Annotated in this window: 421 protein-coding genes, 11 tRNA genes, 1 pseudogene and 3 riboswitches (1 of these 436 cut by a window edge); of the genes and pseudogenes, 238 read left to right on the top strand and 195 right to left on the bottom strand. The window is 63.1% G+C overall.

Features of this window, described 5'->3' with window-relative positions; genetic code table 11:
• Positions 1 to 29: 29 nt before the first annotated feature.
• On the bottom strand, positions 30 to 377 hold the full coding sequence (locus tag K420_RS0112660) for a hypothetical protein (RefSeq protein WP_157275086.1): 348 nt from the start codon (positions 375 to 377) through the stop codon (positions 30 to 32).
• A 237-nt stretch (positions 378 to 614) separates the two neighbouring features.
• Here K420_RS0112660 and K420_RS0112655 point away from each other — a divergent pair, with 237 nt between their 5' ends.
• The gene (locus tag K420_RS0112655) at positions 615 to 1,481 is read left to right on the top strand and encodes a DNA-binding protein (protein ID WP_027458388.1); all 867 of its coding nucleotides are present in this window, start codon (positions 615 to 617) and stop codon (positions 1,479 to 1,481) included.
• Positions 1,482 to 1,696: 215 nt separating this feature from the next.
• Here K420_RS0112655 and K420_RS20510 read toward each other — a convergent pair whose 3' ends face one another.
• Entirely contained in the window at positions 1,697 to 1,975 is a 279-nt protein-coding gene (locus K420_RS20510) for a hypothetical protein (protein WP_157275085.1), read from the bottom strand.
• A gap of 121 nt (positions 1,976 to 2,096) precedes the next feature.
• Here K420_RS20510 and K420_RS20505 point away from each other — a divergent pair, with 121 nt between their 5' ends.
• A complete protein-coding gene (locus K420_RS20505; RefSeq protein WP_157275084.1) occupies positions 2,097 to 2,273 on the top strand; it encodes a hypothetical protein in 177 nt (58 codons plus the stop codon).
• Between the two features lie 32 nt (positions 2,274 to 2,305).
• The gene (locus K420_RS20500; RefSeq protein WP_157275083.1) at positions 2,306 to 2,527 is read left to right on the top strand and encodes a hypothetical protein; all 222 of its coding nucleotides are present in this window, start codon (positions 2,306 to 2,308) and stop codon (positions 2,525 to 2,527) included.
• Between the two features lie 321 nt (positions 2,528 to 2,848).
• Here the strand turns inward: K420_RS20500 and K420_RS0112645 are convergent, their stop codons facing one another.
• Positions 2,849 to 3,763, bottom strand: coding sequence for a LysR family transcriptional regulator (locus K420_RS0112645; RefSeq protein WP_027458386.1), 915 nt, complete (start codon positions 3,761 to 3,763; stop codon positions 2,849 to 2,851).
• 135 nt (positions 3,764 to 3,898) lie between these two features.
• Here K420_RS0112645 and K420_RS0112640 point away from each other — a divergent pair, with 135 nt between their 5' ends.
• The 7 genes from K420_RS0112640 to K420_RS0112610 all read left to right on the top strand — a co-directional run bounded on the left by K420_RS0112640 (position 3,899) and on the right by K420_RS0112610 (position 10,901).
• Entirely contained in the window at positions 3,899 to 4,774 is an 876-nt protein-coding gene (locus K420_RS0112640; protein ID WP_232422777.1) for a putative hydro-lyase, read from the top strand.
• Positions 4,775 to 4,851: 77 nt separating this feature from the next.
• Positions 4,852 to 6,087 carry an MFS transporter gene (locus K420_RS0112635; protein ID WP_027458384.1) on the top strand — a complete coding sequence of 412 codons (1,236 nt, stop codon included), beginning with the start codon at positions 4,852 to 4,854 and terminating at the stop codon, positions 6,085 to 6,087.
• A 74-nt stretch (positions 6,088 to 6,161) separates the two neighbouring features.
• Positions 6,162 to 7,454, top strand: a complete 1,293-nt coding sequence (locus K420_RS0112630; RefSeq protein ID WP_027458383.1) for a Glu/Leu/Phe/Val family dehydrogenase — start codon at positions 6,162 to 6,164, stop codon at positions 7,452 to 7,454.
• A 14-nt stretch (positions 7,455 to 7,468) separates the two neighbouring features.
• Complete coding sequence (gene pxpB, locus K420_RS0112625) at positions 7,469 to 8,233, top strand: 5-oxoprolinase subunit PxpB (protein ID WP_027458382.1); 765 nt, start codon at positions 7,469 to 7,471, stop codon at positions 8,231 to 8,233.
• Complete coding sequence (locus K420_RS0112620; RefSeq protein ID WP_027458381.1) at positions 8,233 to 9,282, top strand: 5-oxoprolinase subunit C family protein; 1,050 nt, start codon at positions 8,233 to 8,235, stop codon at positions 9,280 to 9,282. The genes pxpB and K420_RS0112620 overlap by 1 nt, the downstream gene beginning before the upstream one ends.
• 25 nt (positions 9,283 to 9,307) lie before the next feature.
• Positions 9,308 to 10,090, top strand: coding sequence for a LamB/YcsF family protein (locus K420_RS0112615; RefSeq protein ID WP_027458380.1), 783 nt, complete (start codon positions 9,308 to 9,310; stop codon positions 10,088 to 10,090).
• 340 nt (positions 10,091 to 10,430) lie between these two features.
• Positions 10,431 to 10,901 carry a hypothetical protein gene (locus K420_RS0112610; protein WP_027458379.1) on the top strand — a complete coding sequence of 157 codons (471 nt, stop codon included), beginning with the start codon at positions 10,431 to 10,433 and terminating at the stop codon, positions 10,899 to 10,901.
• Positions 10,902 to 11,004: 103 nt separating this feature from the next.
• On the opposite strand, the gene K420_RS21085 is transcribed toward K420_RS0112610, so the two are convergent.
• Positions 11,005 to 11,130 (bottom strand): hypothetical protein, encoded by a 126-nt coding sequence (locus K420_RS21085; RefSeq protein WP_269746430.1) that lies wholly within the window; start codon positions 11,128 to 11,130, stop codon positions 11,005 to 11,007.
• A 168-nt stretch (positions 11,131 to 11,298) separates the two neighbouring features.
• Here K420_RS21085 and K420_RS20730 point away from each other — a divergent pair, with 168 nt between their 5' ends.
• From K420_RS20730 to moaA, 7 genes are all read left to right on the top strand, one after another.
• Complete coding sequence (locus tag K420_RS20730) at positions 11,299 to 11,682, top strand: Hpt domain-containing protein (RefSeq protein WP_051453121.1); 384 nt, start codon at positions 11,299 to 11,301, stop codon at positions 11,680 to 11,682.
• Complete coding sequence (locus K420_RS18955) at positions 11,679 to 12,938, top strand: GGDEF domain-containing response regulator (protein WP_198293843.1); 1,260 nt, start codon at positions 11,679 to 11,681, stop codon at positions 12,936 to 12,938. Before K420_RS20730 ends, K420_RS18955 begins: the two co-directional genes overlap by 4 nt.
• A complete protein-coding gene (locus K420_RS0112595) occupies positions 12,928 to 14,151 on the top strand; it encodes a sensor domain-containing diguanylate cyclase (protein WP_027458378.1) in 1,224 nt (407 codons plus the stop codon). Before K420_RS18955 ends, K420_RS0112595 begins: the two co-directional genes overlap by 11 nt.
• A 126-nt stretch (positions 14,152 to 14,277) precedes the next feature.
• On the top strand, positions 14,278 to 14,706 hold the full coding sequence (locus K420_RS20180; RefSeq protein WP_084019653.1) for a BLUF domain-containing protein: 429 nt from the start codon (positions 14,278 to 14,280) through the stop codon (positions 14,704 to 14,706).
• Positions 14,707 to 15,066: 360 nt separating this feature from the next.
• On the top strand, positions 15,067 to 15,438 hold the full coding sequence (locus K420_RS0112585; protein ID WP_027458377.1) for a carboxymuconolactone decarboxylase family protein: 372 nt from the start codon (positions 15,067 to 15,069) through the stop codon (positions 15,436 to 15,438).
• 449 nt (positions 15,439 to 15,887) lie between these two features.
• Positions 15,888 to 16,202: a hypothetical protein gene (locus K420_RS0112580; protein ID WP_157275082.1), complete on the top strand. Its 315-nt coding sequence runs from the start codon at positions 15,888 to 15,890 to the stop codon at positions 16,200 to 16,202.
• A gap of 168 nt (positions 16,203 to 16,370) precedes the next feature.
• Entirely contained in the window at positions 16,371 to 17,441 is a 1,071-nt protein-coding gene (moaA, locus tag K420_RS0112575; RefSeq protein ID WP_084019651.1) for a GTP 3',8-cyclase MoaA, read from the top strand.
• Positions 17,442 to 17,666: 225 nt separating this feature from the next.
• On the opposite strand, the gene typA is transcribed toward moaA, so the two are convergent.
• Positions 17,667 to 19,508, bottom strand: a complete 1,842-nt coding sequence (typA, locus tag K420_RS0112570) for a translational GTPase TypA (RefSeq protein WP_027458374.1) — start codon at positions 19,506 to 19,508, stop codon at positions 17,667 to 17,669.
• Between the two features lie 179 nt (positions 19,509 to 19,687).
• Here typA and K420_RS0112565 point away from each other — a divergent pair, with 179 nt between their 5' ends.
• A complete protein-coding gene (locus K420_RS0112565) occupies positions 19,688 to 20,263 on the top strand; it encodes a uracil-DNA glycosylase family protein (protein ID WP_027458373.1) in 576 nt (191 codons plus the stop codon).
• Positions 20,264 to 20,280: 17 nt separating this feature from the next.
• On the opposite strand, the gene K420_RS0112560 is transcribed toward K420_RS0112565, so the two are convergent.
• The 7 genes from K420_RS0112560 to K420_RS0112525 form a co-directional block, all read right to left on the bottom strand.
• A complete protein-coding gene (locus tag K420_RS0112560; RefSeq protein ID WP_027458372.1) occupies positions 20,281 to 20,667 on the bottom strand; it encodes a group II truncated hemoglobin in 387 nt (128 codons plus the stop codon).
• A 17-nt stretch (positions 20,668 to 20,684) separates the two neighbouring features.
• Entirely contained in the window at positions 20,685 to 22,850 is a 2,166-nt protein-coding gene (locus K420_RS0112555) for a YgiQ family radical SAM protein (RefSeq protein ID WP_232422836.1), read from the bottom strand.
• Positions 22,851 to 23,146: 296 nt separating this feature from the next.
• Entirely contained in the window at positions 23,147 to 25,660 is a 2,514-nt protein-coding gene (locus K420_RS0112545; RefSeq protein ID WP_027458370.1) for an ABC transporter permease, read from the bottom strand.
• Positions 25,657 to 27,744 carry a putative bifunctional diguanylate cyclase/phosphodiesterase gene (locus K420_RS19780; protein WP_051453118.1) on the bottom strand — a complete coding sequence of 696 codons (2,088 nt, stop codon included), beginning with the start codon at positions 27,742 to 27,744 and terminating at the stop codon, positions 25,657 to 25,659. The genes K420_RS0112545 and K420_RS19780 overlap by 4 nt, the downstream gene beginning before the upstream one ends.
• 24 nt (positions 27,745 to 27,768) lie before the next feature.
• Positions 27,769 to 29,130 (bottom strand): DNA repair protein RadA, encoded by a 1,362-nt coding sequence (gene radA / locus K420_RS0112535; RefSeq protein WP_027458369.1) that lies wholly within the window; start codon positions 29,128 to 29,130, stop codon positions 27,769 to 27,771.
• Positions 29,131 to 30,240 (bottom strand): alanine racemase, encoded by a 1,110-nt coding sequence (gene alr / locus K420_RS0112530; protein WP_035854804.1) that lies wholly within the window; start codon positions 30,238 to 30,240, stop codon positions 29,131 to 29,133. It lies immediately after the preceding gene.
• Positions 30,237 to 31,139, bottom strand: coding sequence for a LysR family transcriptional regulator (locus tag K420_RS0112525; RefSeq protein WP_027458367.1), 903 nt, complete (start codon positions 31,137 to 31,139; stop codon positions 30,237 to 30,239). The genes alr and K420_RS0112525 overlap by 4 nt, the downstream gene beginning before the upstream one ends.
• Before the next feature lie 259 nt (positions 31,140 to 31,398).
• Here K420_RS0112525 and lplT point away from each other — a divergent pair, with 259 nt between their 5' ends.
• Complete coding sequence (lplT, locus tag K420_RS0112520) at positions 31,399 to 32,664, top strand: lysophospholipid transporter LplT (protein ID WP_027458366.1); 1,266 nt, start codon at positions 31,399 to 31,401, stop codon at positions 32,662 to 32,664.
• Positions 32,665 to 32,917: 253 nt separating this feature from the next.
• Here the strand turns inward: lplT and K420_RS21130 are convergent, their stop codons facing one another.
• Positions 32,918 to 33,058, bottom strand: coding sequence for a hypothetical protein (locus tag K420_RS21130; RefSeq protein ID WP_332308170.1), 141 nt, complete (start codon positions 33,056 to 33,058; stop codon positions 32,918 to 32,920).
• Positions 33,059 to 33,270: 212 nt separating this feature from the next.
• Between K420_RS21130 and rocD the strand changes: the two genes are divergently transcribed.
• The 4 genes from rocD to K420_RS0112495 all read left to right on the top strand — a co-directional run bounded on the left by rocD (position 33,271) and on the right by K420_RS0112495 (position 40,246).
• On the top strand, positions 33,271 to 35,364 hold the full coding sequence (gene rocD, locus K420_RS21080) for an ornithine--oxo-acid transaminase (protein ID WP_084019650.1): 2,094 nt from the start codon (positions 33,271 to 33,273) through the stop codon (positions 35,362 to 35,364).
• Between the two features lie 98 nt (positions 35,365 to 35,462).
• Positions 35,463 to 37,385 carry a PrkA family serine protein kinase gene (locus K420_RS0112505; RefSeq protein ID WP_027458365.1) on the top strand — a complete coding sequence of 641 codons (1,923 nt, stop codon included), beginning with the start codon at positions 35,463 to 35,465 and terminating at the stop codon, positions 37,383 to 37,385.
• 48 nt (positions 37,386 to 37,433) lie between these two features.
• On the top strand, positions 37,434 to 38,705 hold the full coding sequence (locus tag K420_RS0112500) for a YeaH/YhbH family protein (protein ID WP_027458364.1): 1,272 nt from the start codon (positions 37,434 to 37,436) through the stop codon (positions 38,703 to 38,705).
• Positions 38,702 to 40,246 (top strand): SpoVR family protein, encoded by a 1,545-nt coding sequence (locus K420_RS0112495; protein WP_027458363.1) that lies wholly within the window; start codon positions 38,702 to 38,704, stop codon positions 40,244 to 40,246. The genes K420_RS0112500 and K420_RS0112495 overlap by 4 nt, the downstream gene beginning before the upstream one ends.
• Positions 40,247 to 41,199: 953 nt before the next feature.
• On the opposite strand, the gene K420_RS20170 is transcribed toward K420_RS0112495, so the two are convergent.
• From K420_RS20170 to K420_RS0112440, 10 genes are all read right to left on the bottom strand, one after another.
• On the bottom strand, positions 41,200 to 41,457 hold the full coding sequence (locus tag K420_RS20170; RefSeq protein WP_084019773.1) for a hypothetical protein: 258 nt from the start codon (positions 41,455 to 41,457) through the stop codon (positions 41,200 to 41,202).
• 90 nt (positions 41,458 to 41,547) lie between these two features.
• Complete coding sequence (gene cueR, locus K420_RS0112480) at positions 41,548 to 41,955, bottom strand: Cu(I)-responsive transcriptional regulator (RefSeq protein WP_027458361.1); 408 nt, start codon at positions 41,953 to 41,955, stop codon at positions 41,548 to 41,550.
• A 19-nt stretch (positions 41,956 to 41,974) separates the two neighbouring features.
• Positions 41,975 to 44,383, bottom strand: a complete 2,409-nt coding sequence (locus tag K420_RS0112475; RefSeq protein WP_051453116.1) for a heavy metal translocating P-type ATPase — start codon at positions 44,381 to 44,383, stop codon at positions 41,975 to 41,977.
• Between the two features lie 88 nt (positions 44,384 to 44,471).
• Entirely contained in the window at positions 44,472 to 45,218 is a 747-nt protein-coding gene (locus tag K420_RS0112470) for an HD-GYP domain-containing protein (RefSeq protein ID WP_035854801.1), read from the bottom strand.
• 10 nt (positions 45,219 to 45,228) lie between these two features.
• Positions 45,229 to 48,363 (bottom strand): efflux RND transporter permease subunit, encoded by a 3,135-nt coding sequence (locus K420_RS0112465; protein WP_027458358.1) that lies wholly within the window; start codon positions 48,361 to 48,363, stop codon positions 45,229 to 45,231.
• 13 nt (positions 48,364 to 48,376) lie between these two features.
• The gene (locus K420_RS0112460; protein ID WP_027458357.1) at positions 48,377 to 49,960 is read right to left on the bottom strand and encodes an efflux RND transporter periplasmic adaptor subunit; all 1,584 of its coding nucleotides are present in this window, start codon (positions 49,958 to 49,960) and stop codon (positions 48,377 to 48,379) included.
• Complete coding sequence (locus K420_RS0112455) at positions 49,957 to 51,228, bottom strand: TolC family protein (protein ID WP_027458356.1); 1,272 nt, start codon at positions 51,226 to 51,228, stop codon at positions 49,957 to 49,959. The genes K420_RS0112460 and K420_RS0112455 overlap by 4 nt, the downstream gene beginning before the upstream one ends.
• Positions 51,229 to 51,277: 49 nt before the next feature.
• A complete protein-coding gene (locus K420_RS0112450; protein WP_027458355.1) occupies positions 51,278 to 51,616 on the bottom strand; it encodes a copper-binding protein in 339 nt (112 codons plus the stop codon).
• A 23-nt stretch (positions 51,617 to 51,639) separates the two neighbouring features.
• Positions 51,640 to 52,074, bottom strand: coding sequence for a DUF411 domain-containing protein (locus K420_RS0112445; RefSeq protein WP_027458354.1), 435 nt, complete (start codon positions 52,072 to 52,074; stop codon positions 51,640 to 51,642).
• 105 nt (positions 52,075 to 52,179) lie between these two features.
• Positions 52,180 to 52,812, bottom strand: a complete 633-nt coding sequence (locus K420_RS0112440) for a c-type cytochrome (RefSeq protein ID WP_027458353.1) — start codon at positions 52,810 to 52,812, stop codon at positions 52,180 to 52,182.
• A gap of 149 nt (positions 52,813 to 52,961) precedes the next feature.
• Between K420_RS0112440 and K420_RS0112435 the strand changes: the two genes are divergently transcribed.
• The 6 genes from K420_RS0112435 to K420_RS0112415 all read left to right on the top strand — a co-directional run bounded on the left by K420_RS0112435 (position 52,962) and on the right by K420_RS0112415 (position 59,731).
• Entirely contained in the window at positions 52,962 to 53,639 is a 678-nt protein-coding gene (locus K420_RS0112435; protein WP_027458352.1) for a heavy metal response regulator transcription factor, read from the top strand.
• Entirely contained in the window at positions 53,636 to 55,030 is a 1,395-nt protein-coding gene (locus K420_RS0112430) for a heavy metal sensor histidine kinase (RefSeq protein WP_027458351.1), read from the top strand. Before K420_RS0112435 ends, K420_RS0112430 begins: the two co-directional genes overlap by 4 nt.
• Positions 55,031 to 55,267: 237 nt before the next feature.
• Entirely contained in the window at positions 55,268 to 55,486 is a 219-nt protein-coding gene (locus K420_RS20490; RefSeq protein WP_157275080.1) for a hypothetical protein, read from the top strand.
• Between the two features lie 120 nt (positions 55,487 to 55,606).
• A complete protein-coding gene (locus K420_RS0112425; protein WP_051453115.1) occupies positions 55,607 to 56,722 on the top strand; it encodes a methyl-accepting chemotaxis protein in 1,116 nt (371 codons plus the stop codon).
• 20 nt (positions 56,723 to 56,742) lie between these two features.
• Positions 56,743 to 57,621 (top strand): nitrate- and nitrite sensing domain-containing protein, encoded by an 879-nt coding sequence (locus K420_RS0112420; protein ID WP_027458349.1) that lies wholly within the window; start codon positions 56,743 to 56,745, stop codon positions 57,619 to 57,621.
• Positions 57,622 to 57,709: 88 nt separating this feature from the next.
• Positions 57,710 to 59,731 (top strand): putative bifunctional diguanylate cyclase/phosphodiesterase, encoded by a 2,022-nt coding sequence (locus tag K420_RS0112415; protein WP_232422775.1) that lies wholly within the window; start codon positions 57,710 to 57,712, stop codon positions 59,729 to 59,731.
• Between the two features lie 248 nt (positions 59,732 to 59,979).
• Here K420_RS0112415 and K420_RS0112410 read toward each other — a convergent pair whose 3' ends face one another.
• From K420_RS0112410 to K420_RS0112395, 4 genes are read right to left on the bottom strand one after another with little or no spacing between them, the layout of a single operon-like run.
• A complete protein-coding gene (locus tag K420_RS0112410; RefSeq protein ID WP_027458347.1) occupies positions 59,980 to 60,762 on the bottom strand; it encodes a uracil-DNA glycosylase in 783 nt (260 codons plus the stop codon).
• Entirely contained in the window at positions 60,759 to 61,223 is a 465-nt protein-coding gene (gene rimI / locus K420_RS0112405; RefSeq protein WP_027458346.1) for a ribosomal protein S18-alanine N-acetyltransferase, read from the bottom strand. The genes K420_RS0112410 and rimI overlap by 4 nt, the downstream gene beginning before the upstream one ends.
• The gene (tsaB, locus tag K420_RS0112400) at positions 61,220 to 61,912 is read right to left on the bottom strand and encodes a tRNA (adenosine(37)-N6)-threonylcarbamoyltransferase complex dimerization subunit type 1 TsaB (RefSeq protein ID WP_027458345.1); all 693 of its coding nucleotides are present in this window, start codon (positions 61,910 to 61,912) and stop codon (positions 61,220 to 61,222) included. The genes rimI and tsaB overlap by 4 nt, the downstream gene beginning before the upstream one ends.
• Before the next feature lie 46 nt (positions 61,913 to 61,958).
• Positions 61,959 to 62,285, bottom strand: coding sequence for a zinc-binding metallopeptidase family protein (locus K420_RS0112395; protein ID WP_157275079.1), 327 nt, complete (start codon positions 62,283 to 62,285; stop codon positions 61,959 to 61,961).
• Between the two features lie 159 nt (positions 62,286 to 62,444).
• Between K420_RS0112395 and ompR the strand changes: the two genes are divergently transcribed.
• Complete coding sequence (ompR, locus tag K420_RS0112390; protein ID WP_027458343.1) at positions 62,445 to 63,170, top strand: osmolarity response regulator transcription factor OmpR; 726 nt, start codon at positions 62,445 to 62,447, stop codon at positions 63,168 to 63,170.
• A gap of 4 nt (positions 63,171 to 63,174) precedes the next feature.
• The gene (locus tag K420_RS0112385; RefSeq protein WP_027458342.1) at positions 63,175 to 64,476 is read left to right on the top strand and encodes an ATP-binding protein; all 1,302 of its coding nucleotides are present in this window, start codon (positions 63,175 to 63,177) and stop codon (positions 64,474 to 64,476) included.
• Here the strand turns inward: K420_RS0112385 and thpR are convergent.
• From thpR to ispD, 3 genes are read right to left on the bottom strand one after another with little or no spacing between them, the layout of a single operon-like run.
• Positions 64,473 to 65,051 carry an RNA 2',3'-cyclic phosphodiesterase gene (gene thpR / locus K420_RS0112380; RefSeq protein WP_027458341.1) on the bottom strand — a complete coding sequence of 193 codons (579 nt, stop codon included), beginning with the start codon at positions 65,049 to 65,051 and terminating at the stop codon, positions 64,473 to 64,475. The two genes, K420_RS0112385 and thpR, sit on opposite strands and share 4 nt — an antisense overlap.
• Entirely contained in the window at positions 65,041 to 65,523 is a 483-nt protein-coding gene (gene ispF, locus K420_RS0112375) for a 2-C-methyl-D-erythritol 2,4-cyclodiphosphate synthase (protein ID WP_027458340.1), read from the bottom strand. Before ispF ends, thpR begins: the two co-directional genes overlap by 11 nt.
• Complete coding sequence (gene ispD, locus K420_RS0112370; protein ID WP_027458339.1) at positions 65,520 to 66,206, bottom strand: 2-C-methyl-D-erythritol 4-phosphate cytidylyltransferase; 687 nt, start codon at positions 66,204 to 66,206, stop codon at positions 65,520 to 65,522. Before ispD ends, ispF begins: the two co-directional genes overlap by 4 nt.
• 41 nt (positions 66,207 to 66,247) lie before the next feature.
• On the opposite strand from ispD, the gene K420_RS0112365 reads away from it, so the two are divergent.
• From K420_RS0112365 to arsC, 7 genes are all read left to right on the top strand, one after another.
• Complete coding sequence (locus tag K420_RS0112365) at positions 66,248 to 67,504, top strand: MgtC/SapB family protein (protein WP_027458338.1); 1,257 nt, start codon at positions 66,248 to 66,250, stop codon at positions 67,502 to 67,504.
• A 10-nt stretch (positions 67,505 to 67,514) separates the two neighbouring features.
• Positions 67,515 to 68,318, top strand: a complete 804-nt coding sequence (amrB, locus tag K420_RS0112360) for an AmmeMemoRadiSam system protein B (protein WP_027458337.1) — start codon at positions 67,515 to 67,517, stop codon at positions 68,316 to 68,318.
• Entirely contained in the window at positions 68,311 to 68,865 is a 555-nt protein-coding gene (amrA, locus tag K420_RS0112355; protein ID WP_027458336.1) for an AmmeMemoRadiSam system protein A, read from the top strand. The genes amrB and amrA overlap by 8 nt, the downstream gene beginning before the upstream one ends.
• Entirely contained in the window at positions 68,862 to 69,953 is a 1,092-nt protein-coding gene (amrS, locus tag K420_RS0112350) for an AmmeMemoRadiSam system radical SAM enzyme (protein WP_027458335.1), read from the top strand. The genes amrA and amrS overlap by 4 nt, the downstream gene beginning before the upstream one ends.
• Positions 69,953 to 70,546: a dienelactone hydrolase family protein gene (locus K420_RS0112345; protein ID WP_027458334.1), complete on the top strand. Its 594-nt coding sequence runs from the start codon at positions 69,953 to 69,955 to the stop codon at positions 70,544 to 70,546. The genes amrS and K420_RS0112345 overlap by 1 nt, the downstream gene beginning before the upstream one ends.
• 102 nt (positions 70,547 to 70,648) lie before the next feature.
• Positions 70,649 to 71,341 (top strand): DUF3334 family protein, encoded by a 693-nt coding sequence (locus K420_RS0112340; RefSeq protein WP_027458333.1) that lies wholly within the window; start codon positions 70,649 to 70,651, stop codon positions 71,339 to 71,341.
• Between the two features lie 7 nt (positions 71,342 to 71,348).
• Positions 71,349 to 71,699, top strand: a complete 351-nt coding sequence (gene arsC / locus K420_RS0112335; protein ID WP_027458332.1) for an arsenate reductase (glutaredoxin) — start codon at positions 71,349 to 71,351, stop codon at positions 71,697 to 71,699.
• Between the two features lie 24 nt (positions 71,700 to 71,723).
• Here arsC and senB read toward each other — a convergent pair whose 3' ends face one another.
• Positions 71,724 to 72,689 (bottom strand): selenoneine biosynthesis selenosugar synthase SenB, encoded by a 966-nt coding sequence (senB, locus tag K420_RS0112330; RefSeq protein ID WP_198293842.1) that lies wholly within the window; start codon positions 72,687 to 72,689, stop codon positions 71,724 to 71,726.
• A 26-nt stretch (positions 72,690 to 72,715) separates the two neighbouring features.
• Positions 72,716 to 74,365, bottom strand: a complete 1,650-nt coding sequence (locus K420_RS0112325) for a nucleotide sugar dehydrogenase (RefSeq protein ID WP_027458330.1) — start codon at positions 74,363 to 74,365, stop codon at positions 72,716 to 72,718.
• 203 nt (positions 74,366 to 74,568) lie between these two features.
• Between K420_RS0112325 and K420_RS0112320 the strand changes: the two genes are divergently transcribed.
• Positions 74,569 to 75,147, top strand: a complete 579-nt coding sequence (locus K420_RS0112320) for a hypothetical protein (protein WP_027458329.1) — start codon at positions 74,569 to 74,571, stop codon at positions 75,145 to 75,147.
• A 193-nt stretch (positions 75,148 to 75,340) separates the two neighbouring features.
• Here the strand turns inward: K420_RS0112320 and K420_RS0112315 are convergent, their stop codons facing one another.
• A complete protein-coding gene (locus K420_RS0112315) occupies positions 75,341 to 76,378 on the bottom strand; it encodes an integron integrase (RefSeq protein WP_027458328.1) in 1,038 nt (345 codons plus the stop codon).
• 129 nt (positions 76,379 to 76,507) lie between these two features.
• Between K420_RS0112315 and K420_RS0112310 the strand changes: the two genes are divergently transcribed.
• From K420_RS0112310 to serB, 6 genes are all read left to right on the top strand, one after another.
• Entirely contained in the window at positions 76,508 to 76,867 is a 360-nt protein-coding gene (locus K420_RS0112310; protein ID WP_027458327.1) for a hypothetical protein, read from the top strand.
• A gap of 19 nt (positions 76,868 to 76,886) precedes the next feature.
• A complete protein-coding gene (locus K420_RS0112305) occupies positions 76,887 to 77,372 on the top strand; it encodes a GNAT family N-acetyltransferase (RefSeq protein WP_027458326.1) in 486 nt (161 codons plus the stop codon).
• Positions 77,373 to 77,648: 276 nt separating this feature from the next.
• Entirely contained in the window at positions 77,649 to 81,101 is a 3,453-nt protein-coding gene (gene mfd / locus K420_RS0112300) for a transcription-repair coupling factor (protein WP_027458325.1), read from the top strand.
• The gene (locus K420_RS0112295; protein WP_027458324.1) at positions 81,098 to 82,171 is read left to right on the top strand and encodes a 3-deoxy-7-phosphoheptulonate synthase; all 1,074 of its coding nucleotides are present in this window, start codon (positions 81,098 to 81,100) and stop codon (positions 82,169 to 82,171) included. Before mfd ends, K420_RS0112295 begins: the two co-directional genes overlap by 4 nt.
• Before the next feature lie 13 nt (positions 82,172 to 82,184).
• Positions 82,185 to 82,484 (top strand): helix-hairpin-helix domain-containing protein, encoded by a 300-nt coding sequence (locus K420_RS0112290; protein WP_027458323.1) that lies wholly within the window; start codon positions 82,185 to 82,187, stop codon positions 82,482 to 82,484.
• 6 nt (positions 82,485 to 82,490) lie between these two features.
• Positions 82,491 to 83,333 (top strand): phosphoserine phosphatase SerB, encoded by an 843-nt coding sequence (gene serB / locus K420_RS0112285; protein ID WP_027458322.1) that lies wholly within the window; start codon positions 82,491 to 82,493, stop codon positions 83,331 to 83,333.
• Positions 83,334 to 83,350: 17 nt separating this feature from the next.
• Here the strand turns inward: serB and K420_RS0112280 are convergent, their stop codons facing one another.
• Genes K420_RS0112280 through nfsB form a run of 4 tightly spaced genes read right to left on the bottom strand, consistent with a single transcriptional unit; the run spans position 83,351 to position 86,274 of the window.
• On the bottom strand, positions 83,351 to 84,403 hold the full coding sequence (locus K420_RS0112280; protein WP_027458321.1) for a zinc ribbon domain-containing protein: 1,053 nt from the start codon (positions 84,401 to 84,403) through the stop codon (positions 83,351 to 83,353).
• A complete protein-coding gene (locus K420_RS0112275) occupies positions 84,400 to 85,326 on the bottom strand; it encodes a DUF808 domain-containing protein (protein ID WP_027458320.1) in 927 nt (308 codons plus the stop codon). The genes K420_RS0112280 and K420_RS0112275 overlap by 4 nt, the downstream gene beginning before the upstream one ends.
• A gap of 50 nt (positions 85,327 to 85,376) precedes the next feature.
• The gene (locus tag K420_RS0112270) at positions 85,377 to 85,571 is read right to left on the bottom strand and encodes a hypothetical protein (protein WP_027458319.1); all 195 of its coding nucleotides are present in this window, start codon (positions 85,569 to 85,571) and stop codon (positions 85,377 to 85,379) included.
• Positions 85,572 to 85,623: 52 nt separating this feature from the next.
• Positions 85,624 to 86,274, bottom strand: coding sequence for an oxygen-insensitive NAD(P)H nitroreductase (gene nfsB, locus K420_RS0112265; protein WP_027458318.1), 651 nt, complete (start codon positions 86,272 to 86,274; stop codon positions 85,624 to 85,626).
• A gap of 113 nt (positions 86,275 to 86,387) precedes the next feature.
• Here nfsB and parE point away from each other — a divergent pair, with 113 nt between their 5' ends.
• The 5 genes from parE to argC all read left to right on the top strand — a co-directional run bounded on the left by parE (position 86,388) and on the right by argC (position 92,119).
• Positions 86,388 to 88,337 (top strand): DNA topoisomerase IV subunit B, encoded by a 1,950-nt coding sequence (gene parE / locus K420_RS0112260; RefSeq protein WP_027458317.1) that lies wholly within the window; start codon positions 86,388 to 86,390, stop codon positions 88,335 to 88,337.
• 205 nt (positions 88,338 to 88,542) lie between these two features.
• Positions 88,543 to 89,025 carry a Spy/CpxP family protein refolding chaperone gene (locus K420_RS19770; protein ID WP_157275078.1) on the top strand — a complete coding sequence of 161 codons (483 nt, stop codon included), beginning with the start codon at positions 88,543 to 88,545 and terminating at the stop codon, positions 89,023 to 89,025.
• A gap of 115 nt (positions 89,026 to 89,140) precedes the next feature.
• On the top strand, positions 89,141 to 90,199 hold the full coding sequence (locus K420_RS18935; protein ID WP_051453111.1) for a phospholipase A: 1,059 nt from the start codon (positions 89,141 to 89,143) through the stop codon (positions 90,197 to 90,199).
• 15 nt (positions 90,200 to 90,214) lie between these two features.
• Positions 90,215 to 91,096 (top strand): patatin-like phospholipase family protein, encoded by an 882-nt coding sequence (locus tag K420_RS0112245; RefSeq protein ID WP_027458316.1) that lies wholly within the window; start codon positions 90,215 to 90,217, stop codon positions 91,094 to 91,096.
• Between the two features lie 72 nt (positions 91,097 to 91,168).
• Positions 91,169 to 92,119, top strand: a complete 951-nt coding sequence (argC, locus tag K420_RS0112240; protein ID WP_027458315.1) for an N-acetyl-gamma-glutamyl-phosphate reductase — start codon at positions 91,169 to 91,171, stop codon at positions 92,117 to 92,119.
• A gap of 62 nt (positions 92,120 to 92,181) precedes the next feature.
• Here the strand turns inward: argC and K420_RS0112235 are convergent, their stop codons facing one another.
• On the bottom strand, positions 92,182 to 93,009 hold the full coding sequence (locus K420_RS0112235) for a type IV pili methyl-accepting chemotaxis transducer N-terminal domain-containing protein (RefSeq protein WP_027458314.1): 828 nt from the start codon (positions 93,007 to 93,009) through the stop codon (positions 92,182 to 92,184).
• A gap of 121 nt (positions 93,010 to 93,130) precedes the next feature.
• Between K420_RS0112235 and K420_RS0112230 the strand changes: the two genes are divergently transcribed.
• From K420_RS0112230 to K420_RS19765, 6 genes are all read left to right on the top strand, one after another.
• Entirely contained in the window at positions 93,131 to 93,448 is a 318-nt protein-coding gene (locus tag K420_RS0112230; RefSeq protein WP_232422773.1) for a DUF1330 domain-containing protein, read from the top strand.
• 62 nt (positions 93,449 to 93,510) lie between these two features.
• Entirely contained in the window at positions 93,511 to 94,536 is a 1,026-nt protein-coding gene (locus K420_RS0112225) for a patatin-like phospholipase family protein (protein ID WP_027458312.1), read from the top strand.
• Between the two features lie 36 nt (positions 94,537 to 94,572).
• The gene (locus K420_RS0112220; RefSeq protein WP_027458311.1) at positions 94,573 to 96,555 is read left to right on the top strand and encodes a B12-binding domain-containing radical SAM protein; all 1,983 of its coding nucleotides are present in this window, start codon (positions 94,573 to 94,575) and stop codon (positions 96,553 to 96,555) included.
• Complete coding sequence (locus K420_RS0112215; RefSeq protein WP_027458310.1) at positions 96,555 to 96,935, top strand: hypothetical protein; 381 nt, start codon at positions 96,555 to 96,557, stop codon at positions 96,933 to 96,935. The genes K420_RS0112220 and K420_RS0112215 overlap by 1 nt, the downstream gene beginning before the upstream one ends.
• Positions 96,936 to 97,028: 93 nt before the next feature.
• Positions 97,029 to 97,805, top strand: coding sequence for a substrate-binding domain-containing protein (locus tag K420_RS18930; protein WP_035854796.1), 777 nt, complete (start codon positions 97,029 to 97,031; stop codon positions 97,803 to 97,805).
• A gap of 9 nt (positions 97,806 to 97,814) precedes the next feature.
• A complete protein-coding gene (locus K420_RS19765; RefSeq protein ID WP_051453110.1) occupies positions 97,815 to 99,758 on the top strand; it encodes a hybrid sensor histidine kinase/response regulator in 1,944 nt (647 codons plus the stop codon).
• Positions 99,759 to 99,770: 12 nt separating this feature from the next.
• Here K420_RS19765 and K420_RS0112200 read toward each other — a convergent pair whose 3' ends face one another.
• Complete coding sequence (locus tag K420_RS0112200) at positions 99,771 to 101,123, bottom strand: sodium-dependent transporter (protein WP_027458309.1); 1,353 nt, start codon at positions 101,121 to 101,123, stop codon at positions 99,771 to 99,773.
• A gap of 203 nt (positions 101,124 to 101,326) precedes the next feature.
• Here K420_RS0112200 and parC point away from each other — a divergent pair, with 203 nt between their 5' ends.
• On the top strand, positions 101,327 to 103,741 hold the full coding sequence (parC, locus tag K420_RS0112195; protein ID WP_027458308.1) for a DNA topoisomerase IV subunit A: 2,415 nt from the start codon (positions 101,327 to 101,329) through the stop codon (positions 103,739 to 103,741).
• A gap of 70 nt (positions 103,742 to 103,811) precedes the next feature.
• Here the strand turns inward: parC and K420_RS0112190 are convergent, their stop codons facing one another.
• The 3 genes from K420_RS0112190 to K420_RS18920 all read right to left on the bottom strand — a co-directional run bounded on the left by K420_RS0112190 (position 103,812) and on the right by K420_RS18920 (position 105,573).
• On the bottom strand, positions 103,812 to 103,991 hold the full coding sequence (locus K420_RS0112190) for a hypothetical protein (protein ID WP_157275077.1): 180 nt from the start codon (positions 103,989 to 103,991) through the stop codon (positions 103,812 to 103,814).
• 95 nt (positions 103,992 to 104,086) lie between these two features.
• Positions 104,087 to 104,644: a phasin family protein gene (locus tag K420_RS0112185; protein WP_027458306.1), complete on the bottom strand. Its 558-nt coding sequence runs from the start codon at positions 104,642 to 104,644 to the stop codon at positions 104,087 to 104,089.
• Between the two features lie 143 nt (positions 104,645 to 104,787).
• Positions 104,788 to 105,573: an NAD-dependent deacylase gene (locus tag K420_RS18920; protein ID WP_035855933.1), complete on the bottom strand. Its 786-nt coding sequence runs from the start codon at positions 105,571 to 105,573 to the stop codon at positions 104,788 to 104,790.
• Between the two features lie 203 nt (positions 105,574 to 105,776).
• Here K420_RS18920 and K420_RS20725 point away from each other — a divergent pair, with 203 nt between their 5' ends.
• From K420_RS20725 to K420_RS0112105, 15 genes are all read left to right on the top strand, one after another.
• Positions 105,777 to 105,953: a hypothetical protein gene (locus tag K420_RS20725; protein WP_198293841.1), complete on the top strand. Its 177-nt coding sequence runs from the start codon at positions 105,777 to 105,779 to the stop codon at positions 105,951 to 105,953.
• A gap of 67 nt (positions 105,954 to 106,020) precedes the next feature.
• The gene (locus K420_RS0112170) at positions 106,021 to 106,572 is read left to right on the top strand and encodes an SCO family protein (RefSeq protein ID WP_027458305.1); all 552 of its coding nucleotides are present in this window, start codon (positions 106,021 to 106,023) and stop codon (positions 106,570 to 106,572) included.
• Complete coding sequence (locus K420_RS0112165) at positions 106,572 to 106,898, top strand: hypothetical protein (protein WP_027458304.1); 327 nt, start codon at positions 106,572 to 106,574, stop codon at positions 106,896 to 106,898. Before K420_RS0112170 ends, K420_RS0112165 begins: the two co-directional genes overlap by 1 nt.
• Positions 106,861 to 107,997 (top strand): ABC transporter permease, encoded by a 1,137-nt coding sequence (locus tag K420_RS0112160; RefSeq protein WP_027458303.1) that lies wholly within the window; start codon positions 106,861 to 106,863, stop codon positions 107,995 to 107,997. Before K420_RS0112165 ends, K420_RS0112160 begins: the two co-directional genes overlap by 38 nt.
• Positions 107,994 to 108,668, top strand: a complete 675-nt coding sequence (locus K420_RS0112155; protein ID WP_027458302.1) for an ABC transporter ATP-binding protein — start codon at positions 107,994 to 107,996, stop codon at positions 108,666 to 108,668. The genes K420_RS0112160 and K420_RS0112155 overlap by 4 nt, the downstream gene beginning before the upstream one ends.
• Entirely contained in the window at positions 108,668 to 109,675 is a 1,008-nt protein-coding gene (locus K420_RS0112150; RefSeq protein WP_027458301.1) for a hypothetical protein, read from the top strand. Before K420_RS0112155 ends, K420_RS0112150 begins: the two co-directional genes overlap by 1 nt.
• Before the next feature lies 1 nt (position 109,676).
• Entirely contained in the window at positions 109,677 to 110,168 is a 492-nt protein-coding gene (locus K420_RS0112145) for a TlpA disulfide reductase family protein (RefSeq protein ID WP_027458300.1), read from the top strand.
• The gene (locus K420_RS0112140; RefSeq protein WP_027458299.1) at positions 110,165 to 110,347 is read left to right on the top strand and encodes a heavy metal translocating P-type ATPase metal-binding domain-containing protein; all 183 of its coding nucleotides are present in this window, start codon (positions 110,165 to 110,167) and stop codon (positions 110,345 to 110,347) included. Before K420_RS0112145 ends, K420_RS0112140 begins: the two co-directional genes overlap by 4 nt.
• 11 nt (positions 110,348 to 110,358) lie before the next feature.
• A complete protein-coding gene (locus K420_RS0112135) occupies positions 110,359 to 110,736 on the top strand; it encodes a hypothetical protein (protein ID WP_027458298.1) in 378 nt (125 codons plus the stop codon).
• A 10-nt stretch (positions 110,737 to 110,746) separates the two neighbouring features.
• Entirely contained in the window at positions 110,747 to 111,349 is a 603-nt protein-coding gene (locus K420_RS0112130) for a hypothetical protein (protein ID WP_027458297.1), read from the top strand.
• Positions 111,346 to 113,772 carry a heavy metal translocating P-type ATPase gene (locus K420_RS0112125; RefSeq protein ID WP_027458296.1) on the top strand — a complete coding sequence of 809 codons (2,427 nt, stop codon included), beginning with the start codon at positions 111,346 to 111,348 and terminating at the stop codon, positions 113,770 to 113,772. Before K420_RS0112130 ends, K420_RS0112125 begins: the two co-directional genes overlap by 4 nt.
• Before the next feature lie 88 nt (positions 113,773 to 113,860).
• Positions 113,861 to 114,613, top strand: coding sequence for a Crp/Fnr family transcriptional regulator (locus K420_RS18915; protein WP_051453109.1), 753 nt, complete (start codon positions 113,861 to 113,863; stop codon positions 114,611 to 114,613).
• A gap of 34 nt (positions 114,614 to 114,647) precedes the next feature.
• Positions 114,648 to 115,349 (top strand): sulfite exporter TauE/SafE family protein, encoded by a 702-nt coding sequence (locus tag K420_RS0112115; RefSeq protein WP_027458295.1) that lies wholly within the window; start codon positions 114,648 to 114,650, stop codon positions 115,347 to 115,349.
• A gap of 79 nt (positions 115,350 to 115,428) precedes the next feature.
• Positions 115,429 to 116,031: a nitrous oxide reductase accessory protein NosL gene (locus tag K420_RS0112110; protein ID WP_027458294.1), complete on the top strand. Its 603-nt coding sequence runs from the start codon at positions 115,429 to 115,431 to the stop codon at positions 116,029 to 116,031.
• On the top strand, positions 116,031 to 116,513 hold the full coding sequence (locus K420_RS0112105; protein WP_027458293.1) for a nitrous oxide reductase accessory protein NosL: 483 nt from the start codon (positions 116,031 to 116,033) through the stop codon (positions 116,511 to 116,513). The genes K420_RS0112110 and K420_RS0112105 overlap by 1 nt, the downstream gene beginning before the upstream one ends.
• A 43-nt stretch (positions 116,514 to 116,556) precedes the next feature.
• Here the strand turns inward: K420_RS0112105 and K420_RS0112100 are convergent, their stop codons facing one another.
• Together K420_RS0112100 and K420_RS0112095 are read right to left on the bottom strand one after the other, a co-directional pair.
• Positions 116,557 to 118,569, bottom strand: coding sequence for a sensor histidine kinase (locus tag K420_RS0112100; RefSeq protein ID WP_027458292.1), 2,013 nt, complete (start codon positions 118,567 to 118,569; stop codon positions 116,557 to 116,559).
• A complete protein-coding gene (locus tag K420_RS0112095; RefSeq protein ID WP_035854792.1) occupies positions 118,548 to 119,912 on the bottom strand; it encodes a sigma-54-dependent transcriptional regulator in 1,365 nt (454 codons plus the stop codon). The genes K420_RS0112100 and K420_RS0112095 overlap by 22 nt, the downstream gene beginning before the upstream one ends.
• A gap of 216 nt (positions 119,913 to 120,128) precedes the next feature.
• Here K420_RS0112095 and K420_RS0112090 point away from each other — a divergent pair, with 216 nt between their 5' ends.
• Genes K420_RS0112090 through phnE form a run of 3 tightly spaced genes read left to right on the top strand, consistent with a single transcriptional unit; the run spans position 120,129 to position 123,377 of the window.
• Positions 120,129 to 121,004: a putative selenate ABC transporter substrate-binding protein gene (locus K420_RS0112090; protein ID WP_027458290.1), complete on the top strand. Its 876-nt coding sequence runs from the start codon at positions 120,129 to 120,131 to the stop codon at positions 121,002 to 121,004.
• Positions 121,001 to 121,819 carry a phosphonate ABC transporter ATP-binding protein gene (locus K420_RS0112085; RefSeq protein ID WP_027458289.1) on the top strand — a complete coding sequence of 273 codons (819 nt, stop codon included), beginning with the start codon at positions 121,001 to 121,003 and terminating at the stop codon, positions 121,817 to 121,819. The genes K420_RS0112090 and K420_RS0112085 overlap by 4 nt, the downstream gene beginning before the upstream one ends.
• 7 nt (positions 121,820 to 121,826) lie before the next feature.
• On the top strand, positions 121,827 to 123,377 hold the full coding sequence (gene phnE, locus K420_RS0112080) for a phosphonate ABC transporter, permease protein PhnE (protein WP_198293840.1): 1,551 nt from the start codon (positions 121,827 to 121,829) through the stop codon (positions 123,375 to 123,377).
• A 350-nt stretch (positions 123,378 to 123,727) separates the two neighbouring features.
• Here the strand turns inward: phnE and K420_RS19760 are convergent, their stop codons facing one another.
• Positions 123,728 to 124,933 (bottom strand): GGDEF domain-containing protein, encoded by a 1,206-nt coding sequence (locus K420_RS19760; RefSeq protein WP_084019643.1) that lies wholly within the window; start codon positions 124,931 to 124,933, stop codon positions 123,728 to 123,730.
• 861 nt (positions 124,934 to 125,794) lie between these two features.
• On the opposite strand from K420_RS19760, the gene trmA reads away from it, so the two are divergent.
• The 15 genes from trmA (at position 125,795) to K420_RS0111995 (ending at position 143,099) form a co-directional block, all read left to right on the top strand.
• On the top strand, positions 125,795 to 126,883 hold the full coding sequence (gene trmA, locus K420_RS0112070; RefSeq protein ID WP_027458287.1) for a tRNA (uridine(54)-C5)-methyltransferase TrmA: 1,089 nt from the start codon (positions 125,795 to 125,797) through the stop codon (positions 126,881 to 126,883).
• Between the two features lie 2 nt (positions 126,884 to 126,885).
• The gene (locus K420_RS0112065) at positions 126,886 to 127,386 is read left to right on the top strand and encodes an OmpA family protein (protein ID WP_157275076.1); all 501 of its coding nucleotides are present in this window, start codon (positions 126,886 to 126,888) and stop codon (positions 127,384 to 127,386) included.
• Between the two features lie 56 nt (positions 127,387 to 127,442).
• Entirely contained in the window at positions 127,443 to 128,051 is a 609-nt protein-coding gene (locus K420_RS0112060) for a hypothetical protein (RefSeq protein ID WP_157275075.1), read from the top strand.
• 84 nt (positions 128,052 to 128,135) lie between these two features.
• Positions 128,136 to 128,489, top strand: a complete 354-nt coding sequence (locus K420_RS0112055; RefSeq protein WP_027458284.1) for a DsrE/DsrF/TusD sulfur relay family protein — start codon at positions 128,136 to 128,138, stop codon at positions 128,487 to 128,489.
• A 121-nt stretch (positions 128,490 to 128,610) separates the two neighbouring features.
• Positions 128,611 to 130,314, top strand: coding sequence for an ABC transporter ATP-binding protein/permease (locus K420_RS18905; protein WP_035854790.1), 1,704 nt, complete (start codon positions 128,611 to 128,613; stop codon positions 130,312 to 130,314).
• A 49-nt stretch (positions 130,315 to 130,363) separates the two neighbouring features.
• A complete protein-coding gene (locus tag K420_RS18900) occupies positions 130,364 to 131,716 on the top strand; it encodes a DEAD/DEAH box helicase (RefSeq protein WP_051453107.1) in 1,353 nt (450 codons plus the stop codon).
• Between the two features lie 226 nt (positions 131,717 to 131,942).
• Positions 131,943 to 135,008, top strand: a complete 3,066-nt coding sequence (gene fdnG / locus K420_RS0112035; RefSeq protein WP_157275074.1) for a formate dehydrogenase-N subunit alpha — start codon at positions 131,943 to 131,945, stop codon at positions 135,006 to 135,008.
• Positions 135,009 to 135,020: 12 nt separating this feature from the next.
• On the top strand, positions 135,021 to 135,908 hold the full coding sequence (gene fdxH, locus K420_RS0112030) for a formate dehydrogenase subunit beta (protein WP_027458281.1): 888 nt from the start codon (positions 135,021 to 135,023) through the stop codon (positions 135,906 to 135,908).
• Positions 135,905 to 136,525: a formate dehydrogenase subunit gamma gene (locus K420_RS0112025; protein ID WP_027458280.1), complete on the top strand. Its 621-nt coding sequence runs from the start codon at positions 135,905 to 135,907 to the stop codon at positions 136,523 to 136,525. The genes fdxH and K420_RS0112025 overlap by 4 nt, the downstream gene beginning before the upstream one ends.
• Before the next feature lie 64 nt (positions 136,526 to 136,589).
• Positions 136,590 to 137,501, top strand: coding sequence for a formate dehydrogenase accessory protein FdhE (gene fdhE / locus K420_RS0112020; RefSeq protein WP_027458279.1), 912 nt, complete (start codon positions 136,590 to 136,592; stop codon positions 137,499 to 137,501).
• 135 nt (positions 137,502 to 137,636) lie between these two features.
• Positions 137,637 to 139,037 carry an L-seryl-tRNA(Sec) selenium transferase gene (gene selA / locus K420_RS0112015; protein WP_027458278.1) on the top strand — a complete coding sequence of 467 codons (1,401 nt, stop codon included), beginning with the start codon at positions 137,637 to 137,639 and terminating at the stop codon, positions 139,035 to 139,037.
• A 118-nt stretch (positions 139,038 to 139,155) separates the two neighbouring features.
• Entirely contained in the window at positions 139,156 to 140,490 is a 1,335-nt protein-coding gene (locus K420_RS0112010; RefSeq protein ID WP_027458277.1) for an NAD(P)/FAD-dependent oxidoreductase, read from the top strand.
• 74 nt (positions 140,491 to 140,564) lie between these two features.
• Positions 140,565 to 141,116, top strand: a complete 552-nt coding sequence (locus K420_RS0112005) for a flavodoxin family protein (protein WP_027458276.1) — start codon at positions 140,565 to 140,567, stop codon at positions 141,114 to 141,116.
• Positions 141,117 to 141,120: 4 nt separating this feature from the next.
• Entirely contained in the window at positions 141,121 to 142,998 is a 1,878-nt protein-coding gene (gene selB / locus K420_RS0112000) for a selenocysteine-specific translation elongation factor (protein ID WP_027458275.1), read from the top strand.
• 5 nt (positions 142,999 to 143,003) lie between these two features.
• Positions 143,004 to 143,099 (top strand) — tRNA-Sec (locus K420_RS0111995).
• 238 nt (positions 143,100 to 143,337) lie between these two features.
• Here the strand turns inward: K420_RS0111995 and K420_RS0111990 are convergent.
• Positions 143,338 to 143,556 carry a YdcH family protein gene (locus K420_RS0111990; protein ID WP_027458274.1) on the bottom strand — a complete coding sequence of 73 codons (219 nt, stop codon included), beginning with the start codon at positions 143,554 to 143,556 and terminating at the stop codon, positions 143,338 to 143,340.
• A gap of 185 nt (positions 143,557 to 143,741) precedes the next feature.
• On the opposite strand from K420_RS0111990, the gene K420_RS18895 reads away from it, so the two are divergent.
• The 7 genes from K420_RS18895 to K420_RS0111955 all read left to right on the top strand — a co-directional run bounded on the left by K420_RS18895 (position 143,742) and on the right by K420_RS0111955 (position 149,233).
• Positions 143,742 to 144,176, top strand: coding sequence for a glycine cleavage system protein H (locus K420_RS18895; RefSeq protein ID WP_051453106.1), 435 nt, complete (start codon positions 143,742 to 143,744; stop codon positions 144,174 to 144,176).
• Positions 144,169 to 144,543, top strand: coding sequence for a DsrE family protein (locus K420_RS0111980; protein ID WP_027458273.1), 375 nt, complete (start codon positions 144,169 to 144,171; stop codon positions 144,541 to 144,543). The genes K420_RS18895 and K420_RS0111980 overlap by 8 nt, the downstream gene beginning before the upstream one ends.
• Positions 144,543 to 145,148 (top strand): molybdenum cofactor guanylyltransferase MobA, encoded by a 606-nt coding sequence (gene mobA, locus K420_RS0111975; RefSeq protein WP_035854786.1) that lies wholly within the window; start codon positions 144,543 to 144,545, stop codon positions 145,146 to 145,148. Before K420_RS0111980 ends, mobA begins: the two co-directional genes overlap by 1 nt.
• A gap of 138 nt (positions 145,149 to 145,286) precedes the next feature.
• Positions 145,287 to 145,469 (top strand): hypothetical protein, encoded by a 183-nt coding sequence (locus K420_RS0111970; protein ID WP_027458271.1) that lies wholly within the window; start codon positions 145,287 to 145,289, stop codon positions 145,467 to 145,469.
• Positions 145,470 to 145,764: 295 nt separating this feature from the next.
• On the top strand, positions 145,765 to 147,504 hold the full coding sequence (ycaO, locus tag K420_RS18890) for a 30S ribosomal protein S12 methylthiotransferase accessory factor YcaO (protein WP_035854784.1): 1,740 nt from the start codon (positions 145,765 to 145,767) through the stop codon (positions 147,502 to 147,504).
• 8 nt (positions 147,505 to 147,512) lie between these two features.
• Positions 147,513 to 147,752, top strand: coding sequence for a VF530 family protein (locus tag K420_RS0111960; protein ID WP_027458270.1), 240 nt, complete (start codon positions 147,513 to 147,515; stop codon positions 147,750 to 147,752).
• 152 nt (positions 147,753 to 147,904) lie between these two features.
• Entirely contained in the window at positions 147,905 to 149,233 is a 1,329-nt protein-coding gene (locus tag K420_RS0111955) for a citrate transporter (protein ID WP_232422772.1), read from the top strand.
• Positions 149,234 to 149,274: 41 nt separating this feature from the next.
• On the opposite strand, the gene K420_RS0111950 is transcribed toward K420_RS0111955, so the two are convergent.
• The gene (locus K420_RS0111950) at positions 149,275 to 149,919 is read right to left on the bottom strand and encodes a LysE family translocator (RefSeq protein ID WP_198293839.1); all 645 of its coding nucleotides are present in this window, start codon (positions 149,917 to 149,919) and stop codon (positions 149,275 to 149,277) included.
• 105 nt (positions 149,920 to 150,024) lie between these two features.
• On the opposite strand from K420_RS0111950, the gene K420_RS0111945 reads away from it, so the two are divergent.
• From K420_RS0111945 to K420_RS0111915, 8 genes are all read left to right on the top strand, one after another.
• Complete coding sequence (locus K420_RS0111945; RefSeq protein WP_027458267.1) at positions 150,025 to 150,498, top strand: Lrp/AsnC family transcriptional regulator; 474 nt, start codon at positions 150,025 to 150,027, stop codon at positions 150,496 to 150,498.
• Positions 150,499 to 150,666: 168 nt separating this feature from the next.
• Complete coding sequence (locus K420_RS0111940) at positions 150,667 to 151,320, top strand: ABC transporter ATP-binding protein (protein ID WP_027458266.1); 654 nt, start codon at positions 150,667 to 150,669, stop codon at positions 151,318 to 151,320.
• Positions 151,317 to 152,456, top strand: a complete 1,140-nt coding sequence (locus K420_RS20910; protein WP_232422771.1) for an ABC transporter permease — start codon at positions 151,317 to 151,319, stop codon at positions 152,454 to 152,456. Before K420_RS0111940 ends, K420_RS20910 begins: the two co-directional genes overlap by 4 nt.
• A gap of 30 nt (positions 152,457 to 152,486) precedes the next feature.
• Positions 152,487 to 153,809: an ABC transporter permease gene (locus K420_RS20905; protein ID WP_232422770.1), complete on the top strand. Its 1,323-nt coding sequence runs from the start codon at positions 152,487 to 152,489 to the stop codon at positions 153,807 to 153,809.
• 9 nt (positions 153,810 to 153,818) lie between these two features.
• Positions 153,819 to 154,907, top strand: coding sequence for a lipocalin-like domain-containing protein (locus tag K420_RS0111930; RefSeq protein WP_027458265.1), 1,089 nt, complete (start codon positions 153,819 to 153,821; stop codon positions 154,905 to 154,907).
• A gap of 61 nt (positions 154,908 to 154,968) precedes the next feature.
• The gene (locus K420_RS18880) at positions 154,969 to 156,198 is read left to right on the top strand and encodes a ChaN family lipoprotein (protein ID WP_232422769.1); all 1,230 of its coding nucleotides are present in this window, start codon (positions 154,969 to 154,971) and stop codon (positions 156,196 to 156,198) included.
• Positions 156,195 to 158,267, top strand: coding sequence for a M1 family metallopeptidase (locus tag K420_RS0111920; RefSeq protein ID WP_051453104.1), 2,073 nt, complete (start codon positions 156,195 to 156,197; stop codon positions 158,265 to 158,267). Before K420_RS18880 ends, K420_RS0111920 begins: the two co-directional genes overlap by 4 nt.
• On the top strand, positions 158,264 to 158,914 hold the full coding sequence (locus tag K420_RS0111915) for an SOUL family heme-binding protein (RefSeq protein WP_027458263.1): 651 nt from the start codon (positions 158,264 to 158,266) through the stop codon (positions 158,912 to 158,914). Before K420_RS0111920 ends, K420_RS0111915 begins: the two co-directional genes overlap by 4 nt.
• A gap of 85 nt (positions 158,915 to 158,999) precedes the next feature.
• Here K420_RS0111915 and K420_RS0111910 read toward each other — a convergent pair.
• Positions 159,000 to 159,076 (bottom strand) — tRNA-Arg (locus K420_RS0111910).
• A 42-nt stretch (positions 159,077 to 159,118) separates the two neighbouring features.
• Positions 159,119 to 159,195, bottom strand: a tRNA-Arg gene (locus K420_RS0111905).
• 65 nt (positions 159,196 to 159,260) lie between these two features.
• On the opposite strand from K420_RS0111905, the gene K420_RS0111900 reads away from it, so the two are divergent.
• Entirely contained in the window at positions 159,261 to 159,527 is a 267-nt protein-coding gene (locus tag K420_RS0111900; RefSeq protein ID WP_027458262.1) for a biotin/lipoyl-containing protein, read from the top strand.
• Positions 159,528 to 159,563: 36 nt separating this feature from the next.
• Here the strand turns inward: K420_RS0111900 and K420_RS19755 are convergent, their stop codons facing one another.
• The 4 genes from K420_RS19755 to K420_RS0111880 all read right to left on the bottom strand — a co-directional run bounded on the left by K420_RS19755 (position 159,564) and on the right by K420_RS0111880 (position 163,447).
• A complete protein-coding gene (locus K420_RS19755; protein WP_051453103.1) occupies positions 159,564 to 159,905 on the bottom strand; it encodes a BON domain-containing protein in 342 nt (113 codons plus the stop codon).
• A gap of 143 nt (positions 159,906 to 160,048) precedes the next feature.
• Complete coding sequence (locus K420_RS0111890; RefSeq protein WP_027458261.1) at positions 160,049 to 161,443, bottom strand: sigma 54-interacting transcriptional regulator; 1,395 nt, start codon at positions 161,441 to 161,443, stop codon at positions 160,049 to 160,051.
• Complete coding sequence (locus K420_RS0111885) at positions 161,440 to 161,970, bottom strand: hypothetical protein (protein ID WP_027458260.1); 531 nt, start codon at positions 161,968 to 161,970, stop codon at positions 161,440 to 161,442. The genes K420_RS0111890 and K420_RS0111885 overlap by 4 nt, the downstream gene beginning before the upstream one ends.
• Complete coding sequence (locus tag K420_RS0111880) at positions 161,960 to 163,447, bottom strand: sensor histidine kinase (protein WP_232422768.1); 1,488 nt, start codon at positions 163,445 to 163,447, stop codon at positions 161,960 to 161,962. The genes K420_RS0111885 and K420_RS0111880 overlap by 11 nt, the downstream gene beginning before the upstream one ends.
• 264 nt (positions 163,448 to 163,711) lie before the next feature.
• Here K420_RS0111880 and K420_RS0111875 point away from each other — a divergent pair, with 264 nt between their 5' ends.
• The 3 genes from K420_RS0111875 to ettA all read left to right on the top strand — a co-directional run bounded on the left by K420_RS0111875 (position 163,712) and on the right by ettA (position 166,691).
• Positions 163,712 to 164,275: a polymer-forming cytoskeletal protein gene (locus K420_RS0111875; RefSeq protein WP_027458258.1), complete on the top strand. Its 564-nt coding sequence runs from the start codon at positions 163,712 to 163,714 to the stop codon at positions 164,273 to 164,275.
• A 31-nt stretch (positions 164,276 to 164,306) separates the two neighbouring features.
• Positions 164,307 to 164,933 (top strand): N-acyl amino acid synthase FeeM domain-containing protein, encoded by a 627-nt coding sequence (locus K420_RS18870; RefSeq protein WP_157275073.1) that lies wholly within the window; start codon positions 164,307 to 164,309, stop codon positions 164,931 to 164,933.
• A gap of 93 nt (positions 164,934 to 165,026) precedes the next feature.
• Positions 165,027 to 166,691 (top strand): energy-dependent translational throttle protein EttA, encoded by a 1,665-nt coding sequence (gene ettA / locus K420_RS0111865; RefSeq protein WP_027458257.1) that lies wholly within the window; start codon positions 165,027 to 165,029, stop codon positions 166,689 to 166,691.
• Positions 166,692 to 166,804: 113 nt separating this feature from the next.
• Here ettA and K420_RS0111860 read toward each other — a convergent pair whose 3' ends face one another.
• Positions 166,805 to 167,083, bottom strand: coding sequence for a hypothetical protein (locus K420_RS0111860; RefSeq protein WP_027458256.1), 279 nt, complete (start codon positions 167,081 to 167,083; stop codon positions 166,805 to 166,807).
• Positions 167,084 to 167,194: 111 nt separating this feature from the next.
• On the opposite strand from K420_RS0111860, the gene K420_RS0111855 reads away from it, so the two are divergent.
• Both K420_RS0111855 and K420_RS0111850 read left to right on the top strand, forming a co-directional pair.
• Positions 167,195 to 168,016 (top strand): class I SAM-dependent methyltransferase, encoded by an 822-nt coding sequence (locus K420_RS0111855; RefSeq protein ID WP_027458255.1) that lies wholly within the window; start codon positions 167,195 to 167,197, stop codon positions 168,014 to 168,016.
• Positions 168,017 to 168,022: 6 nt separating this feature from the next.
• A complete protein-coding gene (locus K420_RS0111850) occupies positions 168,023 to 169,921 on the top strand; it encodes a peptidase U32 family protein (RefSeq protein WP_027458254.1) in 1,899 nt (632 codons plus the stop codon).
• Positions 169,922 to 169,927: 6 nt separating this feature from the next.
• On the opposite strand, the gene K420_RS0111845 is transcribed toward K420_RS0111850, so the two are convergent.
• Positions 169,928 to 170,638 carry a class I SAM-dependent methyltransferase gene (locus K420_RS0111845; RefSeq protein ID WP_027458253.1) on the bottom strand — a complete coding sequence of 237 codons (711 nt, stop codon included), beginning with the start codon at positions 170,636 to 170,638 and terminating at the stop codon, positions 169,928 to 169,930.
• A 123-nt stretch (positions 170,639 to 170,761) separates the two neighbouring features.
• Between K420_RS0111845 and K420_RS0111840 the strand changes: the two genes are divergently transcribed.
• The gene (locus tag K420_RS0111840) at positions 170,762 to 171,487 is read left to right on the top strand and encodes a zf-TFIIB domain-containing protein (RefSeq protein ID WP_027458252.1); all 726 of its coding nucleotides are present in this window, start codon (positions 170,762 to 170,764) and stop codon (positions 171,485 to 171,487) included.
• A gap of 45 nt (positions 171,488 to 171,532) precedes the next feature.
• On the opposite strand, the gene K420_RS0111835 is transcribed toward K420_RS0111840, so the two are convergent.
• Both K420_RS0111835 and K420_RS0111830 read right to left on the bottom strand, forming a co-directional pair.
• The gene (locus K420_RS0111835) at positions 171,533 to 172,012 is read right to left on the bottom strand and encodes an OmpA family protein (RefSeq protein WP_027458251.1); all 480 of its coding nucleotides are present in this window, start codon (positions 172,010 to 172,012) and stop codon (positions 171,533 to 171,535) included.
• Positions 172,013 to 172,057: 45 nt separating this feature from the next.
• Positions 172,058 to 172,609: a YaeQ family protein gene (locus K420_RS0111830; protein ID WP_027458250.1), complete on the bottom strand. Its 552-nt coding sequence runs from the start codon at positions 172,607 to 172,609 to the stop codon at positions 172,058 to 172,060.
• Between the two features lie 114 nt (positions 172,610 to 172,723).
• Here K420_RS0111830 and K420_RS0111825 point away from each other — a divergent pair, with 114 nt between their 5' ends.
• On the top strand, positions 172,724 to 173,164 hold the full coding sequence (locus K420_RS0111825) for a rhodanese-like domain-containing protein (protein WP_027458249.1): 441 nt from the start codon (positions 172,724 to 172,726) through the stop codon (positions 173,162 to 173,164).
• Positions 173,165 to 173,395: 231 nt separating this feature from the next.
• On the opposite strand, the gene K420_RS0111820 is transcribed toward K420_RS0111825, so the two are convergent.
• Together K420_RS0111820 and K420_RS0111815 are read right to left on the bottom strand one after the other, a co-directional pair.
• Positions 173,396 to 173,472: transfer RNA gene (locus K420_RS0111820), tRNA-Arg, on the bottom strand.
• Positions 173,473 to 173,495: 23 nt separating this feature from the next.
• Positions 173,496 to 173,572: transfer RNA gene (locus K420_RS0111815), tRNA-Pro, on the bottom strand.
• A 144-nt stretch (positions 173,573 to 173,716) separates the two neighbouring features.
• Here K420_RS0111815 and dksA point away from each other — a divergent pair.
• On the top strand, positions 173,717 to 174,142 hold the full coding sequence (gene dksA / locus K420_RS0111810; protein ID WP_027458248.1) for an RNA polymerase-binding protein DksA: 426 nt from the start codon (positions 173,717 to 173,719) through the stop codon (positions 174,140 to 174,142).
• A gap of 95 nt (positions 174,143 to 174,237) precedes the next feature.
• Here dksA and pnp read toward each other — a convergent pair whose 3' ends face one another.
• The 15 genes from pnp to K420_RS0111735 all read right to left on the bottom strand — a co-directional run bounded on the left by pnp (position 174,238) and on the right by K420_RS0111735 (position 188,950).
• Positions 174,238 to 176,376 carry a polyribonucleotide nucleotidyltransferase gene (gene pnp, locus K420_RS0111805; RefSeq protein WP_027458247.1) on the bottom strand — a complete coding sequence of 713 codons (2,139 nt, stop codon included), beginning with the start codon at positions 176,374 to 176,376 and terminating at the stop codon, positions 174,238 to 174,240.
• Positions 176,377 to 176,505: 129 nt separating this feature from the next.
• Positions 176,506 to 176,775, bottom strand: a complete 270-nt coding sequence (rpsO, locus tag K420_RS0111800) for a 30S ribosomal protein S15 (RefSeq protein WP_027458246.1) — start codon at positions 176,773 to 176,775, stop codon at positions 176,506 to 176,508.
• Positions 176,776 to 176,872: 97 nt separating this feature from the next.
• Positions 176,873 to 177,778 carry a tRNA pseudouridine(55) synthase TruB gene (gene truB / locus K420_RS0111795; protein WP_027458245.1) on the bottom strand — a complete coding sequence of 302 codons (906 nt, stop codon included), beginning with the start codon at positions 177,776 to 177,778 and terminating at the stop codon, positions 176,873 to 176,875.
• 9 nt (positions 177,779 to 177,787) lie between these two features.
• A complete protein-coding gene (gene rbfA / locus K420_RS0111790) occupies positions 177,788 to 178,165 on the bottom strand; it encodes a 30S ribosome-binding factor RbfA (protein WP_027458244.1) in 378 nt (125 codons plus the stop codon).
• On the bottom strand, positions 178,165 to 180,870 hold the full coding sequence (gene infB, locus K420_RS0111785) for a translation initiation factor IF-2 (RefSeq protein ID WP_027458243.1): 2,706 nt from the start codon (positions 180,868 to 180,870) through the stop codon (positions 178,165 to 178,167). The genes rbfA and infB overlap by 1 nt, the downstream gene beginning before the upstream one ends.
• 17 nt (positions 180,871 to 180,887) lie before the next feature.
• Entirely contained in the window at positions 180,888 to 182,360 is a 1,473-nt protein-coding gene (nusA, locus tag K420_RS0111780) for a transcription termination factor NusA (protein ID WP_027458242.1), read from the bottom strand.
• Positions 182,361 to 182,381: 21 nt separating this feature from the next.
• On the bottom strand, positions 182,382 to 182,822 hold the full coding sequence (gene rimP, locus K420_RS0111775) for a ribosome maturation factor RimP (RefSeq protein WP_027458241.1): 441 nt from the start codon (positions 182,820 to 182,822) through the stop codon (positions 182,382 to 182,384).
• A gap of 119 nt (positions 182,823 to 182,941) precedes the next feature.
• A complete protein-coding gene (gene rluB, locus K420_RS18865; RefSeq protein WP_051453101.1) occupies positions 182,942 to 183,937 on the bottom strand; it encodes a 23S rRNA pseudouridine(2605) synthase RluB in 996 nt (331 codons plus the stop codon).
• A complete protein-coding gene (gene scpB / locus K420_RS0111765) occupies positions 183,934 to 184,470 on the bottom strand; it encodes an SMC-Scp complex subunit ScpB (RefSeq protein WP_027458240.1) in 537 nt (178 codons plus the stop codon). Before scpB ends, rluB begins: the two co-directional genes overlap by 4 nt.
• On the bottom strand, positions 184,439 to 185,323 hold the full coding sequence (locus tag K420_RS18860) for a segregation and condensation protein A (protein ID WP_051453100.1): 885 nt from the start codon (positions 185,321 to 185,323) through the stop codon (positions 184,439 to 184,441). Before K420_RS18860 ends, scpB begins: the two co-directional genes overlap by 32 nt.
• Before the next feature lies 1 nt (position 185,324).
• Positions 185,325 to 185,615, bottom strand: coding sequence for a lipid-A-disaccharide synthase N-terminal domain-containing protein (locus K420_RS0111755; protein WP_198293838.1), 291 nt, complete (start codon positions 185,613 to 185,615; stop codon positions 185,325 to 185,327).
• A complete protein-coding gene (locus K420_RS0111750) occupies positions 185,615 to 186,817 on the bottom strand; it encodes a tryptophan--tRNA ligase (protein WP_027458238.1) in 1,203 nt (400 codons plus the stop codon). Before K420_RS0111750 ends, K420_RS0111755 begins: the two co-directional genes overlap by 1 nt.
• 6 nt (positions 186,818 to 186,823) lie before the next feature.
• Entirely contained in the window at positions 186,824 to 187,474 is a 651-nt protein-coding gene (locus tag K420_RS0111745) for a site-2 protease family protein (protein WP_027458237.1), read from the bottom strand.
• 7 nt (positions 187,475 to 187,481) lie between these two features.
• The gene (locus K420_RS0111740; protein WP_027458236.1) at positions 187,482 to 188,108 is read right to left on the bottom strand and encodes an L-threonylcarbamoyladenylate synthase; all 627 of its coding nucleotides are present in this window, start codon (positions 188,106 to 188,108) and stop codon (positions 187,482 to 187,484) included.
• A 2-nt stretch (positions 188,109 to 188,110) separates the two neighbouring features.
• Positions 188,111 to 188,950 (bottom strand): 3',5'-nucleoside bisphosphate phosphatase, encoded by an 840-nt coding sequence (locus K420_RS0111735; RefSeq protein WP_027458235.1) that lies wholly within the window; start codon positions 188,948 to 188,950, stop codon positions 188,111 to 188,113.
• A 109-nt stretch (positions 188,951 to 189,059) separates the two neighbouring features.
• Positions 189,060 to 189,148: riboswitch (glycine riboswitch) on the top strand.
• 7 nt (positions 189,149 to 189,155) lie between these two features.
• Positions 189,156 to 189,244, top strand: a riboswitch (glycine riboswitch).
• Positions 189,245 to 189,321: 77 nt separating this feature from the next.
• Between K420_RS0111735 and gcvT the strand changes: the two genes are divergently transcribed.
• The 4 genes from gcvT (at position 189,322) to K420_RS0111715 (ending at position 194,364) form a co-directional block, all read left to right on the top strand.
• The gene (gene gcvT / locus K420_RS0111730; RefSeq protein ID WP_027458234.1) at positions 189,322 to 190,413 is read left to right on the top strand and encodes a glycine cleavage system aminomethyltransferase GcvT; all 1,092 of its coding nucleotides are present in this window, start codon (positions 189,322 to 189,324) and stop codon (positions 190,411 to 190,413) included.
• Between the two features lie 24 nt (positions 190,414 to 190,437).
• Positions 190,438 to 190,824 carry a glycine cleavage system protein GcvH gene (gene gcvH / locus K420_RS0111725; RefSeq protein WP_027458233.1) on the top strand — a complete coding sequence of 129 codons (387 nt, stop codon included), beginning with the start codon at positions 190,438 to 190,440 and terminating at the stop codon, positions 190,822 to 190,824.
• A gap of 130 nt (positions 190,825 to 190,954) precedes the next feature.
• Positions 190,955 to 193,825: an aminomethyl-transferring glycine dehydrogenase gene (gene gcvP / locus K420_RS0111720; protein WP_027458232.1), complete on the top strand. Its 2,871-nt coding sequence runs from the start codon at positions 190,955 to 190,957 to the stop codon at positions 193,823 to 193,825.
• Positions 193,825 to 194,364, top strand: a complete 540-nt coding sequence (locus tag K420_RS0111715; RefSeq protein ID WP_035854778.1) for a DUF2946 family protein — start codon at positions 193,825 to 193,827, stop codon at positions 194,362 to 194,364. The genes gcvP and K420_RS0111715 overlap by 1 nt, the downstream gene beginning before the upstream one ends.
• A 6-nt stretch (positions 194,365 to 194,370) precedes the next feature.
• Here the strand turns inward: K420_RS0111715 and K420_RS0111710 are convergent, their stop codons facing one another.
• The 7 genes from K420_RS0111710 to K420_RS18855 all read right to left on the bottom strand — a co-directional run bounded on the left by K420_RS0111710 (position 194,371) and on the right by K420_RS18855 (position 200,275).
• Positions 194,371 to 195,384: a DnaJ C-terminal domain-containing protein gene (locus K420_RS0111710; RefSeq protein WP_035854776.1), complete on the bottom strand. Its 1,014-nt coding sequence runs from the start codon at positions 195,382 to 195,384 to the stop codon at positions 194,371 to 194,373.
• 51 nt (positions 195,385 to 195,435) lie between these two features.
• Positions 195,436 to 195,972, bottom strand: a complete 537-nt coding sequence (gene rfbC, locus K420_RS0111705) for a dTDP-4-dehydrorhamnose 3,5-epimerase (protein WP_027458229.1) — start codon at positions 195,970 to 195,972, stop codon at positions 195,436 to 195,438.
• Positions 195,972 to 196,856, bottom strand: coding sequence for a glucose-1-phosphate thymidylyltransferase RfbA (gene rfbA, locus K420_RS0111700; RefSeq protein WP_027458228.1), 885 nt, complete (start codon positions 196,854 to 196,856; stop codon positions 195,972 to 195,974). Before rfbA ends, rfbC begins: the two co-directional genes overlap by 1 nt.
• Before the next feature lie 11 nt (positions 196,857 to 196,867).
• On the bottom strand, positions 196,868 to 197,920 hold the full coding sequence (gene rfbB / locus K420_RS0111695) for a dTDP-glucose 4,6-dehydratase (RefSeq protein WP_027458227.1): 1,053 nt from the start codon (positions 197,918 to 197,920) through the stop codon (positions 196,868 to 196,870).
• Positions 197,921 to 197,993: 73 nt separating this feature from the next.
• Positions 197,994 to 198,893, bottom strand: a complete 900-nt coding sequence (locus tag K420_RS0111690; RefSeq protein WP_027458226.1) for an arginase — start codon at positions 198,891 to 198,893, stop codon at positions 197,994 to 197,996.
• Between the two features lie 6 nt (positions 198,894 to 198,899).
• Complete coding sequence (locus tag K420_RS0111685) at positions 198,900 to 199,550, bottom strand: YceH family protein (protein ID WP_027458225.1); 651 nt, start codon at positions 199,548 to 199,550, stop codon at positions 198,900 to 198,902.
• The gene (locus tag K420_RS18855) at positions 199,547 to 200,275 is read right to left on the bottom strand and encodes a 3'-5' exonuclease (RefSeq protein WP_232422767.1); all 729 of its coding nucleotides are present in this window, start codon (positions 200,273 to 200,275) and stop codon (positions 199,547 to 199,549) included. Before K420_RS18855 ends, K420_RS0111685 begins: the two co-directional genes overlap by 4 nt.
• Here K420_RS18855 and K420_RS18850 point away from each other — a divergent pair.
• Positions 200,266 to 200,532 carry a hypothetical protein gene (locus K420_RS18850; RefSeq protein WP_198293837.1) on the top strand — a complete coding sequence of 89 codons (267 nt, stop codon included), beginning with the start codon at positions 200,266 to 200,268 and terminating at the stop codon, positions 200,530 to 200,532. The genes K420_RS18855 and K420_RS18850 overlap by 10 nt on opposite strands.
• Positions 200,519 to 200,788: a GIY-YIG nuclease family protein gene (locus K420_RS18845; protein WP_232422766.1), complete on the top strand. Its 270-nt coding sequence runs from the start codon at positions 200,519 to 200,521 to the stop codon at positions 200,786 to 200,788. Before K420_RS18850 ends, K420_RS18845 begins: the two co-directional genes overlap by 14 nt.
• Before the next feature lie 46 nt (positions 200,789 to 200,834).
• On the opposite strand, the gene K420_RS0111665 is transcribed toward K420_RS18845, so the two are convergent.
• From K420_RS0111665 to K420_RS0111655, 3 genes are all read right to left on the bottom strand, one after another.
• A tRNA-Ser gene (locus K420_RS0111665) sits at positions 200,835 to 200,927 on the bottom strand.
• Between the two features lie 58 nt (positions 200,928 to 200,985).
• Positions 200,986 to 202,206 (bottom strand): aspartate kinase, encoded by a 1,221-nt coding sequence (locus K420_RS0111660; protein ID WP_027458224.1) that lies wholly within the window; start codon positions 202,204 to 202,206, stop codon positions 200,986 to 200,988.
• Between the two features lie 84 nt (positions 202,207 to 202,290).
• Positions 202,291 to 203,217, bottom strand: a complete 927-nt coding sequence (locus K420_RS0111655) for a histone deacetylase family protein (RefSeq protein ID WP_027458223.1) — start codon at positions 203,215 to 203,217, stop codon at positions 202,291 to 202,293.
• A 120-nt stretch (positions 203,218 to 203,337) separates the two neighbouring features.
• Here K420_RS0111655 and K420_RS0111650 point away from each other — a divergent pair, with 120 nt between their 5' ends.
• Genes K420_RS0111650 through mltB form a run of 4 tightly spaced genes read left to right on the top strand, consistent with a single transcriptional unit; the run spans position 203,338 to position 208,222 of the window.
• Positions 203,338 to 204,285, top strand: a complete 948-nt coding sequence (locus K420_RS0111650; RefSeq protein ID WP_051453098.1) for an AAA family ATPase — start codon at positions 203,338 to 203,340, stop codon at positions 204,283 to 204,285.
• A gap of 3 nt (positions 204,286 to 204,288) precedes the next feature.
• A complete protein-coding gene (locus tag K420_RS0111645; RefSeq protein WP_027458221.1) occupies positions 204,289 to 205,242 on the top strand; it encodes a DUF58 domain-containing protein in 954 nt (317 codons plus the stop codon).
• Positions 205,239 to 207,176 (top strand): transglutaminase TgpA family protein, encoded by a 1,938-nt coding sequence (locus K420_RS0111640; protein ID WP_027458220.1) that lies wholly within the window; start codon positions 205,239 to 205,241, stop codon positions 207,174 to 207,176. The genes K420_RS0111645 and K420_RS0111640 overlap by 4 nt, the downstream gene beginning before the upstream one ends.
• Positions 207,176 to 208,222 (top strand): lytic murein transglycosylase B, encoded by a 1,047-nt coding sequence (gene mltB, locus K420_RS0111635; RefSeq protein ID WP_027458219.1) that lies wholly within the window; start codon positions 207,176 to 207,178, stop codon positions 208,220 to 208,222. Before K420_RS0111640 ends, mltB begins: the two co-directional genes overlap by 1 nt.
• Here the strand turns inward: mltB and rpoS are convergent.
• From rpoS to K420_RS0111605, 6 genes are all read right to left on the bottom strand, one after another.
• Positions 208,185 to 209,114 carry an RNA polymerase sigma factor RpoS gene (gene rpoS, locus K420_RS0111630; protein WP_027458218.1) on the bottom strand — a complete coding sequence of 310 codons (930 nt, stop codon included), beginning with the start codon at positions 209,112 to 209,114 and terminating at the stop codon, positions 208,185 to 208,187. The two genes, mltB and rpoS, sit on opposite strands and share 38 nt — an antisense overlap.
• The gene (locus tag K420_RS0111625) at positions 209,111 to 210,028 is read right to left on the bottom strand and encodes a peptidoglycan DD-metalloendopeptidase family protein (protein WP_035854772.1); all 918 of its coding nucleotides are present in this window, start codon (positions 210,026 to 210,028) and stop codon (positions 209,111 to 209,113) included. Before K420_RS0111625 ends, rpoS begins: the two co-directional genes overlap by 4 nt.
• The gene (locus K420_RS0111620) at positions 210,025 to 210,657 is read right to left on the bottom strand and encodes a protein-L-isoaspartate(D-aspartate) O-methyltransferase (protein WP_027458216.1); all 633 of its coding nucleotides are present in this window, start codon (positions 210,655 to 210,657) and stop codon (positions 210,025 to 210,027) included. The genes K420_RS0111625 and K420_RS0111620 overlap by 4 nt, the downstream gene beginning before the upstream one ends.
• 26 nt (positions 210,658 to 210,683) lie before the next feature.
• Positions 210,684 to 211,424, bottom strand: coding sequence for a 5'/3'-nucleotidase SurE (gene surE / locus K420_RS0111615; protein ID WP_027458215.1), 741 nt, complete (start codon positions 211,422 to 211,424; stop codon positions 210,684 to 210,686).
• 3 nt (positions 211,425 to 211,427) lie between these two features.
• Entirely contained in the window at positions 211,428 to 211,742 is a 315-nt protein-coding gene (locus K420_RS0111610) for an H-NS histone family protein (protein WP_027458214.1), read from the bottom strand.
• A 204-nt stretch (positions 211,743 to 211,946) separates the two neighbouring features.
• Positions 211,947 to 212,022, bottom strand: a tRNA-His gene (locus K420_RS0111605).
• A gap of 154 nt (positions 212,023 to 212,176) precedes the next feature.
• Between K420_RS0111605 and tig the strand changes: the two genes are divergently transcribed.
• The 7 genes from tig to K420_RS0111570 all read left to right on the top strand — a co-directional run bounded on the left by tig (position 212,177) and on the right by K420_RS0111570 (position 219,401).
• Complete coding sequence (gene tig / locus K420_RS0111600; RefSeq protein WP_027458213.1) at positions 212,177 to 213,481, top strand: trigger factor; 1,305 nt, start codon at positions 212,177 to 212,179, stop codon at positions 213,479 to 213,481.
• 65 nt (positions 213,482 to 213,546) lie between these two features.
• Positions 213,547 to 214,176: an ATP-dependent Clp endopeptidase proteolytic subunit ClpP gene (clpP, locus tag K420_RS0111595; RefSeq protein ID WP_027458212.1), complete on the top strand. Its 630-nt coding sequence runs from the start codon at positions 213,547 to 213,549 to the stop codon at positions 214,174 to 214,176.
• A 14-nt stretch (positions 214,177 to 214,190) separates the two neighbouring features.
• Complete coding sequence (gene clpX, locus K420_RS0111590) at positions 214,191 to 215,453, top strand: ATP-dependent Clp protease ATP-binding subunit ClpX (protein WP_027458211.1); 1,263 nt, start codon at positions 214,191 to 214,193, stop codon at positions 215,451 to 215,453.
• 69 nt (positions 215,454 to 215,522) lie between these two features.
• Entirely contained in the window at positions 215,523 to 217,937 is a 2,415-nt protein-coding gene (gene lon, locus K420_RS0111585) for an endopeptidase La (RefSeq protein ID WP_027458210.1), read from the top strand.
• Between the two features lie 167 nt (positions 217,938 to 218,104).
• Entirely contained in the window at positions 218,105 to 218,377 is a 273-nt protein-coding gene (locus tag K420_RS0111580) for an HU family DNA-binding protein (RefSeq protein WP_027458209.1), read from the top strand.
• 8 nt (positions 218,378 to 218,385) lie between these two features.
• Positions 218,386 to 218,461: transfer RNA gene (locus tag K420_RS0111575), tRNA-Val, on the top strand.
• 64 nt (positions 218,462 to 218,525) lie between these two features.
• Positions 218,526 to 219,401 carry an HDOD domain-containing protein gene (locus K420_RS0111570; RefSeq protein ID WP_035854770.1) on the top strand — a complete coding sequence of 292 codons (876 nt, stop codon included), beginning with the start codon at positions 218,526 to 218,528 and terminating at the stop codon, positions 219,399 to 219,401.
• 1 nt (position 219,402) lies between these two features.
• Here the strand turns inward: K420_RS0111570 and K420_RS0111565 are convergent, their stop codons facing one another.
• A complete protein-coding gene (locus K420_RS0111565) occupies positions 219,403 to 220,164 on the bottom strand; it encodes an RNA methyltransferase (RefSeq protein ID WP_027458207.1) in 762 nt (253 codons plus the stop codon).
• Positions 220,165 to 220,230: 66 nt separating this feature from the next.
• On the opposite strand from K420_RS0111565, the gene K420_RS0111560 reads away from it, so the two are divergent.
• On the top strand, positions 220,231 to 221,043 hold the full coding sequence (locus tag K420_RS0111560) for an inositol monophosphatase family protein (RefSeq protein ID WP_027458206.1): 813 nt from the start codon (positions 220,231 to 220,233) through the stop codon (positions 221,041 to 221,043).
• Between the two features lie 72 nt (positions 221,044 to 221,115).
• Here K420_RS0111560 and katG read toward each other — a convergent pair whose 3' ends face one another.
• Positions 221,116 to 223,299: a catalase/peroxidase HPI gene (katG, locus tag K420_RS0111555; RefSeq protein WP_027458205.1), complete on the bottom strand. Its 2,184-nt coding sequence runs from the start codon at positions 223,297 to 223,299 to the stop codon at positions 221,116 to 221,118.
• Between the two features lie 121 nt (positions 223,300 to 223,420).
• Entirely contained in the window at positions 223,421 to 223,915 is a 495-nt protein-coding gene (locus tag K420_RS0111550; RefSeq protein WP_027458204.1) for a Dps family protein, read from the bottom strand.
• Positions 223,916 to 224,562: 647 nt separating this feature from the next.
• On the opposite strand from K420_RS0111550, the gene K420_RS0111545 reads away from it, so the two are divergent.
• On the top strand, positions 224,563 to 225,759 hold the full coding sequence (locus K420_RS0111545) for a membrane protein (RefSeq protein WP_035854768.1): 1,197 nt from the start codon (positions 224,563 to 224,565) through the stop codon (positions 225,757 to 225,759).
• Between the two features lie 6 nt (positions 225,760 to 225,765).
• Here K420_RS0111545 and K420_RS0111540 read toward each other — a convergent pair whose 3' ends face one another.
• Positions 225,766 to 227,064, bottom strand: a complete 1,299-nt coding sequence (locus K420_RS0111540; protein WP_027458202.1) for a sigma-54 interaction domain-containing protein — start codon at positions 227,062 to 227,064, stop codon at positions 225,766 to 225,768.
• A gap of 215 nt (positions 227,065 to 227,279) precedes the next feature.
• Here K420_RS0111540 and K420_RS0111535 point away from each other — a divergent pair, with 215 nt between their 5' ends.
• The 11 genes from K420_RS0111535 to K420_RS0111475 all read left to right on the top strand — a co-directional run bounded on the left by K420_RS0111535 (position 227,280) and on the right by K420_RS0111475 (position 234,229).
• A complete protein-coding gene (locus K420_RS0111535) occupies positions 227,280 to 227,738 on the top strand; it encodes a hypothetical protein (RefSeq protein ID WP_027458201.1) in 459 nt (152 codons plus the stop codon).
• A gap of 10 nt (positions 227,739 to 227,748) precedes the next feature.
• Entirely contained in the window at positions 227,749 to 228,369 is a 621-nt protein-coding gene (gene petA, locus K420_RS0111530) for a ubiquinol-cytochrome c reductase iron-sulfur subunit (RefSeq protein WP_027458200.1), read from the top strand.
• 17 nt (positions 228,370 to 228,386) lie between these two features.
• Positions 228,387 to 228,755 (top strand): NifB/NifX family molybdenum-iron cluster-binding protein, encoded by a 369-nt coding sequence (locus tag K420_RS18840; RefSeq protein ID WP_051453096.1) that lies wholly within the window; start codon positions 228,387 to 228,389, stop codon positions 228,753 to 228,755.
• The gene (locus K420_RS0111520; RefSeq protein WP_232422765.1) at positions 228,739 to 229,182 is read left to right on the top strand and encodes a DUF2141 domain-containing protein; all 444 of its coding nucleotides are present in this window, start codon (positions 228,739 to 228,741) and stop codon (positions 229,180 to 229,182) included. The genes K420_RS18840 and K420_RS0111520 overlap by 17 nt, the downstream gene beginning before the upstream one ends.
• 4 nt (positions 229,183 to 229,186) lie before the next feature.
• On the top strand, positions 229,187 to 229,549 hold the full coding sequence (locus tag K420_RS0111515; protein ID WP_051453094.1) for an ArsR/SmtB family transcription factor: 363 nt from the start codon (positions 229,187 to 229,189) through the stop codon (positions 229,547 to 229,549).
• A 27-nt stretch (positions 229,550 to 229,576) separates the two neighbouring features.
• Entirely contained in the window at positions 229,577 to 229,966 is a 390-nt protein-coding gene (locus tag K420_RS0111510) for a DUF6858 family protein (protein WP_027458197.1), read from the top strand.
• A gap of 24 nt (positions 229,967 to 229,990) precedes the next feature.
• Positions 229,991 to 230,407, top strand: coding sequence for a hypothetical protein (locus K420_RS0111505; protein ID WP_027458196.1), 417 nt, complete (start codon positions 229,991 to 229,993; stop codon positions 230,405 to 230,407).
• A gap of 252 nt (positions 230,408 to 230,659) precedes the next feature.
• On the top strand, positions 230,660 to 230,827 hold the full coding sequence (locus tag K420_RS20485) for a hypothetical protein (protein ID WP_157275072.1): 168 nt from the start codon (positions 230,660 to 230,662) through the stop codon (positions 230,825 to 230,827).
• 254 nt (positions 230,828 to 231,081) lie between these two features.
• A complete protein-coding gene (locus tag K420_RS18830) occupies positions 231,082 to 232,296 on the top strand; it encodes an efflux RND transporter periplasmic adaptor subunit (protein ID WP_051453093.1) in 1,215 nt (404 codons plus the stop codon).
• A 21-nt stretch (positions 232,297 to 232,317) separates the two neighbouring features.
• Positions 232,318 to 233,526: an ABC transporter permease gene (locus tag K420_RS0111480; protein ID WP_035854761.1), complete on the top strand. Its 1,209-nt coding sequence runs from the start codon at positions 232,318 to 232,320 to the stop codon at positions 233,524 to 233,526.
• Positions 233,519 to 234,229, top strand: a complete 711-nt coding sequence (locus K420_RS0111475) for an ABC transporter ATP-binding protein (protein ID WP_027458194.1) — start codon at positions 233,519 to 233,521, stop codon at positions 234,227 to 234,229. Before K420_RS0111480 ends, K420_RS0111475 begins: the two co-directional genes overlap by 8 nt.
• A gap of 9 nt (positions 234,230 to 234,238) precedes the next feature.
• Here K420_RS0111475 and K420_RS0111470 read toward each other — a convergent pair whose 3' ends face one another.
• On the bottom strand, positions 234,239 to 235,210 hold the full coding sequence (locus K420_RS0111470; protein WP_027458193.1) for an arsenic resistance protein: 972 nt from the start codon (positions 235,208 to 235,210) through the stop codon (positions 234,239 to 234,241).
• Positions 235,211 to 235,306: 96 nt separating this feature from the next.
• Positions 235,307 to 235,975 (bottom strand): trimeric intracellular cation channel family protein, encoded by a 669-nt coding sequence (locus K420_RS0111465; RefSeq protein ID WP_027458192.1) that lies wholly within the window; start codon positions 235,973 to 235,975, stop codon positions 235,307 to 235,309.
• A 156-nt stretch (positions 235,976 to 236,131) separates the two neighbouring features.
• Positions 236,132 to 236,226: riboswitch (glycine riboswitch) on the bottom strand.
• A gap of 236 nt (positions 236,227 to 236,462) precedes the next feature.
• Between K420_RS0111465 and dinB the strand changes: the two genes are divergently transcribed.
• A complete protein-coding gene (gene dinB / locus K420_RS0111460) occupies positions 236,463 to 237,611 on the top strand; it encodes a DNA polymerase IV (RefSeq protein WP_027458191.1) in 1,149 nt (382 codons plus the stop codon).
• A 26-nt stretch (positions 237,612 to 237,637) separates the two neighbouring features.
• On the opposite strand, the gene K420_RS0111455 is transcribed toward dinB, so the two are convergent.
• From K420_RS0111455 to acs, 13 genes are all read right to left on the bottom strand, one after another.
• The gene (locus K420_RS0111455; protein ID WP_157275071.1) at positions 237,638 to 238,153 is read right to left on the bottom strand and encodes a hypothetical protein; all 516 of its coding nucleotides are present in this window, start codon (positions 238,151 to 238,153) and stop codon (positions 237,638 to 237,640) included.
• Positions 238,154 to 238,286: 133 nt separating this feature from the next.
• Positions 238,287 to 238,377: transfer RNA gene (locus tag K420_RS0111450), tRNA-Ser, on the bottom strand.
• 36 nt (positions 238,378 to 238,413) lie between these two features.
• Positions 238,414 to 238,680 (bottom strand): hypothetical protein, encoded by a 267-nt coding sequence (locus K420_RS18825; protein WP_035854759.1) that lies wholly within the window; start codon positions 238,678 to 238,680, stop codon positions 238,414 to 238,416.
• Between the two features lie 5 nt (positions 238,681 to 238,685).
• Positions 238,686 to 238,937 (bottom strand): DUF4212 domain-containing protein, encoded by a 252-nt coding sequence (locus K420_RS0111440; protein ID WP_051453092.1) that lies wholly within the window; start codon positions 238,935 to 238,937, stop codon positions 238,686 to 238,688.
• Positions 238,934 to 240,970, bottom strand: a complete 2,037-nt coding sequence (locus K420_RS0111435; protein WP_027458188.1) for a VC_2705 family sodium/solute symporter — start codon at positions 240,968 to 240,970, stop codon at positions 238,934 to 238,936. The genes K420_RS0111440 and K420_RS0111435 overlap by 4 nt, the downstream gene beginning before the upstream one ends.
• Positions 240,971 to 240,980: 10 nt before the next feature.
• A complete protein-coding gene (locus K420_RS0111430; RefSeq protein WP_027458187.1) occupies positions 240,981 to 241,646 on the bottom strand; it encodes a 3'-5' exonuclease family protein in 666 nt (221 codons plus the stop codon).
• Between the two features lie 2 nt (positions 241,647 to 241,648).
• Positions 241,649 to 243,568, bottom strand: a complete 1,920-nt coding sequence (locus K420_RS0111425; RefSeq protein WP_035855881.1) for a DUF294 nucleotidyltransferase-like domain-containing protein — start codon at positions 243,566 to 243,568, stop codon at positions 241,649 to 241,651.
• A gap of 69 nt (positions 243,569 to 243,637) precedes the next feature.
• The gene (locus tag K420_RS18820; protein WP_051453091.1) at positions 243,638 to 244,687 is read right to left on the bottom strand and encodes a DUF294 nucleotidyltransferase-like domain-containing protein; all 1,050 of its coding nucleotides are present in this window, start codon (positions 244,685 to 244,687) and stop codon (positions 243,638 to 243,640) included.
• A gap of 10 nt (positions 244,688 to 244,697) precedes the next feature.
• A complete protein-coding gene (locus K420_RS0111415) occupies positions 244,698 to 246,857 on the bottom strand; it encodes a 3'-5' exonuclease (protein ID WP_027458185.1) in 2,160 nt (719 codons plus the stop codon).
• An 80-nt stretch (positions 246,858 to 246,937) separates the two neighbouring features.
• Entirely contained in the window at positions 246,938 to 247,306 is a 369-nt protein-coding gene (locus tag K420_RS0111410; protein ID WP_027458184.1) for a response regulator transcription factor, read from the bottom strand.
• Positions 247,307 to 247,321: 15 nt separating this feature from the next.
• Positions 247,322 to 250,036: an ATP-binding protein gene (locus K420_RS0111405; protein WP_035854756.1), complete on the bottom strand. Its 2,715-nt coding sequence runs from the start codon at positions 250,034 to 250,036 to the stop codon at positions 247,322 to 247,324.
• A 3-nt stretch (positions 250,037 to 250,039) separates the two neighbouring features.
• The gene (locus K420_RS0111400; RefSeq protein ID WP_027458182.1) at positions 250,040 to 250,231 is read right to left on the bottom strand and encodes a hypothetical protein; all 192 of its coding nucleotides are present in this window, start codon (positions 250,229 to 250,231) and stop codon (positions 250,040 to 250,042) included.
• A gap of 240 nt (positions 250,232 to 250,471) precedes the next feature.
• A complete protein-coding gene (gene acs, locus K420_RS0111395) occupies positions 250,472 to 252,436 on the bottom strand; it encodes an acetate--CoA ligase (RefSeq protein ID WP_027458181.1) in 1,965 nt (654 codons plus the stop codon).
• A 270-nt stretch (positions 252,437 to 252,706) separates the two neighbouring features.
• On the opposite strand from acs, the gene K420_RS0111390 reads away from it, so the two are divergent.
• Together K420_RS0111390 and K420_RS0111385 are read left to right on the top strand one after the other, a co-directional pair.
• On the top strand, positions 252,707 to 253,246 hold the full coding sequence (locus tag K420_RS0111390; RefSeq protein ID WP_198293836.1) for a TIGR00645 family protein: 540 nt from the start codon (positions 252,707 to 252,709) through the stop codon (positions 253,244 to 253,246).
• Between the two features lie 15 nt (positions 253,247 to 253,261).
• Positions 253,262 to 254,782, top strand: a complete 1,521-nt coding sequence (locus K420_RS0111385; RefSeq protein ID WP_027458179.1) for a fumarate hydratase — start codon at positions 253,262 to 253,264, stop codon at positions 254,780 to 254,782.
• A 66-nt stretch (positions 254,783 to 254,848) separates the two neighbouring features.
• On the opposite strand, the gene K420_RS0111380 is transcribed toward K420_RS0111385, so the two are convergent.
• Positions 254,849 to 256,111 (bottom strand): GGDEF domain-containing response regulator, encoded by a 1,263-nt coding sequence (locus K420_RS0111380; RefSeq protein ID WP_027458178.1) that lies wholly within the window; start codon positions 256,109 to 256,111, stop codon positions 254,849 to 254,851.
• Positions 256,112 to 256,359: 248 nt separating this feature from the next.
• Between K420_RS0111380 and K420_RS0111375 the strand changes: the two genes are divergently transcribed.
• The 3 genes from K420_RS0111375 (at position 256,360) to ilvN (ending at position 258,927) form a co-directional block, all read left to right on the top strand.
• The gene (locus K420_RS0111375) at positions 256,360 to 256,620 is read left to right on the top strand and encodes a hypothetical protein (RefSeq protein WP_027458177.1); all 261 of its coding nucleotides are present in this window, start codon (positions 256,360 to 256,362) and stop codon (positions 256,618 to 256,620) included.
• A gap of 322 nt (positions 256,621 to 256,942) precedes the next feature.
• A complete protein-coding gene (gene ilvB / locus K420_RS0111370) occupies positions 256,943 to 258,613 on the top strand; it encodes an acetolactate synthase large subunit (protein ID WP_027458176.1) in 1,671 nt (556 codons plus the stop codon).
• Positions 258,614 to 258,615: 2 nt separating this feature from the next.
• Positions 258,616 to 258,927, top strand: coding sequence for an acetolactate synthase small subunit (gene ilvN / locus K420_RS0111365; RefSeq protein ID WP_035854753.1), 312 nt, complete (start codon positions 258,616 to 258,618; stop codon positions 258,925 to 258,927).
• Between the two features lie 9 nt (positions 258,928 to 258,936).
• Here the strand turns inward: ilvN and K420_RS0111360 are convergent, their stop codons facing one another.
• Positions 258,937 to 259,284 carry a PilZ domain-containing protein gene (locus K420_RS0111360; RefSeq protein ID WP_157275070.1) on the bottom strand — a complete coding sequence of 116 codons (348 nt, stop codon included), beginning with the start codon at positions 259,282 to 259,284 and terminating at the stop codon, positions 258,937 to 258,939.
• Positions 259,285 to 259,510: 226 nt separating this feature from the next.
• Between K420_RS0111360 and K420_RS0111355 the strand changes: the two genes are divergently transcribed.
• The 3 genes from K420_RS0111355 (at position 259,511) to K420_RS0111345 (ending at position 261,905) form a co-directional block, all read left to right on the top strand.
• Positions 259,511 to 259,993 carry a bacteriohemerythrin gene (locus K420_RS0111355; protein ID WP_027458173.1) on the top strand — a complete coding sequence of 161 codons (483 nt, stop codon included), beginning with the start codon at positions 259,511 to 259,513 and terminating at the stop codon, positions 259,991 to 259,993.
• A gap of 125 nt (positions 259,994 to 260,118) precedes the next feature.
• A complete protein-coding gene (gene menB, locus K420_RS0111350) occupies positions 260,119 to 260,943 on the top strand; it encodes a 1,4-dihydroxy-2-naphthoyl-CoA synthase (RefSeq protein WP_027458172.1) in 825 nt (274 codons plus the stop codon).
• Positions 260,940 to 261,905 (top strand): o-succinylbenzoate synthase, encoded by a 966-nt coding sequence (locus tag K420_RS0111345; RefSeq protein ID WP_027458171.1) that lies wholly within the window; start codon positions 260,940 to 260,942, stop codon positions 261,903 to 261,905. Before menB ends, K420_RS0111345 begins: the two co-directional genes overlap by 4 nt.
• A 49-nt stretch (positions 261,906 to 261,954) precedes the next feature.
• On the opposite strand, the gene K420_RS0111340 is transcribed toward K420_RS0111345, so the two are convergent.
• Positions 261,955 to 262,581 carry a TetR family transcriptional regulator gene (locus tag K420_RS0111340; RefSeq protein ID WP_027458170.1) on the bottom strand — a complete coding sequence of 209 codons (627 nt, stop codon included), beginning with the start codon at positions 262,579 to 262,581 and terminating at the stop codon, positions 261,955 to 261,957.
• A gap of 127 nt (positions 262,582 to 262,708) precedes the next feature.
• Here K420_RS0111340 and K420_RS18815 point away from each other — a divergent pair, with 127 nt between their 5' ends.
• The 3 genes from K420_RS18815 to K420_RS0111325 are packed head-to-tail and all read left to right on the top strand — an operon-like array spanning position 262,709 to position 268,440.
• A complete protein-coding gene (locus K420_RS18815; protein WP_084019636.1) occupies positions 262,709 to 263,884 on the top strand; it encodes an efflux RND transporter periplasmic adaptor subunit in 1,176 nt (391 codons plus the stop codon).
• A 9-nt stretch (positions 263,885 to 263,893) separates the two neighbouring features.
• Positions 263,894 to 267,016, top strand: coding sequence for an efflux RND transporter permease subunit (locus K420_RS0111330; RefSeq protein WP_027458169.1), 3,123 nt, complete (start codon positions 263,894 to 263,896; stop codon positions 267,014 to 267,016).
• Complete coding sequence (locus tag K420_RS0111325) at positions 267,013 to 268,440, top strand: efflux transporter outer membrane subunit (RefSeq protein ID WP_027458168.1); 1,428 nt, start codon at positions 267,013 to 267,015, stop codon at positions 268,438 to 268,440. Before K420_RS0111330 ends, K420_RS0111325 begins: the two co-directional genes overlap by 4 nt.
• 81 nt (positions 268,441 to 268,521) lie before the next feature.
• Here the strand turns inward: K420_RS0111325 and phaR are convergent, their stop codons facing one another.
• The 4 genes from phaR to K420_RS0111305 all read right to left on the bottom strand — a co-directional run bounded on the left by phaR (position 268,522) and on the right by K420_RS0111305 (position 272,442).
• Positions 268,522 to 269,067, bottom strand: coding sequence for a polyhydroxyalkanoate synthesis repressor PhaR (gene phaR, locus K420_RS0111320; protein ID WP_027458167.1), 546 nt, complete (start codon positions 269,065 to 269,067; stop codon positions 268,522 to 268,524).
• A 94-nt stretch (positions 269,068 to 269,161) separates the two neighbouring features.
• On the bottom strand, positions 269,162 to 269,905 hold the full coding sequence (phbB, locus tag K420_RS0111315; RefSeq protein ID WP_027458166.1) for an acetoacetyl-CoA reductase: 744 nt from the start codon (positions 269,903 to 269,905) through the stop codon (positions 269,162 to 269,164).
• Between the two features lie 48 nt (positions 269,906 to 269,953).
• Positions 269,954 to 270,694: an acetoacetyl-CoA reductase gene (gene phbB / locus K420_RS0111310; protein ID WP_027458165.1), complete on the bottom strand. Its 741-nt coding sequence runs from the start codon at positions 270,692 to 270,694 to the stop codon at positions 269,954 to 269,956.
• A 20-nt stretch (positions 270,695 to 270,714) separates the two neighbouring features.
• The gene (locus K420_RS0111305) at positions 270,715 to 272,442 is read right to left on the bottom strand and encodes a PHA/PHB synthase family protein (protein WP_084019635.1); all 1,728 of its coding nucleotides are present in this window, start codon (positions 272,440 to 272,442) and stop codon (positions 270,715 to 270,717) included.
• 177 nt (positions 272,443 to 272,619) lie between these two features.
• On the opposite strand from K420_RS0111305, the gene K420_RS0111300 reads away from it, so the two are divergent.
• Positions 272,620 to 272,838: a hypothetical protein gene (locus tag K420_RS0111300; protein WP_051453090.1), complete on the top strand. Its 219-nt coding sequence runs from the start codon at positions 272,620 to 272,622 to the stop codon at positions 272,836 to 272,838.
• A gap of 36 nt (positions 272,839 to 272,874) precedes the next feature.
• On the opposite strand, the gene K420_RS0111295 is transcribed toward K420_RS0111300, so the two are convergent.
• A complete protein-coding gene (locus K420_RS0111295; RefSeq protein WP_027458162.1) occupies positions 272,875 to 273,642 on the bottom strand; it encodes a ZIP family metal transporter in 768 nt (255 codons plus the stop codon).
• A 30-nt stretch (positions 273,643 to 273,672) separates the two neighbouring features.
• Positions 273,673 to 274,626, bottom strand: a complete 954-nt coding sequence (gcvA, locus tag K420_RS0111290; protein WP_027458161.1) for a transcriptional regulator GcvA — start codon at positions 274,624 to 274,626, stop codon at positions 273,673 to 273,675.
• 121 nt (positions 274,627 to 274,747) lie between these two features.
• Between gcvA and K420_RS0111285 the strand changes: the two genes are divergently transcribed.
• Positions 274,748 to 274,963 carry a hypothetical protein gene (locus K420_RS0111285; RefSeq protein ID WP_027458160.1) on the top strand — a complete coding sequence of 72 codons (216 nt, stop codon included), beginning with the start codon at positions 274,748 to 274,750 and terminating at the stop codon, positions 274,961 to 274,963.
• A gap of 241 nt (positions 274,964 to 275,204) precedes the next feature.
• Positions 275,205 to 276,767, top strand: a complete 1,563-nt coding sequence (locus K420_RS0111280) for an acetyl-CoA hydrolase/transferase family protein (RefSeq protein WP_027458159.1) — start codon at positions 275,205 to 275,207, stop codon at positions 276,765 to 276,767.
• 67 nt (positions 276,768 to 276,834) lie between these two features.
• Here K420_RS0111280 and pgeF read toward each other — a convergent pair whose 3' ends face one another.
• Both pgeF and rluD read right to left on the bottom strand, forming a co-directional pair.
• Positions 276,835 to 277,569, bottom strand: a complete 735-nt coding sequence (pgeF, locus tag K420_RS0111275) for a peptidoglycan editing factor PgeF (RefSeq protein WP_027458158.1) — start codon at positions 277,567 to 277,569, stop codon at positions 276,835 to 276,837.
• Positions 277,562 to 278,518 carry a 23S rRNA pseudouridine(1911/1915/1917) synthase RluD gene (gene rluD, locus K420_RS0111270; RefSeq protein ID WP_027458157.1) on the bottom strand — a complete coding sequence of 319 codons (957 nt, stop codon included), beginning with the start codon at positions 278,516 to 278,518 and terminating at the stop codon, positions 277,562 to 277,564. The genes pgeF and rluD overlap by 8 nt, the downstream gene beginning before the upstream one ends.
• Before the next feature lies 1 nt (position 278,519).
• Between rluD and K420_RS0111265 the strand changes: the two genes are divergently transcribed.
• Positions 278,520 to 279,341 carry an outer membrane protein assembly factor BamD gene (locus K420_RS0111265; RefSeq protein WP_051453089.1) on the top strand — a complete coding sequence of 274 codons (822 nt, stop codon included), beginning with the start codon at positions 278,520 to 278,522 and terminating at the stop codon, positions 279,339 to 279,341.
• An 84-nt stretch (positions 279,342 to 279,425) separates the two neighbouring features.
• Here the strand turns inward: K420_RS0111265 and K420_RS0111260 are convergent, their stop codons facing one another.
• Genes K420_RS0111260 through K420_RS18800 form a run of 4 tightly spaced genes read right to left on the bottom strand, consistent with a single transcriptional unit; the run spans position 279,426 to position 286,944 of the window.
• The gene (locus K420_RS0111260; RefSeq protein WP_084019634.1) at positions 279,426 to 281,789 is read right to left on the bottom strand and encodes a protein kinase domain-containing protein; all 2,364 of its coding nucleotides are present in this window, start codon (positions 281,787 to 281,789) and stop codon (positions 279,426 to 279,428) included.
• On the bottom strand, positions 281,786 to 282,217 hold the full coding sequence (locus tag K420_RS18810) for a DUF3293 domain-containing protein (protein WP_051453088.1): 432 nt from the start codon (positions 282,215 to 282,217) through the stop codon (positions 281,786 to 281,788). Before K420_RS18810 ends, K420_RS0111260 begins: the two co-directional genes overlap by 4 nt.
• Positions 282,201 to 283,535 carry a DNA recombination protein RmuC gene (locus tag K420_RS0111250; protein ID WP_198293834.1) on the bottom strand — a complete coding sequence of 445 codons (1,335 nt, stop codon included), beginning with the start codon at positions 283,533 to 283,535 and terminating at the stop codon, positions 282,201 to 282,203. Before K420_RS0111250 ends, K420_RS18810 begins: the two co-directional genes overlap by 17 nt.
• Positions 283,536 to 283,542: 7 nt before the next feature.
• Positions 283,543 to 286,944: a DUF748 domain-containing protein gene (locus K420_RS18800; RefSeq protein WP_035854751.1), complete on the bottom strand. Its 3,402-nt coding sequence runs from the start codon at positions 286,942 to 286,944 to the stop codon at positions 283,543 to 283,545.
• Between the two features lie 75 nt (positions 286,945 to 287,019).
• Between K420_RS18800 and K420_RS20720 the strand changes: the two genes are divergently transcribed.
• The 3 genes from K420_RS20720 to K420_RS0111230 are packed head-to-tail and all read left to right on the top strand — an operon-like array spanning position 287,020 to position 288,788.
• Positions 287,020 to 287,418: a hypothetical protein gene (locus tag K420_RS20720; protein ID WP_027458153.1), complete on the top strand. Its 399-nt coding sequence runs from the start codon at positions 287,020 to 287,022 to the stop codon at positions 287,416 to 287,418.
• A gap of 29 nt (positions 287,419 to 287,447) precedes the next feature.
• Positions 287,448 to 288,389 carry a GGDEF domain-containing response regulator gene (locus K420_RS0111235; protein WP_027458152.1) on the top strand — a complete coding sequence of 314 codons (942 nt, stop codon included), beginning with the start codon at positions 287,448 to 287,450 and terminating at the stop codon, positions 288,387 to 288,389.
• 6 nt (positions 288,390 to 288,395) lie between these two features.
• Positions 288,396 to 288,788 (top strand): response regulator, encoded by a 393-nt coding sequence (locus K420_RS0111230; protein ID WP_027458151.1) that lies wholly within the window; start codon positions 288,396 to 288,398, stop codon positions 288,786 to 288,788.
• On the opposite strand, the gene gloB is transcribed toward K420_RS0111230, so the two are convergent.
• A complete protein-coding gene (gene gloB / locus K420_RS0111225) occupies positions 288,785 to 289,540 on the bottom strand; it encodes a hydroxyacylglutathione hydrolase (protein WP_027458150.1) in 756 nt (251 codons plus the stop codon). The genes K420_RS0111230 and gloB overlap by 4 nt on opposite strands.
• A gap of 28 nt (positions 289,541 to 289,568) precedes the next feature.
• Between gloB and K420_RS0111220 the strand changes: the two genes are divergently transcribed.
• Genes K420_RS0111220 through K420_RS0111195 form a run of 6 tightly spaced genes read left to right on the top strand, consistent with a single transcriptional unit; the run spans position 289,569 to position 294,190 of the window.
• A complete protein-coding gene (locus K420_RS0111220) occupies positions 289,569 to 290,285 on the top strand; it encodes a class I SAM-dependent methyltransferase (RefSeq protein ID WP_027458149.1) in 717 nt (238 codons plus the stop codon).
• A complete protein-coding gene (gene rnhA / locus K420_RS0111215) occupies positions 290,275 to 290,721 on the top strand; it encodes a ribonuclease HI (protein ID WP_027458148.1) in 447 nt (148 codons plus the stop codon). Before K420_RS0111220 ends, rnhA begins: the two co-directional genes overlap by 11 nt.
• Positions 290,722 to 290,730: 9 nt before the next feature.
• Positions 290,731 to 291,447, top strand: a complete 717-nt coding sequence (gene dnaQ, locus K420_RS0111210) for a DNA polymerase III subunit epsilon (RefSeq protein WP_027458147.1) — start codon at positions 290,731 to 290,733, stop codon at positions 291,445 to 291,447.
• 7 nt (positions 291,448 to 291,454) lie between these two features.
• Positions 291,455 to 292,339, top strand: coding sequence for an esterase/lipase family protein (locus K420_RS0111205; protein ID WP_027458146.1), 885 nt, complete (start codon positions 291,455 to 291,457; stop codon positions 292,337 to 292,339).
• Positions 292,336 to 293,640 (top strand): M18 family aminopeptidase, encoded by a 1,305-nt coding sequence (locus tag K420_RS0111200; protein WP_027458145.1) that lies wholly within the window; start codon positions 292,336 to 292,338, stop codon positions 293,638 to 293,640. Before K420_RS0111205 ends, K420_RS0111200 begins: the two co-directional genes overlap by 4 nt.
• A gap of 1 nt (position 293,641) precedes the next feature.
• Entirely contained in the window at positions 293,642 to 294,190 is a 549-nt protein-coding gene (locus K420_RS0111195; protein ID WP_027458144.1) for a methyltransferase family protein, read from the top strand.
• Here the strand turns inward: K420_RS0111195 and K420_RS0111190 are convergent.
• Both K420_RS0111190 and K420_RS0111185 read right to left on the bottom strand, forming a co-directional pair.
• The gene (locus K420_RS0111190; protein WP_027458143.1) at positions 294,182 to 294,517 is read right to left on the bottom strand and encodes a hypothetical protein; all 336 of its coding nucleotides are present in this window, start codon (positions 294,515 to 294,517) and stop codon (positions 294,182 to 294,184) included. The genes K420_RS0111195 and K420_RS0111190 overlap by 9 nt on opposite strands.
• A complete protein-coding gene (locus tag K420_RS0111185) occupies positions 294,514 to 295,176 on the bottom strand; it encodes a c-type cytochrome (RefSeq protein ID WP_035854749.1) in 663 nt (220 codons plus the stop codon). The genes K420_RS0111190 and K420_RS0111185 overlap by 4 nt, the downstream gene beginning before the upstream one ends.
• Positions 295,177 to 295,260: 84 nt before the next feature.
• Here K420_RS0111185 and K420_RS0111180 point away from each other — a divergent pair, with 84 nt between their 5' ends.
• A complete protein-coding gene (locus K420_RS0111180; RefSeq protein WP_084019632.1) occupies positions 295,261 to 296,520 on the top strand; it encodes an ATP-binding protein in 1,260 nt (419 codons plus the stop codon).
• Positions 296,517 to 297,050: a response regulator transcription factor gene (locus tag K420_RS0111175; RefSeq protein ID WP_027458140.1), complete on the top strand. Its 534-nt coding sequence runs from the start codon at positions 296,517 to 296,519 to the stop codon at positions 297,048 to 297,050. The genes K420_RS0111180 and K420_RS0111175 overlap by 4 nt, the downstream gene beginning before the upstream one ends.
• 21 nt (positions 297,051 to 297,071) lie before the next feature.
• Here the strand turns inward: K420_RS0111175 and K420_RS0111170 are convergent, their stop codons facing one another.
• The 4 genes from K420_RS0111170 to K420_RS18795 all read right to left on the bottom strand — a co-directional run bounded on the left by K420_RS0111170 (position 297,072) and on the right by K420_RS18795 (position 300,018).
• A complete protein-coding gene (locus K420_RS0111170; protein WP_027458139.1) occupies positions 297,072 to 298,340 on the bottom strand; it encodes a putative Na+/H+ antiporter in 1,269 nt (422 codons plus the stop codon).
• Between the two features lie 144 nt (positions 298,341 to 298,484).
• A complete protein-coding gene (locus K420_RS0111165) occupies positions 298,485 to 298,949 on the bottom strand; it encodes a copper chaperone PCu(A)C (protein ID WP_027458138.1) in 465 nt (154 codons plus the stop codon).
• A 14-nt stretch (positions 298,950 to 298,963) separates the two neighbouring features.
• Complete coding sequence (locus K420_RS0111160) at positions 298,964 to 299,566, bottom strand: SCO family protein (RefSeq protein ID WP_027458137.1); 603 nt, start codon at positions 299,564 to 299,566, stop codon at positions 298,964 to 298,966.
• Positions 299,566 to 300,018 (bottom strand): hypothetical protein, encoded by a 453-nt coding sequence (locus K420_RS18795; protein WP_035854748.1) that lies wholly within the window; start codon positions 300,016 to 300,018, stop codon positions 299,566 to 299,568. The genes K420_RS0111160 and K420_RS18795 overlap by 1 nt, the downstream gene beginning before the upstream one ends.
• 212 nt (positions 300,019 to 300,230) lie before the next feature.
• Here K420_RS18795 and nosZ point away from each other — a divergent pair, with 212 nt between their 5' ends.
• The 12 genes from nosZ (at position 300,231) to K420_RS0111095 (ending at position 311,505) form a co-directional block, all read left to right on the top strand.
• Positions 300,231 to 302,513: a Sec-dependent nitrous-oxide reductase gene (gene nosZ / locus K420_RS0111150; RefSeq protein WP_027458136.1), complete on the top strand. Its 2,283-nt coding sequence runs from the start codon at positions 300,231 to 300,233 to the stop codon at positions 302,511 to 302,513.
• A gap of 91 nt (positions 302,514 to 302,604) precedes the next feature.
• Positions 302,605 to 302,913 carry a c-type cytochrome gene (locus K420_RS0111145; protein WP_027458135.1) on the top strand — a complete coding sequence of 103 codons (309 nt, stop codon included), beginning with the start codon at positions 302,605 to 302,607 and terminating at the stop codon, positions 302,911 to 302,913.
• A 111-nt stretch (positions 302,914 to 303,024) separates the two neighbouring features.
• Positions 303,025 to 303,747 (top strand): c-type cytochrome, encoded by a 723-nt coding sequence (locus K420_RS0111140; protein ID WP_027458134.1) that lies wholly within the window; start codon positions 303,025 to 303,027, stop codon positions 303,745 to 303,747.
• A 93-nt stretch (positions 303,748 to 303,840) separates the two neighbouring features.
• Positions 303,841 to 304,815, top strand: coding sequence for a hypothetical protein (locus K420_RS0111135; protein ID WP_035854747.1), 975 nt, complete (start codon positions 303,841 to 303,843; stop codon positions 304,813 to 304,815).
• 5 nt (positions 304,816 to 304,820) lie between these two features.
• Positions 304,821 to 306,185 carry a nitrous oxide reductase family maturation protein NosD gene (nosD, locus tag K420_RS0111130; protein ID WP_035854745.1) on the top strand — a complete coding sequence of 455 codons (1,365 nt, stop codon included), beginning with the start codon at positions 304,821 to 304,823 and terminating at the stop codon, positions 306,183 to 306,185.
• Positions 306,182 to 307,042, top strand: coding sequence for a 4Fe-4S dicluster domain-containing protein (locus tag K420_RS0111125; RefSeq protein ID WP_027458131.1), 861 nt, complete (start codon positions 306,182 to 306,184; stop codon positions 307,040 to 307,042). The genes nosD (K420_RS0111130) and K420_RS0111125 overlap by 4 nt, the downstream gene beginning before the upstream one ends.
• Entirely contained in the window at positions 307,039 to 308,016 is a 978-nt protein-coding gene (locus K420_RS0111120) for a NapH/MauN family ferredoxin-type protein (protein WP_027458130.1), read from the top strand. The genes K420_RS0111125 and K420_RS0111120 overlap by 4 nt, the downstream gene beginning before the upstream one ends.
• A gap of 166 nt (positions 308,017 to 308,182) precedes the next feature.
• On the top strand, positions 308,183 to 309,037 hold the full coding sequence (locus K420_RS0111115) for an ABC transporter ATP-binding protein (protein WP_027458129.1): 855 nt from the start codon (positions 308,183 to 308,185) through the stop codon (positions 309,035 to 309,037).
• A gap of 2 nt (positions 309,038 to 309,039) precedes the next feature.
• Positions 309,040 to 309,531 carry a nitrous oxide reductase accessory protein NosL gene (locus tag K420_RS0111110; RefSeq protein ID WP_027458128.1) on the top strand — a complete coding sequence of 164 codons (492 nt, stop codon included), beginning with the start codon at positions 309,040 to 309,042 and terminating at the stop codon, positions 309,529 to 309,531.
• On the top strand, positions 309,528 to 310,355 hold the full coding sequence (locus K420_RS0111105) for an ABC transporter permease (RefSeq protein ID WP_027458127.1): 828 nt from the start codon (positions 309,528 to 309,530) through the stop codon (positions 310,353 to 310,355). The genes K420_RS0111110 and K420_RS0111105 overlap by 4 nt, the downstream gene beginning before the upstream one ends.
• A gap of 2 nt (positions 310,356 to 310,357) precedes the next feature.
• Positions 310,358 to 310,846 (top strand): TlpA family protein disulfide reductase, encoded by a 489-nt coding sequence (locus tag K420_RS0111100; protein ID WP_027458126.1) that lies wholly within the window; start codon positions 310,358 to 310,360, stop codon positions 310,844 to 310,846.
• Positions 310,847 to 310,950: 104 nt separating this feature from the next.
• On the top strand, positions 310,951 to 311,505 hold the full coding sequence (locus K420_RS0111095; RefSeq protein WP_027458125.1) for a hypothetical protein: 555 nt from the start codon (positions 310,951 to 310,953) through the stop codon (positions 311,503 to 311,505).
• A gap of 83 nt (positions 311,506 to 311,588) precedes the next feature.
• Here K420_RS0111095 and K420_RS0111090 read toward each other — a convergent pair whose 3' ends face one another.
• The 23 genes from K420_RS0111090 to K420_RS0110980 form a co-directional block, all read right to left on the bottom strand.
• Positions 311,589 to 313,385 (bottom strand): acyl-CoA dehydrogenase, encoded by a 1,797-nt coding sequence (locus K420_RS0111090; protein ID WP_027458124.1) that lies wholly within the window; start codon positions 313,383 to 313,385, stop codon positions 311,589 to 311,591.
• A gap of 25 nt (positions 313,386 to 313,410) precedes the next feature.
• On the bottom strand, positions 313,411 to 314,358 hold the full coding sequence (locus tag K420_RS0111085; protein ID WP_027458123.1) for an NAD(P)H-dependent flavin oxidoreductase: 948 nt from the start codon (positions 314,356 to 314,358) through the stop codon (positions 313,411 to 313,413).
• The gene (locus tag K420_RS0111080; RefSeq protein WP_027458122.1) at positions 314,359 to 316,020 is read right to left on the bottom strand and encodes a long-chain-fatty-acid--CoA ligase; all 1,662 of its coding nucleotides are present in this window, start codon (positions 316,018 to 316,020) and stop codon (positions 314,359 to 314,361) included.
• 27 nt (positions 316,021 to 316,047) lie between these two features.
• Positions 316,048 to 316,623, bottom strand: coding sequence for a chalcone isomerase family protein (locus K420_RS0111075; RefSeq protein WP_027458121.1), 576 nt, complete (start codon positions 316,621 to 316,623; stop codon positions 316,048 to 316,050).
• Positions 316,620 to 317,132, bottom strand: a complete 513-nt coding sequence (locus tag K420_RS0111070) for a DUF4442 domain-containing protein (protein ID WP_027458120.1) — start codon at positions 317,130 to 317,132, stop codon at positions 316,620 to 316,622. The genes K420_RS0111075 and K420_RS0111070 overlap by 4 nt, the downstream gene beginning before the upstream one ends.
• A 12-nt stretch (positions 317,133 to 317,144) precedes the next feature.
• Positions 317,145 to 318,341 carry an acetyl-CoA C-acyltransferase gene (locus K420_RS0111065; protein WP_027458119.1) on the bottom strand — a complete coding sequence of 399 codons (1,197 nt, stop codon included), beginning with the start codon at positions 318,339 to 318,341 and terminating at the stop codon, positions 317,145 to 317,147.
• 22 nt (positions 318,342 to 318,363) lie between these two features.
• Positions 318,364 to 320,763, bottom strand: a complete 2,400-nt coding sequence (locus tag K420_RS0111060) for a 3-hydroxyacyl-CoA dehydrogenase/enoyl-CoA hydratase family protein (protein WP_027458118.1) — start codon at positions 320,761 to 320,763, stop codon at positions 318,364 to 318,366.
• Positions 320,764 to 320,922: 159 nt separating this feature from the next.
• Positions 320,923 to 322,224: an OmpP1/FadL family transporter gene (locus K420_RS0111055; protein ID WP_051453087.1), complete on the bottom strand. Its 1,302-nt coding sequence runs from the start codon at positions 322,222 to 322,224 to the stop codon at positions 320,923 to 320,925.
• Between the two features lie 135 nt (positions 322,225 to 322,359).
• Positions 322,360 to 324,270: a 3-hydroxyacyl-CoA dehydrogenase NAD-binding domain-containing protein gene (locus K420_RS0111050; protein WP_027458116.1), complete on the bottom strand. Its 1,911-nt coding sequence runs from the start codon at positions 324,268 to 324,270 to the stop codon at positions 322,360 to 322,362.
• 10 nt (positions 324,271 to 324,280) lie between these two features.
• The gene (locus tag K420_RS0111045; RefSeq protein ID WP_027458115.1) at positions 324,281 to 325,225 is read right to left on the bottom strand and encodes a DegV family protein; all 945 of its coding nucleotides are present in this window, start codon (positions 325,223 to 325,225) and stop codon (positions 324,281 to 324,283) included.
• Between the two features lies 1 nt (position 325,226).
• A complete protein-coding gene (locus K420_RS0111040; RefSeq protein WP_035854742.1) occupies positions 325,227 to 326,510 on the bottom strand; it encodes an acetyl-CoA C-acetyltransferase in 1,284 nt (427 codons plus the stop codon).
• Between the two features lie 116 nt (positions 326,511 to 326,626).
• Entirely contained in the window at positions 326,627 to 328,981 is a 2,355-nt protein-coding gene (locus K420_RS0111035) for an acyl-CoA dehydrogenase (RefSeq protein WP_027458113.1), read from the bottom strand.
• A 35-nt stretch (positions 328,982 to 329,016) separates the two neighbouring features.
• Positions 329,017 to 329,703: a TetR/AcrR family transcriptional regulator gene (locus tag K420_RS0111030; protein WP_035855866.1), complete on the bottom strand. Its 687-nt coding sequence runs from the start codon at positions 329,701 to 329,703 to the stop codon at positions 329,017 to 329,019.
• Positions 329,704 to 329,794: 91 nt separating this feature from the next.
• Complete coding sequence (locus K420_RS20160; protein WP_084019631.1) at positions 329,795 to 332,818, bottom strand: bifunctional diguanylate cyclase/phosphodiesterase; 3,024 nt, start codon at positions 332,816 to 332,818, stop codon at positions 329,795 to 329,797.
• Positions 332,819 to 332,862: 44 nt separating this feature from the next.
• On the bottom strand, positions 332,863 to 333,402 hold the full coding sequence (locus K420_RS18785) for a dihydrofolate reductase (protein ID WP_157275068.1): 540 nt from the start codon (positions 333,400 to 333,402) through the stop codon (positions 332,863 to 332,865).
• Positions 333,399 to 333,782, bottom strand: a complete 384-nt coding sequence (locus tag K420_RS0111015; RefSeq protein WP_027458111.1) for a dihydroneopterin aldolase — start codon at positions 333,780 to 333,782, stop codon at positions 333,399 to 333,401. The genes K420_RS18785 and K420_RS0111015 overlap by 4 nt, the downstream gene beginning before the upstream one ends.
• Positions 333,783 to 333,882: 100 nt before the next feature.
• Positions 333,883 to 334,287 carry a hypothetical protein gene (locus K420_RS18780; RefSeq protein ID WP_051453085.1) on the bottom strand — a complete coding sequence of 135 codons (405 nt, stop codon included), beginning with the start codon at positions 334,285 to 334,287 and terminating at the stop codon, positions 333,883 to 333,885.
• Positions 334,288 to 334,318: 31 nt separating this feature from the next.
• Positions 334,319 to 334,543, bottom strand: coding sequence for a hypothetical protein (locus tag K420_RS20480; protein ID WP_157275067.1), 225 nt, complete (start codon positions 334,541 to 334,543; stop codon positions 334,319 to 334,321).
• Positions 334,544 to 334,634: 91 nt separating this feature from the next.
• On the bottom strand, positions 334,635 to 335,789 hold the full coding sequence (locus K420_RS0111000) for an iron-containing alcohol dehydrogenase (RefSeq protein WP_027458110.1): 1,155 nt from the start codon (positions 335,787 to 335,789) through the stop codon (positions 334,635 to 334,637).
• A 24-nt stretch (positions 335,790 to 335,813) separates the two neighbouring features.
• The gene (locus K420_RS0110995; protein ID WP_027458109.1) at positions 335,814 to 336,818 is read right to left on the bottom strand and encodes an LLM class flavin-dependent oxidoreductase; all 1,005 of its coding nucleotides are present in this window, start codon (positions 336,816 to 336,818) and stop codon (positions 335,814 to 335,816) included.
• A complete protein-coding gene (locus tag K420_RS0110990) occupies positions 336,815 to 337,738 on the bottom strand; it encodes a DMT family transporter (protein ID WP_027458108.1) in 924 nt (307 codons plus the stop codon). Before K420_RS0110990 ends, K420_RS0110995 begins: the two co-directional genes overlap by 4 nt.
• Before the next feature lie 62 nt (positions 337,739 to 337,800).
• Positions 337,801 to 338,883 (bottom strand): alkene reductase, encoded by a 1,083-nt coding sequence (locus K420_RS0110985; RefSeq protein ID WP_027458107.1) that lies wholly within the window; start codon positions 338,881 to 338,883, stop codon positions 337,801 to 337,803.
• Between the two features lie 33 nt (positions 338,884 to 338,916).
• A complete protein-coding gene (locus K420_RS0110980; protein WP_027458106.1) occupies positions 338,917 to 339,501 on the bottom strand; it encodes a TetR/AcrR family transcriptional regulator in 585 nt (194 codons plus the stop codon).
• A gap of 133 nt (positions 339,502 to 339,634) precedes the next feature.
• Here K420_RS0110980 and K420_RS18775 point away from each other — a divergent pair, with 133 nt between their 5' ends.
• Positions 339,635 to 340,327, top strand: a complete 693-nt coding sequence (locus tag K420_RS18775; protein WP_157275066.1) for a L,D-transpeptidase family protein — start codon at positions 339,635 to 339,637, stop codon at positions 340,325 to 340,327.
• 57 nt (positions 340,328 to 340,384) lie between these two features.
• The gene (locus K420_RS0110970) at positions 340,385 to 341,629 is read left to right on the top strand and encodes a nucleoside recognition domain-containing protein (protein ID WP_027458105.1); all 1,245 of its coding nucleotides are present in this window, start codon (positions 340,385 to 340,387) and stop codon (positions 341,627 to 341,629) included.
• Here K420_RS0110970 and K420_RS0110965 read toward each other — a convergent pair.
• Positions 341,626 to 342,513, bottom strand: coding sequence for an alpha/beta fold hydrolase (locus K420_RS0110965; protein WP_035854741.1), 888 nt, complete (start codon positions 342,511 to 342,513; stop codon positions 341,626 to 341,628). The genes K420_RS0110970 and K420_RS0110965 overlap by 4 nt on opposite strands.
• 106 nt (positions 342,514 to 342,619) lie before the next feature.
• Between K420_RS0110965 and K420_RS0110960 the strand changes: the two genes are divergently transcribed.
• A complete protein-coding gene (locus K420_RS0110960) occupies positions 342,620 to 343,411 on the top strand; it encodes a class I SAM-dependent methyltransferase (RefSeq protein ID WP_035854740.1) in 792 nt (263 codons plus the stop codon).
• 223 nt (positions 343,412 to 343,634) lie between these two features.
• Complete coding sequence (locus tag K420_RS18770) at positions 343,635 to 345,656, top strand: methyl-accepting chemotaxis protein (protein ID WP_027458102.1); 2,022 nt, start codon at positions 343,635 to 343,637, stop codon at positions 345,654 to 345,656.
• Between the two features lie 187 nt (positions 345,657 to 345,843).
• Here K420_RS18770 and K420_RS0110950 read toward each other — a convergent pair whose 3' ends face one another.
• From K420_RS0110950 to K420_RS0110890, 13 genes are all read right to left on the bottom strand, one after another.
• The gene (locus tag K420_RS0110950) at positions 345,844 to 346,110 is read right to left on the bottom strand and encodes a hypothetical protein (protein WP_027458101.1); all 267 of its coding nucleotides are present in this window, start codon (positions 346,108 to 346,110) and stop codon (positions 345,844 to 345,846) included.
• A complete protein-coding gene (locus K420_RS0110945) occupies positions 346,107 to 346,913 on the bottom strand; it encodes a hypothetical protein (protein ID WP_027458100.1) in 807 nt (268 codons plus the stop codon). Before K420_RS0110945 ends, K420_RS0110950 begins: the two co-directional genes overlap by 4 nt.
• 10 nt (positions 346,914 to 346,923) lie before the next feature.
• On the bottom strand, positions 346,924 to 348,042 hold the full coding sequence (gene zapE, locus K420_RS0110940) for a cell division protein ZapE (RefSeq protein WP_027458099.1): 1,119 nt from the start codon (positions 348,040 to 348,042) through the stop codon (positions 346,924 to 346,926).
• A gap of 94 nt (positions 348,043 to 348,136) precedes the next feature.
• Positions 348,137 to 349,561, bottom strand: coding sequence for a dihydrolipoyl dehydrogenase (gene lpdA / locus K420_RS0110935; protein WP_027458098.1), 1,425 nt, complete (start codon positions 349,559 to 349,561; stop codon positions 348,137 to 348,139).
• Positions 349,562 to 349,637: 76 nt separating this feature from the next.
• Positions 349,638 to 350,861, bottom strand: coding sequence for a 2-oxoglutarate dehydrogenase complex dihydrolipoyllysine-residue succinyltransferase (gene odhB / locus K420_RS0110930; RefSeq protein WP_027458097.1), 1,224 nt, complete (start codon positions 350,859 to 350,861; stop codon positions 349,638 to 349,640).
• Positions 350,862 to 350,885: 24 nt separating this feature from the next.
• On the bottom strand, positions 350,886 to 353,732 hold the full coding sequence (locus K420_RS0110925; protein WP_027458096.1) for a 2-oxoglutarate dehydrogenase E1 component: 2,847 nt from the start codon (positions 353,730 to 353,732) through the stop codon (positions 350,886 to 350,888).
• A 98-nt stretch (positions 353,733 to 353,830) separates the two neighbouring features.
• On the bottom strand, positions 353,831 to 355,129 hold the full coding sequence (gene gltA / locus K420_RS0110920; protein ID WP_027458095.1) for a citrate synthase: 1,299 nt from the start codon (positions 355,127 to 355,129) through the stop codon (positions 353,831 to 353,833).
• 82 nt (positions 355,130 to 355,211) lie between these two features.
• Entirely contained in the window at positions 355,212 to 355,454 is a 243-nt protein-coding gene (locus tag K420_RS0110915) for an FAD assembly factor SdhE (RefSeq protein WP_027458094.1), read from the bottom strand.
• Complete coding sequence (locus K420_RS0110910; RefSeq protein WP_027458093.1) at positions 355,454 to 356,164, bottom strand: succinate dehydrogenase iron-sulfur subunit; 711 nt, start codon at positions 356,162 to 356,164, stop codon at positions 355,454 to 355,456. The genes K420_RS0110915 and K420_RS0110910 overlap by 1 nt, the downstream gene beginning before the upstream one ends.
• A gap of 12 nt (positions 356,165 to 356,176) precedes the next feature.
• Positions 356,177 to 357,961, bottom strand: a complete 1,785-nt coding sequence (gene sdhA, locus K420_RS0110905) for a succinate dehydrogenase flavoprotein subunit (protein WP_027458092.1) — start codon at positions 357,959 to 357,961, stop codon at positions 356,177 to 356,179.
• A 2-nt stretch (positions 357,962 to 357,963) separates the two neighbouring features.
• Positions 357,964 to 358,311, bottom strand: a complete 348-nt coding sequence (gene sdhD, locus K420_RS0110900) for a succinate dehydrogenase, hydrophobic membrane anchor protein (protein WP_027458091.1) — start codon at positions 358,309 to 358,311, stop codon at positions 357,964 to 357,966.
• Positions 358,308 to 358,694, bottom strand: a complete 387-nt coding sequence (gene sdhC, locus K420_RS0110895) for a succinate dehydrogenase, cytochrome b556 subunit (RefSeq protein WP_027458090.1) — start codon at positions 358,692 to 358,694, stop codon at positions 358,308 to 358,310. Before sdhC ends, sdhD begins: the two co-directional genes overlap by 4 nt.
• 135 nt (positions 358,695 to 358,829) lie before the next feature.
• On the bottom strand, positions 358,830 to 359,585 hold the full coding sequence (locus K420_RS0110890) for a GntR family transcriptional regulator (RefSeq protein ID WP_051453284.1): 756 nt from the start codon (positions 359,583 to 359,585) through the stop codon (positions 358,830 to 358,832).
• Between the two features lie 201 nt (positions 359,586 to 359,786).
• Between K420_RS0110890 and K420_RS0110885 the strand changes: the two genes are divergently transcribed.
• The 3 genes from K420_RS0110885 to K420_RS0110875 all read left to right on the top strand — a co-directional run bounded on the left by K420_RS0110885 (position 359,787) and on the right by K420_RS0110875 (position 362,558).
• Positions 359,787 to 360,773, top strand: coding sequence for a malate dehydrogenase (locus tag K420_RS0110885; protein WP_027458088.1), 987 nt, complete (start codon positions 359,787 to 359,789; stop codon positions 360,771 to 360,773).
• 77 nt (positions 360,774 to 360,850) lie between these two features.
• The gene (locus K420_RS0110880; RefSeq protein WP_027458087.1) at positions 360,851 to 361,834 is read left to right on the top strand and encodes an HpcH/HpaI aldolase/citrate lyase family protein; all 984 of its coding nucleotides are present in this window, start codon (positions 360,851 to 360,853) and stop codon (positions 361,832 to 361,834) included.
• A complete protein-coding gene (locus tag K420_RS0110875) occupies positions 361,827 to 362,558 on the top strand; it encodes a tRNA pseudouridine(65) synthase TruC (RefSeq protein ID WP_027458086.1) in 732 nt (243 codons plus the stop codon). Before K420_RS0110880 ends, K420_RS0110875 begins: the two co-directional genes overlap by 8 nt.
• Here K420_RS0110875 and K420_RS0110870 read toward each other — a convergent pair.
• The 4 genes from K420_RS0110870 to K420_RS0110855 form a co-directional block, all read right to left on the bottom strand.
• Positions 362,552 to 362,992, bottom strand: a complete 441-nt coding sequence (locus tag K420_RS0110870; protein WP_027458085.1) for a CBS domain-containing protein — start codon at positions 362,990 to 362,992, stop codon at positions 362,552 to 362,554. The two genes, K420_RS0110875 and K420_RS0110870, sit on opposite strands and share 7 nt — an antisense overlap.
• A 160-nt stretch (positions 362,993 to 363,152) precedes the next feature.
• Positions 363,153 to 363,590 (bottom strand): hypothetical protein, encoded by a 438-nt coding sequence (locus tag K420_RS0110865; protein ID WP_051453082.1) that lies wholly within the window; start codon positions 363,588 to 363,590, stop codon positions 363,153 to 363,155.
• A gap of 4 nt (positions 363,591 to 363,594) precedes the next feature.
• Positions 363,595 to 364,812, bottom strand: coding sequence for a porin (locus K420_RS0110860; protein ID WP_157275065.1), 1,218 nt, complete (start codon positions 364,810 to 364,812; stop codon positions 363,595 to 363,597).
• Positions 364,813 to 364,885: 73 nt separating this feature from the next.
• On the bottom strand, positions 364,886 to 366,133 hold the full coding sequence (locus K420_RS0110855; RefSeq protein ID WP_027458082.1) for a nitronate monooxygenase: 1,248 nt from the start codon (positions 366,131 to 366,133) through the stop codon (positions 364,886 to 364,888).
• Between the two features lie 170 nt (positions 366,134 to 366,303).
• On the opposite strand from K420_RS0110855, the gene K420_RS0110850 reads away from it, so the two are divergent.
• From K420_RS0110850 to K420_RS0110835, 4 genes are read left to right on the top strand one after another with little or no spacing between them, the layout of a single operon-like run.
• Positions 366,304 to 367,464 (top strand): NnrS family protein, encoded by a 1,161-nt coding sequence (locus tag K420_RS0110850; protein ID WP_027458081.1) that lies wholly within the window; start codon positions 366,304 to 366,306, stop codon positions 367,462 to 367,464.
• A 46-nt stretch (positions 367,465 to 367,510) separates the two neighbouring features.
• Complete coding sequence (gene rlmF, locus K420_RS18765; RefSeq protein WP_051453081.1) at positions 367,511 to 368,485, top strand: 23S rRNA (adenine(1618)-N(6))-methyltransferase RlmF; 975 nt, start codon at positions 367,511 to 367,513, stop codon at positions 368,483 to 368,485.
• Positions 368,486 to 368,513: 28 nt separating this feature from the next.
• Positions 368,514 to 369,359, top strand: a complete 846-nt coding sequence (gene asd, locus K420_RS0110840) for an archaetidylserine decarboxylase (protein ID WP_027458080.1) — start codon at positions 368,514 to 368,516, stop codon at positions 369,357 to 369,359.
• Complete coding sequence (locus K420_RS0110835; protein ID WP_027458079.1) at positions 369,356 to 369,574, top strand: hypothetical protein; 219 nt, start codon at positions 369,356 to 369,358, stop codon at positions 369,572 to 369,574. The genes asd and K420_RS0110835 overlap by 4 nt, the downstream gene beginning before the upstream one ends.
• 3 nt (positions 369,575 to 369,577) lie before the next feature.
• Here K420_RS0110835 and K420_RS0110830 read toward each other — a convergent pair whose 3' ends face one another.
• The 6 genes from K420_RS0110830 to K420_RS0110805 all read right to left on the bottom strand — a co-directional run bounded on the left by K420_RS0110830 (position 369,578) and on the right by K420_RS0110805 (position 376,665).
• Positions 369,578 to 370,858: a right-handed parallel beta-helix repeat-containing protein gene (locus K420_RS0110830; protein WP_232422764.1), complete on the bottom strand. Its 1,281-nt coding sequence runs from the start codon at positions 370,856 to 370,858 to the stop codon at positions 369,578 to 369,580.
• Positions 370,859 to 370,955: 97 nt separating this feature from the next.
• Positions 370,956 to 371,372 (bottom strand): STAS/SEC14 domain-containing protein, encoded by a 417-nt coding sequence (locus K420_RS0110825; RefSeq protein ID WP_027458077.1) that lies wholly within the window; start codon positions 371,370 to 371,372, stop codon positions 370,956 to 370,958.
• 218 nt (positions 371,373 to 371,590) lie between these two features.
• Positions 371,591 to 374,188: a bifunctional aconitate hydratase 2/2-methylisocitrate dehydratase gene (locus K420_RS0110820; protein ID WP_027458076.1), complete on the bottom strand. Its 2,598-nt coding sequence runs from the start codon at positions 374,186 to 374,188 to the stop codon at positions 371,591 to 371,593.
• Between the two features lie 494 nt (positions 374,189 to 374,682).
• Positions 374,683 to 375,015: a YkgJ family cysteine cluster protein gene (locus tag K420_RS0110815; protein ID WP_027458075.1), complete on the bottom strand. Its 333-nt coding sequence runs from the start codon at positions 375,013 to 375,015 to the stop codon at positions 374,683 to 374,685.
• Positions 375,016 to 375,025: 10 nt separating this feature from the next.
• Positions 375,026 to 375,697: a tRNA (guanine(46)-N(7))-methyltransferase TrmB gene (gene trmB / locus K420_RS0110810; protein ID WP_088177874.1), complete on the bottom strand. Its 672-nt coding sequence runs from the start codon at positions 375,695 to 375,697 to the stop codon at positions 375,026 to 375,028.
• Entirely contained in the window at positions 375,694 to 376,665 is a 972-nt protein-coding gene (locus K420_RS0110805) for a tRNA dihydrouridine synthase (protein ID WP_027458073.1), read from the bottom strand. Before K420_RS0110805 ends, trmB begins: the two co-directional genes overlap by 4 nt.
• Positions 376,666 to 376,712: 47 nt before the next feature.
• On the opposite strand from K420_RS0110805, the gene K420_RS18760 reads away from it, so the two are divergent.
• The 4 genes from K420_RS18760 to K420_RS19750 all read left to right on the top strand — a co-directional run bounded on the left by K420_RS18760 (position 376,713) and on the right by K420_RS19750 (position 382,860).
• A complete protein-coding gene (locus K420_RS18760; protein ID WP_051453080.1) occupies positions 376,713 to 377,192 on the top strand; it encodes a putative toxin-antitoxin system toxin component, PIN family in 480 nt (159 codons plus the stop codon).
• A 93-nt stretch (positions 377,193 to 377,285) separates the two neighbouring features.
• Positions 377,286 to 378,221 (top strand): NADH-quinone oxidoreductase subunit B family protein, encoded by a 936-nt coding sequence (locus K420_RS0110795; protein ID WP_027458072.1) that lies wholly within the window; start codon positions 377,286 to 377,288, stop codon positions 378,219 to 378,221.
• Between the two features lie 3 nt (positions 378,222 to 378,224).
• A complete protein-coding gene (locus tag K420_RS0110790; protein WP_027458071.1) occupies positions 378,225 to 379,742 on the top strand; it encodes a nickel-dependent hydrogenase large subunit in 1,518 nt (505 codons plus the stop codon).
• A complete protein-coding gene (locus K420_RS19750) occupies positions 379,735 to 382,860 on the top strand; it encodes a hydrogenase maturation protease (RefSeq protein ID WP_027458070.1) in 3,126 nt (1,041 codons plus the stop codon). Before K420_RS0110790 ends, K420_RS19750 begins: the two co-directional genes overlap by 8 nt.
• Here K420_RS19750 and yaaA read toward each other — a convergent pair.
• Positions 382,857 to 383,630, bottom strand: coding sequence for a peroxide stress protein YaaA (yaaA, locus tag K420_RS0110780; protein ID WP_027458069.1), 774 nt, complete (start codon positions 383,628 to 383,630; stop codon positions 382,857 to 382,859). The genes K420_RS19750 and yaaA overlap by 4 nt on opposite strands.
• Before the next feature lie 87 nt (positions 383,631 to 383,717).
• Between yaaA and K420_RS0110775 the strand changes: the two genes are divergently transcribed.
• From K420_RS0110775 to bioD, 7 genes are read left to right on the top strand one after another with little or no spacing between them, the layout of a single operon-like run.
• Positions 383,718 to 384,896 (top strand): DUF2863 family protein, encoded by a 1,179-nt coding sequence (locus K420_RS0110775; RefSeq protein ID WP_027458068.1) that lies wholly within the window; start codon positions 383,718 to 383,720, stop codon positions 384,894 to 384,896.
• Positions 384,896 to 386,239, top strand: coding sequence for an adenosylmethionine--8-amino-7-oxononanoate transaminase (gene bioA, locus K420_RS0110770; RefSeq protein WP_027458067.1), 1,344 nt, complete (start codon positions 384,896 to 384,898; stop codon positions 386,237 to 386,239). The genes K420_RS0110775 and bioA overlap by 1 nt, the downstream gene beginning before the upstream one ends.
• A gap of 11 nt (positions 386,240 to 386,250) precedes the next feature.
• Positions 386,251 to 387,351, top strand: a complete 1,101-nt coding sequence (locus K420_RS0110765; protein ID WP_232422763.1) for an FUSC family protein — start codon at positions 386,251 to 386,253, stop codon at positions 387,349 to 387,351.
• Positions 387,352 to 387,359: 8 nt separating this feature from the next.
• Positions 387,360 to 388,529, top strand: a complete 1,170-nt coding sequence (gene bioF, locus K420_RS0110760; protein WP_035855845.1) for an 8-amino-7-oxononanoate synthase — start codon at positions 387,360 to 387,362, stop codon at positions 388,527 to 388,529.
• The gene (locus K420_RS18750; protein WP_051453079.1) at positions 388,526 to 389,239 is read left to right on the top strand and encodes an alpha/beta fold hydrolase; all 714 of its coding nucleotides are present in this window, start codon (positions 388,526 to 388,528) and stop codon (positions 389,237 to 389,239) included. Before bioF ends, K420_RS18750 begins: the two co-directional genes overlap by 4 nt.
• Complete coding sequence (gene bioC / locus K420_RS0110750) at positions 389,232 to 389,993, top strand: malonyl-ACP O-methyltransferase BioC (RefSeq protein WP_027458064.1); 762 nt, start codon at positions 389,232 to 389,234, stop codon at positions 389,991 to 389,993. Before K420_RS18750 ends, bioC begins: the two co-directional genes overlap by 8 nt.
• Positions 389,990 to 390,655 (top strand): dethiobiotin synthase, encoded by a 666-nt coding sequence (bioD, locus tag K420_RS0110745; protein WP_027458063.1) that lies wholly within the window; start codon positions 389,990 to 389,992, stop codon positions 390,653 to 390,655. Before bioC ends, bioD begins: the two co-directional genes overlap by 4 nt.
• Here the strand turns inward: bioD and K420_RS0110740 are convergent.
• Both K420_RS0110740 and K420_RS0110735 read right to left on the bottom strand, forming a co-directional pair.
• The gene (locus tag K420_RS0110740) at positions 390,641 to 390,979 is read right to left on the bottom strand and encodes an Hpt domain-containing protein (protein WP_027458062.1); all 339 of its coding nucleotides are present in this window, start codon (positions 390,977 to 390,979) and stop codon (positions 390,641 to 390,643) included. The two genes, bioD and K420_RS0110740, sit on opposite strands and share 15 nt — an antisense overlap.
• Positions 390,980 to 391,032: 53 nt before the next feature.
• Positions 391,033 to 392,085 (bottom strand): HD domain-containing phosphohydrolase, encoded by a 1,053-nt coding sequence (locus K420_RS0110735; protein ID WP_027458061.1) that lies wholly within the window; start codon positions 392,083 to 392,085, stop codon positions 391,033 to 391,035.
• Between the two features lie 52 nt (positions 392,086 to 392,137).
• On the opposite strand from K420_RS0110735, the gene K420_RS0110730 reads away from it, so the two are divergent.
• From K420_RS0110730 to nosD (K420_RS0110705), 6 genes are all read left to right on the top strand, one after another.
• A complete protein-coding gene (locus K420_RS0110730) occupies positions 392,138 to 392,743 on the top strand; it encodes a septation protein A (RefSeq protein WP_027458060.1) in 606 nt (201 codons plus the stop codon).
• Complete coding sequence (locus K420_RS0110725; protein ID WP_027458059.1) at positions 392,743 to 393,045, top strand: YciI family protein; 303 nt, start codon at positions 392,743 to 392,745, stop codon at positions 393,043 to 393,045. Before K420_RS0110730 ends, K420_RS0110725 begins: the two co-directional genes overlap by 1 nt.
• Positions 393,042 to 393,314, top strand: a complete 273-nt coding sequence (locus tag K420_RS0110720; protein WP_027458058.1) for a BolA family protein — start codon at positions 393,042 to 393,044, stop codon at positions 393,312 to 393,314. Before K420_RS0110725 ends, K420_RS0110720 begins: the two co-directional genes overlap by 4 nt.
• Before the next feature lie 33 nt (positions 393,315 to 393,347).
• Entirely contained in the window at positions 393,348 to 394,139 is a 792-nt protein-coding gene (locus tag K420_RS0110715; protein WP_027458057.1) for a peptidylprolyl isomerase, read from the top strand.
• Between the two features lie 88 nt (positions 394,140 to 394,227).
• Positions 394,228 to 395,511, top strand: a complete 1,284-nt coding sequence (locus K420_RS0110710; protein ID WP_027458056.1) for an EAL and HDOD domain-containing protein — start codon at positions 394,228 to 394,230, stop codon at positions 395,509 to 395,511.
• Positions 395,512 to 395,596: 85 nt separating this feature from the next.
• Entirely contained in the window at positions 395,597 to 396,802 is a 1,206-nt protein-coding gene (gene nosD, locus K420_RS0110705) for a nitrous oxide reductase family maturation protein NosD (RefSeq protein WP_035854738.1), read from the top strand.
• A gap of 14 nt (positions 396,803 to 396,816) precedes the next feature.
• Here the strand turns inward: nosD (K420_RS0110705) and K420_RS0110700 are convergent, their stop codons facing one another.
• Positions 396,817 to 397,662: an HDOD domain-containing protein gene (locus tag K420_RS0110700; protein WP_027458054.1), complete on the bottom strand. Its 846-nt coding sequence runs from the start codon at positions 397,660 to 397,662 to the stop codon at positions 396,817 to 396,819.
• Positions 397,663 to 397,770: 108 nt separating this feature from the next.
• Positions 397,771 to 398,712 carry a CysB family HTH-type transcriptional regulator gene (locus tag K420_RS0110695; protein ID WP_027458053.1) on the bottom strand — a complete coding sequence of 314 codons (942 nt, stop codon included), beginning with the start codon at positions 398,710 to 398,712 and terminating at the stop codon, positions 397,771 to 397,773.
• A gap of 128 nt (positions 398,713 to 398,840) precedes the next feature.
• Here K420_RS0110695 and K420_RS0110690 point away from each other — a divergent pair, with 128 nt between their 5' ends.
• The 6 genes from K420_RS0110690 to K420_RS0110665 all read left to right on the top strand — a co-directional run bounded on the left by K420_RS0110690 (position 398,841) and on the right by K420_RS0110665 (position 408,289).
• A complete protein-coding gene (locus tag K420_RS0110690) occupies positions 398,841 to 399,617 on the top strand; it encodes a sulfite exporter TauE/SafE family protein (RefSeq protein ID WP_027458052.1) in 777 nt (258 codons plus the stop codon).
• Between the two features lie 21 nt (positions 399,618 to 399,638).
• Positions 399,639 to 401,327 carry a nitrite/sulfite reductase gene (locus K420_RS0110685; RefSeq protein ID WP_027458051.1) on the top strand — a complete coding sequence of 563 codons (1,689 nt, stop codon included), beginning with the start codon at positions 399,639 to 399,641 and terminating at the stop codon, positions 401,325 to 401,327.
• On the top strand, positions 401,327 to 401,839 hold the full coding sequence (locus K420_RS0110680; RefSeq protein ID WP_027458050.1) for a DUF934 domain-containing protein: 513 nt from the start codon (positions 401,327 to 401,329) through the stop codon (positions 401,837 to 401,839). Before K420_RS0110685 ends, K420_RS0110680 begins: the two co-directional genes overlap by 1 nt.
• Positions 401,840 to 401,842: 3 nt before the next feature.
• The gene (locus K420_RS0110675; protein WP_027458049.1) at positions 401,843 to 402,568 is read left to right on the top strand and encodes a phosphoadenylyl-sulfate reductase; all 726 of its coding nucleotides are present in this window, start codon (positions 401,843 to 401,845) and stop codon (positions 402,566 to 402,568) included.
• A gap of 275 nt (positions 402,569 to 402,843) precedes the next feature.
• Entirely contained in the window at positions 402,844 to 405,873 is a 3,030-nt protein-coding gene (locus tag K420_RS18745; RefSeq protein ID WP_084019628.1) for a transglycosylase domain-containing protein, read from the top strand.
• A gap of 109 nt (positions 405,874 to 405,982) precedes the next feature.
• Positions 405,983 to 408,289 carry an acetate/propionate family kinase gene (locus K420_RS0110665; protein WP_027458048.1) on the top strand — a complete coding sequence of 769 codons (2,307 nt, stop codon included), beginning with the start codon at positions 405,983 to 405,985 and terminating at the stop codon, positions 408,287 to 408,289.
• A 78-nt stretch (positions 408,290 to 408,367) separates the two neighbouring features.
• On the opposite strand, the gene K420_RS0110660 is transcribed toward K420_RS0110665, so the two are convergent.
• On the bottom strand, positions 408,368 to 408,904 hold the full coding sequence (locus K420_RS0110660) for a YgjP-like metallopeptidase domain-containing protein (RefSeq protein WP_027458047.1): 537 nt from the start codon (positions 408,902 to 408,904) through the stop codon (positions 408,368 to 408,370).
• Between the two features lie 307 nt (positions 408,905 to 409,211).
• Here K420_RS0110660 and K420_RS18740 point away from each other — a divergent pair, with 307 nt between their 5' ends.
• The 3 genes from K420_RS18740 to cysN all read left to right on the top strand — a co-directional run bounded on the left by K420_RS18740 (position 409,212) and on the right by cysN (position 413,107).
• Positions 409,212 to 410,579 carry a response regulator gene (locus K420_RS18740; RefSeq protein WP_332308180.1) on the top strand — a complete coding sequence of 456 codons (1,368 nt, stop codon included), beginning with the start codon at positions 409,212 to 409,214 and terminating at the stop codon, positions 410,577 to 410,579.
• A gap of 327 nt (positions 410,580 to 410,906) precedes the next feature.
• On the top strand, positions 410,907 to 411,836 hold the full coding sequence (gene cysD / locus K420_RS0110650; RefSeq protein ID WP_027458046.1) for a sulfate adenylyltransferase subunit CysD: 930 nt from the start codon (positions 410,907 to 410,909) through the stop codon (positions 411,834 to 411,836).
• Positions 411,836 to 413,107: a sulfate adenylyltransferase subunit CysN gene (cysN, locus tag K420_RS0110645; RefSeq protein WP_027458045.1), complete on the top strand. Its 1,272-nt coding sequence runs from the start codon at positions 411,836 to 411,838 to the stop codon at positions 413,105 to 413,107. Before cysD ends, cysN begins: the two co-directional genes overlap by 1 nt.
• Before the next feature lie 48 nt (positions 413,108 to 413,155).
• Here cysN and K420_RS18735 read toward each other — a convergent pair whose 3' ends face one another.
• The 3 genes from K420_RS18735 to K420_RS0110630 all read right to left on the bottom strand — a co-directional run bounded on the left by K420_RS18735 (position 413,156) and on the right by K420_RS0110630 (position 417,590).
• Positions 413,156 to 413,707 (bottom strand): YfiR family protein, encoded by a 552-nt coding sequence (locus K420_RS18735; protein ID WP_051453077.1) that lies wholly within the window; start codon positions 413,705 to 413,707, stop codon positions 413,156 to 413,158.
• A gap of 2 nt (positions 413,708 to 413,709) precedes the next feature.
• A complete protein-coding gene (locus K420_RS0110635) occupies positions 413,710 to 415,704 on the bottom strand; it encodes a TonB-dependent receptor plug domain-containing protein (RefSeq protein WP_232422761.1) in 1,995 nt (664 codons plus the stop codon).
• A 335-nt stretch (positions 415,705 to 416,039) separates the two neighbouring features.
• Entirely contained in the window at positions 416,040 to 417,590 is a 1,551-nt protein-coding gene (locus tag K420_RS0110630) for a transposase (protein ID WP_027456290.1), read from the bottom strand.
• 106 nt (positions 417,591 to 417,696) lie between these two features.
• Between K420_RS0110630 and K420_RS0110625 the strand changes: the two genes are divergently transcribed.
• From K420_RS0110625 to K420_RS0110595, 7 genes are all read left to right on the top strand, one after another.
• Positions 417,697 to 419,799 (top strand): TonB-dependent receptor, encoded by a 2,103-nt coding sequence (locus K420_RS0110625; RefSeq protein WP_027458043.1) that lies wholly within the window; start codon positions 417,697 to 417,699, stop codon positions 419,797 to 419,799.
• Between the two features lie 9 nt (positions 419,800 to 419,808).
• Positions 419,809 to 420,639, top strand: coding sequence for a hypothetical protein (locus tag K420_RS0110620; RefSeq protein WP_027458042.1), 831 nt, complete (start codon positions 419,809 to 419,811; stop codon positions 420,637 to 420,639).
• Complete coding sequence (locus K420_RS0110615; protein WP_027458041.1) at positions 420,639 to 421,697, top strand: 4Fe-4S binding protein; 1,059 nt, start codon at positions 420,639 to 420,641, stop codon at positions 421,695 to 421,697. The genes K420_RS0110620 and K420_RS0110615 overlap by 1 nt, the downstream gene beginning before the upstream one ends.
• A complete protein-coding gene (locus tag K420_RS0110610; RefSeq protein WP_027458040.1) occupies positions 421,687 to 422,355 on the top strand; it encodes an urease accessory protein UreH domain-containing protein in 669 nt (222 codons plus the stop codon). Before K420_RS0110615 ends, K420_RS0110610 begins: the two co-directional genes overlap by 11 nt.
• 148 nt (positions 422,356 to 422,503) lie before the next feature.
• Positions 422,504 to 423,661, top strand: coding sequence for an efflux RND transporter periplasmic adaptor subunit (locus K420_RS0110605; protein ID WP_027458039.1), 1,158 nt, complete (start codon positions 422,504 to 422,506; stop codon positions 423,659 to 423,661).
• 10 nt (positions 423,662 to 423,671) lie between these two features.
• Positions 423,672 to 426,773, top strand: coding sequence for an efflux RND transporter permease subunit (locus K420_RS0110600; RefSeq protein WP_027458038.1), 3,102 nt, complete (start codon positions 423,672 to 423,674; stop codon positions 426,771 to 426,773).
• Between the two features lie 47 nt (positions 426,774 to 426,820).
• The gene (locus tag K420_RS0110595; protein ID WP_084019627.1) at positions 426,821 to 427,396 is read left to right on the top strand and encodes a DUF4124 domain-containing protein; all 576 of its coding nucleotides are present in this window, start codon (positions 426,821 to 426,823) and stop codon (positions 427,394 to 427,396) included.
• A gap of 74 nt (positions 427,397 to 427,470) precedes the next feature.
• On the opposite strand, the gene K420_RS21180 is transcribed toward K420_RS0110595, so the two are convergent.
• Together K420_RS21180 and K420_RS21175 are read right to left on the bottom strand one after the other, a co-directional pair.
• The gene (locus K420_RS21180) at positions 427,471 to 428,604 is read right to left on the bottom strand and encodes a response regulator (protein WP_408605882.1); all 1,134 of its coding nucleotides are present in this window, start codon (positions 428,602 to 428,604) and stop codon (positions 427,471 to 427,473) included.
• Between the two features lie 270 nt (positions 428,605 to 428,874).
• Positions 428,875 to 430,227, bottom strand: a pseudogene (locus tag K420_RS21175) (transporter substrate-binding domain-containing protein); the annotation flags it as partial.
• Between the two features lie 367 nt (positions 430,228 to 430,594).
• On the opposite strand from K420_RS21175, the gene K420_RS18725 reads away from it, so the two are divergent.
• Entirely contained in the window at positions 430,595 to 431,146 is a 552-nt protein-coding gene (locus tag K420_RS18725; protein ID WP_035854733.1) for a response regulator, read from the top strand.
• 22 nt (positions 431,147 to 431,168) lie between these two features.
• Here the strand turns inward: K420_RS18725 and K420_RS0110580 are convergent, their stop codons facing one another.
• Positions 431,169 to 431,483 (bottom strand): hypothetical protein, encoded by a 315-nt coding sequence (locus K420_RS0110580; protein WP_027458036.1) that lies wholly within the window; start codon positions 431,481 to 431,483, stop codon positions 431,169 to 431,171.
• A 111-nt stretch (positions 431,484 to 431,594) separates the two neighbouring features.
• Here K420_RS0110580 and K420_RS0110575 point away from each other — a divergent pair, with 111 nt between their 5' ends.
• The 6 genes from K420_RS0110575 (at position 431,595) to K420_RS0110550 (ending at position 441,108) form a co-directional block, all read left to right on the top strand.
• Entirely contained in the window at positions 431,595 to 432,287 is a 693-nt protein-coding gene (locus K420_RS0110575; protein WP_027458035.1) for a DUF599 domain-containing protein, read from the top strand.
• A gap of 5 nt (positions 432,288 to 432,292) precedes the next feature.
• A complete protein-coding gene (gene rarD / locus K420_RS0110570; protein WP_027458034.1) occupies positions 432,293 to 433,192 on the top strand; it encodes an EamA family transporter RarD in 900 nt (299 codons plus the stop codon).
• 75 nt (positions 433,193 to 433,267) lie between these two features.
• The gene (locus K420_RS0110565) at positions 433,268 to 434,404 is read left to right on the top strand and encodes a response regulator (RefSeq protein ID WP_035854732.1); all 1,137 of its coding nucleotides are present in this window, start codon (positions 433,268 to 433,270) and stop codon (positions 434,402 to 434,404) included.
• 1 nt (position 434,405) lies between these two features.
• Positions 434,406 to 435,059 (top strand): histidine phosphatase family protein, encoded by a 654-nt coding sequence (locus K420_RS0110560; protein WP_035855825.1) that lies wholly within the window; start codon positions 434,406 to 434,408, stop codon positions 435,057 to 435,059.
• A 1-nt stretch (position 435,060) separates the two neighbouring features.
• Positions 435,061 to 439,695 carry a PAS domain S-box protein gene (locus K420_RS0110555; protein WP_027458031.1) on the top strand — a complete coding sequence of 1,545 codons (4,635 nt, stop codon included), beginning with the start codon at positions 435,061 to 435,063 and terminating at the stop codon, positions 439,693 to 439,695.
• A gap of 69 nt (positions 439,696 to 439,764) precedes the next feature.
• A complete protein-coding gene (locus K420_RS0110550) occupies positions 439,765 to 441,108 on the top strand; it encodes a fused MFS/spermidine synthase (RefSeq protein ID WP_027458030.1) in 1,344 nt (447 codons plus the stop codon).
• A gap of 90 nt (positions 441,109 to 441,198) precedes the next feature.
• Here the strand turns inward: K420_RS0110550 and rlmB are convergent, their stop codons facing one another.
• Positions 441,199 to 441,930: a 23S rRNA (guanosine(2251)-2'-O)-methyltransferase RlmB gene (gene rlmB, locus K420_RS0110545; RefSeq protein WP_027458029.1), complete on the bottom strand. Its 732-nt coding sequence runs from the start codon at positions 441,928 to 441,930 to the stop codon at positions 441,199 to 441,201.
• A 79-nt stretch (positions 441,931 to 442,009) separates the two neighbouring features.
• A complete protein-coding gene (locus K420_RS0110540; protein WP_084019626.1) occupies positions 442,010 to 442,591 on the bottom strand; it encodes a bacteriohemerythrin in 582 nt (193 codons plus the stop codon).
• A gap of 134 nt (positions 442,592 to 442,725) precedes the next feature.
• Here K420_RS0110540 and K420_RS19740 point away from each other — a divergent pair, with 134 nt between their 5' ends.
• Positions 442,726 to 443,604: an HDOD domain-containing protein gene (locus K420_RS19740; RefSeq protein ID WP_027458027.1), complete on the top strand. Its 879-nt coding sequence runs from the start codon at positions 442,726 to 442,728 to the stop codon at positions 443,602 to 443,604.
• On the opposite strand, the gene rnr is transcribed toward K420_RS19740, so the two are convergent.
• On the bottom strand, positions 443,588 to 445,951 hold the full coding sequence (rnr, locus tag K420_RS18710) for a ribonuclease R (RefSeq protein ID WP_051453075.1): 2,364 nt from the start codon (positions 445,949 to 445,951) through the stop codon (positions 443,588 to 443,590). The genes K420_RS19740 and rnr overlap by 17 nt on opposite strands.
• A 40-nt stretch (positions 445,952 to 445,991) precedes the next feature.
• On the opposite strand from rnr, the gene K420_RS0110525 reads away from it, so the two are divergent.
• The 3 genes from K420_RS0110525 (at position 445,992) to K420_RS0110515 (ending at position 446,868) form a co-directional block, all read left to right on the top strand.
• Positions 445,992 to 446,076: transfer RNA gene (locus tag K420_RS0110525), tRNA-Leu, on the top strand.
• Between the two features lie 171 nt (positions 446,077 to 446,247).
• A tRNA-Leu gene (locus K420_RS0110520) sits at positions 446,248 to 446,332 on the top strand.
• A gap of 164 nt (positions 446,333 to 446,496) precedes the next feature.
• Positions 446,497 to 446,868 carry a hypothetical protein gene (locus K420_RS0110515; RefSeq protein ID WP_051453074.1) on the top strand — a complete coding sequence of 124 codons (372 nt, stop codon included), beginning with the start codon at positions 446,497 to 446,499 and terminating at the stop codon, positions 446,866 to 446,868.
• 54 nt (positions 446,869 to 446,922) lie between these two features.
• Here K420_RS0110515 and K420_RS0110510 read toward each other — a convergent pair whose 3' ends face one another.
• Complete coding sequence (locus K420_RS0110510; protein ID WP_027458025.1) at positions 446,923 to 448,230, bottom strand: adenylosuccinate synthase; 1,308 nt, start codon at positions 448,228 to 448,230, stop codon at positions 446,923 to 446,925.
• Between the two features lie 3 nt (positions 448,231 to 448,233).
• Positions 448,234 to 449,068, bottom strand: partial view of an ATP phosphoribosyltransferase regulatory subunit gene (locus tag K420_RS0110505; RefSeq protein ID WP_027458024.1) — the 3' portion only. The gene runs 320 nt beyond the window's last position; 835 of the gene's 1,155 nt are visible here — the last part of the coding sequence; its start codon lies beyond the right edge, outside the window; it ends in the stop codon at positions 448,234 to 448,236.

The raw sequence follows: 449,068 nt of genomic DNA, 5'->3' as shown, positions 1-449,068 counted from the left end.
ATTGTAGCTTTCCGGGGTGAGAGAGGGAGCTACAACGCACGGTCGGCTATCTGCGCCAGCTGCAGAGATTGTAGCTTTCCGGGGTGAGAGAGGGGCATGTCCGGAGTTTTGTGTAAAGCAGCCATTAGCAGTTGTTCTGCTGAATGGCGGCTTTGGCCGATATCCGGCCTCATGCTAGCGGCAATAGGCAGCACCTTGGCCTTTGCTGCCGTTGGCCTGTCGCGTTCACTCAGGCGGCGATGTGCAGGTTTCATCAAATCAAGGACAGCATCCAGGTCCTCGTAGCCAAACTTGGCGGTCCAGTCTTGAATCTTCTGCATCGCTGTTACGAAAGGGGGCGGATTCCCTTCCAACGTCAGGACGCGCAGGCGATCCATACACTCCTCCCGAAACAGCATTGGGATGATGCGGCACACGCCCACCACCGAAAGATCCCCTCGTCCAGTCGCTCACAGGCCGTACCCGTGTCCTGCCGGACCTATCAGGAAGGGCCCATTCGCTAGGTTCTGTCCAAGCCTCTTGGCGCTCAATGGAGCGCGCGCTCCTTGATTTACACCCAAAAACAACATTAAATGTAACGTAACATCGTAACGTATCGTAATTTAGGGTTGGCCATGGCTCGCGAAGCAACGATTACTCAAGAAGCAGTTAACACCGCCGCGGAACAAATCCGCGCCACCGGCGCAAAACCTACAGCCCGGGCTGTTCGTGAGGCGCTGGGGTCAGGGTCGATGGCCACTGTTTTAAAGTACCTCCAGGCGTGGCAAGCAAATCAGGCTCACCCGATAGAAGCCAATATCGTTCTACCAATCGCCTTGCAGCGCACCTTGGTGACGTTCATTGAGCAAGAGGTCGCCACGGCCAAGGCTCTTCTTGAGGCAGACTTGGCCCTGGCGGAGCAAGCCAATCGGGACCTGATTGCTGAATCTGAGCGACAAGCCGCAACCATCAACGAATTGGAACAGGAAGCCACAGCCTTGCGCGCAGAGGTGGCTGCTGCCAATGGCCGTGTCGCTCAGCTTTCCAGCGATCTGGAGAGCAGCCACCAGACAGTCCTGAGCGAACGCCAAGCTGGGGAGTTAGCCCGGATAGAGCTAACCAGAGCAAAACTTCAGCTACAAAGCTTGTCTCGTTGCGAAGATGAGATTGAGCGGCTGCGGGCAACCTCGGATGCTGAGCGTGTCGCTCTTGTGGCTGCCGAGCGGACTGCAGCTGTGCTGAATGCCAAACTCGAAAAGACAGAAGCACAAGTTAATGACCTTCAGGCACGCCTGACCCGTGCTGAAGGTGACGCTCGTGGCGCAATGGCAGAGACCTCGAGGATTCGGGAGCAGAATTCGTCACTGCAGGCCTCATTTGACGCAGCCGTCCGCGATGGAAACCAGGCGCGCGATTACCTGCGACGAGTAGAAGCAGAAGCATCAGAGTTGCGTGGTCAGTTGCTCGAACTGCGCACTCGAATCAATGTGGGCGCGTCTTGAATAGAACCCAAACCGTTTAAGTGCCTAACTTCGATCCGGTGGTCGATTTTCCCGTGGACATCGCGCGTTTAGTGGCGGCCGCGACCACCGCCGGCTAGCTACCTGGTGTAGCCAAAAAGTTTATGTGGCGCGCTTGCGACCGCACACGAGAGAGAAAAGCCGCCCTCACAGTGGGCCACTATTGTTCGGATTCCTAAGCGTTACCAGCAGTTTAGTCAGCTTGACCGCTCGAAATCTCCATCTTCCCCCACGTTTGGCATCTGCACGAGCAGGTCATGCAGTCGGTACTTCCGAATCGGCAGGCCGCGACGAACAAGCGGCAATAATGATGTAACTGCGGCTGACACAAGTACACCTTCGAAATCAACGATGACAACAGCGGGATCAGCTGCTTCTATTACAACACCGACGGAACCGGGATGAATCGATACCTCCCGCTCCTCGAGAAGACCAATCAACGAGACAAGGTTAGTGACAGCAATATTCAATTCCATTTAATAAGAATATCACCGCCGACCGGCGCTGAGTTGCGTGGTCAGTTGCTCGAACTGCGCACTCGAATCAATATGGGCACGTCTTGAATGGATCCCAAACCGTTAAGCTAAACCGCGCCCCATGAAACGCCTCGTTCCTGCTCCGCTGAAACTTGTGCCTAACTTCGATCCGGTGGTCGATTTTCCGGCGGACATCGAGCGTTTAGTGGCGGCCGCGTCCAACGCCGGCTATACGGTCACCCCGCATGATGTCGCGGAATTGTGGCGCAGGCATGCCGGCGACGTGTGCGCAAGTTGATTTGCCGTGGATGGGGATGCCGGGATATTTTGGTGGCACCGCTCAAGCATGCCGAGATCCAGCTTGACTCGGCGGTTAGCCCGAGCCCGCCCACCGGCTATCTAAGCTGGCTCGACTTCGCTGTTGATACGATGGATACCAGAGCCGAAGAACAAGAACGGCTCTTTGAGGGCACTTCGGTATCGAGACAATCAATGCGCGACGCGGTTAAAGCCGAACTTGTCGCTCTTCGGCGGAAAGCTGGCGAAATTTAACCACTGGCTGTGATCTCCATAGGTTGTTCACTCGGGGTATCTCCCCAGAGAATTGGAGACGCCAACCGTACGCGACGACATTGAGATGCAGCGTTCGTATCCGCCCGAAGGTCAGCCAGGGGGTGTTGGTCAGCCAGTCGGGATTGTGCAGCTTGAGTGAGCTTGCCAGCCCGGCAAAGGAGGCCAGCACCAGCCAGACGACAGCACAGGACAAGAAGATGAAGGCTGGGAGCGCGCTGCTGCGGTCCGCTTCGACCCGGGCACGGAGTGCATCCTGATCCGGCTGCGTATGGTCGGTGCTATCCGGGGGAGCCGCCTCCGTCATTCTTGACCGGGCCTTCTATTCAAGCTTCCAACAGATCTGTTTCTAGTAAATTCAAGTGCGTTAGTAATTGCATTTTCTACTGCTGGGGCGGCAAAGCTGTTCCAGTAATTGGCATAGAGCGGTAGTGGGGAGAGTTTCAGCTCACTTTGCAGCAGCGTGATCTCATGACCTTTGCCGAGCGTTTGTGCTGCGGCCTTTGGCAGGGTCGCAAGGCCGAAGCCGCTCTCTACCAGTTTTACCAGGGCTGAGATTGACGAAATGCAATGCACACGCTTGTCGGTTACGCCGACGGCGCGCAAGGAGTCGAGCAAAGCGATATGCGGTTGTGAGCCGCGTTGGAAGGTCATCAATTCCTGACCCAGCAAGGCGTCGAGGCTCAGTTCGGGCATTCCAGACATGCTGAGGGGGCCGACAAAAATCATTTCCATGGGCGCCAGAGGCTCATTGATGATGCCAGGACCCTCAGCCGGTGCAGCGGAAAACACCAGGTCCAGTCCACCACGCCGTATCTGCTCGTTGAGCACATGGGTCATTTCGACGTTCAATTCGAATTCTATGCTGGGGTAGCGGGCCTTCAGTGCCTCGATCAGAGGAATGAGCCAGGTATGGAGCACTGTTTCGATTCCTCCAACGCGAAGCGAGACTGGCAATTGCTCCGGGGCGCCCAATTCCTGCTTGAGTTCGAGTTGCAGTGCGAGGAAGCGCTCGGCGTAGTTGAGAAACCGGATGCCCGCGTTGGTCAGGCGAAAGACGCGATCCGGTCGGTCGATCAGGGGGACGCCCAGTTCTTCCTCAAGCGATGCAATCCGGCTGGAGACCGCAGACTGGGTCAGGAATAGCTTTTCTGCCGTACGCGAGATACTTTGCAGGCGGGCCACCCAGGCGAATGCTTCGACAAAGCGCAGGTTCACGTTACTCCCTCCGGGACGTAGGCCAAAGTTGCTCATGGCAGCTGAAATTAGGATGTATTCAGCTTAACGCGAATGGGGGGCGAAAAATTCAATCGACTCCAAAAAAATCGATGGTGTCACAAAGAAATTTGTCGTTTGCGCACTCACCTCCCTGCAACCCATACTCCGCGAAAATCAAAATCCAACTGGAGACTTTCAATGAATACAGAGACATCCACCACTGCCATGCAACTCGTTGCACAAACCGGCCTGCAGGCACGCCAGGCGATTCGGGCCGGCCTCTGGGCGGGCCATACCAGCGGAATGGCACCGCATTATGTTCAGGGTAACGTGGTCATCCTGCCTGAAGTGCTAGCCAATGATTTCCTTCGTTTCTGCCAACGCAATCCTAAGCCGTGTCCGCTACTCGCTGTTTCCGAGCCAGGAGATCCGAACCTGCCGCGCCTGGGAGCGAATCTAGACATCCGAACCGATGTGCCGTTGTATCGAGTTTGGCGCTATGGCGAACTGACCGAAGAAGTGACCGACATCCGTGGCCTGTGGCGTGACGATTTGGTGACATTCATCATTGGCTGTTCATTCTCGTTCGAGCAGCCTCTAATTGATGCCGGCATTCCGTTGCGCCATGTGGAGCAGGGCAAGAATGTAGCGATGTACCGGACCAATATCCAGACGGTCCCAGCCGGTCCCTTCAGCGGTCCAATGGTTGTCTCGATGCGACCGATGACGCCGGCCAACGCCATCCGGGCGGTACAGGTGACGGCCCGTGTGCCGGCGGTACACGGTGCTCCCTTGCACCTCGGCGATCCATCCTTGATCGGGATTGCCGATCTCGCCAAACCGGATTTCGGCGATGCGGTGGACATCCTGCCCGGCGAAATGCCGGTCTATTGGGCTTGCGGCGTTACGCCCCAGGCGGTCGTCATGCAGGCCAAGCCGGAATTCTGCATCACCCATGCCCCCGGGGCCATGCTGGTCACCGATCTGTTGGACAGCGAACTGGCATTTTAATCCCCCCAAACCGCTGACCGCCGAGCGCAGCACAGACTCGCGACGGCGGTCTCCACCGCACACCAAGGAGACAAATCGTGTGGCTTAAGGAAACAAACACTCAGGAGAGGAAGACGCTGGTCGCCGCCTTTGCCGGCTATGGCGTCGATGCCTTCGATTACATGATCTACACCTTTCTCATCCCAACGCTGATGGCGGCCTGGGCGATGAGTAAGGTTGAGGCCGGCTACATCGCCACTGGCGCCCTCATTACTTCGGCCATCGGCGGTTGGGCAGCCGGTATCCTGGCCGACAAGTATGGCCGGGTTCGTGTGCTGCAGTGGACGGTGATGTGGTTCACCTTTTTCACCTTCCTGTCCGGTTTCACCAACTCCTTCGAGCAACTGTTCTTTACCCGCGCCATGCAGGGCTTTGGCTTCGGTGGCGAGTGGTCGGTCGGCGCCGTACTCATTGCTGAGATGATCCAGTCCAAGCATCGCGGCAAGGCGGTGGGTCTGGTTCAGAGCAGTTGGGCGGTCGGTTGGGGCGTTGCCGCCATCGCGTTCTGGGCGGTGTATGCCGTGCTGCCGGCCGAGCAGGCCTGGCGAGTGCTGTTCTGGCTCGGCATCCTGCCCGCCTTCCTGATCTTTTACATCCGTCGGAATATCAGCGACCCAGAGGTCTTCCAGGTCGCCCAAGCAAAAAAGAAGGCTGAAGGCGGCGGTAATTTCTGGGAAATCTTCTCGCCCAAATATCTGAAGACGACGATCCTCGCCAGTCTTTTGTCCACCGGCATGATGGGCGCCTATTATGCCGCCACGACTTGGCTACCGACGTTTCTCAAGGTCGAGCGCAAATTGTCGGTGCTGAGCACCAGCGGTTATCTGCTCGTCCTCATCTTCGGCTCCTTCGTCGGCTACCTGACCAGCGCCTACCTATCCGACCGTCTCGGCCGACGCCACTGTTTCATGCTCTTCGCAGCCTGTGGCGGTGTGCTGGTGTATAGCTACACTCATATTCCGATCACCGACAGCATGATGCTCTTCCTTGGCTTTCCGCTCGGTTTCTTCCTCTCCGGCATTTTCTCCGGCATGGGTGCCTATTTGGCGGAACTGTACCCCAACGAACTGCGCGGCTCGGGGCAAGGCTTTTGCTACAACTTCGGACGTGCTGCCGGCGCCCTTTCACCGGCCCTGGTCGGCTACCTGAGCACCACGATGCCGCTCGGCGAAGTGATCGGCCTGCTCGCTGCCGGTGGCTACCTGCTGGTCATTCTGGTCTGCTTGCCGTTGCCGGAAACCCGCGGTCGCGATCTCGCCCAGCAACCGGCCTGAATCCAAGCTCCCCCACGATTGGCGATTGTTCCGGCGCACCCTGCGGGGTGCCCGGCAGGCCCGTCACGAGAGAAATGAACATGCAAAACACGACAGCCATCCCGTCCTATCTGTCTATTGAATCGCTCGGCCCTTGGGCAACCTACCTGACCCAGATCGAGCGCGTTACCCCTTACCTCGACAAGGCATTGCTACCCTGGGTCGAAACCCTGATCCGCCCGAAGCGCGCGCTGATCGTCGATGTGCCGATCCGTCTCGATAACGGCGTCATTGCCCATTACGAGGGCTATCGCGTTCAGCACAACCTGTCACGCGGCCCGGGCAAGGGTGGCATCCGCTTCCATCCCGAGGTGACGCTATCCGAGGTGATGGCGCTGTCGGCCTGGATGACCATCAAGAATGCCGTGGTCAACGTTCCCTACGGCGGGGCCAAGGGCGGCATCCGGGTTGATCCCAAAAAGCTCTCGATGCCCGAACTGGAGCGCCTGACCCGCCGCTACGCCAGCGAGATCAACATCCTGATCGGCCCGGACAGGGATATCCCGGCACCCGACATCAATACGAACGAGCAGGTCATGGCCTGGATCATGGACACCTTCTCGATGAACCAGGGCCGGACAGCGACGGGTGTCGTCACCGGCAAGCCGGTGACGCTCGGCGGCAGCCTCGGGCGTCATGATGCGACCGGGCGCGGCGTCTTCATCTGCACGGTCGAGGCGGCACGCCGCATTGGCCTGTCGATTCCCGGTGCACGGGTTGCCGTACAGGGCTTCGGCAACGTTGGAGAGGCGGCAGCGCGCTTGTTCGCCGATGCCGGGGCCAAGGTGGTCGCCATTCAGGATGAAACCGGCAGCATCTTCAACCCGAACGGTTTCGACGTCCGCCGGGTTCACCGGCACCGTATCGAAACCGGCCAGCTAGCTGGCGTTCCCGATGCCGAAGCGATCGATGCCGAACACTTCTGGGCCTGCGACGTCGACATCCTGGTCGCCGCCGCACTCGAAAACCAGATCACTGAACATAACGCCCCCGCCATCCGCGCCCGTATCCTTGCCGAAGGCGCAAACGGGCCGACCACGCCGGAGGCCGACCTGATCCTCCAGGACAACAAGGTGCTGGTGGTGCCCGACGTGCTGGCCAACGCCGGCGGTGTGACGGTTAGTTATTTCGAGTGGGTGCAGGACATCAGCGCCTTTTTCTGGACAGAGGAGGAAATCAATTCGCGCCTTGACCGGATCATGCGCGATGCTTTCGCTGCCGTATGGGACGCTGCGCAGAACAAGGGCATCCTGCTGCGCACCGCCGCCTTCGTGCTCGGTTGCGAACGTGTTTTGATGGCGCGCAAGCTGCGCGGCCTCTATCCTTGAACGAAAGGCCGGTCATGCCCGCACACGCCTCCTTTCCCCCGATCCGCCTGCTGGCTGTGGGGGATGGTGCCTGGACTGTCGAGTTCGGCGCTGCCATCGATCCGGCTATCCACGGCCGGGTGCTTGGCTTCTGCAGCCTGCTTGACATGCTTTCCAGCGACGGTCGCCTGCATGGCGTCATTGAATGGGTGCCCACGTTCCGCTCAGTGACGGTGCATTTCGATCCTGAGCAGACCGATGCCATGGCCTTGCACGACTTGCTGCTTGACGTGGCGGGGAAGAGCGGCGTTCTCTCTGCTGCCGGTAGCCGATGGCATATTCCGGTCTGTTTCGAGGGAGAATGTGCCCCCGACCTGATCGATGTCGCTGCCGCCAAGGGCATGACCCCGGACGAAGTCGTCGGGGTGATGACCGGTACGGTTTTCTCCGTCTATATGCTTGGCTTCCTGCCCGGCTTTCCCTACCTCGGTGCCGTGCCAGAAGAACTGGACATGCCGCGCCTGGCCAGCCCGCGCAAGGTGGTGCCGGCCCGTTCGATCGCCATTGCCGGGCGCATGTGTGCTGCCTATCCTTGGGAGAGCCCTGGCGGCTGGCGGTTGCTTGGGCGCACACCGATCCGCCTGTTCGATGCCAACAATGCTCGCCGGCCGGCGCTGCTGGCGCCGGGTGACGAAGTGGTATGGGAACCGATTGACGCGACACGCTATGCCGAACTCGACCACGAGTGTGCTGCCGGTCGTTTCGACCTGACCCTGCTGATGCGCGAAGGAGGCCAATGATGAGCGCCATCGTCGAAGTCGTCGAGGCCGGCTTGGCCGTTACCATTCAGGATCGTGGCCGCCCGGGCTATCGCAATATCGGGGTGCCGCTTTCAGGGGCTCTCGACCCCGGCCTGATGACAGCCGCCAATGCCCTGCTCGGGAATGATCGCGATGCAGCGGTTCTCGAAGTCTGCCTGGCCGGGCCGGCGCTGAAGGCCTTATCGGGCACCGTGCGGATTTCGCTGGCCGGCGAACTGTCAGCCCAGGTGGTGACGACCCGTGGCCGCTTGCTCAAGGTCGAACCCTGGCAGACGGCAACGCTCTTTCCGGGCGACATCGTGCGTATCGGCGGCGTCACGAAAGGCATCGGCTATGTGGGCATCACCGGCGGATTTCAGGTGTCGGGACAACTAGGCAGCCGGTCGACCTACGTTCGTGCCCGGCTCGGCGGTACTGACGGTCTGCCGCTGGCGGTCGGTCAGCATCTGCCGTGTGCGCCGCTGAGCGGTAATCCATGGTTGGAGAGCTGCGGCACCCTGCCGTGGCCGGTCAACCAGGGGCCGATTCGTGTCATCCCTGGGCCGCAGGATGATCATTTCACACCGGCCGCGCTGGCCGCCTTTTTCAGTCGCCCCTACGCGGTGACGCGGGACATGGATCGCATGGGCATCCGTTTCGAGGGCGACAAGCTGGCCCACAACGAACGCGGCGCGGAGGTAATCTCCGACGGGGTGGCGCCCGGCTCGATTCAGGTGCCGGCAAACGGTCAGCCCATCGTCCTGTTGGCTGATTGCCAGACCTCAGGCGGCTACCCCAAGATCGGGACAGTCATTCGCGCCGATCTGCCACGTTTGGCTCATGTGCGGCCGGGAGACAATATTCATTTTGCTGCGGTGGACCACGCTCAGGCTGCCGCTGCGCTGCGCGACCTGGCCAGCCGAGTGGCGCGCTGGTGTACGAGCATAGGCGCCTTCTGTCCGCCCGGCGTGGTGGACGAGACGGCACTTTACGAAGGTAACCTGATCAGCGGCGCGATTCGTGGCGACGAAGCTGTCGCACTGGTTTAACGATAGGCAAGACGAGGAGCAGACAATGACCCGCAAAATCAATCTCAACGCCGATCTCGGCGAAAGTTTCGGGGCCTGGCAGATGGGTAACGATGCGGAAATGTTGCGTCTGGTCGGTTCTGCCAACCTCGCCTGTGGCTTCCACGGTGGTGATCCGCTGGTCATGCGGCAGACCTTGCGCCTTGCCCGCGAGCAGGGGGTCAGCGTCGGGGCGCATCCCTCCTATCCCGACCTGCAGGGCTTCGGACGCCGCCGCATGGCCATGGCGCCGGATGAACTGGAGGCCGCCATCCTTTACCAGATCGCGGCGCTTGACGGCATGGCGAAAGTCGAGGGGCTGAGGGTCCGCCACGTCAAACCGCACGGCGCACTCAACAACGCGGCCTGTGCCGACCGTGTGCTGGCAGACACCATCGTGCGCGCTATCCGCGCCTACGATCCAGAGCTAATCCTGCTTGCTCCGGCGCTCTCAGAACTTTGTGCCGCCGGGCATGCCGCCGGGTTGCCGGTGATCGAGGAAATTTTCGCCGATCGGGCTTATCTCGATGATGGGCAACTGGTTCCCCGCAGCCGGTCGGATGCCATGATCCACGGTGCCGAAGCCAGCTACGTACATGTCCGGCGCATGCTGGATGAGGCGGCAATCGTCAGCGTGAGCGGCAAGCGCTTGCCGTGCGCCATCGGCAGCATTTGCGTGCATGGCGACGGGCCGGAGGCGGTGATTACTGCCCGCTATCTGAACGAGCGTTTAACGGCCGACGGTTATGTTCTGTTACCGCTTCCGAGCGTAGGTGGCTGTTCACCTTGACTGGGCTGTAACAAAAATCTCTTCATGCGGGGAAATCATTCGGGTGGTGCGTAGCCGGAAAGCGATGGGCATCGCCAACCCCACGGGATATGGATGCTGCGGTCGTTTTGTTTCAGACAAGAATTTGCCTGCGCCTGATTTCAAAGTGGAAAATCGATAACGCTTGATAAATATTAAGAATGTTTTTTGTAAAAAAAGGGCGTGCGAATAAAAAGGCAATAAGCAGTGCGCCGTAAGTCTTTCTCAAATTGGGAAAGCCTACATAACGGATGGCTAATTTTGAGTAAGAATATGCACAAAGAACATAAAGTGCAGAAATGTCAAAATCAATAATCCGTTTATGAGCCAACAGTTTTCTGACTTCGATGATCGAATATCGATTGCGTATCCCATCATATCCATCGCATTCTCGCGATTTATGCTCGACACCCAGCGTCGCGTTATGGTGGAACTGGGGCTGGATCTTGAGTCAAGCTACATCTGGGGTACCTTAGCCCAATACAATCTTTCTGGGGTGGTTCAGCCGACCATTGATCCAAAAAAACTAATCTGGACGCAGTTTGGTATGCGCGGGCTCATGAAACCCGCCCGGCTTACTGATATTTCCGAAGTTTCCCGTTTACCTGTTGAAACCGTGCGCCGCAAATTGAAGGTGCTAGCAACGCAGAATCGCGTGGAACAACTACCTGACAAGACTTGGCTCGTTGTCGTTGGTGGCGACGCATACTCCCAAGAATTCGTCAAAGATAGTATTCGGCGCATGCTGGATGTTGCCGACTTGATGGTGCAGGTGATGCAGCGAGTTAAGTGATGGATATCCGGCGAGCGCTCCTGCTGCGGAAATTTCTGATCAGACTTAAGGTAGCAATGGTCTTCTTCTGGTCGCGCAATACGACCATCTGCACCCAAAGTTGTCAGGCAAATTGGCTGAGCTTCGCCATTCCTTCATCACTCAATTGCTTGTGGTCGAGCACAAGCTTGGCCAGTGCCCCCTCTTCCGTTAGGAAGTATGCCCAGTTGCTGGTGGGGCGGGATTTCAATGCCCAACTCCTCTGGATACAAAATCGCGCCGTGCAGGGGGATTACCTCGGGCCGCGGTGCGGCGAATTCGAATCGGCCCTGGAAGGTTTCGATCTGTGCCGTGCGCTTGAACTGCTCAGGGCGGCTACGGCCCGCCCTCCCTCACCCGCAGGTGGAGACCGACCTGAATGAACGACAAGAATACGAATGATCTGGTCGCGGTGTTCGAGCGCGAACTGGCCGGCCGACTGGAAGCCTTGCAGGCGGCATGGCAGGGGCCAGAGCGGGGAACGCAAGCCGCGCTGGAAAAAATTCAACGCATCGCCCACGACTTGGCGGGGTCGGCCGGGGCTTATGGCTACCCGGCGGTGGCCGAGGCGGCGATCCTAGTCGAGGAAACTGCCAGCATGGTGCTGGCGCGGTTGGGCCAGAGTGGCAGCCACTTGCAGGAGCGTCTGCACCAGCAACTAAATCGGCTCGGGGCGCAGCTGGCCAAGCCCGAGCCGCAACATGTGCCGTTGTTGTCCGGGCGCATCAAGAATGGGCGTATCCATACAGCCAGCGTATCGTGATTGTGGACGACGACGTAGCCTTCAGTCGCCTGCTGGCGGCTCAACTGGCACAGTTTGGCTTTCAGGTGGACTTGCTCGATGACCTGACCTGTTTGCCGGTCTATCTGGCGCAAACGTCGCCGGACCTGATCGTGATGGATGTGCTGTTTCCGCAAACCAAGACATCCGGCCCGCAAACCATTGCCATGCTGCATGCGCAGATCAAGGGCAGGATTCCGGTCGTCTTTGTTAGCGCCTCGGACACCATGTCCAGCCGCCTGGGGGGCGTGCGGGCCAATGGTCAGGCATTTTTCGCCAAGCCCTTCGATGCGGCCCAGCTCATCGATACGATCGACCGTCTTCTTGGCCTTAAGCAGGAGCGGCCCGCCTATCGCGTCCTGATCGTCGAGGATGCTGTCTCGCTGGCACATCTGTATGCCGTTACGCTGGAGCAGGCCGGGATGATGGCCTGTGTGGTCAGCAAGCCGCTGCAGATGCTGGAGGTGATGGAAAACTTCCGGCCAGATTTGATCCTGATGGATCTCTACATGCCGGAAGTCAGTGGCGTCGAGCTGGCGCGCGTCATTCAACAGCACCATGCCTACATGGGTGTGCCACTCATCTTCCTTTCGGCCGAACGCGATCCCGCCAAGCAACTTGCTGCGCTGGGCCAGGGCGGTGACAACTTCCTCACCAAACCCGTCGCCCCCGATGAACTGGTCAAGGTCGTGTCAACCCGGGCCCATCACTATCAGGCGATGCGTTCGCTGATGCTCCAGGACAGCCTCACCGGCCTGCTGAACCATTCGCGCCTTCTGGAGCAGCTGGATCACGAGTTGCGCCGGGCGCAGCGGGTCGGAAAGCCATTGAGCGTGGCGATGATCGACATCGATCACTTCAAGTCATTTAACGACTGCTGGGGGCATGTCGTCGGCGACCATGTCATCCTGAGCCTTGCCCGCCTGCTTCGCGAACGCCTGCGCAGCACGGATATCGTTGGTCGTTACGGTGGTGAGGAGTTTCTGGTTATCATGCCGGATACCGATACTGAAAACGCCTGTCGGGTCATCGAGGAACTGCGCAGCAGTTTCGCAGAACTGCCCCAATACGCCGACCAAAACGTTTTTTACACCACCTTCAGCGCGGGCGTTGCCATGTCTACCCTGAGGGATGTTGACCGCAAGGTGATCAAAATGGCGGATTCCGCCTTATTCGCAGCCAAGCGCGCCGGGCGCAATCGGATGCAGATTGCAGCGGGAACGGACAATGAGATTTGAACACAAGGCACTCGATCTCCTAGCAACACCAATTTGGATCATTTCGGTAGGTGAGGAGGAGGTGGTTTATCGCAACCCAGCATCAGAAAGCCTTACAGCCGGCATGGCGCTATCCGAGATGCGAAAGGGCTGCCATTCGGCGGGTGCCGAGGAATTCCTTTCAGCCTATCTGCCGGTCCTGCAGGCTCGTGAGCGCGTGGCCGAGGTATGGACGGTGTGTTGCCAGGGGCAGGCTGTCCCGCTTAGTTGCCATCTCTTCCTGCTCCAATCTACGGTGGGCTGCGAGCAGATTCTGGTTGAGGGGATACTGGCCAGCCTGCCGGTAATGTCCGGCGCTTCGCCGACCGGCGATGGTGACGAATGTCTGTACGAAAAGCTATTCCAGTTAAGCAGCGCACCGATGCTCCTGATCGATCCCGGACAGGATGGCCTGATCGTCGATGCCAACCGAGCCGCCTGCCGGTTCTACGGCTATTCGCATGAGGCTTTCTGTCGCCTCCACACCTGGGAAATCAACTCACTCGGACGCAACGTACTGCCGATCATGCATGAGGTGGCGAAGCTGGCCGGCGGCCACCGACCGCTCAATTTTGTACATCGTCTCGCTGATGGCAGCCTACGCGATGTGCAAACCTATGCCGGGCCGCTTGAGTTGAACGGCAAGCGTTTGATGCTGAGCATCATCCATGATGTTACCGAGCAAAAGCGTCTTAAGAACGAGCTGGAATTCGCCGCCCGGCGTGATTACCTGACCGGCCTGTGGAATCGCCGGTATTTTCTAGGGCTGCTCGAAAAACTACGCCACCAGCGGCGGCGACACGATGCCGACTTCAGCCTGCTGATGCTCGATGTCGATCATTTCAAGCAGATTAACGACTGCTATGGCCACGAGCGAGGTGACGAGGTTCTCATCCTGCTTGCCCGTACACTGGAAAACCGGATTCGTGAGATTGATGCGCTATGCCGCTGGGGTGGCGAGGAATTCATCATCCTGTTACCACATACCGATCTCGAAAACGCCCTGCATCTGGCCGAAATCCTGAGAACCGCAGTCGAGCAGCTCAAGGCGCCGCATTTGCCGCACATCACAATCAGTCTCGGTGTCGCCCAGTATCAGCAGGAAGAAACAATAGAGTGCTTGATCAGTCGTGCAGATTCGGCGCTCTATCAAGCCAAGGAAACAGGACGCAATAGGGTTGTCGCTGCGCGCTGAAGTTGAACGATATCGAAAATACAGTGGTTGTAAGTCGAGGTGGTTTTTTCAATGTGGAACTTGGTTCTTAGACGTTGAATTTCAAATCGGCGAACGAGATTATCAAGAAGAATAAGGGACAAATCGATGCATCAGGTCATATATGTCAGTGCCGCAACTCAATTGTTTAGCAAAGCAGAATTACTGCAGTTGCTGACTTTAGTCCGTGAAAAGAACCAGCGCTTGGCAGTGACCGGTATGCTGCTCTATAAGGATGGTGACTTTATTCAATTGCTGGAGGGGGAGGAGTCTGTCGTCAAACAGGTTCTCGATAAAATCAAAGTCGATCGCCGCCATCGGTATGTAACCGTGATCTTGCAAAATGATGTCGAATCACGTCTTTTTCCCGACTGGTCAATGGGGTTTCGCGACTTGAGCGACCCGGGCCTTCAGGAAATACCCGGGTTTTCAAATTTCTTAAATGCATCGCAACCCAGTGAATATGCTTTGAATGACCCCAATGGGTGTTTGGAACTGCTCTCCATGTTCAAGCCAAACAGCCGTGGAGGCAATTAAATATATCAAACAAGATATTCAAAGCCGACATATTTGTCACAGGGCAGCTTTGTCGGAGTTTTACTTTACGCCCAGTAGGTTAGGGTTTCGGCCAAAGTTGACTTTGAGCCACCGACCGAAGTCGGGCAGCAATGTGCAGATTACCTGCCACACAGCCCGGCAAGGTCATGGAACCGCTTTGTCCGTGCTGGCTAACGCCTCGGATAATAATACCTACGAGTGCCCCTGGAAAGCGACATGGCCTGCCTCCGTGCAGACTGCCATTTGACTCGTCTTGCGGTGCGCCGCTGGACAATCGCGTGTCAGCGGCTACCTGGCCTCAGGCAACTCTACGAACCGGACTGAATGGAGAAAATAAACATGAATGACGCGTACGAACAGGGCCTCGCGATTCGCCGACAGGTGATGGGGAATGACTTTGTCGATCAAGCCTTCGCCAAGGCGACCGACTTCAGCCGCCCGCTGCAAGAATTCATCACCGAAAACGCCTGGGGATCGGTGTGGCGCAGGGGCATCCTCGGACTCAAGGAGCGCAGCCTGATCACGGTGGCAATGCTGACGGCGCTCGGTCGGCAGCACGAACTGGCCGGGCATGTGCGCGGTGCCCGCAACAACGGCGCGTCGGACGAAGAGATTCGCGAAGTTATCCTGCACGCGACCGTCTATTGCGGTGTTCCGCTCGCCTCGGAAGCAATGCGCACGGCAGAGAATGCACTGATAACGAAAAGCTAAAATCACGCGGGTTTGATTCGCTGCGCGAGCCATTGAATCTGCTGATCAAGGCTCGGCGTAGCCTCGGGAGAGCGATATCGGGAAGGAGCGGCAATTAGCTGATGTCGGTAAACTTACGTCTTGGGCGTCAAAAGCATTCGGGGCCGAGTTTCCTGGCCGAAGTCGAGGCCGACCTATGAATTGAAATCTGGACGATCCAGTTCTCAGAACCGTCACTTCTGGCGAGCCAAAAAATCAAGCACTTAGCCCAGTTTTCGGACTGGGCTTTTTGCTTTTCGGGCTACCGTAGCCGAATCGATGCCGATTGGCAACGCCCGGCACGGGAAGACGGCCGACAATCCGCCACCCGATGGCAGCGTCACCTGTCGAATCGTGAAATAGTTCGCTGACAGCAACGCCCTCTTTATCTACCCTGTAGTCAGATCAACTGCGCACTCCAGGAGTGCCTCGTGAACCCGACCTTTAGCCCTTCGGCCCTCGTTGCCTTGGCCGCTACGGCCAATACCGCGGCAGCCTATATCGATGCGTGCGACTCGGGCGCCCAGCATGTCCGCCTCGACCCCGCCTATTATCAGAGTTGCGGCATGCTGCTCTACAAGATCTTCTCGATGCTCGACGCCCGCCTGGCCTTCCCTTCCCTGCTCGAGCAATCTGCGGCGGCTCGCGATGTCGCCGAATCGATCCAGATCAACCGCCGGCTCGAAGTCAGCATTCTCGGCTACTACCCGCGACTATCGGCCCTGTTGCAGCGCGTGGCAGCATAACCACTGCCTCACGTTCTGGCTGCGCGCCCGGATCTTTTTTTCCGCTGCCGCTACGCCGCGCGAACTTTTCAAACTTTGATCTCTCTACTTGTTTTAAGGAAATACGGAACCGATAATCGGCGCCCAGACATTTACCCTTCCTGCAGGATTTTCGAGCTGACGTCCGCCATGCAAAACGAAACACTCAGGCCAGAGAACACTCCTGCCGGACTAGCCGGATTCACGCCGAGCATCTCCCGCTCGGCCAACGCCCACCGCGAAGGCACCCTGCTCGACAAGTACGGGCGGCGCATTACTTACGTCCGCCTGTCGATCACCGATCGCTGCGATTTCCGCTGCACTTACTGCATGTCGGAAGAAATGACCTTTCTGCCGCGCCAAGAGGTCATGAGCCTGGAAGAATGTCTGCGTGTCGCCTCCGTCTTCGTCGGGTTGGGCGTCAACAAGTTGCGAATTACCGGCGGCGAGCCGCTGGTCCGCAAGGATGTGATGTGGCTGATCGAGCGCCTGGGCGCCCTGCCCGGCCTGAAAAACCTGGTGCTGACGACCAACGGTTCGCAACTTGAGCGCTTCGCCCAGCCGCTGCGTTCCGCCGGGGTCAAACGCATCAACATCAGCCTGGACACCCTGCAGGCCGAGCGCTTCAGGAACATCACCCGAATCGGCGAACTGGGCAAGGTACTGGCCGGCATTGAAGCGGCGCGGGCAGCCGGTTTCACGCGAACCAAGCTCAACACCGTGATGATGCGCGGCGTCAATGACGACGAATTCGTCGATCTGGTCCGTTTTGCCGTCGATCAGGAACTGGATATCTCCTTCATCGAGGAAATGCCGCTCGGTGAAATTCACGGCCGGGGCAACACCTTCATTTCTTCCGAAGAAACCCGTAGCCGACTCGCCGAACATTTCGATCTGATTCCATCCACCGAAAGCTCGGATGGACCGGCACGCTACTGGCGAATTCCCGGCAGCGAAAGCCGCATCGGCTTCATCTCGCCGCACAGCCATAATTTCTGCGATACCTGCAATCGCGTGCGGATCACCGCCAAGGGCGAGCTCTACCCCTGCCTCGGGCAGAACGATGCCAGCAATCTCCTGCCGGCGCTGCGCTCCGGCGACGACGCGGCGGTTCGCCAGCTGATCGTCGATAGCATGGGGATCAAACCCTACGGCCACGACTTCACGCAGCAAATGGATGCGCCGCAGGTCGTCCGCTTCATGTCGATGACCGGCGGCTGACCGCCGCTGCCCCTACGCTCCCCCGTACATTGCTGGTCGGTTGCCGTGCCAACCGGCGGCTACGGATAAACGTGGCACATCCCGATACTGGTCACCGGGTCGGTCATCGCCCCGAGTATCGTGAAGAAAATCGATAGTCCGACAAAAAAGGCGGCCCATCGGGCCGCCTTCCTGTGACGCGCTACCAGATCCTTGCAGGGCTGGCAGAAGCTCATGGCTTGTCGCTTACAGGCCGCGCACCGCCCGCTTGCGCTCGATTTCGGTCAAGTGGCGCTTGCGCAGACGGATCGACTTCGGCGTCAGCTCGACCAGTTCATCCTCGTCGATGAATTCGACGGCGGCTTCCAGGCTGAGTTGGACCGGCGGCACGAGGCGGACGGCTTCGTCAGTGCCGGAGGCGCGGACGTTGGTCAGTTGCTTGCCCTTGATCGGGTTCACGACCAGGTCGTTCTCGCGGCTGTGGATACCGATGATCATGCCTTCATACAGTTTCTCACCCGGGCTGACGAACATGCGGCCGCGATCCTGCAGCTTCCACAGCGCGTAGGCGACGGCTTCACCGTTGTCCTGCGAGATCAGTACGCCGTTGCGACGCTCGGCGACGGTACCTTCCTTGACTGGGGCGTATTCGTCGAAAACGTGGCTCATCAGGCCGTTGCCGCGGGTCAGGTTCATGAACTCGCCCTGGAAACCGATCAGGCCGCGGGCCGGGATGCGGTACTCGATACGGACGCGACCGCGGCCGTCCGGCACCATGTCGAGCATCTCGCCCTTGCGCAGGCCGAGTGCCTCCATGACGCCACCCTGGTGCTCTTCCTCGACGTCAACGGTCAGTTGCTCGTACGGCTCGCACTCGACGCCGTCGATCACCTTCTTGACGACACGCGGACGACCGACGGCCAGCTCGTAGCCTTCGCGACGCATGTTCTCGAGCAGGATGCCGAGGTGCAGTTCGCCGCGGCCAGAGACGTCGAACACGTCGCCGTTCGGGGTGTCATGGACGCGCAGCGCCATGTTGGTCAGCAGTTCCTTGTGCAGGCGGTCGCGGATCTGGCGGCTGGTCACGAACTTGCCTTCGGTGCCAGCCAGCGGGCTGGTGTTGACCATGAACTGCATGGACAGTGTCGGCTCGTCGATCTTGAGCAGCGGCAGGGCTTCCGGCTGATCCGGGTCGGTCACCGTGCAACCCAGCACCAGGTCTTCGATACCGGTGATCTGGACGATGTCGCCGGCCAGGCCTTCTTCCATCTCGACCTTGTTCAGGCCCTTGTAGCCGAACACCTGGCCGATCTTGGCCTTGATCGGGGAGCGATCATGCTCGGCAGCCTCTTCCTCGGTGCCGAACATGACCATGACGTTCTGGCCGGTCTTGACGCGGCCACGGATGATCTTGCCGACACCGATGCGGCCGACGTAGGACGAGTAGTCGAGCGCGGTGATCTGCAACTGCAGCGGTGCATCGACGTCGGCATCCGGGGCCGGCACGTGACGCAGGATGGTGTCGAACAGCGGCTTCATGTTCTCGCGCGGCTGGTCGAGTTCCATCGCGGCCCAGCCGTTCAGGCCGGATGCGTAAACGATGGGAAAATCGAGCTGCTCGTCCGTGGCACCCAGTTTGTCGAACAGGTCGAAGGTCAGGTTCACGGCGTTGTCCGGATCGGCGCCATCGCGGTCGACCTTGTTGACCAGCACGATCGGACGCAGGCCCTGGGCCAGTGCCTTCTTGGTCACGAAGCGGGTCTGCGGCATCGGGCCTTCAGCGGCATCAACCAGCAGCACCACGCCATCGACCATGCCGAGCACGCGCTCGACTTCACCACCGAAATCGGCGTGCCCCGGGGTGTCGACGATGTTGATGTGGATGCCTTCGTACTCGACCGCGGTGTTCTTGGAAAGAATCGTGATGCCACGTTCCTTTTCAATATCGCCGGAGTCCATGACGCAATCGACCACCTGCTGGTGTGCAGCGAAAGTGCCGGACTGGCGGAGCAGTTGGTCAACCAGGGTGGTCTTGCCGTGGTCAACGTGGGCGATGATGGCGATGTTGCGAATCGGACGAGCGGACATGGATCGAGAATGGCCTGAAAAATCAAAGGCAGGATTCTATCATCCCGTGCTGCGGCGCAGCATATTCCGCGAAATTTCTTTGCAGTTTTAGTGGCCCGCAAAGCCGAACATGGCGTCTGCCCTGCACCCCGCCAGACAGCGCTACACTGAGGCAGACCAATACCTGCTGAGCCACCGCCATGACCCGCCTGCCTGCCCTGCTCGATGACATACAGCGCTGCCAGATCTGCAGCCCCCACCTGCCGCAGGGACCACGGCCGGTCCTGCAGGCTGGGGCCGCTGCCCGGATATTGATCGCCGGCCAGGCGCCTGGCCGCAAGGTACATGCTTCAGGCATTCCCTTCGACGACGCAAGCGGCGACCGCCTGCGGGACTGGCTGGGCGTGTCGCCCGAAAGCTTCTACGATCCAGCCTGCTTCGCCATCCTGCCCATGGGTTTTTGCTATCCCGGGAGCGGCCACGCGGGCGACCTGCCGCCCCGCCCGGAATGTGCCGCGACCTGGCGACAGGCCCTGCTGGCCGAACTGCAGCACATCGAACTGACACTGGTCATCGGGCAGTACGCCATGGCCTACCATCTGCCCGGCCACGCCTCGCTGACTGACGCGGTACGCGACTGGCGCCGCACCTGGCCAGCCGTCCTGCCGCTGCCCCACCCCAGTCCGCGCAACAACATCTGGCTGAAGCGCAACCCGTGGTTCGCCGAGGCGGTTCTGCCCGCCTTGCGCCAGCGCGTTGCCGAACTGCTCGCCTGAAACGGGCGGGAAGGCGATCAGCCTTCCTTGTTACGCATGAAATCGGCGGTATTGAAGAAGTTCTGCAGCAATTTGGCGCGGATATCCGCTTCGATCCCCACATCCTCCATGGCCAGGACCATGCAGGCCACCCACTGATCACGCTCCTGCGTACCGATGGCGAAAGGCATGTGGCGTGCGCGCAGGCGCGGATGACCGAATTTCTCGACAAAAAGGTCCGGGCCGCCGAGCCAGCCGGAGAGGAACATGAACAGCTTGTCGCGTGAGCCTTGCAGGTCTTCGGGATGCATGGCGCGGAGTTCCCTGAACTGCGGCGCCGTGCCCATCAGTTCATAAAAGCGGTCACACAATCTGGCGACCGTCGGCTCGCCGCCGATTTTTTCGTAGGTGGTGGTTTGTTCCATCGTCTTCTCGTCGGGTATTACGGTGTGCGTTTCTTGCGTGGCGCGCTGCCGGATTTGCCGAAACCGCCGGGGCCCTTGACCGGCGAACGCGGGGACGCGCTGTTGCGCTGCTGGCGCCCGCAGGCCGAAGTACGCGGCGCCTGCCCCTCGCGCCCCTGGCGAGCGACGATGGCGGCGGCCTTCTGGCCCGTGCCGGCCGGTTGCCAGGCCGGGATCAACTGCTTCTTGCCATTGCCGATCAGATCGGCGCGCCCCATTTTCTTCAATGCCTCACGGAGCAAGGGCCAGTTCTCGGGATCGTGGTAGCGCAGGAAGGCCTTGTGCAACTTGCGCTGCAAGCCGTTACGTACCGAACCGACGACTTCGGCCCCCTGCCGGTGCAGCTTTTTCAGCGGGTTGCGCTCGGTGTGGTACATGGTCGTCGCCAGCGCCATCGGCGTCGGCAGGAAGGTCTGCACCTGATCGAGGCGGAAGTTGTTCTTTTTCAGCCACAACGCGAGGTTGAGCATATCCACGTCCTCGGTGCCCGGGTGGGCGGCGATGAAGTACGGGATCAGGTACTGCTCCTTGCCAGCCTCCCGCGAGAAACGGTCGAACAACTGCTTGAAGCGATCGTAGGTGCCGATGCCGGGTTTCATCATCTTGGAGAGGACGCCCTCCTCGGTGTGCTCCGGTGCAATCTTCAGGTAGCCGCCGACGTGGTGGGTAACCAGTTCCTTGATGTATTCCGGCGAGCGCACGGCAAGGTCGTAGCGCAGGCCGGAGCCGATGGTGATGCGCTTGACGCCCTTGATGGCCCGCGCCCGGCGGTACAGCGAAATCAGCGGCGCGTGATCGGTGCCCATGTTCTCGCAGATGTCCGGATAGACACAGGACAGGCGGCGGCAGGCCGACTCGATTTTTTCGTCCTTGCACTTGAGGTGGTACATGTTGGCGGTCGGCCCGCCGAGGTCGGTGACGACACCGGTGAACCCCGGCGTCTTGTCTCGCATTTCCTCGATTTCGCGAATGATCGAATCTTCGGAACGGCTCTGGATGATGCGCCCTTCGTGCTCGGTGATCGAGCAGAAGGTGCAACCGCCGAAACAGCCGCGCATGATGTTGACCGAGAAGCGGATCATCTCCCAGGCCGGAATCTTGGCATCGCCGTAGCTCGGGTGCGGCCGGCGGGCGAAGGGCGATTCATAGACGGCATCGAGTTCTTCGGTGCTCAGCGGGAAGGGTGGCGGATTGAGCCAGACGTCCCGCTCGCCGTGGGCCTGGACCAGTGCCCGGGCGTTGCCGGGGTTGGATTCGAGGTGGAAAGTGCGGGAGGCGTGGGCGTAGAGCACCGGGTCGTCCTTGACCTGTTCGTAGGACGGCAGGCGGATGACGGTATGGGCACGCCGCTCCTTGCGGGCAGCCAGGCGTTCAGCGCGGGAAACAATGCGGATCGGTTGGCCACCGTCAACCGGCGCTTCCCCGGTGGCGCAAGCGGACTGGCTGGCCGGCTCTTCCATGGCGTAGGGGTCGGCATGCTTGACCAGTGGCCCCGGCGTATCGACTTCGGTCGAATCCATGACATCCCACTGGTCGGACGGCAGCCAGCCGGGAGGCACCATGAACGCCGTACCCCGCAGGTCGCGGATATCGCCGATCTTTTCGCCACGCGCCAGGCGGTGGGCGATTTCGACGACCGCCCGCTCGGCGTTGCCGAAAATCAGCATATCGGCTTTGGAATCGGGCAGCACCGAACGGCGCACCTTGTCGGACCAGTAGTCGTAATGCGCGATGCGACGCAAGCTGGCTTCGATCGAGCCGATCACCACCGGCACGCCGGGGAAAGCCTCGCGGCAGCGCTGGGCATAGACGGTGACTGCCCGGTCCGGCCGCTTGTTGGGCTCGGCATTGGGCGTGTAGGCATCGTCGGAGCGGATCTTGCGGTCGGAGGTGTAGCGGTTGACCATCGAGTCCATGTTGCCGGCGGTAACGCCGTAGAACAGGTTGGGCTTGCCGAGCTTGCGGAAATCGGCTGCCGAGTTCCAGTCCGGCTGGCTGATGATACCGACGCGAAAGCCCTGCGCTTCAAGCAGGCGGCCGATCAGCGCCATGCCGAAGCTGGGATGGTCGATGTAGGCATCGCCGGTGATCAGGATGATGTCGCAGGAATCCCAGCCCAGCGCATCCATTTCGGCGCGGGACATGGGCAGGAAGGGCGCCGGGCCGAAGCGATGCGCCCAGAACTTGCGGTAGCCGAACAGCGGACGTGGCGGCTGCCAGAACGAGGGGTGGGACTGTTGATTCGAACTCATACGCTATTTTACCCGAGTGCGCCGACGGCCATGGCATGCTTGGCGCGCTCCCCGGCAGAGGCCCCGGCGCGGCCATGCATCTGCCTTGACGCGAACAGAACGGCGTCCTGATTGTTTCCGTCAGCGGGCGCATAGACCACGGCACCGCGGAAGAGTTCGCCCTGCTCCTGAAAGTTTTAAAGAATCGATCAGGCGCCGGTGCGCAGCGCCAACAACGGCGGCGTCGCCAGCAGGCGGCGAAAACCCAGCCAGCCGACCACCACCGCGAAGAGTGCGCCACCGCACATCGCAACCACAGGCAGCCACAGGCTGGTGTCGAGATCGAGCTGGAAAACCTGCCGGCTGACCACCGTACCCAGGGCCAGCGCACCGAGCGCAGCGAACAGGCCGGCCAGGGCGCCGATGACGGCCAATTCAACCCGCAATGCCTGCTCCAGTTGCCGGCGCCGGGCGCCGAGTGCGCGCATCACCGCCAGTTCGTAACGCCGTTCGTCGAAGGCCGTCAGTAAAGCGGCGTAGAGCACGATGGCGCCCGCCAGCAGGGCGAACAGGAAAATGAACTGGATGGCGTTGGCCACCTGCCCGACCACTGTCTGCAACTGGCTGACCACCGCCTGTACGTCAATCAGCGTCAAATTGGGAAAGCGCTTGACCAGAGCCGAGGCGGCATCGGCCTGTGCCGCCGGCAAGTGGAAGCTGGTGATGTAGCTGGCCGGCGCATCCTCGATGACACCCGGCGGCGTCAGCACGAAGAAATTGACCCGCATCGAATCCCAGGCCAGCTTGCGTAGGCTGCTGACGCGCAGGTGTTTCTCGATGCCGGCCACAACGAAAACCAGCTCGTCCCCGAGGCGGATGCCAAGCGTTTTGGCCAGCCCGTCCTCGACGGAGGCCTCCCCCTGCCCGGCCGCCGTCGGCTGGAACCAGGTGCCGGCGACCAGTTGGTTGCCGGCCGGCAGGTCGGCCCGCCAGGAAAGGTTGAATTCCCGCTCGATCAGGCGTTGCGCCCGCTCATCCTCGGGATAGCTGGCCGGGCTGACCGGCCGGCCGCCGATGCTGATCAGGCGGGCCCGCACCATGGGCAGCAGTTCGGCCCGCACGCCCAACGCCCGCAGCTCGTCGGCCAGCGCCGCCCGCTGCTCGGGCTGGATGTTGATGATGAAGCGATTGGGCGCCTCGGCCGGCACCGAGTTCTGCCAGGTTGCCAGCAGGTCGCCGCGGATGACGGTGAGCAGCAGCATGGCCATCAGGCCGATGGCCAATGCGACGACCTGGATGGCGGCAGCCGGCGCATGCCGCCCGAGGCTGGCAATGCCCTGCCGCCAGCCGAAGCCGGCGCCGCCCCGGCCGCGGGCGATGACGACGATACTCAGGCGGGCGATGACGACGATACTCAGGCGGGCGATCCCCCAAAAGACGAGCAACGCGCCGCCAAAACCGGCCACCGCCAGCAGGCCGAGGCGCAGGTCACCGGCTACCCAGACGATCAGGCCGGCGAGCAGCAGCAAGCCGAACAGGTAGCCGCCGAGTAACGAGGCCTGCGGGGCGCCCAACTCGCGACGCAGCACACGCAGGGTCGGCACCCGGGCCAGTTGCAGGAGGGGCGGCATGGCGAAGCCGAAAAGCAGCACCCCGGCGACGCCGAAACCGGGCAGCAGCGGCAGCCAGCCGGCCGGCGGCAGATCGAGGGCAAGGAGCTGCGCCAGCCAACGCATCAGGACGAAATGCGCCAGGAAACCGGTGACGCTGCCGACCACACCGGCCAGCAGGGCAAGCCAGAGGAAGAGCGTGGCATGGAAACGGAGCAGGCGGCCTTGCGTCATGCCCAGGCAGCGCATCACGGCACAGGCGTCGAGGTGGCGCTGCAGGTAGCGCCGGGCGGCCATCGCAGCGGCCACGGCGGAGAGGATCACGGTGAGCAGCGTGGCCAGACCGAGGAAGCGCTCGGCCCGGTCGAGCACGCTGCGGATCTCGGGCCGGCCGTTGCCGGTGTCTTCCAGTTTTTCACCGCGCGCCAGGCGTTTTTCCAGCCACTTCCGGTAGGCGGCAACATCGCGCTCGGCGCCGGCCAGCATCAACTGGTAGCGGATGCGCGCCCCGAACTGGACCAACCCGGTGGCGGCGACATCGTCGAGGTGCATCATCAGGCGCGGCGCCAGACTGAAGAAATTGACGCCGCGGTCCGGCTCGCGGGTCAGGATGGCGGCCACCGGCAAGGAGCGGCTGCCGACCATCACCCGATCGCCCGGCCCGGCCCCCAGCGCTGCAGCCAGCCGCTCGTCGAGCCAGACGCTGCCGGCCGCTGGCCCGTGGTCCGCATCGCGCCCCGGCTCGCCGCCGCCCGGGCTGCTCGCCAGCTTGCCGCGCAACGGGTAGCTGCCGCTGACCGCCTTGATGTCGGCCAACTGGGGCTGCCCGCCGGCCATCACCATGCTGGGGAAGACCATGGTTTCCGCCATCTGCAATCCCCGGCGGCGCGCCTCGTCGCGATAGTGGTCGGGTACGGGGTGGTCGGCGGTGACCAGCAGGTCGCCACCCATCATCTGCCGGGCCTCGCGCTGCAAGCCCTGGCGGACGCGGTCGCTGAAGAAGCCGACCGCCGTGACCGCCGCCACGGCAACGAGCAGCGCGGCGAAGAGCAGGCGCAATTCGCCCGAGCGCAATTCCCGGCCGAGCAGGCGCCAGGAGAAACCGGCGATCATGCCCGGGCCGCCCAGCGGGCGCGGAACTCGGCTGGCGCGACGGCCTTGCCGTGCAGGTGGCCTTGCAACTGCTGGCAGCCGAGTTCGGCCAGGAAACCGGCCTGCTCGGCCGTTTCGACACCTTCGGCGACGACCTCGAATTCCAGGCTGCGCGCCAGCTCCATGATGGTGCGGATGATCGCCTCGTCGCCGCTGTTGCGGCCGATGCCTTCGACGAACGAACGATCGATCTTGAGTTGCTGGATGGGCAGCATTTTCAGGTAGCTGAGCGAGGAATAGCCGGTGCCGAAATCGTCCAGCGCCAGGCTGATGCCCAGGCTGCGCAGCCTGTCGAGCAGGGAGAAGGAATCGCCCACCGCCATCACCACCGATTCGGTCAATTCCAGTTTGAGACAGTGCGGGTCCATGCCGGTTTCGTCGAGTATGCGTTCCAGCGTATCGATGAACTCCGGTCGCTCCAGTTGCCGCACCGACAGATTGACCGAGACCTTGGGCAGGTCGAAGCCGCTTTCTCGCCAGTGCATGAACTGGCGGCAGGTTTCGCGCAGCACCCAGGTGCCGAGCCCGACGATCAAGCCGGAATCCTCGGCGACCGGGATGAAGCGCGTCGGCATTACTTCGCCCAGTTCCGGGCATTGCCAGCGGACCAGCGCTTCGGCGCCGACCAATTCGCCGCTCTGCGTATCGACTTGCGGCTGCAGATGGACGCGGAACTCGCCGTGGTCAAGGGCGCGGCGCAGCAGGTTTTCGATCTGCACGCGCTCCTGCACGGCACGGGTCATGTCCGGCGTGTAGAAATGGTAGTTGCCCCGCCCGCTGAACTTGGCGCGATACATCGCCGAATCGGCATTGCGCATCAAGGCCAGCACGCTGTCGCCGTCGCCCGGGAAGAGACTGATGCCGACCGAGGCGGTCAGGAATAGCTCGGTGTCGCCTAACCGGAAAGGCTGCTCGAAGGCAGCAAGGATTTCCTGGGCGAGGACTTCGACATCCTCGGTGCGCTGCACCCCCTCCATCAGGCAGATGAATTCGTCGCCGCCCAAGCGGGCCAGCATGTCGATCAACCGGACATGGTCGGACAGCCGGGTGGCGACCGAAACCAGCAATTCGTCGCCAATGCCGTGGCCGAGCGAGTCGTTGACCTGCTTGAACTGGTCGAGGTCGATGAACAGCACGGCAAGCCGTTCGCCGCGCCGCGCCGTCTCGCGCAGGCTTTCCTCGAGGCGCTCGATGAAGCAGCGGCGGTTGGCCAGGCCGGTCAGCGGGTCATGATAGGCCAGGTAATTCAGCTTGCTCTGCGCCTGCCGGCGCTCGGCGATCTCGCTTTCGAGCTGGCTGTTGGTGCGCTTGAGTTCCTCGGTACGTGCCTCGACCTGCAGTTCCAGCGTATCGCGGGCGGCCTTCAGGCGGCCTTCCTGATCCTCCAGGATGCCCTGCGCCCGCCGGACGACGAGGAATTGCATGACATAGAGCGCGGCGAAGGTCAGCACGACCCCGGCCGTCATCCACCACAGGTCGCGCTCCAGTTCATCGATGAAGGGCGTCACGTTCTGGTGCAGCTCGAAGACGCCCGCCACCGCCTGGTCGTTGCTGCGAATCGGGATGAAACTGGCCAGCACATCGGCCGGTGTGCGCCCCTTTTCGCCGACATTGAGCCTTCCCCGGCGCAGCAGGTCGCTACTCACGCCGCCCTTGATCGCCGCCTTGAAGCCCGGGCTGTCGAAGCGGCTCTGGCCGATCTGGCGGGAATCGGTCGAAAAGATCACGTCGCCCAGCCGGTTATAGACCTTGACCTGGAAAACCGAGGTGTCCTGCATCAGGGCGAGCGCACTTTCGCTGAGGCGGGCGAGATCTTCCGTGGCCTGCAGCGACCGGGCATCGCGCCCGACCGAATCGGTCAGCAACGCAGCCAGCGGCCCGTGTAGCGAATTCTCGAAAATCTGCACCATCTCGACATTCCGCCGTTCCGCCAGCGACTGCAGTTGCTGCAGCGCCAGCTTCTGGTACAGCGGCCCGAGCAGGCCAGCCGCCAGCACGACGAGAATGAAGCTGACAGTCGAGAAATAGCGCGAAAGGTTGAACATGGGCTGGGGGATCGAGGCGCCGGTTTATTCCATGTCGCGCAGCCGCGTCACCGCCTCCTCGACGCGCCGCACGCCAATGACTTCCATGCCGGGGATGGCCTGTTTCGGCCGGTTGGCTTCGGGAATCAGGGCCCGGGTGAAACCGAGCTTGGCAGCCTCCTTCAGGCGTTCCTGGCCGCGCGGCGCCGGGCGGATTTCGCCCGCCAGACCGACCTCACCAAATACAATAAGTTTCGATGGCAATGCCTTGTTTTTTAACGATGATGCAATCGAAAGAATCACTGCCAAGTCGGCGGCCGGCTCGCTGATCTTGACCCCGCCGACCGCATTGACGAAGACATCCTGATCGAAGCAGACGATGCCGGCATGGCGATGCAGTACCGCCAGCAACATGGCCAGACGTTGCGCATCGAGGCCGACCGTCAGGCGACGCGGGTTGCCATGGGCGGTATCGACCAGCGCCTGGATTTCGACGAGCAGCGGCCGCGTTCCTTCCTGGGTGACCAGGATGCAGGAACCCGGCACATCCTGGCCATGCTGCGACAGGAAGAGCGCCGACGGGTTGCTCACCCCCTTCAGCCCGCTTTCGGTCATCGCAAAGACACCCAGTTCGTTCACCGCGCCGAAGCGGTTCTTGAAGGCGCGGACCAGGCGGAAGCTCGAATGCGTGTCACCCTCGAAATAGAGCACGGTATCGACGATGTGCTCCAGCACGCGTGGTCCGGCCAGGGCGCCTTCCTTGGTCACGTGACCGACCAGGATCACCGTGATACCAGTCTGCTTGGCCAGCCGTGTCAGTTGTGCCGCACATTCGCGCACCTGGGCGACCGAGCCCGGTGCGCTGGACAATTGATCGGACCACAGCGTCTGGATCGAGTCGATCACCGCCACCTCGGGCCTCTCGGCCTGCAAGGTGGCCAGGATGCGCTCCAGGTTGATCTCGGCCATCAGCTGCAGGCGCCGGGTATCCAGCCCCAGCCGGCGGGCGCGCAGGGCGACCTGTTCGCCGGATTCCTCGCCGCTGACATAGAGCACCTTGTGCCCGGTGGACAGATGCGACAGCGCCTGGAGCAACAACGTACTCTTGCCGATGCCGGGATCGCCGCCGATCAGCACGACGCCGCCCGCCACCAGACCGCCGCCCAGTGCCCGGTCGAATTCGCCGATGCCGGTCGGGATGCGCTCGGCCTCGCGCGCCTCGATTTCCGACAGGTTCTGCAACTTGGCGGCCGGGGCGAGCGACTCGAAGCGGCTGTTCGGCGTCGATTTTTCCGCTACCGTCTCGACCAGCGTGTTCCAGGCATTGCAACCCGGGCACTGGCCCTGCCATTTCGGGCTCGTCGCACCGCATTCGGTGCAGGCATAAATCGTTTTCGCCTTGGCCATTCAGCGAACGTCCACGTCACTCGCCCCGCCCAGCGAAACCGGCACGCGCGGCGCCAGGGCACAGAACAGCTCGTAGGAAATGGTACCGGCGGCAGTCGCCACTTCGTCGGCCGGCACCTGGCCGGCCAGGCCGTCGCCCCACAGGGTGACCGGCGCGCCGATGCCGGCTTCGGGAATATCGGTGATATCGCAGGCCAGCATGTCCATCGACACCCGGCCGATGGTCCGCGTCCGCCGGCCGAGCACGGCGATCGGCGTGCCGGTCGGCGCATGGCGCGGGTAGCCGTCGGCATAGCCGCACGCCACGACACCGATGCGCATCGGCCGCTCGGCGGTGAAGGTGCCGCCGTAGCCGACCCGCTCGCCGGCCGCCAGTTGCTGCACGCCGATGAGCGCGCTCTCCAGCGCCATCACCGGCTGCAGGCCGAGCTCCTCGGCGGACTGTCCGGCAAAGGGACTGGCGCCATAGAGCATGATGCCGGGGCGCACCCAGTCGCCGTGGGCTTCCGGGTGGCGCAGGATGGCGGCCGAATTACCCAGGCAGACCGGCCCCTCCCAGTCGCCGGCGATGGCACGGAAGCGTTCCATCTGCCACGCCACGCCGCGTTCGCTGTCAGCTTCGGCAAAATGGGTCATCAAGGTGATATCGACCGGCAACTGACGCAGGACGGCAAGTGCCGCGGGCAGGGTTTGCGCGGTGAAACCGAGGCGGTTCATGCCGGTGTTGAGCTTCAGGCAGACGGCGACCGGGGCCGAGAAGGTCGCGTTGCGGACCAGCAGTTCGAGTTGCTCGGCGCAATGGATGACGGTCGTCAGCCGGTGTTCGACGACGGCCCGCACGTCGCGGGCACTGAAAATTCCTTCGAGCAGCAGGATCGGCTGGGTGACGCCCGCTTCGCGCAGGGCGACGGCGTTTTCGCTTTCCAGCATGGCAAAACCGTCGGCCTCGCCACGCAGGGCTTCGACGGCGCGCCACTGGCCATGGCCGTAGGCATTGGCCTTGATGACGGCCCAGGCGCGGGAATTCGGGGCGTATTGTTTGGCGATGCGGTAATTGTGGCGGATGGCCGCCGGGTCGATCCGGGCCCGGATCGGGCGGGAAATCTTCATAAAGCCAGTTCTTTCAGTTTGCGCTTGGCAAAGTCGATGAAGGTCGCAGTCAGGCGCGACTGGAAACGATCCTGCGGATAAACCAGGTAGAGGCTGCGGGTCAGCGGCGGGTTCAATGGAATGGATACCAGCTCGCCCAACTGCAGTTCCTTGTCCACGACGGCACGCGACACGATGGCGAAGCCCAGGCCGGTGGACACGACACCTTTCAGCGCCTCCGGGCTGCCCAGTTCCATCTGCATCTTGAGACTTTCCGGCGCGACATGATGGTGGCGGAAATAGGCATCGGTAATCTCGCGCGTTCCCGAACCCGGCTCGCGCGAAATGAACTCGTAGTCCTCCAGCGCCTTGGGGGTCACGGCCTCCATGCCGGCCAGCGGGTAGTCCGGCGCACAGATGACGCGCAGTTCATCCTCGCAACAGATATGGCTGTTCAGCCCGCCCAGCTTGGCCGGCGCTTCGATCAGCCCGACATCGATGGTGTGCTCGGCGACGCGATTCTCGATGCTCTCCGAATTGGCGACGATCAGGCGCGCCCGAACCTGCGGGTAGAGCGCGTTGAACTCGCCCAGCACGCGCGGCAGCATGAATTCGGCAATGGTCGTGCTGGCGCCGACGAGCAGCGGGCCGCGCATCTCGCCGGTCATTTCCGAGAGCCGCGTTTCCATCTCGTCCGACAGCGCCAGGATCTTTTGCGCATAGGACAGCACCAGTTCACCGGCCGGAGTCAGCGAAATGCTGCCGTGACGCCGTTCGAACAACCGGGTGCTGTACTGCTCTTCCAGTTGCTTGATCTGGAAGGTGACGGCCGGCTGCGTCATGAACAAGGCGTCAGCCGCCCGCGTAAAGCTCAGGTGCTTGGCGACGGCATGGAATACCTGCAAACGCCGATCAGCCATATCGATTCTCCCGGGTGGTGTGCGGCCGATATTTCATCACATTCCGCCGGCTTTCCGGGAAACGCAGCTCGCCCGAAACGAAAAAAAGCCGCTGCCGGCTGCCGGTCAGTCATCCGCCGGTAACGGCGGGGACACACACTACCCCTTCTCGCCACCACGCCCCGGACATGCACAAGACGGCGAACCGCACAAGCCTTGCGCCGATTCCTGAGCGTGGTATAAACCTCGCCCAAAGTCATATATAAGAGACAACATTCTCGTGCCGTTCGGCTTCTACATCATCATGGCCGCGCAGTTTTTTTCCGCGCTGGCCGACAATGCGTTGCTCATCGCCGCCATCGCCGCCCTGCGCGAGATGCAGGCACCGGCCGAATACGAGCCACTGCTCAAGACCTTCTTCACCGTTTCCTACGTCGTCCTCGCCGCCTTCGTCGGCGCCTTTGCCGATTCGATGCCCAAGGGCCGGGTCATGCTGATCAGCAACACGATCAAGATCGTCGGCTGCAGCATGATGTTCTTCGGCGCCCACCCCCTGCTCGCCTACGCTGTCGTCGGCCTGGGTGCCGCCGCCTACTCGCCGGCCAAGTACGGCATCCTCACCGAATACCTGCCGCATCGCCTGCTCGTCGTCGCCAACGGCTGGATCGAAGGCCTGACCGTCGGCGCCATCATCCTTGGCGTGGTCATCGGCGGCATGCTGATCCGGCCGGACATCGCCCAGCACCTGCTGGCGTTCGATTTCCCGCTGCTCGATACCGGCATCGACACGACCGGCGAAATGGCACTCACCGTCGTCGGCGCACTGTACATCCTGGCTGCCATCTTCAACTTATATGTGCCGAATACCGGTGTCGATCACAAACAGCTCAAGAAAAATCCGCTCTTCCTGATCCACGAATTCAACCACTGCCTTGCCCTGCTCTGGCGCGACAAACTGGGCCAGATTTCGCTGGCCGTCACCACGCTGTTCTGGGGCGCCGGTGCGACACTGCAGTTCATCGTCATCAAGTGGGCCGAGGTGGCACTCGGCCTCGGGCTGTCCAAGGCCTCGATGCTGCAGGGCGTCGTCGCCGTGGGCGTTGCGGCCGGGGCAATCATCGCCGCCAAGTACATCACCCTGCGCAAGTCGGTCCGCGTCATCCCGCTCGGTATCGCGATGGGCCTCATCGTGCTGGTCATGAACTTCGTCAACAGCCTGTGGCTGGCCGTACCGCTGCTCATCATCATCGGCGGCCTGTCCGGCTTCTTCGTCGTGCCGATGAACGCCCTGCTCCAGCACCGCGGCCACATCCTGATGGGCGCTGGCCACTCAATCGCTGTACAGAACTTCAACGAGAACATCTCCATCCTGGTGATGACCGGCCTGTACTACCTGATGATCAAGATGGACATGTCGATCTACTGGGTGGTCACCCTGTTCGGCCTCTTCGTCAGCGGCCTGATGTACATGATCCGCCTGCGCCACATTGCCAACCAGGCGATTCAGGACGACGTCCAGCACCTGGATGACTCGGCGCACCACTGATTGGGAGTGATCAAGGCTACTTTACGTAGCGGAAGTTTACATTCGCCCGACAGGTCAGGCCCCGACCCCGCCGCCTCCTGGCCACGATAACAAGCGGTAACTCTGCAATTTCCGACCTTCACATTAGATCAAGCAATCTATCGCCTTAACCTGTGGGCTGCGCCACTGAGCCAACTCGGCGACATTTCAGCTCAACCAGCAGCTTCCTTGAGATCCCATACGGCCTTGGTTTCAAGAATTTGAGGTAAGGCGTCTATATAAAGATAGCAACCAGACGCGGCTCGAAATGCTTTCCGGCATTTTCCTGCAAGTAGGCGAGGATGCGTTCGGTAGGCCACTCGTCTTTGTACGGGCGCTTCATGCTCAAGGCGTCAAACACATCCGCCAACGCCACGATTCGCGCGGACTCCGGAATTCCTTCGCCGGCGAGTCCATCCGGATAACCACTAGCCGTTGCTGTGACTAGCGAATCGATTCAATGGGATTGCTTTTCAGTACAGGCTCCAGTATTGGCCATAACTGCTTAGGAGCAGACCAGCTTTGAAATAGAACTCCTGGTCGCAACCGATTTCAAATATAAAAAGAACAGTTTGATTGGAGTCTCCTATGCCTAGGCTCATCCCTTTAGACCCTGTCATTCGTTGTCTGCTCGTTCCCTCCTCGCTTGGCTTATCGATTGTCGGGAGCGAAGCTGTATTGGAAAAAATAAACATACTTAGCCTAGGTGCGACGCTACGCAATAATGGCCTAGATGCCAAAATAGGGAAGCCAATAAGGCCGTATTTCCCCTGTGCCAAGCCGTTGGCGAATCTCCTTGGTCGGTTGGCCGACAAAACGGAGGCCGCTATTCGCTCCGGAGAACGTCTTTTGGTAATCGGGGGTGATCATTCGATTGCTGTAGGTACTTGGAAAGGTATCGGCCGTGCCTTGGGCTCCATCCCCGGGTTGATATGGATCGATGCCCACCTTGATGCCCATATCCCAGCCACATCGCCCAGCGGTAACGCGCACGGCATGCCTGTCGCAGCCCTGCTCGGCGAGGTCGTGCCTGAGATGACCGATATCACTGGTCCGCCACTCGAACCTGCACGCCTGGTGATCATCGGGGTCCGCAGCTTCGAGGTGGCGGAGTACCGATTGCTAAATCGCCTAGGTGTTCGCATCGTCGATGCCGAAACGGTGGCTGCAAAAGGCGTCGCCACCGTGCTGGCCGAGGCCCGTGCCTGGCTGGGACCCGGTCCTTGGGGCCTGAGCCTGGATATTGACGCCATCGATCCGCTCGCGGCGCCCGGTGTGAATACGCCGGTTGCGGACGGGCTGGCTGCCGGCGAACTGTGCAATACCTTGCGCGGCCTGCTCCGCCAGCGCGATTGCGTCGGCCTCGAAATCGCCGAATACAACCCGCAGCGCGACCCGGATGGCCGCACCGCCCGCCTGATCCATGATCTCGTCGAGGCCGCCGCCGCACCCGACGGCAAGACGCTGCAGCGCTGGGAAAACGGCTTTGGCGCGCGCAACTACGCACCTTTGCCGGTTGTCCTCAGCGCCGGTTCAGGCTGCTGGGTGAGCGATACCGAAGGCCGGCGCTATCTCGACATGATGTCGGCCTATTCCGCCAACAGCTTCGGCCATGCCCACCCGCGCCTGCTCGCCGCGCTGAACGCACAGGCCGGCCGCCTGGCGCTGACCTCGCGCGCCTACTCGAATGACCGCTTGCCGCTGCTCTTGCGCCGCCTGGCCCTGCTTTCCGGCTACGAGCGGGTGCTGCCGGTGAATACCGGGCTGGAAGCGGTGGAAACCGCGCTCAAGGCTGCCCGCAAGTGGGCCTACCAGGTCAAGGGCGTGCCGCCCGGCAAGGCCGAGATCATCGCCTGCCAGGGTAATTTCCACGGCCGTTCCATCGCCATCGTCGGCCTGTCCAGCGAGGCGCAGTACCGCGACGGCTTCGGCCCCTTCCCGCCCGGCCTGAAGACGGTGCCCTTCGCCGATGTCGCCGCGCTGGCCGCCGCCATCACCCCGCATACCGCGGCCTTCCTGGTCGAGCCGATCCAGGGCGAGGGCGGCGTCATCATGCCGCCGCCCGGCTACCTGAGCGCCTGCGCCGCGCTGTGCCGGCGGCATGGCGTGCTGCTCATCGTCGATGAAGTGCAGACCGGGCTGGGCCGCACCGGCAAGCTGTTCGCCTACCAGCACGAGCCGCTTCGCCCCGACGGCATCATCCTCGGCAAGGCGCTCGGCGGCGGCCTGCTGCCGGTGTCCGCCTTCCTCGCCGACGATGCCTTGATGCGCGTATTTACGCCGGGTGACCATGGTTCGACCTTCGGCGGCAATCCGCTGGCAGCGGCCGTCGCGCTGTCCGCCCTCGACCTGCTCGAAGACGAAGGCCTGGTCGAACACGCGGCCCGCCTTGGCGAACACCTGCTGGCCCGGCTCAACGAACTGGCGGCCACGACCCCGGTGGTTCGCGCAGTGCGCGGCAAAGGGCTGTTCGCCGGCATCGAACTGGAGCCGACGCTGGCCGATGCCCGCGACATGGCCGAGCGCCTGCTGCAGCACGGCATCTTGACCAAGGACACGCACACTACCGTGCTGCGCCTGGCGCCGCCGCTGATCATCGACCGGCCGACGCTGGACTGGGCGCTCGACGAAATTACCGTTGTTCTGCGCAACATTTCACACTCGCCGCGCATGATGGCCTGAACGAAATCGGCAAGACCTGCGTCAAACGGGCAAAGAGATCATTGGTTTGCGTTCGCCCGGCCGATCAGGATCGGCCACTTGAGTGGAAGGAGTGCGCCATGTCGATATTCGCCCGCTACCAGGGACGCTACGAGTCGCTGCAGGAAGAGGAGTTGTCCCTGCAGGAATATCTCGAGCTGTGCCGCAACGACAAGTCGGCCTATGCCAGTGTCGCTGAGCGCATGCTGCTCGCCATCGGCGAGCCGGAATTGCTCGATACCCGCAGCGATTCGCGCCTGTCGCGCCTCTTCGCCAACAAGATGCTGAAGATCTACCCCGCTTTCCGCGAGTTCTACGGCATGGAAGAGGTGATCGAGAACATCGTCGCCTACTTCCGCCACGCCGCGCAGGGTCTGGAGGAAAAGAAGCAGATCCTCTACCTGCTCGGCCCGGTGGGCGGCGGCAAGTCCTCGCTGGCCGAACGGCTCAAGCTGCTGATCGAGAAGGTGCCCTTCTACGCCATCAAGGGATCGCCGGTGCACGAATCGCCGCTCGGCCTGTTCAATGTGCATGAGGATGGTGCCATTCTTGAAGAGGATTACGGCATTCCCCGCCACTACCTGGGCACCATCATGAGCCCGTGGGCGGTCAAGCGCCTGCAGGAATTTGGCGGCGACATCACCAAGTTCCGTGTGGTCAAGCTGCGCCCGTCGGTGCTGTCGCAGATCGCCGTGTCGAAGACCGAGCCGGGCGACGAGAACAATCAGGACATCTCCAGCCTGGTTGGCAAGATCGACATCCGCAAGCTGGAAACCTACTCGCAGAACGATCCCGACGCCTATTCCTACTCCGGCGGCCTGTGCCTGGCCAACCGCGGCATCCTTGAGTTCGTCGAGATGTTCAAGGCGCCGATCAAGGTGCTGCACCCGCTGCTCACCGCGACCCAGGAGCAGAACTACAAGGGCACCGAAGGCTTCGGCGCCATCCCCTTCGACGGCCTGATCATGGCCCACTCCAACGAGGCGGAATGGCAGACCTTCAAGAACAACCGCAACAACGAGGCCTTCCTCGACCGCATCTATATCGTCAAGGTGCCGTATTGCCTGCGCGTGACCGAGGAAATGCACATCTACGAGAAGCTGCTGGTCAATTCCTCACTGTCGCATGCCGCCTGCGCGCCCGACACGCTGCGCATGATGGCCCAGTTCTCGACACTGTCCCGCCTCAAGGAACCGGAGAATTCCAGCATCTACAGCAAGATGCGCATCTACGACGGCGAGAACCTCAAGGACACCGACCCCAAGGCCAAGAGCTATCAGGAATACCGCGACTTCGCCGGGGTCGACGAAGGCATGACCGGGCTATCCACCCGCTTCGCCTTCAAGATCCTGTCCAAGGTGTTCAACTTCGACCACCGCGAGGTGGCAGCCAACCCGGTGCACCTGATGTACGTGCTGGAACAACAGATCGAGCAGGAACAGTTCCCGCCCGAGATCGAGGAGCGCTACCTGCGCTACCTGAAGGAATTCCTCAGCCCGCGCTACGCCGAATTCATCGGCAAGGAAATCCAGACCGCCTACCTGGAAAGCTACTCGGAATACGGCCAGAACATCTTCGACCGCTACGTCACCTACGCCGACTTCTGGATCCAGGACCAGGAATTCCGCGATCCGAACACCGGCGAGATGCTCGACCGCGGCGCCCTCAACGACGAACTGGAAAAGATCGAGAAGCCGGCCGGCATCAGCAACCCGAAGGATTTCCGCAACGAGGTGGTCAACTTCGTGCTGCGCGCCCGGGCCAAGAACGATGGCAAGAACCCGGCCTGGACGTCCTACGAGAAGTTGCGGGCGGTGATCGAGAAGAAGATGTTCTCCAACACCGAGGAGCTGCTGCCGGTCATCTCCTTCAGCACCAAGGCCAGCGCCGACGAGCAGAAGAAGCATCAGGAATTCGTCGACCGCATGATCACCAAGGGCTACACGGAAAAACAGGTGCGCCTGCTGTGCGACTGGTACCTGCGCGTTCGCAAGTCGTCCTGACATGACGCGGCCGCCCCCGGCGGGGTGGCTGCGACGGGAGGAATGGGCATGACGGTCCGGATCATCGACCGAAGACTGGACAGCCGGAACAAGAGTTCCATCAACCGGAGCCGTTTCATCCACCGCTTCAAGGGCCAGATTCGCAAGGCGGTGGCCGACGCCATCGCCCGGCGCGGCATCCGCGACCTGGAAAATGGCGAGAAGATCGGCATTCCGGGGCGGGACATCTCCGAACCGCAATTCCGCATCGGCCAGGGCGGCGTGCGCGACATCGTGCATCCGGGCAACGACCGCTTCCACCGCGGCGACGAGGTGGAGCGCCCGCTCGGCGGCGGCGCCGGCCAGGGGCGGGGGGCGGCCAGCCCGGATGGCGAGGGGATGGACGATTTCGTCTTCACGCTGACTCGCGACGAGTTCCTCGACATCTTCTTCGACGAACTGGCGCTACCCAACCTGGTCAAGCGCCAGCTGGCCCGCATCGACGACTACAAGCGCGTGCGTGCCGGTTACACGCAGAGCGGCGTGCCGACCAATATCAATCTGGTGCGCACCATGCGCGGTGCGGCCGGGCGGCGGATTGCCGTCGGCGGACCGCATGGCACCCGGCTACGCCACTTGCTGGCCGAGCTGGACGCTGCCCGCCAGGAAACCCCGCCTGACGACGAGGAAATCGTGCGTCTGGAACGCGAAATCGCCTGCCTGCGCGCCCGCATGGAGGCCATTCCCTTCATCGACCCCTTCGACCTGCGCTACAGCAACCGGATCCGCATTCCGCAGCCATCGACGCAAGCCGTGATGTTTTGCCTGATGGATGTTTCCGGATCGATGGACGAAGCCAAGAAGCAGATGGCCAAGCGTTTCTTCATGCTGCTCTACCTGTTCCTGAACCGGAACTACGAGCGCATCGAGGTCGTCTTCATCCGCCACCACACGCTGGCCGAGGAAGTGGACGAAGACACCTTCTTCCACGCCCGCGAAACCGGCGGCACGGTGGTGTCCACCGCCTTGCAGCTGATGCGCGACATCATTCGCCAGCGCTACGCGAGCAGCGCCTGGAACATCTACGGTGCCCAGGCCTCGGACGGCGACAACTGGAACGACGATTCGCCGCGCTGCCGGGAATTGCTGGCCGACGGCATCCTGCCCAGCGTGCAGTATTTCGCCTACATCGAAATCGCCGACAGCGAACCACAGAACCTGTGGCGCGAATACGAGCAGTTGCTGGCCAGCCATCCCGGCCACTTCGCCATGCAGCGCATTGCAGCGGCCAGCGACATCTACCCGGTGTTCCGCGAACTGTTCAGGAGGCGGATGGCATGAAGAAGAAAAAGCCCCGCCTGATCGCCGAAGGCTCCGACTGGACGATCGAAGCCATCGCCCGCTACGACGCCGAGATCGGCCGCGTCGCGAAGGACTACGGCCTCGACACCTACCGCCACCAGCTCGAGATCATCACTGCCGAGCAGATGATGGATGCCTACGCCGCCATCGGCATGCCGGTCTATTACCACCATTGGTCCTTCGGCAAGCACTTCCTGGAAACCGAGAACCGCTACAAGCGCGGCCACATGGGGCTGGCCTACGAGATCGTGATCAATTCCGACCCGTGCATCGCCTACCTGATGGAGGAAAACACGCTGACCATGCAGGCCCTGGTCATCGCCCACGCCGCCTACGGCCACAACTCTTTCTTCAAGGGCAACCACCTGTTCAAGCAATGGACCAGCGCCGACGCCATCATCGACTACCTGGTCTTCGCCCGTGATTACATCGCCGAATGCGAGGAGCGCCATGGTGCCGAGGCGGTCGAGGAACTGATCGACGCCTGCCATGCGCTGTCCAACGTCGGCGTGGACCGCTACAAGCGCTCGCCGCCCCGTTCGCTGGCCCGCGAGAAGGAGCGCCAGCGCGAGCGGGAAGCCTACCTGCAGTCGCAGATCAACGAGCTGTGGCGCACGCTGCCGCACCACGACGCCGATCCGGCCGCCGCCAGCGAAGAGCGCTTCCCGGCGGAACCCGAGGAAAACCTGCTCTACTTCATCGAAAAGCACGCACCACTGCTCGAACCCTGGCAGCGGGAGATCATCCGCATCGTGCGCAAGATCCACCAGTACTTCTACCCGCAGCGCCAGACACAGGTCATGAACGAGGGCTGGGCCACCTACTGGCACTACACGCTGCTGCAGACCTTGTACGACGAAGGCAAGGTGTCGGACGGCTTCATGATGGAATTCCTGCATTCCCACACCAATGTGGTCTATCAGCCGCCCTACAACAGCAATTGGTATAGCGGCATCAACCCCTACGCGCTGGGTTTTGCCATGTGGACGGATATCCGCCGCATCTGCGAGAAACCGACCGACGAAGACCGTCACTGGTTCCCTGAAATCGCCGGTTCCGACTGGCGGGACACCTTCAATTTCGCGATGCACAATTTCAAGGACGAGAGCTTCATTGCCCAATACCTCTCGCCCAAGCTAATGCGCGAATTCCGCTTCTTTGCGATCCGCGACGACGACAGCCGGCAACGCCTCAGCATCGACGCCATTCACGACGAACCTGGTTACCGCGAACTGCGCCTCAAGCTTGCCGAACAATACAATCTTGGTAGCAGCGACCCCAACATCCAAGTTTGGAATGTTGACCGCCGTGGCGACCGCTCGCTGACGCTACGCTACTTTAATCATCAGCGGCGCCCATTGTCCTCCAGCCACGAAACCGTTCTCGAGCATGTGGCCCGCTTATGGGGCTTCGCCGTCCGCCTCGAACAGCAAACCCCAATTAGCGGTGAGTGGAATGTAATCGCCGAGCGCAAGCATGAGCGACGAAAGGCAGGAGCGTACACGCTTGCCGGGATTTAACGATTTGCAAAAATACATCCAATCTGTTTTTCATAAATAGCCACCGTACAGTGCTGGTAATTTTTCTAAACTTTTCATCGGCTAACTGCGTCGTTTAACGCTCAAGCTTCAAGTTCAGACAGGTGCAAAAATTGGCAGACTGCTTAAGAACTTTGTCTTAACTGCGTTCTGGCTAATGGAGAATCCTGTGAGGATCAAATCCAAGAAATATCCGGATCGAGATACCTCTCGAACGTGACAAGACCGAATTTTTCGATGCGGTCGCTGGCGGGCATAAGCAGTTCATTGCTAACGATGGGAATGGCGCCGACGAAAGCAGCTACATTTGGCCACGCAATAGCTGACCGTACTATGGCGTCAGACATCAATAGGGCGCCCCATTAACCGGCAGGGAAGCACCACCTTACTGCCTTCTACATAGAAAGCTTTGAAGTCTGCTTTGCCCTAGAGATTTCGGAGCAGACTGAAATCTAGCCAGTGTGTCGCGGCTGTGCGAGTACATTTTCCGTGCGGCCGCTTTTGGGCATCAGGTTGTACGCGGGCTGCCGGCCAGGAGCAGAAGTTCAGCCTAAACCAACAAAATGGCCGCTTTCTAAAGATTTGCGGCCACTCATTGAGTTGACCGCCTAGCTCTGGGAGTGCCCGAAAAACCAAGAGCCAAAAATCAGTCACTGTGAATGATTATGGCCTTGACCGCATCTATCGGGCCGACATCGTGCCAATGCTCGCTCTTTTTCTCCGCAGGAGGAACCTCCTGGCAACCATGATTGCATTCCACCACCCAGCGGCGCATTAGGAAGTTTCTACAAAACCTAAAGCTAATCGCTCTGTGGTCACAGCCAACTGCCTCCGCAAGTAACTTGCAGGCGCAGTGGCTACCGTGGCGGGTCGTGTCGAAATCGAGCATTTGAAATGATTGGCGGCTCCTGAGAGCCGCCAGATTGGAGCAGAAGCTACTTCATGTCTCGCGGGTGGTAATGCTTCGACGTGTCCTTGGCTGGATTTTTCTTGGTCGGTTCAGCAGGTTGCGCATTCTGCGGCACCCCAGTTTTCTCCTGAACATGCGAATGGGGCTTTGACGCTTGAGATGGTGCCGCCTTCTCGGCTTTTAACTCGGCAGCCGGAGCTGCTTTTTCTTCAGCGTAAGTGCTCGTTGAGAGAGCGGCGATAGCAGCCAGAATCATGGCGGGAAGCAGGTTTCGCAGTTTCATGGTCATTCTCCTCAAACTGTTGAACAAGGTTGTCCTGTTTTGACAATTTCAGTGTGCGCTTTGCAAACCGTCGAGGAGGTGACGCCCAGATTACATTCGCGTCAGGTTCCCTGCCCCCGCCAGATTGTCCAGAATAGGACAATCCGGTCGCTCGTCACCGTGGCAGCAATCCACGAGGTGAGAGAGGGCGTTTTTCATCGATTGGAGTTCTTCAAGCTTCCTGTCCAGGAAATCCAGATGTTGCCGAGCGACAGCCTTAACTTCGCGGCTAGGGCGAGTTTTGTCCTGCCAAAGACTGACTAGGCCCCTAATTTCCTCTATCGAGAAACCCAAATCACGAGAACGCCGAATGAATTGCAAGGTGCGGATGTCCTTTTCGCCGTACAAGCGATAGCCAGCGTCGGTTCGGCTGGCTGGCGGCAACAGCCCAACACTCTCGTAGTGCCGAATCATCTTGGCCGATACACCGGAGGCCTTGGCCGCTGCGCCGATATTCATTCCACTCTCCCATCCACGCTCATATGGTTGCGGCACCCCGCCAACGGCGCAGGAGCAATGCATTGGTGACCACACTAACACTGCTGAAGGCCATCGCCGCACCGGCAATCACCGGATTCAGCATACCCAGCGCGGCGAGGGGAATGCCCAGCACGTTGTAGGCAAAAGCCCAGAACAAGCCCTGCTTGATTTTGCTATAAGTACGCCGCGAAACATCGAAGGAATCGGCAACCAGGCGCGGGTCCCCTCGCATCAGGGTGATGCCCGCCGCTTCCATGGCCACATCGGTGCCAGTCGACATGCTCAGCCCAACGTCGGCAGCGACCAAGCTAGGCGCATCATTCAGACCATCGCCGACCATGGCGACAACGTATCCCTGAGCACGAAGCTCCTGGACGATGTTCGCCTTGTCCCCGGGCAGCAATTCGGCACGCACTTCATCGATGCCGAGTTCTTTGGCCACGACCAGGGCACTACCTTGATTATCCCCGGTCAGCATCACCGTCTTGATACCAAGTTTGCGCAACCGGGCGACGGCCAGGTGGGAGGCTGGCTTGACGGTGTCGCCAAAGGCGAGAAGTCCCAGCAACTCAGCGGTATTGTCCTTTTGGCACAGCAACCACGAAATTGTCTTGCCCTCGCTTTCGAGTGCCGAGGCAACGGCCGCTAGTTTGCCTGGAGCTACGCCGAGCTCCTGCATCAGACGGGAGCTTCCGAGGAGCATCAATTCGCCATCTAGCAGGGCTTGAATGCCACGTCCGGGCAAAGCTTTGGCTTCGCTGACAACTGGCAGAGAGAGGCCAAGTTCACGCACCTTTTCCATGACCGCATGAGCCAACGGGTGTTCACTAGTTTGTTGCAGCGAGCCGGCAATCCGCAATACCGCTTCTTTGGGGACGCCATCGACTGATTCAAAGGCCACCAGGGATGGCTTTCCTTCGGTGAGCGTACCGGTCTTATCAAAGGCCACGGCAGTCACCGAGTGTGCCAGTTCAAGTGCCTCGGCATCCTTGATGAGGATGCCTTGGCCTGCGGCCACGCCCGTGCCAGCCATGATGGCGGTCGGGGTGGCCAGACCCAAGGCGCATGGACATGCAATGACGAGAACGGCAACGGCATTGATAAGCGCTTCTTCCCAATTCCCGGCATATAGCATCCAGCCAACAAAGGTAACCAATGCAATCGCCAGTACGGCCGGCACAAAGACTGCACTGACCTGGTCAACAATCCGCTGTATGGGCGCTTTGGCCGCCTGGGCCGACTCCACCATACGAATGATGCGGGCCAGTGTTGTCTCGGCACCGATTGCCGCCGTTCGGACGCGCAGCAATCCTTCGCCATTCACTGAGCCGCCGGTCACCCTATCCCCGACACGCTTCGAAACCGGCAGGCTCTCGCCGGTGATGAGCGCCTCATCGGCATGGCTTTCCCCACTGACTACTTCACCATCCACGGCAATACGCTCTCCTGGACGGATAACGACGAGGTCGCCAATGGCCAGTTGCTCGACCGGCATCGAAACCTCCTGGCCGTCGACTAAGACGCGGGCAACGCTAGGACGAAGTGCATTCAGCGCCCGAATGGCATCGGCCGTCTGCCGTTTGGCTCGTGCTTCCAGCCACTTGCCCAAGAGAACCAGCGTAATGACCGCAGCGGAGGCTTCAAAGTAGAGATGGAGGCCATGACCCCCGCCGTTCTGAATCAGTTGATACGCTGAGAGACCGAAAGCGGCACTAGTGCCGAGGGCGACTAGCAAGTCCATGTTGCCTGCGCGGGCCTTGACCGCCTTCCAGCCAGACAGATAAAAACGCCAACCCAGCCAGAACTGAACAGGGGTTGCCAGCACCATCTGCGCCCAGCCATTCAGCATCCATTCGACCCCGAAGAACTGAGCCAGCATTGGCGCTATCAGAGGCAGAGTCAGTATCGTACTGGCGGCAATCGGCCACCACTCGGGGAGCCGGGCAGAGGTGGCTTCCGGCTGTTGGGTAGCGACCGGATGCGCGGTGTATCCGGCTTTGGTTATGGCGGCCTGTAACTCGGAAAATGCCACCCTCGATAGCGCTTCTACGGTTGCCTTTTCCGTTGCGAGATTGACTGAGGCTGTTAGCACCCCTGGAAGCTTGAGCAAGGCCTTCTCGACCCGTCCCACACAAGAGGCACAACTCATGCCGTCAATCTGAAACTCGATGGTTTGTGTTGCCACCTCGTATCCGGCGTTGCGAACAGCTGCAGCCAACTCCGCTACTTGAACTTCTGGCGTCGTTTTCAACGACACCTCTTCTGTCGCCAGATTTACGCTGACATCTATCACACCGGTGAGTTGTCGGAGTGCCTTTTCGACGCGTGCGACGCAGGAGGCACAATTCATCCCACGAATATCAAACTGGCGTTCGATGGGGAAACTGAAATCTGATGAGGCGGACATTGGAATCTCCTTGGGGTTGCCATGGAGCTATGCTGAAGCTTCCAACCATGGGAAGGTCAACCGCTTTAAAAGGATATTTTGCGCTGGCCTAAATTCCCTCCGGATGACTGCATTTGATGGCGACCATGTCCCGAAGTGCCTTTTCTTCTGCCAGGAATAGTTTGACCGCCAAGGGGTCGAACTGGCTACCCGCCATACTCCGGATTTCCTCCTTGGCTCTATCAAACGAGAGACCCTGTCGATATGAGCGGTCCGAGGTCATGGCATCCAGCGTGTCAATCACTGCAAATAGCCTGGCGCCGATGGGAATTTCCTCGCCTCGCAAACCTCGTGGATAGCCTAAACCATCGAATCGCTCTTCATGGCTCCGAACCAATTCGGCAGCAACCTCGAGGCCGGGCAACTGGCTGACAATGGAGTACCCCAACTCGACATGGTGGCGCATGGTGAGCCACTCCTCGGCGGTCAGCACGCCAGTTTTCAGAAGAATGCGCTCAGGAATGCCAATTTTTCCGATGTCGTGAAGTAAGGCACCCCAGTAAATTTGGCGGAGCTCTTCAGCATCGGAAATGATTCGGCGGGCCAGTACCAGCGTGTGGCAGGCGCTTCGCCGAGAGTGCAATCCTGTTTCTAGTTCTCGCAGGTCCAGTGTTCGGACAAGTGCCTCCACGAACCCTGAGTAAAGCCCAGCCAAATCGAGAGTCGGCTTGTGACCGATGCACCGGTCCAGCAGGCAGCCTTCACAGCAGTCACAATGCTCCTCTCGAAGGTACAACCGCTCCTTGTCGCTAGTACCGCAGTGTGCGCAGGTCGGAGAGGCTGTACTTGAGCTCATGATGTACTCGTCAAGCTTCCAGGTTCCTGGAAAGCCGCCACTGCTTAACCAGTGCGTAGATGGCGGGGATGACGGCCAACGTCAGAACGGTCGAGGAAATCATGCCACCTACCATTGGGGCGGCAATCCGGCTCATCACCTCGGAGCCGGTACCTGTTCCCCACATGATGGGCAGCAAGCCCGCCATGATGGCGACGACGGTCATCATCTTCGGCCGAACACGCTCCACCGCACCTTCCATAATGGCTTCGTAAAGGTCAGCCACACTAGGTGTTTTACCCTCAGCGCGCCGCTTGGCCTTCAACGCTTCCCAGGCATGATCGAGATAGATGAGCATCACGACGCCGGTTTCCGCCGCCACGCCAGCCAGCGCAATGAAGCCTACGGCAACTGCCACCGAGAGGTTGTAGCCGAGCAGCCACATCAGCCAGATACCGCCGACCAGCGCGAAGGGCACCGACAGCATCACGATGAAGGTTTCGGTCAGGCGCCGGAAGTTGAGGTAGAGCAACAGGAAAATGATGAGCAGCGTGACAGGCACGACAATCTTCATTTTCTCGATAGCTCGCTCCATCGACTCGAACTGGCCGCTCCAGGTGGCGTAATAGCCCGGCGGGAATTTCACCTTCTCGGCGACAGCCTTCTTCGCATCAGCCACGTAGCCACCGATGTCGCGGTCGCGGATGTCGACGAAAATATAAGCGGAAAGCAGCGCATTCTCGGTCCGGATGCCCGGCGTCCCCTTGGCGACCTCAACCTTGGCCAGTTGCCCCAACGGAATCATTGCCCCATCCATGGTAGGCACCAGCACCTGCTGCGAAATCTGCTGCGGGTCGGAGCGCAGTTCGCGCGGATAGCGCACAGTGACCCCGAATCGCTCACGGCCTTCGACGGTCGTGGTCACCATCTCGCCACCCAGTGCTTGTCCAATCACCTCCTGAACGTCGCCGACAGCCAACCCGTAGCGGGCCAACTGGGCGCGGTCCGGTTCGATATTGAGGTAGTAACCCCCGGTGATGCGCTCGGCAAAGGCGGAAGTCGTGCCCGGCACCTCCTTCACCACCGTTTCGATTTCCCGGGCCAAGCGTTCCATTTCGTTGAGGTCCTTGCCAAAGACCTTGATGCCGATGGGCGTCCGTATGCCGGTCGACAGCATGTCGATACGAGCCTTGATGGGCATCGTCCAAGCATTCGACACACCAGGGAACTGCAATGCCTTGTCCATCTCGGCAATCAGCTTGTCGATGGTCATCCCGGAGCGCCACTCGGATTCCGGCTTGAGGTTGATGACCGTCTCGAACATTTCGGTCGGCGCCGGGTCGGTGGCCGTATTGGCCCGCCCTGCCTTGCCGTAAACCGAGGCGACCTCGGGGAAGCTCTTAATGATTTTGTTCTGGGTTTGGAGGAGTTCGGCCGCCTTGGTAATCGACATGCCTGGCAGGGAGGCCGGCATGTAGAACAAAGTACCCTCATTCAGGGTCGGCATGAACTCGGAGCCCAGCTTGCTGGCTGGATAAATGGATACCACCAACGCCACCAGAGCCGCAACGATGGTCGCTTTCTTCCAGCGCATGACCCAGGCAATGATGGGTCGGTAGCCCAAGATGAGGAAACGATTCACCGGGTTCTTGGCCTCGGGCATGATTTTGCCGCGAATAAACAGCATCATCAGCACGGGCACCAGTGTCACCGAGAGCAAGGCTGCGCCGGCCATCGAGAAGGTCTTTGTGTAAGCCAGCGGCGAGAACAGGCGACCTTCCTGCGCCTCCAGTGTGAATACCGGCAGGAAGGACACCGTGATGATGAGCAGCGAGAAGAACAGCGCGGGGCCAACTTCCTTACACGCGGCAATCATCGCCTCGACCCGCTCGCTGTGGCTGTGATTTTCCGGCAAGCGTTCGATGTGCTTATGAGCGTTCTCAATCATCACGATGGCCGCATCAATCATCGCGCCAATGGCGATGGCAATGCCGCCCAGACTCATTAGGTTGGAGTTCATGCCCAACAGGCGCATGGCAATGAAGGCCATCAGCACGCCGACCGGCAGCATCAGGATGGCGACCAGGGCGCTACGCAAATGGAGCAGGAACACTATGCAGACTAGGGCAACGATGAGGCTTTCCTCGGCCAGGGTGCGAGTCAGCGTATCGATGGCACGGTGAATCAGCTCGGAGCGGTCGTAGACTGTCTCGATGGTGACGCCTTCAGGCAGGCCAGCCGAGATTTCACCAATCTTCTCCTTCAGGTTATGGATAACTTCCAAAGCGTTCTGACCGTAACGGGCCATGGCGATGCCGGAAACCACCTCGCCTTCGCCATTGAGTTCGGTCAGGCCGCGACGCTCATCCGGGGCTAGCTCGACGCGCGCAATATCGCGTACCAGCACCGGCGTGCCCTTGTCCGATTTCACGACGAGATTTTCGATGTCACCGGCACCGCGCAGATAACCCTTGCCGCGCACCATATATTCGGTTTCGGCCATCTCGACGACCCGACCGCCAACATCGCGGTTGGAGTCGCGGATAACCTGCGAGACCTTGGCCAGCGGAATGCCGTAGGCGCGCAGTTTCACCGGGTCGACAGTGACCTGGTAGGTCTGGACGAAGCCACCGATGGAGGCAACTTCTGCCACGCCATGCGCCTTGGTCAGTTGATAGCGCAGATACCAGTCCTGGAGCGTGCGTAGTTCGGCCAGCGTCTTGTCCTTGGCCAGGACAGCATATTGATAGACCCAGCCAACGCCAGTCGCATCCGGGCCGATTTGCGGCGTGACACCTTTGGGCATGCGACCAGCCGCGAAATTGAGATACTCGAGAACGCGCGAGCGCGCCCAGTAGATGTCCGTGCCGTCCTCGAAGATGATGTAGACAAACGAAGCGCCGAAGAACGAGAAGCCACGAACCACTTTGGATTTCGGCACCGACAGCATCGATGTCGTCAGCGGATAGGTGACCTGGTCCTCGACCACCTGCGGCGCCTGGCCGGGATACTCGGTGTAGACGATAACCTGGACGTCGGAGAGGTCGGGGAGTGCATCCAGGGGCGTGCGCATGACCGCCACAACACCAGCGACGATGACAAACAAGGTGGCAAGCAGGACGAGGAACCGGTTGCGTCCCGACCATTCGATGATTTTGGCCAACATCGGGATAGTCTCCTCAGTGACCGGCGTGCGGGTTGGCCTTGCCGGCCGGTTGGCTGGCAAGTTTCACCGAGGTGATGACCCATTCACCCTGACCACGCTCAACGAACTCGAAATCAATCGCAGCACCGGGCTTTAATTGCTTGAGGATGGCTTCGTTGGCAGCCTTGAACTCCATGGTCATGCCGGGCCATTTCAGACTCGCCACCGGGCCATGCGTCACACTGACCGTGCCTGCCTTCGTATCGACTTCCTCAACCTTGCCTTCGGCCTGATGGCCAACCTTGGTTGCGGCAGGTTTCTCGGGCGCGGCCGCGCCACCATGACTGGAATGCCCGAAGCTGCCGACGGCTGCTTTCAGATTGCTCTCCGCATCAATCAGGAAATTGGCGGCGACGACCACCTGCTCGCCTTCACGGACCCCATCCAGTACCTCAATACGCTCATCACTGCGGGCACCGAGCTTGACGTCGCGCGGTTCGAAACGGCCTTCCTTGGCTTGCACCAGAACGATTTGGCGCGTGCCGCTATCGATGACCGCTGAATTCGGTACGGTGACTACCGCACCCTTGGCCGCCGTTGGCAACTCAAGCTGCGCAAACATGCCCGGTTTCAGTTGGTTGTTTGGATTCGGCAAGTCAATTCGAACCGGAATGGTCCGGGTTTCTGCTTTCAGGGTCGGATAGACATAGCTGATGGTGCCTTCGAAGCTCTTGTCAGGGTAGGCATTGATTTTGACCTTGGCCTTGGCACCAGGCTTGACCCAAGCGATGTCCTGTTCAAAGACATCAGCGACGGCCCAGACCGACGAGAGGTCGGTGACTTGATAAAGTGCTTCGCCGGGCATGAAGCGCATGCCCTGGACGGCCTTCTTCTCGGTCACGATGCCATTGACTGGCGAACGGAAGGTTAGCGTGCGCCGGGTTTCACCGGATTTGGCGAGGGACTTCACTTGTTCTTCCGAGATGTCCCAGTTGCGCAGACGCGCCAGACTGGAGTCGGCCAACTGACGCATCCCGTCCTGAGTGCTCCCATCAGCCCCCTTCAGGCTCTCGACGCCTTGGGCGGCAATAGCGTACTCGCGCTGCGCCGAGACCAGTTCCGGACTGTAAACCTCAAACAGCGGCTGCCCCTTGCCCACCGGCTGACCGGTCACATTGACATGCAGACGCTCAACATAGCCTTCGAATTTGGGCGAGATGGCATAGGTGCGGCGCTCGTCGGGCTCAATTCGACCGGCCGCCCGGATAACCTTGTCCAGGTTACGCAGCGTTGCCGCTTCGGTACGCACCCCGAGCTTCTGAATCTTCTCGGTGCTGATTTTGATTTGGTTGGCGGAAGCCGGTTCATCATCTTGCTCGCCTTCGTAGACCGGGATGTAGTCCATCCCCATGGGGTCTTTCTTGGGCGTCGGCGAGGTATCAGGCAAACCCATCGGATTGCGGTAGAAAAGAACTTTCCGTTCTTTCTTCCCCGCATCGGCCGTCATGCTGGCAGGCCCCTCGGCGTGTGGAAGCGAACTATTCTTCTGGCCCGCCCAGTAACCGCCACCAGCGGCCAATGCAGCCACGACGGCAGCGGCAATCACTCCCTTGTTCATAGTTCTTCTCCGAGGATGCGTTCGATTTCGGCGAGGCGAACCTGGGCCTCTGCACGCGATTTGATTTGGTTGAGCTTGGCCTGGCGAATCTGGCGCTGGGCATCCAGCAGGGTGGCAAAGTCCACTTTGCCGGTTTCATAGCCCGACAGCGCCGCTTTGAAAGTCAGTTCAGCCTGCGGTAGCAAGCTGTCGGTAGTCAGGCGTTCGGTCCGCCGGGCCGCTTCCAGTTCGAAGAGGTTGGCCGAGAGGTCGGACAGGAGTTGGTTGGATGTGGCATCACGTTTTGCTCGGCTCGCCGACACCATGGCTTCGGCCTCGCGTTCCTGGGCGCGTCGGCTGGACTGCTGCAAAGGGATGTTGATTTCGAACATCAAGTCCCATTGCTTCACTTCATTCTGCATCTGGTTCGGTACAACACCGACCGTCACATCGGGATAACGATTCTTGTAGGCCAGTTCCCGGCTTTTCTCGGCGGCTGCGATTCGGTGGCCTTCGGCCGACAACATCGGGTTCCGGGTCCGCGCACGCTCTTCCAGGGTCGCGTAGTCAAGTTGGGCGGGAGCCGGCAAGGGGCGCAGGGATTCCGGCATGGCCAATGGCGCAGCAGCGGGGCGCCCCAACAAGGCGTTCATGCGTGTCTTCAGGTGATGATGTTCAGTCTCGATAGCGATGAGTTCGTTACGCATCGAAGTCTGTTCGACCTGTGCCCGGATAACGTCCTGCTGCGCTGCCAGGCCGCCGGCGTAGCGAACCTGGGCAATTTTCTCCAGGCGCACCATCAGGTCGAGAATTTCCTTGGTCAGGCTTTCATTGCGGTTCAGGTAGTAGAGCTGCGCGTAGGTGGTCTTGATTTTGGCGGCGACTTCGCTCCAGGTGCCGTAGGCGCGCCCCTTGGCGCCCTCTGCCTCCAGTTCGGCAATTTCGCGCTTGAGGTCGCGTTTTCCGAACCAGGGGATGTCCTGCATCAAGGTGTAGCGCGTGCTACCGACCCGGCTGGGGGACAGGGAGGCGCTTTGCGAGCCGCCCTTGGTAATGTCCATCAATTCGGTGCGCAATTTAGGGTCAGGCAATGCCCCGGCTGGGGTAATCCGCTCAGTGGCGGCATCAGCTTCGTAGCGCATGCTGGCGAAGTCGGGGTTTCCTTCTCGTGCCATCGACAGCAAGCTCTCAACATTGCTGCCCGGTTGAACTTGGGCCTGGGCACCCAGGCACCAAGATGCTGTAAGCGCGGCGCACAGGAGTTTGCGCGAGGGTGTTATTCGTTTCATCGGCTTGTCCTCGTGATGTTTTACGCTGGCACCGCGTGCCAACATGTTCTTACTTTGGCAGTTCCAGGCGGACGATAGTCATTGCACCATTGATGTTGTCCGATGCGAATCGGATTTTCTGTCCGCTCTTCACTTTGTCGAGCCAGGAAGCATCCTTGACCTTGAACGCCATGGTCATCGCTGGCATGCCGTTGGGCAATGCATCATGGGAGACGGTCAGCTTGCCTCCAGCCTTGTCCACCTTTTTCACTAGGCCGTCGATGAGCGGGGATTCCGCAGCCTGAGCGTGCATTGCACCGTGACCGGCATGCGCGCCATGGTCAGCGGCCAACGCAATTGCGGGAGCCAAAGCGCCGATAACGGAAAGGGAGGCAATCAATTTCTTCATAAGTGTTCTCCTTGTGATAAAGGTTAATGTTTTGCGAAAACCTTGTGGCTTCCGTCCGCCTGGACGAGCAGCGTGTCATACGGTTGTGGATGATTGGTTTCCATACCCGGCGAACCTTGGGGCATGCCGGGTGCGGCTAGGCCGACGGCCTTGGGCTTTTCTTTCAGCAGGCGCTGGACATCGGCTGCGGGCACATGCCCCTCGACCACATAGCCACCGACCTTGGCAGTGTGGCAGGAGCCAAAACGTTCCGGCATGCCGGTCAATTTCCGGGCAGCAGGCACGTCGTTAACGTCCTTGGTGACGACGTCAAAACCAGCCTTGCGCATGTGTTCAACCCATTTTTCGCAGCAGCCGCAGTAAGGGCTCTTGAAGACCTCGACGCGCTCGGCCGCATGGGCCTGTGGGATGGCAGCAAACAAAGCAAAGGCAATGATGAGAGGTCTGGTCTTGAGCATTTCGGTCTCCGTTAAGCAGTGAGGGCTAACGTATAGGAACAGAGTTTAGATAGGCGCAACCAACAGCTACCTGACCCCAAAATTACATTTCTGTAAGCATGGGCCCTAGTGGCTGTGTTTGTGGCGGCTGTGGGAGTGGCTCTCATGGTTATGTCCCTTCTCCGACGGTTGTTGTAGCGCGGGCTCATGAGGCATGCCGCCATGCGAATGCCCCTCGCTTGCAGCAACACTGCCCTCATACGCGTTGGCTGAGAGCTTCGGTAGCACCTTGATGAAAGCCGTCAGGTCCCAGATGGCTTCGTCATCCATACCACCTGCAGCCCATGCCGGCATGCCGGAGCCTTTGATACCGTGTTTGATAATCCAGAAACGACGTCCATCGCCTTCTGACGCATTCGTTGCGTCATCTGCCAAGGCGAGATTGGGCGGAACGGGATACAGACCTTTGCGTATCTCGCTGTCTTCCATGCCAGGGGAGAGATGGCAACCAACGCACATGGCTTCGTAGTTGCCCGCACCGCGGCGAATACGCTCTCCGGACGCCAAATCTCCGGGGGAAACGATGTCTTTCGCTTGCCTCGTGATGGATTGCTCACGCGCCCAGGCAATCAGCTTGGTCACGCCATCTGAGTGTGTCCTATCCGCCGCGAAATCGAGACCGCCATTCTGGATATAACCAAAGCCCGCAATAGCCCCAAGGCCAATCACAGAGGCTGCCCCCAACAAAAATTGCTTCATACGCGTCCCCTGATTTCAATATGCACCATTTTGGGGAAAGTGACCTAACCAGAAACTGACCGAAAAATTACATTTCCGTAATCTGGATGGTTAAGCTGCCGCCTGAGAGCAGAATAAGTCGCAGGAAATGAGTCACAGGGAGTAGTTTGATGAGGATATTGGTCGTCGAAGACGAGCCGAAAACAGGCGATTACCTTAAGCAGGGCCTGACAGAAGCCGGTTTCATGGTCGACTTGGCCAGAGACGGCTTGGATGGGCTACATCTTGCCTTGACTGAGGCTTACGACTTGGCCGTGCTGGATGTCATGTTGCCGGGCATTGAGGGGTGGCAGGTATTGCAGGGCATTCGCAAGGCAGGCAAGGACATGCCAGTGCTGTTTCTGACCGCCCGCGATTCCGTCGATGACCGGGTGAAGGGATTGGAACTGGGGGCTGACGACTATCTGGTTAAGCCATTTGCCTTTTCGGAACTACTGGCACGAGTGCGCACCCTGCTGCGACGAGGCTCCAAAACCAAAGAGGCCGACGTGCTGCGAGCGGCCGACCTCGAGCTTGATTTGATACGCAGGCGGGTTACTCGGGCTGGCAAAAAAATCGACCTCACCTCCAAGGAGTTTTCATTGTTGGAGTTGCTGCTGCGCCGCCAAGGGGAAGTCCTGCCGAGGTCGCTTATTGCCTCCCAGGTCTGGGACATGAATTTCGATAGCGACACCAACGTTATCGAGGTGGCGATACGTCGCCTGCGAGCCAAGGTTGATGACAGCTTTGAATTGAAGCTCATCCACACTGTTCGCGGCATGGGTTATGTGCTGGAAACAGCCGAATGATGCTACGCCGAAGGAAATCACTGACCACCCGGCTAACGCTTCTCTTTGCCGTCGTTTCATCCAGTGTTCTTCTGATTCTGGGATTGGTTATCGCCGAGTTGGTTGAACGTCACTTTGAGGACATGGACCTGGAGCTACTCGAGGGAAAGCTTGAACTCATTCAACACGCAGTCATTTCAGCACGCGCTGAAGGAGACTTCGATGGTTTGCCTGCGCAGCTGGATGCAGCCTTGATTGGTCACCATGGTCTAGCGGTAGGGGTATGGGGTTCCGATGGTAAGCAACTGTACTTGTCTGAGGGGGCAGACTTCCCTCAAAGAAATTATCTGCCAAAACAAGGCAGCCCCCTTCCTAGAACCTGGCAGGGAAAGGAAGAGCAACACTATCGTGGCACCTCGGGCCTGGCTCCAACTGGCGCTGAAGGCGAGGCGCCACTGGAGGTGCTTCTCTCAACCAGTCTTACTCACCACGAGCATTTCATGCAGTCGTTCAGGCTAACGATGTGGGCCGTCGTAATTCTTGCTGCCTTGCTGAGTGGATTTTTGGGATGGTTAGTAGCCAGACGAGGACTGGCTCCGTTGCGAAACATTACCCGTCGGGCATCGGACATCACAGCCAACAGCCTGGACCAGCGGATTGAAGCAGGCGAAATTCCGGCCGAACTGGCAGAGGTAGTCAACACGCTGAATGACATGCTGGGCCGTCTCAAGGAGTCATTTGACCGGCTATCTGACTTTTCGTCAGATATTGCCCACGAATTGCGAACGCCAGTCAGCAACCTGCTGACTCAAACGCAGGTAATGCTGTCCAAGGTGCGCTCGATTGATGAATATCAGGATGTTCTTGCATCGAATGCGGAAGAACTTGAGCGATTGTCTCGCACTATCGCCGACATGCTTTTCTTGGCCAAAGCCGACAACCATCTCCTGGTGCCGACACAAGAGCCCATAGACCTCAAAGCTGAAATATCGGGCATGCTTGAGTTTTACGAGCCGCTGATTGACGAAAAACACTTGCAATTGACGTTGCATGGCAACGCCGAAGTTGATGGAGACCGGTTAATGCTGCGGCGAGCGGTCGGCAACCTGCTTTCAAACGCAATCCGCCATACGCCAGAACATGGTTTTATCAACATTGCTCTTGAGATTGAGGATGAGAAAGTCAGAGTCCGCATTGAAAATAGCGGAGAAACGATACCTTCAGAACATCTGCCAAGACTGTTCGACCGTTTCTACCGAGTCGACTCATCTCGGCAACGCGCAGGGGAAGGCTCTGGTTTGGGATTGGCGATTACCAAATCCATTGCTTTGGCACATAACGGAAGCGTCAGCGTCAATTCTACTGATGGGGTAACCAGGTTTTCACTTTGGTTGCCTGCACGGAAGAGTTAAATACAGCTCTTGCCGAACCTCAGCGACCGCTTTCGAATAGCTAGCAGTCCTCGCGTAAATGGGGGCTGAATGTCAGCTTGGGGTCGGTTGTGTGAGTTCGCCAAGTGAAGAAGCGGACGTTCAGCCCAAATTCGCAGCCAATGGCAGGTAACCGGCGGACTGCTGACCGACATGGAGCGATCGGCCAATGTCGGCAAAGGCCGAGTTGTGTGAATCGGCCCGACGACAGGTTACGGAGTGTTGCGGTCACCTGATGGCCAATGGCTGCTGGCCAACGAGCTTGCCTTTATTCCAAGTTTCCCGGTGTTGCTGATCACAGGCAGCAAGGGGGCTATTGAACGTGGCCAGCTGCATCAACCTCATCCTGAATTGGTGCAGCGCACAGCAAACCGATTTGTCAAACGCACCAAAAAACACATAGCTCCTGCAAAAACGGTTGGTAACCTGTTGATTTAATGAAATGGCACCGTATTTGCTTGACTCATGGCTATCTCCATTTGACAAGCAACGATGGAACCAGAAACCACACCCTCACCCGCGAGTACGCAAGGCTTTTCAAGCCTGCGTCTTCAACTCATGGCCAGCACCCTCGCCGCAGTCACCTGTGGTGCCGGCATCGCCAGCCCGACCGCAACCACGCAAGGACTGTCGGCGCTGGTCCTCGTCCTCATCCTGGCCGCCCAGTGGTTCGCCACCGGCCGGGTGGCACAGGCTCTGCACCTGATCGAGGTGCAGGTCATGTCGCTGACGCAGGGACAACTGGTCGCCCGCCTCATACCGGCGCGCTGCGGGGTACTTGCACCGCTCGCCGAGCGCATCAACACCATGGCGCGCACCCTTTCCGGCGTATTCGTCGACTTTGCCCGGATGTCGCACGAGCTCTCCAGCGCCGCTGCCGAAACCAGCAGCAACGCCGAAGGCGGCGATCACGGTGTGCGCCACCAGCGCGACATCACCATTGCCGCCTCGGCAACGCTGGAAGAACTGTCGGTCAGCCTGAGCAGTACCAGTGACAATGCCGGCGATGCGGCCGAAGTCGCCGAAGCATCCGGACGCATGGCCCACGACGGAGCCGGCCGCGTTGCCGAGTTGGCCGCCAGCCTCGAACATCTTGCTCAGACGGTGCGCGAAAGCTCGGCCAGGGCACAGCGCCTTGAAGAGCGGTCGCACGAAATCGCCGGCATCGTCGACCTGATCGCCGGCATTGCTGGGCAAACCAACCTGCTCGCGCTTAATGCGGCCATCGAGGCTGCCCGCGCCGGCGAACAGGGACGCGGCTTTGCCGTCGTCGCCGACGAAGTCCGCAAGCTGGCCGAACTGACCCGCAACGCGACCGGCGAAATCGGCACCAAGATCGGAGGTATTACCAGCGATGTCGGCCTGATGCTGGTGTCCATGGATGCCACCTCGGTAAAGGCAACGCAAAGCCTGGCTGAAGTCGGCCAGGCGGTGAGCGCCTTGCATCAGGTCGAAGGCAACAGCCAACGCACGCTGGCGCTGATCCGTGACATCGCCGCGGCCAGCCGCGAGCAGAGCCAGGCCGGACACAACCTGGCCGGCGACATCGAACAGGTGGCCCGGCTAGCCGACAACAACGAGCGCCTGATCCGCGAAAACAGCGAGCTTTCGCACTACCTCAGCGACCTCGCCAACCAGCTGAACACAGCGCTGGCGCAGTACCGATACGAATAAGGAATTTCAGGAGAAGCACAATGGAATGGTTGATGATGTCGATGCCGGTACTGGCTGCGCTCATTCTCGCCCTCATGATCATGCATGCCCGGCAAGACCGCCGCCGTCTGGCCAGCCTGTCGCACCGCGAATCGCTGGCCGCCTGCCGGGCGCTGCTGGTGCTGATTGCCGGCATCCAGCAGCACCGCGGGCTGAGCTCGGCCTGGCTGGCGGGTGACAGCAGCTTTCGTACTCGCCTGATGGCACTTGAAAACGACATCGCACAGCGCCTGCCGGAACTGCAGACGGCGATCCGCGATGAGGCGCGGCAGCCGTCGCCCTGCCTGACGGCCAATGAGCTGGCACTGTTCGGCCACCGCTGGCGCAGCCTGTGTGAGCGCCTGGGCGATCTCACCATTGAGCAGAGCGTTGCACAGCACACGATGATGATTGAAATGCTGTTGAAATGGCTGCAGGCCTTTGGCGAGGCGCGCATCGAACCGCTGGTACCGGAAGCGGGTCGGCCGCTTGTCCGCGACTGCCTGGTACGCCTGCCGGCCATCACCGAATGCCTTGGTCAGGCACGCGCGCTCGGCATGAGCATTGCAACCCGGCACGGCTGCCCGGCGGTGGCACGCGTCCGGCTGATGTTTCTGGTTGCCCGCGCAGAATCGCTGCTCAAGCAAGTGACCGATCTGGGCGAACGCTCGACAACAGCCAATGCTGCGATCCAGCACATGGCGCGAATCATCCGCACGCAGATGCTGCAGGCGTCGGGCATCACCATTTCCCCGCAGGCGTTTTTCTCGCTGTCCACCGCAGCGATTGATGCCGTCTTCGCCTGGATCGGCGACAGCGTCGACACCCTGACCCACAGCACCCCGCAGGAGCCGCCGCGTGCAGCCGTTTATGCCCACTGACCACTACTGGCCGTTCGGCGGAGGGGGAACAAGCCGGAACAGGGGGAAACTGCCGGAAGCGGTCCGCCTGCCGCCATATTTCGAGGGTATGAGTTTCCGCTGCCTGATCGACCAGCACTGGACCCTACTGGAAGTCGGCGATGGTGCGCAAGCCCTGACTGGCTATCGCCCCGACGAGTTGATCGGGAACACCGAACACTCACTGGAAAATCTGACCCACCCGGAAGACCGCGCCATCGTGCGCGGCACCATCCTCGCCGCCATCGAATGCGGTGAGCGTTATGCGCTGGAATACCGGATCATCACCCGCGACGGCAAGGAAAAATGGGTCCGCGAACGGGGCATGCTCAACCGGGGCAAGGAAATCACGCCAGTACTCGATGGCTATCTGGAAGACATAACCGAGCGGGTACTGGCCATGCTGCAACTGGCGGATACGGAACTCCGCTATCGCAGCATTTTCGAGAACTCGGTGATCGGCATGTTCCAGAGTACCGAAAGCGGCCGCTATCTGGCGGTGAACGAGGCTCTGGCTAAACTCTACCGCTACCCCAGCCCCGAGGTTCTGATCGCCAGCTTCAAGGACATCGGCAGCCGCCTGTATGTGGACCCGCTGCGCCGCGCCGAATTCAAGAAACTGATCCAGCGCGACGGCAAGGTGACCGATTTTGAATCGGAAATCTACTGCTGCGACGGCACACGCATCTGGATTTCCGAACACGCCCACGCGGTACGCAATTTCGATGGCTCCCTGCTTTACTACGAGGGCATCGTCGAGGACATCACCGAGCGCCGCCGTTACCAGATGACCCTGCATCACCAGGCCACCCATGACCCGCTGACCGGCCTGCCCAACCGCAACCTTCTCGGCGACCGGCTTAAGCAGGCCATCCTGGCGGCCGGACGGCAGCAGGGTAAGGTGGCGCTGGCTTTCGTGGACCTCGACAATTTCAAGGTGATCAACGACAGCCTCGGCCATGCCACCGGCGACCTGCTGCTGATCGAGATCGCCCGGCGCCTGCGCTCGGCGCTGCGCGGTGTGGACACGGTTGCCCGCTATGGCGGCGACGAATTCGTGCTGCTGATGGGCGACCAGAACCACGCCGGCGATACCAAGCCACTGCTTGAACGGATCATCACCGCCATCCAGGCCCCGATGACGCTGGGCGGGCACCAGTTGCAGATCAACTGCAGCATCGGCGTCAGCATGTATCCGGACGACGCACAGGATCTCGACGGCATGCTGCGGGTGGCCGACATGGCGATGTATCACGCCAAGGAACAGGGCAAGGGGCGTTACCAGTTCTACACTCGAAACCTGAACCAGGCGATGCAGGAACGCTTCGGACTTGAAAACGCCCTGCGCGAATCCATCGAGGCGCGGCATTTCAAGGTGGTTTACCAGCCCAAGGTCGACGCCGCCGGCCGCCTGCACGGCTGCGAAGCACTGGTGCGCTGGCAGCACCCGGAAATGGGGCTGATCACGCCTGACCGCTTCATTCCGCTGGCCGAAGAAACCGGGCACATCGTGGCCATCGGCGAACAGGTGCTGGCCGCCGCCTGCCACGAAGCCGCCGGCTGGCCGATGGTCGATGGCCGTCGCCTGACCATTGCGGTCAATCTCTCGGTGCGCCAGCTCGACGAGCCGGGCCTACCGGCACTCATCGCCCACACGCTGGCGGAGAGCGGCCTGCCAGCGGAATGCCTGGAGTTGGAAATCACCGAAAGCGCGATCATGGGCGACGTCGCACAAACCATCCGCCGTCTGAACGGCATCAAGGCGCTGGGCGTGCGCGTGGCGGTAGATGATTTCGGTACCGGCTATTCATCGCTCGCCTACCTGCAGCGCCTGCCAATCGACACCCTGAAGATTGACCGTTCCTTCGTCTCAGGCTGCAACCGCGAGGAATCGGCAATGACCATTCCGCACGCCATCATCTTCCTTGGCAAGGGACTCAACCTGCACCTGGTCGCGGAAGGCGTCGAGACGCTGGCGGAAATGCAGCTGCTGGCCACCTGTGGTTGCGACGAATTCCAAGGTTACTTGATTGCGAGCCCGCTCGACCCGGCAGCGCTGGCGGAATTCATTGGGCGGCAACAGGAGGGGTGACGCTGCTCAGCCCTCCGATATGCGAATAACCCGGAAAATCATTAAAAATCATGAATTTACGCGGCGCAACGCCATGTGCTGACGGATCATTAACGGAATCTGCTGCTCCAGCCCGGTATTTAGCCGGCTGGTAACCTGCACATTACCGCCCTAGGGAGCGCGACAGGCCAACGTCGGCAGGCCTAACAGCAGGCAGCCAACAGACCAGCCAACTCAGGTCTCCACAACCTCTTCCCTTCGCAGCCAGCCTAGAACGGCAGTTCAGGCGCAGCACGCTCGCGCAGGATACGGCGGGCGAACAACAGGTCTTCCCAGGCCTTGGCCTTGTCGGGCAGGTTGCGCAGCAGGTAGGCCGGGTGATAGGTCACGACGACGGGGATTCCGGCGTATTCGAAGCGCTGGCCGCGCATGGAGGCCAGCGATTTGTCCTCATGCAGTACGCTATGCACGGCCGCCTTGCCGAGCAACACGATGACCTTGGGTTTGAGCAGCGCCACCTGGCGCTCCAGGAACGGCCGGCAGGCGGCCATTTCCGGGGCTTCCGGCGTGCGATTGCCAGGCGGTCGGCATTTCACGGCATTGGCGATATAGACCCGGTTCCCCCGGGCGATGTCGAGCGCGGCCAGCATGTTGTCGAGCAACTTGCCGGCCTGGCCGACAAAAGGCTCGCCCTTGGCATCCTCTTCCGCTCCGGGCCCCTCACCGATGAACAGGTAGTCCGGGCTGGTATCGCCGACGCCGAGCACGGCCTGCCTCCGCCCTTCCCCCAGGGGGCAGGCGCGGCAGGCGGCGACCATGCGGGCCAGGGTGGGCCAGTCGGCCGAACCGACCTCGCCGGCCGGCATGGCGGACGGGGCAGCCGGAGGCGGGCTGATGGGGACTGCTTCCTCGACGCTGGCCGACGCGGGCAAAGCAGTGGATTCTTCGCTGTGGCCGGTCGCTTCCGCCGCGGCGGCGGCCGGCACGTCGCGCCGCACCCAGATCGGCGAAATCCCCATCTCGACGAGCATCTGCTCACGACTCAAGCTCATGCCACCAGTTCCTTGTCAAAAATCAGCGCATCCTCGCGCCCGGTCACGGCCGGATAATAGCCCTTGCGCAGGCCGATCTGGCGGAAACCGAAGTGGCGATAGAGATCGACGGCCCGCTCGTTGGACGGTCGCACTTCGAGGAACAATCGGTCGGCGCCCCCCAGCCGGGCGCACTCCATGGCATGGCGCAGCAGGCGGGCACCGTAGCCCTGGCCCTGGTAGCGCTTGCCGACGCCGATATTGAGCAGATGCGCCTCGTCGAGCACCGACATGACCACCGAGAAACCGATCAGGTCGCCCCCCAGGCGGAGAACCCAGGCGCTGTAACCGCTCTGCAGCGAATCGGCGAAATTGCCGCGTGACCACGGAAAAACCTGCAGGCTGGCTTCCAGCGCAGCGACCGCATCGAGGTCGCGTTCGTTCATCGGGAAGAACTCGGCCGCGATAGCCAGGCCACTCACGCCCGGCCGCCTTCGCTCAGCCGTTCGGCCACCGTCTTGGCCACCTTGTCGCGGATATAGAGCGGTGCCGCCTGCGCTGCGTCGATGCCCTCGCCCCGTGCCGCCTTGACGGCGGCCAGGCGCACCAGGCTGTCGGCCATCGGCAGGATGCCGGCATGCATCGCCCCCGCGGTTGCCTGCACCCGCTCGAGCAACGCCGGATACACCGCCAGCCCGTTGCCACAAGCCAGCCAGCCGGCGCCGGCCGGCAGCGCGACCTCACCCGGCGGCGAAACGCGGATCTCGCCGCGCAGCGCATAAGCGCCGCCGGCCTCGCGTTCGTAGAACCCGGAATAAACCTCGCCCATGCGCGCATCGAGCAAGGCCAACACCCGTTCGCCGGCGCTCTGCTCGGCCATGCTTTCCAGGCTGCAGACCGGGATCAGCGGCACATCCGCTGCCACGGCCAGGCCCTGGGCCGCACCGCAAGCCACCCGCAGGCCGGTGAAGGCGCCGGGGCCGACGCCGAAGGCGATGGCATCGAGGTCGGCAACACGCACACCGCCCGCCGCCAGCAATTCGCGGACGAGCGGCAGCAGCGTTTCGGAATGCGGCCGCTTCTCGGGGCAGATCCGCTGGCTGACGAGGCCGTCGCGCCACAAGGCGCAGGAGCCGAGTTCGGTGGAGGTTTCGAGGGCGAGGATCAACATGGGCCGGCATTTTACCGGAGGCCGGCCAGTGCGGCTCGCTCCGCGGTCAATCCGGCCGCCAGCCCCGCCCGCCGCCCCGATGCTCGGGATGCGGCGGCAAACCGCGCTGCTCGCGCATCTCGTCGCGCAGACGGCGCCTGTCCTCCAGCGGCAGGTCGCGCCAGCGGGGGGGCGGCTCCTCGCGGCGAAACTCGTCGCGCCGCATTTCCTGGCGCCGGACATCGTGTTCCTGGCGCCAGTGCTCGCGCATCTGCTGGCGCATCTGGCGCCGCTCCTCGGGGGGCAGATCGCGCCACGAAGCCTGCGCCGACGCACCGCCCACCGAGCCGAGCAGGCTCAGGAGCAGCAGCGAACAGGTAGCAAGGCGTTTCATGGCAGAGGCGCAATCGGTTTGACGGACAGCATCATTGTCCATCCGGCCGGCAGGGGCAAGCGACCGAAGATGTAAGAATATGTTTCCCCGGCGCCGGATATACAAAGCTTGTTACCATTCCACGCATCGCTTCCGGCGCCTGACCTTATCCTTGCCAGCATGAACGAACAACACCATCACATCCTCGTCGTCGACGACGACGCCCGGTTGCGCGACCTGCTGACCCGCTACCTCGGCGAACAGGGCTTCGAGGTTAAGGCCGCCGCCGATGCCCAGCAAATGGACAAGCTGCGCGCCCGCGAACATTACCACCTGATCGTGCTCGACCTGATGATGCCCGGCGAGGATGGCCTGTCGGTCTGCCGCCGGTTGCGCGGCCAGGGCGACCAGACGCCGATCATCATGCTGACCGCCAAGGGCGACGAAGTCGACCGCATCGTCGGCCTGGAAATGGGCGCCGACGACTACCTGCCCAAGCCTTTCAACCCGCGCGAACTGCTCGCCCGCATCCATGCCGTGCTGCGCCGCCAGGGCAGCAAGCCGCCCGGCGCGCCGGAAGGCGATGCCGAGATCATCCGTTTCGGCAATATCGCAGTCGACCTCGCCGCCCGCACGCTGAAGCGCGGCGACGAACTGCTGCCGCTGACCACCGGTGAATTCGCCGTGCTCAAGGTGCTGCTCCAGCATCCGCGCCAGCCGCTGTCGCGCGACAAGCTGATGACCCTGGCCCGCGGCCGCGAGCAGGGACCGTTCGACCGCGCCATCGACGTCCAGGTTTCCCGCCTGCGCAAGCTGGTCGAAAGCGACCCGGCCCAGCCGCGCTACCTGCAGACGGTGTGGGGCTTCGGCTACGTCTTCGTGCCGGACGGCGCCCCCCGGGACTGAGCGCATGCCGCGCACGCTGCTGGCGCGCACCTTCCTCCTCCTCGCCGCCCTGCTGCTGGCTACGACGGTGGCCTGGCTCAGCCTGTTCCGCTACATGGATGCCGAGCCGCGCGCCCGCGAAACGGCGCAACTGGCCGCCTCCGCCGTCAACCTGATCCGCGCCTCGCTGTTTGCTGCCGCGCCGGACAAGCGCCTTGGCCTGTTTGCTGAGTTTTCCAGCCGGGAAGGCATCCGCCTGTTGCCGGCCGAGCCGGAGGACCGCATCGAAGCCATGCCCGAAGGGCGTTTCTTCCGGCTGCTGCAAAATGAAATCCACCAGCGCCTCGGCCGGCACACCCGCATCGCCGCCAGTGTCGATGGCGTGCCCGGCTTCTGGGTCAGCTTCCGCCTCGACGAAGCTGACGAGGAGGAATACTGGCTGGTCCTGCCCCGCGAGCGGGCCGCCCGCAACTTCGCCCGCCACTGGCTGACCTGGGGCCTGCTCGCCAGCCTGCTGGCGATGGCCGTCGCCTGGCTGATCGCCTCCCGCATCAGCCGGCCGCTCAAGGCCATGGCCCGCTCCGCCGAAACGGTGGGCCGCGGCCAGACGCCGGACCCGCTGCCGGAGGACGGCCCGGAGGAATTGAGCCGTCTGGCCATCGCCTTCAACACCATGGCCGCCGACCTGCAGCGCACGGAGCGGGAGCGCTCCGAAGTGCTGGCCGGCATTTCACACGACCTGCGCACCCCGCTCACCCGCCTGCGGCTGGAGGCCGAACTCAGCGTTGCCGACGAAGGTGCCCGCCAGGCGGTCGTTTCCGACATCGAGCAGATGGAAGGCGTGATTTCGCAGTTCATGGATTACGCCCGCGCCAACACCGGGGAAGAAGCCGCCGAGACCGACCTCTCCGCCCTGCTCGCCAGCATTGCGGCGCGCCAGGGCAGCATCGGCCGCCAGGTGGTCAGCGATATTCCGGCCCTTGCCCCGCTCTGGTTGCGCCCGAAGGCGATGACCCGGGCAGTGACCAACCTGATCGACAACGCCGCCAAATACGCCGGCGGCGAGATCGGCCTGCGCCTGTCCGAAGCCGACGGACAAATCCTGATCGAGGTCAGCGACCGCGGCCCGGGCATTCCGGATGGCGAAGCCGACCGTTTGAAACGCCCCTTCACCCGCCTGGAAGTGGCCCGTACCAATGCCAGCGGAACCGGTCTCGGCCTGGCCATCGTCGACCGCATCGCCCGCCTGCACGACGGCCAACTCGATCTGCTGTCCAACCCCGGGGGCGGCTTGCTCGTCCGCCTGACGCTGCCGGCCAGGCGTTAAACGCCGCAGCGCAGCGGGAAGGTCTCGATCACCCGGTAATTCGGCCCTTCCGGCGTCAAGACCGATTGCACCAGGACGAAGCTGGCGCAGTGCCAGATCAAGCTGGGCAGCGGCGGCCAATCGGTCGATTCGGCGAGGTCCAGCTTGCGTACCAGGGTGACATGTGGCGTGAAACGGCGGCCCGGCGGATCGACCGGATAACCGCCCTCGCCCAGCGCGGCGTGCAGGCGGCCGTGCAAGTCGGTCAAACCCTCCGGCGTTGCGCGGCAACCGGCCCAAAGCACATGGTTGTGCGCCCAGTAAGCGAGGCGATCGAGGTGCAAGTCAAAGCGGCTCGCCTGCAGGCAACGCCCCAGGGCACACAATTTGGGAAGCGCAGACACCGGCACATCGCCCAGGAAAGCCAGCGTCAAATGAATGGTGTCGAGACGGGTCGGGCGCCCGCCGTGTTGTGACGCAAATGTGTGCGCCACGCCGGCCAAGGTATCGGCCACCGCGGCTGGCGGCCAGAGGGCGAAAAAAACTCTGGCCGAGGGCGGCCGTTCAGCTCTTGGGGGCCGGCGCTCAGCCGGCACGTTCGACCAGCACGACGGCCTGCGCCTCGATGGCCTCTTCGCGCCCGAGATAGCCCAGCCGTTCGTTGGTTTTCCCCTTGATGTTCACCGCATCGACCGGCAGGCCAAGGTCGGCTGCGACGTTGGCAACCATTGCGGCGGCATGCGGCGCCAGCTTGGGCTGCTGGGCGATGAGCGTCGCATCGACATTGACCGGCCGCCAGCCGCGCTCGGCCAGCAAGGCAACGGCACCGCGCAGCAGCACGCGGCTGTCGGCCCCCTTGTAGCGCGGATCGGTATCGGGGAAATGGCGGCCGATGTCGCCGAGCGCCACGGCACCGAGCAGCGCATCGGTGATGGCGTGCAGCAACGCGTCGGCGTCGGAGTGGCCGAGCAGGCCGGTGGGGTGCGGAATCTCGACGCCGCCGAGGATCAGCTTGCGGCCTTCGACCAGTTTGTGAACATCGTAGCCCTGCCCGACGCGGAAATTCATTTACGTGCCCTCAAAATCATGGCGGCCAAAGGAAGGTCGGCCGGATACGTCACTTTCAGGTTGGTGGCATCGCCGCGCACCAGCTTGGGCCTGAGGCCGAGCGCCTCGACGGCGCCGGCTTCATCAGTCACGTCGCGGCACTTTTGCAGCGCGTCGCAGAGCAGGCCGTAGCGGAACATCTGCGGGGTCTGCGCCTGCCACAGCCCGTCGCGCGGCTCGGTGGCCGCGACGCGCTGTTCGGCATCGGCCCGCTTCAGGGTGTCGGCGACCGGCACGGCGAGGATGCCGCCGACCGGGTCATTCGCCAGATCGGCAAACAGCGCATCGAGCATGGCCGGCGACAGGCAGGGCCGCGCGGCGTCGTGCACCAGAACCCAGTCATCGTCGGCCGCGACCATCGCCGCGGCCTGCAAACCGTTGCTGACGCTCTCCGCCCGCGTCGCGCCACCGCAACGCACGGTTTCCAGCTTGGCGCCCAGTTCGCTCCAGTCGGTGCGCGGCCACCATGGGTCATCCGGCGCCAGCACGACCCATACCCGTTCGATGTCCGGACAGGCGGTCAGCGCCTTGAGGGTATGGAAGATCAGCGGCCGCCCGAGGAGGTCGAGATACTGCTTGGGCTTCTCGGCACCGAAGCGGGAACCGCTGCCGGCAGCGGGAACGATTGCGAAATGGCGTGGCATGGCTTAATTTTACTGAAGAACGATTAAAACTGAGGAGGCGCATGAGCTTCGTGGTTCCCGAACTGGTTGAACCGGTCAAGGCCTTCGCCACGGCCCTGGGCATCGGGCTGCTGATCGGCATGGAACGCGAGCGGCGGCCCGACTCGGCGGCCGGCCTGCGCACCTTCTCGCTGGTCGCCATGCTCGGCTGCCTGTTCGCCCTGCTCGACGAGCGCTCCGGCAGCACCTGGCTGCTCGCCGTTGGCCTGCTGGTCATTGCCGGGGCGATGATCGCCTCCAATTTCTCGTCGCAGCAGGAGGAGCAATACCGCGGCTTCACGTCGGAAGCGGCTGTCGTCGTGACCTACGGCCTCGGTGCGGCAGTCTGGTTCGGCTACGCGACGCTGGCCGTCATGCTGGCCATCACGACCACCGTGCTGCTCTATTTCAAGGCCGAGCTCAAGCAACTGAGCCAACGGACGACGCCGAAGGACATCAACTCCATCCTGCAATTCGCCGTTCTCTCCTTCGTCATCCTGCCCATACTGCCGAGCGAGGATTTCGGGCCCTACGACGCGATCAACCCGCGCCAGATCTGGTGGATGGTGGTGCTCATTTCCGGCCTGGCGCTGGCCGGCTACCTCGCCCTGCGCATCATCGGCGCCCGGCACGGCGCGGCGGTGCTTGGCATTTTCGGCGGCCTCGCTTCGTCGACCGCGACGACCATGATGTTCTCCCGCCATGCCCGCGAACATGCCGACCTGGTCCGCATGTCGGCCATCGTCATCCTGATCGCCAACGTGATGGTGATGATCCGCCTGTGGCTGGTCGCCGGGGTCGTTGCTCCGCACCTGGCTGCGCCGATCGCCATCGTCTTCGCCTGCAGCATCGTGCCCGGCGTAGCGATGGCGCTGTACGGCTGGAAAATCCTGAGCGCCGCCGACAACCTGCCGATGCCGGAGGTCAAGAACCCGACCGAACTGAAGACCGCCGTTTCCTTCGGCCTGCTCTACGCCGTCGTGCTGCTCGCCTCGGCCTGGCTGCAGGATCGCGCCGGCAACAGCGGCCTCTACATCGTCGCGCTGGTATCCGGCCTGACCGATGCCGACGCCAGCGTGTTATCCACGCTGCGCATGTTCAATCTCGACAAGGTGGCGAGCGGCGAGGCAGTCATCGCCGTCGCCCTCGCCCTGCTCGCCAACCTGGCCTTCAAGATCGGCCTAGTGGTCAGCATCGGCGGCGGCACGCTGGCCCGCCATGCCCTGCCCGGCCTGCTCGCCATCGGCGGCGGCATGGGCCTTGGTTTGCTGCTCATCTGAGGAGAGCGCCATGAATGCCATTCGTCCCCCTGCCGTCGCCGGCGCCTTCTACCCCGGCGATCCGCAAACCCTCACGGCAACCGTGGACCGCCTGCTGGCCGGAGCGGAAGCCACCTCGCCCGTTCATCCCAAGGCGCTCATCGTGCCGCACGCCGGCTACATCTATTCCGGGCCGATGGCTGCCCGCGGTTATGCCAGCCTGCTGCCGCAGGCCGGCCAGATCCGCCGGGTGATCCTGCTCGGCCCGACGCACCGGGTCGCGGTGAATGGCATCGCCCTGCCGGAAGCGACGGTTTTTGCGACGCCGCTCGGCAATATCCGGCTCGACGCCCAGGCCATCGCCCGCCTCGCCGACCTGCCGCAGATCGTCTTCAGCGACCCCGTGCATGCCTTCGAGCATTCGCTGGAGGTGCATCTGCCCTTCCTGCAACGGCTGCTTGGCGACTTCACGCTGGTACCGCTCGCCGTCGGCCATGCCACGCCGGACGAGGTGGCCGAGGTGCTCGACACGCTCTGGGGCGGCCCGGAGACACTGATCGTCGTCAGTTCCGACCTGTCGCACTTCCTGCCCTACGCCACCGCGCAGCAGGTCGACAGCAATACCTGCCGGCACATCCTGCAACTCGACACCCACATCCATCCCGAGCAGGCCTGTGGTGCTTTCCCGATCAACGGCCTGCTGCTCGCCGCCAGCCGGCGCGGCCTGCAGCCGGCCCTGCTCGGCCTGTGCAATTCCGGCGATACAGCCGGTGACCGCGACCGCGTGGTCGGCTACGCCGCCATCGCTTTCAGCGAAGGAGTGCCCGATGACTGACCTTGGCCCCATCCTGCTGGCCCTCGCCCGCAACGCCATCGCCAGCCGTCTCGGCCAGCCCGCCCGGCCGGTCGAAGCCAGCCATGCGCCGGAACTGGACGCTCCCGGCGCAACTTTCGTCACCCTAACCCAGCACGGTCAGTTGCGCGGCTGCATCGGCAGCCTGGAAGCCTGGCGCCCGCTGCGCCAGGACGTGCAGCAAAACGCCCTGGCTGCCGCCTTCGACGATCCGCGCTTCGAACCGCTGGCGGCCGACGAACTGGACCTGACGCGGGTCGAGGTTTCGCTGCTGACCCCGGCCGAGCCGATGACCTTCAGCAACGAGGCCGACGCCCTCGCCCAGCTGCGCCCGAACATCGACGGCGTGATCTTTTCGGTCGGCAGCCGGCGCTCGACTTTCCTGCCGCAAGTCTGGGAACAACTGCCCAACCCGGGACTGTTCATGGCGCACCTCAAGCAGAAGGCCGGTCTGCCAGCCGATTACTGGAGCTCCGGCGTCCAGCTCGCGCGTTACACGGTCAAAAAATGGAAGGAGGCCCAGACATGAGCCCCGTTGAAACCCTGCATCCCGGCCGCTGGTGGCATGCCCTGCCCGACGGCCGCATCCAGTGCGACCTCTGTCCGCGCGACTGCCAGTTGCACGAGGGCCAGCGCGGCGCCTGCTTCGTCCGCCAGATGGTGAATGGCGCCATGCAGCTGACGACCTACGGCCGCTCCTCCGGCTTCTGCATCGACCCGATCGAGAAGAAGCCACTCAACCATTTCTACCCGGGCAGCAGCATCCTGTCCTTCGGCACGGCTGGCTGCAACCTCGCCTGCAAGTTCTGCCAGAACTGGGACATTTCCAAATCGAAGGACATGGACCGCCTGATGGATGCCGCCAGTCCGGCGATGATCGCCCAGGCCGCCCAGCGCTACGGTGCCGAGGCGGTGGCCTACACCTACAACGACCCGGTGATCTTTGCCGAATACGCCATCGACACCGCGCTCGCCTGCCGCGAACGGGGCATCCGCAACGTCGCGGTGACCGCCGGTTACATCCACCGCGAGCCGGCCCGCGAGTTCTTCGCCGTGATGGATGCCGCCAACGTCGATCTGAAGGCCTTCACCGACGACTTCTATCACAAGCTGTGCGTCGGGCATCTGCAGCCGGTACTCGACATCCTGGCCTACATCCACCACGAAACCGATTGCTGGCTGGAGATCACCACCCTGCTGATCCCCGGTCAGAACGACAGTCCGGGCGAAATCAACGAACTGGCCAGCTGGGTGGCCAAGGAACTCGGCCCCGATGTGCCGCTGCATTTCACCGCCTTCCACCCCGACTGGAAGATGGACAACCTGCCGCCGACACCGCCGCAAACCCTGACCCAGGCCCGGCAGATCGCGCTTGACGCCGGTCTGCACTACGTCTTCACCGGCAACGTGCACGACAGCCAGGGCGGCACCACCTTCTGCCCGGGCTGCAAGGCGCCGCTGATCGTCCGCGACTGGTACGACATCCGCCGCTACGACCTGACGCCGGAAGGCCGCTGCCCGCATTGCCAGACCGCCATTGCCGGCCGCTTCGGCAAGCCCCTCGGGCGGGACGGCCATGCCTTCGGTGCCAACCGCATTCCGGTGCACCTGTCCTGATGATCCGCCACATCGCGTTGCAGACGCAGCACGGCTCGCTGCATGGCCGGCTCGGCCTGCCGGAACACCCACGCGGCCTGATCCTCATCGTCCGAGCCCACCGCCTGGATGAGGACCACCTGACGGCGGCCGAGTTCGAGGCGCGCGGCTATGCAACGCTGAGCATCGACCTGCTGACCACGCAGGAACTGCAGTTTGTCGACGCGACGCAGAATGTCCCGCGCCTGGCGCAACGCCTGCTCGACGTCCTCGACCTGATCCGCAACGACGGCGACATGCAGACCCTTCCTCTCGGGCTCTTTGCCAACGGCGATACCGCCCCGGCCGCCATCCGCTGCGCCGCGCAGCGCGACATCCAGGTCAAAGCCCTGGCCTGCCACGGCGGGTTGATCGACCGGTCCGGCGTGCAATCGCTCGAATTGATGGTGGCGCCGCTACTGATGCTGTTCGATCACGACGACGAACTGGCGCCAGCCGCTTTCCAGCGCGCCGCCCGGCATCTGGGCGGTACCCACGAGACACACCGGCTCGCTCCCCTGGACAAACCGCTGCCTGCCGTTGCCAGCTGGTTCGCCCGGCATCTCCGCGCCTGAATATCGCGGCGCCGGCGCGCTCGGCACAACAAATGATGGCAGCCTGCCCCTCGCGCCATGTTATAAATATTATTTATCCCATTACTGGCCAAAACCCGAACCATGAGCACTTCCGACACCCGTACCGTGTATGGCACCGAGGACATCCTGCGCAGCCTGTGCAATTCGGTCACCAAGGTTCTTTCCATCGCCACGCAGAGCCAGATTCACTATTCCGGCATGGTCCAGCGCATCACCAAGACCTGCCTGAAACCGGACATCGGCTGCTTCGTGCTGTTCGACGGCGGGTTTTCCGGGTTGGTCGTCATCAATTTCTCGGCCGCCGCCGCGATGGAGTTGTACGAGAGCTACATGCTGCACATGGGCATGTCCCGCGAGGGCCTGGCAACCTCCCACACCTCGGACGAGGTCGGCAACGTGATGGGCGAGCTGATGAACCAGATCGTCGGTGACTTCACCGGCAAGGTGGCGCGCGAATTGCAAACCCATATCACGCAGAACCAGCCGAAGATGCTGGCGCTCAACAAGCAGGTCATGCTCAGCGTCGACACCAATCTCGACACGCCGGAATCACGCCGCGTCACCTTCTACACCGGTCGCAACAACATCTTTTACCTTGAGCTGGCGATAGACCGCACGGAATTCATCAAGATGAACGATTTCGAGGCCAGCGAAGCGCCGGACCCGGATGAACTGCTGGCCCAGGTTCATGCCGGCAACGCCCAGGCGAAGGCGGAAGCGGTCCTGGCAGAAGCGACGGATCACGAAGACCTGCTCAAGTCGCTCGGCATGTGAGGGCGCGATGGCTATCGTCATCTACCACAACGCCCGCTGCTCGAAGAGCCGCGAAACGCTGGCCCTGCTACAGCAACGGGGAATCACGCCGAGCGTCGTCGCCTATCTTGAAACACCGCCGACGCCGGCCGAAATCCGCCGCCTCCTCGACCAACTCGGCATGACCGATGCCCGCCAACTGATGCGCCAGAAGGAGGCGGAATACGCCGAACTCGGCCTCGCCGACCCGACGATCAGCCAAGACGCGCTGATCGCCGCCATGGTCGCCCATCCGCGCCTGATCGAACGGCCCATCGTGGTCAATGGCGAACGGGCCGCCATCGGCCGCCCCCCCGAGAAGGTACTCGCCATCCTGTAATGGTCGGCGGCGCATGCTGCCGACTCACGCCAGATCGGCGACCAGCTGCCGAACGTCCTGCCTTTCCCGCGCCGGGAGAAAGCGAGGGGCGCGGGCGAGCGCCCTTGCCGTCAGGCGGGCCAGCAAGCCGTCGTCGGCCGCCTGCTCCCGCCGCAACTGCTTGAGCAGGCCGGCCACCGCGGCCACATCGCCCCACGGAAAATAGCCCGGGTAATCCTCGCCGAGCAGGCCGATATTGCCATCGACCGCCGAAGCCAGCACCGGTGTGCCGCTGGTGATGGCCTCGATCACCACATTCGCCCCACCCTCCATGCGGCTGCTATGGAGCAGGACATGGGCGCGCTGGATGGCCCGGCGTACCCTGTCGTGCGGCAACCCGCCGAGCCAGCGATAGGCCGGGCAATCCCGCCCGCACGCTATGGCCTGCTCGGCAAGCAGCGGCTCCAGCGCCTGCCCGATATGCCGGAAGCGGATGTCCGGCTGGCCGCGCAGCATACGGGCCGCGGCAAACACGGTTTCCGGCGATTTCTCGCTGCGCAGATGGCCGACGACAAGCACATTCAGGTGACGCGGCGTTTTGACCACCGGCTGGCGACCACTGGCCGACTGCAGGATGACCCGGGCCTTACCCTGCACTCCGGCCGGCAAGGCGGCAATCCCCCGTTCATGCAGCACCACCAGGGCCTGCGCGTGATCCAGGGAGGTGATGGCCAGGGGGCTGTCGTGGATGTCGCGATGCAGGTCGGTGCCGGTCAGCACGACCGCCAGGCCCCGGCTGCCCCGGGCCGCATGCCAGGCGGCAACCGCCCCGGCTGAACGACGCGCATGCAGGGCGATCATCACGTCGTCGCCGATGGCCCGGGCATCCGGCCAGGCGGTCACGATACGGACGTCGGCGACCGGCGACAGAAAACGCTGCCAGCGCTGGGCGGTGCGCCAGTTGCCGTTATTGGCATCAGCCAGCACCGGGCTGACGATGACGACCTGCACCCGGGCACCCCCCGGCCCAGGCCGAATCAACGCGGGCGACACGCCTGCTTGATACGCTGGATGTGGCCGCGACCGAGTCCCTTCACTTCGCAGCCGAGCTCGAAGTAACGGGCAATCACCGCATCGTCGAGCAGGCCGAAACAGTCGATCACCGCAATCGGCTTGCCGGCCCATTCAACTACTTGGTCGGGTGTCAGCTGGCGGTAGGCGTCATGCGGCACGGCGAGGATCAACGCGTCGACGCCTTGGAGCGCCTGCGCCAGATCGTTGTCGACTTTCAAGTTCGACAACTCATCCTGGTTGCGGAAAAAGCGCTTCCACGACAAGCCCGAGGTCGGATAGGCATCCTGCTCGGCAAATTCCCACCATTGCTCGACATACGGGTCATGCGCCCGCATCTCGGCGCCCATCTCGGTCAGCTTGCGGACGACCAGCTCCGAGCCGCTGTAGCGCGTGTCGCCCACGTCCTGCCGGTAGGAAGCCCCGGCGATCAGCACCTGCGAGGCGGCGATGTAGCGATCCATGTTGCGCAGCGCGTCGCGGGTCAATTCGGCAACATGCAGGGCCCGCGTGTCGTTGATGTCCACCGCCGTCGGCGTGATGCGGAACACCTTGTCACCATCCTCGAAGCCGAGGATGTGCTTGTACGCCCAGTAGCCGAGGCCGCCGTCCTTGGGCAGGCAATAGCCGCCGATGCCGGGGCCGGGGAAGATCATGTTGCTGTGCGTCGGCCGCATCTTGATGGCATCGACCACCTTGATCAGATCAACCCCATTGCGCTCGGCGAACAGCGACCACTCGTGCAGGTAGGCCAGGATGGTCGCCCGGTAGCTGTTCTCGACAATCTTGGCGGTTTCCGACTCGATCGGCCGGTCCATCACGGTGAGCGGGAACTGGTCGGTGTTGAGCACCTCGTGCAGGAATTTCTCGACCCGCGCCCGCGCCGCCGCGTCGCAGCCGGCACAGACGCGCCAGAAATCGCGGATGCTGGCGACGTACTCGCGGCCCGGCATGACCCGTTCGTAGGAGTGCGCGAGCAGCGGCACCGAGGTGATGCCACGATTGGCAAAAGCCTTTTTCAGGATCGGCCAGGCGACGAATTCGGTGGTACCGGGGGCGACCGTGGTTTCGATCAGCACCAGGCACTCCGGACGGATGTGCTGGCCAACCGTCTTCAGCGTCGCCTCCAGCGCCGCCATGTCGCATTCGCCGGACTTCATGTTGCCCAGCTCCTGCTTCAGGAAATCGCACTGCACGTCGATCACGACGCAATCAGCCAGATCGATGACCTGGCTGTTGTAGGTCGCGGTCAGCGTCTTCTTGTCATTGACGCAACGGCCGATCAGCACATCGACCTGCGGATCTTCCGCCTTGACCGGCGAGACGCCGCGATTGAGCAGCGGAATCTTCCAGAAGGAACGCGTCGACGGCCGCTGGCAGCCGATCACGAACTTGCTCGGCCGGCCATCCTGGTCCACGCAATCGGCCACGATGGCGGCCATCACGGCACCGACGAAGCCAACCCCCATGACCACGACCACCTCCTGCCCCTTCGCCCGGGCCGCCTCGGCCAGGACTCTGACGCGCTCATACTCGGCGGCGTAATCGGCTTGTTCCGGCAATGGGAAGGATTCGCCATCCGGCGAAATCGATACCTTGTTTTGCGATGCAGTCACGATGGATGCTCCTGAAAAATGGCATGGCCCGGGCAATGCCCACAACGGCCATTATTTCACCGGCCCGGCCTAAAAAACATCGAATTCCTCACGGCGCAAGCCGCCTGAGCCACAGGCGAAACGTGAAATATCCCCGGATGGCACGCCGATATGTCAGATAGAATCGCCGCGCATTTGCCAGACGACCTATCCCGGGGGAATACATGAACAAGATCGGCCTGCTCACGACACTCATCGCACTCGCCATCGCGCTGCCCATGGAGGCCAGCGCCAAGGGGCGCGTCCGATCGTCCCATTCCCACGCCTCGCCCGAAGCCCATCCACATGCGACGGGTGAAACACACACAGCAGAAGGCGGTTCCGGCATCATCCGCAGCGCCATCGCCCGTCCGCACCGCTCGCAAGACGGCACGGCCGGCGGCGAAAGCGGCGCACAGCCCGGCAGCACAGCAACCAGCGAAGAAGACGCCAACCTGCGCCGCATCCGCGAGGAAAAGGCAGCCGCCCGCGCCAAGCGCGATGCCGAAATCCTCGCCGCACGGAAACTGCAGCAGGAAGCAGACGCCGAAAAGCGCCGCGAACAAGCCGAACAGGCGGCGCTCAATGCCAGCGAAGCCGAGAAGCGCAAGGCAGCCGAAACCCGGGCGAAAAACCGCGAACTCGCCCAACTCGAACGCCAGCAACGCCAAGCCGCCTGGGAAGCACGCTGCCAGATCAAGCCGGTGATGACCGACGCCGAAATCGCCACCTGCAAGGAAGTCTGGACCACGGCGGCCCGCTGATTGCGGCAGGTTGTGTGCACCGGGGGCACCCCGGTGCATGGGGATCGGGTTGGCGCCAGTTCCATCGTTTGACCACCCGATTCGCTTCACGTGAGCGCTAAATACCTGGGTTTCAGCTATGGGCTGTTTGGTGGCACTTGGCCAGAAGCCGTCCGTCGAAGTTACATCCGGAAAGGCGCCGTTCGGCTACATTTCAACCAACAAGCGAACTCGCTGCCATTCGATCTACAGGGCTCATGACCCCGAGCCCGCCACGATTGAGCACATGGGTGTAAATCATCGTGGTGCTCACGTCACTGTGGCCCAGCAACTCCTGGACTGTCCGGATGTCGTAACCGCTTTCCAGCAAGTGCGTGGCGAAGGAATGGCGCAAGGTGTGTACCGACACCTGCTTGCTCACTCCCGCAAGTAATACCGCCTGCTTGATAGCACGTTGCAGGCGTTGTTCATAAAGATGATGACGGCGACGGACACCACTACGCGGGTCAATCGACAACTCGGGAGCCGGCCACACCCAGAACCACGCCCACTGCATCCCGGCGTTTGGATACTTTCGATCCAGTGCATCCGGCATGAATACCCCCGGCAAGCTGCGCTCACGATCTTGTGACCAGATCAAACGGGCATGCGCCAACTGGTCCTTGATAGGCGCAGCCAGCGAATCAGGCAACATGACTCTCCGGTCTTTGCCTCCTTTGCCGCCACGAACCACAATTTCCCGGCGCTCAAAATCAACATCCTTCACCCGCAGGCGAAGCGCCTCCATCAAACGAAGCCCCGTGCCATAAAGCAAACGTGCGAGCAGCGCCATCTGTCCTTCCAGCGCTGCAAACAGGCGAGCCACTTCGCCAACCGACAATACCGTTGGCACCCGGACACGATCCTTTGGGCGCAAAATTTCGTTCATCCACGGCAGATCGATTTCCAGAACCTCGCGATACAGAAACAACAGTGCCGACAACGCCTGCTTGTGCGTGGATGGTGCCACGCCACGCTCTGCCGCCAGCCACGACAAGAACGCAGTAACCTCGGCGGAACCCATGTCCTTCGGGTGTTTCAACTGATGAAAGCGTATGAATCCGCGTACCCAATAGACATAAGATTCCTCGGTACGTATGCTGTAATGCTTGTACCGAATACGCTCACGCACCTGATCAAGCAAGCGCACCGACTTGAGCGCTGGCCTGTCGGCAGGCTTGCAGGGTTTGACGGGATATTTAGCGCTGTACATAAACACAGTATATGCACGAAAAATCCGATGACAAGGACGATTACAGACATGCCCCGCACCGATATAGATCTCAAGCAGGAGAGAAACCCTGCAAAATTGATGTCCACTTCACGTTAGGTTTCGCACCACATGACGAAGCGCCTCTTTTCATTCTGGCTGCTTGCCATTGCGCTGGCACTGCTTCTCGCGCAAGCCTTCTTCACCGGCGAAAAAACCGATGAGATTGCGGGCAATTTGGCGTTTGCGCTATTAGTCCTTTGCTTACCATCGAGCATCTTGGCTTATCCACTCGCCTTGATTGCCATCTCATTCTTTGAGAGCCAAGGCTTGTTTCCCTATAACAGCCGGCTTGTCCTGTCCCTTTGGTGGTCCGTTTTCTTTGGCTGCGGTCTGGCTCAATGGGCTCTGGTTTTCTGGTTCATCAAACGCCGCAACCCTAACCATGCGGTCAAGCGGGACGCGCCGCAAGCGGCGCGCCCCTTACCTTAAACGTTAGGTTGCTTTAAGCATGTCGCTGACTCATCGCCCTGTCGCCGAGGAAGACATTCAACTCATTTGCGGCTTTCCGCAAAGCGAAGACGAGCTGTTCTTCTTGTTCCCAAAGGCAATATTCCCGCTGGCTGCATCGCAGTTGCAGGAGGCAATCGCGCAGCGTTCAGATTCGACGGTCGTAGAGCTTGGTGGTGAAGTAGTCGCCTTCGCCAACTTCTATCGCTGGGAATCTGGTGGGTGTTGCTCCATTGGAAACGTCATCGTTTCCCCGGCAGCCCGTGGGCGCGGTGTGGCCCAATATCTCATCGAAAGTATGGTCTGCCTTGCTTTCTCAAAGCATCAGGCAACCGAGGTAACTGTGTCGTGTTTCAATCAAAACGTTGCAGGCCTACTGCTATATCCGAAGCTTGGGTTTCAGCCTTATGGCATCGAGGAACGGCAAGACAAGAGAGGAAATCGAGTTGCGCTTATTCATATGCGTTTGCCACGAAACGCAACCTAACATGGCGCTCAACCTCGCTCCCTTCGGTCGCTGGACGCTGCGCGATAAGGCCGCGCAGCGCCGGTTAGCTCTACGTTGAGCATCAGTTTTTCATAGCTGTCACGGGCGGCTTCGGGTCGATTTCAGACGATTCACCCGACACAATTCAGCGCCCAACCAACATTCCATTTCGTAATTCCGCTCATTTGCCTCCCCGGTAATCACCCATCCGTGCAGGCGCAGAGCACCCTGGCGAAGCGGCTATAATCCAAGGCCCGTCACGCTTTTCGCTTCGCAGTGTCCGTCTCTCCCTCCCTGCTTTCTCTCCCCGCCCTGCCCAAGGCTGGTTCGCGCATCGATCTGCCTTCCCTGGCGGGTTCCTCGGATGCCCTGGCGCTGGCTGAAATTGCCAGCCGCCATCCCGGCAAGTTGCTCGCCGTCATCACAGCCAATGCCAACGATGCCCAGCGCCTGCTCGACGAAATCCCCTGGTTCGGCCCGCAGCTGCGCGTCCGCCTGCTGCCGGATTGGGAAACGCTGCCCTACGACAGCTTCTCGCCGCACCAGGACCTGGTTTCCGAGCGTTTGGCCACGCTGTGGGCGGCCATGCAGGGCGAGCTGGACATCCTGCTGGTGCCGGCCTCGACTGCCGTCTATCGGCTGGCCCCGCCGGAGTTCATGGCGGCCTACACCTTCGCCTTCAAGAAGGGCGAGCGCATCGACGCCGAGAAATTCCGCAGCCAGGTCACGCTGGCCGGCTACGCCAATGTCACGCAGGTGGTGTCGCCCGGCGAATACTCGATTCGCGGCGGCCTGATCGACCTCTTCCCGATGGGTTCGGCCGTGCCTTACCGGCTCGATCTGTTCGACGACGAGATCGAGAGCATCAAGACCTTCGACGTCGACACCCAGCGCACCATCTACCCGGTGCCGGAAGTGCGCCTGCTGCCGGCGCGCGAATTCCCGATGGACGACAAGGGCCGCACGCGCTTCCGCCAGAAGTTCCGCGAGGCCTTCGAGGGCGACCCGGCCAAGTCGGGCGTTTACAAGGATGTGTCGCAGGGCATCGCCAGCGCCGGCATCGAGTATTACATTCCGCTCTTCTTCGAGGAAACGGCCACCGTTTTCGACTACCTGCCGAAGGATGCCGTCTTCGCCACCCATGGCGACGCACCGGGGGCGATTGCCGCCTTCTGGAAGGAAACACGCTCGCGCTACGAGCTACTGCAAGGCGACAAGGCGCGTCCGCTGCTGCCGCCGGACGAACTCTTCCTCTCCGACGAAGCCTTCTTCACCGCCGCCAAGGGCTACGGCCGGCTGGTGCTGGAAAACAAAACTGACGCCGCAACCACCGCCCTGCCCGACATCGCCGTCGACCGCCGGGCCGAAGACCCGCTTCACAAGCTGAAGAACCACTTGGCGGGCTTCAAGGGCCGCGTGCTGCTGCTGGCCGAATCGGCCGGCCGGCGCGAAACCCTGGCCGCCATGCTGGGCGAACACGGCATCAAAACTGAGGCCAGCGCCGATTTCGCCGGCTTTGTCGCCGGCGGTGCGCCACTGGCGCTGGGCGTGGCCCCGCTGCACGCCGGTTTTGCGCTGCCCGCGAGTGGACAACAATTCGCCTTCATTACCGAAACCGAGCTGTACGCTGGCGCACCGCGCCGCACCCGGCGCGAAGCCGCGCGCAAGGCCAGTTTCGACAACTGGCTGAAGGACCTCACCGAACTCAAGGTCGGCGACCCGGTGGTGCATGAGAGCCACGGCATCGGCCGCTACCAGGGCCTGGTGCGCATGGATCTTGGCACCGGCGAGCAGGAATTCCTCGAATTGCATTACGCCAACGAGGCCAAGCTTTTCGTGCCGGTGGCGCAGCTGCACGTGATTTCGCGCTATTCCGGCGCCGAGCCGGATGCGGCGCCGCTGCACACGCTCGGCTCCGGCCAGTGGGAAAAGGCCAAGCGCAAGGCGGCCGAGCAGGCACGGGATACCGCCGCCGAACTGCTGGCGCTCTACGCCGCCCGCGCCGCCCGCCAGGGCCACGCCTTCGAGTTTGGCGAGAATGACTACGAAGCCTTCGCCGACGGCTTTGGCTTCGAGGAGACCGCCGATCAGGCGCAGGCCATCGCCGCCGTGATCGAAGACATGAAGTCGGGCAAGCCGATGGACCGCCTGGTCTGCGGCGATGTCGGCTTTGGCAAGACCGAGGTGGCGCTGCGCGCCGCTTTCTGTGCCGTCGCGGGCGGCAAGCAGGTGGCCGTGCTGTGCCCGACCACGCTGCTCTGCGAGCAGCATTACCAGACCTTCGTCGACCGCTTTGCCGATTGGCCGGTGAAAGTGGCGGAAATCTCCCGCTTCAAGACCGCCAAGGAATCGGCGCAGGCCTTGAAGGAGCTCTCCGAAGGCAAGATCGACATCATCATCGGCACGCACAAGCTGATCGGCAAGGACGTGAAGTTCGACCGCCTGGGCCTCGTCATCATCGACGAGGAACACCGCTTTGGCGTGCGCCAGAAGGAAACGCTGAAGGCCATGCGCGCCGAGGTGGATGTGCTGACGCTGACCGCGACGCCGATCCCGCGCACGCTGGCCATGTCGATGGAAGGCCTGCGCGACTTCTCGGTGATCGCCACCGCGCCGCAGAAGCGCCTGGCGATCAAGACCTTCGTCTCGAAATTCTCCGACGGCATCATCCGAGAAGCCGTGCTGCGCGAACTGAAGCGCGGCGGACAGGTGTATTTCCTGCACAACGAGGTCGACACCATCGAGAACATGCGGGAAAAGCTCGAAAAGCTGGTGCCCGAGGCGCGCATCGTCATCGGCCACGGCCAGATGAACGAACGCGAGCTGGAGCGCGTGATGCGCGACTTCACCAGCCAGCGCGCCAACCTGCTGCTGTGCACGACCATCATCGAGACCGGCATCGACAACCCGCACGCCAACACCATCCTGATCAATCGCTCGGAGAAGTTCGGCTTGGCCCAGTTGCACCAGTTGCGTGGCCGCGTCGGCCGTTCGCACCACCAGGCCTACGCCTACCTGCTGGTGCAGGATGAAAAGGCGATGACCAAGCAGGCCAAGCAACGCCTGGAGGCGATCCAGATGTCCGAGGAACTCGGCGCGGGCTTCTTCCTCGCCATGCACGACCTGGAAATCCGTGGTGCCGGCGAGGTGCTGGGCGACAGCCAGTCCGGCGAGATGCAGGAGGTCGGCTTCAATGTCTTCGCCGACATGCTGAACCGTGCCGTCGCCCACCTGAAACAGGGCAAGAACCTGGACAACATCGACCTGACGCAGCCGCTCGGCGTCAGCAGCGAGATCAACCTGCGCACGCCGGCCCTGCTGCCCGACGCCTACTGCCCGGACGTGCATGAGCGCCTGACGCTGTACAAGCGCCTGGCCAACTGCGAAACGGCGGAAGAGATCGACGCCATGCAGGAAGAGTTGATCGACCGCTTCGGCGAACTGCCGCTGCAGGGCCAGTCGCTGATCGCCACCCACCGCCTGCGCCTGATGGTCAAGCCGCTGCTGATCCAGAAGCTGGATGCCTCGGCCGACCAGGTCACCATCCAGTTCAGCCCGGAATTCTCGAAAAATCCGCCCATCGACCCGATCAGGATTATTCATTTGATCCAGAATAACCGGGCCTATAAATTAGCCGGACAGGATAAAATTTCCCTTTCACGCCACTGCCCAGCCTTGAACGACAAGGTTGCCGCAGTGAAGGACATGATTCGCGAGCTGACCAAATGACGACCCCCAACCTCGAAAACATCAACGTCTCCGCCTTCGATTCGATGCCGACGCCGGCCGAGATCCACGCCAAACTGCCGATTTCCGACAAGGCAGCCAGAACGGTCAGCCACGGACGCAACCTGCTGCGCAAGATTCTCGATCGCAAGGATCACCGCCTGTTCGTCGTCGTCGGCCCCTGCTCCATCCACGATCCGGTCGCTGGCCTCGATTACGCCCATCGTCTGAAGAAGCTGGCCGATGAAGTCGGCGACACGCTGCAGATCATCATGCGCGTCTATTTTGAAAAGCCGCGCACCACCGTCGGCTGGAAGGGCTACATCAACGACCCGTTCATGGACGACTCCTTCCAGGTCAACGTCGGCATGGAGAAGGCGCGCGAATTCCTGCTCCAGGTTAACGAAATCGGTCTGCCGGCCGGCACCGAGGCGCTCGACCCCTACGGCCCGCAGTACTACGGCGACCTCATCGCCTGGACGGCCATCGGCGCCCGCACCACCGAATCGCAGACCCACCGCGAGATGTCGTCCGGCCTGTCCACGCCGGTCGGCTTCAAGAACGCGACCAGCGGCGACCTGACCGTGGCCACCAACGCCATCCTCTCCGCCTCGCGCCCGCACTCCTTCCTCGGCCTGAACAACGAAGGGCGCGTCGCCATCGTACGGACGACCGGCAACCCGCACGGCCACATCGTGCTGCGTGGCGGTGAATCCGGCCCGAACTACGACACCGTCTCGATCGCCATGGCTGAAGCCGCCATCGCCAAGGCCAAGCTGCCGGCCAACATCGTCGTCGACTGCTCGCACGCCAATAGTTCCAAGAAACCGGAACTGCAGCCGCTGGTCATGGCCGACGTCGTTAACCAGATCCGCGCCGGCAACAAGTCGATCCTTGGCGTGATGATCGAATCCAATATCGAAGCTGGCAACCAGCCGATTCCGGCTGATCTGAAGCAGCTGAAATACGGCTGTTCGGTCACCGACGGCTGCATCGGCTGGGAAACCACCGAAAAAACCATCCGCGACGCCGCCGTGCTGCTCCGCGACGTCCTGCCGGAACGGCTGAGCTAACCCCTCCAGCCCGATGAACCCAGCCAAGGTGGTGCGCGACAGGATCAGGACGCTGACTGACCTGCCGAATGTCGGGCCCGCCGTGGCCGCCGACCTGCACCGCCTGGGCATCGACTCGCCGGAACAGTTGAAAGGGCGGGATGCCTTCGCGCTCTACGACCAGCTCTGTTCGATCACCGGGTACCGCCAGGACCCTTGTGTGATCGACGTTTTCCTCTCAATCACCCGCTTCATGGAAGGCGACGAGGCGCGGCCGTGGTGGCATTACACGGCACAACGCAAAGCCATCCGGCAGCGGGATGAACCACGCTGAACCACCATGAACCTCATCATCCAGGGCGGCGCCCTGCCCACTTTCCTGCTCGAACGCATCGTTACGGCTACCGGCGCCAGCGCCGTTGAGCCCCGTCCGCCGCAGGTGGTCTGCCTGAAAGAGGCGATGCGGACCCCCGAATTCGATGCCTTGATCCCGCTCATCGAAGCCGAGAAGCTCGACTGGGCCTTCGCCCAGCCCGGCAAGAAGCTTTCCGATTTCGGCCTGATCTGCTTCGACATGGATTCGACGCTGATCACCATCGAATGCATCGACGAACTGGCCGACTTCGCCGGCAAGAAGGCCGAGGTATCGGAAGTCACCGAAGCCGCCATGCGCGGCGAAATCGACTACCGGGAGAGCCTGCGCCGCCGCCTGGCCCTCCTCGCCGGGCTGGATGCCCGCGTCCTCGCCCGCGTCTATGGCGAACGCCTGCTCCTCTCGCACGGCGCCCGCGAACTACTCGAAGCCTGCCAGAACGCCGGCCTGCGCACCGCCATCCTGTCCGGCGGCTTCACGTACTTTACCGAGCGCCTGCGCATCGAACTGGGTTTCGACTTCGCCACCTCGAACGAGCTCGAAATCTCCGGCGGCAAGCTGACCGGCAAGGTCGTCGGCGACATCGTCGACGCGTCGGCCAAAGCCCACCATATTGCCCGCCTGACCGACGAACTCGGCTTGAGGAAGGAACAGGTCATCGCCTGCGGCGACGGCGCCAACGACCTGATGATGATGGCCCAGGCCGGCCTGTCGGTGGCCTTCCACGCCAAACCGGCAACCCGCGCCAAGGCCGATGTCGCCATCAACTTCGGCGGCCTCGACTCGCTGCTCAATCTATTCGAGTCGTAGCCGCGCGGGCAGCGCCATCAGGAAGCTGCCCGCCCCTCGCTGCTTGCTGTTCCGCAAGCGTGGCAGAAACGGGAGAACGCGCTCTTGCGTTGCGAGCACTTGCCGCAACGATCGAACAGGCAGATGCCGCAATGCGGACAGTAGTCGATGGCCGTATTGGCCAGATCGACCGGGCGCTCGCAGCCCGGGCAGACTTTCTTGGCCAGTCGCGCCAGCGCCGTGTCGTAGCTGAGTTCCTTCCGCCGCTCGACATCCGGCATGGCTTCGGCCTGCTTCTGTCGCTCGAGATAGCGGTTCAGCGCGACGATGGCGTAGCGGCCGACCAGCACGGTGATCGCGATACCGACCACGTAGCGCACCCAGCCGCCATAGCTCGGAATGTAGGGGACCAGTTCGACAAAGAAGGCGAACAGCGCAAAGTAGATGAAGCCCCAGACGAAGGGCCACCAGGTGCTTTGCCGCTTGCGGGCGAACAGCCAGCCGGCGACGGCGAGTAGCGGCAGGGTCAGGGCCAGCCGGTAGCCGAAGACGCGGAGTTCCTGCTGGCGCAATTCGACACCGAGCTTTTCCGAGGCGGCGCTCTGCAATGCCTGCAGAGTGCGTTGCGCTCGCGCTTCGGCCTGCCGGGCATCGAGCAACGCCTGCTGCTGGCGCTCGACATCGGCCTGCGCCTTGCGTTCGAGGATCTTCAGTGCGTCGAGCGCCTGTGTCCGCTCGATCAGTTCGCTGTCCTGCTCCGCCCGCCTGGTGGCATGGCGGGTGGCCAGCCAGTTGTTGAAGGTATCGCGCGCGGCCTGCGAATTGGCCCGTGCTCCGTTGAATTTGAGTTGCGCCTGGTCGTGCGCATCCTGGGCGGCCTGCCGTTGTTCCTGCAGGCCGCGTAGTTCGGCACGCAGCGTGTCGGCGGCCGGCTTGTCGATGAAGTCATCGAGCGTGTAGCGCTGCTCGACCTTGGGCAGGTTGGCGACGATATTGCCGCCCAGTCCAATCAGGAAGCTGGCGAAAACGAAGGCGACCAGCCACAAGCCGAGACGGAACCACTTTTCCGACAACCGCAACGCCTTGCTCACGCCTTCGCTCCCCCCGTCAGTAGCCGACGGCCCACCGCAAACGTCTTGAGGCCGAGCAGGGCCAGAGCCCCGCCGGCCACGCCAACCAGGGCGTCGAGCAGCATGCCGGCCAGGCTGCTCCCCGGGCCGGCCAGTTCGGCCCAGTGTTCGATGGCATGGTGCAGCGGCGGCACACCGTGCGCCAGGATGCTGCCGCCGACCAGAAACATCGCCGCCGTGCCGAGCACGGTCAGCAGGCGCATCAGCTTCGGCGCCGCCAGCAACAAGCCCTTGCCGATCAATTTCGCCAGTCCCGACCCTTTCAGCAACAACCAAGCGCCGACGTCGTCCATCTTGACGATGCCGGCGACGATGCCATACACGCCGACGGTCATGATCACCCCGATGCCGGACAGTACCGCCAGTTGCGACAGGAAGGGCTGCTCGGCGACGGTGCCGAGCGCGATGACGATGATTTCTGCCGACAACACGAAATCGGTGCGGATGGCCCCCTTGATCTTGTCGGCTTCGAATGCGGCCAGGTCGATGTCGGCATCGGCCAGCGCAGCGACTTCCTGGGCGTGGTGTGCGGCGTCATCTTCCGCACTGTGCAGCCATTTGTGCAGCAGTTTCTCGACACCCTCCAGGCACAGGTAGAAGCCGCCGAGCATGAGCAGCGGCATGACGGCCCATGGGATGAAGGCGCTGATCGCCAGTGCCGCCGGCACGAGGATCAGCTTGTTCCTGATCGAACCGACCGCCACCGCCCAGACCACCGGCAGCTCGCGTTCGGCCGCTACGCCGGCCACCTGCTGGGCATTCAGCGCCAGGTCGTCGCCCAGCACACCTGCTGTTTTCTTGGCAGCGACCTTGGTCAGGATGGCGACATCGTCCAGAACGCTCGCGATGTCGTCGATCAGGGTGAGCAGGCTGGCACCGGCCATTGCGGGTCTCCGTTCGCAGTCAGTTCAGCGCCGGTGCGGCGCCGGCAGGTTCAGCAAGAGGGTGTGACGAGATCGAAGGAATACTCGCGCAACCAACTGGCCCGGCGATCGAAGGGCGAACGGCGCTCCTCGAAGACCAGGCCGTTGCGCGTCATGAAGGGGGGCGGCTCGACCCGGTTACGGGATCGGCGGTCGATACCGCGCACACGCTGCGGTGTCTTTGGCTCTGCCGGTTGAACATCCATGACCTGCCCCTCGCTTGCCGGAAAACACCAATTATGCCATCCGGCAGCCGCGTCAGATATCGGTAAAGATGCGGGCTTCCGGCAGGCGCGACTTGGGCAGCCGGGCGTTGAAGTCGTCCTCAGCACTGTAGCCGAGCGCGACGATCAGCACGCTACGCAACCCCTGGGCGTGCAGGCCGAGCGCCGCATCGACGGCTTCGGTATCGATCCCTTCCATCGGGCAGGCATCGACCCCCAGTGCCCCGGCGGCCAGCAACAGGTTGCCGAGGGCGATGTAGACCTGGCGATCGACCCAGGCGTCAAGATCCTGCTTGTCCTGGTGCGACTTGACGTAGAAATTGCGGGCATTGCTCTGCATGGTCTTGCCCTCCGGCATCGGGAAGCGGCCATCGGCTTCTTCCTGGGCAAGCAGGGCCGCCAGGTGGGCCTCGTCGAGATCGGTTCTGGCGCAGAACACCACGGCATGCGAACACCGGGCCACCTTCGGCGCGTTGTAGGCATAGTTGCCGGCCAGCGTGGCGGCGATCTTCGCCTTGCCTTCGTCGCTGGCGGCAACGACGAAATGCCAGGGCTGCGAGTTGACCGAAGCCGGCGCGAAGCGCAACACGGTGCGCAGGTCGGCCATCACGGCATCGGGAATCTTGCGCTGCGGATCGAAGGCTTTGCAGGTACGGCGGGTCGTGGCGATTTGGGCGATGTTCATCGGGGAATTCCTTGGCTGAATAGTGATTACGGCCGGCGCGGCGGCGGGTAGAATCGCGGTCCGCGCCGCGCTGGCGTGGCCAACAGACATTATCACCCAAGCTCAGGTTCCGCATGTCCGATTACTCCGCCGCCTCGATCCGTGTCCTGAAAGACCTCGAACCCGTCAAGGAACGCCCCGGGATGTACACCCGGACGACCTGCCCGACCCACATCGTGCAGGAAGTCATCGACAACGCCGCCGACGAGGCACTGGCCGGTTTCGCCAAGAAGATTTCGGTGCGCATCCAGGCAGACGGCCTGATCGAGGTGTCGGACAACGGCCGCGGCATCCCGGTCGAGATTCACCCGGAAGAAGGCAAGCCGGCCGTCGAACTGGTCTTCTGCAAGCTGCACGCCGGCGGCAAGTTCAACAAGAAGGAGTCGGGCAACGCCTACCGCTTCTCCGGCGGCCTGCACGGCGTCGGTGTTTCGGTGACCAATGCGCTGTCCACTCGGCTGGAAGTCGAGATCAAGCGCGGCGGCGGTGTGCACAAGATCGTCTTTGCCGACGGCTTCGTCGTCGAGCCGCTGGCCCGTATCGGCGAGGTCGGCCCGCGCACGACCGGCACGACGGTGCGCATCTCGCCCGATCCGAAATATTTCGACTCGCCCAAGGTCAATCTCGGCCAGCTGGAGCACCTGCTGCGCTCCAAGGCGGTACTGATGCCCAATGTCACGGTCGAACTGGAGATCGAAGGGCAGGAGAAAAAAGTCTGGTGCTACCAGAACGGCATGGCGGATTACCTGACCGAGATGATGGTCGGCACACCGGTGGCACCGATCTTCGTCGGCGAAAAGTACGTTGAAGTCGAAAACGGTTTTGCGGTTGGCGAAGGCGCCACCTGGGCGCTGGCCTGGTTCGAGGAAGGCGGCGGCAAGCCGGAGAGCTACGTCAATCTGATCCCGACGCTCGATGGCGGCACGCACGAGGCCGGCCTGAAATCCGGCGTCTTCGAGGCGGTCAAGGCTTTTGCCGAGCACCACGCCATCCTGCCGGCCAAGGTCAAACTGGCGCAGGAAGACGTCTGCGGCAAGATGACCTACCTGCTCTCGGCCAAGGTGCTCGACCCGCAGTTCCAGGGCCAGACCAAGGAAAAACTGACCTCGCGCGATGCCTACAAACTGGTCGCACAGATGGTGCGCGATCCCTTCGAACTGTGGCTGAACAGCCATGCCGATTTCGGCAAGAAGATCGCCGAACTGGCGGTCAAGGCGGCGCAGAACCGCATGAAATCGACCCAGAAGGTCGAGAAGAAGAAATCCTCCGGCATCGCCACCCTACCCGGCAAGCTGACCGATTGCGAATCCGACGACATTTCGCGCAATGAACTCTTCCTGGTCGAGGGCGACTCGGCCGGCGGCTCGGCCAAGCAGGGCCGCGACAAGGAAACCCAGGCGGTGTTGCCGCTGAGGGGCAAGGTGCTGAACACCTGGGAAGTCGAGCGCGACCAGTTGTTCAAGAACAACGAAGTGCACGACATTTCGGTCGCCATCGGCGTCGACCCGCACGGCATCGACCAGATCGACAGCATCGACGTTTCCGGCCTGCGCTACGGCCGCATCATCGTGATGTCCGATGCCGACGTGGACGGCTCGCACATCCAGGTGCTGCTGTTCACCCTCTTCCTCAAGCACTTCCCGGCGCTGGTCGAAAAGGGCCACATCCACGTCGCGCAACCGCCGCTGTTCCGCGTCGACGTCGAAGCCAAGGGGCACACCCGCAAGGTCTATTGCCTCGACGAAGCCGAGAAGGAACAGACCCTGCACAAGCTGCGCGAGGAAGGTGTCCCGGAACACCGCATCACCGTCTCCCGCTTCAAGGGCCTCGGCGAAATGAACCCGGACCAGCTATGGGAAACCACGCTCTGTCCGGACACCCGCCGCCTCGTGCCCTTCCAGGCCGACCGTGACACGATCGCCCAGATGCACCGCACGTTTACATTGCTCATGGGCAAGGGTGAAGCCTCCGGCCGCCGGGCGTGGATGGAAAAGGACGGCGGGCTGGTCGAGGCGGATGTCTGAGCACCCGGATTGTTTCCTGCGCTTTTCCTTGGCGCCCCCTTTGCGCCTTCGCGCCTTGGCGGTGAATGTTCTTCACGCTCTCTCAGCCTGACACCTGAAACAGCTTGCAACACTTTCCCCCCGGACGGAAATAGCTGAATTACATGTGTGCGCTCTAATGGTTTCCAGCGCGGAATGTCCCGCCTTCACCATCAAGGAGTCCACCATGTTGAACAACAAAAAACTGCGTATTGCCGCCCTGGTGCTGGGAGCCAGCGCCGCTGTCATGTCCGCCCCGAGCTTCGCCCAGCGTGGCGGCTGCTGGGGTGATGGCCCGATGGGCGGTCGTTATGCCGAAGGCCGCTTCGCCGACCGCATGAAGATGCACCAGCAGCGCCTGCACGACGCGCTGAAGCTGACGCCGCAACAGGAAGGCGCCTGGACGAAATTCCAGGAATCCCACCCGTTTGCCGGAAACGCCAAGCGCCCCGACCCGGTCGACTTCAGCACGCTGACAGCGCCAGAGCGCGCCGAGAAGATGCTGGAATGGCAGAAACAGCATCAGGAAGCGATGAGCCAGCACGTCGCCGCCATGAAGGACTTCTACGCCCAGCTGACGCCGGAGCAGAAGAAGACCTTCGACGAGCAGACGCAATGGGGACGCCAGGGCCGTCGCGGTCCGGCCGGCGGCCCGCCGCCGCAGAAATAAGCCTTTCTGACTGACCCATGGCCGGCCGGCAGCAATGCCTGGCCGGCTTTTCGTTCACGCCGCGTACCGTCCCGGCTTGGCCTATCATGCGATTTTGGACGCCCATTGCCCCGTCATGCGCCTCAATCCGCTGTTCATGCCCTTGCTGTTTGTCGCTTCCGGCCACGCTGCCGGCCTTGAGTCGCTGTCCGAATGCCGTCGCCTGATCGACGACCGCGCGCGGCTCGCCTGCTATGACCGCGTGGCCGCCGGCGTCCCGCCGCTGCCTGCGACGAATGCCGCCGACGCGCAGCCAACCGCCATCGCCGCCCCGGAGCAGCCACCGCTCGAAAGCAGCATGGCTCTCCCCGAGACGCCCCGCTCGCCCTCGCTGCTTGGCCAGGCCTGGGAACTGGATCCGGAGGAACGGGGCAGGATCCTGCGCATCCGGCCCTACAAACCGGTTTACGTGCTGCCGTTCTTCCGCGCCAACCAGCCCAACCACCACCCCAACTCGCCTGCCGCCGAACACAGCGCCAGCTATACCGCGCTCGGCACCACCGAAGCCAAGTTGCAGATCAGTCTGAAGAGCAAACTCTACGAAGACCTTCTTGGCAGCAACGGCGACCTCTGGTTCGGCTATACCCAGACCTCGCGCTGGCAAGTCTATACCGGTGCCGATTCGCGCCCCTTCCGCGAAACCAACCACGAACCGGAAGCCATGCTGGTGTGGCGCACCGACTACACGCTGGGCGGCTGGCGCGGCCGCTTCGCCGCACTCGGCATCAACCACCAGTCAAACGGCCGGGCGCTGCCTTTCTCACGCAGCTGGAATCGCATCATCGGCACACTGGCCTTCGAAAAGGCGGACTGGACAGTCACCCTTCGCCCCTGGTGGCGTATCAAGGAAGACCGCAATACGGACGACAATCCGGATATCGAAAGCTACCTGGGGCGTGCCGACCTGCAAATCGTCCACCGCATGAAGCGGCATCAGTTCTCGCTACTGCTCCGCCACAACCTGGAGGGCGGCAGCAGCAGCCGCGGCGCGATCCAGGTGGACTATGCCTTCCCCATCGCTGGCGAGCTGCGCGGCCACCTGCAGTGGTTCTCCGGCTACGGCGAAAGCCTGATCGACTACAATCACCGCGCCAATTACTACGGCGTCGGCGTATCGCTGCTCGAATGGTACTGACGCCCAATCAAAACGATGACTGTATCCCGCCCCGACCTCCGCCGTCGCAGCCTGCTGCTCGCCAGCGCCGCAACCGCCCTCCTCAGCGCCTGCACCTCGCTGCGCCCTGAAAAAGCCCCCCCTGCGCCGGCCAAACCGAAGATCGGACTCGCCCTCGGTGGTGGCGCGGCCCGCGGCTTCGCCCATATCGGCGTGATCAAGATGCTCGAATCGCACGGTATCTACCCCGACTACGTGGTCGGCACCAGTGCCGGCGCGGTCGTCGGCTCGCTCTATGCCGCCGGCTACGATGCCTTCGCCATGCAGAAGATCGCCCAGCAACTCGACGAGAAGATCTTTGCCGACTGGACGCTGGGGGGCCGCGGCCTGCTCAAGGGCGAGGCGCTGCAGGACTTCATCAACCAGCACATCAACCGCCGGCCGCTGGAACAGCTGAACCGCCGCTTCGCGACCGTTGCCACCGACCTCAACAGCGGCGAGCGCGTCGTCTTCCGCACCGGCGATACCGGCATGGCGGTGCGCGCCTCGGCGGCCGTACCGGGTGTTTTCCAGCCGACGCAATTCCGCGGCCACAGTTATGTCGATGGCGGCCTGACCAGCCCGGTGCCAGTCCAGGCAGCGCGCGACATGGGGGCCGACATCGTCATCGCTGTCGATATTTCGGCCAAGCCGGAAGGCCAGCCAACCGACAGCATGACGGCCATCATGTGGCAGACGACGACCATCATGGGCGGCGCCATCGCGGCCAACGAGCTCAAGGGCGCCGATGTGGTGATCCGCCCCAGGCTGCCCTACGTCAAGTCGTGGGACTTCACGGCGCGCAACGAGGCCATGATCGAAGGCGAGCGCGCTGCACTGGCCGCCTTGCCGGCGATCAAGCAGAAATTGCTGCGCTGAAGGGGGATATCCCCAAAGCGTCACACTTTTCTGCCAGAATTTCGTTTTCACACCCCATCCAGCGGACCCACCATGACCTACAAAGTCTTTGTCGACGGCCAGGAAGGCACCACCGGCCTGCAGATCAACGAATACCTCGCCCAGCGCAGCGACGTCGAAGTACTCAAGATCGACACCGACAAGCGCAAGGATCTGGCCGAGCGCAAGCGCCTGATCAATGCCTCCGACGTGACTTTCCTGTGCCTGCCGGACGAGGCCGCCAAGGAATCGGTGTCGCTGGTCGACAACCCGAACACCTGCGTCATCGACGCGTCGACCGCGCACCGCGTCAATCCGGCGTGGACCTTCGGCCTGCCGGAACTGGCCAAGGATCAGCGCGCCAAGATCAAGGCCTCCAAGCGCATCGCCAACCCGGGCTGCCACGCCACCGCCTTCATCCTCGCCCTGCGCCCGCTGGTGCAGGCCGGCCTGCTGCCGGCCGCGACGCAGATCGCCGCCAACTCCATCACCGGCTATTCCGGCGGCGGCAAGTCGATGATCGCCGATTACCAGGCCGCCGCCAGCGATGCGACCCGCCTCAAGGCCCCGCGCCCCTATGCGCTGGCCCTGGCCCACAAGCACCTGCCGGAAATGCAGGCCTACACCGGCCTCACCGTGGCGCCGATCTTCCAGCCCATCGTCGGACCGTTCTACAAGGGCCTGGCCGTCACGGCCTACCTGCAGCCGCAGCAATTCACCCGCCAGGCCTCGCCAGCCGACGTGCAGAAAATCATTGCTGACTACTACGCCGGCGAGCGCTTCATCAACGTGCTGCCGGTCGACCTGGCCGCCACCACCGAAGGCGGTTTCTACAATGTGGAAGCCAACAACGACACCAACCGGGTCGACATCGCCGTCTTCGGCAACGACGAGCGCATGTTGGTCGTCGCCCGCCTGGACAACCTCGGCAAGGGCGCTTCCGGCGCCGCCGTGCAGGCGATGAACGTGCATCTCGGCGTCGAGGAAACGCTCGGCCTGATCTGATCCCAGCGCACCAGGACAAAGCCCCGGGCCGTCAAGAACGCCCCGGGGCTTTGTTTTGGGCCTCAGCGGCCGGTGCGGGTGCCTTCGCCGTAATCCCTGACGTATTGCAGGCTGGTCTGGTCCAGCACCTGCGCGATGCGTTCGCTGCTCGTGGCGACGTTCTGTGCGGATCTGTCCTCGCGGCGGTCCGCCTTGTTCAGGTCACGGATGGCGTTGTCGAAAAAAATCCACTGATTCCTGGCCAGGCCGATGTTGTCCCGGCTGGAGGTGCTGTTCTCGCGCGCCGTATCCAGTTCCTGCAAGCCGTGGGCGAATTCCTTGCGGGCCTGCTCGATGTCGGTCAGCACGCCTTGGCTGTAGTTGCCGGCATATGCCTGCAGGTAGAGGCGGGCCAGGCGCTGCGACAGCATGTTGAGGCGTGACGACAAGTCCACCAGCCGGCCGACCGGCGTTTCGCCCTCGCCCTCGATCAGCATGGCGAGCTTGCCGGCATGCACCATCAATTCGTCGGCCACAAGATTGAGCCGTTCGCTGCCGGCGGCATCCGGCGCCTTCTTCAACAAGCCGCGCATTTCCTGCCACAAGGCCTCGCTGCGGGCGAAGGTGCGTTGCATATTCGGCTTGCGGGCGTAGCGTGACAGACGGCCGAATTCGGCATCGACCTCGGGCAGGGCAGCCTCGATCTGCTGCCGGGCCTGCCCGGCCTTGAGGCCCATGGCGGCCTGCACATGGAGTTTGGCCAGGCGCTGCGACTGCATGCGCAGCCGCCCGGCGCTGGCGATATCCTGCGCGAGCTGCGTCCCATCGGCCGGCCTGGCGGCAACGGCCGATGTCTGCGCCACGGCCTGTGCCACCGGGGCGGCGAGCAGCCAGAACGACAAGGAAAGCATGAACGGGGCAAGACGAAGGAAACCGGATAAAGACATCGCGAACGTAGGGAAATCGTTTCGGGGCGCGCATTGCACCATGCCGATGTTGCAATGGCTTTACACCGCAGATGCTTGACCTATCATGGCCACTCCGCCCCAACGCCTCGTTCACACCATGTATTACGTCATTGGTCACATCACCGTCAAAGACCCAGCCCAATGGGCCGAATACCGCGCACAGGTTCCGGCCACGTTGGCTCCCTGGCAGGCCGAACTGGTTTTCCGCGGTGAACGGCACGCAGTGCTCGGCGGCTGCCATACCCACACCGATACGGTCGTCATCCGCTTCCCCAGCGTCGAAGCTGTCGACGGCTGGTTCCATTCCGCCGCCTACCAGGCACTGATCCCCTTGCGCCTCGCCGCAGCCGATGTCGACTTGATCAGCTACGCCGCCAGTTGAAGGTGACGCGCCGGCCCCTTGCGATGGCATGATGTTGGCAAGCCAACACCGAGGTCGCGACGATGCCTGAATCCCCCACCATCAGCCTGGCCCTGCAGGGCGGTGGCGCACACGGCGCCTTTACCTGGGGCGTGCTCGATGCCCTGCTGGACGATGGCCGCTTCCGCTTTGAAGGCGTCAGCGGTACCAGTGCCGGGGCCATGAATGCCCTCTGTCTGGCGCACGGCCTGATGACCGGCGGTCCGGATGGCGCCCGTGAAACGCTGCGCGCCTTCTGGACTGGCATCGCCGACCTTGCCCCGACTGCTTCCCCAAGCAGCTCGCCCGGCACCATTTCCCCGGCCCTGAAGATGATGCTGCAATGGACGAACTACCTGAGCCCGGAGCAGATCAACCCCTTCGACCTGAACCCCCTGCGCGACCTGATCGAGGCCCGCTTCGATTTCGCGCAGTTGCGCCGGGAAAGCCCAATCAAGCTGTTCATCGCCACCACCCACGCCAATTCCGGGAAGCTGCGCGTCTTCGGCAACCACGAACTGACGGCCGACGTCTTCCTGGCCTCCGCCTGCCTGCCGACCATCCACCGCACCATCGTCATCGATGGCGAGCCCTATTGGGATGGCGGCTACAGCGCCAATCCGGCGGTCTTTCCGCTGTTTTACGACTGCCGCACGCCGGACATCCTGCTCGTCCTGCTCACCCCCCTGCGTTATGCCGAAACGCCGGAAAGCGCCGAGGACATCCGCACCCGGCTGCGCGAACTGGCTTTCAATTCAACCTTCCTGCGCGAAATGCGGATGTTCGCCCACCTGCACGAACATATCGCCACGCCCAACCTGCCGGCCTGGCTGCTCGACAAGCTGCCCATTGCCCGCTTCGAACGCCGGCTGGCCGGCCTGCGCTTCCATGCCATCAGCGCCGAGCATGTGCTGGGCGAAATGCCTTCCGACAGCAAGCTGGCAGTCAGCCATGAGTTTTTCGACAACCTGTTCGCCGTCGGCCACGCCCATGCCCGGCGCTGGCTGGAAAAGCACGGCCCACAGGTCGGCAAGCAGGCCAGCCTCGATCTGGCCAGCCTGTTTTATTGACCGCCGGCAGCCGGGAGACGGGTAAACTTCCGCCCCATGACCGCCGCCTCTCCCCGCATTCTCAGCGTCATCCCGCCGATGACGCAGCTCAACACCCCCTACCCGGCCACCGCCTACCTGACCGGTTTCCTGCGTTCGCGCGGCTTTCACGCCGAACAGACCGACCTGGCATTGCTGCTGGTACTCGACCTGCTCTCCCGCGCCGGCCTGCCCGGCCTGAAGGCAGCCGCCGAGACCATCCCGCCCAAGAAGCGATCGCGCACGCTGAAGACCTTTCTCAACGAATACGACCGCTACCTGGCCGCCATCGACCCCGCCATCGCCCTGCTCCAGGGCCGTGACGGCTCGATCGCCCACCGCATCTGCTCGCGCGCCTTCCTGCCCGAAGGACCCCGCTTCTCGGCCATCGACAACTACGTTGACGACGAGAGCGGCGACCCGCTGGCCTGGGCTTTCGGCGCCCTCGGCATCCAGGATCGCGCGCGCCACCTGGCGACACTCTTTCTCAACGACCTGGCCGACGTATTGCGCGAGGCCGTCGATACCCGCTTCGAATTCGTCCGCTATGGCGAAACCCTGGCCCAGAGCCAGGCCAGCTTCGATCTGCTGGCCACCGCACTGGCCGCGCCACCCACCCTGGTCGATGACACCCTGGCCCGCCTGACCCACGCCGCCATCGAGCGCCACCAGCCCGATCTGGTGCTGATCTCGGTGCCCTTCCCCGGCTCGGTCTATGGCGCCTTCCGCATCGCCCAGACGATCAAGGCAACGCGGCCCGAGATCGTCACCGTGCTCGGCGGCGGCTTCGTCAATACCGAGCTGCGCGAACTGGCCGAGCCGCGCGTCTTTGATTATTTCGACTACGTCACGCTCGACGACGGCGAGCGCCCTTTGCTCGCCCTGCTCGACCAGCACTTCGGCGCCCGGCCGGCGACGACCTCCAAACTGCCGCCCGTGCTCAACGCCGACGCACCGGCCAGTGCCTGCCGCCCGGCTGGCGACGATTCCGGCCTGGTTCGCACCTTTGCCCGTGTCGACGGCGCCGTGCGCTATTTCGACTGTGGCCTGCCCGACATTCCCTTCGAGGAGGTCGGCACCGCCACCTGGGATGGCCTGCCGCTCGACCGCTACCTGTCGCTGCTCGACATGCTCAACCCCATGCACCGGCTGTGGTCGGACGGGCACTGGAACAAGCTCACGGTCGCCCACGGCTGCTACTGGAAGAAATGCAGCTTCTGCGACATCAACCTCGACTACATCGGCCGCTACGATGCCGCCAGCGCCAAAACACTGGTCGACCGCATCGAGCGCATCGTCGAGGAAACCGGCCACACCGGCTTCCACCTCGTCGACGAGGCGGCGCCGCCCAAGGCCCTGCGCGCCATGGCCGAGGAACTGCAGCGACGCAACCTGGCCATTTCGTGGTGGGGCAACATCCGCTTCGAAAAATCCTTCACGCCGGAGCTTTGCCTGCAACTGGCCGACAGCGGCTGCATCGCCGTCTCTGGCGGCCTGGAAGTCGCCTCCGACCGCCTGCTCAAGCTGATGAAGAAAGGCGTCTCGGTCGACCAGGTAGCCCGCGTCACCCGCGCCTTCACCGATGCCGGTATCCTGGTGCATGCCTACCTGATGTACGGCTTCCCGACGCAAACCGTGCAGGATACGGTCGATGCCCTCGAATACGTTCGCCAGTTGTTCGCCGAAAACTGCATCCAGTCCGGCTTCTTCCACCGTTTCGCGTGCACCGTGCATTCGCCGGTCGGGCGCAATCCGGAGGAATATGGCATCACCCTCCAGCCCCTGCCGCCCGTCACTTTCGCCAAGAATGACGTGCATTTCATCGACCCGACCGGTGTTGACCACGACCGCCTCGGCAAGGCGCTGAACAAGGCGCTCTACAACTACATGCACGGCATCTGCCTCGATCAGGATGTCCGCAGCTGGTTCGACGAGCGGGTGCCGAAGCCCCGCGTCGGGCGCAATTTCATCGCCAGGGCGCTTGGCGCCCAATACGACTGATGCGGGTCCGCGACGACACCCCGCCGACACCGCGCGGCATCCGCGTCGCCCTGCTCTTCGCGCTCGCCGCCCATCGGCTGAGTGCCTACTACGAGCACGGCCAGTGGCTGACCGAAGCCCAGGGCGCGACGCTGGCCGCCGACTGGCTGGCCCGCTCGAAGAACAACCTACCGCTGGCCGAGCGCCGTCGGCTTTCCGGACTCAGCGACCGCTTCGCCCGACAGGTCGCCAGCCAGCTATCCCGCGAAGCCGGTCTGTACACCGCCCACGAAATGATGGAAGCGCTCGACCCCAACTATCAGTCGGAACTGGCCCAGACGCTACTGGCCGCCTGCGAGCAGCAGCTGGCCTCCGATGAGGCTGGACTGGACAACGCTTGACGACTGACCTGCCGCTCCGGCCTGAGCACACCGGTTTGTACCAAAACCAGCAAATACTCTAAAATAATATTCCTTTCATTTCGGGCCATTGCCATGTCGGATCTACTGCGCACCGTGCGCCGATTTGCCCTCTGTCTTGTGGCCTTCATTCCGTCGCTCCACGCCCAGGACAGGGAACTGCTCATTTATTGCGGCATTACGATGGTCCGCCCGATCACCGAACTGGCGCGACAGTTCGAGCAAGTCGAGAAGGTCAAGGTCACCATTTCCCAGGGCGGCTCGGAAGACCTTTATAACGCGGCCAAGCGCAGCCGGCTGGGCGACCTCTATTTCCCCGGCGAGCCTTCCTACCGGGATCGACATCTCGCCGAGGGCCTGCTCGGCCACTACCAGACGGTCGGCTATAACCAGGTCGCCATCGTCGTGCCCAAGGGCAACCCGAAGCGGGTCAAGGCAGACGTGCGGGAACTGCTGCGCAAGGATCTGACACTGATCGTCGGCAACGTCGAGAGCGGCAGCATCGGCCAGGAAACCAAGCGTATCCTCGACAAGGCCGGGATTTACCCTGCGGTGGTCGCCAAAGCGGCCCTGATGATGCCCGATTCGCGCGCCATCAACCTGGCGCTGCGCCGCGGCGAAGGCGATATCGCCCTCAATTGGCGGGCAACTGCCTTCTTTCCGGACAACGTGCCGCACCTCGATGTGGTCGATCTCGATACCCGGCTCGCCGAACCGCAGGCCCTGCTCCTCATCCAGCTGACTTTTTCGCGCCAGCCTGAACTCGGCCGCAAATTCATCGATTTCGTCGCCTCGCCGGAAGGCCAGGCGGTATTCCGCAAATACGGCTTCCTCGACAACCGCGCCCGCTAAGCCGTCCCGATGAGCAAGGTAATCCTGTCGCTGCCCGCCGCGACTCGCCGCGCCACGCTATGGTTGCTGGCACTGCTCTGCTTTGGCCTGCTCGCCATCGTCGTGATCAGCGAGGTCACCACCAACCTGATCGCCGAGCTGAATAAACGCAGCAGCAATGAACGGGCGCGGCTGGCCATCGGGGAATACATCGTCAATGGCGTGCAGGGCATCGAAAGTTCCTTCTTCCAGCTCGCCACGACCAGTGCCAGCGCCCGCTCCCGGCTGGCACAGAAGATCGACGACGACGTCAGGGAATTGATCGCCAACATCGACGTCCTGCACAGCGGCGGCTCGGTCAGAAAGCGCCTGGCCCTCAATATCGAGGGCCAGGACGAAATGATTCGCGAGTTCCACTACCGCCCGGATCTGCGCGCCCCCGGTGCCGTGCTCGAGGTCATCGAGATTACCCCCCTGGTCGAGCAGATTCCCCTGCGGGTCAGCCAGTTGATCGAACTCCTCGACCGGCGCGAGGCCTGCGACGGCCGGCGCGACTGCCTGCAAGCCGTCGAGGAAGCCTTGGCCCTGCAATACAAGAGCATTCCTTCCTTCTTCTTCCGCCTGAACGAAAATGCCAACCGGCTGTTTCACGCCGGCTACAGCCAGTTGCAGCAACTGGAAGAGAAACACGACCGCGAACAGGGCAGGCTACGGCTCCTGCAGTACGGCCTCTTTGCGCTGATCGCCCTGTTCGTCACCGGCCTCAGCTGGCATTTTCTCGGCGTCATCGGCAACGCCCAGCAAAAGCTGCGCGCCGCCAAGGAAGCGGCCGAAGCCGCCAGCGTCGCCAAGTCGCAATTCCTGGCCAACATGAGCCACGAGATTCGCACCCCGATGAACGGCGTCATCGGCATGACCGACCTGCTGCTCGAGACGCCACTGAATGCCAGACAGCGGGAGCACCTGAGCATCGTCAAGTCGTCGGCCGAACACTTGCTCGACGTCATCAACGATATTCTCGACTTCTCGAAAATCGAATCGGGCCGCATCGAACTCGAAGCCCTGCCCTTTGCTGTCAACGAATTGCTGGAACAGGCCTGGCAACCGGTGCTGGTGCAGGCACGCGAAAAGGGGCTGGCCATGACCACCCAAATAGGTGACGACGTCCCGCCCTGGCTGATCGGCGATCCAGCCCGCCTGCGCCAGATCCTGATCAACCTGACCGGCAATGCCGTCAAATTCACCGAACGGGGAAGCATCACGCTATCCGCCAGCCGCCTGCCAGACAGCTCGCCCGGCCGCTGCCGTTTGCGCCTCGCCGTCTGCGACACCGGCATCGGCATCCCTGCCGACAAGCTCAGCCATGTCTTCGACGCGTTTACCCAGGCCGACAGTTCGACCACCCGCCGCTACGGCGGCACCGGGCTCGGCCTGTCGATCTGCGAGCGCCTGGTCACGCTGATGGGTGGGCGGATCTGGGTCGAATCCACACTCGGCGAAGGCAGCACTTTCTTCATTGATCTCGACCTGCCGGTAGGCCGGATCGCCGCGGAAGCCAGTCCGCTTGCCATGGCGAGTCCCCCCGCGAGGCGAGCCCTGGACATCCTGCTGGTCGAGGACAACCGGATCAACCAGATGATCGCCAATCACTTGCTCGCCAGCGACGGCCACCGCGTGATGGTCGCCCAACACGGCGGCGAGGCACTGGAGAAAGTCGCCAGCCAGCATTTCGACCTGATCCTGATGGACATGCAAATGCCGGTGATGGGCGGCGTCGAGGCCAGCCAGCGGATTCGCGAATTTGAACGGCTGCATGGCCGGCCGCACTGTCCAATCATCGCGATGACCGCCAATGTCCTGGACAGCGACCGCGAGACCTGTCGCGCCGCCGGCATGGACGATTTCATCGGCAAGCCCATCCAGGCCGCGCAATTCAAGGCACTGATCGCCACCTACGCGAACAGCGGCGGCTGAATAGCGGGCGCCTCAGCCAAGCAGGCCGATCACGTGCAGGAAGATGAGCAGGATGGCGACCGGGGAGACGTAGCGCACCACGGTGAACCACAGGGCGAAGGCTCCGCCGCTGAGGCCGATTTCCTCCCGGACATGCTCGCGCTTCATGACCCAGGCGGTGAACACGGCAATCAGCAGGCCGGCGACCGGCATCAGGAACTTGCTGGTCAGCGCATCGAACAGGTCGAACAGCCCCAGTCCGAAGATCTTGAACCCCTCCCAGGCATTGAAGGAGAGCGCCACGGCAATGCCCAACAGCCAGATCAGCCCGGCCAGGCTGAGCACGGCGGCGCGGCGCGACCAGCCGAGATGCTCGACCAGCCACGACGTGGCCGGCTCGATCAGCGAAATGGCCGAGGTCCAGGCAGCAAAAACGACGAGCACGAAAAACAGTACACCGATCACGTGGCCGCCCGGCATGCCGGCAAAAGCCAGCGGCAGCGTCTGCAGGATCAGGCCCGGACCAGCGGCCGGTTCCAGCCCCTGGGCGAACACGAAAGAAAAGATCGACAGCCCGGCGAGCAAGGCCACCAGGGTATCGGCCCCGGCAATGACCAGGCTGGTGCGCGGAATCGACACCTCCCGCCCGAGGTAGGAGCCATACGTGATAATCGCACCCATGCCCAGGCTGAGCGTGAAGAAGGCGTGGCCCATGGCGGCCAGCACGACCTTGCCGCTGATCGCCTGCGGCTCGAAGTGGAACAGGAAACGGAAGGCCGCCGACAGGTCGGCGGCAACCGCACCATAGCCGAGCAGCACGAGCAGGATGGCGAAAAGCGCCGGCATCATGATCTTGTTCGCCCGTTCGATGCCGCCGGTCACCCCGCCCAGCACGACACCGGCCGACAGCACCATGAACAGGCTGTGCCACAGGATCAAGCGTCCCGGGCTGGCCAGAAGATCACCAAAAGCCGCGCCCAGCGCCGCCTTGTCCATCCCCTGAAAGCCCTCGACCGCGCGTAGCGTGTAGTCCAGCACCCAGCCGGCCACCACGCTGTAGAAGGAAAGGATGAGCACCGATCCGAGAATGCCGATCAGCCCGATGACCTGCCAAGCCCGGCTCGCCCCGGCCTCGTCGGCCAGACTGCGCATGGTGCCGACCGGATTGCTCTGTCCCCGGCGGCCGAGCATGCTCTCCGCCATCAGCAAAGGCACCCCGATAGCGGCAATGCACGCCAGGTAAACCAGCACAAAGGCGCTGCCGCCATTCGTTCCGGTCATGAAGGGAAATTTCCAGATGTTGCCCAGCCCGACTGCCGAACCGATGGTAACCAGCATGAAGGCCCAGCGGCTGGACCAGTGGGTGCGGACGGACGTCTGTTCCATGATGTCTCCGGTGAATGCTCGAGGCCGCGGCCGGCCGCCCCGGCGAAAGTGACGAAAGGGGTGCATTTTATCGCCAACCACCGGCCGTACGGTTTGGGAATAACCCGCAGGCCGCCGCCTGGCCCTGAACGGATGGGACCATCACCACGCCAGGCAGCGAAGTTCGAGTAACATCGCGCCCTGCCTGATTTTTTGCATTGACCATGAGCGACCAACCCGATCTGTTCACCGCCCCCGCGGAAGCCGAAACTGCCGCTGAAACGGCGCCTGCCGTGACACCCAGCGCCATTGACGTGGCGCCAGCCGCAACACCAGCCGGGAGTGCGGGGCACGCCGAAGCGGACGATGCCGGCGCGCTGCCCCCCCTCCCCCCGGCTGCCAGCGGCCCGGCCGACGACATTCCGCCGCCCGCCGACTATGCCGCCCGCCGCTATCTCGAATACGCGATGAGCGTCGTCACCGGCCGCGCCCTGCCCTCGGTGGCCGACGGCCAGAAGCCCGTGCAGCGCCGCATCCTGTACGCCATGCACCGCATGGGCCTGTACAAGAGCCCGAAGCATGTCAAATCGGCCCGCGTCGTCGGCGACGTGATCGGCAAGTACCACCCACACGGCGACTCGTCGGTATACGACGCGATGGTCCGCATGGCGCAGGACTGGAGCCTGCGCTACCCGGTGGTCGACGGCCAGGGCAACTTCGGCTCGCGCGACGGCGACAACGCCGCCGCCATGCGCTACACGGAAGCCCGCCTGACGCCGATCGCCGAACTGCTGCTCGCCGAACTCGACGAAGGCACCATCGACTGGAAGCCAAACTACGACGGCGTCAACGACGAACCCTGCCTGCTGCCGGCCCGCCTGCCCTTCTGCCTGCTCAACGGTGCCTCGGGTATCGCAGTCGGCATGGCGACTGAAATCCCGTCGCACAACCTGCGCGAAGTGGCCTGTGCCGCCGCGGCCCTGGTCCGCAACCCGGCAACCAGCGAGGACGACGTGCTGGCCATGATCCCCGGCCCCGACTACCCGGGCGGCGCGCAGATCATCTCGTCGGCCGAGGAAATCGCCGCCACCTATCGCACTGGCCGCGGCAGCCTGCGCGTCCGCGCCAAATGGAAGATCGAACCGCTGGCCCGCGGCCAGTGGCGCCTGGTCATCACCGAACTGCCGCCCGGCGTATCGACCGCCACGGTGATGTCGGAAATCGAAGCCTGCTCCAACCCGGTGGCCAAGGAAAAGGCCGGCAAGAAGGTGTTCACGCCGGAACAGCTCAATCTCAAGGCCGCCTTCCTCTCCGCCATTTCGGAATCCGGCGTGCGCGACGAATCGGGCAAGGAACACGACGTCCGCCTGGTCATCGAACCCGCTTCGTCGCGCCAGGGCCAGGACGACCTGGTCCGCCTGCTGCTCGCCCACACCAGCCTGGAAACCAACGCGCCGATCAACCTCACCGTGCTCGGCGTCGCCGGGGCGCCGCGCCAGGCCTCGCTTTATTCGATCATCGCCGAGTGGAGCCGTTTCCGGCTGACCACCGTCGAGCGCCGCACCCGCCACCGCCTGAGCGCCGCCGAAAAGCGCATCCACATCCTCGAAGGCCGGCAGGCGATCCTGCTCGACATCGACAAGGTCATCAAGGTCATCCGCGAATCGGACGACCCAAAGGCCGACCTGATCGCCGCCTTCAAGCTGAGCGACATCCAGGCCGAAGACATCCTCGAAATCCGCCTGCGCCAGCTGGCCCGCCTGGAAGGCCTCAAGATCGGCGAGGAATTGGCCAAGCTGCGCGAGGAAGCGGCCGGGCTGAACACCCTGCTCGATTCCGAGGAAGCCCTGCGCGCCTGCGTCGCCGCCGAAATCGAGGCGGATGCGAAGAAATACGGCGACGACCGCCGGACGCTGATCGAGGCCGACGCCAAGGTCACCTTGTCCGATACCAAGAGCCTGTCGATCCCCGACGAGCCAACCACGCTCATCGTCTCGAAACACGGCTGGCTGCGTTCGCGCTCCGGCCATAACGTCGATCCGACCCAGCTCAGCTTCCGCTCCGGGGACAGCCTGCTCGCCTGCCTGCCCTGCCGGACCGTGGACCACCTGATCCTGCTCGACCACCAGGGCCGCGCCTATTCCATTCCCGCCGCCGACCTGCCGGGTGGCAAGGGCGATGGCGTGCCGGCCACCTCGCTGGTCGATTTCCAGGATGGCGGCAAGCTCTGCCTGGCGCAGGCCGTATCGGCCGACAAGCTGTACCTGGTAGCCGGCGAAGGCGGCTATGGCTTCCGCGTCAAGGGCGAGGACTTCGTCTCGCGCGGCAAGGCCGGCAAGGCTTTCCTGACGCTCGACGACGGCGAAGCCCCGGCCATCTTCCAGCCGGCTCCGGCCACCGGTGACATCGCGGTATTCACCAGGGACGGCCGTGCCCTGGTCTTTGCGCTCGACGAAATCCGCCAGCTGGCGAAGGGCCGCGGCCTCAAGCTGATCGACGCGACACCGGGCAAGACGGCGCTGGATGAGATCATTCCCGTCATCGACGGGGTCGCGGGCAAATTGAAGGGGGAACGCCTGGATAATTGCCGCGGCAATCGCGGCAGCAAGGGCAAGCCGGTCAAGACGCCGCGCAAATAAGGCGGCCTGCCGCCAAAAACCCAAGAGCCGAGGTCATGTGCCTCGGCTCTTTCATGAAAACACGGTGAATTCAGGCCGCCTTGCCGCCCTCGTGCATGCTCTCCACTTCCTCGTGTTCCCATTCCTTGATGGCATCTGAAACCAGGCGGGCCTTTTCGTGCGCGTCGGGCTGGTGATGGTGTTCTTCCGCGAAATGTTCGATGGCCTCATGAATGGCTTCGGCTTTGCTGTGGGCGTGCGTATGGGGCATGGCAATCTCCTTGTCAGTGTTCTGCAATGAAAAAGCCCTTGGGGTCGCCAAGGGCTTTTTGACGGCGAGCGGCGAACCGCTCCCGAATGGGCGATTTAGGCAGCCTTCTTGGCGGCGGTCTTCGGCACGGCGACGACGTTGGCGGCTTTCAGGGTGGCACTGGTCGCAGCGGCAACGCTCGCTTCGGCCACTTCGGCAGCCTGCTTGGCAGCCTTGTTCAGGCCTTCGTAGGCTTCGTTCGCGGTCTTGATGGCGCTCTTGACAGCAGCAACGGCAGCTTCCGAACCGACCGGAGCGGATTCCAAGGCCTTCTCGACCAGGCCGGAGACCTTGGCGTTGGTTTCGGCAACCTGGGATTCGACTTCCTTGGCGATCTTGTCCTTGGTCTCGGAAGCGATGGCGATCACGTTACGCGAGTATTCCATGCCCTTCTCGATGGACGGCGCGGCCAGTTCCTTCTGGATGGCGACGAAGGACTGGACGTCCTTGGCACCCAGCAGGGTGTTCAGGTTGGACATGGCAGCTTCGAAAACCGAACGGGCGGCGGCCAGGTTCAGCAGGGCCAGACGCTCGATGCCGTCGAAGGTGGTGTTGGCGTAGAACAGGGCGAAATTGAAGCCGGACTTGGCGAAATCTTCGGGTTTGGTATACATGGCGCTTCTCCTGGGGTTGGGGTAATCTATTTTCTGCAGCCCAATGTTGCACCGCAGCATGATCAAATTCTATCCACCGCAACCCGGATGTCAAGTTATTTTGTGCATTGCACAATTTCAATTCAATAACACACCACCTGAACTCAGGAATCCACCGCATCCAGGCCCAGCGCCTCGAGGAGGCGGCTCATCGCATCCGCTGCCCCGAGCGGCACATAGAAATCGACGATATCGCTCAGTTGCGTGCGTGCCGGATTGATCTCGACCGTCGGTATCCCTTGGTTGGCAGCCACAATCATCGGCTCAACGATGTAGGGAAAAACGCTCGACGTACCAATGCTGAAAACGATGTCGAAGCCCTCCTGGAATGCCGCAATGAAGCGCTCCATCTCGTCGTTCGGCAAAGCCTCGCCGAACAGGACGACATTCGGACGCAGGATGCCCCGGCAGGCCGGGCAGCGCGGTGGAATCTCCCGCCCCGTCAGGTCGCCGGCGGTCTCCCGATGCGCACAGACCGTGCAAGTCAGCTCCTGCAGGTTGCCATGAATCTCGACGACATCCTTACTACCCGCCGCACGGTGCAGGCCATCCACGTTCTGCGTGAAGACCATCACGCGCTCCAGATGATCCTCGAGCCGGGCAATCGCCCGGTGTGCCGCATTGGGCTGTGCCCCGCGACAGTTCTTCTCGATCTCGATCAGGTATTTCCAGGTAATCTCCGGCCAAACGGCGAACAGTTCGCCAGAGAGCGCCTCCTCGATACGGATGCCCTCGGCCGTTAACTCCCGGTCGTACAACCCGCCGACACCGCGATAGGTCGGCAATCCAGAATCGGCCGAGATACCGGCGCCGGTGATGAACAAGGCTCGCCTGGCCTGCCGCAGCTGGCAGGCGATTTCCTCGATGACGGTGTCGACCGTTGTGTCCATGTGCAGCAAGACCTCCTCCAGACCCGGGAACAGGCCGATCAAGGTTGCCTTGACGCCGTTGTTCCCGTCTACGTGAATGATGCGAATGAGCGGATCGACGCTACCCCAATCAGGGTAGGGGTGCGTCACGGTGCGACAATATGTCGCATCCTGCTCTACAACAATAATCGGTACGATACCGAAAAAGCGTAAGGGAGAATGCCATGAACCAGAAACCGCAAACCCAGAACCAGCCGGAAATGGCTTCCTTGCTGCTCGGCGCGGGCTTTGCCCTGGCCTCGCTGATCATCCTGCCTGCGGTTGCCCAGCGCGTCGGTCTTGGTTCCAGCGTCACCATCGCCCTGCGCGGCGCCCTGATGCGAGCAGCCAATCGTTTTTGACCCAGATGCTAGCCTGATTCCGGCCCCACAGGCAGACTCGCAGTCTGCCTGTTTTTTTCCCCGGAACATGAAAAGACTCTCCCTGATCGGCCTTGTCGTGGCCTGCCTGCTTGGCTGCCAGCCGGGGCGCGACCCGAAGCTACCGGCCGGCGCGGATTTCCTGCTGCAAACGGCCGACGGGCCTATCGATTCCCGCCAGCTGCGTGGCAAGGTACTGCTGGTGTATTTCGGTTACACCAACTGCCCGGACATCTGCCCTGCCTCGCTGGCGGCCGGCGGCCAGGCGCTGAAGGCGCTCAAGCCGGCGGAACGCGCCCAGGTCAAGTTGCTGATGATCTCTGTCGATCCTGAACGCGACACGGTCAAGCACCTGAAGGAATACACCGCCTTCTTCCACCCCGACATGGCCGGCGCGACCGGCACGCCGCAGGAAATCGCCGCCCTGGCCAAGGCCTTTGGCGCCGGCTACAACAAACAACCAGCCAAGGGCGACGGCAGCTATGCCGTCGATCACACGACCTCCACCTATGTGATCGGTACCGACGGCAAACTGGCGCAAGTCATCGAACTGGGCGCTTCGCCCGACGCCATCGTGGCCGCCATCCGGAAGCAGTTGTAATGCGCCCATCGACCTTCGCGATAAGTGGGCTCGCCATTCTTTCGCTGGCCGCGGCGGCTTTGCTCGCCAATCCGGGCCAGGCCCGCGAAGCGGAACAGAAACTGGCGGACAACCGGGCATTGGTCGAAAAATACGGCCTCACCGACCTGGCCCTGTTTACCGAGGCCCGCTACACTCGCCACCCGAGCCAGGCCGATCTGCATTCGGCCTTTCAGGATCACCCCGGCGCGCTCGAACATTTCCCGAGCGGCTCGCTGCTGGCCCCACGCCCCTCTGCATTGAAACCCCATGAGCCCCTGGCTGGAAAAACAACTACACCTGATTGATTTCACGCTGGCCTCGCTCGGCCGGCGCAAGACCAAGAACATCGGGCTGCTCGTCGCCTACACCCTGATCGTTTTCGTGCTGGCCTCGCTGACCCTGTTCACCCACGCCCTGCGCAGCGAAGCAACCTTCGTGCTGGCCAGTTCGCCGGAGGTCATCCTGCAGCGCATGGTCGCCGGCCGGCACGACCTGATCCCGCCCGACTACATCGAGAAAATCGGTCGCCTCCGCGGCGTTCAGAAGAAGGAAGGCCGCCTCTGGGGGTATTACTACGACCCGGTGCTCAATGCCAACTACACCTTCATGGCGCGGCCGGCCGACGAGGTCAAGGACGGCTACATCATGGTCGGCAACACGCTGGCCCGGGAGCGCGGCCTGGCGGCACACAACACCATCTCCTTCCGCTCCTACTCCGGCAAGCTGTTCACCTTCGAGGTGTCGGCCGTCCTGTCGCCCGATTCGGAACTGCTGTCAGCCGACCTGGTGCTGCTCTCGGAAAACGATTTCCGCAAATTCTTCGAATACCCGGCCGGCCATTTTACCGACATCGCGCTCTCCGTCGCCAATCCGCAGGAAGTGCGCAACATCGCGGCCAAGCTGTCGAGTTCGCTGCCCGATTCCCGGCCCATCCTGCGCGAGGAAGTGCTGCGCACCTATCAGAGCGTTTTCGACTGGCGCGAGGGCATCGTGCTGACCGTGCTGGCCGGCGCCATCCTGGCCTTCGCCATCCTCGCCTGGGAAAAGGCCTCCGGACTGTCGGCCGAGGAAAAGCGGGAAATTGGCATCCTCAAGGCCATTGGCTGGGAAACCGGCGACGTCATCCGCATGAAATCCTGGGAAGGACTGCTCATTTCGCTGACCGCCTTCCTGCTCGGCTTCATCGCTGCCTACGTGCACGTTTTCCATCTCGGCGCGGCGGTCTTCGAACCGGTTCTCAAGGGCTGGTCGGTGCTCTATCCGAGCTTCACCCTGGTGCCGACCATCGACGGCCTGCAGATCGCCACATTGTTTTTCTTCACGGTATTCCCCTACACGGCCGCGGTGCTGGTGCCGATCTGGCGCGCCGCCATCACGGACCCCGACGCGGTAATGCGCGCATGATCGAACTCTCCGACATCAAGAAAGCCTTCAACCAGGGCAAACCCAATGAATACTGGGCGCTGCACGGCATCGACCTGGCGCTGGAAGCCGGCAAGGTCACTGCCTTCCGCGGCCCGAGCGGTTCCGGCAAGACGACCCTGCTGACCATCGTCGGCTGCCTGTCGCGGCCGACCAGCGGCCGGGTGCGCTTCAAGGGCGAAGACATCTCCGGCCTGCCGGAACGTTTCCTGACCGACATCCGCCGGCAGAGCTTCGGCTTCGTGTTCCAGCAATTCAACCTGATCAAGGGCCTCTCGGCCCTGGAAAACGTCATCCTGCCCGCCTTTCCGACCGGCCGGCCGCGTCGTGAACTGATTTCGGCCGCCGACGCCTTGTTCGACCAGCTCAAGCTTGGCCATCGCAGTGCCGCCAAGGTCGAATGGCTCTCCGGCGGCGAACAGCAGCGCGTCGCGATTGCCCGCGCCCTGATCAACGACCCGGAAGTCATCATCGCTGACGAACCGACGGCCAACCTGGATACGGCGCTGTCGAAGGAATTCATGGCCATCCTCGAAGGCTTCACGGCAGCCGGCAAGACAGTGCTGCTGACCAGCCACGACCCACTGGTCGTCGAATCGTCTGCCGTACATCGCGTCGTCGGCATGCGCGACGGCCGGTTGACCGACGACTGATGCTCTTCCAGCCCGCCATCATCGCGCTGCTGCTGGCTGCCGGCCTGGCCGTCGTCATGCTGGCCGGCGCGGCGCCCTTCGCTGTCCAGGTCATCCGCCACTGGGACATCCACAGCGGTTCGGAACGCCAGCTGGCGCTGGAACGCCGCACCTACCTGTTCTCGACGCTGCTCACCTTCGTCCTCGTCGCCCAATTGGCCGCGCTGCTGCTCTTCGTCTTCAACGCCGACCGGCTGTCGGTGATGTTCGTCGGCGCCATGTGCGCGGTCGGCACGCTGAATGTCAACGCCTGGGGGTTTCCGTCGCTGATCGCGCAGATGGCCGTGTTCTTCCTGGCTGCCATCTGGCTGGCGATCAACCATGTCGACACGTTGGCCCGCGACTATCCGCTGGTCCGCATCAAGTACGTGCTGCTCCTGCTCCTGCTGCCTGTCCTCGCCACCAATCTCTGGTTGGAAGTGCAGTATTTCGTCAACCTGAAGGCCAACGTGATCACCTCCTGCTGCGGCAGCATGTTCTCCGAGGAGAGCAAGACCATCACCGCCGAAGCGACCAGCCTCGAACCCCTGCCCGCCCTCTGGCTGTTCTATGGCGGCATGCTGGCTGCCATCGCCGCCTCCCTCTGGCATGGCCGCCGAGGCGGCCGGGCAAGCGGCTTCCTGACCGCCCTGACCAGTGGTGCGGGCTTCGTTGCCGCGATAACCGGTGTGCTCTCCTTCGTTTCGCTCTACATCTACGAACACCCGCATCACCACTGCCCCTTCTGCATCCTGAAGCCGGAGTACGATTACCAGGGCTACGGGTTGTACATCCCGCTCTTCATCGCCACGGCAGCCGGGCTCGGCGCCGGGGCCATGCAGTCCTTCGCCGGGCGGCCTAGCCTAGCCACCATCGTGCCGCGGGTTTCCGCCCGGCTGGCCAAACTGGCCGCTGCCGGTTTCCTGCTGTTCACGGCACTCTCCACCTGGTTCATACTGGCTTCCAACCTGATCCTGATCGAACACTGACATGCGCATCCTCCTGCTCATTGCCACGCTGCTCCTCGCGGCCTGTGGCAACGATGCCCCCAAGGCCAATATCAATATCGGCAGCATTGCCCCCACCTTCCAGACCTTCCGGGCAGATGGCGGCGCCACACATTTCCCCGCGGCCTTCTTCGGCAAGCCACTGGTCATCCGCTTCTGGGCCGACTGGTGCAAGTATTGCGAAGGCGAAATGAAGGCGATCGAGGCCGTCTATCAGCGTCACAAGGACAAGGGACTGGAGGTGCTGGCGATCAACGCCGGCCAGGACAAGAAGACTATCGACGCCTTCATCAAGAAAATCGGCGTCACCTACCCCGCCCTGCTCGACGAAACATCGACCATCGCCCGCAACTATGGCGTCGTCGCCCTGCCAACCACTTTCTTCATCGATGGCAAGGGCATTGTGCGGGCCAAGATCGTTGGTGAGGCCGACGAAGTGACCTTCGAGCGCCATGCCCTGGAATTACTCAAATGAGTGAGAATCGGGCCTGTGATCTGTGCGGACTCGATGTCGGCGCCAAGCCTTTCCTCCTGCACACACCGGACAAGCAATACCAGTTCTGCTGCGAGGGTTGCCGCGGAATCTACGAGATGTTGCATGACATCAAGGAAGCGACGCCGGACAACAACGATAATCAGCCTAAGAGTTCTTGAAAGGAACGATCATGATGACCGAAGAAATGATGAAGCAAATGCCGCACATGATGAGCCAGGCCGGGCAGATGATGACCAAACCCGTCGCCACCGGCGCCATGATGGCTGCCACGGGCTTTGCAGCCGGTCGCGGCCTGCTCGGCAACACCTTGCTGCGCAACCCGCTGGCCCTGCTGGCAGTTGGTGCCGCTGGCGGCATCGCAGCCGGCTTCCTGCTCTTCAAGTACCAGAAGGAAATCGTCGAGGGCCTGTCGAAGGTCAGCGGCATGGGCAAGGATTTCGCGCTGAACCAGAAGGAAAACCTCAACGACCTGATGGCCGAGGCCGAGGAAAAACTGGAAGGTCGCAGCACACCGCCGGCCCCGGCCACGGAAGCACCGGCCGCCTGAGGAATACACCATGTCGCAAGCTGCCCAACTGGCCGGACGTATCGTCGTCTGCCATCGCGAGCGGGGTTTTCTGCGGCTGGAACTGCCGGCCGAGTTGTGCACACCGGACGTCGCGGCCGACCTGGGCGCCGGGGTGAGAACCCTGACTGGCGTTCTCAGCGCGGCGGTCGATACCGGCTGGCAACGGATTTCCATTCGCTACGACGCTGCCCAACTAACGACCGCCCAAGTCGCCCGCCAGCTTTTTGATGTGGTGGATGCCCTGCCGCTCGACACTGCCGCAATGCCGGCCGACGCCGCGCCGGCTACCCCGGCCTGGTCGCTGGAACAGGGCTTCCAGCCCCTGCTCGACAAGCTGAAGGCCCGCCTGCTGCCGGCCGAGCCGCCCCCGGAAGGCTCACTGCAGGCACGCTTCCAGCCGATTGTCGACAGTGCGCTGACCGAGAAGGCAATCACCAATTTCTTCAATGACATCGTCGCCTTCTATCTGATCCGGGTGCATTGGGACCTGATCACCAAGCGCTGGCTGCAGAATCCGATCGCCAACAGCAACGCCTGGCTGGCCACCTTCTACCTCGTCTTCCTGCTTGTCCGCTACCGCAAGACCAAATGAAGCATTTTCGCGTCGTTCACCGCCTTTCACGCCGCATCCGGGTCATTGCACCGCCGCTCGTCAAGGAGGCTGAACGCTGCTACATCCTGGAAATCCTGCTGCGCAAGCACCCGGCGGTGAAGGACGTCGCCATCGTAGCCGACATCGGCTCGCTGGCCATCCGCTTCGACCCGCTCGCCCTGCCCGAGGAACGCCTGCTGGCAACGCTCGATGCCGTACTCGGCAACCTGGTCGCCGCCCCCAGGGCACAACCGGTCGCTGCCGCGCCGGTCGATGGACCAGTGAGCGAATGTTCGGTGGCGGTCGAAGGCATGACCTGCGCTTCCTGTGCGCTGCTCATCGAAATGAAGTTGAAGCGCGATCCGCGCGTGCGCAACGCCGCCGTCAACTTTGCGGCAGCAACCGTCACGGTGCAGGGCGTGATCGACCGCGATGGCGTGTCGGAGGTCGTGCGCCGCCTCGGCTATGAAGCCCGGCCGATGGATACGCTGTCGCAACGCCGCCTGCTCGTCGAGCGCGAAAAGGAACGGGTCGAGGAAGCGAAGAAGCGCTTCGTGCAATCGGCCCTGCTCACCGTTCCGGTGATGATCTCCGGCATGATGATGCACCGCTCGCCCACCCTGCGCGTCATGGAATTCGTGCTGTCTTCCGCTATCCTGTTTGGCAGCAGCCAGAGCATTTTCAAGAAGGCCTGGGCGCTGGCCAAACAGGGCGAAGCGAACATGGACACGCTGATCGCCATCGGTTCCGGCGCGGCCTGGGTTTACAGCATCCCCGGCGTGCTGAAGATGCATCACCATGTCTATTTCGAATCGGCAGCCGGCATCTGCACCTTCGTCCTGCTCGGCCGCTACATGGAAGAGCGCGCCAAGGGCAAGGCCAGCGAGGCGATCCGCAAGCTGATCGAACTGCAGCCGGAAACCGCGCTGCGCATCGAGGCCGATGGCAACGAGCGCGAGATTGCCATCGACGACGTGCAACTCGGCGACGTGCTGCGTGTCCGTTCCGGCGACAAGGTGCCGACTGACGGCCGGGTGCTGGAAGGCCGCTCCAGCATCGACGAGGCGATGATCACCGGCGAGTCGCTGCCGGTCGCCAAGGCGCCGGGCGATACGGTGATCGGCGGCTGCCTTAACGGCAACGGCAGCTTCACGATGACCGTCACCGCCATCGGCGGCGATACAGTGCTCTCCGGCATCGTCAAACTGGTCGATCACGCGCAGGGCAGCAAGCTGCCGGTACAAAAACTGGCCGACCGCATCTCCGCCCGCTTCGTACCGGCAGTCGGCGGCGTTGCCGCCCTTACCTTCGGCGGCTGGGCACTGGCCGGAGCGCCGGTTTCGGCTGCGCTGGCCCATTCCGTCGCCGTACTGCTCATCGCCTGCCCCTGCGCCCTCGGCCTCGCCACACCGACCGCGATCATGGTCGGCACCGGGCAGGCGGCCAAGCGCGGCATCTACATCCGCCATGGCGAGGCACTGGAAACGGCCGCCAAGCTGACCACCGTCGTATTCGACAAGACCGGCACGATCACCGAGGGCAAGCCGGTGGTGACCGATGCCTTCATCCTGCCCGGCATGGGCGAGGACCGCCTGGCGTCGCTGGTCGCCGCTGCCGAAGCCGGTTCGGAGCACTTCCTGGCCCGCGCGCTGGGCGAATGGAGCAAGCCACGCCTGAAGGACAGCCTGACAGCCGAGGTTTACGCCGCCCATCCCGGGCGCGGCGTCACCGCCCGGGTGGACGGCCTCGACATCATCATCGGCAATGCCGCCCTGCTCGAAGAAAGGGGCATCGCCCTGACAGCGCTCGCCGATGAAGCCGGCCGCCTGGCCGATCAGGGCAAGACGCCGGTCTACGCCGCGATCGACGGGCGGCCGGTCGCCATTTTCGCCATCGCCGACCAGCCACGACCGGGTGCCGCCGAAGCCATCGCCCTGCTCCATCGCCTGGGCCTGAAGACGGTCATGGCGACCGGCGACGTCGAGGCCGTGGCCAGCCATGTCGCCCGCGAGGTCGGTATCGACCGCGTGCTGGCCCGCTGCACGCCGGCCGACAAGCTGGCCGCCGTGCGCGAACTGCAGGCCGCCGGCGAGAAGGTCGGCATGATCGGCGACGGCATCAACGATGCCCCCGCCCTGGCCGCTGCCGACGTCGGCTTCGCCATCGGTGGCGGCGCCGACATCGCCGTCGAATCGGCCGACATCACGCTGGTCGGCGGGGACATCGCCCGCGTCGCGGCCGGTATCGACCTCTCCCGCAGGACGATGGCGATCATTCGCCAGAACCTGTTCTGGGCGCTGGGCTATAACGTCATCGCCATTCCGTCCGCTGCCACCGGCCGTCTGAATCCGATGATCGCCGCCGCGGCAATGGCGATGAGCTCCGTCTCGGTCGTCGCCAATTCCCTACGCCTGCAGCGTTGAGGTTAAGATCATCCCCTTGGCAGTTCCGTTTCATGCAGCCACAACGACAGCGGTATCCAGCCGCGTCACTATTCCCCAATGAGAATCGATGGCCACTATCAATCGCACCCACACCTGCTCCGGTCGTAGCAACTGCTTCACGTGTTCCCTGCGCAGCACCATGGTCTGCGCCGATGTCAGCCTGGAGGATCTGGCGGCCTTCCATATCCCGATCGACGACATGGCCTTCGAGGCCGGGGCGACGATATTCAACATGGCCGACCAGGCCAATGCGGTGTATTGCGTCCGCCAGGGAGCCATCAAGCTGCTGCGCTACGACGTCAGCGGCAACCAGCGCATCGTCCGCTTCCTGAAAAAGGGCGATGTCGTCGGCCTCGACTCGGTTTTTGCCAACGAACAGCAGCACACGGCCATTGCCCTGACGCCTACCCAGTTGTGCCGGATTCCGATGAGCCACTTCAAGGACTTCATCGCCAAGCACCCGGGACTGCAACTCCGCCTGCTCGAAAAAACCCAGGAAGCCCTGCGCGAAACCGACTCCTGGCTCTCCGAACTGGTCAGCAACACGGTTCCGGCCAAGGTTCGCCTGGCCCGCCTGCTGTTGCAACTCCGCATCGGCGACAGCGACCGCGTGCACCGTCTGAGCCTGGCCGATTTCGGCGGCATTCTCGGCATCACCCCGGAAACGGTCAGCCGGCTGCTGACTGAACTGGGTGACGCGGGCATTCTGGTCAAGACCGGCCGCGGCCTGAACGGCCGCAACTATCAGGCCGACATCCCGGCGCTGACAGCCATTTCGCTCGATCCCAGCCGCGCCCGGCAGTCGCCGAAGACCTACTGACCGCCAGCGGCCGGTAACCCGCCAGCCCTAAGTCATGGATCACACCCACGCTCACGCCGTTGCCGAATTCTCCTACTGGCTCGCTTTCATGACCGGCCTGCTGGGCAGCGGGCATTGTCTGGGGATGTGCGGTGGACTGGTTTCCGGTTTCTTCATGAAACTCGGCGCCAAGGGGCCATGGCCCTATCTGGCTTACCATGCGGCACGGGTCGGCATCTATACGGTAGTCGGCGTGATGGCCGCGGCGATTGGTGCAGTGCTCATCTCGACCGGGCAGATCGGCCTGTGGCAGGGCGTTTTGCAGATCGTTGCCGGCACTGTCGTGATTCTGCTGGGCCTGGACCTGCTCGGCGTGTCGCCGGTGCGCAATCGTGTCGGTTTCGCTCCCATCGCGTGGCTGCGCAAGCAATTCGGCCTCGCCGTGCAGAAGGGACCGGTGGTCGGCGCCCTGATCGGCGGCGCGATCAACGGCCTGATGCCCTGTTCAATGACCATGGCGATGGCGGTCAAGGCGACGACGGCCCCGTCGGTCATCGAGGGCGGCCTTCTGATGCTCGCTTTCGGCGCCGGCACGCTGCCCTCCATGCTTTCCGCCTCGGTGCTGTTCGGCAAGCTCGGCCCGCGCCTGCGCGGCTGGTTGCTGAAAGGTGCCGCACTGTTCGTCATTGCCCTCGGCATGTCGACGCTGTGGCAAGGTCTGCGCTACTACCTGGTGATGTATCGCCTGGTCGTCTGACTGCGACATTATGTCGCAGAGAGCGAACATCACCCGGGGCTAATATTTGGGTACTACCAACGCAATAGGGAGAACAACCATGAAACGCCGCGATCTGCTGAAGATTTCCGCCCTGGCCGGCCTCGCTGCCACCACGACGCACGCCAGCGCCGACAGCTGCGCCGGTGACGGTACGCCCGCCCAGTTCATTCCAAAAAAACCGGCCGATGCCAAGCCGCTGGACAACGAACTGCAAAAATACCCGAAGTGCCCATACTGCGGCATGGACCGCCAGGAGCACCATCGCAGCCGCATGCTGGTGCAGTATTCCGACGACCTGACCGATGGCGTTTGCTCCATCCACTGCCTGTCGCTCAGCCTGGGGGTCAATATCGACCGCGAGCCGAAGAATATCTGGGGCCCGGATTACGGCGCTGCCACCGAGCCGCGCCCGCTGGCCCCGGTCGATACCCTGATTTACCTGATCGGTGCCGACCTGAAGCACGCGATGACCAAGAAGAGCAAGCATTCGTTTGCCTCGGCCAGCGTCGCCAAGGAATTCCAGGCCAAGCATGGCGGCACGCTGGGCAATTTCAACGACGCCCTGCGTGAAAGCTATCTCGGCATGGCGGACGATGTGGCGATGATCCGCAAGAACCGCGAGGAGCGTCGCAAGCGCGCTGCCGAAGCGAAGAAGAGCTGATGCACCGCCGCCTGTTTCTGAGCCTGATGCTCGCCGCCTGGGTTCCCCTGGCCAGTGCGCAGGCCACTCCTAAGCCGGGCGCCAGGGATCTCTGCCCGGTTTGTGGCATGCTCGTCTCCAAGTACCCGAACTGGGCGGCCGCGGTGACCTGGAAGGATGGTCACGCGCATTTCTTCGATGGCGCCAAGGACATGTTCAAGTTCCTCGGCGACCTGGCGAAATTCGCACCGGGCCATCGCCCGGAAGACATCACTGGCATCTACGTCACGGATTTCTACAACCTGGAACGCATCGACGCCCGCAAGGCGTATTTCGTCACCGGCTCCGACGTACTCGGCCCGATGGGCCACGAGTTCGTGCCGCTGGCCAGCAAGGCCGATGCCGATGATTTCCTGAAGGACCACAAGGGCAAGAAGCTCTACACCTTCGAGCGCATCACCCCGGCCCTGGCCAATGGGCTCGATAACGGGCGTTTCGACTGAAGGCCGAACCGGCTGTCACCGAGCGGCCTGCGGGCCGCTCTTTTTACAGCCCCTGCGGCTCCAGGCGAAGCCAGACGGTAAATTGCGCGCCCTTGCCAGGCGCGCTTTCTGCCGTAATCTTCCCACCGTAACGTTCGACCAATGCCTGGCTGACCCATAGCCCGAGCCCGTTGCCGCCCGGTTTCTTGGCGGTGAAGAAAGGCTTGAAGAGGCGAGCGAGGTCGGCTTCGCTGATACCGGGGCCGGAATCGGCGACAACCAGCCGGATGCCGAGCGGCATGTCGGCCTCATCCCAGTCCTCGACGCCGATTTTAAGCACCCCGCCACTCGGCATGGCCTGGATGGCATTGACGAACAGGTTGATGATCACCTGCTGCAATTCGTTCTTGTTGCAGGTGATGCGGCGACTGGAGTCGATATGCTGCTCGATAGCGATGTCGCCCTTGGTCAGCAGGTGGCGGACCAGCAGCAGGCAATCCTGCAGCAGTTGGCCGGTTTCCACCGGTTCCAGGTAACCGACGTAATCCTGTGGCCGGGCGAATTGCAGCAGCTTGGCGACGATCAGCCGGATGCGCTGTACCTGTTCGTGGATCAGCCGGATTTCGTGCTCGACCGGCTCGGCACGCGGGCCGAGCACGTCACGCAGCACATCGAGATTGCCCTGGATGACCGCGATCGGATTATTGATCTCATGCGCCACACCGGCCGTCAGCTGGCCGATGGCCGCGAGTTTTTCATTCATGACCAGTTGCGACTGGGCGGCCTTGAGGTCGGCCACCGCCTGCTCCAGCTCCGCCGTGCGCGCCGCCACCTTGGCGTCGAGCGAGCTTCCCCAGCGCTTCAGCGAATCGGCCTGCAACTGCAGCTGGTCGAGCAGGCGGTCAAAGTGGGCAGCCATGACACCAAGTTCGTCCTCGCCGGCTACCGGGCCGACTCGTGCATCCTCCTCGCCGTATTCGATCGCCGTCATCGTCGCGTGCATGCGTTCGATCGGCTTGAATACACGCCGCGCCGAAACGGCAGCGTAGATGCCGGCGAGCAGCATGGCGATGAGGAAAAACCCGGCCACGGCATAGAAGGCATGCCAGCGGGCCCGGGCAAACGGCTGTTCGAGGAAGCCGACGTAGAGCATGCCCACGCGCTGCTGCCGGCCATCAAGCAAGGGCTCGTAGGCCGAAACGTACCAGTCGTTGACGACGAAGGCGCTGTCCAGCCAGGTTCTGCCCTGCTTAAGCACCGCGTCGTGCACCACGGCCGAAACGCGTGTCCCGATCGCCCGTGTGTCGCCGAACAGCCGGACATTCGTGGCCACCCGTACGTCACCCAGAAACAACGTCGCGGTCCCGGCACTGCCCAGCGGCAGCGCGCCGTCGGGATAAACGACGGCATTCAGGTTGTCGATGAAATCGAGGTTCTTGTTGAGCAGGACACCACCTTCGAGCACGCCGATGACCACACCCGCCGCATCGACCACCGGCGCCGCCGAGTGGATGACCAGTCCGCGCTCCTCCACCGTCCGCCCGGTTGGCACGGCATTGGCTGTCGCGATCAACGGTGTCGCGGCGCGACCGGCGAGGGCCGGATCGAGCGCGGCGAGCTGGGCTGCCGAAAAAATCTCGGTCTCGGTGCGGGCACTGCCGGCCAGGGCCGAGGCCAGCACCTCCCACTCCCCGGCCAGGCGGCGCGCCGTGTCGCGATCGACAAAACGCAGGAAATCCAGCTGGCGGGCGGCCATGGCCGACTCCAGGATGGCCGACAGCTCGCGGCTCGGACGGCCGTGGCCGGCAACCACGGCCCGTACCAGACGGTCGGCTACGGCCTGGCTGGCCAGTGAATGGCCGACCCCCTCGGCCACCCGTTCGTAGTAGCTGTGGGCAACGGCCAGGTCGCTGCGTACCTTGGTGCTGAGCAACTGGTCGAAATAGCCGCCGCCCCAATAGGCGAGCGCCGCCATGATCAGCGGCAGCACGACGCCGAGGGGCAACAGGGCGAGGAGCAGCAGGCGGGTGCGGATCGAGCGCCGCGCCGGCTGGCTCAGATGCCCCAGGCCTGACACTTGCGATCCATGGTCTTGCGCGAAATGCCGAGCCGGCGGCTGGCTTCCGATTTGTTGCCCTCGCAGGCGGCGAGCATGGCCAGGATATGGCGCTTCTCGACCGCCTCGAGGGTTTCGTCGATGCCGGCCGGCGCCGGTTCGATCACCCGCCCCTCGGGCTCCGGCCCGATATCGAACCAGCCGAGGATCAGCGAACGTTCGACCAGGTTGCGCAATTCGCGCACGTTGCCCGGCCAGTCGTAGTCGGCCATCCGGGCCAGCGTACGCGGGTCGAGGGCAAGTGGCGGAAGCCCCAGGCCGGGGGCAAGCAACTGCATGAAATGACGGACGAGCAGCGCAATATCCTCCGGCCGCTCACGCAACGGTGGCAGGGTTATTTCCAGCACCTGCAGCCGGTAGTAGAGATCCTGCCGGAAACGCTGGGCAGCGACTTCAGTCTTCAGGTCGCGGTTGGTGGCGGCGATGACGCGCACATCGACGGCGATTTCCTGCTCCGAGCCGACCGGCCGGATGCGCCGCTCCTCCAGCGCCCGCAGCAGCTTGGCCTGGGCAGCCAGCGGCAGTTCGGAGATTTCATCAAGGAAGAGCGTACCGCCCCGGGCGTAGTAGAACAGGCCCTCGCGGTTCTGCTGGGCGCCGGTATAGGCCCCCTTGATGTGGCCAAACAATTCAGATTCGATCAACTCGGCCGAAATAGCCGCGCAATTGACCGGCACGAAAGGCCCATCCGCCCGGTTGCTCATGCGGTGCAGGGCGCGTGCTGCGACTTCCTTACCGGTGCCCGATTCGCCGCAGAGCAGCACGGTCGCCGGCGTCGGCGCGATGCGCTTGAGGCGCTCGCACACCTTGAGCATCAGCTCGGACTGGCCGACCACCCCTTCGACATCAGCCGCCCGGGTGCTGACTTCGCGACGCAGCACGAAATTCTCGCGAGCCAGGCGGGAGCGCTCGAAGCAGCGCTGAATCGCGTTCAGCACCTGGGCCAGCGAAAAGGGCTTGAGCAGGAAATCCGCCGCACCGGCGCGCAGCGCGTCGATCGCCGTGTCGAGGTCGGCGTAGGCGGTCATCAGCACCACATCGCCGGCAAAACCATCCTGCCGCAACTCGTGCAGCCAGTCGATGCCCGAGCAGCCCGGCAGCGCGATATCGAGCACGATCAGGTCGTAGCGGTTGCGCTGGATCAATGGCCGGGCTGCCTCGACGCTGTCGGCGCAGTCGACTACGCCGCAGCGCGAACCGAGGGCGCGCTGCAGGAAACTGAGCATCCCCGGTTCGTCATCGACCACCAGCACCGAATACTCCGGCCACGGCGCTTCGTGTTCGCTCGCCAAACTTTCTTCCATGTCTCCGCCACATTCCGTTATGCGTTTGTTTGGCCGGATTTTCTCATGCCTGCCGGACGGAAGGGCAGCGCGGCAAACCCCAAGTCCGGGCCGGCCGATCGACCTGTTAAAATGCCGCCCGCGGTCTGCGTACCGCACGTCCTGGTGGCGCCCCGGCGCCTTTAAGCTGCCGCGATTTCCGCACGGCAGCGGTTGTTGTCAAAATCGGAGCATCAAATGACCCTGTCCGCCACGCGCCGTCTGGCGCTGAAGGGGGCGTTGGCCTGTGCCTGCGCTGCCGCCTTTTCCCTCCCTGCCCTGGCTGCCGACAACGTGCTGCGCGTCTCGGCTATCCCCGACGAAGCGCCGACTGAACTGCAACGCAAGTTCGCGCCGCTCGGCAAGTATCTCGAAGCGCAAACCGGCCTGAAAGTGGTGTTCACCCCGGTTTCCGACTACGCCGCCGTCGTCGAGTCGCTCGCCACGCGCAAGATCGACCTCGCCTGGCTGGGTGGCTTCACCTACGTGCAGGCCAAGATCCGCACCACCGGCACAGCCATCCCCATCGTCCAGCGCGAGGAGGATGCCAAATTCACCTCCCGGTTCATCACCGCCGACCCGGCCATCAAGGGCCTCGCCGACTTGAAGGGGAAGACTTTCGCCTTCGGCGCGCCGTCCTCCACCTCGGGCAGCCTGATGCCGCGTTTCTTCTTGCAGCAGGCCGGCCTGAATCCGGAAAAGGATTTCAAGAACGTCGCCTTCTCCGGCGCCCATGATGCGACGGTTGCCTTTGTCGCCGCTGGCAAGGCCGAGGCCGGCGTGCTGAACGCTTCCGTCTGGGACAAGCTGGTCGAGCAGAAAAAGGTCGATACCGACAAGGTGCGCGTCTTCGCCACCACGCCGCCCTATTTCGACTACAACTGGACGGTGCGCGGCGACCTCGACCCGGCTCTGGTCAAGAAGCTGACCGACGCCTTCCTCAAACTCGACCCGGCCAACCCGGAACACAAGGAAATCATGGCCCTGCAGCGGGCGTCGAAGTTCATCCCGACCCGGAAAGAGAACTACGACGGCATCGAGAAGGCTGCCCAGTCGGCTGGCCTGCTGAAGTGAGTTTCCGGCTGGACGGTGTGGGGCTGACCCACGCCAACGGTTTTACGGCGCTGGCTGACATCAGCCTGTGCGCCGACCAGGGCGAACGCATCGCCCTGGTCGGACCGTCCGGCGCCGGCAAGACCAGCCTGCTCTCGGTGCTCGGCACCGCGCTGATGCCGACCAGCGGCCGGGGCGAGGTGCTCGGCCAGCCGCTGCAGAATGCCCTGCCCCGCCTCCTGCGCACCCGCATCGGCACCGTGCACCAGGCGCCGCCCATCCCCGGCCGGCAACGCGTCGTCACCGCCGTGCTGGCCGGCAAGCTGGGGCAATGGCCAACCTGGAAATCGCTGGCCTCGCTGCTTTACCCATGCGACCTGCCCGGTGCCCGCGCGGCGCTTGAGCGGGTCGACCTGGCCGACAAGCTGTTCGCCCGCTGCGACCAACTGTCGGGCGGCCAGTTGCAGCGCGTCGGGATCGCCCGCGTGCTCTACCAGCAGCCCACCCTGATCCTCGCCGACGAGCCGGTTTCCGCCCTCGACCCGGCCTTGGCCTTGGCCACCATCCGGCTGCTCGTCGCCGAGGCCGAAGCATGCGGCGCGACGCTGGTCGCCAGCCTGCACGCTGTCGACCTGGCCCTCGGCAACTTCACACGCATCGTTGGCATCAAGGCTGGCCGCGTCGTTTTCGACCTGCCGAACGAGCAGGTCTCGCTCCCCCTGCTTCACGAGCTGTATGCCAGCGAGGGCCAGGAACTGCCGACCCAGGCAACGGAATCGCATCTGTTGCCCGAGATCGCCGCCCACGCTGCGGCGACACGGGCTGCCTGCTGCTGACCTCGCGATGGAAGCCCGCCTGAACGACCCTGCCGCCCGCTCCCGCCTCGTTGGCACCTTGGCTGCGCTCGTCATCCTCTGGCCACTCCTGCAGGCAGCCGAAGTCAAACCCGGGGCATTGTTCGATGCCGGCAACCTGAAGGTGATCGGCCACTTCCTGGCCGGCTTCCTGCCGCCGGAAAACAGCCGCGAATTCCTCGGCTTTCTCGGCCAGGCGACGCTGGAAACACTGGCCATCGCCACCACCGGCCTCGCACTCGCCTTCCTGCTGGCCGTGCCGCTGGCCTATCTGGCAACCGCCGCCGGCCGCGAACGCCCCGCCCTCAACCCGCTGACCCGCAGCCTGCTCACGCTGCTGCGCGGCATCCCGGAACTGGTCTGGGCGCTGCTCTTCGTTCGCGTTTTCGGCCTCGGCCCGGCGGCCGGCGTGCTGGCGCTCGGCCTCACCTACGGCGGCATGCTGGCCAAGGTGTATGCCGAAATCCTCGAATCGGTCGATACCAGGCCCGCCCAGGCCCTGCGCCAGAGCGGCGCCAGGCGGCCGCTGGCCATCCTCTACGGCCTGCTGCCGCAAGCCGCCCGGGAGCTCACCTCCTACACCGTCTACCGCTGGGAATGCGCCATCCGCGCCTCGGTGGTCATGGGCTTCGTCGGCGCCGGCGGCCTCGGCCAGTTGATGGATCAGGCGATGAAGATGCTCAACGGCGGCGAAGCGGCCAGCATCCTGCTCGCCTTCATGGTCCTGGTCTTTGCTGCTGACGGGCTCTCCAGCTGGCTGCGCCGGGCCCTCGATGCGCCACCGGCGGCCCACCCGTCGCCTTTTGGCTGGCGCAGCGGCCTGGTCGCGGCGGCCCTGGCCGGCAGCATCGTGGCCAGCTACCGTTTCCTGGAACTAGGCATCGGCGACTTGCTGAGCATCGAAGCCGCCCGCAGCATGGCCGAATTCGTCAGCGGGTTCTTCCCACCCGACCTGTCGGCCGACTGGCTGGACCGGGTCGGCCAGGGGGTATGGGAAACGCTGGCCATTTCCATCGTCGGTACCCTGCTTGCCGCCCTGCTAGGCCTGCTGCTGGCCCTGCCCCAACCGCGTGCGCCCTTCAGTTTCGTGCTCAATACCCTGCGTTCAGTGCCGGAACTGGTCTGGGCCACCCTCACCGCGCTCGCCGTCGGCCTCGGCCCGTTTGCCGGGGCGCTGGCGCTGGCCTTGCACACTGCCGGCGTACTGGGCCGGCTCTACGCCGAAGCGCTGGCCAATGCACCGGCCCAGCCCAGCCAGGCACTGCGCCTGAGCGGCGCCGGCCCCGGCCTGGCCTTCCTCTACGGCACCTTGCCCGGCGCCGCACCGCAGCTGATCGCCTACACGCTCTACCGCTGGGAGATGAACATCCGCATGGCCGCCATCCTCGGCTTCGTCGGCGCCGGCGGCCTGGGGCAACTGCTCTATGTCGCGTTGTCGCTCTTCCATTACGCGCAAGCCTCGACCGTCATCATCGCCATGCTGGCGTTGTCCATTGCCGTCGATCAGGCCAGCGCCTGGCTGCGGCAGCGGATGCGCTGAGCCGGCAGGATCTTCAAGTAGGGGGGGCGGCGTTTTGAGGAATGGACGAACGTCGCAACCCACCTTTTTGGGGGAAACCCCGCCCGCCGAAGAATACGTCAAGCATGAACGACAGGGCAGCCGATGAATCGGTTTACCCTAGCCACATAGGAGTCTGGGGCCTCAATACTTCAGCCCAAATAGCAAGCGACTTAACAATCGCCATGGTTCGAATCCATGCCAAGGCTGGTTTCCAGTTCCGCCGCCCCTGTTGCGTCGGTTTATTTCACGCAGGATACCTACAACGTAGGTTAGGCGCGTCATATCACGCGATTACGTACATCCTCTGCCCCCTCGGGCAACACGACAAATCAGGGGCCAACGTCGCAGTACGCTTCCTCCAGATTATCTTCGCAGCTAGGTCGTTGCAGAACGTCGTGCTTCAAGCGAGTCGACACAAACCGATTTCGCCCATCCGCTTTTGCTTGATAGAGACACTCATCTGCCATTGCAATCAAATCATTGGCTTCACGGATATCGGAGTTGTATAGAGTGACAATGCCCATGCTGACGGTGATGTAGCCTGCCGTAGGTGAGTGTCCATGTTGTATGTTCAATTTCGCAACCTCACTGCGAATCACTTCAGCCTTTTGTATGGCACCCCTTTCATCTGTATCGGGCATGATGATGGCAAACTCCTCGCCTCCGTACCTGGCGGCCATGTCGGAGGCACGATTAAATTGTTTCTTCAGGATTTCGGCTATCTGCTTCAAACACTCGTCGCCGGCGACATGGCCATATGCGTCATTAAACGTTTTGAAGTGGTCGACATCCAATATCAAGAGTGAAAGCGGGGAGTTTGTTCGAGAAAAGCGGGCTAATTCCTGTGCGAGTACGTCGTCAAACCGGCGCCGGTTGGCAATGCCAGTCAATCCGTCAGTGTTTGCCAAAGTTTTTTGATGGTCGTTGGCCTTTGTCAGTTCGCTAAGCAGGTATTCTTTCTCAAAGGTCAGTTTCCATACATCTCGCAATGAGTGATTGAGTCGTTTGGCAATATCCAGCATCAATACGAGGAATATTGCGCTGTAAAGGGCAAGTACGATGTTTGTACCCCCCCCCTTCAGTCCCAAGGCCACGACAAGTGGGAGGATTGCAGGCAGGGAGAACGCATAAAACGAAGGGAGATAAGCGCCGAGCGTCAGCGCACCGCCCATTATCATTGCTTGGATTGCTGTAATGGTGACAACCATTGCCAGCGGGGAGGCATCCAACACAAATAGCCCCCCCATGCCCCAGGCAAAACCAGACAATCCCGTTGTCAGCGCATATCGAATCGCCTCTGGACGGGAATATCCCATTTCCTTAAATCGGGAGCGGCAGCGCTTTGTCAGGAGGGCTCGAATGACGATTGTTGCGTAAAGAACGAAGAGCCAAACCAAAACTTGCTGTTGATAAGGAGAATCCATGTGGGCCAAGCCCACTAGTGAGCCACCAATGGCGCTCCCAATCAGGGGAATAACAGAATGGTCGAGCAGGTGACGAAAGAGCGCCGCCTCGACGTGCACGTTTTGACTCATTTGAACCGTCTCTGTTGTGAGGCTGGCTGGGCTGCCCCGGGATGCTGAAAAGCTAAATTATTTTTAAGTGAACATTTTGGGGGCATGCTACGACAAAACCCCTGAGTGCATGCGGCATATTGCGCTCATCGCCAAGCGTTACTGTTGCCTTCCCTTCACGCTCATCGAATTGCTGTGAGTTGGTTGCCTTTGGGATACGGTAAGGTTCCACATGAGAATTGACACTCCAATGGGCCACAGCATCATATTGTCATTTTCCGTGGATGACAAAACTCCACAAACCGCCGGCAGCAACACAGTAGGAATCTAGCGCAAAGCCAGCGAGTAACGATAAGGTCATACGCATCAAAATTGGCTTTCCCGACCCTCTCTCACGACAGTCAACTCAAAGCCCAAGGGGGGCGACAACAAAGAAGAATAGAGGGGCGGCAACTGCAAAATTGAGCGGAAATGGGAGAAGCACGGAAGGTGCAAGGAGGAACGCAAGTGTGAAGGCCCTCGCCACTCCGGGGACTATCCACCGACCAGGTATCAGGAGCGCGGTGCAGTTGTGCAGCTCCCAGCCATCGTAATCCAGCCTCCCGAGTACTGATCAAATAAACGGTCTTGAGCAAATGAGCGGCAGCTTCAAATGCTGGTGATTTTTTTGTATCTCTTCATAGCGGGAGCGTTGGCAACGTCGCCTGTGGGTCGAGTCGAGCCATTCAATCATGGCGAGCCGATTGGTCGATAGAGGCAATTTCACCCTCTGTATCCCGAAATCAAAGCTCCCAATGCCTGCCGGACCGGCGTATATTTCGCCCTCTTCACGCGGCCATCGCACGTCAAACGGGCTGCAAAACGCATTCAAACCACCGAACCATGCCGCTTCCGACATACGACCCCGCCGATTATCCGGTGCAGCTGGCCGCCAAGGCTGCCCGCTTCGAACAGAATTTCGCCGAATTCGGTGTCACGAAACCGACCGTTCACGCCTCAGAACCGCTGCACTATCGCATGCGCGTCGAGTTCGGCATCTGGCACGATGGCGACAAGCTCGATTTCACGATGTCCGACCCGGACAATCCCAAGCAGCGCCTGCTGCTCGACACCTTCCCGCCGGCCGCTGCCGTCATCTGTGCCGCCATGCCGCGCTTGCGCGAGCGACTGGCCGGTAGCGATGTTCTGCGGCGCCGGCTGTTCCGTGTCGACTTCCTCGCCACCCTGAGCGGCGAGCTGATGATCACGCTGATCTATCACCGCAAGCTGGACGACGCATGGCAGACGGCAGCCCGCGAACTGGCGGCCGAATTCGGTGCCCAGATCATCGGCCGTAGCCGGGGCCAGAAGGTGGTGCTGGAGCGCGACTGGCTGCTCGAAGCTTTCGAACTGAACGGTCGTCCGCTCAAATACCAGCAGGTCGAGGGCAGCTTCACGCAGCCGAACGGCGGCATCAACCGCCAGATGCTCGGCTGGGCCTGCCAGCAGGCAGCGGGAATCGGCGGCAACCTGGTCGAGTTGTACTGCGGCAACGGCAACTTCACCATCGCGCTGGCCCCGCTGTTCGACCGGGTGCTGGCCACCGAGGTCAGCAAGACGTCGGTGCATGCCGCGCAGTACAACATCGCCGCCAATGGCGTCACCAACATCCAGCTCGCCCGCATGTCAGCCGAAGAATTCAGCGCCGCGCTGGCCGGCCGCGAGCAGTTCCAGCGTCTGAAGGACATTGATCTCGACGCCTTCCGCCACGGCACGCTGTTTGTCGACCCGCCGCGCGCCGGCCTGGACGATGCAACCGTCGAACTCGCCCGCGATTTCGATCGCATCCTGTACATCTCCTGCAACCAGGAGACCTTGAAGAACAACGTGGCCGCCCTGCACGATACGCATCGTATTGCCTCGGCCGCCGTTTTCGACCAGTTTCCCTACACGCATCACCTGGAGTGCGGCGTGTTGCTGGTCAGGAGATGAACATGCCTTTCCGCCCCTTGGTCTTGGCCCTCATCGCGCTACTCGCCGGCTGTGCCAGCGCCCCGCCGCCCGCGGCCAACCCGGCTGCCGCTACGGCAACCGATGCCCCGGGCCGCAACTCGGCCGCCGCCGAGCGCAGCGAGAAACAGGCAATGGCCGCCATCGATACCGGCAGCAGTGTTTTCTTCAGCCGCAATTCGGCCAGTCTGGACGACGCCGGCCGCACCGTGCTCCGCCAGCATGCCGAACGCCTGAAGGCGAACCCGAAACAGCAGGTCACCCTGGCCGGTTTCAGCGACAGCACGGGCAGCCGCACCTTCAGCCTGGCTCTGGCCGACAAACGGATCACGAGCGTGCACAATCATCTGCGGGAACTGGGCGTCCCCGCCCGGCAGATGCGGCGTGCCGTGGCAGGCGTCGAAGAGAACAGCGCGAACTGCCAGTCGGAGGAATGCCTGCGCCTGCAGCGCCGGGTCGAAATCCGATATATGAATCCTCGCTAAAACAAACTTCCTCTGCTATTGATAAAATACTGTCCTGATTGAAGGAAAGGATCGTCGTGCGTATCTGGTGGGTCGTGGCTTGTGCCGCACTGTTCTCGTTGAATGTTCATGCAGCCGACCCGTCGGCTGACGAGACGGTGTCGTTCGTAGACGCGGCGAATACACCGGCCGATGTGACGATTACTCCGGTGCCGATGCCGGCCCAGGTCACGGAGTTGCTCGCTCCGGTCAACCCGGCCGCCAAGCTGCGCGCGGCCAAGAAGGCCAAGCTGGCCAAGAAGCAGGTATTTCCGCAGATCCTGTTGTCGCGCACTGAGCGGCATCAGGTCGCCCTGCTTGCAGCCGCCCAGAAAGCCAACGGCCAGCCGCTATTCAATTTCTTCAATGACGAGGATGGCCCGGCCGGTTACGACGAATTGGTGCTGCACCAGTTCTACAGCCGCCCGCGCCTCGTCGTCGACAACGATGGCGACGACGACCAAGGGCTTGCCGACCTCTCCGACACCGCCCGCGTCCGCCTGCTGATGGCCCGCCTGAAGGCGCTTGAAACCTATGCCCTGGCCCACGTACCGGACGATGGCGAGGCCTTGCCCGATACAGTCGCCCAGCGCCTGGCGGCCGCCCGCCAGAAGGCAGTCGCTGCCCACCAGGCAAAGTTCTCCTGAGCGCGGCCAACCCAGGCCATCTCACTCAACCCGGTCGGCGAAGATGCTGCCGGCCAAGGTCATTCGTATCTCCTCTCTCTTGCCATGCAAAAAATCCTGATCATCATCCATGCCCCTCCCTACGGCAGCGAACGCTGCCTCTCCGGCCTACGCCTGGCGACAGCCCTGGCCGGCCGCGACGACAAGCCGGAAGTGCAGGTCTTCCTGATGTCCGACGCGACCATCCTCGGCCTGCCGAACCAGATCGACGGCGCGGGCAATGGCTTGCAGGGCATGGTTGAGCAGCTGGTCGCGCAGGGCGTCGATATCCGCCTCTGCCGCACCTGCGCCCTGGCGCGTGGCCTGGCTGAACTGCCGCTGATTCCGGGCACGGCGATTGGCACCCTGGTCGAACTGGCCGAGGCGACCATCCAGGCCGACAAGGTCATTACCTTCTGAACTCCGCCCGGCTTGCGCCTGCGCAGGCCGAGGTGTAAAACCCACCGGTAAGCGACATGGTGTCGCTCCCCGGCGGCCGGGTGCGCGGGCCGCACCCCGTTTCAACCTCAACCGGCAGCCCATGACTCCCTCCGATCTCCAGTTATGGAAGCGTTTTTGGGCCCTCGCCTCGCCCTACTGGCGCCAGGAGGAAAAATGGCGCGCCTGGGGCCTGGTCGTTCTGCTCGTCATCCTGCTCCTCGGCCAGACCCGCTTTGCGGTGATGTTCAATGAACAGACCGGGGAATTCACGTCGGCACTGGCCGCTCAGGACGAAGAGCGCTTCTGGAATTCGATCAAGCTTTGCCTCGGCCTGCTCGCTGCTGCCATTCCGATCTACGCCTTCTACTACTTCGTACGCGACACGCTGGGCATCTACTGGCGACGCTGGCTGACCGGGCGCTTTCTCGACAGTTACTTCAGCAACCGGCATTTCTACGAACTGAATGCCAACCTCGCCATCGACAACCCCGACCAGCGGATGAGCGAGGACATTTCGACCTTTACCCAGCGCTCGCTGTATTTCCTGCTCGTCATCATCAGCTCGACCCTGCAACTGGTTGCTTTCAGCACCGTACTCTGGTCAATCTCGCACGAGCTGGTCTATTTCCTGGTCTTTTATGCCACGGCCGGCACGCTGATCGTCATCTTCGTCTTCGGCCAGCGGCTGATGCTGCTCAATTTCAACCAGTTGCGCCGCGAAGCCGATTTCCGTTTCGGCCTGGTACGTGTCCGGGAAAACGCCGAATCGATCGCCTTCTACCGTGGCGAGGCGCTCGAACTCGGCCAGGTCAAGCGCCGCTTCGGCGCCGCCTTCAGCAACTTCAAGCGCCTGATCCGTGGCCAGTTCTGGCTCAACCTCTTCCAGCAGGGCTATTTCCTGCTCACCCTGATCATTCCCAGCGCCATCGTGGCCAACGACGTGCTCTCCGGCGAACTGGAAGTCGGCCGTGCCGTCCAGGCGGCCGGCGCCTTCGCTGCCGTGCTCGGCGCCATTTCGCTGATCATCGAGAACTTCGAGGGCCTCAGCCGCTTCGCCGCCGGCATCGACCGCCTCGACATGCTGGCCAAATGCCTGCCGTCCGAACCGGGCACGGAACGGCACGCCGGGCCAAGCATCCGCTCGGTCGATGCGCCGCATCTCGAAATCAAGGACCTGACGCTACTCACCCCGGACCGCGAACGCACCCTGTTGCGCGATCTGTCGCTCGCCGTGCGACCGGGCGAAAGCCTGCTCATCGTCGGCGAGAGCGGCAGCGGCAAGAGCTCGTTGCTGCGCGCCATCGCCGGACTGTGGTACGCCGGCAGCGGCACCATCTCGCGGCCACCGGCCAAGGACATCCTGTTCCTGCCGCAGCAACCCTACATGCTGCTCGGCAGCCTGCGCAGCCAGTTGCTCTATCCGAACAAGGATTTGCCGGTTTCCGACGAAGACCTGCTGCGCGCCCTGGAACGGGTCAACCTGCCCAATCTCGCACATCGCGTCGGCGGGCTGGATGTCGAACGAGACTGGCCGAAATTGCTCTCGGTCGGCGAGCAGCAGCGCCTCGCCTTTGCCCGCCTGCTGCTCAGCCGGCCGCGTTTCGCCATCCTTGACGAGGCGACCAGCGCCCTCGACATCCCGAACGAAACCAGCCTCTACCAGCAACTGCTCGAATCGCATACCACGGTAATCAGCGTCGGCCACCGCTCGACCATCCTCAAGTTCCACACCCAGATTCTCGAACTCGACGGCAGCGGCGCATGGCGCGCGCTGAGCGCAGGTGACTACCGTTTTGAGCACTGAGCCAACGCCGGCAGTTTACAATCCGCGCTTTCGAACACCCCTTCCCGCCATGACTTTCGCCCAGCTCGGCCTCGCCGCACCGCTTCTCCAGGCTCTCGACACCCTCGGCTACCAGGAACCGACGCCGGTCCAGGCCCAGGCCATTCCGGCCGTGCTGGCCGGCCGCGACCTGATGGCGGCGGCGCAGACTGGCACCGGCAAGACCGCCGGCTTTGCCCTGCCCCTGCTGCAGCGCTTGAGCGAGCGCGACGAAGCCGTCGCCAGCAACAGCATCCGCGCCCTGGTGCTGGTGCCGACGCGCGAACTGGCCGAACAGGTGATGGCCAGCTTCCGCCAGTACGGAGAACATCTGGCCGTCAGTTCCTATGCCGCCTACGGCGGCGTCAGCATCAACCCGCAGATGATGCGCCTGCGCCGTGGCGTCGACATTCTGGTCGCCACGCCGGGCCGGTTGATCGACCTGTTCACCAAGAACGCCGTCAAGCTGCGCCAGGTGCAGACCCTGGTACTCGACGAAGCCGACCGCATGCTCGACCTTGGCTTTGCCGACGATCTCGACATCCTGTTCCAGGCCTTGCCGAAAAAACGGCAGACCCTCCTTTTCTCGGCCACCTTCTCCGACGACATCCGCAGCATGGCCAAGGCCCGCCTGCGCGATCCGCTGTCGATCGAGGTCAGCCCGCGCAATACGGCCGCCACGACAGTCAAGCAGTGGGTTGTGCCTTGCGACAAGAAGCGCAAGACCGATCTCTTCCTGTTCATGCGCAAGGACCGGGGCTGGTGCCAGGTGCTGGTCTTCGTGAAAACCAAGAAGGGTTGCGATGAACTGGTCGGCCGCCTGCAGGCCAAGCGCATCGCTGCTGACACCATTCATGGCGACCGGCCGCAGGCCTCCCGCCTCAAGGCGCTGGAAGCCTTCAAGGCCGGCGAGATCGAGATTCTCGTCGCAACTGACGTGGCGGCGCGCGGCCTGGATATCGACGGCTTGCCGCAGGTGGTCAATTTTGACCTGCCACTGGTCGCCGAAGACTATATCCACCGTATCGGCCGTACCGGCCGGGCCGGCGCGTCCGGCGAGGCCATCTCGCTGGTGTGCGCCGATGAGGCGCCGCTGCTTGGCGCCATTGAAACCCTGCTCAAGACCAGCTTGAGCCGCGACGAGGAACCCGGTTTCGAGCCGACCCACCGCGTGCCGCCGACCGGCCCGCATGCCGCACCGCCCAAGCCGAAGAAGCCCAAGGTCGCGGCTGGGCGAAGTGGCCGCGGGGTGCCCGGCAACTGGGAGGGCTTCGATGATTTCCCAGCCAAGCCCGGCGGGCGCCGCGGCCCGCACGGCAGCGGCCATAGCGGCCCGGGCACCCGCTCGTCGGCCGGCAACGGGCGAAAGGCCCGCGGGCGCTGACAACGGGCCTGGTCACCGCCGGGAATCGGCGCTGGCAAAACCTTGGCAGGCCTCCACAGGACGGGACAATTTGTCCTGAAATGAACGCGAATGGACAAAATGTCCCAGTCGCGCCACGCCAGCCCCAAAGCGATTCCCCATCGTTCAATGACTTACGCAAACTGGCCTGTTCTTTGCTGCTGATTTCCACTGCGACACGGAGTCGCATACAGGAGGAAAAATCCAAATGAAAATGAACAGGCGGCAGTTCTTCAAGGTCTGCTCCGCCGGGCTGGGAGGGTCGTCCATCGCGCTGATGGGCTTCTCACCGAATGCGGCCCTGGCGGAAGTACGTACCTTCAAGCTGGCCCGCGCCACCGAAACACGGAACATCTGTCCGTACTGCTCGGTGTCCTGCGGGGTACTCATCTATTCGACCGGTGACAAGTCCAAGAACACCCCGGGAAAAATCATTCACATCGAAGGCGATCCGGACAATCCGGTCAACCGCGGCACCCTGTGCCCGAAGGGCGCCGGCCTGCGCGACATGGTGCAGAGCGCCAATCGTCTGAAGTGGCCGGAAGTGCGCGAGCCGGGCTCGGCGGAATGGAAGAAGATTTCCTGGCAGGAAGCCTTCGACCGCATCGCCAAGCACATGAAGGCCGATCGCGACGCCAATTTCGTGGCCCAGAACAAGGACGGCGTGACCGTCAACCGCTGGACCAGCACCGCATTCCTCGCATCATCGGCAGCACCGAATGAGGCCGGCTACCTGACCGTGAAGACGATTCGCGCGTTGGGCATGACCTCGATCGATACCCAGGCACGCATTTGACACGCTCCCACGGTGGCCAGTCTGGCTCCGAGTTTTGGGCGTGGTTCGATGACCAACCACTGGGTGGACATCAAGAACGCTGATTTGATTTTCGTGATGGGCGGCAACCCGGCTGAAGCGCACCCCTGCGGCTTCAAGTGGGCGATCGAAGCCAAGAAGAACCGCAAGGCCAAGCTCGTGGTCGTCGACCCGCGCTTCAACCGTACGGCTTCGGTGGCCGATTACTATGCGCCGATCCGTCCGGGCTCCGACATCGCCTTCCTGGGCGGCGTCATCAATTACCTGCTGTCGAACGACAAGATCCATCACGATTACGTGAAGGCGTATACCAACGCGTCCTTCCTGATCGACGATGGCTACGGCTTCGAGGATGGCATCTTCACCGGCTACAACGACGAGAAGCGCAGCTACGACAAGGCCACCTGGAAATACCAGATGGGTGAGGACGGCTTCGCCAAGGTCGATGAAACGCTGCAGAACCCGCGTTGTGCCTTCCAGCTGCTCAAGGCGCACTATGCCCGCTACACGCCGGACATGGTGGCCAAGGTCTGCGGCACGCCGAAGGAAGCCTTCCTGAAGGTCTGCGAGTACATCGCCGAGACGGCTGCGCCGAACAAGACGATGACCAACCTGTACGCACTGGGCTGGACCGAACACTCCGTCGGTTCCCAGAACATCCGCTGTATGGCGATCATCCAGCTCCTGCTCGGCAACATGGGCATGGCGGGTGGCGGCATCAACGCGCTGCGCGGTCACGCCAACGTCCAGGGCATCACCGACTTCGCGCTCTACGCCCAGAACCTGCCGGGCTACCTGGCGGTGCCGTCTGACGCCGAGCCGGACCTGAAGACCTTCCTCGAGAAGAAGACGCCGAAGATGCTGCGTCCGGGCCAGATGAACTTCGGCCAGAACCTGCCCAAGTGGTACGTCAGCCTGCACAAGGCCTGGTGGGGCAACGCCGCGACCAAGGAAAACGGCTTCGCCTACGATTTCATGCCCAAGCTGGCCGGCGCCTCCGACGTGCTGTCGATCTTCGACCAGATGTACCAGGGCAAGATCAACGGCTTCCTGTGCCAGGGCTTCAACCCGCTGGCTTCCGTCGCCAACAAGAAGAAGGTGTCGGATGCGCTGGCCAAGCTGAAGTACATGGTGGTGATGGATCCGCTGGCAACCGATACCTCCGAGTTCTGGAAGCCGCACGGCGAGTTCAATGATGTCAAGCCGGCCGAGATTCAAACCGAAGTCTTCCGCCTGCCGACCTCGCTGTTCGCCGAAACCACCGGCAGTTTCACCAACTCCGGCCGCGTCATCCAGTGGCGCTGGAAGGCGGTGGATGCGCCGGGCGATGCCAAGGACGACACCGAAATCATGGCGACCCTGTTCCTGAAGCTGAAGGACATGTACGCCAAGGATGGCGGCGCCTATTCCGAGCCGATCCAGAAGCTGACCTGGGCCTATCGCATTCCGACCAAGCCCTCGGCGGAAGAGCTGATGATGGAGTACAACGGCAAGGCACTGGCCGACGTGCTGGACCCGAAGGACCCGACCAAGGTGCTGGTCAAGGCCGGCGATCAGTTACCGAGCTTCGCCATGCTGCGGGACGACGGTTCGACCACCTGCGGCAACTGGATCTACTGCGGTGTGTGGTCGCAGGCCGGCAACAACTCGGCGCGCCGCGACAACAGCGATCCGTCCGGCCTCGGCCAGACGCTGAACTGGGGTTTCGCCTGGCCGGTCAACCGCCGCATCCTGTACAACCGTGCCTCGGCCGATCCCTCCGGCAAGCCGTGGGATCCGCAGCGCACCGTGCTCAAGTGGCTGGGCGACAAGTGGGGCGGCAACGATATCCCCGACATGCGCCCGGATGCCGCGCCCGACCAGAACGTCATGCCCTTCATCATGACCGGTGAGGGTGTTGGCCGCCTGTTCGCCGTCGGCCTGATGGCCGAAGGTCCCTTCCCCGAGCACTACGAGCCGTTCGAAAGCCCGCTCGAAACGAACCCGATGCACCCGAAGAACCCGAAGGCCCGCGCCAACCCTGCGGCCCGCGTGTACAAGGGTGACATGGAAGCGTTCGGCACGGCCAAGGACTTCCCGTATGTCGGCACCACCTACCGCCTGACCGAGCATTTCCACTACTGGACCAAGCAGAGCCAGATCAACGCGATCATGCAGCCGGAACAGTTCGTGGAAATTGGCGAGGAGCTGGCCAAGGAAAAGGGGATCGCCATCGGCGACAAGGTGAAGGTGCGCTCCAACCGCGGCTTCATCAAGGCCGTGGCGGTGGTGACCAAGCGGATCAAGGCACTCGATGTCGATGGCCAGAAGGTGCATACCATCGGCATTCCGATCCACTACGGTTTCAAGGGGGCGACGAAGCCAGGCTTCATCACCAACACCCTGACGCCGTTTGTGGGCGACGCCAATACGCAGACGCCGGAGTACAAGGCGTTCCTGGTCAACATCGAGAAGGCGTAAAGGAGAGCTGATATGGCACTGCAATCGCTAGACATCAAACAGCGCTCCGCCACCACCACGCCGTCCACGCAAGTGCGGCAGACGGTGGAGATCGCCAAGCTGATCGACGTTTCCGCCTGTATCGGCTGCAAGGCCTGCCAGGTGGCGTGCTCGGAGTGGAATGACATCCGCGACGAAGTCGGCAACTGCCACGGGGTGTATGACAACCCGATGGACCTGTCGGCCAAGTCGTGGACGGTCATGCGCTTTACCGAGGTCGAGCAGAACAACAAGCTCGAGTGGCTGATCCGCAAGGACGGCTGCATGCACTGCGCCGATCCCGGCTGCCTGAAGGCCTGTCCGTCCCCGGGCGCCATCATCCAGTACAGCAACGGCATCGTCGATTTCCATCAGGAAAACTGCATCGGTTGTGGCTACTGCGTGACGGGCTGTCCGTTCAACGTCCCGCGCATCTCGAAGGAAGACAGCAAGGCCTACAAGTGCTCGCTGTGTTCCGACCGGGTGGCCGTCAACCAGGCTCCGGCCTGCGCCAAGGCCTGCCCGACGGGCGCGATCCAGTTTGGGGCGAAGGAGGACATGAAGGACTACGCGGCCAAGCGTGTCGCCGACCTCAAGGAACGCGGCTACGACCAGGCCGGCTTGTACGACCCGCAAGGGGTGGGCGGTACGCACGTCATGTACGTGCTGCACCATGCCGACAAGCCCGACCTGTACGCTGGCCTGCCGGCCAATCCGTCGGTCAGCCCGCTGGTCTCGCTGTGGAAGGGAGCGGCCAAGCCGCTCGCAACCCTGGCGCTGGCCGGCGTGGCGCTCGGTAGCCTGTTCCACTACGTCACCAAGGGTCCGAACGAGGTCTCGAAGGAGATCGAGGACGAGATCGAGAAGGAGGATGCAAAATGATCCGCGACCCGAAAGACCTTAAGCGCTACAACGCGTCCGAACGGGCTAACCACTGGGTAGTGGGCATCAGCTTCATCCTGCTCACGCTCTCCGGCCTGGCCTTCTTCCATCCGGCTTTCTTCCCGCTCACCCAGCTGTTCGGCGGCCCGGTCTGGGCCCGCATTCTGCACCCCTTCATCGGGGTGCTGATGGCGGTGTCCTTCCTCGTGCTGTTCTTCCGCTTCAAGCATCTGAACAAGATGACGCCGGCGGACAAGGAATGGCTGAGCCGGGCCAAGGAGATGATGAACGGCGACGACCACAACATGCCGGAACAGGGTAAGTACAACGGCGGCCAGAAAGCCATGTTCTGGGGCTCCGCCCTGTGCATGCTGCTGATGACCGTTTCCGGCATCCTGATCTGGCGTGCCTACTTTGGCTTCGATATCACGCTCGTCCGCCTGGGGGCTGTTGTGCATGCCGCCATCGGCGCCGTGATGATCGCGCTGATCATGGTGCATGTGTACGCCGCCATCTGGGTCAAGGGCACCATCCGCGCCATGTGGTATGGCACGGTGACCCGTGCCTGGGCCAAGCAGCATCATCGTGCCTGGTATCGCCAGGTGACCGGCAAATAAAATTGCCTTGTGTTTCGGGAGCGCAGGGATGATCATCCCCGCGCTCTCTTTTTTTGACGACACCATGCCTTCCCAACTTTTCACTCCGCCCTCCTCCACCGCCGACGTTCCAACCATCCGTCTGCCCGATCCGGAGCGCATCTTCCTCGATCGCGCCGAGCGCTTCGACGCCCTGGCCAAGGACCACAGCCTGGGCGAATGGCTGGCCTTCATGGGCCGCCTGTCCCGCGCCCAGCACCAGGCCCTGCAGGAAATGACCGATGCCGAACTGCCGGACGCCGAATCCCTCGAACGCGCCCGCATTCACCGCATGCCGCCGCTCTCCACCGCCTCCTTCCCGCGGCCCTCGACCTGGCGCGACGCTCTGGGGCGGATCATCGAGCTGGTCAATGACGATGCCCCCGAGGGCCTGCGCGAAACCCTCTCCACGCTCATGGTCACCAGCAGCGAAGGGCTGGAGAAGCTTGCTGACCAGCTCCTCTCCGGCGAACCCGACAAGAACGATCTGCCGCGCCTGCCGCTGATTGCTGCCGCCCTGCAAGTCCTGTTCACCCGGCTTGCCGTCCAGCTCGACGCGACGCGCCTGCCGCCGATGGAAGCCCGCAGCATCTGCCCGGTGTGCGGCAACCTGCCGGTGGCCAGCATCATTCGTGCCGATGGCCCGGTGGAAAACCTGCGCTACGCCCACTGCACCCTGTGCAATACGGAGTGGAACGCCCCCCGTGCCACCTGCCTCCTGTGCGGCGACGACGAAAAACTCGCCCTGCACGAGATCGATGGCGACGACGGCATTGCCCGTGCCGAGTCCTGCGAGAGCTGCAACAGCTATCTCAAGATCATCTACCAGGGCAAGAACGCCCACGTCGACCCGGTCGCCGACGACCTGGCCTCGATCGCCCTCGACATGCTGGTGGACGAAGCCGGCTTCGAACGGGCCGGGCCTAACCTGCTCCTCATCGGCGCTGGCGGCGAGTAAGCCAATGTCGGCCGACGCCCCGCAACGCTCGCGCAGAACGCTTCAACCGGGCTCAGCGCGAACGGGCAAGGCGGGCCGCGGCTAGCGAGAAAAGCCCTTTCCTTCAATCCTTTCTGCCCGGTCCGGGTGAAAACGATGACCTCACCAAGAATCCACCTTCCGTCCGTCGACCGCCTGCTCCAGCAACTGGCCGACACCATCGACCGCCACGGCCGCCAGCCGGTCACCGGCTGCATCCGCGCCGAACTGGCCGCTGCCCGCGAGGGCCTCAGGCACGGCCTGCCGCTGCCCGACGAAGGCGCCCTGCTCGCCGCCATTCGCCGCCGGGCCGACGAAACCGGCCGCGCCAATTTGCGGCCGGTATTCAACCTGACGGGCACCGTCCTGCACACCAACCTCGGCCGGGCTTTGCTGGCCGAAGACGCCATCGCGCTGATGGTCGAGGCCGCCCGCTCGCCCTGCGCGCTGGAGTACGACCTTGCCTCCGGCGGCCGCGGCGATCGCGACGACCTCGTTTCCGAACTGCTGGCCGAACTGATCGCCGGCGGTGACCCGAACATCGCCGCCACCATCGTCAACAACAACGCCGCCGCCGTACTGCTCACCCTCAACGCGCTGGCTCAGGGCAAGGAAGCCGTGGTGTCGCGCGGCGAACTGGTCGAAATCGGCGGGGCCTTCCGCGTACCGGACGTCATGCGCCGGGCACAGGTCAAGCTGGTCGAGATCGGTACCACCAACCGCACGCACGACAAGGATTACGCCGAGGCCATCGGGCCGAAGACGGCGCTGCTGATGAAGGTGCACACCAGCAACTACGCTGTCGTCGGCTTTACCAAGGTGGTCGAGGAAAAGGCCATCGCCGACATCGCCCATGCCGCCGGACTGCCTTTCGTTGTCGACCTGGGGAGCGGCACGCTGACCGACTTCGCTGCCCTCGGCTTGCCGGCCGAACCGACGCCGCAACAGGCACTGGCGGCTGGTGCCGACATCGTCACCTTCTCCGGCGACAAACTGCTTGGCGGCCCGCAGGCCGGGTTGATCGTCGGGCGCAAGGATTTGATCGCCAAAATCAAGAAGAACCCGCTGAAACGCGCCTTGCGTGTCGGCAAGACCACCCTCGCCGCACTGGAGGCAACGCTGCGCCTGTACCGCGACCCGGATCGCCTGACCGAGCGCCTGCCGACACTGCGCCTGCTGACCCGGCCGCTGGCCGACATCGCGGCCGGTGCCGAACGCATCAGGCCCGCTCTACAAGCGGCCTTGGGCGAACAGTTCGGCATCTCGGTCGAACCCTGCCGCAGCCAGATCGGCAGCGGCGCCCTGCCGGTGGAAAGCCTGCCGTCGGCCGCGCTGGTTGTCCGGCCACCGTGCAAGAGGAGCGGGAAATTGCTGCTGAACATCGAAGCCGCCTTCCGTGGCCTGCCGATGCCCGTCATCGGCTATATCCGCGACGATGCGTACCATCTTGATCTGCGTTGCCTGGAGGCGAAGGACGAAGCCCGTTTCGTCGCGCAATTGGCGCAACTCAAGTTTTGAAAGCAGCCTCGTAAGGCGGTCTGCGTACCGCCGGCTGCTTTCTGTCGCGTCCGTATGGGCGCTCCCGTAAATCCGGGCATCTCCGTGTCCGGGTGGTTCATCGAATGGAGACTGAGACATGACCCTCAACCGACGACAATTCCTCGCCGCCGGCGCGGCACTCGGGGCAACGGCCAGCATCGCCGCGCCAACCAGCCCGCTGCCTTTCCTGATCCAGATGCAGTCCGATCCGCTGCTGCCGAAAGCCAAGGGCAAGCGCGTGGTGATCTGCGGCGGTGGCTGGGGCGGCGTCACGGCCGCCAAGCACCTGCGCCTGCTCGATCCGACACTGGAGGTCGTGCTGCTCGAACGCAACCCGGTGTTCTTTTCCTGCCCGATGAGCAACAAGTGGCTGGTCGATGTGGTCGATGCCCAGTTCCTCACCTTCAGCTACCTCGACGTGGCGCAGAAGTACGACTACCACTATATCCAGACCGAAGTCACCGCCTTCGAGCGCGAGAAAAAGCGCGTCATCACGGCACAGGGCTGGGTCGATTACGACTACCTGATACTCGGCAGCGGCATCCGTTACAACTACGAGGCCTGGTTCGGCAACGACCGCAAGGCGGCCGATTACACCAAGGCGATGTTCCCCGCCGCCTACATCCCGAACGCCGAGCACTTCAAGCTCAAGCAGAGCATACAGAACTTCACCGGCGGCGACCTGGTGATGACCCTGCCGCCCCCGCCGCATCGCTGCCCGCCCTCACCCTATGAGCGCGCCTGCCTGATCGCCGGCCTGTTCAAGCAGCGCAAGATCAAGGGCAAGGTCATCATCCTCGACCCGAAACCGAGCCCGGCGCCGATCACCGGCGGTTTCCAGGACGCCTTCCGCGAGTTGTACAAGGACCAGATCGTCTATGTGCCCAAGGCGACGATCAGCGAAGTCGATCCCTTCAACAAGAAGATCAAGACCGCGGCCGGTGACTTCACCTTCGACCATTCCATCCTGATGGCCCCCCACCAGGCCGGCGACATGGCTTGGAAGGCCGGTGTCATCGGTCGGAACGACGAAGGCAAGCCGACCGGTTGGGCCGCCGTCGATCCCTTCATGCTGAACCTGAAGGACGACCCGGATACCTACGTGATCGGCGACTCGGTGGGCGTCGTTTCGCCACTGTTCCGCTTCTACCCCAAGGCCGGCCACGTCGCCAACGCGCACGCCAGGATCGTTGCCAAATACATTGCCGAGCGGGTCAAGGGACGCGAGCCGACATACGCCCTGCCCGACAACCTGTGCTTCATGATGGTCAACACCGAGCCGCGCGAGGACATCGCCGTGCGCTTCAAGTACTGGGTCAATGACAAGGGCCAGATCGTCCAGGATCAGGACGACGACAACCTGCGCCGCGAGGAAGTGGTAACCGAGGACTTCGCCTGGGCCGGCCGCATGTACGAGGACATGTTCGGTTGAGGCGTTTGTGCCCCCGCCCGGCTGACCGGCGCGGGGGCGTGTCAGAATACGCTTTTCGTCAAACCCGTTTCCCCATGTCGCATTTCCTCTTTCTCAACGCCAGCACCCGTGAACCCGGCCATATCGGCAACACCGAAACCCTGGCCCGGCGGGCAGCCGCTGGCCTGCCGGCCGACACAAAGCAAACCTGGATCAAGCTCGCCGATCTCGAACTGCCGCCCTTTGTGGACCTGCGCCACACCGCTGGCACCTACCCGATGCCGATGGCCGATGCCAAGGCGATGCTCGACGTCACGCTGGCCGCGACCGATCTCGTGTTCGTATCGCCGGTCTACTGGTTCTCCATTCCCTCGCCGCTGAAAACCTACCTCGACCACTGGAGTGCCTGGCTGCGCGTACCGGGCCTCGATTTCAAGGAACGGATGGCCGGCAAGCGGCTGTGGGTCATCGCCACCAGCGGTAACCGGGAAAAGGCGCAACCGATGCTCGACAGCTATCGTCTGTGCGCCGAATTCCTCGCCATGCCCTACATGCCGCCGCTCTGGGGCAAAGGCGGTGCGCCGGATGCCGTGCTCTCCGACACCACTGCGCTCGCCGCCGCCGACACTTTTTTCCAGGCCGCCTGACCCCATGATCATCGGCACCGCCGGCCACATCGACCACGGCAAGACCACGCTGGTCAAGGCGCTGACCGGTGTCGACTGCGACCGACTGAAAGAAGAGAAGGCGCGCGGCATCACCGTCGATCTCGGCTACGCCTACACGCCGACGCTCGGTTTCATCGACGTTCCCGGCCACGAGAAGCTGATCCACAACATGCTGGCCGGCGCCACCGGCATCGACTTCGCGCTGCTCGTCATCGCCGCCGACGACGGCCCCATGCCGCAAACCCGCGAACACCTGGAAATCGCCGAACTGCTCGGCATCACGCGCGGCGCCGTGGCGCTGACCAAGATCGATGCGGCCAGCGCCGACCGCCAGCAACAGGCGAAGGCCGAAATCACCGAACTGCTGGCCGGCACTGCGCTGGCCGGTGTGCCGATTTTTCCCGTCGCGGCAACCACCGGCCAAGGCATCGCCGAACTCCGGACTCATCTCGAAAACGCTGCCATGGCAGCGCAAGGCCGGCCAGCGAGCGGTGGCTTCCGGCTCGCCATCGACCGCTGCTTCACCCTCTCCGGTGCCGGTACCGTCGTCACCGGCACGGCCTTTGCCGGCACCGTCCGGGTCGGCGATCAGTTGCGCCTCTCGCCGGCTGACAAGCCGGTCCGAGTGCGCAGCCTGCGCGCCCAGGACGCCCCAGCCGAAGCCGGCAGTGCCGGCCAGCGCATCGCCCTGGCCCTGGCCGGCATCGAAAAGGCCGACGTGGCGCGCGGCATGTGGCTCCTCGCGCCGCCACTGCACGCCCCGGCCCGCCGCTTCGACGCCCGGGTGCGCGTCCTCTCCGGCCAGCCGGCGCTCAAGCACTGGACGCCGGTGCACCTGCACCTTGGCGCCGAAGACGTGCCCGCCCGCCTCGCCCTGCTCGACACCGACGAAATCCCGCCCGGCGGCAGTGCCTGGGCACAACTCACGCTGGAACGCGAGATCGGCGCCCTGGCCGGCGACCGCTTCATCCTGCGCGACGCCGGTGCCCGTCACACCATCGGCGGCGGCCAGGTGCTCGACATCTTCCCGCCACACCGCAAGAAGCGCAGCCCGGAACGCCTGGCCATGCTCGCCGCGCTAGCCGACCCCGACCCGGCCGTCGCCCTGCAACTCGCCGCCGAACAGCAGCCCGCCGGCGTCGAGTTGACGCCCTACGCCTTGAACCGCAACCTCGCCCGTGCCGACCTAGCCGATCTCTGTCAGCGCCTGCAATTCAAGGTCATCGGCGATACCGCCTTCGCCCCGGCCCGCTGGGCGGCACTCGAAAGCAAGCTGCTCGCCGCTCTGGCCGCCGAGCATGAGCGCGCCCCCGATCTGACCGGCGTCGAGCGCGACCGCCTGCGCCGCCTCACCCTGCCGACGCTCTCCCGCCCCGCTTTCGACGCCCTGCTCGCCGCCCCGCTGGCCGACGGCCGGATCGCCCAGACCAACGCCTGGCTGCACCTGCCGGAGCACCGCGTCCAACTCGCTGCAGCCGACCGCGACCTGTGGCAAACCCTGAAGCCGCTGCTCGATGCGCAACCCTACAACCCGCCGCGCGTACGTGACATCGCCAAGGCCACCGGCCTGGCGGAGGACACCGTGCGCGCCCTGTTCAAGCGCGTCGCCCGCCACGGCGACGCGTGGCCGGTAGCGCACGACCACTATTTCACGGCCGCCACCGTCGCCGACCTCGCCCGCCGCGTCGCCGCCCTCAACCAGCGCGACGGTTACGCCCGCGCCGCACCGCTGCGTGACGAGATCGGCGGCGGCCGCAAGGTCGCCATCCATATCCTCGAATTCTTCGACCGTATCGGCTACACTCGCCGGGTCCGCGATACCCACGTCTTGCGCGGCAATCCGGAGCAATTCGGCACATGAACAACGGAAGAGATCGTTCCCCGGTGGGACGGCCGGTCTTCAAAACCGGCAGGACCTGTCAAACAGGTTTGGGTAGGTTCGACTCCTGCTCTCTTCCGCCAGTCTGCTTTACCTGATAACACACGGGTTCCGGCAGAATTTCAGTTGGACAAACTGAGTTACCCCTGCCCCACCTTGGTTGGCAAACCATGGCTTCTGCCCGTTGAGTGGCACAGATCTGTCACACTTCTTCCTCCCTTGCGCGCCAAGGGGGTTGGCCCCATTGGGTTGGCTTATCAAATACGCCAATTCAGGCATAACCAGCCAACAAAAACCCCGCCGCAGCGGGGTCTGAATGCATCAGACAGTTTCTGCCCGTCGCAGCAACGTATACAACTCGTCCTTCAGCACCAGCTTTTCCTTTTTCAGCGCCTCAATTTCCAGTGGCGTCGCATGTTCAATGTGCGCCTCCAGATTCTTGATCTTCTGGTCAAGCTCGTTGTGCCGGTCAAACAGGTTGAGGAAGTGGCGGTCAGTTGTTTTCAGTTGGGTAATCAGATCACGATACTCAGGAAACATAGGCTAACTCTCATCGATTGTGGTTATGGAACAGACGCTTCCACCCTAGCAGGCATTTGTCCCTGGTGTATTGCGCTGCGTCAACAGTTTGCTTCCTCCGCATTGTCCTGCGCTGCCGGCAGAAAGCTGGACAGCCGGAGCGGGGAGGGTAAACTCCTGCCTCCATCCTTTTTTCCCTGCGCCCCATGGCCCACCACCCCTTCCACGGCAGCGTTCCCGACGACCGGCTGTATTGCCCCCGCCACGACATGTGGGTGCAGTTACTCGATAACGGCGAAGCGTTGATCGGGGTAACCAGTTTCGGCATCTTCCTGGCCGGGGAAATCATCGCCTTCACGGCCAAGCCGAAAGGCGCCGAGGTCGGGATCGGCAAGGGGCTGGGTACCGTGGAGTGCCGCAAGACGGTGCTCGCCGTGCATGCCCCGATTTCCTTCACCTTGCTCGACAGCAACGAGGCAGCGGAGGAGCGTCCCGCCCTGGTGAACCAGCAGCCCTACGCAGCCGGCTGGATGGTGCGCGTCCGGCCCACTGACTGGGCGACCGAAAAGGCTGGCCTGTTCGATGCTGCAGCCTACCGCCGGCATATCCTCAAGATCGAACCGGAGGCGCGTTTTGACTGACCGGCTGGCCATCCTGATCGCCTCGGCCGGTGCCGAACGGCCCGAGTTGGGCGCCACGCCGCTGGTGCATGCACTGGCTGCCCATGCCCTGGATGCCGAAGTCGAGATCCACTTTGCCGGCCCGGCGGTACGTCTGCTCGTCGCGGGGGTGGCCGACAGCCTTTACGCCACGCCGAGCCGGGAAAAATCGATTGGTGATTTTCTGCGCGAGGTAATCGCCCACGACATCCCGCTCTACGCCTGCGGCATGGCCCGGGCCGGCTGGGTCGGCGCCGATGAAGCGCTGATCCCGCAAGCCCGCGCCGCGGGTGCCACCGCCTTCGTCGCCCGGACGCTCGACCCGGCCTGGCGCAGCCTGGTCTATTGATGAGCCGCCCCGACATTACCGGTGTCGTGCTGGCCGGCGGCCTTGGTCGGCGCATGGGCGGCGTCGACAAGGGGCTGCAGCTCCTGCACGGCCGGCCGATGGCGGCCTGGGTCGCCGAGCGCCTGGCGCCGCAGGTGGATGAACTGCTGATCAACGCCAACCAGAATGCCGAGCGCTACGCCGCACTCGGCCACCGGATCATCGCCGACCAGGTTCCCGGGTTTGCCGGGCCACTGGCCGGCCTGCATGCCGCCCTCTCCGCTGCCAGCCACCCTTGGGTCGCCACCGCCCCTTGTGATTCGCCTTTCCTGCCCACCGATCTGGTCGCCCGCCTGAGCGATGCGCTCATCACCCGCAACGCCGACCTCGCGGTTGCCCGCACCTTCGACCAGCCGCACCCGGTGTTCTGCCTGTGCAAGCGCGACCTCCTGCCGCACCTGACCGCCTACCTGGCGAGTGGCGAGCGCAAGTTCGACCGCTGGTACGCTACCCTGCAGGCGGTTGAAGTCGCTTTCGACGACGAGGCTGCCGCCTTCGAAAACATCAACACCCGCGACGAATTGCACCGCTTCGACGCCGCCGGCCCGGCCCACCCAAACCCTTAACCGGCCACCGGCCAAGGCTTGCCGGGCATTACCTGTTTTGCCCAGCCTCCACCCTGTGGAAATCCCGTATTGCGCCGCAGCAGGCAAGGCCTAAACTCCGCGCGCAGGATCATAAAACCACATAAAAGGTGAACAGCAATGAACGTCAAGGTGCACTATCGCATCACGCAGGACCGCGCCGGCATTCCGCAGGACTTTGCCGGCGCCCGCCGCTTCGTAGCCAGCGAAGAGCAGGCCATCGAGGATATCGCCCGTCGGCAGTTGGCTGCGGATTACCAGATTCCGCCGAGCGCCGTCGAAATCTCCCGCATCGAGGCCTGAGCCGGCCGAACCTTCCGTGCTGCGCCGCACCATTCCGGCGCGGCACGGTGCTCCACTGCGTGGGTTTCCCCATCGCGTGAACCTGCCCGGTTCCCGGCAATTCGCTGAGCCCTTTGCGCCTCGCGGCGGGTTCTCCGCCTTTCCAAGGCCTTCGCAAGGGCAATCGGCCCTTCGCCGCTGGCTGCTCTGCCGGTCAGCGCGGCAATAATCCCGGACAATTCGGGCGGCAAGCCTTAGACTGCTTGCCTTTTCCCTCGCCAGCCGACTTCCGGCGCGGCCATTTGACAGGCTCACCATGCAAAACGAACACTTCATCCCCGGCAAGGACGCCTCGCTGGAAACCACCATCGCCGGCATGCAGGCCAAGTTGGCGGGGCTCGGTTTCGAGGTCGAGGAATGCTCCTGGCTCAACCCGGTCGACAACGTCTGGTCGGTGCATGTGCGCAACAAGGCCTGCCACCTGATGTTCACCAACGGCAAGGGGGCCAGCCAGCTGGCTGCGCGGGCCAGCGCGCTGGGCGAGTTCTTCGAGCGGCTGTCGTGCAATTATTTCTGGAACCACTACGCGCTGGGCGATAGCATCGGCAGCAGCGACTTCGCGCACTATCCGCGTGAACGCTGGTTCCCGGTCGCCGGCGACGACTGGCCGGCCGACCTGCTGACGCCGGAACTGCAAGCCTTCTACAACCCGGAAGGCAGCATTCCTGCCGAAATGCTGATCGACATGAACACCGGCCAGTACGCACGCGGCATCTGCGCCATTCCCTACGTGCGGCAACGCGACGGGGCGGCCGTCTTCTTCCCGGTCAACATCATCAGCAACCTCTACGTCAGCAACGGCATGTCGGCCGGCAACACGCCGGCCGAGGCGCGTGCCCAGGCACTGTCGGAAATCCTCGAACGCCACGTCAAGTTCAAGGTGATCGCCGAGGGCCTCTGCCTGCCGGAAGTGCCGGAAGAAGTCATTGCCCGCTACCCGGGCATCGCCGCCGGCATTGCCGGGCTACGCGCGGCCGGCTTCGGCATCCAGGTCAAGGACGCCTCGCTCGGCGGCCACTACCCGGTGATGTGCGTGACCATGCTCAACCCGCATGACCAGGGGGTTTTCGCCAGTTTCGGCGCCCATCCCCGCTTCGAGATCGCCCTCGAACGGGCCCTGACCGAACTGCTGCAGGGCCGCGCCCTGGAGGCGCTGGACGGCTTTCCGCCGCCGGGCTTCGATCTTGATGAAGTGGCCAGCGCGCCGAACATCGAAATCCATTTTGTCGACTCCAGCGGTATCGTGCACTGGCGCTTCTTCGACGAAACACCCGATTACGCATTCGTCGACTGGAACTTCAACGATCTCGAAGGCGGCAAGACCGCCGACGACTACGCCTGGCTGGCCGAGCGCATCCATGCCGACGGCCACGACATCTACATCGCCGATTTCGACCACCTCGGCGTTTACGCCTGCCGCATCCTGGTACCGGGCATGTCGGAGATCTACCCGATCGACGAGCTGGAATGGGAAAACAACAGCAACGGCGCCGTCATTCGCCCGGCCATCGTCAACCTGGCCGAACTGGATGACGACCAGTGCGCCCAGCTGGCCGAGATCCTCAATGAACTGAACATCGCCGACGAAAAACCGGTCGCCGCACTGATCGGCCTCGCACCCGATGCCGGCTCGCTGTGGGCCGACCTGCGCGTCGGCGAACTGAAGGCCATGCTCGCCCTCGCCGTTGGCGACAGCGAAGCCATCCGCGAAGGCTGCGAGTGGGTGCGCCAGTTCGAGCAGATCGACGCCGGCCGCCGTCGCATCTATCGCTGCATCGCCACGCTGCTCGACATGGAAGACCCCAACGTTTACGAAGAAGCCCTGGTCAGCCTGTTCGGCGAGGAAACCCTCGATCTCGCCAGCGACCTGATCGACGGCGTCGTCCGCTTCTTCGACCTGCCGTCACCGGGGCTGGATTTTGCCGGCTGCACCTTGCACCAGAGCCTGCTCGCCGAGTACGCCAAGGTGCGCCGCGCCATGCAGGCTGCCGCCTGACGCCCCCCATGAATGCCGCGAAACCCGCCCAGCCCAACAACCCGCTGCACGGCATCACGCTCGAACGCTTGCTCGGCGAACTGGTCGAGTACTACGGCTGGGCGGCGCTCGGGCGGGAAATCGACATCCGTTGCTTCAACGTCGACCCGAGCCTGCCATCCAGCCTGAAATTCCTGCGCCGCACCCCGTGGGCGCGGCAACGGGTGGAGGCGCTCTACCTCGACATGCTGGACCAGGCTCGCCGCTGAGTTCCTCCCTGCAGGAGACCGGCGGAGTGTCCAGCGGCCAGGTTTTTTACGGGATAATCCGCATTTCCGCGCGCTGGAAGTTTGCGGACAATGTGGTGTCCGCTGACCTGTCCGCAGGAAGACGCGAGAAACCACACCCAATAAGGAAAATCATGCACCGTCTATTGCCTGCACTGCTCCTGTCACTGCCCGCTGTAGCCATGGCGGCCGACCAGTTGCCCACGGTCGCCGGAATCCCGATCGATTTCATTCTCTTCGCGCTGACCCTGCTCGGCGTCGCCCTCTTCCACCACGCCACGCTTTACGTGGCGCTGACCGGACTGGCGACGATCAGCCTGTACAAGATCGTGTTCACCGGCTTCAAGACCGGCGCCGGCATGGCGGGTTTCATCGGCCACCTGGGCCATGAATGGGTCACCATCGCCAATCTGTTCTGCCTGCTCACCGGCTTCGCCCTCCTCGCCCGGCATTTCGAAAAGAGCCATGTCCCGGTCGTGCTGCCCAAGTATCTGCCGAACGACTGGAAGGGCGGTTTCCTGATGCTGGTGATGGTCTTCGTGCTCTCCAGCTTCCTCGACAACATCGCCGCAGCGCTGATCGGCGGCGCGATGGCGCACCAGTTGTTCAAGGGCAAGGTGCACATCGGCTACCTGGCGGCCATCGTCGCCGCCTCCAATGCCGGCGGTTCCGGCTCCGTGGTCGGCGACACGACAACAACCATGATGTGGATCGACGGCATCAGCCCGATCGTCGTCCTCGATGCCTACGTCGCGGCGGTCGTTGCGCTGCTCATCGTGGCCTATTTTGCTGCCAAGCAGCAGCACGCCTACTCGCCGATCCTCAAGCACTCGCACGAACACACGCACATCGACTGGGGCCGGCTGTTCATCGTCGGCCTGATGCTGGTCTTCGCGGTCGGCACCAATATCACCGTCAATGTGAATTTCCCGCAACTGGCCGATCACTTCCCCTTCATCGGCGTCGCTGTCTGGCTGGCGCTCGTCGTCACGGCCGGCGTCCGCCGCCACGACTGGGAACTGCTGCCGGATGCCATCAAGGGCTCCGTCTTCCTGCTCTCCCTCGTCCTTTGCGCCTCGATGATGCCGGTCGACCAGTTGCCCCCCGCCTCCTGGCTGTCGGCTCTCGCCCTCGGCTTCATCTCCTCCGTCTTCGACAACATCCCGCTGACTGCCCTCGCCCTCCGCCAGGGCGGCTACGACTGGGGTGTGCTGGCCTACGCCGTCGGCTTTGGCGGATCGATGCTGTGGTTCGGCTCATCGGCCGGCGTCGCGCTTTCCAACATGTACCCGGAAGCCCGCTCGGCCGTGCAATGGGTCAGGAACGGCTGGCATGTGCCGGTCGCCTATGTCGCCGGCTTCTTCGTGCTGCTTGCCGTGCTCGGCTGGCATCCGGACGAAGGCCACAAGAAAGTCGGCGAACCGGCCAGTGCCGCCGCGCCGGCCGCCCCGGGCGCACACTGAGCGCCGCACCGGGCCGGCACTGTCTGGCGGCAACTTGCGGATCAGTTGCCGCCGACAGCCAGGCGAAGCGCCGCCACTCCGAAAACCCCCGAAAACAGCAGTTTTGAGGCCCGCCGGACCGGTCCGGCGCCGGCAAAGCGCCTGGCCAGGCTGGCTGCGGCAAAGGCATAGAGCACGTCGAACAGCAAGCCAAGGCCGACCAGGATGCTCCCCAGGATCAGATACTGGGTGGCAAGGTCGCGCTGGGTGGCAATGAACTGCGGTAGCAGGAAAGCGCAAAACATCAGGGCCTTGGGATTCAGCAAGTTGGTCATCACCCCGCTTCGCATCGCCCGCCACCCCGCACCCGCCTCGTTTCTCCCGGCGGATTGATCCGTCTCGCCGGCCCGCAGCATCCTCCAGGCGAGGAGCAGCAGGTATGCCGCCCCCAGCCAGCGGACACCATCGAACAACAGCGGATGGGCATGAAAAAGCGCCGCCAGGCCGAGTGCCGATAGCGTGACATGGGCGCTCCGGGAGATCGCCAGGCCCAGTGCCGCCAGCAAGCCACTGCCCGGCCCCCGGAAGGCCGAGGTGGAGAGCACCAAGGCCATGTCGGGCCCCGGCAGAAGGTAGACCGCCGTCAGCGCGGCAACAAAGACCAGCAGGTCAGGCACGGTAATCATCACGACACCCGTCAGGCTCATCAAGGATGAAACATCCTCCCATGAACAGCCCGAAACATTACTGCTTTCGCTTCATCAAACCCCGTAGAATCAGAAAGGAAATTTCGTTTTACAGGCTAAATTGAAATGAATCGGCTCAATAACCTCCTCGACCCGACGGACTTGGCCATCCTGCGGGAATTACAGGCAGATGGCCGGCTGTCCAACGCCAGGCTTTCCGAAAAACTGGCGCTGAGCGAAACGCCCTGCTGGCGCCGACTCAAACGCCTCGAGGCAGAAGGTTATATCGAGGCTTACCAGGCCAGGCTGAACCGGACGAAACTCGGCTTTGGCGTCGTGGCATTCGTGCAGGTGACCCTGGCCGACCATGCCGGCAAGGAGCCGCTGCAATTCGAAAACCGTGTCGCGAGCATGCCCGAGATACTGTCTTGCCATAACGTCACCGGCGACTGCGACTACCTGCTGCAAATCGTGGCGGAGAATCTGGATGCCTACGGCACCTTCGTCCGCGACCAATTACGTAAACTGCCGGGGGTAGCGTCGATTCGCTCGAATCTCTCCCTGCGCGACGTGAAAACCTCCAGCGCCTTGCCCGTTTAAGCCACGCCGATCGCGTTATCCGGTGGCGGGGGCGCCTTGACTGGGCATTGCGCCAAGCAGGCGGCACCTTGGCCAACAGATTGGACAAAACCGGCGAAAACCAAATTTGTCCTGGACAAATAATGATCAGCGCCGCACAATCCTGTCAGGTGAAATATCGGTCCGGACATGCTTGAGATCACCAACCTGTCGCGCAGTTTCAACGGTCGCCCGGCGCTGCACAGCACCTCGCTGCGTCTGGCCGAAGGCGAGTACGTGGCCATTGTCGGCGAGTCCGGGGTGGGCAAATCCACGCTGCTCAACCTCATCGCCGGCCTCGACCGGGCGGATCGCGGCCAGGTCGTGCTCGATGGCGAAGACCTTGGCCGGCTCGACGAAGCCGGGCTGACCCGCTGGCGGCGGCACAAACTGGGGTTCATCTTCCAGGCCTTCCACATCCTGCCCCACCTTACCCTGCAGCAGAACGTCGCCCTGCCGCTCTGGTTGCAAGGCGGGGCCGGCGCGGCCGCTGATGACAGCGCTCGTCAGATGCTCGACGCCGTGGGCTTGGCCGGGCGCGCCGCCAGCTGGCCGCACGAGTTGTCGGGCGGCGAGTTGCAGCGGGTGGCCATCGCCCGCGCCCTGGTGCATCGGCCGCGCCTGGTACTGGCCGACGAGCCGACCGGCAACCTCGACCCGGCCAATGCCAAACGCGTACTCGACCTGCTCGGCGAGCGCATCCGGGCAGCCGGGGCCATCGGCATTCTGGTCACCCATTCCCGCGAAGCGGCGGCGACGGCCGACCGCATCCTGCAACTGACGCCCGACGGCCTGCAGGAATGACCCTCGCCCCGGTATTTCTCGGCTCCCTCGGCCGGCGGCGCATGGCCAGCCTGTTCTCCTTGCTCGCCATCATCCTCGGCGTGGCGCTGGGCATGGCGGTGCAGGCCATCCACGAGGCCGCCCTCAACGAATTCGGCCGCGGCGTGCGCACCCTGGCCGGCGAGGCCGATTTGCGCCTGGTCGGCCCGGCCAGCGGTTTCGACGAAACCCTGTTCGAGCAGATCCTGCGCCATCCCGACATTGCCCAAGCCACGCCCATCGTCGAGATCGACGCCAAGCTGGTCGGCCACGAGCCCCTGCTCAAGGTGCTCGGTGTCGACATTTTCACGCTGGCCCGCGTCGCGCCACGCTTGCTGCCGCAGAGCCACGAGCGGACGGAACGCTTTGCGACGCTGGCCGAAGACTCGATCTTTCTCAGCGCGGCGGCGCAGCAGGCCTACGGCGTCCAGATGGGGGACCCACTGCCGGTGCAGGCCGGCAGCCGCACGCTCACCCTGCGCGTGGCCGGCGACCTGCCCGGCGTCGGCGATGGCCAGCCGTTGGCCATCATGGATATTGCCGGCGCCCAACTTGCCTTCGGGCGCCTCGGCAAGCTGTCGCGCATCGACCTGATCGTCGCCGACAACAGCTCGCCTGAAGGCCTGCGCCGCAGTTTGCCAGCCACGCTGCCGGCCGGTGTTCAGCTCGAAGCGCCGGATGCCGCCAGCGAACAATCGGGCAACCTGACCCGCGCCTATCGCATCAATCTCGCCATGCTGGCCGCCATCGCCCTGCTCACCGGCGCCTTCCTGGTCTTTTCGGCACAGGCCCTGTCGGTCGTCAAACGGCGCAGCGAATTCGCCTTCCTGCGCGCCCTCGGCCTGGAGCGCACGACGCTGATCCGCTGGCTGCTCGCTGAAGGCGCCCTGGTCGGGCTGCTCGGCGGCGTCCTCGGGGTCGCGCTCGGCTACGGCCTGGCCTGGATGGCCCTGCAAGCCCTCGGTGGCGATCTCGGCGCCGGCTATTTTTCCGGACTGCAACCGCAGCTTGAATTCAAGCCGGCGCTGACAGCCTTCTACATCATGCTCGGGCTGCTCGCCGGGCTGGCCGGAGCCGCTCTGCCGGCCCGCCAGGCCGCCGACATTTCGCCGGCCTAGGCCCTCAAGTCAAGTGGTGATGCCCTGGCCTTGAACAACCATCGCCACCCATGGACCGGCCTGCTGGCCCTGGCTGCCAGCCTGGCCGCCTGCTTCATTCCGCCCCTCGGCGGCCTGCCAGTCGGGGGCTATGCCGCCATCGCCTTGCTGCTGGCGGGCAGCATCCTGCTCCTGCCCGCCGTCGCACAGCACCTGACCCAGCCGTTTGCCGAACGCGGCAAGGCAATCCCCTGGCGCCTCGCTGCGGCCCGTCTGGTCAGTGCCCCCGGTTACGCCGTGGTCGCTGCTGCCGGCGTGCTGACCAGTGTTGCGTTGGCCGTAGCCATGGCGATCATGGTCGCCTCCTTCCGGGAATCGGTCGATGAATGGCTGGTCCAGTTGCTGCCGGCCGACCTCTATCTGCGCGCCGGGCGTGCCCAAAGCAGCGCCTACCTGGGTGAGGAACTGCAGGCTGCCATTGCCGATACGCCCGGGATCAAACGTCTCGAATTCACCCGCCATGAGCAATTGCGTCTGGGCGACGGCCAGGCGCCGGTCGCCCTGATCGCCCGCCCGCTACCGGCCGATGGCAGCAGCCTGCCACTGGTCAGCCAGGCGCAGCCTTCCCGCTTGCCGGCGGTATGGATATCGGAGGCGATGGCCGATCAGTTCGACTGGCAAACCGGGCAAGTCGTCAGCCTGCCGCTGGGCGGGGTGCGGCGCGCATTTCAGGTCAACGGCGTGTGGCGCGACTATTCCCGGCAAACCGGCGCGTTGATGATCGATCTGGCCCTCTATCGCCAGCTCACTGGCGATCAGCGGGTGAACGATGCGGCGATAACCGTCGACAACCCCGATGCCAGCGAGGAGGTGGCCAGCCGGCTGAGCGCACTGGCCGAGGGTAACGCTCTCGAAATCGCCCGGCCGGGGGAAATCCGGCGTATCAGCCTGGCCATCTTCGACCGGACCTTCGCCGTCACCTACCTGCTCGAAGCGGTCGCCATCGTCATCGGCCTGGCCGGAGTGGCGGCCAGCTTCGCTTCGCTGGCGGCCACCCGGCGCAAGGAGTTCGGCATGCTGCGCCACCTCGGCGTCAGCCGCGCCCAGATCGGCACCATGCTCGCTCTCGAAGGCGGCCTCGTGGCGGGTATCGGGGTGCTCGGTGGCGGGCTGGCCGGGACCGGAATCGGCCTGATCCTGATCGACGTGGTCAACCGCCAGAGCTTCCACTGGAGCATGGACCTGCATTTCCCGTGGGCCGGCCTGCTGCTCTTTGCCGGCACGATGATCACCCTCGCCGCCCTGGCGGCGGTGCTTGCCGGGCGCCAGGCGATGCGCCAGGACGCCGTGCTGGCCGTGCGCGAGGATTGGTGAGCCCCCATCATGCAACGCCGCCGATTCGTCATTGCCCTGAGCGCCTGGCCCGCCCTACTGCCCCGCCCCGCCGCCGCGGTGGACTTTGCGCCGGTGTTGCCCGGAAGACGCCTGGTCTTTCCCGACGACTTCGGCGCCCACCCGGATTTCCGCACGGAATGGTGGTACGCCACCGGCTGGCTGAAGCGGCAGGACGGCCGGCCGCTCGGCTTCCAGATCACCTTCTTCCGCGTCCGCACCGGGATCGGCGAGCGCAACACCAGCCGCTTCGCGCCGCGCCAACTGCTGCTCGCCCACGCCGCCATCGCCGATCCGGATTTCGGCCACCTCCGGCACAGCGAACGGGCGGCCCGCGCCGGCTTCGGCCATGCCGGCTACACCATCGGCCGCAGCGAGGTCTGGATCGGCAACTGGCGATTCGCCCAGCAGGAAAACGCGCAAGGCCAGCGCTATCAGGCCAGCGTGCGCGGCGAGGACTTCGCCTACGATCTCGCCCTGGACGCCACCACCCCGCCCCTGCTCAACGGCCAGCAGGGCTTCAGCCGCAAGGCCGCCGAGCCGCGCCATGCCAGTTTCTACTACAGCCGGCCGCAGCTGGCGGTCAGCGGCTCGCTCTCCCTGAACGGTCGAACCGAGGCGGTCAGCGGCCATGCCTGGCTCGATCACGAATGGTCGAGCGAACTGCTGCCCGACGGCGCGCAGGGCTGGGATTGGGTCGGCATCAATCTGGCCGATGGCGGCGGGCTGATGGCCTTCCGCCTGCGCGACGCCAGCGGCAACCCGCTGTGGGCGGCGGCTTCCTGGCGCGCCCCCGGCCAGGTCGACCGGATTTTCCGGCCCGATGGGGTGAATTTCCGGCCCCTGCGCCACTGGCGCTCACCGCGCACCGGGATCGACTACCCGGTGGCCTGGCGCCTGCAAGTCGGTGAGCGGACATTCGAACTGAGTCCGCTGCTTGACGATCAGGAACTGGATAGTCGCCGCTCGGTCGGCACGGTGTATTGGGAAGGTGCCATTCGTGTCAGCGAGAACGGCCGGCCAGCCGGCGAGGGTTATCTTGAACTGGCCGGCTACGGCGACAGAATCAGGGTTGGCTGAATGAGCGCCGGATAGATCGCCCGATTTGCCTGTCGAAACGAGTCCATGGGGAGCGCAGCACATGCTGAAAATGACTTTCAAAACCTTGTCCATCGCTTGTCTGCTGGTCGGTGCCGGGGTTGCCGTCGCCGCCCTGGCCACCCGCAAGCCGCCGGCCGAGCCGCCGACGCCGGCCTATTGCCAGGCCGGTGGGAACTGGCTGTTGCTCGGCACGACGCCGCCCAGGCCGGCCAGCATCCGCGACATCGTCGCCCATGCGGCCCGCCAGGACGTGGTCCTGCTCGGCGAGCAGCACGACGCCGAGGATCACCATCGCTGGCAACTGCAGATGCTCTCCGCCCTGCACGCCCAGCGCCCGGAGATGGTGATCGGCTTCGAGATGTTCCCGCGCCGTACCCAGCCGGTACTCGACCAATGGGTCGCCGGTTCGCTGACCGCCCAAGAGTTCCTGAAGCAGACGGAATGGGACAAGGTGTGGTCCTACCCCCCGCACCTCTACATGCCCCTGTTCGAATTCGCCCGCATCAACAAGATCCCGATGCGGGCGCTCAACGTCGATAAATCACTGACCCGCCAGGTGGCGGAAAACGGCTGGGAGAACGTTCCGGAGGAAGCCCGCGAAGGCGTCGGCCGGCCGGCACCGCCCCTGCCCGAATATGTCGATTTCCTGCGCGAGATGTATCGGCTGCACGAAAAGAAATCGCCCGCCCATGCCGGCAAGAAGGGCGCCAAGCCCGATGCCGGTTTCAAGGGCTTTCTCGACAGCCAGCTGACCTGGGACCGCGCCATGGCCGAGGCCCTGAGCCTGGAAGTGAGCCAGGATGACCGCAAGAACCCGACGCTGGTGGTCGGCATCATGGGCAGCGGCCACATCCGCTTTGGCCATGGCGTACCTCACCAGCTCGGCTACCTGGGCGTGGCGAAAGTCGCCAGCCTGCTGCCGGTAGCGCTGGACGGCGAATGCCGCCATCTGGAAAGCAGCCTCGCAACGGCCGTATTCACCCTGCCGAACAAGGCCATGCCGCCCAGCGAACCGCCGCGCCTCGGCGTGGCGCTGGAGGATACGGCCCAGGGATTGACCATCAGCGCCGTCACCCCCGGCAGCCTGGCCGAGAAAACCGGGCTGCGCGCCGGCGACCGCATTATCGACATGGCCGGCCGCCCGGCCAGCGGCAGCAGCGAGGCGGTGGCCACCATCCGCCGCCAGCCCCCCGGTACCTGGCTGCCGCTGCGCGTCGCTCGGGGCGACAGCCAGCTCGACCTGGTCGTCCAGTTTCCCCCGCGGCCATGAGTCCAAGCCGTTTCCGGCATCTCGCCACGGCCCTGTTCGGCCTGCTGCTCGCCGCGGCGAGCGCCTTCGCCGCCCCCGATCTGCTGCTCGATATCTCGCTCGACCCGCAGTCCCGGCAATTCAAGGCCGAAGCCGAATTGCAGCCGGGCGCCCGCAGCTTCCGCTTCCTGCTCCATGAGTCGCTGCGCGTGACCAGCGCCCGGGCCGGCAACGACAACGCCGGCGTCGACTCGGCCAGCGGCCCGCGGGGTTACCGGCAATGGACGGTTCGCCTCACCCAGCCCGGGCAAAAACTGCACATCCACTACGAGGGCCAGTTGCCGCTGCTGGAACGCAACCGCGACCACCGCGGCGTGCTCGGCGGCATGCCGCCGATGGCAGCGCCCGAAGGCAGTTTCCTGGCCTCGGGCAGCGGCTGGTATCCCCGCCCGGCCGAGCTGTTCACGTATCGGGTCAAGCTCGCCGTTCCCCACGGCCAGCGCGCCCTGGTGGCCGGCAAGCGGATGTCCGAAAACCTGCCGGCAGCGGCCGGCGAAAGCTACAGGGCAAGCTTTGAATTCAGCCAGCCGAGCGATGGTATCGACCTGATGGCCGGGCCGTGGATCGTGCGTGAAAAAACGGTGGCCCGTCCCGGGCAAGCGCCCATCTACCTGCGCACTTTCTTCCCCGCCGACCTCGATGCCCAGCCCGGCCTGGCGCAGGGCTATCTCGACGACAGCGCGGCCTATATCGAGCGCTACAGCCGGGCCATCGGCGCCTATCCGTACAGCGAGTTCTCCATCGTCGCCAGCCCGCTGCCCACCGGCTTCGGCATGCCGACGCTGACCTATCTCGGGGCCGAGGTGCTGCGCCTGCCCTTCATCCGCAAGACCTCGCTCGGCCACGAAATCCTGCACAACTGGTGGGGCAACGGTGTTTATGTCGATTACCAGCGCGGCAACTGGTCGGAGGGCCTGACCACCTTCATGGCCGACTACGCCTACAAGGAGGACGAATCGGCCAGCGCCGCCAGCGAGATGCGCCTCGCCTGGCTGCGCGACGCCGCCGTCTTGGCCGGGGAAAACACCGGCACGCTGCGCGACTTCCGCTCCCGCGCCAACGCCGCCGGCGCCACGCTCGGCTATGGCAAGGCAGCGATGCTCTTCGTCATGCTGCGCGATCGCCTGGGGCAACCGGCCTTCGACCAGGGCATCCGCAACTTCTGGGCCGCCCAGCGTTTCCGGATCGCTGGTTGGGACGACCTGCAGGCCGCCTTTGAAAGCGCCTCGGGCGAGAAGCTCGGCGCCTTCTTTGCCGCCTGGCTCGACCAGCCGGCCCTGCCCGATGTCGCCATTGCCCACGCCGAGAGCACCGCCGTCCGTACGCCTGGCAGCCCGCCCTATCAACTGACCATCCGCTTCCGCAAACAGGACGCCCGCCTGCCCTTGCGCCTGCCCGTCGAAATCAGCGGCGCCGGCCAGCGCGAAACCCGCTGGGTGGAACTGGACGCCGAGCGCAACACCGCCACGATCCCGCTCGCCTTTGCGCCACAAACCCTGCGCCTCGACCCCGACATGCGCGTCTGGCGGCGCCTTCAGGCCAGCCAGCTGCCGCCCATCCTGCGCCAGTGGATGGCAGGCCGCTCGCCGCAACTGGTCGATGTCGCGCGCGGGCCGGAGGCGAGCCAGGCGGTCAGGCAACTGGCCGGGCGATTGTTCGAGAACCCGCCCGAATCACTGGCGCCGGCCCGGCTGAGCAGCGCCCTGAACAGCAAAAACCCCGTTCTGCTCGCCGGCACGCACGCCGAGGTCGATCAGGCCCTGGCCGGCGCCGGGCTGCCGGCTCGCCCGGCCAGCCTGGCCGGGAAAGGCAGCGCCCAGGTGTGGACCGTGCCGGGCCAGCCCTACCCGCTGGCCGTCATCTCCGCCCAGGACGCGGCGGCGCTCAATGCCCTGCAACGCGGCCTGCCCCATTATGGCGGGCAAAGCTGGCTGGTTTTCGAGCAGGGGCGCGTCATCGACAAAGGCATCTGGCCGGCCGGCATCCCTGAAATCACCGTGGCCGCCACCCCGGCAAAGGACAAAAAATGAAACACCACCTCACCCTCACCACCCTGCTTGCTGGCCTGCTCTGGACGGGAACCCTGATGGCTACTGAAGAACCGAAATTCGAATCGCTGCGCCAGGAAGACAACATCGAGATCCGCCGCTATGTGCCGGTGATCGTTGCCGAAACCTTTGTCGATGGCGACATGGACAGCGCCACCCGGCGCGGCTTCCAGCGCATCGCCGACTACATTTTCGGCAACAACGAGCGCATCGCGATGACCGTGCCGGTCGTCGCCGAACCGCAAGACAAGGCCGAGAAGATCGCCATGACCGTCCCGGTCAGCATCGAGCCACAGGAGGCGGCAGCCACTCGCATGGCGGGGGCGCAGCGCTGGCGCATCCACTTCGTCATGCCCAGCCAATACACCCTTGCGACCCTGCCCAAACCGCTCAACCCGGCAATCGGTCTACGTGAGATTCCTGCCCGGACCTATGCCGTCCTGACCTACTCGGGCAGCAATACCGCAAGCACCGTGCAGGAAAGAACTGACCAGTTGCTCGCCTGGTTGCAAGCGCAGGGTATTGCCCCCATCGGTCAGCCGCAACTGGCCCGCTACAACCCGCCCTGGACGCTGCCCTTCCTGCGCCGGAACGAGATTCAGCAAGAAATCGTGTGGAATCAGCCTTGAGGACGGGATAGTCCTGCCGGAAACCGGGAGGCAGAAATGAAAATGGGCACGTCCGATAAAGGAAGTGCCCACATTCATATTTGATTGGCGCGCCCGGAGCGATTCGAACGCCCGACCCTCTGGTTCGTAGCCAGATACTCTATCCAACTGAGCTACGGGCGCGCTACCAAAAATCAAACCGAAAAACCGGCTTGAAAGGTTCTGTGGCGCGCCCGGAGCGATTCGAACGCCCGACCCTCTGGTTCGTAGCCAGATACTCTATCCAACTGAGCTACGGGCGCGCTGACAGAGCGGCGCATTATACGTGGCCTCGCGTAGAATGCAAGGGTTTTCAGGAAAAAAGCCGATGTCCACGATTTCCGTCCACATGCCCAAGTACCCCGAATGCTGGTCGAGCTGCGGCTCGTGCGCGAGCGGCGACGTCTTCATCCTCGAACTGCTGGTCGATGTCGGCGGACAGATCGAGCGGGACGACAACATCCTGACCCTGGAAACCGGCAAGGTGGCGCTGGATATCCCCTCCCCCTACGCCGGACGCGTCGTGGCCATTCATGTCACCGCGGGCGATACGGTCGAAGAAGGTGCGCCGCTGATAACCCTGGAAACAGTCTGAACAACCACCACGCCGGGCGCGTCGCGTCCGCCGCCGTTACTTTGGGAGTTCGACCTCCAGCGCATTGCGCACCTCGCGCACGCCCCGCACGCCGCTCGCCAGATCAAGGGCGCGCCGCAGGGCATGTTCATCCGGCACCGTGCCGGCGACAGTAATCACCGCCGCCCGTGAAACGACGCGTATCCGCGAGCCGGCCAGGCCGATATCGGTGCGTAACAGGGTTTCGACACGATCGCCGAGTGCGGCATCCTGTGCTTCGTTATTGGCAACGACCGCAGCAACAACCTGCGGGTCGTCAGTGGCGAAGGCAGAAAGCCCGAGTCCGGCAAAGGTGGCACTGGCGATCAGCAGGGTGGCGATCAGTTTCTTTTTGAGCATGGCATATCCCTCCTTGTGATGAATGCGGAGGGCTAACGCGAGCTTCATGCCAGGCATGATTTATCCTTGTTTTTCATATATTTATTTAGTACCGACGGGCATCAACCGAGATTCCGCGTCGTCCGGCGGCGACAGCCGGCTGATCAGGCAGGTGCCTCGCCCTCGCCGCGGAACATGGCCGGGGTCAGGTCGTGCTTTTGCAGCAGACGATAGAACTCGGTGCGATTGCGTTCGGCGATGCGCGCCGCATCGGCGACATTGCCGTCGGTCAGCTTGAGCAACTGGACGAGGTAGTTGCGCTCGAAACGCTGCTTCGCCTCGGCATAGCTCAGCGCCTCCATGGCCGGCACACGGAGGGCGCGCTGGACGAGGGAGAGCGGAATGAGCGGCGTCGAGGTCAGGGCGCAGCTTTGCTCGACCACATTGAACAACTGGCGGACGTTGCCCGGCCAGGCCGCAGTGACCAGCGCCTCCAGCGCATCCGGCGCAAACCCGTTGACCGGCTTGCCGTACTTTTCGGCGAGCAGGCCGACGAAATGGGCGGCGAGCAGCGGGATGTCCTCGCGACGCTCCTCCAGTCGCGGCAGGGTGAGGGAGACGACATCGAGCCGGTAGTAGAGGTCCTCGCGGAACTGCCCATCGGCCATCGCCGCATCGAGATCGCGGTGTGTCGCCGAAAGCAGACGGACATCGACCGGTTCCGCCTTCGTCGCCCCGACCGGCCGCACCACCCGCTCCTGCAGCACGCGCAGCAGCTTGACCTGTAGCGCAAGCGGCATGTCGCCGATTTCGTCGAGGAACAAGGTACCGCCGTTAGCCGTCTGGAACAGGCCAACGCGATTGCTCGCAGCACCGGTGAACGCTCCCTTGGCATGGCCAAAGAGTTCCGACTCCAGCAACTGCTCGGGGATCGCCCCGCAGTTGATGGCGACGAACGGCCCCTTGGCCCGCGGGCTGGCGCGGTGGATGGCGCGGGCCAGCACCTCCTTGCCGGTACCGCTCTCGCCGCGAATCAAGACGCTGGCGTCGGACGCCGCAACCATGCGTACCTCGGCCATCAGGGCGGCCATCCGGCTGCTGCGGAAGATCACCCCATCCATCCAGGTCTCGCGCGGCTCACCCGCTGCCGGCTCGCCGGCTGCCGGCGACGGCTCGGAAAGCTGCAGGGCACGGTCGATCTTTTCGAGCAGGATCTGGCTGTCGAAGGGCTTGGTCAGGTAGCCGAAGACGCCGCGCGACGTGGCATCGACGGCATCCGGGATATTGCCGTGGGCGGTGAGCAGGATGACCGGCAACGTGGGCCGGGTACGGCGGATTTCCTCGAACAGCCCCAGGCCGTCCTGGCCGGGCAGGCGGATGTCGCTCACCACGACGCGCGGCGTGTCGACGGCGATCTGCACCAGTGCCTGCTCGGCCGAACCCACTGCCGACACCCGGAAGCCGCGCGCTTTGAGGCGCATGGTCAGCAGGCGCAAAATATCCTCGTCATCATCCACCACCAGGACATGGGCGCCCTCGCCACGCAGCGCCGGCCTCATCGCTTACCCCCGACAGTACGGGGCCGCGGCGTCAGCGTGCGTTCGATATCGGCCAGGCTGTCCAGCTTGTCCTGCAATTCGGCCACCTTGCGCTGGCTTTCCTTCAATTGCTGCCCCTGCTTGTCCAGTTGTCCTTCGAGCTTCAGGCGCTCGAGATAATTGTCGGCGATCTGCCGGGCCAGCGGATGGAAGGGTACGGCAGCCGGGTCGTTCGATTTCAGCACGGCATCGAGCAGGCCGAGGGCTTTGTTGAGATCGTGCTGCACCCGCGGGTGGCCGAGCAGCATGGCCATCCTGACCTGGGTATACGGCGTCTGCGGCACGGCGACCAGCACCATGCGCTCGCGCCCCAGTTCGGCCCCGGTCATCTTGCCCAGCCCCTGGTAATACTGCAGGGCGGACTCGGGCGTCGTTTCGTCAACGCGGACCAATTTCTTCGCGGGCGGCAGACTGGCGCAGCCGGCCATGGCAAGCGCCAGCAGGCAAGCAGCCAGCCGACGACGGAACAATTCATTCTTACTGCTCATCAGGCAATTCCACACAAAAATGGGCGCCGCGCTCCTGCGGCACCAGATACACCCGCCCCCCCATCGCCCTGACCAGCTCACGCACGATGGACAAGCCAACCCCGCTCCCCTGACGCGGCGCCGGCGCGACGCGCTGCCCCTGGACGAAGGGGTCGAAAATCCGCTGCCGGTCCTCCTCCGCCACGCCCGGCCCCTGGTCGATGCACTCGAAGCGCCACAGGCCGTCGGTCCGGCTGACCGACAGGCGCACCTCGCCGTGCTCGGGGCTGAAATCGATGGCGTTGGACAGCAGGTTATCGAGAACGACCGACATTTTTTCGGCATCGAGCAGCAGCGTCTGGTCCGGCGCCTCAATCCGCACGCTCAACTGCCGGGCCTGGCTGTGCAACTCGCGCCGCTGAACGACGCCGGCCAGCAAGCGTTTCAGGCGGACCGGCGCGCGTTGCAGGCGGCGGGCGTCGAAAGCCGCTTCGTTCAGGGTAAGCAGGCTTTCGATCTGCTCCTGCAGGGCGCGAACATTGTGCTGCAGGATGTCGACCACCTCGCGCTGCCCCTCGCCGAGCGGCCCGGGTACCTCCTCGCGCAGCAGCGAGACACCTTCCTTCAAGGCCGTGAGCGGCGTTTTCAATTCATGCGAGACATGGCGCAAGGCCCGCTCGCGGTCAGCCTCCAGTTCGGCCAGGCGCTGGCGCAGCCAGTCCAGGCGCTTGCCCAGCTGGCGCAAATCGGCCGGCCCGCCGACCGTGATCGCCTCGTCGAAACGGCTGGCGCCGAGGCGAACAATGGCCTGTTCCAGATGCCGCACCGGGCGCACCAGCCACCAGCCCATCGCCAGGGCGACGAGCAGCGCGCCAAGCAGAGCCAGTGCGATCCGCCCACCGAGCTTGAGGCGGGCCGCCTCGAGTTGCTCCAGCCCCTTGCGGTTCTGTTCCTCGACCCAGCGCTGGCCAGCCTGCTTGAGTAGTCCGTTCAATTCAGCCAGGCGGGCCAGTAGCGGGATGATCTCGGCCTGCGGAATACGCTGCTCCAACCCGCTGCGCAGGGCTTCGGCCACCATCCGCCAGCCGCCAAGCAAGGGGGGCAGCGGCTCGGCCGCCATGGCATCCAGCCGGTCGACCACCGCCAGCGACTGGGCGAGATGCTCGTCGAAGCGCTGGCGGAATACCGGGTTGTCGAGCACCAGGTATTGCCGGGCGCTGCGCTCGATATCGACGGTGCGCTCACCCAGTTCCTGGATGGCGGCGGTGAGCTGGATGGCCTGTTCGCTGTTCCGGCGGCTCTGCTCAACCACGCGCTCGACCACCAGCCAGCTCTGGATGGCCACGCCGCCGAGCAGCAGGACGACCAGCAAGAAACCAAGCAACATGCCCTGGCGGAAGGAAATTCGGTTCATTTCGGTGCGGATAGTGAAACTCCTGCCCAGTTTACGCGGCCCGGCCGGCCGCTCGTCGCTTTCCAGCTTCGAGACAAATGCCACGAGACGGAAATTTTCCTCAATAAATCAGGCAATTAATCTGATGTCGCATTTTAGCGACAAGGCGATTCGTTCGCCTAGCCGACATTGTGGCGTGTTGAAAATAAAGCTGTCGCCATTTCACGACAACCAAACGAACAAATCCTCGACAGCCATCCCATTCGATTTATCAACCCATTGTTTTATTGCGACTAATACAAGATGGCACAGTTATCGCAACGGGAGGCCGGAGCTGCATTTATCGCAATCAACCTCACGGGAGCACCCATGTTCAGCAAACCGACCCTCACCCCGCGCAACGACACCATCACCCGCAAGGACGTGAAAACCGTTCTCGGCTCACCAAGCAGCCTGGCCGGTGCCGTCCCCGAGCCAAAGGTACTCACCGAAACAGGCAACGGGGTAGTGGAAGATAAAACCACCGCCACGCCGGAAATGGACACACCGAACGGCGCCCGCCTGATCGTCGGCCCCGACGTCAAGCTCAAAGGAGCCGAGATTCTCGATTGCGACACGCTGGTCGTCGAAGGCCGGGTCGAGGCGACCATGGACAGCCGCGTCATCCGCATCGCCGACAAGGGCGCGTTCTCCGGCAAGGTCAGCATCGATGTCGCGGAAATTCATGGCAGCTTCGATGGCGAACTGACGGCCCGCTCGCAACTGATCATCCACGCCACCGGCAAGGTCAGCGGCAAGATTCGCTACGGCAAGCTGCTAATCAACGAAGGCGGCGAGTTATGCGGCGACATCAATTCGCTGTCGGCCGACAAGAGCAGCATGCGTCCCCAGCGGGAAGAAACCGTCCTGCCGCTGAGCGCGGTCGCCGGTTGATTAATTTTTAGGCAACTCATAGAATCCAGCCATGCATAGCGCATCTTCCCTCGCCCCCGACATTTCCCGGTTGCTACCCGCAACCCTGCACGGCGGCACGTATTCTCTCCCCGACGATTTCGACTGCACCGTCGCACCGGAACTGGTCGTCGCTCCCGCCGTCACCTATTCCCAGATCCGTGCCTGCAGCAACCTGGTTCGACGCATGTATGCCTGGCGCGGCTATCGCCTGGCACCCAATCGCCTGCTGCCGGATGACCCCAATCACGTCACCATCGGTGCCTGGCTGAACGGCGAACTCGTTGCCACGGCAACCGCTTCGCGCGATTCATCGGCTGGCTTGCTGGCCGACAGCCTGTACCGGGAAGAAATGAGCCGGCTGCGCGCTCCGGCCCGCGTTTTCTGCGAAGTGACCCGGCTGGCAGTAGATGCCGACTGCCATGACCCGGAATTGCTCAACGCGCTCTTCCTCGCCATCTACCAGTATGTTCGCGCCGTCTTCGGCGGCACCGACCTGGTCATCGAAGTCAATCCCCGCCATGCCGGTTACTACCGCCGGAGCATGGGTTTCCAGCAAATCGGCGATCTGCGTACCTGCCCGCGCGTCAACGCACCTGCCGTGCTGCTGCACCGCACCCTCGGTAACATCCACTACTGATCTGTCCGGCCACCAGTCTTCGCCCGGCGAAGGCTGGTTATTTGCGCTGAAGCCCCGTAGACTTCGTCTTTTGTTTTCTTCAGGCAAGTGCAAATGGCTCAATACGTCATGTCCATGTTGCGGGTCAGCAAGGTTGTCCCGCCCAAGCGTCAGATCATCAAGGACATTTCCCTGTCCTTCTTCCCCGGCGCCAAGATCGGCCTGCTCGGCCTGAACGGCGCGGGCAAATCGACCGTCCTTAAGATCATGGCCGGCGTCGAGAAGGAGTACGACGGCGAAGTGCAGTGGCAGCCGAACATTTCCATCGGCTACCTGCCACAGGAACCGCAACTCGACCCGGAAAAGACCGTGCGCGAGGAAATCGAATCCGCCCTCGGCGAAGTTATGCAGGCCCAGGCCAAGCTCGACGAGGTCTATGCCGCCTACGCCGACCCGGATGCCGACTTCGACAAGCTGGCCGAGGAACAGGCCCGCCTGGAAGCGATCATCGCCACCGCCGGCTCCGACACCGAGCACCAGATGGAAATCGCCGCCGACGCGCTGCGTCTGCCGCCCTGGGAGGCCAAGATCGGCGTGCTGTCCGGTGGTGAAAAGCGCCGTGTCGCGCTGGCCAAGCTGCTGCTCTCCAAGCCCGACATGCTGCTGCTCGACGAACCGACCAACCACCTCGACGCCGAGTCCGTCGAATGGCTGGAACAGTTCCTCGTCCGCTTCCCGGGCACCGTGGTCGCGGTCACCCACGACCGCTACTTCCTCGACAACGCCGCCGAGTGGATTCTCGAACTCGACCGCGGCGAGGGCATTCCCTGGAAGGGCAACTACTCCAGCTGGCTGGAGCAGAAGGAAGCCCGCCTGGAAACCGAAAACAAGCAGATCGACGCCCATATGAAGGCGATGAAGCAGGAACTGGAATGGGTGCGCTCCAATCCGAAGGCACGCCAGGCCAAGTCCAAGGCCCGTCTGGCCCGCTTCGAGGAAATGTCGAGCCACGAATACCAGAAGCGCAACGAAACGCAGGAAATCTTCATTCCGGTCGGCGAGCGCCTGGGCGACCAGGTCATCGAATTCAACGGCGTGACCAAGTCCTTCGGCGACAAGCTCTTGATGGATAACGTCAGCTTTACCATCCCGCCCGGTGCCATCGTCGGCATCATCGGCCCGAACGGCGCCGGTAAGTCGACCCTGTTCAAGATGATCACCGGCCAGCAACAACCGGACGCCGGTGAAGTGAAGATCGGCCAGACCGTGAAGATGGCCTACGTCGATCAGTCGCGCGACTGCCTGGACGGCAACAAGACGGTGTTCGAGGAACTGGCGCAGGGCAGCGATATCCTGCAGATCGGCAAGTTCGAAATGCCGTCGCGTGCCTACATCGGCCGCTTCAACTTCAAGGGCGCCGATCAGGGCAAGCTGGTCGGCAACCTCTCCGGCGGCGAACGCGGTCGCCTGCACCTGGCCAAGACGCTGATGGCCGGCGGCAACGTGCTGTTGCTCGACGAACCGTCGAACGACCTCGACGTCGAAACCCTGCGTGCCCTGGAAGACGCCCTCCTCGAATTCCCGGGCTGCGCGCTGGTCATCTCGCACGACCGCTGGTTCCTCGACCGCATCTGCACGCACATCCTGGCCGCCGAAGGCGATTCGCAATGGACCTTCTTCCCGGGCAACTACCAGGAATACGAAGAGGACAAGCGCAAGCGCCTGGGCGAGGAAGGTGCCAAGCCGAAGCGCATCCGCTACAAGCCGATCACCCGCTGAGTGCGACGGTCGCGGCAAACCGCGACCCGCCATGCAAAACGGGCGCCGTTGCGGCGCCCGTTCCTTTTATGCGCCCCGCGCAACGCGAGGTGCAACAATCGAGTGGGTGGATCTTAGTGCTTCAGGCTGGCAGAGAAAACCGCCTTGGTCTTTTCGGAAAACTGGAATTCGTTGAAAGCGCGGTCAATTTCGGCTTCGTTGCGGCCTTCGGAATGATCTTCGAAGCAGATCCCGATGGTCTTGCCGTTGGCAGCCAGGGTCTGGAAGGCGAAACGCCAGCGCTGTGCTTCAGCCAGGCGCTCGCGCAGCTCGGCTTCGTTGGAAATCGTGATACCGGCTTTCTTCAGGGAATCCAGGAATTGTTCGAAGGATTCGTTGCTCAGACTGCCCATTTGACTATCTCCGTAGGTATGCGGTGTTTGATCACCATGTGCCGAATAACGACGCAATTTCGATTCGGTTGACACAAAAGTTAGTGCTTTCGAAATGCGATAATCGCGCCCATGAAAAAACAGAATTCACCCGCCGACATTCCGGAAATACGCCCTGGCCAATCCATTGATTTGCTGAAGGAACTGCACATCCTGACGCGCGATGGCAAGCTCAACCAGGACACGCGCCGCAAGCTGAAGCAGGTCTATCACCTGTATCAATTCATCGAGCCCTTGCTCGAAAATGCGGAAACGCTGGTCGATCACGGTGCCGGAAAATCCTATCTCGGGTTCATCCTGTACGACCTCTATTTCAAGGAACGTGCCAGCGGCGAGATCGTCGGTATCGAAACGCGTGCCGAATTGGTCGATAAATCAAGGGCTTTGGCCGATAAACTGGGCTTCCCGCGCATGCGCTTCATGGCCTGCACGGTCGAGGATTCGCTGTCGTCCACCGAGCTGCCGGCCACCGTCGATGTCGTCACCGCGCTACACGCCTGCAACACGGCCACCGACGATGCGATCCGTTTCGCCCTGACCCGCAATGCCCGCCATATCGTCCTCGTCCCTTGCTGCCAGGCCGAAGTGGCCGCCGCGATGCGCGCCAAAAAGAACGAATCACTGGGCAAGACACCGCTCTCCGAACTTTGGCGACACCCCATCCACACCCGCGAACAGGGCAGCCACCTGACCAACGTGCTGCGCTGCCTGTTGCTCGAGTCGCATGGCTACGACGTCACGGTCACCGAACTGGTCGGCTGGGAACATTCGATGAAGAACGAGCTGATCATCGCCTCAAAGCGCAACCACCCCCGCAAGAACGCCCGCGAACGGGCCGTAGCCATCCTGCGCGAGTTCAACATTGAAGAACTTGCGCCGCGTTTCACGTACTAAGGCGCCATGACCCGACTTCAACATCCGCTCGAACTCCTCGCTCCGGCCAAGAACGCCGATTTCGGCATCGAGGCCATCAAGCACGGCGCCGATGCCGTCTACATCGGCGGCCCGTCCTTCGGGGCCCGCTATGGCGCCGGCAACGATGTCGCCGATATCCAACGCCTGTGCGATTTCGCCCACCGCTACCGGGCCAGGGTCTTTGTCGCGCTGAATACCATCCTGCACGATTCGGAGCTCGAAGACAGCCGGCAACTGGCTTGGCAACTGTACGAAGCGGGCGTCGATGCGCTGATCATCCAGGACATGGGCCTGCTCGAACTCGACCTGCCGCCCATCCAGTTGCACGCCAGCACGCAGACCGACATCCGCAGTCCGGCCAAGGCCAAGTTCCTCGAAGACGTCGGTTTCTCGCAGATCGTTCTGGCCCGCGAGATGAGTATCGACGAAATCAAAAAGGTGGCCGAGGCGACCACACTGTCCCTCGAGTATTTCGTGCATGGCGCGCTGTGCGTGGCCTATTCCGGCCAGTGCTACATCAGCCAGGCCCACACCGGCCGCAGCGCCAACCGTGGCGAATGCTCGCAGGCCTGCCGCCTGCCCTACACCCTGGTCGACGAAAAGGGCAAGGTCATCACCGAGAACCAGCACCTGCTGTCGATGAAGGACAACAACCAGACCGAGAACCTGCTCGCCCTGGTGGAAGCCGGCGTCAGCTCGTTCAAGATCGAGGGGCGGTTGAAGGACCTGTCCTACGTCAAGAACATCACGGCGCATTACCGCCTGTTGCTCGACGACATCATCGCCACCCATCCGCAATACACCCGCGCCTCCAGCGGCAAGAGCACCTACACTTTCGAACCACAGCCGGACAAGACCTTCAACCGCGGCTACACCGACTATTTCGCCGGTGGCCGCCAGGACGACATCGGCGCCTTTGACACGCCGGCCTTTGTCGGCGAGTTGATCGGCGAGGTCGTTGAAATTGGCGACGGCTGGATCATCGTCAATAGCGAGCAAGCCTTCCACAACGGCGACGGGGTCTGCTTCCATGATGCCAATGGCGATGTGATGGGCATGCGCATCAATCGCGCCGAGGGCGACAAGCTGTTCCCGGCAGAAATCCCGGAGGAACTGACCGAAGGCGCCACGCTGTTCCGCAACCGCGACCAGGCTTTCGAGCGGGCGCTGGAAAAGGATTCGGCTGAACGCCGCATCTCGCTCAAACCTGTGCTGACGGAAACCGACGACGCCTTCGTGCTGACCCTGACCGATGAAGACGGCGTCACCGCCAGCGCCGCACTGCCACGCAGCGAACAAATCGGCAGCGAACTGGCCCAGAACCCGGAACAGGCGCTCGCCAAGCTCAAGGAAAACCTCGGCAAGTTCGGCAACACGATGTTTGTCGCCGAACCCGTTGAACTGCAACTGAGCCAGGCGTGGTTCCTGCCGGTCAGCGCCGTCAATGCGCTACGCCGCGAAGCCACCGAAAAGCTCGAAGCAGCCCGCCTGGCCAGCCACCCGCGCCCGCCGCGCGCCGAACCGGCAGTTAATCCGGTGCCCTACCCGCAGGAGGAGCTGACCTACCTGGGTAATGTCTTCAACGCCAAGGCCCGCGCCTTTTACGAGAAGCACGGCGTCAAGCTGATCGAGGAAGCCTACGAGGCGGGCAACGAAAAAGGCATGGTATCGCTGATGATCACCCGCCACTGCCTGCGCTACAGCTTCAACCTATGTCCGAAAGAAGTGAAGCACCTGAAGCCGGACCCGATGACGCTGATGAACGGCAACGAGAAGCTGATCCTCAAGTTCGACTGCAAGGCCTGCGAGATGCACGTCATCGGCAAGATGAAAAAAGGCGTCAAGCTCAACCTCGGCACCATTCGTCAAGCTTCCTGCGGCTAAGCCGGCTCAGGCCGGTTTGCGCAGCACATCGACGCGCTGGGGATTGAGGAAGGTCGCTCCCTCCGGCCCGAGAAAGGATTCGAATTTCGCCTTGACCCGGGCATACAGTTCAGGCGCCAGTTGATGGCTGGTGTGCGTGACCTGGATCATGCGCTGGTCAAAGCGTTCGAAGTTCTCGAAATAGCTGCGGGTGTTGAAGAACAGCTGCCGCTCGGAGCGCAGCGGCCCCCGTTCGACGGCCTTGCAGATGGCGGCGAAGGCAGCCTCGCGCACGACCTTTTCGTCGTGAAACAGCTTGAACACTTCGTTCAGATGACCGGCATAGACCGGCTCGGAAATCCAGGCCAGGCCGCCCGGTTTGAGCACACGGGCAATTTCGTCGAGCGCCTGATCCATGAAGGCCATGGGCACATGGTGCAGCGATTTGAACATCAGCACGATGTCGATGCTGCTGTCTTCGGCAGGAATGGCCTCGGCCCCCGCATGTCGGAATTGCACATTCGGCAGATCGGCAATCTGCAGGTTGCGCTCATGCTGGATGGTATCCACTTCGAGCGCCAGAATACCGCTGACCCGGCCGGTTTCAGCCAGCAGGCGCGTCTTCTCTGCCTTGCCACAGCCCAGTTCGAGCACTTGGGCGCCATCGAAGGGCAGTTGCTCCAGCATCAGTTTGACTTCATTGACCAGCAGGGTCTGGGTAGGATCGGCGATTTTCATGGTGCATCCAGGAAGGAAAACAACCCGCATATTAACGGATGACGATATAGGCGGCACGCCTTGCTACTGCCCCGGTTGATGGCTCTGCGCTATAGTCGTGGCCTGTCTCGGCCTCAATCGACCATGAAACCGACGCCCTGCCCCTCCTGCCAGCAAACCATGAGCAAGCACCGCTTCGAACGGCTGCATCATGGCGAAGTCATTCTCGACCTGTGCTATCCCTGCCAGGGGATCTGGTTCGATGATTTCGAGAGCGTGCAGATCACGCCGGGCGGCATCATCGAACTGTTCAAGTTGCTGAATGAACACCGAGACGACCAGCGCCAGCCGCTGCGTGATCCGCTACAGTGCCCGCGCTGCCACGAGAAACTGTTGCACGGTATCGACCGAGCCAAGCATGGCGGCCAGTTCAATTATCACCGCTGCCTGCAGAAACACGGCCGCTTCACCACTTTCGGTCAGTTTATGATCGAAAAGGGCTTTGTCCGGCAACTGGCCCCGGCTGAAATCACCACACTCGCCGCCCGGGTCGGCACCATCCGCTGCAACGGCTGCGGTGCGCCGGTCGATATCCGGCACAACCACGCCTGTACGCATTGCCGGGCGCCCATCGCCATTCTGGACGCCGATGCCGTCGAACAGGCCCTGGCGCGCTACCAGCACGCCGAGATCAAGCGCACCACGGTCAATGTCGACGCCCTTGGCGATGCCATCGTGATGCGCGAACGGGAAATTTCACGTCGCAACCGCGAACTGTCGCGCGGGCGGATCGAGGATATCGAAGTCGGCGACCTGCTCTTGTCGGGCGTCGAACTGATCTGGAAGCTGGTGTTTCGCCGCGAGTCGTAAAAAAGGCGAGCCACCATGGCTCGCCTTGACGGGAATCCCCTGGGCTTACTGGACGCGAATTTCGACACGCCGCCCTTCTTCCGGGCTGCCTTCGCCAATTGTCGATTCCGGTTTGCGGAATTTGACACGCTCCACTGCCACGCCGCCGGCAACCAGCGCATCGTGCACTGCCATGGCCCGCTGCTTGGCCAGTTCGGCATTCCTTGCCGGATCACCGGACGGATCGTGGAAGCCGGAGAGCAGGACAATGCCACCCTCCTTGGCGGCGAGAGCCTCAACTGTTTGGGCCACAATCCCCTTGTCGGCCTCATCGAGTTCCGCCTTGCCCACAGCAAAATAAACCTTGGCCAGCGCCTCGCCAACCGGGGCGATTTCAGCCTCGGCAGCCACCGGGGCAACGGGAGCAGTGGGCTGGGATGCTTTCCACATTCCCAGGCCGGCGACGAGGGCAATGATGCCGAAGATCACCCCGGCCAGAACACCGAAGACTACGCCTTGGGTTTCGTTATCGTCGTTGTCGGACATCGGGCTTTACCTCTACGCAAAATTGAGAAATCGGAAACCGCCATTCTATCCCTGCGTTTCGTCGAACAGAACCGCGGGTTTGAGCTCGACCTGCCGCTCGTCGTCACCCAACCAGATCAGGCCTTCCTGGATCGTGCATTGCAGGCGCATGGTGCGTTGCGCCAAGCTGGCCAACGCCTGGCCTTCATCGGCGGTGAGGGAAAGCACGCGTAAGTTCTTCTGGCCAGCCACCTTGCCAGCCGTCTGCTGCCACCAGATTTCCGCCCCGCGGCCACCGTAGCTCAGCACGACAACATGCCGCGAACGATTGCAGGCGCGCCGGATATCCTTTTCGTCCGGCAGGCCGACATCGATCCAGCGTTCGATGGCACCAGTCAGGTCGGTATCGAGCAAATCCGCCTCGTCCTCGGTGGACAGGCCACGGCCAAAGGCCAGGCTATCCGAGGCGTGCAACGCAAAGGCGAGCAGACGCACCATCATCCGCTCATCGGTCTCCGACGGATGGCGGGCAATCGTCAGCGAGTAATCGCCAAAGTGCGAACGATCGAGGTCGGCCAGTTGCAGTTCCGCCTTGAAAATGGTTGATTTGAGCGCCATGCCAGCCCCGAAAAAAGCGGCGATTATCCCACGCCAAGGGAACCTCGCCGCCTGCAACACACTCTCAGTTCGAGAATAGGCCTTGCCATTTCCCCTCATGAATCAGGAAGACCAATGCACCGGCTATTGATCGCCAGCCTTCTCGCCTTTGCCCAACTTGCCAAGGCCGAAGTCATCGACATCGACAACACCCAGCTCGAAAAACTGCGCCAGAGCGGCGTGCCTGTCATCGACATCCGCCTGCAAACCGAATGGGAAGAAACCGGGATCGTCGCGGGGAGTTCGTTGCTCACCTTCTTCGATGCCCAAGGAAAGTACGATGCCGCCGCTTGGCTGGAAAAGGTCAAGCCCATCGCCAAGCCGGGCGAGCCGGTCATCGTGATTTGCCGAACCGGCAACCGCACCAAGCCGGTCAGCCAGTTCCTGTCACGACAAGCTGGTTACACCACCGTGTACAACGTCCGGCATGGCATCAAGGGCTGGATTAGCGCCGGCGGACCTGTCATACCGGCCAGCCAGAACATCGCCGCATGCAAGGCAACGAAAACCTGCTGAGACACCCCGTTGACCGCAAACGCTGCGCCAGCTGCGAACGCTGGGGCGGTTTCCGGCAAGCAGGCAGCACCCCGGATCATGTGCTGATCGAGGCAGAAACCAGCACCGGCCTCTGCCAGGGCGGCCCTTGGGATGGTTCGGAACGTCGGGCGCGGTCGGCCTGTGGACACTGGAGAAGCTGGACACCCGATCCGGCCGAAACGCGAAATCAGCAGCAAGCCCTCGCTTGATTGGCGTGCCCGGAGGGACTCGAACCCCCGACCTGCTGCTTAGAAGGCAGCTGCTCTATCCAGTTGAGCTACGGGCACTTGAGGGTGATGCGAAGAGGAATTGGTCGGGGCGGTGGGATTCGAACTCACGACCCTCTGCTCCCAAAGCAGATGCGCTACCAGACTGCGCTACGCCCCGACACGAGAAGGCGCATTCTACCATCACCGGGAAAGGCGTGCCAGATCAGGCAACTGTCTTTACCGAAGAAACAAACCTTGCCTCGATTTCGCCTTCATGATATTTAATCGGTTTTTCGTCATCAGGCGCACAAGGCACAAGAACATGGCAGAAGAACTGCTCCACAAGCACTTCACTCCCTACCAGCCCAAGGCAGGCGAGGAGTACATGAGCAACAAGCAACTGGCTCACTTCCGCAAGATTCTCGAAGCAATCAAGAAGGAATTGAGCGAGGATATCGACCGCACCGTTCACACCATGCAGGACGAAGCGACGGTTTTTGCCGACCCGAACGACCGGGCCAGCCAGGAAACCGACATGGCCATCGAACTGCGCAACCGTGACCGCGAGCGCAAGCTGATCAAGAAAATCGACGAAACCCTGGGCCGTATCGAAAGCGGCGATTATGGTTTCTGCGACAAGTGCGGCGTCGAGATCGGCATCAAGCGCCTGGAAGCCCGCCCAACGGCTACCCTGTGCATCGATTGCAAGACGCTCGACGAGCTCAAGGAAAAACAGATGGCCAAGTAAGGCGATTGCCGGCCAGGGTCGGCTTGCTGATCAAGCAAGCCATCCAATGAAAAGGGCACCTCGCGGTGCCCTTTTTGCATTCGGAGAGAAGCGATTTATTGCTGTTGTTGCTGAACAGCAGCCTCCGGTGCGGCAGCAGCGCCCTCTTCCTCGGCCACGGCCTTCATCGACAGCTTGACGCGGCCACGGTCGTCGGTTTCGAGAACCTTGACGCGCACGACCTGGCCTTCCTTGACGTAGTCCTCTACCTTGTTGACGCGCTCCTTGGCGATCTGCGAAATGTGCAGCAGACCATCCTTGCCCGGCAGCACCTGGACGATGGCACCGAAGTCGAGGATCTTAAGGACGGTACCTTCGTAAATCTTGCCGATCTCGACTTCCGCCGTGATGGCATCGATGCGGGCACGGGCAGCGGCAGCGGCGTCACCGGAGGTGGCGGCGATCGTGATCGTACCGTCATCCTGGATGTCGATGGTGGTGCCGGTTTCCTCGGTGATGGCACGGATCACGGCGCCACCCTTGCCGATCACGTCGCGGATCTTTTCCGGATTGATCTTGAAGGTGTAGAGGCGCGGTGCGTAGGCGGACATTTCTTCACGCGGGCCGGCTGCCGATTCCTGCATCAGGCCGAGGATGTGCAGGCGGGCTTCCTTGGCCTGAGCCAGCGCAACCTGCATGATTTCCTTGGTGATGCCCTGGATCTTGATATCCATCTGCAGCGCGGTGATACCGGCGGTCGAGCCAGCCACCTTGAAGTCCATGTCGCCGAGGTGATCTTCATCACCCAGGATGTCGGTCAGCACGGCAAAGCGGTTGCCATCCTTGATCAGGCCCATGGCGATACCGGCAACGTGCGCCTTGAGCGGCACACCGGCGTCGAGCAGTGCCAGACAGCCGCCGCAGACGGAAGCCATCGACGAGGAGCCATTGGACTCGGTGATCTCGGAGACGACACGCATCGAGTAGGAGAAATCCTCCGGTGCCGGCAGCACGGCCAGCAGGGCGCGCTTGGCCAGACGGCCGTGACCGATTTCGCGACGCTTCGGGGTGCCGACGCGGCCGCATTCGCCGGTGGCGTACGGCGGCATGTTGTAGTGCAGCATGAAGCGGTCGCGGTATTCACCGGCCAGCGCGTCGATGATCTGCTCGTCGCGGTTGGTGCCCAGCGTGGCAACAGCCAGCGCCTGGGTTTCGCCACGGGTGAACAGCGCCGAACCGTGGGTGCGCGGCAACACGCCGGAACGCATGGTGATCGGGCGAACGGTGCGGGTGTCGCGGCCGTCGATACGCGGCTGGCCGGACAGGATGCGGCCGCGCACGATGGCGGCTTCCATTTCGAAGAACAGGTTGCCGACGGTGTTGGCATCCGGCGCGCCTTCTTCGCCCGTGCACAGGGCGGCGACGGCTTCAGCAGCGATTGCCTTGACGGTCTGGCTGCGGGTCTGCTTGGAGGTAATGCTGTAGGCCTCTTCCAGCTTGGCGCCAACCAGATCCTTCAGGCGGGCAACCAGGGCCTCGTCCTTGGCCGGGGCTTGCCATTCCCACTCCGGCTTGCCGGCTTCCTCGACCAGTTCGTTGATGGCGTTGATCGCCTTCTGCATTTCGGTGTGACCGAACACCACGGCGCCCAGCATGACCTCTTCCGACAACTGATCGGCTTCGGATTCGACCATCAGCACAGCAGCTTCGGTACCGGCAACGACGAGGTCCAGCTGGCTGTCCTTCAACTGGCTCAGGGTCGGGCACAGCACGTATTGGCCGTTGATGTAACCGACGCGGGCGGCACCGATCGGGCCGGCAAACGGAATGCCGGAGATCGCCAAGGCGGCGGAGGCACCGATCATCGCCGGGATGTCGGAATCGACTTCCGGATTCAGCGAGACGACGGTGGCGACGACCTGGACTTCATTGTAGAAACCTTCCGGGAACAGCGGGCGGATCGGACGGTCGATCAGGCGGGAGGTCAGGGTTTCCTTTTCGGATGGGCGACCTTCGCGCTTGAAGAAGCCACCGGGGATACGGCCGGCGGCGTAAACCTTTTCCTGGTAATCGACGGTCAGCGGGAAGAAGTCCTGACCGGGCTTGGCGCTCTTGGCGCCGACGACGGTCACCAGAACGACCGTCTCTTCCATCGACACCACCACGGCGCCGCCTGCCTGACGAGCGACTTCACCGGTTTCAATCGTCACCTGGTGGTCGCCGTAGGCGAAGGTTTTTTTCACGACATTAAACATGCACTTCCTTTCACTCTCATCACATTAATCAACAATAACAACAACTTACAACAATCAAACAACGGTGCTGCAAAAACGAAAAAAGCGGCCGGGAGACTCCGGGCCGCTTTTTTTCCAATCTCGGCTGAATTACTTGCGCAGGCCAAGCTTGGTAATCAGGGTACGATAACGCTCGATATCCTTGCCCTTCAGGTAGTCGAGCAGCTTACGACGCTGCGAAACCAGGCGCAGCAGGCCGCGGCGGGAGTGGTGATCCTTGGTGTGCTCCTTGAAGTGCGGCTGCAGATCGTTGATACGAGCGGTCAGCAGCGCGATCTGTACTTCCGGAGAACCGGTGTCACCCTTCGACTGGGCGAATTCGGCGACGATGTTCGCCTTGTTTGCAGTGGTCATTGCCATTTCAAACTCTCTTTCATTGTTGCGACGCCGCCCCAGTTTGATAGAGCCAGCGCCAGTTGGAAAACCGTCCAAGACGGAAAAGACGAATTGTAGCAGATCAACTCGCCAACTGCACCAGCCTCTTCGGCCAGAGCAAGCTCCCGGGCCCTGGCTCACCAACGCCCAGCAGGCGCCCTTCGGCGTAGACACGAATCTTGCCAAGCAAGCCGGTGGGCAGGGTAACCGGATTGCCGTGGCTGAAGCGGTTCGCTTCAGCCGCTGCGAGATGCACCGCCGGCAGGGACTGCAGCAAGGCATCGACGGGCAGCAAATGGGTACCCCGCTGTACTTCGTCCTGTAGTTCCAGTTGGCTCAGGGTCACGCTGCGTTCGAGTACCAGATCACCCACCCGGGTCCGCCGCAAGGCTGTCAGGTGGGCACCACACCCCAGCACTTGACCGATATCGGCGGCCAGGACACGGATATAGGTTCCCTTGCTGCAGGAAACACGCAGGCGCAGCACATCACCTTCCAGACCGAGCATGTCGAGGGCGTGGATCGTGACATCGCGCGCTTCACGCTCGACTTCTATACCTTGCCTGGCCAGTTCGTATAACGGACGCCCGTCACGCTTGAGGGCGGAATGCATCGGCGGAATCTGCTTGATGGGACCGGTGAAGCGCGGCAACAGACGCTCGACGTCAGCGATTGAAGTAGTGACTGCCGCGTTGGTCAGCACCTGCCCCTCAGCATCGCCGGTGTCCGTCGTGATCCCCAGTTTGACATCGGCTTCGTACGTCTTGTCGGCGTCGAGCAGATCGGCCGAAAACTTGGTGGCCTCACCAAAACACAAGGGCAGCAATCCGGTTGCCATCGGGTCCAGCGTTCCCGTATGCCCCCCCTTGGCTGCGGAAAACAGGCGGCGAGCCTTTTGCAAGGCATCGTTCGACGTCATGCCCGACGCCTTGTCGAGCAACAGAACGCCATCAACCTGCTTCCAGGTTTTTTTGACCTTGGGCTGCATGGCGGAAACTTATTCGTCCGGGGTCTGATCGGACAGCGCGTTGGCCTGGTCAATCAGTTGCGACAGGCTGGAGCCGCGCTCCAGCGAATTGTCGTAAACGAAGTGCAGTTCGGGCAGCGTGTGAATATGGATGCGGCGACCCAGTTCACGGCGCAGAAAGCCGGAGGCCCGCTTCAGGCCGCGCTCGATATCCGCCAGATGGTCGGAATTGAGTGTGGTGAAGAAAACCTTGGCATGCGCGTAATCCGGCGTCAGTTCGACTGCTGTCAGGCTGATCATCCCGACGCGCGGATCCTTCAATTCGGTGCGAATCAGATCGGCCAGGTCGCGGCGCACTTGCTCCGCGACCCGATCACTGCGTTGAAATCCTCGGGACTGCTTCTTCATTACAGCGAGCGAGCCACTTCCTGGATTTCGTAAGCTTCGAGCTGGTCACCTTCCTGGATATCGTTGTTACCCCGCAACGACAGACCGCACTCGAAGTTAGAGCGAACTTCCTTGACATCATCCTTGAAGCGCTTGAGCGAGTCGAGTTCGCCATCCCAGAGCACGACGTTGTTGCGCAGCAGGCGGACACGGGAAGAGCGTTTGATAAGGCCTTCCAGTACGTAGCAACCCGCAATCGCGCCGACCTTGGAAATGTGGAAAACCTGGCGAATCTCGACCATGCCGGTAACCTGCTCGCGCTTTTCGGGCGCCAGCATCCCGGACAGGGCGGCCTTGACTTCGTCCACCGCATCGTAGATCACGTTGTAGTAGCGGAGGTCGACACCAAAGTTTTCGGCCAGCTTGCGTGCGCCGGCATCGGCCCGGATGTTGAAGCCGATGATGACGGCTCCGGACGCCTGCGCCAGGTTGACATCGGATTCGCTGATCGCACCGACGGCACCATGCACGACCTGAACGCGGACTTCATCCGTCGACAGCTTCTGCAAGGTCTGGACCAACGCTTCCTGCGAACCCTGTACGTCGGCCTTGACGATGAGCGGCAGGGTCTTGACCTCTCCCTCCTCCATCTGCTGGAACATGTTCTCCAGCTTGGCGGCCTGCTGCTTGGCAAGCTTGACGTCACGGAACTTGCCCTGGCGGAACAAGGCGATTTCGCGTGCCTTCTTCTCGTCGTTCAGCACGATGGCTTCTTCACCGGCCGCCGGAACGTCGGCCAGGCCGAGAATCTCGACCGGAATCGACGGACCGGCCTCACTGATCGGCTTGCCGTTCTCGTCCAGCATGGCGCGTACCTTGCCGAACACCTGGCCAGCCAGCACGACATCGCCACGCCGCAACGTACCGGACTGCACCAGCATGGTCGCCACCGCGCCACGCCCCTTGTCGAGACGTGCTTCGATGATCAGGCCCTTGGCCGGCGCATCCTTCGGTGCTTTCAGTTCGAGAATTTCAGCCTGCAGCAGCACCTGCTCGAGCAGCTCGTCAATACCGGTACCCTTCTTGGCCGACACCGGGCAGAACGGCGAATCACCGCCGTATTCTTCCGGAATCACGCCTTCCGCCACCAGCTCCTGCTTGACGCGGTCCGGATTGGCATCCGGCTTGTCGATCTTGTTGACTGCCACGACCAACGGTACGCCAGCCGCCTTGGCATGGTGAATCGCTTCTTTGGTCTGCGGCATCACGCCGTCATCGGCAGCAACAACCAGGATGACGATGTCGGTCGCCTTGGCACCGCGCGCCCGCATGGCCGTGAAGGCCTCGTGACCCGGGGTATCGAGGAAGGTGATCATGCCACGGTCGGTTTCGACGTGATAAGCGCCGATGTGCTGCGTAATGCCGCCAAATTCGCCCGCCGCCACCTTGGCGCGACGGATGTAGTCGAGCAGCGAGGTCTTGCCGTGGTCGACGTGACCCATGACCGTCACCACCGGGGCACGCGGCTCGAGCGGGATATCCTTGTGCTCGACGTTCTCCTCGAGGAAGGCATCCGGGTCATCCAGCTTGGCAGCGACCGCCTTGTGGCCCATTTCCTCGACGACGATCATCGCCGTTTCCTGATCCAGCACCTGATTGATGGTGACCATCGAACCCATCTTCATCATCGCCTTGATGACTTCGGTCGCCTTCACAGCCATCTTGTGGGCCAGATCGGACACCGAGATGGTTTCGGGAATATGCACCTCGCGGGTGATCGGTTCGGTCGGCGCCTGGAAACTGCCCTGGCCGTCGTCCGACTTCGACGACTTCTTGTGACCATGGCGATTGTCCTTCCAGCCACCGGCACCGTCGGCGCCTCGTGTCTTGATGCCGGCCTTCTTCTTGCCGTCATCAGCCGCTCGGCCGCCCTTTTCACCTTTCTTGACACCGGTGTCGGGCTTCTTGTGCAGCGTACCCTTCTCGCCTTCGCCTGCCTTGGCCTGGGCAGCAGCCTGCTGCTTGGCTTGCTCGGCCACCTTGGCCGCCGCAGCGGCGACTTCGGCCTGCTGACGCATGACAGCCAGCTGGGCTTCACGAGCCTGCTTTTCCTTCAGTTCCCGCTCCTGGATTTCGCGCAGACGATTGCGACGACGGGCCTCCTCTTCGCGGGCCTTGAGTTCCTTTTCACCAATGATCGCAGCGCGGTCGAGAACCGGCGCAGGCGCTGGCTTGGCCGGCACTTCGGACACCTCTTCCTCGACGACCGGTTCCGGCTCCGGTGCCTCTTCGATGACCGGCTCCGGCTCGGGAATGACCACCGGCTCGGGGATGACCTCGACCACCGGTTCGACGACAGGTTCCGGAACGATCTCGACTACCGGCTCAAGAACCGGCTCGGCCGCCACTTCGGCAGACTGCTCGACGATGTCGTCACGCTTGACGAGGACGCGTTTCTTGCGGACCTCGACCTGCACGGTACGGGCACGACCATGTGCATCGGTCGCCTTGATTTCTGACGTCTGCTTACGGGTCAGGGTGATCTTGGTCTTCGACTCGTCGCCGTGCGAGCGGCGCAGGTAGTCGAGAAGCTTCGCCTTGTCCTGATCGGTCAGGGTATCGTTGGCTCCTCCCTTGCTGACCCCGGCCTTGCTCAACTGTTCGAGCAGGGCCGCGACCGGCATTTTGAGTTCAACGGCAAATTGTGAAACTGTTGTTGCGGACATACTTTGCTACCTCCCGCTCACTCGAACCAGTGAGCCCGTGCCTTCAGAATGAGTTCCTTGGCACGCTCGTCGTCGATGCCGGTCATTTCGGTCAGTTCATCCACCGCCAGTTCCGCGAGGTCGTCGCGGGTCTTGACGTCGTGTTCGGCCAATTTGGCGGCCAGTTCCTTGGTCATGCCCTCGAGCCCGATCAGATCCTCCGAGACGCTTTCCAGCTTCTCCTCGGTGGCGATGGCCTCGGTCAGCAGAACGTTACGGGCGCGATTACGCAGCTCGTTGACGATCTCCTCGTCCAGCCCGTCGATTTCCAGCATTTCGGCCAGCGGCACGTAGGCGACCTCTTCCAGGGTCGAGAAACCTTCGTCGATCAGCAGATCGGCGAGCTCTTCGTCGATATCCAGCTTTTCCATGAAGGTGACGCGCGTCACGGCATGCTCGGCTTCGGACTTCTTGGCCGACTCGTCCTGCGTCATCAGGTTGATGGTCCAGCCGGTCAGCTCGGAGGCCAGACGGACATTCTGGCCGCTGCGGCCGATGGCGATGGCGAGGTTATCCTCGTCTACAACAACGTCCATCGCGTGCTTTTCTTCATCTACGACGATGGAAGAGACCTCGGCCGGCGACAGGGCGCCGATCACGAACTGCGCCGGATCAGCCGACCACAATACGATATCGATGTTCTCGCCGCCGATCTCGTTGCGCACGGCGGTAACACGCGAACCGCGCAGGCCGACACAGGTACCGATCGGGTCGACACGCGGGTCATTCGACTTGACGGCGATCTTGGCGCGCAGACCGGGGTCGCGGGCACAGGCTTTCAGTTCCATCAGCCCGTCGGAGATTTCGGGGACTTCCAGTTCGAACAGTTTGATGACAAATTCCGGCGCAGTGCGCGACAGGATGATCTGCGGGCCGCGCGCATTGCGGTCGATGCGCAGCAAGTAGGCCTTGACGCGATCCCCGATGCGCAGGTTCTCCTTCGGGATCATCTGCTCGCGCGGCAGCAGGGCCTCGATCTTGCCGGCTTCGATGATGGCGTTGCCACGCTCCATGCGCTTGATCGTACCGGATACGACATGCTCGCCGCGGCTCAGGAAGTCAGACAGTATCTGCTCGCGCTCGGCGTCGCGAATCTTCTGCAGGATGACCTGCTTGGCAGCCTGGGCGCCGATACGGCCGAAATCGATCGGCTCCAGAGGTTCTTCCAGGTAATCACCGGCCTCGACCTCGGGGTCGTCCTTTCGCGCATCCGACAGCGGCACCTGCAGGTACTCGTTGACATACTCGTCGTCGGGAACCACCTGCCAACGACGGAAGGAGTCGTAGTTACCCGTATTGCGGTCGATCGAGACACGCACCTCGGCCTCGTCGTGGATACGCTTTTTCGTCGCGGAAGCGAGCGCCAGCTCAAGGGCACCGAAGACGATCTCCTTGGCGACGTTCTTTTCGCGGGCCAGTGCATCGACCAGCAGCAACATTTCACGGCTCATGGGCTAAAACCTCCTAGTCCTTCAGTCGAATCGGGGCACCAGACGTGCCTTCTCGATATTGGTAAATTCCAGTTCCACATCATCTTTTTCCAGGCGCAAGCCGACCTTGCCATCCTGGCAGCCGAGCAGTTCACCCTGAAAGTTGCGGCGGCCGTTCTGCGGGATGCGCAGCTTGATCTGGATATCCTGGCCGGCGAAGCGTGTGAAGTCGGCTTCCTTCTTAACGACGCGATCCATGCCCGGCGAGGAGATCTCGAGGCGATCGAAATCGACATTCTCGACCTCGAACAGACGCGTCAGCTGATTCGAAACCTTGGCGCAATCCTCGACATCGACGCCGCTTTCCTTGGTCGGCGCATCGATGAAGACGCGAATCGTGCGACCGCGCGGCGACAACTCGACATCAACGAGTTCATAGCCCATACCGACAACGGTGGTTTCCAGCAGCGTATTTAAATCCATGGCCACAAATAAAAAATGGGCGAAACGCCCACCTTGAGAATACAAAGATGCCCTGCTCAAAAGAGCAGGAGGAACAAACCCGTGAATTATAACGGATTTATTCCCCTCAGACAATCCGTTTAGGTAGTCTCCGCCCCCTTTTGGTTGCCTGGCGTGCTCCTGGCGAGCTCACGCAGCAGGGCCTTCACCTCGTCCTCGCTCAACTCGTGCGAGCGGCCACGTTTCAATTGCGGCGGCAGGACGAAGGGGCCGTAGCGAACCCGAATCAGGCGGCTGACCGTGCAGCCGACCGCCTCGAACATGCGCCGCACCTCACGGTTCCGCCCTTCGAACAGGGTGACGCGGTACCACTTGTTGGCCCCCTCGCCACCGGCATCGACCAGGCTGGCGAAGCTGGCCATGCCGTCCTCCAGTTCGACGCCGTTGAGCAATTGCTGCTGCGCCTCCATGGTCAGTTCGCCCAATACACGGACGGCGTATTCGCGAACCAATTCAGAACTCGGATGCATCAGCTTGTTGGCCAATTCACCCGAGGTGGTGAACAGCAACAGGCCCGACGTGTTGAAATCGAGGCGGCCAACGTTGATCCAGCGTCCACCGCGCATGCGCGGCAAGGCGGCGAAGACCGACGGACGACCATCCGGGTCGTCGCGCGAAACGATCTCGCCTTCCGGCTTGTGGTACATCAGCACGCGTGGCGGACGCGAACTGCCGGTGAAACGGATGTTGATCAGGCGACCGCCGACCTTGACCTTGTCGGTTGGCACCACGGATTGTCCGATGGTGGCGACGACGCCATTGACGCTGACCTTGCCGGCAGCGATCCACTCCTCCATTTCGCGGCGCGAGCCGACGCCGGCTTCGGCCAGCACCTTCTGCAGACGAACCGGCTTGGCTTCGGCGAGCGGGCGACCGTCGCGGGCGATCTGGCCACGATTGGCGCGGCCGCCGGTGTTGGGCGCCGGTTTGCGGCGGGGAGCGGGTTTGGCGGCAGGCGCATCGATGGCCGGGGACTCCCGGCGCGGGCCACGTCCACGGCTCGGCTGATCGCCCCGTTCGCTCGCCCCCACGGGCTTGTTCGGCGACTGACGGAATGGTGTGCGTTTATTGGTCATTGTTCCAGCTCCAGTGTCTGGCTGATTTGTTCAAGCGGTGGTAGTTCGCTGACGCTGCGGAGGCCGAGATCATCGAGAAATTGCCGGGTCGTTGCGAACAGCGCCGGCCGTCCCGGAGTTTCGCGGTGGCCGACGACGTCGATCCAGCCACGCTCCTCCAGGGTCTTGATCACGTTGGTATTGACTGCCACGCCGCGGATTTCTTCGATATCGCCGCGCGTCACGGGTTGACGATAGGCGATGATGGCCAGGGTTTCCAGCACCGCCCGTGAATATTTCGGCGGGCGCTCGGGATTGAGACGGTCGAGGTAAGGCAAGTATTCAGCCCGGGTCCGGAAGCGCCAGCCGGAAGCGAGCTGGATCAACTCGACCGGCCGGTCGGCCCATTCCTCGCGCAACTGGTCGAGCAGTTTGCGCAGGGTATCGGTCGACAATTCCTCGTCGAACATCTTTTTCATGTCGCTTGGCATCATCGGCTCGCGTGCCGCGAGCAACGCTGCCTCAAGCACCTTCTTGACCAGGCTCGGCTCCATCGCCCTCCTCCAAGACCACTTCCGGTTCGCCCGTACTCAGATTGATGTAGATCGGCGCAAAGGCTTCGGTTTGCGTGATACGGATCATCTTTTCCCGCCCCAGTTCGAGCATGGCCAAAAAATGCACGACCAAGCCCGGCGGCCCCATGTCGATGTCGAACAGGGTTTCGAACTGCACAAAGCCACCCCTCTCCTGCAGGGTGCGCAGGATGATGCCCATGTGCTCGCGCACTGACAGTTCCTCGCGGCCGATCTTGTGGTGCTTCTTCAGCCCGGCCTGGCGCACGACGGCCATCCAGGCTTCCTTGAGGTCATCGACTGAAACTTCGGGCAGCCGCACCAGCAAGGATTTTTCGACCAGCGTTTCGACCCAGAAGAATTCGCGCTCGGCTTGTGGCATTTCGTTCAGCTTCTGGCCGGCGAGCTTCATCTGCTCGTATTCCATCAGCCGGCGCACCAGTTCGGCCCGTGGATCTTCCGCCTCTTCGCCCTCTGCCAGCTTGGGACGCGGCAAGAGCATGCGCGACTTGATCTCGATCAGCATCGCCGCCATGACCAGATAGTCGGCGGCCAGTTCCAGATTTTGCGCCCGCATGGCTTCGACGTAATCGAGATACTGCCGGGTCAGCGGCGCCATCGGGATATCGAGAATATCGATATTGGCGCGGCGGATCATGTAGAGCAGCAGGTCGAGCGGCCCCTCGAAGGCATCGAGCATGATCGCCAATGCATCGGGCGGGATATACAGGTCGAGCGGCAACTGCTCCATCGGCTGGCCGTAGATACGGGCCACTGGTTCGAGCAGGTCAGCTTGGGCGACCGGCGCATCCAGCACGTCGAGATCGGCCGTCATGTCACGAGGCCGCGGCGCGGCCCTTGCCCTTGTAATGCAGATGCAGGTTGCGGAAGTAGATGATGAGACCCAACGCCTGGCCAAAGATGAAGACCGGGTCTTCCCGATGGATGGCATAGACGGTGAGCACCAGCCCGCCAGCAATGCTGAAGTACCAGAAGGCAACCGGGACGACGACCTGCTTGGCCTTTTCGCTCGACCACCACTGGACGACAAAGCGCATCATGAACAGCGCCTGCCCGCCAAAGCCGATGCCGATCCAGATCAGCGTCTCCCAGTCCATGCCGAACATCAGTGGTATTCCAGCCCCATCGCTTCACGCACGTCACGCATCGTTTCACGCGCCAGTTCGCGGGCCTTTTCGCAGCCGTCGGCAATGATGTTCTTGACCAGTGTCGGATCGTCCAGATACATCTGGGCCCGCTCGCGCATCGGGATCTGTTCTTTCAGGATGCCGTCGATAACCGGTTGCTTACACTCGATGCAACCGATACCGGCCGTCTTGCAGCCCTGCTGCACCCATTCCTTGGTGCTGTCGTCGGAATAGACCTGGTGCAACTGCCAGACCGGGCAACGCGCCGGATCGCCCGGATCGGTGCGGCGCACGCGATTGGTGTCGGTCGGCATGCTCTTCACCTTCTTGGCCACCGACTCTTCCGATTCGCGCATGGTGATGGTGTTGTGGTACGACTTGGACATCTTCTGCCCGTCGAGACCCGGCATTTTCGATTCTGGTGTCAGCAGGTAGCCCGGCTCGACCAGGATCATCTTGCCGGTGCCTTCCAGGTAGCCGAACAGGCGCTCGCGATCGACCGCCGACAGGTGCTGGATTTCGTTGAGTACGGCCTTGGCCTGCTCGACGGCTTCCTTGTCGCCGTTCTGCTGGAAGCGGACGCGCAGTTCTTCGTACAGGCGGGCCTTCTTGCTGCCCAGTTTCTTGACGGCCTCGCGGGCCTTGTCCTCGAAATCCGGCTCGCGGCCGTACATGTGGTTGAAGCGGCGGGCCAGCTCGCGGGTGAATTCGACGTGCGGGATCTGGTCCTCGCCGACCGGCACCTTGTCGGCGCGGTAGATCAGGATGTCGGCGCTCATCAGCAGCGGGTAGCCGAGGAAGCCGTAAGTCGTCAGATCCTTGCCGGCCAGCTTTTCCTGCTGGTCCTTGTAGGTCGGCACGCGCTCCAGCCAGCCGAGCGGGGTCATCATCGACATCAGCAGGTGCAGTTCGGCGTGCTCGGGCACCTTGGACTGGATGAACAGCGTCGCCTGGTTCGGATCGACACCGGCAGCGAGCCAGTCGATGACCATGTCCATCGACGACTTCTCGATACCCTGCGGATTGTCGTACTGCGTCGTCAGGGCATGCCAGTCGGCAACGAAGAACAGGCAGGGATATTCATGCTGGAGCTTGACCCAGTTCTTGAGAACCCCGTGGTAATGGCCGAGATGCAGGGCGCCGGTCGGGCGCATGCCGGAGAGAACACGTTCAGCGTACATAGTCGATTAGTAGAGACCAAAAATAAACTCGATAATCCCGGCCGACAGCATGACCAGCGGGTTCATGACGGCGCCGAGGATACCGGTGAACAGGAGCAGCAGCAAAATCGGGAAGCCCCACGGCTCAATGCGGGCGAATTTCCAGGCCAGGCCATGCGGCAGCAGGCTGACGGCGATCCGCCCACCGTCGAGTGGCGGCAGCGGCAGCAGGTTGAGTACCATCAGCACGCAATTGACGACGATGCCGACCTTGCCCATTTCGGAGAGCGGCAAGGTGAATTCGTTACTCGGCATCAGCCAGGCGAGCTTGAGCACGAAGGCCCAGCAGAGGGCCATGAACAGGTTGGCAGCAGGGCCGGCGGCAGCCACCCAGAACATGTCCTGTTTCGGATTGCGCAGGCGACCGAAATCGACCGGCACCGGCTTGGCGTAGCCGAACAGGAAGGAACCGCCGGAAAAGAGCAGGATGGCGATCGGGATGACGATGGTGCCGATCGGGTCGATATGACGCAGCGGGTTGAGACTGATGCGCCCCATCTGCCAGGCGGTCGGGTCGCCGAAATGACGCGCCGCGTAGCCGTGCGCCGCCTCGTGCAGCGTAATGGCGAAGATCACCGGCAGGGCCGATATCGCCAGGGTCTGGATCAGGCTTTCCAGCATATCGTCAGTCGAGTCCGAACAAGGCCAGCGGACCGCGTCCGGCGCGCACCAGTTCGGGTGCCGTGCCGGTCAGATCGATGACGGTCGTCGGTTCGGTACCGCAATGGCCGGCATCGAGGATCAACTCGATCTGGTCATCCAGCCGATCCTGGATTTCCCAGCCTTCGGTGAGCGGTGCTTCGTCGCCCGGCAACTGCAGGGTCGTGGTCAGCAAGGGCTCGCCCAACTCCTCCAGCAAGGCCAGCGCAACAGGATGATCGGGGATACGCAGGCCGATGGTCTTGCGTTTCGGGTGCATGACCCGGCGCGGCAATTCCTTGCTGCCTTCGAGGATGAAGGTGTAGCTGCCGGGCGTCGCCGCCTTGAGCAGGCGGTACTGCGCGTTGTCGACACGGGCATAGGTGGCAATTTCCGACAGGTCGCGCACCATCAGCGTCAGGTGATGACGGTCGTCAACCTGGCGAATCATCCGGATACGGTCGAGCGCCTCCTTGTCACCCAGATGGCAACCCAGCGCATAGCAGGAGTCGGTCGGCAGCGCGACCAGCGCACCGTCGCGGATGAATTCGGCAGCCTGCACGAGCAGGCGCTGCTGCGGCGAATCGGGATGGATATTGACGAGACGGGCCATGCTCAAAGTACCAGACGCCAGACAGGTTTAAGATCTTCGGGTAGCTGCGGCAGCTTGCCGAGATCGACGTAGCTTTCCTCCGGGCCGTGAAAATCGGAGCCACGCGAGGCGTGCAATTCGTAATGCCTCGCCAGCCGGGCGAAATGCATCACATGATCCGGCGAATGGCTGCCACAGGTTACCTCGATACCACGACCACCGAGATCCCTGAAGTCATCGAGGAAGCGGCGCATCTGGGCACCGGACATCTTGTAGCGTCCGGGGTGCGCGACGACTGCCACGCCACCAGCACCGTTGATCCATTTGACCGAATCCTCCAGCGTCACCCACTGGTGATCGACGTAGCCGGGTTTGCCTGGCGTCAGGTAATGCTGGAAGACGCCCGGCACATCGCGGGCGATGCCGACTGAGACCAGATAGCGGGCAAAGTGGGCACGCGAGATCAGGCTCGGGTTGGTCACGAAGCACAGGGCGCCCTCATAGACACCCGGGATGCCGATGGCGGCAAGCGCCTCCCCCATCCGCCGGGCACGCTCGACGCGTCCTTGGCGCAAGGCCTGCAGACCTTCGACTAATGCCCGATCCTGGGCATCGAAACCCAAGCCGACGATGTGAATCGGAATGCCCTGCCACTCGATGGAGATCTCGACGCCGTTGACGAAGCGCATGCCGGCCTCCTCGGCCGTTGACCTTCCCTCCTCCAGGCCGCCGATATCATCGTGATCGGTCAGCGCCCACAGGTCGACGCCATTGGCAGCCGCCCGCCTGGCGACTACCGCCGGCGGCAGCAAACCGTCGGAAACGATGGAGTGGCAATGAAAGTCGAAATTGGCAGGCGTCACAGGCAAGCGCTTGAAGTCAAACGAAGAGTTTATCACGAAGGCCAGACCGCCCGGATTTCCTTGTGCGGCGCAGCATGTTGATTCGACCGTGCCATCCCGCTATAGTGCCCTCCATTCCGTGGGAGAGGGCAGTTCGATCTGCCGCCGAAGGCGCAAACCCACCCGAAAACGCTCAGGCAAAAGGACCGCGGAATCAGCAGCTTATCGCTGAAACTCTGGAGAGCGACGACAGCCGCCAGGCAAGCGTCCACCGATGGGGCAAATCTCTCAGGTATCGAGGACAGAGGGGTGAAACGCAAGACGCGAGTTTTACGTTTCACCCTTTTTCCGTTTCCAGAAACGGCTTTGAGAAAAGCCACTAAAGGATTGATATGCTGAAGAAAACGGTTTTAAATGCTGCGCACCGCGCACTCAACGCCCGGATGGTGGATTTCGGTGGCTGGGACATGCCGGTCAACTACGGCTCCCAGATCGAGGAGCACCACGCCGTGCGTAACTATTGCGGCATGTTCGACGTGTCGCACATGTGCCCAGTCGATCTGGTCGGTGCCGATTGCCGCCCCTTCCTCTCCCGCCTCGTCGCCAACGATGTCGCCAAGCTGACCGTCTCCGGCAAGGCGCTCTACTCCGCCATGCTCAACGAAACTGGCGGCGTCATCGACGACCTGATCATCTACTTCCTGACTGACACCCGCTTCCGCATTGTCGTCAATGCCGGCACCGCCGAGAAGGATCTGGCCTGGATGCAGGCCAAGGCCGCCGAATGGAAGATGGACGTCACCATCACCCAGCGCCGCGACGGCGACAACGCCCTCGGCATCATCGCCGTGCAAGGCCCGAACGCCCGCGCCAAGGTCTGGTCGGTGCTGCCGCAGGCCAAGGCCGCGACCGAAGGTTTGAAGGCTTTCTTCGCCGCCGAAGTCGATCAGTATTTCATTGCCAGCACCGGTTACACCGGCGAAGACGGCTACGAAGTCATGCTGCCGGCCGGCGAGGCTGAAAGTCTGTGGAACAAGCTCAAGGATGCCGGCGTCGCCCCCTGCGGCCTCGGTGCTCGCGACACACTGCGCCTCGAAGCCGGCATGAACCTCTACGGCCAGGACATGGACGAAACCGTGTCGCCACTCGACGCCGGTCTGGCCTGGACCGTGGCCATGAAGGACGAGCGCGATTTCGTCGGCCGCGCCGCATTGGCCGCCAATGGCCAGCAAAAGCAGTTCCTTGGCCTGATCCTGCTCGACAAGGGCGTGCTGCGCGGCCACCAGAAGGTCGTCACCGCCCAGGGCGAAGGCGAAATCACCTCCGGTTCCTTCTCGCCGACGCTGCAGCAATCCATCGCGCTGGCCCGCCTGCCGCTCGGCGTCGCCATCGGCGACGAAGTGCAGGTCGATATCCGCGGCAAGCTGCTCAAGGCCAAGGTCACCAAACCCGTTTTTGCCCGCAACGGCAAGGCTGTTCAATAAATTCCACCCATTCAGGAGAAAACCATGTCGAACGTCCCGTCCAACCTCAAGTACGCCGCCTCCCACGAGTGGGTTCTGAAGAACGCCGATGGCTCCGTCACTGTCGGCATCACCGACCACGCACAGGAAGCCCTGGGTGACCTGGTGTTTGTCGAACTGCCGGAAGTCGGCGCCCATTACGCCAAGGACAAGGAAATCGCCGTCGTTGAATCGGTCAAGGCCGCGGCCGACGTCTACGCCCCGATCGGCGGCACCGTCACCGAAGTGAACCAGGCCGCTGCCGACGCGCCGGAATCGGTCAATGCCGACGCCTACGCCGCCTGGCTGTTCAAGATGACGCCGGACAACATGGCCGACGTCGACGCCCTGCTCGACGCTGCTGCCTACCAGGCCGTCGCCGACGCCGCTTAACCTCATATCGTCGTTCCCGCTTCGGCGGGAACCCAGCAGCTGCGCCTGGATCCCCACCTGCAACAGGAGGAAGTCCTTATGGGGGGCGGGGATGACGACGCGCAGCTTCCATTCGACCGCAAGGATTCCCATGCCCCTGCATACCCCTCTTTCCGCCCTTGAACAGCACGACGAGTTCATCGGCCGCCACATCGGCCCCTGCGCCACCGAGATGAGCCAGATGCTGGCCGACATCGGTGCTGCCAGCCTCGACCAGCTGATCGATCAAACCGTTCCTGCCGCCATCCGCCTGCCGGCCGACCTGCCGCTGCCTGCGCCGCGCCGCGAACACGAAGCCCTGGCCGACCTGAAGGCCATCGCCGGCAAGAACGTCGTCGCCAAGTCCTGCATCGGCATGGGCTACTACGACACCCTGACGCCCAAGGTCATCCTGCGCAACGTCATGGAAAACCCGGGCTGGTACACCGCCTACACGCCTTACCAGGCCGAAATCGCCCAGGGCCGCCTGGAAGCGCTGATGAATTTCCAGCAGATGGTCGTCGACCTGACCGGCCTGGAAATCGCCAACGCTTCGCTGCTCGACGAAGCCACCGCCGCCGCCGAAGCCATGACCATGGCGCGCCGCGTATCCAAGTCCAAATCCAACCGTTTCCTGGTCGATGCCAACTGCTTCCCGCAAACGATCGACGTAGTGAAGACCCGTGCCGCCTATTTCGGTTTCGAACTGGTCATTGCCGGCATCGACAGCGTGAAGGATGAAGAATTCTTCGGCGCCCTGCTGCAATACCCCGGTGACAACGGTGAAGTGCGCGACCTGACCGACCTCATCGCCGGCCTCAAGGCCAAGGGTGCCTGCGTTGCCGTCGCCAGCGACCTGATGGCCCTGGTGCTGCTCAAGTCACCCGGCGCCATGGGCGCCGACATCGCCCTCGGCTCCAGCCAGCGCTTCGGCATCCCGATGGGCTTCGGCGGCCCGCACGCCGCCTTCTTCGCCACCCGCGAAGCCAATGTGCGCTCCATGGCTGGCCGCATCATCGGCGTTTCCAAGGATGCCCGCGGCAAGACCGCCTACCGCATGACGCTGCAGACGCGCGAACAGCACATCCGCCGCGAAAAGGCCAATTCCAACATCTGTACGTCGCAGGTGCTGCTCGCCAACATGGCCGGCATGTACGCCGTCTATCACGGCCAGCAGGGTCTGAAGACCATCGCCGCCCGCATCCAGCGCCTGACCGCCATCTTGGCCGCCGGCCTGAAACTGGCCGGGGTCGGCCTGGCGGCCGAGCAGTTCTTCGACACCCTGCACCTCGACCTGGGCGCCCGCGCCGAAACGGTCTATCGCGATGCCCTGGCGGCCGGCTACAACCTGCGCCGCGTCGCCGCTGGCGTGCTTGGCATCTCGCTCGACGAAACCACCACCCGCGACGACATTGCCGCGCTGTTCAAGGTCATCGCCCAGACGACGCTCGATATCGCTGCCATCGACGCCCAGGTCATCGGCCTGCCGAACGCCCTGCTGCGGACGGACGAGGTACTGACCCACCCGGTGTTCAATACGCACCACACCGAGCACGAGATGCTGCGCTACCTGAAGTCGCTGCAGAACAAGGATCTGGCGCTTGACCACTCGATGATCTCGCTTGGTTCCTGCACCATGAAGCTGAACGCGACCAGTGAGATGATCCCGGTCACCTGGCCGGAATTCGGCGGCATCCACCCCTTCGCCCCGCGCGATCAGGTGCAGGGCTACCACGAGATGATCGGTAGCCTGACCGAGTGGCTGAAGACCGTCACCGGCTTCGACGCCATCTGCATGCAGCCGAACTCCGGCGCCCAGGGTGAATACGCCGGCTTGGTGGCGATTGCCCGCTACCACGCCAGCCGCGGCGAAGGCCATCGCGATATCTGCCTGATCCCGAAATCCGCCCACGGCACCAACCCGGCCACCGCCCAGATGGCCAACATGAAGGTCGTCGTGGTCGATTGCGATGAAAACGGCAACGTGGACGTCAGCGACCTCAAGGCCAAGGCCGAAGCGCACAAGGACGATCTGGCCTGCCTGATGATCACCTACCCCTCGACACACGGCGTCTTCGAGGAAGCGGTGCGCGACATCTGCGCCATCGTGCATGCCAACGGCGGCCAGGTGTATATGGACGGCGCCAACCTCAACGCCCAGGTTGGCCTGACTTCGCCCGGTTTCATCGGCGCCGATGTCAGCCACATGAACCTGCACAAGACCTTCGCCATCCCGCACGGCGGCGGCGGACCGGGCATGGGCCCGATCGGTCTCAAGGCGCATCTTGCCCCCTTCATGGCCAACCATGTCGTCGCCCCGATCGACGGCCCGCACGGTGGCCAGGGTGCGGTGTCGGCTGCCCCGTTTGGCTCGGCCTCGATCCTGCCGATATCCTGGATGTACCTTGCCATGTTGGGTGGCGAAGGTGTCAAGAAGGCCACGCAAGTCGCCATCCTTAACGCCAACTATGTTGCCAGCAAGCTCAAGGACCATTACCCGGTGCTTTACGTCGGCAAGAACGGCCGCGTCGCCCATGAGTGCATCCTCGACATCCGCCCGATCAAGGCCGCCACCGGCATCGCCGAAATCGACATCGCCAAGCGCCTGATGGACTACGGCTTCCACGCGCCGACGGTCTCCTTCCCGGTCGCCGGCACGATCATGGTCGAGCCGACCGAGTCGGAATCGAAAGCCGAGCTGGATCGCTTCATCGCGGCGATGATCGCCATCCGCAACGAAATCCACCGCATCGAACGAGGCGAACTGCCCGCCGACAACAATCCGCTGAAGAATGCCCCGCATTCGCAGGCGGACGTTATCTCCGGCGAGTGGAGCCGCCCCTACAGCCGCGAGGAAGCCGTCTTCCCGCTGCCCTGGGTGGCTGCCAACAAGTTCTGGCCGAGCGTCAATCGCATCGACGATGTCTATGGCGACCGCAACCTGAACTGCGCCTGCCCGCCGATGGAAGCCTACGCCGACTGATGGTCGATCTCTCTGCCATCGCCAAGTGGCCCAACGTCCCCGCCTGTTACGACTGGTTGTCGCTTGACCGGCGGGGCGACTGGCGCTTACAGGGGGAACGTGTCACGCACCACGGCCTGATCGCATTCATGAACCGGCAGTACGGTTCGGACGAGGCGGGCCGCTGGTTCGTGCAGAACGGCCCGCAACGGGTTTTCGTTGCGCTAGCCGCCACACCCTGGGTCTTTCGGCACGAGGGTCTGCGTTTCATCAGCCACACCGGTCAGCCGGCCGGTGCGGTGCACAGCATTTTCCTCGACGCCGAAGGCAACGTCCTGCTGGCAACCGCCCTCGGCATCGGCCTGCTTGATGACCGCGAACTGGCGGGGTTCCTTGCTGATTGCCAGGGTGCAGATGGCCAGCCCGCCAGCGAGGAAGCCTTTGTCGATCTGCTGAACGGCGGCGCCAGCGCCATTTTCTGGAACGCCCATCGCCTGCAACACATCCTCGCCGGCGACCTGCCCCAACGTTTCGGCTTCGATCCCGCGCCGAAGCCCTGAAGCGCCTCAGTCCGCCAAATAGGCGGCTCGCCAGTCGGCGATTTCCGGCAGGGCATCCAACGCATCGTCCAGCAGCGCGGCATGGGCCTGCAACAGCAGCTTGCGTTGCCTGGCACTCAGTTTGGCGGGAAAGACCGGCAGCAAGTCGACCCACATGTCGCCAGCCCGATGCTTGCCGCGTCCGGGGTAACCCTTGCCCGGCAAATGCAACTGGCGAGGCTCGGCGACACCTGCTTCCAGTGAATATTTGAAAATGCCGCTCAGGGATGGCAAGTCGATGTCGGCGCCGGCCATCATCGCCAGCGCACTGACCGGCATCGCGAAGTGCAGGTCGCGACCGTTCAGACGGTAGAGCGGATGGGCTGCGATCACCAGGGTCAGGTACAGATCGCCAGCCGGCAATTCGTCGTCGCCCGGTTCGCCCTGCCCGGCCAGGCGCAATTCGTCGCCCGGCAGCATGCCCGGCGGAATGCTGATTTCCAGGCTGACATCGTCGGCATCGCGACCGCTGCCGCCGCAATCGGGGCAGATGCGTTCCGTAAACAAACCCCGGCCGCCACAGGCAGTACAGCGGACCAAGGCCCGCTTGGCGTCATGAACGCGGCCGCTGCCGTGACAGGCATCGCAGAAGCGGGTCCGCGACATGCCGGCCTCCCCGCTGCCATCGCAGGTGACACAAGGCTTGCCGCGGAAGTAATGAATCGGCTTGCGGCAGCCGGTAGCCGCCTCTTCCAGGCTGACCTCGATGTTCAGCCGAATATCCGCTGCCTTGGCGACAGGCTGTTCCGGCTCATCCGGCGGGGTCTCATCGGCACGGGAATCCTCATCGACGACATCCGGCTGATCGGCTGCCAGCAACTGCTCGTAGGCCGCGTTGATTTCCTTGAAACGCTCGGTGGCCTGCGGATCGTGGCTGCGATCCGGATGCCAGCGCATGGCCAGCCGGCGGTAGGCACGCTTCCAGTCCGCCGGCGTCGAATCGTGGGCGACCCCGAGAATCAGGAAAGGATCAATGTTCATTGCAGCTGAATTCGCGCCCGACACCTCGGATCGGCACCTTGGGCATCGCCTTCACTCGGCCTCCCGGAAGGCGGCACCCGTGGCATCCTTGGCCGACAACAAGGGTTGCCCCTCGATCGGCCAGGCGATGGCGAGATCGGGATCGTTCCAGGCGATACAGCGCTCATCCTGCGGCGCGTAGTATTCGGTGGTCTTGTAGAGAAACTCCGCCGTTTCCGAGAGCACGACGAAACCATGCGCCAGCCCGGCGGGAATCCACAGTTGTTTCTTGTTCTCCGCCGACAGGATTTCGCCCACCCACTGACCATAGGTTGCCGAGCCTTTGCGGATATCGACCGCCACGTCAAACACCTCGCCCTGCGTGACGCGAACCAGCTTGCCTTGCGGCTGCTCGACCTGATAATGCAGGCCGCGCAAGACGTTGTGGGCGGACTTGGAGTGGTTGTCCTGCACGAAATCAACGTTCAGCCCGGTCGCTTCATGGAAGGCGCGCCGGTTGAAACTCTCGAAGAAGAACCCCCGGTCGTCACCGAACACTTTCGGTTCAATGACCAGCACGTCGGGAATCCGGGTCGGTGTAGCCTTCATCAGAAGACCTTTTCCTTGAGCAGGCTCATCAGATACTGGCCATAGGGATTCTTGAGCATGGGCTGGGCGAGTTTTTCCAGTTGCCCGGCATCGAGCCAGCCCTTGCGATAAGCGATTTCTTCCGGACAAGCCACCTTGAGGCCCTGGCGCTTTTCGATGGTAGCGATGAACTGGCTGGCATCGAGCAGGCTTTCGTGCGTGCCGGTATCGAGCCAGGCGTGGCCGCGGCCCATGACCTGGACGCTGAGTTGCTTGCGCTCGAGATAGATGCGGTTCACGTCAGTGATTTCCAGTTCGCCCCGCGGCGAGGGCTTGAGATCGCGGGCGATGTCGAGCACCTGGTTGTCGTAGAAATACAGACCTGTCACTGCGTAGTTGGATTTTGGTTGCTTGGGTTTTTCTTCCAGGCTGATCGCCTGCCCGGCCGCATCGAACTCGACTACGCCGTAGCGCTCCGGGTCGTGCACGTGGTAGGCGAAGACGGTGGCACCGGCTTGCTGCCGGCAGGCTTGCTCCAGATCGTGAGCGAACTCATGGCCGTAAAAAATATTATCGCCAAGAACCAGGGCGCTGTCGCCACTGCCGACGAAATCACGACCGATGATGAAAGCCTGGGCCAACCCGTCCGGACTCGGCTGGATGGCGTATTGCAGGTTCAGGGCCCACTGGCTGCCATCGCCGAGCAGTTGCTGGAAGCGCGGTATGTCCTGCGGCGTCGAGATGATCAGGATATCCTGGATGCCGGCCAGCATCAGAGAGCTTAAGGGATAGTAGATCATCGGCTTGTCGTGGATCGGCAGCAGTTGCTTTGATACGACCAGCGTCGCTGGGTAAAGTCGAGAGCCGGAACCGCCGGCAAGAATAAGGCCCTTGCGTTGTGTCATGCTTGCATTGCCTATTTCTGACCCAGCCTCTGCCGGTAGGCACCACTCGTCACGTTCCGGACCCAGGCAAGGTTGTCGAGGTACCACCGAACTGTCTTGCGGATACCAGTTTCGAAGGTTTCGGCCGGCTTCCAGCCGAGTTCGCGTTCGATTTTGCTGGCGTCGATGGCGTAGCGGCGATCATGGCCAGGCCGATCATGGACGTAGGTGATCTGTTCCTGGTAGGGCCGGCCATCGGCCCGCGGCTGCAGTTCGTCGAGAATCGCACAGAGGGTATACACGACGTCAAGATTCGGCTTTTCGTTCCAGCCGCCAACGTTGTAGGTCTCGCCGACCTTGCCGGCTTCGAGAACGCGACGGATGGCGCTGCAGTGATCCTTGACGTAGAGCCAGTCGCGGATTTGCCGGCCGTCGCCGTAGATGGGCAGCGGCTTGTCCGCCAGGGCGTTGTGGATGACCAGCGGGATGAGCTTTTCCGGAAAGTGGTAGGGACCGTAGTTGTTGGAAGAGTTGGTAGTCAGGACCGGCAGGCCGTAGGTGTGGTGATAGGCGCGGACCAGGTGATCGCTTGCCGCCTTGCTCGCCGAGTACGGGCTGTTCGGTGCGTAGCGGTTGGTTTCGGTAAAGGCGCGGTCGCCCTGGCCGAGCGAGCCATACACTTCGTCGGTGGACACGTGCAGGAAGCGGAACTGGCTCTTGGCCGGTTCCGCCAGCCCCCCCCAGTAGGAACGCACCGCTTCGAGCAGGCGGAAGCTGCCGACGATGTTGGTCTGGATGAAATCTTCCGGGCCGTGGATGCTGCGGTCGACGTGCGATTCGGCGGCGAAATTGAGCACGGCGCGCGGCTGGTGTTCGGCCAGCAGCGTGCTGACCAGCTCGAAGTCGCCAATATCACCATGGACGAAGACGTGGCGCGCATCGCCCTCAAGGCTGGCGAGGTTCTCCAGGTTGCCGGCGTAGGTCAGCGCATCGAGGTTGATGACTTTTTCATCAGACAGGGCCAGCCAGTCCAGCACGAAATTGCTGCCGATGAAGCCTGCCGCGCCGGTCACAAGAATGCTCATACGCTGCCCCCTGTTATGCCCAATATCGAATTATCGTTTGAAAGTGGCGCGATGACGAAACCCGCCAGCTGTTTCAATTGTTGTCCGATGGCAGGATCCGGCCGACCAGGTCGCTGATCAGGCTCGCCGTGATGCCAAGCCGATCCCGATCCGGGTTGTATTCGACGATTTCCAACGTCCTGAATCCGGGCAAGCCGGCAATGCCAGAGACTGCTTCCAAGACATCGCGCGCGCTCAGCCCTTCAGGCTCCGGGCTCCCCACGCCTGGCGCCAGCAGCGGATCGATGGCATCCAGGTCCAGCGTCACGCCAAAGCCGGCCGGTGCAGCCGTCACAATCGCTAGGGCTTCATCCAGGCAATCGGCAAAACCACGCTCTTCCAATTCGACCCTGTCGATGATGCGAACCCCGCTGGCCTGCAGAAAATCAATTTCCTCGGGTTCATAGCTGCGTGCCCCGAGCACTGCCGTGTGCCCGGCACTGACCTGCACGCCGGCGAGACCGATATTTAGCAGGCGCTTGTCGCCACGCCCGAGCAGGCAGGCCAGCGGCATGCCGTGAATGGCGCCGGAATAGCTGGTTTCGGGGGTATGGCTGTCGAGGTGGGCATCAATCCACAGCAAGCCCACCGGCTGCCCGGCCACCCGCGCAACGCCGCTCCACGTTCCGATGGCCACGGAATGATCGCCGCCGATGACGACCGGAAGCTCACCGCCACGCAGCGCATGCTCGACTTCATCGGCCAGGTGCCGGCACAGCCCGGCAATTCGCCCCGTCGGGCCGCCACAATCCCCGGCCGGTGCAAACAGCGTCCTCCCCCAATCGAGCCGTGGATGATGCGCAAGCTCGTGCCAAGCCTGCGAGCGATGAAAGGCAACCGGCCCGTTCTCGCAGGCCTGGTCCTGCGCCCCAAGGCCGCTAGCGGCACCGATGATCCGAACGCGGGCGTGTTTTTGTGAATTGGCAGCCGCCATAGCGGATCACCGGTCGGGACTGAACGCCAGCTGGCGCACCAGGTTCCGCAATTCCGCCATCTCGGCTTCCAGGGCAGTAACCCGGGCGCGCAGTTCCTCCATTTCCTGATGGGCCGCAACCGGCCGTACGCTTGCCTGGCCAGATTCGATCCGCGGCTGGCCGCTCAGCAAATGCATCCAGCGATTTTCGCGGGCGCCCGGCAGGCGCGGCAGCTCGACGACCAGCGCGCCGTCGGCCCGGGCAGCCAGTTCCTCAAGAAACGCCTCGACCGACGAAATGTCGGCAAACCGGTACAGGCGTTCGCAATTCAGTCGCAGCTCGCCGGCCGTCTGCGGGCCACGCAGCATCAATACCGTGAGCAGGGCCGAAGCCTGGGTCGGCACGCCGAGTACCCTCTCGACCTGATGCTCGAAGCGGCTGACACGACCGCCACTAACCTCCCTCACCCAGCCCTTTTCCTTGAGGGCATCGAGCGCCACGAGAATCTCGGATTCAGTCGTTTCCATCACCGGATTGCGGCTGGTTTTCTGATTGCACCCGGCCTGCAAGGCATTGACCGAGAGCGGATAGGTGTCAGGAACCGTCCGCTGTTTCTCGACCAGCGTACCCAGAATGCGGGTTTCGAGCAGCGAGAGTTCGGGCAAGTTTTCGTTCATGAATTCTCCTGGCGTGTGAGGTTTGGGGCGTGGCGGGACGGATCGGCCTGCCAGGCATGGTAAATCTTCAGCGCGACATGCGCATCGTTGGCCGCGTAGAGCAACTGCCGCTCATCCAGCCGGGGATTGGCCCAATTACTGGTCCCCACCCTTTTCGATTTGATCAGTTTCTCGCCAAAATAATGGGCGACCGCCACCTTGGCGCCGACCGTTCCCCGGTGCCCGGGACCACGCAATAGTTCACCAAGGTCCAGCACGTTGTTTAGCTCGATGTCCAGGCGCGACCGCAGGGCACTCCGGTCGTTGCCCAGGCCGAAGCCGGCCTTGATGACATGCCGTGCCGCCAATATCTCCCTAAGCACCGGATGATTGACCGCGCAAGTCACCGGAAAGAGGAAGACGTACCGATCGGTAGCCAATTGCACCAGATGCGGCCCAGTCGATACCTCGCCCTTGCGGAAGGTCGGCTTCGATTCGGTATCGAACCCGATGACTGCTGTCTCCCGCAATGCCGCCAGGGCTGAGGCGGATTTTTCAGCACTATCAACCAGCACGATGTCAGCCAGTGAAACACCCCGAAAAACCGGCATTTCACTCTCGGCAATCTGCCGGCGACTGAGTGTCACGTCGCTCACCGGAACGCACTCCCGCCACCAACAACCCAACTCCTTGCGCTCATCCCTGTATCCTTCCCATTTTTTACAGACCGCAGTGTATGGGATCACACCGCCCCCCCGGATTATTTGCCCGCCTCAGAATCCTTTTTTCCAGCCGGCCCATTGTTCTCGACGAATATGCCCGCGCCCGTCAGTTGATCGCGGCCATCGACCGCGGCGGCATCCCGCTCAATTCCGCCAAGGTCAATGCCATCGCCCGAGACCTCGGGCTGGAAGTTTCGACCAGAGCCAGGCTGGACGAAACCGTCCAGCGCATCCGCCAGGCCCTGAGCCGGGCCCCGCAGCCACGCGATGATGAAAACTAACAACTGGTTCCTCTATATCATCGAATGCACCGATGGCAGCCTCTACACCGGCATCACCGTCGATGTGGACGCGCGCTACGCCGCGCACTGCCAGGGCACCGGCGCCCGCTACACCCGCTCCCACCCACCGCGCCGCCTACTCGGCTTCGAAACGCACCCCGACCGATCGTCAGCCTCGAAGGCCGAATACCGGATCAAGCGCCTGAGCACGGCTGAAAAGTGGAAATACGCAGCAACGCTTCAACGCCTTTCCTGAAAACAAAAAAGCGCCCCGAAAGGCGCTTGATTGCTTGATGTAGTCTTGGCGGAGACGGAGGGATTCGAACCCTCGATGCAGTTTTTGGCCGCATGCTCCCTTAGCAGGGGAGTGCCTTCGACCTCTCGGCCACGTCTCCAAGCCCGCTACAACAATGAGGCGCGGATGATATAGCCTCTGCGCCCATTGGTCAAACCTTACTGATCCAGACCGAAAGTACGGTGCAGGACGCGAACGGCCAGTTCCAGATACTTTTCGTCAAGAACGACGGAAATCTTGATTTCAGAAGTCGAAATCATCTGGATATTGATACCTTCGTCAGCCAGGGCCTTGAACATCTTGGAGGCGACGCCCGGGTGGGAGCGCATGCCGACGCCGACGGCCGAGACCTTGCAGATCTTGTTGTCGCCGGTGATTTCACGGGCGCCCAGCTTGGCCTTGACCGTTTCCAGGATACCCTGGGCCTTGGCGAAGTCACCGCGGTTGACAGTGAAGGAAAAATCGGTGGTCCCATCATGGCCGACGTTCTGGATGATCATGTCGACGTCAATGTTGGCGTCGGCGATGGCACCGAGAATTTGATAAGCGATGCCCGGGGTATCCGGAACGCCGAGCATGGTCAGCTTGGCTTCGTCGCGGTTAAAGGCGATACCGGAGATGATCGGTTGTTCCATGTTCTTGTCTTCCTCAACAGTGATCAGCGTGCCTTCCCCTTCATCCTGGAAGCTGGAAAGAACGCGCAGTTTGACCTTGTACTTGCCGGCGAATTCGACCGAGCGGATCTGCAGTACCTTGGAGCCGAGGCTGGCCATTTCCAGCATCTCTTCGAAGGTGATGGTATCGAGCTTCTTGGCTTCCGGCACGACACGCGGGTCGGTGGTGTAGACACCATCGACGTCAGTGTAGATCTGGCACTCGTCAGCCTTCAGCGCAGCCGCCAGGGCGACACCGGACGTATCCGAACCGCCGCGACCGAGAGTGGTGACGTTACCGTCGGCATCGACGCCCTGGAAACCGGCGACGACAACGACCTTGCCAGCATCCAGATCAGCGCGCATGTTGGCTTCGTCAATCGACAGGATACGGGCCTTGGTGAAGGTGCTGTCGGTCAACACCTTGACCTGGCCGCCGGTGTAGCTGCGGGCCGGAACGCCGATATCCATCAGCGCCATCGACAGCAGGCCGATGGTGACCTGCTCACCGGTGGCACAAATCTGGTCCAGTTCGCGCGGATTCGGGTTGGCCTGAACTTCCTTGGCCAGCGCGATCAGCTTGTTGGTTTCGCCGCTCATTGCGGAAACGACCACCACGACCTGGTGGCCCTGCGCGTGGAACTTGGCAACGCGCTTGGCTACGTTCTTGATGCGCTCGGGATTACCGACCGACGTGCCGCCGTATTTTTGAACAATCAACGCCATGGATTTATCCGGTTAAACGTTGCAAACATGAAAAAAGAGGCTGGATTTTAACCCAGCCCGCCTTTTTCCTAAAGGAATAAGCACCTAGAGATCGGCCAGCGAACGCAAGTGGGCACCGACACTGCGGGCCAGCGAGGTCATCACGTAGCCACCTTCGAGCATCGAAACGATGCGCTTGTCGCACATTTCGGCCGCCAGCTTCTTCAGGTGATCGGTCGCCCAGGCGTAGTCCTTCTCGACCAGTTTGAGGCCGCCCATGTCGTCCTCGTAGTGCGCGTCGAAACCGGCCGAGATGAAGATCATCTGCGGGTTGAATTCCTTGAGACGCGGCGTCCAGACCTGCAACACCGCATCGCGGAATTCCTCGCCACCCGAACCGGCGGGGAGGGGCACGTTGCACATGTTGGCGGCCGGCTTCTCGGTGCCGCTATACGGGTAGAACGGGTGCTGGAAAATGCTGCACATCAGCACGCGCTCGTCGCCGGCAAAGCAATCTTCCGTGCCGTTGCCGTGGTGCACATCGAAATCGATGATGGCGACGCGCTCCAGGCCGTGTGCCTTGATGGCATGCATGGCGGCCACGCCGATGTTGTTGAAGAAGCAGAAACCCATCGGGGTCGCCTTCTCGCAATGGTGGCCGGGCGGCCGCACGGAACAGAAGGCGTTTTCGACCTCGCCCTTCATGACCAGATCGACCGCCAGGCAGCCTGCCCCGGCAGAGCGCAGGGCAGCCTGCCAGGTGTGCGGATTCATGGCCGTATCGGGATCGAGGTGCACCACCCCCATTTCCGGAGAAGCCCGCTTGATGCGCTCCAGATGGGCGGCCGGATGGACCCTGAGCAGTTGCTCGAAGGTCGCCAGCGGTGCGTCGTAATAAACGAAATAGGCGTCGATGCCCTGCGCAATCAGGTGATCGTTGATAGCCGTGAGACGTTGCGGGCATTCCGGGTGATGCGAACCCATGTCGTGCAACTGGCAGTCGCGATGGGTGATGAAGGCAGTGGTTGTCACTTGTTCTCTCTCTGCGAACCGGCGCTCGAAGCGGCGCACGTCGAAATCCCATTATCGTCCCAAGTCATGGCCACCTTCAAGCATTAGAATCGAAGCATAGACGTCAGACGGAACCGGACCATGCATCACCGCACCCCATCCCCGCTGGGCGGCCCACCCCGGCCTTTCGACCAGATTCTCCAGCAGGCCGGACAGATCATCTACGGCAAGCAGCAGGAAATACGCCTGGCCCTCGCCTGTCTGCTGGCCAACGGCCACCTGTTGATCGAAGACCTCCCCGGCATGGGCAAGACCACGCTGGCGCACACCCTGGCTCGCCTGCTCGGCTTGCAGTTCTCGCGCATCCAGTTCACCAGCGACCTGCTGCCAGCCGACATCACCGGGGTGTCGATCTTCGAGCGGAACAGTGGCGAATTCCGCTTTTTGCCCGGTCCGGTCTTCGCCCAACTGGTGCTAGCCGACGAAATCAACCGGGCGACGCCGAAGACGCAGAGCGCCTTGCTCGAAGCGATGGAAGAAGGCCAGGTGACGAGCGAGGGACAGACGCGCCCGCTGCCGCGCCCGTTCTTCGTCATCGCAACGCAGAATCCGGCCCACCAGATCGGCACCTTCCCGCTCCCCGAGTCGCAACTCGACCGCTTCCTGATGCGTATCGAGATGGGTTACCCGGACCGCGCCGCCGAGCGTGAACTGCTAGCCTCCGGTGGCCAGCGCAACCGGGCGGACAACCTCGCGGCACTGATTTCGGCCGATCAACTGCCGGCCATCCAGCGCCAAGTCACCGCCATTCACGCCGCTGGCCCGCTCATCGACTACGTGCAGGCCCTGGTCGAGGCCACTCGGCAGGACCCGGCTTTCCGCCATGGCCTGTCGCCCCGGGCCGGCCTCGCGCTACTCTCGGCGGCACGCGCCTGGGCCTGGCTCGACGGGCGCGACATGGTCATCCCGGACGATGTGCAGGCCGTCCTCCCTGCTGTCGCCTGCCACCGCCTGCGCACGGCACGACAAGGCGAAGCGGCGCCGATCGAGGATGTTCGGCGCCTCGTCCAGAGCGTCGCGATTCCCTGAGCCGTGGGCCTGCTCGCACGCCTCCAGCAGGCCCTCTTTCGCTGGCACAGCGACGGTAGCGCGCCACTGCGTCTCGGCCAGCGACGGATATTCATCGTTCCGTCCCGCCCCGGCCTGTTCTTCGCCGTCGCCCTGATCGTCATGCTGATCGGTGCCATCAACTACAACCTCGCCCTGGGCCATGCGCTGGTCTTCCTGCTCGCCGGACTGGGCATCGTCGGCATGATTCACACCTTCCGCAACCTGCACGACCTCGTCATCACGCCGGGTCGCCCCGAGCCGGTTTTTGCCGGGGAAACCGCCCGCTTTCCGCTCACCCTCGACAACGAGCGCAAGGCGCCTCGCCTGGCGCTGGAACTGGAGGCGGTAAAAGGCCAGTTTGTCGAGGCCGCCATTGCCGGCGAAAGTCGCATCACCATTCGGGTTCCGCTGCCGGCTCAGCAACGCGGCTGGCTCGCCCTCCCCCGTGTGCGCCTTTCCACCCGCTACCCGCTCGGCCTGTTCACCGCCTGGGCCTACCTACAACCGGACATGCGCTGCCTGGTCTATCCCGCCCCCATCATCGCTCCCCTGCCCGAGCCAAGCCAGGCGCAATCGGGCAGCACGCGACAGGGTGAAGGCGGACAGGAGGATTTCGCCGGCTTTCGTGAACGCCTTCCAGCCGACCCGCTACACCACGTCGCGTGGAAGGCGAGCGCCCGCCAGGGCGGCAATGCCCCATTGCTGATTAAACAGTTTGCCGGCGGTGGGCAGAGCGAATTGCAACTCGACTGGGCGCAAACCGACCCCACCCTGGCAGCCGAAACACGCCTCGGTATCCTTGCCGGTTGGGTACTCGCCGCCGAGGCGGCCGGCCTGCGCTACGGCCTTTGCCTGCCCGGCAGCAACCAAGCGCCGGCGGCTGGCGACCGCCACCGCCAGGCCTGCCTGGAAGCCCTCGCCCTGTACCAGCCATGAGCACGCCGGCCCGCCTCGCACTCGACCGCCAGACCGCCCCGTGGCTGTTTGCCAGCGCGCTCATCACCACCCTGCCCCATTTCCTTCACCAGCCCTACTGGCTCAGCGGATTGGCTGCCCTGCTGCTGTTCTGGGCCGTCTGGCTGTGGTGGAAGGACGAGCGCCTGCCCGGCCGCTGGATTCTCCTGTTTCTGGTCGGCACCGGCTGCGCCGGCATATTGATCGAATTCCGCAGCCTGTTCGGTCGCGACGCCGGGGTGGCCATGCTGGTCGTCTTCATGGCGATGAAGCTGCTCGAACTGAAATCCCGGCGCGATGCGCAGGTTGTCGTGATGCTCGGCTATTTCCTGCTGCTGACGCATTACTTCTATTCACAGAGCATTCCGACCGGACTCTGGCTGCTTGTTGCGTTCTGGCTGCTGACCGCCACGCTGATCCGGCTGCACGGCGGATACGTCAGCTCGCGGCAGGAAACCCTGCGCCTGGCGGCAAAACTCTGCCTGCAGGCGATTCCCTTCATGCTCGCGCTCTACGTCCTCTTCCCCCGCGTCTCCGGGCCGCTCTGGGGCTTGCCGTCGGATGCCCACGCCGGCATGACCGGCCTGTCTGAAACGATGTCGCCGGGCAGCATCTCGCGCCTGGCACAAAGTGCCGACATCGCCTTCCGCGCCCGCTTCGACGGCAACCAACCGGCCAAGCATAAACTCTACTGGCGCGGCCCGGTACTGGAGGAGTTCGACGGCACGACCTGGCGCCCGACGGCCGGCCGAGGCGCCTCCCCTGCGCTGGATAACCTCTCGCCGCCGCTCCGCTACGAACTGACGCTGGAGCCGCACAACCAGCGCTGGGCGCTGGCCCTCGATGCGCCGATGCAACTACCGGAGGGGGTCAGCCTGAGTAGCCCGCTGACCGCCATGCTGCGTCAGCCACTGACCGAACGGCGCCGCCTGCAACTGGCCGCCAGCCTGGACTACCGCTTCAATGTCGACGAGGCACCCGGCACCCTGCAGCGCAACCTCGTCCTGCCGCCCGGCGCCAATCCACGCGCCCGTGACCTGGCCCGCCGCTGGCGGGAGGCCGACAGTAATCCGTCCAGCCTGATCGGCAAGGCGCAGGCGCTATTCGCGGCTTCCTTCACCTACACCCTGCAACCTCCGCTGCTCGGCGAACACAGCGTCGACGACTTCCTGTTCCGCACCCAGCGCGGCTTCTGCGAACACTATGCAGCGGCTTTCGTTTTCCTGATGCGGGCAGCCGGCGTTCCGGCACGTGTGGTCAGCGGTTACCAGGGTGGCGAAGCCAACCCACTCGACGGCTATGTCGTCATCCGCCAGTCCGACGCCCACGCCTGGGCCGAGGTCTGGCTGGCCGGCCGGGGCTGGGTGCGGGTCGACCCGACGGCTGCAGTGTCGCCGGCCCGTATCGAAACCGGCATTGCCGATGCGCTGCCCTTCGGCGAGCCGCTGCCTGCCCTTGTCCAGTGGCGGGCCGACTGGTTGCGCGGCCTGCGCTACCGCTGGGAAGCGATCAACAATGCGTGGAACCAGCATTTTCTTGGCTACGACCCGCAACGCCAGCGCCAGCTCCTGTCCCGCCTCGGCCTGCCGGACGCCGACTGGCGCAGTCTGGCAAGCGCCCTGGGGCTCACCTGCGCTCTACTCGCCGCTGCACTGACAGCCTGGTCGCTCCATCGCCGTCCGAAAACCGACCCGGCCTGGCGCCTGTGGCAAAAAGCCTTGCGCCGACTGGCCAAGAGAGAGGTAGACTGCGCTCCCTGGGAAACGCCGCTGGCCCTCGCAGCGCGTGTCCGCACGCAATGCCCGGAACTGGCCGAAACATTCCAGGCTGTTGTCGACGCCTATCTGAAGGCGCGCTACGGCAACGCCCCCAACCACCTGAAAGACCTGCGCACCGCCGTTGCGCAGTTGCGATGATGAAAAACTTATTTGCCCTCTCCCTCGCCACCTGCCTGCTCGCCGCCTTGGCCCCGCTTACTCAGGCCGCGCCGCCGGCAGCAACTTTCGCCGACGAGCCGGAAGCCGTCGCCTTCGCCCGCGATCTCGAACAACGCCACGGCTTCAACGCCGACACCCTGCTCAGCCAGTTCGCGCAGACCTCTCCCAACGCCAAGGTACTGCAGCTGATCAAGCCACCCACTTCTCCCGTGCAGCGCTCCTGGGAACGCTACCGCCCGCGCTTTCTGAACGACCGCCGCATCGACGGTGGCGTGCGCTTCTGGCAGGAAAACGAGGGGCAACTGATCAAGGCCAGCGCGCTGTATGGCGTACCGCCGGAAATCATCGTCGCCATCATCGGTGTCGAAACCGAATACGGCCGAAATACCGGCGGCTTCCGCGTACTCGAAGCACTCGCCACACTGGCTTTCAAATACCCGCCACGCGCCGAATTCTTCCGCACCGAGCTTGAGCAGTTCCTGCTGCTGGCCCGTGAAAACGGTTTCGATCCGCTTGCCGTCAAGGGATCGTTTGCCGGCGCAATCGGCATTCCGCAATTCATGCCGGGCAGCCAGCGACGCTATGCGGTGGATTTTGATGGGGACGAGCGGGTCGACCTCGCCCACAGCGTTGACGATGCCATCGGCAGCGTCGGGCGTTTCCTCGAACAGCATGGCTGGCAAGCCGGGCAGCCGATTGCCGTGGCCGCCGCAACCAACGGTACTCCTGACCCATCACTGATTGAAGCCGGCATCCGACCCAGCCTGAAAATGGCCGACCTGGCCGCCAAAGGCGTCTTCGCCAAGGCCGACCCGCAGGCGACAGTTGCCCTGATCGACCTTGTGTCACCGGGCAAGGAAACCGAATACTGGCTGGGTTTCGACAATTTCTACGTGATCACCCGTTACAACCGCTCGAGCTTCTACGCCATGTCGGTCTTCCAGCTAGGGGAGGAAATCCGCGGCCGCCTGTGCGAGCAGTTGCCCGCTACAGCAGCGAATCGCGAGAGATATTGCCGCGCTTGAGAATCTTGCGCAGGCGCTCCAGCGCTTCCATCTGAATCTGGCGGACCCGCTCGCGGGTCAAACCGAGATCGCCGGCAATCGTATCGAGCGTCGCCACGTCAGCCCCATTCAGGCCATAGCGGCGTTCGATCACCGAGCGCTGGCGCTCCGACAACTGGGCCAGCCAGTCATCGACCAGGGAGCCGATCTCGCTCTCCTGGAACAGGGTTTCCGGGTCCGCCCCGCTCTCGTCGGCAATGATCTCGCCGATGGTGTGATTGGGATCGATTTCCAGCGGCGCATCAAGCGACGCGATATGCTCATTGAGTGACAGGATGCGACGCACATCCTCAACTGGCCGGTCGATCAGCGCGGCGACGCGTTCGACCGTGGAATCGCGCCTGTCGGCCGACTCCAGGTGGCGCATGGCGCGCAGCACGACATTGATTTCCTTGACGACATGCACCGGCAGACGAATGGTTCGCGACTGGTTCATGATGCCGCGCTCGATGTTCTGCCGGATCCACCACGTCGCGTAGGTCGAGAAACGGAAACCGCGTTCCGGATCGAACTTTTCCAGCGCGTGGATGAGGCCGAGGTTGCCCTCTTCGACCAGGTCGAGCAGCGGAATTCCGCGGTTCAGATAATGCTTGGCGATATTCACCACCAGCCGCAGGTTGTGCTCGATCATCCGCTGGCGGGCGGCGAAATCGCCCTGGCACACCAGACGTGCTGTCGCCAGTTCTTCCTCGGGCGTCAGCAGCGGCTTGGCGCCGATCTGCGTCAGGTAGAGCTGGGTGACATCCTCGAGCAGCTCGATTTCAGGCGTCACGACCTCCGGCTCCGGCGGCAGCAGCAACTCCTCCGGCTGACCGTCGAAATCCTGCTCCATCGCGTCGCCGTGATCGCTCATCGTTTCGGCAGATAAACCGCCGGGTCGACCGGCTTGCCCTGCTTGCGAATTTCAAAGTGCAGCTTGACCGAGTCGGAATCCGTGTTGCCCATCTCGGCGATCTTCTGGCCACGCGTCACCTGCTGCCCTTCCTTGACCAGAATCTTGCGATTGTGGGCATAAGCCGACAGGTAAGTCGCGTTGTGCTTGACGATGACCAGTTCGCCGAAGCCGCGCAGGCCGCTGCCGGCATACACGACCTTGCCATCGCTGGCAGCGAGCACCGGGTCACCGGCCTTGCCGGCAAAATCCAGGCCCTTGTTGCCCGATTCGTTGTAGGGCGCCGAGACCTTCGAGGTCGTCGGCCACATCCAGGCCACATCGTCCGGCCCTGCCACGGCGGGCGCGGGGGCCGGCGCGGTAGTTTGCGGCTTGGACTCGGGCTTCGCTTCAGCCGGGGGGAGCGTGTCCGGCAGCCGGTTCAGACGGGCATAGGCTTCATCCGAATAGGGCTCCTTGCCGACCCGCGGCTCGCGTTTCAGCAGACCGGAGGTGGTTGCCGGCGAACCCGCCGCCGGTTGGTCAAGCGGGCGCGATTCAACTCCCGACCCGGTAGCAATTGGCTTGGCGACTGCACCATCGGCCGGCTCCGCGACACCGGGGGGAATGACGCGCAGGACCTGGCCTTCCTTGATGCTGGAAGGATTGGCGATCGCGTTCCAGGCCGCGATATCACGATGATCCTGGCCGTGTTCCAGCGCGATCCGGTACAGCGTATCGCCACGCTTGACCGTGTAATACCCCGGCCCGGCCGGCTGCTGCCCAGCCGCCTTCGAGGCCGTGCCACTCGTACGGTCGACCGTCGGTGCCGGTTGTTGCGACATGCAGCCGACCAGCATCAGGGCCGGAATCAATACAACGCCAAATCGAATCATTGTGTTCCTGAGAGTAGCGGGACAAAGCGCACGGCGTCGAGACGGGTTTCGACGTACCCCTGCGGCGTGTGCTCAATGAAACTAAGATACTGTTGATCCGTCCCCACTGGCAAGACCAGACGGCCGCCCGGAGCGAGTTGCATCAGGAGGGCCGGCGGCACTTGCGTCCCGGCTGCAGCAACGATGATGCTGTCGAACGGCCCGGCTTCCGGCAGCCCGAACTGCCCGTCGGCATGTTTCAGGCGCACATTGAACTGCTGCAGCGTACGCATGTTGGCCTTGGCTTTTTCAAGGAGCGGCCCGAGGCGCTCAACGGCATAGACCTCGTCGGTCAGCTGGGCCAGCACAGCCGCCTGGTAGCCGCAACCGGCACCGATTTCCAGCGTCTTTCCCAGGGTCTTGCGGCCGTTGAGCAACAACTCGATCATCCGCGCCACGACATAGGGTTGGGAAATCGTCTGCCCCATGCCGAGCGGCAAGGCCGTATCTTCATAAGCCCGCGAAGCCAGCGCTTCCTCGACGAAAACATGGCGCGGCACGGCCGCCATCGCTCTGAGGACAGCCTCGTTGCGAATACCCTTCTCGCGCAGGCGCTCGATCATGCGCGCACGCGTTCGCTGGGAGGTCATGCCGATCCCCTGCAACACTGCCTGACTCACTCCATCCACTGCGCAATTGAAGACATCTGCGCATTATGCGTCAGGTCGATCTGCAATGGCGTAATCGACACGCAACCGCGCTCGGTCGCGTTGAAATCCGTTCCCGGCCCTGCATCCGCCGCAGCACCCGCCGCACCGATCCAGTACAAGGTCTCGTTGCGTGGCGACACGGTCTTGACCACCGGCTCGGCCTTGTGCCGACGCCCCAGCCGCGTCACTTCAAACCCCTGCAATTCGGAGTAGGGAATATCCGGCACATTCACATTGAGCAATATCGGGTCCCAGATCGGCTTGCGCACGAAGCGTTCGACCAACTCGCGCGCCACCCGGCCCGCCGTCGCAAAATTATTCCCCTCGAAACTGGTCAGGGAAACTGCAATCGACGGAATCCCGAGTAAATAACCTTCCGTCGCCGCCGCCACTGTTCCCGAATAAATCGTGTCATCACCCATATTGGCGCCCAGGTTGACCCCTGAAACGATAATATCGGGCAATTCATTCAGCATTCCGGTCACAGCCAAATGGACGCAATCGGTCGGCGTGCCATTCACAAAATAAAACCCGTTTGCCGCTTTTTTCAACTGCAGTGGCCGATCCAGGGTCAGGGAATTACTGGCTCCGCTCCGGTTCTGCTCGGGAGCCACGACGACCACTTCGCCCAATTGACCCAAAGCCTCGGCCAAGGCCGCAAGCCCAGGGGCGAAATAGCCGTCGTCGTTACTCAGCAATATACGCATGGATCAAACCAGCAGACCTTCCAGAGCCTTACCCTCGGCCAACCAGGTCTCGACCCACTTCGGCTTGCGGCCGCGCCCGGTCCATTCCAGTTCGGCATTATCCGGATGACGATATTTGACCCTCACCTTGCTGCCCGCAGCCTTGACCTTGGTTTCCTTACCAAGCAGATCCTCAATGGCAAATCCGCGCGATTTGGCAAAGGCACGCAATTCATTCAGCACATTCGCCTTTTCCTCGGCTTCGCGGCGCTTGATTTCAGACGGAATCCGTTGCTGCAATTCCTGCAATTGAACCAGCGACAATTTGGACAGATCCATAATTACCTCCTTAATTGAAATAGTGGCGGTAATTTAGTTGGTCCATATTCTTTTTACAATGCAGGGCGTAAAAAAAGAACACGCCGGCCACAAGCAAAATCCGCTTTTTTCATTCACCTGCAGATTGAACACAGAAGCCGTCGTTAATAGTTCGCAGCGGTGAACGAAAAAACCCGCTGACGGATCAGCGGGTTTTCGTAATACTGGGGCGACATACCGGGATCGAACCGGTGACACCTGGAATCACAATCCAGTGCTCTACCGACTGAGCTAATGCCGCCGTCGAAGAAGGCGCGCATTGTACGAACTTCCCGACCTCCTGTCTACAACGATTTGCAAATTTCCGACCTCTGGTGGGCATCCCGGCATCTGATTGACCGTGATATTATTGTCGGCTTACTTTTTTCTCGGCTCCGTAGTCACAAGGAATCCTCATGGAAGCAACCACTGCACAAGCTAACGAACTTGAACGCCGCGTCGACCTCGCCATCGCCATCGCTGACGTCGAAAAGGAAATGGAACAGCGCCTGAAGCGCATGGGCAAGAACATGAAGATGCCTGGCTTCCGTCCTGGCAAGGTGCCGTTCAGCATCGTCAGGCAGCAGTATGGTGACCAGGCTCGCCATGAGGTGCTGTCCGAAGAGTTGGACCGTGTCTTCAGCGAGACCGTGACGGAGCAGAAACTGCGCGTCGCCGGTTATCCGCGCATCGAGCCGAAGACCACCGAAAGCACGACCCACCTCGAATTCTCCGCCATTTTCGAGGTTTATCCGGAATTCGCCCTCGGCGATCTGTCGGCTTCCGAAATCGAGCGTCCGACGCTGGAAGTCGGCGCTGCCGAAATCGACAAGACGCTCGACATCCTGCGCAAGCAGCGTGTGTCCTACGAGAATGCCGACCGCGCCGCCGCCAAGGAAGACCGTGTCGTCATCGATTTCCTCGGCAAGAAGGATGGCGTGCCCTTCCAGGGAGGTCAGGCCAACGACTATCCGTTCGTGCTGGGCCAGGGCATGATGTTGCCGGACTTCGAAAATGCCGTTGAAGGCATGAAGGTTGGCGAATCCAAGACCTTCGACCTGACCTTCCCGGCCGATTACCACGCCAAGGACCTGGCTGGCCAGACGGTTCAGTTCGACATCACCGTCAAGCAGGTCCAGGCACCGAAGCTGCCGGAAATCGACGCCGATTTCGCCAAGAGCATGGGCATCGCCGATGGCGACGTCGAGAAGATGCGTGGCGAAATCGAAGCCAACCTGAAGCGCGAAGTGAAGCGCCGTATCGAAGGCAAGATCAAGGACCAGGTCATGGAAGCCCTGCTGTCCACCAACCCGATCACCGTCCCGGTCGCCCTCGTCGACATGGAAATCCAGCGCCTGATGCAGGCCGCTCGCCAGGATATGGAACAGCGCGGCATGAAGGTCGCCGATCTGCCGATCCAGCCGGAGTGGTTCGCCGACCAGGCGAAGCGCCGCGTTACCCTGGGCCTGATCCTGGCCGAAGTGGTCAAGACCGAGAAGCTCCAGGCGACGCCGGAGCAGGTTCGCGCCATGGTCGAGGAAACCGCCGCTGCCTACGAGCAGCCGGAAGAAGTCATTCGCTGGTACTACGCCCAGCCGCAGCGCCTGCAGGAAGTCGAAGGCGTCGCCATCGAGAACAATGTGGTCGCCTGGGTTCTGGGCAAGGCCAAGGTTGCCGACAAGGCCGCCGTTTTTGATGAACTGATGGGCCAGAAGCAGTAATCTTGATCCCTGTCGCCCCGGCGACAGGGTCTCGTAAGCAATCAACGCAACACACAAGGGCTGACATGAATATCGACAACGCAAGCAACTGGGATCCGCAGGCTCTGGGCCTCGTCCCGATGGTGGTGGAACAGAGCGGCCGCGGCGAACGCGCGTACGACATCTATTCACGCCTGTTGAAAGAGCGGGTGATCTTTCTTGTCGGCCCGGTGAACGATGCCAGCGCCAACCTGGTCGTCGCCCAACTGCTGTTCCTTGAAGCGGAAAACCCGGACAAGGACATCTATTTCTACATCAACTCGCCGGGCGGCTCGGTGACGGCGGGCATGTCGATCTACGACACCATGCAGTTCATCAAGCCGGACGTGTCGACGCTGTGTATCGGCCAGGCTGCCTCGATGGGCGCCTTCCTGCTCTGTGCCGGCGCCAAGGGCAAGCGTTTCGCCCTGCCCAACTCACGCGTGATGATCCACCAGCCGCTGGGCGGCTTCCAGGGCCAGGCCTCGGATATCGCCATCCACGCCAAGGAAATCCTGTCCATCAAGGACAAGCTGAACCGCATCATGGCCGACCACACCGGCCAGCCGCTCGAACGACTCGAGCGCGACACCGACCGCGACAACTTCATGTCGGCAGACGAGGCGGCCGAGTACGGCCTGATCGACAAGGTTCTGACCCGCCGCGACGCGGCCTGATCCAGGAGATAAAGATGTCCAAAGGCAGCCAGGAAAAACTGCTCTATTGCTCCTTCTGCGGCAAGAGCCAGCACGAGGTCAAGAAGCTGATCGCCGGCCCGTCGGTTTTCATTTGCGACGAGTGCATCGCGCTGTGCAACGACATCATTCGCGACGAACTACCCGAGGAGACCGCGAAGGCCAGTCGCTCCGACCTGCCGACACCGCGCGAAATCAGTTCGATCCTCGATCAGTACGTGATCGGCCAGGACGTCGCCAAGCGCATCCTGTCGGTCGCCGTCTACAACCACTACAAGCGCCTGCGCCATACCGCCAAGAATACGGGCGATGTTGAACTTTCCAAGAGCAACATCCTGCTCATCGGCCCGACCGGCTCCGGCAAGACCCTGCTCGCCCAGACGCTGGCCCGCCTGCTCAACGTGCCGTTCGTGATGGCCGACGCCACCACGCTGACGGAAGCCGGTTATGTCGGCGAGGACGTCGAGAACATCATCCAGAAGCTACTGCAGAAGTGCGACTACGACGTCGAAAAGGCACAGCAAGGCATCGTTTATATCGATGAAATCGACAAGATTTCGCGCAAGTCCGACAACCCGTCGATCACCCGCGACGTCTCCGGCGAAGGCGTGCAACAGGCCCTGCTCAAGCTGGTCGAAGGCACCACGGCGTCGATTCCGCCGCAGGGTGGCCGCAAGCATCCGAACCAGGATTTCGTCCAGGTCGACACCACCAACATCCTGTTCATCTGCGGCGGCGCCTTTGATGGCCTGGAAAAGGTCATCCGCAACCGCTCCGAACGCGGTGGCATCGGTTTCGGTGCCGAGGTGAAGAGCAAGGATGATGGCAAGGCCATCGGCAAGACCCTGCAGGATGTCGAACCGGAAGACCTCATCAAGTTCGGCCTGATCCCGGAATTGATCGGTCGCCTGCCGGTTGTCGCGACGCTGACGGAGCTTGAGGAATCCGCCCTGGTGCAGATCCTGACCGAGCCGAAAAACGCGCTGGTCAAGCAATACCAGAAGCTGTTCGGCATGGAAGACGTCGAACTGGAAATCCGCCCGGCCGCCCTTTCCGCCATCGCCAAGAAGGCCCTTGAACGCAAGACAGGGGCGCGCGGCCTGCGTTCGATCATCGAACATGCCCTCCTCGATACCATGTACGAACTCCCGGGCATGGAAAATGTCGAAAAGGTGGTCATCGATGAGAACATGATTACCGGCGACACGCCGCCCCTGCTCATTTACGCTGACCAGCCCAAGGTTTCCGGCTCGAACTGAGCCGGAAACTCTTGAAATCCGGTTTCCTGCCCCCAACTGGGGGCTATATACCTATTTGAAGGCATCGTAATGTCGAACCCCAACACGCTCCCGGAAACCGTCGAACTGCCGCTGCTGCCGCTGCGCGATGTCGTCGTGTTTCCGCACATGGTCATTCCGCTGTTCGTCGGCCGGCCGAAATCGATCAAGGCCCTCGAAATGGCCATGGAAGCCGGCAAGAACATCCTGCTGCTGGCCCAGAAGTCAGCCGCCAAGGATGAGCCGGAACCGGAGGACCTGTACCGCATCGGCTGCATGGCCAACATCCTGCAGATGCTCAAGCTGCCGGACGGCACCGTCAAGGTGCTGGTCGAGGGAACGCAGCGTGCCCGTGTCGAGGCCATCGACGTACAAAGCGCCGTCTTCATGGCGACCGCCGTGCCGCTCGCCCAGCCGGGTGTCGAGGATCACGAGATCGAGGCCATGCGCCGCGCCGTGGTGGCCCAGTTCGACCAGTTCGTTAAATTGAACAAGAAGATTCCGCCGGAAGTGCTGTCATCCATCGCCGGCATCGAGGACGCCGGCCGCCTGGCCGATACCATTGCCGCCCACCTGCCGCTCAAGCTGGAGCAAAAGCAGGAAGTGCTGGAGATGGAAAGCATCCGCGACCGGATTGACCGCCTGCTCTCCCAACTCGAAGCCGAAATCGACATCCTGCAGGTTGAAAAGCGCATCCGTGGCCGCGTCAAGCGCCAGATGGAAAAGAGTCAGCGCGAGTATTACCTGAACGAACAGGTCAAAGCCATCCAGAAGGAGCTCGGCGAAGGCGAGGAAGGGGCCGACCTCGAGGAACTGGACAAGAAGATCACCGCCGCCGGCATGAGCAAGGAAGGATTGGCCAAGGCGCAGGGCGAACTGAAGAAACTGCGCCTGATGTCGCCGATGTCGGCTGAAGCCACCGTCGTCCGCAACTTCATCGAAACCCTGATCGGCCTGCCCTGGCGCAAGAAGACGCGCATCAGCAAGGATTTGCGCGCCGCCGAAAAGATTCTCGATACCGACCACTACGGTCTGGAAAAGGTCAAGGAACGCATCGTCGAATACCTCGCCGTGCAACAGCGCGTCGACAAGGTCAAGGCGCCGATCCTGTGCCTGGTCGGGCCTCCGGGTGTCGGCAAGACCTCGCTCGGCCAGTCGATCGCCAAGGCGACGAACCGCAAGTTCGTCCGCATGGCGTTGGGCGGCGTGCGTGATGAAGCCGAAATCCGCGGCCACCGCCGGACCTACATCGGCTCCATGCCGGGCAAGATCCTGCAGAGCCTGACCAAGATCGGCGTACGCAACCCGTTGTTCCTCCTCGACGAAGTGGACAAACTGGGCCAGGACTTCCGCGGCGACCCGTCATCGGCCCTGCTCGAAGTGCTCGACCCGGAACAGAACAATACCTTCCAGGATCACTACGTCGAGGTCGATTTCGACCTCTCCGACGTGATGTTCGTAGCCACGGCCAACACGCTGAACATCCCGGCCCCGCTGCTCGACCGCATGGAAGTGATCCGCCTGTCCGGCTACACGGAGGACGAGAAGGTCAATATCGCCATGCGCTACCTGCTGCCCAAGCAGATGAAAAACAACGGCGTGAAGAAGACGGAACTGGCAGTGGCGGAAAGCGCCATCCGCGACATCGTCCGTTACTACACCCGTGAGGCTGGCGTCCGCGCACTGGAACGGGAGATTTCCAAGATCTGCCGCAAGGTCGTCAAGACCCTGGTGCTCAAGAAGCGCGAAGCGAAGATTGCCGTCAATGCCAAGAACCTCGACAAGTTCCTGGGCGTCCGGCGCTACAGCTTCGGCATGGCCGAAAAGGAAAATCAGGTCGGCCAGGTCACCGGCCTGGCGTGGACCGAGGTGGGTGGCGAACTGCTGACCATCGAATGCGCCAACATGCCCGGCAAGGGCAACATCATCCGCACCGGTTCGCTGGGCGACGTGATGAAGGAATCGGTCGAGGCCGCCCGTTCCGTCGTGCGGGCCCGCGCTCACCGCCTGGGCATCAAGGATGAAGCTTTCGAGAAGACCGACATCCACGTTCATGTGCCGGAAGGCGCAACGCCGAAGGATGGTCCGTCGGCGGGCATCGCCATGACCACCGCGCTGGTCTCGTCCTACACCGGCATCCCGGTGCGTTGCGACGTCTGTATGACCGGCGAGATCACGTTGCGGGGCGAGGTACTGGCCATCGGCGGCCTCAAGGAAAAACTGCTGGCCGCCGTACGTGGTGGTTTGAAGACCGCGCTGATCCCGGAAGAGAACGTCAAGGATCTGGCCGAGATGCCGGACAACATCAAGAACAAGATCGAGATCGTACCGGTGAAATGGATCGATCAGGTTCTGGAGCGCGCGCTGGAGCACAAGCCGGAAGCCCTGCCGGCGGCAACCGACGCCAGCGCTGGCGTGCAGCCCGCAGCCGACGTAACGGCGGCTTCGACAGTCGTTACTCATTGATTTTGAAGGAAAGGATGCCGATGGCGTAGGCCTCGGCACCTTTTTCCTCCCTCCACGGCCCCGGGCAATGGCCGAGAATCCGCTTGACACAAGGATTTCGCGAGAGATATAAATTCGGCCTCGCAAGATTTCAACCACTCCAAATCCTACTTTTCGGGGACTTAAACATGAACAAATCTGAACTGATCGACGCCATCGCCGCCCAGGCCGACATCTCCAAGGCCGCTGCCGGCCGTGCCCTGGACGCCGCTGTCGAGGCGATCACCGACGCACTGAAGAAGGGTGACTCGGTCAGCCTGATCGGTTTCGGCACCTTCTACGTCGGCGAGCGCGCCGCCCGCACTGGCCGCAACCCGCGCACGGGCAAGACCCTGGAAATCAAGGCCGCCAAGTCGCCGAAGTTCCGCGCTGGCAAGGGCCTGAAGGACGCCTGCAACTGATTTTCCCCGGGTGCTTAGCTCAGTTGGTAGAGCGTCGCCCTTACAAGGCGAATGTCGGCGGTTCGACCCCGTCAGCACCCACCAGCTAACCATAGGCTGAACACCGAACCCCGCCCACGAGGCGGGGTTTTTGTTGGACAATATGCTTATGGACATCAACAAGCGCAACGATCCCGACAAGACTGGCGACGCCCTCAAGGCCCAGCGTTTCCAGATGCTGGCGGACATCGCCAAGGAACTGTCCGGCGAGGTGGTCTTCCCCACCTATTTCGACGCGGTGCTGCGCCTGCGTAAGATCCTGCAGGATCCGGAGCAGAGCATCGCCAACCTGGCCAAGGCCATTTCGGCTGAGCCGCTGATTTCAGCCAAACTGCTGCATCTGGCCAACTCGGTGGCCTTCAACGCGACAGGCCAGGAAATCCGGGATCTGAAGTCGGCCATCATCCGGCTGGGTCTGAATACCGTGCAGACCGCCGCCTTGTCCATCGTCATGACCCAGCTGATGCGGGCCAAGGGGATGGCCGAGTTTTCCGAAACGACTCATGTCCTGTGGGAGCATTCGATCCAGACCTCTGCGGCGGCCTATGTCCTGGCCGCGGAAAATCCGCGCCTGAACCGTGACGAGGCGATGCTGGCCGGGCTGATCCACGACCTCGGCGCGTTCTACATGCTGTATCGCGCCACGCAGTATGATGAACTGCGCCACCGGCCGGACACGATCAAGTACCTGATCGCCCAATGGCATGAGAGCATCGGCGTTTCGTTGTTGAATGCCCTGGGCCTGCCGGACGAGATCGTCGATGCAACCATCGACCATGACCATTTGCGCCGCTCCCCGCCCAACATCCGCAACCTTTCTGATGTGGTTTACGTAGCGAACATGCTGAGCGGCGGCCATCTCGAATGGGAACCCGACGAGCAGACCGAGTTGGCCGCTGAAATCGCCGCACTGAACGAACAGTTCAGCCATCTGCGGCCGGCAATCGATACCCTGGCCAACGAGTTGCGCGGCACCCTCAAATAATTCAGGCCTTGCGGCCGTGACTGGTCTTCACCTGCGTTGAGGCCAGGATACCACGCAGGATGTTGATCTCGTCCCGCTCCAGGCGGGCCCGGCCAAACAGGCGGCGCAGCTTGGGAAGCAGGCGGCCGGGCTGAGCCGGGTTGAAGAAGCCAGTATCGGTCATCACCTGCTCCAAATGAGCGTAGAAACCTTCGACCTCGTCGTTCGTCGCGGGCGGCGACGTAAAGGGCGTCGTCAGCGGACTGGCGATGGGTGGCCGTTCGGCGAAGGCAGCCATGCGACATTCGTAGCACAGCACCTGCACCGCCGAGCCCAGGTTCAGCGAGCTGAATTGGGGATTGGTCGGAATCGTGACAGCGGCCTGGCAATGCAGGATTTCCTCGTTACTCAGCCCCATTGTTTCATTGCCGAAAACCAGGGCGACTTCGCCCTCCCCGGCTTCGCCGATCAGCCGCGCCACCGTCTCGCGCGGCGCACCAAGCAGCGGGCCGATATCGCGCTGCCGGGCCGAAAGGGCCACGGCAAATGACGTACCGGCCAACGCGTCCTTCAGCGTGGGCACCACCTGGGCGGCAGCCAGCACATCGATGGCGCCGGTTGCCCGCGTATCGGCCTCGGGATCGGGAAACTGCTTCGGCTCCACCAGATACAACCGCGAAAGGCCCATGGTCTTCATGGCCCGTGCCGCTGCACCGATATTGCCGGGGTGGCTGGGGCGACAGAGCACAACTCTGATACGTGACAACAGGACTTCCGGGTTCATGGTGTAAAATCCGTTTTTTGAAAATATATCGGGTCGCTCTTGGCGGCCCGTCAGTTCTTTAAGCCCATGCATCCAGCCCTGAATATCGCCATCAAGGCGGCGCGCCGCGCCGGCCAGATCATCAACCGCGCCTCGAATGACGTCGACCTGCTCAAGGTCGCTTCGAAGCAGCCCAACGATTTCGTCACCGAAGTCGACAAAGCCGCCGAGAAGGCCATCATCGAGACCCTGCAGGAGGCTTATCCGGGGTACGGCATTCTAGCAGAGGAGTCCGGCCTGACCGCCGGCCAGGGCACGGGCGACACCGAGTACCAGTGGATCATCGATCCGCTCGATGGCACCACCAACTTCATCCATGGCATGCCGCAGTACGCCGTTTCCATCGCCCTGGCGAAAAACGGCATCGTCGAACAGGCGGTGGTCTTCGATCCGAACCGCAACGAGCTGTTCACCGCGAGCAAGGGGGCTGGTGCCTTCCTGAACGAGCGCCGCATCCGTGTGTCGCGCCGCCTGAAACTGGGCGAAGCGCTGATCGGCACCGGTTTCCCGTATCGGATGTTCGACAAGATCGACCTCTACCTGGCCATTTTCAAGGAACTGGCCGAGAAAACCGCCGGCCAGCGCCGGCCGGGTGCTGCCTCGCTCGACCTGGCCTATGTTGCCTGTGGCCGTTACGACGGTTTCTGGGAATTCGGCCTGGCCCCGTGGGACATGGCAGCCGGCGCCCTGCTCATTTCCGAAGCTGGCGGGCTGGTCAGCGATCTGCGCGGCAATGCCAACTATCTCGAAACGGGCAACCTGGTGGCCGGTACCCCCAAGGTATTTGCCCCCCTGCTCAAGCTCGTCGAAGGCCACCTGCCGGATTCGGTGCGCGGCTAAACTGCCCGTTCCCAAGGCAAAAAGCCCGGTGCCGCAAGGCTCCGGGCTTTTGTTTTGCCGGAAGCTTCCGGATCAGACGAGATCGAAGCGGTCGGCGTTCATGACCTTCGTCCAGGCAGCGACGAAATCATGGACAAACTTCTCGCGGTTGTCGTCCTGGGCATAGACCTCGGCGTAGGCGCGCAGCACCGAGTTGGAACCGAAGACCAGATCGACGCGGCTGGCCGTCCAGCGGGTCGCCCCCGTCTTGCGATCAACGATGGCATAGCTGTTGCGGCCGGTCGGCTTCCAGGTGTAAGCCATGTCGGTCAGATTGACGAAGAAGTCGTTGGTCAGCGCACCGACACGATCGGTGAACACGCCCTGTTGCGAGCCACCATGGTTCGTGCCGAGCACGCGCATGCCGCCGACCAGCGCCGTCATTTCGCAGGCAGTCAGGCGCATCAGCTGGGCGCGGTCGAGCAGCAACTCCTCCGGCGTGACCACGTAGTCCTTCTTCAGCCAGTTGCGGAAGCCATCAGCCAGCGGTTCCAGCACTTCGAAGGATTCGACATCGGTCATTTCCTGCGTCGCATCGCCGCGGCCCGGTGCGAAGGGCACGCTCACCGCGACACCGGCCGCCTTGGCCGCCTGCTCGATGCCGACGTTGCCGGCCAGCACGATGACGTCAGCCACGCTGGCGCCGGTTTCGGCCGCGATCTTTTCATAGATCGCCAATACCCTGGCCAGACGAGCCGGTTCGTTGCCCTCCCAATCCTTTTGCGGGGCCAAGCGGATGCGGGCACCATTGGCGCCGCCGCGCTTGTCCGATCCGCGGAAAGTGCGGGCACTGTCCCAGGCGGTGGCCACCATCTCGGCCACGCCCAGGCCGGCCGCTGCAATTTTCGCCTTGACGGCAGCGACGTCGTAGTCTTTGCGACCAGCCGGTACAGGGTCTTGCCAGATGAGATCTTCCTGCGGCACATCCGGGCCGATGTAGCGGGACTTCGGCCCCATGTCGCGGTGCGTCAGCTTGAACCAGGCGCGGGCGAAGACTTCCTCGAAGTAGGCCTGATCCTTGTGGAAGCGCTCGGCGATCTTGCGGTATTCCGGATCGAAGCGGAGCGCCATATCGGCGTCGGTCATCATGGGCTTGCGGCGGATCGACGGGTCTTCGACATCGACCGGCATGTCCTCTTCGGCGATCGTCACCGGTTCCCACTGCCAGGCGCCGGCCGGAGACTTCTGCAGCCACCAGTCATGCTTGAACAGCATGTCGAAATAGCCGCCGTCCCACTGTGTCGGGTGCGCCGTCCAGGCCCCCTCGATGCCGCTGGTCACCGTGTCGCGGCCGATACCGCGGGTGGTGTGGTTCACCCAGCCCAGGCCCTGCTCGGCAACATCGGCACCTTCCGGAGCGGGCCCGAGGTTAGCCGCACTGCCGTTGCCGTGCGCCTTGCCGACGGTGTGCCCGCCAGCGGTCAGGGCGACGGTTTCCTCGTCGTTCATCGCCATGCGGGCAAAAGTGACGCGCATGTCACGGGCTGTCTTGAGCGGGTCGGGCTTGCCGTCCACGCCTTCCGGGTTCACGTAGATCAGGCCCATCATCACGGCGGCGAGCGGGTTTTCGAGATCGCGTTCGCCGGAATAACGGCTGCCTTCGCTGCCGCTCGGTGCCAACCATTCCTTCTCGGAACCCCAGTAGATATCCTTTTCCGGCTGCCAGATGTCCTCGCGGCCAAAGGCGAAGCCGAAGGTCTTGAAGCCCATCGACTCGTAGGCCATGTTGCCGGCGAGGATCATCAGGTCGGCCCAGCTGATCTTGTTGCCGTATTTCTTCTTGATCGGCCAGAGCAGACGGCGCGCCTTGTCGAGGTTGCCGTTGTCCGGCCAGGAGTTGAGCGGGGCGAAGCGCTGGTTGCCGGTGCCGCCGCCGCCCCGACCATCGGCGATGCGATAGGTACCGGCCGAGTGCCAGGCCATGCGGATCATCAGGCCGCCGTAGTGGCCCCAGTCGGCCGGCCACCAGGACTGGCTGTCGGTCATCAGCGCCTTGAGGTCATTCTTCAAGGCCTCGACGTCGAGTTTCTTCAGCTCCTCGCGGTAGTTGAAATCCGGGCCGAGCGGATTGGTCTTGCTGTCGTGCTGGTGCAGGATGTCGAGGTTGAGCGCCTTCGGCCACCAGGCCATGTTGTTCGCCGAATCGGCCGTGGTTGCGCCACCATGCATGACCGGGCATTGGCCGCCGGTTTTGCCGTGATTGTGGTCCGTTGCCATGTGATCTCTCCTGTTGAACGGGTTGATAGATACAACGACTACATCCTAGAAAAGACCGACCGTTAAAACCAATTGATTAAACCGATTCAAACGATCGACTCCGGCTATCGGCAATGGAGACTCACTCCTCTAGCAGGCTGCGCAGCATCCAGGCGGTTTTTTCGTGCACATCGATGCGCTGGGTCAGCACATCGGCCGTCGGCTGGTCGTTGACCTTGTCCACCAGCTTGAACAGGTTGCGTGCCGTACGGGCAGTGGCTTCCTGTGCCGCAACCAGGTGGCGGATCATGTCGTTGGCCTTGGGCACGCCTTCGACTTCCTTGATCGAGGCGAGCTTGACGAACTCCTTATAGGTACCGGGCGCCGGGAAACCGAGGGCCCGGATGCGCTCCGCGATGATGTCCAGGGCATTCCACTGCTCGGTGTATTGCCCCATGAACATGGTATGCAGGCTGTTGAACTGCGGCCCGGTCACGTTCCAGTGGAAATTGTGCGTCATCAGGTACAACGTGTAGCTGTCGGCCAACAGGGCCGACAGGCCGGCTGCGATGGCCTTGCGGTCGGCCTCGCCGATACCGATGTCGATGGGAGCGGATTTGGTTTTCTTGGTTGCCACGATTGTTCTCCAGGTAATGAAAATCCCCGGATCGCTGCGTGAACGGCCCCGGCCAGGAAAACGACACGAGAACCATGCTCCGTTTCGACCCGAAGATCGTTGAGAAAACTGCTTTTCCTTCCGGCGGGGAAGAAAATCTGATTGGCTGGCTGGCGTTGGGCTGGCTTGCCGGACAGGACCGGGCAGCAAGGCCCGGCAGGTCCGAAAGAACCTGTATTGGCCAATCTAGCACAGATTTCCCGGCACGGCGCCCGATTGCTCGGGAATACCGCCTGACCCGATCACCGCCTGATGCTGATCCCAGGCTGGCAAGCAGGGCAACCAGTTTGACTGCCAGATGACAACAAAGCTGCCAATTGGCAGTGAATATCAGATCATTCGAAAACATAAGTAGCTGATTATTAACACCCGAGTCGATTGAGCAAGGGCATGGCACGGATCTTGTTAGACAGTAGCCGCAACACAGGCCTGGAGCCTGCCATCCAGTACCCGGACACGGGCTGCCGGAGGCGCATGATTCAGGCCGGGCATCCTTACTTGCGTGACTTTTGGCGGGGCTCGTCCCCGCCATTTTTTTGTCCACCGAGCTTGCCGCGACGACCGGCGGACTACAATGAAATCCAGGCCGTTTTCTGCCCAATCACGCCATGACTCGCCGCTTGCTGCTCGCCTTGCTGCTCGCCCTGACCACGCTGACGGCCATTGCCGAAACGGCCGTCGATCTGCATGTCTTCTGGTCGCTGCGTTGTCCGCACTGCCTGAAGGCCCTGCCGGAACTACGGCAAATGGCGGCCGAACACCCATGGCTGCACCTTCACGACTACGAAATCACCCAGTCGCCGACCAACCTGCAACGCTTCCAGGACATGGCGCTAGCCCATGGCGAGACGGCACTGGCCGTGCCAACCCTGTTCTATTGCGGACACATGGAAGTCGGCTGGCCCGATGCAGCAGTGCAGCAGGCGGAGTTGCTCGCCCGTCTCGAAGCCTGCCGCCAGGGCACGGCGGCCATCCCGCCGACCGTGGAAACGCCCCTGAACCTCCCGCTACTGGGCGAAATCCGGCTGGCGGACCTGTCACTCCCGGTACTCACCATCCTGCTCGCCGGGCTCGATGCCTTCAATCCCTGCGCCTTTTTCGTGCTGCTCTTCCTGCTTTCCCTGCTCACCCACCAGCACCAGCGCAGCCGCATGCTGCTGATCGGCGGCATCTTCGTGCTCTGCTCCGGCGTACTGTATTTTGCCTTCATGGCAGCCTGGCTCAATGTCTTCCTGGTCGTCGGCAACCTCGCCTGGATCACGGCGGCAGCCGGTGCCCTGGCCCTGCTCATCGGCGCCCTCAACCTGAAGGACTATTTCGCCTTCCCGCACGGCCCCTCACTCTCGATCAGCGCCGAGCGCCGGGCCGACCTCTTCCAGCGCGGCCGGCGCCTGGTGCAGAGCGGGCACCTGCCGACCATGCTCGCCACCACGCTGCTGCTGGCCAGCGTCGCCAATTTTTATGAGTTGCTGTGCACCGCCGGTTTTCCGATGGTCTTCACCCGCCTGCTCACCTTGCGCGAGCAGGATGTGGCACAGCACTACGCCTACCTGCTGCTCTACAACCTGATCTACATCCTGCCGCTGCTGCTGATCGTGCTCGCCTTCGTCCGCACCCTGGGCAGCCGCAAGCTCAGCGAGCGGGAGGGGCGCCTGCTCAAGCTGCTTTCCGGCCTGATGATGTTCGGCCTGGGCCTGCTGCTGGTCATCGCACCGGAGCAGCTCGACAATCCGCAGCAGGCCCTGCTGCTGCCGCTGGCCGCCGTCGCCCTCACGGCGCTGATCGCCCGCTGGACAAGGCCTTAGGGCGCCTCAGCCCGGCACTTCCTTGAGCCGCCGGTACAGGGTGCGCTCGGAGAGGCCCAGGCGGCGCGCCAGTTCCTTGCGGCTGCCCGAGAAGCTGCGCGCCATCTCCTGCAGCTGCCGGTCGGTCAGTGCGGTCTGCCCGCCACCTTTCCCGCTGCCACCCGGCAGGGCGGAAGACTGGGTGTCCGGCAGGTGGCGGAGATCGATTTCATCGCCGTCACACAGCAGGCAGGCCCGCTCGAGCAGGTTGCGCATTTCGCGGACATTGCCCGGAAATGCGTAATCGCGCAGCCAGCCGATGGCGGCCCGGCTGAGGCGCAGCTGGCGACCACCGGCCACCCGCACCAGCAGGGCCTCGGCGAGCGGCACGATGTCGTCACGCCGTTCGCGCAGGGCCGGCAGATGGATCGGAAAGATGTTGAGGCGGTAAAAGAGATCCTGGCGGAAGCTGCCGTCGCACACCATGTCGGCCAGCGGGCGATGGGTAGCCGAGACGACGCGGATATCCGCCCGCCGCAGCTCGGTTGAACCGACCCGGCGGAAGGTGCCGGTTTCGAGCAGGCGCAGCAGCTTGACCTGGATCGACAGCGGGATGTCGCCCACTTCGTCGATGAACAGCGTGCCGCCGGCCGCCGCCTCGACCAGGCCGGTCTTGCGCGCCACGGCGCCGGTGAAGGCGCCCCGCTCATGGCCGAACAGTTCGCTTTCGAAGAGGGTTTCGGCCAGCCCCGAGCAATCGACGGCGACGAAGGGCTTGGCCGCTCGCCGGCTCATGTGGTGGATGGCGTTGGCGACCAGTTCCTTGCCCGTGCCGGATTCACCCTGCAGCAGCACCGCCGCGTCCGACGGGGCGACCCGCGCCACCAGTTCCATCATCGCGACGAAGGCCGGCGAGCGTCCGATCAGGCCTTGTGCGTGCTCCTCGCTGCGCTGCACTGGCAAGGGTTCCAGCTTTTCGATGAAGTAGGCGATTTCGCCGGTATCGTCCCGGATCGGCGAGAGTTCGATGTTCTCCAGTTGCTCGCCGAGGTGGGTGTGATGCAGATGCACCACCCGCTCGCGCTGGCCGGAGCGCAGGCTGTTCTGCAGTGGGCAGGATTCGCCGGCCTGGTCGCACGGCACGCTGTAGCGGTGCGACACCTCGTAGCAGGCACGCCCGACGACCTCGGGCTGGCCAACCCACTTCGCCCGATAAGCCTCATTGGCCGCCAGGATGCGGTAATTGCGGTCGCACAGGATGTGCGGTTCGGAAAGCCCTTCGAGAAAGGACACCAGTTCACGGGGGGGCTTGGCTGGCTCACGCATTTTGTCTCCTCGCAGCATCCTGACTGCCAAATGCTGCCAGTTATTCTGCCAATGTCAGCAATTTATCACGAGGTGGCGGACTGCAGCCAGGGTGCTTGAAAATTTCACCCACGGAATCAGTGGCTTGCAAAACCCATCCCCACCACGCCGGCTGGCACGGGTCTTGATTAGAACATGCTGACATTCCATCCGTTTCGCCAATCGGGACACGCCCCATGCAGCAACGCATCCTGGCCGTCGGCCTCGCACTGCTCACCGCCCAGCCGGCCGTCGCCGACGACCACGCGACGCACCTGCGGCCGCAAACCGTCGATTACGCGCTGATCCTGCCGGCCAACCTGCCTCACCTGCTGCGCACCTCGCTCGACCGGGCCGAGGCGCTGGGTTTGAACGACGCCCAGCGCGCGGCGCTGCGCGAATTGATGGCGGAAGCTCCGCTCAAGGTTTTTTCCCGCCTGTCGCAGGCGGAAAAGATGGAGCAAGCCATCGCCCGCGAAGTACTCGACAACACGGTGCCGCTCGCCGAACTGCAGTCGCGCCTGGATGCCCTGGTCGCCCTCAAGCGTAGCGCGACCGAGGCGCAGATCGCCACCATCAAGCGCATGCAGGCCGTGCTCGGCAAGGGCCAGTTCCGCGCATTGCTGAAATACAGCGCCATCACTGATCGCCTCTGAGGAGCCCGACATGTCCGAATGCCTGTGCCACGGCGAATCCTTCACCACTTGCGCCAGCCCCACCCGCCGCCAATGGATGATCGCCACCGTCGGCGCCAGCGGCGCGCTAAGCCTCGCCGCCATCGTCCCCTTCGTCTCCAGCCTGATGCCCTCGGAGCGTGCCAAGGCAGCCGGCGCGCCGGTCGAGGTCGATATCGGCAAGCTGGCACCCGGCGACATGATGGTCGTCGAATGGCGCGGCAAGCCGGTCTGGATTCTCAACCGCACGCCGGAGATGCTCGCCACGCTGAAGAAGGCCGAGCCCATGCTGGCCGATCCGGCTTCCGACAAGCCGCAGCAACCCGGTTACGCGACCAACGAAACCCGTTCGCGCCGGCCGGAAATCCTCGTCGCCGTCGGGATCTGCACCCACCTTGGCTGCTCGCCGTCGGCCGCCTTCACACCGGGCGATGCCGCATTGGGCGCCGACTGGCCAGGCGGCTTCCTCTGCCCCTGTCACGGCTCGACCTTCGATTTCGCCGGCCGCGTCTTCAAGAACAAGCCGGCGCCGAGCAACCTGGAAATACCGCCTCACCAGTACCTGACCGACACGCGCCTGATCATCGGCCGTGACGAACTGGACAAGGCCTGACCACCCCGGAGAAAGCCATGCAAATCGCCATCAGCAGTCAGAACCGCCGCCGCATCACCGGCCATGCCGGCAAATGCCGAAATTTCTGGATTTACGACATCGAGCGCGGCGCGGTGGCCGGCAAGCGGCTGATCGAACTGCCCTTCGAACAGAGCTTCCATGCCAGTCACGACGCATTCGCTGCCCCGCTGGCCGACATCAACGTGCTGATCACCAGCGGCCTGGGCAACGGCCTATACCTGCGCCTCAAGCGCCACGGCATCCTGGCCATCGTCACCGACGAAACCGATCCCGACGCGGCAGTCCAGGCCCTCCTCGAAAACCGCCTGCTGCCGCTCGCCGTCGTTCCCAACAACGACTGCCACACGCATGGCCATGCCCACTGAGCATCGCACGCCCCTTCTCGTGCTGCTCGGCTGGCTGATCGCCGTGCCGCCCTGCCTGGCCGAAACGCAGCAACTGGTCGTCGAGGTCAGCGGCATCCGCTCGGCCGAGGGCAATGTGCGCGTTTCGCTCTACCGGGAGCCGGATAGCTTCCGCAAGGAGGACCGTGCCTTCCGGTTGTTGTCGCAACCGGCCGCCGCCGGCAAGGCGACGCTGGTCTTTACCGATCTCCCGGCCGGGCGCTATGCCGTCATGGCCTATCACGACGCGAACGGCGACGAAAAGCTCAACCTGCGCCTTGGCATGTTTCCGACTGAAGGTTACGCGCTGTCGAACAATCCGAAGGTGATCGGCCCGCCGCGCTTCGATGACAGCGCCTTCGACCTGCCGGGTACCCCGGCGCCCCTTTCCCTGCCCTTGAAATACTGACGCCATGAATCCACGCCCGAACACCCCGCCCTCCGCCCAGCCGGGCGAACTGCCCCGCCTGCCTGGCGCCCTCTCCGGCCTGCAGCGGGCCGAAGCCGAATTCGGCACCATCGCCCGCTGCCTGCAAGCCATCGGCCACCCACTGAGCCTGCGCATCCTGTGCCTGCTCAGCGAAGGGGAAGCCTCGGTCGGCGAACTGCAGGCCCGCCTCGGCAAGCCGCTGCCAACCATCTCGCTGCATCTGCACAAGCTGGCCGATCGCGGCATTCTGGAAGCGCGCAGCGCGGGCAACCGCGTCTATTTCACCCTGCGCAGCCCTCACATCCGCAGCCTGGTCGAAGGCATCCGGACGAATTTTCTCAACTGAGCTGTCATCCCATCGGAATCGCAAGCCATGAAACAAACCCTGCTCCAGGAAAAGTACCCGATTTACGTTGCCGAAATTGGCAAGAACGAAACCACCTACCGCAGCGTCGATGAACTGGTCGCCTACTACCAGGCACGTATCGCCGAAAACCCGAAAGTCCAGTTCATCGGCGTTTTCGACCACTACGCCCACACGCGCAAGATCGAAGGCCCGATCGTCGAGGGCATGACGGCCGCCGTGGACATCATCTTCTGCTTCGGCTTCGCCATCCCGACCCCGCAGATGCTGGCCGTACGCCCGCGCTCCATCGGCATCGCCGACATGGGCGACAAGTTCGTCATCAGCTTCCTCGAAGCCCCCATGCAGCCGGCCAACCAGGCCATGGAAGCGTGGACCATCGCCCTGCGCAACGCCTGACCTTCAACCCACCCAAGGACCATCATGAAAAAGACCCTCTTCGCCGTCGCCAGCCTGCTCGCCTTCTCCACCGCCCACGCCGAGCCGCAGGCCGCCACCCTCATCCTCAACTCGGCCAGCCCGATGACCCAGGGCATCGCCCTCGTCCTCGCCAACCAGATGCAGGGCCAGGGCGCCCAGGTTCAGGTGCTGCTCTGCGACAAGGCCGGCGACCTCGCCCTCAAGGAAGCCGGCGGCGAGAAGCTCAAGCCGCAGGACGTCACCCCGGCCCAACTGCTCGACAGCGCCATCAAGAAGGGCGCCACCGCCAACGTCTGCGCGCTGTATCTGCCCAACAGCGGCAACACGCCCGACAAGCTGAAGGACGGCATCACCCCGGCCAAGCCGGATGCCATGGCCCGCACCGTGCTGGAAGCCCAGCGCAAGGTGCTGGTTTTCTAAGACGCAATCCGCCATGTCCACGTTTACCGTTCTCGGCCTGGCCAGCCTTGGCAGTATCGGCGCCATGGCCGGTGCGGCGGGCGTTTCCTCGCTGCGCTGGCCCTGCTGCTCTCCGCCGGCAGCCAACTGGGTACCCGCGAACTGGCCGCCTGGCGCAATCCCCGGGAAGGCGGCTACTTCATTCCGCTTGGCGCGCTCGGCCAGGGCGACTATCAGCTCCGCCTCGAATTTTCGGTCGCCGGCAATGGCCAGGTGAAGCTCACCGACGACCGCTTCGAAGCCCTGGCCGAGGAAAGCCTCTGCCCGCAGCAAAACGCCCTGGAATTCCGCTTCACGGCGGAAGGCAGCCCTCATTTCCTGAGCATCAAGGCGCCAGTCGTGCTCGATGCCCTGCGCCTGAAGGCGGTAACGGCCCCTTGAAAGCGGCTTCGACACAATCGTCTCCATCGCCAGAAACCGCGCAGCCTGAAACGCTGGACGTTCTCCTGCACGCAATGCGGCCTGTGCATCGACGCCTGCAACACCGTCAATATGGCGAAAGCTGCTACCCCGCTACTGCGCTGGAGCAGCGGCGATGCCGTGCTGCGCAACGAAGCCGCTTTCTCGGCAGTCGACGCGATGCCGCCGCTTTCCCGTAAACTGCCGCCGAACCCGCCAAACCCTACCGAGACCCCATGACCGGAATCCTCGCCCGCCTTCCCCGCCCGCGCCGCCTTGCCCTGCTGCTCGGCGGTTCCGCCCTGGCTGCCGTTGCCTACTTCAGCCTGGGCGGCGAGCGGGCCGAGGTGGCGCGCGTCGAACGCGGCGAATTGCGCCAGGCCGTCGTCGCTAGCGGCCGGGTGCGCACACCGCAGCGGGTCGAGGTGGCCAGCCAGATCACCGGCCGGGTGACTGGCGTGGCGGTGCGCGAGGGTGATGCGGTCATCGCTGGCCAGATACTGCTCCAGTTCGATGCCGCCGAATGGCAGGCCAGCGTCGCCCAGGCCAGGGCCAACCTGGCCCAGGCCGAAAGCCGCCTGCAGCAGATCGGCGAAGCCAGCCTGCCACTGGCCGAACAGAGCCTCCGCCAGGCCGAAGCCAATGCCCGCCAGGCCGAGCGCCAGTACCAGCGGGTCGGCGAACTGGTCGCCAAGGGTTTCTACAGCCCGGCCCAACTCGACGACGCCCAGCGCGCCCGCGACGTGGCAGCCAGCCAGTTGCAGGCGGCGCAGATCCAGGCGGCCAACAACCGGCCGCAAGGCAGCGAGGTGCGGGTCGCCCGCAGCAATGTCGAGCAGGCCCGCGCCGCGCTGGCCGTGGCTGAAGCCCGCCTGGCCTACGCCACGCTGCGCGCCCCGGTCGCCGGCCGGGTACTGACGTGCAGCGTCGAGCCGGGTGACACCGCGCAGCCCGGCAAGGCCCTGCTCACGCTGGCGCCGAATGGCGACACCGAGTTGACGGCACAGATCGACGAAAAGAACTTCGGCCTGCTCGCCCTCGGCCAGAACGCCCAGGTGTCGGCCGATGCCTACCCGGGCGAGCACTTCCCGGCCACGCTCAGCTACATCGCGCCGTCGATCGACGCCCTGCGCGGCTCGGTCGAAATCCGCCTGGCCGTGGCCCAACCGCCGGCCACCCTGCGCCACGAAATGACCGTCTCCATCGACATCGAAGCCGCCCGCCGACCGGATGCCCTGAGCCTGCCCTGCGACAGCGTGCGCGATGCCGGCGGCCAGCCGTGGGTGATGGCCGTGCGCGACGGCCGCACGGTGCGCCAGCCGGTCAAGCTCGGCCTGCGCGGCGCCGGACGCTGCGAGGTAATCGAGGGCCTGAGTGAAGGCGAGGCCGTGCTGCCGGCCAGCGCGACGCTTGGCGAAGGCCGCCGGGTGGCAGCGGTCAACCGGAAATAAGGGCCAAGATTGAAAACCTGGATGCCCTTCGAATGGATCGCCGCCGTGCGCTTTCTGCGCGAGGGGCGGATGCAGTCGTTGCTGATCATCGTCGGCGTCGGGGTCGGCGTCGCCGTCATCGTCTTCATGTCAGCGCTGCTCTCCGGCCTGCAAGCCAACCTGATCAAGCGCACGCTGTCCTCCCAGGCCCACATTACGCTGTTGCCGCCCGAGGAAATCGCCCGCCCGCAGCAGGCCACCGACGCCACCGCCCTGCGCCTGCAGAAACAGGCCCAGCGTCTGCGCGCCATCGACCAGTGGCAGACGCTGCGCGACCGCCTGGAAACCTGGCCGGAAATCGCCGCCGTCTCACCGGTCGCTTCCGGCCCGGCCTTCGCCGTGCGCGGCGAGGCCAACAAGGCGATTACCGTCGTCGGCATCGAGCCGGAACGCTACAACCGGGTTATTTCCCTGGCCGAACGGCTGACCGCCGGGCAGCTGCGGGTTGGTGCCGGCGAGGCGGTGATCGGCATCGAACTGGCCAAGGATCTCGGCGCCGAGGTCGGCGACAAGCTGCGCCTGAGCGCGGCTGACGGGCGCAGCGACACGCTGACCATCACCGGCCTGTTCGACCTCGGCAACAAGGGCGTCAATGCCCGCAACGTCTATGTCGGCCTGCGCACGGCGCAAAGCCTGCTCGACCTGGTCGGCGGCGTGTCGAGCATCGACCTGGCGCTGCACGACCTCGACCTGGCCGAGCAACTGGCCCGCCGCATCGCCGGCGAAACCGGGCTGACCGCCGATTCGTGGATCAAGACCAACGCCCAGTTCGTCACCGCGCTGACCTCGCAGCGGGTATCGAGCAACGTCATCCGCTTCTTCATCGCGCTCTCGGTCGCCTTCGGCATCGCCAGCGTGCTGGTCGTGTCGGTCATCCAGCGCGGCAAGGAAATTGGCATCCTGCGCGCCATGGGTGCGACGCAGGCACAGATGCGGCGCATCTTCCTGCTGCAAGGCGGCATCGTCGGCTTTTTCGGCTCGCTGCTCGGCTCGGCACTGGCCTGGAGCTTCCTGATGCTGTGGCAACTGCTGGCGCGCAACCCGGACGGCACGCCGATGTTCGTCATCGGCGTCGAACCCGGTCTGGTCGCCCTGGCGGCCGGCGGCGCCAGCCTGGTCGGCATCCTCTCTGCGCTACTGCCGGCCCGCCGTGCCGCGCAACTCGACCCGGTGGTGGCGATCCGTGGCTGACACCAACGACCGCGTCCTGCACCTCGCCGGCATCCGCAAGTCCTACGGCAGCGGCGAGGTGGAAAGCAAAGTCCTGCACGGCATCGACCTGACGCTGCAGCGCGGCGAGTTCGCCGCCCTGATCGGCCCGTCCGGCTCCGGCAAAAGCACCCTGCTCAACCTGATCGGCCTGCTCGACCGGCCGACCAGCGGCCAGCTGCACATCGACGGCGAAGATAGCGGCCAGCTCGACGACACCGGCCTGACCCGCCTGCGCGGCCAGCGCATCGGTTTCGTCTTCCAACATCATCACCTGATCCCGGCCTTCACTGCCGAGGAAAACGTCGCCATGCCGCTGCTCGTCGCCCGCGGCCGGCCGGATAGCGAGATGTTCGAACGTGCCGGCCACCTGCTCGACCAGGTCGGCCTGGCCGACCGCAAACAGCACCTGGCCAACCGGCTGTCCGGCGGCCAGCAGCAGCGCGTCGCCATTGCCCGCGCCCTGGTCACCAACCCGTCGCTGGTGCTGGCCGACGAGCCGACCGGCAACCTCGATACGCACTCGGCCGACGATGTCTTCGCCCTGCTCCGCGAGTTCAATCGCCGCCAGCACACCACTTTCCTGATCGTCACCCACGACCCGCGCCTGGCAGCCCGCTGCGACCGCATCATCGAACTGGTCGACGGCCGCATCGTCGCCGACCAGGCGGTGGCAAGCGCCTGAGACCCGGTTTTACGCGGCCGGCTTCTGGCCGAACAGCGTATCGGTCAGCTTGACGTACCACGCCGCCGACTGCACCTGGATGATGTAGGCCAGCGTGATGACCAGGGCAGCATCCGAGCTGGCGCTGCCGAAGGCATTCATGGCCAGGGCCAGGGCAATCGACAGGTTGCGCATCACCGTGCCATAGACCAGCGCAATGGCATCGCCGCGCGGCAACAGCAGCTTGGCAAGCACGGTGCTCAGCAGGTAGTTGCCGGCATAGAGCGCCAGCAAGGGGCCGAGCAGTTGCAGCAGTTCGGCCGGCCGGGCGGCCAGTTGCTCGGCCTTGAGCGCCATCGCGACGAAGACGATGCCGAGCACGCCAAGCGTCGAGAAAGGCGGGAAACGCGGCGCCCATTCGGCCTGGAAGGCCTTCTGGCCGTACTTCCCGAGCAGGTAGGCCTGCGTGAAATGGCCAGCGCCCATGGGCAGGAAGACGATGAAGACGATCTGCGAAAATACCGCCAGCAGATCGACCGGCACCGTCGCCCCCATCAGCCATTGCACGTAGAAGGGCGTCGCCAGCGAGCCGAGGATCAGGCCGAGCACCGTCATCTTGACCGCCGCGCCGAGGTTGCCGCCGGCAAAGCCGGTCCACGAAATGGTCATGCCCGAGGTCGGCAGCAGCGCAGCAAGCAGCAGGCCCATGGCGTAGTACGGCTGTTCAGGGAAGAAATAGCGGCCGAGGCCGAAGGCGAAGAACGGCACGAGGCCGAAGTTGATCATCTGGGCCAGAAACTGCGCCTTGCTGTCGCCGCCTTCCAGCACCTTAGCCAGCTTCAGGCTGACCATCATCGGGTACACCATCAGGAAGGTCAGCGGCACGATCAAGGTCTTCAGCCAGCCGGCCGGCACGACCAGGCCGAACAGGAAGCCGGCGACCATGACAGCCGGAATCGCCAGGATCAAATTTTTGGAAAGCGTCGAAAGCAGCCGGAACATCGGAATCTCCAATCAGCCCCCGCAGGCTGGTCCGGCATTTAAGCACTCAAGGGCCGCTCGCTCCGTAACCCAGGTCACAGAGCGGCCGTCACGGCGTCAATCCCACTTCTGCTGATAGGAGAAGGTCGGCAACTTCCAGCCGTAGCGCAGGGCCAGCATGCGGAATGCAAAGCCGCTGCCGAAGCAGATGACGGTATTGAGGTCGGCCTGCACCCCGGACGCCCGCAAGACGAGGAAGAGCGCACAGACGAAGAGCGAAACGCTGGCATACAGCTCATGGCGAAAGACGACCGGCACCTGGTTGCACAGCACGTCGCGCAGGATGCCGCCGGAGATGCCGGTCAGCATGCCGGCCATGATCACGACGACGATGGGGTACTGCAGTTGCAGCGCGACGTTGCAGCCAATCAGCGAAAAAGCGACCAGGCCCATCGCGTCGAGCATCAGGAAGATCCGCTTCATGTGATGCATGTAGCGGGCAAGCAGCGTCGTCGCCAAGCCGGCCAGCGTGACCAGATAGACGTATTCGGGATGCTGCGTCCAGCCGATGGGATAATGGCCGAGCACGACATCGCGGATGGTGCCACCGCCCAGGGCGGTAACGAAGGCGATCACCGCCACGCCGAAAATATCCATGTTGCGGCGGCCGGCGGCCAGCGCCCCGGACATGGCTTCGGTGGTGATGGCGATCAGGTAGATGACGAGCAGCAGGTCGAACTGCTTGGTGGCGAGCGGCTGGAATACGTGGGCAAGGCTTTCGAGCATGGGAGAAGTTCCGTCAAGAATCGGCAGCCCCCTGGTGGGTGCTTCCGCGACGCCTCTCCCCCTGTCCTTTTACCTGAGAGTTTCGGCCCGCCAGGACCTGCCCCTTCGGTGAGCCGCCAGACGCCAGAGCGTCCGCAGCTTCTCTCCAGCCGGCGAATCTATCCTGCGGTTCAGCTTACCTGAGCGATTATGGGAGTTTGCGCCTTCGGTGGAGGCAGCCAGGGCCGCGCTCTCTCTCCCGCAGAGCGGAGGATTATCGAGGCCGCTCGGCCGGGCTGTCAATCAAAGGCCGCCCCCATCCCGACCGAGGAGCGACTAGAATCCCCCCTTCATCTGCCCGCCCCAGCCGCCCGACCGCCATGCCAGCCGAGCGCCATCCCGTCACCCTGTCCCTGCCCAGGCGCCCCCGCGTCAGGCAAGCGGCCGTCTGCCCGGACGAGGCAGCCGGTCTCGCCGTCTGACAGACCGGACCCTTCCTCCAGCCAGCATGAACCGTCACCGCCGTATCGCCCATCTCGACATGGATGCCTTCTTCGCCTCCGTCGAGTTGCTGCATTACCCGGAGTTGCGCGGCCAGGCGGTGGTCGTCGGCGGCCGCGGCACACCGCCGCCGATACCCCAGGCCGACAGCCACCGCGCCTACGCCCGCCTGAAGAACTATGTCGGGCGCGGCGTCGTCACCACCTCGACCTACGAAGCCCGCGCCCTCGGCGTCTTCTCCGGCATGGGCCTGATGAAATCCGCCCAGCTCGCCCCCGAAGCCATCCTGCTGCCGGCCAATTTCGACGCTTACCGCCACTACTCCCGCCTGTTCAAGGCGGCCGTGGCGAGCATTGCGCCGCGTATCGAGGATCGTGGCATCGATGAAATCTACCTCGACCTGACCGACATTGCGGAGGAATCCGAACCGCTGGCCAGACGCATCAAACAGGCCGTCTTCGATGCCACCGGCTTGCGTTGCTCGATCGGCATCACACCCAACAAGCTGCTCGCCAAGATCGCCTCCGACCTTGAAAAACCGGACGGCCTGACCATCTTGAGCGAAGCCGATATCCCGACCCGCATCTGGCCCCTGGCCGCCAGGAAGGTAAATGGCATCGGCCCGAAGGCGGCGGCACGGCTGGAAAAACTCGGTATCCACAGCATCGGCGACCTGGCCGCTGCGCCGCCGGCCCTGCTGGTCGAACAGTTCGGGCCGACCACCGGGCGCTGGCTCCACCGCGTTGCGCACGGCATCGACGAACGGCCGGTGGTGACGGAATCCGAGCCCAAGTCGATCAGCCGCGAAAGCACCTTCGACCGTGACCTGCACGCCAAGGCCGACCGCGCTGAACTGTCGGAAATCTTCACCGAACTCTGCCAGTACCTGGCCAATGACCTGCGCCGCAAGGGCTACGCCAGCCGCACCATCGGCATCAAGCTACGCTATGCCGACTTCCGCGCCGTGACGCGCGACATCACCCTGCCCCATGCCATCACCGACGCCGCCGACATCCGCAAGGCCGCCGGCGAATGCCTCAAACGCGTCGAGTTGACCCAGCGCCTCCGCCTGCTCGGCGTCCGCGCCAGCGGCCTGCTGCCGCTCAATGAGGTGGCGGAACCGGCAGCGCCGATCCAGGGCGAGCTGCCGTTCTGAGGCAAACGGGATTGAAGCGCTGGAAGCTATGCCTTGGAACGATTGCGAACGGCGGGCTCTGTATCCGCCTCGATCAGGGACATGTCAATTTCCGCCGCCGACATTGCCCCAACCGCATCGGGTGAGCTTTTCATGTCAGGCACAGCCCCCTTGGCCGGACGCTCGCCAGCCCCTTTCTGCCTCAGGGCTGACAGCGGAATCTTCGCGTCGCCCAGCGCAGGATCATCCAGATCGAGATCCATATACGACCTGTCCGCATCAAGTTGCTGCTCCCGTTGCGCCGCTTCAAAGCGCAGACGAGCCTCTTCCGCCCGCTGCCGCTTCAGTTCGTCGTCACGCAGCTTGCGTGCAATCGCCTCCTGATGCTGGTGCCACAAGTTGAGGCCGGCCTCCACAACAAACCAGGCCGCCGCCAGGGAAGCACTGACGAATATGGCGCTTTCGAGTGGTTTTGACACCACGGCACCAAGGGCCAGAAGGGCCGCCAGCATGCGTCCACCCAGTATCAGGACAGCCATCCAATAAGGCAGATTGGGATTCATGGAAAAGTTGGCAGGTTCTCTGTGCCAGCGTACTGACTGCACCAGAGACGCTGACCTACTTGGGGCCAGGCTTTCAAAGCACCGGCCACAAAACAAAAAAGCCCTGAAAAAATCAAGGCTTTAATGAGCAAACTGGCGGAGAGGGCGGGATTCGAACCCGCGGTAGGCTATTAACCTACACACGCTTTCCAGGCGTGCGACTTAAACCGCTCATCCACCTCTCCGGGAAGCCGCGCATTCTAGCAGATTCGGCCAAATGGTCAAATAAACTTTCGGAGATAAGCGAGGCCAAGCCAGAGCAGGAGCAGGACAATGAAGCAGACAAGGCCGATCGTCCTGCCGCTGGCCCCCGGCATCGCGAGCGCGATGGCGCGTCTTGGCGGCCGGGTGATCAGGTCGAACAGCTGATAGATGCGGTTGGCTTCCCGCCTCCGCCCGGCCAGCACATGGAGAACGCCCTGCCCGATCAGGCACAGGCCGAGCATTTCGATGACGGCGCGCAGGGCGCTGATCAGGAACAGCGTCATCAGCCCTATTCTTCCTCGAGCCCGAACTCCCGGTCGATTTTCTTCATGCAGCGGTTGTACCACCAGATGATGAGCAGGAAGATGACCAGCCCCCCCTGGGCCGCCATGTAGAAACCGAGAGGAAAGCCGAAAATGACGACCTGGTTGATTTCCCGCGCGTACCACGTCGAGCCAAAGGTGATGCAGAACCAAAGGAAGAGCAGACAGAAGGTCAGGCGGCGGGTCTTGCGCCAATAGGCTTGGGGATCACGATTCATGGCGATGGCCTGTTCGACATGCGGATACGCTCAAGGAAGCTGGCGGTACTCGGTTCTGGTTTTGTGAACAAGGAAACGGCGATGATCGTCACGAAACCGGCCGCCACCCCGAAAACGCCGGCCGAGGTAGCCTGGACATTGAACCAAGGCTCCATCCGGAAGCCGCTGACGCCAAGCCAGGGGATGCTGTCGAACTCGACGCGCAGGATGTAGTAGAGCGACAGGCTGACACCGACCAGCATGCCGGCCAGGGCACCGGCCCGGGTTGCCCGCTGCCAGAAGATACCAAGCACCAGGGCCGGGAAGAACGCCGAGCCGGCAATCGAGAAGGCCCAGGCGACCATGGACAGGATGGTACCCGGCTTCTGCGCGGCGACGGTAGCCGCCAGTACGGCAACCACCAGCAGCATGGACTTGGAAATAACCAGCCGGAACTGGGTCGAGGCGTCCGGCCGGATGATGCGGTAGTAAACGTCGTGCGACAGCGCGCTGGTGATGGTCAGCAGCAGGCCATCGGCCGTCGAGAGCGCCGCCGCCAGGCCACCGGCAGCCACCAGGCCGGAGACGACGTAGGGCATGCCGGCGATTTCCGGCGTCGCCAGCACGATCACGTCCGGGTTGAGCGACAGTTCAGCCAGTTGCAGCACGCCATCGAGGTTGATGTCTTCGATGCTGACCAGCCCGACCTTGGCCCAGGCCGTCACCCAGCCTGGGAGCTTGGCGATCGGAATATCGGCCAGGTGCGACAGCACTTCGTACTTGGCGAAAACCGCGTAGGCCGGGGCAGTGACGTAGAGCAGCAGGATGAAGAGCAGCGACCAGAAGACCGATTCGCGCGCCTCATGGACCGTCGGTGTCGTGTAGTAGCGCACCAGTACGTGCGGCAGGGCGGCTGTGCCGACCGTCAGGCAGAAGATCAGCGCCAGGAAATTGATGCGTAGCGTGTCGCGCTCCTCCTTGGTCTCCCCGGGGAAGGCCTCGGCATGATGCGCCGGTTGCCGGCTGCGCTCGACTGCCGAGAACATCGCCGCCTCCCAGCGCGCCTTGGCCTGCTCCGGGTCGTGCGGCAAGTCGCGGCGCTGGCGCTCGAGGGCCACGATATCGCGCATCTGGACATCGCTCGCCTTAAGCTGGTTGATCTGCGAGGAGAGCAACTCGCGTTCGTGGTTGAGCGATTGCGGCAACTGCATGATCTTCTGGGCATAGGTATCGGCCCGCTCGCGGAATAGCTGGCGCACCTCCTTCTCGGCCGGCGCATCGAACAAGCGGTTTTCGAGCTGGCTGACCTTCTGCAGCACCTCGCCATAGACCAGTTGCGGGACCGGATTGCCGGTGACGTTGTAGGACAGGATGGCGACCGGCGTGATGTAGGCGACGATCAGGATCAGGTACTGCGCCACCTGCGTCCAGGTCACCGCGCGCATGCCGCCCAGGAAGGAACAGACCAGGATACCGGCGAGGCCGACGAAGACGCCGATCTCGAACTGCAGGCTGACGAAGCGGCTGGTGATGACACCGACGCCGTAGATCTGCGCCACGACATAGACGAAGGAAGCCAGGATAGCCGCTGCTACGGCAACCAGCCTGATGGCATTGCCGCCGTAGCGGGCGCCGAGGAAATCGGGGATGGTGTATTGCTCGCAACGCCGCAGGTAGGGTGCCAGCAACAGGGCGACCAGCACGAAGCCGCCCGTCCAGCCGATAACGTAGGCCAAACCCTGGAAACCCGACAGATAGAGCGTCCCGGCCAGGCCAATGAAGGAGGCGGCGCTCATCCAGTCGGCGCCGGTCGCCATGCCGTTGAAGAAAGCCGGTACGCGCCGGCCGGCGACGTAGTACTCGGAAACGTCGGAGGTGCGGCTGATGATACCGATCCCGGCGTACATCGAGATGGTGAAGATCAGGAAGGCGTAGCCCACCCAGCGCGGCGGCATGCCATGCTGCTCGAGCACGGCCAGCGCACCGATGAAGGCCAGGAAACCACCCGTGTAAATCAGGTAGTAACGCTGCAGGCGGGTCAACGACCTGAACATCCGGCAGCGATTAGTGGGTACGACGCAGGAAGCTGCTGGCCCGCGATTCGTCGATCAGCCGGGCGGCGGTATCGATCTGCTTGCCGACGGCACGGACCAGCAACATCTGGAAGATGCGCCCAAGCAGCAGGGTGTTGGCCATCGCATCGCGCCGCCCCTCTTCGCCCCCCAGGCCGAAGACTTCGAGCCACTGGTCGAGCGGCATCACGGTGTGTGCCTTGTCTTCGAACATGGCCGGCATCAGCCAGGCGAGATCGACCCACGGCGGCTGGAAGTCGAGGCCCAGACGCTCCTTGTAGGCCCGCTGCAGGAAACCGCCGACATAAGGGACGTGGTAGGTGACCAGCGGCGCCTTGGCCGCGAACAGCAGGAAGGCCATCAGCTGCCGGTCGACCGCCGCGCCCTCGCCATCGCGCGAGGAAAAATCAACATAGAAGCTGTCGTCCGGCTGGATAGCCCCCTGCCAGATGCTGCTTGCCGCAATGCCGAGCAAGCTGTCCTTGTCCGGGTCTAGGCCGCTGCTGACGATGTCGACCACCACATAGCGGGTATGGAAATGCAGGTCGCTCAGGTCCGGCGGCGGGCTGTTGCGCCAGGCTTCCAGCGAGGCCCGCACATCGTCGGGCAGGCCGGCCGGCGCGCCGGCACGAAAGAGGAGTTTCTTCAGGCCGCGCATGGTCAGTTCACCTGGTAATCAAGCTTGAGGCGGGTCTGAATCTTGCGGGCCTGGCGGAACGATTCCTTCAGGATGCGGCGGTCAAGCTCATTGAGCTTGTCCGGGTCGATCAGGTTGTCGCCCTGCTTGCCGGGCTCGCCTTCGAGGTACTGGTGCTGCAGGCGGAGCAGCTGGATGAAGTTCAGGGCGTCGAGCACGGCGTTGATTTCGTCGCCGCGGATGTTCAGGCGCTGCGCCGACAGGCGCAGGCGCTGGATTGAATTGGTGTTGTGCACACCGCTGGCCAGGGCATAGATGCGGGCGACATCGACAAAAATGCGCGAACCGTATTTCTTGAGGTCGATCTTGCCCGGATGATCCGGTTCGAGATCGGTCAGGAAGTCGCGGATCTTGCCGAGCGGCGGTTCGACATCGAGCGCGTTCTTGGCCATGGCGCGCAGGAAGACCGGGGTAGCCGCAGTCAGGGCCAGCAGATGGCGGCGCATCGCCTCGGCCAGTTCGGCCTGGCCGTAGAGCGGGCGGAAATCGAAGAAGATGGTCGCGTTGAGCAGGGCATCCGGGTGCGGTACGCGGATCCAGCGGGCGAACTGATCCTTCCACTCCTCCAGCGTCAGGCACCACTGCGGGTTGCTGGCCATGATGTTGCCCTTGCACAGCGGAAATCCGCAGCGATCAAGATCCTTGTTGACGTCCAGTGCATAGGCCAGGAAACGCTGCTTCAATTCGGCCACGTCAGCCCCCTCGGGCGGCACAAAGACAATCCCGTTATCCTGGTCGGTACTGAAGGTCTGCTCGTCGCGCCCTTCCGAACCGAAGGCCAGCCAGGCCCACTCGATGCCGTCGAAACGGTGGTTATCGAGGTTGAGCTGCAGGACACGTCGGGTCAGGGCATCGTTCAGGGCCGAGATGAACTGGGTCAACTGTTCGGAGCCGATGCCCTGGGCCAGCATGTTGAAGGCGAGTTGGCGAACGTCGGCCGCCGAATGCTGCAGGGATTCGACATTGCGCGCGCCGTCGATGGACTGGCGGATCTGGCGTAGGCCGACACGCTGCAACGAGAAGAGGTCACGCTCGGAAACGACGCCGGTCAGGCGGCCTTCGATATCGGTCACCAGAACGTGCCGGATACTGTGCGTCGCCATGGCAAACATCGCATCGTAGGCGGTGGCGTGCTCTTCGAGCATGAAGGGGTTGGACGTCATCGCCCCGGATACCGGCGTGGTCAGCGGCAACTGGGCAAGCACGACGCGGTCGAGCAGGTCGGTGCGGGTAAAGACACCGACCGGCTTGCGGTCCTCGCCGGCAATGACCAGCGAGCCGATACCGGCCTGCGACATGGTTTCCAGGGCAGCGCGCAGCGGTGTCTCCGGCGTCACCGTGATCGGCGAGCGGGCGCCGATGCCGAGCAGCGGCGAATTGAGCGTCTGCTGTTCGCTGGCGCGCTGGGCGAACTGCAACTGCAACTGGCGGCGCGACTGGTCGAGCAGGCTGGCGATGTACTGCGTGCAGAACAGGTTGAACTCGGGGCTGGAGGCCATCAGGGCGAGGAAATCCTCGGCCGGCAACTGGTAGCAGAAGGTGTCGTCCACCGCCGTGTAGTGGTTGGTGGACGGGCGGCCGGCGGTCACCGCGCCGATCGGGAAGCCCTCCCCCGCTCCGAGGCTGAGGATCGAGTACTCCGTCACCGTCACCTCGCCGGCCTGGCGCGCCTGCACCTTGCCGGATTCGATCAGGTAGAAGTAGCGAACGTTGCCGGCATCGGGCCCGATGATTTCGCTACCCGCCGGATAAAAGGCAATCTGCGCCTTCTCGGCGAAACGCTGCAGCGCATCCGGCTGCATCTTGTTGAACGGCGCGTGATTACGGAGAAACGCCACGGTATTTCCCGCCATGCGGCTGCGACCGTTTTGGCGCAGGGTCATTTCAACCTGGCCGACGACTTTTTCCTGCCCTGATTGCTGTTGCGTATCCACGACAACCTCGCGCATTTTCTAAAGTGAATAGTTTAACTTGAGACGCTGTTGCAGGCGCCTGGCCTGTTTCAGCGCCTCGCGCAGGATGGCCTGATCCATCTCGTGCAGCACGGCGGGTTTCAGGCCGCTCCCCGCCAGGCCGAGCGGCACCCCGGCCGCCACCTGCTGCGCCAGGCGCAGGCGCAACACCTGGCCGAAGGCAGCGACCAACCCGGCGATCTCCTGGGTGGGCAGGCCGACCTGCCGGCCGGCCTGCTGCAGACGCTCGACCGTGTTCACCTCGCGCGTCCCGGTCGTCAATGCCAGGATGCGCCCGGCATCGACGAAGATGCGGCTGCCGTATTTCTTCAGGTCGACTTCATCCCGTTCGTCAAGCACCGGTTCGCCGCGGAAATTGAGCGGCACCTCGGCCTGCAGCGCATTGGCCGCCATCAGGTGCTGGAAGGAAGGCGTGGCGACCGTCATCGACAGGAGCAGCGTACGCAACTCCTCGCCCAGTTGCTCAGCGCCGCATAGTGGCCGCAAATCGAAGAAGATGCTGGCATTGAGCAGCGCATCGGGGTCGGGGCGCCGCACCCAATCGATGAAGCGTTCGCGCCATTCATCGAAGGACAGGCACCAGGCCGGGTTGCCGGCCATGATCTGGCCCGGGCACAGCGTGAAGCCGGCTTCGGCCAGACGCTGGTTGGCCTCCTGGGCAAAGGGCAGGAACAGGGTGCGCAAGGCCTCGGCTTCCTGGGCGCTGCTCGCCTGGAAGATCAGGCCGTTGTCCTGATCGGAGACGAAAGTCTGTTCATGCCGCCCTTCCGAGCCGAGTGCGAGCCAGCACCAGGCAACGGGGGGCAGGCGATGCCGGCGGGCCGTCGCCTCGATCAGGCGAATCGTCAGGCGGTCGTTGAAATGCGAAATCAGGCGGGTGGCGGCGGCCCCCTCCATGCCGCTGACCATCTCGCCGAGGGCGGTGCGCAGCCGCACCGCCAGGCCGGGCAGATCGTCAGGCAAGCCCGGTGCGTCGAGCTCGGCCAGCAGTTCAAGGGGGCGTTGGAACAACCGCTGGGCATCGACCATGGCGCCGGCCTCAGTACTTGACCCGGGCAAAATATGTCTTTTCCGAGGCCTCCAGCGCCTGGCGGACAGTCACGATACCCTGATCCTCGAGCAGTTTGACCAGCTTCAGGAAGACCTCGCCGGTGGCCAGCGCATCTTCGAGGGCGTTGTGCCGGGTAGCGATGGTGATCCCCAGTCGTTCGAGGATGACATCCAGCTTGTGCGACTCCTGGTTGGGGTGGACAACGGCCGAGAGCAGCAGGGTGTCGAGCACCGGCTGCGTGAAGCGGATGCCGGTGCGATCCTCCTTCAATTGCAGGAAGCGCATGTCGAAGGCGGCGTTATGGGCGATCAGCACGGTGTCCTCGCAGAACTCGTGGAAAGCCGGCAGGACGACGTCGATGTTCGGTTGGCCGCGCACCATGTCCTCGGTGATGCCATGGATCGGGATGCCTTCCGGCTTGAGCGGGATTTCGGGATCGACGATCTGGTCGAAGGTTTCCTGGCGCAGCAGGCGGCCATTGACGATGCGCGCGGCGCCGATCTGGATGATTTCGTCGCCCTTCGAGGGTTCGAGGCCAGTCGTCTCGGTATCGAAAACGGTGTAGGTCAGCTCGGACAGCTTGCGGTCGAGGTCGATCGACTTGTCCTCGAACTTGAACAGGTCGAAATCGTAGTATTCGGGGCGACCGGTGACCTGGCGCTCCTCGACCACCGGCTCGGCTTCCGGCGTGGCGACCGGCAGCACGAAACGGAAGAAGGCGCGATGCGCGGCCTTTTCACGCTCGTACCAGATTTCGCCGCCATGGCGGTCGATCACGTCCCGCAGCGTCAGCGGCGAACTCTCGCCCGCGATCTGCATCGACTCCATTTCCCACGTGTAGAAGGTTTCCGACGACATCGCCGGCCCGGCCCAGATCAGGTCGAGATAGGCCAGCTTGCCGTTGCTGCTCAGGCGGAAGCGCAGTTCGCGCGGCTCGTAGTGATCGTGCAGCTTGGAAGCCAGGGAGGCCAGCGCGAAAACCAGCGAGAAACTGTCTGCCTTGATCCACAGTGCTTCATCGACCGTCTCGGTCTTGGTCGGCAGCTTCAGCTTGTCGTTGATGCGGCGCTGCGCCGCGGCAATGATGTCGGCCCCCAGGATGTCTTCCAGCGGCCAGCGCGTTTTCAGTGAGTCGGAGAACTGGCTCATGGTCTGATCGATGACCTGGCTGCGCCGGGCCACCTCGTCGTCGATGACGCGCAGGAAGCGCTCGCGGAGTTCCGGCTCCATGTCCGGGTAATCGAGCAGGTTGGCGACGGCAGCCCGGATGTTGCCGATCGCCGAGCGGCTGCCCTGGGAGAGCGTATGCAGGGCCTGGTCGCGACGTTCCTCCTCCTCGATGCTGCGCGTGATGTTCTCCACGGTCAGCACGTAGCCGGTCATCATCCGCTCACCGCCCTCCCCGCTCGACGTCAGCACCGGCACCATCTGCACGCGGAGCAGCTGGCCGCTGCGCGTCGTGGTCGTGAAAGTCGACAGGGCCAGCTTGCCGGCCGACAATCGCTGGTCGATGACCTCACGAGCATGCTCGATCTGGCTCTTTTCAAGAATGGAAAAAATCGACCGCCCAAGGCCGATCAGCGCCCCCCCGGCAACCGAGGTCGGTCCCTGGGCCAGCGCCTTGAACTGCAGTCGCGCCCGGTTGTTGTAGAGCAGGATACGGCCATCGTTGTTGCAGACGACCACGGCCTGGGCCAGTTCGGACATCAAGGCAGCCAGGCGGTTCTTTTCCTCTTCCACCGAGGCCTTGGCGCGGGCGATCTGCGAATCGACATCATCCATCAGGGCATCCCGCTGCTGGGCCAGGTCGTTGGCTGCCTGCGCCAGTTGCTGGACTTCCGGCGGCCCTTCTGGCGTAACCCGGAAATTGCGGTTGGCACCGAGCATCAGGCGCAAGGTCTCGGCCATGCGCAACAAACCCTCGACGTAGTGCTTGAACAGCTTGTGCAGCACCAGAACGCCGAGCGTAAAACCGAACAGTGTCATCATCGTGCCGACCGGCAGGCGCGACATCAGCAGTTCGGTGAGCATCTGGCGCTCGGCCTCCTTCATGTCGAGCCAGACCAGCAGGGACGTCACCAGGAAGGGGCCGGTCATCAGCAGACCGAGAACGATGACGGCGAGAATGAAACGATGTTTTGCCTTCATGGCATGCATCCCGAACGAGGTGGTGAAGCGATGGGCTGCGCGGTATTTCGGCTACCGGCCGCCGGGCGGGCGTGAGGCTTTCAGGCACCCAGCATGGTCTTGACCTGGGCAACCAGGTCCTTGGTCGAGAACGGCTTGGTGACATAGGCATCGGCACCGATCGCCAGCCCCTTGGCCACTTCGGTATCCCGTCCCTTGGCGGTGAGCATGACGATACGCAGCCCGGCCTGCGCCGGGTCGGCACGCAGCGCCTCGCAGACTTCGAAGCCGGATTTCTTCGGCATCATCACGTCAAGCAGCACGAGATCGGGGGCAAAGCTGGTCACCTTGGCCAGCGCTTCGTCGCCATCGCTGGCGACAGCAACCTCGAACCCTTCCTTCTTCATCAGGAATTCGAGCGAGATGACGATGTTGGGCTCGTCATCGACGATGAGAATCTTCCTGGTCATGCCTTGTCTCCCTTGTTATTCCTCCGGCGCCGGCAAGGGCACCGTGAAAATGAAGTTCGCGCCCGCGCCGGGGCGGCTTTCAACCCAAAGCTTACCACCGAAATATTCGATGATCTGCCGGCTGATCGGCAGCCCGAGGCCTGTGCCCTTGGGCTTGTCGGTCAGCGTGTTGCCACCCTGGCGGAATTTTTCGAAAATGACCCCGCACTCCTCGGCCGTCAAACCGGGGCCATTGTCGGCAACCTCGACCCGGACCATGCCGTGGTCGATGCCTACGCGCACATACACCCGGCCGCTGCCTTCGGGTACAAACTTGACGGCATTGGACAAGAGGTTGATCAGCACCTGCATCAGGCGGTCGCGATCGGCCTGCACGACGGGACCGGCCGACGGCACCTCGCTGGCCAGTTCGACGGCCTTGTCACGGAACAACTGACCCAGCGACTCCATCGCCTCGCGCGCCACCTCACCGATATCGACCGCGCCGGATGTCCATTCGGCGCGCCCGGACTCCAGCTTGGCCATGTCGAGGATCTGGTTGATCAGGCGGGTCAGGCGCTCCGCTTCGCCAACAATGATGCCGAGAAAGCGGGTGCGTGAAGCCAGCTCGATGCGCGGGTCGTCGTGCAGCATTTCCGACAGGGCGCGAATCGAGGTCAGCGGCGTCCGCAACTCGTGCGTCACGGTCGAGATGAAGTCATGCTTCATGCGATCGACCTCGCGCAGCCGCTCGTTGGCCTCGCGTAATTCCGCCGTGGCCGCCTCCAGTTCGCGTTGCTTGGCTTCGAGCTCGCGACTGTAGGCACGAATCTGCGTCGCCTCATCGAGGATGTCGAGCACCTCGTCCAGCCCGAGGTCTTCTTCCTCCGCCACCGAGGCCACCATCACCCGCGCACTGGCCGAACCGATGGCGGCGGCCAGTTCGGCCTCGGCAAAATGCACGAACTCGGCATCGACTGGCAGTGTCCGCCAGTCCTCCAGCCCCTTCGCCTGGGCGTAGACCGCCAATTGCAAGCGGACCCGGGCCGTACCCAGAAAACGTTCCAGCAGGCTGACCAGCGCGTCGAGCGACGCCTTGCCGCGCCACAGCCGCGTTTCCTTCCGATGACGGCCATAACGAAAAACATCGACGAAGCGTTCGGCCTGGCTCGCCTCGACCGCCCCCGGCCGGGAATTGAGCGACACCGCAACATAGGCACCGATATTGGCCAGCATGCTCCACCACAGGCAATGGGATATTTCATCCAGCCCGCTCAACCCGAACAGCGCCTGCGCCTTCAGCCAGGATGCGCCGAACAAGCCATGTTCGACAAAACCGCTCGAGATCCAGCCTGACTTGGCAAACGACGGCAACAGGAGCGTGTACAGCCAGACGACGAAACCCGCTGCCAGCCCCGCCACAGCGCCGGCTCGCGTCCCCTGCTTCCAGTACATGCCGCCAAACATGGCCGGCGCGAACTGGGCGACGGCGGTGAACGAAATCAGGCCGATGCCGACCAGTGCATAGGCCTCGCCGGCCGCCCTGAAATACGCATAGCCGAGCAGGACGATCAGGGCGATGGCCACCCGCCGGATACCGATCAGCAGGCCCGACAAATCCTGCTGCTGCCTGGCTTGCAGCCAGGCCGAACGCAACAGCCAGGGCATGACCAGATCGTTGCAGACCATGGTGGACAGTGCGATGGTTTCAACGATGACCATGCCGGTCGCCGCCGACAGGCCACCGACGAAAGCGAGCAGGGCCAGCGCCTCGGCGCCGTGGGCGAGCGGCAGGGTCAGCACGAAGGTATCGGGATTGACCGTCTGGCCGCTGAAATGCAGCATGCCACCCAGCGCCACAGGGAGCACGAAGATGTTGATCAACAGCAGGTAGAACGGAAAGAGCCAGACCGCCCGCTTGATATGCGATTCGTCCACATTCTCGACGACGATGATCTGGAACTGGCGTGGCAGGAAAATGATGGCCAGGCCGGACAGCAGAATCATCGCCGTCCATGTTCCGGCCCGCCCGGAATCCAGTTGCAGCAGGCGTCCCAGATCAGGGTTTGCCGAAGCCCGCTGGAACAGGTCAGCCAGGCCGCCGTACAGCCCATAGGTGACGAACAGCCCGACGGCCACGAAGGCGATCAACTTGACGACCGACTCGACGGCAACGGCCGCCACCATCCCCTCGTGCCGCTCGGTGGCGTCAAGATGGCGGGTGCCGAACAGGATGGAGAAGAGCGCCAGGGTCGCTGCGATCAGGAAGGTCGAATCGAGCCCCAGCCAGCCTCCCGCATGCCCTTCACGATCGAGCAGCACATCCAGGCTGGCCGCCATCGCCTTGAGTTGCAGCGCGATATACGGGACGACGCCAATGACCGCGATGATTGTCACCATGCCGGCGAGCAGATGGCTCTTGCCATAGCGCGAGGCGATGAAATCGGCAATCGACGTGATGCGCTGCGCCTTGCTGATGCGGATCATCTTGATGATGACGCCGACGAACAACAGCATCAGGGTCGGTCCGAGGTAGATGGTGAGGAAGGAAAGACCACCGGAAGTCGCCCGCCCGACGCTGCCGTAGAAAGTCCAGGACGTGCAATAGACAGCCAGCGACAAGGCATAGACGTTGGCTGAAATGATCGACTTTCCGGCATCGGCCCGCGCATCGCCGAAACGGGCGACAGCGAACAGCAAGCCGAGATAGGCCGCCGACAGTAATGCGATGAACCAGCCGGAGAGCGCCACCGGCTACCCCTGCCGCTCCGCGACCCAGGCCGCCAGGCCAATCAGCCCCGCCCAGACGCCGAACAAATACCAATAGCTGGCCGGAATACCGAGCAGCTCGCCCCCGGGCAGGCTGAGCAAGGGATAGGTCAGCAAAGGTGCGCCGAGCAGGCCGAGAGCAGCCAGGCGCTGGCGGGTCGGGCTTGCCCTTTTCATGTTTTGCTCCCGGAAAATAAAAACGGCCGGCACGCCAAGCGTGCCAGCCGTTCGGGAATGCAGTCTGATGCGACCACACGGGAGGCCACCTTATGGGCGACCATTGTCTCCTCCTTGCCCCTTATATGTTCAGGATGACGTGGCAAGCGCATCATCCCTGTTGATCGTGTCAGACGGACAGGTGTGCCCCTCTCCGTCGGCGACCGGGCTTCGCCATCGGCAAAACCCGGCACGTTCGCCTTAGCCCTTCAGCTGTTCCAGAATGGCCGGGTTTTCCAGGGTCGAGGTGTCCTGCGTGAGTTCCTCGCCCTTGGCCAGGCCACGGAGCAGACGGCGCATGATCTTGCCGGAACGGGTCTTCGGCAGGTTGTCGCCGAAACGAATGTCCTTCGGCTTGGCGATCGGCCCGATTTCCTTGCCAACCCAATCCTGCAGTTCCTTGATCAGCTTCTTGGCCACTTCCGGATCCGTCGGACGCTGGCCCTTCAGCACGACGAAGGCCACAATGGCTTCACCGGTCAGATCGTCCGGACGGCCGACGACGGCCGCCTCGGCAACCAGCGGGTTGGCAACCAGCGCGGATTCGATTTCCATGGTACCCATGCGGTGGCCGGAAACGTTCAGCACGTCGTCGATACGGCCGGTGATGGTGAAGTAGCCGGTTTCTGCGTCGCGGATCGCGCCGTCGCCCGCCAGGTAGTACTTGCCCTGGAAGTCGGCCGGATAGTAGGACTTCACGAAGCGCTCCGGATCGCCCCAGATGGTGCGGATCATGGACGGCCACGGCTTCTTGCAGACCAGGATGCCGCCCTGACCCCACGGCAGATCGGCGCCAGTCTCGTCGACCACGGCGAACTGGATGCCCGGGAACGGCAACGTGCAGGAGCCCGGCACCAGCGGGGTGGCGCCCGGCAGCGGGGTGATCATGTGGCCACCGGTTTCGGTTTGCCAGAAGGTATCGACGATCGGGCAGCGCGAACCACCGACGTTCTCGTAGTACCAGGTCCAGGCAGCCGGGTTGATCGGTTCGCCAACCGAGCCGAGGATGCGCAGCGAAGAGAGGTCAAAGCTCTTCGGGTGGACGGCCGGGTTGGCGTCGGAAGCCTTGATCAGCGAACGGATCGCGGTCGGGGCGGTGTAGAAGATGGTGGCCTTGTGATCCTGGATCATCTTCCAGAAACGACCGGCATCCGGGAAGGTCGGCACGCCTTCGAAAACGATTTCGGTCGCGCCGCAGGCCAGCGGGCCGTAGGTGATGTAGGTGTGACCCGTCACCCAGCCGATATCGGCGGTACACCAGAAAGTGTCGCTCGGCTTGATGTCGAAGGTCCACTTCATGGTCAGGATGGCGTGCAGCAGGTAGCCGCCGGTGGAGTGCTGGACCCCCTTCGGCTTGCCAGTGGAACCCGAGGTGTAGAGCAGGAACAACGGGTGCTCGGCTTCGACCCATTCCGGTTCGCAGGTTTCCGGCTGGCCTTCCAGCAGGTCGTGCAGCCATTCGTCACGGCCGGCGACCATGTTGACGTCGGCACCGGTCCGCTTGAAGACGATGACGTTCTTGGCGGAGTCGCACCCCCCCATGGCGAAGGCTTCATCGGCGATCGGCTTGAGCGGAATCGACTTGCCGCCGCGGAACTGGCCGTCGGAGGTAATCAGCATAACGGCGCCAGCATCGTTGATGCGGTCGCGCAGGGACTGGGCGGAGAAGCCGCCGAAAACGACGGAGTGGATGGCGCCGACGCGGGCACAGGCCTGCATGGCGACAATGCCTTCAACCGTCATCGGCATGTAGATGACGACGCGGTCGCCCTTCTTGACGCCCTTGGAACGCAGTAGGTTGGCCATCTTGCAGACCTTGGCCAGCAGTTCCTTGTAGGTGACCTTGGTGACCTGGCCGTCGTCGGCTTCGAAAATGAGCGCGACCTTGTCGCCCAGACCGGCTTCGACATTGCGGTCGAGGCAGTTGTAGGAAACGTTCAGCTTGCCGTCGGCAAACCACTTGAAGAACGGAGCATTCGACTGATCAAGCACCTGGGTAAAGGGCTGCTTCCAAGTGATGAATTCACGGGCACGCTTGGCCCAGAAACCTTCGTAGTCGGCTTCTGCTTCCGCGCACAGCGCCTTGTAGGCGTCCATCCCGGAAACCGCCGCATTCTTGACGACCTCTTCGGACGGATAGATAAGCTGCACGGACTCATTCGACATATTTTTCTCCTCTGCGGTACTTCGCAATGTTGTTGAAACAACCGATCGGATCTCGGGTTTGCCCCGGGACGTTTAAAGCCGCGCAAGCTGGAGAACACCTCATTCCCCCTGCCAGCGTTGTCACGGCATTAGACGACGATAATCTTACAAAGGACTTACGAAATCACGCTGCGCCGCAGCAATTCAGCAACAATTCATGACAGCAGCCAGCCCGGCTCGGCGGAACCCGACCCCGTGGTAAACTGCCGGTCCCTGCAATCCACGAAATTGATGATGCGCTCGCCCGTCAAACACCTCGAATCGTTCATCTTCGCCAGCCGCTGGATCCAGGCACCGCTCTACGTCGGCCTGATCGTCGCCCAGGTCGTCTATTGCTGGCTGTTCATGGTTGAACTGAGCCACCTGGTTGCCGGCGCCTTCGGTCCGCACCACATGACGGAAACCGACGTCATGCTGATCGTCCTTGGCCTGATCGACGTCGTCATGATCGCCAACCTGCTGGTCATGGTCATCGTCGGCGGCTACGAAACCTTCGTTTCCCGCCTCGACCTGGAAGGCCACCCGGACCAGCCGGAATGGCTTTCGCACGTCAATGCCGGCGTTCTCAAGATCAAGCTATCGACGGCGATCATCGGCATTTCGTCGATCCATCTGCTGAAGAGCTTCATCAATGCTGGCAACCTGTCCCAGCACACACTGATGTGGCAGGTGATCATCCATGTCGTATTCCTTTTCTCGGCGCTGGCCATGGCTTTGGTAGACAAGACCATGACCCAGACGCTGGCCTTGCAGCATCAAAAACACCACTAAAAGACGGAGTCCCGCATGACCGCCATCAAACAGGAAGACCTGATCCAGTCCGTTGCCGATGCCTTCCAGTACATCAGCTACTACCACCCGCTGGATTACATCAAGGCCTTGGGTGAAGCCTACGAGCGCGAGGAAAGCCCGGCCGCCAAGGACGCCATCGCCCAGATCCTGACCAACTCGCGCATGGCCGCCGAAGGCCATCGCCCGATCTGCCAGGACACCGGCATCGGTATGGTCTTCATCAAGGTCGGCATGAACGTCACCTGGCCGGATGCCACGATGAGCATCCAGAAGATGATTGACGAAGGCGTCCGCCGCGCCTACGCCAACCCGGACAACCCGCTGCGTGCTTCGGTGCTGGCCGACCCGGCCGGTGCCCGCAAGAACACCAAGGACAACACCCCGGCCGTCGTACATTTCGAAATCGTCGAAGGCGACCACGTCGAGGTCATCTGCGCCGCCAAGGGCGGTGGCTCGGAAGCCAAGTCCAAGTTCGCCATGCTCAACCCGTCCGACGACCTGGTTGATTGGGTGCTGAAGAAAATTCCGGAAATGGGCGCCGGCTGGTGCCCGCCGGGCATCATCGGTATCGGCATCGGCGGCACGCCGGAAAAGGCCATGCTGCTGGCCAAGGAATCGATCATGGCGCCGGTGGACATCCACGAACTGAAGGCCCGCGGCCCGCAGAACCGTGCCGAGGAACTGCGCCTTGAACTGTACGAAAAGGTCAATGCGCTGGGCGTCGGCGCCCAGGGCCTGGGCGGCCTGACCACGGTGCTCGACGTCAAGGTGCTCGACTACCCCTGCCACGCCGCCAACCTGCCGGTCGCCCTGGTGCCGAACTGCGCCGCAACCCGCCACTGCCACTTCCATCTGGATGGCTCCGGCCCGGCCAAGATCGAGCCGCCGAAGCTGGAAGACTGGCCGGCCGTGACCTGGACGCCGGACGTCAAGTCGGCTACCCGCGTCAATCTCGACACCCTGACCAAGGAAGAAGTCGCCTCTTGGAAGGTCGGCCAGAAGCTGCTGCTCAACGGCAAGATGCTGACCGGCCGCGACGCCGCCCACAAGCGCATTTCCGACATGCTGGCCAAGGGCGAGAAGCTGCCGGTGGACTTCACCAACCGTGTCATTTACTACGTCGGCCCGGTCGATCCGGTGCGTGACGAAGTCGTCGGCCCGGCCGGCCCCACCACTGCCACCCGCATGGACAAGTTCACCCGCACCATGCTGGAGAAGACTGGCCTGATCTCAATGATCGGCAAGTCTGAGCGCGGCCCGCTCGCCATCGAAGCGATCAAGGACAACAAGTCGGCCTACCTGATGGCCGTTGGCGGCGCTGCCTACCTCGTCGCCAAGGCGATCAAGTCGGCCAAGGTCGTCGGCTTCGAGGATCTCGGCATGGAAGCCATCTACGAATTCGACGTCAAGGACATGCCGGTGACCGTTGCCGTCGATTCGACTGGCAGCAACGTGCATGAAAGCGGCCCGAAGGAATGGCAGGTCAAGATCGGCAAGATCCCGGTCAAGGCCTGATCCAGGCGCAGCAATGAACAAACCCGGCCGCGGCCGGGTTTGTCGTTTCTGGGCGGGAGGGAAGGCTCAACCCATGCGTTCGGCGCGCGCCCGATCCCACAAGCGGCGGTTCATGTCTTCGATCGGCAATCCCAGGCGCATGGTCCGCTCGATTTCGCGGAGGATGGGCATCAGTTGCAGTCCGACGTTTCCCAAGCAAGGTCGCAAGGCAGCCGGATCGACTGTAGCCAGAAGGTTCTTCAGCTGCGGCACGAATGCCTGCCAATCTCCCGCTTCACTTCCCTGAGAGCTGCTCCCGGCAATGATCCGATTGCCACCGGCCCGCTGAGCCTCTTCCAGCCGGTCAGAAGCCAGGTTGAGCAGTTCGCTGCCGGCGAGCAGAACGCCATCTTCCGGCACCACGGCAATGCCGGCACTGAACGTCAGGTCAATGCGTTGGCCGCGCACGGCAACCTGGGCAGCCGCCATCGCCTTGCAAATCCGATTGGCGAACGCGACGCAGACCTTTGCCGTGGTCTCCTGCGCGACAATCACGACCCGGCCGCCCGGCAGCTGACTGATGACGTCTTCCGCGCGAATCTTGCGGGCGACCATGAACGAAAACTTCTGTACCGTCCGCGCCACCAATTCTGCGCCGTAACGGCTCACCAGGTCGTCGTATCGATCGAGTCCGAAGGCGAGTACGCCGACCCCCTGACCGTCGACAGCGCCCGCTAGGCACCGGGCAAGTCCCTCTTCCAGTTTTTCCTGCTCGCCAACCGGACTCTCCCGCCCCAAGGCATCATCGTCGCCCGCATCCCCCTCCAGCCCCTGGATATCGCCCAGTCTTCCAAGGATGTCGTTCACCCCGACGTCGGTCTGTGTCCCCAGGGGTTGAGGCGTGTCGGACTGCGCTTCGCTGGCCGGCGGGACCGAATCCTCTATCGCAACCTCTTCTGCCTCGGCCGGATGCCCATGTGCCAACAGGATGGGGAGCAGCCTGTCGAGCGAGACATTGCTGGCATCCTTGGCGATGAAATCGGTGACGCCCAGCGCCCGTGCCCGTGCCTCGTCGCCAAAGGAATTCGAGACCACAAGAAAGAAGGGCAAGGCGTTCAGGCGTGACAACTTGCTGGCCCTCACCCGCTCAAGCAGGCCCAAACCGTCCAGTTTGGTCAGGCCGACACCGGAAACGACGCCGATGATCGTATTGTCGAGAACCAGGGTTTGCCAGGCCGACTCGCCACTGGCCTCCTCGCGTACGTCGAAATGCTCTGCCAGATACTTGGCCAGCGATGCCCGCACGACCTTCGAGGCATCTGCGACCAGAACCTTGGGTTTCGCCGTCATTTTTCTCCCTGGCTTCAATATCGTTTCAAACACAGCCCTGCCGTAAACGGCAAAATGTGAGTTTAAGCGACATGCCGGCACATTCGTCAAGCATACGACGAGCAAATACCTGTTAAGCTCCTGTCCGCCCTTCCGGAAGCACTCCGGCAAGGTTGCAACCAATCAATCCGTATTTCCGATGAAGTGTGGAATTTGCCACGACCCATCCGACTGGCATCGATGTAACGTTATGTCAGGAGGTTCGAATCATGACCATCACCGCAAGCATCATTCTGATCAAGAACGAATTTGTCGCCACACTAAGCGATGGGCGCCGCTTTGAAAAAACCGATTTGCACGAACTGGCCCATGCGCTGACGAGGGCTGGCATTCATGCCTGTAACGTACAGTTCGAATGGAACGGTAGCGCCGGTCAGCGCATGATCACGGCTGGCCAGCAAGTTGCCATGCGCGCGGAAATGCGCCGTCAGGAACGTGACCACCCGAAGGGCATGGCGGTCGCCGCCTGATTTTTCCACCCCCCCCCGGGATTGCCCAGTACGTCGTTTCCGGGTGCTTGATTTTCTGTGCTGAGTCCGCCATAGTGGCGTTTCGCTTCCTTATCCAGACCGCATCCCGATGCACGCTATCCGACCCGCCTGTTCTGCCGCTGCCCAAGCCGTAGCCCCGGTCGTCGTCGTACGCGTCATTAGCGTAGGTGTCGTAACACACGCGCCGTAGCGGACCGGGTAAGCAGAAACAGCTCAGCATTCACCACCCCCGCCGGCGCAAACCGGCGGGGGTTTTGTTTTGGAGCCCGCCGGTTACGCCAACAACCGAAAGGAAACCTCCATGACAGAAACCCTCACTGGCGCCCAGATCACCGTGCGGCTGCTCGAACGCCAAGGCATCCATACCGTCGCCGGCATACCGGGCGGTGCCATCCTGCCGATCTATGACGCCCTCGGCCAATCGACGCAGATTCACCATGTGCTGGCCCGCCACGAGCAAGGCGCCGGCTTCATGGCTCAGGGCATGGCCCGCTCCACCGGCCGGCCCGCCGTCTGCCTGGCTTCCTCGGGGCCTGGGGCAACCAATCTGCTGACCGCCATTGCCGACGCCAAGCTCGATTCGATTCCTCTCGTCGCCATCACTGGCCAGGTGCCCAAGGCGATGATCGGGACCGACGCCTTCCAGGAAGTGGATACCTACGGCCTGTCCATTCCCATCACCAAGCATAATTTCCTGGTTTCCTCAGCCGAGGAACTGCTGGAAGTGATCCCCCGCGCCTTCGCCATCGCCGCCTCCGGTCGGCCAGGCCCGGTGCTGGTCGATATCCCGAAGGATGTGCAAATGCAGGCCATCGAAATCGCCGCATGGCCTGCCCCCGGAGAGCACCAACCGGCGCCGGTGGCCGATGGCTGGGCACTCAGCGAGGCGGCCGGCATGATCAACGCAGCCCGGCGACCGATCCTTTACCTCGGCGGTGGCGTCGTGCATGCCGAGGCGGCCGCCGAGGCTGTCGAACTCGCCGAAAAAGCCGACCTGCCGACTGTCATGACCCTGATGGCGCTCGGCGCCATGCCGGTCGACCACCCGCTGTCGCTCGGCATGCTCGGCATGCACGCGGCCCGCTATACCAACCTGGCACTCGACGAATGCGACCTGCTGATCGCCATCGGTGCCCGCTTCGATGATCGGGCAACCGGCAAGGTGGCTGCCTTCTGCCCGCAGGCGAAGATCATCCATATCGACATCGACCCGGCGGAACTCGACAAGATCAAGACGGCCCATGTCGGTATCACGGCCGACATCCGGGAAGCGCTGATCCGCCTGCTGCCGGCCGTGGCCGCCAGCGAGCGCACCGAGTGGCGGCAGCGCGTTGCCGCCTTGAAGGCTGAACACCCGCTGCAGATGCCGGGTTGCGATGATCCGCTGTCGCACTTCGGCCTGATCCGTACGGTTGCGGCCTGCCTGGACAACGAGGCGGTCATCGCCACCGATGTCGGCCAGCATCAGATGTGGGTCGCCCAAGCCTACCCCCTCCGCCGTCCCCGCCAGTGGCTGACTTCCGGCGGCCTTGGCACCATGGGCTTCGGTGTTCCAGCCGCCATCGGCGCCGCGCTGGCCGAGCCGCAACGCACCGTGGTCTGTTTCACCGGCGATGGCTCGATCCTGATGAACATCCAGGAGCTGGTCACTGCCGCCGAGGAAAACGTGAACCTGAAAATCATCCTGATGAACAATGCGACGCTCGGCCTGGTCCACCAGCAACAGACACTGTTCTACGGCGAACGGCTGTTCGCCTCGCAATTCAAGGCAACGCCGGATTTCGTCAAGGTTGCCCAGGGGTTCGGCATCGCTGCCGTCGATCTCGACCAGGCAGCCAATCCCTGCGCCGCACTGATGGAGGCGATCAATCGCCCGGGTCCCTGCCTGATCCACGCCAGCATCGATGCCGAACAGAAGGTTTATCCCATGGTGCCGCCGGGCGCCGCCAACCGCGACATGATCGGAGCCTGAAGATGAATGCCCTGAGCCAAACCGAACGCCAAACCCTTTCCCGCGCCGTGCTGGAAATCGACGTCAACAACCATGCCGGCGTGATGTCGCACGTCGTCGGCCTGTTTTCCCGCCGGGCCTACAACGTCGAGGGTATTCTCTGCCTGCCGCTGGCCGACAGCGGCCAGAGCCGCATCTGGCTGCTGGTCAATGAAGACCAGCGCCTGCCGCAGATGATCAAGCAGGTCGAAAAGCTGGAGGATGTCGCGGCAATCCGGCGCCACAACGCCGATCATGCCGTCTTTCAGAATCTGGAAGCGTTTTTCCGGGCTTGAGCGGAACAATCAGGAAGTAGCCGGGCCCGCCCGGCACTTCCGCTTGTATCGGCGGATCAGCTCGAGATCGCCATCGCTGATCGACTCGAAGCGCAAGCCGCCCAGTCGCACGTTGCCGATGCGGCGTACCCGCATGATGCTGACGTAGGCCTCGATCCGGCCGCCCAGTTCGGGGGCCTCGATGCGGCAGACCCCCACCTCGCCGCTTGGCTTGCCGGCCAGCACATACTCATCGAGCAGCACGCCGACACCGGACACCGAAATGTCGGCGGCTGGGATGCGCAGACTGAGGCCCGAAATCTGCAGATGCACCTCGCCATGCAGGCGTACGCGGGGAGACCGTCGGCGTTCTTTCACGATGCTTTTCCGGAACAGGTTGCAGACGGACATTCTCCCATGCTCCGTGGCGGGGAGCATAGACAGGCCGGGTAAAAATCAGGTCAAACAAAGCGGCACATAATCCAATCGTTTCTTGATGCTTATCAAAATTCAATAATCAAAAATCACGGAAAGTGGCGCCACTTTCCGCTGACAGAGTTTCCCGTTCGCGGGGTAATCATCAAGGCACCTCTGGAGAAACGACATGCCGATCATTTGGGACAGCAAGCTCGACACGGGTATCGACGTCATTGACCATCAGCACAAGCGCATTGTCGACTACATCAACGATCTCGAAATCGCTAAGCTCAAGGGTGACAAGAAGATGGTCACCGATGTCATCGAGCAATTGATCGACTACACCCAGTCGCACTTCGGTTTCGAAGAATCAATGATGGAAGAAGCCGGCTACAAGTTCGTCAAGCCGCACAAGAAGGTGCATGAGCTGTTCATCAAACGGGTTACCGAGTTCACCATGCGGGCGGCCAAGGGTGAGGATATCGCCGACGAACTGCATTCGATGCTCGCCAAGTGGCTGATCAACCATATCGCCAGTGAAGACCGCGACTACGCCGACATCGTCAAGAACATGGTCGGCGCCGAAACAGCCCACCACGAGGTCAGCGTCGCCAAGGTGGAAGCCCGCAGCGGCTTCATCTCCGGCCTGCTCGGGCGCTTCTTCCGCTGATCCTGGCCGAAGAGGGGATGGCGCCGTCAGCGGACGGCGCCATCCCCCCCGTGCCGCAAGGCACATCAAATCGGCGCCGGCCGGTCAAGGCTATACTTCGCCTCATCCCAACGACCAGCCGAACCATGACGCACAGCATCCACTGGCAAAGCGCCCACACCTATTCCGACATCCTCTACGAAACCGCCGAGGGGATCGCCAAGATCACCATCAACCGGCCGGAACGGCGCAACGCCTTCCGCCCGGAAACGGTCAAGCAACTGATCGATGCCTTCCATCGCGCCCATCACGACAACACCATCGGCGCCATCATCCTCACCGGCGCCGGCCACGAAGCCTTTTGTTCGGGCGGCGACCAGAGGGTACGGGGCGAGGAAGGCTACATCGACGAAGGTGGCACACCGCACCTCAACGTGCTCGACTTGCAAATGCAGATCCGCCGCCTGCCCAAGCCGGTCGTCGCCATGATCGCCGGCTATGCTGTCGGCGGCGGCCACGTGCTGCACCTGGTCTGCGACCTCTCCATCGCCGCCGACAACGCCCGCTTCGGGCAGACCGGACCGCGCGTCGGCAGCTTCGATGCCGGCCTCGGTGCCGGTTTGCTGGCCCGCACCATCGGCATGAAGCGCGCCAAGGAAATCTGGCTGCTCTGCCGCCAGTACGACGCGGCGACTGCCCTCGACTGGGGTCTGGTCAACATCGTCGTGCCGGTAGACAAACTGGAAGAGGAAACCGTGAACTGGTGCCGCGACATGCTCAAGCTGTCGCCGATGGCCTTGCGCATGATCAAGGCCGGCTTCAATGCCGATACCGACGGCCTGGCCGGCATCCAGGAACTGGCCGGCAATGCCACCGGCCTGTTCTATATGAGCGAGGAAGGCCAGGAAGGCCGCAATGCCTGGCTGGAGCGCCGCCCGCCCGATTTCGGAAAATACCGCAAGCGGCCGTGAACATCGTCGCGGCCGACTGGCTGTCCTACGCCCTGCCGCTCCGGCGCCCCTGGCAAACCAGCCGGGGCCGGGTCGGCGAGCGGCAGGGGCGCCTGCTCCGACTGCGTACGGCAGAGGGTTTGACCGGCTGGGGCGATGCCGCCCCCCTGCCGGAGTTTGGCATCAGCGAGACAGCCGCCCAGGATTTTGCCGAGGAAACCGCCCAGCTCGACCTGTTCGCCCAGTCTGCCGGCCTGCCGCTGCAGCAATGGCTGGGGGGCAATGTGCCGGTCGATGACCTGGCCATCAACGCCAATCTCGGCACCCTCGCCGATTTGACACCACCCCAACTGACTGCCGCCGCCACGGCAGGCTACGGCATCGTCAAACTGAAAGTCGGCACCCTGCCGATCAACGACGAAAGTGCGCTACTCCGGCAATTGCTGTTGAACGCGCCGGCCACCCTGCGCTTTCGGCTCGATGCGAACCGGGCCTGGGGCCTGGCCGACGCCACCACCTTCATTGCCCGGTGTGCCGACCTGCCGATTGACGGCCTGGAAGAACCGCTCGCCCAACCGGATGCGGCCTCGCTCGCTGCCCTGCAAGCGACCTGCGCCTTCCCCCTCGCGATCGACGAATCGACGGCGCTCCTCGACGACGACTTCTTTCGGGAACCGCCCGTTCGCCGGCTGATCATCAAGCCGGCCCGTGAAGGCGGCCTGCTGGCCAGCATGGAATTGGCCCTGCGCGCCCGGGCGGCCGGCCTGGAAATCGTCGTCACCTCCAGTCTGGAAAGTGCATGCGGCCTGCTCGCCTGTGCCCATCTGGCCGCTGCCGTCGGGCCTGACACGGTGCACGGTCTCGGAACGGCCGAGTGGTTCGCCGAGGACACTGGTCTTGCCCCCCTCGTCGCAGCGGGCCGCCTGCACCTGCCGGAGGCCAGCGGCCTCGGCTTTCAGGCGAACCAAGCTTACCGGACTTGAAACGGCCGTTGAGCCGAACGGCTCACGGCATGCATTCACCCCCCTCGATTCAGGGTGCGACACAGCGCCGCATCGCCATGTGGGCGCTGATCATGTCGGGGATCCGCTGTGGCAGGTCCGATCCCTTCTGGCAGGCCAGCATCAGGTGCAATACGCCGCTGGTAAAGGCCCAGGTATCGCGGGCGGCATCGAGCGGCGACAAGCCTGGACGCAGCATGCCCTTGGCCGCCGCCTGCTGGTAGACACCTTCAATCTTGGCCAGGAAGGTTTGTGCCGGGCGAGCGACATCCTCCTGAACCGAGGCAAATTCATCGACGTATTCGCAACGCGAAATCATGATCTCGAACACTTCACGGACGACCGAACAGTCCTCCAGCACCCGGAAGAATTCCTTGATCGATGCCTCGATTGCATCGAGCGGATTGGTGAACTGCTCGGAGAACAGCAGGGCATCGGTGCGCTCGACCATGGGCACGAAGACATCCTCGCGCATGGCGAAGAACAACGCTGCCTTGTCCTTGAAATGCCAATAAACCGCCCCCCGCGTCACACCGGCCGCCTTGGCGATTTTCTCCAGCGTCGAGCGACTGACGCCACATTGGTGAAACACCCGACGGGCAGCCTGGATGAGTTCCTTGCGCGTCTGTTCGGCTTCTTCCTTGGTTTTCCTGACCACGACTTCTCCCCGGCGAACCTTCCGCCGACATTTACATCTCATTACGACGATTCTACACAAAAATTGTTTTACATACATCCATGAATGTTTATAATCAGCCCAGCAAAAATAATCAAGGAGTATCTGCGTGAACCCGACTTCAGCTTTCCAGCGCAAGGCGCTGCCCTTTTTCGTTTCGGCGCTGATCGGCGCGCTCGCTACAGCCGGTTGTTCCGGTGACAAGCCGGCGGGCGGCCCACCGCCGCAAGGTCCGATGCCGGTCAGCGTGATTGAGATGCAACCACAAAAGGTGCCGACCAGCATCGAGATCATGGCGCAGACTGAAGGCGCCCGCGAAACCGAGGTGCGCGCGCGGGTCGGTGGCATTCTGGTCAAGCGTCTGTATCAGGAGGGCGAAACCGTCAAGGCCGGTCAACCGCTGTTCCAGATCGACCGCGCGCCTTACGAGATTGCGCTGGCCGAAGCCAAGGCGAAAGCCGAGCAGACCGCCCGCGAGGCGGCCCGCCTGAAGCCCCTGGCCGAAGCCAAGGCCATCGCCCAGCGCGACTACGACGATGCGGTGTCGGCAAACGCCATGGCCCAGGCCGCCTTGCGCCAGGCGGAATTGAACCTGTCGTGGACCACCGTTACCGCCCCGGTCGCCGGCACCACCGGCCGCGCCGTCCGCTCCGACGGCAACCTGATCACGACGGCCGACAGCCTGCTCACCTCGATTTACCAGACCAATCCGATCTGGGTTCGCTTCAGCCTGGGCGAGAGCGACCTGGCCAAGTTCCCCGGCGGACGGATGACGCAGAAGGACGTCAAGGGCGTCGAGCTGGTGCTGCCGAATGGCCAGACCTACGAGAAGCGCGGCAAGCTCAACTTCCTGGCGACCAATATCGACACCACGCTCGGCACCCAGGCAATGCGCGCCGAATTCGACAATGCCGACGGCCAGTTGCTGCCCGGCCAGTTCGTTCGCGTCCGTGTCCTGACCGGCGAGCGCGACGGCGTCTTCCTGGTGCCGCAATCGGCCGTGCTGCAAACCGAGCAAGGCACGCTGGTCATGACGGCCGGCCCCGAGAACAAGGTGGCACCACGCCCGGTCAAGGCCGGCGAATGGTATGGCAAGGACTGGGTCATCCTCGGCGGCCTGAATGCCGGCGACAAGGTGATCGTCGACAACCTGATCAAGCTGCGCCCCGGTGCGCCGGTCGATCCGAAGCTGCCCACCCCGGCCGGCCAGGCACCGGGCATGTCCGGCATGGCAGGCATGGATGGAATGAGCGGCATGACGGCAACGACCCCGCGCCACCAGTAAGGAACGGCCATGGCAAAGTTTTTCATCAACCGACCGATCTTCGCGTCGGTCATCTCGATCATCATCGTCATCGCCGGACTGGTCGCCTCGCGGGTCTTGCCCGTCGCGCAGTACCCGCAGATCGCGCCGCCGACTGTGCTGATCACCGCCACCTACCCGGGCGCCTCGGCCGAAACGCTGGCCAAGACCGTCGCTGCACCGATTGAGGAACAGCTCAACGGCGTCGAGAACATGCTGTACTTCACGTCGTCGGCCAGCGCCAACGGCGCGGTGACGATCACCGCCACCTTCGAGGTCGGCACCAATGTCGACATGGCCGCGGTGAACGTCAACAACCGGGTCAAGGCGGCCGAGCCGCGTCTGCCGGAAGCGGTGCGGCGCAATGGCGTGATCGTCCAGAAACGCTCCAACGACATCCTGCAGGTCGTCGCGCTGAAATCGGAAGGCGGCAAGTACAACACGCTGTTCCTGTCCAACTACGCCAGCCTGAACATCGTCGACGAACTGAAGCGCCTGAAGGGCGTCGGTGACGTGACCATTTTCGGCGCGCAGGATTACTCGATGCGCGTCTGGCTGAAGCCGGACCGCATGGCGCAACTCGGCCTGACGACCAGCGAAGTGGCAGCCGCCATCACGGCGCAGAACGCCCAGAACGCCGCCGGCAAGATCGGCCAGGAGCCAGCTCCCAACGATCAGCAGCTGGTCTACACGGTGACCGCCAAGGGCCGTCTGCTGAGCGAGGAGGAATTCGGCAACATCGTCATCCGCTCAAGCGGTCCCGGTGGCCTGCTGCGCCTGAAGGACATCGCCCGTATCGAACTTGGCGCCTACAGTTACGACCAGCGCGTGACGCTGGACGGCCAGCCGACCATCGCCATGGGCGTCTTCCTGCAAACCGGCGCCAACGCGCTGGAGGTGGCCGACCTGGTCAAGGCCAAGATGGTCGAGTTGAAGGCCAAGTTCCCGGAAGCAATGGACTACGTCATCCCCTTCGACACCACCCGTTTCGTGTCGGCCTCGATCAATGAAGTGATCAAGACCCTGATCGAAGCCATGGTGCTGGTGCTGGCCGTCGTTTTCATCTTCCTGCAGAGCTGGCGCGCCACGCTGATTCCGATGGTCGCTGTGCCGATCTCGCTGATCGGCACCTTTGCCGGTCTATGGTTGTTTGGCTTCTCGATCAACACGCTGACGCTGTTCGCCATGGTGCTGGCCATCGGGATCGTGGTCGACGACGCCATCGTCGTGCTGGAGAACGTCGAGCGCCTGATGGCCGAAGAGAAACTGCCGCCCAAGGCAGCCGCGATCAAGGCCATGCACCAGGTCACCGGCGCGCTGATCGCCATCGTGCTGGTGCTGTGCGCGGTGTTCGTACCGGTCGCCTTCCTTGGCGGCATCGCCGGCCAGTTGTACAAGCAGTTTGCCGTCACCGTGGCGGTGGCCGTGGTGCTCTCCGGCGTCGTCGCGCTGACCCTGACGCCAGCCTTGTGCGCCCTGCTGCTCAAGGCCCAGCACACTGAGAACAAGCTGTTCGCTCCGTTCAACCGCCTGTTCGAACGCCTGACCAACAACTACACCAAGGCTGTCGGTTTCACGCTCAAGCACGGTATCGTCGGCGCCCTGGTCTTTGCGTTGATCATCGGCGCCACCGCCCTCTTCTTCCGCATCATCCCGGGCAGCTTCGTGCCGGCCGAGGACCAGGGTTACCTGATTTCCGCCCTGATGCTGCCGGATGGCGCCACGCTGAAGCGCACCGAAAAGACCGGTGAAGGCATGCGCCAACTGATCGCCAAGGACGAGGCGGTGAAGCACACCTTCATCGTGTCCGGCTTTGACCTGATCGGCGGCGGCAACAAGCCGAACGCCGGCACCATGTTCATCCCGCTGAAGGACTGGTCCGAGCGGCAGGGCAAGGCGCAGGACCTGGCCGGCAAGTTCATGGGTTTCGGCATGATGCAGCCGGACGGCATGGGCCTCGTCTTCAATCCGCCACCGATCATGGGCCTGGGCACCGCCGGCGGCTTCGAGGTGTATGTGCAGAACCGCGTCGATGGCGACGCCAAGCGCCTGAACGAGGTTGTGCAGAACTTCATGGAAGAATTGAAGAAGCACCCGGAATTCACCCGTATCTCGACCTTCTTCCGCCCCACCGTGCCCCAGCTCTACGTCGAAGTCGACGAGCAGAAGGCACTGGCGCTGGGCATTCCGGTCGCCGACATTTATTCAACGCTGCAGAGCACGATGGGCGCGCTCTACGTCAATGACTTCAACAAGGCCGGCCGCGTCTACCGCGTGCAATTGCAGGCCGAGGCCAATTACCGCATGAAGGCGGACGATATCGGCAAGGTCTATGTGCGCAGCGCGACGACCAATGCGATGATCCCGCTGTCGGCGGTCAGCAAGGTGAAGAACGTGGTTGGCCCGGAGCAGGTCGAGCGCTTCAACGGCTTCATCGCTGCCAAGGTGATGGGTGACTCGAAGCCCGGCATCAGCTCGGGGGACGCGATCAAAATCGTTGAGGAAGTGGCCAGCGCCACCCTGCCCAACGGTTACGGTATCGCCTGGACCGGTCAGGCCTTCCAGGAAAAACGCTCGTCCGGCTCCTCGCTGCAGGCCTTCGGCTTCGCCATCATCATGGTCTTCCTGATCCTGGCCGCCCAGTACGAGAAGTGGTCGCTGCCCATCGCCGTCGTGATGGCCGTGCCCTTCGCCCTGATGGGTGCGCTCACGGCGATCTGGCTGCGCGGCATGCCGAACGACATCTACTTCCAGATCGGTCTCGTCGTGCTGATCGGCCTGGCGTCGAAAAACGCCATCCTGATCGTCGAGTTCGCCGCTCAGAAATACGCCGAAGGCATGAGCGCCGCCCAGGCTGCCGTGGAAGCCGCCCGCCTGCGTTTGCGGCCGATCATCATGACTTCGCTCGCCTTCGTGCTCGGCGTCTTCCCGCTGGTCAAGGCCACCGGCGCCGGTGCCGCCGCCCGTCAGTCGATGGGTACCGGCGTCTTCGGCGGCATGCTCGCCGCCACCTTCATCGCCACGCTGTTCGTGCCGCTCTTCTTCAAGTGGCTGGAACGCGGCAAGCAGATCGACCCCTCGCACCTCGACACGAACGAGGAGGAAACCGCATGATTTCCCGTACCCTCTTCCGCCTGACGCCGCTCGCCTTCAGCCTCGCCCTGAGTGGCTGCGCCATCGGCCCGGACTACCTGCGCCCAGCCAACCTGTTGCCGGCTGTCTTCAGTGAAGCCAAGCCGGCCGACAATATTGCTGTCGCCAGCAACCCGACGATCAACCCGACCTGGTGGACGCTGTTCAACGACGCCACGCTGAACGACCTGGTCGACCAGGCCCTCACCGGCAATGCCAGCCTGCGCCAAGCCATCGCCCGCGTCGAGCAGGCCGATGCCGTGGCCCGCGAAGCCGGCGCCTCCTTCTTCCCGCAGATCGATGGCTCGGCCGGCATCAGCAACACCAAGGCGAGCACCAAAACCGCCACCTATGTCGCGACGCAACCCCGTATCCGCCATGCCCGCAGCGCTGGGCTGAGCACTTCCTTCGAGCTCGATGTCTGGGGCCGCGTCCGCCGCGCCAACGAGGCAGCCCGCGCCACCCTGCTGGCCAGCCAGTATTCGCGCGATGCCATCCGGCTCAGCGTGGCTGGCCTGGTGACCGACACCTACCTCGCCCTGCGTGCCTACGATGCACAGCGGGTCGTGAGCGACGAAACGGTGAAGACCCGCGAGGAAGGCCTCAAGCTGGTCAAGACCCGGGTTGAAGCGGGGCTGGCCTCGCCGCTCGAGGGCTTCCAGGCCGAAGGTGCGCTGGCGGCCGCCCAGGCCCAACTCGCCGAACAACGCCGCCTGCGCCAGCTGGCCGAGCACCAGTTGGCCTTGCTCACCGGCAATCCCGCGCTGAAGATTGCCGCCGGTGACCTCAAGCAATTGCCGCTGCTTCCCGAGCCGCCGGCCGGACTACCTTCCGACCTGATCGAAGGTCGCCCCGACGTGCGTCAGGCCGAACAGGAGCTGATTGCCGCGAACGCCGGGATCGGCGTCGCCAAGGCCGGCTATTTCCCCAAATTCACGCTGACCGGCAGCCTGGGCAGCGAGAGCAAGACACTGTCCGATCTTTTCAGCGCCGGTTCGAACACGTGGTCGCTCGGCCTGGGCGCCCTGATGCCCATCCTCGACTTTGGCCGCACCTCGGCCCGCGTGGACCAGGCCAAGGCACTCAACCAGCAATCGCTGATCGCCTGGCAGAACAGCCTGCAGACAGCCTATAAGGAGGTCCGTGACGCCTTGGTCAGCCTGCGGGAATATGGCATCGAAGAAAATGCCCAGAACACCCGGGTCGACAACGCCGAGAAAGCCATGCGCATTGCCCGCCTGCGTTACGAAGCGGGCCATGTCGGCTATCTGGAAGTGCTCGACGCGCAGCGTACGCTCAACGAAGCACAGCTGGCCGCCATCGGCGTCCGGCAGGCTCGTCTGAGCACCTCGGTCGAGCTGTTCAAGGCCCTGGGCGGCGGCTGGAAGGCTGACGCAGCAAGCTGAAATATTGCCGCTCAACAAAAATGGCCGTGAAAACGGCCATTTTTTTCGATCACGCGGCGCTGTGGCGCGCCGGCAAAAATCCTACTTGTCGTTCTGGTCGGCCTGAAAGCCGGTGAACATGTTCCGCGTCTGGCTCTGCAACTGATCCTGCATCGACTGGAACATCTTCTTGGATTGGTCCATGTAAGCCGTCATCATGCTCTGCATGGCCGGCTGCTGGAAGTTCAGGAACTGGTTCCAGAAATCCGTCTGGAGATGGGTGTTATCGCCGGTGCCATAAATGCTCCGCGACTGATCCTGCAACTTCTGCTGGAAATCGACGAAGGTCTTCATGTTGTTTTCCAGGTACTTGCCCAACATGCCCTGCATGGTGCTGCCGTAGAAGCGGATGAAGCCGGAGAGCAGTTCGCTGGAGAACATCGGCACACCGCCGGTTTCCTCTTCGAGGATGATCTGGAGCAGGATGCTGCGGGTCAGGTCGTCACCGGTCTTGGCATCGACAACCTTGAAGGCTTCGAACTTGAGGACAAGATCCTTGACGTCACCCAGGGTGATGTACGCACTAGTCTTGGTATCGTAAAGACGACGGTTGGGGTATTTCTTGATCAGGCGTACCGGTTCCGACATGCAGCGATCCTCAATACTTGTTTGTGTGCAGCGCAACATTATAGCGAAAAAAATGGGCGCCCGGAGGCGCCCATTCGCTGCTGCAATGCAGAAATTACTGGTAGTACAGGCCGCCGTTGATGTTGATCGTGGCGCCGGTGGTGAAGCCGGACAGCTCGTCGGACAGGTAGGCACAGGCGAAGCCGATTTCTTCCGGCTTGGCCAGGCGCTTCATCGGGACGGAAGCAACAATGGTTTCCAGCACTTCCGGCTTGATGGCCATGACCATCTTGGTGGCGACGTAGCCCGGAGCAATGGCGTTAACCGTCACGCCCTTGGCAGCCAGTTCGGCGGCCAGCGCCTTGGTGAAGCCGATCACGCCAGCCTTGGCAGCGGAGTAGTTGGTCTGGCCAGCCTGACCCTTGACGCCGTTGACCGAGGAGATGTTCACGATACGACCCCAGCCACGCTCGGCCATCTTGGCGGAGACTTGCTTGGTCATGTTGAACAGCGAGGTCAGGTTGGTGGCGATGACGGCATCCCAGCCATCCTTTTCCAGCTTGGCGAACATGCGGTCGCGGGTGATACCGGCGTTGTTGATCAGGATGTCGACCTGGCCGCAGGCGGCTTCCGCTTCGGCAACCATCTTCTGGCAATCTTCCAGGACGGAGACGTCACCAGCGACGCAGACGAAGTCGTTGAAACCGGCAGCAGCCTGTTCCTTCAGCCATTCTTCCTTGTTGTCGAACTGCGGATGGTAAGCGGCAACCACCTTGTGGCCGGCCTTGGCCAGCTGTTGGCAGATGGCGGTACCCAGGCCGCCCATGGCGCCGGTAACGAGAGCAACGCGTTGCGTCATTGTGTTTCCTTCCTTGTTGATGAAATGTGTAGGTTGAGAAAACAGCGGTCAGAACATGTGCTGACCACCGTTGATGGAAATATTGGCCCCGGTCACGAAAGCCGCTTCGTCGGAAGCGAGATAAGCGACGAGGCCCGCGATTTCTTCCGGCTTGCCCAGGCGATTGACGGGAATCTGCGGCAGGATCTTGGAGTCAAGGATTTCCTGCGGGATGGCGGTGACCATCTTGGTGCCGATGTAGCCCGGGGAAATGGTATTGACTGTGACGCCCTGCTTGGCAACCTCAAGGGCGAGCGCCTTGGTGAACCCATGCATGCCAGCCTTGGCTGCGGAATAGTTGGTCTGGCCAAAGGCCCCCTTCTGGCCGTTGACCGAGGACACGTTGATGACGCGGCCCCACTTGCGCTCGACCATGCCATCCATGACCTGCTTGGTCATGTTGAAGACGGAATCGAGGTTGGTGCTCATGACGGCATCCCAATCCGCCTTGGTCATTTTCTTGAAGGTCATGTCACGGGTGATGCCGGCATTGTTGACCAGCACGTCGACCGGGCCCACCTCCCGGGTCACCACATCGACACAGGCCTTGGCCGACTCGAAGTCGGTCACGTCGCACGGATAGGCCTTGAAGCCATACCCCATGTTGTTCATGTTCTTCAGCCAGTCAGCCGCCTTGGTATTGCCCGGGGAATAGGTGGTGACGACCTTGTAGCCGAGGGCGGCCATCTTGATGCAGATAGCCTCGCCCAGGCCGCCCATACCGCCGGTGATCAGTGCAACTCGCGACATTTTTATCTCCTTGGGAAGTGTTATACCGCGCGTTCCCTGACGTAACGTCCGGGGGCTGGCTCGATGGCCTTGTATTTGGTATTGCCCGGTTTGCGCGGCGCCCGCTGTTCTCCTGACAACGGTTTCAGCCAGGCGGCCCAGTCGGACCACCAGCTGCCCTTCCTCTCCTCCGCTACGGCCAGCCAGCCGTCAGCGTCGGTCTTCACGTCTTCATTCACCCAGTAACTGCGCTTGTTTTTGCTGGCCGGATTGATCACACCGGCGATATGGCCGGAAGCACCCAGCACGAAGCGCACCGGGCCGCTCAGCAGGCGGGTGCTCTGGTAGGCCGAGTGCCAGGGAACGATATGATCCTCGCGCGTCGCCAGCAGGTAGACCGGCATGTCGAGCTGGCCGAGATCGACCTTCTGGCCGCACATGGTCAGTTTGCCGGGTACGCGCAGGTTGTTTTCCAGATACATGTTGCGCATGTACCAGGCGGCAAACGGCCCCGGCAGGTTGGTCGAATCGGAATTCCAGTAAAGCAGGTCGAAGGCTTGCGGCTTCTGCCCCTTCAGGTAGTTGCCGGTAACGTAGTTCCAGACCAGGTCATTGGCACGCAGGAAGGAGAAGGTGTTCTGCAGGTCGCGGGCCGGCAGCAGGCCCCCCTTGCCGATCGTCGCTTCACGGGCGGCGACCCCCTGTTCGTCGATGAACAGGCCGATTTCGCCGGTATCGGAAAAATCGAGCAATGTGGTCAGCAGGGTCAGCGAGGCAGCCGGGTTTTCGCCGCGCGCCTTGAGTACGGCCAGCGCCGAGGTGACGATGGTGCCGCCAACGCAGAAACCGAGGACATTGAGTTGCTTGACGTTGGTGATTTCCTGCACGACGCGCAGCGCGGCAATCGGGCCTTGTTCCAGATAGTCGTCCCAAGCCAGGTGGGCCTGTTCTTCCTTCGGATTGCGCCAGGAAACAAGAAACACGGTATTGCCCTGCTCGACGGCATAGCGCACCAGTGAATTTTCCGGCTGCAAGTCCATGATGTAGAACTTGTTGATGCAAGGCGGCACCATGAGCAGCGGCCGTGTGCCCACCTTGGCGGTGAGTGGCGCGTACTGGATCAACTGCATCACTTCGTTTTCGTAGACCACCGCACCTTCGGTCGTCGCGACATTCTTGCCCAGTTCGAAAACCGATTCATCGGTCATCGAAATACGCCCCTTCTCGAAGTCCTTGAGCAGGTTGTTGATGCCGTCGGTAATGCTCTGCCCCTTGGTTTCGAGGGCCAGCTTGATGAATTCCGGATTCGTCGCCGCAAAATTGGAGGGCGCCATCGCGTCGGCGATCTGGCGGGCCAGGAAGCGCATCCGCTCCTTGCTCTTTTCGTCCTGCGCCGGCATGGCCTCGACCATCTGCTTCAGGTACTGCGTATTGAGCAGATAGGCCTGATGCAGGTAATCGTAAATCGGGCTCGCCTTCCACTCCGGTGCCGCAAAGCGACGGTCGCCGGGCTCGGGGGCAACCTGGAAGTCGGGCGCCTGACCTTGCTGCTTGGCAAGAATGGACTGCCACAGCGACATCTGCTGGTCGGAAAACTGCTTTTGCAGCGCGGTCACCGCCTGCGGGTCGACAACCGGTTGCGGAATAGCGCCCTGCCCCGCCGACTTGCCGAGATAATCCATGAACTGCTGCATCATGTTCTGGCCGGTCTGAAAAAATTGCGCGGCAGAACCCATAAATGCATCGTTGTTGTTCGATCCCTGCGCCATGGGAAGTCTCGTATCTGTTGTTGTCGGGGCTATAGCGTTCCGATTCTCCATACCCTTTTCGGGGCTGTCAATGGATTTGGATGCATAATTAGGCGTTGAGGAAAGCCCCTCGGCGTACATTGTTACAAACGTGCAAATTATTGAAATAATTGCCCTTCCAAACTCTTGCGGGGTGCCATGTCGCTCACGCTGATCATCGTCATCGGCTGGCTTTACGTCACCATTCTGGTTGCCGCCAACGAGCCGACCGTCATATCCGGAATCGTTTCCTTCCTTTTCTATGGCGCACTGCCCTGCGGACTGCTGTTGTACTTCGCCGGATCGCGCGTTCGCCGCGAGCGGCGGCGCTTCAAGGAAATGATGGCGGAAAGGAACCGCCAGGACACGGAAACCTGAGCCGATGGGGCGGCAGGAATGCCGCGCCCGGCCCAATCACTCGCCGACCAAGGCCTGAACGATGGCGATGGAGGCAATCCCCAGACCGATCAGCATGACCTGCTGCAGGGTCGCCTTGAGTTCGGTGCGCTTGTGCAGGCCGGGTATCAGGTCGGCAACCGCAACGTAGATCATGCTGGCTGCGGCCAGGCCGAGCAGCGAAGGAATCCATTCCGTCAGTTCCGACAGGGCGAAATAGGCCAGCGTGGCACCGATCAGCGTCGCCACGCTGGACAGCAGATTGAAAGCCAGTGCCTTGGCCTTGCTGTAGCCGGAATGCAGCAGGATCAGGTAATCACCGACTTCCTGCGGAATCTCGTGGGCGATGATGGCGAGCGCAGTGACGATGCCAAGCTCGGTGTTTTCGAGGAAGGCCGCAGCAATCAGGATACCGTCCACGAAGTTGTGAAAAGTGTCGCCAACCAGGATCAGGAGCCCCGAGCGACCATGGTCGTGGGCCGGCGCCCGGGCATCATGCGCCTCACAATGATCGTGGTGACAATGGCGCCAGAGAACCAGCTTTTCGAGCACGAAGAAAACCAGGATACCGAACAGCACGGTTCCCGCCATCTTGTGTGGATCGCCATGCTCCAGCGCGTGCGGCAGGATTTCCAGGAAGGCAGCACCGAGCAGCGCACCGATGGCGTAGGAGATCAGGATATTGACCCGATGGGCGCCCACCGAGAGGCTCAGGGCGGCGGCCGCCACGACGCTCAGGGCGCCACCCGCCAGCGACACGGCGATGATCCACGAAAAAGTGCTCACGAATTGCTCTTGCTTGGATGAAGGCGCGGATTATACGCCGTCGGCGCAACCCGTCTGCGCCAGCAGCCAGTTGCGGAAGGCGACGACGGGTGACCGGGCGGCGACGGCGGGGCGCATGACCAGAAAATAGGCAAATGGCGACGGCACCGCGATGTCGAAGGGAACGATCAGGCGCCCTGCTGCCAGATCGGCCTCGACCAGCGGGCGCAATGCCAGGGCGACCCCCTGTCCGTCGAGCGCTGCTTCCACGGCCAGCACCGCGTTGCCGAAACGCGGGCCGCGTTCGCTGTCGATGCCGCCGACACCCGCTGCCGCCAGCCATTCCCGCCAGCCCGGCTGGCGCCCTTCGGTATCGATCGTTTCGTCGTGGATCAGGACATGCCGGGCAAGATCCGAAGGCGTGCGCAAGGGTCTCCCTTCCGTTGGCAGGCGGGGGCTGCACACCGGCACCCAGTCCGGGGCCAGCAGGCGCTCGACGACACAGCCCGGGTAGTGCCCGGTGCCGTAACGGATGGACAAGTCGCTATCCACCGCCCGCGGGTCGGAGGCATCGTTCTCCACACGCCGCCCTCGGCCACGACGATCGACGCTGTCGCTGCTGCTCGACAGGCGCAGGCGGATATCCGGATGGGCAGCGGCGAAATCGGGCAGGCGTGGCACCAGCCAGCGCGTTGCGAAGGAAGGTGGCGCCGTCACATTGAGCCCGCCCGCAGCATCGGCATGGACGCTGCCGACCGCCTCGGCCAGGCAGTCGAAACCGGCCCGGATGCCAGGCAGCATCGCCTCGCCCTGCGGCGTGATGGCCAGCGCCCGGGTCAGGCGCACAAACAGGCGAACGCCGAGATAGTCCTCCAGCCCCTTGATCTGCTGGCTGATGGCCGCTGGGGTGACGTGCAACTCCTCGGCGGCGAGCTTGAAACTCAGGTGCCGGGCGGCGGCTTCGAAGGCGCGCAAGGAGCCGAGCGGCGGCAGGCGATAGGCCATGACAATAATTAAGAATTTCTAATTCGTCGGATCATAAAGCCTCGTTTGCCGGCGGGCAAGGCGAGCCCTATCGTGACGGCCTGCGCTACGGAAAGCGCCCCCATCGCCCAGAGGAAAGTCCATGAAAAAATCGCTGATCGCCCTGACCCTGATCACCCTTGCTGTTTCTGCCTGCGGCAAGAAGGAAGAACCGGCCGTCATCCTGCCACCGCCGGCCAGCACCCCATCGTTGAACACCACCGACAATCCGCCGCCGGCACCGGCTGTCGAGGCGCCGCCAGCTACCACCACGGAGCCTTCGGCTGCCACCCCGGTACCGGCCGCCGACAGCAAGTAACACATCAGTTTTTCTTACGCATCGCTTAACAAGTTCTCGTTCGTCGACGAATTTCGCGCTTGCTACAGTTGTCTCTCTCCCGGGGCTTCATGCGCTGCTCCCGGATTTGAGCCCGCCTCGTGCGGGCTCTTTTTCTGGGCTTGCCACAGCGGCCGGTCGACCGGCCCGGCGTAAAACATTGGGCGTCCAGCCATCCGCGGAGTCTGCTGTCGATCAACAACCTGACCCGGAGCTTTCGACCATGGACGGTGCCAACCGCATCCTCAACCCCCACCTGCGCAGCAAAGTCATGTCGGCCGCCGAGGCCGCCCTCCTCATCCCGTCCGGTGCCAACGTCGGCATGAGCGGTTTCACCGGCGCCGGCTATCCCAAGGAACTGCCGACCGCGCTGGCCAAGCGCATCCTCGATGCCAACCTGCACGGCAACAAATTCAAGATCGGCGTGTGGACCGGCGCCTCGACCGCGCCAGAACTCGACGGTGCGCTGGCCATGGTCGATGGCATCGAGATGCGCCTGCCCTACCAGTCCGACCCGACCTGCCGCAAGCGCATCAACGCCGGCGAGATGGAGTACATCGACATCCATCTGTCGCACGTCGCGCAATTCGTCTGGGGTGGCTTCCTCGGCAAGCTCGACGTCGCCGTCGTCGAAGTGGCCGGCATCCTGGAAGACGGCCGGCTGATTCCGTCATCGTCGGTTGGCAACAACAAGACCTGGCTGGATCAGGCCGACAAGATCATTCTCGAGGTGAATAGCTGGCAGAACCCGCACCTCGAAGGCATGCACGACATCTACTACGGCACTGCGCTGCCACCGCATCGCAAGCCGATCCCCATCGTCAAGGCCGACGACCGCATCGGCGATCCGTACTACACCATCGACCCGAACAAGGTCATCGCCGTCATCGAGACCGACAAGGCCGACCGCAATTCGGCTTTCACACCACCTGACCAGAATTCGCAGCGCATCGCCGGCCACATACTGGAGTTCCTGCAGCATGAAGTGAAGATGGGCCGTCTGCCGGCCAACCTGTTGCCGCTGCAATCCGGCGTCGGCAACGTCGCCAATGCCGTGATGGCCGGGCTGCAGTCCGGCCCCTTCGAGAACCTGACGGCCTACACCGAGGTGCTGCAGGACGGCATGCTGGAGTTGATCAAGTCGGGCAAACTGACCTGCGCCTCGGCCACCTCCTTCTCGCTCAGCCCGGCTGCGCTGGCCGAACTGAACGCCGACCTGCCGCGCTTCAAGGATTCGATCATCCTGCGCCCACAGGAAATCTCGAACCACCCGGAAGTCATCCGCCGCCTCGGCGTCATCGCCATGAACGGCCTGATCGAGGCCGACATCTATGGCAACGTCAATTCGACGCACATCATGGGTACCTCGATCATGAACGGCATCGGCGGCTCCGGCGATTTCGCGCGCAATGCCTTCATCTCGATCTTCATGACCCCCTCCTCGGCCAAGGGTGGCAGCATCTCCTGCATCGTGCCCATGGTGTCGCACGTCGACCACACCGAACACGATGTCCAGGTCATCGTCACCGAGCAGGGGCTGGCCGACCTGCGCGGCCTGTCGCCCAAGCAGCGGGCCAAGGCGGTCATCGAGAATTGCGCCCACCCGAACTTCCGACCGGCATTGCGCGAGTACTATGACCGTGCCCAGCGCTACTCGCCGGGCCGCCATACGCCGCACCTGCTTGACGAAGCCTACACCTTCCTGCCGAACTGGATTGCCAACAACGCGGCACGCGCCGCCTGGCGCCAGGAATCAACCGTGCAGGCCGACGCCTGGGCGGTTTAAGAAGTACGGCCTGGGCCAAAGCAAAAGGGCTGCGCATGACGCAGCCCTTTTGCTTGCCGGGACAATTTCAGTTGCCCGGCGCTTCCAGCCAGATCAGCGTCGCCATGCGTCCGGTCACGCCATCGCGGCGGTAGGAAAAATAACGCTCGGCATCGCTGACGGTGCATGCCCCGCCACCGCTGATCGCGGTCACCCCGGCCTGCTGCAGGCGCTGGCGCGCCAGAGCGTAGATATCGGCGAGCCATTTGCTGCCATGCGGACGAAAACAGCCGGCAGCCTCGGCATCGCGGGCGACGAATGCCGCCCTCACTTCATTGCCAACTTCAAAGCACGCGGGGCCGATAGCCGGTCCAAGCCAGGCCAGCAACTCGCCCGGCGCGACCTGCAGGGCCACGATGGTGTTTTCGAGTACGCCATCGAGCAGCCCGCGCCAACCGGCATGGGCGGCAGCGACGACGGTGCCCGCCCGGTCGCAGAACAACACCGGCAGACAATCGGCGGTCATCACGGCACACACCTGGCCTGGCAAGCGGGAAAAGCTGGCGTCGGCGCTGGCACCTTGTGGCGCCAGAGCGGCATCAACCACCGTCGTGCCATGCACTTGGGTCAACCACAGCGGCTCGCTGGGCAGTTGCCGACGCAGTTCGGCCCGGTTGGCGGTAACCCGGGCCGGCGCGTCGCCGACATGGTCGCCCAGGTTGAAGCTGGCCCAGGGCGCCGGGCTGCAACCGCCCGTGCGCAGTGTCTGCAGCGCGCGCACCCCGGGCGGTGCCGGCCAGTCGGGCTCCCGGCAATCAGCCATAGCGCAGGGCGTCGAGCAGGTCACGCATGTCCTGCGGCATGGGCACTTCCCATTGCATCTTGAGGCCACTCACCGGGTGTACCAGCCCGAGGCGGGTGGCGTGCAGCGCCTGGCGCGGAAACGCCGGCAGTTGCGGATGTTTCTTGCCGTAGACCGGATCGCCGACCAGCGGATGGTTGATGGATGCCAGATGGACACGGATCTGGTGCGTCCGTCCAGTTTCCAGTGTGCATTCGATGAAGGTGCAGTGCGGGAAGTTCTCGAGGATGCGGAACCAGGTCAGCGCCGGCTTGCCGCCCCGGCTCTCCGGCACCACCGCCATCTTGATGCGCTGCGTCGGATGCCGCCCGATCGGCGAATCGACCCCCCCATCCTTTTTCATCACGCCATTGGCCAGCGCCAGATATACCCGCTTGACACTACGCGCCTGTAACTGGCGGATCAGGTCGGTCTGCGCTTCAAGCGTCTTGGCGACAACCATCAAGCCACTTGTGTCCTTGTCCAGGCGGTGCACGATGCCGGCCCGTGGAATCTGCTCGATACCCGGTACATGGTGAAGCACGGCATTCATCAGCGTGCCGCTCCAGTTACCGCTGCCGGGATGGACGACCAGCCCGGCCGGCTTGTTGATGACGAGCAGCGTTTCGTCTTCGTACACGATGTCGAGCGGGATGTCCTCCGGCTGGTCGATGGCCTCGCGGGCGTCGTCCGGCTCGCTGACGAGCAGGGTTTCGCCGCCCAGCACCTTGCGCTTCGGCTCTGTCACCACCTCGCTATCGACCAGCACGCAGCCATCCTTGACCCAGCCTTGTAGGCGGTTGCGGGAATGCTGCGGCAAGAGTTCGGCCAGCACCTGGTCAAGGCGGCGCCCCGATGCAGCCTCGGGTACGCTCAGGCGGAGTGGTTCAGTTCGGCTATAATCGCCGGCATCTTCAAATGGATCGTTCATAATGCGCAGTTTACCCGCATTCCCGTCTTTCCCCGCCCTCTTCCGCGTACTGCTGGCACTCTTCGTCGCCGCCGTCGTCGCCGGTTGCGGCACGACCGGCACCTACGACGAAACGGCTGGCTGGTCGGCCGGCAAGCTGTATTCGGAAGCCAAGGATGCACAAAGCGAAGGTTCCTGGGAAAAGGCCGCCAAGTTCCTGGAAAAACTGGAAGCGCGTTTCCCCTACGGTCGTTACGCCCAGCAGGCGCAACTCGAACTGGGCTACGTGTACTGGAAGGGCAATGAACCGGGTTCCGCCCTCGCCGCGTGCGACCGTTTCATCAAGCTGCATCCGAGCCACCCGGCGGTTGACTACGTCTATTACCTGAAGGGCCTGATCAACTTCAACGAAGATCTCGGCCTGACTGCCTACATCAGTTCGCAGGACCCGACCGAGCGCGACCCGAAGGCAGCCCGCGAATCCTTTGAAGCCTTCAAGGAACTGGTCGCCCGCTTCCCGAACAGCAAATACACGCCGGACGCCACGCTGCGCATGAACTACCTGGTCAATGCCATGGCCTCGCTGGAAGTTCACGTTGCCCGCTACTACGTCAAGCGCGGCGCCTACATTGCTGCCGCCAACCGCGCCCAGCAGGCAATCAAGACCTACCCGCAGGCGCCGGCGATCGAGGAGGCCATGTTCATCCTGGTCACGGCCTACGACAAGATGGGCATGCCCGAGTTGCGCGATGATGCCGACCGGGTGATGAAGAAGAACTTCCCGAACAGCCGTTTCTACAAGGACGGCCTGGAGCGCAAGACGGCCTGGTGGAAGCTCTGGTAAGCCTGCTCCGATGCATCGTCACAATGCCCGCGCCACAGCGGGCATTGTCGTTTCTGGGGCAGCCCCCCTGCCTGTGGCCTGGCCTCAGCTGCTCTGCTTGATCGCCAGGATCGCTTGGTTGCGCAAGGTACGCAACAGCTGGAGTTCCTTTTCCGGAATCGAGATGCCGCCCGGCTCGTCGCGGTCGGCGTAGATCAGCGCCACCGGGTTGCCTTTGATATTGAGCGGGAAGAGCACGAAGGAATGGGCCGGGACGGCCTTGCGGTACCAGTCGGGAATGCGGCTGGCGATCTTCGGATCGTCGATGTCGCTGATCAGGATATCGACGCCTTTCGACGTCGCCACGTGAAAGATGTCAGGCGTGAAGCTCAATGGAAAGCGGAAAGCGCGCGCCAGCTCGTTGGCATCCGGCCCGAATCCGAAACGCCCCTGCATGGCGCCGGCCTTGGCATCGCGAATGCAGAGCACGACACGCTTGAAGCCCATCGCCCGGTACATCGTCTCGAGAATGATGCGCAGGATGTCGTTGAGCCGGAAACCATCGACCAGCGTGTTGCTGATGTCCTGGATACCCGCCGTCAAAACGGCCTGGGCATCGACCGTACCGCCCGAGGTGGCATCCCCGTAACCAGCGGTACCGGCCGGCTCGCCGAGCAGCGTGCCGCCGGCCAGGTCGTCCTCGCGGCTGGCCTCTGACTGGGCGCCGCCCTTGGCGAACAGGCGCATCTGCTTGCCGAACTGGGTTTGTTGCAGGTTCAGGTGGATGACCCGGGCAAAATCTGCCACTTCCTCGACGGCGCGCTGCACCGTCTGGTGAAGCTCTTGCTGCCCAATGGCGACAGCATCGGCAAAGCGGGACAGGGTTTTCTTCAGCTCCCGCTCGCGCGCTTCCGGCGTGGCCTGGGCGATCACCTCGCACAACTCGTTGGCAAAACCGGACAGCACGCGCAAGCGGTCTTCCTGGTGTGCCGGCTTACGGACAGGGCCGGTCGGCAGGCGGCGCATGGTGCCGACGATCAGGGCCGGGAAGCCCCACTGGCGGGCAATGGCCACCCCCATGTCCTCGAAGGAGATGCCGAGCACCTGGCTGGCCGCCAGATCTTCGCTGCACTGCCGCTGGGCCATGACGCGGCGGATTTCATCCGATTCCTCGGGGAAATAGTATTGCGACAGCAGGCGGCCCAGGCTGTGGAACAGCGCGCAGATGAAGGATTGCTCGAGATCGCGCATCTGTGCCGTGGCGCCGATATCCTTGGCCAGCACGCCGGCCAGGTTGGCGCGCAGGAAATCTTCCTTCAACTGGTTGGCGTTGCCCTTGTTCTGCAGGTGCTCGAAGAGTAGGACGGTGATGGCGATGTTGCGCACCGCCTCGAAGCCGAGCACGACGACCGCCCGCGATACGGTGCTGATCGTGCCGCCGCCAGCCGGCCGGAAGTAGGCCGAATTGACCAGGCGGAGCAGCTTGTTGGTCAGCGCGAAATCCTTGAGGATGGTGTTGGAGAGCTTGCCAATGCTCTCCGTTTCGCTGTTGGCGATCCGGTTGATGGCGCTGACCGACTCGGAGAGGGCCGGAAAATCGCTTTTGTGACGCATCCGGCGGAGCAGGAAGTCGATGGTCGACTGGCTGTTGCCGCCGCCGTCGGCCTCCTCCTCGGGTTCCAGGTAATTGTCCAGCGCCTCGGCGAACTGCGCCGCCGATTGGAAGCGTAGCGCCGGGTCGCGCGCCACGGCCTTGAGCAGGACAGAACGCAGGCGGTCGTCGATGCCCGCATCCTCCGGCAACGCGAGATCTTCACTCGCCACGCGCTGGAGCACGGCGGCGAGGCTGTCGCCGGTGAAGGCGCGGCGACCAAGCAGCATTTCGAACAGGATCAGACCGGCCGAGAAAACGTCGGAACGCTCGCTGACCACCCGATTCAGGACATATTCCGGCGCCATGTAGGCGGGCGTACCGGTCAGTTGCTCCCCACCTTCCGTCGCGCCATCGACATGGGCGGCGATACCGAAATCCATGACGCGCGGCGTGCCATCATCGTCGAGCAGGATATTCGACGGCTTCAGGTCGCGGTGGATGATGCCCTGGGCGTGGGCATGCACCACCGCATCGAGAATCGGGCGCAGGATGGAAATGGCCTTGACCGGCGGCAAGGCACCGCTCTGCTTGAGGAAATCGGCCAGGTTGCTGCCCGGCACGTATTCAAAGACGAGATACAGGTCGCCGCCTTCCTCGCCCGCCTCGAAAATCGGCACGATGCTGGGGTGGCGCATGCGCCCGACAGCCCGCGCCTCGGCCAGCAGCGACTGATTCTGGGCCGGGTCGGGACGGGCGAAATGCAGGGTCTTGATGGCGATCTCGCGCTGCAACTGGGGGTCGAAACCCAGATAGACGACGCTCTGTGCGCCGCGCCCCAGTTCGCGCCTGACCTCGAAACGGCCGATTTTTTTCATGATTCGTAATCTTCAACCCAGACCAGCTGCGGAATGGCGTCAATGCCACCGCAGATCACCGCATTCTGCCCGTAATCCGCTGCCAGGGCACAGGCGTCTTCCGGCGCAAGGTCAGGCACGAAGCAGCTTTCCTCGACCGGCGCGTCGGCGGCATCCGGCAGGTTCTGGCCGGCATAGGGCTCGTAGTTGCCTTCCAGCAGGTCGCATTCGAGTTGCGCCTGGCGCTCGTCGTTGCTGGCGTCGTCGACCACCACCGAGCCCGGATTGTGTGCGGTGATCACTGCAAACTGCGTGCCCCCCGTGGTTTCGAGCCAGCAACGCAGGGTTTCGTTCGGCTCGCCAACCCGCAGATCGCAGATGCCGCCGGGCAGGAAAACCCGGTAGGTCGTGGCGCGGTAGGCCGCTTCCAGATTATTCGTCTTCGCCATCGAAATCCGCCACCCCGATCAATTGTTCCGATTCAGCCGCCGGCAGCGCCTCGACCTCCTTCAGCTTGCGCGACAGTTGCCGCGTGCGGACCTCCGCCTTGCTGATACTGTTGCTCGCCTCGTCGAGCTTCTTCTTGGTATGCGCCAGCGCCTCGCCGAACTTGCCGAACTCGGTCTTCACCGCCCCGAGCACCGCCCACACCTCTGCCGAGCGTTGCTCGATGGCCAGCGTGCGGAAGCCCATCTGCAGGCTGTTGAGCATCGCGGCCAGCGTCGTCGGCCCGGCCAGCGTAATGCGATAGTCGCGCTGCAGCGCCTCGGCCAGGCCCGGCCGGCGCAGTGCCTCGGCATACAACCCCTCGATCGGCAGGTAGAGCACGGCGAAATCAGTGGTGTGCGGCGGAGCGACGTATTTGTCGCGGATACTCCTCGCCTCGTTCTTCAGGCGCGTCTCGATGGCCTTGGCTGCTTCCTCGATCGCAGCGGGCTCCACGGCGTCAATCAGGCGCTGGTAGTCCTCGATCGGGAACTTGGCATCGATCGGCAGCCAGACCACCGCGCCGTCGTCCTTGCCCGGCAAACGGATGGCGAAATCGACGCGTTCGCCGCTATTGGGTTTCGTTGCCACATTGGCGGCAAACTGTTCGGCGGTCAGCAGCTGTTCGAGCAAGGCCGACAACTGTACTTCACCCCAGGTACCCCGCGTCTTGACGTTGGTCAGCACACGCTTCAGATCGCCGACGCCGGCCGCCAGGCTCTGCATCTCACCGAGGCCGCGATGCACCTGCTCCAATCGCTCGCTGACCAACTTGAACGACTCGCCCAGACGCTGTTCCAGCGTTGCATGCAGCTTCTCGTCGACCGTCTTGCGCATCTCCTCCAGCTTGTTGGCGTTATCGGCCTGGATCGCCGCCAGCCTGCCTTCGACGGCCACCTTCAGGCGCTCGAATCGCTCGTCGAGACTGAGCGAAAAGCGGTTCAGCTCGCGGGCGAAGGCTTCCAGCCGCTCGGCCTGCAGGGTGCCGAACTGGCCGACCTGCGTGGTGACCGCCTGGCTGAGCAGGTTGGCCGACTGCGCCCGCTCTTCGCGGTCGCGGAAGGCCTCCTCGGCATCTTCCCGCCGGCCGCGGGCCAGTTCCTCGCGCAACTCCCGCTCCAGGCGCATCAACCCCTTGTCGTAGGCCTCCTGCAAGGCCCGGAAGCGGACCTCGGCCTCCTGCCGCTCCTGGCTGCGGTTGCCGCGCAGCAACACGGCCACCTGCAACAGGATGACCACCACCACGCCGGCCAGCAGGGCCAGCCCCATTGTTTCACTCATCGACTGCTTACCTCAGGGAAAAATCGGCCCGGCTACCCTTGCCCTTGTCGTCATGCTCGACCTTCGCCGGCAACAGGAAGACCCGCTCGGGCGGCACCTTGCCCTGCTCGACCAGCCAGCCCTGCACCACCTCGGCCCGGCGGTCGGCCAGCGCCTTGATGTCGTCGTCGGTCGCCGGCAGGTTGGTCAGCATCAGCTTTTCCATCTCCTCGACCGGTAATTCCTTCTGCAAACCGATCACGTTACGTGGCTTCGGGAACTTGGCTTCCTTGTAGGCCCGGGTCAGGTAGGTCTTGACCTCCGTCGGTGCAATCTCGATCTCGTCCAGCGACTTGCCCTCGCCAGATTTCTTCAGATCCTTCAATTTCTCGGCCTTCATCGCCCGCTCGATGGCGACGCGCTTGAGACCTTCCCGGTCGATTTCCGGATCGGCCCGGCCTGTGATCTCCAGCTTCAGCGAATTGCGCTCGACCAGCGCCTTGGCCAGGCTTTCCAGCTTCTTGGTCGCCGCCGCATCGATGCTGGCTCGGCCGACCGCGAATTCGACATTGGACAACTCCTCACCGCTGCCGAACATCGAGCCGAGCAGCGCAAAGGGTGAAGTCACCGCCTTGACGAAGAGGTTGACGATGACCTTGATGATCAGGCCGCCGATGGAAAATTCCGGATCATCCAACGAACCGGAAATCGGCAGATTGAGGTCGATTTCGCCCCGGTTGTTCTTGAGCAGGGAAATCGCCAGGTTGACCGGCAAGGTCGTCGCATCCGGGCTTTCCACCTTGTCGCCGAAGGTGAACTGATCAATGAACAAGCGGTTTTCAGCCGCCAGCTGGTTGTTTTCCAGCTTGTAGGCGACGTTCAGCGACAGCTTGCCCTTCTCGATGGCGTAACCGGCGTACTTGCCGGAATACGGCGAGAAACCCGTCAGGTCGACCCCGGTGATCGCCGCCTTGATGTCGAGGAAGGATTTGGCCGCCAGCGGGTTGAGCTTGCCGAGAATCTCGACCGGCGCCGAATTGGCGTACTTGCCACGCAACTCCATGTCGGCGACGGTATCGGCCGCCGACGACAGGCCATTGACCCGACCGCCCAGCCGGGTGACATTGACCGTGTAATTCGGCTTGACGAAGAAATCCGAGAAATTCACCGTGCCGTTCTGCAGGGTGATCTTGGCGATCCTGATCGGCAGGGGCGGCTTGGTGGGTGCCACAGCCGGAGGAGCCGCCCTGGCCGCTTCCTTCGTCTCGCTGCCCGCTGCGGCAGCAGTCGGCTCGACCGGCTTCGCTTCGGCCGCCTTGCCGGCCGGCTGCTTGACGATGTCCGCCACGTTCAGGCGGCCATCCTTGTTGAGGATCAAGCGCGAGTAGAAATCCGACAAGGCAATCTCGCCGATGTTGACCGCCATCGGCTCCAGCCGGAAATCGATGCCACCGAAATACAGTGACTTCCATTTCAGGAAATCGGCGCTGTTCGCCTTGTCCACCGCCAGAAAGTCACCCAGCGTGAAATTACCCTTGTAGCCCGCTTTCAACCCGGCCGTATCGAGCCTGGCCATCGCCTCGCCCTTGTTCGAGATCAGTCCGCGATGCAGCGACACATTCAGGAATTGGCCGACGTAGGGCTCCAGCGGCATGAGCGGCACCGCCAGCGTCTCGACCTTGACCGCCACCTCGAGCGGAACGACCTGCAGGCTGCCATCGACATTCAGGCTGCCCTTCTGGTTGATCTTGGTCTTCAGGGCGATCTTGCCCTTCTGGTTTGGTGCGTTGGTCAGCTCCTCGCCGTGCAGGCTGAATCCCTCGATTTCCTGGACGGCAACCGGCTGCGTCGTGCGGTCCTCGAAGCGGAAAGCGACATCGTCCACCACCAGTTTGCCGAGACGGCCGACCCACGGCTTCTCGTCCTTCGCCTTGGCTGGGGGCTGGGCATTCGTCGCCCGCGCCGCCTTGAGCGCCGGCGGGCTGACCCATTCGATCCGGCCGTCCTTGTCACGCAGCATGCGGGCCCGGGTGCCGTTATTGCTCACCTCGGCGATATCGACCTGCCGCCCCGGCAGATCGACCTTGATCCCCTTGAAGGCCATCCCCTCGACCTTGAAGCGCTCGCCCAGATCGATCTGGTAACTCACCTCATCAATGACGATCGGCTCAACCAGCCTGCCATCCACCTTGCCAACGCGGGCCTGCAGCTTGCGCACTTCACCGGCTACCGGCGTCGGGTTGGATTGATCCTGCCAGCGCAGCAAGCCGTTGCTCAGCGCAAACTCGCCGAGCGTCCACGCGAACGGCTTGCCCGGTTCGGCTGGTTTGTCTTCCTTTGCCGGCTTGGCCGGCGTCGCGGCAGCCAACTTGTCGAGCACGCGCAAAACGTTGAATTCTCCCTGCTTGTTCACCGCCAGGCTGACCTCCAGCCCGTCCAGCCCGACGCGCCGGACAGCGGCGACGCGGTTGATCGGGTCGATCTGTTCGAGCTCGACATCGAGGCGCTTCCAGTCGAGCAGCGGCGACTGATCAGGCTCCCCGACCGACAGCCCGGACACATGCGCCGCCCCGACCACGCTGACCGAATAGACCTGGTCCGAGACTTCCTTGAACATGGCCTTCATCTCGGTATCGAGCAGGCCGGCATTCAGTCGGAACGGCAGCGATTCCGGCAGGTAGGGCTGCAGGACGGACAGGTCGAAACGGTCGAGATCGAGGTTCAGCTGGCTTTCGTGCGTCGTCGAGAAGGGCTTGCTCTCGCCGGTCAGGGCCAGCTGCGAACCATTGATGTTGGCCGAGAACGACGGACTGACCAGCACCTCGGCCTGATAGGGCAGGCTGGAGATGAACGGCACGGTCAGGTTGAGGTCACTGATCGTATGCACCTTGCCCTTCGGCTGGTCGTCGAAGACGATCTTGCCGTTGAGCACCTGGATGTTGTTCAGTGAGAAGCGCGGCGTGCCGTTATCCGGCTCATCCTTCGGCTTCATCCATTCATCGAGCAGGTCGGAGATGTCGTAGCGTCCCTCCGCTACCCGTGCCACGGCGACACGCAACCCTTGCAAGCGGATTTCGTCAACAACGGCAGCCAGCTTGAAGATCGAGGCGGAAGACAGGTTGACGAACAGCTCGTCGAAGCCGGCCACTTCCTTGCCGCCCTCGGCCTTGATCGACAGGCCATTGACGCGGGCCGACAGGGCGTAGGGGTTGATTGCAATCTGCTCGATGCTCACCTCGCGGTGCAGCTGTTGCGACAGTTGCCTGAGCAAGATGGACTTGGCGAGGGGGGGCGCGGCAAAAAAGCCGAAGACGGTGAAGAGCAGCAGGAAAATGGCGAACCACTTGCCGAACTTCCGGCTGCGCGGGGATTTGACGATGGTCGAAAGTCGCGAGGTTGCGACGGAATGGCTGGACCCTTGCTGCCCCATGATATTCTGCCCTTCTTGCTCCGGATTCCTCAAATCTAACATAACAGCAACAAATCCCAATCTAAGCACAACGATATGAAGTGGTTGATCGATGAAATAAGCGCCTTGCTGGAACAATTGAAGCAATGGCAGACCTGGCTGGGCATTGGCCTGGTCAGCGCCTTTGCCGGGCTGGCCTATCTGCTGGCGACGTATGCCTTCCGTACCGACGCCGTCCTGGTCTTCCTGCGGCAAGCCGGAAACTCGTGCCGTGAATTGAGTAACGGCACGATCATCGCAATGTTCTGCGGCATGATCTTCTTTGGCTTTACCGCCGTGCTGACGCTGGGCGAATTCCAGCGTTTTGTCGAATACCGGCAACGCGCCGCGCATCGCGAGGCGAGTCAGTCGCTGCTCTGGGGCATCATCTGGGGAGCCGTCGCAGTCGGCATCGCCGTTGGTGCGCTGGTTTTCTTCAAACAATATTGCCGCTAGACTGCACCGATTGCTTGCACGGCAGCGCCATGAAAATACTCATCGTCGAAGACAGTCGCGCCAACCTCGCCGTACTCCGGCAATACGTCGAACAGTTCGGGGCCACCGCCCTCTGTGCCGAAAGTGGCGAAACGGCGCTGCAGCTCTACGAACAGAACCGCCCCGACCTGATCCTGCTCGACATCGTCCTGCCCGGCATGGACGGCCTGGCTGTCGCCCGCCAGGTGCGCGCCATGGAGAAAGGCGGCGACTGGACGCCGATCATCTTCCTCTCCTCGCTCGGCAAGGACGACGACATCGAAAAGGGCATCGCCGCTGGCGGCGACGATTACCTGCTCAAGCCGATCAGTGAGATCGTCCTTGGCGCCAAGATCCGCGCCATGCAACGCCTGGTCCTGATGCGCGCCTCGCTGGTTTCGCTGACCCGCAAGCTCGACGCCGCCAATCAGGAACTGATCCGTATCTCGTCCAGTGACGGCCTGACCGGCATCGCCAATCGCCGCTATTTCGACGAAGCCCTCTCGCTCGAGTGGCGCCGCGCCCGCCGGCACTCCAACCCGGTGGCCCTGCTGATGTGCGATGTCGACTACTTCAAGTTGTACAACGACACCTATGGCCACCTGGCCGGCGACGAGTGCTTGCGCCAGGTAGCCAGGTCCATCAGCCGCCACTCGGAGCGCCCGTCGGACACCGTGGCCCGCTTCGGCGGCGAAGAGTTCGCTGTCGTCCTGGCCGAAACTTCGATCGGTGGCGCACTGATGGTGGCCGAGAAAATCCGGCATGGCATCCGCGAACTGAACATCACACACGACTCGTCACCCTTCGGTCATGTCACCCTGAGTATCGGCATCGCCTCGGCCGCCCCTGGTTTCGACAACCCGCCGGACGACCTGATTGCCGCAGCCGACAAGGCCCTTTACCGCGCCAAGCAGGAAGGACGCGACCGCGTCTGCCGTTTCGACGCCACCTGAACCCCCATGGCTAAGCAACGGATTTCAGTCGTCATTGCCGACGATAACGACATGATGCGCGGCGTCCTGCGCGCCATGCTGCGCGGCGAGGAATACGACGTGATCGGGGAGGCCAGCAACGGCGTGCTGGCTGTCGATATCGCCGAACGGCTGAAACCGGACATCGTCTGTCTGGATGTGGTGATGCCGGAGAAGAACGGCATCGAGGCGCTGTGCGAGATCAAGGCCACACAGCCCGAAATCGAGGTTGTCATGGTGACCGGCAATTCCGACCCGGCGACGGTTCAGGAATCGATCCAGAACGGTGCCAGCGGCTTCATCATCAAGCCCTTCAACGCCGCCCGCGTCCTGGACACCCTGGCGCGCGTCGGCACGCGCATCCGCCAGCGCAAAAACTAGAAGGTGTTGCGCCAGCCGCGCATCGCGGCAAAGACTGCCACCTTGTCGCGACCGGCCGCCCCCTGACGCAGCGCCGCATCGATCACCGCCGGTTCGCCGCAGCGCAGGAAGGGATTGGTCGCCTTTTCCTCAGCCAGCGTCGACGGCACGCTGGCCTTGCCAACCGCCCGCAGGGCCGCCACCCGGGCAACCCGCTCCTGCAGCGCTGCATTGGCCGGCTCGACCGCAACGGCAAAGCGCAGGTTCATTTCCGTGTATTCGTGGGCGCAGTAGAGGCGCGTCGTATCCGGCAAGGCTGCGATGCGGTCGAGCGAGGCCGTCATCTGTTCCGGCGTGCCCTCGAACAGGCGACCACAGCCGGCTCCGAACACCGTATCGCCACAGAAAAGAGCGCCCTCGGCGTAATAGGCCAGATGGCCGCGTGTGTGGCCGGGAACCGCCATGACCCACATCGACGCCCCGAGAACGTCGATGCACTCCCCCCCCGACAAGGGGTCGGTGCAGCCTGTGATAGACTCGTTGCCCGGCGCATAGACCCGGACCGGCCAGCCTGCCGCCAGCTCGGCGACGCCGCCCTGATGATCGGCATGATGATGGGTGATCAGGATGCCTTCGAGGCACAACCCCTCGCTTGCCAGCCTGGCCTGAACGGTCGCGGCGTCGCCGGGGTCGACGACGAAAGCGCGCTTGCCCCGGGTCAACAGCCAGATGTAATTGTCCTTGAATGCGGGAATGAACGAGATTTCAAACATGCCGGAACTATCGAGCGAGGCGAACCGGATGTCAATTCCCGGTCTCGACCGCTGGCTGGCATCCCTGCCGGGGCGGCACGTTCTCGCCTGGGAGCAGGGCCAGGTCGACGATCTGGTGGCGGACGTATTCGGCTACCACGCGCTGCAGATCGGCCTGCCGCAGGCCGATTTCCTCCGCGCCAACCGCATTCCGCTGCGCCAGAAGGCTGCCGACCTGGGGAGCGCGGATCTCCGGTGCCACTACGCTGCCCTGCCCATCGCCTCGAACAGCACGGACCTCGTCGTCCTGCCGCATGTTCTCGAATTCAGTGACGAGCCGCATCAGATCCTGCGCGAAGTCGAGCGCATCCTGATTCCCGAGGGACAGGTCATCGTCATCGGCTTCAATCCGCTATCCCTGTGGGGCGTCAAGCGCCGCTTCGACCGCAGCGGCGAGTTTCCCTGGAACGGCAGCTACCTGTCCCTGAACCGTCTGAAGGACTGGCTCAAACTGCTCGGTTTCGAAGTCGACCGGGGCTGCCTGGGCTGCTACCTGCCGCCGCTCGAACGCCTGCAGTGGCTGCAATGTCGGCCGACCACCCTGCGCGCCGGCGAACGCTGGTGGAATTTTTCCGGCGGCGTCTATGCCCTGCGTGCCATCAAACGCACCCACGGCATGCGCCTGATCACCCCGGACTGGAAGAAAAAACCGGTGCGCGCCAAGGCGCTGCGCCCCATCACCCAAAAAGAGACTCATGGCCACTGAAGACAGCATCGAAATCTTTACCGACGGCGCCTGCAAGGGCAACCCCGGCCCCGGCGGCTGGGGCGCCATCCTGCGCGCCGGCCCGCACGAAAAGGAGTTGTGGGGCGGCGAGAAGGAAACGACCAACAACCGCATGGAACTGACTGCCGCCATCCGTGGCCTGGAAGCCCTCAAGCGGCCGGTAGTCGGCAAGGTGTACACCGACTCGCAGTATGTCCTGAAGGGCATCAGCGAATGGATCCACGGCTGGAAGCGCAACGGCTGGAAGACGGCCGACAAAAAGCCGGTCAAGAATGCCGATCTGTGGCAAACCCTCGACGCCCTCGTCCGCCAGCACAAGCTGGAATGGATCTGGGTCAAGGGCCATGCCGGCCACCCGGAAAACGAACGCGCCGATGCCCTGGCCAACCGCGGCATCGAAGAATTGAAGGGTTAAGGAAGCATCATGCGCCAGATCGTCCTCGATACGGAAACCACCGGTCTCGACCCGCGCTCGGGTCACCGCATCATCGAAGTCGCCTGCATCGAGATGGAAAACCGCAGGCTGACCGGCCGCCATCTGCACAAGTACATCAATCCGGAACGTGAAATCGACGCCGGCGCCCAGGCGGTGCATGGCATCACACTCGAATTCCTGGCCGACAAGCCGAAGTTCGCCGACATCGTCGACGAATTCCTGGAGTTCATCAGCGGCGCCGAATTGGTCATCCACAACGCCCCGTTCGACATCGGCTTCCTCAATGCCGAGTTGCGCCGCCTCGACCGGGTGCCGGTGGAAACCATCTGCAACGGTGTGACCGACACGCTGAGGATGGCCAAGGAATTGCACCCGGGCAAGCGCAACAGCCTCGATGCGCTGTGCGAGCGCTACGAAATCGACAACTCGACCCGCACCCTGCACGGTGCCCTGCTCGATACCGAATTGCTGGCCGACGTCTTCCTGGCCATGACGCGCGGCCAGAACAGCCTGATGATCGAACCGGACGCTGCACCCCGCCCGAAGATCGGCGCCGATGGCCAGGTCCGGCAGCGCAAGCCGCTGACCGTGCGCCGGGCCAGCGAAGAGGAACTGGCCGAACACGCCAGAAACCTGGCCGGCATCGACAAGGAATCGAAGGGCGCCTGCATCTGGCTGCCCAAGCCGGACGTGGAAGCTGCCTGAGATCGCCATGGTTCCCATTTCCCTCCTGATCTGGCTCGCGCTCGAAATCGCCACTTACCTCTTCATCGGCCGTCAGTTCCTGCATGCCGACTGGCCGGCTGCCCTTGGTGGTGCGTTCGGCGGTCTGCTCGGCATCCGGGCCGGCATCAACGCCATCACCTGGGTCTTCGGCATGGCGCTCGCCTCGCCGGCACCGCGCCTCGGCTTTGCCCGCACCGCCCGCCTGATGTGGGACGAATACCTCGCCTTCCTGCTCACCTTCGTCCTGGTCATTCCCTTCGAGCGTCTGTGGATGCCGGCCGATCGGCTGGCTCCGGGCAAGCAACCGATCCTGCTGGTGCACGGTTACGGCTGCAGCCGCGGTGTCTGGTGGCTGCTCCGCCGCCGCCTCGAAGCGGCCGGCCATACGGTGGCCAGTGTCAGCCTGGCGCCCCCCTACATCAGTCTCGGCCGCCTGGAACCCCTGCTCAACCAGCGTATCGAGGAAGTCTGCGCTGCCACCGGCAGCCGGCAGGTCACCCTGATCTGTCACAGCATGGGCGGCCTGATCGCCCGTTGCTACCTGGCCCGTCATGGCCGGGACCGGGTCGCCCGCCTGATCACGCTGGCGACGCCGCACATGGGGAGCGACCTCAGCCGGATCGGTTTCGGCCAGAACTCCCGCGAGATGACGACCGGCTCCCTGTGGCTGCAGGACATGGCGGCCGAGCGGCTGGCGGTACCTGCCGTCAGCCTGCGCAACGCCTACGACAACTACGTCATGCCGCAGGACAACCAGCGCCTGCCCGGCGCCCAGGATATTGAACTGCCGCCGGTCGGCCATCTCGCCATGCTTTATGATGTGCGCATTGCCCGTCTGCTGATCGAATTGCTGCAACAGAAAACATCATGAAGATTTCCGATACCACCCGCCGCCAGGTCGAGAACCTGCTCGACTTCATCGACGCCAGCCCAAGCCCGTGGCATGCCGTCGCCACCTGCGAGGAACACCTGCAGGCTGCGGGTTTCTCCCGGCTCGACGAAACCGAACGCTGGTCGCTGCAAGCCGGCGACCAGCGCTACGTCGTGCGCGGCGGCTCGGCAATCATTGCCTTCATCGTCGGCCGCCAGCCATTGACCGAAGCCGGCCTGCGCCTGATCGGTGCCCACACCGACTCGCCGGGCCTGCGCATCAAGCCGAGGCCGGCCGAGGAAGCCGGCGGCGTGGTGCGGCTCGGCGTCGAGGTCTATGGTGGCCCCATCCTCGCCACCTTTGCTGACCGCGACCTGTCGCTGGCCGGCCGTGTCAATATCCGGACCGCCGATGGCTTCGCCACCCGCCTGACCCGCTTTGCCGACCCGCTGCTCCGCCTGCCCAACCTGGCCATCCACATGAACCGCGAGGTTAACGAAAACGGCCTGAAGTTCAACAAGCAAACCGAATTGCCCTTGCTGCTGGGCATTACCGAGGACGGGGAAAAAGCCGAGATGCGCTTCCGCCGCCCCATCGCCGATGCGCTCGGCGTCGATCCGGCCGACCTGCTGACCTGGGAACTGAACGCCTACGACACACAAAAAGGTACGCTGTGGGGCGCCAACCGCGAGTTCATCGCCGACAGTCAACTCGACAACCTGGCCTCCTGCCACGCCGCGCTGAGCGCCCTGCTTGCGGCCGGGCAACCCGGTGCCACCTGCCTGTGCGCCTTCTTCGACCACGAGGAAGTGGGCAGCGAAAGCGCCGCCGGCGCCGGCGGCAGCTTCGTGTCCGACGTAATCGCCCGGCTCGCCGGCAACGCCGGACTGGATGCGGAAGACCAGCGCCGCATGCTGGCGCGCAGCTTCTTCATCAGCGCCGACATGGCGCACGGCTGGCACCCGAACTTTCCGGCCGCCTACGAGCCCTGCCACCATGCGCTAGTCAATGCCGGCCCGGTGATCAAGAGCAACGCCAACCAGCGCTACAGCACCAATGCTGAAACGGCGGCCCGTTTCATGGCACTCTGCGACAAGGCCGGCGTACCCTGCCAGCAATACGCCCACCGCACCGACCTCGGCTGTGGCAGCACGATCGGCCCCATCGTCGCGGCGCGCCTCGGCATACCGAGCGTGGACGTCGGCTCGCCGATGTGGGCCATGCACAGCATCCGCGAGAGTGCCGGCGTGCTCGACCACGGCTACATGATCGCCGCCCTGAGCGCCGCCTTTGCCGATTGACATGAGCGACCTGCACCTGTTCATTGCCGGGTCGCTCGTACTCGTCTGGTGGTCGCGCAAACCACTCAGCAAGCCGGGCAGCCACGGTTTCTACCGCTTTTTTGCCTGGGAGGCGATTCTCGGCCTGCTGACCCTCAACCATGCGGTCTGGGGCACCGACCCCTATTCGCCGCACCAGTTCACCTCCTGGCTGCTGATGCTGACCAGCATCGCCCTGGTCATCCTCGGCGTCTCGACACTGAAACGCGACGGCGCCCCGGACGCCCGGCGGGACGACCGTTCCTTCTATGAATTCGAGAAAACGACCCAGCTGGTATCGCACGGGATTTTCGGCTACATCCGCCACCCGATGTATGCCTCGCTACTGGCGCTGGCCTGGGGCGCCTACTTCCAGGACCCCAGCCTGCCCGGCACGCTACTGGCGCTGAGCGCCTCCGTCGCCCTGTGGCTGACCGCCACGACCGACGAACGGGAATGCCTGGCCTATTTTGGCCCGGAGTACGCTGCCTACATGCAGCGTACCAAGCGCTTCATCCCCTTCCTACTCTGACGGGGTCTTCGTCCCCATCATCTCGTTGCAGGTCGCCCGGCCGAAAGCCTCGGCCTTCTTCGGGCTGGAAATCTGCGGCTCCTCGTAGATGCGCTTGATGATGAAGTTGGTGATGCGCGGCCCGTCGCTGCCATCCTCCTCGAACAGCTTCATCGGGCGGCCACGGTCGCGATTGTAGAAAGCCTGCAAGGCATGGTCACGTACCCGCTCGCAGAAGCGGATCTTCTGGGCATCCGGCATGCTGTCGTCGATCGGCGCCGGATGGCCATGCGCCCAGGCACCGGAGGTCGTCAGCAGGGTCAGCAGGAGAAGCGGTAAGCGTTTCATTTGTTCGTGTCCTGAATCGAGGTGAGATAGGCCAGGATATCCTGGATGTCCTGCGCCTTGAGGCCGTTGAGCACGCCAACAGTGCCTTCCTCGTCATGCGGGCGGTCGCCCTTCAGGTACAGGTCCACCTGGCGCTGCAGGTAATTGGTGTATTGCCCGACGAGCATCGGGAACATGCCCCGCCCCTTGCCCGCCTTGCCGTGGCAGGCGGCACACTGCTTCTGGAACAACTTCTCGCCATTCGCCAGGTCGCCTTCGGCACGGGGGATGATCATCACCCGGTCGGCCATCTGCAGACGGGTCAGGGCGTCCTCGTTGCCGGTATAGGTCGGCATCTTGGTGTCGAGTTCGACACCGGCCAGATACGCCGAGATATCCTTGATGTCCTCATCGGAAAGCTCGCGCTCCTGCGTGTAGGGGAACATCGGAATATTGATCCGGGTACGTGCCCGGAAATTCTTCAGCTGGCTTTCCAGATACTTCACCTGCTGGCCCGCGATGCGCGGATATTCGCCCTTCTTGCCACCCTGGCCATTATCGCCATGGCAGGCGGCACAGGTACCGTTGATTTCCTTGCCCTTTTCAAGATCGGCAGCAAACGTCATGCCGCCCCACAGCAGGGCAGCCACCAAAACCGGAACACGCACGGACAGCAACATACCAAGACTCCTCATTGTACTGCGGCGAATTGTCGCATCTTCAGGGCGCTCAGAAATTGACCCAAATCACGCATAATTCGGGCCATGGCAATTACAGCGTGTACCGAAGAAAGTATCGACCATCTGGCCAACCTGCGCCGCCTGGTCGTATGGCGCTGGTTCGTGCTGGCCGTCCTGGCCCTTCTCATCCTGATCGTACCGGCCATTCTGGATATCCCGGTACCACAGGCCCCGCTGCTCGGCATCATTGCCGTCGCCACCCTCTTCAACGCACTGGCCCAGTGGCGCGTCATCCACAGCCAGTCAGCCAGCACGGCCGAGCTTTTCACGCAGTTGCTGTTCGACATCGGCGCCTTTTCCGCCATCGTCTTTTTCAGCGGCGGCGCCACCAACCCGCTGGTCTCGCTGCTCCTGCCACCGGTCGCCGTTGCCGCCCTGACCCTGCCAGCCCGCTGCGTCGCGATCATCAGCGCCATGGCCATCGTCGCCTACTCGGTGCTGATGGTTTATTTCATTCCCCTGCAGATGAACGATGCGACACGCGCCACCCGCCTGCACCTGATCGGCATGTGGCTGATCTTCGTCCTCTCGGCGGCGATCATCAGCTGGATCATTGTCCGCATGACCACCCAGATTCGCGAGCGCGATGCCGAACTGGCCGCGACCCGCGAACAGGCCCTTCGCGACGAACGCATCATGGCAATGGGTACGCTCGCCGCCGGCGCCGCCCACGAACTCGGCACCCCGCTCGGCACCATGGCCCTGCTCGCCGGCGAACTGGCCAACGACCCGGCCCTGTCCGCTACCGCCCGCGAGGATATCGCCCTGCTCCGCCAGCAAATTGGCGTCTGCAAGCAGATCATTACCGGCCTGTCGCGCCGTGCCGGCGCCGAGCGACTGGAAAATGCCGCGTCGCTGCCCGCTGACCGCTGGCTGGAAAACCTGCGCCAGCACTGGCATGCCGCCCGCCCCCAGGCGAACAGCCGCCTGGTCGTGACCAGCGACGGCGAAGCTCCAGACATCGTGGCCGACCCGCGCCTCGAACAAGCCGTTCTCAACCTGCTGAACAACGCCGCCAACGCCACACCCAGGCCCATGGAAATCCGCCTGGGCTGGTGCAGCGACGAGCTCTGCATCGACATCCGTGACCGCGGCCCCGGTTTTCCGCCGGACGTCCTCAGTCTGGGTGGCCAGCGCAGTTTCCCGGCCCACGAACGCGGCAGCGGCGTCGGCCTGATCCTGACCCGCACCGCCATCGAGCAACTGGGCGGCCGACTATCCCTGCTCAATCCGGACGATGGCGGCGCCATCGCCCGCATCGAATTGCCGAGAGCGAAAACATGAATCCATCAACCCTCGTCATCGACGACGATCCCAGTTTCAACGCGATTCTCGTCCGCACGCTGACCCGCCACGGCCATGAAGCGGTGGGCGTACAGGATGCCGGCAACGCACTCGACCAAGCCCGCGAGCTCAAGCCGGAACGCGTCATCCTCGATCTCAACCTGAATGGCAGCTCCGGACTGGCCCTCATTCCGCAGCTGCTGGACATCATTCCCGACTGCCGCATTGTCGTCCTGACTGGCTACGCCAGCATCGCCACCGCCGTCGATGCGGTGAAGCTGGGTGCCATCCAGTACCTGGCCAAGCCGGTGGAGATCGAGGCCATCCTCTCCGCCTTCGAGGAAGACGCCCATCCCGACAGCGACCTCCCCATTTCGGACGAACCGCTCTCCATCGACCGTCTGGAGTGGGAGCACATCCAGCGCGTGCTGAATGAAAATGACGGCAACATTTCCGCCACGGCACGGGCCCTGAAAATGCACCGCCGCACCTTGCAGCGCAAGCTGTCCAAGCGGCCGGTCAAGAGCTGACAACCAGCTACCCGGAGCCGGTCAAAGCAGCATGAACGCCATGGCCGCCACTGCGGTCGGTGGCAAGGCCGCCAGCAACAGCCGCAAGGGATTGACCGACTCGTCCTCAAAACTCGACTTGAGGATCGCTACGCCAGCCGGGTTCGGCGCATTGGCGATGATGGTCAGGCCGCCGCCGGTCACCGCACCGGCAACGATGGCATACTGGAAATCGGGGGTCACCCCCTGAACCAGGGACGCCAGGTAGGTCAGCGCCGCATTGTCGGTAATGGCTGTCATGCCAGTCGCCAGGAAAAACAACACGGTCGGCTCGACCCCCAGCAGGGTCTTCTGCAGCCACCATTGCTGCAAGCCCCCCAGCACCACCAGCCCGGCCAGGAAAAAGGCCACCAGCAAGCCCTCGCGCAGGATCAGGCGGTCCTGATAACGCTCATAGGCCTCGACGTACCCAAGAAAGAACAGGAAGAGTCCCATGAAAACCGCCGGGTGGTGAGCGAAAAGCACCACGCCGACCAGAAAAACCAAATGAATGGCGGCAACCGAGAGCGGTACCGGCGTCGCGAGACTTGCCTCGTCGCCGGCCGGCTGGCTGGCCAGCTCGTCACGAAAAAGGGCCGTGCAAAGAGCGGCATTGAACGCGACGGCGAGCATCGCCTTCCAGCCGAAGGTCGCGAACATGAATGGCGTATCCCACTGCCAGGTCGCCGCCACCATGAGGACCGGCGGTGCGCCAAAGCTGGTCAGCGTGCCACCAATCGACACATTGACGAACAGCACGCCGAGCGTCGCATACTTGAAGCGCGTCGACAGTCCGCTGCCAAAATAGCGGTCGCGCAACATCAGGGCCGCCAGGGTCATCGCCGCCGGCTCCGTGATGAATGAGCCGAGCAGCGGAATCAGCGACAGGCAAAAGCAATAGATGACCAGCGACTGCTGCAGCGGCACCAGGCCGGCCAGTCTGCGCACCGCGACGCCGCAGATTTCGAGCACGGGCCGGCTGGCGGCGATCACCATGATCACGAACACGAACATCGGCTCCGTGAAATTGCGGCTTTCCATGTAATCGACCGCATCTGTCTTCCCCGTCAGGCCGATCAGCACGGCCACCAGGACGAAGGCCCAGAAACCGAAGACCACCTCCACCTCGCCCAGCAAGTGCCACAAGCCTGCATGCCGGGGCTGCAGATGGGCAAGGCGTGCGAACAGGCCGGTCGAAAAGGTGTGCACCACAGCCAGCCCGAACACAACGGCTGCGACAATTTCCGGGGTCGAAATGCTGCCTGGATTCATACCGGGATCATCAAAGGGAATCGGATGCCAAGCCTAACACAGGCAATCCCGGTAGCCAGGGCAGCGTGCCGCAACGCAACCTCAGGAATGACAAGGGCCGCCACGTGACTGTCACGCGGCGGCCCTGGTCGAAAGAGGAACGACTCAGTGCTTGTGTTCGCCCATCGGCATACCGGCGGCCATCGGACGCACCACCTTGGCATCGACCTGCTTGCTGCTGCCATCATCGAAGGTCAGGGTGATCGGCACGACATCCCCTTCCTTCATCGGCGCCTTGAGGTCGATCAGCATGACATGCAGGCCGCCCGGCTTGAGCACGGCCTCACCCTTGGCCTTGATGTCGATGGCCTGAACCGGGCGCATCTTCATCACGCCGCCTTCGTTCAGATGGGTGTGCAACTCCGTCACCTTCGAAACCGGGTTGGCCGCCTTGACCACCTTGATGTCCTTGTCGCCATTGTTCTTGATCACCATGAATGCGCCGGTCGCCGGCGCATTGGGCGGCGCCAGGCGGACATAGGGGTCCTGCACGGCGACATTGTCGGCGGCACCCGCGAGCACACCCGCGGAAAAGAGCAAACCGGCAGCAAACAGCGATAGCTTCTTCATGAATTCCTACTCCTTCAGGGTTGGTTCAAATACTTGCGAATGGCGTGGGCAACCTGGTCCGGTGGCGTCGCATGGGCAATCTTGGCAACCACCGCACCATCCGGTGCGATGATGAATGTATCTGAGGAATGATCGACAACATAGCCGCCACCCGCCGTTTCCACCTTCTGTTCCGCATAGATCACGCCATAACGTCGGGCAACCTCGGCAATGACCTCGGCGCTGCCCGTCACGCCAACAATGGCGGGATGAAAGAAGGCCACGTATTCCTTCAAGCGCTCGGGCGTATCGCGCTTCGGGTCGACCGACACGAAGATCATCGCCACGGCAGCCTGCTCCTCCGGTGTCAGTTGTTTCAATCCCTCGGCGGCAGCTGCCAGGGAAGTCGGACAAATATCAGGGCAATAGGTGTAGCCGAAATAGAGCAGCACCAGCTTGCCCCGATAATCCGCCAGGGAAACAGGGCCGCCGGCCGACTGCAAGGTGAAATCGCCCCCCGCCACGAGCGGCGCCCTGGGGAGCGCTCGTTCGGGCATCTCCGGCTGCCAGAACAGGGCCAGACCGGCAATGACGAAGGCCAGCACGACGGCGGCCAGACCCAGCAAACGCTCAACCATTATTCATGCTCTCCCGTGGTAAAGCGGAATGGTACGGCAATCCGCTCGCTCCCCGCCTCGATCAGCACGGTCGCCTGCCAGTCCATCTGGCCGGTGATACAGACCGGCAAGGTCGCCTCGCCGACGAATCGCCCCTCGCCGCTTTCCTGCAATTCCGGCCGGTTATATCCCATATTCATTTCAACGCCGGCAAAATCCACTGCAATCCGTGCCGGCTGAAGTCCCTTTGCCACCACCTGCACCGCAAAGGGCTTGACTAGCGGTACCGGACGGGCACCGAGCGACAACTCGATGGTTCCGCCGGAAGGCAGCGTTGCCGGGCACACCTGTTTCTGCAGATTGCAGGCCGGATCGGGCAGAACGGTCAGGTCGGCCTTCGGCAACAGGATCGGCGATATCTTGTAACCGATAACCACGACCAGAGCGATCAGTTCGAGACCGATCAAATCCATCAGTATTTTTCTATTCACGAGACAGCACCGGGGCTCGGGACCATTGGGGAGCGCGCATTTTCGCCGATATCGCCCAATGAAATTTAACAAAGATCAATTCTTTACCACTGAGCGGCGCTTACAGTGTGCGGCATATTGTCGCAGCGACACTATGACGCATGCGACGATGGGGGAAATGGAAGTTCTAACTTCTTGATTTGGGAGAAATAGATATGAGTAAGTTCGCAGTGAAAACCACCGCGCTGCTGCTGGCCCTCGGCTTTGCCGGTACGGCAATGTCCGCCGAATCCCTGCAGGACGTGATGAAGCGTCGCAACCTGAGCCAGCAGGATCTGCTGGCCGCGGCCAAGACCTACGTTCCGACCGGCAAGCGCGATGAATTCATCGCTTTCAGCTCCGGCGGCCAGTCCGGCCAGGTCATCGTGTATGGCATTCCGTCCATGCGCATCCTGAAATACATCGGTGTCTTCACCCCGGAACCGTGGCAAGGCTACGGCTTCGACGAAAACTCCAAGTCCGTCCTCAAGCAGGGCTGGATCGATGGCAAGGAAATCACCTGGGGCGACACGCACCACCCGGCCATCTCCGAAACCCAGGGCAAGTATGACGGCCAGTTCCTGTTCATCAACGACAAGGCCAACCCGCGCCTCGCCGTGATCGACCTGCGTGACTTCGAAACCAAGCAGATCGTCATCAACCCGATCTACAAGTCGGAACACGGTGGCGCCTTCGTCACCCCGAATACCGAATACGTCATCGAAGCCGCCCAGTACGCTGCCCCGCTGGAAAACAAGAAGTTCTACCCGCTGGAAGACTTCAACGAGAAGTACCGCGGTGGCGTGACCTACTGGAAGTTCGACCGCAAGGAAGGCCGTATCGACCCGAAGGAATCCTTCTCCGTCGAACTGCCGCCGTACTCGCAGGACTTGTCCGACGCCGGCAAGGGCCCGTCTGACGGCTGGTCCTTCACCAACTCCTTCTGTACCGAGCGCTACGTCGGTGGTATCGAAAAGGGCCGTCCGCCGTATGAAGCCGGTTGCTCCGCCAAGGACACCGACTACCTGCACGTGATCAACTGGAAGAAGGCTGCCGAACTGGTCGCCGCTGGCAAGGCCAAGGTCATCAACGGCCACAAGGTCCTGCCGATGGATGTCGCCGTCAAGGAAGGCATCCTGTTCCTGATCCCCGAGCCGAAGTCGCCGCACGGCGTCGACGTCACCCCGGATGGCAAGTTCATCACCGTCTCCGGCAAGCTGGACACCCACGTCTCCGTCTATTCCTTCGAGAAGATTCAGGCCGCCATCAAGGCCGGCAAGTTCGAATCCAAGGACCCGTACGGCATTCCGGTCGTCGGCATGAAGGATGCGCTGCACACCCAGGTTCAACTGGGTCTCGGCCCCCTCCACACCCAGTACGACTCGAAGAAGTGCGTCGCCTACACCTCCCTGTATGTCGACTCGCAGGTCGTCAAGTGGGATCACTGCGAAGGCAAGGTTCTCGACAAGATCTCGGTGCACTACAACATCGGTCACCTGATGACCATGGAAGGTGACTCCATGGATCCGAAGGGCCGCTATCTGGTCGCCCTGAACAAGCTGTCGATCGACCGCTTCAACCCGGTTGGCCCGCTGCATCCGCAGAACCACCAGTTGATCGACATCACCAACGACAAGATGCAACTGCTGTACGACATGCCGCTGCCGCTGGGTGAGCCGCACTACGTCGTGGCCATCGAAGCTTCCAAGCTGAAGCCGGGTGTCCGCTACAAGGTCGGTACCGATTCCCGTACGGACAAGCCGCATCCGGGCGCCGTCCGTGCCGGCGAAGAAGTGACGACCAAGAAGGGCAACAAGATCGAGGTCAAGGGTACGTTGATCCGCTCGCACATCACGCCGGAAACCATCGAGGCGGAAGTGGGCGACGAAATCACCATCCACCTGACCAACCTCGAGCGTGCCCAGGACGAAACCCACGGCTTCACCGTGTCGACCTACAACGTCCATGCGTCGGTCGAGCCGGGCAAGACCGTCACGGTCAAGTTCAAGGCTGACAAGGAAGGCGTCTATCCGTACTACTGCACGGAATTCTGCTCGGCGCTGCACCTTGAAATGCAGGGTTACCTGCTGGTCAAGCCGAAGGGCTGGAAGCCGACCAAGACCGCCGAAGCCAAGGCCAACTACACCGAAACCGACTACAAGAACACCTTGAAGAAGGTTGCGGATACCCAGGCCGTCATCGACTCCGTCGTTGGCTTCATCACCAGCCACAACTTCAAGGACTTCCCGGATGTGGTCAACATGGTTGATGATGCAACCGACCAGTTGAACAAGGCCAAGGATGCCAAGGCCAAGCACGAAGCCGCTGCCGCCAAGAAGGACTGGGACCAGGCCAACCTGTGGGCTGAGCAAGTCTGGCAATACCAGGTCAAGGCTGCCGACATCGGTCTGCGTGCCAAGACCTACCTTGAGCAGAACGGTGCCAAGAAGGTCAAGTAATCCAAGCGCCTGACAGTTTTGATCTGACTTAAGGCATATTGCGGGGAGCAGAATTACTCTGCTCCCCGTTTCACATCAGGAGGGAAATTCCATGAAACTCGTTATGTCTTTGATTGCCGCAGCTCTCGTCGCCTCCCCGGCTTTTGCCGCTCCGGATGGTGCCAAGCTGTACACCGAAAAAACCTGTAACGCCTGCCACGGCCCGAAGGGCGACAAGCCGCTGATGCCGAACTACCCGAAGATCGCCGGCCAGAACGCTGCCTATTCTGAGCAGCAGATGAAGGACATCAAGAGCGGTGCCCGCAACAATGGCCAGACCGCTGCGATGAAGGGCGTCATGCACTTGGTGAACGACGAGGAAATCAAGGCCCTCTCCGAGTACCTCGCCAAGCTCAAGTAATTTGGGAAGCCCTGATCTACAGGGCGTATGACCCATATCAATGAATACTAATATGGCCAAGGTAATAATGGCCATGTTGCACTGGATAACCAGCCCAAAAGGATTCGAAATATGAAAGCATCTCTACTGCTGATTGGCCTGCTCTCCGCCGGTGTCGCTTTCGCCGGCCCCCCCGCTCCGCACCAGCAAGGCATTGAAGGCAAGGACTACAAGTGGAACGCCGAGGGTGGCGAAAAGTCCGAAGCCCTGAACAAGAAGGGCGACAAGAAGAACGGCCAGGAAGCCTATGAAGTCTGTGGCGCCTGCCACCTGCCTTCCGGCGCTGGCCGCCCGGACGGCACCTTCCCGCAGTTGGCTGGCCAGCACACCACCGTGCTGATCAAGCAGATGGCCGACATCCGCGCCGGCCTGCGTGACAACCCGACCATGTACCCGTTCGCCGCCACCCTGACCGACCCGCAGGAACTGGCCGACGTCGCTGCCTACATCGAAAGCCTGTGCATCCCGGTCGAGCACGGTAAGTACGAGGGTGCCGATGCCGCCATCAAGATCGCCCAAGGCAAGGAACTGTATGAAAAGCAGTGCCTGGAGTGCCACGGCAAGAACGGCGAAGGCAAGAAGGACAAGTTCTACCCGGTTATCGCCGGCCAGCACTACAAGTACCTGCTGCGCCAGATGACCGAAATCCGTGACGGTCATCGCCGCAACGCCAACCCGGACATGGTCAAGGTCATCAAGCCTTACACCAATGACCAACTGGTTGCCATCTCGGCTTACCAGGCCAGCCTGACCATGCCGGGCTCGATGTGCAAGCCGACGGCCAAGAAGAAGTAATAAAGCACCTGGCTAGTGCCGCTGCCCGTCCCTGAGACGGGCAGCTTCCCCACCCGGCCATTCGCCGGGCGTAACACGATAGAGAATAGCGACATGGAAAAACAGAACAAAATCATTGGTGGCTTGACCCTGATCTCGCTGATCTGCCTGGTCGCCGCCTACTTTGCCCCGATCTGGTGGGTTTCCCTCACCGCCCCGAACTATCCACCCGATGCCTTCCCCGATGGCATCCGCATCCACTTCCATTTCGATGGTGTCTATAACGGCTGCAAGGCAGCCGGCAAGGGCACCCGCATGGCTAACGAAATCATCCAGAAAGACCTGGCGCACGACGATGAGCGCTACAACCCGGTACTCGACGCCGAGAAAAACGTCGACAAGGGTGCTCAAGGGCTGGATTGCGTGCACGAAATGAACACGATCAACCATTACGTCGGCATGTTCCCGATCGCTACCGGCGCACCGGTCGAAAAGCCGCTGGCCAAGTTCTTCTTCGGTTTCTTCGCCGTGATGATGATCGCCTTTGCAATGACCAAGAAAAAGGCACGCGTCGCGACCCTGGCCGTCGGTTTCGCTGCTGTCGCCGCCTGGGCCATCGTCGACCAGTTCGTCCTCGGCCACCTGGCCAGCCATGTCGACGCCTACATGGCCGAAGCTGGCACCTTCTTCAAGGAACCGGACAAGATCAAGGTGTGGGGTGACAATGTCACGCTGTACTCCAAGGTTGCCATCTTCGGCCTGATCGCCGTCATGGTCGTCGTCGTCGCCGCCACTGCACTGATCCGCCCCTTCCAGCTGCTGCTGGCCCTGGTTCCGGCCCTGCTGCCCCTTTATTTCGTGATCACCTACGCCGGCTGGCTGTGGTTCTTCGGCCACAACCTGCACCCGTGGGGCGCCTTCACCGTGAAGCCCTTCATGCCGACCGTGTTTGGCGAAGGCAAGGTCGCCCAGTTCTCGACCTTCTCCTACCCGTACTGGGGTTATGGCCTGCTGATGGTGATCTTTGTCTGCCTGATTCTGGCCCTTCTCATCCGTCGCAAGCAGTTGCGCGAAGGCCAGGCCGAGTAATTTCCGTGCCACCGCTCAACGCCTTTGCCAAGGCGGGAGTCGCCCTAGCTTCGATTCTCGCCTTATCGACCGGCAACACCGAGCAGCAACTGGGTGCTTCAGCCGATCTGAGCACTGCCCCGCGCGTCACCATCGACCGCCCGAAACCAACGTTCATGCTGATGGAGCGCGACAAGCGCGTCCACGGCCTGAAACCGTTCCAGGATCTGGTCGACAAGGCGCCGCCCGGCAGTATCCTTAAACCCCCGCCGGGTACCTACGCCGGCCCGGTCACCATCGACAAGCCGCTGACCATCGACGGTGGCGGCAAGGTGACCATCGACGCCGGCGACAAGGGTACCGTCATGGTGCTGAACGCAAGTAACGTAGTGATCCGCGGTCTCCGGCTTACTGGTTCCGGCGACTCGCACGACACGGATGACTCCTGCCTCGATGTCCGTGGCCACCACAACCTGATCGAAGACAACGTGGTCGACAACTGTCTGTTCGGTATCGACCTCAAGCAGGTCAACGACAGCACGGTGCGCGGCAACCGGATCAAGTCGAAGGACTTCGAACTGGGTGTACGCGGCGATGGCTTGCGCTTGTGGTACAGCAACAACAACGTGGTCGAGAAGAACGAAATCATCGACTCGCGCGACATGGTTGCCTGGTATTCCCACAGGAATATTTTCCGCGACAACCTGGGCCGACGCAGCCGCTACTCGATCCACTTCATGTTTGCCAACGACAACATCGTCGAACGCAACCAGTTCTACGATAACGCCGTCGGCATCTACTTCATGTACACCGAGGGTGGCGCAGCCCGCCACAACGTGATTTCGCATGCGACCGGCGCAACGGGCATGGGTATCGGCTTCAAGGAAGCCTCCGGTACCCTGATCGAGAATAACGAGATCATTTACTGCGGCATCGGCATCGGCTCGGATCTCTCTCCGTTCCAGCCCGACTCGACGATCGAGATCAAGGGTAACCGCTTTGCCTATAACGGCATCGGCATCCTGTTCAACTCGGAAACCGGCGGCAACAACGTCCGCGATAACGTCTTCGAAGGCAACCTGACCCAGGTGACCTATGGTGGCCGTGGTGACAACAGCAATTCCGCCAAGAATTTCTGGGAAGGTAATTACTGGGACGACTACCAGGGCTTCGATCGTAATGCAGACGGAATCGGCGACCAGATTCACGAAAACTACGCCTATGCCGACCAGATCTGGATCGAGTTGCCGGTTGCCCGCTTCTTCCGCAGCTCCCCAGTCATGGAACTGCTCGACTTCCTGGAACGCCTCGCTCCTTTCTCGACACCGGACCTGGTCCTGCGTGACGAGAAGCCGCGCTTCGTCAAACCTGCCAAGGTGACTCCATCATGAGCGAAGACAATACCGCCAATGGCGACCGCAAGCCGGAAGCCGGCAAGGTTTCCAACGCCAAGAAGCAAACCAACCGCAGGCGTGCCCTGCGCACCATCCTGCTGACCGGCGGTGTGCTGGGAGCGGCCGGCTCCGGCTTCCTGCCGCTGATCTATTCAAAAAAGCATCGCTTGCGTCCGCCGGGTGCGCTCGATGAAAAAGATTTCCTGTCGAGCTGCATCAAATGCGGCCAATGCGTTCAGGTGTGCCCGGTCGAAGCCATCAAGCTGGCCGACCTGGTCGATGGGATGGGCGTTGGGACGCCGTATATCGACGCCCGCGAGCAAGCCTGCGATTTCTCCTGCGATGCCGTGCAGTGCATCCTGGCCTGCCCGACCGGTTCGTTGACTTACCACAAGCCGGCCCACATGACCGTACGGCCCGGTGCCGAACTTTCATCCAAGCCGATTCTGCTGGCCAAGGAAAAGGACGCCGAGCCGACGCTCAACCTGGCCGAACGAATCGGTGTTGCCCGACTGACCCGACCGGAATCCTGCTTGGCCATACAAGGCAAGGGTTTCAAGGGAAGCGCCCGGGGCGCCAACTTCGAAGGCAAGTTGCGCTACATGTCGGTCGACCGCTGGAAGCCGATTCCGGTCAACGACTACAAATACGACCGCGAAGTCTGTGACCTTTGCGAGCAGGCCTGTCCGATCAAGGGTGCGATCACCGTTGAAATGGGCCTGGGCAAGGACGGCAAGATGAAGGGCATTCCCGTCGTTCATGAAGCCTGCGTTGGTTGCGGCGTCTGTGAAATGATCTGCCCGACCGAACCGGCCAGCATCGAAATCATTCCCGGTGAAGGGTGGCGAGCATGAGTGCCTTGTTGAAAAAACGTTTTGTCGACCAGATCAAGGTTCTATTCGGCGCTGATCCGGCCAAGCCGACCAAACCCGAGGACATCAGCCCGGCAGCGCAAACCATCCACTTCTACAAGAAGGGCAACAAGGATTTCAAGCTCCACGCCCAGGCGCATGAGCAGAAAAGCACCAAGTGGCGCAACCGCCGCTGGGCAACGCTGATCTTCGCCAACCTGCTGTTCGTCATCTCCTTCGCCCTCGACATCCAGATCCTCGAAGGCGCCCTGACCGCTTCGCGCTTCGTCGGCTTTCACCTGATCGACCTCAACTCCGCGCTGCAGGTGATGCTCGCCCACAAGCACATCATCAACAACCTGCTGATCGGAACCGGAACGGTGTTAGTGCTCTGGGTACTGCTCGGTGGTCGAACCTTCTGCTCCTGGATTTGCCCCTACCACCTGCTGGCCGAGTGGGCCGAGAAGATTCACCTCTTCCTGGCCAAGAAGAAGCTGGTCACCGACCAGACCATGGATCGTCGCCTGCGTACGGTGTTCTGGGTCATCTTCGCGCTGCTCGCCATCGCCACCGGCTACACGGTGTACGAGGCCATTTCGCCGACCGGCATCGTCTCCCGTGCGCTGATCTACGGCCCGGGGCTGGCCATGCTGTGGGTGCTGGCCCTGCTCTTCTTCGAGGTCTTCTTCTCCCGCCGCGCCTGGTGTCGCTATGCCTGCCCGATCGGTCTGACCTACGGCGTGGTGGGCATCATCTCGCCGGTGCGCATCAAGTACAAGCTGGATGGTTGCTTCCACGAAGGCGATTGCCGCAAGGTCTGTCTCGTTCCGCACGTGCTCGACACCGTGATCAAGGGGCGCGCCATCGAGCCGGAAGTGCCCATCGGCCCGGACTGCACGCGTTGCGGCCTGTGCGTCGACGCCTGCCCCACTGGTTCGCTGACTTTCGAGATCAAGGGCCTGTCCAAGTTGATGTAGTCCTTCAGACGAGACCCCGTGCCGGGACCGTGCCAGCCTCCATGGCGGCATTGTCCAGGCACGGGGAAAAGCCCGATGCGAACAGCTATTCGTGACCATGGCGCCCGTGCGGATTTTTGATCGATATTCAATGTCCGAATCTGCTGCGCCACCTATAATCCGCCCCATGATCCAGTTCAAGCAAGTAGCCAAGACCTTCCGCAAGGCCCGCGTTCTCGACGGCATCAGCCTCGATATCGGCCTCGGCGAACGAGTCGCCCTGATCGGTTCCAATGGTGCCGGCAAGACCACCCTGATTCGCTGCCTGCTCGGCGAATACACCTTCGACGGCAGCGTTGCCATCAATGGTCTCGACCCGCGCAGCAACCGCACCGCCGTCCTCGGCAAGATCGGTTTCGTGCCGCAGTTGCCGCCGCCGCTGAAAATGCCGGTAGGCCAATTGATCGATTTCTCGGCTTCGCTATGCGGCACCGATCCGAAGCGCATCCATGACATCGCGCGCCGTCTCGGCCTCGATGTCGACGCCATCCTGACACGCCAGTTCGTTCGTCTTTCCGGCGGCATGAAGCAGAAATTGCTGATCGCCATCGCGCTGGGACGGGAGGCGCAGGTCCTGGTCATGGATGAACCGGCCGCCAACCTCGATCCCGAGGCCCGCAAGATTTTCTTCGACCTGCTGGCCGAACGCCTGCAGGATACGACGATGATCATCTCCAGCCACCGTCTCGACGAAGTCTCCTCCCTGGTCAACCGGGTCATCGAGATGGACATGGGCAAGGTTGTCCTCGACGACAAGGTGGCCGACGACGTGACCCTGACCGATGTCCTGAATTGCCGGATCGTCCTCAAGCGCTTCGAACCGGCTTTTGCCAAAGCGCTCGATGGCTGGAAAATTTCTGCTGCCGATGCCGATCAGTTGATCTGGACTGGCGAGATCGCCGGGCCTGACCGCTTGCGCTTCCTCGGCATCCTGTCCCGTTATACGGCTCTGGTCGCAGACCTGTCGCTGACCGAGAACTGAGCATGTGCAACCGGCATCGACGTGACTTCCTTGGCCGGCTCGGCGTCGGCGGTCTGTTGCTGACGCCGCTGGCAGCGGCGCTTTCCGGCTGCCAGAAAGGCAACTGGCCGGACAACATGGTCGAGATCAAATGGGATCGCGACACCTGCGTCGTCTGCAACATGGTCATTTCCGACCGGCGCTTTGCCGGTGAGATGCGCGGCGGCCCGGACAAGACCGTTTTCAAGTTCGACGACCCCGGCTGCATGGCGATCTGGCTCAAGGAAAAGGGAGAGAAATATCCCTGGCTGAAAGACCCCGCCACCTGGATGTGGGTTGCCGACTACAACAGCAAGAGCCGTGAAGAAATGAACTGGCTCGATCCGCGCCGTGCGTATTTCGTGACACGCACGTCGCCGATGGGTTTCAATTTTGCTGCCGTTGCCTCTCCGCTGGCCGGCGCTCTCGATTTCACCGACATGCGCCAGCATGTCCTGGCAAGGTTAAAAAAATGAAGCAACTGTGGCTCACCGCCAAACTGGATATCGTCGAATCCCTGCGTGCCCGCTGGTTCCAGATCTATACCCTGGTCTTCGGTGGCATCGTTGCCCTGCTCTTCCTGTTCGGTCTGACCGAGTCGCGCGTGCTGGGCTTCATCGGCCTCTCCCGGCTGCTGGTCACCTACATCCAGCTGACCATGGCCATCCTGCCGATTTTCGTGCTGATCACCACCGTCCGCTCGGTGGCCGGGGACCGTGAGGCGGGCGTCTTCGAATACCTGCTGTCACTGCCGGTCGGCCTCGGCGCCTGGTTCTGGGGCAAGATCGTCGGCCGCTACATCGTCGTCTTCGCGCCGGTCTTTCTCGCCATGCTGGGCTCCGTCATCTGGGCGATGATCGCCAACATCGAAGTGCCTTGGGACATGTTCGGCTACTACACCGCCCTGCTCGCCGTGATGGCCATGTGCTTCCTCGGCATCGGCATGCTGATCTCGGCCATCGCCCGGACGACCGACATGGCGCAGGGTGCTGCCTTCATGGTCTGGCTGGTCCTGCTGCTCTTCCTCGACCTGATCCTGCTCGGCGTGATGATCCAGGGGAAGGTTGCCCCGGAGTTCGCCGTCACCCTGGCCCTGGCCAACCCGCTGCAGGTCTTCCGCACCGCCGCGCTGGCCCTCTTCGACCCACAACTGATCGTGCTCGGTCCGTCGGCCTATGTCATCCTTGATCTGTTCGGCACGGCTGGCTACAAGGTCTTTGCCCTGGCTTATCCGGCCGCGCTGGGTGTCATCAGCGCCACCGCCGGTTACGTCATCTTCCGCCGTGGAGATCTGCCTTGAAAATGCGGCTCCTCGCCCTCGCCCTGGCCTTCTCCGCGACGTCTGCCAGTGCCCAGGAAATGCCCTCCTCCGGCCCGCTGTTCGCTGCGACACTGAACGACCTCGACGACAAGCCGGTCGCCCTCGAGCGCTACAAGGGCAAGCCGTTGATCGTCAATTTCTGGGCCCGCTGGTGCGGTCCCTGCCGGGCCGAAATTCCCGAGCTGATCAAGTTCCGCAACGCCCACAAGGGCAAGATCGAGGTACTCGGCATCGGTATCGAGGACAAGGCCGAACCGGCCAAAGAATTCGCCAAGGCCTACGACATGGATTACCCAGTCTTCGTCGCCAAAGAACAGGGTATTCCGCTGATGCAGGCGCTCGGCAATACCAAGGCCGGCTTGCCCTACACCTTGTTCATCGACCGCCATGGCAACGTGATCCAGCGCAAGATGGGCGTGGTCCGCAAACCGGACTTTGATTCCGTTCAGGACACCCTGCTGAAGAAATGACGCTGGGTGACCCAGGTCACAGACTCGGTCCCCAGTCCGCTCTATCCTTTCCGGGTTGCCGGCCCTAGCTGGCGTTAAGAAGTTTTGTGTCATTCGGAGAGAATATGAAAACCAGCCGCATCACCGCCCTCTTCCTGCTCGCCGGCCTCGCGCTCGGCGCGACCGCCAGCCAGGCCGACGGCCTGCGTTTCTTCGCCGGCAAGGAAGCCGGCTTCAAGTTCGAGCCGACCATCGCCCTCACCGGCGGCATCATGAAGGCCACCCCGGCCAGCGACGACAACAACTTCGTCTATGGCCTCGATTTCAACATGAACTGTGGCCTGATCCAGACGGCGGACAACCGAATCCGCACCCATGTCCAGATCAACCACACCAACGAATCCGGCGTGAAGGCCACCTCCTTCGAACTGTCACCGCGCTACACCGTGCCCATCGGTAGCGGATTCTCCATCGGCGCCGGCCCGGTGATCGGCATGGTCAAAGCCGATAACGGCATCGCCGACAAGAACCTGTTCGCCTACGGTGCGGTGGTGGGTGCCAACTACCGCAAGGGTATGTATTACTCCGGCCTCGACCTGCGCTACCTGAACACCAATGAGCGCAACAACGTCGACTTCGAGAATTGGGCCCTGATCGCCAAGGTCGGCATCAACTTCTGACCCTTTCCTCGCCCCCATGAAAAAGGAGAAGCCGCGGCTTCTCCTTTTTGCATTTCGGGGCCGAACGACCCGTCAGCCGAGGATTACTCCTGTGACAGAGGCTCACCAGACAGGCCGCTGTCGCCGGCCATGACGATCTCGGCGTAAGACGCCGCCTGCGGCAGCATCTGGTCGGCGTAGAAGCGGGCCGAGGTGATCTTGCCGCGATAGAACGGCAGGTCACCTTCGCCCTTGTCGAGATGGGCAGCAGCAGCCAGTGCCGACTTGGCCATCAGCCAGCCGCCAGTGACGGTGACGGCCAGGTGCAGGTAAGGCACGGCGGCGGTCAGCACACCGGACAGGTTGCTGCGGGCATTGGCGGCCAGCCATTCGGTGGCGCCTGTCCAGGCTTTCAGGGCATTGCCCAGTTTCTGGCCCATCGCCATCAGTTCCGGCTTGCCGGAAGCGCCGAGCGCCTTGGCGGTGGCATAGACCTCGCCGAAAACGACCTTGGCGGTGGCCCCCTGGTCACGCATCAGCTTGCGGAACAGCAGGTCGTTGGCCTGAATGCCGGTGGTGCCTTCGTAGATGGTGGTGATGCGGGAATCGCGCCAGTGCTGGGCAGCGCCGGTTTCCTCGATGAAACCCATGCCCCCATGTACCTGGACACCGAGCGAGGTGACGTCGATGGCCATTTCGGTACCGCCGCCCTTGACCAGCGGGATCATGAATTCGGCCAGGTAGAGATCGCGCTTCTGCTGCTCGGCATCGGCGCCGCCGGCATGGACGCGGTCGAGCAGGCTGGCGGTGTAGTAAGCCATGGCGCGGCAGGCTTCAACGCGCGACCTCATCAACAGCAGCATGCGGCGCACGTCGGGGTGCTTGTCGATGGTGACCAGCGCCTCGCCGGTCAGCGCATCGCGCCCCTGCTTGCGATCCTTGGCATAGGCCAGGGCGCGCTGGTAGGCGCGTTCGCCAAGGGCGATGCCCTGCACGCCGACGCCAAGACGGGCGGCGTTCATCATGATGAACATGTATTCGAGGCCGCGGTTCGGCTCGCCGAGCAGGTAGCCCACGGCACCTCCATTGTCACCGTAGGCCATGACGCAGGTGGCGCTGGCGTGGATGCCGACCTTGTGCTCGATGGACACGCAATGGGCGTCGTTGCGGGTGCCGAGCGAACCGTCGGCATTGACCATGAACTTGGGCACCAGGAACATCGAGATGCCCTTCACCCCGGCCGGGGCGTCCGGCAGGCGGGCGAGGACGAGATGCACGATGTTGTCGGTCATGTCGTGGTCGCCGTAGCTGATGAAGATCTTCTGGCCGAAAACCTTGTAGCTGCCGTCGGCCTGCGGCTCGGCGCGCGAGCGGATCAGGGCCAGGTCGGAACCGGCTTGCGGCTCGGTCAGGTTCATGGTGCCGGTCCATTCGCCGGTGACCATCTTTTCCAGGTAGGTCGCCTTCAGTTCGTCGCTGGCGCAGGTCAGCAAGGCCTCAACCGCACCCGACGTGAGTAAGGGACCAAGCGAGAAGCCGAGGTTGGCCGAGCAGACCATTTCCTGAACGGCAATGCCGAGCGTGTTCGGCAGCCCCTGCCCACCGTATTCGGTGGGCAGTGTGATGCCGCTCCAGCCGGCTTCGCGGAAGGCGTTGTAGGCCTCCTTCCAGCCGTCCGGCGTGGTCACGCCCTCGGGCGTCCAGGTGCAGCCCTGGGTGTCGCCGACGCGGTTGAGCGGGGCGAGCACTTCACGGGTGAATTTGGCGGCTTCGTCGAGAATGGCATCGGCCATGTCCGGGGTCGCCTCGGCGTAGGCCGGAATCTGGCTGAGTTGCTGGAAGCCGGCAATCTCATCCATCACGAAGCGCATGTCCTTGATCGGGGCGCGGTAGTCGCTCATTGCTGTGTCTCCTTGTGTTGTTTATTCAGAATGGGTTGTTGCACAGCGCCGTCTTGGCGCTGCGGTATTCCTGCTGGAGGCGGGCGATCAGTTCGCCGGCCTCCAGCACCTCGTCGATGGTGCCGACGCCCTGTCCGGCGCCCCAGATGTCCTTCCAGGCCTTGGCACCGGTGGCGGCGCCAAAATTCATCGCCGACTTGTCACGCTCCGGCAGGTTGGCCGGATCGAGGCCGGCGGCGATGATGCTCTTGGTCAGGTAGTTGCCATGCACCCCGGTGAAATAAGGCGTGTAGACCACGTCCTTGGCCGATGAATCGAGGATGGCCTGCTTGTAGGCCTCGACCGCATTGGCTTCGGTGGTGGCGATGAAGCGCGTGCCGATGTAGGCGAAATCCGCCCCCATGGCCTGCGCCGCCAGGATGGCCTGGCCGTTGGTGATGGAACCGGACAGCGCGATCGGGCCATCGTAGAACTTGCGGATTTCGCCGACCAGCGCGAAGGGGCTGAGGGTGCCAGCATGGCCACCGGCGCCGGCGCAAACCAGGATCAAGCCATCGACACCGGCCTCCAGGGCCTTCTCGGCATGGCGCACACTGATCACGTCGTGGAAGACCTTGCCACCGTAGGCATGGACATGCGGCACGATCTGGGTCGGCGCCGACAGGCTGGTGATGATCAAGGGCACCTCGTGCTTCACGCACAGCGCCATGTCGTGTTCCAGTCGTTCGTTGGACGGGTGGATGATCTGATTGACGGCGAACGGCGCGGCATTCGGGTCGGCCGCCAGTTCGCTCTTGATGCGCGTCAGCCATTCGTCGAGCAGTTCCTTCGGCCGGGCGTTGAGGGCCGGGAAGGAGCCGATGACACCGCCCTTGCACTGGGCGATGACCAGATCCGGGTTGGAAATGATGAACATCGGCGCGCAGATGACCGGCAGCGCGAGATTCTGGTTCAGCGAGGCAGGAATGCCCATTTATGCTCCTTCCTTGAGGGCGCGACGGAGGATCTTGCCGACGTTGGTGCGCGGCAGGTCGTCACGGAATTCGATATGTTTCGGCACCTTGTAGCCGGTCAGCACGCTACGGCAATGGGCGATCAGCATCTGCTCGTTGACCGCGGGATCCTTGCGCACGACGAATATTTTCACCGCCTCGCCGGAATGCTCGTCCGGCACACCGATGGCCGCCACGTCGCTGACCCCGGGATGCATGGCGACAGCCTCCTCGACTTCGTTCGGATAGACGTTGAAACCGGAGACCAGGATCATGTCCTTCTTGCGGTCGACCAGGAAAACGAAGCCCAACTTGTCGACATAGCCCATGTCGCCGGTGCGCAGGAAACCGTCCGGATGGAAGACGTTGGCCGTCTCTTCCGGCCGCTGCCAGTAGCCCTTCATGACCTGCGGCCCCTTGATGCAGATTTCGCCGACCTGTCCCTGCGGCACCTCGGCACCGTAGTCATCGCGGATCGAGACATCGGTCGAGGATATCGGCAGGCCGATGGCGCCGTTGAACTCATGCATGTCGAGCGGGTTGATCGTCGCCGCCGGTGAGGTTTCGGTCAGGCCATAGGCCTGCAGCAGCGGTACGCCGGTCACCTTGCGCCAACGCTCGGCAACCGGCCCCTGGACGGCCATGCCACCGCCGAGCGTGACGCGCATGGTCGAAAAATCGAGCTTGCCGAATTCCGCATTGTTGAGCAGGGCATTGAACAGCGTGTTCACACCGGTCACCACGGTTACCGGATACTTGCGCCACTCCTTGACGAAACCCGGGATGTCGCGCGGATTGGCGATCAGCAGGTTGCGCGCGCCGATCATCAGGAAAGTCAGGCAGTTCGCGGTCAGCGCGAAAATGTGATAGAGCGGCAAGGCGGTGATGATCATCTCCTCGCCCTCGCGCACCACCGGCTTGATCCAGTTGTAGGCCTGGGTCACGTTGGAGGCGATGTTGGCGTGGGTGAGCATGGCCCCCTTCGAAACGCCGGTCGTGCCGCCGGTGTATTGCAGGAAGGCCAGGTCGCCCTGTTCCAGCGGCACCGGCTTGAAGCCCTGCTTGCGTCCCTGGGCCAGGGCCGTCTTGAAGCTGATGGAACCGGCCAGGTGCCAGGCCGGCACCATTTTCTTGACCCGGCGGACGACGAAATTGACGATCGCCCCCTTCAAGCCACCCAGCCTCTCGCCCATCGAGGTCACGATCACATGCTTGATCGCCGTATGCGCAATGACCTGCTGCAGCGTATGGGCGAAGTTCTCGACGATGACGATGGCCGTCGCGCCGGAATCCTTCAGCTGGTGCTCCAGTTCGCGCGGCGTATAGAGCGGGTTGCAATTGACCACGACACATCCGGCGCGCAGGGTGCCGAACAGGGCAACCGGATATTGCAGGATGTTGGGCATCATCAGCGCGACGCGGTCGCCCTTCTTCAAACCCTTCGCCTGAAGCCAACCGGCAAACTCGCTCGCCTCGGCATCGAGCTGGCGATAGGTAATCTCGCGCCCCATGCTGATATAGGCCACCTTGTCGGCGAAGGTCTTGCAGGCCTTGTCGAACAGGGCGACCAGCGACGGGATGTGGTCGATATCGATTTCTGCCGGGACACCCTTGGGATAACTTTGCAGCCAGATCTTTTCCATTTTTTGTCTCCTCCTTCGTTGCCTGCCCTAGCTGCCGAGCAGCGCCTTCTTCAGTGACGCATCGGCCGGTTTCTCGCCCAGCCAGACCTTGAGCAGGGCCTTGGCAAACCCGGCTCCGGCCACCTTGCCGCGCACCTCTCCATTCTGGCTGACAACAACGCCCTCGCTGGAGAAGTCGATGCTGATCGTATCGCCTTCACGCACCTTGCCGATCGCCTTCATGATGCCAGCCAGTTGTTCGGCCTGGGCTTGCATCTCAGACAACTCGGCGGGCGTATGGTTGTTGCGCAAGCCCTCATCGAGAGCGGAGTGCAGGGAATCGGCATCGAGGTCGCGCAGCAGGCGGAGCACCATGCGACGCGGCGTGGCACTGTCGTAGATGGCCGCCGGCGTCGCCGCCTTCTGGCCGACATACAGCGCGCCGACATAGACCTTGATGAACAGCTTGCTGCGCAGGCCGGCGCCGTTGAGCACCAGTTCGTTGTTGCCGACCTTGACGCTGTCGGCCACCCGGACACCGGCCACTTCGGCCGCATGCAGGCCGGGAACCGCCATCAGGGCGGCGATCAGCGCAGCACGCCGAACGCTCGTCGAAGTAATCATGTATTGTCTCCTCCGCTTTTCAGACGGTAGTAGTTTTTTTCAGCGATATAAACGGTACGCTCAACCACGGTATGAATGACACCGTCGGCGTCCTTGATGTCGATCTGGAAAGTCCAGTCCACTTCATGCTGCCTGGCCAGCGCGCCCCGAATGCCCGCCATCTCCTCGGGCGTCACCCGAAAATCGGCGTACAGCGTGCTGTAGCCCGGTTTGCGGTAACGGATGCTGGCTGCCTTGTCCCAGATGATGTAGTCCTCGCCGAGCGCCGCCATCAGCATGGCGGGGTGCGCACCGTCGGTGATGGCGAACAGCGAGCCGCCGTAGAGCGAGCCGACGATGTTCTTCGTCTTCCAGGTCAGCGGCAGGCGGACGCGAATGTGGCACAGGTCGGGCGCGACATGGACGACGCGCCCGCCGGTGCTGCGAAAGGCGGGATGGAGATTGAACCCCATCCGCACCAGTCGCGCCCCCCAGGGGCGAGGCAGCTTGGCGAGCCAGGCAGGCTTCACCCGCGCGCTCCGTCAGACACGCTCGAAGATGCCGGCGGCACCCATGCCGGTACCGATGCACATCGAGACCATGCCGTACTTACCGCCGGTGCGCTGCAGGCCATGCACGATGGTCGCCGTGCGGATGGCACCGGTCGCGCCGAGCGGGTGGCCGAGGGCAATGGCGCCGCCGAGCGGGTTGATCTTGCTCGGGTCGAGGCCGAGTTCCTTGACCACGGCGAGCGACTGGGCAGCGAAGGCTTCGTTCAGTTCGATCCAGTCCAGGTCTTCCTGGCGGATGCCGGCCTGGGCCAGCGCCTTGGGGATCGCAGCGATCGGGCCGATGCCCATGATCTCCGGCGCCACCCCGCCGACGGCGAAGCTGGCGAAACGGGCGAGCGGCGTCAGGTTGTGTTCCTTGAGCACCTTTTCCGAGACCAACATGACGGCGGCAGCACCGTCCGACATCTGCGAGGAGTTGCCAGCAGTCACTGAACCGCGGGCATGGAAGACCGGGCGCAGCTTGCCCAGCTTTTCCAGCGAGGCATCCGGACGCGGGCCTTCGTCGAACTCGACGGTGCGCTCGCGCACCTTGATCTGGCCGGTCTTCAGGTCGGGCAGGCTTTCGCGGATCAGGTAGGGCGAGGTTTCCGCCTTGAAATGACCGGCCGCAATGGCGGCGCAGGCCTTCTGGTTGGAGGCCAGCGCGAAGGCATCCTGCTCCTCGCGGCTGATCTGCCACTGGTTGGCGACCTTCTCGGCGGTCAGGCCCATGCCGTAGGCGATGCCGATATTTTCATCGGTGAAGATGGCCGGGTTCATGGCCATCTTGTTGCCCATGATCTGCGGCATGATGGTCATCGACTCGGTACCGGCGGCGATCATCACGTCGGCCAGGCCGAGACGGATCTGGTTGGCCGCATCCGCCACGGCCTGCAGGCCGGAGGAGCAGAAGCGGTTGATGGTGATACCCGGCACGGTAATCGGCAGACCAGCCAGCAGGGCGCCGATGCGGGCGACGTTCATGCCCTGCTCGGCTTCCGGCATGGCGCAGCCGACGATCACGTCGCCGATGCGCGCCGGGTCGATACCCGGCACCTGGGCGACAACCGACTTGATGGCGTGGGCCAGCATGTCGTCCGGGCGAACGTTGCGGAACATCCCGCCCTTCTTGGCCACCGGCAGGCGGGTGGCGGCGACGATGTAGGCTTCTTGAATCTGTTTGCTCATTTGTGTTGTCTCCTTGACCCGATTAATTGCGCAGCGGCTTGCCGGTTTCCAGCATGTGCTTGATGCGGGTCTGGGTCAGCGGGTTCTTCAGCAGTTCGACGAACAGGCGGCGTTCGACGGTGATCAGCCATTCCTCATCCACCACGCTGCCAGTCTCGACCTCGCCACCGCACAGGGCGACGGCCGCCGAGCGGGCGACCACGTAGTCGTGTGCCGAGATCATGCCGCCCTCCTTCATGTTCACCAGCATCATCTCCAGCGTGGCGATGCCGTTCTTGCCGGCGACGATCACGCCGCGCGCCATCGGCGGCGGGGCATAGCCGGCGTCAGCCATGGCCCGCGCTTCCTTGATGGCGACCCAGAGCAGTTCGTTGGCGTTGAACAGGATGGTGTCGGACGGCTTGGCGAAACCCATGTCGATGGCCTCGACTGCGCTCTTGGCAACCTTGGCCATGGCAATGGTCTGGAACACCGGTTGCAGGAAATTGAACACCTCGCCCGGTGTCGCCGACTGGGCAGCCCACTCCGCAGCACGCACGGCGAACTCCTTGCAACCGCCACCGGCCGGAATCAGGCCGACACCGGCCTCGACCAGGCCAATGTAGCTTTCCAGCGCCATGACACGCTTGCCGGCATGCATGACGAATTCGCACCCACCGCCCAGGGCCATGCCCTGCACGGCCGCGACGACCGGTACTTGGGCGTATTTCAATGTTTGCGAAGCGCGCTGGAACTTCTCGACCGTCGCTTCCAGGATGTCGAACTGGCCGGCGGCACAGGCTTCACCGACCTGCTGCAGGTTGGCACCGACGGCAAACGGCGCTTCGTGCCAGACCACCACGCCATCCAGCGTGCCTTCGGCCTGCTTGACGGCAGCGATCACGCCATCCAGTACCTCGTTGCCGATGGTGTGCATCTTGGACTTGACCGACAGGATGCCGATACCGGCGTCGAGCGACGGCAAGCGCCACAGGCGGACGCCCTCGTTCTCGTACAGCGTTTCGCCGGATTTTTCCGGAGTGGCGGCCACTTCGCCCAGCACGCGCTCGGGGAAGAGCTGGCGCTGATAGACCGGCAGCGACGAGCGCGGCACATAGGCGTTCTTGCTGGCCGAGTAGGAACCCTCCGCGGCATGCACGCCGGTACGGCCGGCTTCCAGCGCCCAGGCCGGTAGCGGCACGCTGGCCATGGTCTTGCCGGCGGCGATGTCGGCGGCGACGGCTTGGGCGATGTCGCTCCAGCCGGCAGCCTGCCAGGTTTCGAACGGACCTTGCGCCCAGCCGAAGCCCCAGCGCATGGCGAGATCGAGATCGCGGGCATTGTCGGCAACGCTTTCCAGCTGTACGGCGGCGTAATGGAAGATGTCGCGGAAAATGGCCCACAGGAATTGCGCTTGCGGGTGGCTGGAAGCACGCAGCGCGGCGAATTTCTCGGCCGGACTCTTGATTTTCAGGATGGCAGCGACTTCCTCTGCGATCTCGCCGGCCGACTTGCGGTAATCCTGCGCCGCCAGGTCAAGCACCTGGATTTCCTTGCCCTGCTTGCGGAAGATGCCGCAACGGGTCTTCTGGCCAAGGGCGCCCTTCTCGATCAGCAGCTTGAGCCAGGCCGGGGTGGTGAAATGGGCGTGCCACGGGTCGTTGGGCAGGGTGTCCTGCATGGTCTTGACGACGTGCGCCAGGGTATCGAGGCCGACCACATCGGCCGTGCGATACGTGGCGCTCTTCGGGCGACCGATCTTCGGGCCGGTCAGCGCGTCGACTTCGTCAAAACCGAGGCCGAAGGCCTGGGTGTGGTGCATGACAGCGAGAATGGAGAAGACACCGATGCGGTTGGCGACGAAGTTCGGCGTATCGAGGGCGCGGATGACGCCCTTGCCGAGGCGCGAGGTCAGCCAGGTTTCCAGCGCATCCAGCGTGCTGCCATCGGTCGTCTGGGTACCGATGATCTCGACCAGATGCATGTAGCGCGGCGGGTTGAAGAAATGGATGCCGCAGAAGCGCGGCCGGATCGACTCCGGCAACCCCTGGGCCAGCGCGTTCATCGACAGGCCGGAAGTGTTGGAGGCGACGATGGCGTTGGCGCCGATATGCGGCGCGATCTTGGCGTACAGATCGTTCTTCCAGTCCATACGCTCGGCGATGGCCTCGATGACGAGATCGCACTCGGCGAGCAGCGGCAGATGCTCGTCGTAGTTGGCGGCATCAATGAACTTCAGTTTGGACTTGCTGGCCAGCGGCGCCGGTTCCAGCTTCTTCAGGCCATCGAGGGCCTTCTTCACGATGCCGTTCTTGTCACCTTCCTTGGCCGGCAAATCGAACAACACGACCGGCACATTGGCGTTGGCGAGATGAGCCGCAATCTGCGCCCCCATCACACCAGCGCCCAGCACGGCAGCTTTCTTCACGATCAGCTTGTTCAAGCGCGTCTCCTTTTGGTCTGTTATCGGGCTTCGTTAAAAACTAAAACGAACGTTTGAATTATAGATAAGGTGACCCAGTGGTCAACGGTTTTTTGTAGGTCGGTTCAAAAAAATCCCCGGACTAGCCGGGGATCAAATTCACGCAAGGTTCTTCCGCAATCAGAAGGAATAGTTCAACTGGAGCGACAAATAATCGACCGAGGTTTCGAACTTGCCGCGGACAGTCTGAACAACTGTCGTTTCAGCCGCACTGCTGTAAACATTACGAGCGGTGCGAGCTTCCTTCACAAAAATATGGGCATAACCAACATCAAGGGAGGCCTTCGGTGTGATCTTCCATTTCGCACCGAGCGCTAGCCAAGTACGATCCTGATCCGGTACCGTCATCGTACGCGAGGCATCGTCAGGGACAGCCCCCTTGTCAAAGGCAACACCCAAACGCAGCATCCACTGGTCATTCAGTTGATATGTAGTACCCAGACCGACGCGGTAGGTATCCTTGAAGTTGTAGCGTAGCGGTGCTACAGCACGGCTTCCATCCGAATAGACCGGCTCAAGTTTCTGCAGCTTGCTCCAGCCCGTCCATGTGTAGTCGGCAAGGATCGCCCACTTGTCATTGAACTGGTGATGAAGTGCCAGGGAGGCGGTGTCCGGTGTCGTCAAGTCGGCATAGATGTTGCGGGTCGCTTGCCCAGTCTGAGTTTTATCGCCTTCAAGATCGAACTTGATCTTGGAACGATAGCTCAGGCCAACACGCGTATCCTTCGTAACCTGGTACATCGCACCCAGGTTATAACCCCAGCCGGTCGCATCGCCCTTCAAGGTACCTGAGCCATCTGGCTGACCGGCCCTCGGCACTGCCTGATTGAATTCGACATCAGCCTTGGCAAAATTGATGCCGAACGCGAGCGACAATGCATCATTCACCTTGTAAGCAACCGAGGGGTTGACATTGATAATCCGGATTTTGGTTTTCAAACCGGAATAACGGCCAGCAAAATCCTTGTCGTACTCGGTTTCATCCGCGAAGGTCGGATTGACCGCCAAACCAAGACGCCACTGCGGCGCAAGGGAATAGGAGTAATAGAAAGCGGGAACTGCATTCAATCCACCACCGTTACCGCCATCACCACCAACATCCTTCCCCAATCCAGTTGCATAGAATGGTGGAGAACCAGGATTGTTAAGATATCCACCAGTTCCTTCATTGGTAAAGCGGGTACTACGATCCAGCAGCGTCGTAGCGAAGCTGATGTTGTGCCCCTCGGACAGATAGGTCATCCCGGCCGGGTTGTAATACAGGGTGCTGGCGTCCTCCGCTGCGGCAGCAGCACCGGCGTTGGCGATACCGACGCCCGAAGCGCTCTGCCCGGTCAGCTGGAAAGCTGCAGCAAACGCGCCACCGGAAAAGGTGATGGCGAGCAAGGCCGGAATCAGGCGCAGGGTGATTTTTTTGTGCATCAATATGTCTCCTTTATGGATTGTTCTGGGAAGTTTCCCGGGTGCTACTGGTGCTTCGATTAAATCTCAAACACGCGTTTGAAATTTCGTTTCAATTGCTGTTGCGTTGAAATATGTTGCACAAATGCAACATTATTAAACTGATTTACGATAATTTAACGGCCCACCGGTAAATGGTGCAAAGCCGGTGCCGAAGATCACGCCGGCGTCGGCCAATTCGGCATCTCCGATGATGCCCTCGGCAACGAGACGCTCAGTGCGGTCGATCAGGGGCTTGACCAGACGTTCGGCCAGGCCGGCCGGCACGCTGCCAGCGCTGCCTTTTTGCGGTTTGCCTTCAGACCAGGCGTAGAAGCCTTGCCCGCTCTTCTTGCCGAGCAGGTTTTTCTCCACCCGCTGCAGCAGGCATTTCGGCGCATCGGCTCCACCGGCCAGTTGCTTGCCGGCGGCCATGGCGATGTCGAGGCCTACGGTATCGATCAGTTCGATCGGCCCCATCGGCATGCCAAAGGCGAGCATGGCTTCGTCGACCGTTTCCGGTGAGATACCCTCGTCCACCGCCCGCATGGCGGCCAGCATGTACGGCGCCAGCACGGCGTTGACCAGGAAGCCCGGCGCGCTCTTGACCGGCAGCGGCAGCTTGTCGATCTGCTTGACGAAGGCGCAGGCGGCCTGCACGGCAGCCGGATCGGCGCCTTCGGCCTCGACCACTTCGACCAGCGGCATCATCGATACCGGGTTGAAAAAGTGGATGCCGACCAAGCGCTCCGGTCGGTGCAGGACCGTGCGCAGATCTTCCAGCTTGAGGCTGGAAGTGTTGGTAGCGAGTACCGCCCCCGGCTTCATGCGCGGCTCCAGGGCGCGGAACAATGCATGCTTGGCCTCGACGTTCTCGAAGATGGCTTCGATGATCACGTCGGCATGCGGCACGCCATCGCCTTGCGGATCCGGGATCAGGCGATCAAAGGCGGCACGGGCCTTGAGCGGGTCGCGCAGCTTCTTGGCAAATAGCGACTGCGCCCGTTTGAGGGCCGGGGCGATACGCTCCAGGGCCTGATCCTGCAACGTCACGGTCATGCCGCGCAGGGCACACCAGGCGGCAATGTCGCCGCCCATCACGCCGGCGCCGATGACATGCACGCGCCGTGCCTTGAAATCGGAGTCCTTGCCGAAGCCCTTCAGGCGCTCCTGCAGTCCGAAGACGCGCACCAGGTTGCGAGCGGTCGGCGAGGCAATGATGCGGTCCACCACCTCCGGTGCGGCCAGCGCGTTGCCGTCGTGCTTCTGCCACAGGTCGATGATCGCGTACGGGGCCGGATAGTGCTGTGGCCGTGCCTTCTTCGCCACCTGCTTGCGGGCGCCGTTGGCGACGACGCTCTTCAGCGGACCGTTCATCAGCTTCTGCATGAAGGGCAACGGACGGCGCGGCTGACCGGAAACAACCAGCTGGCGGGCGGCCATTTCCATGACGCGGGGCGGCACGCAATCGTCGGCCAGGCCCATCTTCTTTGCCCGTTTGGCATCGAGGGTCTTGCCGGTCAGCATCATGTCCAGCGCGGCGGCCGGGCCGACCCGCTGGGGCAGGCGGAGCATACCACCCCAGCCGGGGAAGATGCCGAGCATGACTTCCGGCAGGCCCATCTTGGTGCCGGATTCATCGACCGCCAGGAGGTAGCGGCAAGCCAGCGCCAGTTCCAGGCCGCCGCCCAGGCAGTGGCCACGGACCAGCGCCAGGGTCGGGTACTTGACGGCTTCCAGACGATTGAACAGCTTCCAGCCACGCTCGACGAGCGCCCGGCCCTTCTCGGCGGTATCGAGCTGGGAGAATTCCGAGATATCGGCCCCGGCGATGAAGCCGGCTGCCTTGCCGGAGCGGATGATCAGGCCCTTGGGGGGATAGACATCCAGTTGGTCGAGCAGCGAAGAAAACTCGCGCAGCACCTCGGCCGACAGCGAATTGGCGGACTCTCCCGCCTTGTCCAGGGTAGCGGTGGCGATGCCTTGCGCATCGACGTCCAAGCGCCAGTGTTGCAGATTCACATTCATTGCATTGTCCTCAGTGAGCCTGGTGGCCGCGTGCAGCAAAAGCCAGCGACAGGGCGCCCGGCCCGACATTGACGGCCGCCGTCTTGCTCATCGGCGACACGTGGATTTCGACGCCGTTGTCCTCGGCGGCCTTGGCCAGCCGCTGATAGCCCGGCATACGAGTGACCATGGCGGGCTCGCCGCCGTAGCTGATGCAGACGCTAGGCGCATCCAGCCCGTCACCGATGCGCTTGACCGCCTTGTCGAACAACTGCTCGACACCGGCCGCGAAACCGCGCACCTTCTCCACCGTCGTCGTCACGTCGCGGTGGCAGTGCAGGATGGGCTTGACATCCAGCCAGGTACCCAGCGTGTAGGAGCTCCAGCCCAGGCTGGTGTCGCCCTTCTTCGATGCCCGCTTGTAGATGTGGAAGAGGTCGGCCGGCACCAGGTAGGTGTGGGTCTCGTCGATCAACTGCTTCAGGCGGGTACCGATTTCGCTCGGCAGGCCGCCCAGGCGGATCAGGCGCACGGCCTCGGCGACCGGCACGGCCTGCCCGGTGAACAGGTTGCGCGTGGAAAACACGGCCAGCCCGAAACGCTCCTCCATGCCGGCTTCGCGGCGGATGGCCTTGTATTTGGTGAGGATTGTCCGCGAGGCTTGCATGGCATGCTCGTAGATCGGGCTACGTGTGCTGGTGATGGTCAGGCAGAACACATAGTCGTAATCGAGCACCAGGCGCTCAAGGAACAGGCGCTCGATCTGGGATACCGAATAGGGGATCGATTCGGCGAAATCTTCGCTCTTGCGGTCCAGATGCCGCGCGTAGAAGGCCTGCGTTTCGTCCGGATGCCGACGGTCCTCGATCAGCGCGTCGCCGATGCGCAGGGTAATCGGCATGATCAGCACGCCGTGCTTGTCGAGAAATTCACGCGGCAGATCACAGGCGGAATCGACAACGATACCGATCCGCATGTCAGTTCACCGTCTCGAGCAACATCGCACCCCCCAGACCGCCGCCAATGCAGATGGTGGCAATACCACGCCGAGCCTGGTTGCGGCGCAGCACATGCAGCAGATGCAGCACGATGCGCGCCCCCGAAGCACCGACCGGGTGGCCGATGGAAACCGCTCCGCCATCGACGTTCAGGCGATCCTCCGGGATTTCGCCCAGCGCCCCCGGCAGGTCGAGCTGCTCGCGGCAATAGGCGTCATCCTTCCAGGCCGCCTGGCAGGCCAGGACCTGCGCGGCGAAGGCCTCGTTCAGTTCCCAGTAATCGATGTCGGCGAGGCTCAGGCCGTGGCGCTGCAGGATCGGGGTCGAGGCATGGACCGGACCGAGACCCATCTGATCCGGTTCCAGGCCGGCCCATTCGCTGTCGACAATCTTGCCGATCGGCTTGAGCCCCCATTTCTGCACGGCCTCTTCCGAAGCAAGGAGCACCCAGGCGGCGCCGTCGGTGATCTGCGAACTGTTGGCAGCGGTGATGTTGCCGTACTTCTTGTCGAAGAAGGGCTTCGGCTTGGCCATGCCGGCCAGCGTCGCATCGGCGCGCACGCCGTCATCGTCAGCATAGACATTCCCCTGCCCGTCGACCACCGGCACGATCTCGGCCAAATGTCCGGCTTGCCGGCCGGCAATGCTGCGTTGGTGGCTGCGCACGGCGAATTCGTCCATCTGTTGCCGGCTGATGCCGAACTTCCACGCCAGGTTCTCAGCCGTCTGGCCCATCAGCAGGCCGACCACCGGGTCGGTCAGGCCCTTCATCAGGCCGATGACCGGCGTCAGCAGCATGGCCGGCCGCAGCTTGAGGAAATGCTGCAGCTTCTGGCCTACCGTACGCAGCGACATCATGCCGGCGAACCAGCGCACCATCGCATCCGAGTACAGCAGCGGCGCCCGCGACAGGGCATCGACACCACCGGCCAGCACCAGTTCGGAACGCCCGCACTGGATGTTGGCGATGGCCGAGTCGATGGCCTGCATGCCGGAGGCGCAATTGCGCATCACCGTCCAGCCCGGCACCTTCTTGCCGCAACCGAGGCGCAGCGCGACCATGCGGCCGATGTTGGTCTCGTCTGGCGACGGTGCAGCGCAGCCGAGGATCACCTCGTCCAGATCGGACGGTTCGAACGGCTGGCGCAACAGCAGCGCCCGGCCGGCCTGGGTGGCCAGGTCGGACGCCGCGAACGGCCCCGGCCCTTTCTGGGCTTTCAGAAACGGCGTCCGGGCGCCGTCGACTACATAGATTGTTTTCATGTCAAAACCTTTCACCGCAACGACACAGAGACGCAAAGGTTTCGCAAAGGAAATTCATCGCGTGAATCTCCCGGCGTCACCTTGGCGTCTTCGCACTTTTGCGTCGAATCACGACCTCAGGCAGCCATCCGGCACTCGGCCGGCTTGTTGGCGGTGGCGACGTTGTAGTCGAACGGGAAATCATCGACGTGCACCACGATGTCGCGCAGGTGGTTGCGGCGCTTCATGATTTCGTATTCGGCTGCCGTGATGACACCTACCTCAAAGGCGACGATGGCGATATCGCGCACGTTGGCCTGCGGGTTGTTGTCGAAGCGGCCAGCCTTTTCGGCGGCGCGGATCTTGGCCTCGATCGGCTCGGCTTCCAGCGTTGCCTTGAGCGCCAGTTCGATGGCGCCGACCGGCTCGTTCTCGACCAGCGGCAGGAAGCATTCAGCCGTCAGGCGGTCGCGGGTAGCGGACGGCGCGATCAGCGACTTGGCAACCTGGTGGCCCACGTCGTCGGACGGCACGACGTACGGGTGCCCCCACGGGAAGATGATGCGATTCACCACACCGGCAATGACGCGCACCGGGAAGTTGGCGATGACGCCGTCGAAGGCCTGCTGTGCCTTGTACATGGCGTCCCAGATCGCCCAGTGCGCCAGCGCGGCGTCTTCCTTCTTGCGGCATTCGGCTTCGTAGCGCTTCAGCGTGCAGGAGATCAGGTACATCTGGGCCAGGATATCGCCTAGGCGAGCCGACAGCTTTTCGCGGCGCTTGACGCTACCGCCCAGCACGAGCAGCGACACGTCGGACAGGAAGGCAAAGGCGGCCGAGAAGCGGGTCAGTTGCTGGTAGTAACGCTTCATTTCCGGCGCCACGTCGGCATTGACGCTCACGAAGTGCGAGCCGGTCATGCCCAGCCACAGGGCGCGCAGGCAGTTCTTGATGGTGAAGCCGATGTGGCCAAACAACGCCTTGTCGAAATCGACCAGGCCCTTCTTCGCATCCGGATTCTGCGCCGCCTGCATTTCCGGCAGCAAATAGGGATGGCAACGGATCGCACCCTGACCGAAGATGATCAGCGAACGGGTCAGGATGTTGGCGCCTTCGACGGTAATCGCCACCGGCACCTGCTGGTAGGCGCGGCCGAGGAAGTTGTTGGGGCCGAGGCAGATGCCCTTGCCGCCGATGACATCCATGCCATCATTGACCACCTGGCGGGCGCGCTCCGTGACGTGGTACTTGGCGATGGCCGAAACCACGGAAGGCTTCTCGCCGAGATCGACGGCACCGGCCGTCATCTTGCGCACGGCATCCATCATGTAGGTGTAGGCACCGATGCGGGTCAACGCTTCCTCGACGCCTTCGAACTTGCCGACGGCCATCTTGAATTGCGAACGGACGCGGGCATAGCCGCCGACGGCACGCGCCGTCATCTGCGCCATGCCGGTGTTGGACGACGGCAGCGAAATGGAACGGCCGGCGGCCAGGCACTCCATCAGCATGCGCCAGCCCTGGCCGGCCATCTTCGGACCGCCAATGATGAAGTCCAGCGGCATGAAGACCTCCTTGCCGCGCGTCGGGCCGTTCATGAACATGGCGTTGAGCGGGAAATGGCGGCGACCGGTATCGACACCCGGATGGTCGTACGGCACCAGCGCACAGGTGATACCGATGTGCTTCTTGTCGCCGAGCAGGCCGTCCGGATCGAACAGGTGGAAGGCCAGGCCGAACACCGTGCACACCGGCGCCAGCGTGATGTAGCGCTTGTCCCAGGAAACACGCATGCCGAGCACTTCCTTGCCCTGGTACATGCCCTTGCAAACGACGCCGGTATCCGGAATCGACGCCGCATCGGAACCGGCCCACGGGCTGGTCAGCGCGAAAGCCGGCACCTCGATGCCCTTGGCCAGGCGCGGCAGGTAATGGTTCTTCTGTTCCTCGGTGCCGTAGTGCAGCAGCAGTTCGGCCGGGCCGAGCGAGTTGGGCACCATGACCGATACCGACAATGCGGAGGAACGCGTCGACAGCTTGGTCACCACCTGCGAATGGGCGTAAGCCGAGAACTCCAGGCCGCCGTACTTCTTCGGGATGATCATGCCGAGGAAGCCCTTTTCCTTGATGTAGCGCCAGGCTTCGTGTGGCAGGTCATAAAGTTCGTGCGTTACCTTCCAGTCATCGACCAGGCGGCAGGCTTCCTCGCACTCCTTGTCGAGGAAGGATTGCTCCTCAGCCGTCAGCTTGGGCACCGGATAGGCCTGCAGCTTCTGCCAGTCCGGCTTGCCACGGAAGAGCTCGCCTTCCCACCAGACGGTACCGGCTTCGAGCGCATCGCGCTCGGTATCCGACATCTGCGGCAACACCTTGCGGTAGGTGGAAAAAATGGGCCGGGTGATCAGCGCCCGGCGCAAAGGCCGAACGATGAACAACCCGGCCAAAACCACCAGGATGGTGATGCCCAGCAGAGGGATGGTGCTGTTGAACATGCTGTCTACTCCTTTTATGTCTTTTGTTGTGTCGATTACAAACCGTCGACGGCGGCGTCTTGAAACTGGGGCAAGGGGGCACGCAGGCCGCCAAGCAGGAAGGACATCAGGCGAGGCACCAGACGATCGAGGCGATCGGTGGCATCGGCTGCCTCGATCTGCCAGTCGGTGACCAGGCGCAGGGCATCGGTACCGGCAATGGCGTAGGAGGTCGCGCCGAGCATGAAATGGAAGCGCCAGACGATCTCGGCCTTGGGTACATCGGGCAAGGCCCGGAACAACTCCTCCTTGTAGCGATCCATGACCTCCTGGTACTCGTGGGCCAGGAAAGCGCGGATGAACTCGGACGGATCGGTCAGCGTGCGGCCCAGCAGGCGCAGGAAGGTCACCCCGCCGCGCTTTTCGTCACCCCCCATGCGGAGCAAGGTGCCGAAGAAGCCATCAACGATCTGCGACGGCTTGAGCGGCTTGCCACCGGCCTGAGCCTGCAGCGCGTGGAGCACGCGCATGCGCTCCTCGTTCAGCCAGTCGAGCCGACGTCGGAAGACCTCCTGCATCAAGGATTCCTTGGAACCGAAGTGGTAGTTCACCGCCGCCAGGTTGACCTGCGCCTCGCCGGTGATCTGGCGCATCGAGGTGCCTTCATAGCCGTGCGCCATGAACAGGCGCTCCGCTGCATCCAGAATGCGTTCGCGGGTATCTCCCGAGCGGGCTTCAGCCATCATCCTCTCCTATGATTCATACGTTCGTTTGAATCATAGGGAAAACAAAAACGCATTGCAAGCGTTTTTAACCGGGAGCCCGGAGCAACTTCTACACGGCCCGCCGCCGAATGAAATCGATGACCTGCTCCGCCGGAATCGGGCGGCTGAACAGGTAGCCCTGCCCCATATCGCAGCCAATGTGCTTCAGGTACTCCAGTTGTTCCTCGGTCTCGATACCTTCCGCCACCACCTTGAGGCCGAGGCTGTGCGCCAGGCCGATGGTCGCATCGCAGATGACCGATCCATCAGTGCTCTGACCGATCTCCTCGACAAAGGAACGGTCGAGCTTGAGGTGGTCGAGCGGGAACATGTGCAGATAACTCAGCGACGAATAGCCGGTGCCGAAATCGTCGATCGCAAGGCTCACTCCCATGTCGTGCAGCAGATCGAGGATGCGCACCGTTTCGGTCGGCTGTTCCATGGCCACCGACTCGGTGATCTCGAACATGACCTGCTCTGCAGGGAGGTCGTAGGCCTCGAGGATGCCACGCACCAGCAGCGGCAGGTTGCCGTTGCGCATCTGGATGGCGGAGATATTGATCGCCATGCGCAAGTCCGTCAGGCCGGCGGCACGGAATTCCGCCAGCTGCCGGCAGGCGGCCCACAGCACCCACTCGCCCAGCGGCTGGATGAGGCCGGTTTCCTCGGCCACGCCGATGAAGCGGGCCGGGGCCAGCAGGCCGCGCTCCGGATGCTGCCAGCGGACCAGCGCCTCGACACCGCGCACCCGGCCACTGGGCAACTCGATAACCGGCTGGTAATGCAGGCAGAACTCTTCGTTGGCCAGCGCCTGGCGCAGGCTGTGCTCGATCTTCAGCCGATCGACCGCGGCATCGTTCATCTTCTGGTCGAAGAACTGGAAGTTGTTCCGCCCCGCCATCTTGGCGTGATACATCGCGGCATCGGCGTTCTTCATCAGCGTTTCGCCATCCTGGCCATCGATTGGATAGATCGCGATGCCGATGCTGGGCGAGGTGTAGAGATCGAAGCCGCCAATCTGGTAGGAGCGGCCAATGTTGAAGACCAGCTTCTCGGCCACCACCGCCGTGGCGGAACTGTGTTCGATTCCGGTCAGCATGATGACGAATTCGTCGCCCCCCAGCCGGGCAACCACGTCGCTGTCGCGCACCGTCTCCTCCAGCCGACGGCCGACCTCGATCAGCAACTCGTCACCGACGTGATGGCCGAGCGTGTCGTTGATGACCTTGAAGCGGTCGAGATCGATGAACAGCAGGGCCACCCGCGAACCGTCCCGGCGGGCCGCGGCGAGCGCCTGGTCGAGGTGTCCCTTCAGGCTGAAGCGATTGAACAGGCCGGTCAGCACGTCGTGATGCGCAATGTGGTGCAGGCGCTCCTCGGCCGCCCGTTCGGAGGAGACGTCGGTAAAGTGCGCGACATAGTAGCGAACGCTGCCTTCTTCGTTCCGGATCACCGAGATCGACATCCACTTCGGATAGACGCCGCCATCCTTGCGCCGGTCCCAGATCTCGCCCTGCCAGAAACCCCGCTCGTTGAGACTGCTCCACAACTGCGCATACTCTTCCGGCGTCGTCCGGCCGGCTGACAGGAAGCTCGGATTGCGGCCGATCGCCTCGGCCGCCTCATAGCCGGTCAGTTCGGTAAAGGCCGGATTGACGGTGACGATCCGGTTATCGGCATCGGTGATCAGGATCGCCTCGCCGCTGTACTGGACGGCACTGGCCAGCAACTGCATCTGCGAACTCATTTCCTGCTCGGCCGTGACGTCCTGCGAGGTACCGATCACCTTGAGCGGAACACCACCGGCGCTCACCTCGAGTTCGCCGCACTCGAGCACATGCTTGATCCGCCCATCCGGCAGCAACAGCCGATGCTTCAGCATCATCGGCTGGCGCGTGGCGATCAGCTCTTCAAAACTTTTGTCGACCCGCTCCCGGTCATCGGGGTGCACATGCGCCATGAAGTCGGCGTACTGGGCAATCGGCTGGACCACTTCGGGAATTTCAAAAATGCGGAACAACTCGGCCGAACAACGCACTCGCCGCTCGGGCCATTCGATCTCCCAGCTACCCAGGCGGGCGATGCGTTGGGCCGCGTTCAGGCGCTCGTCGTTGCGGCGCAGCTCCTGTGTCACGGCCCGTTCGCGCCGCTGTGAGCGATACAAGCCGATGACCACCAGGATCAGGCCGACGTACAACACGCCACCAACCAATGCCACGAGCAACACGCGCTGGCCCCAGGCCGCCATGACATCCTCCTTGGCCAGCCCGGCCTGGACGAAGAAGGGGTAGCGCTCAAGCTGGCGAAAACCATAAACCCGTCGTACGCCATCGACCTGTGCGTTCAACTCGGCAATCCCGTGGCGCTCTCCCGCCTGCAGCCTGAGCAGGATCGGGTGCTGCGGGTCAAGTGGTCGGTTGAGTTCGCCAGGAACCGGCGGGTGGTGCACGACCAGCGCATGCAAGTCGCTGCGCCAGATGGCCAGCGCCCCGGCAGCCCCAACCCGCGCCGAGCGGAACAGCACCTCGAAATACGACAGCTCGATGGCGGCACTGATCACCCCGAGGAAACGCCCGTCGCGGGTACGCACCGCCCGCGACGCTACGAGCGCCGGCCGACCGGTGATGCGAGACATGAGCACTTCGGAAAAGACCAGGCCGGCCTCCGGATTTTCCTTCGGTATGCGGAAATACGAGCGATCGGCGATGTTGGTGTATTCGCCGCCACCGGAGCGATAGAGCAGATCTCCGGTCACGTTGATCACCCGGAAGCCAGCCACCTCGGGGAAGGCCTGGCGCATGCGCTCCAGTTCGCCCTCGATCGAGGCTCGGAAATGGTCCACCTCCGATGCCTCGTAGGCCTCGACAGGAACCCGTACCGCCAGATCGCCCAGCGTTGCCTCGACCCGGCGCAGCGTGGCGTCGAAACGGGCATCGAGCATCTCGGCCTGGCTGCTGGCCACCAGTTGCGCATCGGCCCAGACATCCCGATACGCCGACCACAGAACGTAGGCGAGCAGGAAGAAACCGCCGACCACCAAGGCAATCAGCGCAACCCACAGACGGTACCCATAGCGGGCGTTTTGCTCCGACATGGTCTCCTCTCGCCGTTTGTTATTGGACTTTCAGGACATTCTGCTCAGCCGGCAGCCAAATTGCAATCGGCGGCAGCCAGTGGCAAGGGGGCGAGCTGTCGGTACACCTGAAAACGACAGCGGACATCACTGGCAGTCTTGTGCTCCCGCAGCACCTGGACGATTTCGCTTTCCAGCGTCCAGGCACGCCAGTCCACCGCCTCAGGGAAGCGCGAATCGCCGATGTAGGATCCCTCGATCCGCGTCAGGTAGAAACGATGGCAATAGCGCCAGGCGGCGGCATAGAGCGAGGCACCGCCGATCACGAAAACCGGTTTGCCGGTGGCCAGTGCCGCCTGTAGCCCGGCCTCGACCGAATCGACGCGCCGGCAACCGGGGCGCACACTCAGCTCGTCGCGCCGCGACACGATGAAGGAATCCTCCGGAACGACATCCATCGACTCGTAGGTCAGGCGGCCAATCACCAGCGCCGCACCGGCCACGGTGCGTTCGAAATAGGCCAGTTCCTCGGGGATATCCCAGGGCAACCAGCCTTCCAGGCCGATCATCCCGTTCGCGGAGACGGCGCCGATGGCCGAGATCACGCCCGCATCCTTTGCCATTGCTCGCGTGTCATAGACAGGGAAATGGCCGGTGTACCCTGGCCGTTGTACACATGCGGCTTGTGCATGGAGATGAAGGCCGAGGTCACGATAGGCATGCCGAAAATGGCATCCATGACCTCCAGGATGCTCGATTCGAGGCATTCGCAATGCGCATTCTGTTCGAGCTTGCGGATAGCCAGGAAAATCACCTCGTAGTCGACCACCTGGCGGATGTCGTGCGGATCGGCGACGGCATCCATCGGCGCCCAGGCATCGGCATGCACCTGCACGGCCTGCGGCCCATGTTTCTCAAGCGGATTGCATCCGGTCCGCAACTGGATGGTGGCATCGACCGAGGCACACCAGTGATTGGCTAGCACGACTCAACTCCTTCACACGATTTCAACAGGTTCGAGACAATAACAAAGGCCACGAAAAAGGGCGCCCGAAGCGCCCTCGCATGGCCGGTATTTCAGCCCCTTAGGCCGTCACGTTAACCAGGGTTCCCGTTTCCTGACCAAAGGCATTGAGCACCGGGGCCAAGGCGGGGCTGGCCGGCGCGGCCGGGGCTGCCGGTTGCAGTATCTGGCTGATCTGCTGGCGCACGTCGTCGAACTGTGCCTGCAAGCCCTGCAGAGAATCGAGCGACGCCAAGTTACGCTTCGCCTCCCCCGCCTCGCTGCGGGCGGAATTGGATTCGACCTGCAGGCTGCGGGCCTTTTCCTGGGCGCGGTCGGCATCGCTTTGCGCCGACCGGGCCTGTTGTTGCAGGGAACGCGCCCGCTGCTCGGCCTGTTCAGCTGTGCGTTGGGCCTGTTGCTGCTGTAGCTGCGCCCACAGCGCACCGCTGACACCGGGCGAACCGGAGACGGAGGCGGCCGGCATTTCGCGTATCTGTCAGCTTAAAGCGTCACCTTCAGGCGACGACGTTGATCAGGGTGCCGGTTTGCTGCCCCTGGGCATTGACCACCGGGCGTGGTGCCTCTTCCTTGCGCTCGACGCGCTCCTCGGGTTTCGGCTGCTGTTCGGCCTGGCGGGTCTGCTGGGCTTGTTCGGCCTGCCGGGCCTGCTGCGCCTGGCTGGCCTGCACCCCGCTACCGGCGTAGGCGCTGATACTGGAAGTAACTGATTGGATAGCCATAATTCACCTCGACTGAAAACGGCTTGGACATACCGAACTTTATACTATTTCAGCAAAAACGCCAGAAACACCGACATTGAACCCAGTCGTTTCAAGCACACGCCGCCCGCACGATACGCTCCGTTTTGACGGCATCCACCTCGGCATGCGTTCCCAAGGCGGCATTGCCATGCGCCTGGACGGCCTGCCAGACGCGGTCGGCGGCATCGGGCTCGGTGATGCCGGCATCGCGCAGGTGCAACGGCATGCGCAGACTGCGGTAGAAAACCTCGAGTGCGGCGATGGTGTCCTCGGCACTCGGTGCAGCCAGACCGAAAACATGGCGCCCCAATTGCTCCAGCTTGGCGCGCTTGGGCTCGATCAACTCGCGCAGCAGCCAGGGCTGGACGATGCTGAGCGTGCGGCCGTGGTCGATGCCCCACAGCGCGGTCAGTTCGACCGCGATACGGTGCGTGATCCAGTCCTGCGGCACGCCGACGCCGATCACGCCGCACAGGGCCTGATTGGCCGCCCACATCAGGTTCTGCCGCCAGGCGTTGTCGTGGCGCTGGTCGAAGGTATCGGCCAGGGTCTTGAGCGCCTTCATCACCGCTTCGGCGTAACCGTCCTGCACCAGCGCCCCGACCGGATAGGTCAGGTACTGCTCGCAAACATGAACAAAGGCATCGACGATGCCGTTTTCCAGCTGGCGATCCGGCAGGCTGGCCATGACTTGCGGATTGAGGATGGCGAAGCGCGGCCGGGCCGGCGGCACGTAGAAGACCTTTTTCTGCTGCGTCGCCCGCTTGGTCACCACGGCCCCGACATTCGACTCCGAGCCGGTCGCCGGCAAGGTCAGCACGATGCCGACCGGCAGCGCCAGCCGGGGGACATGCTGGCCGCTGACGATGTCCCAACCATCGCCGTCATAGAGCGCAGCGCAGGCAATGAACTTGGCGCCATCGGATACCGAACCGCCACCGACGCCGAGAATGAAATCGACGCCCTGCTCGCGCACCAGCGCCACGGCCTGTTCCAGTGTTTCCAGCGTCGGGTTCGGTTCGACCCCCGCGAACTCGACGATCCGGCGCCCCGCCAGCGCTTGCGTGACCTGCTCGTAGACGCCATTGCGCTTGATCGAGCCGCCACCGTAGAGCAGCAGGACCCTGGCCTCGGGCGGAATCAGCTCACCCAGCTTGGCGAAGCTGTGGGTGCCGAAAACGATCTGGGTCGGGTTGCTGTAGTTGAAGTCGAACAGATGGGCCATCGTGGAGTTCCTCAAAAAGGCTGATCAGGACTGCCAGCAGACGTCGGCGGCGATTGACAGCGAGCGCTGGCGCAAGGCTGGATCAAAGATATCGCAAACGAACATGATTTCGTCCGCCCCGGTGGCGGCCAACAGATCGTTCAAACCAGCGCGAACGGTCTCCGGCCCGCCGATCACGGCCGCCCCGAGAAAGTCGGCGATCCCCGACCGCTCGCGCGGATGCAGGCTCTGCAAAAAGCCGGCGACCGGCGGCTGCAGGCAACCCCGATCGCCGCGCAAAATGCCGAGCACGCGCTGGAAGGTGCTGCTCGCCAGGAATTCCGCCTCCGCATCGGTCGGCGCCGCAATCAGCGGCACACCGATGACGACATAGGGCTGAGCGAGATGGGCAGATGGCTGGAAGCTACGGCGATAAATGTCGATAGCCTGGAGCAACATGGCCGGCGCGAAATGCGAGGCGAAGGCATAAGGCAAGCCGCGCTCGGCCGCCAGGCGGGCCGAGAACAGGCTGGAGCCGAGCAGCCAGATCGGCACTTCCGTCCCCGCCCCCGGCACGGCCACCACCGGCTGCCCCGGCTGTTGCGGGCCGAGCAGACGCTGCAATTCAGCCACCTCGCGCGGAAAATCGGCCTCCGTCTCGATGCGGTCGCGACGCAGGGCGCGCATGGTGACGGCATCGGTGCCCGGCGCCCGGCCCAGCCCGAGATCGATACGGCCGGGATACAACTCGGCCAGCGTGCCGAAGGCTTCGGCCACCACCAGCGGCGCGTGGTTGGGCAACATGATGCCGCCGGAACCGACCCGGATGCGCTGCGTGCCGCCGGCGATGTGGCCGACCAGCACGGCGGTCGCCGAGCTGGCGATGCCCGGCATGTTGTGGTGTTCGGCCAGCCAGTAGCGGGTGAACCCCAGGGCTTCGACGTGGCGGGCGTTGGCCAGCGAAAGCTGCAAGGCCTCGCCGACCGTGCCGCCTTGACGGACGGCGACCAGGTCGAGCATGGACAGGCGGATCTTGTTGCGCGAATTCATTTCTTCTCCCCGGCAAGATCACGATGGGCGCCCGGATTGCGCCGGCTGGCCGCCCAACTGAGCAGCGACAGCAAGACCAGCCCACTACCGATGAGCACGATGCCGGCCACCTCGGTCACCTTGAATTCCTCACCGAAGGTCAGGCGGGACGACAGGATGGCGACCACTGGCGTACCGAGCACCGACAGGCTGGCCTCCCAGGCCGGTACGCGATCAAGGATGTAGATCCACAGCCACCAGCACATCGCCGTACTGGCCACCGACATGAAGCCAAGGATGCCGACGTAGTGCGGCGTCCACTGGGTAGCCGGCTCGGCGACGAACAGGCTGAGCACGACCAGCGGAACGGCGCCGAGCACCATCTGCCAGGCGGTCAGCGTCAGCAGATCGACCGGCGTGGTGGCGCGCAGGCGCTTGATCAGGATCGTCCCGCTCGCCCAGCACAGCGCCGCCATCAAACCGAGGAACTTGCTGAACAGGCTGGCGTGCATGTCCCACGGTTCGATGATCATCAGCAACCCGGTCAGTGTGCTGGCGGCGGCCAGCCACTGCTTGCCGCGCACCCTTTCGCCGAGCAGCGGCCAGGCCAGCAGGAGCGTCCAGATCGGCATGGTGAAAATGAGCACCGCTGTCTTGCCCGGCCCGCCTTCGACCAGCGCCCAGGTCTGGAAAATCATGAAGCCGGCCACCTGGGTCAGGCCGACCCCCAGCGTCTGGAAGGGCGCCACCAATTTGAGTGGTTTGCCGATCAGCTTGAGGACGATGAGCAGCGACAGCGCCCCACCGACGCAGCGCTCGGCAGCGAAGGCAAAGGGCGGCGCGTATTGCAGGCCCTGTTTGGCGAGCACCCACGTGTAGCCCCAGGTCAGCGACAACACGACAAGTGCGATAGCCGGCAGCCAGCGGCGGTAGGAATGCATGCGTTTTCCCGGTTGCGCCCCGGCCGGGAAGGCCGACCGAGGCATGCTGGAAGGACAGGCGATCAGGCCGCCAGCGTCGGATAGTCGATGTAACCCTCGGCGCCGCCGCCATACAGCTTGTCGGCACGCAACTCGTTGAGGGTCGCGCCGTCACGCAAGCGGCGCACCAGATCGGGGTTGCTGATGAACGGCCGGCCGAAGGCAACCAGGTCAGCCTGGCCGTCGGCCACGGTCTGCAGCGCGAGATCGCGGCTGTAGCCGTTGTTGACCATCCACAGCCCCTTGAAGGTGCGACGCAGGGCGGCATAGTCGAAGGGCTTGCCGTCCGGCGTGCGCGTGCCGCCGGTCTCCCCTTCGATCACATGCAGGTAGGCCAGGCCGAAGGGCGCCAGTTGTTCAACGACATAGCCGTAGAGCGCCTGCGGGTTGCTGTCGAGCGGTGCCGTGAAGGTGGTCATCGGACTGAGGCGGATACCGGTGCGGCCAGCGCCGATTTCGCCGGTCACGGCCTGCACGACTTCGAGCAGCAGGCGGGCGCGATTCTCGATGCTGCCACCGTAGGGGCCGCTGCGGTCATTGACGCTGTCGCGCAGGAATTGCTCGATGAGGTAGGTGTTGGCGGCATGAATTTCCACACCGTCGAAACCGGCTGCGATGGCATTGCGGGCAGCGCGGCGGTAATCCTCGATCAGGCCGGGGATTTCATCGTCGCGCAGGGCGCGCGGCTGCGATACCGGCACAAAGCCGTCGCGCGTGAAGGTCGAGGCATTCGCCACCTGATCGGTCGACGACACCGGCACTTCACCGTCCGGCAGCAAGGAGGTGTGCGAGATGCGCCCGACGTGCCACAGTTGCAGCACGATCTTGCCGCCCTCGGCATGCACGGCCTGGGTCACGGATTGCCAGGCGGCAACCTGTTCGTCGTTCCAGATCCCCGGTGTGTCGAGATAGCCCTGCGCCGTCGGGCTGATCGGGCTGGCCTCGGCAATGATCAGGCCGGCCGTTGCTCGCTGGCGGTAGTACTCGACGGTCATCGGTCCCGGCTTGTTGCCTTCGACGGCACGGTTACGCGTCAGCGGTGCCATCGCAATGCGGTTGGCCAGGGCGATGTCGCCCAGTTGAATCGGATCGAACAAGGTGGTCATGCAAAGCTCCTATCGGAAAAGCGTTTCAGGAAATCAGGGCGACAGCATCGCCCGCGTGAAGGCCAGTGCACTGTCGAGCGCTGCGCCGTCGCGGTGCAGCTTGCCGAGCAGGCTGGCACCCAGCCACAACTGGTAAAGCACTTGCGCGCTGGCCAGGGGCTCCAGCGGCGGAATCGAACCATCGGCCACACCCTCGCCGATCACACGGGCGATGCGCTGCACGACCTGATCGGTGCCATCGCGCAAGGTGATGCGCATGGCATCCGACAGATCGGCCACCTCCCCCGCCAGCTTGACGACCAGGCATTTCTGCTCGGCGCAGGTGTCCACTTGCTTGTCGCGCCAGTGCTGCCAGTAGCGCATCAGACGCTCGCGCCCGCAGCCGGCTTCGGCGGCAAACAGGCCATCGAGATCGGCCAGATAACGGTCGAAATAATCCTGCAGCAGGGCCTGCCCGTACTGCTCCTTGGAGGCGAAGTAGTGATAGAACGAACCCTTCGGCACACCGGCGGTGGTCAGGATTTCATTCAGGCCGACACTGGCGAACCCTTTGCCGACGATGATGCGTTGGCCGGTTTCGAGAATGTGCTGGCGGGTATTGTCGTGGCGGGTATTCATGGCGCGATGGTCTCCGGCAAATTAGACCGGTCGTCTAGAAAAAGTTCCCTCGATTTTGAAAGGCCACCGAAACGCTTGGCCAATCACCCGGAAACGCCCTACCATTGGGCATTTCCAGCCGCTGCGATCGATCATGCCCGCCCCCCCTTCACCGTTCTCCGGATCACGGCAACTCGTTCGCGTTCTGGCTGCGGACTGGAACAGTACGCAAGCCACATTGCAGCGCTTCGTGAAGAATTCAACCAATGCCAAGTGGCAGGCCGTCGGCGATGCCATCCCCGTCACCCTCGGCCGCGGCGGACTGGCCTGGGGCCTCGGGCTGCATCCCGCCCCCGTCCATGACGGCGCAACCAAGCGCGAAGGCGACGGCTGCGCCCCGGCCGGCGTCTTCGCCCTCACCGCCCTGTTCGGCACGGCGGGTCCGGAAAGCCAACTGGCGCAATCGGCCGGCTTACCTTACCGCTGCGCGACGGGCGATCTCAAGTGCGTCGACGACCCAGGCTCCAGGCACTACAACCAGATCATCGATCAAACGGAGATCGCCGATATCGACTGGGCATCGTGCGAGGACATGCTTCGCCCCGATACGCGCTACGCCATCGGTGCCGTTGTCGGACACAACCCCGAGCACCGCCCGGGCGCCGGCTCCTGTATCTTCCTGCATGTCTGGCAGGATGCCACCACGCCGACCGCCGGCTGCACTGCGGCTGCGCAGGCCGACATGACCGCCGTCTGCACCTGGCTCGACGCCGCCGCACGGCCGCTGCTCGCCCAGTTACCGCAAGCCGAATACACCCGCTACCGGAAGGCCTGGGGGCTGCCGTGACAGCCCGGCCGTCGCCGATTAGACTGACGCCCTTTCCACCCGCCTGAACCCGCCCCCGTGCTCAACATCATCTGGGTCGCCTTCATCCTCGTCGGCTTCGTCGCCGCACTGGTGCAGACCCTGCAGGGCGACCTGGACATCTTTTCACGGGTACTGACCGGCCTGTTCGACACCGCGAAGACCGGCTTTGACATTTCGCTCGGCCTGGTCGGCGTCATGAGCCTGTGGCTGGGTATCATGAAGATCGGCGAGCGCGGCGGCCTGATCCAGCTCTTCGGGCGGCTGGTTGCCCCCTTCTTCCGCCGCGTCTTTCCCGACATCCCGCCCGGCCACCCGGCCAGCGGTAGCATCGTGATGAACTTCAGCGCCAACATGCTCGGCCTGGACAACGCCGCCACCCCGCTCGGCCTCAAGGCGATGCGCGAACTGCAGGAGATCAACCCGAAGCCCGACACGGCGAGCAACCCGATGATCATGTTCCTGGTGCTCAACACGGCCGGCATCACGCTGATCCCGACCTCGGTCATCGCCATCCGCCAGGCCATCGCGCTCAAGCAGGGGCTGGTTGGTTTCAACGCAGCCGACATCTTCCTGCCCACCCTGCTCGGCACCTTCGTTTCCTTCTGCGCCGGGCTGGTCGCCGTGGCAGTCTGGCAGCGCATCAACCTGCTCAGCCGCCCGGTGCTCACCTTCTTTGCCGGTTTCGCCGCGCTGATGGGCGGCCTCTACGCCTGGCTCGCCGGCCTGCCGCCCGAACGCATGGCACAGATGATCGGCCTGCTCGGTAGCGGCCTGATCGTCTCGCTGATCACCCTCTTCGTCGCCGTCGCCGCCTGGCGGCGCATCGATGTTTACGAAGCTTTCGTCGAAGGCGCCAAGGAGGGCTTCGGCGTTGCCGTGCAGATCATTCCCTACCTGATTGCCATGCTCGCCGCGATTTCCGTCTTCCGCACCACTGGCGGCATGGACTACCTGATCGGCGGCATCCGTACGGCGGTGCTCGCCTTGGGCCTGAACGCCGATTTCGTTCCCGCCCTGCCGGTCGGCCTGATGAAAACGCTCTCCGGCAGCGGTGCGCGCGGCCTGATGGTGGACGTGATGACCACCCACGGGGTCGATTCCTTTCCGGGGAAGCTGGCCGCGATCATCCAGGGCTCCACCGAAACCACCTTCTACGTACTGGCCGTCTATTTCGGCAGCGTGAATATCACCAAGACGCGCTACGCGCTGGCCTGCGGCCTGATCGCCGACGCGGTCGGGCTGGTCGGCGCCATCCTGATCGGCTACGCCTTCTACCACTAACGCGCCAGGAAGCCCTCCAGCAACTCAGCCACCCGCTCCGGCTGGTCGTGTTGCAGGTTGTGCCCGGCCTCGGCCACCGTCTCGACCCGGAGATCGGCAAAACAGCCCAGGCGCCGCCGATATTCCTCAGGTTCCTGGCCAAAGCGCATGTTCACGAACCCTTTTTCCGCTACCAGCATGAGCACGGGCGCCTGAATCCGGCGCCACGCCGCCATCGCATCCTCGATCCGGTACACGGCCGGCGACGCTACCTTGTGCCAGGGGTCACAGGCCATTTCAACCTGCCCATCCGGCAAGGTCCGGCTCACCGCATGCGACAGGAACTCGGCCCGCGCCAGCGTCAGCCGGGGATTGGCGAAGCGCAGGCGGCGGGCCAGCGCGGCATGGGCGGGATAGGTGCGCAGGCGTGGTTCTTCGCCGATTTCATCGAGCCATTTACCCAGTTGGGTCGGCGCATCGATGGCCGGGTCCGGTTTGAGGCCGAGAAAATCCAGCATGGCCAGCCGCGCCACCCGCTGCGGCCGCAGGGCGGCATAGGTTGCGGCGATGTTGGCCCCCATGCTGTGGCCGACCAGTTGCGCCGGTCCGCCCGGCGAATAATGCTGCAGCAGGGCGTCCAGATCGGCGTAGTAATCGGGGAACCAGTACGGCCGACCCAGCCATTCGCTCGCGCCATAGCCCCGCCAGTCCGGCGCAATCACATGCCAATCCTGGCGTAGCGCGTCGACGACGAACTGGAAGGTCGCCGAGGCATCCATCCAGCCGTGCAGCAGGAAAACCGGCGGTGCATCGGCCGGCCCCCACTGGCGAACGTTGTAACGTAAACCGCGGATCTCGATGCATTCGGTGGTGCTGGGTAACACGGCAGAACTCCCTGGCGGCATGGCAAAGTTGCTAATTTACCCTCGATTCTCCCCGGCCATCGCGGCCAGCCGCCGCTCGGGCGGCTGTTACAATGCCGGCCGCTCCCCGCCCACCACCCCGTCGACGATGCCAAACCCGCAAACCGCCGCCCCTGGCGCGACGATCATTCGCGTCGAGGCCCTCTCTCCGGCCCTCACCGAAACCGCCCGCCATCTCGCCACGCAACTCGGCCTGCCCTTCGGCGGGGAGGCCGGGTTCAGCCTGCAATGGGGTGGCAACGGCCTGCAACTTCAAGAACTGGGCCCTGGCGCCGCCGGGCCGGTGCGGGTCGATTTCGTCGAAGGCGCCCTGGCCCACCGTCGCCTGCAAGGCGGTGGCAGCGGCCAGATGATCGCCAAGGCCGTCGGCATCCAGCCCGGCGTCCGGCCGACTATTCTCGATGCGACCGCCGGTCTTGGTCGGGACGCCTTCGTCTTCGCCCAGCTCGGTTGTGAGGTCTCGCTGATCGAGCGCCAACCCATCGTCGCCGCCCTGCTGGCCGACGGCCTGCGGCGCGCCGCGAACGATGCCGACGTGGGCCCCATCGCCCAGCGCATGCACCTGCAACAGGGGAACGCCATCGCGCTGATGCAGTCCTGGCCAGGCGAAGCCCCCCAGGTCATCTACCTCGACCCGATGTTCCCGCACCGCGACAAGAGCGCGCTGGTCAAGAAGGAAATGCGCGTCTTTCGTCCGCTGGTCGGCGATGACGACGATGCGCCGCAACTCTTGCAGGCTGCCCTCGCCCTGGCCAGCCACCGGGTCGTCGTCAAACGCCCCCGCAAGGCCCCCTGCATTGCCGGGGCTCCGCCCAGCTACACATTAGAAGGCAAGTCCAGCCGTTTTGACATCTACGCCTTCAAATCGCTGAAGGCTTGAAGCGTCTTGCCGGTCGCCCCAAAATTAACAATCTTTTCAAATAGCAAAATCACACACCCAACCACGATGGTGTTATTTTTGCTATTTACATTTGGCTAAGCCGAGCCTATATTAGAGATGCTTAAAGCTTCAAAAACACAAAGGGCACAACGGCGTTAACGCTTCCCAAAAGCGGTCGCACGGGGTGCGCTGCAAGCTACATCGACTGCTCGGGGGAGCCATCATGTTGAACCGTCATTCCATCCGATTTCGCATCGCCATCATCGTCTCGCTGGCGATCACCGTCTCGCTGGGCGGCTTTGCCCTGTTCCTGACGTCGGAAATCCACGAGGTCAACGAGCGCGAAGAGACCGCCAAGCTGAAGAGCACCAACGACCTGCTACGCGACATCATCGCCCAGACCGACTCGATCCTGCTTCAGCAGACTGAGGCTTGGGCGCACGCCTTCGACACGGTGATGAGCGGCACCTTCACCCTTGAGGCGGGCGACACGCCCATCCTCAAGCTGAATGGCTCTACCCTCAATGGCTCAACCCGCCAAGTCGATGATTTCTACCAATCGAGCAACGGCAACGTCGCCACCATCTTCGTCCGTCAGGGTGACGATTTCCTCCGCATCGCCACCTCGGTCAAGAAGGAAGACGGCAGCCGCGCCATCGGCACCAAACTGGGTAGCGGCCATCCGGCCTACGCCAGCATCCGTAGCGGCAAGGCCTATAGTGGCAAGGCCACACTGTTCGGCCGCGACTACATGACCAAGTACACGCCGATCCTCGACGCGAAGAAGGAAATCATCGGCCTGCTCTTCGTCGGCATCGCGATCGGGGACTCGCTGGAGCATATCAAGCAGACCATCCGCTCGGTCAAGTTCGGTCAATCCGGGTACACCTACGTGCTGGACGGCAAGCCGGGGCCAACTGCCGGCACCCTGATCGTTCACCGTGACCAGGAGGGCAAGAACGTTGCCGATTCCACCGATCACGACGGCCGCCCCTTCATCAAAGAAATGCTCGACAAACGCAGCGGCCTGATCATCTATCCGTGGCTCGACAAGAGCGGCAACGACAGCCGCCTGCGCGAAAAGATCGTCGTTTTCGACGAATACAAGAGTTGGGACTGGATTATTGCTTCCGGTAACTATACCGATGAGGTGTTCAGCCTCGCTTACCATACCCGTAACATCATGATCACCGCCACGGTGGCGCTGACTGTGCTGTTGCTCGGCATCCTGATCTTCTTCCTGAACCGCATCGTCGCCGCACCGCTGAGCGAACTGGTCGCCACCTCGCAGCAGATCGCCGATGGCGACCTGACCGTCCGTCTGCAGGACGACCGCAAGGATGAAGTCGGGCTGGTCATGCGCGCCATGCACGAAATGGTCACCCGACTCAGCGCCGTCATCGGCCAGGTCCGCACGGCAGCCGACACGATCAGCACGGCCTCGCAGAACCTCTCGGTAACGACCAGCGAAATCAGCATCGCGACCGAACGTCAGGCCCAATCGACGGCTTCCTCGGCCGCCTCGCTGGAAGAGGTCACGGTCAGCATCAACGAGGTCTCCAACCTGGCGACGGCGACCGAGGCCAGTTCCAAGCACACCGCCAACCTGTCCGGACAGAGCGTTTCGGCCATCCATCTGGCGGTCGAGGAGATCGAGGCGATGGCTGGCGAAGTCGGCAAGACCTCGCAACAGGTCGGCCGCTTGATGACCCGTTCGGAAGAAATCGGCGGTATCGCCAGCGTCATTCGCGAAATCGCCGACCAGACCAACCTGCTCGCCCTCAATGCCGCCATCGAGGCGGCCCGGGCTGGCGAACAGGGACGCGGCTTCGCGGTCGTCGCCGACGAGGTCCGCAAACTGGCAGAACGTACTACCAAGGCGACGCATGAGATCGCCACGCTGATCGCCCAGACCCAGCAGGAAACGCGGGAGACGGTCGAAGGGATCGAACACATCGGCCCGAAAATCAACGATGGGCTGCAAAAGGTGAATGCCGTGTCCGGCATGCTCGACAACATCGCCCACGAGGCCGAAGAATCGATGAACCGCGCTGTCGAAGTCGCCGATGCGACCCGCGAGCAAGCGATCGCCGCCAATACGATCGCCTCGAATGTCGAGCAGATCGCCCAAATGACGGAGGAAACCGCGGCAACCATCCATGCCAACGCGGAAAGCGCTGCCCAGCTTCAGGAGATGGCAGCCCGTCTGCGTGACCAGGTTGCCTACTTCAAGGTCGGCGCCTAGCCGTCGTAGCCACCCTTGCTGCAACCGCAAAATGGCCCGAAAACCATCACAGAAGTGGTTTGTTACAAATTGCTACAAACAAATTGCTGCAATGCACAAACCAATTCTGGATAATGAGCCCTTGTCTCCTCCAACCTCCCTAACCGGATTGGATTTAATGCCCGCCGCGTGCGGGCATTTTTTTGCCTTACGACCCTTGCTCGCCGTCGACTTCATCCATGGGTGGCAGCACAGGCTGTGGAACACTGGTTGCGTACAGCACGCCGGCGCAGCAACCAAAGAAGGCAACGGCCGCCGCCATGCTGGGCGTCCAGGTATCCGCCATGCCACGCGTGTAAAGAAACCAGAAGAACGCGATGGCAGCCGGCAACATCAGCAGCCCGCATAGCACGGCGCAAACCAGCGCAATCTTGTGTCCGATATGGCGCGGCTTGCGCACGATGTCTTCGCTCATTCAGTTTCCTCGACTTTCAACCAGATGGAGCGATTGTCACGGGCATCGCCGGTCCCGACGCTGAATGCGCCACCCTGTTGGCCAACCGCCTGACGGCCGCTGCCCCCCAGTTCTATCCATTCGCCCAGTGCACCGGAAACCGTCGTCGCCAGGCGCTGGGAACTGACCGCTCCGCGGCCATGGGCTGGCTCGAAGCTTTCTGCCTGCTGGGAAATCTCCAGCGTCACCCGCTGGCCATTGACCCGGGGGGTCGCATAAAAGCCGCTGCCAATATCCCGGAAGATGACACCTTCCTGGACCATCACACCGCCCGGGCCAACGATGGTCTGCCGCATCGGCACCGCGAGCGAGCGGCCGACCTGAATGAAGGCCCGGCCGCCTTCGACGGTCTGCACCATCTGTGCGGCATTCTCACCTCGTACACTGCGGGTATCCCAGACTGTTGCACCGACCTGGCTGCGCCGGGTACTGCCCAGCGTGACCTGACCGCTGACCTCGCCCCCCCGCGCGCCTTCCTCAGCCTGGCGGTTCTGGGCAATGCGGATGATCAGGCGGCGGGCCGGCTTGTCCAGCGCGGCGAGTGCCCGCTTGATTTCCTCCCGGTTGCGCGACGATGCCTTCAGGAAAAGCTGGTCATTCATTCCGGTCAGCGTGCCACCCGGCTCGACCAGGGGCAGCAGTGCAGGCAGCACCTCGTCTACCGTCTTGCTGCGCAGGGGGATGATTTCCATCTGCTGGGCAGCGACCACGGCGCACCACAGGCCGAGCATGCCGGCCAGGAAAAGCTCTCGAACACGCCTCATCGTTCGCTCCTCATTCGGACGGAATATGCGGCAAGGCCAGGTATTCCTTGGAATTCATTTCGGTCAGGCGACTGACCGTCCGCTTGAACTCGCTGGCCTGGGTGCCCTCGGTATAGAGATCCTCGGCCGCACAGTCGGCGGTGGCGATCAGTTTGACCTTGTGATCGTAGAAGACATCGACCAGCCAGGTAAAGCGCCGGGCCTCCGAAGCCTGGTGCACGGTCATCTTCGGAATGTGCGACAGCAGCACGGTGTGGTAGCTGCGCGATACTTCGAGGTAATCGTTCTGCGAACGCGGTCCGCCGCAGAGGGTACGAAAATCGAACCAGATCACCCCGTTGCCGCGCCGGATGGTGTCGATGTTGCGCCCCAGCACCTCGATATGCCCGCCCTTCCTGCCTTCCTCGCCAGCCACCATCCTGAAGTACTCCAGCATCTTGGCTTCGGCCGCGTCGTCCGAGGGATAGTGGTAGATCTCGACCTGCTCCAGCGCCCGCAAGCGGTAGTCAATACCGGCCTCGACCTCGAACACGTCAAGATGCTTCTTCAGCAGGGCAATCGTCGGCAGAAAGCTCTCGCGATGCAGGCCGTTCGGGTAGAGCAGGTCCGGCGGGTAGTTCGAAGTCATCACGATGATGACCCCCTTGGCGAACAGGCCATCCATCAGTCGGCCAAGAATCATCGCATCGGCAATGTCGGAGACATGGAATTCGTCAAAGCAGAGCAGTCGGACGTCCTTGGCCACCTGTTCGGCAACCTTCAGCATCGGGTCAGGCTCCCCCTTGTACTTGTCGAGGTCGCGATGAATCTGCTGCATGAAGGCGTGAAAGTGGATGCGCTTCTTGCGGCGGTACGGAACCGAATCGTAGAAGCAATCCATCAGGAAGCTCTTGCCACGCCCCACGCCACCCCAGAAATACACGCCTTTCGGCGGCTTGGGTGGAGACAGGAGGCGCTTGAAGGTATTCCCCCGGTTCACTTTGAAGGCCAGCAGGTTGGTATACAAGGCTTGCAGGGCAGTCGCCGCCGTCATCTGCGCGGCATCGGCAACATAGCCCCGGGCATCGAGCAAGGCAGTATAGGCGTCGAGCATGCCCTGGGCGGCGACGTTGAGTTTCTTGTGCGGCATCGGCGGTGATTCTGTCGGGGGAAAAGCGTCTATTTTCGCAAATAAATAAAAAAGGCGGGTGCATGACCCGCCTTTGTCGTTCGACCGAAACCGGTCAGAAGTTCAGCGTCCGCTTATCGCAACCCAATGCGGCTTCATGCACGGTTTCCGACAGGGTCGGGTGAGCGTGGCAGATACGGGCCAGGTCTTCGGAGGCACCGCCGAATTCCATCGCAACAACGGCTTCGGCGATGATTTCGGAAGCGTTGGCGCCGATGATGTGCACGCCAAGGATGCGGTCGGTCTTCTTGCAGGCCAGCATCTTGACGAAGCCGGACGGATCGCCCATGCCCAGGGCACGGCCGTTGGCCAGGAACGGCACCTTGCCAACCTTGTACTCGACGCCTTCGGCCTTGAGCGCTTGCTCGGTCTTGCCGACCCAGGCGATTTCCGGCGAGGTGTAGATGACCCAGGGAATGGTGTCGAAGTTGCAGTGACCGGCCTGGCCAGCCATCAGCTCGGCAACCATGACGCCTTCTTCGTGAGCCTTGTGGGCCAGCATCGGGCCGCGCACCACGTCGCCAATCGCCCAGACGCCCGGCAGGTTGGTCTGGCAGTGGCCATCGACTTCAACGAAGCCGCGGGCATCGAGCTTGAGGCCAACGCCTTCGGCATTCAGGCCGTCGGTGTTCGGGATACGACCGATGGAGACGATCAGGCGGTCGGCATCCAACTTCTGGGCCTTGCCGTCCTTGTCTTCGTAAGCGATCGAGACGCCCTTCTTGCTCGTCTTGATGTCGCCGATCTTGACGCCCATCTGGATGTTCAGACCTTGCTTGGTGAACAGCTTCTGGGCTTCCTTGGCGACATCGACGTCAGCCGCCGCCAGGAAGTCAGGCATGGCTTCGAGGATGGTGACTTCGGCACCGACGCGACGCCAGACCGAACCCATTTCCAGACCGATGACGCCGGCACCGATGATGGCCAGCTTCTTCGGCACGGATTCCTGGTTCAGGGCACCTTCGTTGTCCATGACGATCTTCTGGTCGACCGCAACGTTCGGCAGGTGACGGGCCTTGGAGCCGGTGGCGACGATGACCTGCTTGGCCAGCACTTCCTCGGCGCCAACCTTGACCTTCCAGTAATCGCCTTCCTTGCCGACGAAGGAACCGTGCCCCGGCAGGAAAGTGACCTTGTTCTTCTTCAGCAGCATCTTGATGCCGCCGGTCAGCTGATTGACCACGCCATCCTTGCGCGCCTTCATGGTCGGCACATCGATGGTGGCCTTGCCGACCTTGATGCCCTGGGCTTCGAAGCTATGGTTGGCTTCTTCGAACAGGTGCGAGGTGTGCAGCAGTGCCTTGGACGGGATGCAGCCGACGTTCAGGCAGGTGCCGCCAAGACGCGGCTCGCCCTTCGGGTCGGCGTAGGGATTGGATTCGGCACAGGCAGCCGAGAAACCGAGTTGGGAAGCGCGAATGGCTGCGATGTAACCGCCGGGGCCGCCACCGATAACGAGCACGTCAAATTGCTTGGACATGTGTAAACCTTTCAGTATTCAGATGTGCAAAGGCGCCAGCGCCCTTGTGCAGGGAACTGGCGCCGGCAAGCGTCGATTAGACGCCGAGCAGCAGGCGGGACGGATCTTCCAGCGCTTCCTTCATGGTCACCAGACCGAGGACGGCTTCGCGGCCGTCGATGATGCGGTGATCATAGGACATGGCGAGGTAGTTCATCGGACGGACGACGATCTGACCGTTCTCGACCACGGCACGATCCTTGGTGGCGTGAATACCGAGGATGGCGGACTGCGGCGGGTTGATGATCGGGGTCGACATCATCGAGCCGAAGATACCGCCGTTGGAGATGGAGAAGGTGCCGCCAGTCAGGTCCTCGATGGAAATCTTGCCATCCTTGGCCTTGGCACCGAAGTCGGCGATCTGCTTCTCGATTTCGGCGATGCTCATCTGGTCAGCGTTACGGATGATCGGCACAACCAGGCCGCGCGGCGAACCGACGGCAATACCGATGTCGATAAAGCCGTGATAGACGATGTCGTTACCGTCGACCGAAGCATTCAGGATCGGGAACTTCTGCAGGGCAGCGCAAGCGGCCTTGACGAAGAAACCCATGAAGCCGAGGCGAACGCCGTGGGTCTTTTCGAACTTCTCGCCGTACTGCTTGCGCAGGGCCATGATCGGCGCCATGTTCACTTCGTTGAACGTGGTCAGGATGGCGTTGGTCTGCTGGGATTGCAGCAGGCGCTCGGCGATACGGGCACGCAGGCGGGTCATCGGCACGCGTTGCTCGGTGCGCTCGCCCAAGGCAACGTTGGTGGCCGGCGCAGCGATGGCTGCAGCCGGCTGGGCAGCCGGCGAAGCCGGGATGGCCTTCGGCGCAGCGGCAACGGCATCTTCCTTGGTGACGCGACCACCACGACCGGAACCAGCGACGTCAGCGGCAGCAATGCCCTTCTCGTCAAGGATCTTGCGGGCAGCCGGGCTGGCCGTACCCGCCGCAGCGGCCGGGGCGGCAGCAGCCGGTGCCGGAGCAGCAGCCTTCGGCGCTTCGGCGGCCGGGGCGGCGGCACCTGCGGTTGCAGCGGTGTCGATCCGGGCGATCAACTCGCCGGAAACAACGGTTTCGCCATCACCCTTGATGATTTCGACCAGTACGCCAGCACCCGGCGACGGGACTTCCAGCACAACCTTGTCGGTCTCGATATCGATCAGGATTTCATCGCGAGCAACGGCTTCGCCAATCTTCTTCTTCCACGATGCCAGCGTGCCTTCGGCGACGGACTCGGACAACTGGGGGACTTGAACTTCGATAATGCTCATGGTTACTCCACTCTGCTGTAGTTATCAGTACTCGATCTTGCCCAGGGCGGACTCGATCAGTGCCTTTTGTTGCTCGTTGTGCTTGGCCAGATAGCCAACCGCCGGAGACGACGATGCCGGGCGGGAAACCAGCAGCATCTTCTGCTTGGCCCCGAGCTGGGTGTCGAGATGGTGGCGGGAAGCGATCCAGTACCAGGCCCCTTGGTTACGCGGCTCTTCCTGGCACCAGACGATTTCGGTCGCCTTCGGATACTTGGCCAGTTCGACTTCCAGCGAGGCCTTCGGGAAGGGATAGAGCTGCTCCATGCGAACGATGGCGATATCCTTGATTCCCTTTTCGCGACGTGCATTGACCAGATCGTAGTAGACCTTGCCGCAACACAGGATGACACGCTTGACCTTCTTCGGGTCCAGATCATCCACTTCGCCGATGACGCGCTTGAATTCGCCGTTGGCCAGTTCGTCCAGCGACGAGCAGGCATCCTTGTGACGCAACAGCGACTTCGGCGACATGACGATCAGCGGCTTGCGCTGCATGCGGACTGCCTGGCGGCGCAGCATGTGGAAGACCTGGGCAGCCGAGGTCGGCACGCAGACTTCCATGTTCATCTCGGCGCAAAGCTGCATGAAGCGCTCCGGACGGGCGGAAGAGTGTTCCGGGCCTTGGCCTTCATAGCCGTGCGGCAATAGCATGACCAAGCCACAGGCACGACCCCATTTGGCTTCGCCGGAGGCGATGAACTGATCAATCACGACCTGGGCACCGTTGGCGAAGTCGCCGAACTGACCTTCCCAGATCACCAGTTCGTACGGGTTGGCCGAAGCGTAACCGTAATCGAAGGCGAGCACGGCCTCTTCCGACAGGACGGAGTCGTAGCACTGGAAGCCGGCCTGCTTCTCCTGCAGATTCTTCAGCGGATGGTAGGTGCCGGCATCCCAGCTGGTGCGGTTCTGGTCATGGAAGGCAGCATGGCGATGGAAGAAGGTGCCACGACCGACATCCTCACCGGAAATGCGTACTCCATAACCGGAAACCAGCAACGAGGCGTAGGCCAGATTCTCGGCCATACCCCAGTCCACCGGCAGCTTGCCCTCACCCATCGCGGCGCGATCCTCGACGATTTTCTTGACGCGCGAATGGAGCGAGAACCCCTCCGGGATATCGGTCAGGCGCTTGGCCAGACGCTGCAGTTCAGCCTTCGGTACGCTGGTGTCGCATGTCTCGATGTACTGCTTGGTTAGGAACGGGGTCCAGTCGATGGTCATCGGATGCTTGTAACCTGCCAGCACCGGGTTGTAGAGCAATTCACCCTTGTCGAGGTGCTCGCGGAACTCCTTGATCATCTGCTCCGGACCATCGGCCGGCAAGACCCCTTCGGCCACCAGCTTGTCACCATAGAGTTTGCGGGTACCCGGATGCTTGGAGATGATCTTGTACATCAACGGCTGGGTGACCATCGGCTCATCCTGCTCGTTGTGGCCGAGCTTGCGGAAGCAGATGATGTCGATAACGACATCTTTCTGGAACTTCTGGCGGTACTCCACCGCAATCTGGGTCACCAGTGCCACGGCCTCCGGATCGTCGCCATTGACGTGGAAGATCGGCGCATCGACCATCTTGAAGATGTCGGTGCAGTAGTGGCCCGAACGATAGTCGCGCGGATCGGAGGTAGTAAAGCCGACCTGGTTGTTCACAACGATGTGCAAGGTGCCACCAACGCCATAACCACGGGTCTGCGCGAAGTTGAGCATTTCCTGGTTGACACCCTGACCGGCCACGGCGGCATCGCCATGGACAAGGATAGGCATAACCTTGGTTTTGGCACCTTCGCCACGGCGAACCTGACGGGCATAGACCGAGCCTTCGACGACCGGATTGACGATCTCCAGGTGCGACGGATTGAAGGCCAGCGTCAGGTGGCAGGGACCTCCCGGGGTCGAGACGTCGGACGAGAAGCCCATGTGGTACTTGACGTCACCGGCCGTCAGGTCGCTTTTCTTCTTGCCCTCGAACTCGGCAAACAGCATGGACGGTGCCTTGCCCAGGGTATTGACCAGGACGTTCAGGCGCCCGCGGTGCGCCATGCCGACGACGATTTCGTCGAGACCCAGGCTACCACCGGTACGGACGGCTTCGTCCATGGAGACGATCAGCGACTCACCGCCTTCAAGCGAAAAACGCTTCTGACCGACGTACTTGGTGTGCAGGTAACGCTCCAGCGTTTCTGCGGCAGTCAGGCGCTCCAGGATGCGCTTCTTCTGATCAGCGTTGTAGGACGGACGGGAGCGGATGCTTTCCAGGCGCTCCTGCAGCCAGCGCTTCTCGTTGTAATCCGTCATGTACATGTACTCGACACCCACGGTGCCGCAGTACGTCTGTTTCAGGGTCTCCAGAATATCGCCGAGCTTGGCGTTGTCCGGCAGGCCCTTGAGGGAACCGACACTGAAGGTCTGGTTGAGATCGGCGTCGGTAAAGCCATAGAAGGACGGCTCCAGTTCGTCGATCTTCGGACGGGGTAGACGCTTCAGCGGGTCGAGATCGGCCCAGCGCGTACCGAGCGAGCGGTAGGCAGTGACCATTTGGCCGACGGCGGACTGCTTCTTGTGCTCGGTCGCCGACGAGGCCGGAGCCGCAGGGCGGAAACCACCGTCCTTGGCCAATTCGGCAAAAGCAGCGATCACCGGCGCGTGTGCGACATCGCGGGCGACATAACCCGGCATCTGGGCCAGACGGTCGAAATAATCACGCCATTCGGCGTCGACCGAAGTTGGATCATTCAGGTAGTTCTCATACAGCTCTTCGACGAACGGCGCGTTGCCGCCGAAATACATCGTGCTGTCGAACAATTGGTTCATCGTTGTCATAGGCATCCCCTCTAGGGTATTTTTTTCATTCGTAGCTACATGTGCGGTGCTACAAATCTCCGCAGGTAAAAAAAGGGCGGCCACACGGCCGCCCAATTTTTTCTTTAGCCGCGTTGGGCGAGCGGTACGACGTCGCGCTTCGCCGCGCCGATGTACAGCTGCCGCGGACGGCCGATCTTGTATTCCGGATCGGTGATCATCTCTTCCCACTGCGTCATCCAGCCTACCGTACGGGCCAGTGCAAAGATGCAGGTGAACATCTCGGTCGGGATGCCGATCGCCTTCTGAACGATACCGGAGTAGAAGTCGACGTTCGGGTAGAGCTTCTTCTCGACAAAGTACTGGTCTTCCAGGGCGATCTTTTCGAGCTCCTTGGCCAGCTTGAAGAGGCGGTCGTTTTCGAGGCCCAGTTCTTGCAACACATCGTCGCACACCTTGCGCATCAGCTTGGCGCGCGGATCGAAGTTCTTGTAGACGCGGTGACCGAAACCCATCAGCTTGAAGGAATCATTCTTATCCTTGGCACGCTTGATGTACTCGCCGACACGGGAAACGTCGCCGATTTCTTCCAGCATCTGCAAACAGGCCTCGTTCGCACCACCGTGCGCCGGGCCCCACAGGCAGGCGATACCGGCGGCGATACAGGCGAACGGATTGGCACCCGACGAACCGGCCAGGCGGACGGTCGAGGTCGAGGCATTCTGCTCGTGATCGGCATGCAGCGTGAAGATGATGTCGAGGGCGCGCGCCAGGACCGGATTGGCGACATACTTTTCGCACGGGTTGCCGAACATCATGCGCATGAAATTCGAGGCGTAGTCCAACTCGTTGTCCGGGTACATGAACGGCGCACCCGTGTTGTACTTGTAGGCCATGGCGACGATGGTCGGCATCTTGGCGACCAGGCGGATGAAACTGACGTTGCGGTGCTCAGCATCCGAGAAGTCCATCGCGTCATGGTAGAACGCAGACAAGGCACCGACGACACCCGTCATGACGGCCATCGGGTGGGCATCACGGCGGAAGCCCGAGTAGAACTTGGCAAGCTGCTCATGCACCATCGTGTGCTTCTTGATGGTGTTTTCAAAGCTGGACTTCTGGCTGACGTTGGGCAACTCACCGTTCTTCAGCAGGTACGCGACTTCCAGGAAGTTGCACTGTTCGGCCAGCTGTTCGATCGGGTAGCCGCGGTACAGCAACTCACCCTTGTCGCCGTCGATGAAAGTGATTTTCGACTTGCAGCTGGCGGTGGAGAGAAAACCGGAGTCGTAGGTAAACAAACCGGTCTTGCCACCGAGCGTACGAATATCGACGCAATCGTTGCCGTGCGTCGGGGACATGATCGGGAAATCGACGGGAGCCTGTCCATCGATTGTCAAAGTTGCCTTGCGTTCGGTCGTCATGGTGTCTTCCCTTTACAGGTGTTGGTTGTCACTGCACTGCCAAAAAGCGGTAAACGTTCCCAAATTAGAACATCAACCTTACTCAACTCTTACGAATCGCAGCCACAATGGGTGCGAAGCGAGGATCATCGCACTCGGTCTGACCACTCAGCCAGTACCAGAGCTCATGATCCTCCATGTTTGCCAATTCCACGAACACCTGCTTTTCCTCCTCGGACAAACGATCGAACCCTGTATCGAGAAAGCGCGTCAGCGTGATATCCAGCTCGAGTAAAGCCCGCCGGATACAACGCCAACGCAGACGTTCGTAATCCGCGCGCTCCATCAGACGGCGCGACGGACCATCATGTCCTTGATCTTGCCGATGGCCTTCGTCGGGTTCAGACCCTTCGGGCACACGTCAACGCAGTTCATGATGGTATGGCAACGGAACAGGCGATACGGATCCTCCAGGTTGTCGAGGCGCTCGTTGGTTGCCTGGTCGCGCGTATCGGCGATGAAGCGGTAAGCCGCCAGCAAGCCGGCCGGGCCGACGAACTTGTCCGGGTTCCACCAGAACGACGGGCAAGACGTGGAGCAGCAGGCACACAGGATGCATTCGTACAGACCGTTCAGTTCCTCACGATCTTCCGGCGACTGCAGACGCTCACGCTCCGGCGGCGGATCATTGTTGATCAGGTACGGCTTGATCGAGTGGTACTGCTTGAAGAACTGGGTCATGTCGACGATCAGGTCGCGAATAACCGGCAGGCCCGGCAACGGACGCAGAACGACCGGCTGCTTCAGTTCGTCGATATCGGTCAGACAAGCCAGGCCATTCTTGCCATTGATGTTCATGGCATCGGAACCACAGACGCCTTCGCGGCAGGAGCGACGATAGGACAGCGTGTCGTCCTTGGCCTTCAGTTTTGTCAGCGCGTCCAGCAGCTTGCGATCGGTCGGCTCGAGCTCAACCGAAATATCCTGCATGTACGGCGCGTCATCCTTGTCCGGATCGTAGCGATAGATGCTGAATTGAACCATGCGTTTGCTCATGTTCTTCTCCGATTAGTACGAGCGCGTCTTCAGCGCGATGGTTTCGACGGTCAGCGGCTGCATGTTCACCGGCTTGTAGCTGATGCTGTTATCTACCGGATTGAACAGGGTGTGCTTCAGCCATTCGGCATCGTTACGACCGTTCGGGAATTCCGGGGTATCCGGTGCATCGTCACGAACATGGGCACCACGAGATTCCTTGCGAGCCTCGGCGGAGAGCATGGTAGCCTTGGCGACCTCGATCAGGTTTTCCATTTCAAGGGCTTCGGTACGCGCCGTATTCCAGGCCATCGACTTATCCTTGATCTCAAGCTGGCGAGCAGCCTTTTCGATCTCGAGAATCTTGTCGACGCCACTCTTCAGCAGGTCGCCGAAACGGAACACGCCAGCATGGGCCTGCATCGTACGCTGCATGGCCAAGCGGGTTTCATGCACGTTGGCGCCACCCTTGCGGTTATCGATCGCGGAAACGCGAGCAAGCGACTGTTCGGCGGCATTCTTCGGCAACTCGCGGTGAGCCTTACCAGCCTTGAGGTCTTCCACGGCGGAATCGCCGGCCGACTTGCCGAAGACAAGCAGGTCAAGCAGGGAGTTGGTTCCCAGGCGATTGGCACCGTGCACCGAGGCACAGGCACACTCGCCAGCGGCGTAAAAGCCCGGAACGACGGCATTGGGATCGCCATTCTGCGGCATGACGACGCGACCGGAATAATGGGTCGGGATACCGCCCATCTGGTAGTGACAGGTCGGTACAACCGGCAGCGGCTCCTTGATGCAGTCGACACCAGCAAACTGCAGGCCGATTTCACGGATACCCGGCAGGCGCTTCATGATGGTGTTCGGATCGAGGTGGGTAATATCGAGCAGGACGTAGTCCTTGTTGACGCCACAGCCGCGACCTTCGTTGATTTCGGTGGTCATGGCACGGGAAACCACGTCGCGCGAAGCCAGATCCTTGGCGTTCGGGGCGTAGCGCTCCATGAAGCGTTCCTTGCTGCTGTTACGCAGGATGCCGCCTTCGCCGCGCACGCCTTCGGTGATCAGCACGCCGGCACCGGCCACGCCGGTCGGGTGGAACTGCCAGAATTCCATGTCTTCCAGCGGAATGCCGGCACGCGCCGCCATACCCAGGCCGTCACCGGTGTTGATGAAGGCATTGGTGGAAGAGTAGAAGATACGGCCAGCACCGCCGGTCGCAAAAATGGTAGCGCGGGTATGGAAGATGACGACCTGGCCGGTTTCCATTTCCATGGCGGTCACACCGACGACATGACCTTCACTATCGCGGATCAGGTCGAGCGCCATCCACTCCACGAAGAACTGAGTGTTGGCCTTGACGTTGCGCTGATACATGGCGTGCAGCATGGCGTGACCGGTACGGTCAGCCGCGGCGCAAGAACGACGCACCGGCTTCTCGCCGAAGTTCGACATGTGGCCGCCGAACGGGCGCTGGTAGATCTTGCCGTTATCGGTACGGTCGAACGGCATGCCGTAATGCTCAAGCTCGACGACGCATTCATTGGCCTTGCGCACCATGAACTCGATCGCGTCCTGGTCGCCGAGCCAGTCGGAACCCTTGACGGTATCGTACATGTGCCAGTGCCAGTGATCTTCCTCGGAGTTACCGAGCGAGGCGGCAACACCACCCTGAGCAGCAACAGTATGGGAGCGGGTCGGGAAGACCTTGGAGAGGACGGCGGTCTTCAGACCGGCTTCGGACAATTGGATCGCGGAACGCAGACCGGCGCCACCGGCACCGACGATGACTGCGTCAAACTTCAGAACAGGAATACTCACGCTTACAGCCTCCAGAGAATCGCAGCAGCCCACGCGGTGTAACCCACCAGCGCAGCAATGGTCACAACGTGCAGAGTCAGGCGCAGGCCCGTCGGCTTCACGTAGTCCATCCAGATGTCACGCACGCCAATCCAGGCGTGGTAGAACAGGCTCACGAAGAAAAGGAAGGTCAGGAACTTGATGACGCCATTGGCGAAGACACCCTGCCAGGCCTCAAAGGTGGAGGGGCGAACAACCAGCAGAACGGCGGCGATCAACACGGAATAGACGGCCATGATGACGGCTGTGGCACGCTGAGCGATCCAGTCCTTCAAGCCGTAATGGGCACCGACAACGATACGATTGATCACAGCAGAACCCCCCACAGGATCAAGGTCAGCGGAATGCTGACGGCGAAGACAACGGCGGCGGACTGGCGAGCAGCCTCCTTTTCGATACCGACATGCAGATCGAGCAACAGGAAGCGGATACCAGCACAGAAGTGATGCACGAAAGCCCAAAGCAGACCGGCAAGAATGACCTTTACCGGCAGCAGACCAGCAATCTCCTTGAAGGAGGCGAAGCTTTCAGGAGAACCCAGGCTGGCGCCGAAGAGCCAAAGCATTACCGGGAAACAGAGGAACAATCCCGCACCACTGACCCGGTGAAGAATCGAAACCTTGCCCGGCAACGGCAGCCGGATGGTGGTCAAGTCCAAGTTTTTTGGACGTTTCTTGATGGTCATTTCTGCCATGAACGTCATCCCTCGCGTAAAGATGCGGTTATCCGCTTGTACGTGGTTTGAAAAGAACCGTAATTATACATTCAAAACCAGGCCGAACACGCCACTCCATGCGCTTTACGACCTAATTCGTCAGTATGCTTTCGCTCACCCCAGATCGTTTCGGTAATAGTGGCGGCGAGTGCAATACAAACCCCGGCGCCACTCGACCGGCTTATTGCCATAGGTATAGGCCGTCCGCTCTACCAACAGAAGCGGATCACCCGGCTTGAGGCCAAGCAGACCAGCACTCTCCGCATCGGCGGCAACAGCGCGCAAATGCTCTTCCGCGCTGATCATGCGAACACCGAAATCACTCTCGAACAAACTATAGAGCGAACGTTCCCCGCCGCGCAGGCGATCGAGAGACAACCCATCAAAAAGATCCGCCACCAGGTAAATTTCGTCGAAAACCACCGGATCGTCACCGAAGCGCAGCAAGCGCTTGACATGCACAACCCGCTCGCCCGCCCTCAAGCCCAGTGCATTCGCCACCTCCGGTGACGCAGCTATCGTTTCACAGAGGAAAGGGTCGCTGACGGTAGGCGTGGGCTTCCCGCTATCCGGCACAAGACGGAGAAAACGATAGAAGGAACGCGGATCGTCATGGGTCGCAACAAAGGTCCCCTTGCCCTGGCGGCGCACCAGCATGTTCTCAGCAGCCATTTCATCAATGGCCTTGCGCACCGTACCCTGGCTGACATTGAAGCGGACCGCCAACTCCCCTTCACTGGGAATGGCATCGCCCGGCCCCCACTCCCCCTGCTCCAGGCTGCGGATCAGGAAATCCTTGATCTGCCGATAGAGTGGGCTAAAGGTCGGGGAAGACAAACGGGAGGCAGGACGGGAAACGTCACGAGTCATGGGCGCAAATTTCAGCATATTTCGGCCAGAGCGTCCACGAAAAGTTGTCTTATATAAGACAGATGATGAATTGACAGGAAAACGCCGAGCTTCTAACATCTTTAGTCTGTTGTGCCAGCACGCCACGCAAGGTAACCACGAAGCGGCACACATCAAGACCCGCACAATTTCAACCACGCTGTTTCAATACAGGAGCGACATATGTCCAAAGCCCCCATGCGCGTTGCCGTGACCGGCGCCGCCGGCCAGATCGGTTATAGCCTGCTGTTCCGCATCGCCTCCGGCGAAATGCTCGGCAAAGACCAGCCGGTCATCCTCCAGTTGCTGGACCTGCCGCAGGCCCAGCAGGCCGTCAAGGGCGTCATGATGGAATTGGACGATTGTGCCTTCCCGCTGCTGGCTGGCATGGTTGCCACCGATGATCCGAACGTCGCCTTCAAGGACGCCGACGTCTGCTTGCTGGTTGGCGCCCGCCCCCGCACCAAGGGTATGGAGCGCGCCGATCTGCTGACCGCCAACGGCGCCATCTTCACCGTTCAAGGCAAGGCCATTGCCGAAAACGCCAAGGAAGACGTCAAGGTTCTGGTCGTCGGCAACCCGTGCAACACCAACGCCTACATCGCTGCCGCTGCCGCCAAGAAGGTGGGTCGCACCAACCCGGCCAACTACCATGGCATGCTGCGCCTTGACCACAACCGCGCCCTGTCCCAGCTGGCCGAAAAGACCGGCCGTCCGGTTTCCTCGTTCAAGAAGCTGACCGTCTGGGGCAACCATTCGCCCACGATGTATGCCGACTATCGTAACTGCACCTCGAACGGCGACAACGTCAAGGCCCTGATCAACGATCACGCCTGGAACAACGACGTTTTCCTGCCGACCGTTGGCAAGCGCGGCGCCGCCATCATCGAAGCCCGCGGCCTGTCCTCGGCTGCCTCCGCGGCCAATGCCGCCATCGACCACATCCGTGACTGGGTGCTCGGTTCCGATGACTGGGTCACGATGGGCGTTCCTTCCGACGGCTCCTACGGTATTCCGGCCGGCATCGTGTTCGGCTTCCCGTGCGAATGCAAGGGGGGTTCCTACAAGATCATCCAGGGCCTGGAAATCGATGCCTATAGCCAGGAAAAGATCAATATCACCCTCAAGGAACTGACCGACGAGGCCGAAGCCGTCAAGGGCATGCTGTAATCCGGCGTTAGTTCTTAGCTTCACCAAAAGGCCGCGGTAAAATGCCGCGGCCTTTTTCATTCATCCGCCCAAACATCATGCGCCACCCCAAAGCTGTCCTTTTCGCTGGCGAAAAGCCCTTCCCCATCCTGCCAGCCGTTGATCATTACGCCGGATCGGAAAAACTGATGCGCAAGGCGCTGCAGTTGCAGAAGGAACTCGGGCCGATCTTCGACATCACCTGCGACTGCGAGGATGGTGCCCATGCCGGCGCCGAGCGGGAACATGCCGAGATGGCGGCCAGCGTGATCATGAGCGACGACAACCGGTTCAACCGGGTTGGCGCCCGCGTGCATGATGTCAGCCATCCGCACTGGCGGCAGGACATGGAAATCCTGGTTGGTATCGCCGGTAATCGCCTGCCTTTCATCACCTTGCCCAAGCCGTGTAGTGCCGGCGACGTGCAGGTGCAGATCGAGGCCCTGCGCGCCATCGAGCGGCATCTCAACATCGAGCGCCAGATTCCAGTGCATGTCCTGATCGAAACCCATGGCGCCCTGCGTGAGGTGTGGGAGATCGCCGCCCTGCCCGGGGTCGAATCGCTGGATTTCGGCCTGATGGACTTCGTTTCTGGGCATCACGGCGCCATTCCCGGTAGCGCGATGAAGAGCCCGGGGCAGTTCGAACATCCGCTGGTCGCCCGCGCCAAATGCGAAATCACGGCTGCCGCGCTGGCTTGCGGCGTTGTACCGTCGCACAACGTGACGACCGAACTGAAGGACATCGAGATCATCCGCAGCGACGCGCGACGTGCCCGCAACGAATTTGGCTACCTGCGCATGTGGAGCATCCATCCGAACCAGATCATGCCCATCGTCGAGGCGATGCGCCCTGATTTCTCGGAAGTGCAGTCTGCCACCGAAATCCTGATCGCCGCCCAGGACAAGGACTGGGGCCCGATCCAGCATAACGGCAAGTTGCACGACCGGGCCTCCTACCGCTACTACTGGGAATTGCTCGACCGGGCCCACGTCACCGGCATGGCCGTCCCGGACGAGGCCAAGAGCCGCTTCTTTGGCTGAGCAACTACCGATCCTCTACCGCGACGAGCACATCGTCGTCATCGACAAACCGGCCGGCCTGCTCGTCCATCGTTCGGAAATCGACCGCCACGAAACCCGCTTCGCCATCCAGATCCTGCGCGACCAGATCGGCCAGCGGGTCTGGCCGGCCCACCGCCTGGACCGCGGCACTTCCGGCGTACTGCTCTTTGGACTGACTGCAGAAATCGCGGGGCAACTCGGCCGCCAGTTCGAGCAAGGCCGGATCGACAAACGCTACTTGGCCGTCGTGCGAGGCTACCCAGCGACAACGGGCAGCATCGATCATCCGCTGACCCGGCAGCGCGACCCCTACGAATTCCAGGGTGAGGCGAGTAACAACGAAGCGCAGCCCGCCCTGACGCATTTCCGCACACTGGCCCAAATCGAATTGCCGGTTGCCGTCGACCGCTATCCAAGCAGTCGCTATGCCCTGCTAGAGGTGGAGCCGGTCACCGGCCGCCGCCACCAGATCCGGCGGCACCTGAAGCATATCGCCCACCCGATCATCGGCGACGCAACGTATGGCAAGGGCCGCCACAACCGCTTCTTCGCCGAACAGTTCGGCTGTCGGCGCCTGCTGCTCGCCTGCGTCAGGCTCGGTTTCGACCACCCGGTCAGCGGCTTGCGCCTGGACATGAAAACGCCAGTGTCCGGCGAATTCGCCGCGACACTGGCGCGTTTTGGCTGGCCGCTCGCTCAGTAACCGATTGCGGTTTCCAGTTCCTGCTGGTGTCTGATCTCACGTTCCAGGTCGACCATATCCTGGCCCAGCGCATCACGCGCCGAAACCATGCCGACTGGCACCCCCTCGGCGTCCACGACGGGCACATGGCGGAAGCCCCCCTCGGCCATCATGTAGAGCGCGTAGGACAAGGGTTTGTCGGCCGTGATGGTCTGCGGATTACTCGCCATGACCTGGCCGAGCTGCGTCGTATCCGGGTCCAGCCCAGCCGACAGGATCTTGTTGAGCGCATCGCGCTCGGTGAAGATGCCGGCGATACGGTTGTTCTCGACGACCAGCAAGGCACCGATCCGGCGCTCGGTCATCAGGCGGCAGGCCACCCGTACTGTCGTTTCCTTGCTAGCCGTTACCAGCACACGGCCTTCAAGCAGATTGCGGATCATTCTTTTCGGCATGGTTTGTCTCCTTGGTCAGTGTGGCGTACGCCAGCCGCTCATCGAGCCATGGCTGGTGCAGCCCAAGGAGAGATTACCCTGCTTTGATGACAATGACAGCAATGACCACGAAGATGATCACCATGCCGATCAGTTCAATGTTCATGCCCCACCGGAATTCCTAATGGGCCATTTCCAGCACGACCCTGACCCGGGCATCCGCTTTGGACGCCTCGATGAAGCCGATACCGCCCGGGTGCGTCGTAACCCACTTCAGCACCTCCTCCGAACTCCCCACTTTGACGGGCGGCTGGCCGCGCCCGGAAAAGACCTGCCGTGACCAATAGGCATTGACCTCGGAAAGATCCTTGCCGAGCAGCTTGTAATAGAAACGCGCCCGATCAGGATGGCTGTCGAGCATATCGACCGGCTGGGCCTCGACGCCGTTGAAGAACTGGCGGCTGCGCCCGAAGAAGATGTTGATCACCTCGTTGCGCGTCATCGCCGCAACGCCGCAACGGGCATTGACGACGACTGCCAGTTCGGCATGCAGGGGAGCCCCCGGCTGGGCCAGCAGCCAGAACACGATGCCGAGAAGGAACAGGCGACGGATCGGCATGCGATCAGAAAATGAAGTCCAGGGTCACGGAATAGACATCCATCCGGCCCGACCAGCGGCCAGATGCCGGCTCGCTTCGATAGGGAAAGATCGACGAGGCATCACCGCGTATCGCATCCCACTGGGCCTTGAGCGCCAGGTTGCTGGCGAAATCCCAGCGCGCGCCGACAATGCCGGTCGTCTGATCGGAATGTGAGTCGGCGATGATGCGCTGCTCGATAAGCGGGCGGCCGTCGTGATTGTTGGCCCGCGAATGCACCCAGGAATAACCGAGATAGGGCGTCACCGTGCCGATGCGATAACCGGCCAGCAGATAGCCGCCCTCCGAACTTTCCAGGGCATTGTTGCCCTGTTCGATACGGTTGAGCATGAACTGGACTTGCCAGGGGCCCTGATCGTAGACCACGCCGAGCGAGTAGTAGTCGGTGCGCTGGTTGCGGGTCGCCAGGAAGGCAGCCGAGGCCGCCGGATCGGGCGAATAGGCCTGCAGCAGGCCGGCGATCGGCAGGTCGTTGCTGGCCCGGATGTTGGCGTAGCTGGCGCGCAGGTGCCAGCCGCCCCGGTAGTAATCGACCGACACACCCGACATCGGCGAGCCTTCGACGTCCCACTGCCGGTCAGCCAGCGGTACCCGGCCGTTCGATTCGCCGTAGAAAGCCTTGAGCCTGACCAGACCATCGCCGAGCGGCACGGAATAAGCGGCATCGCCACCATGGATACTGTAGAAGGGCAGGTACCAGAAATAATCTCCCGGCGGACGCACGGTCAGGAAGGAATAACCGACCCAGCGCGAGTCGGCCATCATGAAGAACTCGGTCCCCAGTCGCCCCAGGCGCAGGCTCCACTCGGGGGTCGGCTCATATTTCAGGAAGGCCCAGGCCAGTTGCGGATCGTAGCTGCGGTCATAGTGGTACTTCACCTTGCCCTGAACCACGGCGCTCAGTTGCGGCGCAATCTGCCAGGTGGCCTGCAGGCCAAATACACTGTCGGCACGCCCATCCCAATCCTTCCGGATGCCGCTCGGCTGGGAAAGATCGCGCACGAATTCGACCTGATCGCTGGTCGTCCTAGCCAGGCCAAGCGTCCCAAAACCCTGCAGATTGAACGGCAAGTCGGCTTCAGCGCTGGCTGGCTGGGCCAGCAAGGCCAGCAGGCCGACGAGGAATCCGCGCCACGCAGCGCCAGGCCGAGACAATCGTTCGTTCAGAGGGGTTGGGGACATGCGACGTTCATCCAGGCAATCCGGCCTGGCCCATTGCAGCGCAGCCGCCTGGTAGGCGGCTGCGCGAGTGATCTCAGGCTTCAGGCAGGGCGATCTGCTGATCGGTGCTGAACTGGTAATCCTTGAAGATGTGCTCGGCCGACAGGATACGGTAACTGCCATCCTCGGCGCGGCGGGTCGTATCCTTCAGGCGGTAGGTGAGTTGGCCACAGGTCCAGATATCGAAGTTGCGCATGTGGGTGCACAGGCAGGTCTTGTCCCACACCTTAACTTTGCGGGCATCCGGATGAGCCGCCACCTCGCGGTTATATGAGGTGATATAGGCGCACTTGCCGTTGGCATCGAGCAGATAGCCGTAGGCCTCGCAGTTCGGGCGGATACCGTCACCGATGCCCGGGCTGGATTTGATCATCCGCATCGGATAGCCGGTCGGCGAGATCTGGTTGACCTCGATATCATCCTCGCTGGCCTTGAAATACTCCTGCTTGACATCCGCCGGCAGGCCGCATTCCTCGGCGACGGTGAAGCGCGTCGCCACCTGTACGCCGGCGGCACCCTGTTCGAGGAAAGCCGTGGCATCGGAGCCGGTAAAAATACCGCCGGCCGGGATCACCGGAATATCCAGTTTCTCTTCCCGCAGGTAGTGCAGCACTTCAGCGACGATGGTGGCCAGATCGTATTGCGCCCAGTCCATGCCGAAGCCGAGGTGGCCGCCGGCAAGCGGGCCTTCAACGACAACGTAGTCCGGCAGGCGGCCGGTTCGGGCACTCTTCTTGAGGAACAGCTGCAGGGCACGCACCGAGGAAACGATGATGCCCAGCTTGACGTCGCGGAAGCGCGGGTGGTCCTCGATCAATGCAAAGGAGCCGAGATGCAGGCCGGCGGCCAGCGTGATCCCTTCGATGCCGGCGTCCATCGCAGCGGACATGCGGACCTTGAGCGTCTCCTTCGGCGCGTTCATGGTCAGCTTTTCCATGCAGTTGATGAAGACCATGCCGGAGCCCTGCTTGCGGGCCATGGTGGCCTCAACGTGCAGCTTGGTTGCTTCCTCGAGCCGGCCGAGGTCGAACTTGACTGGCGACTTGTCTTCATTGAGGACGTTGTACTTGTACAGCGCGAGCTTTTCCTTGACGTGCTTGGTGTCGTAGCGGCGGTCGGACACGGTGTTGATCATGGCGTCCGAAATATGCCCGACGCCACCCAGCCGGGCCGCCTCCAGGGCCAGGTCGGCCGTCGAAATATCAACCCCCATGCCGCCGATCATGATCGGCACGAGCTCGTGCTTGCCCAGGCGCAAGCGGAAATCATCCACACGCTTCATCTTTGTCCTTATGGAAACCAGCCGAGAAACCCCTCACTTTCGGCCAAGGATGGAATTTTACGCCATTGTTCATTGCCATGCGTGACAACCCGGGGTCAAATCAAGTTTCACCACGCCGACTGTCGCTAAACTTGCCACTTCGATTGCACAACCCGCCTATTGGTTCGCCCATGTTTCGACACACTCACCCGCTCTGGCTCGTCGGCTTTCGCCCCTTCTTCGCCCTCGCCTGCCTCGCCGGTCTCTCACTGCCGCTGCTCTGGGCGATGATTTTCAGCGGCATCCTGCCCGCTCCCACAGCCCCCTTTTCCTCCGTCCAGTGGCACGCCCATGAGATGTTCTTCGGCTTCGGCTGGGCGGTGCTGGGCGGTTTTCTGCTGACCTCGACCAAGAACTGGGTGAACATCCGCGGCTACCACGGCCCGGCCCTGATGGTGCTGGCCGGCGCCTGGATCGTCGAACGCCTGGCCATGGGCTTTGGTGGCAACTGGCCCTTGCCCCTCGCCATGCTGGCCAACAACGCCTTCCTCGGAACGATCGCCGCCATGCTGCTGTGGACGCTGATCCGCTATCGCAGCCAGGACAGCTACCGCGATAACGCCTTCTTCATGTTGATGTTGCCGGCCTTCCTGATCGCCAAATACCTGATGCTCTACGGCAACAACTTCACAGCCGGCTACGGCATGGCCATCGCCCTGTTCCGCCTGGCTTTCCTGGTGATGCTGGAGCGTACATTGACACAGTTCATGAAGGGCGTCTTCCAGGTCCAGATCCTGCGCCAACCCAAGCTGGACATGCCGATCAAGCTGCTCGGCCTGCTGCTTGTCGTCGAGCCCTTCCTGCCCCGCCCGCTGACCGCCGGCCTGTCGCTCGCCCTCGCCGTCCTGCTCGCCATCCGTTTCGTCTTCTGGAAACCGCAACTGGCTTTCAAGCGCATCGACATCGGCATCATGTACATCGGCTATCTGGCCATCGTCGGCCAGTTGCTGATCGAGGCTCTCGGTCATCTCGTGAATTTCGTCTGGATCGGTTCAGTGTCGGTGCACCTGTTCACCTTCGGCGCCATGGGCTGCGTCATCCCGGCCATGATCATGCGCATCTCGAAAGGGCATACCGGACGCAAGGTCGTTTTCGACGCCCTCGACCGCGCCGTGCTGTACGTGATGATCGCTGCCCTCGCGATCCGCGTCGTCGTGCCGCAATTGGCACCCGGTGCCTACCTGGCCTGCATCCATGCCTCCGCCACCTGCTGGCTGCTCGCCTTCGGCATCCTCGCCGTGCGGTATATCCCGCTCCTGATGCAGCCCCGCATCGACGGCCGGGAGCATTGATGGCGCAGGCGTGGGACAATGGCGGCCCGTTTTCACGAAAGCCGCCATGCACCCGCGCAACAAGAACGCCGCCGGCTACGATTTTGCCGCCCTGACGGCCACGTCGGCCGCCCTGGCCAAGTACATCAAGACCACGCCGGCCGGTACGCCGAGCATCGATTTCGCCAACCCGGCTGCCGTCAAGATGCTGAACCGGGCCATCCTGATGCATCACTACGGCGTCAAGGGCTGGGACATTCCGGCTGGCTACCTCTGCCCGCCGATTCCCGGCCGGGCCGACTACATCCATAGCGTCGCCGACCTGCTCGCCACCTGCAACAAGAAAACCATCCCGACCGGTCCCGGGGTCCGCGTGCTCGATGTCGGTACCGGCGCCAATCTGGTCTATCCGCTGATCGGCCACGCCGAGTACGGCTGGTCCTTCCTCGGTGTCGATATCGACGAAGCCGCGCTGGCCAATGCCCAGGCCATTCTCGGCAAGAACCCCGAGTTGGCCGCCGACATCGAACTGCGCCACCAGCCGGTGTGGGACAACATCTTCACGGGCCTGCTGCGTTCCGGCGAGAGCTTCGACCTGTCGATCTGCAACCCGCCCTTCCACAACTCGCCCGACGAAGTGCTGGCCGTCAGCCAGCGCAAGTGGAACAACCTCGGCAAGCCGGGTGCCAAAAAGGGAACGGCTCAGCCGCGCCTCAACTTTGGCGGCGGCGGCACCGAACTGTGGTGCAACGGCGGCGAGCGCGCCTTCGTCAAGTCGATGATCGAGCAGAGCGCCGGCATTCCGAAGCGCGTGCTGTGGTTCACCAGTCTGGTGTCCAAGGCCGACAACATCGTCCATATCGAAGCAGCGCTGAAGAAGGCCAAAGTCATCGAATCGCGCATCATGCCGATGACCCAGGGCCAGAAGCAGAGCCGGCTGGTCGCCTGGACCTTCTGCGCCAATGGCGAGCGCGAGAAATGGCGGCGCGAGCGCTGGTCGCAGGCAGCCGATCCGACGGCGCCGACAATAGACCCCGTATAATTGTGGGTTTTCCACGCTGGAAGCTGCCGTGTCCGACCGCCTTGCCGTTCTGCCCCAATATCTGATTCCGAAACAGGCGCTGACCATCCTCGCCGGCAAACTGGCCTCGGCCGAGGCCGGCAGTCTGACGACCCGCGTCATCGGCTGGTTCGTCGACCGCTACCAGGTCAACATGGCTGAGGCGGCCAACCCGGACATCGCCAGTTACAAGAGCTTCAACGAATTCTTCACCCGGCCGCTCAAGGCAGGCGCCCGCCCCCCCGCCGAGGCTGACTTCCTGTGCCCGGTGGATGGCGCGATCAGCCAGTTCGGCGCCATCGAGCGCGACCAGATTTTCCAGGCCAAGGGCCATCGCTACTCGACCACCGCCCTGGTCGGCGGCGACCGCCAACTGGCCGCGCAATTCGAGAACGGCAGCTTCGCCACCCTCTACCTCAGCCCACGCGACTACCACCGCATCCACATGCCGTGCGACGGCAGGCTGACGCGGATGATCTACATCCCCGGCGCATTATTCTCGGTCAATCCGACCACGGCACGCGGCGTGCCCGGCCTGTTCGCCCGCAACGAGCGGGTCGTCTGCGTGTTTGAATCGGCCCACGGCCCCTTCGTGCTCACCCTGGTCGGCGCCACCATCGTCGGCAGCATGGCGACTGTCTGGCATGGCGTGGTCAATCCACCGCGCCCAGGGGTGATCCGCGAATGGCGCTACGACGAGCAGAACATCGTGCTCAAGAAGGGGGATGAAATGGGCCGCTTCCTGCTCGGCTCGACGGTGGTCATGCTCTTCCCGGGGAACACACTGACTTTCAACCCGGAATGGACGCCGACCCGCCCCATCCGCCTGGGCGAGGCGATGGGCCACCGCCCGTGAACTGGCCGACCTGGGCCTGCCTGGTGCTTGGCATCGGCTGCGCCCTCCTCGCCATCCGCATCGGGGAAGAAGGCGTCGCGCGCTACGGCCGGCGTGTCACGGTGACCGAGATGATTCCGCTTGGCCTCAAGGGCGACCGTCGCATGCTGCTCGGCGGCCTGGCCGGCTGGGCGATGGCCCTCAGCTTCGCTGCAGCGGCCTGGTTCGCGTTCTAAGCTTTACTGGAACGCCCCGGGCGCCAGCCGACTACCGACCGGCATCGGCCGCGTGCCGGCCGGGAAGACGAATTCCGCCCGCGGCAACAAATCGATACCATTCGCCTCGCCCGGCGGCCGGATGCTGCCGCGCAGCGGAGAGGTCATCGTCAAGCGCAGCGGCACCCCGCCGACCTCAACCAACTCGGCGCGCGGCACCGGGCGGTTGCCATCGAAACGCCCCTGCGCCGGCTGAAACAGATCGCCGTTGCCGACCGTCAGGTTATTGAGCAGCCAGACGTCCACCGCTACACCCAGCTTATCCGTCCACACGGCGACGAAATTGCCGCTCGGCGCGTCGTTGATCAGCGTGTTGTGCGCCATGTACAGCCCGTTCTCCGGCCAGCGCGGCCCTTCCGCACCGTAGGAAACGAGCCGCGGGTTGTCGGTGCCGGCACTCTGCCCAATGGTATTGCCGATCACGACAGCGAGGCCGCCGTTCGGGAACTCCAGTTCGTAGGAGGCCTGGCCACCCGCCCCATCGAGCAACATGTTGTAGAGGATGTGATTCTCGCGGGCCCGCGATTTGACCAGATGGCCAAGATAGCCGTTCGAGAAGCGGCTGCCACGCAACACGAACTTGCCGATCGCGCCGACGTAGAGCAGGTGATGCAGGTCGCCCTTGTGGCGCGGCGCCTCACCGAACTCGCTGTCGATCACGGTGAGCGACATTTCCGGCTGATTGGCGGTCAGGATGCCCATCTCGTTGTCGAAGAAAGCGCAGCCGTGCACCGTCAGGCTGCCCTTCTCGAAGCGGATACCGGCACCATTCGATTCCCGGACCCGCGCCCCGCGAAATTCGATGTTCTCGATGCGCACCTTGCCGCCGCGTACGACCCAGAGCCCCTTGCTTTCGGCACTTCTGCCATCGGCCAGCATGACCGGACGCTCACGGGTGCCACGGATGATCAGGTCGTTTTGGGTCCACACCACCGGCTGGCCACGATAGGTGCCGGGACGCACCTCGATCACCTCGCCATCGCGCGCCAGCCGGGCGGCTTCGGTCAAGGTGGCGACTTTCTCGCCGGGACCGACAATCAGCGTGGCAGCCTCGACCCTGCCCGGGGTCGCCGTGGTCGGCTCCGGACGCGCCAACAAGCGGCCGTCCGCGCCCCGCCGGACTTCGCCAAGGTAATCGGGCGTCGGCGGCAGACTATCGGCCGCCCACGCCACAGGCGCAAACCCCGTCGCCAAGCCGACGAGCAAGACGGCCAAAGGCATCTGGAAAACTGTCATCGAGGGCATTTCGCGCACCTCCTGCCGCGCTGCGGCAATCGGAAAACGGCCACCCCGGCAACGCGATGCATCGATCAAGGCGCCACCAAACTGGCCGCACAAGGCCTCAGTCGAGGCGGAATCCCATCACGTTGCTCATCAGGTGCAACTGTGGTTGGCTGGCCAGCCAGTCCCTGGCCTCGGCCTCGGTTGGAAAGACTTCGGTCTGGTATGAAATGACCGGCCCATGCTGCAGTATCCGGTGCGCCATGCCGGCCAGCATGTTGTCGGTGGTCACGAAGACGACCCGGCAATTCGGATTCGAGACGAAAGCGCCGTAATGCAGGACTGCCAGTTCGGTAAATGTCTCATCGGAGAAGCTGACGCTCGGCACAGCGGAGAAATCGTTGATGACATAGTGCATGTCGTCATAACGCGGATCACCTTGCACACGCTCCACCGAATTGATGAACTCGGCGGCCGAAACGCTCCCCGAGAATCGCCGCACGACCCCTTCCGGTTCCCATACGAGTTCATACGCCATGTGCTTCGCTTTCCTGCAGTAACTAGCGACCGCGGGGTACCACTGCCACCCCTGCCAACCCGAGCCATCCTAACCGACGATCATGCCTGCCACACCTCGGACAAGCCATAGTCCGACCGCATGTTAACGCCACCGCCCTCCGAATGACAACGACAAAAAACCCCTACCGGCTTCCCGGTAGGGGTTTGGCGATTGCAATCCGCCTTGCGGCAGATGAATTACATGGTGACCGTTTCAGCCACTTCAACGAAAGCCGGAATCTGGTCGAAGTTCATGTAGCGGTAGATATCGGCCGCCTTGGCATTCACGACCTGGATGTACTGCATGTACTCTTCCTTGGTCGGAATCTTGCCGAGCAGGGCGCACATCGCAGCCAGCTCGGCGGAGCCGAGGTAGACGCGGGTGTCGATACCCAGGCGGTTCGGGAAGTTGCGGGTCGAGGTCGACATCGCGGTGGAACCCTTGCGGATCTGGGCCTGGTTACCCATGCACAGCGAGCAGCCCGGCATTTCCATACGGGCACCGGCCTTGCCGAGAACGCTGTAGTAGCCTTCCTCGTTCAGCACCATGGCATCCATCTTGGTCGGCGGAGCGATCCACAGGCGGGTCGGGATGTCGGACTTGCCGTCCAGCACCTTGCCGGCCGCGCGGAAGTGACCGATGTTGGTCATGCAGGAACCGATGAAGACTTCATCGATCTGGTCGCCGGCCACTTCGGACAGGACCTTGACGTCGTCCGGATCATTCGGGCAAGCAACGATCGGCTCGGTGATCTCGGCCAGGTCGATTTCGATCACGGCAGCGTACTGGGCGTTGGCGTCGGCCTTGAGCAGTTCGCCCTTGGCAATCCACTCTTCCATGGCAGCGATACGACGCTTCAGGGTGCGGGCATCCTGGTAGCCTTCAGCGATCATCCACTTCATCAGGGTGATGTTCGAACGCATGTACTCGACGATCGGTTCCTTGTTCAGGGCGATGGCGCAAGCAGCAGCGGAACGTTCGGCAGCAGCGTCGGACAGTTCGAAGGCCTGTTCGACCTTGAGATCCGGCAGACCTTCGATTTCGAGGATGCGGCCGGAGAAGACGTTCTTCTTGCCCTTCTTCTCGACGGTCAGCAGACCCTGCTTGATGGCCCACAGCGGAATGGCGTTAACCAGGTCGCGCAGGGTGATGCCGTCCTGCATCTTGCCCTTGAAGCGAACCAGCACGGATTCCGGCATGTCCAGCGGCATGACGCCGGTGGCGGCAGCGAAGGCAACCAGACCGGAACCGGCCGGGAAGGAGATGCCGATCGGGAAACGGGTGTGCGAGTCGCCACCGGTACCGACGGTATCCGGCAACAGCAGGCGGTTCAGCCAGGAGTGGATGACGCCGTCGCCCGGACGCAGGGCAACGCCACCACGGGTGCTGATGAAGGACGGCAGTTCGCGGTGCATCTTGACGTCGACCAGCTTCGGATAAGCGGCGGTGTGGCAGAAGGACTGCATGACCATGTCGGCGGAGAAGCCGAGGCAGGCCAGATCCTTCAGTTCGTCGCGGGTCATCGGGCCGGTGGTGTCCTGGGAACCGACGGTGGTCATCTTCGGTTCGCAGTAGGTACCCGGCAGGATGCCCTTGCCTTCCGGCAGGCCACAGGCGCGGCCGACCATCTTCTGGGCCAGCGAGTAGCCGGTGCCCGGATCGTTCGGCTGCTGCGGCAGACGGAACAGGGTGGAGGCCGGCAGGCCGAGGGCTTCACGCGCCTTGGCGGTCAGGCCGCGACCGATGATCAGCGGGATACGGCCGCCAGCGCGGACTTCGTCGAGAATGACGAGCGTCTTCAGCTGCGATTCGGCGATCACGGCACCATTCTTGACAGCGGTAACCTTGCCGGTGGCGCCATCGACCTTCAGTTCGATCTCATCGCCCATGTCCATCTGGCCGGCGTCGATTTCGATCGGCAGCGCGCCAGCATCTTCCATCGTGTTGAAGAAGATCGGCGCGATCTTGGAGCCCAGGCAGACGCCACCGAAGCGCTTGTTCGGGACGTACGGGATGTCTTCGCCGGTGAACCACAGCACCGAGTTGGTGGCGGACTTGCGGGAAGAACCGGTACCGACCACATCACCGACGTAGGCGATCAGGTTGCCCTTGGCAGCCAGCTTTTCCAGTTGCTTGATCGGGCCGCGCGCACCCGGCTCGTCGGCTTCGATACCCGGACGCGGGTTCTTCAGCATGGCCAGGGCGTGCAGCGGGATGTCAGGACGCGACCAGGCATCCGGGGCCGGCGACAGGTCGTCGGTGTTGGTTTCGCCGGTGACCTTGAACACGGTCAGCTTTTGCGAGGCCGGGACTTCCGGACGCGAGGTGAACCACTCGGCGTCGGCCCAGGACTGCATGACGGCCTTGGCGTTGGCGTTGCCGGCCTTGGCCAGCTCGGCGACGTCGTGGAAGTAATCGAACACCAGCAGGGTCTTCTTCAGGCCTTCGGCGGCGACGGCGCCACAGGTCGGGCAGGCCAGCAGGTCGATCAGCGGCTTGACGTTGTAACCGCCGAGCATGGTGCCGAGCAGTTCGGTGGCCTTTTCCTTGGAGATCAGGGCGCAGGACTCTTCACCCTTGGCGACCTTGGCCAGGAACTCGGCCTTGACCTTGGCGGCGTCATCGACGCCTGCCGGCACGCGATAGGTGATCAATTCGACCAGAGCGGCTTCTTCGCCGGCGGGAGGATTCTTCAGCAGGGCCACCAGTTCGGTGGTCTGTTGCTTGGACAGGGGCAGCGGCGGGATACCGAGGGCTGCACGCTCTGCAACGTGGGCGCGATAGGCTTCAAGCACGGCGACTTCCTTTCGTAAAGGGTTGCTCTGGGAAACGAATATTTTACGACAATCGCGGCGGCCGAATGGTTCGGCGGGTAGCGTCCCGAGGCCGGCCCGCAAGTCTTATATATGATAGCTTATCTTGCGGGTTTTGCCATGAATTGATGTGCAGCGCAGCAAGTTTTGCTCAAAATTTAAGCAAGACACCCAAAACCCTTGCCGGACAGTGAGTTGCAGAATCTACCCAGAACTTATCCACAGACTTACCCCGTCCGAACGGGGATAAATAGCGTTTATTCAACAACTGAACACCACTGGCAAATCCCGGGCCGCAGCCCTTCCCCCCTCGCGGGGCATTTGACAAAACCCGAAAAGCCTTGTCCGGCAAGCCAAAGCAGCCACCCGCCCAAAATTTGAGCAACCCGCGGTTTGACTATGTGCATCAGGGGCTTACGGCGTTCATCCCGAGCTTATCCACAGCCTTGTCCGACCAGAACGGGGATAAATATCGCTTATAGCGGAGGCAGGCCGTGGCGTTGCCGTGCCCGGTTGCAGGCACTGTGTTCGGTATCGAACTCGCGGCAGGGCGATGGGCGCTCGGCATAAATGGTGCAGCGCACAGCCAGACCGATCTCGCCATCGAGTGCCACGCAACGCGGCGCCGCGCGATCGGTGCCGGCCATGCGGACAATGCAGGCGGTTACCGGCACGCTCAGGGAGTGCGGAACGCCCTGCCCCCAGGCAAAGCGCCCTCCGGCCAGTTCAGCCGGATGGAAGTCGACGCGAAAACTGGCGCAACAGGCGCCGCAACTCTGGCAAGGCGACACCGTGGTTTCCTCCGACATGCCCCTCGTCTCAGCCCAGATCGACCACGACGCGATGCAGGGCGTGGCCGGAAGCGAGGTACTTCTTCTCGAACGGGGTCAGTGGCTCGCCGGACGGCTGCCATGCTTCCCCGACCGCCGGCCGGCCGGTGGCGAGCGCGATGGCGAGGGCCATTTCATCGATATACACCGACCAGTTGCTGCGGCATTCGAGCACGCCACCAAGCGCCAGCAGGGAGGGGAAGATGGCGTGACCGTGCCAGCGCCGGGCCAGGTGACCGATCTTCGGCCACGGGTTCGGATAGAGCAGGTAATGGCGGGCCAGGCGGACACCGTCAGCCTGCAGCAGACGCCAGAAATCGACCAGGTCGGCCCGGGCGAACACCGCGTTGCCCGGCAGGGCGAGCGGCTTGCCGCGCTCGATGCGGTCGCTCGACTGATCGACGCCGATCACGAAATGATCGGGATAGTCCTCGGCAAGGCGCAACGTGCTCCAGCCGACGCCGCAACCGGCGTCGAGAATGAGCGGCGCTTTGGGGTTCCAGCCGGCGCGAGCGGCCAGCGCTGCGGCGTAGGCTTGCCGGTTGTAATCGAGAATCGGTTTGCGGAACGGGTGGGCGAAATGGCGCCGGACCAGTTCCGGCAGATCGGCGTGCGGCTCCCCCTGGGCGCTGCGGATGAAGCGGGAATTGCCTTCCATCAGGCGGCGAGAAGCAGGCGCTCGGGAAGACTGTCGAGCACGCCGGCAGCGACCAGCATGGCGTCGATATCCTCGGCAGCCTTGACCGGGCGCAATTGCTGGTAGAGCGCCTCGGCCTCCGGGTAATGGCGGCGCAGCAACATCAGCCATTGCTTCAGGCGACCGCCGGCATGCACCGGCATCACCCGCTCGCGCACGCCGCGCCAGTAGGTTGCCACCGAGGGCAGCAATTCAGCCCAGCCGCCAGTCGCCTCGCCACGCAGCTTGCGCGGCAGCAATGGGTCGGCCAGCGCACCGCGGCCAAGCATGACGTCGGCGCACCCCGACTCCAGCTGGCACTGGCGGAAATCAGCCACCGTCCATACCTCGCCGTTGGCGATGATCGGGATACTGACCGCAGCCCGCACCCGGTCGATCTGCGCCCAACGCGCTGGTGGCTTATAGCCGTCGACCTTGGTACGGCCATGGACGATCAGTTCATCGACTCCACCCGCCGCGATGGCCTGGGCGCAATCGACCGCCAGGCTGCTGTCGGCAATGCCGAGGCGCATCTTGGCGGTGAAAGGAATGTCGGCCGGCACCTCGGCGCGCACGGCGCTGACGATGGCGTGCAGCAGTTCCGGCTCGCCGAGCAGGGCCGACCCGCCGCGATGGCGGAAGACCGTCGGTGCCGGGCAGCCGAAGTTGATATCCACCCCGGCCGGCCGGTGACGGACCAGGCGCCGGGCGTTGGCGGCCATGAAATGCGGGTCGGAACCCAACAACTGGACGCGCATCGGCGTACCGGCATCGGTTCGGCTGTCGTTGTGCAATTCCGGACAGGTCCGCAGGAACGTGCGGTTGGGCAAGACGCTCTCGGTAACCCGGACGAATTCGCAGATGCCCCAGTCGTAGCCGCCGATCGCTGTCAGCACCTGCCGCATCAGCGGATCGGCGAGGCCTTCCATCGGAGCGAGCAGGATGCGGGACATGGGGGATTTCACGGGGTGGGGGAAGAGGCGCGCATTATAATCGCTCCATGCTGCGCCTCGTTCTCGACACCAATGTCGTTCTCGACCTCTTCCATTGGGCCAATACCGATGCGGTACCGATCATGGCGGCGCTGGAAGCCGGCCGCATCGCGTGTTTCGCCGACCGGCGCACACTGGACGAACTGCAGCGCGTGTTGACCTACCCGCAGTTGAAGCTGACGCCGGCGATGATCGCCGACCGCTACGCACGCTACAGCGGTCTGGTCCAGATGCATCCGGAAGGCGATTCGCCGCCCCTGCCGCGCTGCAAGGATCGCGACGACCAGAAATTCCTTGAACTCTCCGCCCGCTGCCAGGCCGACCTGCTGGTCAGCAAGGACAAGGCATTGCTCAAGTTGCGCGGAAGGACCAAACTGGGCTTTCAAATCGTCAAGCCGGCCGCTGCGGCGAGCCTGATTGCGGGGGCAATGGCAACCGGACCTGACATCCCGTGCAGCCCGCAGGAAAAATTGACACATTTGTTGTAAAAATAATAAATTTAACTATAATTTTACGAAATAACAGCGCAAATTGTGGTGACATGCCCGATTGGCAGCCATCAAGAAACTCGGAGAGCGGCCATGGCCAATATCGTCTGGATGCAAACCGGCGCCTGCAGCGGCGAGTCGATGGCCTTGCTCTGCGCCGACCGGCCGAGCATCGAGAACCTGATTGACCAGTACGGCCTGAATTTCCTGTGGCATCCCTCGCTGACGGCCGACCGGAGTTTCGGCGAGGTGCTCGATGGCGTGACCAGCGGCCGCGAGCCGCTCGATATCCTGTGCATCGAGGGCAGCCTGCTCACCGGTCCGAACGGCAGCGGTCAGTACGACACCTGGAAGGGGCGCGCCAAGTTCGACATCGTCCGCCAACTGGCACCCCTCGCCACCCATGTCGTCGCCATGGGCACCTGCGCCGCATACGGCGGCGTGCATGCCGCCGGCCCCAATCCGACCGACTGCACCGGCCTGCAATTCATGAAGGATCAGCCGGGCGGCCTGCTCGGCAGCGACTGGCGGAGCCGCAACGGCCAGCCGGTGATCAACGTGGCCGGCTGCCCGGCCCACCCCAACACGATGACCAAGGTCCTGGCCATGCTCGCCGAAGGCGAAACCTTGTCGCTCGATGCGCTGAACCGGCCGGCCGCCTTCTTTTCGACCCTGGTGCACCAAGGCTGCACGCGCAACGAGTATCACGAGTACGACATCGAGGACAACGTGCTCGGCGGGCGAGGCTGTCTGTTCTTCAACCTGGGCTGCCGCGGCCCGCAGACCGTCGCGCCATGCAATACCGAGTTGTGGAACGGCCATAACAGTAAGACCCGCGCCGGTGTGCCCTGCTTTGGCTGCACTTCGGCCGATTTCCCGCCAGCACGTGACCTGTTCGTCACGCCCAAGATTGGCACCGTACCCAAATTCCTGCCACTCGGCGTGGCCCGCGCCAAGTACATGGCCTACAAGAACCTGGCCCGTGCCGCTGCGCCGGAACGCGTGGTCAACCGGGAAATGGAGCCCTGAACGATGAGCCGCGTCACCGTCGATATCGACCTCAACCGCGTCGAAGGCGATCTGGAATTCCAGGTCGACCTGGAAGACGGTATCGTCGTCGATGCGCGCTGCATCGGCACGCTCTACCGGGGTTTCGAGCAGATCATGATCGGCCGCGCACCGCGCGACGCGCTGGTCATCACGCCGCGTGTCTGCGGCATTTGCGGCACGGCCCACCTCTACGCCGCGACGCTGGCGCTGGAACAGATCGCCAACCTGACACCGCCGGCCCATGCCGTCCATGTCCGCAACCTGTGCCTGATGGCGGAAACCCTGCAGAGCGACCTGCGCCAGACATTCCTCTTCTTCACGCCGGATTTCTGCAACGCCCGCTATGCCGGCCAACCGCTGGCTGGCGCCTTGAACGCCGCCTTCCTGCCACTCAAGGGCAGCGTGGCGCGCGGCACGCTGAAGGCGACGCGGGACCTGCTCGGTATCGTCGCGCTGTTCGGCGGCCAGTGGCCGCACTCGACCTACATGCTGCCCGGCGGCATTTCGCAGCCGGCCAACAGCCGGCGGGTGATGGACAGCCGCGACATCCTGGCCGCTGTTCGGGGCTGGTTCGAGCAGGCCGTCATCGGCGGCAGCCTCGATGAATGGATGGCCCTCGACAGCGGCGATGCGCTGTTCCGCTGGCAGGCGGCCGACGCCGCCCGTGCCGGCAGCGGCCTAGGCCTGTTCAACCGTTTCAGCCGCGATATCGGCTTGCACCTGCTCGGGCGCGGCACGCCGCACCTCCTCAGCTATGGCTCGGTCATCCGCCCCGACGGCAGCGGCCACGCCCTGCCGGCCGGCTTCTTCAACGGCGATACGCAAGCAGTCGAGGCGCTCGACCAGGCGCAGATCAACGAACACGTCCGCCACAGCTGGTTCCTGCCCTACGAGGGGGGCCGCCACCCGTGGCAGGGCGAAACCATCCCCGACCACCTGCCGGGCACCGACCGCTACACCTGGGCCAAGGCGCCGCGCTATGGCGACCGGGTGGTGCAGACCGGCCCGCTGGCCGAGTTGCGCATCGCTGGCGACCCGCTGATCACCGACCTGCTGGCGCGCGAAGGCGACAACACCTGGCTGCGCCAGTTTGCCCGCCTGCGGCGCGCCGGCTGGCTGATCCAGGCCATGGCCGAGACCCTGCAGTCGATTAAAGCCTGCCTCAGCGAGCCGCACTACCTCGACCCCGGCCTCGATGTCTGGCCGGATGGCGAAAGCTACGGGCTGGTCGAGGCGGCGCGTGGCGCGCTCGGCCACTGGCTGCGGATCAGGAATGGGGTGATCGAGAAGTACCAGATCGTCACACCGACCGCCTGGAATGCCTCGCCGCGTGACAGCGCCGGGCGCCATGGCCATTGGGAACAGAGCATCATCGGCCTGCCCGTGCCGGACCCGGCCAACCCGCTCGAAATCGGCCACATCGTGCGTTCGCACGACCCCTGCCTGGTGTGCACCGTGCATTTCATCGGCCGCCACGATAAAACACGCTTCCATGTCTGATCGTTCGCGCCTGCGCATCCTCTGCTTCGGCAATCCCCTGCACGGGGATGACGGCTTTGGCCCGGCCGTCGCCCTGGCCCTGCGCCGGCTGCTCGCCGCCGGAACGGCGGAGGTGATCGATTGCGGCAACCGCGGCCTCGATGCGCTGCACTATTTCGAGAACGTGCGCCAGGTGATCGTTGTCGATGCGATGGCCGGCCCCCGCCCCGGCACGGTCCACCTGCTCGGGCCGCGCGACGTGCCGGTCGAGGATCACCACGGCGGGCACGGCGCCGGGGTGGGCTATCTGCTGGAGGCCGCGCGCGAAACGCTGAATCCGCTGCCGCGGGTCGACGTCATCGCCGCCGAAATCGGCCCCGTCGCCACCTTCGTCCCCGGCCTGTCGGTCGAGGTCGCCGCCGCCGTCGGCGAAACGGTCGGCCTGATCCGGCAGCGCTTTCTGCCGGCGAGCGAAGACATCGCGGCCGAACTGGCCAACGAACTCGACATGCTGCGCGAGGCAAACCAGGCGCTGGAAGGTGAACTGATCCAGAGCACCGAAACGATGGAACTGCTCATCGCCGAGCAGGAGCGACAGCAGGATGAACTGCGCCTGCGTTCGGACGAACTGACGCGCCTGCACGGCGCGCTGGAACGTGCCATCGGCACCATGGCAGAAATCTTCGTCATGCTCGGGCCGGATGGTCGGGTGACGCGGATCAATCCCCTGCTCGAACAGGAATTGGGCTATACGCCGGCCACCCTGATCGGCGCTTACTTCGAGGATTGCCTGGCCGAGCCGAGTCTCCAGCAGTTGCGCAGCCTGCTGCCGGTGGCGAAGGCGCCCTGGTTGCTCAATGCGATCCGGGCGGCCGGCGGCCGATTCTCCGCCGAGCTGTATTTCCGCCGGGCCGGGTCCACCCAGCCGCAGGGGATGGACGGCCACATTCCCTACCTCGTCCACGCCAGTCTCCTGCACAGCCAGGCGGGCAAGCTGGAGGGAGCCGTCGTTGTCGCCGCCAACATCGCCACCCTCAAATCGCGCGAGCAGGCCTTGCGCGACAACGAACGCCTATTGCACGAAACCGCCGAGGAATTGCGTGACCACCGCGACAACCTGGCCCGCATGGTCGATGAGCGGACGCACGACCTGCGCCTCGCCATGTTGCAGGCAGAGGCCGCCAGCCGCGCCAAGAGCGAATTCCTGTCGAACATGTCGCACGAGGTGCGCACGCCGCTCAACGCCATCCTCGGCCTGTCCGATCTCTGCCTGCTGACGCCGCTCAATCCGGTCCAGCAGCAGCACATCGGCAAGATCCGCCGGGCGGCCGACCACCTGCTCGGCATCATCGACGACATCCTCGATTTCTCGCGCATCGAAGCCGGCAAGATGAGCATCGAGCAGTTGAGCTTCGAACTGCCAGGCCTGCTCGACGAGATCAACGACCTGCTGATCGGCCGTATCGAGGAAAAGGGTCTGGAACTGTGCATCGATCTGGCGCCGGAAGCGACGCGCAGCTTCATCGGTGACCCGCTGCGCCTCAAGCAGATCTTGATCAACCTGCTCGGCAATGCCGTCAAGTTCTCGCCCCAGGGCAGCCTGCAGCTGGGTTGCAGACTGGCCGGCACGAGCGGTGAGCAGGCCGAGCTCCATTTCTGGATAAAGGACGAAGGCATCGGCATCGCACCGGAACAGCAGACAGCCCTGTTCTCGGCCTTCAGCCAGGCCGATTCATCCACCACCCGGCGCTACGGTGGCTCCGGCCTCGGCTTGGCGATTTCCAAGCGCCTGGTCGAATTGATGGGTGGGCGCATGTGGCTGGAGAGCGTGCAGGGGCTCGGCAGCACCTTCCACTTTACCGTTCGCTTCGGCTGCCCGCCCGCCGCGCTGCCCGCCACCGAACTACGCCAGCAACTGGCGGCCTACGCCGGGCGCAGCATCCTGATTGCCGACGACAATCCGGCCGCGCGGCGGGCGCTGGGCAATCTGTGCCGGCAACTCGGTTTCACGGTCGATGCCCACGCCAGCGGCGACACGGCACTGGCCGCCCTGCGCCGCCCAGGCAGCGCTCCGCTCGCCGCCCTGCTCGACTGGCAGATGCCGGCCCCAAACGGGCTGGACATCATCAAGGAAATTCGCCGGGAGGCGCAGCCCGGGCAGCCGAAACTGATTCTGCTCTCCTCGTTGATCGCGACCAGTACGGCACAGGCCGATCACCAGGCGGCCGATGCCGTTCTGCTCAAGCCGACCAGCCTGCGCCGCATGCACGCCGTACTGAGCAAGGCCCTTGGTCTCGACCACCCGGTCGCAATCGCCGCGGGGGTCAACGCCCCCGACCTGTCCTCCATCCAGCAACTGAAGGAGGCCGACATCTTGGTCGTCGACGACATCGAGCTGAATCGCGACCTGATGCGCGAACTGTTCGCCACGGCCGGCATCCAGGTCCGGCTGGCCAGCAACGGTGACGAAGCCATCGCCATGGTGCGCGCCCGCAAGCCGGACGTGATCCTGATGGATTGCCAGATGCCGGTCATGGATGGCTTCACCGCCACCCGCACACTGCGCGAGATGCCGGAATACGCCGGCCTGCCCATCATCGCCCTGACCGCCGGCGTGCTCGAAAGCGACCGCGAGCAATGCCTGGCGGCCGGCATGAATGCCCACGTCAGCAAGCCGGTCAATCTGGAAAAACTGCTCCAGCTGATTGCCGAACTGTTGCCGGCCGAACGTCCTGCCCCCCTCCCGCCGCCAGCCATGCCGCCGACCTGCCCGCAACCGGCGGCGGCCCGCCCGTTGCCCGACCTGCCGGGCATCAACGTCGACGAAGGTCTGGCGCGCGTCCGCCACAAGGTGGATTTCTACCGCCGCATGCTACTCAAGTTCCGCGACACGCATGCCGCCGAACTGGCCCGCGACCTACGGCAGAACGTGCAGACCGGCCAGCGCCCGGAAGCCGTGCGTAGCGCGCACAGCATCAAGGGCGTCGCGCTTAGCCTGGGCATGGATGCACTGGGTGAAACGGCGCGGACGATCGAATTGAGCCTCAAGGAAGAGGCCACGCCGGTCAGCGAAGCGACGGTCGCGCCGCTCCTCGCCGAAATGGATGCCGTCTGCGCCGTCCTGCAGGCACTCGACTAGTCCTCGCGCCGCCGGAAGACCCAGGTCGTCGCGTCGGAAGCCTCCGGTGCAAAGGCGTAGCCATCGACCGCGAAATTCTGCAGGGCTTCCGGCTCGCTCAGCCGGTTGACCACCGCGTAGCGCGTCATCAGGCCGCGCGCCCGCTTGGCGTAGAAACTGATGATCTTGTACTTGCCGTTCTTCCAGTCCTCGAACACCGGCTGGATCACCGTGCCCTGGATCTTGCGGCCGACCGCCGCCTTGAAATACTCCTCGGAGGCCAGGTTAACGACGACCGGGCGCGGCATGGCGGCGAGTTCGGCATTGATCGCGTCGAGCAGGGTGGTGCCCCAGAAGGCGTACAAATCCTTGCCCGCCGCATTGGCAAATTTGGTGCCCATTTCCAGGCGGTAGGGTTGCATCAGGTCGAGCGGCCGCAGCAGACCGTAGAGGCCGGAGAGGATGCGCACGTGTTGCTGGGCGAAGTCGAGGTCATCGGCGCTCAGGTGGCGGGCGTCGAGGCCGTCGTAAACATCGCCGTCGAAAGCAAGTACTGCCTGCTTGGCATTTTCCGGCGTGAAGGGCAGCGACCAGTCGGCATAGCGGTTGAAATTGAGCAGCGCGAGTTGATCGGACAAATCCATCAGCGTCGCGATGTCGGCCGGCGACAAGCGGCGCAACGCCCGGATCAGGTTTTCCGACTGAGGCAGGAAGCGCGGCTGCGTGCAGGTGGCGACATGGGGCGGCGTCGTGTAGTCGAGCGACTTGGCGGGCGAGAGCAGGATGAGCATGATCGAAAGCGGGTGAAAACAAAGGTTTGTGCTGTGCGCCATTTTACCGGCTGGTAAAATCCTCTTTTTGGTTTTTCTGGATCATCGATGAAACGCACCCGCTTTGGTTCGCGCGACCGTCTCTCCCGCGAAGCGGCCGAACTGCAACGCCTCGCCACCGGCCTCTCCGAATCCGGCGGCAAGCTGGAGGACAGCTTCTGGGAAAGCCAGCTGGCCGATGCCGTCGACGGACTGCTCCGCCATGGCGCCGAGGACGACATCAACACCGCCCTCGACCGCCTGTTCGAAGCCAATCCGCGGGCGCACGACGAACTGGCCGACATGGTCGAATCGCGTGCCGAAAGCAACCAGGTCGAGGTGCAGGGGCAGATCTTCGACATCCAGCTCTTCGCCGCGCCCGTCCTGGCCTGGTCGCGTTTCTCGATCCCCGCCTGTTCGCTGCCCAAGAGCACCTTACAGGCACTCGCCGTGCAACTGGGCGCCCATGTTTTCGGCGCCGACACCCGCCTGGCGATGGCCGATTTCCTGTTCAGCCCCGATCAGCTGCCACGCAGCTTCTGCGACACCTGGCAACTGACCAAGCAACTCGGCGAAGCCGCCCTGGCCGACAAGCACCTGGGCATCGATGCCAGCACCATGCCGGAAACCAATCGGTTCCTGTCCGACGTGCGCTACCTGGTCGGCACCATCGCCGTGCCGCGCGGCAAGCCGCTGTTCCGCTGGAATGAAGCCGATGGTGGCAACAAGGAAACCGCGCTCAAGGAATGGATCAAGCAAGGCAGCCCCAGCCTGGAGCCGCTGCTCACCGGCTGCGCCTGGCAGCCGCTGCTGGCTGATGCCTACCACGCTGCCTGCCGCAACGCCGACCGCCTGTCGCGTCCCTATTCCCTGAAGGCTTCCGTCGCCTTCCTGCAAACCATGCTCGGCCTGATGCCGGCCGATATCCGCGCCGTCGTCGGCCCCTGCTACGACCGCCGCATGGAGGAATACCGCGTCAGCCTCGGCCCGAAGAGTGGCGAAGAGGTCTACCACGGCATCGTCTGGCCGCTGCTCGGCACCGAGGACGAGGCGACCGATGCCGCCGGCGAGATCGAGGCCGTGCTGCGTGAAACCGGCGTCAAGGAAGTGCTCTTCCTCGACCATCATTTCCCGATGGAATTCTGCGACGACTGCGGCGCCCCGCTCTTCCCGAACCGCGAGGGCGAGCTGGTGCATGCCGAGATGCCGGAACAGCCGAACGCCGCCGGTTCGCAGATCCTGCACTGATGCGCACGTCGTCGAACGAAGACTGGCTGGCGCGCAGCCAGGCGGCTGTCTGGCACCCCTGCACGCAGATGCAGCATCACGCCCGGCCCGGCGCCCCCGCCTACCTGCCGCTGGTCCCCATCGCCCGCGGCGAAGGTGCCTGGCTGCATGATTTCGACGGCAACCGTTACCTCGACGGCATCAGTTCGTGGTGGACCAACCTGTTCGGCCATGCCAACCCGCGCATCAACGCGGCGCTGCGCGAACAGCTCGACACCCTGGAACACGTCATGCTCGCCGGCTTCACGCACCAGCCGGTGGTCGAACTCTCCGAACGTCTCTCCGTCCTGACCGGCGGCGCGCTCGGCCATGCCTTCTACGCCTCGGACGGCGCCTCGGCCACCGAGATCGCGCTGAAGATGAGCTTCCACTACTGGCGCAACATCGGCCGCCCGGAGAAATCCGAGTTCCTCTGCCTGGCCGGCAGCTACCACGGCGAAACGGTCGGCGCGCTGGCCGTCACCGACGTCGCCATCTTCAAGGACGCCTACGCGCCGCTGGTCCGCGCCGCGGCGCACGTGCTGCCCTCGCCCGACTTCCGCCAGGCCGAAGCGGGTGAAACCCCGGCCGACGTGGCCCGCCGCGCCGCCGCCGGGCTGGAAAACTGGCTGCAACAGCACGGCGAGCGCACCGCCGCGCTGATCGTTGAGCCGCTGGTGCAGGGCGCCGCCGGCATGGCGATGTACGACCCGGAATACCTGCGCCTCGCCCGCCAGCTGTGCGACCGCTACGAAGTGCATCTGGTCTGTGATGAAATCGCCGTCGGCTGCGGCCGTACCGGAACCTTCTTCGCCCACGAACAAGCGGACATCCGGCCCGACCTGATGTGCCTGTCGAAAGGCATTTCGGGCGGCTACCTGCCGCTCTCCATCGTGCTGTGCAGCGACACGATCTACGCCGCCTTCCTCGACGATTCGGTCGCCCGCGCCTTCCTGCATTCGCACAGCTATACCGGCAACCCGCTGGCCTGCCGGGCGGCGCTGGCAACCCTCGACATTTTCGAACAGGACGACGTGATCGCCGCCAACCGGGCCAAGGCCCAGGCCATCGGCGCCGCCCTCGCGCCACTCGCCGACCACCCACAGGTCAAGCACTTGCGCCAGCGTGGCATGATCGCCGCCTTCGACGTCGCCACCGACGCCCCGTACTTCTCCCGCCAGTTCTACCGCGCTGCGCTCGATCGTGGCGCGCTAATCCGCCCGATCGGCAACACGGTTTACGTCATGCCGCCCTACATCGTCAGCGACGAGGAAATCGCCTTGCTCGGCCAGACCATCGCCGCCGCCCTGACGGCCTCCTTGTAAGAAGCGCCATCGTGGCCGGAGCAGCCCAACTGATCAGCTGGCTACGCGCCGAATGGGGCAGCCTGACCCGCTTCAACCGCAGCGACCGCCGCTGGCCGATGCCCTTTGCCGCCGCGCTCTCCTCCGGTCTGCCACTGCTGGTCGGCGCTTCCTTCAGCCATCTCGACTACGGCCTGATCTCCTCGCTGGGCGGCATGCTCTTCCTCTACCTGCCGGAAACGCCGATGTACCACCGCATGGTGGTGCTGCTCGCCTGCGCCTTTGCGCTGATCGCCAGTTACGCCGCCGGTGTGATCAGCCAGCTCTACCCGCCGGCCACCATCCCGGCGCTGACCATAACAGCCATCCTGGTCACCATGGTCAGCCGCTACTATTGCATGCCGCCGCCGGGCAGCTTTTTTTTCGTCATGGCGGCCTCGATCGGTGCCCACACCCCGGGCGGCATCCTCGACGTGCCGCTCAAGGTCGGCCTGCTGACCATGGGCTGCCTGCTCGCCAGCCTGATCGCCTTCCTCTACAGCCTGATCACGCTGCGCCGCCAGCCCCCCCGGCCAATTCCGCCCTTGCCGGCCCCCACCTTCGATTTCGTCGTATTCGACGCGGTGATCATCGGCCTTTTCGTCGGCATCGCCCTCGCCCTCGCGCATGCCCTGCAACTCGTCCAGCCCTACTGGGTGCCGGTCAGCTGCCTGGCCGTGCTCCAGGGCATGACTCTGCGCGCCGTGTGGACCAAGCAGATCCACCGCATCGTCGGCACCGCCATCGGCCTGCTGCTGGCCTGGGGCGTGCTGCTCCTGCCCCTCAGTGCGTGGACGATCCCGCTGGTCATGATCGCGCTGGCCTTCTGCATCGAAATGCTGATTGTCCGCCATTACGCGCTGGCGGCCATCTTCATCACACCGCTGACCATTTTGCTGGTCGAAGCCGCCACCCTCGGCCAAACCAGCCCGGCGCCGCTGATCGCAGCGCGCTTCTGGGACACCGTCCTCGGCTGCCTAGTCGGCCTGCTCGGCGGCGTCTGCCTGCATAGCCCGCGCTTCCGCGCCACCGTCAGCCCGCTGATCCGCCGCCTGCTGCCGACCGGCCTGACCTCGACCCCACCCGTCCCATGATCGCCGCCATGTCCGAATCCGCGCTCCCTGCCCAACTCGCTGCCGAACTGGCCGACATCGCCGCCGCCGGCCTGACCCGCCGCCGCCGCGTGCTGGATTCGCCGGCCGACCGCATCGCCCGGGTGGACGGCAAGGCAATGCTCAATTTCGCCAGCAACGACTACCTCGGCCTGGCCGGCAACGCCGACATCGCCCGGGCACTGGCGGATGGCGCGCTCCAGTGGGGGGCCGGCAGCGGCGCCTCGCATCTGGTCAGCGGCCACCTGACGCCGCATGAGCGACTGGAAACCGAGATCGCCGCCTTCACCGGTTTCGAGCGAGCGCTGACCTTCTCCACCGGCTACCTCGCCAACCTCGCCGTCACCCCGACGCTGGCCGGCCGTGGTGCTGCCGTCTTCGCCGACAAGCTGAACCACGCCTCGTTGATTGACGCCATGCAACTGGCCAAGGCCAACGGCGCCGACGTGCAGCGCTATCCGCACAACGACGTCGCCGCACTGGAACGCCTGCTGGCGGCCAGCACGGCGGCGCGCAAGCTCATCGTCACCGACGCCGTGTTCAGCATGGATGGCGACCTCGCGCCGTTGCCGCTGATGTTCGCACTGGCCGAGCGCTACGATGCCTGGCTGGTGATCGACGATGCCCACGGTTTCGGCGTCCTCGGCCCGCATGGCGCGGGCAGCCTGGCCCACTTCAACCTGCCCGCCTCGCCGCGCATCCTGCTCATGGGCACGCTCGGCAAGGCCGCCGGCGTCGGCGGCGCCTTCGTCGCCGGCTCGGCAACGGCCATCGAATACCTGCTGCAGAAAGGTCGCAGCTACATCTTCACCACCGCCGCCCCGCCGGCCATCGCCTGTGCGCTGTCAAAAAGCCTGCACATCATGCGCAGTGGCGATGCCCTGCGTGCGAACCTGATGGCCCGTATCGCCCAGTTGCGCGACGGCCTGGCCGGCAAGCCCCTGCTCCCCTCGGCCACCGCCATCCAGCCTTACATCGTCGGCGACAACGAAGCCGCTGTCGCCCTGTCCAAGGCGCTCTGGGAACGCAGCCTGTGGGTGCCAGCCATTCGCCCGCCCACCGTCCCCAAAGGCACGGCGCGCCTGCGTATTTCCGTCTCGGCTGCCCACACCGCTGCCGACATCGACCAACTCCTTTCCGCCCTGAAGGAACTCGCATGACCGCTCCCTTCGTCTTCCTGCCCGGCTGGTGCGTCGGCCGTACCCCGGTCAACGCCGCCGTCTCCGCCCTGAACGGCAGCATCATCGACCTGCCCGGCTACGGCAGCGAGCCGCTGATCGCCGACTTCGACGCCGCCGTCGACGCCATCGCCGCCCGCCTGCAACCCGGCACCGCGCTGGGTGGCTGGTCGCTCGGCGCCCAGTTGGCGCTGGCTGTCGCCGCCCGCCATCCGGCCAAGGTGGGCAAACTGCTGCTCGTCGCCGGCACCACCAGCTTTGTTCAGCGCGACGGTTGGCCGTACGCCATGCCGCCAAACATGCTGGCCGAATTCACCGCCGGCATCGCGGCCGATGTCGAGGCCATGCTGCCCCGCTTCGTCGGCGGCTTCAATCGCGGCGATGCCCGTGCCAAGAGCGTGACGGCCGAGTTGCTGCAACTGGCCGACCCGCGCCCGAGCGGCGAGGTGCTGGCCACCGGCCTGCGCTGGCTGCGCGATGTCGACCTGCGCTCCGATGCCCCCAGGGTAGCCTGCCCGACCTTGCTCGTGCATGGTGCGGCCGACCCGCTGATGCCGCTCGGTGCCGCCGAAGCGCTCGCCGCACTGATCCCTGGCGCCCAACTTGCCGTGTTCGACGACTGTGCGCACGCGCCCTTCCTTTCCCGCCCGGATGACTTCATCGCCCGGGCCCGCGACTTCCTGCATGACTAGACCGAGCAAGGCGCGCATCCGGCAATCCTTCGAGCGCGCCGCCCCGACCTACGACAGCGCGGCCAGCGTGCAGCGCCGCATCTGCCACGACCTGATCGACCGCCTGCCGGCCCTGCCGGTCGGCCGGCTGCTCGATGCCGGCTGCGGCACCGGCTACGCCCTGCCCTTGCTGCGCCAGCGCTTTCCTGAAGCGCAGATCGTCGGTCTCGACCTCTCGCCGGCCATGCTGCACCACGTATCCACCCCCTGCTGCCGCGTCGCCGCCGACCTCGAACACCTGCCGCTGGCCACCGCCAGCATCGACCTGTACTGGACCAGCCTGGCCGTCCAGTGGTGCGACCTGCCGGCCGCCCTGGGCGAAGCCCGCCGCCTGCTGCGCCCGGGTGGCGTCCTGGCCCTGGCCAGCCTCGGCCCGGCCACTTTTCACGAACTGCGCCAGGCCTTCGCCGGTGTCGACGAATACCGCCACACCCTGGCTTTTCACACGACCGACGACATCCGCAGCATGGCCGAAACGGCCGGATTCGCCGACCACACGCTGGCCGCCCACCGCCAGGTCGCCCACTACGCCGATTTCAAATCGCTGCTTCGCGCCGTCAAGGCCGTCGGTGCCAACCAGGTCGGCGACGGCCGGCGCACCAGCCTGATGAGCCGCCACACCTTCCAGCAGGCCGAGGCTGCCTACGAAGCCCAGCGCACGCCAGACGGCCTGCCGCTGACCTACGACGTCATCACCCTGATCGCCCGCCCATGAGCCCCGCCTATTTCCTGACTGGTACCGATACCGAAATCGGCAAGACCTTCATCACCTGCGCCCTGCTCCACCGCGCCCGCCGCAATGGATTGCGCGCCGCCGGCCTCAAGCCGGTCGCCGCCGGCACCGACGCCAGCGGGCTGAACGAGGATGTCGAGAACATCCGCGCCGCCAGCAGCATCGACCTGCCACGCCACCTGATCAACCCGTATTGTTTCGCTCCGGCCATCGCACCGCATATCGCCGCTGCCGAAGCTGGCGTGACCATCGACTTGGCGCCGATCCGCGCCGCCTGTGAGACGGCACGTCAGCAGGCCGATCTGGTCATTGTCGAAGGCGTCGGCGGCTTTTGCGTACCGCTTGGCGAAAACCAGGGCAGCGACGACCTGGCGGTCACCCTCGGCCTGCCGGTGATTCTGGTCGTCGGCATGCGCCTGGGCTGCATCAGCCACGCCCTGCTCACGGCGGAGGCCATTGCCGCCCGCGGCCTGCCGCTGGCCGGCTGGGTAGCCAACCGGATCGACCCCGCCATGTCGCGTTTCGAGGAAAACCTGGCGACGCTCCAGTCCCGCCTGGCTGCGCCGCTGCTCGGCGTCGTACCGCACGCACCGGCAGGCGGCGCATCCGGGGCGGCCGACTTCCTGCGTCTACCCGGCGCGTAGCACGGCTGCCACTTCGCGCAAGCGGCTCTGCAATTCGGTCACGGCGTCGCCCAGACCAGCCAGTTCGCCGGCCTGTGCCGCTTTCTCGACCCGGTGCGCCTCGGCTGCACCGGGTTCGTCCGAGAAGGTGGCGAGCAGGCCCTTGATCGTGTGCGCCTCGCGCTGCAGCACCTTCCCGTCATCTGCGGCATAAGCGGCAGCGAGGGCGGCGCAGTTGTTTTCGATGTCGGCGAGATACATGCTCACCATCACGGCGTAGATCTCCTCGTCGCCGCCGAGGCGTTCAAGGATGGACGCCTTGTTCAATACGAAAGCTGCAGCCATTCCCTTCTCCATTGCGCCGGCACCACCCGACCGGGCAGCCCGCCGGCATGTACTCAAATTTGCGGAATTTCCTCGTCGCGGAAACGCTGGCGAATTTCCAGGACATCTTCCCAGCCGGCCAGGAAGGCTTCGACACACAGCGGATCGAAATGCTTGCCGCGGCCATCCTCCAGGAAGCGGCAGGCATCGTCCAGCGTCCAGGCCCGCTTGTAGGGACGCTCCGAGGTCAGGGCATCGAAGACATCGGCGACCGCGACGATCCGTCCGAGTTGTGGAATCTGCGTGCCTTTCAGGCCCTTGGGATAGCCCGAGCCATCGTATTTCTCGTGATGCGACAGCGCCACCTCGGCCCCCGCCCTCAGTATTTCGGAACCGCTGTCCTTGAGCAGTTCATGACCGAGCCGGGCGTGCCCCTTCATCACCTCGAACTCTTCCGGCGTCAGCTTGCCCGGTTTGAGCAGGATGTAATCGGGGATGCCGATCTTGCCCACGTCGTGCATCGGTGCCGCTTCCAGAACCAGCTTTTCCATCGCCGGGCCAAGATCGAGGCCATGCGCGATGACCTGCGAGTAATGCGCCATGCGCTGGATGTGGGCGCCGGTTTCCGGGTCGCGGAACTCGGCCGCCCGCGACATGCGGAAAATCAGTTCCTTCTCGCGCTCGCGAATCTCGCTGGTCCGGGCATCGACCAGCTCGGCCAGATGCGCGGCCCGGTCGGCGAGAAATTTCTGGCCGATACGCAGCGACAGCATGTTGCGCACGCGCGCCCCGAATTCGACCCGGTCGATCGGCTTGGTCAGGTAATCGTTGGCGCCACCGAGCAAGGCCTCGTAGCGAACATCCCGCTGGTCATTGGCAGTGATCATCAAGACCGGGATTTCATTGCGGCCATGCAAGGCACGGAAGGCCGCGATGAATTTGAGGCCGTCCATGTCCGGCATCATGTAATCGACAATGACCAGGTCCGGCTCGTTGCTGCGGCACCACTCGAGCGCCGCCAACGGCTTGTCGAACAGCACGGGGTTGCATTCGCCCAGTTTCAGCACGAGGGCTTTGATCAGGGTCAGATTGATGTCGCTGTCATCGATGATCAGGACCGTATGCATGGATTTTCCGGCTTGCTGGAGGCGATTGGCCCGGAGTATATAATGCGGCGCCATGAAACTGCTCTTCGACCTTTTCCCCGTCATCCTCTTTTTCGGCGCCTTCAAGTACGCCGAAAAGAATCCTGAAACGGCCGCCGCCTGGGTCGCCTCGCTGCTCGGTTCGGCCGTGGTCGACGTCAAGCAGGCGCCGATCCTGCTCGCCACCGTCGTCGTCATCGCCGCGACGATTGCCCAGATCGCCTGGGTGCATTTCCGCCACGGCAAGGTGGACAAGATGCTGTGGATCAGCCTGGGGCTGGTCGTCGTCTTCGGCGGCATGACCCTGGCGTTCCAGAACGAAGCCTTCATCAAATGGAAGCCGACCATCCTCTACTGGGTGTTCGCCATCAGCCTGGGATTCAGCGCGCTGGTCATGAAGAAGAATCCGATGAAGGCCATGCTCGGCGAGCAGCTGACGCTGCCCGAGCCGGTCTGGGGCAAGGTCACCCTGTCGTGGATCGCCTTCTTCGCCGTGATGGGCGTACTCAACCTGCTCGTCGCCTTCAATTTCCCGACCGACACCTGGGTCAATTTCAAACTGTTCGGCGGCATGGGCCTGATGCTCGTCTTCGTACTCGGCCAGGGCCTGCTGCTCTCCAAATACATCGAGGAAAAATGATGCTTTACGCCTTTATCGCCGAAGACCGCGTCGGCACGCTCGACCAACGCCTGGCCGCCCGCCCCGCCCACCTGGCGCGCCTCCAAGCCCTGCAGGCCGAAGGCCGCCTGGTCATCGCCGGCCCCTGCCCGGCCATCGACTCGCCCGATCCTGGCCCGGCGGGCTTCTCGGGCAGCCTGATCATCGCCGAATTCCCCTCGCTGGAAGCCGCCCGCGCCTGGGCGGATGCCGACCCGTACATCGCCGCCGGCGTTTACGAAAAGGTCACCGTCAAGCCATTCAAGAAGGCACTGCCGGCGTGAGCGCCGATATCGTCGAAGAACTGCGCGCCCGCCTGACGGCCGCCCTGCAACCGGAGGCGCTGGCCATCCGTGACGACTCGCACCTGCATGCCGGCCATGCCGGCGCCCGGGGCGGCGGCGGCCATTACCATGTCGACATCGTGGCCGCCACGTTCGCCGGAAAAAACACCGTCGCCCGCCATCGCCTGATTTATGATGCGGCGGGTGACCTGATGCGCGGCCCGGTCCATGCGCTCAGCATCTGCGCGGAAGTACCGGGCGCAGTATAATTTTCGAGTTGTTCTCCAACCAAGGATAGATACATGCACAAGCTCTCCCGTCTGGCCGCCCTGCTCGTCGCTGGCGCCATCGTCTCCGCCCCGGCCTTCGCTGCCGAAAAGGGCAAGGCCTTCGCCACCGTGAACGGCCAGCCGATTTCGCAAACCGTCTATAACGCCTTCGTCGCCGAGCAGAAGGCCCAAGGCGCGCCGGATTCGCCGGAACTGCAGGCTGCCGTCAAGGAAGAACTGGTACGCCGCGAGATTCTCGCCCAGGAAGCCAAGAAGAAAGGCCTGGACAAGAACCCGAACATCCAGGGCCAGATCGAGCTGGCCAAGCAGGCCGTGCTGATCCGCGCCTTCCTGTCCGAGCACGTCAAGGCCAACCCGATCAGCGAAGCACAGCTGAAGGCCGAGTACGACGTAATCAAGAACAACCTGGGCAGCACCGAATACAAGTCCCGTCACATCCTGGTCGAGAAGGAAGAGGACGCCAAGGCGATCATCGCCAAGCTGGACAAGGGCGAGAAGTTCTCCGAACTGGCCAAGCAGTCGAAGGACCCCGGCTCCAAGGACAAGGGCGGCGAACTGGGCTGGAGCTCCCCGGCCGCCTACGTCAAGCCGTTCGGCGAAGCGCTGACCAAGCTGAAGAAGGGTGAATACACCAAGGCTCCGGTGCAATCGGACTTCGGTTACCACGTCATCCAGCTCGACGACTCCCGCCCGTCCAACCCGCCGCCGTTCGACCAGGTCAAGCCGCAGCTGCAGCAGCGTGCCAGCCAGCAGCAGATCGAAACGTTGGTCAAGGAATTGCGCGGCAAGGCCAAGGTCGACTAAAGCCGGACCCCGCATGCGAAAATGGCCGCCCTCGGGTGGCCGGAGAATGCCCACCGCTGGTGGGCATTTTGTTTTGGGGGATAGCGTCATGTTCAGTAGCCTGAAAAATCTGTTCGGCAAATCGGCGAATGACGGAGCCGACAGCGCGCCAGCCGCAAGCAGCCGCGCCATTCCCTTCCTCGGCCGGGAGCCGGTTTTCGACCGGAACGGGCGGATCGCCGGGCATCTGTTCCGGCTGCCGGCATCGAACACGGTGGAGGACCCCGACCGTCTCCTGCTCCATGCGCTGGTGGCCAGCCGCGCCGACTTGCAGCAAAGCCCGGCCTTCGTTCCGATCAGTTCGGCCAGCCTCGATGCACCGGAACTCGACCGCCTGCCGGGCGGCCAAATCGTCCTCCTCCTGCGCCTGGCACCCGATGCCGAGGCCGGCAGCATCGGCGATGACATGGCCCGCCTGCGGGAACGCGAGTACCGGTTCGGCGTTTTCCGCCAGCCGAGGAACCCGGCCTTCGCCAAGGTAATCCAGCAAGTCGATTACGCCGCCATCGACATTGCCGGTAGCGAACCCAACTCGGTCCGCGATTTTTCGTCTGCCGTGCGTGCCGGCGTCCAGGGCGACCCGATCCAGCTGTTTGCCTGCAACATCGACACCCTGGACGAACATCAGCTTTGCCTGCAATGGCATTTCGACTACTGCCATGGCCACTTCGTCGACCATGCGGCAATCGCCAGCAGCGCGCCGGCCGGCGATCCGCACAAGACGCAACTGCTCAACCTGCTGCACCTGGTCCAGGGCGATGCCGATACGGCGGAACTGGCCAAGGCGATGCGCCTCGACCCAGTACTCAGCTTCCGCATCCTGCGCTACCTGAATTCGCCCGCCCTGGCCCTGACCCGCCGCATCGACTCGCTGGAGCAGGCGGTGACCATCCTCGGCCGCCAGAAACTGGCCCGCTGGCTCGCCGTGCTGCTCTTCTCGGTGCGCGAGCCGCAGCTGAGCGACTGGCTGCTGATCGAAAACGCGCTAACCCGCGGCCGCCTGATGGAAGTGCTCGGCGCGCAGAGCCTGCCCGGAGGGCACCATGACCCGCTCTTCCTGACCGGCATCTTTTCCTGCCTCGACCGCCTGCTGCGCCGGCCGCTGGCCGACATCCTGCAGGCCATGCCGGTTGCCGACGCCATCCGCCAGGCACTGCTCGAACACCAAGGCCCCTACGCCTCGCTGCTCGCCGTCGCCGAAGCGAGCGAGGCGACCGACCAGAACAGGATGGCCGAGGCAGCCCGCCAGGCTGGTGTCGATGCGGAAAGCGTCAATCGTGCATTGCTGGCCGCCACGGCCTGGGCCAGCGAGATGACCGAATACTGGGAATGAACGCCGCTCGCCACCCGCTTCGTTTGGTGAAAACTTGATTCAGGTCGCGGCAAATCCCCGGCCTGCATGGCTAAATCGCGATTCCATGCGCCCCCTGCTTCTCTTTGTCCTCCCCCTCCTGCTCACCTTTGAGGCCTTCGCCAACCAGCCCCTGCAGGCCTGGCTCGACACCGCCCTGCCGGGCAGCGTGTTGCGCCTGCCGCCCGGCACCTATCGCGGCCCGGCGATCATCGACAAGCCGCTGACCCTGGAGGGCAACAGCAAGGTCGTCGTCGATGCCGGCGGGCAGGGCACGGTGCTCACCATCAAGGCCGACAACGTGACGGTACGCGGCCTGACCCTGCGCAACAGCGGCGACTCGCACGACAAGCTGGACGGCGGCATCATGGGCGAGGGCAAGGGGCTGCTGATCGAAAACAACGTACTGGAAGACGTGCTGTTCGGTATTTCGCTGCACAAGACGACCGACAGCGTGGTGCGCCGCAACCATATCCGCTCGCGGGCCGTCGATTCCGCCGACCGGGGTGACGGCATCCGCCTGTGGTACAGCACCGGCAACCGCTTCGAGCATAACGACATCGCGCAGATTCGCGATATCACGGTGAGCAATTCACCGCGCAACCGCTTCACCGGCAATCTCATCCGCGACAGTCGGCGCGCCTTCAATTTCCTGTTCTCGCACCGCAGCATCGTCGAGAACAACCGGCTGGAGAAGAACTCGACCGGCGTCATCGCCCTCAACTCGGAGGGGCTGATCATCCGCCACAACCACATCCTGCACGCCATGGACGCCTCGGGCGCCGGCGTGGCCCTCAAGGAAACGTCGGCCGCGCTGGTCCTCGGCAACGAAATCATCCATTGCGCCCACGGCATCATGGCCGATTCGCCGATGAACCCGCTCAACCGCATCGTCTTCATCGACAACGTCATCGCCCACAACATCACCGGCATCTATTTCTACGGCGCCAAGGGCGGCCACATCGCGATCAACAACACCTTCAAGAGCAACCTCTGGCCGGTCACCGCGGTCGGCGATGGCGATCCGGAAAACGACGTCTGGTGGGGCAACAGCTGGGACAACTACGAGGGTTTCGACCTGGATGGCGACGGCTTCGGCGACAAGCCGCACGAACTGCACGCCTACGCCGACCGGATCTGGCTGGAAACGCCGAGCGCGGCGTTCTTCCGCAATTCACCGGTACTCGAACTGCTTGATTTCCTCGAACGGCTGGCGCCGTTCTCCTCTCCGACCCTGATCCTGCGCGACACGGCACCCCGCCTGCGCAAGTAGTGCCGCTCGGAAAATCAGTCGAGCCAGTCCCGGAGGTCGTCGATCAGATCATCAATCGCGCCCAGCGAGAGATTGAAGTAAGCACAGGTAGCAGGCGCTGCCTTGGCCCACTCCTGCTCGCCGTCGCCGCTGCTATGCAGGCGGATGACGTGTTCGGCGAGGACGCAAATGCCGATCAGGGCCCGCGCGGTTTCCGAAATCAGCCCCGACTTGCTCAGCACGCTGTAGTCGTGATGGTAGAGCACGCCTTCGGCGATGAAATCCGGCAGTTGCCAGCGGCGAGCGAGGAAGTAGCCGACGACGGCATGGTTGGTACCGAGCAAGCCATCCTCGACATCGGTAAATAGCCGGTCTTCAGCTTGGTTGGCCTGGGCCAGGACTTCCTTGGTCTGCCGGAAACGCTTGACGAGGAGCGGAATGCCGCAATCGTGGAAGAGGCCGAAGGTGTAAGCGACATCCGGCCGGGCGCAGCGCAGGCGCCGGGCCAGTTCGGCCGAGATGCGCGCCGTCTGGGCCGAACTCTCCCAGAAACGCTCCATCGAGAAATCCTGCCCACCGGTCAACGCGACCCGCAGGAGATGGCCGACGATCAGGTTGAAGACGCTCTGCAGGCCGAGAACCTGGATCGCCTGCATGACCGAATCAAGTTGCTTGCCCGTGGAGAAGGCTGGTGAATTGGCGATCAGCATGACGTGGCCGGACAAGGCGACGTCCTGGGTGATCAGGCGGGCGACCTCGCGCTGATCGCAATGCGCCTTGCGCAGTTCGGCATCGAGTTCGACCAGGATGGCCGGGCAAGGGGGAATATCCACCCCGTTCAACATGCCGAGCAATAGTTTTTCTTCGGGGACAGGATTCATTCGTGCGGTTCGTGAAGCAAGCGGTTGGAAGGACGACTCAATGACATTCGCTTAAACTATCAAAAGCCATAATAACCGCAAGCGCACGGCGGCAAAATATCACAAAGGTCATAGCTGATATTCGTCACCACCACCCTGCATGGCCATCTCGACGACCCGCTTCGAGAGATGCGGGGCGAACAGGGCAATCAGGTCGTAGTCGTAGCGACGCAGGTAGGTACCGCGCCGTACCGCCAGGCGCGTCGTGTTCGACTCGAAGAGGTGGCCGGCATCGATCGCCACCAGCCCGGCATCACGCTGCGGGTCCACCGCCAGCGCGGAAATGATGCCCAGGCCGAGGCCCAGGCTGACATAGGTCTTGATCACGTCGGCGTCGAGGGCGGTCAGTGCGACATTGGGCTGCACGCCGACCCGCTCGAAGGCCCGGTTGATGCGCGAGCGCCCGGTGAAGGCCGTGTCGTAGGTGATCAGCGGCCACTTGGCGAGTTCATTCAGCGACAGTGGCTGGGCAGCGAGCAGGGGATGCCCTTCCGGCACGATCACGCAGTGCGTCCATTGCCGCACCGGCAGGGTGATCAGTTGCGGGTACTGGTCGATCGCCTCGGTGGCGATACCGATGTCGGCCTCACCGCTGACCACCCATTCGGCGATCTGCGTCGGGCTGCCCTGGTGCATTTCCAGCTTGACCGAGGGGTGGCGGGCGACGAAATCGCGCACGACCAGCGGCAGCGCATAGCGCGCCTGGGTATGGGTGGCGGCCAGCACCAGCCGGCCGGTGTCGCCGGAAGCAAACTCGGCGCTCGCCCGCTTCAGGTTCTCCGCCTCGCGCAGGATGCGCTCGGCAATGCCCAGCACGACCTTGCCCGGCTCGGTCACACCGGTGAAGCGCTTGCCGCTGCGCTCGAAAATGGCGATACCAAGTTCGTCCTCGAGCAGCTTGACCTGTTTGGAGATACCCGGCTGCGAGGTATAGAGCGTTTCCGCCGCCTCGGAGACGTTCAGCCCCTGGCGCTGGATTTCGACGATGTAACGTAGTTGCTGGAGTTTCATGGCAGTCGTTAGGTGCTCGTTAATAGCTGAGGGCAGTCGCTAGCAACCAGCGACTAATAACCAAAAGCTATACCAATCTAACCCAATATTCTTTTTGATTCAAATAGGCGCTGCTACGATGCGCCCCCATGGACTACCTCTATACCCTTTCCGGTTTTGCCGTGGGCACCATCGTCGGTCTGACAGGCGTCGGCGGCGGCTCGCTGATGACGCCGCTGCTCGTCCTGCTGTTCGGCGTGCATCCGGCCACGGCCGTCGGCACCGACCTGCTCTACGCAGCGCTGACCAAGGCCGGCGGCACCGTCGCCCATGGCCGCAAGGGACATATCGACTGGTCCATCACCGGCCGCCTGGCGCTGGGCAGCATCCCGGCTGCCGTGATCACCATCGGGGTGCTGTCGCAACTGCCCAAAGGGAGCAATGCCATCGGCGCCATCGTTTCGCACGGCCTGGGTTTCGCGCTGCTGCTCACCGCCATCGCCATCCTGTTCGGCCGCAAGCTGCGGGAATACGCCGGCAAACACGAGGATTCGGCGCTGCGCCAGTGCTGCCTGCCCAAGATCACCATCGCCGTCGGCGCCCTGCTCGGCGTGCTGGTCACCATTTCCTCGGTCGGCGCTGGCGCCTTGGGTGTCGCGGCGCTGTTTTTCCTTTACCCAAAACTTTCGCCGGTCAAGATTGTCGGATCGGATGTCGCCCACGCCGTACCGTTGACGCTGGTCGCCGGCCTTGGCCACTGGCTGCTCGGCGGTGTCGACTGGGCCTTGCTCGGCGCCCTGCTGATCGGCTCGCTGCCCGGCATCTGGCTCGGCAGCCACCTGTCCGCCAAGGTGCCGGAACACATCCTGCGCCGCCTGCTGGCCTCCATGCTTGCCCTGATCGGCAGCAAGTTGGTCTTTGCCTGATTTACCCCAGAAGAGAACGCCATGTATAAATACGATGCCATCGACCGCCAGTTGCTCGACGAACGCGTCGCCCAGTTCCGCGACCAGGTTCGCCGCTGGAAAGCCGGCGAATTGAGCGACGACGAATTTCGCCCGCTGCGCGTGCAGAACGGCCTCTACATCCAGCGCCATGCGCCGATGTACCGGATCGCCGTCCCCTACGGCATGTTGAATTCGGCCCAGTTGCGCCGCCTGGCGCATATCGCCCGGACTTACGACCGCGGCTACGGCCACTTCACCACCCGCCACAACATGCAGTTCAACTGGCCGAAGATCGAGGATTGCCCGGACATCATGGCCGAACTGGCCGAGGTCGAGATGCACTCGATCCAGACGTCTGGCAACGACATCCGCAATATCACGACCGACCAGTTCGCCGGCGTGGCGCCCGACGAGATCATCGACCCGCGTCCGCTGGCCGAGATCGTTCGCCAGTGGAGCATGTTCCATCCGGAATTCTATTTCCTGCCCCGCAAGTTCAAGATTGCCATTTCAGGCAGCCTGGACGACCGTGCCGTGACCTGGTTCCACGATATCGGCCTGCATTTGAAAGTGGTCGATGGTGAGATCGGCTTCACCGTCATTGTCGGCGGCGGCCTGGGCCGGACGCCGATCCGCGGCCAGGTGATCCGCGAATTCCTGCCCTGGCAGCATCTGCTGAGCTATTGCGAGGCGATTCTGCGCGTCTATAACCGCTTCGGCCGGCGCGACAATGCCTTCAAGGCGCGCATCAAGATCCTCGTTCAGGCACTGGGCATCGAGGCTTTCGGCGAGCAGGTCGAGGCCGAATGGAGCCACCTGAAAGACGGTCCGTTGACGCTGACCCAGGCCGAATACGACCGGATTGCCGCGCATTTCGCCCCCCCCGCCTACGATACCGCGGCCGGCAGCGGCGATTTCGCTGAAAAACGGGCGGCCGACAAGGCCTTCGCCCGCTGGGTCGAGCGCAACACGCATCCGCACAAGGTGGCCGGCTACCGTGCGGTGACGCTATCGCTGAAGCCGCATGGAGTCGCACCGGGCGACATCACCGACCAGCAGCTGGACCTCGTCGCCGATCTGGCCGACCGATACAGCTTTGGCGAAGCGCGGGTCAGCCACGAGCAGAACCTGATTCTCGCCGACGTCCGGGAAGCCGATCTCCATGCCGTCTGGCTGGAGGCCAAAAAGGCCGGCCTGGCGACGCCGAACATCGGTCTGTTGACCGGCATCATCTGCTGCCCCGGCGGTGACGTTTGCGATCTCGCCAATGCCAAATCGATTCCCATCGCCAAGGCTATTCAAAAACGCTTCGACAATCTCGATTACCTTTTCGACATTGGCGACATCGAACTGAACATCTCCGGCTGCATGAACGCCTGCGGCCACCATCACGTCGGCCATATCGGCATTCTCGGCATCGATCGCAACGACGCAGAGTTCTATCAGGTGACGCTCGGTGGCCGCCAGGGCAACGACGCGCGTCTGGGCAAGGTCATCGGCCCCTCGTTCTCGGCCGAAGAAATGCCGGACGTCGTCGAGAAAATCATCGGTGTCTATCTGGAGAGCCGCCACGCGGACGAATGCTTCCTGGACACCTTCGATCGCATCGGCATCGACCCGTTCAAGAACCGCGTCTATGAAGGCCGCGCCCACGGCCAGGCCAAGAATACGGAAAGGAGGGCTGCCTAATGGCCCAGTTGATCAAGGACAAGCAAATCGTCGCCGACACCTGGCTGACCCTGGAACTCGGTGAAAACGACACGGCGGAAAGCATTGCCCTGCCGGCCGGCGACGTCATTTTCCCCTTCGCCGTCTGGCAGGCTCGCAAGGACGAGATTCTCGCCCGGGGCGGCAAGATCGGCCTGCTGATCAAGGGCGAGGACCTCGTCGAGGAAGTTGCCGCCGATATCGCACACTTCGCCGTCATCGCCGTCAATTTCCCCAAATTCGTCGATGGCCGCGGCTACTCGACGGCCAGCCTGCTGCGCCAGCGCTATGGCTACACCGGCGAACTGCGCGCGGTCGGCGACATCCTGCACGACCAGTTGTTCTACCTGACGCGCGTCGGCTTCGACGCCTACGCACTGCGGGACGACAAGAGCGCGGCCTACGCCATCGAAAAGGGTTTTTCGGTCTTCAGCGATGCCTACCAGCCCTCGACCACCCAACCGCAACCACTTTTCCGCCGCCGCAGCGCCTGAACCATGACGCCGAACCTGCTCAACATCACGCCGGAACTGACCGCCAGCGTCGCTGCCAAGACCCAGGCCGTCAATGCCCTGCTGGCTGACATCGCCGCCCACTGGTCACCGGCCACCTTCGCCAACAGCCTTGGCGCCGAGGACATGGTGCTGACCGACCTGATCGTCAAGGCCAAGCTGCCAATCGAGATCTTCAGCCTCGACACCGGCCGCCTGCCGCTCGAGACCTATGACCTGATGGCGGCCGTGCAAAAGCACTACGGCCTGAAACTGAAGGTCTTTTTCCCGCAACCCGAAGAAGTCGAAAGCTACGTCCGCCAGCACGGCATCAATGCCTTCTACGACTCCGTCACGCTGCGCAAAGCCTGCTGCTACGCCCGCAAGGTCGAGCCCCTCCAGCGCGCCCTGGCCGGCAAGCGCGCCTGGATCACCGGCCTGCGCGCCCAGCAGGCCACCACCCGCACCGGCCTGCCCTTCCGCGAATACGACGAAGGCAACGGCCTGGAGAAATTCAATCCGCTGTCGGATTGGACCGAAAAGGAAGTCTGGACCTACATCAAGCAGCACGCCGTGCCCTACAACGCACTGCACGACAAGTTCTACCCGAGCATCGGCTGTGCGCCCTGCACACGTGCCATTTCGCCGGGCGAGGATGTCCGGGCCGGCCGCTGGTGGTGGGAAAATGCCGACACTAAAGAATGTGGCCTTCACCTGAAGGCCACCTCGTAAGTCGGCAGTTCGTCGCAGGCTAACTCGCGAAGCGATGTTAAGCCGCGCAGCGGCGGCCGGAGACAAAACCCCGACACTAAAGAATGTGGCCTTCACCTGAAGGCCTGAGGCACCCCTCCACTACGGAAACCCAGCCCTGCGCTGGGTTTTCTTTTTGGAAGGCATGGTGCGGGCGTCACGAAACCGATTTACCATGCGAAGGACATGAACGGTTTTCAGCGCCAGGCGATTGAAGGCCGGAGTACATAAAAACCCACAGAAGCCCGCCCCCAACGATGTCCGGTAAAACCCCCAACGACAAGCCCCGGCCAAGCCGCTGGAAGCTCTATCTCTCGCTGACTTTCCTCGCCATGGCCGGTGCTGCCGGAACGGCAGCCTGGATCGAATTGCAGGAATCCAATTTCCAGGCCGAGTATTTTCACCAGCAAGCCAGAGCCTCGACCTGGAAGCTCGAACCCGGTGAAGACGCGGGCATCTGGCTGCCGAGTAGCGGCCCCTACGAGCAACGGCTGGGTTACGCCCAGCTCAGGGGCTTTTTGCCGCGCATGGCCGCAGCAGGCTTTGGTGTCACTGCCCAGGCCCGGCAGTCGGCCGGTTTTCGTGACATCGTCAATCAGGGTTTTTTCCCGATCTATCGCGAAAAATCGCAGGCTGGCCTGAGTATCCTCGACCGCCACAACCAGGCGCTGTACGACAGCCGCTATCCCCGGCTGCAGTACGCCAGCTTCGAGGCGATTCCGCCGGTGCTGGTCGAAGCCTTGCTGTTCATCGAAAACCGCGACCTGCTCGATCCCCGGCACCCGAAACTCAACCCGGCCGTCGACTGGGGGCGCCTGGCCCGGGTCGCCGCGGGCGAAGCCTTGCGCCGGGCCCATCTGGGCGGCGGCGGGCGAGCCGGCGGCAGTACGCTGGCGACGCAGATCGAGAAATTCCGTCATTCTCCGGGCGGTCGTACGCACGACACTGACGACAAGTTCCACCAGATGATGTCGGCCGCCCTGCGCGCCTACCAGGATGGCGAGGAAACCCAGCCGGCCCGTCGCCGCATCGTGCTCGACTTCGTCAATTCGGTGCCGCTCGGCGGCATTCCCGGCTACGGCGAGGTCAACGGCCTGGGCGATGGCTTGTGGGCCTGGTACGGCCGCGACTTCGCCTCGGTCAATCAACTGCTGGCCGACCCCAAGGCGGAGCTGACCGAACGCGCCCTGGCCTTCAAGCAGGCGCTGTCGCTGTTCGTCGCCCAGCGCCGCCCGTCCGGCCTGCTCGGCGACACCACCGGCCGGCTCAACGCGCTGACCGATAGCTACATCCGGCTGCTCGCCGAAGACCACCTGATCCCCGCCGACCTGCGCGAGGCGGCCCTCCAGACGACCATCCACCCGGCCCGCCAGGCCCGCCCCGGCGAAGAGGTCTCCTTCGTCGAACGCAAGGCGGTCAACGACATTCGCGGCACGCTCAGCGAACTGCTCGGCGTCGAGAACCTCTACGCCCTCGACCGCTACGACCTGACCGTGCACACCACCCTCGACGGCCCCAGCCAGCAGGCCGTGACGCGCGTCCTCAACCGCCTGGCCGATCCGGCCTTCCTGGCCTGTGCCGGCCTCAAGGAAAGCCGCCTGCTGGCCAAGGGCGATCCGAAGCAGGTCAATTACAGCCTGACGCTCTACGAGCGGACGCCGGATGCCAACGTCCTGCGTATCCAGGCCGACAACCTCGACCAGCCGCTCGACATCAATGCCGGCACCAAGCTCGATCTCGGCTCCAGCGCCAAGTTCCGCACCCTGGTCTCCTACCTGCTGGTCGTCGCCGACCTGCACCAGCGCTACGCCTCGCTGCCGGCCGACGAACTCGCCAAAGTGAAGCGCCACCCGGCCGACCGCCTGAGCAACTGGGCCATCGACCTGCTGCGCACCAAGCCGGAAACGACCCTGGAGGAACTGCTCGAAGCCGCCATGGAACGCCGCTATTCGGCCGACCCGAACGACACCTTCTTCACCGGCGGCGGCATCCACCGCTTCGGCAACTTCAAGCACGAGGACGACGCCAAGAACCCGAGTGTGGCCGAGGCGCTGGAGCAATCGGTCAACCTGTCCTTCGTCCGCATCATGCACGACGTGGTGCATTACCACGCCTACGAAGCCGCCGACGCCCCGGCCAGGGGACTGCGCGACAAGGACGACGAGGATACCCGCCAGGCCTTCCTCAACCGCTTTGCCGAGCGCGAGGGACTGGGTTTCCTGCGCACCTACTGGCACAAGTATCGTGACGTGGCGCCGGAAGACCGCCTGGAAGTGCTCGGCGACTCGGTGCCTGCCCGCCCCGGGCCGCAGGCGGCAGCCTACCTGAGCGTGCTGCCGAAGAGCGATTTCGCCAGCTTCGCCGCCTTCATGCGCAAGCAACTCGGTGACAAGGCCGGCACCGAGGCCGGCCTGCGCAAGCTGTTCGACGCCCACGCCACACGCCAGTACAGCCTGGCCGACCAGGGTTACCTGGCCCGCGTCCATCCGCTCGAACTGTGGCTGGTGCGCCATCTGCAAAGCCAGCCCCAAGCCACCTTGAAGGACATCGTGCCGGCCAGCGTCGAAGCCCGGCGCGATGCGTCGAAATGGCTGTTCGCCCCGCGTTTCAAGCACGCCCAGCAGGTACGAATCGACATCGTCGTCGAGGTTGCCGCCTTCGAGCGCATCGCCGAGGAATGGCGGCGCCTGGGCTACCCGTTCGAGCATCTGGTGCCCTCGCTGGCCACCTCGATCGGCAGTTCCGCCGACCGGCCGGCGGCGTTGGCCGAGTTGATGGGCATCGTGGTCAATGACGGCATCCGCCGACCGACCGTGCGCATCGACGAACTGCGCTTCGCCGCCGATACGCCCTTCGAAACCCGCCTCGACCACCAGCCGAAGGCCGGCGAGCGCGTCATGCCGGCCGAGGTGGCGCAAGTCACCCGGCGTGCCCTGCTGCGCGTCGTCGACAGCGGCACGGCCCGGCGCATCAAGGGCACCTACCAGGACCACGAAGAAAAACCGCTCGCCGTTGGCGGCAAGACCGGCACCGGTGACCACCGCTCCAAGGTGATCGGCGCGGACGGCGGCGTCCGCAGCGCCAAGGTGATGAACCGCGCCGCCACCTTCGCCTTCTACATCGGCGACCGTTTCTACGGCGTGGTCACAGCCTTCGTCCCCGGTTCGAAGGCCGCCGCCTACGATTTCACCTCGGCCCTGCCGGTGCAGATCCTGAAAACCATGGAGCCGGCCCTGCGCCCGCTGATCGCCGACCGCCCGGCGGCGGAAGGCAAGTGCGGCGGCTGACCGCGGGCCGCTGCGGCGTGGCGGCACGGACGCCACACCGACTTTGCTGCAGCGCAACAAAATGGTAGCCTTGACGCCATAAAATCACGCGACCAAAGCGAGCAACAGCATGAGTGAAATCGATCTGAAACGTTTCTTCCTGGAACAGGTTCGCCTGTTCGAAAGCTTCCCGGCCGAGAAGGTCGAGGAAATCGTGATCAAGTCCCGCCTGGCGACCTTCGAAGGCAACGAGGCCATTCTCGAAACCGGCGACGAAGGCAAGATGTTCGGCGTTCTGATCAGCGGCCACGCCGAGATCTCGATGACCGACAACACCGGTACGCGCAGCGTGGTCAGCCAGCTCAACGCCGGCGACGTCTTCGGCGTGCTCTCGCTGCTCACCGGCGACCGCGTCACGGCCGATGTGATCGCCGGCAACCGCTGCTTCGCGCTGATGATCCCGCAGGCGGTGTTCAACAGCCACATCCTGACCAACCCGAAGGCTGTCGCCTACCTCTCCCGCCTGCTCGCCGAGCGCACCCGCGCCATTTCGCTCGACCAGGCCAACGCCCCGGCCAGGTCCGACGATCCCTACGCCCTGTCGTTGCACACCAACCAGCCGGGCAAGGTCATCGTGCTCAATGTCGGCATCAGCCAGATCCATTTCGGCATCTACGACACCGAGGAAAGCGGCGCCGATGTGCACGGCATCATCGACCATGCCGATCAGCAGACAACCCGCATTGCGGTCACCGTCGGCCCCCAGCAGAAAACCATGGAGCACGCGCCGTTCAAGCTGTCCGACTTGTTCAAGGTGATGCAGGAAGCGACCGCGCTGCTCGGCCCGGCCTTTACCTTCCACCCGGAAGACGTGACGGCTGTCGGCCACCGCGTCGTGCATGGCGGCAACAAGTTCTCCAGTTCGGTGGTCATCACCCCGGCGGTGATCGCCGACATCGAGGAACTGGCCGTTTTCGCGCCACTGCACAACCCGGCCAACGTTGCCGGCATCCGGGTCGCGCAGAAGGTATTCCCGAATGTGCCGCACGTGGCCGTGTTCGACACCGCCTTCCACCAGACGCTGGCCCCTTACGCCTACCTCTACGGCCTGCCCTACGAGCTGTACAAGCAGCATGGCATCCGCCGCTATGGCTTCCACGGCACCTCGCACCGTTATGTATCGCTGAAGGCGGCGGAAGTGCTGCAGCGCCCGCTCGGCGAACTGGAAATCATCTCCTGCCACCTTGGCATCGGTGCCTCGCTGTGCGCCATCGACCACGGCCGCTCGATCGACACGACCATGGGCATGACGCCGACCGATGGCCTGATCATGCCCAGCCGTTCGGGCAGCATCGACCCGGCCGTGATGATCCACCTGATGGAACAGCACCACATGTCGCCCGAACAGCTGTCCACGCTGGTCAACAGCGAAAGCGGCCTGAAGGGCATCTCCGGCATTTCGAGCGACATCCGCGACATCGAGGCGGCGGCGGCCGAGGGCCATCACCGCGCCCTGCTCGCCCACAAGGCCTACTGCTACCAGGTGCGCAAGAACATCGGCGCCTATGTCGCGGCGATGGGCGGCATCGACGTCCTGGCCTTCACCGGCGATGTCGGCGAAACCAGCGCCACGGTACGCAGCCTGGCCTGTCAGGGCCTCGAATTCATGGGCATCAAGCTCGACGAGGAAAAGAACCGCAACCTCGGCCGGTTTGACGACTTCGCGGTGATTTCAACCGATGACTCGCCGGTCACCGTGCTGGTTGTCGCCAACGACGACGAGCGCCTGGTGGCCTGGGAAACCCTGCGCGCCATCGAACGCAACGCGCTGCTCGTCGCCGCCAAGCCGGAAGACCTGCCGATTCCGGTCGAGATTTCAGCCCATCACGTGCATTTGTCGCAGGCCGACGTCGAAGCCCTGTTCGGCCCCGGCCACCAGCTGACGCCGAAGAGCGAGCTGTCGCAGCCGGGCCAGTTCGCCTGCGAGGAACAGGTGCACCTGGTCGGCCCCAAAGGCCGCATTGCCAAGGTGCGTGTGCTCGGCCCGACGCGCAAGGAAACCCAGGTCGAGATCGCGATGACCGAGCAGTTCAAGCTTGGCATCCAGCCGCCGATCCGCCAATCCGGCGACCTGACCGGCACGCCGGGCATCACGCTCGAAGGGCCGTACGGCTCGACGACCATCGAGCGCGGCGTGATCTGCGCCCAGCGCCATATCCACATGACACCGGAAGACGCCATGCGCTTCCATGTCCGTGACAACACCGTCGTCCGCGTCCGTATCGAAGGCGAACGCCAGCTGATTTTCGGCGACGTGGTGGTACGCGTGAACCCGGCCTTCCGCCTGGCCATGCACATCGACACCGACGAAGGTAACGCCGGCAACATCCAGACCGGCATGCTCGGCTACATCGAGGAAATCCAGAACCGGGGCTGATCGTCGGCTTTCGGAAAAACAAGACGGGGATCGCCAGGCCGGCCATCCCCGTTTTTCATGGCTGACTTCAGGACATTTTCAGGCGTCGACCGCAGCACTCGCCCACAAGGCCTCGCCGCCGGCCGCCAGCAGGCATAGATAGGCGCGCAGATCGAATTCGAGCTGGAAATAATCCGGCGCCATATGCTGGCATAACTGGTAGAAGGCCTTGTCGTGCTCGCGTTCCTTCAAGTGCGCCAGCTCATGCACGACGATCATCCGCAGGAAGGCCTCCGGCGCCTCGCGAAACAGCGTGGCGACGCGGATTTCCCGTTTCGCCTTGAGCTTGCCACCCTGAACGCGCGCCACAGTGGTGTGTGTGCCAAGGGCGTTGCGAATGATGTGCAGGCGGCTGTCGAAATGCACCTTGCTGAGCGGTGGCGCATTGCGCAGGAAATTACCCTTCACCGTCTGGACATAATCGTATAGAGCCTTGTCGGTGCGCACCGCATGAGCGGCCGGGTATTTCTGCTGCAAATGCCTGGCCAGCCGGCCGCTGGCGATCAATTGCCGCACCTGGTCGATCAGTTCCGGCGGATAGCCAGCCAGGTAACGGGCGGGAGCATCGGGGTTCATGGACAGTCGGTGGCGCAGGGAAAGCCGGATTTTACCGCCAGGCTCGGCCCGGCATTGGCCTACCCTGCATCCCTCAATCACCCTGGCAGGATGCCCAGGCAAAACGAACCGTGCTGACCGGGCAAGGATGCCTCCCTCGCCCGGTCTTCCGCTTGCCGGCTGCGCGCTACACGGCGACCTGCTGGCCGAATACGCCAAGGTTCACCCGATCGCTGCAGTCGATACCTGACAATCGGCACAAATCGTTACGCCCAATGGGGGGTGACGACGGAAAAGAATCACTCACCTTATTTACGCAATTTGAGTTATTATATTTATTACATTAATCGCTAATGTTATAACTCTGAAAAATAAACCAAACATCCTTGTCGTCGATGATGCACCGTTCAATCTGAAAATGATTGCGGCAATGCTGGCCAAGGACTATCAAGTGCTGACCGCCGACTGCGGGCAGCAGGCCCTTGATCTGGCCACGGGTCCGACGCCACCGGATTTGATCCTGCTCGATGTGATGATGCCGGAGATGGACGGTTACCAAGTCCTCGCCCGTCTGCGCCAGCATCCGCAAGCCTGTAACATACCGGTGATCTTCCTCACCGCCATGACCGAATTGGCGGAAGAGTCGCAGGGCCTCGAATCAGGGGCGGTCGACTACCTGACCAAACCGGTACATGCCTCGATCCTGCTTGCCCGCGTCCGCACCCAGATCGAACTGAAGCAGGGCCGCGACCGCCTGCGTGACCAGAACGCTCAACTCGAACAACTGGTCGAACAACGCACCGCCCATCTGCGCGCCTCGCTCGAAGAACAGCAGATGCTCAACGACAAGCTGGCGGAAACGCAAAGACACCTGCTCCAGGCGGACAAGATGGCGTCGCTGGGGCAATTGGCGGCCGGCGTCGCCCACGAAATCAATAATCCGGTCAGCTTCGTCAATACCAACCTCGGGGCCCTCGAACGCTACACCGAAGCCATGTTCGCCATCATCGAAGCCGCCGACAAGGCAGCCGCGCACGCCCCGGACTCCTCCGACTACGCCGTCTACCAGCAAATCAAGCGCGACAAGGATTTCGAATTCCTGCGTGAAGATGTCGTCCAAACGCTCAGCGAATCCCATGACGGCCTCGCCCGCGTCCGCAAGATCGTCGCCGACCTCAAGAGCTACGCCCACCGTGGCAGCGACAAGCTGGAAATTTTCTCGGTGCACGACGGCATCGATTCGACGCTGAATATCGTCTGGAACGATCTCAAATACAAATGCACGGTCGACAAGCAATATGCCGCTGATCTGCCGGATATCCAGGGCTACCCGTCGCAACTCAATCAGGTATTCATGAACCTGTTGGTCAATGCCGGCCATGCGATCGAACACAGCGGCAAGATCACCATCACCACCGAACGCGATGGTGAAGAGCACATCAAGATTCGCATCAGCGACACCGGCAGCGGCATTTCGCCGGAAAACCTGGCACACATCTTCGATCCCTTCTTCACCACCAAGCCGGTGGGCCAGGGCACCGGCCTCGGCCTGGCACTGGCTATCAAGATCATCCACAAGCACCAGGGCCACATCAGCTGCGACAGCGTCGTCGGCGCAGGCACCACCTTCACCCTCCGCCTGCCGACCCATCTCACGCTAGCCGATGTACTGGCGGAAACTGACGATACCGTCTGACCGGCCGCTGTATTGCCCGGCAACCACGCCGCAGGCGATGCGCTTGCCGGAATGACTGGCGGGCTGTGACGTTTAGTCATCCGGATCGGCATGGCTGAGCACGCTGCGCCCCCCCTGAACTGAGCTTCGACCCGCAAGCCGCCCGGGGCTTCGGAAAAACGCATCTTGCTACTTGCTGCGCCACCGGGACGACCGAGCAGATCGGCAGGCGCCCCCGCGCAAACAATATAACCATTTCGTATAACAAGATGCTCACATGTTCTTAATTGAATATTAAGGCCTTGCTACAATGCGCCTCATTCGACAATCCCTGTGGATTACCCAGCAATGACTCAACGACAACCGCTTTCTCACCTCGACTGGCTGGAAGCCGAAGCCATTCACATCATGCGCGAGGTGGCCGGCCAGTGTTCCAACCCGGTGCTGCTCTTCTCCGGCGGCAAGGACTCGATCTGCATGCTGCGCATCGCCGAAAAGGCTTTCCGCCCCGGCAAGTTCCCCTTCCCGCTGATGCACATCGACACCGGCCACAACTATCAGGAAGTGGTCGCCTTCCGTGACAAGCGCGCCGCCGAACTGGGCGAGCGCCTGATCGTGCGCTCGGTTGAAGACTCCATGAAGCGCGGCACGGTCGTGCTGAAGCACGAAGGCGAATCGCGCAACAAGCACCAGTCGGTGACGCTGCTCGAAGCCATTGAAGAATTCGGTTTCGACTGCTGCATCGGCGGCGCCCGCCGCGACGAAGAAAAGGCCCGCGCCAAGGAACGCATCATGAGCTTCCGCGACGAGTTCGGCCAATGGGACCCGAAGAACCAGCGCCCGGAACTGTGGAACCTCTACAACGCCCGCAGCCACAAGGGCGAGAACATCCGCGCCTTCCCGATCTCGAACTGGACCGAAATGGACGTCTGGCAATACATCGAGCGCGAAGGCCTCGAACTGCCGTCGATCTACTTCGCCCACACCCGCCCGGTCGTCATCCGCCAGGGCGCCATCGTGCCGGTCAATGTGCCGCTGGTTTCCGGCGAACTGACCAACCTGCCGAAGGCCGGTGAAGAGATCGTCGAAAAGCTGGTCCGCTTCCGTACCGTCGGCGACATCTCCTGCACCGCCCCGGTCGAGTCGGATGCCGACAACGTCGCCAAGATCGTCGTCGAAACCGCCACCACCACCATCACCGAGCGCGGCGCCACGCGTCTGGACGACCAGACCAGCGAAGCCTCCATGGAACAACGCAAGAAAGAGGGTTACTTCTAATGAGCGCCCACCAAGTTGAAGATCACGGCCTGCTGCGCTTCCTGACCTGCGGCAGCGTCGACGATGGCAAGAGCACCCTGATCGGTCGCCTGCTGTTCGACACCAAGACCATCCTGGCCGACACGCTGAACGCCATCGAAAAGACCTCGCAGAAGCGCGGCATGGGCGCGGTCGACCTCTCGCTGCTCACCGACGGCCTGCAAGCCGAGCGCGAGCAAGGCATCACCATCGACGTCGCCTACCGCTACTTCTCCACCGGCACGCGCAAGTACATCATCGCCGACGCGCCGGGCCACGAGCAGTACACCCGCAACATGGTCACCGCCGCGTCCACCGCCAACCTGGCCATCATCCTGATCGATGCGCGTAAGGGCGTGCTGACGCAGACCCGGCGTCACTCGAAATTGGCTTCGCTAGTCGGCATCCCGCACCTGGTCGTCGCCATCAACAAGATGGACCTCGTCGACTACTCGCAGGAAGCTTACGAGAAGATCAAGGCCGACTACCTCGAATTCGCCGCCAAGGTCGGCATCGACGACGTGCGCTTCCTGCCGCTCTCGGCGCTCAACGGCGACATGATCGTCGACCGGGGCGACAGCCTGAACTGGTACGACGGCCCGACCCTGCTCGAAATCCTCGAAGCCGCCCCGACCGCGCACAGCGAGCACGCCGAGAAGTTCCGCTTCCCCGTGCAATACGTCTGCCGCCCGCAGGATTCCGCCAACCCCGAGCTGCACGACTACCGCGGCTTCATGGGCCGCGTTGAGTCCGGCGCGATCAAGGTCGGCGACAAGGTCACCGTCCTGCCCAACGGCCTCGAATCCACCGTCAAGGCCGTGCAGATCGGCGGCGTCGATATCGGTGAAGCCGTTACCGAACAATCGGTCACCCTGCTACTCGCGGATGAAATCGACACCTCGCGTGGCGACATGATCGTCAAGACCGACGAGGCGCCGCAAGCGGTCAAGGAAATTGCCGCCACCGTCTGCTGGCTGGCCGAAACCCCGCTCGACCGCGCCCGCACCTACCTGATCCGTCACACGACACGCGACTCGAAGGCCAAGCTGACCGCCATCGACCACCGTCTGGATGTGAACACGCTGGAAAAGGTGCCGGCCGAAAAGCTGGCGATGAACGACATCGCCCAGGTGCGCTTCAAGCTGGCCCAGCCGCTGTTCGTCGACCCCTACCAGGAAAACCGGGCGACCGGCGCCTTCATCGTGATCGACGAGAGCAACAACAACACGGTTGGCGCGGGCATGATCCAGTAAGACGGCTGAGCCAACCCGCCTCCGGACGCCTCCCTTGCGGAGGCGTTTTTATTTGCCGGGCAGGCTGGCCGGCAGCGGCCGGGCCTCGGCTTCGCCCGCCCGGCGCACGCTGCGCGCAAAGCCGAGCAGGGTAGGCTTGGCCTTGAGGCCGGCGCGTTCGCACTGTTCGAGATTGACGTCGAACACCAGGCGACTGTTCTCGATACCGAGCATCACGCCCACGGCCGGCAGGTTGCCGCGGTCGGTGACGACGAGGGTCGGCTGGCTGCCCAGCGTGCTGCGAATTTTGGGCAGGCTGGGCAGCTCGCCAACCCCGACGTAGAGGATGTCGCACAGGCGGATCGGGGCCAGGCTGCTCAGCCGGGCGATGACGATGCGTTTGCCGTCCACCCGCCGCTCGTCGAAACGCTGCAAGGCCGCGCCGACGTCCTCCTCCCCCAGCACGCAGAGATGGAAGTTGGCGCGCGACGATTCCGGCCAGTCGAAGAGATGGGCGAAGTTGTACAGGTAGGCCGCCTTCATGTCGTGCTCGGACACTACCTGAGCGTTGGCCGCCAGGCTGATCCACATCGCGAGCAGGGCAAGCAGGCGGCGCATCATTGTCAGAGATCCAGGTTGAGCTGGACCCAGTAGGTCCGGCCGTCCATGCGCAGGCTGTCGATGCCCGTCCCCGGCGCCCAGGTGAAGGGGGAAACGACCTCGTAGTCGCGGTCGAACAGGTTGCGGACGCTGAACGAGGCGGTCACCCCATGCCATGACCGGGCATTGGTGAAGGTCAGGTTGGCCAGTGCCACTCCGCCCAGCCGACGCCGTTCGGCCGTCAGGCGGGCGCCCAGGTACTGGGTTTCCAGGCCGGCGCGCAACCAGTCCCCGGGCAGCGGCGCGGTGATCTGGAACTTGCCCAGCACGTTGGGCGAATTAACCGCATCCTGACCAGTGGTATCCCGCGCATCCTGCCAGGCGCCGCTGCTGCGCAGCCGAACCCCATTGTCCCAGCGCGCCTCGAATTCCAGTTCCAGGCCACGCGAACGGCTGTTGCCGACGGCGGCGTAATCGCCGTTGCCGGTCACATCGATCATCTGGTCCATGCGCCGATATTCGTAGACCGTTCCGGTCAGGCGCATGCGCCGGTCGAGGTCGTGCTGGGCCACGAACTCCTTGGCCTTGACGTACTCGGGCATCGCTTGCGTACCGTAGAAAGAACGATCGTCGGCATTCGGCATGCGAAACGCCTCGCTGTAGGAGGCCTTCAGGGTCGTGCGGAAATCAGGCTGGAAAATCAGCGCGACACGGGGACTCCAATTGCCGTCCAGATCGCTCGCCTTGTCAAAGCGGGCACCGACATTCAGGCGCCAGCGGTCATGAAAACGGTATTCATCGGCGACATAAACACTCGTCGTGTTTCGCGCGTAGTTTTCCCTGACGCGGCTGGCGCTGTCGATGGTCCCGTCTGGATAGAAATACGCCCGGCTCAGGTATTGGCTGAAGTCATTGCGATACTCCATCCCGAACAGGATGGAATGATTGGCGAACCACTTGCCGACAAACTTCTGATCCAGCCCCCACCATTCGGCGCGGTGTTTCCGCTGGGCATAGGGTGTCGTCAGATCGTCGATGACCCGATGCCCTTCATGGGCGTAGTGGCCGAAATAAAAACGGGATGCCGAATACAGATACAAGCCGATATCGGTTTCGTAACTGGCGTTCAGGTAGCCGTTCGCGTCATCGATGGTAAACGGGGTGTTAAAGACCGAATATGCCGTCGCCTTGGTCGGCACCGTTTTCTGGCGATCCACATAACCCGCCTCGACAACCAAGCCTTCGTAAGAAAACTTGCCGAAGAAGCGCTTGTTGCGCTCGCCGTCGATGCCGTTCGCCCAGCCGCCGTTGGTAGCCGGCGTATCGTAGGCCGGGAAGTACAGGTTCTGTCCGGCGGCATCGTAGCTGGAGGCCGAAAGCACGACGTCGGCCCCGTTCTCGAAGCGCTTGCCGTAGCTCACCCGCTGCCGGTAGGCATCGTGGCTGCCGGCCTCGGTGGACAGTTGCAAGGCGTTCAGGCTGCCACCCTTGCGGGTGACGATGTTGATGATGCCGAGCATGGCATTGTTGCCATAGGTCACCGAACCGGTGCCGGGCACGTACTCGACGCGTTCGACCAGGGCCAGGTCGAGCAGGCCGGATTCGTCGATGTAGGCCTGGTTGAACAGGCTGTCCTGCGTCACGTAGCCATCGATCAGCACCATGATGCGCCCGGTGTAATCCCCCGGCGCGCCGAAGCCGCGCCCACCCATGTACGCGTAGCGGCGATCGCCGGTGATATACAGGCCGCGCATGCCGTTGATCACGTCGGCGATGCTCCGGTAGCCGTAGGCGCGGATGTCCTCGGCCGTGACGATGGCGACGGCGGAAGGGGAATCGCTGATCTGGCGGACCAGCGTCGAGGCGGACACCACCTCGCGCTGAACCAGTTGCGCGAAGGGAACGGCGCTCAGGTCCTCCTCCCCGGTCGCCCGGGCCGTTCCGGTCGGCAGGCACAACACCAGCGTCATGGCCAGCACGCCAAGCAGCGGCCGGGAGCCCTGGCGACGGGAGCTCAACGTCTGCCCCGCTGCTTGAGCGAAGTCACCACAGACCGGGCGAAAGCGAATGGTTTCATGGGAAGGCGACGGCAACACCGGGCTCCGAACGCGACCCTGGCAAGCCGAAAAATCGTCGAAAACGAAAAACCGGAATTATGCACAGGCAATCGCCCGGCGTTAATCGTCATAGCGAAATTTCCCGGGATTTTCGTCATCGATCAGGCAATACCGTCCACCGTCGGGATGATCAAAACCCTCGCTGCGACACGTTGTCGCATGTGACAACGTGCCGCATATCTATTACGTAAGGCATATCTAATATTCCCCCCTTTCCATAAACCTAAAAACCTCAGTTACCCCACCCGGTTTGCATGATCGGTCAGCAAACGAAGGGGTGCCGGTGGCCCGATGGCCGCGATGGTGCGCTTGAGATGGTCGCAACAGCGCAGCCAGACCGATGGGGCGGTGAACTGCTCCGCAGCTTCGCTCATCCAGGCTTGAAGCTGGCTGGACACGCGCACGAGCACCTGCCGGGCCTTGTCGAAGTAGGCATGCTGGCCAGTGAGCGTGATCGTGGTCTGGCCGGCATGCTCGGTGCGCCGACCGACCGAGGACATCAACCAGGGCCGGCTGGTGATGGCCTCGAGTCGGGCTTCGGGGTTGGCCAGGCGCACGAACAGACTCCACCAGTTGTAGATCAGCGCCACGGCACGCGCGGACAGTTGGCAGCGATGCAGATCGTGCGTGGTGAAGCCACCCCAGCCCCACTGGTTCTTGAGCTCGTCGAAGGCGTTCTCCGCGTCGGCCCGGTCACGGTAGAGCTGGCCGAGCGAGAGGATTTCGTGGTCCAGATTCGTGACCAGCACGGCGTACTCGTAGCCGGTGATGCGCTTTGCGCCCTTGCGGTCGGCCTCGATGAAGCCCAGCAATTGCTGACCGTTGTCCTCCTGGGCGACGAGCATCTCGCCCTTCAAGGCGCGACGCAGCACGACCACGCGGCGCTTGTCCTCCCAGCCGGTGAGTGCCAGCGTGCTGTCGATCCCTTCCCAGCCCTGACCGGCATCGCACCAGCCCGAGACCCGGAACAGACGCTCGATGTGGCGCTTGACGTTCTTCGACAGGCGCAGCTTGAACAGATAGGGCTGCGCGCGCGCTTCGAGCTCGCGCATGATGCCGTCCGACCCGAAACCGCAATCGCCGCGCACGATTTTGGGCCGCTGATGGGCGGGCAGTTCATCGAGGATCCTGAGCAGACCGGGCAAGGTGTGACTGCCCGAGTGCTCGTTGCCCGCCTTGACCTCGACCCCCATCACCAGGCGCAGCCCGGCCATCAGGTAGGTGTGGTAACTGTGCGAAGGCCGCCCCGGCTTCTTCGGGTTGTACGACACGACCGCCCCCTCCTGCTTGCCGTACAGCGGCTTGATCGTTGTGTCGATGTCCAGAATCCAGGGCACATCGAGCAAGGGCGCGGTGCTCTCGCGCAGGTGGTCGTCGAGCCAGCTCACCCCTTTGTCTTCGGGAATCGCCACCAGCGCCCGGCGCAGCGCATCCTCGCTGATCACCTTGTTCATCCCCAGCAGCCCCGGATTGACCCCGTCACAGCGAATCGTCGTGACGTGCGAGTAGCGCCGGTGCCCCGACAGAATCGACAGCATCCAGGTGCCGAGCACATCGGCCCTGGTCGGTGCGTTCGGGCTCGAGTACGACAGCGGGCAGCGATCCTGCCAGCCCGACCACAGCCCCGTCAGGGTCAGGAACTCGATGAAGTACGCCAGTTGCCCCATCGGCGTGGCCGCGCCATCTGCTTCCCAGCGAACACGCACGCGACCGCCCGCCGTCTGCACCCCCGCACACGACAAAAGCATTTCCTCGGCGTCCAGACGCTTCAATTTCGACTCACCCATCGGGTGACTCCCTCGATCAACAGCAAACCCATAGCCTGCCAGCGGTTCGAGCAAGCTGCACATCACCAACTGAGATTTTTAGGATAAAAGCAAACAAGGGGAGTTCATGAAGAACAAAAAGGGAATGGCGCCGTTCGGGGTGCTCTGTGCCTGTTCGCTGGCCACGACAGGCGTTCTGGCCAGCGATGCGGGCAAGGTACTCGATGAGGTCTCGGTCACCGCAACGCGCGAAACACGCTCGACCGGCGATGTACCGCAGGCGATCGCCGTCGTCGGCAAGGAGACGCTGGCCGACAAGAAGATGTTCAACGTCAAGGAGGCGCTGCAGGAAGTGCCCGGCGTGCTGATCGACAGCAAGAACGGCGGCTTCGACGCCCGCCTGATCATCCGCGGCGCCGGTCTCAAGGCGGCCTACGGCATCCGCGAGATCCAGGTGCTGCGCGACGGCGTACCGCTCTCCGACCCGGACAGCTTCACCCGCCTCGATTTTGTCGATACGCAGGACATCGAGCGCATCGAGATCGCCAAGGGCCCGGGCAATCTGTTCGCGGCGGGCAGTGCGGGCGGCGCGATCCAGATCATTTCCAAGTCGGTTTTCGACACCCAGGCCAACAACCTGAAGATCGGCGCCGGCAACCTCGGCACCCAGAACTACCACCTGCGCGTCGGCGGCATGATCGACGACCGCCAGGCCCTGGCCCTGACCGTGACCCGCCGCGAGATGGATAACGACTGGCGCACCTGGAACCGCTTCGAAACCACGCAAGCCTCGCTCAAGCACGGCATCCAGTTGGGCGACGGCGACATCCTCGAAAGTGAAGTGTCCTACGCCGAATCCGACATGCAGTTGCCGGGGGCGGTCGATGAGGCCATGTTCCAGACCTTCAAGCAGACTGGCAAGCAGACCGGCACCTCGGAAGCCTGGAAGCATTCCGGCCGCTACTCCAAGGTCTGGTTCCTCAACAGCCGCCTGGAAATGCGGCGCGGCGACTTCACCTTCAAGCCGCGCCTCTACTACAACACCTGGTACCACTACCACCCGGTCACCGGCATCATCAACGAAACCGAATCCTGGGTTTCCAACCTTGGCATGGATCTCGAAGGCAACTACCGCCATGCCCAGGGCACCCTGGTCGCCGGCATCACGGCGCGGCAGGAGCGCGCCCCGGATTCGCGCAAATACGAATATCGCGATGTCACCACGGGCGGCGGCGGCCGCATCGTCGCCACCCGCTCCGATGCGAAAGGCCGCCTGGCCGAAATCGACGACGCAACGACCCTGCTGACCGGCGTCTATCTCCAGGAATCCTGGCGCCCGAACGAGCGCTGGATCGTCGACGCCGGCATGCGCTACGACATCGTCGATTTCGACGACAACAACCAGCAGTTCCGGAAGTACGACTACGCCTCCGGTAAATATGTCGCCGGTGCCGGCACGACGCAGATCAGCAAGACCTTCTACCTGCCGGCCCCGAAAATTGCCGCCAGCTATCGCCTGCTGCCCGGCTTGAACGTCTATGCAATGGCGGCCCAGGCCGGCCAGATTCCGTCGTTCAGCGAAGTATCGACCAACCCGGCGCTGGAAGCTCCCATCGCCCGCAATTACGAAATCGGCCTGAAGGCTCGCGCCGCCGACTGGTCCTTCGATACCAGCGTCTACGTCAATCCGGTGAGCAAGGACATCGTGCAGCAGAGCAACGGCGGCGTGACGACCTACCTGAATGCCGGCAAGACCGACAAGAAAGGCTTCGAGTTCGCCGGCCGCTATGCGCTCGACAAGCACTGGGAACTGGGTGGCTATTACAGCTATACCAAGTATCGCTACACGGAATTCTCCGAACCGGTGCGCGTCGGCGCCACGACGGTGAATCAGGAACGGGCTGGCAACACGCTGCCGTTCGTGCCGCGCAACCAGTACGGCGTCTTCGCCGGCTGGAAACAGGGCGGCTGGCGCGCGCGCGTCTCGGCCAACACCTGGGGCGAATACTGGATGGACAGCGCCAACACCCAGAAGTACGAAGGCTGGGAGTGGATCGTGAACGCCTCGCTCGGCTACCAGTTCCAGCAGCATTCGCTGACCCTGAACGCCGACAACCTGTTCAACGAGCGCTATGCGGCAGAAGCCAAGAAGGACACGACCGGCCGGGTGACCTACACGGTCGGCGCCCCGCGCGCCCTGATGCTGACCTACCGCTACGACTTCCGCTAGGAGACGACCATGCATCGCACCGCATTCCTGCTGGTGCTGCTGGCGGCGAGCGCTTCGGCGTTGGCGCAGCAGCATGGCCAGCACGGCCGCCCGTCCGGCCCGGCGACCACGGCCTGGACCAGCCAGCCGCTGATCGTCGCCGTACCGGGTGGCCGCGGCGAACGTGCCGCGGCGCAGTTCCGGCCGGTCGGCTTGCCGGCCACCGAGATTCGCGTCTTCGGCCCGCGCGGCGGCGAGCAGGCCTTCCCGGTCGAGGCCGGGGCGGCCCGCCTGCGCAGCACGGCGCCCGAATCCGGCAACTACCACTGGCTCAGCGCCCGGGCGGAAACCCCGGCCCATGTCGCCGTCGCCAGCACCGTCTGGTATTCGAGCAACCCTGGCCCGGCCCCGGTCGAGCTGCTGCAGCGCGCCAAGAGCGAACTGGAGATCGTGCCCGACCCGTTGCCGCGCGAACACGCCAACTATCGCGAAAGCGAGAAATGGCGCTTCATCGTCCGTTATGCCGGGCAGCCGTTGGCGGGCCAGGTGGTCCGGATGGAAACCGAGCGTGGTACGCGAACCCACTTCACGACGGATAGCGCGGGGGTCGCCACCGTGCTCTTCCCCCGCGATTTTCCGCCGGAGGCCGAGGGCGAGGGACACAACCGCGCCAAGGCCGGTTTCGTGCTGAGCACCGAGCGCCAGGACGGCGACCGTCATTTCGTCACGACCTTCAATCACAGCTACGGCCCGGACGGCGAGCGTGGTCGCAGCCTCGCCTGGGGCGCCGCCTTCGGCCTGGCCGGCATGCTCGGCGCCCTGCCGCTGCTGCGCCGCCGCCAGAACGGCAAGGAGCAATGATGCTGAAAACCCTCTTTCCCACCCTCTCCCGGCTACGCTTCGCGGTGCAGCTGGTCATGCTCTTCGTCACGGTATACGGCAGCGTTATCGTCGGCACCTACATGGCCGGCAAGATATCCAACGCGCTGCCGGCGCTGTCCTGCGCCTATGACCAGATGAACGGCGGCTACTGCGTGCTGATTCCGACCCAGCACATCCTGCACCATCGCATCGGCGAAGCGATGGTGCGCGCCCAGCAGCTCACCTTCACGATGATCCTGCCGCTGCTGATGAGCTTCCTGGCCTTCTTCGCCTTCTTCTTCGTGCTCGGCAAGGCGTTCTGCGGCTGGGTCTGCCCGCTCGGCACGCTGCAGGAAATGGTCGGCATGATCGGCCGCCGCTTCGGCTTCGGCCTGCGCCGGCTGGAGGAAGGTGATCTGGTCGCCGGACGCCGGGTTCGCCCGGTCAAGTGGCTGCTGTTGCTCGGCCTGGTCTTCCTGCTGCCGCTGCTCACCGGCCTGGGCGTCACGCCGCATGCGCTCGGCAATCCGTACTGCGACATCTGTCCGTCGCGGGTGGCGACCACGCTGCTCACCGGCAACACCGACCAGCTGGCGCTGCGCGTCGGCGATGGCTGGAGTTTTGCACTCGGCGCGACGGCCGATTTCCTGATCGGCTTCATGCTAATGGGCGCCCTGGCCATTCGCCAACCCTTCTGCCGCATCTGCCCCCTGCTCGCCTTCAATTCGCTGTTCCAGCGCCTGTCGCCCCTGCGCCTGGCCAAGACGCAGCACGAGAACTGCGGCCAGTGCCGCATCTGCAGCGAAGCCTGCCCGATGGATATTCAGGAAATCTCGCTGCACGAGGGGCGCAAGGCCTACACCGAGGACTGCACGCTATGCGGCCGTTGCGCCGAATACTGCCCGCAGGACGGCACCATCCGCCTCAAATGGGGGCCGGTCACCTTGTTCTCGTCACGCCGCGAGTACTACAAGAACAAGGTCAAGGGCGAATTGCCGGATGGCAGCGTCAAGCCGGTGCGCTTCGTGAAACGCAGCGAGGCGACCGATGCTCGATGAACTCGCCGCCGGCCAGGTCGGCCTCGGCACCGTCTGGCTGCTCGGCGTGTCGATGGGGCTGACCGCCTGCACCGTCACCTGCCTGCCCTTCATGGGCACCTGGGCGCTTGGCCGGGCGAGCGGCACGGCCGAAGCCTTTCGCCATGCCGTGGTCTTCCTGGCCGGACGGGTGCTGATGTATACCCTGCTCGCCGCCTCGGCCGGGCTGGCCGGCCTCGGTCTGGCCAAGGCGCTGGGCGGCACCTGGGGCAATGCCTTGATCGGCGGCGCCAGCATCGGGGCCGGGCTGTGGCTGCTGTTCAAGTCCCGCCGCCAGGGTTGCGCGCCGAAACGGCCGGCCGTCCAGCCGCTGCGCTTCCACGGCCGGGCCGATGCAGCCCCGCCTTTCGCGCTGGGTGCCACGCTGGCCCTCACGCCGTGCACGCCACTCGCCTCGCTGCTCGCCCTCGCCGCCCAGAGCGGCAGTACCGCCGCCGGCGCCGGCTATGGCCTGGCCTTCGGTCTGGGCGCGGCGATGACGCCGATCCTGATCCTCGTGCCGCTGGCCGGCCGTCTTGGCCGCGAGCTGCGCGCCGGCCGCCCCTGGCTGTCGCGCTGGCTGGTCTGGGCTTCGGCCGCCGTGCTGATCCTGCTCGGCATCCGCCGCCTGCTCGCCTGACAAGCGGCAAGCGTGCACGGGGAGCGGGCAGCCTCCCCGGCGGGAATGTTACGATTCGCTTCTAATCACCCGAAGGGCCGCCTGGCGCGACCCTTCGGGCTATTCTCGCCCATCTCGTCCGCCCTCGCGCCCCCCCGGCGTTTCGACCATGCCAAAAATCAACAAGCCGCTCGTCACCCTCGTTGCCATCGCCCTGCTTGGCGGCGCTTACGGGTTGTGGTCCACGCAAAGAGCCGCTGCCCCGGCCAAGAACAAGGCCGCCCCGCCGGTGCCGGTCATCGTCGCCCAGGCACAGAGCGGCGAGATGCCGATCCATTTGAACGTCGTCGGCCGTGCCGAGGCCTACGAGGGCGTCACCGTCAAGTCGCGTATCGACGGGCAGGTGCTGAGCGTGGCCTATACCGAGGGGCAGGCCGTCAGGCAGGGCGACGTGCTGCTCCGCCTCGACCCGGCCGACCTGGAAGCCCGGTTGGCGCAGGCCGAGGCAGTGGTCGCCCGTGACCAGGCGCAACTGGCCAAGGCGAAGGCCGACCTGGAACGCTACCAGGGCCTCAAGGCGCGTGGCTTCGTGTCGGACGAGAAGGTCAACGAGATCCGCACCAACGAGGCCGCGGCCGCCGCGACCCTGAAGGCCGACCAGGCGGCGCTCGAACTGGCCCGCCTGCAGCTTTCCTACACCAGCATCCGCGCCCCCTTCTCCGGCATCGTCGGCGCCCGGCTGGTTTTCCCCGGCTCGACGGTCAAGACCAACGACACGGCGCTTGCCGTCGTCAATCGCATCGACCCGCTCTATGTCACCTTCGCCGTACCGGAGCGCCACCTGCATGGCCTGCGCCGGGCGGTCAGCCAGGGGCCGATGGCCGTGCAACTCGCCCTGCCGGGCAACAAGAATGCCAGCTTCGAGGCCCGGGCGCGCTTCATCGACAACGCGGTCGATGCGACAACCGGCACCATCCAGATGAAGGCCGTGCTCGACAACAAGCAGGCGCGCCTGACGCCCGGCCAGTTCCTGAACGTCAGCATGGTGCTCGACCAGGTACGCGACGCCGTGCTGGTGCCGAACGAAGCCGTCCAGCAGGGGGCCGACGGCAATTTCCTGTACGTGGTGAAGGCTGATGACACGGTCGAGGTTCGCAAGCTGGAGGTCATTGCCAGCCACCAGGGCAGGACGGCCATCGCCAAGGGCGTCGCGGCAGGTGAAATGGTCGTCACCGACGGCCAGCTACGCCTGACGCCGGGTGCCACGGTCAAGGCCAAGCCAGCCGGCGAAGCTGCCCCGGCCGCCGCCGCCACCCCGGCGAAGTGAGGTAGGCGCCATGACGCTGCCCGAACTGTGCATCCGCCGGCCGGTAATGACCACCCTGATGATGGTGGCCCTGCTCATCTTCGGCATCATCGGCTACCGTTCGCTGCCGGTTTCCGAGCTGCCGGCCGTCGATTTCCCGACCATCTCGGTCAGCGCCAGCCTGCCCGGCGCCTCGCCGGAAACCATGGCCGCCGCCGTCGCCACGCCGCTCGAAGGCCAGTTCTCGACCATCGCCGGGCTGGACTCGATGACCTCGACCAGCGCCCAGGGCTCGACCACCATCACGCTGCAGTTCGCCCTCGACCGCAACATCGACGCCGCCGCCCAGGACGTGCAGTCGGCCATTTCGGCCGCCCAGCGCAAGCTGCCGCCGAACATGCCGGCACCGCCCTCCTTCCGCAAGGTGAACCCGGCCGATTCGCCGATCTTCTACATCGCGATGTCGTCGCCAACCCTGCCGTTGTCGCTGGTCCATGAGTACGCCGAAACCCAGCTGGCGCAACGGCTGTCGACCGTTCCCGGCGTTGCCCAGGTGCAGATCTACGGCTCGCAGAAATACGCGGTCCGTGTCCAGGCCAATCCGGATCAGCTGGCCGCGCGCGGCATCGGCATCGACGAACTGCAGCAGGCCATCGCCCAAGGCAACGTCAACCAGCCGGTCGGCCAGCTCGACGGCAGCCGCCAGACCTTCGCCCTGAAGGACAACGGCCAGCTCAGCAACGCCGCCGCCTACCGGCCGTTGATCGTCACCTGGCGCAACGGCGCGCCGGTCCGTCTGGAAGACGTGGCGACACCGATCGACAGCGTGGAGAACATCCGCATCGCCAGCTGGAACGTGGACAAGCGCGCCATCGTGCTCGCCGTGCAGCGCCAGCCGGGCGCCAACACCATCGAGACGGTCGATGCCATCAAGCGCATCCTGCCCTCCTTCCAGGCCAAGCTGCCGGCGGCGGTGAACATGAACATCCTGTTCGACCGCAGCAACTCGATCCGCCACGCCATCGACGACGTGCAGTTCACGCTGGTCTTGTCAGCCGTGCTGGTCATCCTGGTCATCCTGCTCTTCCTGCGCAACCTGTCGGCCACCGTCATCCCCAGCCTGGCGCTGCCCATCTCGGTGGTCGGCACCTTTGCCGCGATGTCGGTGCTCGGCTACAGCCTGGACAACCTGTCGCTGCTCGCCCTGACGCTCTCCGTCGGCTTCGTCGTCGATGACGCCATCGTCATGCTGGAAAACATCGTGCGCCACGTCGAGGCCGGCGAACCGCCCTTCCAGGCGGCGATCAAGGGGGCCCAGGAAATCGGCTTCACGATCATTTCGATGACCATTTCGCTGATCGCCGTGTTCATCCCGGTGCTCTTCATGCAGGGCATCGTCGGCCGCCTGCTGCATGAATTCGCCGTCACCATCTGCGTCGCCATCCTGGTTTCCGGCTTCGTCTCGCTGACCCTGACGCCGATGTTGTGCAGCCGCTATATCCGCCATGCCGAGCCCGAATCGCACGGCCGCGTCTTCCAGATGTTCGAACGCTTCTTCGCCGCCCTGCTCGCCGGCTACGAGAAAACGCTGAAGCTGGCGATGGCCCACCCGCGCACCATCCTGGCCAGTTTCGTTGCCACACTGCTGCTCACCGGCTATTTGTTCACCCAGGTGCCCAAGGACTTCATCCCGAGCGGCGATTCCGGCCAGATCATCGCCTTCACCGAGGGTGCCCAGGATGCCTCCTTCACCTCGATGGTCGCCCACCAGCGGGCGGTGGCGGAGATCGTCGCCCAGGAACCGGACATCGCGTCGTTCATGTCGTCCGTCGGTGCCGGCGGCATTCGGCCGACCGCCAACACCGGCACGGTGTTCATGATCCTCAAGCCGCAGGACGAGCGGAAATCGACGCCGGACCAGATCATCCAGCGTCTGCGCCCCAAGCTGGCCGCCCTACCGGGCATCAAGGTCTATATGCAGAACCCGCCGGTGATCCGCATCGGCGGCCAGATCACCGCCGCACAGTACCAATACACGCTGCAGGATACCGACCTCGACGAACTGTACGAATGGACCGGCACGCTGACCCAGAAGATCCGCCAGTTGCCCGGCTTCGTCGATGTCACCAACAACCTGAGCAATCTCAGCCCGGTGGTCGGCGTCGATATCGACCGCGACAAGCTCTCCTCGCTCGGCCTGACCTTCGGGCAGGTCGAGGACGCCCTGCAGAGCGCCTTCAGCGCCCGCCAGGTATCGACCATCTATGGCTCGACGGCGCAGTACCAGGTTATCCTCGAAGTCGCCCCGGAATTTCAGGCTGATCCGCAGGCCCTGTCCCGCATCTACGTGCGCGGTGGCGGCAAGCTGATCCCGCTCGATACGGTAGCCCGCTTCACCCGCAAGACGCAGGCCCTGACCGTCAACCACCAGGGCCAGCTGCCATCGGTCACCATCTCCTTCAACCTGCTGCCCGGCGTCTCGCTGGGCGATGCCGTCGACCGCATCAAGGCGCTGGAGCAGGAAGTCCGTGTCCCGGTGTCGCTGACCACCAGCCTGCAAGGCACCGCGCAGGCCTTCCAGTCCTCGCTGCAAGGCCTCGGCATCCTGCTGCTGGTTGCCGTGCTGGTCGTCTATCTGGTCCTCGGCGTGCTGTACGAGAGCTTCATCCACCCGCTGACCATCCTCTCCGGCCTACCCTCGGCCGGCCTCGGCGCGCTGATCACCCTGCTCATCTTCAAGGTTGACCTCAGCCTCTACGCCTTCGTCGGCGTCATCATGCTGATCGGCATCGTCAAGAAGAACGCCATCATGATGATCGACTTCGCCCTCGACAAGCAGCGCAAGGAAGGCGCACCGCCGTTCGAGGCCATTTTTCAGGCCAGCCTGGTCCGCTTCCGGCCGATCATGATGACGACCATGGCCGCCCTGGTCGGCACGCTACCGATCGCGCTCGGCATCGGTGCCGGCGCCGAAGTCCGCCAGCCGCTGGGCCTGGCCGTTGTTGGCGGCCTGATGCTGTCGCAACTCCTGACTCTCTACCTCACTCCGGTCATCTACCTCTACCTCGACCGCTTCACCGACAAATCCGGCGACCCGGTCGAGCGCGAGGTGGCAGCCAACCCCGTCCACTGAACGGTCAACTGAGTTGTCCGGTGCCCCGTTTAAGCTATAAAGAGACCATGCACCGGATGCTCCTGCCCCTTCTTGCCGGCCTGCTGCTCGCCCAGCCGGCCGGCGCCGAAATCTACAAATGTCGGTTGCCCAACGGCAAGGTGGAAATTTCCAATTCACCCTGCCCGGGCGGCAGCGGCACGGTCGCGGTACGCCCCGACGACACGGTGCCCGAAGCGAGCCGCCAGCAGGCCGAACGCGACGTCGCGCGGATGCGCACTTTCGTCGACCAGCGAGAAAGCGCCCAACGCGCCGAGGCGGCCGCCGAACGGCAGGCGCAAAGCCAGCGCCAGGCAGCCACCCCCCCACCGGCGGTGCGTTACGGCGATCCCGACGCCTGCCTGCGCGACCTTGCCGTGCAAGCGCTGGAAGCCACGCAGCGGGCGCAACTGGAAGCCGAATGCCGCAGCTTGGTCAGGCCGCCGGCCGCGCAACAACCGGTCTATGTCGTGCCGGGCTACGGCGTCCCGCAGCACCACTACCCGCTCCCCAGGCCGCACCCGAGGCCACCACCCCCACCGCCCGCCAAGCCCGCACCGAGCGGCCCGAGCAAGGTCATCTGCGCACCGGGCAAGCCCTGCTAGGGCTTGCCTCGCCCCGGTTGGCTCGATCGGGCCTGACCGATCCCCGGCCAACCTGTCGCCCCCTCGTGACGCCCCTAGTGGCTGCTGTTGGACAACCAGCGCACCAGCGTCTGGTACAGCACTTCCGGGTCGACCGGCTTGGGAATGAAATCGCTCATCCCGGCTGCGATGCAGCGTTCACGATCTTCATCGAAGGCATTGGCCGTCATCGCCACGATGGGCGTCCACTGGCGGGCCGGTAGTTGCCGGATCGCCTGGGTGGCCTCGATACCCCCCATCTCCGGCATCTGCATATCCATCAAGATCAAGGCATAGTCAGTCTCTGTTGCCTTGGCGACTGCCTGCCAGCCGTTATCCGCCACATCGACCTTCAAGCCGGTATCTTCGAGCAGTGCCAGCGCCACTTCCTGGTTGATCGAATCATCCTCCACCAGCAGGATACGGGTCCCCGCGTAATGCAGCCGAATCATGCTCTCCGGCGACGATTGATCCCTGGTCTCGGCAGACTCCGCCAATAGGCCACGCCGAAGACGCGCGGTGAACCAGAAGGTACTGCCGAGGCCCGGCTGGCTCTCCACGCCCGCATCGCCCCCCATCATTCGGGCCAGCCGCTGCGTAATGGCCAGCCCCAGTCCGGTGCCTCCATACTTGCGCGTGGTCGACGCGTCGACCTGCTGGAAAGCCCGGAATAATCCGGCACGCTGCTGCGCCGAGATACCGATGCCGGTATCTGACACTTCAAAGCGGATCAGCAAGCCGCTTTCACTCTCTTCCAGAAGCCGGGCGCGTATCGTGACAGTGCCACGCTCCGTGAATTTGACGGCATTGTTGGCAAAATTCAGCAATCCCTGACGCAAGCGCGTCGGGTCACCGCGCAGGATGCTCGGCACATTGCCGTAGTCGATCCTGACCGTCAGCCCCTTCGCCCTGGCGCTGTTGGCGATCAGCGACTGCACATGGTCGAGAATGGCGCTCAGGGCAAAATCGGTTTCCTCCAGCACCATCTTCCCGGCCTCGATCTTGGAGATATCGAGAATGTCGTTGATCACGGCCAGCAGGTGTTCGCCAGCCGTACCGATCTTGGTCAGCCGGTCACCCTGTTCTGCCGTCAACTCGCCGCGCCGGAGCAAATGCGCGTAGCCGAGGATGGCATTCATCGGCGTCCGAATTTCGTGGCTCATGTTGGCGAGGAATGTGCTCTTCGCCATGTTGGCAGCTTCCGCCGCCTCCTTGGCTTCGTTCAATGCCGCCTGCACACTCTTCAACTGGGATATGTCGGTCAGTGTCGCAATCATGCCGTCCTCCAGCACCTTGCCGCCGATCAGCATGTCCAGATCGCGACCACTCTTGGTGCGTACCCGATACTCACGGCTTTCCACCTCACCATCGCCCGCCAATGCCTTCTTGATCAATCCCTCCCAGGTCGCCACGACCGTTTGCCGATAGGCGGGGTCCGGATAAGCGCGCCGCCACCAATCATCCAGCGTCGGGATGTCGTCCGCCTGGTAGCCGAAGATGGCGACAAACTGCTGATTCAGGGACTCGATGACATTCCCCTTGACGTAAGCCAGACCGACCGGCGCCGCATCGAACAAGGCCCGGATACGTTTGTCACGCTCATGGACGATCGCCTCTTCCCGGGCTTTCAGCAATGCCTGCTCGGATTCCCGACGGGCAGTGACATCGCGCGACAACATCAGCACATGGGGCAAGTCTGCCACCGCCGCTTTGCGCGCGGTGGACAGTTCAAACCAGTGCAGTTGGCCGTTGATTTCGAAACAGACTTCACGACCGTAGTCAGCCCCATCGCGCAAGGCAATGGCAATCGCCTCATGCACGCTCCTTGCCGCATCGAGCGGCAGGACCTCATCGACCCGACGTCCGATCAGGCTATCCCGGGGCGCCACCAGCAGCATGCTCGGGTTGGCAAAGACGCCCAGATAACGTCCATCCGCGTCCAGCTCGAAAAGCATGTCGGGAATCGCTGCCAGAATGGCGGCCAGGTGCTGGCTCATCTCTTCCGTAGCGCGATGCGCCTCCTGCAACTTGAGCAATGTCTGGTTGAGCGTTTGCGTTCTGGCTGCCACCTGCCTCCGCAAGACCAGGCTCCAAGCCAGCAGGACACCCCCGCCCCCCAACAGGAACAACGCCACCCAACCGATGCTCCGGGCGTAGGGCATGAAGTCGAGCGGTTCGCCAAACCACTTCTCGTGCAAGACCTGCCTTTCATCCGGCGTAATTTTTGCCATGCCCACCTCGACCAGGCGCAGCATGTCGCCCTGCCCCTTGCGTACCGCCCGGTGAAACTGGCCACGATACAACTCGAACGCCTTGCGCAGTTCGGACCGGGCATTCAACTTGTACAAATAGAAATTGGCCGGGTACTCATCCAGGCAAAACACCTTGATTTCCTGATTCCGGGCCGCGGCCAGCAGTTCCCCATAGTTGCGATAGAACACCAGGGTGGTGATCCCGTTGCTCTGCAGGATGTCGATGCAGGCATCCCCGGCCTGGACACCCACCTGAAATCCCTTCAGGGTGCTGACCCCGTTGATGCCGCTGATCGAGGCATGGCTGTAGATGGCAACCGGCAGTTCGGCATACGGCTGGGAAAACTCATAGAAGGCTTCGCGTGGCGGGGTGCGGAAGATCATGTCGATCACATCCGCCTCGCCCGCCTTGATCATGCGCTGAGCATCGTCCCAATTGGTTGCCGTCAGGCGTACAGGCACGCCGGTTTTTTTCTCCCAGAGCTGCCAGAGATCCACCAGGTAACCTTCGACGGCACCATCGGCATTGCGGAACAGATAGGGCGGATAGTTGTCGTCCGAGACAACACGAACGAACTCGACCGGCCCCCTTCCACTTGCCGTGGGGGGCTGGCTTTCCTCGGCCTAAACTTGACCGAACACCCCGGAAAAACAGAGGCTGGCGAGCACCACCCGGAACAAGTCGCAACGAATACGCAAAACGGTCATCCGATCTCCTTGCCAGAGCCGGGCAGCCAAAACTGCGCCGATGGGATACCAGCTTAGCAGTTACCATCGCGCGAAACCATATCGGCCAGCGCTACAGCACGCACCGCTGGCAACTGGCCAGCGCACCTGAAAGTGGCCAAGGAAAGCAGGCGCAAGCGATGAATACATCATAAAATGCCGGCCTGTTAAACATTCACCAGTGCCAGGCCAGGAGAAAGTCTTGGGAATACTCGATCAAATCAGGACGCTGCTCGGGCGCAATGACAGTGCCGCAGCACCCCCCAAGACCACCGACGGCATCGTCGAGCGGCGCAAGAAGCCCCGCGTCGATGCCCGCGAAGGGACGCGTGTACTGATCATCGACGACTCCAAGACCATCCTGGTCGCCCTGCGCAAGTTCCTGCGCTCGGCCGGCTATGAAACCTACGAGGCGCTCGACGCCGAAACCGGACTGGCATTGATGCGGGAGCACCGGCCAGAACTGATTTTTCTCGATATCGTGCTGCCCGGCATGAACGGCTTCGCCGCCTTGCGGGCCATCCGTCGCGACCCGATGCTGCGTGACATCCCGGTGATCATGATGAGCGGCAACGAGCAGGCGATGGAGCAATTTTTCGGCACCCGCATCGGGGCCGATGATTTCATGAAGAAGCCGTTTTCGCGTTACGAAATCTTTTTCCGCATCGAACGCCTGCTCGACGAGCAACTGGTTCCCCGGCGCCCCGCCCTGCAGCCCCACCCGCGCGCCGCCGAATTCGACGGCGCCGCCTGATCCCGGCGGGGCAACGGCCCGGTCAGGCCGTTTCGTGCTCGCTGCCGTCCTGCTTCTGGCTACCCAGCGTCAGCTCGGTGTTTTCGCTCAACGCAAAGAAGAAGGCTTCCACCGCCTTCGGGTCGCCGGAAGCGGCAAAGGTCGTGTGGCCGCATTCGCACTGGCCGACCCAGATGGCGTCCAGGCCGCGCAAGCCACGCGTACTGACCGGGTTGATCTGCGTGACGTCGGCGCTGCAGTGGTTGCAGACCAGCTTTTCCGGACGCTTCGCCTCGATCCTGGCCTGTGCCTGGGCGATCCGTTCGGCCTGCGTACCGCGTTGCTTGGCTTGTCCCATTTTATTCCTCCCCAAAACAAAGGCGCACAGGATACCCGAGTTTGACCGGGCGCCAGCCGGCACGGTTTTCCCCAATGCCGAAAACGGCCGGTGCTATGGCAAACTGCCACCATGCATGCCCTTCCCCATCTCACCGCGGTCGACTGGCTTTCCCTGCTCGTCTTTTTCGCCTGCTGGGCCGGTTACGCCTGGTATTCCGAACATAGCGCGTGGGGGGCTGGCGGGCTAATCGGCACCAGCCAGCAATACCGCTTGAAGTGGGCCTACCGCATGCTCGAACGCGACGTGCGGGTGACCGATTCGACGCTGATCGGCAACCTGGTGACCAGCGTGTCGTTCTACGCCAATACCACGATCTACATCATCGCCGGCCTGGTCGCCGCGCTCGGCGCTTCCGACAAGCTGATCAGCTTCACGGCCGACCTGCCCTTCGGCAACACCGGCAATCGTGAACTGCTCGAGATCAAGCTGATGCTCGTCCTTGCCTGCTTCGTCTTCGCCTATTTCAAGTTCACCTGGTCGCTGCGCCAGTTCAACCTGCTTTCCATCCTGGTCGGCGCCGCCCCCTTTGGCCAGGCCGGCGAGCCGGGCATCGATGCCTATGCCCGGCGCGTGGCCGGGGCCAACAACCTGGCCGGCGACGACTTCAACCGCGGCATCCGTGCCTATTACTTCGGCTTGGCCGCCTCCGGCTGGCTGCTCAACCCGGCACTGTTCGGCCTGCTCTCGTTCGTCGTGCTGGTCGTCCTCTTCCGCCGCGACTACCGTTCGCCGGCCCTGCACATCCTGCGCGACCCGTCCTGAGCGCCATGAGTTCCCGACTCCCGCTGGCCGGCATCAGCTACGGCCTGCTCGCCTACCTGATCTGGGGTTTCTTTCCGCTCTATTTCAGGCAACTCGGGCACATTTCGCCGATGGACATCCTGTCCAACCGCACGCTGTGGGCCTTCGTCTTCGTCGCTGCTCTGCTCACCCTGCGCCGGCGCTGGAGCAAGGTGATCGGCGTCTTCCAGGCGCCGCGCCAGCTGGCCCGCCTGAGCCTGGCGGCCCTGCTGCTCGGTAGCAACTGGCTGGGTTTCCTGTGGGCGGTCGACCACCAGCAGGTCGTCGCTGCCAGCTTCGGCTATTTCCTGACACCGCTGGTCAACGTGCTGCTCGGCCTGCTGGTCCTCAAGGAGCGCCTCAACGGCAAGGAATGGCTGGCCATCGGCCTGGCCGTCGTCGCCGTCATCAACGAACTGATCGCCCTCGGCACCCTGCCGTGGATCTCGCTCTTCCTCGCCGCTACTTTCGGCACCTACGGCCTGTTGCGCAAGCAGGTTCCGGTCGACGCGCTGTCCGGCCTGTGGCTGGAAACCCTGGCCATGCTGCCCGTCTGCCTGATCTACGCCGCCTGGCAGGGCGGCCAGGGGCACGCCGTATTCACCCTCGCCGGCGACCTGACCACCCTGCTCCTGATCGGCGCCGGCATCATCACCGCCCTGCCGCTGATGGCCTTCGCCGCCGCCACGCAGCGCCTCGACCTGGCGATGGTCGGCATGCTGATGTACATCAACCCGACCCTGCAATTCCTGACTGCCGTCTACCTGTTCGACGAACCGATGCAGACCTCGCGCCTGATCAGCTTCGGCCTGATCTGGCTCGGCCTGCTCTTCTACACGGTCAGCATGCGCCAGAAGTACCGGCGCCCGCCGGTGGCGGCAAAATAAAACGCCCCGGCCCCTTCTGCCAAGTTAGTTAGAAATGTATGATTTCTACCAACACTGATAGCACGGGTCGGCAACATGACCAACACCATCCTCATCGTCGATGACAACCGGGACAACCTGACAGTCATCGGTGGCCTGCTGAAGAGCGAATACCACGTACGGGTCGCCAACTCGGGGGAGCGGGCGCTGCAGGTGGCCGTTACCGCACCCATCCCGGACCTCATCCTGCTCGACATCATGATGCCCGGCATGGATGGCTACGAAACCCTGCGCCATCTGCGTGCCATGCCGGAAACCCGCAACATTCCGGTGATTTTCGTCACCGCCATGTCAGCCGACGAGGACGAGGAGGCCGGCCTGCGCCTGGGCGCCGTCGATTACATCACCAAGCCGATCCGCCCGGCCATCCTCAATGCCCGTGTCCGCACCCACCTGGCCCTGAAGCGGGCGCACGACCAGCTGGCCGACCAGAATGCCCGGCTCGAATCGCAGGTCCGGCAGCGCACCCGTGAACTGGAGTTGATCAAGGAAGTGACCATGCAGGCGCTGGCCACGCTGGCGGAAAAGCGCGACAACGAAACCGGCAACCACCTGATCCGCACCCGGAGCTACATCGAGGTGCTGATGCACGGCCTGAGCACCTTGCCGGAATTCGCCGGTCAACTCGATCCGCTGACCCAGGAGCTGATTGCCAAGGCGGCCCCCCTGCACGACATCGGCAAGGTCGGCATCCCGGATGCCATCCTGCTCAAGCCAGGTCGGCTGACGCCGGAGGAGTTCCTGGTCATGAAGACCCATGCCCAGATCGGGGCCGATGCCTTGACCGAGGCCATTGAACGCGTGCTGCGCGGCCAGGAGGACAACGAGCACGAACAGGACAACCGCTACGCGCTGAGCTTCCTGGAAATCGCCCGTGAAATTGCCGGCGGCCACCACGAGAAATGGGACGGCTCCGGCTATCCGCGCGGCCTGTCCGGCAACGCCATTCCGCTCTCCGCCCGCCTGATGGCGTTGGCCGATGTCTTCGATGCCCTGGTCTGCAAACGGCACTACAAGGAAGCCTTCCCCATCGAGAAGAGCATCGAGATCATCCGCCAGGGACGCGGGCAACATTTCGACCCACGCATCGTCGATGTCTTCCTGGCCAACATCGACGCCTGCATTGCGATTGCCGAGCGCCACGCCGACCACCCTCCCGAAGCGACTGCCTGACATGAATCGACTCCGCCTGCCCACGCTCCTCCTCACCGCCCTGCTCGCCGGGTGGCAAGTGCCGCTGGCCGCGCAGCCCGGCACACCGGCCAAGCCGGCCTTTACCGAAGTAATGGCCAACCGCGACCTGCTGGCCAAGCTGCAGAAGGGCGGCTATGTGCTCTATCTCCGCCACGGCGATACCGACAATTCGCGCCCTGATCAGTTTCCCCATGTCGATCTGGCCGACTGCAACACCCAGCGCCTGCTCAACGACCAGGGCCGGGCCTTGATGCGCGATGTCGGCAAGTCGCTGCGCAAGGCCAAGATTCCGCTCGGCGAAATCATCGTCAGCCCGATGTGCCGGACGCGCGAATCGGCAACCCTGGCCATCGGCGACAAATTCGAAACCGCCGAGGCGTTGATGTACTCGGCCAACATGACGCGCGCAGAAAAACAGCCGCGCCTCGAAGCCCTGAAGAAGCTGCTGGCCGCCCCCGTGCCAGCCGGCAGCAACCGCCTGCTGCTGGCCCACGCCCCCAACCTGGCCGACCTGATCGGTTTCTTCGTCAAGCCGGAAGGCACGCTGGTCGTTTTTGCGCAACGCGGGCCGGAGGGGTACGAGTATGTCGCCAGCATCCCGCCTGCCTTGTGGAGCGACTTGCTGAGCCGCTGATGTGAAAAACCGCGTCCAGAGCTTCCTGGTCTTTTTCCTGCCCCTGGTGGTCGGCATCGGCATTGCTGCCTTCCTCGGCTGGCGCGCCTTTTCCTTGTATGACGACTATCTCGACGCGCGAACCGCCGCACAAAAGACTGATCTCCACTTCGAAAGCCTGGGCAACCGCCTGAGCAACAACATGCTCACGACGCAGAAATTGCTGGTCACTGTGTTGCGTCAGGCCAAAGCCGGCCAGATCGATGAAGCTGGCGCCTATCAGGTGCACACCGCCGTGGTCGACACCATGGCCGAGATGGATGCCGACCTCAAGCGCATGCTGGCCGAAAACCCGCACCCGGAACTGAAGGAAGCCCTGGAAGAAGCCGTGCGCGATTTTCAGGGCTATTGGCAGCTGGCCGTTTCCGCGACCGACATCGTCGCCATCGACCCGCCGGTCGCCAGCCGCTACATCGACGATGCGCAGGTGCTCCACGCGCATTTCGCCGAACACATCCTGAACATCAACGAAACGGTTTCTGGCTTCACGCTGCAGCGCATCGAGGCCGGCGATGCCCAGTTGCACCAGGAACGACAGGCACTGATCCAGTCCACGCTGCAAGCCTGCCTGGTCATCGTCCTGATCTGGGCGATCATCGTCTTCCTGACCACGCGCAACCTGGCCTACATTTCCTCGGCCCTCGAAGCCCTCGGCCGCAACGAGGGGTTGAGCGAGGATCACAAGGCCCATTTGAAGGCGGCCAAGGGCTTTCTGCTGCGCGAAACGGCCCACGCCACACTGCAGTTCGCCGAAACGCAGAAGGCGCGAACCTATGCCGAAACCCTGCTGCAGAACGAGCAGCAACAACTGGTCCAGCTCCTGCGCAGCATGCCCGACCTGGTATGGTTCAAGGCCGCCAACGGCAGCTATCTGCGCTGCAACCCGCGCTTTGAAGCCTTTGTCGGTTTACCCCAGGCTGACCTGATCGGCAAGACCGACCACGACCTGTTTCCAGCTGAAATAGCCGACCGCTTCGTATCCCGCGACCGCCTTGCCTGCGAGCGCCCGGACATCATTTCCGAGCAGGAATGGCGTACCTTTGCCGATGGGCACCGCGAACTGATCGAAGTACTCAAGGTCGCCATCCGCAACCCGGATGGCAGTCTGCTCGGCATTCTTGGCGTCGGCCGTGACATCACGGCACAGTACATGGCCCACAGCGAATTGCTGGAAAGCCAGGCAACCCTCAAGCGCACCCAGAACGTCGCCAAGATCGGCAGCTGGATCTACGATTTCCGCTTCAACACGCTGGTCGGCTCGGAAGAAGCCTACCACCTGCTCGGCATTCCGCTCGGCACCACGTTCACGCCACGCCAGTTCTTCCAGTTCATCGTCGCCGCCGATCGCCGCCCGGTCTGGACTGCCTGGCAGCAAGCCAGGCGGGGCAGTGTTTTCCAGGTCGAACACCGCGCCCAGATTGGCGGCACACTGAAATGGCTGACCCAGCGCGCCGAAATCGAACGCAACCCAGACGGTACCCCGTGCCGCGCCATCGGGATGGTGCAGGACATCACCTCGCTGAAGCAGGCCACCGAAGCGTTGCGCCAGCGCGAGGAAGTGTTCTCCAGCATCGTCAGTCAGGCCGACAGCGGCATCCTGCTCATCGATATCGACAGCCTGGCGGTCGTCGAATTCAACAACGCCGCCTGCCAGCACCTCGGCTATACGCGCGACGAGTTCGCCAGGCTGACCGTCGACGACATGCAGGTCACACCCAACCATGCTGCCACCAAGGCCCGCATGGATGCCCTCGTCGCCACCGGCGGCAGCAGCTATGAACGTCAGTTGCGTTGCAAGAATGGCGACACGCGACACTTCTGGATTTCGGTCAAGCCCATCCAGATCGGCGAAGTCACGCAGCTTTCGTTGGTGTGGACCGATATCACCGAACGCAAACGGGTCGAGGAAAACCTGGCGGCCAGCCAGGAACGGCTGGAAATCGCCCAATCCGCCGCTGGCGTGGGTTTCTGGGGCGTGGACCTCGATACCGGAAAAACCTGGTGGTCGACCGAAGTGGAGAAACTCTACGGCCTGCCACCGAACAGCTTTGATGGTACGCAGGAAGCCTGGCTGACCTGTATCCACCCGGACGATGTCGATGACGTCAAAGAGAAGGTACTGGTCCACATGTCGGCCAGCGATGCCTTCGAAATCGAATACCGCATCGTTCGCCCCGATGGCGAAATACGTTGGCTGACCTCGCGCGGTCGCGTCGTCACCCTGGATGGCAAGGCGGTACGGGCGCTCGGTGTCAATTTCGACATCACCGAGCGCAAGGCCGCCAACGATGAACTGGCGCGCCACCGCAACCACCTGGAGGAACTGGTCGCCGCCCGCACTCGTGAAGTGGCCGAGGCGCGTGACGCTGCCGAGCAGGCCAACCAGGCCAAGAGTTCCTTCCTGGCCAACATGAGCCACGAAATCCGCACGCCGATGAACGCCATCATCGGCCTCACCCACATCCTGCGCCGCAGCGCCACCGACCGGACGCAGGCCGAGCAACTCGACAAGGTCAACGGTGCCGCCCAGCACCTGCTTGGCATCATCAACGACATTCTCGATTTCTCGAAGATCGAAGCCGGCAAGATGAAGCTGGAAGTGGGCCATTTCGAGGTCGACCGCCTGGTCGGCAACGCCTGCGGCCTGATCGCTGAACGGGCGCAACTCAAGGGGCTCGAAGTGGTTTCCGATATTGCCGCCCTGCCACCGATGCTGCAGGGCGACGCGATGCGGATCGGCCAGATCCTGGTCAATTTCCTGAGCAACGCCGTCAAGTTCACCGAACAGGGCAGCGTGATCCTGCGTGGCAGCGTGGTCAGCGAAGACGAAACCCGGATCGTCGCACGCTTTGCCGTGCACGACACCGGTATCGGCATGACGTCCGAGGAAACCGGGCGCCTGTTCCAAGCCTTCGAGCAGGCGGACATCTCGACAACCCGCAAGTTCGGCGGCACCGGGCTCGGCCTGGCGATTTCCCGCCGGCTGGTCGAGTTGATGGACGGCCGGATCGGCGTCGACAGCACGCCGGGCAAGGGCAGCACCTTCTGGATCGAACTGCCGCTCGACAAGGTGGCCGGCCAGCGCCAACGCCAGGTCGCTGCTGTCCTGCCTTCGGCCTCCCGCGTGCTGATCGTGGATGACATCGACGATGCCCGACAGGCGATGACCGCTACCCTGCTCGATCTCGGCACCCGGCCGGAAGCCCTGGCCAGCGGGGAACAAGCCATCGATGCCATCGCCGCGGCCGATGCGGCTGGCCAGCCCTACAGTCTGGTTCTCCTTGACTGGCAGATGCCCGGCCTGAACGGCATGCAGGTGGCGGCGCGACTGCGGGACATGGTGTTGCGCCGGCGACCGACCGTGCTGCTGGTCAGTGGCACGCTCGATGCGCCGCGCGAACACCTTCACGCCGCCGGCATCAGCGGATTCGTCGCCAAGCCGCTGACTGCGTCCAGCCTGCTCGTCGCCCTGGAGCAATGCCCGGAAACCCTGGGCACGAGGCTGGTCGAGGTGGAGACGACAAGCCCACGGCTGGCTGGCTACCGCGTGCTGCTCGCCGAAGACAATCCGCTCAACCAGGAAGTCGCCGTTACCCTGCTCGAAGAAGCCGGCATCACGGTCGATGTCGCCGAGGATGGCCTGATCGCCCTGGCCAAGGCCCAAAGCCACCCCTACGACCTGATCCTGCTCGACGTCCAGATGCCCAACATGGACGGCCTGTCCGCCGCCCGCGAACTGCGCAAACTGCCGCAATACGCCACCACGCCCATCGTCGCGATGACCGCCAATGCCTTCGATGAAGACCGGCAAAGCGCCCTCGACGCCGGCATGAACGAGCATGTCGCCAAGCCGGTCGATCCCGACGTGCTCTATGGCGTGCTACATCGTCTGCTCGGCGCGCCGCCGGCATCGATGACCGCGCCGGCCGCTCCCCCCGCACCCGGGAATCCGCTGGAAGAGGCCCTCGCCCATGTCGCCGGCCTCGACATCCAGGCCGGCCTGCGCTCGACCTCGGGCAAACCCGACAAGCTGTTCGACCTGCTCGGCATGTTCGCCAAACACCACAGCGGCGACTTCGACAAGCTCCGTCACAGCCTGCTACAGGGCGATTACCGGAATGCCCGCTTGCTCATCCACTCGCTGAAGGGGACGAGCGCCACGCTGGGTCTGAACGCTTTTTCCGACTGCGTCGCCCGCCTCGAAAAAATGATTGTTGCGGAAACCCCGGCCAGCCAAGTGGGCCCGGATATCGAGCGTCTCGCCACCTGGCTGGCGGACCTCGTCGAGCAGATTCGCGAAATCACACCGCCCGGCCAGTCGGAAATTGATGAAAGCAGCGGCGTCGACCTGGCCCAACTGGGCAGCGAACTCGCCGCCCTGCGTCTTTTGCTGAGCGAGGACAACCTGACCGCATCCGATGCATTCAGCGCCCTCGAAGCACGCTTCAAAGCCATCGCCGGCCGCTCGGCCAGCCGCATGCGCCTGGAGATCGACGACTACGATTTTGCCGCCGCCCTGCGGACGCTGGACGCCATCATCGAGAGCAACCCGACACTGCGTCAGGCAGTCGACGCGGTGGCTGCGGCGGGCCGCTGAACCGCCTGCCGTGCCGCCGGAGGCAGCCCGGCCAGGACAGGAGAGGCGGGGCTGAACGATAATGGGCGGATGTCCCGCGCCCTTCTCTACGCCATTGTCTTCATCGAAGGCTTCTGCTCGCTCGGCGCCGAAGTCATTGCCCTGCGCCGCCTGGTGCCGCACGTCGGCAGTTCCATCGTCGTCACCGCCCCGACCATCGGCTTCTTCCTGCTTGCCCTTGCCCTCGGCTATGCGGCCGGCGCCCGGGTCACCGAGCGTTATACCGAAACCGTCGCCCGTAATTTCCTGATCTCCGCCCTGCTGGCCGGGGTCGGTCTGGCCGGCCTCACCGTGGACGGGCTGTTCACCCACCTGCAACCAACGCCGATTGCCTACCTCGCCTTCATCGGCGGGGTCCTCTGCCCCCTCGCCTGGCTCCTCGGCCAGACCGTGCCCATCCTGACCAACCTGATGCAGGCAGAACGTACCGGCGAGGCCAGCGGCATGGCGCTCTACTGGTCTACGCTCGGTTCCTTCCTTGGCTCCCTGACCCTGTCGCTGATCGTCATGCAATGGCTGGGCGTTTCCGCTGCCGTCTTCGCCTGTGCCGTCATCCTCGCCCTCGGTGCCCTCCTGCTCGCCGGCCGGCGCCGGCTGACCGCCGCCCTGGCGACCGGTTGCATCGCACTGGCCGCTGGCTTCAACCTGCACCATGCGGTGACGGCCGACACCGCTTACGCCGATTACCTGATCAGCCCGGTCGACCGCGCCGGGCTGCAGGACGGTCGCGCCTTCTGGGTCAACAAGTCACTTGCCTCACTGATCGACGCCAGCCAGCCGCCGCAATACACGCGTTACATCAGCCATCTGCGCCAGGTGCTGCGCGATGACCTGGGCTACCGCGACCGCGACATCCTGGTCCTCGGTGCCGGCGGTTTCACGCTGTCGCACAACGAAATGGCAAACCGCTACACCTACGTCGATATCGATCCCAGGATCAAGGAAATCGCCGAGCGCGATTTCCTGCACGCGCCCATCCGTGGCGAGTTCATCGCCGACGATGCCCGCCGCTTCGTGGCCACGACGAAACGGCGCTTCGATGCGGTGGTGGTCGATGTGTACAGCTCGCATACCTCGATCCCGACTCATCTCGTCACCCGCGAGTTCTGGCAGGGCACGCGGCAGGTGCTCAAGCCGGACGGCATCCTGCTCGCCAACCTGATCCTCGACGGCAAGTTGGAAACCCCCTACGCTCGCAACCTGCTGGCCACCATCGACAGCGTCTTCGGCCGTTGCGCGGTGGACGTGCTGCACAAGGGCAAACCGATCGCCAACGTGGTCGTCGCCTGCTTTTCAAGCAGCCAGCCAGGCAGCGGGCGACTCTACGTGGACGAGAAAAACCAGGCTGATTTCGACCGGAACCAAACCCGGTAAGCGGGAAAACACTCAGTCAGCAAAAAGGCCAGCAGACAGTTGTCCGCTGGCCTAGTTTTTTGCGGGGGAAAGATTCCGGCTGCCCGTGGTTCAGCCTAGTCGTCGCCGGGCCTCGAACAGGCAGACCCCGGCCGCCACCGAGACGTTCAGGCTCTCCACCGTGCCGTGCATGGGAATCTTGACCAGTTGATCACAGTTCTCACGGGTCAGGCGGCGCATGCCCTCGCCTTCCGCCCCCATCACCCAGGCCGTCGCCTTCGGCCATTCGGCGGCATAGAGATCGCTCTCCGCCTCACCGGCCGTGCCGATCACCCAGATGTCGCGCTCCTGCAGTTCACGCAGGGTCCGCGCCAGGTTGGTGACCATCACGTAGGGCACCGTTTCCGCCGCGCCGCAGGCGGTCTTGGCGGCCACATCGGTCAGGCCGACCGCCCGGTCCTTGGGTGCGATGACGGCATGCACGCCGGCCGCGTCAGCCACCCGCAGGCAGGCCCCGAGGTTGCGCGGATCGGTAATGCCGTCGAGAACGAGCAGGAAGGCCGGCTCGTCCAGTGTATCGAGCACATCATCGAGGTGCGCCGCCTTGCGTCCCCCCTCGATGCGCGCCACGACACCCTGGTGCCGCCCGCCGGGCGACATGCCGTCGAGCCGCTTGCCATCGGTGGCGATGATCCGGATGCCCTGGAGTTCGGCATGCTGCAACAGGTCGCGAGCCCGCGCATCCTGGCGCGTCGCATCGACCATGATTTCCTTGATCGAACTCGGGTCGTGGCGAAGTTTGGAAATGACGGCATGAAAGCCGTAGATCAGGCGGGAGGACATGGCTGCTTTCGGAAATCAGGATGGCGGATTCTACCGCCCGCTCCCCGCCACGGAAACCGCAGCAATCGGCGGGGCAAGATCAGAGATGCCGCAACAGCGAATCGTCGCGCATCACCCAGCGCGACAGCATCATGTCGTGCAGGGCGACATGGTTGGTCATCCAGCGCGCCAGCAAGGCGTCCAGTTCGCGAATGCGCGACACAATGTGTACCGAATCAAGTGCCGAAACGATTTCCTGAACCTTGGCCGCGATCTCGGCATGGTCTTCCATGTGGGCCTGGCACATCTCACGGTCGGCAACAATCAGCAACGACTCGCGCATGACGGCTTCCTCGGTCTTGAAATGGTCGAGGATGAACGCGAAGACATCGCCGAGCAGGCCGATCAGGCCATTTTCGCACCCCACCTGCCGCGCATGGCCGCAGGCGATGCAGTTCTCCAGGCGGGTCTGGTCGACGCAGATCCGGCGCAGGTTGGCAATGGCACCGATCAGGAAACGATGTTCATGGTCGATCATCGCGTGGCCGGTAATCAACTGGGGCGGCAAATTGCCGGTCCCCAGCCAATGAGCCACCGCATCGGAGAGCAAATTAGCGGAAACCCCCGCGCCCGAGGAAATGTGAGCCGTCCGCTGCGCGGTCGTTGCCAGTCGAAAATTCATAGCCAGACATTATAAGCGTTTGCCCATTTTGCATTGTTATCAAGTGTCAGAGAAATGGGAGGGGGAAAAAGCTCCGATTCAGGTTTTCCGGCCGCCTGCCGATAAACAGATATCTCGACAGCCAGGGGGATGATGTGCTTTCAGCCAACCAGAAACGCTGGGGGGTCGATCAATGGGCCGCCTACCTCAGCCAGCGCGAACTCCCCTGCATGCCCCGCTCACGGGCCCGACTGCTCGAACTGGAAGACACACAGCGCGACACACTGGCGGCGCGCGACCTGGCCGATATCGCTGCAGCCGACCCCTTCCTCTGCCTGCGTTTGTTGCGCGCCGCAGAAGCGCATCGCGTCCAGCGACTCGGCCATGAAACGACGACGCCGCTGGCGGCGGTCATGCAGCTCGGCACCGACACATTCCACACACTCTTGCTGAACAGTCCGGAAACCGACGAAACACAGCCCGGCCTGGTCGACTGCGAGGCCCGCGCCCACCTTGCCAGCCTGCTCGCCCTGCGCTGGGCCGGCGCCCGTGCCGACGTGTCACCCGACGAGATTGCCATGGCGGCGCTGCTCTCCGAAATCGGCGAGCTGCTGCTCTGGTCCTTCGCCCCCGACCTGCCCCGCAACGCCCTGGCTGCCCTGCATGCCGGACATTCGCCACGCAGCGTGCAGGCCCAGGTCGACACCTGCGGCTTCCGCTTCAAGGATCTGTCGCTCAAATGCGCGCTGATCTGGCACCTGCCGCCCCTGCTCACCCAATTGATCCACGGCATCGACAATTCGCGCGCCAACCTGTCGCGCCTTTGTGTCGACACGGCCCGCCACCTGCTTACTGAAGGGGCTGCCAGCCCGGCGCTACCCTCCGACATCGCCGAAGCCAGACAACTGATTCCCGGCGCTTCGCTCGACTGGCTGATCGAACAGTTGCCTGACCTCGATCCGACGCAGCGCGCCGAGATCGCCAGCCAGGCAGCCGAGCGGCAAGCCTGCCAAACGCCTAGCGCCCTTTCTTAGCCGGCTTGCGCGCCGCCTTGGCCGGCGGTTTGCTGGCTGGTTTGCTGGCTGGTTTGCTGGCCGACTGGCGTGAAGATTTCGCCCCTGGCTTCCTCGAACTGGCCACCTTCCCTCTCATGCCGCCTGGCTCGCTGACCGGCTTTGCAGCTGCACGACCGGCCGGCGCCCGCTCGATCGGGGCCATCACGAAGTCAATGCGGTTCGACTCCAAGTCTGCCCTCACCAGCTTGACCCGCACACGGTCACCGAGGCGGAAACGCTGCCCGGTCCGCTCACCGAGCATCTGGTGCTTGATGGCATCGTACTGGAAGTAATCGGCCCCCAGTTCCGAGACATGCACCAGGCCCTCGACATAGACCTGATCAAGCGCCACGAAAATACCAAAAGCCGTCACGGCGGAAATCGTGCCATCGAACACTTCGCCGATCCGCTCCTTCATGAAGAAGGTCTTCAGCCAGTTCTCGACATCGCGCGTCGCCTCGTCGGCCCGTCGCTCGGTGGCCGAGCATTGCAGGCCGATATCGTCCCAGGCCTGCTCCGGCACGTACTTTTCGCCATTCAGCACCGACTTGATGGCGCGATGCACCAAGAGGTCCGGATAGCGGCGGATCGGCGAGGTAAAGTGCGTGTAGTGCTCGTAGGCCAGCCCAAAATGCCCGACGTTGTCCGGGCTGTACATCGCCTGCTTCAGCGAGCGCAGCATGACCGTCTGCAGAAGTTGGAAATCCGGCCGCTGCTTGATCTTCTCAAGGAGCAGCGCGTAATCCTTGGCCCGCGGATCGTCGCCGCCACCGAGCGCCAGACCGAACTCGCCGAGAAAGGCACGCAGGTTCTGCAACTTGTCCTCGGAAGGCGCAGCATGCACCCGGTAGAGGCAGGTCTGTTTGTGCTTTTCCAGGAAAGCCGAGGCGCAGACGTTGGCCGCCAGCATGCATTCCTCGATGATGCGGTGGGCGTCGTTGCGCACCACCGGCACGATGTTCTCGATCTTGCCGTTCTCGTTGAACAGCATCATCGTCTCGGTTGTTTCAAAATCAATCGCGCCACGTTCGCCGCGCGCCTTGTGCAGCGCGCCAAACAACTTGTAGAGGTTCTGCACGTGCGGCAGCACAGCCTGATGCACCTCGCTCTCCGGCTTGGCTTCACCGGACAGCCAGGACCAGACGAGGTTGTAGGTCAGGCGAGCGTGTGAGCGGAAAACTGCCGGGTAGAAGCGATACTTGCCGATCTTGCCGGCTGAGCTGATTTCCATGTCGCACACCATGGCCAGGCGCTCGACATCGGGGTTCAGCGAACAGATGCCGTTCGACAGCTTTTCCGGCAGCATCGGGATGACCCGGCGCGGGAAATAGACAGAGTTGCCACGGGACAGCGCCTCCTTGTCGAGCGCCATGCCCGGCTGGACGTAATGCGACACGTCGGCGATCGCCACCACCAGGCGCCAGCCGCGCCCCTTCTTTTCGCAATACACCGCATCATCGAAGTCACGCGCCGTCTCACCGTCGATGGTGACCAAGGGCAGTTCGCGCAAATCTTCGCGCCCCCTCAACTCGGTCTTGCGCACCTTGTCCGGCATCTTCCGGTTTTCGTCGAGCGCCGCCCGTGGGAATTCGAAGGGCAGATCGTGCTTGCGCAGCGCAATTTCGATCTCCATGCCGGGGTCGGCGTAATTGCCGAGCACTTCGACGATACGGCCGATCGGCTGGGAAAACTTGGAAGGCTGCTCGATGATCTCGACCATCACCACCTGGCCGGACTGCGGCTTGAGCTTGGCCTTTTTCTCGGGCGGCACCAGGATATCCTGCGAGATGCGCTTGTTCTCCGGCACGACGAAAACCACGCCATGCTCGACGAAGACGCGGCCGACCACCCGGCTGTTCGCCCGCTCGGTCACCTCGACAATCCCACCCTCCGGCCGCCCCTTGCGGTCGATACCGGTCACCCGGACGAGCGCCCGGTCGCCATGCAGCACCTTGCCCATCTGGTGCTGGTCGAGAAAGATGTCGGCACTGCCGTCATCGGGAATCAGGAAACCGTAGCCATCGGGGTGCCCCTGCACCTTGCCGGCCGTCAGGCTGGCCCGCTCCGGCAGGATGTAGGCCCCCTTGCGGTTGCGCATCAACTGACCTTCACGCTCCATCGCACCCAGCCGACGCTGGAACATCTCACGCTCGCTGCCGGCGATATCGAGCAGCTCGGTCAACTCGATGAAATCGAGCGGCCGCCCCTCATCGGCCAGAACCTGCGAGACGTACTCGCGCGAGGGCAGCGGGAATTCGTAGCGCGCCGACTCACGCTCGAAAAACGGATCGGCTCGGCGGATCTTGGAAAGTTTCTTTCTTGACATTAACGGTATTTCCTCTAAAATGCGCGCTCTTCGCACCTGTGCCCAGGTGGCGGAATTGGTAGACGCACTAGTTTCAGGTACTAGCGGGTAACTCCGTGGGGGTTCGAGTCCCTTCCTGGGCACCAGCGATTTTGATTGAAGGCTTCGAGCAATCGAAGCCTTTTTTCTTTTCGGCCTCCGCCGAACGACTGCAATGATTGTCTCACAGGGCCGGGAAAAACCCCGAATTCAATCAAGGCAAGAAAATAGTTTACAGCCCCGGGAAATCATGTAAAATGCGCGCTCTTCGCACCTGTGCCCAGGTGGCGGAATTGGTAGACGCACTAGTTTCAGGTACTAGCGGGTAACTCCGTGGGGGTTCGAGTCCCTTCCTGGGCACCAGCGATTTTGATTGAAGGCTTCGAATGATCGAAGCCTTTTTTCATTTGTGCGCCCCCCCAATTGCCGCCCAGAGGGGCCGGAAACAATTGCTCACAAACGCCGGTCAGCGAACATCTTCTCTAGGCGTTATTCGGATTGTCCGAATCATCACCGAGAGAAATTCCGTGAAAAAGCTCGCTGCCATCCTCATCGCCTCGTCCCTGGCCCTGACCTCGACTTCCATCGCCTACGCGGATGGCGGACGCCATCACGGCTGGTACGGCCATCATCGACACCACCACCATCATCACCGCGGCGGTGGCAACTGGGTCGGGCCGGCTGCAGTTCTCGCCATCACCGGCCTGGCAATCGGCGCGGCGGCCTACAACAACGCCTATGCCACACCGGCACCGGCGCCAGTCTATGTTCAGCCCCAGCCGGTCTATGTCGCACCACCGGCGACTAGTGGCCTGTGGTACTACTGCGGCTCTTCAGGACAATACTACCCTTACACCCATGCCTGCCCGGAAGGCTGGCAGGCCGTACCGGCCCGCTAAAAAAACAAACGGGCCAGAATGGCCCGTTGTCGATCCGACTCAGCGAATGCCGGCTTACTTGAACGGATGCTGCTTGAGGATGGTTTCGTCACGCTCGGGGCCGGTCGACACGATGGCGATCGGCACCTCGCACAGCTGCTCCAGACGATTCAGGTAGGCCTGGGCGTTAACCGGCAGGTCTTCCCAGCGCTTGACGCGGAAGGTTGTCCCCTCCCAGCCCGGCATGGTTTCGTAGATCGGCTCACAACGCGCCACATCATCGGCGCCGATCGGCAACAGGTCGATGACCTTGTCGCCCAGCTTGTAGCCGGTGCAGATCTTGATTTCCTTGAGGCCGTCGAGCACGTCAAGCTTGGTGATGCACAGGCCGGTCAGGCCATTGATGCGAGCCGAACGGCGCAGCAGGGCGGCATCAAACCAGCCGCAACGACGCTTGCGCCCGGTCACCGTACCGAACTCCTTGCCGACCGAGAACATCTGGTGGCCCGGCGTACCTTCCGTATCGATATCCAGTTCACTGGGGAAGGGACCACCGCCAACGCGGGTGCAATAGGCCTTGGTGATGCCCAGCACGTAATGCAGCATGCCGGGACCGATACCGGCGCCCGCCGCTGCCTGGCCGGCGACACAGTTCGACGAGGTGACGAACGGGTAAGTGCCATGGTCGATGTCGAGCAGGGTACCTTGGGCGCCTTCGAAGAGCATGTTATGACCAGCCTTGTTGGCGTCGTACAGCGCCGCCGAGACATCGACCACCATCGGCCGGATGATCTCGGCATCGGCCATCGCCTGGTCGTAAACCATCTGGAAATCGACCGGCTCGGCCTTGAAGTACTGGGTCAGCACGAAATTGTGATAGTCCAGTACCTCCTTCAGCTTTTCGGCAAAGCGCTCCGGATGGAAGAGATCATAGACGCGCAAGCCGCGGCGGGAGACCTTGTCCTCATAGGTCGGGCCGATGCCCTTGCCGGTCGTACCAATCTTCTTGTCGCTGCACTTGGCCGCCTCGCGGGCCTTGTCGATGGCCGAGTGGTACGGCAGGATGATCGGGCATCCCGGGCTGATCTTGAGACGGGAACGGACGTTGATGCCGCCCTTTTCCAGCTCGGCGATTTCGGAGATCAGATGGTGGATGTCGAGGACGACGCCGTTGCCGATATAGCAATCGACGCCATCGCGCACGATGCCCGACGGCACCAGGTTCAGCTTGTAGACGTTTTCACCGACGACCAGCGTATGGCCGGCATTGTGGCCGCCCTGGAACCGCACCACTCCCTTGGCGTGATCGGTCAGCCAGTCGACGATCTTGCCCTTTCCCTCGTCGCCCCACTGGGTGCCCACCACGATGACATTCTTGGCCATTTTTCAGTCCTCTTGTATTGCTTCAATAATCCAATGCTCGCCGACCAAGACCAGTTTACGGTCACAAACCGGCCCTTCGCAGGCAGTTTCGCCGGGCAGCAGCTCGACGACAACCTCTCCCTGTTCGCGCAGGGCGGCAATGTGGGCCGCCAGACGCTGATCCTTCCCGACATGTGGCGCCAGGATCGCACCCGCGCTCCTAGCGGCCGGCGCCAACCGACCGACCTCTCGCAAGTCCATCGAAAAGCCGGTCGCCGGCCGTGCCCGACCGAAGGCCTTGCCGGCGCCGTCATATCGACCACCCAGCGCAATGGCTGCCGGGTAGCCGTCACAGTAGGCCGCGAAGACCACTCCATTGTGATAGTGGTAGCCCCGAAGATCGGACAGGTCGATCGAGAACGGCAACTCGGGCGCCCCGGCCAGCAGATGGCGCAAGCCATCCAGCGCTGCAGTAATCGCCGGCAGGGGCGGCAGTTCGGCTGCAGCGCGCTCCAGCACCTCGGCCCCACCGTACAGTTGCGGCAGGCGCAGCAACGCCTCGCGATAGGGCGCTGGCACTTCGGCACACGCTTCGATCAGACCCGGCACATCCTTCGCCTGCAACAGGCTCAACAGGTTTTCTTCGGCGTCTTCCGGCAAGCCCGCCGCCTCGGCCAGCGCCTGAAAAATCCCGACATGTCCGAGGTCAATGCGACTCAGCGGCAACTTGATCTTGTCGAACGCCCCGGCCATCAGGCGAATGATGTCGAGATCGGCGGCTATGCCGGCGTAACCGTACAATTCGGCGCCGATCTGCAAGGGTTCGCGGCTGGCGGAAATGGTCGCCGGCAGGGTGTGC

The sequence above is a fragment of the Dechloromonas agitata is5 genome, assembly GCF_000519045.1.
Taxonomy (GTDB): domain Bacteria; phylum Pseudomonadota; class Gammaproteobacteria; order Burkholderiales; family Rhodocyclaceae; genus Azonexus; species Azonexus agitatus.
Note: the sequence above shows the minus strand (reverse complement) of the source record. Positions and strands in the feature narration are given on the sequence as shown.

What these genes read in the sequence shown, in the direction of transcription:
- K420_RS0112660 (WP_157275086.1), bottom strand. Translation starts at nt 377, where the DNA reads ATGGATCGCCTGCGCGTCCTGACGTTGGAAGGGAATCCGCCCCCTTTC.
- K420_RS0112655 (WP_027458388.1), top strand. Translation starts at nt 615, where the DNA reads ATGGCTCGCGAAGCAACGATTACTCAAGAAGCAGTTAACACCGCCGCG.
- K420_RS20510 (WP_157275085.1), bottom strand. Translation starts at nt 1,975, where the DNA reads ATGGAATTGAATATTGCTGTCACTAACCTTGTCTCGTTGATTGGTCTT.
- K420_RS20505 (WP_157275084.1), top strand. Translation starts at nt 2,097, where the DNA reads ATGAAACGCCTCGTTCCTGCTCCGCTGAAACTTGTGCCTAACTTCGAT.
- K420_RS0112630 (WP_027458383.1), top strand. Translation starts at nt 6,162, where the DNA reads ATGAACATGCAAAACACGACAGCCATCCCGTCCTATCTGTCTATTGAA.
- pxpB (WP_027458382.1), top strand. Translation starts at nt 7,469, where the DNA reads ATGCCCGCACACGCCTCCTTTCCCCCGATCCGCCTGCTGGCTGTGGGG.
- K420_RS0112620 (WP_027458381.1), top strand. Translation starts at nt 8,233, where the DNA reads ATGAGCGCCATCGTCGAAGTCGTCGAGGCCGGCTTGGCCGTTACCATT.
- K420_RS0112615 (WP_027458380.1), top strand. Translation starts at nt 9,308, where the DNA reads ATGACCCGCAAAATCAATCTCAACGCCGATCTCGGCGAAAGTTTCGGG.
- K420_RS0112610 (WP_027458379.1), top strand. Translation starts at nt 10,431, where the DNA reads ATGAGCCAACAGTTTTCTGACTTCGATGATCGAATATCGATTGCGTAT.
- K420_RS20730 (WP_051453121.1), top strand. Translation starts at nt 11,299, where the DNA reads ATGAACGACAAGAATACGAATGATCTGGTCGCGGTGTTCGAGCGCGAA.
- K420_RS0112595 (WP_027458378.1), top strand. Translation starts at nt 12,928, where the DNA reads ATGAGATTTGAACACAAGGCACTCGATCTCCTAGCAACACCAATTTGG.
- K420_RS20180 (WP_084019653.1), top strand. Translation starts at nt 14,278, where the DNA reads ATGCATCAGGTCATATATGTCAGTGCCGCAACTCAATTGTTTAGCAAA.
- K420_RS0112585 (WP_027458377.1), top strand. Translation starts at nt 15,067, where the DNA reads ATGAATGACGCGTACGAACAGGGCCTCGCGATTCGCCGACAGGTGATG.
- moaA (WP_084019651.1), top strand. Translation starts at nt 16,371, where the DNA reads ATGCAAAACGAAACACTCAGGCCAGAGAACACTCCTGCCGGACTAGCC.
- typA (WP_027458374.1), bottom strand. Translation starts at nt 19,508, where the DNA reads ATGTCCGCTCGTCCGATTCGCAACATCGCCATCATCGCCCACGTTGAC.
- K420_RS0112565 (WP_027458373.1), top strand. Translation starts at nt 19,688, where the DNA reads ATGACCCGCCTGCCTGCCCTGCTCGATGACATACAGCGCTGCCAGATC.
- K420_RS0112560 (WP_027458372.1), bottom strand. Translation starts at nt 20,667, where the DNA reads ATGGAACAAACCACCACCTACGAAAAAATCGGCGGCGAGCCGACGGTC.
- K420_RS0112555 (WP_232422836.1), bottom strand. Translation starts at nt 22,850, where the DNA reads ATGTCCCGCGCCGAAATGGATGCGCTGGGCTGGGATTCCTGCGACATC.
- K420_RS0112545 (WP_027458370.1), bottom strand. Translation starts at nt 25,660, where the DNA reads ATGATCGCCGGTTTCTCCTGGCGCCTGCTCGGCCGGGAATTGCGCTCG.
- K420_RS19780 (WP_051453118.1), bottom strand. Translation starts at nt 27,744, where the DNA reads ATGTTCAACCTTTCGCGCTATTTCTCGACTGTCAGCTTCATTCTCGTC.
- radA (WP_027458369.1), bottom strand. Translation starts at nt 29,130, where the DNA reads ATGGCCAAGGCGAAAACGATTTATGCCTGCACCGAATGCGGTGCGACG.
- alr (WP_035854804.1), bottom strand. Translation starts at nt 30,240, where the DNA reads ATGAAGATTTCCCGCCCGATCCGGGCCCGGATCGACCCGGCGGCCATC.
- K420_RS0112525 (WP_027458367.1), bottom strand. Translation starts at nt 31,139, where the DNA reads ATGGCTGATCGGCGTTTGCAGGTATTCCATGCCGTCGCCAAGCACCTG.
- rocD (WP_084019650.1), top strand. Translation starts at nt 33,271, where the DNA reads ATGCCTAGGCTCATCCCTTTAGACCCTGTCATTCGTTGTCTGCTCGTT.
- K420_RS0112505 (WP_027458365.1), top strand. Translation starts at nt 35,463, where the DNA reads ATGTCGATATTCGCCCGCTACCAGGGACGCTACGAGTCGCTGCAGGAA.
- K420_RS0112500 (WP_027458364.1), top strand. Translation starts at nt 37,434, where the DNA reads ATGACGGTCCGGATCATCGACCGAAGACTGGACAGCCGGAACAAGAGT.
- K420_RS0112495 (WP_027458363.1), top strand. Translation starts at nt 38,702, where the DNA reads ATGAAGAAGAAAAAGCCCCGCCTGATCGCCGAAGGCTCCGACTGGACG.
- K420_RS20170 (WP_084019773.1), bottom strand. Translation starts at nt 41,457, where the DNA reads ATGAAACTGCGAAACCTGCTTCCCGCCATGATTCTGGCTGCTATCGCC.
- cueR (WP_027458361.1), bottom strand. Translation starts at nt 41,955, where the DNA reads ATGAATATCGGCGCAGCGGCCAAGGCCTCCGGTGTATCGGCCAAGATG.
- K420_RS0112475 (WP_051453116.1), bottom strand. Translation starts at nt 44,383, where the DNA reads ATGTCCGCCTCATCAGATTTCAGTTTCCCCATCGAACGCCAGTTTGAT.
- K420_RS0112470 (WP_035854801.1), bottom strand. Translation starts at nt 45,218, where the DNA reads ATGAGCTCAAGTACAGCCTCTCCGACCTGCGCACACTGCGGTACTAGC.
- K420_RS0112465 (WP_027458358.1), bottom strand. Translation starts at nt 48,363, where the DNA reads ATGTTGGCCAAAATCATCGAATGGTCGGGACGCAACCGGTTCCTCGTC.
- K420_RS0112460 (WP_027458357.1), bottom strand. Translation starts at nt 49,960, where the DNA reads ATGAACAAGGGAGTGATTGCCGCTGCCGTCGTGGCTGCATTGGCCGCT.
- K420_RS0112455 (WP_027458356.1), bottom strand. Translation starts at nt 51,228, where the DNA reads ATGAAACGAATAACACCCTCGCGCAAACTCCTGTGCGCCGCGCTTACA.
- K420_RS0112450 (WP_027458355.1), bottom strand. Translation starts at nt 51,616, where the DNA reads ATGAAGAAATTGATTGCCTCCCTTTCCGTTATCGGCGCTTTGGCTCCC.
- K420_RS0112445 (WP_027458354.1), bottom strand. Translation starts at nt 52,074, where the DNA reads ATGCTCAAGACCAGACCTCTCATCATTGCCTTTGCTTTGTTTGCTGCC.
- K420_RS0112440 (WP_027458353.1), bottom strand. Translation starts at nt 52,812, where the DNA reads ATGAAGCAATTTTTGTTGGGGGCAGCCTCTGTGATTGGCCTTGGGGCT.
- K420_RS0112435 (WP_027458352.1), top strand. Translation starts at nt 52,962, where the DNA reads ATGAGGATATTGGTCGTCGAAGACGAGCCGAAAACAGGCGATTACCTT.
- K420_RS0112430 (WP_027458351.1), top strand. Translation starts at nt 53,636, where the DNA reads ATGATGCTACGCCGAAGGAAATCACTGACCACCCGGCTAACGCTTCTC.
- K420_RS0112425 (WP_051453115.1), top strand. Translation starts at nt 55,607, where the DNA reads ATGGCCAGCACCCTCGCCGCAGTCACCTGTGGTGCCGGCATCGCCAGC.
- K420_RS0112420 (WP_027458349.1), top strand. Translation starts at nt 56,743, where the DNA reads ATGGAATGGTTGATGATGTCGATGCCGGTACTGGCTGCGCTCATTCTC.
- K420_RS0112415 (WP_232422775.1), top strand. Translation starts at nt 57,710, where the DNA reads ATGAGTTTCCGCTGCCTGATCGACCAGCACTGGACCCTACTGGAAGTC.
- K420_RS0112410 (WP_027458347.1), bottom strand. Translation starts at nt 60,762, where the DNA reads ATGAGCTTGAGTCGTGAGCAGATGCTCGTCGAGATGGGGATTTCGCCG.
- tsaB (WP_027458345.1), bottom strand. Translation starts at nt 61,912, where the DNA reads ATGTTGATCCTCGCCCTCGAAACCTCCACCGAACTCGGCTCCTGCGCC.
- K420_RS0112395 (WP_157275079.1), bottom strand. Translation starts at nt 62,285, where the DNA reads ATGAAACGCCTTGCTACCTGTTCGCTGCTGCTCCTGAGCCTGCTCGGC.
- ompR (WP_027458343.1), top strand. Translation starts at nt 62,445, where the DNA reads ATGAACGAACAACACCATCACATCCTCGTCGTCGACGACGACGCCCGG.
- K420_RS0112385 (WP_027458342.1), top strand. Translation starts at nt 63,175, where the DNA reads ATGCCGCGCACGCTGCTGGCGCGCACCTTCCTCCTCCTCGCCGCCCTG.
- ispF (WP_027458340.1), bottom strand. Translation starts at nt 65,523, where the DNA reads ATGAATTTCCGCGTCGGGCAGGGCTACGATGTTCACAAACTGGTCGAA.
- ispD (WP_027458339.1), bottom strand. Translation starts at nt 66,206, where the DNA reads ATGCCACGCCATTTCGCAATCGTTCCCGCTGCCGGCAGCGGTTCCCGC.
- K420_RS0112365 (WP_027458338.1), top strand. Translation starts at nt 66,248, where the DNA reads ATGAGCTTCGTGGTTCCCGAACTGGTTGAACCGGTCAAGGCCTTCGCC.
- amrB (WP_027458337.1), top strand. Translation starts at nt 67,515, where the DNA reads ATGAATGCCATTCGTCCCCCTGCCGTCGCCGGCGCCTTCTACCCCGGC.
- amrA (WP_027458336.1), top strand. Translation starts at nt 68,311, where the DNA reads ATGACTGACCTTGGCCCCATCCTGCTGGCCCTCGCCCGCAACGCCATC.
- amrS (WP_027458335.1), top strand. Translation starts at nt 68,862, where the DNA reads ATGAGCCCCGTTGAAACCCTGCATCCCGGCCGCTGGTGGCATGCCCTG.
- K420_RS0112345 (WP_027458334.1), top strand. Translation starts at nt 69,953, where the DNA reads ATGATCCGCCACATCGCGTTGCAGACGCAGCACGGCTCGCTGCATGGC.
- K420_RS0112340 (WP_027458333.1), top strand. Translation starts at nt 70,649, where the DNA reads ATGAGCACTTCCGACACCCGTACCGTGTATGGCACCGAGGACATCCTG.
- arsC (WP_027458332.1), top strand. Translation starts at nt 71,349, where the DNA reads ATGGCTATCGTCATCTACCACAACGCCCGCTGCTCGAAGAGCCGCGAA.
- K420_RS0112320 (WP_027458329.1), top strand. Translation starts at nt 74,569, where the DNA reads ATGAACAAGATCGGCCTGCTCACGACACTCATCGCACTCGCCATCGCG.
- K420_RS0112315 (WP_027458328.1), bottom strand. Translation starts at nt 76,378, where the DNA reads ATGTACAGCGCTAAATATCCCGTCAAACCCTGCAAGCCTGCCGACAGG.
- K420_RS0112310 (WP_027458327.1), top strand. Translation starts at nt 76,508, where the DNA reads ATGACGAAGCGCCTCTTTTCATTCTGGCTGCTTGCCATTGCGCTGGCA.
- K420_RS0112305 (WP_027458326.1), top strand. Translation starts at nt 76,887, where the DNA reads ATGTCGCTGACTCATCGCCCTGTCGCCGAGGAAGACATTCAACTCATT.
- K420_RS0112295 (WP_027458324.1), top strand. Translation starts at nt 81,098, where the DNA reads ATGACGACCCCCAACCTCGAAAACATCAACGTCTCCGCCTTCGATTCG.
- K420_RS0112290 (WP_027458323.1), top strand. Translation starts at nt 82,185, where the DNA reads ATGAACCCAGCCAAGGTGGTGCGCGACAGGATCAGGACGCTGACTGAC.
- serB (WP_027458322.1), top strand. Translation starts at nt 82,491, where the DNA reads ATGAACCTCATCATCCAGGGCGGCGCCCTGCCCACTTTCCTGCTCGAA.
- K420_RS0112275 (WP_027458320.1), bottom strand. Translation starts at nt 85,326, where the DNA reads ATGGCCGGTGCCAGCCTGCTCACCCTGATCGACGACATCGCGAGCGTT.
- K420_RS0112270 (WP_027458319.1), bottom strand. Translation starts at nt 85,571, where the DNA reads ATGGATGTTCAACCGGCAGAGCCAAAGACACCGCAGCGTGTGCGCGGT.
- nfsB (WP_027458318.1), bottom strand. Translation starts at nt 86,274, where the DNA reads ATGAACATCGCCCAAATCGCCACGACCCGCCGTACCTGCAAAGCCTTC.
- parE (WP_027458317.1), top strand. Translation starts at nt 86,388, where the DNA reads ATGTCCGATTACTCCGCCGCCTCGATCCGTGTCCTGAAAGACCTCGAA.
- K420_RS19770 (WP_157275078.1), top strand. Translation starts at nt 88,543, where the DNA reads ATGTTGAACAACAAAAAACTGCGTATTGCCGCCCTGGTGCTGGGAGCC.
- K420_RS18935 (WP_051453111.1), top strand. Translation starts at nt 89,141, where the DNA reads ATGCGCCTCAATCCGCTGTTCATGCCCTTGCTGTTTGTCGCTTCCGGC.
- K420_RS0112245 (WP_027458316.1), top strand. Translation starts at nt 90,215, where the DNA reads ATGACTGTATCCCGCCCCGACCTCCGCCGTCGCAGCCTGCTGCTCGCC.
- argC (WP_027458315.1), top strand. Translation starts at nt 91,169, where the DNA reads ATGACCTACAAAGTCTTTGTCGACGGCCAGGAAGGCACCACCGGCCTG.
- K420_RS0112235 (WP_027458314.1), bottom strand. Translation starts at nt 93,009, where the DNA reads ATGCTTTCCTTGTCGTTCTGGCTGCTCGCCGCCCCGGTGGCACAGGCC.
- K420_RS0112230 (WP_232422773.1), top strand. Translation starts at nt 93,131, where the DNA reads ATGGCCACTCCGCCCCAACGCCTCGTTCACACCATGTATTACGTCATT.
- K420_RS0112225 (WP_027458312.1), top strand. Translation starts at nt 93,511, where the DNA reads ATGCCTGAATCCCCCACCATCAGCCTGGCCCTGCAGGGCGGTGGCGCA.
- K420_RS0112220 (WP_027458311.1), top strand. Translation starts at nt 94,573, where the DNA reads ATGACCGCCGCCTCTCCCCGCATTCTCAGCGTCATCCCGCCGATGACG.
- K420_RS0112215 (WP_027458310.1), top strand. Translation starts at nt 96,555, where the DNA reads ATGCGGGTCCGCGACGACACCCCGCCGACACCGCGCGGCATCCGCGTC.
- K420_RS18930 (WP_035854796.1), top strand. Translation starts at nt 97,029, where the DNA reads ATGTCGGATCTACTGCGCACCGTGCGCCGATTTGCCCTCTGTCTTGTG.
- K420_RS19765 (WP_051453110.1), top strand. Translation starts at nt 97,815, where the DNA reads ATGAGCAAGGTAATCCTGTCGCTGCCCGCCGCGACTCGCCGCGCCACG.
- K420_RS0112200 (WP_027458309.1), bottom strand. Translation starts at nt 101,123, where the DNA reads ATGGAACAGACGTCCGTCCGCACCCACTGGTCCAGCCGCTGGGCCTTC.
- parC (WP_027458308.1), top strand. Translation starts at nt 101,327, where the DNA reads ATGAGCGACCAACCCGATCTGTTCACCGCCCCCGCGGAAGCCGAAACT.
- K420_RS0112190 (WP_157275077.1), bottom strand. Translation starts at nt 103,991, where the DNA reads ATGCCCCATACGCACGCCCACAGCAAAGCCGAAGCCATTCATGAGGCC.
- K420_RS0112185 (WP_027458306.1), bottom strand. Translation starts at nt 104,644, where the DNA reads ATGTATACCAAACCCGAAGATTTCGCCAAGTCCGGCTTCAATTTCGCC.
- K420_RS18920 (WP_035855933.1), bottom strand. Translation starts at nt 105,573, where the DNA reads ATGGACACAACGGTCGACACCGTCATCGAGGAAATCGCCTGCCAGCTG.
- K420_RS20725 (WP_198293841.1), top strand. Translation starts at nt 105,777, where the DNA reads ATGAACCAGAAACCGCAAACCCAGAACCAGCCGGAAATGGCTTCCTTG.
- K420_RS0112170 (WP_027458305.1), top strand. Translation starts at nt 106,021, where the DNA reads ATGAAAAGACTCTCCCTGATCGGCCTTGTCGTGGCCTGCCTGCTTGGC.
- K420_RS0112165 (WP_027458304.1), top strand. Translation starts at nt 106,572, where the DNA reads ATGCGCCCATCGACCTTCGCGATAAGTGGGCTCGCCATTCTTTCGCTG.
- K420_RS0112160 (WP_027458303.1), top strand. Translation starts at nt 106,861, where the DNA reads ATGAGCCCCTGGCTGGAAAAACAACTACACCTGATTGATTTCACGCTG.
- K420_RS0112155 (WP_027458302.1), top strand. Translation starts at nt 107,994, where the DNA reads ATGATCGAACTCTCCGACATCAAGAAAGCCTTCAACCAGGGCAAACCC.
- K420_RS0112150 (WP_027458301.1), top strand. Translation starts at nt 108,668, where the DNA reads ATGCTCTTCCAGCCCGCCATCATCGCGCTGCTGCTGGCTGCCGGCCTG.
- K420_RS0112145 (WP_027458300.1), top strand. Translation starts at nt 109,677, where the DNA reads ATGCGCATCCTCCTGCTCATTGCCACGCTGCTCCTCGCGGCCTGTGGC.
- K420_RS0112140 (WP_027458299.1), top strand. Translation starts at nt 110,165, where the DNA reads ATGAGTGAGAATCGGGCCTGTGATCTGTGCGGACTCGATGTCGGCGCC.
- K420_RS0112135 (WP_027458298.1), top strand. Translation starts at nt 110,359, where the DNA reads ATGATGACCGAAGAAATGATGAAGCAAATGCCGCACATGATGAGCCAG.
- K420_RS0112130 (WP_027458297.1), top strand. Translation starts at nt 110,747, where the DNA reads ATGTCGCAAGCTGCCCAACTGGCCGGACGTATCGTCGTCTGCCATCGC.
- K420_RS0112125 (WP_027458296.1), top strand. Translation starts at nt 111,346, where the DNA reads ATGAAGCATTTTCGCGTCGTTCACCGCCTTTCACGCCGCATCCGGGTC.
- K420_RS18915 (WP_051453109.1), top strand. Translation starts at nt 113,861, where the DNA reads ATGGCCACTATCAATCGCACCCACACCTGCTCCGGTCGTAGCAACTGC.
- K420_RS0112115 (WP_027458295.1), top strand. Translation starts at nt 114,648, where the DNA reads ATGGATCACACCCACGCTCACGCCGTTGCCGAATTCTCCTACTGGCTC.
- K420_RS0112110 (WP_027458294.1), top strand. Translation starts at nt 115,429, where the DNA reads ATGAAACGCCGCGATCTGCTGAAGATTTCCGCCCTGGCCGGCCTCGCT.
- K420_RS0112105 (WP_027458293.1), top strand. Translation starts at nt 116,031, where the DNA reads ATGCACCGCCGCCTGTTTCTGAGCCTGATGCTCGCCGCCTGGGTTCCC.
- K420_RS0112095 (WP_035854792.1), bottom strand. Translation starts at nt 119,912, where the DNA reads ATGGAAGAAAGTTTGGCGAGCGAACACGAAGCGCCGTGGCCGGAGTAT.
- K420_RS0112090 (WP_027458290.1), top strand. Translation starts at nt 120,129, where the DNA reads ATGACCCTGTCCGCCACGCGCCGTCTGGCGCTGAAGGGGGCGTTGGCC.
- phnE (WP_198293840.1), top strand. Translation starts at nt 121,827, where the DNA reads ATGGAAGCCCGCCTGAACGACCCTGCCGCCCGCTCCCGCCTCGTTGGC.
- K420_RS19760 (WP_084019643.1), bottom strand. Translation starts at nt 124,933, where the DNA reads ATGAGTCAAAACGTGCACGTCGAGGCGGCGCTCTTTCGTCACCTGCTC.
- trmA (WP_027458287.1), top strand. Translation starts at nt 125,795, where the DNA reads ATGCCGCTTCCGACATACGACCCCGCCGATTATCCGGTGCAGCTGGCC.
- K420_RS0112065 (WP_157275076.1), top strand. Translation starts at nt 126,886, where the DNA reads ATGCCTTTCCGCCCCTTGGTCTTGGCCCTCATCGCGCTACTCGCCGGC.
- K420_RS0112055 (WP_027458284.1), top strand. Translation starts at nt 128,136, where the DNA reads ATGCAAAAAATCCTGATCATCATCCATGCCCCTCCCTACGGCAGCGAA.
- K420_RS18905 (WP_035854790.1), top strand. Translation starts at nt 128,611, where the DNA reads ATGACTCCCTCCGATCTCCAGTTATGGAAGCGTTTTTGGGCCCTCGCC.
- K420_RS18900 (WP_051453107.1), top strand. Translation starts at nt 130,364, where the DNA reads ATGACTTTCGCCCAGCTCGGCCTCGCCGCACCGCTTCTCCAGGCTCTC.
- fdxH (WP_027458281.1), top strand. Translation starts at nt 135,021, where the DNA reads ATGGCACTGCAATCGCTAGACATCAAACAGCGCTCCGCCACCACCACG.
- K420_RS0112025 (WP_027458280.1), top strand. Translation starts at nt 135,905, where the DNA reads ATGATCCGCGACCCGAAAGACCTTAAGCGCTACAACGCGTCCGAACGG.
- fdhE (WP_027458279.1), top strand. Translation starts at nt 136,590, where the DNA reads ATGCCTTCCCAACTTTTCACTCCGCCCTCCTCCACCGCCGACGTTCCA.
- selA (WP_027458278.1), top strand. Translation starts at nt 137,637, where the DNA reads ATGACCTCACCAAGAATCCACCTTCCGTCCGTCGACCGCCTGCTCCAG.
- K420_RS0112010 (WP_027458277.1), top strand. Translation starts at nt 139,156, where the DNA reads ATGACCCTCAACCGACGACAATTCCTCGCCGCCGGCGCGGCACTCGGG.
- K420_RS0112005 (WP_027458276.1), top strand. Translation starts at nt 140,565, where the DNA reads ATGTCGCATTTCCTCTTTCTCAACGCCAGCACCCGTGAACCCGGCCAT.
- selB (WP_027458275.1), top strand. Translation starts at nt 141,121, where the DNA reads ATGATCATCGGCACCGCCGGCCACATCGACCACGGCAAGACCACGCTG.
- K420_RS0111990 (WP_027458274.1), bottom strand. Translation starts at nt 143,556, where the DNA reads ATGTTTCCTGAGTATCGTGATCTGATTACCCAACTGAAAACAACTGAC.
- K420_RS18895 (WP_051453106.1), top strand. Translation starts at nt 143,742, where the DNA reads ATGGCCCACCACCCCTTCCACGGCAGCGTTCCCGACGACCGGCTGTAT.
- mobA (WP_035854786.1), top strand. Translation starts at nt 144,543, where the DNA reads ATGAGCCGCCCCGACATTACCGGTGTCGTGCTGGCCGGCGGCCTTGGT.
- K420_RS0111970 (WP_027458271.1), top strand. Translation starts at nt 145,287, where the DNA reads ATGAACGTCAAGGTGCACTATCGCATCACGCAGGACCGCGCCGGCATT.
- ycaO (WP_035854784.1), top strand. Translation starts at nt 145,765, where the DNA reads ATGCAAAACGAACACTTCATCCCCGGCAAGGACGCCTCGCTGGAAACC.
- K420_RS0111960 (WP_027458270.1), top strand. Translation starts at nt 147,513, where the DNA reads ATGAATGCCGCGAAACCCGCCCAGCCCAACAACCCGCTGCACGGCATC.
- K420_RS0111955 (WP_232422772.1), top strand. Translation starts at nt 147,905, where the DNA reads ATGCACCGTCTATTGCCTGCACTGCTCCTGTCACTGCCCGCTGTAGCC.
- K420_RS0111950 (WP_198293839.1), bottom strand. Translation starts at nt 149,919, where the DNA reads ATGAGCCTGACGGGTGTCGTGATGATTACCGTGCCTGACCTGCTGGTC.
- K420_RS0111945 (WP_027458267.1), top strand. Translation starts at nt 150,025, where the DNA reads ATGAATCGGCTCAATAACCTCCTCGACCCGACGGACTTGGCCATCCTG.
- K420_RS0111940 (WP_027458266.1), top strand. Translation starts at nt 150,667, where the DNA reads ATGCTTGAGATCACCAACCTGTCGCGCAGTTTCAACGGTCGCCCGGCG.
- K420_RS20910 (WP_232422771.1), top strand. Translation starts at nt 151,317, where the DNA reads ATGACCCTCGCCCCGGTATTTCTCGGCTCCCTCGGCCGGCGGCGCATG.
- K420_RS0111930 (WP_027458265.1), top strand. Translation starts at nt 153,819, where the DNA reads ATGCAACGCCGCCGATTCGTCATTGCCCTGAGCGCCTGGCCCGCCCTA.
- K420_RS18880 (WP_232422769.1), top strand. Translation starts at nt 154,969, where the DNA reads ATGCTGAAAATGACTTTCAAAACCTTGTCCATCGCTTGTCTGCTGGTC.
- K420_RS0111920 (WP_051453104.1), top strand. Translation starts at nt 156,195, where the DNA reads ATGAGTCCAAGCCGTTTCCGGCATCTCGCCACGGCCCTGTTCGGCCTG.
- K420_RS0111915 (WP_027458263.1), top strand. Translation starts at nt 158,264, where the DNA reads ATGAAACACCACCTCACCCTCACCACCCTGCTTGCTGGCCTGCTCTGG.
- K420_RS0111900 (WP_027458262.1), top strand. Translation starts at nt 159,261, where the DNA reads ATGTCCACGATTTCCGTCCACATGCCCAAGTACCCCGAATGCTGGTCG.
- K420_RS19755 (WP_051453103.1), bottom strand. Translation starts at nt 159,905, where the DNA reads ATGCTCAAAAAGAAACTGATCGCCACCCTGCTGATCGCCAGTGCCACC.
- K420_RS0111890 (WP_027458261.1), bottom strand. Translation starts at nt 161,443, where the DNA reads ATGAGGCCGGCGCTGCGTGGCGAGGGCGCCCATGTCCTGGTGGTGGAT.
- K420_RS0111885 (WP_027458260.1), bottom strand. Translation starts at nt 161,970, where the DNA reads ATGAGCAGTAAGAATGAATTGTTCCGTCGTCGGCTGGCTGCTTGCCTG.
- K420_RS0111875 (WP_027458258.1), top strand. Translation starts at nt 163,712, where the DNA reads ATGTTCAGCAAACCGACCCTCACCCCGCGCAACGACACCATCACCCGC.
- K420_RS18870 (WP_157275073.1), top strand. Translation starts at nt 164,307, where the DNA reads ATGCATAGCGCATCTTCCCTCGCCCCCGACATTTCCCGGTTGCTACCC.
- ettA (WP_027458257.1), top strand. Translation starts at nt 165,027, where the DNA reads ATGGCTCAATACGTCATGTCCATGTTGCGGGTCAGCAAGGTTGTCCCG.
- K420_RS0111860 (WP_027458256.1), bottom strand. Translation starts at nt 167,083, where the DNA reads ATGGGCAGTCTGAGCAACGAATCCTTCGAACAATTCCTGGATTCCCTG.
- K420_RS0111855 (WP_027458255.1), top strand. Translation starts at nt 167,195, where the DNA reads ATGAAAAAACAGAATTCACCCGCCGACATTCCGGAAATACGCCCTGGC.
- K420_RS0111850 (WP_027458254.1), top strand. Translation starts at nt 168,023, where the DNA reads ATGACCCGACTTCAACATCCGCTCGAACTCCTCGCTCCGGCCAAGAAC.
- K420_RS0111845 (WP_027458253.1), bottom strand. Translation starts at nt 170,638, where the DNA reads ATGAAAATCGCCGATCCTACCCAGACCCTGCTGGTCAATGAAGTCAAA.
- K420_RS0111840 (WP_027458252.1), top strand. Translation starts at nt 170,762, where the DNA reads ATGAAACCGACGCCCTGCCCCTCCTGCCAGCAAACCATGAGCAAGCAC.
- K420_RS0111835 (WP_027458251.1), bottom strand. Translation starts at nt 172,012, where the DNA reads ATGTCCGACAACGACGATAACGAAACCCAAGGCGTAGTCTTCGGTGTT.
- K420_RS0111830 (WP_027458250.1), bottom strand. Translation starts at nt 172,609, where the DNA reads ATGGCGCTCAAATCAACCATTTTCAAGGCGGAACTGCAACTGGCCGAC.
- K420_RS0111825 (WP_027458249.1), top strand. Translation starts at nt 172,724, where the DNA reads ATGCACCGGCTATTGATCGCCAGCCTTCTCGCCTTTGCCCAACTTGCC.
- dksA (WP_027458248.1), top strand. Translation starts at nt 173,717, where the DNA reads ATGGCAGAAGAACTGCTCCACAAGCACTTCACTCCCTACCAGCCCAAG.
- pnp (WP_027458247.1), bottom strand. Translation starts at nt 176,376, where the DNA reads ATGTTTAATGTCGTGAAAAAAACCTTCGCCTACGGCGACCACCAGGTG.
- rpsO (WP_027458246.1), bottom strand. Translation starts at nt 176,775, where the DNA reads ATGGCAATGACCACTGCAAACAAGGCGAACATCGTCGCCGAATTCGCC.
- truB (WP_027458245.1), bottom strand. Translation starts at nt 177,778, where the DNA reads ATGCAGCCCAAGGTCAAAAAAACCTGGAAGCAGGTTGATGGCGTTCTG.
- rbfA (WP_027458244.1), bottom strand. Translation starts at nt 178,165, where the DNA reads ATGAAGAAGCAGTCCCGAGGATTTCAACGCAGTGATCGGGTCGCGGAG.
- infB (WP_027458243.1), bottom strand. Translation starts at nt 180,870, where the DNA reads ATGTCCGCAACAACAGTTTCACAATTTGCCGTTGAACTCAAAATGCCG.
- nusA (WP_027458242.1), bottom strand. Translation starts at nt 182,360, where the DNA reads ATGAGCCGTGAAATGTTGCTGCTGGTCGATGCACTGGCCCGCGAAAAG.
- rimP (WP_027458241.1), bottom strand. Translation starts at nt 182,822, where the DNA reads ATGGATTTAAATACGCTGCTGGAAACCACCGTTGTCGGTATGGGCTAT.
- rluB (WP_051453101.1), bottom strand. Translation starts at nt 183,937, where the DNA reads ATGACCAATAAACGCACACCATTCCGTCAGTCGCCGAACAAGCCCGTG.
- scpB (WP_027458240.1), bottom strand. Translation starts at nt 184,470, where the DNA reads ATGGAGCCGAGCCTGGTCAAGAAGGTGCTTGAGGCAGCGTTGCTCGCG.
- K420_RS18860 (WP_051453100.1), bottom strand. Translation starts at nt 185,323, where the DNA reads ATGACGGCCGATCTCGACGTGCTGGATGCGCCGGTCGCCCAAGCTGAC.
- K420_RS0111755 (WP_198293838.1), bottom strand. Translation starts at nt 185,615, where the DNA reads ATGTTCGGCATGGACTGGGAGACGCTGATCTGGATCGGCATCGGCTTT.
- K420_RS0111750 (WP_027458238.1), bottom strand. Translation starts at nt 186,817, where the DNA reads ATGTACGCTGAACGTGTTCTCTCCGGCATGCGCCCGACCGGCGCCCTG.
- K420_RS0111740 (WP_027458236.1), bottom strand. Translation starts at nt 188,108, where the DNA reads ATGGCCCGTCTCGTCAATATCCATCCCGATTCGCCGCAGCAGCGCCTG.
- gcvT (WP_027458234.1), top strand. Translation starts at nt 189,322, where the DNA reads ATGCTGAAGAAAACGGTTTTAAATGCTGCGCACCGCGCACTCAACGCC.
- gcvH (WP_027458233.1), top strand. Translation starts at nt 190,438, where the DNA reads ATGTCGAACGTCCCGTCCAACCTCAAGTACGCCGCCTCCCACGAGTGG.
- gcvP (WP_027458232.1), top strand. Translation starts at nt 190,955, where the DNA reads ATGCCCCTGCATACCCCTCTTTCCGCCCTTGAACAGCACGACGAGTTC.
- K420_RS0111715 (WP_035854778.1), top strand. Translation starts at nt 193,825, where the DNA reads ATGGTCGATCTCTCTGCCATCGCCAAGTGGCCCAACGTCCCCGCCTGT.
- K420_RS0111710 (WP_035854776.1), bottom strand. Translation starts at nt 195,384, where the DNA reads ATGAACATTGATCCTTTCCTGATTCTCGGGGTCGCCCACGATTCGACG.
- rfbC (WP_027458229.1), bottom strand. Translation starts at nt 195,972, where the DNA reads ATGAAGGCTACACCGACCCGGATTCCCGACGTGCTGGTCATTGAACCG.
- rfbA (WP_027458228.1), bottom strand. Translation starts at nt 196,856, where the DNA reads ATGACACAACGCAAGGGCCTTATTCTTGCCGGCGGTTCCGGCTCTCGA.
- rfbB (WP_027458227.1), bottom strand. Translation starts at nt 197,920, where the DNA reads ATGAGCATTCTTGTGACCGGCGCGGCAGGCTTCATCGGCAGCAATTTC.
- K420_RS0111690 (WP_027458226.1), bottom strand. Translation starts at nt 198,893, where the DNA reads ATGGCGGCTGCCAATTCACAAAAACACGCCCGCGTTCGGATCATCGGT.
- K420_RS0111685 (WP_027458225.1), bottom strand. Translation starts at nt 199,550, where the DNA reads ATGAACGAAAACTTGCCCGAACTCTCGCTGCTCGAAACCCGCATTCTG.
- K420_RS18850 (WP_198293837.1), top strand. Translation starts at nt 200,266, where the DNA reads ATGGGATCACACCGCCCCCCCGGATTATTTGCCCGCCTCAGAATCCTT.
- K420_RS18845 (WP_232422766.1), top strand. Translation starts at nt 200,519, where the DNA reads ATGATGAAAACTAACAACTGGTTCCTCTATATCATCGAATGCACCGAT.
- K420_RS0111660 (WP_027458224.1), bottom strand. Translation starts at nt 202,206, where the DNA reads ATGGCGTTGATTGTTCAAAAATACGGCGGCACGTCGGTCGGTAATCCC.
- K420_RS0111650 (WP_051453098.1), top strand. Translation starts at nt 203,338, where the DNA reads ATGCATCACCGCACCCCATCCCCGCTGGGCGGCCCACCCCGGCCTTTC.
- K420_RS0111640 (WP_027458220.1), top strand. Translation starts at nt 205,239, where the DNA reads ATGAGCACGCCGGCCCGCCTCGCACTCGACCGCCAGACCGCCCCGTGG.
- mltB (WP_027458219.1), top strand. Translation starts at nt 207,176, where the DNA reads ATGAAAAACTTATTTGCCCTCTCCCTCGCCACCTGCCTGCTCGCCGCC.
- rpoS (WP_027458218.1), bottom strand. Translation starts at nt 209,114, where the DNA reads ATGAGCGATCACGGCGACGCGATGGAGCAGGATTTCGACGGTCAGCCG.
- K420_RS0111625 (WP_035854772.1), bottom strand. Translation starts at nt 210,028, where the DNA reads ATGATTCGATTTGGCGTTGTATTGATTCCGGCCCTGATGCTGGTCGGC.
- K420_RS0111620 (WP_027458216.1), bottom strand. Translation starts at nt 210,657, where the DNA reads ATGACCTCCCAGCGAACGCGTGCGCGCATGATCGAGCGCCTGCGCGAG.
- surE (WP_027458215.1), bottom strand. Translation starts at nt 211,424, where the DNA reads ATGCGTATATTGCTGAGTAACGACGACGGCTATTTCGCCCCTGGGCTT.
- K420_RS0111610 (WP_027458214.1), bottom strand. Translation starts at nt 211,742, where the DNA reads ATGGATCTGTCCAAATTGTCGCTGGTTCAATTGCAGGAATTGCAGCAA.
- tig (WP_027458213.1), top strand. Translation starts at nt 212,177, where the DNA reads ATGGAAGCAACCACTGCACAAGCTAACGAACTTGAACGCCGCGTCGAC.
- clpP (WP_027458212.1), top strand. Translation starts at nt 213,547, where the DNA reads ATGAATATCGACAACGCAAGCAACTGGGATCCGCAGGCTCTGGGCCTC.
- clpX (WP_027458211.1), top strand. Translation starts at nt 214,191, where the DNA reads ATGTCCAAAGGCAGCCAGGAAAAACTGCTCTATTGCTCCTTCTGCGGC.
- lon (WP_027458210.1), top strand. Translation starts at nt 215,523, where the DNA reads ATGTCGAACCCCAACACGCTCCCGGAAACCGTCGAACTGCCGCTGCTG.
- K420_RS0111580 (WP_027458209.1), top strand. Translation starts at nt 218,105, where the DNA reads ATGAACAAATCTGAACTGATCGACGCCATCGCCGCCCAGGCCGACATC.
- K420_RS0111570 (WP_035854770.1), top strand. Translation starts at nt 218,526, where the DNA reads ATGGACATCAACAAGCGCAACGATCCCGACAAGACTGGCGACGCCCTC.
- K420_RS0111565 (WP_027458207.1), bottom strand. Translation starts at nt 220,164, where the DNA reads ATGAACCCGGAAGTCCTGTTGTCACGTATCAGAGTTGTGCTCTGTCGC.
- K420_RS0111560 (WP_027458206.1), top strand. Translation starts at nt 220,231, where the DNA reads ATGCATCCAGCCCTGAATATCGCCATCAAGGCGGCGCGCCGCGCCGGC.
- katG (WP_027458205.1), bottom strand. Translation starts at nt 223,299, where the DNA reads ATGGCAACGGACCACAATCACGGCAAAACCGGCGGCCAATGCCCGGTC.
- K420_RS0111545 (WP_035854768.1), top strand. Translation starts at nt 224,563, where the DNA reads ATGACTCGCCGCTTGCTGCTCGCCTTGCTGCTCGCCCTGACCACGCTG.
- K420_RS0111540 (WP_027458202.1), bottom strand. Translation starts at nt 227,064, where the DNA reads ATGCGTGAGCCAGCCAAGCCCCCCCGTGAACTGGTGTCCTTTCTCGAA.
- K420_RS0111535 (WP_027458201.1), top strand. Translation starts at nt 227,280, where the DNA reads ATGCAGCAACGCATCCTGGCCGTCGGCCTCGCACTGCTCACCGCCCAG.
- petA (WP_027458200.1), top strand. Translation starts at nt 227,749, where the DNA reads ATGTCCGAATGCCTGTGCCACGGCGAATCCTTCACCACTTGCGCCAGC.
- K420_RS18840 (WP_051453096.1), top strand. Translation starts at nt 228,387, where the DNA reads ATGCAAATCGCCATCAGCAGTCAGAACCGCCGCCGCATCACCGGCCAT.
- K420_RS0111520 (WP_232422765.1), top strand. Translation starts at nt 228,739, where the DNA reads ATGGCCATGCCCACTGAGCATCGCACGCCCCTTCTCGTGCTGCTCGGC.
- K420_RS0111515 (WP_051453094.1), top strand. Translation starts at nt 229,187, where the DNA reads ATGAATCCACGCCCGAACACCCCGCCCTCCGCCCAGCCGGGCGAACTG.
- K420_RS0111510 (WP_027458197.1), top strand. Translation starts at nt 229,577, where the DNA reads ATGAAACAAACCCTGCTCCAGGAAAAGTACCCGATTTACGTTGCCGAA.
- K420_RS0111505 (WP_027458196.1), top strand. Translation starts at nt 229,991, where the DNA reads ATGAAAAAGACCCTCTTCGCCGTCGCCAGCCTGCTCGCCTTCTCCACC.
- K420_RS18830 (WP_051453093.1), top strand. Translation starts at nt 231,082, where the DNA reads ATGACCGGAATCCTCGCCCGCCTTCCCCGCCCGCGCCGCCTTGCCCTG.
- K420_RS0111480 (WP_035854761.1), top strand. Translation starts at nt 232,318, where the DNA reads ATGCCCTTCGAATGGATCGCCGCCGTGCGCTTTCTGCGCGAGGGGCGG.
- K420_RS0111470 (WP_027458193.1), bottom strand. Translation starts at nt 235,210, where the DNA reads ATGTTCCGGCTGCTTTCGACGCTTTCCAAAAATTTGATCCTGGCGATT.
- K420_RS0111465 (WP_027458192.1), bottom strand. Translation starts at nt 235,975, where the DNA reads ATGCTCGAAAGCCTTGCCCACGTATTCCAGCCGCTCGCCACCAAGCAG.
- dinB (WP_027458191.1), top strand. Translation starts at nt 236,463, where the DNA reads ATGAACCGTCACCGCCGTATCGCCCATCTCGACATGGATGCCTTCTTC.
- K420_RS0111455 (WP_157275071.1), bottom strand. Translation starts at nt 238,153, where the DNA reads ATGAATCCCAATCTGCCTTATTGGATGGCTGTCCTGATACTGGGTGGA.
- K420_RS18825 (WP_035854759.1), bottom strand. Translation starts at nt 238,680, where the DNA reads ATGACGCTGTTCCTGATCAGCGCCCTGCGCGCCGTCATCGAAATGCTC.
- K420_RS0111440 (WP_051453092.1), bottom strand. Translation starts at nt 238,937, where the DNA reads ATGAATCGTGATCCCCAAGCCTATTGGCGCAAGACCCGCCGCCTGACC.
- K420_RS0111435 (WP_027458188.1), bottom strand. Translation starts at nt 240,970, where the DNA reads ATGTTCAGGTCGTTGACCCGCCTGCAGCGTTACTACCTGATTTACACG.
- K420_RS0111430 (WP_027458187.1), bottom strand. Translation starts at nt 241,646, where the DNA reads ATGCGCGGCCTGAAGAAACTCCTCTTTCGTGCCGGCGCGCCGGCCGGC.
- K420_RS0111425 (WP_035855881.1), bottom strand. Translation starts at nt 243,568, where the DNA reads ATGACCCTGCGCCAAAACGGTCGCAGCCGCATGGCGGGAAATACCGTG.
- K420_RS18820 (WP_051453091.1), bottom strand. Translation starts at nt 244,687, where the DNA reads ATGGTCGATGCCCAGCGGTTGTTCCAACGCCCCCTTGAACTGCTGGCC.
- K420_RS0111415 (WP_027458185.1), bottom strand. Translation starts at nt 246,857, where the DNA reads ATGAAGGCAAAACATCGTTTCATTCTCGCCGTCATCGTTCTCGGTCTG.
- K420_RS0111410 (WP_027458184.1), bottom strand. Translation starts at nt 247,306, where the DNA reads ATGACCAGGAAGATTCTCATCGTCGATGACGAGCCCAACATCGTCATC.
- K420_RS0111400 (WP_027458182.1), bottom strand. Translation starts at nt 250,231, where the DNA reads ATGAAAAGGGCAAGCCCGACCCGCCAGCGCCTGGCTGCTCTCGGCCTG.
- acs (WP_027458181.1), bottom strand. Translation starts at nt 252,436, where the DNA reads ATGTCGAATGAGTCCGTGCAGCTTATCTATCCGTCCGAAGAGGTCGTC.
- K420_RS0111390 (WP_198293836.1), top strand. Translation starts at nt 252,707, where the DNA reads ATGATGCGCTCGCCCGTCAAACACCTCGAATCGTTCATCTTCGCCAGC.
- K420_RS0111385 (WP_027458179.1), top strand. Translation starts at nt 253,262, where the DNA reads ATGACCGCCATCAAACAGGAAGACCTGATCCAGTCCGTTGCCGATGCC.
- K420_RS0111380 (WP_027458178.1), bottom strand. Translation starts at nt 256,111, where the DNA reads ATGACGGCGAAACCCAAGGTTCTGGTCGCAGATGCCTCGAAGGTCGTG.
- K420_RS0111375 (WP_027458177.1), top strand. Translation starts at nt 256,360, where the DNA reads ATGACCATCACCGCAAGCATCATTCTGATCAAGAACGAATTTGTCGCC.
- ilvB (WP_027458176.1), top strand. Translation starts at nt 256,943, where the DNA reads ATGACAGAAACCCTCACTGGCGCCCAGATCACCGTGCGGCTGCTCGAA.
- ilvN (WP_035854753.1), top strand. Translation starts at nt 258,616, where the DNA reads ATGAATGCCCTGAGCCAAACCGAACGCCAAACCCTTTCCCGCGCCGTG.
- K420_RS0111355 (WP_027458173.1), top strand. Translation starts at nt 259,511, where the DNA reads ATGCCGATCATTTGGGACAGCAAGCTCGACACGGGTATCGACGTCATT.
- menB (WP_027458172.1), top strand. Translation starts at nt 260,119, where the DNA reads ATGACGCACAGCATCCACTGGCAAAGCGCCCACACCTATTCCGACATC.
- K420_RS0111330 (WP_027458169.1), top strand. Translation starts at nt 263,894, where the DNA reads ATGGCAAAGTTTTTCATCAACCGACCGATCTTCGCGTCGGTCATCTCG.
- K420_RS0111325 (WP_027458168.1), top strand. Translation starts at nt 267,013, where the DNA reads ATGATTTCCCGTACCCTCTTCCGCCTGACGCCGCTCGCCTTCAGCCTC.
- phaR (WP_027458167.1), bottom strand. Translation starts at nt 269,067, where the DNA reads ATGTCGGAACCGGTACGCCTGATCAAGAAATACCCCAACCGTCGTCTT.
- phbB (WP_027458166.1), bottom strand. Translation starts at nt 269,905, where the DNA reads ATGACGCAACGCGTTGCTCTCGTTACCGGCGCCATGGGCGGCCTGGGT.
- phbB (WP_027458165.1), bottom strand. Translation starts at nt 270,694, where the DNA reads ATGTCGCGAGTTGCACTGATCACCGGCGGTATGGGCGGCCTGGGCGAG.
- K420_RS0111305 (WP_084019635.1), bottom strand. Translation starts at nt 272,442, where the DNA reads ATGGCGCAGGGATCGAACAACAACGATGCATTTATGGGTTCTGCCGCG.
- K420_RS0111300 (WP_051453090.1), top strand. Translation starts at nt 272,620, where the DNA reads ATGTCGCTCACGCTGATCATCGTCATCGGCTGGCTTTACGTCACCATT.
- gcvA (WP_027458161.1), bottom strand. Translation starts at nt 274,626, where the DNA reads ATGGCCTATCGCCTGCCGCCGCTCGGCTCCTTGCGCGCCTTCGAAGCC.
- K420_RS0111285 (WP_027458160.1), top strand. Translation starts at nt 274,748, where the DNA reads ATGAAAAAATCGCTGATCGCCCTGACCCTGATCACCCTTGCTGTTTCT.
- K420_RS0111280 (WP_027458159.1), top strand. Translation starts at nt 275,205, where the DNA reads ATGGACGGTGCCAACCGCATCCTCAACCCCCACCTGCGCAGCAAAGTC.
- pgeF (WP_027458158.1), bottom strand. Translation starts at nt 277,569, where the DNA reads ATGGCTGATTGCCGGGAGCCCGACTGGCCGGCACCGCCCGGGGTGCGC.
- rluD (WP_027458157.1), bottom strand. Translation starts at nt 278,518, where the DNA reads ATGAACGATCCATTTGAAGATGCCGGCGATTATAGCCGAACTGAACCA.
- K420_RS0111265 (WP_051453089.1), top strand. Translation starts at nt 278,520, where the DNA reads ATGCGCAGTTTACCCGCATTCCCGTCTTTCCCCGCCCTCTTCCGCGTA.
- K420_RS0111260 (WP_084019634.1), bottom strand. Translation starts at nt 281,789, where the DNA reads ATGAAAAAAATCGGCCGTTTCGAGGTCAGGCGCGAACTGGGGCGCGGC.
- K420_RS18810 (WP_051453088.1), bottom strand. Translation starts at nt 282,217, where the DNA reads ATGGCGAAGACGAATAATCTGGAAGCGGCCTACCGCGCCACGACCTAC.
- K420_RS0111250 (WP_198293834.1), bottom strand. Translation starts at nt 283,535, where the DNA reads ATGAGTGAAACAATGGGGCTGGCCCTGCTGGCCGGCGTGGTGGTGGTC.
- K420_RS18800 (WP_035854751.1), bottom strand. Translation starts at nt 286,944, where the DNA reads ATGGGGCAGCAAGGGTCCAGCCATTCCGTCGCAACCTCGCGACTTTCG.
- K420_RS20720 (WP_027458153.1), top strand. Translation starts at nt 287,020, where the DNA reads ATGAAGTGGTTGATCGATGAAATAAGCGCCTTGCTGGAACAATTGAAG.
- K420_RS0111235 (WP_027458152.1), top strand. Translation starts at nt 287,448, where the DNA reads ATGAAAATACTCATCGTCGAAGACAGTCGCGCCAACCTCGCCGTACTC.
- K420_RS0111230 (WP_027458151.1), top strand. Translation starts at nt 288,396, where the DNA reads ATGGCTAAGCAACGGATTTCAGTCGTCATTGCCGACGATAACGACATG.
- gloB (WP_027458150.1), bottom strand. Translation starts at nt 289,540, where the DNA reads ATGTTTGAAATCTCGTTCATTCCCGCATTCAAGGACAATTACATCTGG.
- K420_RS0111220 (WP_027458149.1), top strand. Translation starts at nt 289,569, where the DNA reads ATGTCAATTCCCGGTCTCGACCGCTGGCTGGCATCCCTGCCGGGGCGG.
- rnhA (WP_027458148.1), top strand. Translation starts at nt 290,275, where the DNA reads ATGGCCACTGAAGACAGCATCGAAATCTTTACCGACGGCGCCTGCAAG.
- dnaQ (WP_027458147.1), top strand. Translation starts at nt 290,731, where the DNA reads ATGCGCCAGATCGTCCTCGATACGGAAACCACCGGTCTCGACCCGCGC.
- K420_RS0111205 (WP_027458146.1), top strand. Translation starts at nt 291,455, where the DNA reads ATGGTTCCCATTTCCCTCCTGATCTGGCTCGCGCTCGAAATCGCCACT.
- K420_RS0111200 (WP_027458145.1), top strand. Translation starts at nt 292,336, where the DNA reads ATGAAGATTTCCGATACCACCCGCCGCCAGGTCGAGAACCTGCTCGAC.
- K420_RS0111195 (WP_027458144.1), top strand. Translation starts at nt 293,642, where the DNA reads ATGAGCGACCTGCACCTGTTCATTGCCGGGTCGCTCGTACTCGTCTGG.
- K420_RS0111190 (WP_027458143.1), bottom strand. Translation starts at nt 294,517, where the DNA reads ATGAAACGCTTACCGCTTCTCCTGCTGACCCTGCTGACGACCTCCGGT.
- K420_RS0111185 (WP_035854749.1), bottom strand. Translation starts at nt 295,176, where the DNA reads ATGTTGCTGTCCGTGCGTGTTCCGGTTTTGGTGGCTGCCCTGCTGTGG.
- K420_RS0111180 (WP_084019632.1), top strand. Translation starts at nt 295,261, where the DNA reads ATGGCAATTACAGCGTGTACCGAAGAAAGTATCGACCATCTGGCCAAC.
- K420_RS0111175 (WP_027458140.1), top strand. Translation starts at nt 296,517, where the DNA reads ATGAATCCATCAACCCTCGTCATCGACGACGATCCCAGTTTCAACGCG.
- K420_RS0111170 (WP_027458139.1), bottom strand. Translation starts at nt 298,340, where the DNA reads ATGAATCCAGGCAGCATTTCGACCCCGGAAATTGTCGCAGCCGTTGTG.
- K420_RS0111165 (WP_027458138.1), bottom strand. Translation starts at nt 298,949, where the DNA reads ATGAAGAAGCTATCGCTGTTTGCTGCCGGTTTGCTCTTTTCCGCGGGT.
- K420_RS0111160 (WP_027458137.1), bottom strand. Translation starts at nt 299,566, where the DNA reads ATGGTTGAGCGTTTGCTGGGTCTGGCCGCCGTCGTGCTGGCCTTCGTC.
- K420_RS18795 (WP_035854748.1), bottom strand. Translation starts at nt 300,018, where the DNA reads ATGGATTTGATCGGTCTCGAACTGATCGCTCTGGTCGTGGTTATCGGT.
- nosZ (WP_027458136.1), top strand. Translation starts at nt 300,231, where the DNA reads ATGAGTAAGTTCGCAGTGAAAACCACCGCGCTGCTGCTGGCCCTCGGC.
- K420_RS0111145 (WP_027458135.1), top strand. Translation starts at nt 302,605, where the DNA reads ATGAAACTCGTTATGTCTTTGATTGCCGCAGCTCTCGTCGCCTCCCCG.
- K420_RS0111140 (WP_027458134.1), top strand. Translation starts at nt 303,025, where the DNA reads ATGAAAGCATCTCTACTGCTGATTGGCCTGCTCTCCGCCGGTGTCGCT.
- K420_RS0111135 (WP_035854747.1), top strand. Translation starts at nt 303,841, where the DNA reads ATGGAAAAACAGAACAAAATCATTGGTGGCTTGACCCTGATCTCGCTG.
- K420_RS0111125 (WP_027458131.1), top strand. Translation starts at nt 306,182, where the DNA reads ATGAGCGAAGACAATACCGCCAATGGCGACCGCAAGCCGGAAGCCGGC.
- K420_RS0111120 (WP_027458130.1), top strand. Translation starts at nt 307,039, where the DNA reads ATGAGTGCCTTGTTGAAAAAACGTTTTGTCGACCAGATCAAGGTTCTA.
- K420_RS0111115 (WP_027458129.1), top strand. Translation starts at nt 308,183, where the DNA reads ATGATCCAGTTCAAGCAAGTAGCCAAGACCTTCCGCAAGGCCCGCGTT.
- K420_RS0111110 (WP_027458128.1), top strand. Translation starts at nt 309,040, where the DNA reads ATGTGCAACCGGCATCGACGTGACTTCCTTGGCCGGCTCGGCGTCGGC.
- K420_RS0111105 (WP_027458127.1), top strand. Translation starts at nt 309,528, where the DNA reads ATGAAGCAACTGTGGCTCACCGCCAAACTGGATATCGTCGAATCCCTG.
- K420_RS0111100 (WP_027458126.1), top strand. Translation starts at nt 310,358, where the DNA reads ATGCGGCTCCTCGCCCTCGCCCTGGCCTTCTCCGCGACGTCTGCCAGT.
- K420_RS0111095 (WP_027458125.1), top strand. Translation starts at nt 310,951, where the DNA reads ATGAAAACCAGCCGCATCACCGCCCTCTTCCTGCTCGCCGGCCTCGCG.
- K420_RS0111090 (WP_027458124.1), bottom strand. Translation starts at nt 313,385, where the DNA reads ATGAGCGACTACCGCGCCCCGATCAAGGACATGCGCTTCGTGATGGAT.
- K420_RS0111085 (WP_027458123.1), bottom strand. Translation starts at nt 314,358, where the DNA reads ATGGGCATTCCTGCCTCGCTGAACCAGAATCTCGCGCTGCCGGTCATC.
- K420_RS0111080 (WP_027458122.1), bottom strand. Translation starts at nt 316,020, where the DNA reads ATGGAAAAGATCTGGCTGCAAAGTTATCCCAAGGGTGTCCCGGCAGAA.
- K420_RS0111075 (WP_027458121.1), bottom strand. Translation starts at nt 316,623, where the DNA reads ATGATTACTTCGACGAGCGTTCGGCGTGCTGCGCTGATCGCCGCCCTG.
- K420_RS0111065 (WP_027458119.1), bottom strand. Translation starts at nt 318,341, where the DNA reads ATGAGCAAACAGATTCAAGAAGCCTACATCGTCGCCGCCACCCGCCTG.
- K420_RS0111055 (WP_051453087.1), bottom strand. Translation starts at nt 322,224, where the DNA reads ATGCACAAAAAAATCACCCTGCGCCTGATTCCGGCCTTGCTCGCCATC.
- K420_RS0111050 (WP_027458116.1), bottom strand. Translation starts at nt 324,270, where the DNA reads ATGAATGTGAATCTGCAACACTGGCGCTTGGACGTCGATGCGCAAGGC.
- K420_RS0111045 (WP_027458115.1), bottom strand. Translation starts at nt 325,225, where the DNA reads ATGCGGATCGGTATCGTTGTCGATTCCGCCTGTGATCTGCCGCGTGAA.
- K420_RS0111040 (WP_035854742.1), bottom strand. Translation starts at nt 326,510, where the DNA reads ATGAAAACAATCTATGTAGTCGACGGCGCCCGGACGCCGTTTCTGAAA.
- K420_RS0111035 (WP_027458113.1), bottom strand. Translation starts at nt 328,981, where the DNA reads ATGTTCAACAGCACCATCCCTCTGCTGGGCATCACCATCCTGGTGGTT.
- K420_RS0111030 (WP_035855866.1), bottom strand. Translation starts at nt 329,703, where the DNA reads ATGGCTGAAGCCCGCTCGGGAGATACCCGCGAACGCATTCTGGATGCA.
- K420_RS20160 (WP_084019631.1), bottom strand. Translation starts at nt 332,818, where the DNA reads ATGTCGGAGCAAAACGCCCGCTATGGGTACCGTCTGTGGGTTGCGCTG.
- K420_RS18780 (WP_051453085.1), bottom strand. Translation starts at nt 334,287, where the DNA reads ATGCCGGCCGCCTCCGTCTCCGGTTCGCCCGGTGTCAGCGGTGCGCTG.
- K420_RS20480 (WP_157275067.1), bottom strand. Translation starts at nt 334,543, where the DNA reads ATGGCTATCCAATCAGTTACTTCCAGTATCAGCGCCTACGCCGGTAGC.
- K420_RS0111000 (WP_027458110.1), bottom strand. Translation starts at nt 335,789, where the DNA reads ATGGCCCATCTGTTCGACTTCAACTACAGCAACCCGACCCAGATCGTT.
- K420_RS0110995 (WP_027458109.1), bottom strand. Translation starts at nt 336,818, where the DNA reads ATGAATTCGCGCAACAAGATCCGCCTGTCCATGCTCGACCTGGTCGCC.
- K420_RS0110990 (WP_027458108.1), bottom strand. Translation starts at nt 337,738, where the DNA reads ATGCATTCCTACCGCCGCTGGCTGCCGGCTATCGCACTTGTCGTGTTG.
- K420_RS0110985 (WP_027458107.1), bottom strand. Translation starts at nt 338,883, where the DNA reads ATGACCACCTTGTTCGATCCGATTCAACTGGGCGACATCGCCCTGGCC.
- K420_RS0110980 (WP_027458106.1), bottom strand. Translation starts at nt 339,501, where the DNA reads ATGAATACCCGCCACGACAATACCCGCCAGCACATTCTCGAAACCGGC.
- K420_RS18775 (WP_157275066.1), top strand. Translation starts at nt 339,635, where the DNA reads ATGCCCGCCCCCCCTTCACCGTTCTCCGGATCACGGCAACTCGTTCGC.
- K420_RS0110965 (WP_035854741.1), bottom strand. Translation starts at nt 342,513, where the DNA reads ATGCCGCCAGGGAGTTCTGCCGTGTTACCCAGCACCACCGAATGCATC.
- K420_RS0110960 (WP_035854740.1), top strand. Translation starts at nt 342,620, where the DNA reads ATGCCAAACCCGCAAACCGCCGCCCCTGGCGCGACGATCATTCGCGTC.
- K420_RS18770 (WP_027458102.1), top strand. Translation starts at nt 343,635, where the DNA reads ATGTTGAACCGTCATTCCATCCGATTTCGCATCGCCATCATCGTCTCG.
- K420_RS0110950 (WP_027458101.1), bottom strand. Translation starts at nt 346,110, where the DNA reads ATGAGCGAAGACATCGTGCGCAAGCCGCGCCATATCGGACACAAGATT.
- K420_RS0110945 (WP_027458100.1), bottom strand. Translation starts at nt 346,913, where the DNA reads ATGAGGCGTGTTCGAGAGCTTTTCCTGGCCGGCATGCTCGGCCTGTGG.
- zapE (WP_027458099.1), bottom strand. Translation starts at nt 348,042, where the DNA reads ATGCCGCACAAGAAACTCAACGTCGCCGCCCAGGGCATGCTCGACGCC.
- lpdA (WP_027458098.1), bottom strand. Translation starts at nt 349,561, where the DNA reads ATGTCCAAGCAATTTGACGTGCTCGTTATCGGTGGCGGCCCCGGCGGT.
- odhB (WP_027458097.1), bottom strand. Translation starts at nt 350,861, where the DNA reads ATGAGCATTATCGAAGTTCAAGTCCCCCAGTTGTCCGAGTCCGTCGCC.
- K420_RS0110925 (WP_027458096.1), bottom strand. Translation starts at nt 353,732, where the DNA reads ATGCCTATGACAACGATGAACCAATTGTTCGACAGCACGATGTATTTC.
- gltA (WP_027458095.1), bottom strand. Translation starts at nt 355,129, where the DNA reads ATGACGACCGAACGCAAGGCAACTTTGACAATCGATGGACAGGCTCCC.
- K420_RS0110915 (WP_027458094.1), bottom strand. Translation starts at nt 355,454, where the DNA reads ATGGAGCGCGCGGATTACGAACGTCTGCGTTGGCGTTGTATCCGGCGG.
- K420_RS0110910 (WP_027458093.1), bottom strand. Translation starts at nt 356,164, where the DNA reads ATGAGCAAACGCATGGTTCAATTCAGCATCTATCGCTACGATCCGGAC.
- sdhC (WP_027458090.1), bottom strand. Translation starts at nt 358,694, where the DNA reads ATGGCAGAAATGACCATCAAGAAACGTCCAAAAAACTTGGACTTGACC.
- K420_RS0110890 (WP_051453284.1), bottom strand. Translation starts at nt 359,585, where the DNA reads ATGACTCGTGACGTTTCCCGTCCTGCCTCCCGTTTGTCTTCCCCGACC.
- K420_RS0110885 (WP_027458088.1), top strand. Translation starts at nt 359,787, where the DNA reads ATGTCCAAAGCCCCCATGCGCGTTGCCGTGACCGGCGCCGCCGGCCAG.
- K420_RS0110880 (WP_027458087.1), top strand. Translation starts at nt 360,851, where the DNA reads ATGCGCCACCCCAAAGCTGTCCTTTTCGCTGGCGAAAAGCCCTTCCCC.
- K420_RS0110870 (WP_027458085.1), bottom strand. Translation starts at nt 362,992, where the DNA reads ATGCCGAAAAGAATGATCCGCAATCTGCTTGAAGGCCGTGTGCTGGTA.
- K420_RS0110865 (WP_051453082.1), bottom strand. Translation starts at nt 363,590, where the DNA reads ATGCCGATCCGTCGCCTGTTCCTTCTCGGCATCGTGTTCTGGCTGCTG.
- K420_RS0110860 (WP_157275065.1), bottom strand. Translation starts at nt 364,812, where the DNA reads ATGTCCCCAACCCCTCTGAACGAACGATTGTCTCGGCCTGGCGCTGCG.
- K420_RS0110855 (WP_027458082.1), bottom strand. Translation starts at nt 366,133, where the DNA reads ATGAAGCGTGTGGATGATTTCCGCTTGCGCCTGGGCAAGCACGAGCTC.
- K420_RS0110850 (WP_027458081.1), top strand. Translation starts at nt 366,304, where the DNA reads ATGTTTCGACACACTCACCCGCTCTGGCTCGTCGGCTTTCGCCCCTTC.
- rlmF (WP_051453081.1), top strand. Translation starts at nt 367,511, where the DNA reads ATGCACCCGCGCAACAAGAACGCCGCCGGCTACGATTTTGCCGCCCTG.
- K420_RS0110830 (WP_232422764.1), bottom strand. Translation starts at nt 370,858, where the DNA reads ATGCCCTCGATGACAGTTTTCCAGATGCCTTTGGCCGTCTTGCTCGTC.
- K420_RS0110825 (WP_027458077.1), bottom strand. Translation starts at nt 371,372, where the DNA reads ATGGCGTATGAACTCGTATGGGAACCGGAAGGGGTCGTGCGGCGATTC.
- K420_RS0110815 (WP_027458075.1), bottom strand. Translation starts at nt 375,015, where the DNA reads ATGTCGGAGGAAACCACGGTGTCGCCTTGCCAGAGTTGCGGCGCCTGT.
- K420_RS0110805 (WP_027458073.1), bottom strand. Translation starts at nt 376,665, where the DNA reads ATGTCCCGCATCCTGCTCGCTCCGATGGAAGGCCTCGCCGATCCGCTG.
- K420_RS18760 (WP_051453080.1), top strand. Translation starts at nt 376,713, where the DNA reads ATGCTGCGCCTCGTTCTCGACACCAATGTCGTTCTCGACCTCTTCCAT.
- K420_RS0110795 (WP_027458072.1), top strand. Translation starts at nt 377,286, where the DNA reads ATGGCCAATATCGTCTGGATGCAAACCGGCGCCTGCAGCGGCGAGTCG.
- K420_RS0110790 (WP_027458071.1), top strand. Translation starts at nt 378,225, where the DNA reads ATGAGCCGCGTCACCGTCGATATCGACCTCAACCGCGTCGAAGGCGAT.
- K420_RS19750 (WP_027458070.1), top strand. Translation starts at nt 379,735, where the DNA reads ATGTCTGATCGTTCGCGCCTGCGCATCCTCTGCTTCGGCAATCCCCTG.
- yaaA (WP_027458069.1), bottom strand. Translation starts at nt 383,630, where the DNA reads ATGCTCATCCTGCTCTCGCCCGCCAAGTCGCTCGACTACACGACGCCG.
- K420_RS0110775 (WP_027458068.1), top strand. Translation starts at nt 383,718, where the DNA reads ATGAAACGCACCCGCTTTGGTTCGCGCGACCGTCTCTCCCGCGAAGCG.
- bioA (WP_027458067.1), top strand. Translation starts at nt 384,896, where the DNA reads ATGCGCACGTCGTCGAACGAAGACTGGCTGGCGCGCAGCCAGGCGGCT.
- bioF (WP_035855845.1), top strand. Translation starts at nt 387,360, where the DNA reads ATGTCCGAATCCGCGCTCCCTGCCCAACTCGCTGCCGAACTGGCCGAC.
- K420_RS18750 (WP_051453079.1), top strand. Translation starts at nt 388,526, where the DNA reads ATGACCGCTCCCTTCGTCTTCCTGCCCGGCTGGTGCGTCGGCCGTACC.
- bioC (WP_027458064.1), top strand. Translation starts at nt 389,232, where the DNA reads ATGACTAGACCGAGCAAGGCGCGCATCCGGCAATCCTTCGAGCGCGCC.
- bioD (WP_027458063.1), top strand. Translation starts at nt 389,990, where the DNA reads ATGAGCCCCGCCTATTTCCTGACTGGTACCGATACCGAAATCGGCAAG.
- K420_RS0110740 (WP_027458062.1), bottom strand. Translation starts at nt 390,979, where the DNA reads ATGGCTGCAGCTTTCGTATTGAACAAGGCGTCCATCCTTGAACGCCTC.
- K420_RS0110735 (WP_027458061.1), bottom strand. Translation starts at nt 392,085, where the DNA reads ATGCATACGGTCCTGATCATCGATGACAGCGACATCAATCTGACCCTG.
- K420_RS0110730 (WP_027458060.1), top strand. Translation starts at nt 392,138, where the DNA reads ATGAAACTGCTCTTCGACCTTTTCCCCGTCATCCTCTTTTTCGGCGCC.
- K420_RS0110725 (WP_027458059.1), top strand. Translation starts at nt 392,743, where the DNA reads ATGCTTTACGCCTTTATCGCCGAAGACCGCGTCGGCACGCTCGACCAA.
- K420_RS0110715 (WP_027458057.1), top strand. Translation starts at nt 393,348, where the DNA reads ATGCACAAGCTCTCCCGTCTGGCCGCCCTGCTCGTCGCTGGCGCCATC.
- K420_RS0110710 (WP_027458056.1), top strand. Translation starts at nt 394,228, where the DNA reads ATGTTCAGTAGCCTGAAAAATCTGTTCGGCAAATCGGCGAATGACGGA.
- nosD (WP_035854738.1), top strand. Translation starts at nt 395,597, where the DNA reads ATGCGCCCCCTGCTTCTCTTTGTCCTCCCCCTCCTGCTCACCTTTGAG.
- K420_RS0110700 (WP_027458054.1), bottom strand. Translation starts at nt 397,662, where the DNA reads ATGAATCCTGTCCCCGAAGAAAAACTATTGCTCGGCATGTTGAACGGG.
- K420_RS0110695 (WP_027458053.1), bottom strand. Translation starts at nt 398,712, where the DNA reads ATGAAACTCCAGCAACTACGTTACATCGTCGAAATCCAGCGCCAGGGG.
- K420_RS0110690 (WP_027458052.1), top strand. Translation starts at nt 398,841, where the DNA reads ATGGACTACCTCTATACCCTTTCCGGTTTTGCCGTGGGCACCATCGTC.
- K420_RS0110685 (WP_027458051.1), top strand. Translation starts at nt 399,639, where the DNA reads ATGTATAAATACGATGCCATCGACCGCCAGTTGCTCGACGAACGCGTC.
- K420_RS0110680 (WP_027458050.1), top strand. Translation starts at nt 401,327, where the DNA reads ATGGCCCAGTTGATCAAGGACAAGCAAATCGTCGCCGACACCTGGCTG.
- K420_RS0110675 (WP_027458049.1), top strand. Translation starts at nt 401,843, where the DNA reads ATGACGCCGAACCTGCTCAACATCACGCCGGAACTGACCGCCAGCGTC.
- K420_RS18745 (WP_084019628.1), top strand. Translation starts at nt 402,844, where the DNA reads ATGTCCGGTAAAACCCCCAACGACAAGCCCCGGCCAAGCCGCTGGAAG.
- K420_RS0110665 (WP_027458048.1), top strand. Translation starts at nt 405,983, where the DNA reads ATGAGTGAAATCGATCTGAAACGTTTCTTCCTGGAACAGGTTCGCCTG.
- K420_RS0110660 (WP_027458047.1), bottom strand. Translation starts at nt 408,904, where the DNA reads ATGAACCCCGATGCTCCCGCCCGTTACCTGGCTGGCTATCCGCCGGAA.
- cysD (WP_027458046.1), top strand. Translation starts at nt 410,907, where the DNA reads ATGACTCAACGACAACCGCTTTCTCACCTCGACTGGCTGGAAGCCGAA.
- cysN (WP_027458045.1), top strand. Translation starts at nt 411,836, where the DNA reads ATGAGCGCCCACCAAGTTGAAGATCACGGCCTGCTGCGCTTCCTGACC.
- K420_RS18735 (WP_051453077.1), bottom strand. Translation starts at nt 413,707, where the DNA reads ATGATGCGCCGCCTGCTTGCCCTGCTCGCGATGTGGATCAGCCTGGCG.
- K420_RS0110630 (WP_027456290.1), bottom strand. Translation starts at nt 417,590, where the DNA reads ATGGGTGAGTCGAAATTGAAGCGTCTGGACGCCGAGGAAATGCTTTTG.
- K420_RS0110625 (WP_027458043.1), top strand. Translation starts at nt 417,697, where the DNA reads ATGAAGAACAAAAAGGGAATGGCGCCGTTCGGGGTGCTCTGTGCCTGT.
- K420_RS0110620 (WP_027458042.1), top strand. Translation starts at nt 419,809, where the DNA reads ATGCATCGCACCGCATTCCTGCTGGTGCTGCTGGCGGCGAGCGCTTCG.
- K420_RS0110615 (WP_027458041.1), top strand. Translation starts at nt 420,639, where the DNA reads ATGCTGAAAACCCTCTTTCCCACCCTCTCCCGGCTACGCTTCGCGGTG.
- K420_RS0110610 (WP_027458040.1), top strand. Translation starts at nt 421,687, where the DNA reads ATGCTCGATGAACTCGCCGCCGGCCAGGTCGGCCTCGGCACCGTCTGG.
- K420_RS0110605 (WP_027458039.1), top strand. Translation starts at nt 422,504, where the DNA reads ATGCCAAAAATCAACAAGCCGCTCGTCACCCTCGTTGCCATCGCCCTG.
- K420_RS0110600 (WP_027458038.1), top strand. Translation starts at nt 423,672, where the DNA reads ATGACGCTGCCCGAACTGTGCATCCGCCGGCCGGTAATGACCACCCTG.
- K420_RS0110595 (WP_084019627.1), top strand. Translation starts at nt 426,821, where the DNA reads ATGCACCGGATGCTCCTGCCCCTTCTTGCCGGCCTGCTGCTCGCCCAG.
- K420_RS21180 (WP_408605882.1), bottom strand. Translation starts at nt 428,604, where the DNA reads ATGGCGAAGAGCACATTCCTCGCCAACATGAGCCACGAAATTCGGACG.
- K420_RS0110580 (WP_027458036.1), bottom strand. Translation starts at nt 431,483, where the DNA reads ATGGGACAAGCCAAGCAACGCGGTACGCAGGCCGAACGGATCGCCCAG.
- K420_RS0110575 (WP_027458035.1), top strand. Translation starts at nt 431,595, where the DNA reads ATGCATGCCCTTCCCCATCTCACCGCGGTCGACTGGCTTTCCCTGCTC.
- rarD (WP_027458034.1), top strand. Translation starts at nt 432,293, where the DNA reads ATGAGTTCCCGACTCCCGCTGGCCGGCATCAGCTACGGCCTGCTCGCC.
- K420_RS0110565 (WP_035854732.1), top strand. Translation starts at nt 433,268, where the DNA reads ATGACCAACACCATCCTCATCGTCGATGACAACCGGGACAACCTGACA.
- K420_RS0110560 (WP_035855825.1), top strand. Translation starts at nt 434,406, where the DNA reads ATGAATCGACTCCGCCTGCCCACGCTCCTCCTCACCGCCCTGCTCGCC.
- K420_RS0110550 (WP_027458030.1), top strand. Translation starts at nt 439,765, where the DNA reads ATGTCCCGCGCCCTTCTCTACGCCATTGTCTTCATCGAAGGCTTCTGC.
- rlmB (WP_027458029.1), bottom strand. Translation starts at nt 441,930, where the DNA reads ATGTCCTCCCGCCTGATCTACGGCTTTCATGCCGTCATTTCCAAACTT.
- K420_RS0110540 (WP_084019626.1), bottom strand. Translation starts at nt 442,591, where the DNA reads ATGAATTTTCGACTGGCAACGACCGCGCAGCGGACGGCTCACATTTCC.
- rnr (WP_051453075.1), bottom strand. Translation starts at nt 445,951, where the DNA reads ATGTCAAGAAAGAAACTTTCCAAGATCCGCCGAGCCGATCCGTTTTTC.
- K420_RS0110510 (WP_027458025.1), bottom strand. Translation starts at nt 448,230, where the DNA reads ATGGCCAAGAATGTCATCGTGGTGGGCACCCAGTGGGGCGACGAGGGA.